The sequence below is a fragment of the Gammaproteobacteria bacterium genome (assembly GCA_009845905.1).
Classification (GTDB): domain Bacteria; phylum Pseudomonadota; class Gammaproteobacteria; order Steroidobacterales; family Foliamicaceae; genus Foliamicus.
Genome location: VXYS01000004.1, coordinates 1 through 461373 on the forward strand (window position 1 = coordinate 1; position 461373 = coordinate 461373).

The window sequence follows — 461373 nt, forward strand, 5'->3', positions numbered from 1 at the left end:
GCAAGCACCGCAAGCGGTCGCAGGAAGAGGCCGAGATCAACATCACGCCGATGCTGGACATCGTGTTCATCATGCTGATCTTCTTCATCGTCACCACCTCCTTCGTGAAAGAGCTGGGCGTGGACCTCGACCGGCCGTCGAACGCGCCGGTCCAGGAGCAGAAACGTTCCGAGGTGATCCCCGTCCGGATAGACGCCAGCGGACAGGTGTTCGTCGAGGACCGTCTTGTGCACGTGGGCGCGATCCGCGCCAACATCGTTTCGGGGCTGGCCGGCAAGCCGGACGCCACGGTGGTCGTGATTGCGGACAGGAACGCGGATTCGGGCTTCATCGTGACGGTCGTGGACCAGGCGCGGGTAGCGGGCGCCGCGAAGGTTTCGCTGGCTGCCGCATCAAACTAGGAGCAGGGCGCGATGCCGCAGATACGAAGACGAAAACCGGAAGAAGAGGGCGAGATCAACATCACGCCGATGCTCGACATCGTGTTCATCATGCTGATCTTCTTCATCGTGACCACTTCGTTCGTGAAGGAGCCGGGCATCAGTCCTTCCCGTCCCTTCGCGCAGACGGCGGCCACCAAGGAGCGGGGCAACATCATGATCGCGGTTTCGCGCGACGATCATATCTGGATGAACAAGAATCGCGTGGAATTGACGGGGGTCCGCCAGATGGTCGAGGCGGCGCGCGCGGAAAACCCGGAAAGCAGCGTTATCATCGTGGCAGATCAATCCGCGTCCACCGGCATGGTGATCGACCTGATGGACCAGGTCCGGGTTGCCGGCGTGACCAGCATTGCATTGGCGGCGGAAGGCGAGGAATAGCGATGAACCGGACAAGATGGCGTATGGTCGGGTCGATCGGCGGCGGCGTATTCGTTGCGCTGGTGCTCTTTCTGTTCATGAACACCCTGATTACCGGGGGGCGGGGCCAGCAGGGCGCCGCCACGGCCGGACAGATCGTGGACCTGATACGCGTACAGGAGGACGAGATCGTCCAGACCAAGAAGCGGGTCAGACCCAAGAAGCCGCCACCGCCCAAGGATCCGCCACCGCCGCCGAAGCTGAGGGTGTCCAGCGAGGAGAAGCCGCAGAAGAATCCCATGCGCCTCGATCTCCCCAGGATCGATGTCTCGGGAGCTGCCGGCGGCGGCCCCTTCATCGGCAGGTGGGACCCGGGCGACCCGGCAGCCGAGGGCGAAGCTGTGCCGATCGTGCGCATCGACCCGCAGTGGCCCCGCGAGGCCCTGATGGACGGCACCGAGGGCTACGTCAGGTGTGAGGTGCTGATCGGCCCCGACGGCAGCGTGCTGGACGTCAGGGTCATCGAGGCCGCCCCGGGCCGCCTGTTCGTGCGCAACGCGGTGCGGGCCGTGCGGCGCTGGAAATTCAAGCCGCGAATAGTGGATGGCGTCGCCGTGGAGCGGTGGGCCACGACGAGCATCGTTTTCCAGCTGGACAGCACCTGAATGGGCAGACGCCTTGCGCCGTTGGCATTGCTGGTGCTGGCGCCGCTGGCGGCCGCACAGACCGACCTCGGCAACCTTCCGCAGTGGCACCCGCTACGGTCTGACCGCGTGGCGGAAGAACGGGAGGAGCCGCCAGCGTCCATGAGCGAGAGCTTCTACCGGCGGCTTTCCCGCACGCATGAACTGCTGGACGAGGACAATCTGACCGAAGCGCTGGACCTGATGGACCGCATCCGGACCGACCGGCTCAGCGACTATGAGGCGGCCCAGCTCTATCAGACCTATGGCTTCGTCTACTCTCAGTTGGAAAGGGAAGGCGATGCCTTCGACGCGTTCGAGAAGTGCCTCGAACTGGACGCCCTGCCGACAATGGTGCAACAGGGCATCGTGTACTCGGTAGCGGGCTACTATTCGGGTCAGGAACGCTTCGAGCAATCCAACAGCACCCTGCTGCGCTGGTTCCGTTACGAAGCGGAACCGCGGTCTGAAGCCTACATACTGATGGGCGCCAATTTCGCCCAGCAGGAAATGATGCAGGACGCCTTGCCCTACGTGATTCGCGCCAATGAATTGGCCGAAGCGCCCAATGAGAGTTGGCGAAACCTGCAACTGGCCATCCACGTTGAATTGCGTCAGGTTCCCGAAGCCATCGAACTGTTGAAAGAAAACATCGGAATCTGGCCGGACAAACTACGCTTTTACCAGGTGCTGTCCGGCCTGTATATGGAAGTCAACAACGACGAAGGCGCACTCTCCGCGCTGACCATTCCCTGGCATCGCGGCATGCTGGAAGCGGAATCCGACATTCTGAGCCTTACGCGGCTGAACCTCTTTCTCGAAAATCCGGCCCGGGCCGGTGAAATCCTGAGCCAGGCAATGGAGCGGGGTTATGTCGTAGAGAACTTCGACAACCTTCGCCTGCTGCTGAACTCATGGACCATGGCGCGCGAAATGGACCGCGCCGTGGACGCCATCGACAAAATCGCCGAACTCGCGGACGACGGCGAGTTCTTCCACCGCAAGGCCATGCTTCTGAACGAGACCGGCGACTGGGACGGCGTGGTGAACTCCTGCGCGCGTGCGCTGGAGAAAGGCGGGCTGGAGAACCCCGGCGAGGTATGGATACTGCAGGGCGTTGCACTGGCGGAACTGCGGCGCTTTGATGAGGCCATCGAGGCGTTCGAAAGCGCAAAACGTGACGGGTCCGACAATATCCGCCGCAACGCCAACGCCTGGATCGGCTACGTCCGGGACCGTACCGGAGACACTTCTTCCTAGCGTCAATCCCGCGCCAGCGCGGCCTTCATGGCCTTCCGGCATTCCTGCGCGAGTTGCTCGGCCTGTTGGGAACGGGACCCGGTCCCCGTTACGCTGATCGGATCCAGAAAACGCACCTCGATTCTGGAGGGCGTGAACAGCCAGGAACCCGACGGCAGCAGGCGACGGCAACCGCGAATGGCCACGGGAACGACCGGCAGTCCTCCGGCGGCGGCGGCGGCAAACGCCCCTGGCCGGAAGGGCAGCAGCCCGGGTTCCGGACGAAAGGTTCCCTCCGGGAAAATCGCCAGCGATTGTCCAGAGCGGGCGGCCCTGAGCACGGTCCGCACGTCGGCGATGCGCTCCTTTCCCTCCTCCCGCTCCACGAACACGGCGCCGATACGGCTGAGCATTCGGCCGGCGAGCGGCACCGAGCGCATCTCGCGCTTGATGACCAGCCGGAAGCCGGGAGGCAACAGGGCGCATAGCAGGATTCCGTCGGCGAAACTCTCATGATTGGCGGCAACCACACAAGGCTCCGCCGGCAGGTTCTCGAGTCCCTGCACCCGGGGCCATGCGCCGCCAAGTCGGAATATGACCCCCGAAGCCTTGCGGGCCAACCTGCTGCATCGTTCCACTCCCGGTAGAACCACGATCACCAGGGACGTGGTGAGCGCGATCGTCCAGAACACGGTCCAACCCCAGAGCGTGTAAGGGATTTTCCGAAGCCGCGTCATAATTGGAATTCTATGGCCAGCCCCGAACTTCTTGATCGCTTTCTTGACGCGATGTGGTCGGAACAGGGGCTCGCCCGCAACACGCTTGCCGCGTACGGTTCCGACCTCCGGCTGCTGGAACGGTGGCTGGGCAGGCGCGGCAAGGAACTGACGGACGCCGGCAAGCCGGACCTGCTGACCTTCATCGGCGAACGGACCGCGGAAGGCGTCAATGCCCGCACGCTTTCGCGCCAACTTTCCACCGCGCGGCGATTCTATGGCTACCTGGCGCGGGAAGGCCTGATCGATCGCGATCCTTCGGCGCAGATCGCCGCCCCGCGCGTGGGACGCCCGCTGCCGCACTCCCTGACGGAGAGCGAAGTGGAGGACCTGCTGGCCGCGCCCTCGTTGTCGGACCCGCTGGGAGTGCGCGACCGGTGCATGCTGGAGGTGCTGTACGCGACCGGGCTGCGGGTCAGCGAACTGATCGGTCTGACCGTGTCTCAAATGAACCTGGCCAACGGGGTACTCCGGGTCGAAGGCAAGGGGTCGAAAGAGAGAATGGTCCCGCTGGGTGACGAGGCGGCCGATTGGGTGCGGAAATTCCTGGATGGCGCCCGTCGAGAAATCCTCGGGGAGAGGGTGAGCGACGCGCTTTTCCCCACCCGCAGGGGCGCGGCCATGACCCGCCAGGCTTTCTGGCAGCGGCTGCGCAAGCACGGCGCCGCCGCTGGCATCACGGAAGGTCTTACGCCGCATACCTTGCGGCACGCCTTCGCCACGCATCTGCTGGATCATGGCGCCGATCTGAGGGTCGTGCAATTGCTGCTGGGGCACAGCAGCCTGTCCACGACGCAAATCTACACGCAGGTGGCGCGCAAGCGCCTCCGCGACCTCCACCGCCGCCACCATCCCCGAGCCTAGCGAGGAGTGCCTGCGCCACTGCCTGCCGGGATACGCCGGCAAGCACATCCCTGTGGGCTCGGCTTCGGCATCCCTGCCTCAGACGCTCCCGGCAGGCAGTGGCGCAGGCACTCCTCGCGGGAAAGCTACGGGATGGTGAGGACGAGTTTGCCGCGGGTGAGGTTGGCCTCCATCATGGCGTGCGCCGCTTCCGCCTGCTCCAGCGGAAATGAGCGTTGCACGACGGGGCGGAGTTCGCCTGATTTCAGCAGCGGCCACAGGCGCTGCCGCACCGCGCCGGCAATTTCGGCCTTCTCTTCGTTCGACCGCGGCCGCAGCGTTGAGCCGGTAATCCACAAGCGCGATATCATCACTCGCCGGATATCGAGCTCCGTCTTCGGCCCGCCCAGGGCGGCAATGAGCACCAACCGACCACCGGGCCCGAGACTGCGGAGATTGTCGCGAAGGTAGGGCGCGCCCACCATGCACAGCACGATATCCACGCCCTTGCCGCCGGTTGCGGCTTTCAGCGCCGCGGGCCAGTCTTCGGTCCGATAGCAAGCACCGCCCCAGGCGCCGAGGTCCCGGCAGAAGCGCACCTTTCCCTCGCTCCCGGCCGTCACGAATACACGCGCGCCGAGGGCCGTGCCAATCCCGATGGCCGCGGTTCCGATTCCACTGGCTCCCCCGTGCACCAGAACGGTGTCACCTTCCCGCAACCTTCCGGCGTCCACCAGATTGGTCCAGACGGTAAACCACGTTTCAGGAATGGCCGCGGCCTCCGTCATGGAAACGCCGCTCGGGACCGGAAGGCAGAGGGCTGCCGGCGCCACGCAATATTCGGCGTACCCTCCACCCGAAACCAATGCGCAGACAGGCTCGCCCACGGCCGGGCTTTCCACCCCCTCGCCCACCGTGTCGACATGGCCCGCCACTTCCAGCCCCGGCCATTCCGGCGCGCCGGCGGGCGGCGGATAGATGCCCTGGCGCTGCATGCAGTCGGGCCGGTTTACGCCGGCAGCGGCCACCCGGATGAGCACTTCTCCTGGGCCCGGGGCCGGGCGCGGGTGGTCTTCGACAGCCAGGACTTCGGGGCCTCCGGGCCTGGAAATGGCGACTACGCGCATGTCTTAAGATTAGCGTATGCAGAAACCAGCCGGTAGCGATACAGACATCGTCGAGTTGCGTTCGGGCGTGCGCGACACGCTGGGACGGCCCTTGCGGGACCTCCGTATTTCGGTCATGGACCGGTGCAATTTCCGCTGCCCCTATTGCATGCCGGAAGACATCTACGATCGCAATTTCCGCTTTCTTTCCAGCCGCGAACGCCTGTCTTTCTCCGAAATTGTGCGATTGACCCGGCTGTTCGCCCGAATGGGCGCCTGCAAGCTGCGTATCACCGGCGGGGAGCCGCTGTTGCGCGCAGGCCTCGCCGACCTGATCGGCGACCTCTCGCGGCTCGAAGGCGTCGAGGATATCGCGCTCACCACCAACGGCGTGCTGCTCGCTCAGCAGGCGGCGGCGCTCACCGCCGCCGGGCTGGACCGCGTGACGGTCAGCCTGGATGCCGTGGACGAAGAGCTGTTCCGGCGAATGAGCGGGGGCAGGGGACGCCTCGAGGCCGTACTGGATGGAATTTCCGAGGCGCGTGCGGCCGGATTGGACCCGATAAAGATCAACGCCGTAATCCAGCGCGGCGTGAACGACGGCCATGTGCCCGAACTGGTCGATTTCTTCCGGGGGACCGGAATGATCCTCCGGTTCATCGAGTACATGGACGTAGGCACGATCAACAACTGGAGCGAAACGCAGACCGTGCCGGCCGCGGAAATCGTGGAAACGATTCATCGGCGCTGGCCCCTGCGGGCGCTGGAGGCCAACTACCATGGCGAAGTCGCCCGGCGCTACGAATTCGTGGACGGCCAGGGGGAAATCGGATTCATTACTTCCGTCTCCCAGCCTTTCTGCGGCTCCTGCAACCGCGCCCGCCTGTCCTCCGACGGGCGGCTCTTTACATGCCTGTTCGCCTCCGAGGGGCTCGATCTGCGCGGCCCGATGCGCGACGGCGCCACCGACGATGCGTTGCTGGACCTGATGCGGGGGCGCTGGTCCAGGCGCGCGGACCGCTACAGCGAGTTGCGCAGTTCGGGCCGCGCCGGAGAGGTACCGGACGGAAAAGTGGAAATGTATTACATCGGCGGTTAGTATGCGCGCGGAGAACTCATTTGAGTTCGCGGTATCATTCACGCTTCGGCGCTAAGGGGGGAGAAGGAAGGCATGGCGCTAGGTACTCGAATTCTTTCCGCAACTGTTCTGGTTGCATATATTGGTTTCCCGGGCACGGCCGTCGCGCAGGACGAGTCCCCGATATCCGCGAACCTCGCCGTAACGACGGACTACGTATTCCGCGGCTACACGCAAACAGGCGAGGATCCGGCGATACAGGGCGGACTCGACTGGGCGGATTCCAGCGGCTGGTATGTGGGTACCTGGGCATCCAATATCGATTTCGGTCCGGGCGATGACGCCTCTGTCGAAGTGGACATTTACGGCGGCTACGCCTGGGAAGCGAACGACGTGAGTTATGACGTCGGTTTGCTGTACTACGCGTACCCAGGCGCCGACAGCAATTCCGGCTACGACTTCATCGAAGCCTATGCCGGCCTTGGATTGGACCTGAATGCGGTTTCGCTGTCCGGGGCCGTGCATTACACGCCGGACAATTTTGGCGAGACGGGGACCGGCTGGTATATGACCGGCGGTCTCTCGACCGGGCTGACGGACGCCCTGAGCGTCGATGCGAACGTGGGCTTCTCGCAGGTGACGGAAGATTTCGGCGAGGACTACCTGGACTGGAACCTCGGGCTGAGCTATTCGTTCTCCACGCTTGCGCTCGATCTCAGGTATCACGATACGGACGCGCCCGACTGTGCCGGATCATGCGATGCGCGGGTGGTCCTCAGCCTTTCGGCGGAGTTCTGATTCATGAACACTGACTTTGTCCTCAATACCTTCGCGTTCCTTGTCTGGGGAGCGCTGATCATGTGGATGTGCGCCGGCTTCACGATGCTTGAAGCCGGCTCGGTGCGAACCAAAAACGCATCGGTCATCTGCCTCAAGAACATCGGCCTTTATTCCATTGCCGGGCTGACCTTCTACCTGGTTGGCTACAACCTGATGTACCTGGACGTGGGCAGCGTGATCGGAACGCTGAGTTTGGGCTACGGACCGTCCGCAGAAGAACTGGCGCTGCTTGAGGCCGTGGGCGCGGAAGCCCCTGCGCCGGAAATTGCGGCGGCGGCGGAAGCGGCGGCGGCAAACCAGTATTCCGTCATGTCGGACTGGTTCTTCCAGATGGTCTTCGTCGCGACTACCGCGTCGATCGTTTCCGGCACACTGGCGGAACGCGTGAAACTCTGGTCCTTCTTCGTTTTCACCGCGGTGCTGACCGCAATCATCTACCCCGTGGTGGGAGCCTGGACCTGGGGCGGCGGCTGGCTGAGTCAGATGGGCTTCAGCGATTTCGCCGGCTCGACCATCGTGCACTCGACGGGAGGCTGGGCCGCGCTGGCTGGCGCCATCGTCGTGGGCCCGCGTCTCGGCAAGTTCCGCGCCGCCGGGGGCGTAAAGCCGACTCCGCCTTCCAACGTGCCCGCAGTCACGCTGGGCGTCTTCATACTCTGGCTGGGCTGGTTCGGATTCAACGGCGGCTCGCAACTGGCGCTGGGCGGCGTGGAAAACGCCGTGGCCATGAGCATCGTGCTGGTCAATACGAACCTGGCCGCAGCCGGGGGGGTGCTGGCCGCCCTGATCGTATCGCGCCCGCTGCTCAAGCGGGTGGACCTGCTGGCGGTACTGAACGGCGCCATCGCCGGCCTGGTTTCGATTACCGCTGGCCCTGACATTCTGCCGCATGGGCTGGCCATCCTGATCGGCGCCGTGGGGGGCGTGATCTGTACCGCCGGAATAATGCTGTTGGAGCGCTTGCGTATCGACGACGTGGTCGGGGCCGTTCCCGCCCACCTGTTCGCCGGCATATGGGGCACGCTCGCGGTCTGCATTGCCGGAGGCTACAGCTTCGGAGTACAATTGCTCGGCGTCGTGGCCATCGGAGTGTTCGTTTTCGGCACTTCGTGGGTCACTTGGACGCTGATTGCGAAAGCCATGGGAGCTCGGGTGTCCGAGACGGTAGAGGAACTGGGCCAGGATGTTGCCGAACTGGGCATAGAGGCGTATCCCGAATTCGTGCTTATGCCCGATAGTGATTGATTGGCCTGCTTTAGGAGCAAGAATGGATATCCCAATTGAGCGCAACAACGGAACCCTGATCGCCGCGCCCTCCGGGCGCATAGACGGCTTTAACGCCCAGGATTTTCACCAGACCCTGACCGGCGCCATCAGCGGCGACGACACGGCGGTGCTGGTCGATATGAGCGGTCTGAACTACATAAGCAGTGCGGGTTTGCGGGCCGTTCTCATGATCGCCAAGGCGCTCTGGCAACGCAAGGCCAAGTTCATGTTGTGCTCACTGTCGGGCTCCATAGGCGAAGTATTCAAGATGAGCGGCTTCGACAAGATCATCGAGATCCACGACAGCAAGGACGACGCACTGGCAAAACTGGGATAGGCCCGCGCGGCCCCGTCAGGAGTCTTCAACCTCCAGCGAGAGCGGGAGCCGTACTACCATCCGGGTTGATTCTCCCGGTTCGGTATCGACCGCGATTTCACCTCCGTGCTGACGCACGATGTCGTTCGACAGCGCCAGTCCCAGGCCGGTGCCCTGGTCGGTCGGCTTGGTCGTGAAGAACGGATTGAAGATCTTCCCGATAATGTCGTCCGGAATGCCGCCGCCGTTGTCGTGAATCGCAACCTCGACGCTGTCTGACGTCCGGCGTGTCGACAGTTTGAGAAACGGTTCGTAGGCGCCGTTGCCGCCCTCGGCGTTTTCCTTGACACGGCGATCGTGCGTGGCGTGGCAGGCATTGGTCACCATGTTCAGGAAGACGCGACCCAGGTCCTGCGGCACCACGTTCAGTTGCCTCATTTCGGGGCTGTAATCTTCCTCGATGGTGAGATTGAAGTTGGTGTCGGAAGCGCGGGCGCTGTGGTAGGCAAGCCGCGCGTGTTCCTCCAGCAGTGCATTGATGTCGGTTGGCTGGGAATCGCCGGACCCGCGTCCCATCTTGAGCATGTCGCGCACGATCCGGTTGGCGCGCAGGCCATGATGGGTGATCCGCTCCAGGTTGGAACCGAGGTCGCCGCAGATCTCGTCGATCAGGCCCCGGTCGTCCTCGCTAAGGCTCCCGTCGCCTTCCTCGAAGACTTCCTTTAGCTCCACCACCAGTTCCGACGACACCTCGGAGAAGTTCTTGACGAAATTCAGCGGGTTCTGGATTTCGTGCGCCACGCCGGCTGTCAACTCTCCCAGCTCGGCCAGCTTTTCGCGCATGACGATCTGGTTCTGGGCCCGCTTCAGGTCCTCGAGGACCTGCTCCAGCTCTTCGTTCTTGTCGCGCAGTTCCTGCGCCATGCGCTCGACCAGGTCCAGTCTCTGGGCCTTGAGAGAGGCTTCGCGGAATACCTCCAGCGCCGCGGCCATGTCCGCGACCTCGTCGCGTCCGCTCACATCCACCTTGGTCTTGAGATCACCCGCGGCCATTCGGCGCATACGGCTCGAAAGCCCCTCCAGCCGGCGCAACAGGCTGCCGATGAACAGCGAGCCCATGAGCAGGGCGGCGACAATCGCCACTCCGGTAACGCTCAGCAACAGGACCTGGCCGGTGTCGATGGCCTCGTTGGCGATGTCGGTCGATTCGCGGGCGCTGTCGCGCGCGCCGCTCACCATGCTTTCGGCCTCGGCGCCGAGCTCGATTTCCAGGGTACGGTTGTCCGCCAGCAAACGTCTTTCCTGTGCGGCCAGGTCGAGTTCGCGCCGGCGCAACGCAAACGCCGCTTCCCCGCCGCTTCCCAGTTCATGCAGGCGCTCGGTAGCCGCCATCAACTCCGCGGGCTCAGGCGGATCGCGCAGGGCCGCCAGGTTTCTGGTTATCGCCTCCGATGCCGATTCAAAACTCTCAAGCAGCGGTTCGAGCAATTGCGGATCGCCGACAATGAAAGCCCGGTCCAGCAATTGCACGGCGTTATCCACGTTTACCTTGAGATCGGCCAGGCGCCGATAACGGGCCAGCTCGCCCTCCGAGATGTGCTGCTCTTTGGGCACCGGCTCGGAATCCAGGTCCCGGTAGCCGGTCACGGTGAAGAAATACTGGTCGTCGATGGCGGGTCCCAGCAGCCGTTGCAGGCGTTCGTGCAGTACCGGAATTTCCTGCTGCAGCCGCCCGGCCTGATCGGCGATCAGAAACCGCTCCTCCACCGACCGGTCCAGCTGCTCGATATTGGCCAGCAGGGCGCCGGCCCGGTCGCGCATTCGCTGAATGACGGGATCGTCGCTGGCCTGCGCTTCAAGCGCGTCTATCCGCGATTCGAAAATCTCCCGGTTCGAAGCCACCGAGGTCCGCACGTTCTCCAGTTCCTCCAAGGTTCCCGCCGCCGCAAGCCGCGGGGCCGCGGCCACCAGCGTCCTGCTTTGCTCGGCCACTGCAAAGGCGCCGGTGATCTGGGGAAGGCTGCGATCGACCACGCCCCGCTGGGCATCGGCAACCGTATTGAATGCGAACCAGCTGTTGACGCTCGCGAGCACAAACAGCAACAGCGCCGCGCTGATCCCCATGTACATGCGGACCGAAATCTTGTGCCGCTTCTCAAGAATCTGCGCAATACGTGACTTGAACGCGCCATTGCCGTTGTCCCCTCCGGAATTCATCATCGCGCCCCGGAGGTATCCATCGGCAGGTATTCACCGGCCGGGCTCACGACGGTCAGGTAGACCGCATCCGATCCCTGGTAATCCTCCGCCCCGAACTCAAGCGAAAATCCTCCAAGATCGATCCGGCCCGCATCGCGCAACATCGGCAACACCCGGTCGCGCCGCGGGTCCGGTCCGCATTGCTCCATAGCCACGACGGCCATGCGCCCGGCCAGGTAGCCCTCGAGAGAAACGAATCCGGGCTCGGCGTCCGGAGAAGTCTCCTTCAGCGCCGAAAGATAGTCCTGGACTACCGGAAGCGCCTCGCCCATCAGGGGTGGAACCACCTGCGTCATGAGCAGCCCGGCGGAGCCCAGGCTTTCGCTGCTCAGGTTACGGATCAATGCGTTGCCGCCTGCAAAGGAGGTCGTCATGAAAACCATGTCCAGCTCGAGCTTGCTGCCCCAGTTCAGAAAGGCGGCCACGGGCGCCGGAGCACCCACGATGATGACCGCTTCCGGATCGCCCTCCATCACGTCGAGCAGGGTCGTCTTGACCGCGATGGTGTTGCGCGGATAGACCGCGGTGGCCGCCGGCTTGAGTCCTCGCCGCTCCATGGCCAACTGGGCGCCGCGGAACCCCGCGCGGCCGAACGAATCGTCCTGATAGGCGACCGCCACGCGCGTCAGGCCCCGGCGGGTCAGGAACTCCATCATCGCCTCCGTTTCCTGGTAGTAGGAGGCGCGCAGATTGATTACGTTCTGCCATTGCCCGTCGCGCAGAAAGGGGGCGCCGGTAAAAGGTGCGATGTAGGGCACTCCGGCAGCCGCCGCAACCGGCACCGACGACCGCGCCGTCGGGGTGCCGACCGCTCCGATGAGCGCGAACACCTGGCGCTCATTGATCAGCGTGCGCATGTTCTCGATCGCGGCTTCCGGCTCATAGCCGTCGTCAAGCGAGATCAGTTCCAGCCGCCGGCCGTGCACGCCTCCGTTCCGGTTGGCCTCGTGGAAAGCAGCCTCGATTCCGGCCCGCATCGCCTGACCCAGCCCGCTGGCCGGTCCGGTGAGCGCCGCCGACTGCCCGAACAGAATGCGCTCCGGGTCGACGCCCGGCTCGGCCGAGATCCCCGAAAAAGCCGCCAGCCCGGCGATCAGAACCAGCCCTCGCATGCCCCCCCGTAACACGGTGCTAGAGCCGGGTAACCAGCGTCAGCCGGTTGCGGTTGCCCTCCCGGGCGTACTTGACCTCGTCCATCATCTCCCGCACCAGGTACACGCCCAGACCGCCGATACGACGTTCCTCGATGCCTGCATCGATATCCGGGTCCGGCGTTTCCGTCAGTGGATCGAAGGGGCTGGCTTCATCGATGAATTCGATGGTTACGCTGTCATCCGCGGCCAGGAGTCGGAATTCCAGTTCCTGGGATTCATCGTTGCCGTAGCCGTGGTCGATGATGTTCAGACCCAGTTCCTCCACCACAAGCTTGACCTTGAAGACCAGTTCATCCGGCCACTGTTCCAGCTGGGCCATTTCGTCGATGGCTTTCTCGACCAGCTCCAGTTGCCCGTGGCTGGCATGAATCTTCAGGCGGATTTCGCCGCTCATGACTACGAATCGGACCTCAGCAGCACGAGGCAGGTAATGTCGTCCGACTGCGAGCGGTCGCCGGCAAATTGCCGCACGGCCGCGAACACGGCATCGTTCGCTACCCGGGCGCTCTCCAGCGTGGCGCCCGCAAAAACCTCCAGCAGGCGATCCATGCCGAATTCCTCGTTGTCCAGGTCTTCCGCCTCGGAGACGCCGTCCGTGTACATCACGAGAGCCTCGCCCGGTTCCAGCCGAACCTGGTCCGTGCTGAATTCGAACTGCGGGGCAACCCCCAGCGCCACTCCGCCGGTAAGCGGCAGGATGGTCGAGGACCCGTCCTTGTGGACGATCAGGGGCGGATTGTGTCCGCCGTTGGCATAGCGAACCAATCCGGTTTCCGGATCGTACACGGCATAGAAAAGCGTCACGAACATGTTGGCTTCGTTGCCGTCCTGGAGCTGATCGTTAACCACGGTAACGACGGTGCCAGGGTCTTCATCGCCGAGCGCCGCGCCCTTCAACAGTGTGCGGCTGGACATCATGAACAGCGCCGCGGGTATGCCCTTGTCGGACACGTCCGCGATGGCCATTCCCAGCCGCCCGTGCTCCAGCCGGATGATGTCGAAGAAATCGCCGCCCACGTTCCGGGCCGGCGCCATGCTGCCGTACAGTTCGTATTGCTCGTTCTTCGGAAATTGCTTGGGCAGGATCGACTGCTGCATGCTGTTGGCGACGTCCAGTTCGCTTTGCAGCGTCAGCAGCTTGTCCTTTGAGGCTTCCGCTTCGCGCCACATCTCCAGCTGGCGCAGGCCGCGGTCGATCGTGACTCTCAGGTCGTCGAAGTCGATCGGTTTGGTGACGAAATCAAAAGCGCCGCGGTTCATCGCCGCGCGAATGTTCTTCATGTCCCCGTAAGCCGAGATGACCACGGAGCGGAGATCGGTATCGACGTCCGGGATCTTCTCCAACAGCGTCAGGCCATCCATGCGCGGCATGTTGATGTCGGAGAGCACCAGGTCGATGTCGCTGTGTTCGCCCAGGGCTTCGAGCGCCTCGACTCCGTCTCCGGCGAACAGAAAGGCGTACTGCCCGGAGCGAATCTCGCGCCGCATCCGCTGCCGGACCAGTTGCTCCAGGTCCGACTCGTCGTCGACCATCAGAATCTTGTATTGCGCTTGCATCGCAAGTCAGCCTGCTTGTGGCCACAAAAGGATGCCCATTGTATATGGGCGATACGGCAGATTGCCGCCGATCAGACCAGAAGCATGCGCTCCACGGCAAGCCGCGCGCGGTCCGCGATTTCCGTCGGAACCTCGACCCGCGGTTCGAGTGTTTCCAGCGTGCGCAGTATCTTCGGAAGGGTTATGCGCTTCATGTGCGGGCAGAGATTGCACGGGCGCACGAACTGCACGTCGGGATGTTCCACGGCCACGTTGTCGCTCATCGAGCACTCGGTCACCATGACGACCCGGCTGGGTTTGTTTTCGCCCACGTAGCGGATCATCGCCGAAGTGGAGCCGACGAAATCGGCCTCGTCAAGGACGTCGGGCGGGCATTCCGGATGGGCGATGACCTGTATGCCGGAGTGCGACTGGCGATAGGAACGGATTTCGTCCGCCGTGAACCGCTCGTGCACTTCGCAGCTCCCTTCCCAGAGAATAATCTCCACGTCCGTCTTGCCGGCCACATAGCGTCCCAGGTATCCGTCAGGCAGGAAAATCACGCGGTCCACGCCCAGCGACTCGACGATCTTCACGGCATTCGCCGAAGTGCAGCAGATGTCCGACTCCGCCTTCACTTCCGCGGAGGTATTGACGTAGGTGACTACGGGAACGCCGGGGTATTTCTGCTTCAGCAGACGCACGTCCTCGCCTGTAATCGCAGCAGCCAGCGAACAGCCGGCCTTCAGGTCCGGAATCAGCACGGTTTTTTCGGGCGCCAGGATCTTTGATGTCTCGGCCATGAAGTGAACGCCGCACATCAGGATCACGCCGGCGCCGGCGCTGGCGCCAAGGCGGGCCAGTTCGAGCGAATCGCCCGAATAGTCCGCAACGCCGTGAAAAATTTCCGGGGTCTGGTAGTTGTGCACCAGGATTACGGCGTCGCGCTCCTTCTTCAGCTCGTTGATGCGGGCGATGTACGGCGCGTGCACGGGCCACTCCACGTCGGGTATTACGTCGGTCAGGCGGCTGCGGACCGCCGCAGTCATCTCCTGCACCCGGGGGGTGTATTCCAGTGCTCCTGTCACCTGTGCCTGCATTGACTTACTCCATTGGCGGGGCTGTAATGCTATAAGTGAGCATAAGTATTGTCAAACAGCTGCACAGATCTTGCGCCCACCGTAGCCCCGTTGTGTGCCTCCCTCTTGCAGGAGCGTTGGAGCGGGACAGCGAGAATCGAGCCAGGATGGCGTCTCCTGCAAGAGGGAAGCACGCAACGGGGCGGAAGCCGAGCGGGTCTAAAATGGCTGCGTGACCGAACCGATCAGCGTGGAACTCAGCGCCGTGGTGCTGACCGTCGTGGACGACGTGCCGCGGGTTCTGGTCCTGCCGGGCGGTCGTTCGGCCCGCTTGCCTTCCGACGGGTTGCGCGGCACGCGCGACCAGACGCTGGAATTCGGCGCCCGGCGCCTGCTCAGGCGCCAGGTCGGACTGGAACCGGCCTGGCTGGAGCAGCTCTACACCTTCGGCGACCGGCGCCGGAATTTCTGGCCGCGCAGCCCCGACCGCACCATCACCGTGGCCTACCTCGCACTGGTTCGGCATGACCTTTGCTCCACCGGGGGGCAATGGAGGGACTGCTACGAGTTCTTTCCCTGGGAGGACCGGCGGTCTCGACAGGACTCCGCGGCGACGCTGGGCGCGGGACTGAAGAAATGGAGGAACCGGGCACGTGCCGATGCGACACGCAGAGAGCGCAGCGAGCGGATCGAGCGCTGCCTGGGCCTGGATCAGGCGGGCTGGACGCCGGACCTCGTGCTGGAGCGCTATGAGCTTGTATATGAGGCTGCGCTCGTCGCGGAATCCTGGCACGACCGGGGCGCCGCAGCGCCGGAGGGACGGATACTCAATGGGTCCTGCATGGCGCTGGATCACCGGCGCATACTGGCCACCGCCCTGGGCAGGATGCGGGGAAAGCTGCGCTACCGGCCGGTCGTTTTCGAGCTGATGCCGCCGGAATTCACGCTGTTTGAACTGCAGCGCGTGATCGAGGCGCTCAGCGGCCGCGGATTGCACAAGCAGAATTTCCGGCGACTGGTCGCGAACCAGAAACTGGTCGAGGCTACCGGCGTACGCAAGTCCGGCACCGGCGGCCGGCCGGCGCGCCTCTACCGCTTCCGGCCCGAAGCGCTGGCGGAGCGCCGCGCCGCCGGCGTGCTGTCCTGAGGCATGCGCTCCGGGCCCCCCGTTCGTGTATATTCACGCGACCGCTTTCGTAGGCGCGTAGCTCAGGGGTTAGAGCACTTGCTTGACATGCAAGGGGTCGGTGGTTCAATTCCACTCGCGCCTACCATTCCCTTCGCACACAGCCGCTTTGCCGTCTTTCCTTTCCGGGAACGTCGGAGGCATGGATGCCGACGCCGAGCCCACAGGGATGTGCTTGCCGGCGTGTCCCGGAAAGGAAAGACGGCAAAGCGGCTTTCACGTGTCGGGCGGGAACTGGAATGAACGCGATGATGCAACCAGGTTCTGCGGCGTTGGACGGCCTGCACCCGGCGGTTCGAGAATGGTTCGAAGAGTCGTTTGACCGGCCCACGGCGGTTCAGGATGGCGCCTGGCCGGCCATCGCCGCCGGCCGGCATGCGTTGCTGGCGGCGCCCACGGGTTCCGGCAAGACCCTGGCGGGCTTTCTTTCCGTCATCGACGAACTACTGCACCGCAGCCTGCGGGACGATCTGCCGCAGCGAACCGAAGTGGTTTACGTTTCGCCGCTGCGTGCCCTTTCGAACGACGTGCGCCGCAACCTCCGCGCACCGCTAGCCGGAATCGACCGGCGTCTTGAGGCCCGGGGCCTGCCGGCCTCGGGAATTACCGCCGGCCTGCGCACCGGGGACAGTTCCGCGGCCGACCGTCGCCGTATCCTCCGAAAACCTCCCCACATCCTGGTAACCACACCGGAGTCGCTCTATCTGCTGCTCACATCGGAAGGCGGCCGGGGGTTGCTGTCCAACACAGGCACCGTGATCCTGGATGAACTGCATTCGCTGGCGGGAGGCAAGCGCGGCGCCCACCTCACGCTCAGCCTCGAGCGCCTGGAAATGCTTGCCGGACGGCCTTTGCGTCGAATCGGCATGTCGGCCACGCAGCGGCCGCTGGACCGCATGGCGCAGTTCCTGCTGGGGGCACGAGACCACGATTGCGCAATTGTCGATGCCGGCGCCGCGCGCGAGCGGGACCTGGCGCTGGAACTGCCCGGTTCGCCGCTGCAGGCCGTCATGCCGCTTGAGGTCTGGTCAGAGCTCTATGACCGGCTTGCAGACCTCGTGCGCGGTCACGATTCGACCCTGGTGTTCGTGAACACGCGGCGGCTATGCGAGCGGGCCGCGCGACAGCTGAGCGAACGGTTGGGCGAGGACGCCGTCGCTTCCCACCACGGCAGCATGTCCAAGGAGCACCGGGGCGAGGCCGAACAGCGCCTCAAGCGCGGAAGCCTCAAGGTGCTTGTCGCCACGGCCTCGCTGGAGCTGGGCATCGATATCGGCTCCGTGGACCTCGTATGCCAGTTGGGCTCCCCGCGCGGCATCTCGCGGTTTCTGCAGCGCGTCGGGCGTTCGGGCCATGCGGTCGGAGAGATCCCAAGGGGCCGCCTGTTCCCGCTGACCCGTGGTGAGCTGGTCGAGAGCCTGGCGCTGTTGAAGGCGGCGGGCAAAAACGAAATCGAGGAAATCCGCATCCCGCCGGGCGCCATGGACGTGCTCGCGCAGCAGATCGTGGCCGAGGGGGCCTGCGGCGAGAAGAGCCTCGATGAGCTGCACGAGGCGTTTTCGCTGGCCTGGCCGTACCGCGATCTGGACCGCGAGCGCTTTACCCGCGTGGCCCGGATGCTGGCGGACGGTTACTCGACACGGCGCGGGCGCTCCGGCGCCTACCTGCATCTCGACAGCGTAAAGCGGACGTTGAGGCCGCGCCGCTCGGCGCGCATCACGGCCCTGACCAACGGCGGAACCATCCCGGACCAGTTCGACTACGACGTAGTGCTGATGCCCTCGGAGACCCGCATCGGCACCCTGAACGAGGACTTTGCGTTCGAGAGCCTGCCCGGCGACATCTTCCAGCTCGGCAACGCTTCCTACCGCATACAGCGGGTCACTTCCGGCAAGGTATACGCCGAAGACGCGCATGGAGCGCCGCCCACCATCCCGTTCTGGTTCGGGGAAGCGCCCGGCCGCAGCACGGAACTGTCGGGGCGGGTCGCGGAACTTCTCGACGGCGTGGAGACGCGTCTGTCCGGAAACTCGGACGCGGTTGCCTGGCTCGCATCCGTCCCCGGCGGTTCGCTCGAGGCTGCCCGCCAGGCGGTGGAGTATCTCGAGTCCGCGCGGGCCACCCTGGGCGCCTTGCCCGGCGAAGGACGCTTCGTGATCGAGCGCTTCCTCGACGAATTGGGCGACATGCACGTCGTTATCCATTCGCCGCTGGGCTCCCGCCTCAACCGCGCCTGGGGCCTGGCGCTGCGCAAGCGCATCTGCCGGAAGTTCAATATCGAACCGCAGGCGGCGGCGCTGGACGACAGCATCGTGATTTCGCTCGGGCCGGGGCACAGCTTCCCGTTGAAGGAACTCAGCGGCTGGCTGCATTCCTCGACCGCGCATGAGCTGTTGAAACAGGCCGTGCTCGACTCGCCGATGTTCCCGACCCGCTGGCGATGGACGGCCTCGACGGCGCTGGCCATACTCCGCAACTGGAAGGGAGAGCGACGCCCGGCGCAGTTTCAGCGCGGCGATGCGGAGGACCTCATGGTCGCGCTGTTCCCCGATCTGGTCGCCTGCGCCGAAAATCTCACGGGGGACCGTGCGGTCCCGGATCATCCGCTGGTCAACCAGACCCTGGATGATTGCCTGCACGAGCTGATGGATGCCGACGGCCTGCTGGCCCTGCTGCGCTCGTTCGAGCAGGGCCAGGCCGAAGTGCGCTTTGCCGAGCCCGCCTCGCCATCGGTCCTGGCCCAGGAAGTCATTACCGCCAAGCCCTATGCCTTCCTTGACGATGCGCCGGCCGAGGAACGCCGCACCCAGGCGATCCGGACCCGCCATCTGCTGGATGTCGAAGACGCCGCAACGCTGGCGCGACCGGATCCACAGGCGATCGCCGAGGTGTGCGCGGAAGCCTGGCCGAGCTCCCGCAATGCGGATGAATTGCACGACGCGTTGAACCTGGCGGGATTCCTCACCGACGCCGAACTGGCGGATTTTCCCGATTTTCTGGCAGAACTGGCATCGCAGGGCAGGGCACTCGCCTTTACGGCCGGCGACGAACGGCAGATCTGGGTCTGCATCGAACGCCGGGACGAATTGGCCACAGCCCTGGCAAGACCGGACGAGGCGGCAACGGCGATTCGCGAACTGCTACGCAGCCGGCTTGAAATCCTGGGTCCCGTAACTGCCGCGGAACTGGCGCAGCCCCTGGATCTGGAAACGGCGGCCGCGGCCGAAGCGCTGGCGGCGCTGGAGGGAGAAGGATTCGTGGTTCGCGGGCGTTTCCGCACCCGCGCGGAAGCGGACGGGCCTGAAGAGTGGTGCGAACGCGGCCTGCTGGCGCGCATCCACCGGCGCACGCTGAAGTCCCTGCGCCGGCAGATTAAACCGGTCAGCGCCGCGGGGTTCACCTCATTCCTGCTGCATTGGCAGGGGCTTGGGAACGACCGGCGGCAGGGACCGGAGAGCCTTCGCCTGGCGCTGAACCGGCTGGAAGGCTGCGGCGCCCCGGCGTCGGCCTGGGAAAGCGTTGTGCTGCCGTCGAGAATCAGCGATTTTTCCCCGGCGCTGCTGGACCAGGTGCTCGCGTCGGGCGAATGGCTGTGGAAGCGGTCCGAGCCGTTTCCCGGGCGAGCGGGCGGGCGGCTGGCCGCCAACACGCCGATAAGCCTGATCAGGCGCGAATGCTGGGACTGCTGGCCGTTGGCGCCCGGCCGCATGGAAGGGTTATCGTTCGGCGCGCGCAAGGTTCTCGAAGTCCTCCGCGAGGAGGGTGCGGACTTCTTCCTCGGCCTGGTCCGCAACACTGGCATGCTGCGCAGCCAGGTAGAGATGGCGCTGGGCGAACTGGCCGCCGCGGGACTGGTCACGTCGGACAGCTTCACCGGCCTTCGCGCGCTGATCACGCGGGCCGACAAGCGTCCCCGCTTCGGCGGACTGCGGGCCCGGCTGAGCGGCGTGCAGGCCGGGGGCCGATGGTCCGCACTGACCGCTCCCGCCGGCGATGATGTCAACGAGGAGGACCGGGTCCGGTACCTGGCCAAAGCGATGGTTCGCCGCTACGGCATCGTGTTCCGCGCCCTGCTGGTGCGCGACCGCGGGCTGCCGCCGTGGCGCGCGTGGCTGCGTGTCTACCGGCGCATGGAAGCCCGGGGCGAACTGCGCGGCGGCCGCTTCGTCGGCGGGTTCAGCGGCGAGCAGTTCGCCGCACCGGCCGCGGTGGAGGAACTGCGCGCCATGCGCCGCAGGAACGACTTTGCTTCGCGCATCCGCATCTCCAGCGCGGATCCGGCCAACCTGACCGGCGTGTTGTCGCCCCGGCGCATACCGTCGCAACCCGCACGCTGGATCGATTTCGCAAGCGGAGAACCCCGGATGGAAGCGGAGCAGGACATCGCTGCCGGCGCGCGCGGCTGATCGAATAGAATCTCGCATCTCGCCCGGTGGTGCAACGCAGGGCGGGACCTGTAGACGGGAGGGGAAAATGAGCCAGGAAATCCTTCAGGAGCTTTCCAGCCTGCTGGGCAGCGAACACGTGATCACGGACGATGCCGAGCGCCGTTACTTCACGACCGACGTTTACAACTCCCGGGAGCTGCCGCTGGCGGTCATTCGGCCGGGAAGCGTGGAGGAATTGCAGGAAGCGGCGCGGATTGCATTGAAGAACAATGTCGCGCTCGTGCCCCGGGGCGGCGGCGCTTCGTACACCGACGGCTACCTGCCGGTCACGTCGCAGTCGCTGCTGGTGGAAACCTCGCGCCTCAACCGCATCGTGGAAATCAACGCAACGGACATGTACGTGACGGTCGAACCGGCCGTGACCTGGGAGAGGCTCAACGCGGCGCTGGCCAAGGAGAAGCTGCGCACGCCGTTCTGGGGGCCGTTCTCCGGCCTGAAGGCGACCGTGGGCGGATCGACTTCGCAAAACTCCGCGAGCATGGGCACGGGCAACCACGGCCTGTCCGCGGAATCGGTGCTTTCGTTCGACGTCGTGCTGGGCAACGGCAAGCTGCTGAAGACGGGGTCCGCATCGATCAGCACCTCCAAGCCGTTCTTCCGCTGGTACGGACCGGACCTGACCGGCCTTTTCACCGGCGACACCGGCGCCATGGGTATCAAGGCGCGGATCACACTGCGGTTGATCAGGCGGCCGGAACGCTCCGGTACCGCTTCTTTCGGTTTCGACACCTTTGACGACATGGCTGCCGGCATGTCGGCGGTGGCGCGTCTCGGCATAGTCGCCGACAACTACGGACTGGACCCCAAGCTGCAGCAGGGCCAGCTCACCAAGACCGACACCGGCGATGCACTGCGCGCCGTGTGGAACGTAACGCGCGACTCCAGCAATCCGGTGGAGGCCGTCAGCCGGCTTACGCGCATGGCGCTGGCGGGCAAGCGCTTTTTTGCCGGCTTCAGCCACTCCGCCCACTACGTCGTGGAGGGGTACAGCGCGGCGGAGGTCAAGTCCAAACTGAAACTGGTCCGTGAAACCATGCGGCCGCATGGAACCGAAATAGCCAATACCGTGCCTACCGTGCTCAGAGCCATGCCGTTCATACCGATGTACTCCGTGCTCGGCGTCAACGGCGAACGATGGGTGCCGCTGCACGGCATCATGCCGTTCTCGGCGGTTCCCGAGTTCCGCCGCCGGCTCATGGCCATGTACGAGGAGAACGCCGACCGAATGAAGGAGTTGCGGGTAGACAAGGGCGCCATGTTCATGACCATCAACTCCAATGCATTTCTGTACGAGCCGGTGTTCTACTGGGAGGACAGCCAGACGGTGTTCCACAAGCGGTTCATGCCCAAGGACTATCTGGCGACGCTGCCGGAACACGACGAGAATCCCGAAGGCCGGGCGCTGGTGGCGGAATTGCGCCAGCGCATCCTGGATATCTTCTGGCAGGTCGGCGCCTCGCACCTGCAGGTGGGCAAGACCTACCCCTATCTGCGCGGGCGCCAGCCGGAAGCCGAACGGCTGCTCCGGGAGTTCAAGGGCAGCGTCGACCCGAACAACCTCATGAACCCCGGCGCGCTCGGCCTCGGCACGTAAAGCTGATGCACGATCCCGCTAAACCCTCGCCTTGCTCACACCGTGCCTTCTGGGGAGGCGCCATCCATGGCTCGGTTCCGCCATCCCTGGCTCCAACGCTCCCCAGAAGGCACGGTGTAAGCAAGGCTTCCCTGGGTGCGAGGGCGTCCCGCCCTCGAAGAAGCGCGGCGTTGGTCGTATCGACCGCTTTCTTTGCTTGCCTGCTTTCGCTAAGCCTCCACGGACCTGCACGGGCGGAGGCGGATGAGCGGGTGGTGGGGGTGCTGTTCGTGATTCATGGCGGTTCGGAAGACTGGACCGACCGCGGCGCCTTCGACACGGCCGCGCAGCTTTTCTCGTACGATCACAACAGCGCCGTCTATCAGCGTTTTCTCTGGGACCCGCGCATCTGGCCGCGCTTCATGGACTTCGGCAACGGCCCCAAGGAGGCCCTGAAGTATCGCTTCGAGTACGACCGGATCGACGGACCGAGCCCCTTCTACGGCATCACCTTCTCGCAGATGAACTCGCTAGAGGAGGCGCTGGACGCCCGCGCGCAGGAGCTGGGCGTGCGCTTCGTCGTGGACCTGGCGTCCTGGATGGCAGCGGACCCGAAGAACCACCCCTGGCCCCGACTCGTCTATGGACCCGGCAGTCCGCAGGGCCAGCCCCTGACGTATTGCGGGCCGGCCGACGATCCCTGGCCCGACTGCGATCCCGAGCGGCACAACGTGGACGGTCCCATCCCACGGCTGCTGGAACAGGGCGCGACCGAGATCGTGGCCATCGACATGACGGTGGGCGGCGCCCGGTTCTCCAAGACGCATGACGTGGTCCGGACGCTGCGCGCGCGCCTTACCGCCGAGGCCGGTGAGGGCGGGAAACCGGTTCCCTTGCGCTGGTTGAACGACCCCAGGGACCTGATGCGCGATTCGTACCCGGACGAACCGGCGGGATGGACGCGTTCTCTCGGACCCCCGGCGGCCGACCGCAGCGTGCCACTGGAAGATGCGCCCAACCCGGTGGTTTCCTCGCCGTTGCTGGCCTTGCTGCATGCCGAAGGTATCGCCGAGCGGTTCAACCCGGAAGTGGAGGAAGCCGAGACCGGCATTGTGCTGCTCGGCCATGCGCTGCGCCGCTACGACGAGTATTTCGATCCGAAGATCGATGACACCCTGAAGCTGCACCAGACCATAGCGCTGGAATTGCTGCGCACCTACCCGGAACTCAAGGAACACAGGATCGTAGGCGCCTGGGCCGGGGACATGGTCCTGAACGAGACGCTGACGGACACGCCTGCCGGAGGTTACGAGCGGAGCCGGCCCATGCGCGGTGAGAACCTGGGTTACGCGGCGCTGTACGAGCAGCCGGGCGTTCATCCGCAGGGCAAGTGGGGATACCGTTACTGGGAGGCGCTGGACTACCTGCGTGCCGACGGCGTGGAGCACATCGTGGTGGCCTTCCCGCAGATCGTGGCCGAATCGGTGCTCAACATGGTCGAGGTGCCCAACCAGATCGGCAAGGAAGTGGGCTACCGCAACTGGCTCTACTACGAACAGGGCGATTTCAAACGCTACCCAAAGGTCGGGCATCCGTTCGCCGACTACTGGGGCATCTGGGTAAACACGGAATGCAGAAATGGCGATTCAACAGTCGCCTGTTGCCTGGAAATGGGCGGCTGCGCCGACGGACAGCCCTATCCGCCGGCGCGCCAGACGCCTCCCGACCGGCGGCGCAACGACATGGACCCGTCGCTGGGCTACGACATACCCGCGTTCGGCCATATCGGTTATGACCCGGCCCTGGGCCGCCCGTCGGACGACCATCCGGTCCAGCAGCAGTACCGCGGCACCTGGGCGATGTGGCGGCCCCCGAACGACGACCCCCGCATGGGAGAGCTGATGGCAAGGTTTATCGTCGAGGCCGTGCAGGCCGGACGTTAGCCCCGCCTGTCGGACGCCGAAGCGATGACAAGCGATACGGGCCTGAGCCGCCGCGAGTTGCTGGCCGGCGCCGGAGGGCTGGCGGTCCTGGGTGCGCCCTTCAGCGCCCTGGCGGCGGGCGATTCACCGACTGAAATCAACCTGGCGACGCCGCGCGACAACCTCCTGGCCTTGGTACGCATCCAGGCGAGCCTGCGCGAGGAAGACGTGCCCTGGTGGTACAGCGGCATCATCTACGGTGCGGAAGACGGCCAGGCGCCTCGTCTCCTGTTCGCTTTCGAAGGCATGGAGATGTACTGGATGCGCCACCTGGAGGACGGGGAGTTCGAACTGATCGGCCACACCGTATCGTTTCTCAAGGACGGCCAGACGGGCGAGTGGCTGCGCGAATGGCGGAACCCCTACACCGGTGAACTGCTGGAAGTGCCGGCGGCGGTGCAGGGCGGTGGCGCCGGGCGTGGGTTCAACTACTCCGTCAGGGGAATACGCCCGACGCCGTTCGTGGACCAGATGCCGGAACGGCCGCCCGCCTACCGGATACTGTCGGGCGGAGGACGCATCTGGCTCACGAAGGAAACCGAGTACCCGCCGGGCATGGCTCAACCCCGCCTGCAGCGGCAGACCATGAACTGCTCACTGGAGGAATTCACCGATCCCGCCCGGGAACGGCTGAACACCCAGTTCGCCTCCACCGTGTTCATGCCATGGCGCAACTGGATGAACATGGGCGACCGACCCGGTCACCTGATCTGGCACGCGGCGGGACTGAAGCTGGATTCGATCGACTCGCTGCCGGCCAACTATCGCGCGCGCCTCGACGCCGAACATCCCGACAAACTGACCGCCCGTCCCGGTTAGACGGGGCGCGGACGAAAGTTCGGCCTACTCCGGCCAGCCTTCCCCAGCGGCGCCCGCCTGCAGGGCGCGGATCTCGTCCAGGTCCGCGGGCGGCCGCAGCCACATGGCCGCCTCCTCCCGGGCCCACTCAAGCAATGCCGGCGGGAACTCGTCCTGGCTCTCGACCCGCCATGACAACATGTGGTAGATCGCATTCCCTTCTCCGGCGAACGGCGGCAGCGCGCCGTAGCGCTGCCAGCTCAATTGGTGGGTTTCGTCCGCCATATCGTTCGAATGAATAAAGAAGTCATAGTTTTCCCACGCCTGGTAGCGATCGCCGCCGGGAACCGGGAAATCCAGGAAGACTGAAGCGGTAATCGCGGTCGTGCTCCGGCCCAGCTTGCGCACCTGCATGCCGTTTCGGGACTTGATTCTCTGGACGCTCTCGCCGACACCCTGTTCGACGTCCCCGTAGATGCGCCCGTCCCGCATGCGGTAGCGGATGAGCTGGTAGGGATAGGCGATCGGCTGCACCGGCCGGCCCTTGTACTCGGTGAGGATTTCTCCGCTGACCGGATCGGTATACGTGTAGGTCTTTCGCGTCAGGTGAATGACGGCGCCGTCCGGATCGTCGGGCCAGATCACCGTGGAGCTGTCAAAACCGATCATCCCCAGCAGCTTTTCGCCGGAGGGATAGTCATAAACGCCGCCCTCCGAAACCCAGTGGACCGGGGCGCCGGTGCCCGCCCGCGCGTCGACCCAGGTCCGCAGCACCTCCGGCGCCGCAGCGCGGGATACCGGTGGTTCGCCGGCGGCGCCACCCGGCGCATGAACAGCCGCGCAGGCAGCAAGAAGGAGTACAGGAATTGTTCGCATGGTTGTCCCCCGATGGAAATGTGCGGTGTATGTCCGGCGTCAAGCATAAGCCAGAATCACCGCGATTCCGAGCAGTTGGGCCGGCGGGATTTTTGCGGGCGCGGGTAGAATAGGGCTTCGGTTAGCGTGTTCTCGCGGAGACCCCATGTCGGAGTATCGGCCCCCAGTCGACGAAATGCTCTTTATCCTGGACTCGATTGCCGGGATCGATAATGTCGCCCGGCTTCCGGGCTGCGAAGAGGTAACGACAGACCTGGCGCGCGCCGTGATGGATGAGGCCGGCGAACTGGCGGCCAACGTGCTGGCGCCGCTGAACGCCGCCGGAGATCAGGCCGGGAGCGCCGTGCTGAACGGCGAGGTCCATGTCCCGGACAGCTTCCGCGAGGCGTACCAGTCCTTCGTCGAAGGCGGCTGGGGCGGGATTTCGGCGCCGGAGGCATACGGCGGCCAGGATTTGCCGCAGCTCATTTCCATGCCGGTCCAGGAGATGTGGCAATCGGCCAACCTGGCCTGGTCGCTCTGTCCCCTGTTGAGCCAGGGCGCGCTGCATGCCCTGGAGCTGCACGCCAGCGAGGACCTCAGGCAGCAATTCCTGCCGCGACTGGTCAGCGGCGAGTGGACCGGCACCATGAACCTCACCGAGCCGCAGGCGGGCTCCGATCTGGGACTGGTGCGCTGCCAGGCCAAACGCGAAAACGGGCACTACCTGATCAACGGCCAGAAGATCTTCATTACCTTCGGCGACCATGACATGGCCGGCAACATCCTGCACCTGGTGCTGGCGCGACTTCCCGATGCGCCGCAGGGCACTCGAGGGCTTTCGCTGTTTTTGGTCCCCAAGGTAATCCCGGACGAGAACGGCGAGCCCGACCGGCCCAACAACGTGCGTGCCGTCTCGGTGGAGCACAAGCTGGGGCTGCACGCCAGCCCGACCTGCGTCATGAGCTACGAGGACGCCGTGGGCTACCTGGTCGGCCAGGAGAACCACGGTCTTCCGCACATGTTCGCGATGATGAACGACGCCCGGGTGTCGGTGGGACTGCAGGGGGTGGCGATCGCGGAACGGGCCTATCAGCAGGCCCTGGAGTACGCGCGCAACCGCATGCAAGGCAAGGCGCCCGGAAGCGCCGGCACCGTCTCCATTCTGCGCCACCCGGACGTGCGGCGCATGCTGATGGAAATGAAATCGCAGATCTTCGCGATGCGCTCGCTGTGTTACATGGCCGCCCTGCATACCGACCATACGCGCCGCCACCCGGACGAGGACAGGCGAGCCTGGCACCAGCGCCGGCTGGACCTGCTTACCCCGATCGTCAAGGGCTGGATATGCGAAGTGGCGATCGAGTTGACGTCGATCGGCATACAGGTGCATGGCGGCATGGGCTACGTGGAGGAGACGGGCGCGGCGCAGCACTATCGCGACGCCCGGATCATCACGATCTACGAGGGCACTTCCGGAATCCAGGCCGGAGACCTGGTCGGCCGCAAGATCATCCGCGACAAGGGCAGGGCGCTGGGCGAACTGCTCGAGGAAATCGGGGATACCCTGGCGAGCGCCGAAGCCCTGCCGGCCGAAGACCGCATCGTCGCGGAGGCGCTCCGCGACGGACTGGACGAGGCGGCATCGACCCTGGATTGGTTCCGCAGGGAACTGGGCGTCGACGACGACCTGCCCGGATCGGTGGCTTTCAACCTGATGATGATGCTGGGCTATCTCTGCGGAGGCTGGCTGCACGCCCGTTCCGCGGTGGCCGCGGCCGGCGCCACGGACCGGCAGGATATGCAAGCCCGGCGCGTTTGTGCGCGGTTTTATGCCGAGCACCTGATGCCGCAGGTGGCCGCACGCGCCCGTCGAGTTCGGGCCGGCGCCGCCAACACGATGGCATTGAGTGAGGAGCAGTTCTGACATGCGGTTCTCGACCCGGCAAATCCACGCGGGAACGGAACCGGACCCCGTGACCGGATCGGTGCTGCCGCCGATTTACCAGTCCACCACCTTCGCCCAGCCGTCCGTCGACGAGTACCTTTCCAAGGGGTATTCGTACTCCCGCAGCGGCAACCCCACGGTGAGGGCCCTGGAAAAGCGCATTGCCGGGCTGGAAAACGGCGAGGACTGCACCTGCTATTCCACCGGCATGGCGGCGGTAAGCGCGGTGCTGCACGCCTTTCTGAACGCCGGGGACCACGCCCTGGTATCGCAGGTCGCCTATGGAGGAACCTACCGGGTATGCACCCAGGTGTTCGCGCGTTTCGGCGCCGGCTTCACCTTCGTGGATACCTCGGACCCCGCCGCCGTCGAGGCGGCGATCAGGCCCGAGACCCGCCTGCTCCTGACCGAAACGCCGGCCAACCCGACGCTCGCGCTCAGCGACATCGCGGCCCTTTCGGAAATCGCCCGGGCCAACGACCTGATTCACGTCGTCGACAACACGTTTCTTACGCCCTATTACCAGCAGCCGCTTGCGCTGGGCGCGCACGTTTCCCTGCACAGCACCACCAAGTACCTCGACGGCCACAACGCCACGGTCGGAGGGGCCAACGTGGCGGCCACCGCCGAGCTGGACGAAAAACTGCGTTTCGTGCAGAACGCCACCGGCAGCATCATGTCGCCGATGGTCGCCTGGCTTACCCTGCAAGGCGTCAAGACGCTTTCCGTGCGCATGGACAGGCAGTCGGCCAGCGCCATGGCCATCGCGCGATACCTGAGCGACCATCCGGCGGTGGGCGAAGTCTGCTATCCGGGCCTTGAATCCTTCGCACAGCACGAACTGGCAGGTCGCCAGGCCAGCGGTTTCGGCGCCATGCTCTGGTGCGAACTGAATGGCGGACTCGAAGCCGGAAAGGCGTTGATGGACAACGTCGAACTGTGGACGCTGGCGGAAAACCTGGGCGCGGTCGAATCGCTGATTACCCACCCCGTCACGATGACCCATGCCGACGTGGAGCCCGAAGAGCGGCAGCGCGTGGGCCTGCGCGACGGCCTGGTTCGCTTCTCCGTGGGCCTGGAAGACTATGAAGACCTGATCGAAGCTCTGGACGCCGCCCTGGCCCGCCTCTGACCTCCGGGAGCGAGGGCATGTCCCTCGCAGCGACCCGCCCTCCCATTATTTGAGTTGGCAGATGTCGAGAACGTTCATGTCCGTGTAATCGAGATTCTCGCCGCCCATCGCCCAGATAAAGGAATAGTTGGAGGTTCCGCTGCCCATATGGATCGACCACGGTGGAGAAATAACCGCCTCTGAATCGCCCACAACGATATGGCGCATCGAGTCCGGCTCGCCCATGAAGTGGAACACCTTCTGATCGTCATCCAGTTCAAAATAGAAGTAGATTTCGGATCGCCGATCGTGCAGGTGCGGCGGCATTGTGTTCCAGACACTGCCCGGATTGAGAATCGTCAACCCCAGCAGCAACTGTGCCGATCGGCAAGTCTCGGGCACGATGTACTTGTAGATCGTGCGCTCGTTTGACGTCTCGAGCGAGCCAAGCTCAAGCGGAACGGCCTCGTCGATGGAAATCTTGACCAGATCGAATCGCGCGTGCGCAGGCGTCGAGGCAAGATAGTAGCGCGCGGGATTGTCCTTGCTGTCGCACTCGAAAGAGACCTCCTGCGATCCCATCGGAATATACAAACCATCCCGAGGTTTCATCTCGAAGGTTTTACCGTCGATGGATATTTTCCCGCTGCCGCCGCCCACGTTGACCACTCCCAGTTCACGCCTCTCCAGAAAAGGCGCTCCCGCCACAGGCTCGGTCTGATCCGGCAGTACGACGGTGTCCGTTACCGGCGCGGCGCCGCCGACAATCATGCGTTCCGTGTGCGAATAGTTCAGGTTGATTTCGTCGGCAACGAACATGCCGGCAACGAGATAGCGATCGCGCAGGGCTTCGTTACTGACTCCGTCCATCATGTCCGGGTGCGTTGCCTGATAGGTTCTTGAATACACGTTGAGACACCTCGTTGATTACGAACTTTCCAGCTCTCGAGTCGACTCCCGGACAATCAGTTCGGGAACGGTCTGGTTTGGCCCCAGTGGAACATCTTCATCGCCGAATGCAAGAAGGCTTTGAGCCGCGAGCCGGCCGATCTTGCGCGCCGGAGTATGGACCGTCGTCAGACGGGGCCAAATTCGAGTTGCCGTCTCAAAATCGTCGAAACCGACAATCGAAAGATCTTCCGGCGCTTTCAGGCCGGCAACGTGCAGTGCCTGCAACACACCGGCAGCCATTTCGTCATTGGCCGCGAAAGCGGCCGTCGGCGGCGGATCCAGATCGAGTATGTCGGCGCCTCTGGCCAAACCCGACTCGAACGTATAGTCGCCCTGCAGTACATAGTCCATCGGCAGGCGAATGCCGAACTCCATCAGACCGTCCTCGAAACCGGATCGACGCTCGTGCGCGGAGCGGAAACTCCGGCGACCTGCGACCAGGGCAATCCGGGAATGCCCCAGGCTGGCCAGATGCCGGGCGGCCTCGCGCCCGCCTACCCGATCGTTCGTAACAATCATTCGCCGTTCCATATCCAGTGCGACGGAGGCGACGCGAATGTAGGCGCAACCGATTTCACGCAACGCTTCCGCGAGGCGCTCGTCCTCGGATACGGACGGCGTCAGCACGACGCCGTAGAGTTTCTGCATTTCAACGAACTTACGCGCGTCCTCAATGAAGGTGTCGCTCCGGCGATTGCAAGGATGAACCACCAGTTCGAAATCGGTGCCCTTCAGGCCATCGAGAATACCGAGTTGCACATTGACGACGTATTGCGGCGTCGGATTGTCATAGATCATGCCGACAAGATACGAACGCCGAAATGCGAAACCGCGCGCCTGCGGGTCCGGCCTGTAGCCGATGTCACGAATGAGCCCCTTGATCCCGGCGCGCGTCGCATCGTTTACCTGCGGTGAATCATTAATGACCCGGGATACCGTTTTTTTCGAGACGCCGGCAAGCCGGGCCACATCGCCCATCGTCGGCTTTCGGCCATCGACATTGTTCTCGAACCAACTGCGGGCGGCCGCCTTGAAATCGGTGTCTGCTTTGCGGCTTCTTCTTCCCACGGAATTCCCCGAGCTGCACTTGCGTCAATTCGGTACGTTACTGCACTGGCGTTTGGACCTGAATTTCACGTCGAACCATCCAAACGAGCCGAAATCTACGCGCGCCGCAGAGGATACGGACACGCCATGTATGCCGGTAACCGCACCGGTGGAAATCAACGTTCCTTCGGGAAGTTCAATACCGCGGGTCGCGGCAAGACCCAATAGAAATCGCAAAGCCGCCAGCGGACCGCCCGGCACGGCGCTCGCCGTCGCATTACCAACAACGGCGCCGTCGATCATGACTTTCGCCGTCAGTGAATCCAGGTCTCTGGAATTCCAGTTTGCAACCGCAGGACCCAGAAGTAATCCGGCGTTGTTGCCGAAGTCGGAGACAACACAGGTCGGACCCAGCTGGTTGATTGCAGCCATGGGACTGCTGGCAATCTCCACCCCGACGAACAGCGAAGACACAAAGTCGATCAGGTCCGCGTCGGAGTATTTCCTTTCCGACGGGTGGACGGCGCGGCCGAGCTCCAGAATGAATTCCGCCTCTACCGCCGCGAATCCACCCGCGTAAATCGGCATGGTCCTGGCGGAGCCGGGCTCTATGCCGACAATGGAAGATTTGAAGATCGGGCCGGCCAGGCGCTCGTCGCCAACCCGTAACCGTTGATCGGCCGGGATCATCCCGATTTTCCAACCCGCGACCGTATCCGCCCAGCGCGCTATGGATGCAGCCTGAATTGCATACGCACCGTCCAATGAGTCGGGAAGGGCGCCCGGAAAATCCGGCAGGGCCTCGGCAGCCGCTCGTGCGGCCACCAGGCGCCTGGAAATCGCGTCAAGCTCTCGCGGTATTCCGTCGATGTCCGCCTTAGTGTCCAACGGGGGACTCATGGCAAGCCCCGGTAATGATCCGGGGCTTGCGTGCGCGGTGAGAAGTCATCATCAATGTCACTGCGTCAGAAGCGGTAGATTCCACCGACCACGATGCGCCTGTCGGGGAGCCCCACGAAACAAAGCGGTCCGGACGTGCTGACACAGTGTTGATCGATGCGCTCTTCGGTAAGGTTCACAACTTCAAGACCAACATCCAGATTATCGCTCACCGAGTAGTTGATGCTGGCATTCAGCTGGCCTCTGTCGAGCGTATGGACCGGGAAGCTGAATGTGCTGCTACCGCTCGTGTTGGCGCCGCCACCGAAGTCCTGTGTGCGGAACGATTCACGCCACGTGTAGCGCGCCCTTGCGGACAGACCGTACTTCTCGTAGTAGAGCGTGATGTTGTAGGCGTCCTCGGAGAAGTCGAGCAGTCCCCGGGGAATGCAGACACCGCTGCCGAGAACTTGCGCGCCGCGTCCCGACGTGCAGTCCACGATCGAGCCACCGCTGAAATCCTGGTTGGTGTAGTTGAAAATGATACCGAAACCGGACGCCCAGCCCAAACGATCCTCGAAGCCTGACAGGTCGTACTGGAAGGCAAACTCGAACCCGGACTGGGTGGTGGTCGACGGGTCGTTGGTCCAGGTCTGGTAGTCGACACACAATCCCAGCCTGTTGGGGTCGCCCAGTACGTTGGGTATGACCGTCGGGTTCCAGATGCCGCCGCCCGGGCAACTTGGATCGGTTTCACGGGCAAGGCCACTGGTGGAACTCGCATCCTCCACCAGCAATGCGCCTTCGAAGACTTGTCCGATGATGTCCGTGCGATCCTTCGTGAAGTAACCGAGGCTGACCAGCGCCGACTCGGCGAAGTACCACTCGACCGCCAGATCCAGCGAATCGACTTCCTCGGGCTTGAGGTTGGGGTTGCCCTGATCGATGGCGGAGTTTTCCTGATTGTCGGCCGCGAACGCAGTACTGATCCTATTGAAACCCGGACGCCGGATGTCCGAGCCATAGCCGAAACGAACGATCACGTCTTCGCTAACTTCGGCTGCCACGTTCAATCGCGGCAGCAGGAAGTCGTACTTGCCCTTGGTTGACTCCAGCGATCTGTTGCCCGCGGCATCCTCAAAGCCATACGCCACCGAATCGACCTCGGTCTCGACATAGCGCACGCCTACGTTGCCGCGAAAAATGCCGGCCTCGAAGTTCGCTTGCGCATACAGCGCCGTGGTCTCTTCGCCGACGTCATAAAACTGATTCCGATCGGATGCAAGTCTGGCGGTATCCGGGCTGACCGGATCGTGTGCGACAACCGCCGCCTCCAGAATGGCCAGCGTGCCGTCCGGGTCGGAAAAGGCGCGATCCGGATCGACCAGCAGGAAATCACGGATGAACAGCGTTCTGCCGTCGCCCTTGTCAAAGTTGCTGGGTCCCGGCACCAGCAATTCCGAGAACAGGGCACCGTTCGGGCTGTCCACCATCCGGCTGAATCCGCCAATCCGGTCCTGAATACGGTTGAACCGGCTTGAGGATTCGCCGTAGCGGAAACCGAAGTCGAGCGTGGTAACGCCGTTCCAGTCCGCTTCCCAGGAGAAGTCCATGCGGAGCGCATCTTCTTCGTTCTCGGTCGTATTGCGGCCAATAATCACCTGGTCCAGGACGACATTGGCCGGGTCCAGCAGATCGGCCTGCGCCGGTGCAAAGGGTGAATCGAAATTGACGCCCCATGACAACGTGCCGCCCGACAGGTCATAGATGAACGGCACGCAGTTATCGTTGCTGCTTCCGTCAAGAGGACAGTTCGGGTTAATGAAGTTCAGCGTCGTGCTCAGGTTGGGGTTGGACGTGTCCGAAGTCGTCATCGCGTACTCGGCGCTTACGGACCATCGTTCGCCATTCCATTCGCCACCCAGCGCAATGATTTGACTGTCGGTGACGCGAGAACCGGTATCGCTTGAGAAACGCAGGTTGGGATCGTCATCGTCGTTGGACAGATCCGGCTCGAGCGTGCCCTGAAGCGCTGCGGGGAACCTGCCGGGACCGACCCCGAAATCAACCGTTTCATAAGCCGTGGGGACACTGAGATTTCTCAGCGTGCTGACGCCGGACGCCTGAAGCCGATAACTGTCCTGGCTTCGCTCCTGCTCATTGATAACAACGTCGGCATGAAATTTCAGGCTGTCACTGGGCGCCCATTCGAAGGTTGAGGCAAGATTGACGGTCTCGTAGTCGTAGTTCTCCTGCTCCTGAACCAGGAACTGGATACCGAGAAATTCGGAGGGATCAACCGCCGCAGCCGGCGAAACGCGGTTGTCGCGGTCGGTACGAGGACGAAACGACACCGATTCCTGCTCGGTAACGCTGCCGCTGATCACAAAACCGACTTCGCCCGCACCCGTCGACCAATTGTCGCCAAAAGCGCCGGAGAATCTGGGCGTCATGCTCTCGGAACTCAGGCTGCTGTCTTCGTACTGAACCCTGAGCGCGCCCAATCTCGCCGGCAGATCGAGCGGGCGTATCGTCTTGAGGTTGATCGTGCCGCCAACGGAGCCTTCAATGGTCCCGGCGTCAGGTGACTTGGTCACTTCGACCGCTGAAATGATCGCCGGATTGACATCCTCGAAATTGATGCCGCTGCGGCCGGAGCCGGAATTCACGGTGGAAACGCCATTGAATTCGACCCGGTTGGAATTGGTGCCGCGGATCTGAACGCCGGTGCCGACGCCCGCCGTACGGGTAATCTGGATGCCGGTAATATTCTCAAGCACTTCCGCCAGGTTCTGATCGGGCAGCTTGCCGATATCCTCCGCGATAATGACCTCGACCAATTGGTCCGAGTCCCGTTTCTGGTCCACGGCAGCTGCCAGGGATCCGCGGATGCCCGTAACGACAATCTCTTCCAAAGGTTCGTCGTCCTGCGCGACGGTCGCAGTTGAAAAGACCAGCGTCGTCGCGGCCAGCGCGAACGCAGCAATACTGGGTTGATATTTCATTGAATGGCTCCCAAGTGAGTATTCTCACCCCATAATGGATGAACTGATTCGACCGTATAAGGTACACAATGTTACACCGGTGTCAATAGGTGCCAGATTCACGGCATATCAGCGGCAAGCGACGGAGGTTTGTCTCCCGGATTTTGACTTGGTAACATTTGTTCCGGAAACGTCACGAGCCACGGACGCCGCCTATTCCACGGTATCAACTACATGAAATACAGCAACTTATTTCCGACGCTCGGCATGACGATCCTGCTTCTCTGTTCGCCGCTCCTGGTTGCGGACCAGGCGAAGAGTGAAATTCCCGCTATTTTGTCCATAGAGACAATAAGGCGTGACAATTTCCTGCCCGATTTTTCGTTTGCGGGATACGGGAATGGCCTGGCCGCAATACCGGACGCATCCGGGACCGTGATCAGGGTTGACGATTTCGGCGCCTCCGCCAACGACGACTCAGACGACACAAAAGCGGTTCTGGCTGCGATATCGCATGCAAATGACGTAGCCGGTCCCGTCGTCGTCCGGTTTTCGGCCGGACGGTATATCGTCTCCGAAGTTCTGCGAATCGAACGCTCCGACTTTGTGCTGCAGGGCGCAGGCTCCGGGTCCGGCGGCACCGTCCTTCACTTTCCCCGACCCCTGAAACAAGTCGACCGAAGTGCCTCGCTGGATGAGCTCAGACAGTACCTGGTGGAACTCGACAAGCGCGAAGTGGATCCGGGCAGGAATCTCAATGACTATTTCTCCGAGTATTCATGGAGCGGTGGATTCGTCTGGATACAGAAGCCGGGCGTGCGTGAAGCGCCTTACCTGCTTGAATACGACCCGGAGATCGAGAAACTGGCGGACATCGAGACGGGCGCAAGGGGCGCCCGGACCATCGTTCTTTCCTCGACGGCCGATATTGCCGCGGGCGACATCATTCAGTTGCAGTGGATCAACCGCACGGGGCCCGACGCCGGGATCATCAAATCACTCTACGAATCGGAATACGAAAGCGCGGGCTCTCATCACTGGTCGTTTCCGGAACGCCCGCTCGTTCGCCAGACATCCCGGGTGCTAAGAGTCGACGGCCGCAACGTAGAGCTGGCCGACCCGCTGCTGCACGATGCGAATGACACGATTCCCGCGCAAGTTGCCGCCTGGGACGGCTTGCAGCACGTCGGAATCGAAGATCTCGGACTTGAGTTTCCCGATTCTCCGTTCTTCGGCCACCACCTCGAGCGCGGCTACAACGGAATTTACTTCACCAGCTCGTTCGATTCCTGGGCGAGAAACATTCGCATCACCAACGCCGACAGCGGCATCCTGAGCTACAACAGCGCCAACCTGACTTTCAGGGACGTGATTTCCGATGGCGCCCGGCGTGCCCATTACGCCGTGCACATGGGCAACGTGCATAACGTGCTGGCGGAGAATATCAGGATCATGAATCCGGTCCTGCACTCGTTGTCCTTCAACACTCAGTCAACGAAATGCGTCTTCAGGAACGCCGAGGTTTTCGTCAGCCCGACGCTCGACCAGCATGCCGGCGCGAACCATCAGAACCTGTTCGACAACGTAACCCTGCACATGAAGGCGGTCCGAAGCAACGACGGGCCGGTCGTCCCGGTGTTTGACGGTAGCGGCGCCGGCTACTGGCAGCCCGGTCATGGCGGATTCAATACCACCTGGAATCTGCGTGTCCTGGTTACGGGCGGGGCATACCCAGATGAAGTCGTTACCGTGCAGGGCCTGGATGAAGGGCCGTTGGCCCGAATCGTCGGTCTGCACGGCAATCGGGAGTTCAAGCTGGATTACCGGCCCACGCCGTATGTCGAAATGCTCAACGAACCGCTCGAATCGATCCCGTCCCTCTACGACTATCAAAGACAGCAGCGCCTTGACGACGATTGATCGCAATTCACGCACATACCCGGTTGACGCACATCCTATAATCGGGCGAGCGTGGAGGAGGGAGCGCTTTGCTGCAAGCTACGAAGCTTACGAAGAGCTACGGCGAGATAGAAGCCCTCAAGGGGCTGGACATGACGGTGGAGGGTGGCGACATCTATTGCCTGCTGGGCGCCAACGGCGCCGGCAAGACGACCACCATCAGCCTGTTCCTGAACTTCATCCGGCCGGACGGCGGCACCGCGACGGTGTGCGGGCTGGATGTCACCGAACAGCCGCTGGAAACCAAGAAACTGCTCGCCTATATACCCGAGCAGGTCATGCTCTACGGAAATCTGACGGCGCTGGAAAATCTTCGCTATTTTTCCCAGTTGGGCGGCCACGACTACTCGCAGGAGGAATATCGCGACTTCCTGCGGCGAGTGGGCCTTGAAGAGGAGGCCGTGGACCGGCGGGTAAAGACCTACTCGAAGGGAATGCGCCAGAAGGTCGGCGTGGCCATCGCGCTTGCCAAGCAGGCCAGGGCGCTGTTGCTGGACGAGCCGACGGCAGGACTGGACCCCAAGGCCAGCAACGAATTCTCGGAACTGCTGCTGAAACTGAAGTCGGACGGCGCCGCGATCCTGATGGCCACCCACGATCTGTTCCGCGCCAAGGAAACCGGCACGCGCATCGGCATCATGAAGGAGGGACGCCTGGTCGATGAACTCAGCACCGGAGAGGTATCCCATGCCGACGTGGAGAAAATCTATCTCCAGCACATGCACGCCGGCGGACACTACGCGCAGGAGGGCGCCGGTTCCGCCTGAACAAGAGGTACAACACATGATCGCATCCATTGCACGCAAGGAATTCTCCGAAATCGTGCGCGACGGGCGGTTCAAATGGACCGCCGGCATCATGGCGCTGCTGCTGCTGACGGCCCTGGCCGCCGGCTACCAGAAATACAGCGCTTACATGGATATGCAGCGCCTTGCCCAGGACCAGACCAACTACCAGTGGTTCAACCAGGGCGACAAGAATCCGCATTCGGGGGCGCACTACGGCAACTACGCATTCAAGCCGGCCGGACCGCTCGCCTTCTTCGACAACGGCATCAACAACTACGCCGGCACCGCGCTGTTCATGGAGGCGCACAAGCAGAACTTCGCAATCGGCCGGCCCGCGACCGACCAGAGCTCGATCGGGCGCTTCGGCGACCTGAGCGGCGCCATGATCCTGCAACTGCTGATGCCGCTTTTGATCATCTTCCTCGGATTCACGGCGTTTTCCGGCGAGCGCGAGAGCGGAACCCTGCGCCAGGTGCTGAGCATGGGGGTAAGCAATCGCCAGTTGCTCTGGGGCAAGGCGCTGGGAATCGGGACGGCGGTAGTGCTGGTCGTGGGCGCCTGCGTGCTGATCGGCGGCCTGGCGCTTTCGCTCACCGGACTGCACGCGGAGGGCGAGTCGCCCGGTCTGCGGGTGGCGCTCATGGCGGTGTCCTACCTTCTTTACGCCGCGATCTTCCTGTTCCTGACGCTTGCGGTGTCCGCCTGGGCAAAGAACGCCCGCACCGCGCTCATGGTCATGGTCGGTTTCTGGGCGTTCGTGGGTTTCCTGGCACCGAAAGCCGCCGGCGAAATCTCCAGGATCGTGCACCCGACCCCGGCCTTCGGCCAGTGGATGGCCGATATGCGCGCTCACCAGATGCGCGGTATCGACGGAGTGCCTCCGTTTGTGCGCTTCGAGCAGGAATCCCAGGCGATCTTCGCCCAGTACGGAGCGGAGACGATCGCCGAGCTTCCGGTCTATGTCGGTGCCCTCAGGCTGCAGAAATTCGAGGAGTACGACTTCCCCGTGTTCGAGGAGCACTACGGCCGGCTGCGCGATTCCTACATCAATCAGCGCCGTCTGCAGGACCGCCTGGGCGTGGTTGCGCCTACGCTGCCTCTGCGATCGCTGTCGATGGCCCTGGCGGGAACGGATCTCATCCGGCACATCGACTTTGCCGACGCCGCCGAGGCTTACCGGCGCGACATGGTGACCACGATCAACGCCTACCTCGGCGAGGCGGCCGCCAGCCTGAATACCGCTGGCGGCGTGCTGGTCGCGGACCAGGAGGTATTCGGGATCGTGCCTCCATTCGAATTCAGGTCGCAGGGGTTGGGAGCAACGCTGGATGAGCACGGCGGCAATCTCATCGCGCTCGCACTCTGGCTGCTGGCAGCGCTGGGGCTGGCGCTGTGGGCGGTCCGGCGCCTCAGGGTGGAGGAAGACTGATGAAACGAATAATCATTTCGCACGAGACGCGGCAACTCTTCCGTTCCGGGGCGTTTCGCGCGCTGCTGCTGCTGGTCGCGGGCGCATTGGCGTTTGCCGCCTTTTCCGGCCAGCGTTCCATCGACCGCCAGGTTGAAGGCGCAATGGCGGCCACGGCGTTCGAGGACGCCCAACGCGCAAAAATGCGGGCCGATACCGAAGCGTACGAAGCGCGCCTGGCCGCGCAAGGGGGCGAATACGAGTTCGCCGGAGCGCGGCACGCGCCGGGCGCGGGCCCTCCGCAGGGCACCAATGCCGGTGTGGTCGGAGCGCAGACGGCCAAGTACATCACGTTGCCTCCCACCGGACTGGCGTCGTTCGCAGTCGGCCAGAGTGACATTCAGCTCAACTACGTGCCGGTTTCGATGAACCCCACGCACACCACCACGAACAACCTCGAACTCGAGAACCCGCTGAACCTGATGACGGGGTCGTTCGATATCGCCTTCGTCCTGATCTTTCTGCTGCCGATCTTCATCCTGGCGATCAGTTACGACCTGCTCTCCAGCGAAAAGGAACGGGGCACTCTGGCGATGATTCTGGCGCACCCGATTTCTTTGAAGGAACTGCTCGCCTCGAAGATCATCGCCCGCGCGGGCGTTCTGGTCGCGAGCATCCTGGGGCTGGGCCTCGCTGCGCTGTTCGCGGTCGGTACCAACCTGGAGTCGGCCGATACCTGGGCGCGATTCGGTCTGTGGATTACGGCCACGCTCCTGTATTCGCTGTTCTGGTTCGCGATGGCGGTCATGGTCAATGTGTACGGCAGAAACTCCGCCGCCAACGGCATTGCGCTTGCGGGCACCTGGCTGGCGCTGGTTGTGGTTCTGCCGACGCTCGTGAGCCTGCTCGCTACGACGATCTATCCCGCCCCGTCACGAATGGAATTGACGGTCGCCGCCAGGGACGCGCAGACCGCGGCCGAAAAAACCTATATGGCCCGGCTGGACGAGTATTACTACGACCACCTGGAGTTCATTCCGGAGGGCGACGAGCGCGCGACCGATTTCCTGACCGTGGCGATGGCCAACCGCAACGCGATCGAGAAGGCGGTGCGGCCGCTCTACGACGAATTCCAGGGTCAGCTGAACCGGCAGGAAAGCCTGGTGCAGCGGTTCCAGTTCATCTCGCCCGCGATCATGATGCAATTGGCGCTGAACGAGGTCTCCGGCAACAGCGCGGACCGGTACGAGCACTTCCTCAACCAGGCTTACGACTTCCACGCGCGCTGGGGCGAATACTTCAGCGTCAAGTTCCTGCAGCGGGATCCCCTCAGGCCCGCCGATTACGACCGGTTCCCTGCGTTCCAGTACCAGGAGGAGTCGTTCGGCACGGTGATGATGCGGCTGGTCCCGTCCCTGCTGGGAATGATCGTGCTGCTCACCGGAGCGCTACTGATACCGTTCCTGCGGTTACGGCGCTACCAGGTCGCCACCTCCTGACCGATTCTCAGAACCGGTAGGTGCCCCGAACGCCGAGGGCGCGCTTGTACGGCAGCGCCGATACGAAGGCGCGTCCGAAATTGTCCAGATCGGTGTTGAGCGCCACGTAGAGGTAGGTATCGTCGTCGAGCAGGTTGGTGACATAGGCCTCCACGCGGTAGCTCTCGGCCTCCACGCCAAGACGCAGGTTCACGAGGTTCCGGTCACCGGTCTCCAGCACGTTTGCCTCGGAGGCGTACTTGGTGGATTCGTACACGAACTCGCCGCGGACAAAACCGTCCATGCGGCCCCCGAACACAGGCCGGGTGTAGGTGGCCGTGGCCGAACCGCTGAATTCCGGCGTCTGAAACGTCTGGTTACCCAGATGGTCCGTGTTGGCCGCCATGGCCCCATTGCTAACGCAGACGTTGCAGATGCCTTCCACGTACTCGGTGCTGTTGCGCGCAAAGGCGCCGGTAAGCAACCAATTCTCCGTAAGCTGGAACCGGGCCTCCAGTTCCATACCGTTCATGTCGAGCAGGCCGACATTGGTGAGAATCCCGACACCCGACTCAAGCCCGGTCTCGTCGTCAATGAAGAAGCCGATCTGCTGTATCTGCTGGTCCGTGATCTCTCCCCAGTAGCCGATCAGCGATCCCTGCAGCCTGCCATCCAGCAGCGTGCCCTTGACGCCCACCTCGAACTGATCCAGCGTTTCCGGTTCGACGTCGAGTTGCGCGCCCGAGTTGGCTTCAAGGCTGGCGGCCTCGGCTGCTGAAAGGGTCACGATGATGGAGTTGAACGTGCCGGGGCGGAACCCGCGCGCGTAGTTTGCGAACAGCAGGAGATCGTCCGCAGTTCGATACTCGATCGTCACCCGGCCGCCCACGTCGTTGAATTCCGCCTCAAGTCCCCCGGACGGCACGCTCACCTCGTCGCCCTGGTACCGCGCTTCGGCGCTGACCGTGAACTGTTCGGTGACATCGTAGTAAACGCCTCCGAAGGCGCCCGTCGTCGAGCTCTCAAGTATTGGCCGGCAAGTAAACGGGCGCGGCGTAAAGAAAAACCCCGCCACGCAGGAAGACACGTCTTCACTGTTGACGTAGTTGGCGCCGGCAGTCCAGCGCAGTCGCCCCTCTCCCGGCGAGGACAGCCGCGCCTCGTGCGAGGAGTTCTCGGACCATCGCTCCACCAGGAAGGTGTCGGCGATCGGAGAGAAGGGGGCCCTGGGAAGCGTGTTTTCGTCGCTTACGATCATCGACTTGGTCTCGTTGAAGCCGCTGATCCAGTCCAGGCTCATGCCGCCGGGCAAGTCCGCGGCGGCCGAGAAAGTCGCGCCCGAAATGCGCTTGGCCAGCCCCATCTTCTCGATGAACACGCCCTCGCCATCGATCTGCCTCGACGAGGAATCGGAATAGAGCGAAAAGGCCGCAACCACGTCCTGGATGTAGTTGCCGTTGGCCAGGTAACCGGCGGCGAACGCATCGTTGTGGCCCACCATGGCCTCGGCGACGCTCACATCGGGCGGCGTTCCGCAACGATACGTCATGCTCCCATTGCCGTCCGGATCGCAGTTCGCGAAACTACTCGGAAAACGGAACGAGGGCTGGGGGCCGTCGTCGATCTCGATTTCTTCCAGGCGCAGCTTGAACCGGAGCGTATCGGTGGGCGTGGCCAGAACGGTCGCGACCATCGACTGGGTCTCCTCGTCGCCGATCTCGCGCGCTCCGTTGCGGTTGTTCTTGTAGTGTCCTCCCTTCTTGTTGTTCCTTACGGTGAAGCGAGCACTCAAGCGGTCCTCGATAATGGGTCCTTCGACGGAGAGTTGCAGGTCCGCGGTGCCGAAACGGTCGAGATCCAGGCCCACCGAACCCCCGAATTCGTCGCCGGGGTCCCTGGTGACCAGGTTGACGGCGCCCGAGAAGGTATTGCGTCCGAAGTAGGCCGTCTGGGGTCCCCGCAGCACTTCCACGCGAGTGACATCCACGAAGCTGCCGACCTCGCCGCCCAGCACGGGCGCGCCGTCCACGAAAAACAGCGCCGCAACCGAGGAACCCGAGAACGCATTGATGTTCAGCCCGCGGATGACGATGTTCGGCACGCCGCGGTCCGCGCGGTTGGCGGTAGCCTGCTGATACGTCAGTCCGGGAGTGAACAGTTGCACATCGACGAAGTTCTTCAGGTTGGCCGCGTACAGCTCCTCCTCGGAAAACGCCGAAACCGCAAACGGGATGTCAACCAGCGCCTCCTCGCGTTTTCGCGCCGTGACCACGATCTCCTCAAGCGCCACGCCCTGGGCGAGAACCCTGAATTCGGGCAAGAGAAGGCTCCCGGTTACAACTGCGCATAGCGCGAATAGCCCAATGCGATTCAGTGTCCTGAACATGGCGACCTCCTCCCGATATTCCAGACTGCGCTCCCCAGTATTACACAGTTGCCGCAAACCCTCCGCTCGTCAGTCGAAACCGGCCGGCGTGGCGGCCTCAAGGTATGCGGCGACGATCTGCGCAAACCGTACCGGGGATTCCAGTGGAGGGTAGTGGCCCACGTCAGGCATGAACACGGTCGAAACCTGGGTATTCTCGAGATAGCGGGCCAGCGTGCCCGCCGATGCGGGGATCAGCAGCGCGTCGCGGCCACCCCAGATCAACAGCGCCGGCGCGCGAACGCTGGCCATCGCCTTTCTGGTTTTCTCGTGGTCGGCAACGAGTCCGATCATTGCGATCGGATTGGGCTCCTTCACCCGCCGGTTGAAATCGTAATACTCGCGTCGTGTCTGCTCCGATATCCGCCGGGGGTCGCCGCTGTAGAAATCCAGGAACAGGTTGATGAAGTTCTCCGATTCGAAGCCCGTTTCGACGAATTCCTCCAGCGCCGCCTTGAACGCAGGCGGATGGTTGACGTGATCGGTCGTGACCGGGTCCGACGGGGAGTTGGACATGATCAGCCGATTCACCCGGTCCGGGTAGGTGGCCGCGAGGTACATGCAGGTCGTGCCTCCGCTGGAGACTCCAACGCAGGTCACCTGTTCGAGGCCCACGTGATCCAGCAGCCCCGCGGCGAGGTCGGCCGGTTCCATGCGATCGACGGCTTCGTCGGACACGGGGCCGGAAAGGCCGTTGGGCGGCAGGTCGTATCGAACCACCCGGTAGCGATCGAGGAGTTCAGGCGCCACGCGGTCCCAGGTGCGCAGCGAGCTGCGCGAGCCGTGGATCATCAGGATGGCCGGTCCCTCGCCCTGGTCCTTGTAATAGACCTCAACGCCGCCAATTTCAGCAATCCGCCCGTCCGGGTCGCCATATTTCTGACGCAGCTCGTCCAGCGTGAGACGTTGATCGGCGAATTGGTCCGCCAGACCGGACAGTGGGGCTGAGGCCCCGGCCAGCATCAGCAGCAGTGTGGTCAGGCAGAGTTTTCGGTTCATTGCGAAGACTCTCTGAAGAGGCAGTTCGATTCTATGCCACAATTCAAAGTGGTCAGTCGGGAGCTCTCCTTCAACGCATGAATGACTCCGCCAACGCGCGGATCTCGCACTCGGTGCTGCACCCGGACTGGATCGCGGGGGAAGCGGCGCGGCAATACCCACTGAGTGGCGCGGTCAAGGCCTACCTCCTGTACAGAGGCATGAACGATGTCTATCTGATCCGGGACCAGGTTTCCCGCTATGCGATGCGCGTGTGGCGGAAGGGCTGGCGAGACGTCGACATCGTGCGGGTCGAGCTCGAATTCCTGGATTACCTGCGCCAGCGGAACTTCCCGGCGTCGACTCCATTGCGCGCGCGGGACGGCGAACTGTATTTCAAGCTTGACTCGCCCGAGGGAGTACGCGCCGCGGCCTTGTATAGCTGGGCCCCGGGCCGAAAATTCGGCGAGGCGCTGGACGAGCGCACCGCCGAGCGTATCGGCGCGTTGGTGGCGGAAATGCATCAACTGGGCCTCGACTACCTTGGCGCGCAACAAGAGCCGACAGGCGATGTGGTGAGTTTCACCGTAAGCGTTCCGCCGCTGCTCGAATTCCTGCACGATCGGCCTGACGATGCCGGTTATTACGAGAAGCTTGCCCCACTGCTCGTCGACCGGCTGCAGCGGCTTTCACCGGAAACCGTGCCGTTCGGATTGTGCCACCGGGACTTTCATCCCGCCAATGTTCACGTGGACGAATCCGGCAAGATCACCCTGCTGGATTTCGACGGCGTGGGTCACGACTTTTTCATGCAGGACGTGAAGAATTTCACCTTCGGCAACCTTTTCTTCGACTTTGCGCCTATCTACGGCGAGGCATTCGAGCATGGCTACGCATCGGTGCGCACCTTTACGGATGCGGAGATCGAGCATACGGAGCTTTTTCTGCTGGCGAAGGCCTTTCGGCTCATTGCGGGCATGGCGCACGCCTCGATCGCCGTGGGCCGGGGAGCGCTGCGGTTTCGTGACCTTGACTGGTTCAGCGCTTATATTCGGGCGCGCGCCCGTAATCTGGAGTTGTTGTGAATGACAGCAAAATCGGGAGGAATGGTGTGAGCAAGAGTCCGAATTCATGGGACATGATCGTGGTCGGCGCCGGAACGACCGGGCTACCCGCGGCGACCTTCGCCGCGCAACGGGGTGGTCGCGTACTGCTGGTCGAAGCCGCGGAGAAAATCGGCGGAACGCTGCACCTGAGTTCCGGGCAGGTAAGCGCCGCGGGCACACGCCTGCAGGCGGAGAAAGGCATCGAGGATTCGCCTGAGAAGCACCTGGAGGAAGTCATTCGCATCAGTCGCGGCACGATCGATACGGAGCTTGCCAGACTGGTCATCTTCAACGCCGCCGAAGCCTTCGACTGGATGATGGAACTTGGTTTCGACGTGCAGGATCAATGCCCTTCGATCGAAAGTGCGCATGAACGCTACGAAGTGCCTCGCTACTACTGGGGGAACGATTTCGGCCGGTCCGTTCTGGACGTGCTGGAGCGCGCGATGCGGGAGCAGGAAGCTCTGGGACATATCGAGGTCCTCACCGGCACAAGGGTGATCGAGTTGCTGCAGGACCGTGAGGGCGTTGTGTCGGGTGTGGAACTCGTCGATAGCGAGGGCAGGGAGTCCTCGGTTGAAGGGAAGAACGTGTTGCTGGCGAGCGGAGGATACACGGCCAATCCCGCGATGTTCAGGCGCTTATGCGGTTACAGGCTGTATGTGAACGGGTCCTACGAATTCGCCCAGGGCGACGGTTACGATCTCGCGGTTGCGGCAGGCGGATACCTGCGCGGGCGCGAAAATTACCTCTCCAACTTCGGCTGGCTGCTGGAAGACGGCCCGTACCCCAAGGCGATTCTTGGCCGGCTCAATACCTTTCCGGAATCGCGGCCACCGTGGGAAATCTATGTGAACATGCACGGGCAGCGATTCGTGCGGGAAGATGAACCAAGCGTAGATGCCCGCGAACACGCGCTGCTGGAACAGCCGGATTTGCGCTACTGGGTCGTTTTCGACGATCACATCTTTCATAACGCGCCGCCGATCGTCTATGACTGGTCGCGTGAGCAGATGGCGGAGTCGTTCAACACGCGCGAGGCTTTCCGCAAGGCCGACCGTCTGGAATCGCTCGCCCAGGCCATCGGCGTGCCCGGTGAGGCCCTTATGAAGACTGTCGCGGAATTCAATGCCGGGGGCGCAGAGGGCGGGGATGCACTGGGTCGAGTCCATATGCCCGCCGCGATCGAAAAACCGCCCTTCTACGCCATACGCCAGCAAGGCGGATCGCTATCCTCGACCGTCGGCGTCGCGGTCAACGAGAAGCTGCAGGTGGTGCGCCCGGACGGGGCTCCGGTCCCGGGGCTCTACGCCGCGGGGGAGATCCTGGGTTCCGGGCAACTCCAGGGCAATGCATTCGTTGGGGGAATGATGGTCATGCCCTGCATCGTCTTCGGCCGTTTGCTGGGGCAGAGTCTGGTGGAGTTCTGATGCGGCGCAGAACGGTCATCGGCGGCCTGGTCGGCGGCGCATTGCTCAGTCGCGGCAGGTTCATAAGCACCGCAATGGCGGAGGGAGAAGATACGGTGAATACCGACAAGGCCCGTTACGCGGGCGTGGGAGAGGAATGGAAGGGCGCAGCGGCCCTGGCGGGCGGCAAGGGCTACGCGCAGTGCCGGCACGGAGCACTGCATTACCGGCATTTGCGTGCGACGTCCGGAGGCGCCGCCAAGCCAACGATACTGTTGCTGCACCAGACGCCGTTCGGCCTGGCGGAATGGGTCGACATACAGCCCATGCTGACGGAAATGGGCCATGACACGATCGCGCCGGACAATCCGGGTTACGGGATGTCGGACCCGCCGCCGGACTCCGTAACGATCGCCGATCTTGCAGACAACCTGGTCGATCTCCTCGACCACCTGGACGTAAACCAGGTGGCGGTGGCCGGCCATCACACCGGCGCCTCCATCGCCGCTTCGTTCGCGGCGCGCCACGCGGAGCGCACGGCTTGCGTCGTGCTGCATGGATGTCCGGTTTACGACGAGGCCGGGCGGGCATCCCGGCTCGCGCAGGCCGCGCCGGAGATCCACCTGCGCCAGGACGGATCGCACCTAGCGGACATTTTTTCGGCCATACACTCGCGCGCGCCGTTTCCGCAGGGGCTTTCGACTGCAAACTGGGGAACGCTGGGCGCCTGGTGGGCCGGCTTCGATACGCCCACCTACCGGGCCGTCTTCGCCAACGACATGGCGGCGGACCTGGACAGGGTTCGCGCGCCCACACGAATCCTCACGGACCGCGGCGACAGCCTTCACGAGCAGGACAAACAGGTCGCCGCCCGCCGCTCCGACTTCAGCCTGGAGGTCTTTTCCGACGGCGGCTCCTTCTCGCTGATGCTGGACCCGCAGAAGTGGGCCGAACGGGTCTCGGCCTTTGCCGCTATTTCCTGAGGAAGCGCTCGATTTCCTCGACAAGAAAATCGCGGCGGAGAGTGAGAACGCCGTGGGAGAAGCCCGGGATGTCAAGACGCCGTCCGTTTCTGAACAGGTGCGAGGTCTGGTGGGTCACGGCCCAGAGGTCGTCCTCGGGATTGACGACAAGCACCGGCTGACTGACTTCGGCCATGGCGCCCAGGAAGTCATAGCGATAGACGGCGATATATCCCCAGGGTAGCCGGCTGCCCAGGCGCAGGGCATCGGCCATTCCGACATGGAGTTCTTCGGCCGGTATTCCCGGGTCCGCAAGCTCGCCGATCAGCGACCAGAGCTTTTCGACATGACCCAGCGTTCGGTCCGGCGGCGGAAAACGTTCACTAAGCCGATCGAGCCTCTCGGCGCGAATGTCCTCCGGGTACGCCGCCAGCCCGAACAATACGCAGCGCCGCACGCGCTGCCTGTCCCGGCGCGCCATCTCCGTGGCCGTGATCGAACCCGTGTGGTAGCCCATCACGTCGAAAGGACCTGGCGCGATGATCCCGTGGCTTGCAAGATGTTCCATAAAGTCGAACATGGACTCGGCGTAGTCGCCGATTTCAACCGGTTCCGGCGGAGGGTCGCTCATGCCGTAACCCGGCGTATCGGGGGCGACGACCACCCTGTCGCCGGCCAGGAACGGCTGAATGGGTTCCCATTGGCGACTGTTGCTTGGGGTCTGGTGCAGGCATAGCAGCGGCGGCTGCGATGCCGCTTCGGGAGCCACGATTCGATAGTGCAGCTGGCCATAACGGCTGGGTGCATAGGTTTTCGTCGGACGCATCAGGCAGTCTCCTTGATATGGCAGGTCAACAGGCTACATGATCGAGGGCTCTTCCACGTGCTCCTGCAGACAGCCCCTGAAGGCCTCGTCCGGGGGCAGGTCCACGTCCCAGAAGCGCGCGATCACCCGTTCGCCGGTCATGCCGTTCGTTGCGTCCGTGCATAACCACACGGCCGGCGGCACGATAATGTCGCCGGGCAGCAGGCGGCCGCCGGCGCGCTGACCGACAACGCCGGGCACCATCGCCGGCGTGATCAACTCGGTGTCCGACGGCCCGCCGGGCAACAGGATATTCACGTCGATGCCGGTGCCTTTCAGTTCGCCCGCCCAGCAGCGGTGGGCCGTTTCGAGCGCCGCCTTCGAGGACCCGTAGACGGAATTCCCCGGCCGGACCATGTTGAGCAGGCTGGTGGAGATGGAAATCACCTTCCCGAACTTTCGCTCCAGCATGTGCGGCATCGCGGCTTGGGTCATGAAGAAGACGCCGAACAGGTTGGTCTCGAGAATGGCGCGGAACTGGGATTCCGTGACGTCGTGGAAAGGCGTGATCTTCGAAAGCCGGTCTCCGAACTCTCCATAGGATCGCCCGGCGTTGTTGATCAGGACGTCGATTCGGCCGAACTCGCGAAGCGTTTCTTCCACGGTGCGGGCGCAATCCTCGGGGCGGGTAACGTCGCCGGCGACCGCAATGCACCGGCCCGCTCCTGCGATGCTCTGCGCTTTATCCAGCACAGTCCCCAGCGTGTCGCTGTTGCGCCCGGTCAGCGTCAGTCGCGCGCCGGCGCGCAGCAATTCCTCGGCCATGAACCAACCGAATCCCCTGCTGCCGCCGGTGATGATGACGACGCGGTCCTTCAGCGACGGATGATGCAGGACCTTCAGGGCGCTCTCGGACCAGGTTCCGGCCGATCCGGCGTCTGCCGGTGCGTCGCTTCGATTCATGTTGTCGTTGCTCATGGCGCTATTATTCCCCGTTCATTTTTCACTATCGTCAGGTGTGAAGGATGCCTCAAGACATAGTTCCCGCCTCAACAGACTCCGCGATACCGACGCCGGCTGAGCTGACATCGGCCGCCGAGGCGCTGGCTCCGCTTGTTCGCGAGAATGCCGTCCGCTCGGAGGAGCTGCGCGACCCCGTCCCGGAGGTGGTGGAGGCGCTCAGAAGGGCAGGGCTGCACAAACTGTACAGGCCCCGTCGCTACGGGGGCTACGGCCTCGACTGGGGGCCTCACTTCACCGTAAGCGAGCGACTCGCGCGGGAGTGCGGATCAACCGGTTGGCTGGTGTCACTGGTTTTTTCCCACATCATCTTTGTCGCGCGATTCGGTCAGGACGCCCAGGAGGAGTTCTTCACCAACGCCGGCGACGACGCCGTGCTGGCGACCGGTTCGGCCGGTGGGGGCGCCATTCGGCGCGAAGGTTCCGGGTGGCGGCTGACGGGGCGGTGGGCGTTCGTCAGCGGCGTGAATATAGCAAGCGGCGTCATGGTCACCGCACGCGAAGATCCCGAAGGCGGAATTTCGCACTTTGCGTTGCTGCTCCCGGGTGAATATCAGGTTCTGGACACCTGGCATGTCGAGGGCCTCCGTGGCACCGGAAGCCATGATGTCGTTGCCGATCAGGTGCTGGTGCCGGCACGGCGCGTAGTGACCATTGAAGATTTTGCCAGCATGGATCCGCCGGGCGCCGCGATTGCCGAAAGCTACGTGCACCGCGTTCGGACTTTCCCCTATCAGGGAAGCTGGTTTCTGGGGCCGCTGCTCGGCTCGGCGCGGGGGGCGCTGGAGTCGTATTGTGAGCAGACCCGGTCTCGCAAGGGAAAGCTCTTTGGCGAGCCGATCGTGACGCAGGTGCCGGTCCAGGTGCGCGTCGGCGAAGCGTGCGCAAATCTCGACGCCGCGGAGTTGCTGTTTCAGGACGTGATCAGGGACCTGCATGCCGCCGGCGCGGCAGGCGAGGAGATTATCGGCGAGCGGCTCCTGCGCATGCGGCGGCTCGTGACATTCGGAGCGCGGCTGTGCACGTCCACGGCGGACTCCCTGGCGGCCATGATGGGGGTCACGGGGCAAAAGGCATCCAATCCCGTGCAGCGGTTGTACCGCGATTGCCGCGCCATATCCACGCATATCGAGCTCAACTGGGATCAGTCCATGGCGCCGACAGGCAAGTTCCGACTGGGCGTGCCGACCGGGGACCCGTTGATCGACGGCGGCGCGACTTCAGCGGACGCTTCACCCGTCCTAGGCAAACAGATCTGATGGCGTTCTCCCTGCCGCGGGTCGCGCTCGGCTGCATGGGTTTCGGATCCAGTCGCTGGCGGTCCTGGGTCCTCGACGAGCGGGAGTCGATAGAGATACTCGCCCGGGCGCTCGAACTCGGAATCACGTTTTTCGATACCGCCAACGTGTACTCCACGGGTCGTAGCGAGCGCGTGCTCGGGCGCATGTTGCGCGCGGCCGCGGCGCGCGAGCGCGTCATCATCGCAACCAAGTTCTATTTCCCGGTCGGTGAGGGTGAGATGGGCCTCTCCGCCGGTAACGTGAAGGCCTCCTGCGAGGCCTCGCTGCGGCGACTGAGCATCGAGACTATCGATCTGCTGCAGATACACCTCTATGACGAAGCGACCCCCGTGGAAGAAACGATGGATGCGCTGGCCAGGCTGGTGCGGGAAGGCAAGGTGCGCCACCTGGGGGCGAGCAATCTTCGCGCCTGGCAGCTCGCCAAGATGAACTTCACGGCCCGGGCGAACGGCTGGCCCGAGTTCGAGACCGTGCAGGCGCACTTCAACCTGCTGTATCGCGAGGAAGAACGCGATCTCCTGCCGTTCTGCATCGATCAGGGTATCGCCGTTTTGCCCTGGAGCCCGCTCGCGCGCGGCCGGCTGGCGCGCCCGCGCGACCCCCTGGCCACTCCGCGTGCAAGGGTGGACGACGTGGCGGACCAGTTGTATGGTGCGCCTCGCGACGATGTGCTCGACGTGCTGGCGGAGGTGTCGGACGAATATGGAATCAAGCCCGCCTGCGCGGCCCTGGCCTGGCTGTGGACCCGGCCAGGCGTGACGACCCCGGTTGTCGGCGCGACCCGTCTCGAACACATTGAGGATGCGCTGTCCGCGGCCGAAATGTCGCTTCCCGACGCGATGCTGAGCCGGTTGAATGAAACCTACCGTACCCGCCCGTACATCGGGCTTCCGGAAACGGCCAGCAATCAGACCGTCCTGGAAACAATAGATTCATGCCAATAGACGCACCACTCACTTACATCAGGAGAAAAAGATGAGCAATACCTGGTTGATTTCCGGCGCCAATCGCGGCATCGGCCTTGGATACGCAACACAACTTCTTGCCATGGGAGAAAAGGTGATTGCCGGAGTTCGCGACCCGGACAATGCGGAATCGCTGACCAAATTGACCAGGCAATACAAACCTTTACTCAGTATCGGTCGATTGGACATGAACGACTGGGACTCCATCGATTCCTTTGCAGGGAATCTGGAAGAGGAGCGAGTCGATTATTTGATCAACAACGCCGGTCTGTATGGCGGAAGCTGGACCGAGGACTCTCACAGGCAAAGCGCGGACAGCATGGACTACGAGCTTTGGGAAGAGATCATGCGCGTCAACGTGATCGCTCAGTTCCGGCTGACCCGGGCATTGGAAGGGTCACTGATGCGGGGCGACCAACCACTGGTGGTCATGATGTCGTCAGACATGGGATCCATCGGCAACAACGACATGGGGCAGAGTTACGCTTACCGGACAAGCAAGGCCGCGCTGAACATGATTGCCAGGAGCCTTGCGGTTGACTTGAGGGAACGCGGGATTCGAGTCATTTCCATGGCGCCTGGATGGACACAGACCGCATTGGGTGGATGGACCGCCACATGGAGCGTCGAAGACAGCGTGGCGAAACAGATCAAGGTCATCACGACCCTGGGACCGGAGGACACCGGCAAGTTCCTCAACCTGCATGGCGAGTCCGTGCCCTGGTGACGCATGCCCGTTGACGCACTCCTCGTTATCCACATCGCCGTGCTCGGGTACTGGCTGGGCGCCGAGTTCGTCATCAACAGCGAATTCCGCTTTGTCTGCCGGGCGGCGTCCATGCCCTTCGAGGAGCGCAAGCGCCTGATGGAGCATGTCATGGACGTGGACCAGCACGTTCGCTATGCGCTGGTGCTCCAGGCCGGCCTGGGAACCGTCCTGTCGGCGCTGCTCGGCTATTTCCCCGGAGGCGCAACTCTGGCCTGGGCAGCAGGCCTCGCCACACTGCTATGGCTGGCGTTCGTCGAGACCGTCCACCGCCTGAGGCACCGCGCATCCGGCAAGCAACTGGCGTTTCTGGACCGCCTGGTCCGATACGTGCTGCTGGCGGCGCTGGTGCTGGGCGGCCTTGCCGCGGTCTTCGGGGCATTGGCGCTTCAGGCCTGGCTGGCATGGAAGCTCGTTCTCTTCGGCGCCGTCATCGCCAGCGGCATCGGCATCCGCTACTACATCATCCAGTTCTTCGGCATCTGGCGGCAAATCGAAGCATCCGGCTCCAACCCCTCGCGCGAACGCGCAATCCGCAAAAACTACGCGGCCGGCACCTCAATCCTGGGCTTGCTCTGGCTCTGCATAGCCGCCATCACCGCCCTCTCCATCCTAAAACCCGACACCTGAAACCCGGCGCTTGAGCATAGGTTACAGCCTATTCCGCTCCCCTCACTGTGGAGAGCGTTGGAGCCAGGATGGCGGAACCGAGCCAGGGATGGCGCCTCGCCACAGTGAGGGGAGCGGAATAGGCGAGGGTTGGCAATACCAAGCCTAGCGGTGGTGCAATTCCAGGATGTCGCCGTCGTGAATGAGGTGCTTCGGACTCACCTGTTGCCCGTCATAGACCTTCTCCCCCCATATCCGCGCAAACCGCAGGCTCCCCGCAATGTCCTTGTGCACCAGCGAAGCCAGCTCGCTCACCGTGGCGCCATGCCGCAGCGTGAACGGCCGTCCCAGATCGGGAGGCTTGCCCGGCGTCTTGGTGTAGGCCCGCACCACGCCGAGTCCTCTGAACAGAAACTCGGGTATCGCCCCCAGGTTGTCCCCGGTCTCGGCGGACACGGCAAGCGCCGGAAAGTCAAGCTTCCCGCTTAAAGCATCCAGCCGCTCCCGATAGTCACCCAGGTCGGTCTTGTTGGCCACCAGCAGGGCAGGGAGGCGGATCCGGAACAAGTCCTCGAAAGTTTCCTGCTTGCGAGAGCGGCGCTTCCTGCGGCGGCGCTTGCGCGGATCCGGCAGTCCCGGCCATTCGGGAACGAAGGTCACGCGCTTCTCGGCCATCTTGTCCAGCACGATCCCGATCTCCCCGGCACAGTCCGGCGAGGCGATATCCACGACCAGCAACGCACCGTCGGCGGGCTGCAGGGCGGTCGCCAGCCAGGGCTGTGTGCGCTCCAGGGCTACCGGGGGCAGGTCCACCAACTGAAAATGGATGTCGTGATAGGGCGCCATCCCCGGTATCGGCGTTTCCGTGGTATGCGGCCAGGCGCCGACGGTGGACTGCGATCCCGTGAGCGCCGAGTGCAGTTGCGACTTGCCGGCGTTGGGCGCGCCCAGCAGCGCCACCTGGGCCGCCCCTTCGCGGCGCACGGCGTGGGCGGGGCCGGAACGCGCGCCTCCCTTGCGCGGACGGGACAGCTCGGTGGTGAGCTGCTTGATCCGGGTCTTGATATCCGCCTGGACGTGCTCGGTGCCCTTGTGCTTCGGGATGAGCCGCAGCATCTCCCGCAGGCAGCGCAGGCGGTCCTGGGGTTCCCTGGCCTCGCGAAACGCCTGCTCGGCCTTCTTGTATTCCTGCGTGACGTTGGTGGGCATGGCGGCGAAAAGTTTACCCGTGACGCGACACCGGCGGCGCCGTTCAACGATAATGGCGCCGGTATGGGGAGTAACGGGTTGTTTCACGTTATCGATACCCGGCAGTTCGACCGGCCGATGCTCGACCGTCTGTGCCGCCTGGCGACCCACATCCGGACCCTCGCGAAATCGCGATCCGGCGCGCAAACCCTGCAGCGGCTGGCGCCCAACCGCCGCGCCATGCTCTATTTCACGCAGCCTTCCACCCGGACCTTCCTGTCCTTCAACAGCGCCTGCCACATCCTCGGCATGCAGACCAGCGAAATCCGCAATCCGTCCATCTCCTCGGAGGTGAAGGGCGAGACCTTCGAAGACAGCATCCGCACCTTCAGTTCCTATGCGGACATCATCATCATGCGCACCCCGGAAGGCGGAAAGGCCGCGCGCGCGGCCGAGCTCATGGACTCCATTCCGCGCCCCGTCCCGGTCATCAACGCCGGCAGCGGTCCCGACCAGCATCCCACCCAGGCCCTGCTGGACATCTACACGCTGGAGCGCAGCTTCGAGAAGCGCGGCGGCATCGACGGCAGGACCATCGCCATGATGGGCGACCTGCGCCGCGGCAGGACGGTCCGGTCGCTCAGCTACCTGATGAAGAACTACCGGGACGTTCGCCTGCGGTTCGTCGCGCCGCCGGGTTTCGAGATCAAGCAGGACATCCTCGATCATCTCGACGAGCACGGCGTCGAGTACGCGTGCACCAGCCGGCTGGATGACGTGCTGGGCGACCTGGACGCGTTGTACGTAACGCGGCTGCAGGAGGAATACGACGAGCAGAACGAATCCGAGAACGCCGATTACGCGTCCTACTCGATCGGTCCCGAACAACTGCGGCGCTTTCCCTCCTACGCGATCATCATGCATCCGCTGCCGCGGGGGCCTGAACTCGACCCCGGCATCGACAATGACCCGCGCGTCATGTACTGGCGCCAGGAACGAAACGGCATGTGGATGCGGGTCGCGCTGTTGGCGGCAATTTTCGACCTGGACGGCGACCTGAATGTGAACTGAAAGTGATAAAGAAATTAGCTATTTCATTTATCACATTGATATCAATAGTAGTTCTGATATCCTTGGTGGCCTTCTTCTGGTTGCGCACCAGCAACATTCCGACCCGCGCGGGGACCGTCGACAAGCCTGTCCGTTTGAGCGTGCTGGATGCGCCCGTTACGGTCAGGCGGGACCGCTACGGAGTCCCTTACATCCATGCGCAGTCGCTGGCGGACGCCATCCGGGCGCAGGGATTCGTCACCGCGCAGGACCGGCTGACCCAGATGCTCCTGACCCGCGAAGCGGTCAATGGACGTCTGGCCGAACAGATCGGTCCTCGCGGAGAAAGCAACGACATCCGCGTGCGGGTGCTCGGAATCCGGCAACTGGCCCGTCGGTTTGCGGCCGGGCTCGAGTCGCCCAGCCGGGAAATGCACGAGTGGTATCTCGAGGGCGTCAATGCCTATATCGGCACGCAGGAGCATGAGTTTCCGCTCACGGTGCGCATATCCGGAACGACACCGGCGCCCTACACGCTGGAGGACATCTGCGCGCACTACCTTCTCCAGGCGTACGACCTTACCGAGAACTGGCGTTCCGAATGGCTGGCCCAGCGTCTGGTGGACCGGCTGGGACGCGAGAAGGCCGCACAAATCTCGCTCGTCAGCGTAAACCCGGATGACGGCAGCCGGTGGGCATCGGATTACGCGCTCGCAGCGCGGGAACCGCTGTTGTCGATGCGCGAGCAACCGCAAATCGAGGCCAGCCCGGTCGGCGGCTCCAACAGCTGGGCTACATCGGGGCGGCGGTCGCGGCGGGGAGCGCCGATACTGGCCAACGATCCGCACCTCGACGCCCGCCGGCTTCCCGGCATCTGGTATCCGCTGGGCCTGATTACGCCCGATTGGCGGGCCGTGGGAGTGGCCGCGGCGGGATGGCCCGGACTGGCCGTGGGACGGTCCGATTCCATCGCCTGGGGCGTCACCAATTCGGCTGCCGACACGGCGGACCTGTTCATCGAGCAGGACGATCCCGCACAGGACGGCCACTACCTGGAAGGCGAACTGTCCTTGCCCTACGAGGTGGTCAGCGAGACCGTGCGGGTACGGGACCCGGATTCTCCCGGCGGCTTTCGTGAACGAACTTTCATGGTCCGGCGCAGCCGGCGCGGGCCGGTGGTTTCCGACGCGCTGATCGAGGATGCGCACGGGCGCTCCCTGTCGCTGCGCTGGAGCGTAGCCGAGAACGTCGGCAGCCAGGTGGGCGTCGATCGATTGATGCTGGCGAAGGATGTCGCCGAAGCCGGCGAGGCTATCCGTGACATCGTGGGCGCCCTCAACTACAACGTGGCCGACACCCGCGGGAACATCGCCCACTTCACCTCCGGTCATGTTCCGGTCCGGCTTAGGGGGGACGGCGCTCTACCGCTGCAGGTAACGGACGGGCAGGACAACTGGAGCGGGTTCGTCCCCTTCGAACGGGCCCCGTCGTCGCTGAATCCGCAAAGAGGCTGGGTGGGCAACGCCAATCACCGGACCGTCAGCGCAGACTTCGACGGCATCTGGAGCAGCTACTCGGCCCCTTCCTGGCGCTACCGCCGCATGCTGGAACTGTTCGACAACGACCGGGTGTTCTCCGCCGAAGAACACTGGGCGGCGATCACCGACACCAGGAACACGCTGGCCCGCGACCTGGTGCCGCTGTTTCTGCCGGCCCTGGAAGGCGCTCCCGAAACACAGCCGGCGGCGGATGTCCTCGTTGACTGGGATTACCGCGACGATGCCGGGAAGGCCGCGCCGGCGCTGTTCCAGTTGATGATGCGTGCGCTCGTGAGCCGGATCTTCGCCGACGAACTGGATACCCTGATCCAGAGTTTCCGGAGCTCTCCCTACTTCTGGCAGGAACGCATTCATTCGATGCTGAATTCCAGCGAATCGGACTGGTTCGACAACATCAATACTCCGCAAACCGAGGACCGGGACGACCTGATCCGGGGAGCGGCACTGGACGCCTGGCGGCAACTCGAGGCAAGCCTGGGAGGGAACCCGCGCGACTGGCGCTGGGGCGATACCAGCCGGCTCAGGATTTCCAGTCCCATCCCGACAGGCAACAGGTTCGTAAACCGTTTATTGGGCGGTGGCGATTTTCCGCGTACCGGATCTACGGAGACCTTGTGGGGATCGTACGGCAGTCCGTCGTTCGGCGCCTGGGCGATCGATTCTCTGCGCTTCGTCGCCGATCTCGGCGATCCGGACAAGGTGCTGGCGGTCATTCCCGGCGGCGTCAGCGGACGCCTGTTCGACCCGCACCTGAACGACCAGCTGACGTTGTGGCTGTCCGGAGAAATCAACTACTGGTGGTTCTCCGATGAGGCCATCAGCGCCAATACGCGCAAGGAAATCACGCTGGCGCCATGAAACTGACCCGAGAGGACCCGCAATGCTGAAAAAAATCGGAATCGCACTCGTCGCCCTGCTGCTGGTGATTGTCCTGGCCGCAGCCGCGGGCATCGCCTGGCTCAGGCAGAGCAACCTCCCGGACCGTGACCGGGACATCGGCGATGCAGCGGTCCTTGCGATGTTGGACGACAAGGTGCACGTGAAGAGGGACCGGCGGGGAGTCCCCTATATCTATGCCGAGACGCTGGCCGACGCCTTGCGCGTTCAGGGTTTCGTCACGTCACAGGACCGCCTGTCGCAAATGCTGCTGACCCGCGAGCTGATCAACGGCCGTCTGTCGGAGCAGATCGGGGAGGTCGGCCTGCGCAGCGATACGCTGATCCGGGTCATGGGCTTAAGCCGCATGGGGTCCGTATGGGCGGCGCAACTTGAATCGCCCAGCCGCGAACTGCACGAATGGTTCCTCGAGGGGGTCAACGCCTACATCGCGACGCAGGCCGACGAGTTCCCGCTGGCCGTAAGGCTTTCCGGAGAGCCGCCGGCGCCGTTCACGCTGGAAGATCTGACGACGCAATACCTGTTCCTTGCGTTCAACAGCACTGGAAACTGGCGCACGGAAGTTCTCAGTCAGGCGCTGGTCGATCACCTCGGCGCCACGAAGGCCGCGGAAATCTCGATGCTGACGGTCAACCCGGACGACGAGAGCGAGTGGGCATCGGACTACAGCCTGGCCGAGAACAGCATGCCTACCGGCGCACCGGCGAATTTCCCCGATCTACCCGAGCCGGCGGACGGCTCCAACAGTTGGGCGACGTCGGCCCGGCGGTCGGCGGGCGAAGCGCCGATCGTGGCCAACGACCCGCACATCGACGTGCGCCGCCTGCCGGGCATCTGGCATCCGGTGGGCCTGATCACTCCCGAATGGCGGGCGGTGGGCGCAGCTGGCGCGGGCCTGCCGGGACTGGGGGCAGGGCGCTCCAGCCACGTTGCCTGGGGCATAACCAACGCCTATTCCGACGTCGCCGACCTGTTCATCGAGCGGGATGATCCGAACCGACCGGGACACTACCTGGAAGGGGAACAGTCCGTTCCGTACCGGATCGTGGAGGAAGTCATTCGCATACGCGACCGCAGTGCGCCGGGCGGCTACCGCGAGCATCCCTTGATAGTTCGCCATACGCGGCGCGGCCCGGTCATTTCCGATCACGGCCTGACCGGAAGCGACGGCCGCGTGTATTCGCTGCGCTGGAGCATGGCCGAGAATATCGGCACGCAGGTGGGAATCGAACGCGTGATGCTCGCGCGCGATACGTTCGAGGCCGGGGAAATTATCGGCCTGATCAACGCTCCGTACAACTACACGGTAGGGGATACGCAGGACAACATCGCGCACTACACCGCCGGTCACGTGCCGGTGCGGCGCCGGGGCGACGGTGCGCTACCGCTTGCCGTTGTGGACGCCGGAGACGACTGGCCGGCGTTCGTGCCCTTCGCCCGGGCGCCCACGTCCATCAACCCGCCGCGGGGATGGGTCGGCAACGCCAACCATCGCACCGTAAGCGGTGATTTTGACGGGCACTGGACCAGCTACGTGGCCTCCTCCTGGCGCTACCGGCGGATGCAGGAACTGTTCGACGGCGACGGCGCGCTGTCGGATACCGACCACTGGTCGGCGATCAACGACACGCTCAATCCCATGGCCCGGGGCCTCGTTCCCGTCATGGTCGAGGCACTGGAAGGGCAACCCGAAACGCGGGCCGCCGCCGAGATGCTGGCCGGCTGGAATTTCCACGACGAGCCGGAACTGGCGGCGCCGGCCCTTTTCCAGGCAATGATGGCCAGCCTGGTCCGGCGGATTTTCGAGGACGAACTGGGCGAGACGCTGGCCCGGCAATACGCACGCGACATCTACTACTGGCAGGAGCGCGTGTACCGGATGCTCCTGGCGGGCGAGTGGGAGTGGTTCGACGACAAGCGCACCGAGGTCGTGGAGAGCCGCGACGATCTGCTTCGCGCCGCAGCGGGCGACGCCTGGTCCGAATTGCAATCGCGACTGGGCGCCGACCCGGCCGCCTGGCGCTGGGGGGACCTGAGCCGGTTCCGGTTCAGCAACCCCTGGGTGCCCGGCGAACTGGCGGACCGGCTGCTGGGCGGTGGAGACTATCCCGGCCGCGGTTCCGGAGAAACGCTGGGCCGGGCGCGGTTTCCGGGATTCGGAGACTATGATCCACGGATCATCGATTCGCTCAGGTTCGTCGCCAACCTCGGCGATCCGGACAAGGTCCTGGCGGTCATACCCGGCGGCGTCAGTTCGCGCCTGTTCGATCCGCACCTGAACGACCAGCTTCCCGCATGGCTGTCCGGCGACATCGGCTACTGGTGGTTCTCGGACGCCGCCATCGCCGCCGACACGCAGCAGGAAATGACGTTCAGGCCGTGAAGCGTCCTGCGTCACTCGCCGCGCTTATCGCCTGGCTGCTGGCTGCGGCGCCGCTCGCAATCGCTCAGGACGCCGCAGGCGGACTGTCCTGCGACACCGGCCTTTACGAATTCAGCGCGGACCATGAAGGCGCGCGCGCCACCGCCTGCCGGGTCTTCAATCCGCGCGGCGTGATCCTGACCATCGAGCCTGAGGATCCGCCGCCGATCAATCCCAGCCCCTGGTTCGGGTTCCACGTGCGCGCAAAGAACGCGAACGAGCAGGGGACCATCGTGGTCACGCTGCGCTACTCCACCAGCCGGCACCGCTACACGCCCAGGACCAGCGTTGACGGCCGGGAATGGACCCCGCTGCCGGAGCGCCAGTGGCTGGCCCACGAGGACGGCCGCGCGACCATGGAACTCCAACCCGGCGCGGAGGGCTTGTTCGTTTCGGCGCAGGAGAACCTCGGACTGGACTTCTACGCGGAATGGCGCGACAACATGGCAGAGCGCTTCGACGGACTTGAGTGGCGCAGCATCGGCGAATCCCGGGGAGGCCGACCGATTTTCGCGGCCGAGACCGCTCCCGGCGCGCCCAGCTACCTGCTCTTCATCGGCCGTCAGCACCCGCCGGAGATCCCGGGCGCCCTGATGTTCATTGCCTTTGCCGAACGACTGCTCGAGGACCGCTCAGGCGCCTGCGACGATCCGTCCTCGGCCAGGTGCGCGTTCTATTCCGGGCACAGCCTTGTATTCATTCCCAACCTCAATCCCGATGGCGTCGCGCTGGGCCACTGGCGGCACAACCTGGATGGGACCGACCTGAACCGCGACTGGGGGACTTTCGAGCAGCCGGAAACGCGGGCTGTCCGGGATCTGCTCGACTCGCTGGAAGAGAGGGGAAGCGCTATCGCAGTCATGCTGGACTTCCACTCGACCTGGAGAAACGTGTTCTATGTCCCCACCCTGAAGGACGCGACCCGCCCGCCGGCGTTCGACACACGCTGGCTCCGCCTTGCCCGAGCAAGCGGATCCGCCTACGCGTTTGAACGGGCGCCGCGATCCTCGGAGGACACGGCGATTGCCAAGAACTACTTCTATCGCCGTTTCGGCGTGCCGGCAATCACGGTCGAGACGGGCGACGACACACCCCGGGACGAGATCGCTTCCACGGCCAGTGTCCTGGCCGATGGACTGGTCGAGGTCATGGGCGGCGGGAACGGCCCGCCGGGTCGGCGCCGCGGCGCGCTGTGCCCCGATTTCTTCTGCTATCTGGCCGAGGCGAACAAGGCATCGCTTGTCATGCTCCTGGAAGAGAGCCTGGTGGACCGCGGACAGGCAGAGAAAATCGCCGATGCGATGCTGCAATTGCATAGCGAGCAGGAGGCCCAAGGCGCAAGGCGACCAGCGAACTACCTTCCCTATGAGGAGCGCCTGATCGAACTGGCCGATAAGGAAGTGGCCAATCTTCATCTTGGGCGCTCGCGTCAGGACCTCCACGGCGTGGTGCGGCGAATGTTGATACGCGACCAGTGGCTGGCATTGGCGAACGGTGCGTTGCAAGCGCGCGCCGCACTGCTGCGCCTGGCGGAACAGGAGGCGACAACGCCGATTCCCGCCTACACGCATGGCGTTCAGGCGCAGCCCACCACGCTGGGGCGCTACCTGCTTGCATTCTCGGCCAGCCTGGAACGCGACCTGCAGCGATACCGCGAGGGTTACGTCCGCATGAACCGGAGCCCTCTGGGCGCTGCCGCGCTGGGGACTTCGGGTTTTGCCCTCGATCGCGAACGGCTTGCGGATCTGCTGGGCTTCGCCGCTTCGGTCGGGAACAGCTACGACGCCAACCTGGTTTCGTCCGGCGACCTGCGGCGGGAACTCGCCGGTATTCTGGCCCTGTCCGCCGTTCCCATCGGCCAGCTGGTCGAGAACCTGCACACCCAATACCACAATCCCGAGCCGTGGATCCTTCTGGACGAATCCTCCGTCGCCATCAGTACGATCATGCCGCAGAAGCGCAACCCGCGGCCGCTGGACCGGGTGCGCAGCCAGGCCAGCCGGGTACTGGGCGGCGCGCAGACGGAAATTCTTCTCGCGCACAACACCAATACCGGGATGCACGACTATAGGGACATCGCGCCGATCATGGAACTGACGGACAAGGCAAGGCTGATGTACCAGCGCTACGAGCGGCTCATCGGCCTGCTTCTCATCGACCGTGAACGGGCGCTGGAGGAGTTGCGGCGTGGCTTCTCGACCATGACGGAGGTCGCCGACATGCTGGTCCGGGAAACCGGACTGCCTTTCCGTACCGCGCACCGCTTTGCTTCGGCCCTTGCCGACTACGGACGCGAGAACCGGCTGCCTCCCGAATCACTGAGCGACGAAGAGCTCAAGACGATCTATCGGGAGGCAATGGGCGGGCGCCTCCCCGTGTCCGTGGAGAAACTGCGAGGGGCGATGGATCCGGTCGCGATGCTAGCTGGACGCAAGGGTCAGGGCGGGCCGCAGGACGAAGAAGTCCGGCGGATGCTGAAAGCTCACCGGGAATCGCTCGAGCAGGACCGGGCCTGGCTGGGCCGCGCCAACGAGGACCTGCTGGCCGCGTCGCTGGAACTGCATCGGGCGTTCGCCGCGCTGGCGCCCACGAACGAGTAATTTGGCCGCCAATCGGCAAACGGCTAGAATTCGCAGGCTTTTGTGGGGAGTAGGTCTCATGCGGAAACGCAAGAATTTCGCCGTTGCGGCGGCATTTTCAGTGTTCTTCGCCGGCAGCGCCGCCGTGCTGGCTCAGGACGCCGGGGAAGGTCCGGCGGAAGAACAGGAAATTGAAGAAATCGTCGTAACGGGCAGCCACATCAAGGGCGCCAACATCACCGGCGCATTGCCCGTGTCCGTGATCAGCTCCGAAGAGATCGAGGCCATGGGCGTCGATTCGGGCGACGAGTTGCTGCAGTTCATACCCGAGCAGGGACAGAATTTCTTCAGCGAAGCCGAGAACATCAGCGGCGGCGTGAACTCCGCCCGGGGAGACATCGGCGCCTTCAACCTGCGCAGCCTGGGCACGGGCAACACGCTGGTGCTGCTCAACGGGCGGCGGATGGTCAACGCCGCGAGCTACCAGACCGAGGAGGTCGGCGGCAGCTTCGTGCCGGTCAACACGGTCAACTCCAACACCCTGCCGGTATACGGCGTGGACCGCGTCGAGATCCTCAAGGACGGCGCCTCGGCCCTGTACGGCGCCGATGCCGTGGCCGGCGTCGTCAATCACGTGCTCAGGACCGACCGGGAAGGCATACGGGTCTATGCCCGTTACGGCTGGTACGACGAGCTGAGCCGCAAGACCAACCGCATTTCTCTTGAGTGGGGCGATTTCTTCAACCAGGGCCGCACGCACATCGGGATCACGGCGGATTACTACCTGCGCGACCGCGTCAGCGCCCACGAGGACGAGCGCTGGGCGGACGGCGATTTCCGCCGCCGGGTTCCGGAAGACTCCCCATGGGCCGGCGATACCCGGTTTCGCAATACCAGCGCCAACTCCCTGTATGGCCAGTACGACGTGCGCGTCAGTGCAAGCAGCGTCGGTTTGCGCAACACGTTGACCGACAGCGCCGGCGAATTCGAGACGTTTCCGGCCGGCCACGAGGACTGCGACTGGGACCTGGGCTACGGCACCTGCGGGGCCATCGACGGCAACGGTACTTACCGGTACAACCTAAACGCCACCCGCGACCTTTCTTCCGACCTCAAACGCGGCAACGTATTCGTGTTCATCAATCACGATTTCGGCAACGGCCTGGAGAGTTTCTCGGAACTGCATTACTACGCCTCCGACACCCACATGTACCGCCATGCCTCGGCGCCGTTCAGCTCGGTCAAGCTGAGGGTGGGGCCGCAGAACTATTACAACCCCTTCGGTCCCTGCGGCTCACCCAACCGCCTTCCGGAATCCTTGATACCGCGCGTTCCCTGCGAAGGACTGGAACTCGAGATCGACAACTACCGGTTCGCGCAGGTGCCGCGGATCGTCGAGAACGATGGCAGCGTCGTGCGCCTGCTCCAGGGCCTGCGCGGCCAGGCCGGCCGTTGGGACTGGGAAGGCGCGGTGCTCTGGTCGCGCGCGGAGCGTGAGGACCTGACCCGCAACCGTGTTTCCAACTTGCTGATCGCGGAGGCCCTGTTCGACCCGACTCCCAACGCGTACAACCCCTTCAGCGGCGGTGTCGACAGCAACATCGAGCGCGCGCTGGTGGATGTCCACAGAAACAACGAAATGACGCTGTTCCTGTCGGATCTTAGGGTCTCCACCGGCGAACTGTTCCGGCTTCCCTGGGGCCCGGCGGGCGGCCTGGCCGGCGTGGAATTCCGCCGTGAGACCTTTGAAGACGATCGCGACCCGAGGCTGGACGGCACCATCGTGTTCACCGACTACCAGGGCGACACCTATCCCTACGTCTCCGACGTGGTCAATTCCAGCCCGACCCCGGACGGCTCCGGAGACCGGAACGTGACTTCACTGTTTACGGAATTGCAGCTGCCGCTGATGAGCAACATCGATGTGCAGCTTGCGGCGCGTTACGAGAATTTTTCCGACGTCGGAAGCACGGTGGTGGGCAAGGTTGCCGCAGGCTGGCAGATTTCGCCGACGCTTCTTCTGCGCGCGTCCTGGTCGGAAGCGTTCCGGGCGCCCAACCTGGTCACGATCAACGAGGAGATCGTTGCGCGGCAGAACACCCGCAACGACTATGCCTGCATCTATGCGGCCGAGAACGGCGGCGACCCGGAGCAGGATACGCTGGATTGCCGCAACAGCACCCAGCGGATCGCGCAGGGGAGCGGGCTGCTGGAACCTGAGCGCTCCGATAACTATTCGATCGGCATCGCCATCCAGCCCATGGACACGCTGACGCTCACGGTGGACATGTGGTCCATCAAAAAGGAAGACACCATCGGCCTGCTGGGCGAAGAGAACCACACCGTGCTGGACTTGCTTACGCGCCTGAGAAGCGGTCCCGGCAACTGCGGTGGCGAATTCAACCCAGCGGTTGTGCGCGAAACGGAAGTCGCCGAGGATGAGGCGGCGATATATCAGGCTGCGGGCATTTGCCCGGCGGGACTAATCCGCTACATCGACGACAAGTACGTGAACCTGGATACGCGCACGCTGCGGGGCTGGGACGTGAGCCTTCGCTACGCGCTTGAAACGCGGGTGGGCGATTTCAACCTGACCTACCTGGCGTCTTTCCTGACCAAGTTCGACCAGGTGCCGGGCGGCCAGGCCGCCGAACTCGTTGCCGCCAAGGACGAGGGCCTGATTCCGGCGAGCATTCCGGTCGCCGGTTTCGCCGATCTGCTGCAGAAGGACGGCAACCAGAAGGCCCGCCATACGCTGTTTCTCAGCTGGCGGCGGGACCCGCTGCGCATAGCGCTTTCAGGCCGCAATATCGGGACTTTCTACCAGAACTCGCTGACCCTGAACGACGGGCAGTTGTACTGGATTCCGGCGGTTACGACCTGGAACGCCACATTCGACTACAACTGGGAACTGGCGGATCGGGACTGGCGGCTGCGGCTGGGCGTGAATAACGTGTTCGACAAGCGGGCGCCCCTGGCGGACCGTTTCTTCGGTTACTTTGCCGATGCGCACCGCGACTTCGGGCGCAACTATTACCTGCAACTACGGGTATCGCAGGACGACTGACCTCCGGGAACGAGGGCGTCCCGCGCTCGTCGCGCAACCGAAGCCTCCGCGGTTCGGCTCTGGCGGCTACGTGCCGCGGGCACTGATAGCGTCCGCCACCAGGTCCACGAAGTCCGCTTCGGTGCGGACGCCCTGCGCGTCCCGGGCGGGTACCGTGTAGCCGTGCTCCCTGGCCACGGCGGCATACAGGGGCCGGCGGTGGGCGATCAAGCGGGGAAAGGCCCATAGCGTGAAATCGTCGGGCGCGGCTTTCTCGATATCGTCGAGATTCCGCTCCCTCAGGAACTCGGGCAGCGAACGCCGAAGAAACCCGGGCGAGTAATACATGGGCTTGGGCTCCTCACGGGCGCGCTCCACCAGCTTTTCCTCGTCCTGCGCCGAGGCCTCGAGGTACAGAATCACGGTATTGTCGATCAGTGTCTTCAGCGCGCCCTGGTCGTCCAGTTCGCATATGCTGCCGCCGGCGTCATTCACGAAGTGCATGTATCCGTAGATGCGCTCGGCCTTGTCGATGAATGACGCCACGTCGCGCATCGCCCTGACTTCCGCGTCGAGATGCAGTTCCTGGCGGCGCCGGAACTCCTTCAGCGGCAGCCCGCCGCGATCGGGGTTGCCCAGCTTGCCCAAAAAGGTGGAAACAGGCCGCAGGTTGTGCACGGTGATGTTGCTTTCGATGTAGATGGAATCGCTGCGAAGCAAATCACGGAGAAACGGCACTTCCATCGCGCGCAGCTTGATGTTGTCGAGTATCGGCTCGCGCAGATACTGGGTGCCGATGCGGTAGTCGCCGGAATAGATGAACCAGCGGGTCGCGGGCAGGCGATTGGCGAGCACCGTCTTGCCCACGCCGGACATGCCCATCAGCGTGACGGACTTGCGGGGCGCGCTTCGGAAATCATCAGCCGACATTCGCATGGCGCGATTGTATGCCCTCTCACTCGATTAGAATGTTGCCTCTTTTTTTGCTTCCGGGAGGACCAGCATGAGTATCGAGAAAGGCCAGGCAATGCCCGAGGGTGGGTTCGGCGTAATGAACGAAGGCGGACCGGGTCGGATCACCACCGGCGAGTTGTTTTCAGGCAAGAAGGTACTCTTGTTCTCGGTGCCGGGCGCGTTCACGCCCACCTGCTCGAATGAGCACCTGCCGGGATATGTGAACAATGCCGACGCCTTGCAGGCCAAGGGCGTGGACCAGATCGCGTGCATGGCCGTCAACGACGTATTCGTGATGGACGCCTGGGGCCGTTCCGCCGGCGCCGGCGACTCGGTGCTGATGCTGGCCGACGGCAACGGCGATTACACCCGGGCGCTGGGCCTGGAGCTGGATGCTTCCGGGTTCGGCATGGGCATGCGCGGACAGCGTTTCTCCATCGTGGTCGACGACGGGGTCGTCACGGAACTCAACCTGGAGAACGGCGGGGGCCTGAGCTGCTCTTCGGCCGAGACCGCACTCGAACAGCTTTGATTCAGGACATCCCGGATACCCAGCGGCAGATACTGCTCCGCCGCTACCCCGAGGGCGTACCGGAGACGTCCGATTTCGAGCTTGCCCAGGGGCCGGTGCCGCGGCCCGGGGAAGGCGAATTCCTTTCCCGCACCCTGTACCTCTCGCTGGACCCCTATCTGCGAGGAGTGATCTCCGGCCGTCACCTTTACGCCGAGAGGGTGCAACCCGGCGACGTGATGCCCGGGCGAACGGTCGCGCAGGTGGTCGAATCCCGCCACCCGGACTTCGCTCCCGGCGACATCGCGGTCTGCTCCAACGGCTGGCAGGAATACGGGCTCAGCACCGGCGCTATCGACCTCAGGAAACTGGACCCGGACGCGGCTCCCGTCAGCACGGGAATAGGCATACTGGGCATGCCGGGGCTGACCGCCTGGGCCGGACTCCTGCACCTGGGCGAGCCCATGCCGGGCGAAACGGTGCTGGTGTCGGCGGCATGCGGACCGGTAGGCTGCATGGTGGGCCAGTTGGCGCGCATTGCCGGCTGCCGGGCGGTCGGGATCGCCGGCGGCCCCGAAAAATGCGCCATCGTGAAGGACGAGTTCGGATTCGCGGAATGCGTCGATTACAAGACCGGCGAGCTGGGCGAGAAGCTGAAGGCCGCCTGCCCGGACGGGATCGACGTGTACTTCGACAACGTCGGCGGCGATGTGCTGACCGCGGCCATGGCCAATCTTGCCCAGGGCGCGAGGGTCGTGCTGTGCGGAATGATGAGCGGCTACAACAACACCGGGCCGCCACCCCCGGGACCCAGCCTGATTCCACTGGTCATGGCCCGCGCGACGGTCCGGGGACTGGTCGTCTATGACCATGAAGACAAGCAGCAGGACTTCCTGCGCGCCTGCACCCGCTGGCTGCAGGAGGGACGGATCCGTTACCGCGAGGACATCGCCGAAGGCATCGAAAAGGCGCCGGAGGCGTTCTGCCGGCTGATGCGCGGCAAGAACGTCGGCAAGGCGCTGGTGCAGTTCGCCTAGGGCCGCGCTTGCCGTGACCCGCAAGCCAGGCCTCAGGGAGGAACTGCTCAGGTTCTGGTTCGAGGAGTCCGGCCCCGAGCGGTGGTTCGCGAAAAGCGACGAGTTCGACGAGACGATACGCGAGCGTTTTTTCGCGGACTACGAGGCCGCGGCGCGCGGCGACCACGATGACTGGCGGAACAGCGGGGCCGGCTGCGTGGCCCTTTGCCTGCTCCTGGATCAGTTCCCCCGCAACCTGTTTCGCGACAATGCGCGGGCGTTCGCAACCGACGCGATGGCGCTGGCCATAGCGCGGCGCGCGGTCGACACGGGTCTTGACATGGAGCAGGGCATGAGCCGGGACATGCGAAAGTTCCTCTACCTGCCCTTCGAGCACAGCGAGGATCTCGACGATCAGCGGCTATGCATGGAGCTGATGGCCGAACGCCTGGATCCCGTCGGAGAGGACCTGGACTGGGCCCGCAAGCACTTCGTCATCATCGAACGCTTCGGACGTTTCCCCCACCGCAACCATGCGTTGGGACGCGAATCCACCCCAGAAGAACTGGCATTCCTGAAGGAACCCGACTCCAGCTTCTAGTGCCGACGCGATTCTCGCAACTGGTCTGTAAAGTCCAGGGTCAGCAATAATCGACGCGCGCCAGCGTTTAATTGTGGAGAGCGATGGACCAAGCCAGCCTCTTCATTACCTGCCCAACCCTCTCCCTTTAGCAGGGCAACATCCCCTTGCCGAATTTGCTGAATATCATCGGCATCGGAGAACAAGCCGGATTGCTCATCCGGCTTCCCGCCATTGCCGGATCCCAGCTTGCTGCGGTCAACCCGGTCATGAGCCAGCCATTGAGTGGCTCCTCCCTGGTAGGTCGTAACCAATCGGCAAGGCACCCAATCTACATGAAATCGGGGGCACATGGCATGATCGAGTGCAGTCAGCCTAAGGCCGACGTATTTGAGATCAAACAAGAAACAGAACATGTCGGCCAGCTCGGCGACGTCTGTGGCCAAGGCAGCCGGCTCTGCTGTGGCGCCGAGTGACTCGACGAGGATTTCGTAAGCATTCTTTGTACTCACCGAGCGCGAAATTTGTAGATGTGGTCTTTCAAGCAAGAGATGTTCGGCGGCATTTGATACCGCCTCGGGCAGTCTCCGTTGCCAGACGGAGATATTGACCTCCTCCCGATAAATGTCGGCAAGCACGTCGAGTTGCTCCCCGACAACGGATTGACGGCGTTTGGTCTTGGAGGAAGCTGTGTTGAATGCAGGGACCAATGCAGTCATTCCTCTCTCCATGCCGGAAAGGGATCCTTCAACGTCAACCAGTACTCTTTTCCCCGAAGGAGCTCCTCTTCCGTCAGCAGGCATCGTTCAAGAGTGTCCGTCATTGCCTTCTGATCCAGTTCCTGTCCGATGAAGACGAGTTCCTGGCGCATGTCACCGAAAGGCTCTTCCCAGGATTTGAAAATATTTTCGAGACTTTCTTCATCCTTGGGCCAACTGTCTCGAGGCACTGCATGCCAGAACATGCCTGCAAAGCCATATCGGGCAATTCCACCTGCCTGGCTCCACTGCCACGCGAACTCCGGACGCGTGGCAAGCCAGAAATAGCCCTTTGATCGAATCAGTTTGCCGAACTTCTCCGTGTTGTGGAAAAACTCGAAGACTCGCTCAGGATGAAACGGCCGGCGTGCAACATAGCTGAAACTACCGATGCCGTATTCTTCTGTTTCAGGAACGTGTTCGCCACGCATTTCCTTGAGCCAGCCTGGGGCCCGCTGCGCGCGCTCAAAGTCAAACAGGCTTGTGTTCAGCACCTCATCAGTGGACACCTGACCCTGCGAGACAGGGATAATGCGTGCCTTTGTATTCAAAGACCTGAGGATTGCGGTCAATCTCTCGATCTCGGCTTTTTCAACCAGATCCGTCTTGCTGATCAGCAGCACGTCGGCAAACTCGACCTGATCGATAAGCAAGTCGGCGACGCTGCGTTCATCTTCCTCGCCCAGGGACTGTCCAGTTTCCTGGAGGTCCTTTGCTTCGTCGTAGTCTCTGAGAAAGTTGACTGCATCTACCACTGTCACCATGGTGTCCAGGGTTGCCACATCGGATAGCGAAACTCCATCTTCGTCGGCGAAAGTGAAGGTTTCGGCGACCGGCAAGGGTTCGGAGATCCCTGTCGATTCAATAACCAGGTAGTCAAATCGGCCCTCCCTGGCAAGGTTGTTCACTTCGAGCAGCAGATCTTCCCGCAAAGTGCAGCAGATACAACCATTGCTCATCTCCACGAGCTTCTCTTCCTGATGTGACAGCGACACCTCTTGCTGAACCAGTGAAGCGTCAATGTTTATCTCGCTCATGTCATTCACGATAACCGCGACTTTTTTGCCTTCGCGGTTATTGAGAATATGGCTCAGCACCGTCGTCTTTCCTGCGCCCAGGAAACCCGATAGCACGGTCACCGGCAAGTTTGTTTGTTGATTCATCTATAGCCCTGAAGGTCGCAACGGCACATTGCGGCTTTTACCAGGAGCGCAATCCTTGGTAATGCCCGAGCGCATAAGATGTTACATTATATCAATACTGTCGAAACAATATCTAGTTGGATCTATATAAACTATTGTTTTGAGTGAATAAATATTACGCTGGGAATGGGCAGGATTCTTCCTTTTCCACCAGGTCGAAGGTGAACAGCATCTTGGCCATGCCGGTCAGGACCGCCATGACCATGCCCAGCTCCATGATTTCCGCCGGGCTGAAATGCCGCTTCAGGCGCTCATGCAGGGCCTCGTCGAGCGAGCCGGCGGGATTCGTGAGCACCATCTGGTCGGCCAGGGCGAGAGCGGCCCGCTCGCGCTCGGAGAACGGGCCGCTTTCGTATTCGTCCAGCCGGTCGATCTGCTCCTGCTTCACCCCCGCCGCCAGCGCATCCGGACGGTTGCCCTGGTTGCAGAACCGGCAGCCGTGGGTGGTCGAGAGGCGCAGGCGGGCCAGTTCCTTGATGACCCGCTCCACGCGACCGCCGTTGAACAGGCGCTGGTAGAACTCGCCGTACCAGTCGTACAGCTCCGGCGCGTGCGCCATGATCTCGAACCAGGTGGCGTCGCCACGGAGCGCCATCGAGCGCTCCCATCCCTGCCGGATCCGTTCCGGCATGGCCTCCGGGGTAACGCGCGGAAGCTGCGGCTGCGGCATTCGCTACCCGAACAGGGGAGCCACGAGAGCGTGGGCGCCATGGATCAGGTTACCCATGGTCGCGGCCGCTTCCGGCGCGCCGGGTTTGAAGATGCCGAGGAAGGCTTCAACTATCAGGCCGGCCCAGATCGCAAACACCCAGGGTCGCACGCGATGGATGCTGCGGCGCAAGGCGATGTCCTGCTCCTCGGTAATCGAGCCCTGACTCAGCGCCCGGATGCCGGCGATAAACCCGGGAAGGAAGATGCGGATCATGACGCCGCACAGGACCATGAACGCAAAGACGATCAGCTTCGGTGCAAGCCAGGGCGCGTTGTCCAGCCGCCCGGTGGAAACCGACCACCAAACGGAAACCACGATCGCGGCGATCAGGAACCAGCGGAACCACAGGTCCAGCTTGGTGAGCATCGGCATGAAACTGGCGTTGTGCTTGAAGTGCATGACCAGCAGCACCGTGAACCAGACCGGGCCCAGCACGACGATCATCGCGTATTGCCACGGGGGATGAGACACCCCTACGTATTCCGAAAGAATGCCTCCCACGGTGAGCATCATGCTCAGGCACAGGCGCGGCAGCAGGTCGATCCACATCATGATGCGCGACGCCATGAACCGTTGGTCCGGGCTGTACGAGCGATTGAGGATCATGCGCGTGGAATAAAACACGCCGATGTCGCCGCCCAGCCAGTAGGCAAACAGCACCAGGTGAAGAATCAGCCAGATAGTGTGACCGAGATCGCCTTCAGCTCCAGTCATGAACATTCCCCTCCAATAAACCGGCGCATAGTCTAACCCCCGTTCCACACAGAGTCCTGTCGGCGCGCTTGCGTCGGCATATCGGCCTTCCGGGAGTGTGTGAGCCAGGGATGGCGGAACCAAGCTCCATGGAAGGATTCATGCGTCTCCAGGAAGGCCGATATGCCGACGCAAGCGCGGAACGATAACTGTTCAGCAAGTTGGAGGGCGGGTTAGAATTCGCCGTTCCGTAACGGCAGCAGAGTTTCCGCGGAAGAATGCGCAAGATACTGGTCACGCTCAAACGCGTGGTGGACTACAACGTCCGCGTGCGGGTGAAGCCCGACGGCAGCGGCATGGCCGTCGAAGGCCTGAAGATGAGCGTCAACCCGTTCGACGAGATCGCGCTGGAAGAAGCCCTGCGCATGCGCGAGCGCGGCGAGGCCGGTGAAATCCTGGCCGTGACGATCGGCGGCGACGAGTGCCAGCAACAGCTGCGCACGGGGCTGGCGATGGGCGCGGACAGGGCCCTGCTGGTCAAATGCGAAGGCGAGGTGGAGCCGCTGGCGGCCGCCGGCATCCTGCTGGAAGTGATCCGGCGCGAGGAACCGGACATCGTCATCATGGGCAAGCAGGCCATCGACGACGACTGCAACCAGACCGGCCAGATGCTGGCGACGCTGTGGGGGCGGCCGCAAGCCACCTTCGCATCCGAGGTAAAACTGAACGGCGACACGGCCCGGGTGACCCGCGAAGTGGACGCCGGGCTGGAGGTCCTGGAGGTTCAACTGCCGGCGGTGATCACCACCGACCTGCGCCTGAACGAGCCCCGTTACATCAAGCTGCCGGACATCATGAAGGCCCGGCGCAAGCCGCTGGAAACGCTGGCGGCCGACGACCTGGAACTTGCCGCGCCGCCGGCGCTGAAGGCGCTGGCGTACGAACCGCCTACGCAGCGGGAAAAGGGCGTAGTCGTGGAAGATGTACCGGCCCTGGTGGGCATGCTGCGCGAACGCGGCTTTTTGAATTGAGGTAGCGGTGTGAGCTCAGTACTGATAGTTGCCGAGCACGACGGACAGACGCTGCACGCAGGCGTCGCCAGGGCCGCAAGTTGCGGCCTGGCGATCGGCGCGGACCGCCTGGACGTGGCGGTCCTCGGCCTGGACTGCGAAGGGGTGGCGCAGCAGGCCGCACGGATTGAAGGCGTTTCGCGCGTGCTGAGCCTGGACCGGAGCGAGAACGCCAATCCGGTGGCCGCAATTCAGGCGCCGCAAGTTGCAGCGCTGGCCAGCCAAGGCTACAGCCATGTGCTCGGGCCCTCCACGACCTTCGGCAAGGACCTGATGCCGCGCGTGGCGGCCCTGCTGGGCGTGCCGCAGGTCAGCGACATCATGAGCGTGGAGGGCGAGCGCCGGTTCAAGCGCCCGATCTACGCGGGCAACGCCGTGCTTACCGTGGAGGCGCCCGCCGGACATATCGTGGTCGGGACCGCGCGGCTGGCTTCATGGCCGGCCGCCGGGGAAGGCGGCGAGGCCGCCGTCGAGGGGGCGCAAACCGACGCGGAGCTGCCGGACCATACGAGCTGGCTGGAACTGAAGTCGGCCGAATCCGAACGCCCGGACCTGCAAAGCGCCAGCGTGGTCGTGTCCGGCGGACGGGCGCTGGGCAGCTCCGAGAACTTTTCGTTACTCTACGATCTTGCCGACCACCTGGGGGCCGCGGTCGGCGCCTCGCGCGCCGCGGTGGACGCGGGCTACGTCTCCAATGACATGCAGGTGGGACAGACGGGCAAGATCATCGCCCCGGATCTGTATTTCGCGATCGGCATTTCCGGCGCTATACAGCATTTGACCGGGATCAAGGACGCCGGCGTGATTGTGGCGATCAACAAGGACCCGGAGGCCCCGATCTTCGAGATCGCCGACATCGGCCTGGTGGGCGACCTGTTCGCGATCGTTCCGGAGATCCAGGCCGCGGTGGAGGGCTCCTGAGTGGCCGCTCTATTGCTGACCCCGGAAGAACTGCATTCCGCCATAGAGGCCGGCGAGGCCCGGGCGGTGGACTGCCGCTTCGACCTGATGAATCCCGCCGGAGGCCGCGCGCTTTGGGCCGGGAGCCACATCCCCGGGGCGCCGTATGCGGACCTCGACCACGATCTCGCCGGACATGCGTCGGGGGAGGGTGGGCGCCATCCGCTGCCCGAACCCGCGGAATTTGCGACCACGCTGGGGCGCTGGGGCATCAAACCCGATACATTGGTAGTGGCATACGACAACATGGGCTGTGCGATTGCCGGACGACTCTGGTGGATGATGAACTGGATGGGACATGAGCGCGCCGGGCTGCTGGATGGCGGAATCCAGGCCTGGGAGGAAGCGGGCCTGACGCTGGAGCGCACCGAACCGATCATCGAGCCCGCGGATTACCCGGTCGGGGGCCACTGCCGGCCGGTCGTGGGGCTCGCCGAAGTGGAGCGCGCGGCGCTTGCCGGCGGCATGCGCATGCTGGACGCCCGCGACGGCGCCCGCTACCAGGGCCTGTCGGAACCGCTGGATTCGCAGGCCGGCCACGTGCCCGGTGCGGTCAACGCCTTCTTCCGCGAGAACCTGGACGCCAGCGGGCGCTTCCGTTCCCCGGACGAACTACGTGAGCATTACCTGGACCTCCTGCAGGGCGCCGATCCATCCGGCGCCTGCGTGATGTGCGGCTCCGGAGTGACGGCCTGCCATGATCTGTTCGCGATGGAGCTGGCCGGTCTTGGCGGCGCCGCGCTGTATCCCGGCTCCTGGAGCGAATGGTCGCAGTCCGATGCCCGTCCGATAGCGCGCGGCCCGGAACCCGGAGGACCCTCCTCATGATGCTCCGCCCTGCAGATTCCCGATTAACACTTCCGGCCCTGGCCGCGCTTGCGGCGGCCCTCGTGCTGACCTCGTGCGCCACCACGAGCGATGAAGAATCCGCCGCCTCGCGGCCCGGACGGATCGCCCGTTTCCCGCACAACATGGCGAATGCCGATTGCTTCTTCCAGAACCGCATCGACAACTTCGAGGTGCTGAACGAGACAAACCTGCTGGTCTTCGACGGCCGCAGGCGCGTCTACCACGTGGAAATCTCGCCGCCGTCCATGGACCTCCGCCACGCCTACGGCATTCAGTTCCGTTCATCGACCGGCCGTGTCTGCGGCAATCCGGGCGAGCGCCTGCAGATCAGCGGCGGCACCTTCGGCGCGTTTCCGCTTTCGGTCACCGGCGTCTACCGGCTGGACGCCGTCACGCAGACGGCCGTGCGGGCGCATTTCGGCCAGGCCGTCGCCCAGCCTCCGCTGCCGGAAGATGAAGACGCCGGCGCCATCGAAGAACTGGTAACGGAAATTGAAGAAGAGGAGAACTGAGTATGGATAGCGTCATCGTGCTGTTTAACCTGAGGGAGGACGCCGATCAGGCCGAGTACGAAGCCTGGGCGCTTGAGCGCGACCTGGTGGAAGTCCAACGGCTGCCGTCGGTGGACCACTTCCGTATCCTGCGCTGCGTCGGCCTGCTGGGAGGGACGGGCGCACCCCCCTATCAGTACGCGGAGGTCATCTATCTGAACAGCATGGAGAAGTTTGGAGAGGACCTTCAGTCGGACACGGTCGGCAAGTTGGCCGCCGAATTCCGTCAGTTCACGGACAATCCGCTCTTCATCCACTGCCAGGATGTCTAAGCCGGCAGGTGACTGAGGCGACCCCCGAAAAGAACCGCACCGTGCGGCACAGCGGTGGACGGTACTACGAGGAGTTCCGCAAGGGGGACGTGTACGAGCATTCCCCGGCGCGGACGCTGACCGAGACCGACAACACCTGGTTCACGTTGCTCACGATGAACACGCACCCGCTGCACTTCGACAAGGAATATGCGGCGAAGACCGAGTTCGGCCGGCGCCTGATCGTCAGCACGCTGACGCTGTCGGTGCTGGTGGGCATGAGCGTCTCGGACGTCAGCGAAAAAGCCATCGCCAACCTGGGCTGGGGCGATATCCGCCTGCCGAATCCGCTGTTCATCGGCGACACGCTGTACGGCTCGTCCGAAGTGATTCGCAAGCGGCCATCGAAATCGCGTCCCAACGCCGGCGTCGTCACGGTGCGCACGACCGGCCGCAACCAGCATGGCGACGCGGTCTGCGTATTCGACCGAACCGTGCTCGTGCCCAGGCGCGGCCACGGCGTTATGGATTAGCCAGCCACACATACAAAACCGGGGAGGGGTCCCAGTGAGCGAAATTCTTCAAGTTGACCATGTGAACTATCACGGTCGCATTGCCTATCTGAGCAAGAAACCGGACCGCATGGACCAGGAACGCGGCCGCGAACGGTTCACGATCACCGTGCACTCCGACGGCCACCGCACCTGCACGGCGCAGAGCGAGATCGACGACCGTCCCAGCGTGATGCGCAACGTGGCGCTGACGCTGGACGAGAACTGGCATCCGCTGGACTGTTTCGTGCGCATTTCGGTGGGCGACCGGTTCATGGGCAGCGGCTGGTTCCGGTTTGGCGAGAACGAGGCCGAGTGCGAGACCTGGACGGCCGTTGAAGGCCGTGTTTCGCAGAAGATGAGCCTGATCGAGCGCCCGCGGGCGTTTGTCGATCACGCCATCATCTGCGATTCCTGGGTCCTGAGAATGGTCGACCTCAGCAAGGGTCCGGGCGTGCAGAAATTCCCGCAGCTGCTGATGTCGTCGCCCGATCACCGCGGCGCCACCGGGCCCATGCTGCATAGCATCCCCACGGCGATCGAGTACGTCGGCGAAGACCGGATCACGGTGGGCGCGGGCGAGTTCGACGCCCTGCATTTCCGTTTCGGCGTAAATGTCGGCTTGGCCAACAATCACCCGAAGTACGACGTCTGGTGCACCGCCGACGGCCACTACATCTTCCTACGCGGAGCCGTCTACGGCTATATGATGACCTACTACGAACTCATGGACCTGGAGATCGAACATGGATAGCCTGAGAACCTTCAGCGCACTCGCGCTCACCGGCCTGATCGCCTTCTCGACCGCCGGCCCGGCGTTCGCGCAGGGCGAGGATTCCACGCCCACGGAACGCGACGTGCTGGTGTTGGCCGAGCTGCTGACGCGCGTTTACGACAACTACAACCAGGTGTATTTCGACCGGCGCATCGGCTATCCGGAAAACGAACGCCACGATCGCATCGAGCTTCGCGTCGATCGCGTGGGCGGGCCGGATTCCATGCTGCTTGCGTTTCGGGAATTCTCCGGCGGCGACTATTCCGCGCTCACTCGCGCCGGTGCGCTGGCGCTGTCGCCCGACAATGAGCGGGGCGCTTCGCGCATGGAGGTCTGGAACCGTCCGGTGGAAGGCCTGGATCCGATGGCTGAGGGTGCAGGCGTCTCCGAACGTCCGGAAGCGCCGCCGGATTGCGTCGTCTACTGGACCCGCGAGGCCGCGCAATTCCGCGGCAAAGCGGAAGGCGAGTGCGCCGCCTGGGCGGACAAGTCTCTGCTGGGCGAGCAGCAGATGTGGCTGGATGCACCCGGCGGTCGTGATCACCCGGGCGGAACCTACAAGCTGCACGCGGCGCGCATGATGAGCTGCTATATCGACATCCCCGGCGTGAGCGGCGGGCGTGACGAGGAATACAGGCGCTACGACAATCTCCAGGTCCACGACCGGGGCGGTGGAGCGCGTATCACCCATACGGACGGCAGGGAGATCGGCCTCCGGCTATCGAACGTCGATTGGCCGCTCAACAACTACAGCGACGTCTTCACCCGCGACGTGCTGGTCTTGTACGTGCTCGAATACCTCGAAGACGGAATCACTTCCCACGGCTACGTCTTTACCGAGCCCGACACCGAACGCATCGGCATCAACCTCTACTGGATGCTGTCGTATTGCTACATGGAGTCCAACAAGAACATCCGCCCGTTCATGTAGACCCGGGTGGGAGGGCGTCCCGCCCTCCAGGAGGACGAGACGTCGCGAGGGTCATGCCCTCGCTCCAAAGTTAAAGGGAGCGGCCGAGGGCGTGCCCGTCGGTGGTGGCTGCGAGCAGCGTGCGCGGCATGTCGCAATCGCCGACGCAAATCACCTCCAGGCCTTCCGCCCGCAGCGGCGCGGCCAGTTCGTCGTTGGGAGCGCGGCTGCCGGACCAGGTCAGCATCGCCAGGTCGTCGATTTCCGTCAGCGAATCGTTGATTACGTTGCGGCAGCTCACGCGGCCTTCATCCAGCGCGGAATCGGCATGGATGTCCGAAAGAAGCACGACCTCGACGTTCGGCATGCCGTACAGGCGCCGGTAGATGCCCTGGCGCGTCACCAGGCCCACGTCGCTGGCCAGGCGCTCCCTGGGCGTGACGATCACAAGGCGTGCGAAACGCTCGGCCAACAGTTCGCCGGCGGAGTAGGTCGCCAGCGTATGGTCCTGGTCCCATAACACGGCCGTGCCGTCTATCGTTTCGTCCGGACGGTCCAGCATTTCCCGGCTGACCTCGCGGATATCGAATACGAAATCGCGCCATTCCTCCGGCCAGCCGTGCGGCCACAGCATCGTCGCGCCGCCCGCCAGGACCACCACGTCCGGCTCGCACTGCAGCACGTCGTCCACGCCCGCCCGGATCCCAAGGTGAACTGTTGCGCCGGCTTTGGCAGCGGCCATTTCCTGGTAGTCGTAAACGCTGCTGACGTTCTCTCCGCCCGGCAATTGGGCATGCAGATACGCCTTGCCTCCGGGCCGCTCGGACGCTCCAAAAACGGTGACCTCGTGTCCCCGGGCGGCAGCCACCCAAGCCGCCTCCAGGCCCGCGGGACCGGCGCCTGCGACCACGACGCGCCGCCTGCGTTTTGCCGGTTGCGGCCAGTAATCCACTTCATCGTGCTGCGAGAGGCGAGGGTTGTTGTCGCAGAGGATCGGCTTGCGCTCGACGATCGTGGCCCAGCAGGTGTTGCAGGACACGCAATAGCGGATCTCGGATTGCCGGCCTTCCGCCGCCTTCTTGGCCCAGGCGGCATCCGTCACCAGGGGCCGGCCCAGAGCCACCATCTGCGCCTTGCCCGCGGCCAGTATGCCCTCCGCCTCCGCCGGGTCGGTAATCAGACCCAGGGCCATGAGCGGCACGCCCGGCGCGTGGGCCGCGATCTCCGCGTGCCCCTCGACATACGGGGCGCGCGGGTAGCTCATGTCGGGAATGTGCATCTCCAGCGTAGGGGAGTGCGAACCGTCGCAATAGACCAGGTAATGAAAGCCGCCGGCCTCCGCCAGGCGGGCGGTAATGCGCGCGGACTCGGGATGATCGATGCCTCCCGGAATCCCGTCGGTGCCCGGAAGTTTTAATCCTATTATGAAATTCTTTTTACAACTACTTGTTATTACTTCTATTAGTTCACGCAATAATCGCGTCCTTCCCTCCACGTCGCCACCGTACTCGTCGTCGCGTATGTTGGCGGCCGGCGACAGGAACTGGTGAAACAGGTGGCCATGCCCGGCGGAGAGCTCGACACCGCTGAAGCCCGCCTCCTCAAGGCGGCGCGCGCCCTTGCCGAAGTGCTCTATGGCCTCGTGAATGCGGTGCGTCGGCATTTCCCTGGGCATGGTCCAGCTCAGGTCATCGGGCAGCGCCGACGGCGCCCAGGCCTGCTGCGACCGGCCCACCTCGCGGTGACCCCGGCCGGAGTCCTGAAACTGCCCCAGCAGGCGGCAACCTCGGCTTTCCACGGCGTCCGCCCAGCGGGCCAGCGCGTCGCGGGTGTTCGGCCCGAACAGGGCCGGGCGGTGCGAACGGTCGTGCCAGGGCAGCACGTTCAACGGCTCGGTCACGATCAATCCCGTTCCGCCGGCGGCGCGGTTGGCGTGATAGCGCACCAGGCGAGGATCGATGTCCTGGTTCTGCGTGTAACGCGTGCTCATCGACGCGTGGACCACGCGATTGCGCACCGTTCTCCCGGCCAGCGTGATCGGTTCAAGCAGAAGCGGATATTCCATTCGCCCAGGGTGGATTGGCAATTGAGCGAGCGTACCTTAACCTTTAGGCAGAGCTTGTAAACCGAACAGTTTGAGCACGCCTTCCTACCAGCAGATTCTCGAACAGGACCTTTTCCCCGCGCTGCGGGAGGGCGCCCTGGCCGTGACCGCCACCGCCAGGCTGGCGCGGCGGATACGCTACCGCTACGGCCAGTGGCGGCGCGCCGCGAACGCAACCGTGTGGCGGCGGCCGGCTGTAATGTCATGGCAGGAATGGATGCGGCAGTTGTGGGAGGACTCGCTGCTGCGCGGCGGCAAGGCCGGCGAGTTCACATTGCTGTCTTCCCACGGTTCGCTGATGCTCTGGGAGCAGGCGCTGGGCAAAAATGCGGTGGCCGGCTTCGATCTGGAGCAGAACGCGGAACTGGCCCGTAGGAGCTGGAACCTGGCGCTCGAATACGGGCTGAACCTCGAGCGCCTGCGCAGCGAGGTGGACGGGGAGGACGAGCGCCGATTCGCCCGTTGGGTCGCGCGCTTCGAGGAATTGCGCCGATCGGGAAGCTGGCTGGAACCCGCGGGACTTCCGCCACTCCTGGCCCAGGACATTCAGAGCGGCGCGATCGCCGCTCGCGGGCGGCTGTATCTGCTCGGGTTCAACGATCCGCTGCCGGCACCGCAAGCCCAGTTGCTGGAGACCATACGCGCCGCTGGTATCTCCGTGGAGACGGGCCCTGCAGCGCCCAGGGCGGCAAGCGTCTGTCAGATTCAGTACGAGAACGGCGACGAGGAACTGCAGGCCGCCGCAAGCTGGGCCGTCGAGGGCAATGCCGGTCTCGTGCTTGTCGATTTCACCGAGCGTGCCCCGCGCGCTCGCCGTGCATTGCTGGATCGCATGCAGCCGGCCTGGCAGACGCGCGGGTTTCCGCAGGATGCGCCGCTGAATTCCGCTGAAGCGCCATCGCTGGTACATGTCGGACCGGCGGAGGTGGCCCTCGACGTACTCTGCCTGTTGCCGACCGTAGTGGATTTCGAGGTGGTCAGCCGGGTCCTGCGCGGCGCATACCTCACGGGTTCGGACGCCGAAGCCGGCAGGCGCGCACGCGTGGAGCGGCGGATACGGGAGAGACTGGTCGGGGGCGAGATTACCCGCACACAACTGATGGCGCGCGCCCTGTCCGGTGCGCCGCTGCTCGCCCAGGCCCTGCAGAAAGCATGGAAGGCGTCCCGAAGTGCCCGCGGAAAGGGCAGGGCGCACTCCTACCGCAACTGGGCCGGCGTATTCACGACCTTCTTGCGCGAACTGGGCTGGCCGGGCGACCGGCCGCTGGTCAGCAGCGAGCAGCAGGCGGTGGAAGCCTTCGGCCGCTTGCTTTCGGAGTACGGCGGCTGCGATGCCATTTCCGCAAGGCCCGTCCCCCTGTCCGCAGCGCTCTCGCGCCTGGGCGCAATGGCCCGGGAGCGAAAGTTCCAGCCCCAGGGGCCCGACCAGGCTGTTGAACTCCTGCCGGTCGAGGAGTCGGCCGGCATGCGCTTCGATCGACTATGGGTGGCGGGCGCGGGCGCCAACCTGTGGCCACGAGGGATCCGGCCGGCGCCCCTCCTTCCTCTCGGATTGCAACGGCGCATGAGGATGCCCCAGGCAAGCGCGCAGTCGGCGCTGGACCAGGCCCGCCGGCAAACGGAAGCATTGCTGCACGGCGCAGACGAAGTGGTGTTCAGTTGGTCGAAGGTTGCGGAAGAGGGAGTGGAGACAAGCTGCAGTCCACTCATCGCCCGGGTTCCTCTGCGCGACCCTTCAAGCGTGGTGGAGGTGGAGGCAGGCGCTGCGTACGCCGAGGTCCTTCGCACCGGCGCCTTGCTGGAGAAGCTGAAGGACGATGCTGCGCCTCCTCTTGAGGCAGATGAAGAAGTCGGCGGCGGTACGCGACTGATGGATCATCAGCTCAGGAACCCGTTTCGCGCGTTTGCCGAGCATCGGCTGCACGCAGCCGAGTACCCAAGACCGTGGGACGGAATCAGCCCGCTGGATCGCGGGGACATCGTGCACAAGCTCTTGTACCGGCTCTATACCGAGTTCGGGAACGCCGCCTCACTGGCGGAGGCCTTGCCCGACCTGGAGCCCAGCCTGGAGGAATGGGCGGCGCAAATACCCAGGAAGGAACCGCCGGGAGTCCGGCCGCTGGTGCTGGGGCTGCTGGGACTCGAGCGCGAGCGGGCCGTGCAGCTTGCGCTGGACTGGGGCCGGCTCGACCTTGAGCGCGGAGAATTCAGCGTCCGGGAACTGGAGGAGCTGGCGGAACTGGACCTGGGGCCCGTCACGCTGCGAATGAGGCTGGACCGGGTCGATCAACCGGCATCCGATGCGGGGGCGCTGGTGCTGGATTACAAGACCGGGCGGGAAATACCGCTTTCCGGGCTCAACCCGGAACGTCTGCGTTCCAGCCAGCTTCCGGCATACGCGCTGGTCACACCGGACGTGTCCGGCGTCGGCTACGTATTCCTTTCCGGAAAACAGCGAACGGTGAAGGGCATATGCGATCCGCATGCCGATATTCCCGGCAAGGGGAAGCTGCCGAAGCTGACACCCATTTCGAAACATCGCGATTTCAGGCATTACGCGAGCTGGGAAAGCGTCCTGGCGGGCTGGCGCGAAGCATTGGAAAAGGCGGCGCTTGACCTGAGCCGGGGCGATGCGCGCGTCGAGATTTTTTCCTGGGATGACGGCCCACGGGGGCAGTACCAGGTACTGAGCCGCATCCAGGAGCTCGAGCAGGCATGACCGCGCCCGGCGACCAGGCCGTCCGCGAACAGGCGCTGCACCCCGAGCGCTCGTTCATCGTGCAGGCGCCGGCCGGATCCGGCAAGACCGAGATTCTGGTCCAGCGCTACCTGCGCCTGCTGGGGCGGGAGGCCGAGCCCGATGCGGTGCTGGCGATCACCTTCACGCGCAAGGCGGCCGCCGAAATGCGCGAGCGCGTTGCCCGCAGCCTGCGGGAGGCCGTTTCGGACAACAAGGACGTGCCGCCTCACCGCCAACGGAGCCTCGAGCTTGCGCGGCGCGTGCTTGAACAGTCGCGCAAGCGAGGCTGGGACCTTCCGGACAATCCGGCGCGCCTGCGCATCATCACCATCGACTCGCTCGGTTCCTGGCTGGCGGCGAGTTCGCCGGTGTCCAGCGGCGGCGGCGCGCTCGGCAACCTGCGCGCCGACGCGGTGCCTCTCTACGAAACGGCCGCCCGCATGCTGCTCAATGACGGAATCCGGCTAGGGGATGAGGATGTGCAGACGCTGCTTCGCCACCTGGACGGAAGCGGGCAGCAATTCACCGAACTAGTCGCTGGAATGCTGGCCAAGCGCGAACAGTGGCTGCCGTTGCTGGGAGCGGGAGACAACGCAGCGGCGCTCAATGCGGCGCTGCGCAATCTCGCAGGCCGCGAAATCGGCCGGATGCTTCAATGCCTGGGGAAATATCGCGGCGAATTTGAGAAGGCCTTTGCCGATTACTGGACAACTGCCGATGAGCCGGACGACCCCTCCAACCCCGATGCGCTTGCCGGATGGGGCCGCGCGGCAAACGACCTGCTCACGCTGAAGAACGAATGGCGCGTGCGGTTCAAGAAGGAACTCGGTGAAAAACTGGAGCGCGCGCTCCGAGAGTCCGGCGAGTTTCAGGAACGATTGTCCCGCCTCAGGATTCTCGAGTCGCCTGGCTACGAAGCAGCCCGTCTGCAACTGGTGCAGTCGGTCATGCGCGTGTTGCGCGGCGCTTTTGCGCAGTTGAAGGTACTGTTCGCGCAGCGCAGGGAAACCGATTACACGGAAGTCAGCCAGGCGGCGCTAAAGGCCCTGGGTCACGACGATCGGCCGTCGCTGCTGGCCGAACGCCTGGATACTCGGCTGCGCCACATCCTAGTCGATGAGTTCCAGGACACCTCGCGCACCCAGCTCGACCTGCTTCAGCAGATGACCCGCGAGTGGCAGGACGGCGACGGTCGCACCGTGTTCATGGTCGGGGACCCCATGCAGTCCATATACGGATTCCGGGAGGCCGACGTGCGCGGCTACCTCAGGGTGTGCGAGCACGGGCTGGCGGCCCTGCGGCCTGAACTGCTCCGGCTGACCGTGAACTTCCGATCGACTCCGAAGCTGGTGGACTGGTTCAATACGGTTTTCCCCAGGGTCTTCCCGGCCCAGGGCGACGCGCTGCTGGGCACCGTTGCCTACACACCCTGCAAGCCCGCGCCTGAGGCGAAGCCGGGAAATGCCGATGCCCGGCTTCATTACTTCCGCAAGGGCGATCACGAGTCGGAGGTGGCGATTGTCGAGCGGATCGTCCGGAATACGCTCGCGGACCGTCCCGACGGGACCATCGGCATCCTGGTGCGCAGCCGGACACACGGCGAGGAGGTGAGCAACGCGCTGGGCAGGACCGGCATCGCGGTCAACCGAACCGAGTTCGAGCGCCGTAAACGCTTCAGTGTGGTGCAGGACCTGGCCGCGATCGCCCGTGCCCTGGCGCAACTGACCGACCGTATCGCCTGGCTGGCCGTCCTGCGCGCGCCGTGGTGCGGGCTTTCGCTGAAAGATTTGCATGCGCTGTGTCACGATGCCCCGCGCGAAACGATCTGGGACCTGCTGCGCGACGCCGGGCGCGTCGGCCGGCTCAGCAGTGACGGGCGCGAGCGCCTGGCCCGGGTCGTCCCGGTGCTCGAACGGGCGTTGCTCCTGCGCGGGCAACTGGACTTTCGAAGCTGGGTGGAAGGAACGTGGCTGGCGCTGGGCGGACCCGCAGGCAACAGCGACGAGAATTGCCTGCGTCATGCTGCCGAGTTTCTCGACAGCCTCGCCGAAACCAGCCAGGGAAGTCAGATCGACAACGCGGTTGCCCGCACGCTCAAACTCACCGACGAATTCGTGTCCAATCCGGAGACCGGCGCGCGCGTACAGATCCTGACCATGCACAAGGCCAAGGGCCTGGAGTTCGACACCGTGATCCTGCCGGGGCTGGGACGGGACATCCGCGGCGGACGCGCGCCGGTGCTGCGCTGGTGGCAGCCCCCGCCCGGCGAAAGTTGGTTGGCGGCGGAGGAGGGCGCCGCAACCCTGCTGGCCGTGCCCCCGTCACGGCGAAAACAGGACACCGACCCCGTGTACGAATACCTGGACAAACTGGAGAAGGCCCGCGAGGATGCCGAGCGCAGGCGGCTCCTGTACGTGGCGGCGACCCGCGCGCGCACCCGCCTGCATCTGCTGGTGGGCCTGGTCCGGGACGAAGAGTCGGAAGGCCCGGGGGAATTCAAGCCCTCGGCGCGGACAATGGCCGCCGACCTTGCGGAGGCCCTCAGGGACCTTTTCGAGCGGGAAGCCCCCGGGGAACTCCCCGCAAAACGCAGGAGCGCGAGGAAACGGCGACTGGTGAAACCGGAGATCCGGCGCGTGCCCGATGGCTGGGCGCCGCCTGAACCCCCGGCGCCCATGATCGCACCCAGCCCGGAGGAGACCCGATCCCCCACGTACGTCTGGGCCGGCGAACGGGCGCGGGTGCTGGGGCTGGCGGTCCACCGCTGGCTTCAGGAAATCTCCGAAGAAGGGCCGGGCGCCTGGCCGCGCGAGCGCCTGGAAACGCAGCGCTCCCGCACTCGGCGGATGTTGCAGTTCCACGGCGTGCCGGTGGACGAACTGGATTCGCTGTCGGCGGACGTTGAAACCGCGCTGCTCAATACGCTGCAGGACGAAAGAGGCCGCTGGACGCTTGAGCCGCACGACGATGCCGCCAGCGAACTGCCGCTGTCCTTGCAGGAAGACGGCCGGACGCGCAGTCTGATCCTGGACCGCAGCTTTGTGCACGGGGGAGAACGCTGGATCGTGGACTACAAGACTTCCCGCCACGAGGGCGGCGACCTGGAAGCCTTCCTGGACGAGGAGGAGCGCCGCTACGCACCGCAACTCGAGCGCTACCGCCTCGCCATGCAGGCGCGCGAAAACCGGCCCATCCGCACCGCGCTCTACTTCCCCTGGCACGGCGCCTTCCGCGAAGTCACCCCCGAACCCGGCACGTAATTCGGGAGCCTCTACGACATGCCAGACCGGAATCTCACCAGGCACATCCTTTCGGCGGCCCTGCTTTTTGCGGCCGCACCGGCCCAGGGCGCCGATGCACTGATGGGAGAACAGGTATTTTCCGAACGCTGCGCCCAATGCCACAGTTCCGAAGTCATTGAACCGAAAGTGGCCGGACTCGCCAAGCTCAGGCCCGAGGACATCTACCGGTCGTTGTGGTCCGGCATCATGCGGGAGGCGGCAGTCGGGTTGAACGACGCCGAACGCTGGGCGGTCGCGCGGTATCTCGGCGGTCTGGCGCCGGAAAAGCCCTCGGCGGAGGTCTCGAATTTCTGCAATGCCGAAGCGCTGACTCAAGGCGGGGTTGCCGGCTCCTGGGCCGCGTGGGCGCCGGATGCACGCAACAGCCGGCACCTGTCCGGTTCCGGGCTGACCGCCGCACAGGTGGCGCGCGCACGATTGAAGTGGGCATTCGTCATTCCCGATACCGGCTCCACCACCAATGCCGGCAACCAGCCGACCGTCCATGACGGGCGCCTATATATCGGCAGCAGGAGCGGATTCGTCTTTGCGCTGGATGCCCGAGGCGGTTGCATCCACTGGCTTTACCGGCCTGTCGCGGGCGTGCGCTCGGCCATTGCGGTCGACGACGGCAAGGCGATCTTTGCCGACTACGAGAATTACGTCTATGCGTTGGAATCCGCCACCGGCAAGCTGCTCTGGCGCAACAAGGCCGATGAACAGCCTTCCGCGCGAATGAACGGCAGCGTCACCGTCTACGACGGAAAAGTCTTTGTTCCCGTCTCGACCAACCAGGGATTCGTGAATGCCCTCGACCCGAGGCTTCCCTGCTGCACTTTCCAGGGAACCGTGACCGCATTCGACACCGGCACGGGAAGCCGGTTATGGCAGACGCGCATCGTCGAGGAACCCATTCGGGAACTCGGCCGCTCACCCTCCGGAACGATGCGCTACGGCCCGTCGGGCGGGAGCGTCTGGTCCGTGCCGACCGTCGATGCCCGGCGAGGACTCCTGTACGTGGGCACCAGTAACCAGAAGACCGGGCCGCCCATACCCGAGTCGGACGCGGTGGTTGCGCTGGACCTGCACACCGGCGAAAAGAAGTGGGTCAGGAGCTTCGCCCCGGCGCGATTCGGCGGAATCGACATCTGGAACGGCGGCTGCGTGGGCGTGTTCGCGGACCCCGAGGAGGAGTGCCCGCCCGAGAACCAATCGCTTGAAGGAGACAGGGACATCGGCGCCCCCATAGTCGTCCAGACCCGCCGCGACGGTACGGAAATCCTGCTGGTCGCGTCGAAGGACGGCATGCTTTACGCGCTGGATCCGAGCCGGAACGGAGAGGTGATCTGGGAAACCCGGGTCGGCAAGATCATTCAGATCCGGGGTCCGTCGTTCGGCGGGGTGGAACACGGCATTGCCGCCGACACTGAACGGGCATACATACCGATTGCCGACATCGACGTCATTGAGAACACCGCGGCCGGTGCACTTGTCGCCGTGGACCTCGGCTCGGGGGAAATCGCCTGGCGTGCCGACGCGGCGGACGACTGGTGCAACGGCAAGCCGTATCGTTGCTATACATCCATGACGTCGCCACCGACGATAGCGGGAGAGGTCGTGTTCGCCGGCGCCAATGACGGTGTCCTGCGCGCCTATGACAGGAAGACCGGCGAAATCGTCTGGGCTTTCGATACGGTGTTCCGGGTGGAAGGCGTAAACGGGCTGTCCGGATCGGGCGGTTCGATATCGCGGGGCGGAACAGCCCTGGTCGACGGCATGTTCTTCCAGTCCTCGGGTTACGGCCAAGGACTGGGGATGCCCGGCAACGTCGTCTTCGCGTTCGAGTACCCGACAACCCCGGCTGTGGATACATCGCCGCGCAACCCCTGACCGTGCTTGCCTGATTCCCGCCGCTGGCTCGACGGGGCGTCAGTCGCTTCGTTCGAGCACCAGGCTGATCCGGATGATGCCGGGCGCCGAGCCGCGCTCGATGTCGGCGCTCACGGTGCGGATGCCTTCCTGGACCGCCAGGCCGGCGAGCCAGGCGCTGACCTGCGGAAACGGCGCATCGAGCAGGCGCAGGCGAACCCGTGTTTCGCTGTCTGCGGCGCTTTCTTCAAGAAAACCGCCCAGGCCGGCGTCGCCGATCGAACGGTTGACCAGGAGCAGCAGCGAGGCGTCCGATCGGGGGCGCGGCGCCGTCAATGCCGCCATCCGGCTGCCTGCGCGGTCCAGCCGTTCAAGCAGCGCGGCTTCGGCCTCGCGCATTTGCTCGCTGGCCTCCGCCCGGTCAAGCAGCGGGCCTACGGCCGCGAAATACCAGATCGCGCCAAGCGCCAGCAACGCCAGCGCCGCGAGCAGTGTCTGCTCGCGGGCCGGTCTCCCACGCCAGAATTCAACGATCGCGGTCATCGCGAATACTCAGTTCACCTGTGACCGATCCGTTGGACTCGGGCACGGCGGTCTGAATCAGCACGGAATGGCCTCGGGAAATCAGGCTTCGACGAACCTGTTCCAGCGTTTCCATGTCCGCGGCCGCCAAACGGACCTGGGCGGATCCGTTCCCGTAGTTCAGGCCGAGCACGCGGGTGCCGCTGCCGCCGGCGCGTTCCAGGGACTGAAGCAGCCGCAGGAACCCGTCGCTGTCGGCCGCGGCGGAAAGATCGGCCGAAGCGACCCGTCGCCTGAACTCGCCCCTGATGTCGGCCGATGCTCCCGCATCCGGCATCATCTGCCGAAGCCGCCCTTCCACGATTCCGGCAAGCGCCTGGTATTCCTTCTGCGCGCGCCAGCCGTCAATGGCCAGGTAGCCCGGAAGCAAAAGGGCCACGACAAGCAGGCCGATAGCAACGTCCCTCAACCGGCTGGCCCGGTCGTCGCGGCGGCGGAACTCACCCTGCAACAGGTTCACGGCGCCGCCGGACATCGACTCCGCAGCCAGTTGCGGCATCACCCCTTGTTCCAGCAGCCGGAGTTCCACGTTCCGTCCGTCCAGGCCGGCAATCGCTTCCCTGGCTGCATCCTCCAGGGCCGGCTCGCAATAGATCACCAGCCGGAATGGAGCGGCCTCGTCGCCGGCATGCTCCTCGCACGCGATATCGACAAGTCCCGCGAGTTCACCGGGCTGGGCCGATACCACTTGTCCGCCGCCGTCGCGCAGCAGCAGCGCATTCTTCTCCAGCAGGGCGGCGGCGGCGTTGGGAAGATGAGGCAAGGCATCGCCTTCGCCATAAGCGGCGGCCGGCTGCAGTCCTGCTGCTTCCAACCGTGCCAGAAGATCTACAAGCCGTTGCCGCTCCACCGCCACCACTTCCAGTTGATTGCCGTCCGCGGGTCCGACCGCAAAGTGCAGGTCCTCCACGTCGCCCGCAATCCGGTCCTCCAGTGCGTATCTCGCGCCCCTGACCGCCGACTGACGCCCGCGCGCGGGCAGATCCAGACGGGCCCGAAACACTTCACGCGCCGGGATCAGAAGGACAACCTTGCGCCCACCGGCCAGTTCGGCGGCCTGCTCCAGTTCCCCCTGGCCGCATTGCGCCAGAGGCGCGCCATGAGCGTCCACCGCCTGCCAGGAGGCGCCGCCTTCCAGGTCGCTGATCCGAATTACCAGGTATTCCATGAACTCAGGGAGTCAGTGTCAATTCACGACACTAGCCCTCCACCGGCGCCAACCAGGCTTCGGGCGGCAATCCCTGGCGGCGTGCGCGAATCCGGCCGGGCCCGCGGTCCAGCAGGCTGGTCAGGTAGAACCGTGTGCCGTCGGCATTCACGGTCACGCGCAACGCGAACCAATTGCTGGAAAGCGACACCCGCCCGGCCATCCGGGAGGGCAGGGCGGCCTGCACTTCGCCCAGGTCCGTCATGCCGCCGGCCAGCTGCCGATCACGCCAACCTTGCACCCGGGCGCGATCCGGGTATTCCGCAAGCGACAGCAGCACCTCCTCGGAAGCCGTGTTCACGTTGACCGGAACCGGCGCCCCGGTTAACGGCAATGCCGTGATATGCGGCGAGAGCAGGCGCCAGGTTTCGGCGTCTACACCTTCCACGGCCAGCAGTTCCGATACGTCCTCCATCGGGCGATTGGGGGCCTGGTAGGGTGGGAAAAGCCGCGTATAGGCTTCGTCTTCGGCGCCTCCCGAAGGCTGCGGCAGGTTGTCGGCGTCCATCCAGTCCAGCGCCTTGAGGGCCAGCGTCTCGTCCAGTCCCAGCACGCCGAGCAGGCGTCGAAACTGATCGACCGCGATCATGTCCGGCGTTCCCTGCTGAGTGATCATGTTGTTCAGGTTAAACCGCCCCTGCATATCTTCTATTGTCCCCCGAATCCGCATCGCCCCCACGCTCATGTCGCGGATGCCGCGGAACCAGGGCTCGCCGTAATGGTCCGTGTCACTGTCGAGCGCATCCCGGGCCATGATCTCGGCCGCCAGCTCCTCGATTCCCAGAGCCGCCAGGCGCGCCTGCGTGGCGCCGATAAGAGCACGGGAGGCCTGCGTTTCAAGCTGCAGGGCAAACATGCGGGCGGCGCCAAGAATGCCGGCAAGGCTGACGATCAGCAGCGCCGAAATCAGCGCCAGCCCCTTCTGGGAATGATCCGGGTTCAGTGGCCCACCTCAATCAGGCGTGAAACGGTTCCGATACCCGGCGCCACAACCGTAATCCGAACTCCGGCCGGCAAGGTCTCAACGGAAAACTCGCCGGGCGGCGGCCAGAAATCCGTCCACGCGGCCTGCGCCGCTTCGGACTCGGGCAGGAATTCCACCCGGATTGCCTCAACGTCCGCCAGCAGCAACTCGCCTGCTGCCTGGGTAGCACCAATCCGGTCCAGCACCGGCCAGTACTCGCGCAGCAGGCGCCCGTCGATCAACCGGTAACGCACCCGCTGCAACTCGGCGCGCGGCAGCAGCCCGGGATTCAGCCAGCCGCCGCGAGTGAAACTCAGTTCGCCTCCTGCCAATGCCTGCAGTGCCGGTTCATGGTCCTGGCCGAGGATGCCGCGCACCGGACGCGCCCGCAACTGGGCAAAATCGTTTTCCATCAGCCGCACGGCGCGCTGCACGCCGTGCCAGCGCTGTTGCTGCCCATCCAGCCGTTCCGACTGCGTGACCGCTTCCCCCAGCCCGCCGAAGGCCAGCGTCGCCATCACGGCGAAGATGGCCAGGGCCACGAGCAACTCGATCAGCGTGAACCCGGGGTGGCTGCTCATTCCTCTTCTTCCGCGTCTTCCGCTTCGACCCGCACCCGCACCACGCCCCTGGCCGCCGCCAGGACCGGGGCGTCGCGTTCCGGGCCCACCCGCACTTCCACGTCGCGCAGGGTCTCGGCGGCCGATTGCCGGACCCGATACTCGACCCACCAGACCCGCCCGGCGATTTCCTCTTCGCGGCGTGACTGCCCGCGCGGAAGTTCTCCGGCCAGGCGCAGGGCCGTCAGCGCGTCAGCGGCCGCCCATTGGGCCAGCGTGCGGACACGCAATTGCTCGGCGGTGCGGGCCGACTGGCCGGTTGCGGCGAATGCGGCGCTCAGGCCCAGGGCGACTACGGCCAGCGCCACCAGCACTTCGAGCAGCGTGAATCCTCTTTTCACAGGCCCTCAAGCTCAAACTGACCGGAAGAACCGAAGCGCATCGTAGCGCCTGCCTCGCGCGTGCCGACCAGCCGCAGGGTAAACGGCGTGAACTCGCCTTCGGGCAGAAGCAGGATCTGCGGCGCGGAAGCGGCGGCCCCGAACGTGGTCGCCGCAGCGCGGCCGTCGATGCGCAATTCGAAGCGCATCGGCTGCGGCCAGGCGCGGGCAGCAAACGCTCCCCTGCGGAGCAATGGTCTCCAGACGAAACCGGGGCCGGACTCGGTGTCCCGCTCCCGGGGAACCAGTTCAAGATAAGAATAGCCGTCCCGGTGGAATTTCAGTCCCAGCACTCTTCCCTGCAGGCGGCTCTCCTCGGTGGCCAACAGCAGGGTGGCGGCGAGCCGGCGCGCCTCCCGCGTTACCGGGCTGCCCCCGGCGCCGGCCGACAGCGCGGCCAGGCCGGTCAGAAGCGCAATCACCGCCAGCACGACGAGGATTTCGATCAGCGTAAAACCACGCTTCGCCCGCGTGGCTTCCCGGGACGCCGTCACGGCCGCTGTTCGAGATTCCAGTTGCCGATGTCCCCGTCCTGGCCCTCGCCGCCTTCCTGTCCGTCGCGTCCCAGGGTGTAGACATCCACGTCTCCGCGGCGGCCCGGGCTGGCGTAGAGATAGGGGCGATTCCAGGGGTCCATCGGCAGGCGCCGCATATAGCCGCCCGCCGGCCAGCGAACGTCGGGATCATTGGGCCGTTCCACCAGCGCCTCCAGGCCCTCCGCATTGGTGGGGTAGCGGAAATTGTCCAGCCGGAATATGTCCAGCGCCGCCTCTATCGTCTGGATATCGGCCCGCGCCCGGGTGATCCGCGCATCATCGACGCGGCCCACGTAAACGCCTGTCGCGATCGCGGCCAGGATGCCGATGATGGCCAACACCACCAGCAGTTCCATGAGCGTAAAACCGCGGGAGCGCCGGGCGGAATCCTGTCTGCCGTAAAAAACGCGCTGCATCCGGCAATCATGCCAGAGCGGGAATAAGGGCGCTATCGCCTATAATTTTTCTGCGTGTCCGACGATACGAACCTGTTTTCCCTGAGCGGAGAGATCGCCCTGGTCACGGGCGCGACGCGCGGCATCGGCGCGGAAATTGCGAGACAGTTCCGGGCCGCCGGAGCCGATGTGATCGGGACCGCGACCACGGCGGCGGGCGCAGCCGAAATCGCCGACCGCCTGGGCGGCGGCAATTCGGGAAAGGTGCTCGACGTGGCGTCCGACGAGAGCGTTCAAACCCTGATGAAAGACCTGGCCGGGCGCCTCCCCACCATTCTCGTGAACAACGCGGGCATCGTCCGCGACAACCTGCTGCTCAGGATGAAGCCGGACGACTGGCAGGATGTCGTCAATACCAATCTCAACTCGGCCTACCGCCTGTGCAAGGGCTGTCTGCGTGGCATGCTGAAGGCGCGGAGCGGGCGCATCATCAACCTGTCTTCCGTGGTGGGCGCTGCCGGAGCGGCAGGGCAGGCCAATTACGCGGCTGCCAAGGCGGGACTGCTGGGCTTCACCCGCGCGCTGGCTCTGGAAGTGGCCGGGCGCGGCATCACCGTGAACGCCATCGCGCCGGGCTATATCGAAACCGACATGACCGCGGGCGTCACGTCCGAGCGAAAGGACGCGATCGTCACTCAGATTCCGGCCGGACGCGCCGGTTCGCCGATGGACGTGGCCGGGGCCGCCGTCTACCTGGCGTCGCCCGCGGCGTCCTACGTCACTGGCACCGTGCTGCACGTGAACGGCGGAATGTGGATGGGCTGATACCCGATCCGGACTTCACGGGCAAACGCCCGTCGGGTCGGGTATTCCGTTAGAATACGCGCTTCGGCATTACTGTCGGCTTCGCCCGGCTCCCAGGGGAATTGGATCTATGAGCAATGTTGAACAACAGATCAAAGCGATCATCGCCGAGCAGCTTGGCGTGTCCGAATCCAGCATCACGAACGAGTCCTCGTTCGTGGACGACCTGGGCGCCGATTCGCTGGACACCGTGGAATTGGTGATGGCGCTTGAGGAAGAGTTCGAAACCGAGATCCCCGACGAAAACGCCGAGCAGATTACTACCGTCCAGGAAGCGATCGACTTCATTTCCGCCCGCCTGGAGGAATAGCCGAACCGGCGCGGCCGGTCCCTAGTGCCGACAGCACCCGTGTGATGTCCGGCACGCCTGGCCGCCAGGAGTAATTCTCATGAAAGGACGTCGCGTAGTCGTGACGGGCGCCGGAGCGATTACTCCCGTCGGCAACGATCCCGAGACCTCATGGCAGTCGGTCCTCAAGGGCAAGAGCGGTATCACGGCCCATGAGGAACTGCCCAATATCGGGGCCTTCCCTTCGAGAATCGCTGGTCTGATCTGCGATTTCGATCCTACCGAATACATGGAGCCCCGCGAGGTCCGGCGTTTCGATGCATTCAACCATTACGGCGTCGCGGCCGGCATCCAGGCGCTGCGCTCTTCGGGGCTCGTGATTGACGATTCGAACGCCGACCGGGTCGGCGTCTATGTGGGCTCCGGCATAGGCGGCATCCGCACCATCGAAGCCTCGCACGAGCGCTATGCCGAGCAGAACAATCCGCGGCGCATTTCACCGTTCCTGGTTCCGGGCATTATCGTGAACATGCCCGCCGGCCTGCTTTCGATACAGACCGGCGCCCGCGGCCCCAACATTGCGACGGCCACCGCCTGCTCCACGTCCACGCATTCGATCGGCCTGGGGGCGCGGTCCATCGCCTACGGCGAATCCGATGCCTGTCTAGCCGGCGGCGCCGAGCACTGCATCGCCTACCTCGGCATCGGCGGTTTCTCCTCGGCCCGCGCCCTGTCGCTGCGCAACGACGAACCGGAACGCGCCAGCCGACCCTGGGACCGGGACCGGGACGGATTCGTGCTCGCCAGCGGCGCCGTGTGCCTGATGCTGGAGGAGTTCGAACATGCCCGGGCTCGCGATGCGGAAATACTCGCCGAAGTCATCGGTTTCGGGATGAGCAGCGACGCGTATCACATCACGGCCCCGGCAGAGGACGGGGCCGGCGGGGCCGCCTGCATGCGCGCGGCGCTCAACGACGCGGGCCTCGATCCCGAAGAAGTGGACTACATCAACGCCCACGCCACCTCCACGCCGCTGGGGGACCTGGTGGAGACCGTCGCCATCAAGGACGTCTTCGGCGACCATGCCGCGCGCGTGGCCGTGAGCTCCACCAAATCGATGACCGGACACCTGCTTGGCGCCGCCGGCGCGCTGGAGGCGATGTATTCGATTCTGGCGATACGCGACGGCGCGGTTCCTCCAACCATCAACCTCGATAATCCCGGCGAGGGCTGCGACCTTGATTTCGTACCCGGCACGGCGCGCGACATGCCCGTGCGGGTGAGCATGAGCAACTCCTTCGGGTTCGGCGGCACCAACGGTTGCCTGATCTTCCGCGAGGTCTGATGACCCGCAACGCCAAGACCGTGGTTGCCGGGGTAGCCGCGGCGGCCCTCCTCGCGCTTGCCGGGCTGTATTCCGCACGGCTGGCGCTGGACAACCCCCTGGCTGCCGGATCCGCCGACCGGACCGTGATCGTCGAGCCCGGCGACTCGCTGAATGCGGTGGCCGCGCGGCTTGAGGAGCGGATGATCCTGGAGCGGCCGTGGCTGTTCAAGCTGGCGGCCTACGTAACGGGAACCTCGGCGCGCATACAGGCAGGCGAATACCGAGTGGGGGTAGGGGACACCCATCGCCTGCTCATCGATCGCATGGTTCGCGGCGAGGTCGTTCAGCACTACTTCACGATCATCGAAGGCTGGACCGTGCGCGAACTTCTTCGCGCCCTGCCTGCCGCAAAACCGCTCGTTTCCACCCTGCAGTCGCAGGATGCGGAAGGGCTGGCCGGAGAACTGGCGCTTGTATATGGAAGTGTCGAGGGGTGGTTCTTCCCCGATACCTACGCTTATACGCGCGGAGAAACCGACGCCGATCTGCTTCTGCGGGCCCACACGCTGATGCAGGAACGATTGCAGTCGGCCTGGTCGGAGCGCGCCGCCGGACTGCCCCTGGACGATCCCTACGAGGCCCTGATTCTGGCGTCCATCATCGAGCGCGAGACCGGGATCGACGCCGAGCGCCCCGTCATAGCCGGCGTGCTCACACGGCGACTGGAAAGGCGCATGCGCCTTCAGGTAGACCCCACCGTGATCTACGGACTCGGCGAGTCATACGCCGGCGACATCACCCGCGCCCACTTGCGCGAAGACACGCCCTACAACAGCTATACGCGATACGGACTGCCGCCCACGCCTATCTCGCTGCCCGGCGAGCCGTCCCTTCAGGCGGCCGTGCAGCCCCAGCCGGGCGAATTCCTCTACTACGTGGCTTCCGCGGACCTCGACGGCAGCCATGTATTCAACGAAACGCTGGACGGACACAATGCCGCGGTCGCGATGCTCGTGCGCAGCCAGCGCGCGCGCAACGGCGGCAACGCGCCGCTTGAATGACGCCGTCCCGGATGTGGCTTAACAGGCTATGCTTCCCCTGATATGAGCCGCGGACGATTCGTAGTTCTGGAAGGGATAGAAGGCGCGGGCAAGTCCACTCATGCCGCCTTTCTGGCCGGCTGGCTCAGGCAGCGGGGCATCGACGTGGTTGCGGCCCGGGAGCCCGGCGGAACCGCGCTTGGAGAGCGGCTCAGAGAGATACTGCTGGATCCCGAATTAACCGGCATGCCGCCGCTGGCGGAGTTGCTGCTGATGTTCGCCGCGCGCAGCGCCTCCTTGAAGGAAGTCATCATCCCTGCGCTCGACGAGGGTGCATGGGTAATCTGCGACCGCTTCGTGGACTCAAGTTACGCCTATCAGGCGTACGGGCGAGGCGTTTCGCTGGAGTACGTGGAGGCGCTGGAAGAGCAGGTCCTGGGCGGATTGCGCCCGGACCTCACCATTCTTCTCGATACTACTGTCCGCCTCGGACTCTCGCGCAAGGCCGATCCTCAGCAGGCTGACCGGTTCGAACGCGAGAGCCGCGAGTTCTTCGAGCGGGTGCGCGCCGGGTACCTGGAGCGGGCCGCGCTGGGCGGCGACGGTTACCGGATTGTCGATGCGTCGAAATCGCTGGAGGAAGTGCAAACGGACCTGAAGGACGCGGTTCGTCGGCTGGCCGGACTCTAGTGCGGTGAACCGGACGGAGCTTCCCTGGCTGGAGCCTCTTGAGGCCGAACTCGCGGCCCAGATCAATTCAGGCCAACTTGCCCATGCCCTGCTGGTCCACGGCCAGCGCGGCACCGGCAAGCGGCGCCTTGCCGCCTGGCTCGCGCAGGAGTTACTGGGTTCCGACCGACCTGTATGGCCCGCCGAGTCCGCCCCGGAGACCACGCTGCACGCGAATCTTCACCCGGCCGCACCGGAGCCGGGCAAGCTGCTCTCGGTGGAGCGCATCCGGGAACTCATCGATTTCATGCTGCTGAGCACCTACGGATCGGGCGCGCGCGTTGCGGCTGTCTGCCCGGCCGAGTCAATGACGCGATCGGCCGCCAACAGCCTGCTGAAGATCCTCGAGGAACCGCGTCCGAACAGCTACATCCTCCTGGTCGCGGACGATCCGGCGCAACTGCCGGCCACGATCATCAGCCGCTGCCGCCTGCTGCGTTCTCCGGCCGTACCCCGCGAAGCGGCGCTGGCCTGGCTGGCGCAGCAGGAACCGGATGCGAACTGGGAAAACGCCTTGCGCCTGGCTGGAGGCGGGCCGCTTGCGGCGCGGCAATTGCATGCCGATGGCCTCGACGAACGTGCCAGGACAATGAGCGGCCAGCTGGCCGGTCTGGAGCGGCGGGCGTCCACGCCGCTGGAAGTGGCGCGAAGCTGGAAGGACCTGCCGATGCGGTTTTGCTGCGATTTCCTGTTCCGTTGCGCGTTTCGCCGGATCAGCGACTGGACCGCAAGCGAAAATAATGCCTACAAGCAGAGATTTTCGGTCTTGTCCACGGATTTGCAGGAGGCAATGATCAGGTACGGTTTTGGTCACCTGGACAACGTCATGGATTGCCGACGCATTGAACGCTTCACGCCGAACGCGGAACTGGCCGTAACGGTGCTGCTCAAGGACTGGTACGGGGGATTCGGCACGCAGCGATGAGCATTCCCGGCTTCTACTCCCTGGTGCTGGAGGACGCCGATTCGCTTTCCGCGGCCTGGCTGCCGTTTCTCGACCCGGGCGGACTGTTCGTCGGGACCCGTCGGGATCATTTCCCGGGAGAAGAGGTCGTGCTGCTGCTGCAACTTCCCGACGGCGAAAAGCGCAGCGTCGCCGGCAGCATCGCCTGGATAAGCGCGGAAGAGCTTTCCGGGCAGCCTCCAGGCGCCGGCGTTGCCCTCGACGGCGACGAAGGAGAGGCGCTGGCTGAAAAAATCAGACGAATCGTGGGCGACGGGCCTTCACCGGCCGAAGCACTCCTGGCCCGCTGCTGAAGCGCGCCAGCGCTTCAGCGCCAGCCGGAGAAACGTACTACGCGTTGCGGGGCGATCTGGACGCGACATTCGGGGCGCAGCTTTTCGGCGCCCAGCAGGTACCAGTAGCGGCGATGGGCATAGCCCAGGCGAACTCCCGAATTGCCGGTGAAACACCAGTTTCGATACTCTTCCGGCGCCAGCAACATCCGGTCGGGAGCTTCTCCGAGCCAGGCCGAAGCGTCCAGGATTTCCTGGCGGCGATCGGCGCGACGGCGCCCGAAGTGGGTGACCGGCCGGTCCATGTGCAGCATCTGCTGGGCCCGCCAGTCGGCCAGTCCCAGTTCCGTGCCCTCGGGAAGTGCCTGTAGCGCCGCTACGGTAATCGTCTTGCCGGAACGCCCCTCGTTGAGCAGCGAGAACGAGCCCCAGCCCAGCAGCATCCAGAAAAGAACGATGATGCACACCGTGACCGCGGGCGCCCTGCGGCTGCCGGCGGACAACAAGCCTGCCAAGCCCGCCGCGCTGGCCACGATCACCAGCGGCACGACCACGGGATGGACCGAGTTGATCTCCAGAAGCAGCACGAGCCGTCCCGGATTCAGAAGGTTGAACCAGAAGGGAGATCCGTCCGAAAGCGATGTCACGGCGGGCTCGTCGGCCGGTGTCACGCCGTACACGCTCAGCATGGAAAAAAGCAGAACCAGCAGCACGGCCATCATTCCGATCCAGAGCGTGAGGCGGCAATTCCTGCGCTGCAGAGCGCCGGCAAGATGCGGCCCGCAGGCAAGCGCCAGCGCCGGAATGATCGGCAGAAAATCGGCCGCCCGCTTCGCCTGACTGACGGAAATGAGAAGCAGGACCGCGGCTGCCCAGACGATGAAACAGAGCAGGGCGGGGTCGCGTGCGCGCAGGCCGTCCCCCCAGCCGTAGCGGACCCAGGGAAGCGTCAGCACAAGGGGGAAACAGGCCCAGGGAGCCACCTGCAAAACGTAGTACCAGAACGGGTAGAGGTCGCTCCACGACGCGGGGCCGCGGCCCAGAGGCCAGGCTTCCGGCAAGGCCAGCCTGTAAGCGGCCACGGCTTCGCTGTCGGAGCCCCAGAGCACGGCCAGCCAGGCCGCCGGGATCGCCAAGAGCACGGCAAGTCCCAACAGCAACCTGAGGTTCCACCGGGCCGGCCTCAACAACCAGCCGCGACGCGCCGCCCAGAGCCACGGCGCCAGCAACAGGAGCGGTAACAGGCCGGAAATGTCGATCAGCAAACCCAGCGCGCAAGCCAGGCAGCCGAGAACGAAATGGCCCCAGGCGGTCCCCAGCAAAAGGTGCCGAGACAGCCCGTAGAGCCCGGACACGATGAAGAAGCACAACACCACGTCGCCCCCGGCGCCGTGCGCCTGCAATGCGAACTGCACGCAGCCCAGCATTGCGACCCCGGCCCAGAAACCGGCGGCATCGTCCCAGAGCCGGCGGGCCAGGTCGCAGGTCATCCACAGCATGCCGATGCCAGCCAGCAGCGAAGGCAACAGGAACCCGATCCTCATGCCGAACAGCCACTGAAAAACCGCCAGAATCCATAGGTATAGCGGCCCTTCCTTGACGAACAATTCACCGGCGAGCGTGGGCGCCAGCCAGTCGCCGGAACTGAGCATTTCCGCGGCCGCGAGCGCGTTTTCCGGCTCGTTGGGCGGCCAGGGATCGCGCAGGCCGAAACCCGCGGTCAGGATCAGCAGTGCGGCGCCGAACAGGATCAGCGAACGGAACCGGTCTCTCATATGGCAAGTGTATCGCTCCGCGGGCCACACTTATAATCCCGTTCGCGACTACCGGCGCCCGGAAGCCTATGACCATACGAACCGATGCACTGATAGTTGGCGCGGGTCCCTGCGGGCTTTTCCAGGTGTTTGAACTGGGGCTGCTCGGCATCAGCGCACACTTGGTCGATGCCCTGCGGGAGCCCGGCGGGCAATGCACGGAACTCTACCCGGACAAGCCGATCTATGACATTCCGGCCATCCCGGTGCTCAACGCCCAGGACCTGGTGGATGCCCTGCTGAAGCAGATCGAACCCTTCAACCCGACCTTTCACCTGGGTGAGGAAGTGACGGTGGTCCGGCCGCTCGGAGAAGGGGAGGGCTTTCACGTCGAAACCGGGGCCGGGACGCAATTTCAGGCAAAAACGATTTTTCTCGCCGGCGGGGTGGGCTCATTTCAACCCCGCAAGCTGCGCCTGGAAGGCGCCGAGACCCTGGAAGGCCGGCAGCTTCATTACCGGGTAAAGGACTCCTCGCGTTTCCGCGGCAGGCGCCTGCTGATACTCGGTGGCGGCGACTCAGCGCTGGATTGGGCGCTGGAACTGAACAGAATCGCCGAATCGGTGACGCTGGCGCATCGGCGCGACGAGTATCGCGCTGCGCCGGCTTCGGTAGCGCAGTTCAAAGAACTCGTCGCGCAGGGCAGGGCGCAACTGTTTGAGAAAGCCCGCGCGACCGGCCTGCACCTTACCGGGGAAGATCTCTCGGCGGTCACCCTTAGTGTTGAGGAAGTTGAAAGAGATCCTCTGGAAGTGGATGATTTATTGGTTTTTTTCGGATTGGCGCCTAAGCTGGGCCCGATTGCCGACTGGGGCCTGGACCTGAACCGCAAGACCGTGAACGTGGATCCGGAAAAGTTCCAGACCAACGTGCCCGGAATCTTCGCCATCGGCGATATCTGCCACTATCCGGGCAAGAAGAAGCTGATCCTGAGTGGTTTTCACGAAGCCGCGCTGGCAGCTTTCGCGGCCAAGGCGATACTTACGCCCGGCAAGAAGGTTCACCTGCAGTACACGACCACCAGCCCGATCATGCACAAGCGCCTGGGGCTTTCCGACTGACCAGGGAGGGAGGGCGTCCCGCCCTCCGGGAAGGCGGGACGCCTTCCCACCCAGGGTGTTCATGGCCTAATCGGCCGGCATGGCCGCCAGCACGGCCTCCTCGAACTGCTCCTCGCTGTGTCCGCCCAGAAGCGTCCGGACGATTGAACCGTCCGGGCCGATCACGTAGTTCGCCGGCATGACGCCCGGCCAGAAGGGATCCAGTTCTTCCACCAGCAGATAGTCCTCGAATTCCCCGTTCAGATAGCTGTGCCACTCGGGGAACCGGGTCTCGATGAATTCCGGCACCAGCCACGCCGCGTCCGCCTGGTCGTCCAGCGATATCGCCACGAGGGCGAACCGGGACGGATCCAGCTTCTCGCGCAAATTGATCAGCGCGGGAATCTCATGGATGCATGGGCCGCACCAGGTCGCCCAGAAATTGACCAGCACCACCTTGCCCCGGTGACTTTCGAGCAGAGGCAGCAGATCGTCGGCCCGAACCCACTCAAGCTCTTGCATATCATCGCTTTCCGCCGAATCCGCCGCATTGTTGGCCGGCAAGGCGGCAGGGGAGGCCAGCGCCAGGATCGCTGCCGCCGTCGCGAGGGCGGCCCACCGTACGGGTGTATGATTTGGGGCTAATCGAACAAGGTTCACCGGAGTCCACCGTATGTTGAAAAAAGCATACCTTAGCGCATTGGCGCTCTTGGCCGCGTTTCTGTTCCTGCCGTCCACGGCCTGGACACAAGCCGAGATTCTCTACCAGAACGAGTTGGGGTTGCCGGACAGGGCGGCATTCAGCCCCGAGGTCGCGGTATCCGGCAGCGGCGAAGTGTACGTCGTGTTTCTGGACCGGCCCGACCCGACCGCGCCGCCTCCGAAGCGCAAGCACGGCGAACACAGCCATCGTTCCTCGGTGGACCTGTGGATTGCCCGTTCCGACGACGGCGGATCCAGTTTTCAGGCGCCGTCCATGGTCAACCATGAACATGGCGTGATCTGGGGCTTCCAGGTCAGCAAGCCGCGGGTCAACATTGACGATCACGGCACCGTGCACATTTTTTATCCGGGCAACGCGCAGTCCAGTCAGACGCGGTTGGACGTCATCGCCTCGCAATACACGCGCTCGCTCGACAAGGGCGCCACGTTCTCCGAACCCGTCATGCTGAATTCGCACGTCAAGAAGGACGGGCGAGGGCTGTTGGGCGAAGAGCTGGGCGCGGCGCATGCCTTCGGCACCATGGGAGTGGCGCCCGACGGCACCGTTCACACGTTCTGGCTCGACACCCGTTACATGGGCGATCCCAGCATGGGGGCGACGCTGTTCACCGCGTCATCGAAAGACGGCGGGGCGACATTCGGCACCGAGATTGAATTCGCGCGTGACGTGGTCTGTCCCTGCTGTCAGCTGGTAGCAGACTTCGTGGGCGACGAGGCCGTGCTGGTGTCCTACCGGCACGTCTTCGACGACGGTTCGCGCGACAGCGTCGTGCTGCGTTCCACGGACGACGGGCAAACCTGGCCCGAACTGGCGCGCTTGCCGATCGACCCCTGGTATATCGGCGGCTGCCCGCTCAAGCCCACCGACATGGCCGTAAACGAGAACTACGTGTATTCCGTATCCTTCTCCGCCGGCCCCGAACAACAGGGCATCTGGTTCAGCCGCTCGCGGAACGCCGCCCTCGACTTCGAGGAAGCCATGCACCTGCACCCGGACTCAAAGTACAGCGATGCGCCGGTCATTACCGTGACGCCGAGCGGGGTAGTGCGGGTCGTCTGGCATTCGCGCGAGGGGCGCAAGAGCCCGTACCGGCTGTATATGTCGGAGTCCTACGACCACGGCGAAACCTTTACGGCACCCTGGGAGCTGCCAACACCTGAAGAAGGCCAGTCACGCTTCCCGGTATTGGCGACGGATGCCGACGGGAATTCACATGTGGCCTGGGAGCAGCAGGTCAAGATCGGCGAAATCGTGACCACCGAAGTGCACGTCATGGGCATCGCAGCGCCCAGCACAGGTCCCACGACGGTCATCGCCAGCCTCGGCCAGGGCGCCGAATAGCAAACAGCCGCCTTCGCGGCTTTCTCGCGGTCCCCCCGCAGCGCGGTCAAGCGGGTGCGGGTCCGTAACGCGCTGACGAGCGTCTAGAACGGCTTGGCGAGGCCGAGATAGGCCAGCGCCAGCGACGTACCCCAGAACAGGTATACGACCTTTTTCGACCGCCCGAGCATCGTGGTGAAGATGGCCTCCACCTCCGGCGTCGAGCCTTCGGCGGCCAGTCGCCGGAATCCGGTCCCGATGTCGGCAACGTAGGACCTGAGCCACAGGCCGAGGTACACCAGCACGCCGAACAGCATCACCTTCAGCCCCAGCCAGTTGCTGCCGAACCCGACGTCCATCACCAGCGACACGGCGCCGGCCAGCACGAGAACGGGCGCGACGACCCACCGGATGCGGTTGTCGATCACGCGAAAGGTGCTGCCGGCGGAGGGGCCCTTGTTCAGGTAAACCGCCCAGGAGAGCACCAGCCAGGCCAGAAAAACGATCCAGACCAGCCAGAGCCAGGTTCCCGTGATCGGACTGAGGCCCAGACTGTCCGCCAGCGTAAGACCCACCGGGAACATGAGGATCAGGCAGGACCGCGGCACCAGGTCAATCCAAAGCATGGCGGTGAGGAAGCGCCGGCGTTCCTCGATCGGGAGTTCCGCCTTGCAGATGTAGTGGGTCGTGACATAGACGCCCCAGTCCGGTCCCAGCCAATAGACGAACAGCACCAGGTGCGCGTAGAGGACGAAAGTGTGAAAATCCATAACTTACCTCTTACTTTACATAATATACATTATGCCCAATCTATCGGGATCAACGCGCCAACGGTTTGGCAAAGAGAACTTGCGCGTCCCCTATCGTGCGCTCCGCAAACCCGGCCTCGCAGTACCGGAAGTAGAACTCGTACATGCGCAGGAACTCGCTGGAGTATCCAAGCTCCTTCGCCGCGCCCCAGTTCCTGCGCAGCGCCTCCGCCCACAGCCGCAACGTGCGCACGTAGTGGCTGCCGATATCTTCCATGCGCACCAGTCGGAAGTCCGTCCGCCGTCGCACCGCGCCCATGATCGCCTCGACTGACGGCAGAAAGCCTCCCGGAAAGATGTAGCGCTTGATGAAATCCACCCGTTTGACCGCGGCCCGGTAGGACTGGTCCTTAATCGTTATGGCCTGGAGCACCATCCGGCCGTCCGGCTTCAGCAACTCGCTGCAGCGCTTGAAGAACAGGTCCAGGTACTGGGCGCCCACCGCTTCGATCATTTCAATGGATATCAACCGGTCGAACTGCCCGCCGGTGTCCCGATAGTCCTGCATCCGGATCTCCACCCGATCTTCAAGACCCTCCGCCTTGACCCGCTGCACGGCCTCCGCGTGCTGCCGCTCGGAAATCGTGATGCTCACCACCCTGCAGCCGTATTTCCGCGCCATGTGGATGGCGCAGGCGCCCCAGCCGCTGCCGATTTCCAGAACGCGCAGGCCGGGTTTCAGTTGCAGCATTTCGCACAAACGGTCCAGTTTGGCGATCGAGGCTTCCTCCAGGCTGGCGTCCTCCGAACGAAAATACGCACAGGAATACAGCATTGTTGGATCGAGGAACAACTGAAAGAAGTCGTTCCCGACGTCGTAATGCGCGGAAATGTTGCGCCGGGAGCCTGAGCGGGTATTGCGGCGCAGCGCGTGCCCTATCCGGTGTGAAACCCCGCCCAGCGCCGACAACGGGCCGCCCAGGCCCTCCAGAACGTCCTGTTCGCGCAGCATCATCCTCAGCAGGCCGGCCAGATCCCGCGAGCGCCACTGGCCGTCCATGAACGACTCCGCCGCGCCCAGTGCCCCACCGGTCGCGATCGCTCGCCAGCAGCCGCTGTCCAGCACTTCCATAGTGGCCAGGGGAAGATCGCCCGAACTCCCCTGCCCGCCCAGGACAACTCTTTGGCCTGCCTCCAGCACTTCCAGCCGGCCGTTCTCAAGCCCGGCCAGGCGCTTTTGCACCGGCCGCCGCCACATCGAGGCAGGCAGATCAACCTTCTCCTGCGCGTTCACGATCCCGGATGCGCCAGCGGCTTGACGCCCTTCAGCCACAGGCGCAGGGCGTTGCTATGGATGCGCAACGTGACGTTGGCGGTCATCAACGGATAGCGCAGCAGGCTGCGCGCCAGGACGCCGCCCGAAACCGGTCGGCGTGTCAGCGCCAGGCTGGTCTGAAGCGTGGCCTCTTCCTCCTTGAGCACCTCGATGCTCAGCGACAGGCGCTCGCTGGGAGGGCCTGCCCAGCAGCGGTAGGACATGTCCATTGGTATAAAGGGAGATACGTGCATTTCCTTATTGAAATCAAACAATTGCCCCCTACCCCCAGACTTGGCCTCAGCAGCGGGCAGCACGTAGCATACGCGCTCCTTCCAGGGCGTGTTGCTCACCTCCAGCACGTAACAGCGCGGCGTAGGGCTGTCCCGGTCGAAGCAGTAATAGACCGAGATCGGGTTGAAGATGTAGCCGAAATACCGCAGATGCGTCAGCAACCGCACCGGTCCGTCCAGACGCAAGCCGCTCCGCTCGCGCACCAGCGCCCGCACCCCCTCGGCGAGATTGTCGCAGTTTCCATCCAGGTGGTCGCGCGGCTGGAAGCGTGCAAGCGCCGGTCGCCGCGTGGACCAAAGCCACCTTCCGGAAAAGACCTGGTCAAGCTCGTCCAGGTCCATGTACGCCATGAACAGGCGGTATTGAAACGCGTGCCTAGCCGGCCTGTGCCGGATATGCCTGACCCAGCCCTCGTAGATCGCGCTGTGCATATGCGAATTTTGCCTGAATCTCCGGCCGGGCTGCCCATGCGCGCACGCTGCCGGCCGCTTTTAGCCCGCTCACCAGTCCGTCTTCATGAAAGCCCCACCCTGCCCATGCGCCGCAGAAAAAGCGATTGCCCGATCGGTTCAGTTCATCGATCCTGCCCTGCGCGGCAAAGGCCTCCGCGCTGAAGACCGGGTGGGCGAAGCTGAGTTCCGCAATGACCTTCTCGCGGCGCAGAGGACGCAGCGGATTGAGCGTGACGCAAATCGGCTCCGGCGACTGGAGATGCTGGAGCACATTGAGGTTGTAGGTAACGGAAGCCTCGCGTCCGCTGGCGGGCGCCCGGTAATAGTTCCAGGAAGCCCACGCCAGCCGCCTTTTGGGAAGAACGGCGCGGTCGGTGTGCACGACCGCTGCGTTGCGCCGATACGGTATGGCGCTCAGCACCTGCCGCTCGAGCGGGCTGGGGTCCTTGATCAGGCGCAGCGCGTGGTCGCTGTGCACCGCCAGCACCGCGGCGTCGAATGTCTCCACGCCACGATCCGTTGCGACGCGAACCTCGCTGCCCGCGGACTCAATCGAGCGCACCGGCGAATCGGCCCTGACGCGCCCGCCGAAACCGCGCAGCACGGCATCCACATACCGGTCGGCGCCACCGGGAATCATCCGCCATTGGCGGTGCCCCTTGGCGCCCAGCAGCATGTGGTTGGCCATGAAACGGAGCAGGTAGAGGCTCGGATAACGCTCGATCGATTGCACGGAACACGACCAGATGGCGCCCGTCATCGGCAGCAGGTAATCGTTCACCAGCTCCGGACCGTAACCGCCCTGATCCAGGAACTCCGCCACGCTGGTCTCGGCCAGTTCCCCTTCCCTTTCCGCCAACGCCCGGTTGGCGTCGCGATTGAACTTAAGTATGTCCCGCAGCATCCGGTAGTGCCTGGGGCGAAGAAGGTTACGCCGTTGCGCGAAGATCTTGTTCATCGTGCTGCCGTGATATTCCAGGCCGGACTGGTCGCAGCGCAGGCTGAAGCTCATCTCGGTGTCCCGCGCGGTTATGTTCAGCTCCCGCAACAGACGTGTGAACTGCGGGTAATTGGCCTCGTTGAACACCATGAAGCCCAGGTCGGCCCGGTATTCCTGCCCGAAGCGCTCGAATTCGAAGGTGCGGGTATGGCCGCCCGGCTTCTCCCGCGCCTCGAACAGCGTCACCTCATGTTCGCCGTCCAACTCTCTGGCCGCGGCAAGCCCGGAAATTCCTGCGCCGATGACGGCGATGCGCAGTGGGTTGGCCGTCCCGAGACGGGTTACTTCAACGTCCATCCGGCTATAATTCGCAGTACTCGCGCGCGCCGGATTCAGGCGCAGGCAGCAAGGAGCCCGGGAGGGATCGATTGGTGAAGACCGCAACGCGAAAGGCGCAACACAAGGCTCGGGTCGTAGTCATAGGAATGATCGCCTTTCACCTGGCCTGCTTCGGCGCCATCTACACGGGCGTGAGCTGGACCGCCGTGATCGTCGCGGCCGCGCTCTACTTTCTGAGAGCCTTCGGCGTGACCGCGGGCTTTCACCGCCTGCTCGCCCATTCCTCGTACAGCGCGTCCCGCCCGGTGCGTTTCCTGCTGACCTTCCTCGGCAGCTGCGCCACCCAGGGCGGTCCCCTGTGGTGGGCGTCCCACCATCGCCGCCACCATCGCTATTCCGAGCGTGAAGGCGACGTGCATTCGCCGGTTCAGCGTGGCTTCTGGTACGCGCATATCGGATGGATGTGGGATGCGGTGTGCTTCTCGGGCAACTACGCCAACATCAAGGACCTTCACCGTTACCCGGAAATCCGGATTCTACAGAAAGGCTACGTTTTCCTGATCCTCGCCCAGGCCGCTGCCCTGTTCGGCCTTGGCGCGCTGCTGAACTGGCTGAACCCGGCCCTGGGAACGAGCGGTCTGCAGATGCTGGTCTGGGGTTTCTTCATCAGCACCGTGGCCTTGTGGCACGCCACCTTCATGGTGAATTCGGTCTGCCACCTGTGGGGAACGCGGCCCAACCCCGCCGGAGACGGCAGCCGTAACAATTTCCTGGTGGCCCTGCTGACTCTCGGAGAAGGCTGGCACAACAACCACCACCGCTGGGCCTATTCCGCGCGGCACGGACTGCGCTGGTGGCAGATCGACGTCACCTGGATGGGCCTGCTGCTGATGAAGCAGCTCCGCCTGGTCCGCGATCTCCGCCTGCCCGCCCGGAGAGTGGCGCCCGCGCAAACCTGAGGTAGCCCCGGTAACGGATGACAAATCCCGCCAGCGGCAGGCGGATCTCCACGTCGAAACAGAATCGATTGTCCTTCGCGTATTCGTAAGAATCACCGCTCGGCATCAAGCTGCGCGGTAGCGGCAATCCGAGAAAACTCCATCCCCGCATAACCAGGTTCAGGCGGTCGTCGTCCGGAACCAGGGCCATTGCGAACGTCAAAGGACCGAACCGCTCGCACAGCAGGTGCTCGAAGCGGCCGGATCCCGCACTGAACGTGCTGGCGAAGACCTGGCCTCCAAAGTCGCGCGTCCACTTGTCGAAATACCCATGGCGCTCGAAAGTCACCGATACGGGCACGTTCTCGCCGGCCGCGGGAAACCGCATGATCCAGGCCAATATCCGCGCCAGCACTCCCCTGCCCCGCGTGATCGACGACTGTCCGCTGACCGTCAGCTTCGGCCCGGCGCCATGCACGGCCCTGAGAACGGCGGGAAGCGATTGCCAGGCCGTGCCCAAAATCCGCGCATGCAGGCATGGCTCGCCGGCTCCTGCGCCGTTTCGTATGCCGATGGAGATGGGCCGTTCCGCGAACACGCGCCCGTAGTCGGATAATTCCAGCGCCGCGGTCGCGGGCCGGGCGCCGGCCCCGGGCGTCCGTCCGTCCAGCCAGTTGCGGACAATCGCCTCCACCGCCATCGACGGAATGTAGAGGCCGTGATGGCCTTCCGCCAGGAGGTGCACCGATCGGCTGATGTCGGCTCCCTCCGCATCCCTGCCTCTCACTTCCACGAACATGCCGCCTCGATGCTCGCCCCAGCGTACGTTGTTGGCCGTCGAGTGAATAAGCCGCGCGAGCGGCGTCAGCGAAGGGAGCAGTCCCAGCCTTACCAGCCCGGCAAACCATCGCAGCAGGCAGTGCAGGATCGCGGGCTCCGGGGCGGCGCCCATCCAGACATCCTTCACCTCCGGCCATTCATCGGCCAGCAACTGCAGGTCCGGCACGTCGACCAGCGAAAACGTGCGGGGAAACAGCGGAATTTCGCCCGGCGGCGCAATCGTGAACCTTCTCGTTTCCCGCAAGGCGCGGGCGGTTTGCTCGCTTCCTCGCCGCCGCACCGGGATTCCCGTGCCCGCGTAACCCGCAATGGCACGGATCACGTTGTATCCGACGCCGGCATACGGAGAAGGCGCGATCCCGCCCGTTATCGAATCAATGCACCGGAAATCGGTTGCGAGATCGCGAACCATGGCGGCCGAAAGCACGGGAAAACTGCTGACTCCGGACAAGACCACCAATTCTTTCTCCTTGGCTGTCGCATCAAATTGCCGAGTGCCCCGGAGGAAATCGGGACTGTCGGCGAGATCCAGGTAATGCGTGCGCGTGGCCAGCGCGGCCTTGACCACGCGATAGGGGTCCTTCCCGTAAGACTGGAACGGTCCGGACGCGTCAACAACAATGTCCGGATTGACTTTCTCGATCCGCCGGGCCACGTCCCCATCACGATCCACTGTCAGTGCTTCACGAGAGGCCCCCGGAGGAAGCGCATGACAGAAAGACAGCGCGGCGGACTTTGAGCGGCCGGCGATTACAAGAGAAATGCGCTTTTCCCGGCAAAGCAATTCGGCCAGCCGGCCGCCGAATGTGCCGTAACCCCCGATGACGAGCAGGCGGAGGCGTTGGTTTTTCAAGTTGCCTCTAATGGATGAGGGCGGGGACGCCCCTCCCCTCCCAGGATGCACGTTCGCTAGGGCTGATGGAGCAGTTCGAGCTCCAGGGCGCCCTGCCCTGCCTGCCAGGCGGTCTCGGCCTCGTAGTCGCCGGGGCCGGACGTGGTCTGTCCGCTGGCGGATAGCCGGGCGGTAATCGCCAGTTCCGGCTGGTCGGAAATCTTCGCGCCGGGGAGCATCGCGTCGGCGTCGCTCAGCCGGACTTCCAGCGGGAAGCGCGCGCCGTCCACGCGCTTTGCGGCCAGCGGCGGGCCGGCCTGTCCGGGAATGCGCGCCACGATAAACAGGACGGCGCCGGGCGGCGGGGTGGCCGGCGGCCCCAGGGTCAGGCGAAGCTCCACGTTGCCTTCCGCGGCGACGGCTACGCCGGACTCAACGCGCGCTCCCAGGCGATTCAGTTCTCCTTCGACGATCGCCCGCACCTCGGGCGTGACCGGGCCTTCCAGCATCGCCCTCCAGCGCTGCACGGCGATCACGTCCTGGCCGGTTGCGCTGGCCCGCAGGCCGCCGTACCAGAGCCCCTTGGGATTGGCGGGGTCCGCCAGCAGCACCTGTTCGACCATTTGTCCCGCGTCCTCCAGCAGCCGCTGGGGATTGCCGAGGATCAGCGCCTCGGCCTTGCCCATCAGAGCGTCCATGTCCCGGCCCCCGGTCAGATCCAGCACCCGGTCGAAGGCCTGCACCGCGTCGGAATAACGCTCGACCTGGGTGTAGGAAGCTCCCAGCAGCATCCACCCCCTGGGATCGTCCGGCGACGCTTCCAGCCTTGCGCGCAGCGGACCGATCAGTTCCTCGACTCTCGGAGGCGTACCGTCCTCGCCCGTTTCAAGGCCGGCATGGGCCCATTCGTAGTTGCTGGACTGCAGGTAGATCAGCGCGGCCAGGACCGGAATCAGCAGGCACGAGGCGGTCAGTGCCGCGGTGCTTGCGGGCTTGCCGCGGTCGCGCCACAACTGCGGCGCGACGCAGGCCAGCGCCGCCAAGGCCAGGACCACGCAGATTACGACGAAGCCGGCTACCATGTCCTGTGCCCGGGCCCTAGTCCTCTTCGGGTATCGGCATCTTCATGCGGCGCCGGATGACCAGCGCAATGGCGCCCAGCGCCAGGACCACGATCACGCCGGGCCCGATCCAGAGGAGCAGCGTATTGGGCGCAAGCCGGGGGCGGTAGAGGGCGAAGTCGCCATACCGATCGAGCAGGAACTGCTTGACATCGGATTCGCTTGCGCCGCCCTCGACCATGCGGCGCAATTCGCGGCGCATGTCCCTGGCCAGCGGCGCGTCGGAATCGGCCAGGTTCTGGTTCTGGCAGACCATGCAGCGCACTTCCTCCAGCAGCTTGCGGTAGAGGCTCTGCTGTTCGGCGGTCTGCAGCGGCGCCTCCGTATCCACGGCGCTCGCGCTTGCCGCCATCAGCACCAGCAGAACTGCAGCCAGGCTTTTCATTGCGATTGACCCTCAAGGACCGGCAGGAACACGTCCGCGAATACGGCGCCGTCCAGCGGGCCCACATGCCGGTACCGCACGATGCCGTCGGCGTCGATCAGGAAGGTCTCCGGGGCTCCGTAGACGCCCCAGTCGATTCCGGCGCGCCCGTCGGCATCGACGGCGATGGCCCGGTAGGGATTGCCCCTGAGTTGCAGCCACTCCATCGCGTCCTCGTGACCGTCCTTCCAGTTGAGACCGTAGAGCGGCGCGCCGACGCGGCCCAGCGCCATCAGGAACTCGTGCTCGACGATGCAGCCCGAGCACCAACTTGCCCAGACGTTGAGCATCCACGGCCCCTCCTCGACGTCCTGCAGGGAAAACGTGGCGTTGGGCTCCAGAAGCTCCGGCAGCGCGAATTCGGGGGCCGGGCGGCCGACAAGGGGCGACGGCACCAGGCTGGGATCGCGGCCCAGGCTGACGCCAAAGAAATACACCATCACCAACAGCACCGCACACGGCAGCAGCAGGATCCAGCGGATGCGCCGGCGGCCGCTCATGATTCATCCTCTTTCGGCGCAGCCACCCGGTAGCGGCGGTCCGATATCGCCAGCAGTCCGCCCAGGCCCATGATCAGCGCGCCCAGCCAGATGAACCGCACCAGCGGCTTGACCTGCACCCGCACGCTCCAGGCTTCCTCCCCCAGCGGTTCGCCCAGCGCGACGAACAGGTCGTGGCGCCAGCCGGCATCGATTCCGGCCTCGGTCATCGGGCTCTGCTGCACTTCGTACACCCGCTTTTGCGGATACAGCGTGGTCACCGGCCGGCCGTCGCGCGAAACATTGACAACACCCTGCGCGGCCCGGTAATTCGGACCCTGGACGTCCTCAATGCGATCGAGCTGGAATTCGTATCCGGACACTTGAAGGCTTTCGCCGAGCGCCAGCCTGCGGTCGGTTTCCACACCCCAGGCGGAAACCACGACGATGCCCAGCGTGGTTACACCCAGTCCGCAGTGCGCTACCTGCATGCCCCAGGACGAACGACTCGGTTTCGGGCCGCGCCTGAGCAGCCAGGCCACGGGATCGCGAAGAGCCGAGGCAATCACCCATACGGCGATCAGGATTCCGATGGCGGTCAAGACTCCCGCGAAGCCGTATGCAGCGACGGTCAGTACGATTCCCGCGAGAACAGCTACCGCGGCAGGCACCCTGAGCTTGCGTCCCCAGGCAGCCGTATCGGTCGCCTTCCAGGAAGCGTGCATGCCGGCGCCCACGACCAGCAGCAGCGGCAGCATGGGAAGGATGAAAACCAGGTTGAAATACGGCGGGCCCACCGAGATCTTGCCCATGTCCATTGCGTCCAGCGCCAGCGGGTAGAGCGTGCCGAACAGCACCAGCACCGTGGCGGCGCTCAGCAGCACCGTGTTGACCAGCAGCGCGGACTCCCGCGACACCAGCTTGAATCCCGTCTGGGGGTTGGTGGCCGCGTTACGGAGCGCGTACAGCAGCAGCGCGCCACCCATCACGACCGCCAGGAACACCAGGATGAACAGCCCGCGCGCCGGGTCGCTGGCGAAGGCATGCACCGAAACGAGCACGCCGGAGCGGACCAGGAACGTGCCCAGCAGGCTCAAACCGAAGGCGGCGATCGCCAGCAGCAGCGTCGTGTTGCCGAAAAGCCCGCGGCGCTCCGTGACGGCCAGCGTGTGGATCAGCGCGGTGCCCGCCAGCCAGGGCATGAACGAGGCGTTCTCCACCGGGTCCCAGAACCACCATCCGCCCCAGCCCAGCTCGTAGTAGGCCCACCAGCTCCCCAGTGCGATCCCCACCGTCAGGAACATCCAGGCCGCGGTGGTCCACGGGCGGGTCCAGCGCGCCCAGCGCCGGTCCAATCGCCCGCTCAGCAGTGCCGCGATCGCGAAGGCGAAGGGCACGGCCATCCCCACGTAGCCCATGTAGAGCAATGGCGGGTGAATCGCCATGGCCGGGTCCTGCAGCAGCGGGTTGAGGTCGGCGCCGTCCGCTGCCGCCGGAAAGAGCCGCAGGAAAGGGTTGGAGGTGAGCAGGATGAACAGCAAAAAGCCGATGCTCACCAGCCCCAGCACGCCGAGGACCCGAGCCCTGAGCACCTGCGGGAGCGTGCGGCTGGCCAGCGCCACGGCCGCCGTCCAACTGCTCAGAATAAGTTGCCAGAGAACCAGCGAACCTTCGTGCGCGCCCCAGATGGCCGCGAAACGGTACATGGCCGGCAGCTTCAGGTTCGAGTGCTGGGCCACGTACTGGACGCTGAAGTCATGGCGGAAGAAGCTCACCGCCAGCATGGCGAACGCCAGCGCGACAAACGCGAGCATCCCCAGGGCGCAGGGCCGGGCCACGTCCATCCAGCGGACGTTGCCCGTATGCGCCCCCGCCAGCGGGAACACCGCCAGCGCGACCGCCAGACACAAAGCAAGCGCCAGGCTGATCTGGCCGATTTCAGGAACCATTACTTCTTGTGCCTGGAGGCGTCAGCGGAGGGAAGCATCCGGGGGGTGGCCCCGTTCTTCCAGCATTTCCGCGACTTCCGGCGGCATGTAGTTCTCGTCGTGGCGGGCCAGGACCTCGTCGGCCTCGAACAGCCCGTCCGCGCTAACCCAGCCGTGGGCGACGACGCCCTGCCCCTCACGGAACAGGTCCGGCAGGACGCCGGCGTAGGCCACGGTAATCGTGCGATCCAGGTCGGTCACGTCGAAACGCACTTCCAGCGAACCGGGCGTGCGCCGCACGCTGCCCTGTTCGACCAGCCCGCCGACCCGCAGGCGCCGCCCTTCCGGCGCCTCGCCCGCGGCAATCTGCGTGGGCGTGTAGAAATACAGCATGTTCTGCTCGAAGGCGGTCAGCACCAGCGCCGTCGCCGCCACCAGGCAGACAAGCCCGCCGGTCATCGCGACCATCCGGCGCCGGCGCGGCGTCATGCGCGCAGCTCCCAGGCGCCCTCTTCCGGCGCAACGTTCAGGTGCCGGATACGCCGGTGCACGCCGCGCAGGCGCCGTCGGGCGGTCAGCAGCAATCCCGCCAGGATCGCAAACGACAGCCCCACACAGGGCCAGACGAACGCAGCGTAGCCGCCCATGGCCAGAAAATCGCTCATGCGCCCACCGCCACCACGTCGCGCACCCAGCGGGCGCCGCGCTCGCGCAGCAGCACTTCCGCCCGTGCCCGGGTCAGCGTGACCGCAAGGGAAAACAGCACCGCTCCCACTATCATGACCAGCAGGGGCCAAAGCATATCCCAGGTGATCGCCGGCGCCGCCAGGCGAGAAATGGTCGGCCCCTGGTGCAGGCTGCTCCACCATTCCACCGAGAACTTGATGATCGGCAGGTTCACAACGCCCACCACCGCGAGAATGCCGGCCGCGCGGTCGGCGGTCGAACGCTCTTCCAGCGAGGCGTGCAGCAGCATGTAGCCCAGGTAGAGGAAGAACATCACCAGCACCGAGGTCAGCCGGGCGTCGCCCCAGCTCCAGTAAGCGCCCCACATGGGCTTGCCCCAGAGCATGCCGGTGGCCAGCGCCAGACCGGTAAATGCCAGGCCCACCGGCGCCGTGGCCGCCGAGATGGCGTAGGCGAGCTTCATCCGCCACACCAGCCCGATCGCCGAGCCGATGGCCATCAGCGCATAGAGCTGCATCGCGAGGTAGGCGGCCGGCACGTGGAAATAGATGATGCGGTAGGCATCGCCCTGCTGGTAGTCCGGCGGCGCGAGAAGCAAGCCGCCGAAAGCTCCGACCGCGATGGCCGCAAGGCCGGACCAAAGCATCCAGGGCTCGATACGCCCCGCGATCCGGTAGAAATGGGGCGGCGAAGCCAGCTTGTGCAGCCAATTGGGAAGTCGCATCTTGGGCAGCCGGACGGGGTGAGTATCGGGCGAAGTTCAGCCCCTTATTTTAGCCTGTAGCCTGGGCGAGATGGCGTCCCGCACCCCACACCGGGAGTGAGGGATGACCCTCGCGGCTTCCCGGCTTCGGAGAGGGTGGGACGCCCTCCCTCCATTTAATTTACAGTGGCGCGCAGAGCAGCGCCCGCGGCCCACGGTAAAAGACCCACGGCCACCAGCAGGAACGCTCCGAGCATCATCAGCGGCGCGCTTGCCGGCAGACCGTCAACCGCCAGCTCCGTCCCGCGCACGCCGAACAGCAAGACCGGCAATGCCAGCGGCAGGACCAGCAGCGCCAGCAAACCCACGCCGCGGCGCAGTCCCGCCGTCAGGGCGGCAGCCACGGTCGCCAGCAGGATCAGCGCCGGCGTCCCCAGCGCCAGCGTCGCCGGGAGGACCAGCAGCGCCGTTCCTTCCATTCCGTAGCTGGCCGCCAGCAGCGGCGACAGAACCACAAGCGGCAGCCCGAACACGCACCAGTTGGCGACGGCCTTGGCCAACGCCAGCCAGGCCGGATCGACCGTACTCAGGAGCATCAGGTCCAGTGTCCCGTCGTCCCGGTCCGGCTGAAACAACAACGGCATGGCCAGTAGCATCGAGAGAAAGGCCACCACCCAGATCACACCCGCGCCCCACTGCGCAAGCAGCTCCGGCTCCAGTCCCGCGACGATTGAAAAAAGGGAAGTGGAGATAAGGAAAAATGCAACATTAATAATGATATGTATCCATTTCTTGAAGTAGATCAAGAATTCATGCTGCAGAACAGTCAGCCAGATGCTCATCTGCCGACCCCAAGAAGCAATTGCGCGACCGGGCCCGGGAAATCCCAATCCAGACGATGCCCCGCCAACACCGCACAACCACCACCGCCGAGATGCGAGCCGAGCTCGTGCTGCAACCACTCCCTGCCCTTCGCATCCAGGTTGGCATCCGGCTCGTCCAGCAACCATAGTGGCGGCCCGGCACCGATCAGACCGGCCAGCGCCAACCGCCGGCGCTGGCCATACGACAGTTGCGAGGCAGTCCGCTCCTCCAGACCGCTCAGGCCCGCCTTCTCAAGCAGTTCGTCCTCCCGCCCCGACGATCCCGCAAGCCGCAGCGTAAAGGCCAGGTTGCGGCGCACGCTCAATTCCGGCTTGACTCCGTCCTTGTGGCCCAGCCACCCCAGGCTGCGCAGATAGCGCACAGGATCGCTCCTGAACCCGACGCCGTTCAGCTCGACGGTCCCCGATTCCAGCGGCAGCAGGCCCGCCAGGGCGCGCAACAACGAGGTCTTGCCCGAACCGTTCGGTCCCTTCAGCAGCAATAGCGCACCAGGCGCGAGACTGAAGGACAGTTCGTGGAAAAGGCGCCGTTCCCCGCGCCAGAGAGTCAGCCCCTGCGCCGCAAGCATCGCGGTTTTTAACTGATTCTCACAAGCAGCTTGCCGAAATGCTCGCCTCGGGTGATCGACCCGATGGCCTCCGGGCCTTCCGGCAGGGAATACTCGCGATCGATCACGGCGGAAATGCCGTGCTCGACCAGGTGAGCGCTCAATGCCCGGTGGTCGTCGCGAGCGCCGACCGTAATCCCATGAATTCCGGCGCATTTTCCGATCAGGCCCATCGCGTTCAACTCGGCGCTGACGCCGCCCAACGCGCCCAGGACCCCGATCGAGCCGCCCAACCCAAGGGCCTGCAGCGATTGCCCCAGCGTGCCCATGCCGCCGGTCTCCACCACCACGTCTACGCCGCCTCCGGCGCGTTGGAAGGCTTCCGCCCCCCACTCGGGCGTCTGCCTGTAGTTGATCGTTTCATCCGCGCCCAATTCCCTGGCGCGCTCCAGCTTCTCGTCGCTGGAGGAAGTGATGACCGCGGTCGCTCCGAAGGCCTTCGCGATCTGCAGTGCAAAGATGGATACCCCGCCGGTGCCCAGCAGCAAAACCTTCGAGTCCGGCCCCACCGGACCGCCGCAATGCAGCGCAGTCCAGGCGGTCACGCCCGCGCAGGCCAGCGACGCCGCCGTTTCGATGCTCATTTCGTCGGGCACGGGCAGCAATGCCGATTCCGGAAACACGCCCAATTCGGTGAGCGCCCCCGGCGCCTCGCATCCGCTGGTGCGGGTACGAACGCCGGGTCGCACCGGCTGCGACTCCCAGTCCTGCCAGAACACCGTCATGACGCGGTCCCCCGGCTGAAAATCCGTGACGTCGGAGCCGACCGATTCGACCTCCCCTGCCCCGTCGGACAACGGAATCAGCGGGTATTCCTTCCCGCCGCCGTAGATGCCGGCGCAGATCATGAAGTCCCGGTAGTTGATCGCCGCTGCCTGCATACGCACACGCACCTCGCCCGGCCCGGGCTCCGGCGCCGCGGCCGAAACGACCTCCAGGTTCTCCAGGCCGGACGCCGTCAACTGCACGCACTTCATAGTTTTCTCCTTCGCAAAGTCCCAAACGAATCGCTGCTGAAGGGCGGATTTTGCCCTATTCCCGTCAAAAAGGGATTTCCATGGACTGACCGTGCCGTCTTGCCGCCGGCACTAGCCAACAGCGCCGATTCTGTATAGCCTTAGGGCACAGGGGATACACGCATTGACCGGGGACCGCGAACATGCAGAAACCGACACTGAAGGACGTTTACCGCCCCACCCATGACGAGGGGGCCAGGCACGCATTCGTAGGCGCATTGAAAGGTTACCTGAACGGCCCGCTGGAAGCGCGCCTTGCGGGTCACTACGAGGAAAACCTCAAACACGCATATGTCGAGGCACGCGGGCGCGAACCGGAGAACCGCACCGAGGGTACCGAAGCGTTTCGCGAGGACCACCTGTACCAGCTTTGGGGCAGCTCGGTGTACACGTCCCAGAATTTGATGTGGGAGACGGTGGGCGAAACCTGCGATCGGCTGTTGCCGGAATTTGAGGCGCGGCGGCAGACACTGGCGACACAGGGACCGCAAGGCCGTCTCGAACTGGACGAAGGTTTCGTTCCCCCGGATCCCATCCGTCGCGTGGAGATTCATCGCCAGCCGGGCGGCTATTTCGGGCAAGCGGACGATACCAGCCTGCGCCTGGGCATGGATTACATGGGCACGGGCGAACTCTATCGCGCCGCCAAGGGCCTGTCGGAAGGCGACGAGGTCGGCGACCCGGGGATGGGCAAATTCCTCCTTGGCGCGCTAGGGCGCCGGTTTCCCGATGTCGATCCCGGTTCCGTGCTCGACATGGGTTGCGGCGTCGGCGTCCACACGATTGCCTACAAGCAGGCTTTTCCGACTGCGGACGTGTGGGGCGTGGATCTGTCCGCGCCTTTTCTGCGGTTCGCGCACGTCTGGGCCGAAGACAAGGGACTGGCGATCAACTACAGGCAGGCCTGCGCAAGCGAGACCGGTTTCGCCGACGGCCGGTTCGACCTGATCGTCTCGCACATCATGTTCCACGAAACCTGGCACGATGTGCTGTCCGGCATCATGGCCGAGGCCCATCGCCTGCTGGCGCCCGGCGGGATCTTCCTGAATGCCGATGTGCCCTATCAGCCCCAACGTTTGACGATGACCAAGCAGGTCACCAACCACTGGCAGGTCGTCAACAACGGCGAACCGTTCTGGACCGGCTTTGCCGATACCGATGTCCGCCAGGCCGTGATCGACGGCGGCTTCGACCCGCGGCATGTCTTTGCCGAATACGACCCGCTGGGTTCGGGCCATTACTTCATATTCGGCGGGGTCAAGGCGTGACGACAACCCCCGGCGCCGATGCCGCGCGGCCCCACAAGCTGCCGCGGCCGCGCCAGATCCAGGAACTGAACCCCGATCAGCTGGTAGCGGTCATCTGGCGGCTGGCGATGGAAATCTGCGTGCTGCGCGACCGGCTCGGCACGCACGAGGCCCTGCTTGCCGATCAAAACGTGCTGTCGCGCGAGGACATCGAATCCTATTCGCCTTCGCAGGGCGAAACGGCCGCCCGTCTCAAGGCCCGCACCGAATTGATCGAGAACATCATCAACGACCTGAGCTAGCCCGAAACGGCCACGAGGAGGAAGTCATGTGCGATGACCGGACATACAGGGAATCCCGCAAGTATCTGAATAACAGGAACGAGCTGAGCCGGCGCAGGTTCAACGCGCTTTCGGCCGGGGCCGGGCTGGCGATGCTGCTGCCACGGGCAGCCGACGCGCAGGAGGTCACCGAGCAGGACGTCGAAGTCACCACGCCCGACGGCGTCGCGGACTGCTATTTCGTACATCCCGCGTCCGGACGCCATCCCGGCGTCCTGGTGTGGCCGGACATCCTGGGCCTGCGCCCGGCGTTCAGGCAGATGGGCCGGCGGCTCGCCGAGTCGGGCTACTCGGTCCTCGTGGTCAATCCCTTCTACCGCTCGGCGCGGGCGCCGGTCGTGCCCGAAGGAGCGACCTTTCAGGACGAGTCGGTCAGGAACACGGTATTTCCGCTCTATCAACAGCTCAGCGCCGAAACCCATATCACCGACGCGCGGGCCTTTGTCGATTTCCTCGACGCCCAGGCGGCCGTCGATCCGGACCGCAGGATGGGCACGACCGGTTACTGCATGGGCGGCCCGATGACGATGCGCACAGCCTGGGCGCGCTCCGACCGTATCGGCGCCGGCGCCTCCTTCCACGGCGGCGGGCTCGTGACCGACAGCCCGGACAGCCCGCACCTGCTCGTTGGCGAAATGAACGCGCACTACCTGTTCGCCGTCGCCGAGAACGACGACGAAAGCGATCCCGAAGCGAAGAACGTGTTGCGCGAAACCTTCGCGGCCGCCGGACTACCCGCTGAGATCGAGGTCTATGAGGGGGCGCTGCACGGCTGGTGCCCGCCGGACTCTTCGGTCTATAACGAAGCGCAGGCCGAACGGGCCTGGAGTCGCCTGCTCGTCCTGTTCGAAACCGCGCTCGCCTGACGCGACCCCGGTCCCGGCGGGACGCCGGGCGAAAAGAGGAAGAGCAGATGCCTTTCAGGGAGACAAGCGCGCGGTGAACACGGATTCAATCCGCTTGCCTCTGATCCTGCTTTCCGGTCTGCTGACCCTCGGCGGTTGCGGAGAATCCACGAACGCACCGAGCGGCGCGCCCGGCTTCGACATTCTGCTCCTCAACGGATCGGTTTATCGAGGCGGCGCAGGAGGAGCCTTCGAGTCGGTCGATGTCGGCATTCGCAACGGCGAAATCGCCTACATCGGGAATGCTCACGAAGACGGGGTCGATGCCCGGCGGCGCCTCGATGCAACGGGTCTCATCGTGGCGCCGGGATTCATCGATCCGCACACACATGCGCTCACCGAGCTACGCAGTGCGGCGGCAAACAGCAATCTGAACTACCTGATGCAAGGCGTTACGACGGTTTTCACGGGTAACGACGGTGAAGGCCCCGCCTCGCTCGAGGAGACGATCGAGCATCTGAACTCCAACGGCATCGGTACCAATGCGGCCCTGTACGTCGGCCACGGCAGCCTCCGAAACAGCGTGATGGCGGGTGCATACCGGGCGCCAACCGCAGAGGAGCTCGCGCAAATGAAGAGCCTCGTCGCCAAGGCCATGGAAAGCGGTGCGCTGGGCCTGTCGACCGGACTCTACTACGTGCCGGGCTACTTCGCCGACACGGAGGAAGTCATCGCGCTTGCACGGGTGGCCGCCGAGTACGGCGGCATCTACGACACTCACGTCCGCGACGAGAGCACCTACAACATTGGATTGATTGCCGCAATCGACGAGGCGCTTCGCATCGGGCGCGAAGCGCGGATTCCCGTCAACATCGCGCACATCAAGGCTCTCGGCGTCGACGTCTGGGGCGAAAGCGCCAGGGTCATCGAAAGGATGGAGCAGGCGCGAAAAGCCGGGCAACGGGTCACGGCGGACCAGTATCCATGGTCGGCGTCAGGCACTCATCTGCGCAACACGCTGCTCCCCCGAGCCGTTCTGGCCGGCGCCGGAACGGATTACTTCGAACGACTTCGGGACCCCCGGATCCTGGCGAAAATCCGCCCGGAGATGCAGGAGAACCTGCGCCGCCGAGGGGGTCCGGATTCGTTATTGATCGTCGCGGCGGACAACCCGGATATCGTCGGCAAGACGCTGGCCGATATAGCGGGCGAACGCGGCGAGGACCCGATCGACACGGCCGTGGACATCATGACCGAAGGATCCACGCGAGTCGCGTCTTTCAACATGCATGCCGATGACATCAGGGCCTTCATGCAACAGAAATGGGTCATGACCTCGTCCGACGGGACGGACGGCCATCCGCGTAAGTACGCAAGTTTTCCGAAGAAGTACAGGGATTACGTGCTCGAAGAACAACTCATCTCGCTGGAGGATTTTCTTTATCGCAGCTCGGGACTGGCCGCGGAAACGTTCGGCCTCGCCGGGCGGGGACGGATCGAGATCGGATACGTGGCCGACGTGGTCGCGTTCGATCCGGAAACGTTTGCGCCGGTGGCGACGTTTGCGGCCTGGAACAGGCTGTCGGAAGGGCTCGTCTACTCCATCGTCAACGGTCAGCTCGTCGTCGATAAAGGAAGTTACACGGGCATCCTTCCCGGAATCGTCTTGCGGAAGAGAAACGACCGCAGCTAGTGTGCCGTTCGTGCTTCCTCGCCTTTTGTGCTCCCTCGCCCTTTGTTCGTCCCTCTCCTCGTTGGAGACGCCATCCTGGCTCGATTCTCGCTGTCCATGCTCCAACGCTCCCACGAGGAGAGGGACGAACAAAGGGCTCAGCTGTCGCCTCGACCCAGGAACTCTCGCGTTCTGATCTGCAGGTGTTCGACGAACTGACGGGCCATCATGGACAGCGGCCGGAAATCCGCATGGATGACCGAAATCGGAAACTGAATCGTGGGGGCCAGACGCCAGATCTTGACATCATCATGGCCCGCCGACAATGCCGTGATCTCGTCAACGATGGTAATCCCGGTCCCATCGGCCACCAGCGATTTGGCGACATGGTAGGTATCGCAGGTCACGATAGTCTTGAATTCCGTGCTGCGGTCTTCCAGCCGCCTGGTCAGCACCTGCCCGAGAGGGCTCCTGCCGCTGAGCTTGATGAACGGAAGATTACCCAGGTCCCGGATGTTCACGACCGCCTTGTCGGATATTTTCAAATGCACCGGCGCCAGCACCACGAACTCGGCAGTAGCGATTTCGTCGATGCCCAGGCCCGGTTTCGACGGCGGATCGAATGCCAGGCCGATATCGATGCGCTGTTCCTCGAGAGCCAGCGCCATCTCCTCGTAGTGAAGCGTTTCAATTCCGAACGCCGTCTTGCCGTGGGCAAGGAGAAAAGACGAAACTGTGGATGGCAGCAACTGGAGGCCGAATGCCGGCGTGGCGGCGACGCGAATCCGGGATTCGTCGGACGACTGTAGATTTCGCGCCAGGCGTCGAAGCTGCTCCATATTCTGGTACACGGTCGAGACGCTCTTGAACAGCCGATGCGCTTCGGGCGTGGGTATCAATGCGCCCCGAACGCGCTCGAACAGCGCATATCCCAGAACCTGTTCCGCGTGCGCCAGCACTTTGCTGACGGATGGCTGCGTGACATTGAGGACCCTGGCAGCGGCCGTTATGGAACCGCTTGAGTAGACGGCGTGAAACACTTCGGCGTGGCGCAATCTCATGGCAACCCGATGCTGAGCGTGGATTCCCCGAGGTTATACACGGCCTCATCGGCATCTGCAAATGAGGGACACTTCGTCTTGACCGGCAAACTCATCCCTAAAAAGCAGTAGTTTCAGACATTACCCCCGGTTATATCCTGACGCTCGATTGGAATTTGCCAACCCCATGCCTCGGGTTGATACTTGAGTGGCGCGATTCCGCATCAAATGAGCCCGAATGCGTAATCGTTCCAACGCTGGAAACGCAGGGGAATACCGATGTTGTTTTTGTTATCGAAACACTCCAGGAAAGCAGTCCGTCTCATCGAAGTGCTGCTGACGTTCGGCCTTACGGCACTGGCGGTCCAAACGGCCAATGCGCAGGAGGAGGAAGCCACGGACACGGCCCTCGAGGAGATCGTTGTCACCGGGACGCACATCGAGGGCGCCGATGTGGGAGGGCTGTTGCCGGTAACGGTGATGGACTTCGAAGACATTCGGGCAACCGGCGCCGAGATTGGCGATGAGCTCCTAAGGGCTATCCCGCAGTTCGGCTCAATCGGCATGACGCATGTCCGGGGCGGCATCACGGGCGTCAACGCGGCCCGGGGAGATGTCGCATCGTTCAATCTGAGAAGCCTGGGCGAAGGCAATACGCTGGTTCTGATTAACGGCAGGCGGATGGTACTGCACCCCATTACGCAGACCAGTACGGCTTTCGGCGTGCCCGTTGCGTCGCCAAACGCCAACACCCTGCCGATCGCCGGTCTCAACCGGGTGGAAGTGCTTCGCGACGGCGCGAGTTCGCTGTACGGAGCTGACGCCGTTGCGGGCGTTGTCAACTACGTCCTTGACGACACGTTCGACGGCTCGGAGGTTTCGATTCGCTATGGCGCCGAGAACGGCACCGGCCGGGACGATCTGTCGATAAACGGTGCGATCGGCTTCGAACTGGGCGGCGGCAACACGCACCTGTTGCTTTCCGGAAGCTACATGACCAGCACCGGCGTACTCGCCTCGGAGAAATCGTATTCAATGACGCAGGACAATCGATCGCGAGCGCCGGAAGAGTTCAGATCGGACACGAGCCTCGACGGGCGTTCCAGCCTGGAGCCCCATTCTCTCGTGAGTTTCACGGGCCTGGGCTCGTTCCACGTACGTCCTGCGAACATGGTGAGGGACAACGGCGGCATGCTCGGAGTAGCCGATTGCGGTGGCCGGGGACTTGCCGGCGCGGACCTCGTTTATAACGACGGCGTGCAGGACTTGTGCCTGGACTCGAGCGGCCAGGACCGCGCCCTGCGTCCCAACCGCAATGAAGTCAAGTCGCTGACGCCGGATGTCGATCGAATCAATCTTTATGCCCGCCTCAGCCATGATCTGGACAACGGTTGGGAACTCTACGGCGAAGGGGCCTACTACTATTCGGAAGTCAATCGCGTCTGGGAGCAGGCCGCGATCCTGAGCAATGGGCGGTTCTTCGTGCCGGCGGACTACTACTGGAACCCGTTCGGCCCGGTGACGTTCGCCGACGGCCGTCCGAACCCGAACCGGCTGCCCGGCCTGGACACGTCCATCGTCCCGGCGGAGGGCCTTGGCTTTCGGCTCACCGGTCATCGGCCGGTCGATCTGGGGCCCAGACGTGTTGAGGTCGAGAGCTCCAGCTATCGAATGTTGGCGGGTCTGCAGGGCAACCTGGGAGACTGGGATATCGATACCGCCGTCTGGCACAGCGAGGCGCGCGTGGACGACACCGCCAGCAATCGCATAAGCACGCCGCTTTTTCAGGCGCAGATGATGCTGGACACCCCGGCCGCCTACAACATTTTTACCGGCGTCAATCCGAACGATACGACCAGCACCATCGACTCCACCCCGAACCCGCAGTCCAGTATCGATCCTTTCCTGGTCAGCGCATCACGGGACGTCACTACTACGCTAACGGCCGTCGACTTTCGGGCTTCGAGGCCGGACCTGTTTTCGTTGCCGGCCGGTGAGGTTGGTATCGCGGTGGGCGCCGAATTCCGGAGCGAGGACCTAGACGAGGACAACAGTTCGATCTTCGACGGCTCCATGCCCTACATCGATCCGCTGAATCCGAGCCTCGGGCCCGGTCAGGTGACCAATCTCAGCAGCCTCGAGGGCAGCAGCGTCCGGCCGGACGTTGCCGCGGACCGGGATGTTTCGTCCTTGTACGCGGAACTCCTGATTCCACTTGTGGCGAACAGTGAAGGAGTGCCGATCGTTGAAGCCCAGGTCGCTGCCCGCTTCGAGGACTTCAGCGACGTCGGCAACATAACCCGCCCGAAGATCGCACTTTCGTGGTTTCCCAGCGGGTGGCTGCGGTTGCGGGGCTCCTACTCGGAGGGCTTCCGGGCGCCGAATCTGATTCAGCTGAACTCGCCGGGAACGTCCATCACGACCTCGATACAGGATTTTGCCGAGGGCATACTGCTCGGCACCGGCGACCTGAACAGCGGCCCGGCCAACGGCAACTACATTCTGGAAACCTCGGGCAACGCGGCGCTGAGGCCGGAGGAAAGCGAGCAGACGAGTATCGGTATCGTGTTGACGCCCACGGACGGCCTTACAGTTACGCTGGACTGGTGGGAGATCGAATCGACCGGCGCCGTGGGCGTGTTCACCGACGAGAACGAGTCGCGCCTCGACGCGGTGCTGCGCGCCGAAGGCAGCTCAAATCCCGCCGTGTTTCGCGACGTGCCGGATGCGGACAATCCGCTCGGCGAAATCCTGAGGGTCGTGCGTCGCTATGAGAACCTCAACACAAGAAAGGTGAACGGCTACGATGTCCAGGTCATCTATGCGCTGGAATCGCCCGTCGGCGCCTTTGACTTCCGGCTGAACTGGGCCGAACTCAAGGACTTTGACCAGGAAGCCGGCGGAAACGCGGCGCGACTGGTGGAAGCAGGGGCAAACCCGAGCGTGCTCGGAGCGACTGTCGGGTCTCTGATCCGGCGGGAGTTCTTCCCGGAGCGGCGGGCCACCTTCAGCGCGCGTTGGGGCAGCAACAACTCACTCTGGGAAGTCGGCGCATTCGCTTCCTACGTAAGCGACGTGTTCGAACCGTCGGTAACGAATTCGAATGGCGACTTCATGACGGTCGAGTCGATGACCGTCGTTAATGTTCACGCGGCGCGTTACGACCTGCTTGGTGCGGGAAGCGCGATCCGTCTCGGAATCACCAATGTTTTCGACGAGGATCCCCCGCTTGCATCGGAGTCGTTTGGATTCGAAGGCGAATTGCACACCAACCGCGCGCAATATGTCTACCTGAGTTTCAGCAGGCGGTTTCAGTAACACCCGCCGGCATTGGCAGCCGAAAACCCGGAAGGCGCAATGATGCCTTCCGGATTTTCTTTTGGCTCATTCGGTTCCCAATGTAAGCGCGTTCGGGCGACGGGGGTCGGATGCTCCGAAAAGGTAGTGAGTTCCCACTTGAATGGACTGGGTGCTTCCCATGTTGAAGGACTGTTCAATAGTGTGCCCTCGCGATTCGAGAAGTGCGAGCGTATCGAGATTGAACCCGGGTTCGACCTCCAGGATATCGGGAATCCACTGATGGTGAATTCGACGCTGATTGGTGGCTTCGGCAATGTTCATCCCGAAGTCGATGACGTTCACGATCATCTGAATGACGGCCGTGATGATGCGGCTCCCATCGGGGCTCCCCACGACGAGAAACACCTTGCCGTCCTTCATTACGATGGTCGGTGACTGTGAACTGACCGGCCGCTTGCCCTCCTCTACCCTGTTCGCCTGGCTGGCGATGAAACCTTCGGCGCCTTCGATGCCGGCCCTGACGGAAAACGTATGAATCTGGTTGTTCAGGAGAATGCCGGTGTCCGATATCGTCAGCCCCGCACCAAAGGAGGACGACAGGGTGTAGGTGTTCGACACCGCCGTACCGTTCGCGTCAACGATCGAATAGTGTGTTGTCGAACTGCCTTCGTCGAAAGGCGCCAGCCCACCGTTGATCACCGCCGATGGCGTGGCGCGGTCCAGGCGAATGTGCGAGGCCCTCTCAGCCGCGTAGCCCTTGTCCGTCAGCTCGCTCACCGGCACGTCGAAAAAGGCGGGGTCCGCCATGTAGTTGCCACGGTCCGCAAACGTCAATCGCATGGCTTCGGCCAGGACATGCACGGACTGCGCCGAGTAGCCCCAGCCCTGCAGCGGAAAATTCTCCAGAATGTTGAGCGCTTCCACGATGGCGATGCCTCCCGAGCTTGGGGGCGGCATCGAGACGATTTCGTAGCCGCGATAGTTGCCTCGTATCGGGCGACGGATGATTGCTTCGTATTCCTCCAGGTCGCGCCGGTCGATATGGCCCCCGAAACGTTCCATGTCCGAGACGATTTGCTCGGCGACTTCACCGCGATAGAACACGTCCGGTCCCTTCTCGGCGATCAGACGCAGCGTGCGGGCTAGCGCCGGCCGCCGCATGACGTCACCGGCCGCGTACGGCTCGCCTCCGGCCTGGTACAGCGAGTCTGCCGTCGCCTGGTTTTGCGTCAGCCACTCCTTCTTGGACGCAAGCAACTCCGCCAGATCGTGATTGACGGTAAAACCCTCCTCGGCAAGACGGATGGCGGGGGCCAGCAAGTCACTCCAGGCCAGCGAGCCTCCCTGTTGCCAGGCTTTGTGCAGACCGGCGACCGTGCCGGGGACGCCGACGGCAGGCCAGTCGAATCGGGAGCTGTCCAGCTTTTCGCCCTGCTCGTCGAGGAAATCGCCGGCTGTGACCCCGGAGGGCGCCGTCTCCCGGTAATCAACGGTGTAGGATTCGTTGGTCGCGGCATCGTGCACGACCATGAAGCCACCGCCGCCGATGTTGCCCGCGCGGGGAAGCGTGACGGCCAGGGCGAAGCCCACAGCCACCGCCGCGTCAATGGCGTTGCCCTCACGGTTGAGGATATCGATACCGACCCGCGTGGCGAAGTCGCTTTGCGTCGAGACCATCGCGCTCGAAGATACGACCGGCAGAAACACGTCGTTGTATCGAACGATGTACGCATCCCTGGCGATGTTGTAGGGGCCTTCCTTGTCCTCGGCCAATGCGAAGTCTTGTGCGAAAAGCGCGAGAGCGGCCAGCGAAACAAGCCGTGCCCGGGTGAGACAAAATCCGGTTCTCATCAGATACTCCGTGCGTAAGGTCGGTCGGTTGCAACACGCATGCGACATGGAATTCTACGAGTCGCCGGCGCCGGCCAATACCGCCGTCTATATGCGGGCGAACATTTGGAATTGGCTAACCATAACGCTAACAGGCATTCTTACGTTCTCAATGCCAATGGAGCTCACACCATGATTGAACGCATCAAAGCCGTGCAGCTGGGCTGTGGGCCGATCGGCCGCAGCATCGCAAGGCTGGCGGCATCGAGATCCAGCATTGAAATCGTCGGCGCTGTGGATCCGGCCTTTTCAGGTCACGACATCGGTGAGATTGTTGAAGATCGAAAACTGAATGGAATGAAAATCTCCAATGATGCGCGCAGCACGATTGAGCAGACAAACCCCGACATCGTGTTGCACGCTACGGGTTCGTCGCTGGAACAGGTGATGCCTCAATTCGAGCAGATACTGGATTTCGGCGTGGACATCGTCTCCACCTGCGAGGAGATGTCATACCCTTTTTTCCATCACCCGAAACTGTCACGGAAGCTCGACGACCTTGCGATGCGGCACGACGCGACGGTGCTCGCCAACGGAGTGAACCCCGGATTTCTCATGGATGTCTGGCCGGTCTTCATGACCGGCATCCTGCAGGACGTCGAATCGGTGGTCTGCATCCGGGTGCAGGACGCAGCGCATCGTCGCCTGCCGTTCCAGAAGAAGATCGGCGCGGGGCTCAGCGTCGGCGAATTTCAGCAACGCGTCGCCGACGGGCACATTCGGCACGTAGGGCTGCCTGAATCGGTGGCCATGATCGCAGCCGGTCTCGGTTTGCATCTGGACGATGTAGTCGAGACCATAGAGCCGGTCGTGGCCGATCATGAAGTGAGCAGCAAGGACTTGTCGGTTGCGGCGGGACAGGTGGCGGGCGTGAGGCAGGTAGCGAACGGCCTTATCGCCGGCGCCGAAATTATTCGTCTCGAATTCAACGCATACATTGGCGCGGAAGGGCCTCATGACGCTGTGTACATCAAGGGACTGCCGGACCTGGATGTCGTCATAAAGGGCGGCGTGCACGGCGATCTGGCCACCGCGTCGGCCGTAGTGAACGTCGTTCCCCGCGCCATCAGTGCGCCGCCCGGCCTGAAGACAATGATCGACATCCCGCCTGTTGCGGCATTCCGGTAACGCGTAACGGCGCGCTCGCCTGACGCGAGCGCTACTACAGGCTTGAAACGAACCGGGCGATACGATCCATGCCCTGGTCGATACGGGGTTGATCGAGCGCGAATGAAATCCTGACGAATCCCTTCCCGGCGGCGCCGAAACTCGTTCCGTCGATCAGTGCAACGCCCGCTTCCTCCAGGAGGCGGTCCTGAAAGGCGCGCCCCGACAAGCCCGTTTTCGTGATGTTCGGAAAAACGTAGAACGCGCCGCCCGGCGTCCGGCACGAGAACGGGGAAAGCGCGTTCAGCCGGTTGACCAGTCGTGTCCGGCGCGACGCAAATTCCGACACCATTGCGGACACGCTGTCCTGGGGCCCCTCCAGCGCCGCAAGACCGCCCATTTGAGCGGCCGTATTCACGCAGGAATGACAGTTGATGGCCAGCCGCGTGACCTTGTCCATGAGTTGCCGTGGCCATACCGAGTACCCCAGCCGCCATCCCGTCATAGCGTAGGTCTTGCTCCAGCCGTTCAGCACGATCAGCCGGTCGCGAATCCCGGGGTAGTCGAGAAGGCTCGGAGGGCGGCGTTCGCCAAAGTAGATCCGGTCATAGATCTCGTCGGACAGAATCGCGACCTGGGGGTGATCCAGCAGTCCTTCGACCAGGCGATCCATGTCCTGCCTGGCCGTTACCCCGCCGGTTGGGTTGGCCGGTGAGTTCAGGATGATGAGTCGCGTGCGCTCCGTGACCTGCGGCAGAACCGAATCCGGATCGAGAGAAAAACCGCGCGATTCTTCCAGCCGATACGGCACCGCCGTGGCTCCGGAAAAATCAATCATCGAGCGATAGATCGGAAACCCGGGGTCCGGAAAAAGGATTTCCGACCCGGACTCGCCGAACAGGAGCATCGCAAAGAACATGACCGGTTTGGCGCCGGGCGTGACGAAGACCCGGTCGGGCGCGACGTCGACGCCAAGCCGCCCGTGTAGATCGGCCGCAACCGCTTCCCGAAGTACGGGCAGACCCGGCGGATCGGTATAGCCATGATCGCCGTCCCGCAGCGCCTTGCGCGCGGCCTCGATCGCCGTCGCCGGCGGTTTGGCGTCAGGCTGTCCGATTCCCAGGTTGATGACGTCGCGACCCTCTGCCGCCAGCCGGTTCGCACGCATGAGCACGTCGAATGCGCTTTCCGTGCCCAGGCGGTTCACCCGCGCGGCCAGCGTCGGTTCGTTCATGGCGCCGGTTTCCCCGGTGCGACGCAAGCAAGCACTACAACAGCCCCGGCAACCACAGGGAGAGGGCGGGAATGGAGACAATGAGCGCGAGGACGACGAGTCCGCTCAAAAGGCATGGGACGACGCCTCTGAACGATTCGCCGAGCGGGGTATCGCGGTCGAGCGAGTTGATCACGTAGACGTTCAGGCCGATAGGTGGAGTAATCAGGCCGATCTCGACCGCGAACAGGGCCAGAACTCCGAACCAGATCGCAATCTGCTCCTCCGTATAGCCCAGGTCGAGCCCGACCAGCAGCGGGAAAAAGACCGGTACCGTCAACAGGATCATGGCCAGACTGTCCATCACGCAGCCAAGCACCAGGTAGACCAGCAGGATGCCGACCAGTATCAGTATCGGCGACAGTCCGGACCCCGTCAGCGCGTCAGCCAGCTCGGTCGTGACCTGTGAGAGCGCCAGAAAACTGTTCAGTATTTGCGCGGATATCAGGATGAGGAAGATCATCGCGGTGGTCTTCGCCGTCTCGAGCAGACAGGACGTGAAGGCCGCCCAACTCAGCCGGCCCGACGCGATCGCGACCAGGCCGGTAGCCGCGGCGCCGATGGCGGCGCCCTCCGTCGGGGTGAACAGGCCGAAATAGATGCCGCCGACGACCGACATGAAGATGACCGTTACCGGCCACACCATGCCCAGGCTGCGGATGCGTTGGCGTATCGGCAGCGCCTGGACCACGGGACCGGCCTCGGGCTTGAACCGCACATAGGCGGCGATCGCAATCGTGTATCCAAGCGTCGCGATGAGTCCCGGCACCACCGCGGCAAGAAACAGCTTGCCGATCGACTGCTCGGTGATGACGGCGTATATCACCAGGATCACCGACGGAGGTATCAGGATGCCGAGCGTTCCGCCGGCCGCCAGGGAGCCGGTGGCCAGACCGCCGGAATAGTTGTGGCGCTTCATCTCGGGCAGGGCCACGGAGGCCATCGTCGCGCCGGTGGCGATCGAGGAACCGCAGACGGAGCCGAAGGCGGCGCTCCCGAAGATGGTCGAGATAGCCAGCCCTCCCGGGTAATGGCCCGTCCAGGCGCGCGCCGAGTCGAACAAGCGGCGGCCGAGTCCCGCGCGGGTCGCGAACTGGCCCATCAGCAGGAACAGCGGCAGAACCGACAGCGTATAGCTGGATACGCGACCGAAAGGCACGGTGTTGAGCAGATTGAGGAATGCCGGCCAGCCCGCGAGCGAGGCGAAACCGAAGCCGCCGGTCACGAACATGGCTATCGCGACCGGCATCCTCAGCGCGATCAGCAGCAGGCAGACGCCGAACATCAGGGCGCCGAACTCGACGCTGGTCATCGTGCTGAAGACTTCAGGTGGCGAAAGAGCAGCAGAACGCAGACCATCGTCAGCAGTCCGGCCCCTGGCAGGGACGAGAAATAGGCCCAGTGGACCGGAATGCCCAAAAACACGGTCGTCTCGCCGTCGTCGAGCTTGTGCGTCGCACCGACGAACAGGCGCCAGGTGATCAGGCCCGCAACGATCGCGAACGTGACGTTGTGCACCGCGTCCAGCGCCGACTTGAAACGTGGAGGCATTCTCCCGGTAAACAACTCGACGACGATATTGGCGTTGGCGATGTGGCAGTACGGGAAAAAGGCGAACACAGCAATCCCGATGGCGAGTTCGGTGATTTCATAGTCGCCGGGGACGGGAGCATTGAACAGATAGCGCCCGAGGACGCTGACCACCGTCATCCCCATCACCCCGACCAGCAGCAGGCCTCCCGCCAGCGCGAGGGCCCGCGCCAGCCGCCCAACCCGGCCGTCAGGGCTCATTGCCGTATTTCGCCACAAGGCGCCTGGCATCCGCGAGCATGGCGTCGCCGTCGTGTCCCATGGCGCCCACTCTATCCAACCAGGCTTCGATCACCGGCATGGTGGCCGTTCTCCAACGCTCGCGCTCCGATTCCGAGAGCGGAAACAGCGCATTGCCGCGTTGCACGGCGAAATTGCGGCCCGGTTCCTCATCGTCCTGCCACAGCCGGCCCAGCCGTTTGGCAAGCGCCATTCCGGTGGACCCGTCGATCGCGTTCCTGATGTCCTCCGGCAAGCCCAGGTAGCGGGCCTTGTTCATCGCCATCACGAACAGCACACAAGCCAGGGAAGCCTCGGTATGGTTTCGAGTCACCTCCTGGAGGCGGAAGGGCTGCATGATGGACCAGGCTACCCATACGCCGCCCACAACTCCGCGCGACAGCGCCTCATAGACGTCCGAAACCGGCATGCCGACCGGAACGGCGCCCAGCGCCTCGATCGTGGCAGCGCTGGCGTGCGAAGGTACTCGAATCTTCACACCTGAAAGATCCTCGAGCCTGCGGACCGGCCGATTGGTGGTGTGGATGTGGGCGGGTGCGGTGGTATGAAACACCAGGGGAACGGTGTCCGGATATTCATCCTGCATCCATTTGCGATAGAACTCCATCATGGCCTGGCTGGTCGCTTCCGCACCGCTGCATACGAACGGCAGTTCGAACACCTCCGTCAATGGAAATCGTCCCGGCGAGTAGCCCGGCGAGGTCCAGACGATGTCCACCACGCCGTCGCGTGCCTGTCCATAGAGGTCCGATAACTTGCCGCCCAACTGCATCGCGGGAAAGACCTGGACCCGCACCTTCCCGCCGGAGCGCTCCTCGAGTTCCCTGGCCCATGGAACGAGAAACGAACGCACGGAAAGGGCATTGGGAGAATTGAAGGTATGCAGCCGAAGCGTGATCGGTTCGGCGTCCGCGGTATTCAGAAGCGCGCAGAGTATTGCGGCGGCGGCTGAACCGATCGACCAGCGGCTCAGCCAGCGTTCGCGACGGAAAACTGTTTGCGGAGGTTGTGCGTTTGCCATTGAATGTAACTGGCCAATGCGTGTGCGAAAATGCCTCGACGAGCAGCGGGGAGGCCTCGCCAGGCACCCCGGCGGCCGACATACAGTACCCGATTATTCGCCGCCGCGCTCCTCAGGAACAGGAATCAGGACATGGGACCCCACGAATCCGGCACGCGCTCCCGGGACCGCCTCCATCCGGACGCGAAGATCCCGTTTCCGCTCAGTGTGGGTCTCGCGTTGCAGATCGCCTGCCTGGTTCTGCCCGGCGCGGTGATGATTCCGACGGTCGTGTTCCGCGCCGCGGGCCAGTCTGAGGAAGCGCTGCTGTGGGCTGTGTTCGCTTCGGTCGCGATATCCGGCGTTACTGCGATAGTCCAGGCCAGGCGGATCGGACGGTTCGGTGCGGGGTACATCCTCGCGATCGGAACATCCGGGGCCGCCATTGCCGTCAGCATTGCCGCCCTCGCTGCCGGCGGCCCCGCGTTGCTCGCGACCCTGGTCGTTGTCCTCGCCCTGGTCCAGTTCACTTTCTCCGCACGCCTCTCACTGTTCCGGCGCATCCTCACACCAACCGTAACGGGGACAGTCCTGATGCTAACGCCCGTTACGGTCATGCCGATCATGTTCGAGCAGCTGAACAATGTGCCGAGCGGCACGCCAGCGCTGGGTGCCCCGCTCAGTGCGTTGACGACCCTGGTCGTCATTGTCGGCGTCACACTCACGGCAAAGGGCCGGGCAAGGTTGTGGGCACCGATCATCGGAATTGTCGGCGGCTCGGTCGTCGCAGCGGCGTTCGGTCTGTATGATTTTGACCGTGTTTCTCTGGCTCCCTGGATCGGCACTCCAACTCCCGCATGGGCGGCTCTGGACCTGAGTTTCACTCCCGATTTCTGGGCCCTGCTTCCTGCATTCGTGTTTGTCGCGCTGGTCTGCACGATGCAAACCATCGGTGGCGCCGTTGCGATCCAGCGCGTGTCCTGGCCCGAGAGTCGCGCTGTTGATTTTCGTGCGGTGCAGGGCGCCGTGGCTGCCGACGGGGTGGGCAACCTGCTGTCGGGCCTGGCGGGCACGATGCCGCTTGGGTTCCGGCCAACAGGGGCGTCCATGGTCGAGATTACCGGGGTCAGCTCTCGGCGCATCGGCCTTGCCCTTGGGGCGACACTACTCGTTCTGGCATTCGTTCCCAAGGCTCTTGCCGTGATTCTTGCCCTGCCGGGTCCTGTCATCACGGCCTTTATCACTGTCACCATGGCGACAATCTTCATTATCGGCATGAGGGTGATCATTCAGGATGGAATCGATTTTCGCAAAAGCCTGATTGCCGGCGTCTCGTTCTGGATCGGCGTGGGCTTTCAGAGCGATGCAATACCTCTCGAGCAGGTCTCGGAGTTTGCGGCTGCTCTTTTGAAAAACGGGATGCTGACCGGCGGCATGGTAGCGGTTGTCATGACCGCGTTCCTTGAGCTGACGAAGCCGCCACGCCGCCGGATAGAAGTGGAACTCGATCCCTCCGTCCTTCGCGAAATCCGGGAGTTTATCGGTGCATTCGCATCGCGAAGAGGTTGGGATACACGGATGAGAGACCGCCTCGATGCTGTCTGCGAAGAAACATTGCTGACCCTCCAGCAACAGGACGAGCCTGGTGCAAACATTGGGCGGCAGCTGCTCCTAACGGCGCGCATTGAAGATGGCGGAGCCGTGCTGGAGTTCGTTGCCTCGAAAGGGGAACAGAACATACAGGACCGGATAGCGCTGCTGGGCGAGGCCAACGCGGCGGCAATGATCGAACAGGACGTCTCGCTACGGCTGTTGCGCCACCTCGCCTCCTCGGTCCGGCATCAGCAGTACCACGACACGGACATCGTGACCGTCCGCGTGGAGCCGCCCGGAGGGCGTCTTACCCGCGGAATGTAGAGGCCGCTCTCCAGGTGATGCGAGTGGCACAAATTTGCCCCGCAACGACGTGTGCTGGACGGTCGATTGACAGAACGGAACGAGTTCGCCTATTGTCGGCGCGACAGGTCATCCATAGCGGGGGAATACTCATGCACGTCGTCGCTTTCGTCACTCACAAGCCGGGGCTGGTACAGGAAGGCAGCGATATTCAGCGCGCTTACACCGACTATCTGCGTAATCATCCTGAGCACCCCGGAATTGCCGTTCTCCACGCCGGACCGACTATGGCTGACGACGCGGAGACCATCGTGGGCTTGCTATTGGTTGTCGAGGCGCCCTCATTGGAGGCGGCGCGCGCGTTTCTGGCTGACAGCCCCTATGGCAAGGCGGATGTCTTCGCAGAAACCCGGGTCCAGCCCTGGAACTGGAAAACGGGCTGCCCGGGATAGTGACCCGTCCCCACTGACGGGGCCATTTAATCGCTAGTGGCCTGACCCGGAAAAACAGGCTAAATTCACTGTGCCAGAGGCGGTTGCAACTCCGTCGCCTCCGGAAATCCTTATCCGGTTGTGAATCGGCATTCCGGGACACGTGCAAACTCATGGACATCCAGGACCTGATCATCGACGACCGGGACCACGGAATATTTCGGGTCCATCGGTCGTGCATGACGTCCGTCGATCTGTTCCGGCGGGAATGGGAACTGATCTTCAACCGGTGCTGGATCTACCTGGGCCACGAATCGGAAGTGGAGAACCCCGGAGACTACCGCCGGCGCACAGTGGCCGGCAGGCCGCTGTTTTTCATCCGAAGCAAAGACGGCCGTGTGCGTGTATTCCTCAATTCCTGCCCGCACCGGGGTGCAATGGTCTGCCGCCGCAACGCCGGGAATGCCAAAACTCTGCAATGCTTCTATCACGCCTGGACTTTCAGCACCAGCGGCGAGCTGATCGGCGTTCCCGGACGGGAAGCCTACGGCCCCCGCTTCAAGCGTAGCGAACACGGGCTGAAGGAGCCGCCCCGGGTCGAAAGCTACCGGGGCTTTTACTTTGTGAGCTTCAATCCGAAAGTCGAAGACCTCGTTACCTATCTGGCGGGGGCGAGAGACTACCTCGACCTCGTCGTGGACCAGGCCGACGAAGGAATGCGGGTGATTTCCGGTTCCAACAAGTACGCGATAAATGCCAACTGGAAGCTGCTGGCCGAGAACAGCCTTGACGGATACCACCTGATCCCGACGCACCGGACTTACGTGGATTACATGTCCGGCTTCGGAACGGACGACAGCGGCGACACGCTGGCCACCCGCCCACCCGGCGCGGGGCTGGCTCTGGGCAATGGCCACTGCGTGTCGGAGAACATATCCCGGAACGGCCGCCCCATCGCCCGCTGGCATCCGGTATTCGGCGAGGAGGCCAAGCCGCGGATAGCGCGGGTCCGCCGCCGCCTGGTGCAGAAGTACGGAGAAGAGCGCGCCTACCGGATGGCCGACACCTCTCGAAATCTGCTCATCTATCCGAACCTGTTGATTATGGATTTCGTGGCCATCAGCATCCGGTATATCGAACCTCTGGCTCCGGACAGAATGGAGGTGACAGCCTGGCATCTTGTGCCCAGGGAGGAGTCAGGCGACACGCTGGCCACCCGGCTCGACAGCTACCTGACCTTCCTTGGACCCGGTGGCTTTGCCACACCGGATGACGTGGAAGTCCTGGAATCGTGTCAGACCGGTTTCCGGGCCTCGGGGACCGAGTGGTCCGACATCTCAAGAGGCATGCTCAAACCCAACCCGGGAACGGCGGATGAGCTCCAGATGCGGGGATTCTGGCGGCAGTGGCACGCCAATATGCAGGGCCTGAGTCAAGCCAACGTGCAGGACGGGCAGTCTGCAGAATCGCAAGCCGCCGAGGGTTCGGAAGATACCGATCGCGGCCATGACCGGACCAACGGACGATGACGGCCAACAGCAGTTCCGCGTTGCGAGGTAGCGTAGAGGAATTCCTATTTCGGGAAGCGGCGCTTCTGGACGAGTGGAGGCTGGAGGAGTGGGTAGATCTGTTTACGGACGACGCCCGCTACGTGGTTCCCTCCACGGATCTGCCGGAAGGGGACCCAACGCGCGACCTGGTGTTCATCGACGACGACATCGTCCGTCTGCGCGCCCGCGCGGCGCGGCTGAACAGCCGCTATTCCCACCGCGAGAATCCGCGGTCCCGAACCCGCCGGTTTGTTTCAAACGTGCGCGTAGAAGAAACCGGCGACGGACAGCTCTCGGTTTTCGCGAACGTTCTGGTTTACCGTTTCCGCAGCGGCGAAGGAGCGCCCTATGTCGGCACCATCGAGTACATCCTGCGGAGAGACGGCAGCGATTTGAGAATCGCGTACCGACGCGCCGTGCTGGATCTGGAAGATCTCTCCTGGCACGGCGCGGTCAGCATCATATTTTGAATGGCAGGTGATCCGGGCTTCCGGGATTTCAATGACTGAATCGAGCATCGACAAAGGGCTGCGCTTTGAAGCGGACGACCGGCCCTCCCTGCCCCTCACTATCGGCCTGGGATTGCAGAATACGGCGCTGACGCTGGCCGGCGTCGTTCTCACTCCCACAATCCTCATCACAACCGCCGGCGCGAGCGACGCCTATCTCAACTGGGCCCTGTTCGCCGCGCTGGTGGTCAGCGGCATGGCCACGTTCATTCAGGCCGTGCGATTTGGCCGTATCGGCGCCGGTTATATCCTGGTGATGGGCAGCACCACGGCTTATCTCGCGGTGGGCATCAGCGCCGTCCGCAGCGGAGGCCCCGAGCTGATGGCCACGCTGATTGTCGTGGCGGCCTTCACACAGTTCATTCTCGGCTCGAGGATGGCCATGTTGCGGCGAGTCTTTACGCCCACGGTTGCCGGCACGGTGCTCATGCTGATACCCGTGAGCATCGCGCCGATCATTTACGGCAAGCTGATCAATGTGCCCGTGTCCGCCGCCCCCGCTGCCGCGCCGGTAACGGCGCTGGTGACGCTTGCCGCTTCCGTTCTCCTGGCGCTCAGATTGTCCGGCATCTGGCGGCTCTGGGCTCCCGCGATCGGCCTTGTATCCGGGAGCCTGGCGGGCGCGTGGTTCGGAATCTACGACACCGCGCGCGTTGCGGCCGCGCCCTGGATGGGGCTACCGGATTTCAGTGCCTATCCGGGGCTTGACCTCAGCTTCGACGCCACGTTCTGGGCGCTGCTTCCGGGTTTCATCCTGGTCACGCTGGTCGGCGCCCTGGATACATTAGGCGACGCGATCGCCATCCAGCGCGTGTCATGGCGAAAGCCGCGCGCGACCGACTTCCGCTCGATCCAGGGCGCAATCTATGCCGATGGGATCGGCAACCTCCTGTCCGGATTGGGCGGGACGGTACCGAACACCACTTACGGCAATTGCATCGCCGTTGTGGAGATCACCGGAGTGGCCGCGCGCCGTGTCGGCGTTTGCGTCGGCGCGGTTTTTGCCGTCCTGGCTTTCCTGCCGAAAATCGTCGCCGTGGTGGTCGCAATACCGGGACCGGTCGTGGGGGCTTACCTCGCAGTAATCATGGCGCTCATTTTCGTTCTTGGACTGCGAATCGTGATTGCCGATGGATTCGATTACCGCAAGCGCCTGATCGTCGGATTCGCCGTCGTGGTGGGCGTGTTGTTCCAGTTCGACCTGGTCTATCCGGCTCTTCAGGAAGGAGCGTGGGGTGAGATTCTCGGTCAGGGCATGACGGTCGGAGGCATCACCGTCATTCTTCTTTCGGGGTTCGTGGATCTCACCCGGTCGAGACCGCGGCGCCTGCGGACCACGCTTTCCGTCGCGGCGGTCCCTGCAATCGATGCGTTTCTGCACGATTTCGCCCAACAAGCGCATCTGGATGAGCGGACCACGTTCCGGCTTCGCGCGGTCGGCGAAGAAGTCCTGCATATCCTGCTGGACGACCGGGCGGAGGAGGCCGAGCGCGATCTGTTGCTGTTTGCCCGGGCGGACGGTTCGGCCACGGATCTCGAATTTGTCGCCGGCGGTTCGGAATTCAACCTGGAAGACCAGCTCGCCATGCTGAGCGAGGGAGGCGCCGATCTCCCCAACGAGTCCGAGGTGCCGCTGCGCCTGCTGCGCCATTACGCCACTTCGGTCCGGCATCAGCAATATCACGGAACGGACATCGCCACCATCCGCATCGAACCGGAAGGAGCCCCCAAGGGCGAAACGCGGGCTAGTTCCTGACGAAATGGCCGAGGTAATGGCGGCTCTCGGCCCGATTGACGCCTGCGCGCACGCAAGCATCGTGAACCAGCCGCTCGGTGCAGCAAACATACGCGACATTCGCCGACTGGAGCATCCGCAAACAGGGACCCTGCCGTGCGTTCCGGATATACGCGTCGGCCACTTCGCCGGGATGGAGGCGTTCCGCCGACGCCACGGACACCGCCATTTCTTCGATGGACACAGGCACCAGGTAGACATACCGGTCCGCAGGGCCCCTGTTCACAACGATCCGGTTCCGGCTTTTCCATCTCGAGGACACGTCGAGTCCGTCCCACGAGTCCAGGTGCAGGCCCAACCGCATTCCCGACACCCGATCTACCGTAATCGAAGGACGATTCGCGTCGTCGATGGACGGGTCGAGCGCGGTGACCAGCGACAGGCTGAAAAACGGCGAGAAATCCAGCGCTCGCTCGGATTCCAGGTCGCAGGGGAAGATTGCAACAAAGTCCAGTTCGTCGTCGATTGACAACTCGTCGAGAGAAGCGGTGTATTTCTCGACCTCGAATTCGTCCAGCCGTCGAAAATCGACCGGCAATCTTGCGTCAGGCCTATAGTCGACGGTGTCCGGGTAATGCTCCTGCGCGCAGACCAGCGTTTCGCTGAACGAAACCAGGTCGTGCACATCACCCAGCCTGCGGTCGAGGTAGATTTTCATTGAGGATCTGGGGGCGCCGGCGCGGGCATGCCGCGGCCTCGCCAATTCAGATCAGGTCAGCGCCCAACTTTTCCAGCGGCTCGCCGTGCAGGGCCAGGTGTCTCACGACGTGGGTATAGAACTTGTCCAGTCCTTCGCAATAGACGGTGGGGTTGTCGAATCCATTGCCGCTCCCATACCGGTGAACGGGCTGGCCGCCGCCGCAGACGTCACGCCAACAGCAATCCGAGCATTCAGGTGCAGGCGTCTTCTTGAAATGCTCGAATTCGTGAAACAGAGGATCCTGGATGATTTCCCCGATGCTGGAACCCTTCAGGTCCCGGTAGTCATATCCGTTCCAGTACTTCGTGGATCTCAGCGTATCGTCCGGGCCGACTCCGCCATCGGACGACACGGTAATCAGTAGATGGTCCGGGTCATCTTTCCCGTCGCCGAACAGGAAGTTGCCCTGCCCGTAGATTCGAGCCAGAAAATGATCGATGAACCGAACGCCCACCGACTCCTCGTCGTTCGCCATCCTGTCGAAAACCTCGATCAGAAAATCGCCGAAGGCTTCCGCGTTACCGGAAAAATTGTCGTGATTCAGGTCGGGAAGCAGGAAGTCGAGCTGGCGCACGTTCAGGTCGTGTCGAAAGTGGTCGTAGATTTCCCCGGGATCGAAGTCCTCGCCGATCACGGCCAGGACCGCGGGAGGCTGATTCAGGTGTTCCTGGCACAGGGCCAGGCCGCGAACGGTCGCCTGGTAGGACGACCTGCCGTTGTGATCGAGGCGATGGGCGTCGTTGTGCACCTTTGCCCCGTCCAGGCTGACACCCACCTGAATGCAATGCTTGTTGAAAATCTCTATCCACTCGAGATCAACCAGCATTCCATTGGTCTGGATTGTCATCGACACGTCAACGACTGAATCCAGATTTGACCTGATTTCATGGCAAATTCCGTCGAACCGGGCTTTCGGCATCAGAAGCGGTTCGCCGCCGTGCAGATGAATCGCTATACGTTGAAGCTCGTACTCCTCGGAGAATTCCCTGAGCCTTTGCACCAACAGGGCGACCGTGTCATTCGAGATAAGCGCCGAGTGCCCCTTGTAGCTATCGTCTCCCGCGTTGAAGAAATAGCAATAGTCGCAATTCAGATTGCATCGCTCGGTGATCTTCAAAATGACTTCCAGCGTATTCAGCTCGCGGAAGTTCACGGTTCTTACTTCAGTGGCCACGGGTACACTCGATTCAACTCCCTGAAGCTTCTTCAGCTTCAGGGTCAGGCACCAGTTTCAGGACAGACGAGTTCCTGCTACTCAGGCATCAGGCGCCGGGGGCGCAGAAACGAAATTTCCACCTGCCACCGCATGTGTCCCCGCCGCCACAGCATCGTCCACGGGTGGAGCAGAGACAAAATTGCCGCCTGCCCCCGAATAGCCCGAGATCTTCGATTGCAGATTCGGACCGATCGCCCTGCCCGCTGCGTCCTTCTGGTCCCTGTCGGAGATTCCCAGCTTCTCCCGGAGCTTGCGCACCTTCATGTCTTCCATAGTTCCCCTCGCTTATGTGCCAAAAGTGATTTCATTCTACATCCTCCCTGATCTTCCGCGACTCCAAAAGAACAGCGCTTTTCCGGAGATCGAAGCGCCCGCGATCCGGCCGAATTGACTGCGACACCTGATCTGCTAGGATCGGAAGATCATTTGTTGACATGATCGTCCGCTCGGGTGCAGCGAATGATTTGACATAAGTGGAGGATTATCAACATGCAACATCGATACCTCTTGTGGTGCCTTATGGGCGTCCTGGCGTCAGCCAAGTTTGCAGCGGCACAAGACGTGGCGCTCGAAGAAATCGTCGTTACGTCGCAGAAGCGTGAAGAGTCATTGCAATCGGTGCCTATTCCGGTGTCGGCCCTGGGCATCGAACAGCTGGAAGACCGGCAGATTATCGAAGCTCAGGACCTTGAGCGCTACGTCCCAAGCCTGAAGATGACCTACAACATTACGCAGCCGACAAATCTGTCGGCCTCACTGCGCGGTTCCCTGGTCCAGGATGCATCGCTGGCGGTGGCGGAATCTCCGTTCGGCATTTACGTGGACGACGTATATATCGGCCGATTGAACGGCAACAACGTCCGACTTGCGGATGTGGAACGGATAGAGGTGCTGCGCGGACCTCAGGGCACGCTTTACGGCCGGAACACCCTGGCCGGAGCCATTCGCTTCATCAGCCGTGATCCGGGAGAAGAATCCTGGCTGAGAGCATCCGCCGGTTTCGGGAATTACGATCAATACGAAGCTTCGGCCAGCGCCGGCGGTCCCCTTGGGGATGAGTTCGCCGGCTCCGTCGCTCTCCAGTTCAACGGACACAGCGGATACGGAACGAACCTGGCGACAGATTCAAACATCGGTGAAGACAAGAACTGGGCGGGACGGGTCAAGCTGCGCTACATGGGCGGCGAGAACTTTGATGCCACGGTTAACGTGTCCTATGCCGACAGCAGTAATGACGCGGTCAGAATGGTCGCCGCCACGACGCCCAGTGTGCCGCGGAATCGACAGCATACGTCCGAGGACCTCGTCCCCACCTTTGGTGGTCTCTACGATGTTTCCATACCCGACCAGGACTACAGCGGCGGCGGGCGGACGGAAATCACCAACCAGCCCCGGGGCGATACCGAACAGCTCGTCACGTCTCTCACGATGTCCTACGACTTTGACCGCACGACACTGAAATCCATCACGGGGTACGCCGATACGTCCGATTTCTGGGCCAACGATTTCTCGGGCGCCGGCGCGATTCTCGCTTCTATCGGTACCGACTCCGACCAATTCAGCCAGGAACTGCAGCTGCAAGGCAGCGCTGTTGACGACAGGCTGAACTACACGGTGGGCGCCTTTTACTTTGAGGAAAACTCCACTCAGGACATCGGCTGGTATTTCGCGTCCGTTGGCGGCGCCGTGTCCAGGAGCCATATCGATGTCGGCACGGAGTCCTATGCGGTCTTTGGGCAGGCCGACTATGCCATTACCGACAAGCTCACCGCCACCGGCGGTATCCGCTGGATCAGCGAGGACAAGGAGTGGGATTTCGACTTTCAGCTCCTGTTTATCCCGCTGCCGGGAGAGTTCATCGAGGAAGCCCTGGACTATGATGCGTGGACACCCAAGGTCGGGCTTGATTACGAGTTTGACACCTCGGGTGCGGTCGACAGCCTCATGCTTTACACGTCGGCCGCCAAGGGATTCAAGTCGGGCGGATTCAACGGCATCAATATTTTCAACACGAGTGTCGCTAAATCGAGTTACGGGCCGGAAACCAACTGGACCTACGAAATCGGCGTCAAGACGGAAATGTTCAATAATCGCTTCCGTTTGAATGCCAACTACTTCGTCAACCGGGGCACGGACATAACGCTCAATGCAAACGTTATCGTCGACGGCAATCCGACCTTTCCCGTCCAGAACGCCGGAAATGTCACGATCCAGGGGCTTGAACTGGAGAGCACGGCAATTCTGTTTGAAGGGTTCACCGCTTTCGTCACGGGTACATTTCTGGACGGCAAGTTCCGTGAAATCGATCCGACCACCGCTCCGGCAAACTCGGTGGCGGCCTTTGGCGTGGAAGCGGAACCTCCTCAGACCGCCGACTTCGCGATTGCCGTCGGTTTTGACTATATCCGCGATATCGACCTGGGCGGCAGGGCGGCAGCGATCAAGGTGGGGCTGGACTATTACCACACTGACGAGTACGTCCTCGTGGCTACGCAGGAGTTCCTGATAAGCCCCTATAACCGCATCAATGCCTATGTCGGCCTGGAGTTCAATGAACGATGGGAAGCGCGCTTTGCCATGCAAAACCTCGAGGATGACCGGAGCTTCATCACCGGGTCACGAGGCCTGGGCGGCTCCATCGCCCTGCCGCCGCGCACCTACAAATTCACGGTGAACTACAGCATGTAAGCCGCCGGCCGCGTTCGCCGGTGGTTGACTGAAACCGGCGCTCAGCCGTCCTCTTCAGTCTCGGGCGCCATGTTTGCCTGAGTCCTCGCATCCGTGGGCAACGCAAGGTTGCCCTCTATTCTCGCGACCCGTTCGCGCAGACTCACAAGGCTGCGTTGAAATACTGGTCAAATCATTCAAAAAGGCGCACGCCGCCGTGTTTCCCTTGGCATCCCGTATACTTCCCGCCTTGATTGCATTGCAATCATCGCGTAAATTTGGATTGCCGGACTGTCGGAGAGCATGACCATGGCAAGCATCACGATCCGAAATCTCGACGACAAAGTGAAGACGCAGTTGCGCGTGCGGGCGGCGGGCAACGGCCGTTCCATGGAAGAGGAAGCGCGGCTGATCCTGCGCGAGGCCGTCGGGCGCAAGCCGAGTTCCAAAAACCTTGCGAGTATCGCCCGCTCGTACTTTGGCCCGGACAATGGTGTGGATCTGGAACTGCCGCCGCGCGGTCCGATGCGCGAGCCGCCATCCTTCGATTGAGCGTAACTCGTGTCTGTGCTGTTGGACACCAACGTCGTGTCCGAGTTGATTCGCAAGTCGCCCCACCCTGCCGTCAATGCGTGGGCCGCCGACCATCCCCTTGAAGATCTGTTTTTCTCGGCGGTCGGCGAAGCGGAACTACGCTACGGCGCAGCGATTCTGACCGCCGGCCGGCGCCGGGAAACGCTGATTGCGAAAATTGAACGGATGGTGCGCGACGCCTTCGAGGGCCGTGTGCTGCCGTTCGACAGTGATGCGGCGCGTGATTATGCGGAAATTGCCGCCGCGCGCCGCTCGGCCGGGCGCCCCATCGCGCCGGCGGACTGCCAGATCGCGGCGATCGCCCGCTCTTGCGGCATGACCGTAGCGACGCGCAACGTCCGGGACTTCGAGGGCATCGACATCGGGATCGTGGACCCATGGTCGCCCCCATGACCCGTAGCGCCGACTCGTCCGTTGACTTCCGCAAAGCCGCTGCGAAGCTCGGCCCTGACATCGGCCATATCGCTACGCTGTTGGGCCTGTCCCTGAAAAACCGTGCCCAGCAAAAGAGCGACCGCGGCGGTCGCCGCAGACACCTTTCCAGCGCTGATCCATGCGCTCTTGCTCACTGCACTACCCTGGAGGGAACGGTCATCATGACTGCAACTCCATTAGTTTTGAAAAAGGTCGGCGTGTGTTCCGGTGCGGCGAAGAATCAGAAGGTCTTGGCTAATCTCGTAAATCTGTATCCAGTCTCCAGCCAGATGAAGATCCCAAGCTTCTTTGAAGTTGCCTGACAATTTGTGGGGTCGGGCCTTAGGTGGTAGAGGCTGGCCTCTCGCCAAGGCATCAACGACGGTTTCAAGCCGTTGGACGTCCCAGCCTCGTTTCTTGATTCTTTTGTAGTCTTGGCGAAATCTCTTCGTGTAGGCAATTTCCCTCATCGGTCCTCTTGATCGGCGTCGCTGGCCGTTTCAAGGTGAGAGAAGACCGCGCGCGTGGACCGAAATCGTTTCATTCGCTCCGCAGGTTCCGCCAATGCGTCTATCGTTTCCGCATTCGGGATTCGCGCGTCAAAGGGCAAGCCCTTGCGCATAACGAGTTGTCGCAAGGACATGCGAATAAATTCGGTGGGTTTCACTTTTCGATCCGAGTTGTGTCAGTCTAAATACACAGTTTGCCCCTTTGCGTGCCCGGGGCCGGACTCGAACCGGCACGGGGTTTCCCCCGGGGGATTTTCTTACCCGCTACGGCTTTCGCCGCGGGATGCGCGCCGCGGCGCGCTCCCTTTGGGGTCTGGACTTTCCCTCTGCCGTATCGCTATTGAGCGACGTAGGCCGGAGCCGTCAAGTCTCTACACTTTCCCCGTGAAACCGGGGCTTAGCTCGAGATTGCCACCACCTTGCGTGCTGAGGTTTCCCCGAATTTGACTCCTGGTGCATCGGGCGGTTTCCCGACCGGCGCTCAATATCAAGTCCCCTGCGTATACCCATTTCGCCACCCGGGCACAGGCGGCGAAGTTTAGCAAAGGTGGGCGAGAGCGATGCTCTCACCCTGGGAACGAAGGCGTCTCGCCTTCGTTCCCAGGTCAGCGGAGCAGGCTCCAGAGCACGATCAGGATCAGGAAGGGCGCCAACCACAGGAGGGCGCGCCAGATCCGAAGTAACGGGCCGCTCAGGGTCGTTTCCCCGCGCGCGGAATCGAGCGACCAGAAATAGCCCAGGAACACGGCCAGCAGCAGGGCGTTGACCGGGAGCAAAACGTTTGCCACGAGAAAATCGACGAGCTGGAACAGGCCCATCTCGCTGAACATGCCGCCCAGCGGCTTCACGTCGGCCCATACGTTGAACGAGAGCACGAATACCATGCCGACGGCCCAGGTCAGGAAGCCCATGAGCAGTGTTGCGAGCGGACGCGAGAGGAAAGTGTCCCGCGACAGCCACGCCACCGCCGGTTCGATCATGCCGAATCCGGTCGTGATCGCGGCCAGGCTCAGCATCACGAAGAACAAGGTCCCCAGCAACACGCCGCCCGGCATGCCCGCGAACGCGACCGGCAGGGTCTCGAAGATCAGCCCGGGGCCGCTGTTGGCTTCCAGGCCCACGGCGAAAACGATGGGGAATATCGCCATTCCCGCAAGCAGCGCCACCAGCGAGTCGGCCCCGGCGATGATCGCGCCGGCCCGCGGCAGCGACACGCGCTGCGGCACGTAGGCCCCGTAGGTGATGAGCATCCCCACGCCGATCGCCAGCGAGAACAGCGCCTGACCCAGCGCCATCAGCACGCCGTCCAGCGTAAGCGCGGAGAAGTCGGCGCTGAACAGGAACGCCATTCCCCTTCCGAAGTCGCCCGCAATCGCGGCCCAACCCACCAGCACCAGCAGCAGCGCGAAAAGGCCCGGCATCATCAGCTTGCTGGCCCGCTCCAGACCCTTGCGTACCCCGCCGGCCAGAATCGCCGCCACGATGGCAATAAACAGCCCGTGCCAGAACATCAGACGCCAGGGATCGCTCAACAACTCTCCGAACAACGCCTGTGAGCCTTCGGCGCTGATCCCCCGGAATGCGCCCTGCGCCGCCAGCAGCGTGTAGTTCAGCGACCAGCCGGCGACGATGCTGTAGTAGGTGATGCCCACCAGCGGAACGAGGATCGAAAGCCAGCCGATCAGCACCCAGGCGCCGCTTCGACCTTCTCGCGCGGCCACTTCGCGCATCGTGTGGACGGCATTGCGCCCGCCGCGCCGCCCCAGTGCCAGTTCGCCGATGACCAGCGGCAGGCCGAGCAACAGCACCCAGCCGACGTAAACCAGCACGAACGCGCTGCCGCCGTTGCTGCCGGCGATGTAGGGGAAGCGCCACAGGTTGCCGAGACCGACCGCCGCCCCCACCGCGGCCAGGATAAAGCCCCGCGTGGACGACCAGGTTTCCGTCTTCATGACGAAAAATTACCACTCCCCCTGCGGGAGGGGGAGTGGTATGAGTTTCCCCTCCTCACAAAAAGAGGGTCAAGTCAACGTTACGCCTAGCCGCCGAACACCTGTGTCACGGACAGTCCCACGGTGCGGGGCCGACTGGTGATTTTGCTGGTCGGTTGGCCGTTCGCGGCGTTGATGAAGAGATCCGGCTGCTCGTCCGTCAGGTTCTCGATATACAGCTGCAGGGTCAGCGCCCGCTCGTCGTTACCGAAGCCCAGCCGCGCATTGAACAGATTGAAGGAATCCTGATAGCGATTGGTGCCGGCAGTCGGGCGTAGCTGCGTCCAGGAATCGCCCTTGTGGCTGCCTTCGATGCGGAAGAAGGCGTCCCAGCCGGTGATCGGCGGCTGGAAGTTGTACTGCGCCGCAAAGCTGGCCGTGAGTTCCGGAATCCTGGGAATCGTGTCGCCTGCCAGGCCCGGCGCACGGACGGACTCGGATACCTGGTCCTCGGTCAGTTCGCGCTTGCCCAGATAGGTTAATGCCGCAGTCAGGTCCAGGTTGCCGAAGCGGCCGAGCAGCTCGGTCTCCACTCCGGTCACCTCTGCCTCGCCTGCGTTACCGATGAAGTTGAATGCGCCGGTGGGATCCTGCGCCGCAACCTGAAGGTTCTCCCAGGTCATCCAGAATGCCGCGTTGTTCCACTGGACGGCGCCCCCCAGCCACTGCGACTTCACGCCGATCTCGTAGCTCGTCACCTTGTCTGCCTCGAACAGCGGCGGAACGCCGGCCTGGGCCGACGCCGGGTTGTTGATGATGCCCGGGTTGTTGGTGCCGCCAAGCCGATAGCCTTCGGCGCGGGTTCCGTAAATGGTCAGCTCCTCGTTCGGCTGCCAGCGCAACACCACCTTGGTGGTGATTTCATCGTCGTCGATCTCCAGTTCATCCGTACGGCCATCCGGCGGGTTCGGCGCAAAGGCCGCGAAATTGAACACCGTGTCGCCGATCTCGAACACTTCAACCTTGAACCACCGTATGCCCACGCCCAGTTCCCACTGATCGTTCAACTGGTAGCTGGCATCGGCGAACACCGCCTGCTCGGTGATGTCCTTGTCGGCGAAGCGCGCGAACACGCAGGGATGACAGCCCGGAATGCCCGCTCCCGGCTCGCTGGTGGGCGGAATGGTGAAGGGAGTGCCGGGATCGAAGGTGAGCCCGTCCGAATTGATCACCGGCACGAAGCTCTGGAAGTCACTGTTCCGTTCGCGCCAGAACACGCCCCCCACCCATTGCAGGGCGCTGTCGCCCGCGGAAGTCAGGCGTAATTCGAAGTGGTTCTGATCCAGGCTCTGGCGCTGGTCCGTCAGCGCGTAGATCAGGTCGGCGCGCTCCGTGAAGAAATTGAACTCGGGAGAACTGGCGCCGTCATACAGAAACGTAATGATCCAGGTGGAGTCGAACTTGAACTCGAAGTCCCGCTCGTAACGCGAGGCCGTTGCCGTCAGCGTTGCGAACCCGAGATCCAGATCGCCCGTGAGACTGAAGATGTTCTGCTCATCCGGCTTATATGTCTGGGCATAGTCGCCGACCAAAAACTCGCCGGTATGGAAATGCGTGAATCCGGCCACCCGGTCCATATCACCGTTGTCGCTTACGCCCCGTTCATCGTAGGTGTCGTAGGGGTGATAGCGGTTGTCGCCCGCCAGATAGCGGTCCTGCCACCAGTATTGAGCGTTGAGCGAAAACGTCTCGCTCGGCTGCCATAGGACATTCGCCCGCAGACCGCGCGTATCGATGTAGTTGAAGTCCTTCAGATTCAGGCAGGCCAGTTCCACGCCGGAATCGCGCGGATCCTCGGCCGGATCCACGGGACGGCAGCGGTTGTTCTCCAGCCACCCGGCATCCTCCACGTTGTAGGCCAACAGGCGCATTCCCAGGGTGTCCGAGAGCGGGAGGTTGACCACGCCGTGGCCGCTCCAGTTGTAGTCGTTGGAGTGCGCCGTCTGCCCCAGCTGTCCGCCCAGCGTGGCGCTGAACGCCTCCAGATCGGGCTTGGCCGTGATGAACCGCATCGTGCCGCTCTGTGAATTGGCGCCGAAAGTCGTTCCCTGCGGCCCACGCAAGGCCTCGATGCGCTGCATGTCGAAGAGCTTGAGGTCCGTCGTCTGTGAACCACTGTTGGAACTCGAACTCTGAATTCCCGGAAGCGGAACCTCGTCGTAATAGACGGCCACCTGCTGCTGTCCCGCCGACTGAATTCCGCGAATGACGTAGCGGCGTTGTCCCGGTCCGGCGTCGATGAAGCTCAGTCCCGGCACCTGGTAGGCGAAGTCCTCGAAATCGAGCACCTGCATGTCCCGCAGCGTGTCCTCGGTTATCGCAGTCACCGTGACCGGCACGTCCTGCAGGCGCTCCGCACCCAGCTTTCGTGCCGTAACCACTATCTCTTCAACGGCGCTCAGGTTGTTCTGTGCGAACGCAGGAGCGGCGGCCAACACCAGCGCCGCGGCTCCCAGAAAAGTAAAACGAAGCCTCATGCCGAAGTCCTCCAAAAGCGGTCTTTCGATTCTAGCACGCAGCCAGGAAGGCCGAAATTACTGAAAATCAATGGAGTTTCGATGACTTTCCCCGCTTTGCGGGGGAACCATGGGAAGGCTGATACACTGCCCGAATACTCTTGAGGAGGGCCATCATGACCAGCACCCCACGCCTCCTTCTTGCTGCGTTCGTTCTATCACTTGCCGGGCCTCTATCCGCAGCGGACTACAACCGTGCCGCAGACTACCGGCCTTTCCCCGGCTACACGCTGATCCACGCGGGAACGCTGCTGGCCGTGCCCGGCGAACAGCCCGACGCCAGGCAGACGGTGGTCGTGCGCGATGGCCGGGTGGTCGCCATCGAAGACGGCTGGATCGAGCGGGTGTCCGGCGATGACGAGTCGCCGACCAGGGTTCTCGACCTGCGCGACCGGTTCGTGATGCCCGGCTTCATCGACCTGCACGTGCACCTGCTTTCGCAGTCGGGCGACGAACGCAAAAACCAGTTTGTCGAGCGGTCCGACTCGTACTTCGCTCTGCAGGGCTCGCAGTTCGCGCGCTGGACCCTGGAAGCTGGTTTCACCACCGTGCGCGACCTCGGCGCCCGCGGGCATGCGATCTTCGCGTTGCGGGACGGGGTTCGCGACGGTCTTGTACCCGGTCCGCGCATCCTGGCGTCCGGCCAGGCCATAACACCAAGCGGCGGCCACGGCGATATCCACGGATTTCGCATCGAAATATTGCGTGCCTTGCCGGCGCTGGGAACCTGCGATGGGCCCGACGATTGCCGCAGGGCCGTGCGCCAGATGGTCAAGCGCGGCGCGGACGTCATAAAGGTCACCGCGACCGGCGGCGTATTGAGCGAGACCGCGACCGGTACCGGCCAGCAGTTCACGCAGGAGGAACTCGATGCCATTGCCGAGACGGCGCATGCGCTCGGCCGCAAGGTCACCGCGCATGCGCACGCCAAGGAAGGCATTGAAGCCGCCTTGAGGGCCGGTTTCGATTCCATCGAGCACGCCATGTGGGCCGACGAGGGGACGATGGAACTGTTCCTTGAAATGGACGCGTGGATGGTGCCCACGGTTTATCCCATCACGGCGGTAGGCGACACGCCCGAAAAGATGAGGGCCGGTCCCTTCGGCAACCTGCCACCGCCGATCATGGCCAAGCTACTTGAACTTGGGCGTCAGCCCAAGGACATGGTGGCCCTGGCCCACAGCATGGGCGTGAAGATCGCGCTGGGCACCGATTCGGCCGTCTCTCCGCACGGCGAGAACGCCAACGAGTTCATCGAATACGTCAACGCCGGGATGACGCCGATGCAGGCCCTGATGTCGGGCACGGTCCACGCCGCCGAAGCCACCGGAATCTCCGATCTGACGGGCTCCCTCGAACCCGGTAAGGCCGCCGACCTGGTGGCGCTTGCGGGCAACCCGCTCGACGACATCAGCGCGGTGCTGGACGTGCGCCTGGTGATGCGCGACGGCATCGTATTCAAACACCTGGAGGACTAGACATGACTCCGATTCGCTCCCCTATGTTCGCCACGCTGCTCCTTGCGTTCACGGCGGCATCCACCGCCGGCGCGCAGAACCTGCTGGTCGAGAACGTTTCGCTGCTGGACGGTACGGGTGGTCCCGCCGTTGCCGGAATGTGGGTAGCAGTGGAGGACGGGCGCATCAGCGCCGTGGACAATGCGCCGCTCGAAACGCCGGCCGGCGCCGTCGTGCTGAATGGCGACGGCCGCTACCTGATGCCGGGCCTGGTGGACATGCACATCCACCTGCGCGGCGGAGTGCGCACCCCGCCCGAAGGGCTTCAGGAACCGCCCTCCCCCAACTTCGAGGAAGGAATTCAGGCGCTGCATGGCTATCTGTACAGCGGATTCACAATGCTCTACGATGCGGGCAACGACCCCGACTTCATCCTGGCGCTAAGGGAAAAGGAGCGCGCCGGAGAGATCGAAAGCCCGCGCATTTTCGCCACCGGCGGGATCGTGACCTATCCGGGCAGCCACGGCAGCTCGGCAGGCGCCACGCTGGTGGATGACTGGCCGGAGGCCAAGCCGCTGCTGGATGCGCACATCGCGCGCGAACCCGACGTGCTCAAGCTCACCTACGAGGAGCGCGGCTGGGGCTCGCGGCCCACCATTCCGCGCCTGCCCGTCGAGCTGATGCAGACCATCGTGGAGTACTACAACGAGCGCGGCATCCGCACCACCGTGCACACCTCAAGCGAACTGCGCGCCCGCCAGGCCATTTTCGCCGGCGTGGACACGCTGGCGCACCCGATCATCCAGGGTCCGGTTACCGAGCAATTCGCTCGCCTGATGGCCGCCAAGGGCGTTCCCATGGTCACCACGCTCACGATCGGCGAGAACTACGCACGGCTGGTCGAGCAGCCCGAGTACCTGGACCAGCCGATCTACCGGGACACGATCAACCCGGACGAAATCGAGACGCTCAGGACCGAAACCCGCGCGGAATACGAGGCGCGGCCCTGGACCTGGTGGATGAAGGTGATGACCGAAATCGCCAAGGAAAACGTGCGGATGGTCCACGCCGCGGGCGGAGTCCTGGTGGCCGGATCGGACCAGTCCTCGGGACCGGCGGGACACCGCGAACTGGAACTGCTGCAGGACGCCGGTATCGCGGCTGTCGACATCATCCCCATCGCGACGCTCAACGGCGCGGTCTTTCTAGGCATGCAGCACAAGTTCGGATCGATCGAACCGGGCAAGTACGCGGACATGGTACTGCTCGACGCCAATCCCGCCGAGGACATCAACAACGCCAAGGCCATCGTGGAGGTTATCAAAGGCGGCAGAGTCATCGACCGCTCCGCCCTGAGCCTGCCCGTCAACCGCTAACCTGGGTGGGAGGGCGTCCCCTGGGAGCGAGGACGTCCCCCGGGGGCGAGGGCGTCCCGCCCTCGGGGAAGACGGGACGTCTTCCCTCCCGGGTCGGCGGCTCCAGCGGCGGGCTGTATTCGCTGCCGGTAACGCGCTTCGATGAAGTCGAGGCGCTCCCGGGAGACGCCCCCGCGCACTTCGTCCTCAATGCCGAACACGAGCCAGCGGTCGTCTTCCTGCCGGTATTCCGGCCATTGCAGGCGGCTCCCCCCGTTCGGATCGCCGTTACGCGCGAAGTCGAGCCAGTAGCCGAACAGGCGTCCCGCCAGCGCCTGCTGCCCGGCATCGGGCAGGTCCGCCCCGGAAAAGAGCAGCCTGCGGTCGTAGCCGTGCGGCGCGCCCGGCGAGTCGCTCGGGGGCCCGGCGACGGGGACATCCAGGTAGTAGATCCATGCCGGGGAGTTCCTGCGCGCCATTCCCATTGCGAGCGTCCGGGCGGCAAGCAGGTAGCGATTGTCCCCGAACAGGCGCTTTATGCCGATATCCGGAGACTTGTCGAAGTCTTCCCGGTAAAGAGCCCGCGCGGCCGGATAGTCCGCGCCCCAGATGCGTTCGTACGCTTCTTTCGATATCCCCGAAACCGGCATGATGATGCCTTCGTAGCTGGTTCCGCCGGTCATGACGGGCACATCGTGCTGTTGGCCGGCCAGGAACAGTACGCCGGGTTCTTCGCGCAGCGTGACACCATCGACCAGCGGCAGGTGAAATCCCTCGACGGCTCTCATCAGCGCCATCGCATCCAGGGCCCGCAACTCGTCGAACGTGTCCGCGTCGGGAGAAACGCGGTCGATCAGCTCCCGGGCCAGCGACTCCGCGCTCTGCGCGGGATTCAGATCCATGCCCAGCGGGCCGGGCGTGGGAGCGTCGGCGGTGCGCGGAAGGGCCCAGGTTCCATAACCGCTCTGCGCAATGGCGCCGTGGAACAGCCCCCGCGCCGCGTCGTTCGCCAGCAGCATGCTCACCGCCATCCCACCCGCGGACACGCCGAAGACGGTAACCCTGCCCGGATCGCCTCCAAAGGCGGAAATGTTGTCCCGCACCCATTCCAGCGCCATGACCATGTCCAGCAAGCCGAAGTTGGCTACCGGGCCCTCGAGCGCCGGATGCGCGAAGAAACCGAGCGGTCCCAGCCGGTAGTTGATCGAAACGAAGACAACGCCCCGCGCTGCGAACAAACCACCCGGCACATCGCTGGTGCCCGCAACGAAGCCGCCGCCGTGAATCCAGACCATGACCGGACGTGCGCCGCCGTCAACGGCGGGCGTCCAGACATTGAGCGTAAGACAGTCTTCGTCCATTGACCTGACGGGCCGGACCTGGGGACAGGACGGACCGAAATCGAGCGCCTGGCGCACGCCTTCGTGCTTCGGCTCCGCCTGCGGCGGCAGCCAGCGACGATCTCCGGTCGGCGCGTTGCCGTAGGGAATGCCGCGAAAAACCAGCGCGCCGTTCTCGACGGTCCCTTCAAACGCGCCTTGCGGCGTTTCAACTACGTTTCCGGCAGACGCCGCACCGGCCGTAAGCACCCAAAGAAGGAATGCGCCAAGCAGAAGCCGAGCGCCCAAGTCGCAACTACCCTGCCCCGCCTCCTGCGAGCCGGACACGGCCGCCTGTCCGTCCTAGTCCGTTTCCGGAGCTGCGCAAACCCCGGGCTTGGCGGCGATCAGCGCCTTGGCCGCGACAAAGCGCGCCCGGTTCTCGTCGGTGGTGGCGAGCGCCTCGCCGGAAATGAACACGCCGAATACCGGTTCGCCCTTGCCGTCATAGAACAGCACGCCCTGCACGCGGCCCTCGCCCTCGCCGATCTCAAGGTCGAGGGCGTAGATTGCCGCAAATTCGTCAGGACGCAGGTGACCGCGCAGCGGCTTCGTGTACTCGATATTGAAATACTGGCTTCGTGTGGATGGAGCGCCAGGCGAAACACCGCTCAATACCTCAAAAACGGTGCCTCCCTTGGTGATCAGGAAACTGGCCTCCGAGACTTCGGACAACGCCGCCCACACTTCCTCAAACGCGCTTCCCGGCGCGGATACGGCCTGTTCGGCAGGCAATGCGGCAACCACTTTAGCCTCGGGCAATCCCAGGCGCCGGGCGGCGGTAAACGGCAAAACGCCGGCAGATTCCTCATAAAAGGCGCGCACCTGCTCGCGTTCCTGATCCGTAGCGCAGATTTCCTCCGCCAGCGCTGCGTTCAGGGCCATCAGGCCTGTAAGCGCAATGGACAATTGAACAGTTCTGGTTTTCATGGCTGGTTTCCCCTTCCCGACCTCCACTCCGGTCGGCAGGCCAAAAAATGGATTCTATCCGCGCGCGGCGAAGAAGGCGTGCATGCGGTCCATCGCTTCCTCCAGACGCTCATAGGGCTCGGCGCCGAAACACACGCGCAAATGCCCTGCCCCCGCCTGTCCGTAGAACGATCCCTCCTCCACGCAGACGCTGGTCTCCTTCAGCAGCGCCCGCGCCAGCTCGGCGTCGTCCCAGCCGGTCCCTGAAATGTCCGGAAACGCGTAGATGCTGCCCTCCGGCGCCGGACAGCGCACGCCCGGCATCGCGTTCATGCGCTCCACCACGAGGTCGCGGCGGCGGCAGTCTTCGCGCACCATTTCCTCGACCGCCTCCTGGGAGCCGGACACGGCCGCGCGTCCGCCCTCCTGGATGAACACGTTGACGTGGGCGATGTCGTTCTTCGAGATCTTCAGCATGGCGTCGATGAACCGCTTCGGGGCCACGGCGTAGCCCATCCGCCAGCCGTCCATTGCGTACGCCTTGGTGAAGGCGAAGTGCGTAATGGTCCGCTCCCACATGCCGGGCAGCGAAGCGATGCTGATGTGCCGGGCGCCGTCGAAGACGATCTGTTCGTAGACGTCGTCCGACATGACCAGGAGGTCGTATTCGATCGCGATGTCCGCCAGTTCCTGCAGCTCTTCGCGGGTATAGACGCGTCCCGTGGGGTTGGCCGGGTTGACCAGGACGATCATGCGGGTGCGCGGGCTCAGTCGTTCGCGGATCGCCTTCCCGTCGAGCGCAAAATCCCGCGAACGGTCCAGGGGCGCCGTCACCACCACGCCTTCCGCCAGTTCGATCTTGTTGATGTGCTGAGGGTAATACGGAGAAAGCAGCATGACCTCGTCACCCGGATCCAGGGCCGCCATGCAGGTGATGTAGGCCCCGTGCGTCAGACCGCTTGTCACCAGGATCTCGTCGAGGGCCGCCTCGATGCCGTTCCGGGCGGCCAGCTTCTCCGCCAGCGCCCGGCGAAACGGCTCATTGCCCAGGAAATCGCCGTAATGCACCATCCCGGAATCCAGGGCCGCCTTGCAGGCTTCCTTGATATGCGCCGGCGTGTCGAAGCTGGGCATGCCCACTTCCAGGTGGATCACGTCGACGCCCTGCGCCATGAGCGGCAGGGCTTCCTCGTACATGCCGAAGCTCTTCTCCGAACTCTGGACGATCCGGTCTGCGGGCCATTTCATACGCGTGTCCTTCTTCCTGTTTCAGCGGTCCCGGAACACCGAGCCCGGCCGCTCGACGAAAGGCTCGCGCCAACCGGGGAAGCGGTCGCGGAATATGTGGTTTTGTCCATAGTGCGTGTCGAGCAGGATCGCCTTGGCCGAGCCGCCCCGCCACAGGTCGTATTCCGGCGCCGAATGGCGCGCAAAGAAGTGGGTAAGCCGTGCGTCCAGTTCCGCCACCACTTCCGCGTGCGCCGGATCGTCGATGAGATTGCGCTTTTCTCCGGGATCGTCGGCCAGGTCAAACAGCGTGTGAGGCTCGCCGGTGTCGAACCGCTTCATGTATTTCCAGCGCCCGGAGCGCACGACGCGGACCGTAACGAACTCGAAAAACGCCGTGCTGTCCCATTCCGTTTCCGCGTCTTGCAGCATCGGGGCAAAGCTGCGCCCCCCGGAGTTGCGGATCTCGAGCTCCTCGAGGCCCACGAAATCGAGCAGGGTCGGGAACACGTCCACCTGGTTGATGAATTCCTCGCGCACCGCCCCCTCGGGCACCCGTCCGGGCTGCGAGAACATCAGCGGCACCTCCATGTTGACCTGGTGCACGGTGAACGGAAAGCTCCAGGACGTATTGCCCCAGAGGCCGCCGTGTCCGAACCGCGAGCCCTGGTCGGAGGTGTAAATGACCAGCGTGTTCTCCCGCAGCCCCTGTTCCTCCAACGCTTCCATCAGCCGCCCTACCCCGTCGTCCACCATCGTCGTTTCGGCAGCCGTATTGATCATCGCCACGGGATTGTTGATAGCGTTGATCGCGCGCCAGGCGGTGGTGCCGTCGCGGACCATTTCGCCGGTCGGGCTCCTGCCCCGCGCCCAGGCTTCCAGGTAGGGATGGATGGGCTCGTGCGGCATCGACGGCGGGTTCTGACGGTAACGCTCCGCGTGCCGGTTGCGGGGCGGAAACAGCACGGTCGGCGGCAGCATGTACGGACCGTTGTACGACAGGTACAGGAAGAAAGGCTCCTCGCTGCCCTGCCGCTGCCCGATGAACTCGATCGCCTTGTCCGTCCAGAAGTCTGTGAGGTGCTTCTCCACGCGGTAATGCCGGCCGTTGTCGATCACCTCCTGGTCGTAGAAGGTAGTCGTATGGCCCGACGGGAAAGTCACCCACCACGAGAACCCCAGTTGCGGGCGCTCGTGCCGCCCCAGGTGGTACTTGCCCACCAGTCCGGTGAAGTAGCCGGCGTCCGCCAGCGTCTGCGGCAGGTTGCGGAACTCCTCGATCGCCGACCAGCCTTCCAGCTCCGGCTGGGGAGGCAAGGCCACGTGTATGCCTGTCTGCGAAGGCATGAGGCCGGTCAACAGGGCGGCGCGCGCAGGCGAACAGACGCCGCTGGCCGCGAAGGCGTTGCGAAACAGCACGCCCGAACGGGCCAGCGCGTCGATATTGGGCGTTGCGATTTCGTTGTTGCCGTAGGCGCCCAACAGGCGCGCGGACTGGTTGTCCGAAACGATCAGGATGACGTTCGGACGCTCTGCAGCGGAAGATTCCTGCGCGGCCGCGCCCGGAAACACCGCGGCCAACAGAAGTGCGAGGCCGGGCAGCGATCCTGCGGCTTTGATGGTGGTCGTCATACGCCGGGAGAATACCCGCAAGCAATCGGTGTGTGCAAAGGGCGGGCTAAAATGACTGATCGATCCCGCAGGGGAGACACATAGCGGCAGGAAGGTCAATGAGCGACTCAACCCAAAAGCCCGTAATCGCGAAATACAAGCCGTATTTCGCCGAGCTGAAAAAAGACAAACGGTATTTCTGGTGCGCCTGCGGGCGTTCGAAGAACCAGCCTTATTGCGACGGCTCGCACAAGGGGACCGGCATGGCGCCGATTCCCTACAAGGCGCTCAAGGAAGGCGAAGAGGTGCTGTTCTGCGGCTGCAAGCACACGGGGGAAGCCCCGTTCTGCGACGGCAGCCATAACAACCTGCTGGAAGAGTACGAGACCGAAGACCCCCTAAGCCCGGAGAACCGCGCGATACCCCAGGCCGCCCAGGCCGCACCCGGCCGCGTGGTTCTTGATGGCGGCTGCCAGGTCGCGCGGGTGGAACAACTGGCCGATGAGGGCGCCGGGGTCATTGAAGTCCGCAAGCTGATCGGCGCGGAGGACGGCGCGCGCCATCAGTCGCAGTTTCACCTGTGGCTGGGCCCCGGCTATTCGCAGGCCATGGAATTTCCGGGCTGCCAGGTGCTCCTTTTCGTCAAGGACGATACGGGTGGGCTCACCATCGGCCGCCAGGAATTCGCGCTTGCGCCCCGCAGCGGTGCGTTCGTGCGTCCCGGCGAGGCGTTTGCGCTGACCGCACCGACCGACCGGCCCCTCAACGTGTACGCCAGCACCTTCCCGCAGTTCGAGGGCCCCCGGTGGCTTCAGGAACTGCCGGACCGCTTCGACACAAACTACCCGGACCGCACCATCGCAATGGACCGGGACAAGGCCACGCCGATGGCCGACCGCTTCTTCCAGGTCCTGATCGACAAGCGCCAGGGATTCGAGAACGGCGCCCAGTTCATCGGCGAAATTCCGCGGTCCAAGGCGGTTGCCCATAGGCACCTCTACGAGGAAACGCTGATCATGGTTTCAGGCGAAGGCTGCCTCTGGACGGACAACGTGAAGACACCGGTCGAGGCAGGCGACGTGATTTTTCTGCCGCCAAAGCAGCGCCACTCGCTGGAATGCACCAGCGAGGACGGAATGCTGGTGGCCGGGGTGATCTTCCCCGGCGACAATCCCTCGATCAACTACTAGAAATCGCGGAAATCAGCCGGTCGGCTTCACGAAGAGAAGCGTGAAGCGGTCGCTTTCGCCGATCGCCAGACTCTTGATCCGCTGCGCCTCGTCCACTTCGGGCCAGCCTTCGAACGCCAGGTAACGAAGCGTGGGCGGCAGACGCCAGACACGCTTTTCGTAGTCCTTGTCGTCCATCGGGTTGTTGTTGATGTCGCTGGTCGCGACCAGTTGCCATCCGGCCTCCTCGGCAAGCCTGATGGTATAGCCCTCGTTGACGTAACCGGATACGGCCTCGGGGTCCTGCCGGATCAACGGATTCCCGCGGTGTTCGACGATACCCAGGTGGCCGCCGGGTTTCGCCGATACGTACATCATTTCCAGCATCTCGTGGATGCTGCCGCTGGTCATCCAGTTATGGATGTTCCTGAAGGTCAGCACGAGGTCGGCCGATCCCGGCTCGATGGGCCTGAAATTGTCCCCGCTGATGCTCACGACCTCGGCGTCGCCGTACAGTTCCCTGTCGGCGTCGATCAGCTCCGCGAGCTCGTAGAAGGCGCCCTGGGCCCACTCGCTGGTATCGGGGTCCCACATCGTTGCAAAGTACTTGCCCGTGCCGGCGACGACGGGTGCAATGATCTCCGTATACCAACCGCCTGTCGCATTGATTTCCAGCACCGTCATGTCTTCCCTTAGACCAAAGAAAGTCAGTGTTTCGTAGGGGTTGCGATAGGCGTCCCTGGCCCTTTTCTCCGCCGATCGATGCTCGCCGGTTATGACGGCGCGCAGGCGCGCGTCGGTGGAGTCGCCGGCATGGCTGTCTGCGAGTGCAGTGGAGCCGAAGTATGCCGTAAATAGCGCCAGGGCAAGCACCGGGGATTGTCGTATGAACTTCATTTGCGGTTCCTTCTTAAATCCGAACGCCATCTGGAGGCCAGGGCCGGAATTGAACCGGCGTCCACGGATTTGCAGTCCGCTGCATAGCCACTCTGCCACCTGGCCTGGCTGTTCGGCAGGCCGCGCCCCGCCGCGCTGATTCCTGCCGGAAAAATGGAGCGGGAAACGGGACTTGAACCCGCGACCCCAACCTTGGCAAGGTTGTGCTCTACCACTGAGCTATTCCCGCTCGAAGCGGCGCCGAGTCTAGCAGTAACGCCGCTCCCGATTCAATAGACTCAGGAGAAGAAGGTGCCTCCGTTGATGTCGAAACTCGCGCCGGTAATGAAGCTTGCCCGGGACGAGGCAAGGTAGGCGACCAGGTCCGCGACTTCCCGGGATTCTCCCTCGCGCCGCAGCGGCGTTCCCGCCGCGACGTTGGCGCGCACGGCGTCCTTGGTGAACGTGTCGTGGAAGGTGGTGTCGATCATTCCCGGGCACACGCAGTTGACCCGGATGCCGCTCGGCCCCAGTTCCTTGGCCATCGCCCGGGTAAGCGACATCACCGCGCCCTTGGACGTCGAGTAGGCCGCCGCACCCGGACCGCCGCCGTCCCGTCCGGCCTGCGAGGCAAGATTGACGATGGATCCACCCTCCGCCATGTGGGGAAGAACGCACTGCGTCGTCAGGAAGGTGCTGGTCACGTTCAGCCGCAAGACATGTTCCAGGAACTCCTCATCCATCTCCGGCAACGGCTTTCGCGCGACCATGCCACCCACGACGTTGACCAGGACGTCAATAGAGTCGCCGAATGCGCGGCGGGTCTCGGCCACCAGCTTCTCGACGTCCCCGCGCCTGGTCATATCGCCGGCGACGGCGGTCGCGGTTCCGCCCGCCTGCCGAATGCTCTCGACCGTCTCCTGCCCCGCGGCGGCATTATTGAAATAGTTGACGACCACGCGGGCGCCGGCCTCGGCCAGGGCCAGCGACACGGCCCTGCCGATGTCCCTGGAACCGCCGGCGACGATTGCTACCTTGCCTTCCATACCTGTATCCCCCAATGACTAATTTGAATGTTTCGAGGCGACCGGCCCCTTCTGATCGAACAGACCATAGAAGCCGCTCCACATGAACTCCCGGCCGGCGACCCTGATTGCATGCTCAAGGTCGTCGTCGGGGTCGTAAGAAAGAGCCAGGTAGCGCTCACCGCGCTGCCTGTTGACAATTTTCACCAGCGTGCGGTTGCCTTCCCGGATTCGCTCGATCGCGGCGATAGACCCTTCGCTGCCGATTGTGGACTCTTCCGCCGCGTCGTACTCGCCATGCGCTTCCAGCGTGGAAACGAAGGTGCTGTCGCCCGAGCTTCGTGTTCGCAGGATCACGGCCTGCTCGCGCCGGAGATTGATCTGGGGATCGTTGGCGCCCAGTTCCGCAAAGAGCACCTGCAGCGGTTCTTCGGCCTGGATCGAATACGTATAGAAGCGATCGTCGGCAAGCCAGGTCATCGAGAACAGCTCGCCGGCAGCCACCTCGGTTTCCGCCCGCAGCCATAGATGCTGGTAACCATTGGCGCTGCCCAGCGGCATCATTTTGTCGGTCATTGCGCGAAGCGACGGGCTGGTGGCTATGACCTGGCCCTTGAAGTGAACCGGCAAATCGTATTGCCGTGCCCCCGATCCTGTCACTTCAAGCACGTCCACAACGACGGGGCCGTCCGCTAGCACGCCGTCCGCCAGAACCAGAGTGCGACTGAAGGAAACGCCCTCATAGGCGCCGTCCATGGACGCCGCCGCGACATGAACGCCCTTCTCGCTTGCGTAGTACAGCATCTCGGGATGGAAACGCTCGCCGACCGACAAACGGGCGCCGAAATGACTCTCCCCGTCCACGACCAGCGTATTGTGGGCAACCGTCTGCTTGGCCCAGGATTCGTTCTCGGGCAAGTAGCGCCCGCCGTTCTTGGGCTCGATATTGAGGAAACGCGCGGCGCCGTAGTCGGCCACGATCTCGTTGCCGTTGTCGTAGAAGATCCAGTTCAGCTTGTCGAAATGGCCGTGTCCCATTCCCTGCGCCGTGGCCTTGAACACCAGCGCCTGGTGGCCCGGTCCCGCGCCGTTGCGAAGAACCGCCAGACCGCCCTGTTCGCCGGCGGGGCCGTCCCTGAGCAGCACGGATCGGTGCTCGTAGGGCTCCGCCTCGCCGCGGTCCGCCGCCAGCGCCGCCTCGAAGCCGTCCCCGGTCAGCACGTAGGACTCCTGCCGCCGCGCCACCGACAGCAGCCTCGGGTCGCCGGTGAGCGCGTAGGCGATGGCTACGCCGTGGCGCAACTCGACGGTGTCCAGTCCCTTCTCCCGGATCGCGTCGTTGATCGGAAAGAACAAGCCGCCGTAGGAAAGCTCGATGCAGGCATAGATCGCCTTCAGCAACAGGCCGTCGCGATACTCGAATATCTTCAGTTCCGGATCGTTGTTCTCGATGCTGCGGGCAAATACCACCAGCGGCATCAATGCGTAACGCTGGTAGTACGGGCCCTCGGCGTAGTAGCCGTCCGGCGATAGCAGCAGGTCGAGCTGCCGGATGAACCCGGCTTCACCGTCGCCGTTGAGGCCGTAAAGCGACATTTCCACGTACGACGGGTCGTCGAGCGTGTATCCGGTCATCCCGACAGCGGCCACCGCCCAGGTTCCGTGGTTGTGAATCCGGTCGAACGTCTGCGGCGATTCCACCGAAAGGAAGTCGGCCATGGGCCGCAGCAAACGTTCTTCTATTACGCTCTTTTCGTCGTCGGAAAGGGTGTCGACAATCGCATCGTAGCCCTGGATTGCGTGAACCAGCCAGACGGATTCATTGAGGCTCTGCCAGAACAGCCGGCCCGGCGTCTGCTCCTTCTTCATCGGATGCTCGCCCAGGCCCGGATACAGGACCGCATACGCCAGCAACAACGATTTGGCATGATCGGCGTAGCGCCCGTCGCCGGTGAGCTGATAGACAACTCCGGCTTCGTGGATCGCGACGCCGTTTCGCTTGTGCTGTTCGTGCGAATAGCCGCCGCCGGCGTCGATGGGAGCGGGCACGTCGGGCTCGGATGCGAAATAAAGGTCGACGCGCGCCCGGGTCCGCTCCAGCGAGCGCATGAAGCCCGGCGACTCGCCCATCGCGGCGGTGACACTCGCGACGTCACCTGCGGTCAGCAGCAGGCGAGGATGCGATGCCCGGCCATCCTGCGGCCAGCCGCCGATCGCCAGGGCCGCCAGGGCCGGAACGACAAGGGACCGGCGCATTACGGCGCGCCGATCTCGCCCACGATCGGCTCCGGCGTGCCGGCAAACCGATTGCCCCCGATTCGCGTGATCGGATCGCCGACCGTGTGCGTAACGCGTATCGGAAGGCTGTCGATGAATTCGTTGTCGTGAATGTCGGCCACCTGCACGCCCAGCAGCCGTATCGACGCGGCCGTCTTGTTGCGCGTATTGTGACCGACCGAGTCCAGCACGCTGGAACGGATTTCGAGCCGGGGGCCGAAGGTGCTCTCGTCCGTACCGCCGCGGTAAATGTCCACCACGGCGCCGCCGATGTTGGTGAACCGGCTTTCGACAACCGAAATGACCTCGCCGTTATAGCGGCCCAGGTCGTCGATTTCCCTGCTCAGCGAAATCACGCTGCCGGTAATGTCGCTGAATTCGGAGCGCGTGATGCGAATCTCATTCGCAAAGGTGTTCTTGGCCACCAGGAAGAAATTGAAAAGGTAATTGACGTCCAGGTCGCTTACGGAGCAATCGTCGACCAACAGGCCGTAGTTGCTCGTCATCGAGTAGCGGCTGGTGCGAACCACCGAGTTGCCCGAAATGTCGGGAGAAGCTGCGCCGGAAATCTCCAGGCCCGAAAGCTCGAGGCGCCCGCCATCGTCAATCTCGAACAGCGCCGGGCGCTCGAACTCCAGCCTCACCGTTCCACGGCCCCGGGATGCCCTTATGCTCAAGGGCCGGTCGACCATGATCGTCTTCCTGACCCGGTAATCGCCCGGGGCCAGTTCCAGGACGGAACCCGCTTCGGCCCGGGCGGCGGCATTGAACAGGGCATCCTCGCCGGGCGTGACGAGGATTGTGGGCGGGGCCACGGGGGAGGAACCCGGTTTCGGATACCAGGCAACGCCCGTTTCGTCCTTGTCCAGCACCTTCAGGTCCGCGCGAACGCCGATTGAAGCGAGGTCGTCTCCGACCGGATACCAGAGCCCATTGGCGGCCTGCCGCATCTCGACGGGGGCGTTCGAAAAACCGCTCTTTAGCGGCAGATCGTCGACCGCGTTCGCCGCATTGTCCTCGAATGCGATCCCGCTGATGTCGTCATGCACCCGGATGACGTTCTCGCCGTCACGGTTGAATACCAGGTTGGAACGGAACACGCTGTCGATCGGCGTCGCCGAGCGCTCTTCGTCACTGCCCCCGGCCATTTCGATGTAGTCGCACTGAATGATCGAGTTGCTCTCCATCACCACGTCCTCGACCTGGTGATAACGGTTCAGCGGCGAATCCGGAACTCCGTTCATGACCGTGAAGGCGGCCCCGAAACGGTAACCGGTCAGCCCATGCAGGTAGTTGTTGCGGACCACATGCCCCTTGTTGATGACCCGTATGCCGCCGGTGTTCGGAACACCGTTGCCGAGGAACACGTTGTCCTCCACCACGGCGTTGTTGCCGTGCCGCATCGTGAGCGTGCCGCGCGATTCCAGGAACAGGTTTCCGCGGAAGGTGTTTCCGCCGGACTTGTTGGAGATGATCTCCAGCTCGCCGTCGCAGCGATCGAACACGTTGTTCTCGACGACGGTCAGCGAATCGGCCATCGAGTAGTGGCTGGTGCCGATACGCAGCGTCTCGCCGCCGTTGGACCCCAGTATCGGCCGCGGGCCGAAATAGTTGTGGTCGATGCGGTGGTGGTTTAGCTGGTTTTCCTCGCCGTCCAGCCGCACGGCCATGGTGACCCCGAGATTGCCCTTGCCCTCGACGTGGTTGTGGTCGAAGCGGTTGTGGCGCCCGAACATCAGCACCCAGAAATCGATCTCATGCCGTTCCGGGTTGTTGAACCGGTCGATGACGGTCTCGGTCACCCTTGAGTAATTGGCGGGTTCGCCCTTCGTCCGGCGAAAGGAAATCACGGTACTGGTCGGCGTGTAGCCGTCCCTGAACACCAGTCCGGAAACGACCAGGTGGTTGCCGGCGAGACGCAGGTTGGACTGGCCGCTGATCACGACCTGCCCCTTTGTTTCCGCCGTCAGGGTAATCGGCCGGTCCGGCTCCCCGTTGCCGACAAGGAGAATCTCGAAATCGCGCCAGACCCCGTTGGCGAGCACGATGACGTCACCCGGCCCGGCGCGCTCGACCGCATCACGGTATTCCTCCTGATTTGTAACGAGCGTTTCGGCTGCGGATGCGCTTCCCGCCGCGAAAAAGGCGAGCGCGGAAGCTACCAGAAATCTCCGGTACGACATGAAAAGGCTCCTGGCTTAGCTAGATTCGTGCGCTTTTGAGGAAACGCTCGCGGCTCTCGCTGGCCTTCCTGCGAACGTCCCTGAGCGCCTTCTGCTCGGTCACGTCCAGCATGGATTCCAGCAGCCGCGTGAAGTGCTTTCTCATCGCCATCCGCGCCTGTGAGGGATTGCGGCTATGCAGCGCATCGAGAATCTCCCGGTGTTCTCCCCCGCGAACCGCCGCATCTTCCGAGCAAACGGAGTCATACACCTTCTTGACCGGCGCCAGTTCCATGCGCATCCGCCAGAGCTTCTCGACGATGTAGTAGAGCACCGAATTCCCGGCGGCGGCGGCAATGGTCAGGTGAAAGTCCCGGTCCGCGAGTTCCGCCGCATCGACGTCTTCGTGGTCGTCGCTGCTCATGTCCTCGATGAGTTGCTCAAGCTCGGCCAGCGTCTCGTCGCTGATGTCGGGCGCCGCAAGCGCCGCCACTTCGGACTCGAACAGGGAACGCGCTTCGGTCAGTTCGAGCGCGCTTACGCTGGGCAGCACGTCCACCTGGGAGACGGCGGCGTCCAGTACGTGCGCTCCCGATCCGGGCCGCACTTCGAGCTTTCCGAGAGCCTGCAGCGAAATCAGCGCCTGGCGGACCGTGATCCGGCTGACATTGAATTGTTCGGCCAGCTCGCGCTCCCCGGGCAAGCGGGTGCCGGGCGGATACACGCCTTTTTGCATCCGCTGCGCAATCCGTTGCGCAACGGCCTCATACAACCTTTGTTCCTTCATCTTTGTCGGCGATGCGGCAACATTCAAAACCTCGCTGTAACACCGGCGAATATACGTGGGCCATACTCCAGGGTTTGAACCACCTCGCCTTCCAACGCGCGGAAATCGACACGTGGCTCACCAAGCACGTTAATGCCTTCCAGCGAAAGCTGGATATTGTCGGTCATGTCGTACCTCAGGCGAAGGTCCAGCGTTTTGTAGCCATCCACATATCGAACGCGAGCCGTAGTATCGCGACCATAGCCCTGGAAGTACTGGGAACGCGCCTTGAAAATCGCCTGCACGCTGAAGCGATCATTTTGCCAGTAAAGCTGCGTTGCGCTGGTATGACGTGACAGCCCCCACAGCCCGGCCGGCGGCAAAAGGCCCAGGAGCGGGGTCGGATTGCCGTCAGCGTCGAAGGCCGTACCGTCACCGCCGTGCCCATCCTCGAATTCGAAATCGGAATCCGCGTAGTTATAGCTGAACTTCGCACCAAAGCCGCTCAGAAAACCTGGCAGATAGTCGAACGCATGGGTAGCGGTGACTTCAAGACCGGTGAGGTCGCTCTTGTCGCCGGACACCTGAGTGGTCCTTACGGTACCGCTGACCGTATTTCCATCAATCACAAAGTCTTCCTGCTGATAAACATTCTCGAAACCACCCTGAAACCGCTTCCAGTAGACACCCGCCGCCAACATCGTGTCTTCGTTGGCATACCATTCCAGACTAACGTCCAGATTCCAGGATGGCAGAGGTTCCAGCTTCGGGTTGCCCGGCGCGCCAATACCCTGCACCGCTTCTTCCAGGGTGGCGTAACCCGAATCCGGGTCATCGGAGTCATTGGTGTTGATGCCGCGACTGTTCCCGTAGGAGTGAGGATCCGGACGCGAAGTACCCTTGAACACGCCGCCCCGGAATACCCAATCGGCATTCAGATCCATGATGAAGGTCAGACTGGGCAAGACTTGCGTATAGCTATTGGTCTGCACCACTTGTTCGAAATCCGCGCCCGCTACCGGCTCAACAAAATACAAGCCGCCTTCCTGTACGACGGTTAGCGGAGTTCGGTATCCGATCGACGAAATGTCCGTTTCAACGACACGCACGCCAAAGTTGCCGCGCACGGGCTTACCGGCCATTGCGGTTTCATAATTGGCCTGCACGTACACAGCCGTTGCATCTTCCGTCAAGTCGATACTGCCGGTCGAGAGTCCATTCTGGAAGCCGATTGCGGATCTGCCACCGTAGTTGGCAAGCAATTCATCAAGCAGGCAGCCATGATCGAATGTTGCCCATCCGGTGCCGGTGCCAATACCACTGGCAACCGTAACAAGATCATTACCGCCTCTGGATTCCGACAGGAAACCAGGCTCCGGGAAACTGGGCTCACCGCAATTGTTGGCAGCGTTGAATACCACGGCGCGGGCTTCGGCCGTGTTGGAAGTGCCGCCGGGGACGCCGTCAAAATCCTCGTCCTCGAACAGACTCAATCCGTCGTCATTGCGAGCGCCGCCGAAGGTGCGGTACTCCAGCCGGGAAGAGCGTACGCCTGCCTCGACATTATTGACGAAGCCCAGGGACTCGGTATCCCAGGACAGGTCCAGCCTGAAGGCGTCAATCGTGTGCTCGCGAATCTGCTGCCTGGCGCGAATTCGCGCACGATCGCGAGCGGTAAAGTAGGCAGGATTGGTAATGTCGAAGTCCAGCAGGGAAGCAGGATCACGCGAACTGCTGCCGTCCGTGCTGAGAATGGTTGGCAGCGTAAGTCCATCCGTGCCGGGCGCATTCACGTCGAAATGGACCCAGAACTCTTCTCTGCCTGAAGTGCGGTCCGGATCCGTGATCAATACCTCGTTGGCAGCCATGCGAACCTCAACGTCCGTCTCGGTGCGCTTGGTGTCCGCGAAAGCCGCATCAAACGAAATTTCCAGGCTATCCGTGGCTTGCCAGGCAATGTTCAGGCCGGCGCCTTCATACTCTTCAAAACGTGTGAAGTCCGTTGTATTGGATCGGATGTCGGTATCTGCGACGAAACTTTGCAGTAGCCCCGTACGCGGGTTGGAAACGACGTCCCGCAGGTTATTCTGGGTTGCTCCGAACTGAAGGTCCTGGCGCAGTTCCTTCTGATCCCGCTCGGACTGCTGGAAATCGAGCATGAAATCCAGACGATCATTGGGTTGCCACTGGATCACCCCGAACAAGGCCTCACGGTCGTCATCCGTTGTGTTCCGGCGGAACGTACGATCACGAGCTATGTAGGCAAACGGAATATCCGAAACGCTGTTGTAGTTGGGATTGGAATCGATAAGGTCCTGAAGCTGGTCATTGCTCAAGTCGGGGTCGCCTGCGTTTTCATCGCACCGGCCGGACGTATCGAGCGGCTGCGCGTTGGAATCGAATGAATCCAGCACACAGGCTTCAAACCGCCCGCCGCCGGTGGTATGAGTGGCCTCCGCCTCGGGGTTGGAGTCGTCCCGCACTTGTCCTCCGATGGATATGCCGATCCTGCCCAGACCTTCAAATTCCCATGAATTGATATAGCTGGCGGTGGCGCGGTGGCCATACTCATCCTGGCCGATTATGTTGCCGTCGTCGGGATGCGCCGAGCTCTTGACGCTGAATTGCATGCGCTGGTCGCCGTACTCGATAGGCCGCCGGGTGCTTAAGTGAACCTGACCGCTGACGGCGCCTTCAAGATAGCTCGCAGACTGCGTTTTATGAATGGCAACGGCATTGAACAATTCAGAAGGGAAGATACTGAAGTTGACCGCGCGGTTGCCGCTTCCGTTCGTGGACTCCCGGAAATTGACGACCGTGTTGCCCAGGTAGGGCCCCAAGCCCCGGATCGCAACCTCGGTAGCGCCTCCGTTCTCGCGATGAGTGGCGGCGCCTGTGACTGTCTCCAGTGCTTCGCCGATGGACAAGGCCGGCAGTGCGCCGATCTCTTCCGCATTGAGTCCGTCAACGATTGTGACGGAATTCCGCTTGAGCCGGATGGAATCCTGGATCTCGCGTCGCACTCCTGTTACGACAATCTCTTCAATCATCGACTCATCGACCTCGAGCGGCACATCGGAATCTTCCTCTTCCTGCGCGTATGCGGGCGAACCCGCAAGCACGATGGCCAGAATTCCGCATATCGGGACCAGCGTACGGCGCCGTTGGCCAGCAGCAATCGCTACTTTCCGCATTTTCCTTCTCCTCACCAAGATTATGCGAAAAGTATAGCCCAATTTGCTGAGATCAATAGTACCAGTTATCTGTGCCCTCAGTTTGAATTGGTAATATCAATCTTGCGTGCGGGTGCGCTAATCCGTCTCGGGCCACTTGCCCTCGATTTCCTTCTTCAGCATCCCGATCAGCATGGTCGGATAGAAGTCGTCCGTAGCCTCGGCCGCCGCGGCAAGAAACGCCAGCATTTGCGCCGGTTCAACCAGGCCTTCGCAACCGTCGAAACCGCCGTCCAGCGCATAATAGGCAAACCCGACCTGCGCGGCGAGGCGGCCGTACTCCGCCGAGCGTCGAATCAGTCGGCCGGCCCTGCAGGCGTCCCCTCCGGTGTCGGTGTAGCCGAGATATTGCATGTAGCCGCTCACGAACAGCGCCTGCGGATACTCCGCGGCCACGGCGGCCTCCATGTGCGGCCATCCCTTTCCGGTCTGCCCGCTGTAGGTGTACACGCGGGCGAGTTGATAGCGCAGCCTGGGGTTGCCCGGGTCCTCGGCCACCGCCGCCTCGCAGGCCGCAATCGCGCCGGGAAAGTTCATGTCCGACTGGGACACGCCCGGCGCCACCTTGTTGGGGTCCAGCGGGTGCGAAGTCGCCAGGTCGCACGGCGTAACTTCCTGCGAATACGGCGATGCATCCCATTCAAGCGTTTCCGCGGAAGTCCCGCCAAACGCAAGCAGTCCGCAAAAGGCAATCAGTTTCTTCATTGGTTTTCTCCCTCAAGTGCCCTGACCTCTTTCTTGAGCATCGCGATCAGCATGCTCTCGTAGAAGTCGCTGTTCGATTCCGCCGCCGCCTCGAGGAACATCATGAGTTCGCCCGGGTCGATGGTCACGTCGCAGCCCTCGAAAGCGCCGTCCAGGGCGTAGCGCGTGAATCCGACCTGTCCCGCCAGCCGGCCGTATTGCGCCGAACGCCGAAACAGGCTGCCCGCACGGCATATGTCTTTCCTGGCCTTGTTGATGCCCAGAAAGTGCAGGTAGCCGTTGACGAACAGCGCCTGCGGGTAGTCCGCCGCAATTGCCGCTTCGCGATGCGGATAGGCCTTCTCGCCCTGCCCGCTGTACCCGTACACCCGCGCCAGCTGATACCTCAGCCGCGGATTGCCGGGATCGGCCTCCACCGCCGCCTGGCAGGCCGTCGTGGCCCTGGCGAAGTCCATGTCCTGCTGCGACACGCCCGGCGACACCGAATACGGATCGTCGCCGTGCGAAGCCTCGATATCGCAAGGCGTGACTTCCTGGGAGTACGTCGAGGTGTCCCACTCGAGGGTTTCGGCCGAAGCTCCTGCGGCAAGGAACAGTCCGCAGGCTAACCAGCTTGCTTTCATGTTTACTCCTCCTGACGGTTGAGGCTGCGCTAGTGAACGGGCATAAGCCGGCCGCGCGCGATGACGCGGTCGATCTTGCGGGTGTTACGAATGTCGGTGAGCGGGTTGGCGCGCAGCAGCACCAGGTCGGCGCGCATTCCCGGGGCGATCGCACCCATTTCATCCTCGAGCGCGAAAAACTTCGCCGGCTGAACCGTGGCGGCGCCCAAGGCGTCAAGCGGCGTCAGCCCGGCGGCGACCAGCACTTCCAGTTCGTTGTGCAGGCTGTAGCCGGGAATGGCCAGCGCTATCGGCGTGTCCGTGCCGGCGCCGACCGGCACCCCGGCTTCGTGCATGCGGGCGATCATGTCCAGCGTGTACCGCGCGACCGTGAGATCGCGCTGCCCCGGGTCCCGGCTGACCCACGGCGAGGGCGAAGGACCGCTCCATTCGTCCTGCACCGCCTGCGGTATTTCGGCGAGCGCCACCGGCCAGTCGTCCCGGTCGAAGACGGGAAACATGGAAAGCGCATTCAGGCGCGCGGTCGGAACCTGAATGGTGTTTCGCAGCGTCCCCAGGACTTCGGCGCATTGCGCTTCATCAAAAGCGGCGATCGCTTCCCTGCGCTGCAGACTGTGCAGGAACGTGCGCAGCTTCATGCCGGAGCTTTCTTCGCCCGCCGACAGTTGCTGCCGGCGCGTTTCGAGCAACTCATCGGAGTTTGCGGCGCAGTCCAGCTCGACATTCCGCAGGTGCTCCATCGAATTCACATGCGGACCGGCCGTTGAGGCGCGCATGGAAAGGGGCACGTGGGAGGCAATCGGCAGGCCGTACGTCCCCGCCGCTTCGACCAGTGCCGCGAACACTTCGGGGCTGACCATCTCGTAGATCTTGATGAAGTCCACGCCCTGAGACTTGAGTTCCGCGACCCTGGACCGGGCCGTCGGGGCCTCAGGGTTCGGAACGCCGATTTCCGGCGCGTCGATTCCATCGTAAACCACCGTGGCGCCGTCCAGCAGCGGGCCGCTGAAGAACACCCGCGGCGCAACCGCTCCCTGGGCGCGCATGCGTTCCACCACGGGCGCCATCTTCTCCATCAACCCGCCGGTATCGCGCACGCTGGTAATTCCGTATCGGATAAACATCTCCGGCATCGTGGCCGTGAACCGCTCGTCGTAGGTCAGGTGAACGTGCATGTCCCACAGGCCCGGAATAAGGAACTTGCCGGTGCCGTCGATCTTCTCCGCGGCCGTGAAGTAGATCGAATCGGCGGGACCGACCAGCACGATCCGGTCGCCGTCGATGAGCACCGTCTGCCCCGGCCGCTCGCCGGACACGGCGTCGATCACGGTCACGTTGCGGATCGCAATTCCGGATTGCGCATCCTCGGGCCCGGGCCCGCAGGCCCCGGTGGCCAGCAGGACCGGCAGGAAGCCGGCGACGAGCCTGGCTCGCGCGTTCATGAGGCGGATGTGCTGCGCACGGCCGTCCTGGCCCGCAACATGTACAAGGCGCCGGTCAGCAGCGTCAGCACGGCCGATAACAGCAGTAATACGTAACCGATTTCGTACAGCGGCAGGAACCACAGCGGTTCTTCGTACAGCATGAACGCCAGGGCCACCATCTGCCCGATGGACTTGTACTTGGCCAGCTGGATGACGTTGACCCGTCCCCGCTGACCGAGCGCCGCCATCCATTCCCGCAGCGCCGAAACGGCCACCTCCCGGCCGATGATCACGATCGCCACCAGCGCCAGCACCATACCCGGATTGGCCTGAACCAGGAGCAGCAGCGCGGCGATGACCAGCAGCTTGTCCGCTACCGGGTCCAGGAAAGCCCCGAAACGCGATCCCTGGTCGAAGCGCCTCGCCACCCAGCCGTCCGCCCAATCGGTGAGCGCGGCGGCGCCGAACACGAGACCGGCAACCGGGTGCGCCCAGGGATACGGAAGGTAGTAAAGGGCCACGATGCTGGGCATGGCGGCGACCCGGAACCACGTCAGGATGATCGCGAGGTTCATGCCGCCACTATAGCCAATTCGCCCCCGCCCCGGCGCATGGGTCAGTGCAGCGCGCCGTAGATTCTCTGCGCGAGTTCCGGACCGATGCCGGGCAGTTTGCGCAAATCCTCCACGGGAGCGGCCTCTACGCCGCGCAATCCGCCAAAATGGCGCAGGAGCTGGCGGCGGCGCTTGGGCCCCAGCCCCGGCACTTCCTCCAACACCGAGGACTTGCGCGCGCCGTGGCGTCGGCGACGGTGGCCTTCCAGTGCGAAGCGGTGGGCTTCGTCGCGTATTCGCGCGATCAATTTCAGCGCCGCGGAGCCCGACCCCGGAATCAGCGGCCGGGCGAAATCCGGCATGTAGATACGCTCGCGGCCCTCGCGGCGCCCGAAACCCTTGGCCACGGCGGCCACCGGCATGCTCGACAGCCCCAGCGCTTCCAGCTCGGCGCGCGCCGCATTCAGCTGGCCGCGGCCGCCGTCGATCAGCAGCAGTTCCGGCAACGGCGATTCTTCCCGGACAAGCCGGCCATAGCGCCGGCGTACGGCCTCGGCAATGGCGCCGTAGTCGTCGCCGCTTTCGGCGCCGCGGATATTGAACCGCCGGTACTCGGACCGGCTCGCACCCTCGGGCGAGAAGACCACGCAGGACGCAACCGGAGACTCACCGCCGGTATGGCTGATGTCGAAGCACTCGATGCGCTCGGGCGGGCGCATCAGGCGCAATTCCCTTGCCAAGGCCTTCAATTGGGAAGCGAGGCCCCGGGCGCCCGCGGCCTGCTGCAGCGCCCCGGCCTCCGCGTTCCTCCGCGCCAGCTCGACCCAGCGCCGGCGCCAGCCGCGCACATTCCAGCGCACCGCCACGCGATGGCCGCTCTGCATGCCCAGCGCGCCCTCCAGCAGTCCGCGCCGGCTGACCGGTCCGCCGGTAATGACTTCCCTCGGTGCGCCGCGCTCGAAGTAATGCTGCGAGATGAAGGCGCCCAGCACCTCGTCGGACTCGGCCCCCGGCACGACCCGCGGAAAGAACAGCCGGCTGCCGGTCAGCGTGCCGCGCCGGATCCACAACACGGCCACGCAGAAGACGCCGCCGCTTTCGGCCACCGCGACCACGTCCAGGTCGCGCGCCGCGCCGCCCGCCACCGACTGGCTGGCCTGTATCCGCTGAAGCGCGGCCACCCGGTCGCGCAGCTGCGCCGCGCGTTCGTAATCCAGGTCCTCCGCCGCCCGTTCCATGCGTCCCAGCAGGTCCTCCAGCACCGCTTCGTTCTTTCCTTCCAGAAACAGCAGCGCCTGGCTTGCATCGGCCGCATATTCCTCTTCGCTCACCAGGCCCACGCAGGGCGCCGTGCAGCGGTCCAGCTGGTACTGCAGGCAGGGCCGCTCACGGTAGCGGAAATAGGAGTCCTCGCAAAGCCGGATGCGGAACAGCTTCTGCGCCTGGCCCAGCGCGCTGCGCACCGCCGCGGCATTGGAATAAGGGCCCAGGTAACGGCCCTTGCCGCGCCGCGCGCCACGATGGAAGGCAAAGCGCGGGAACGGGTCGCGGGTGGTCGCGTAGATGTACGGATAGCTCTTGTCGTCGCGCAGATAGATATTGAACCGCGGCTTGTGGCGCTTGATCAGGTTGCATTCCAGCAGCAAGGCTTCCTGCTCCGTTTCCGTGACGGTCACTTCCACCCGCCGGGTGCGGTTCATCAGTTTCTGGATGCGCGGCTGATGGCTGCGCGAACCGAAGTACGACGCCACCCGGCGCCTCAGGTTCTTGGCCTTGCCCACGTAAAGGATGGCGCCCCTGCCGTCCAGCATCCGGTAGACGCCGCAGCTCCGGGTCAGGCTCTCGAGGAATTTCCCCGGATTGAAATCGTCCTGTTTTTCGGCGCTCATAGGCGCCAACGCTAAGCGGCCGCCTGTTGCGTGATCGACATGGCCAGTTCCATCGCCTGCTCGTAGTTCAGGCGCGGATCGACCTGGGTGCGGTAGCTCTTGTCGAGACCCGCCTCGTCCAGCCCACGCGCGCCGCCGATGCACTCGGTGACGTTCTCGCCGGTCAGTTCCAGGTGCACGCCGCCGAGGACGGTGCCGGCGCGCGAATGCAGTTCGAAAGACTGCTTCAGTTCCGCTTCGATATTCTCGAGCCGGCGCGTCTTGCGGCCGTTGGCGACCGTCTCGATATTGCCGTGCATGGGATCGCACATCCAAAGGACCAGTGCGCCGGCGCGCTGCACCGCGTCGATCAGGGACGGCAGCACCTCGCCGACCTTGCCCGCGCCCATGCGGTGGATCAGCGTGATGCGTCCCGGCTGGTTGTCAGGGTTCAGGATCCGGAGCAGGTCCAGCAGCCACTCGGGCGTCATTCCCGGGCCGATCTTGATCCCCATGGGATTGGCCACCCCGCGGAAAAACTCCACGTGCCCGCCGTCGGGTTGCGCGGTTCGCATGCCGATCCAGGGGAAATGAGCGGTCAGGTCGTACCACAGCCCTCGGTGATCCAGGTATCGGGTCTGGGCCTGCTCGTAGTGCAGCAGCAGGCCCTCATGCGAAGTGTAGAAATCGGTGCGGCGCAGGCGGCTCAGGTCGCGCCCGGTCGAGTGCTCGATAAAATCCAGGGAGCGGGTAATCCGGTCCACGATCACTTCGTAAGCCTGGGACTGGGGCGAATGATTCACCCAGTCCAGGTCCCAGTTCTCCGGGTGGTGCAGATCGGCGAACCCGCCGTCCACCAGCGAGCGGATGAAGTTCAGCGTCAATGCGGCGCGCTCGTAGCCGCGCAGCAGCAGTTTGGGGTCCGGCTCGCGGTCGCCGGTGGTGAACGATTCCCGGTTCACCAGGTCGCCGCGGAAGCTCGGCAGCGACACCTGCTCGCGCGACTCCAGCGGCGCCGAGCGCGGCTTGGCGTATTGCCCGGCCATGCGACCGATGCGCACGATCGGCTTGCGCAGACCGTAGCTCAGCACCAGGCTCATCTGCAACAGCACTTTCAGCCGACTCACGATGATGTCGGAGGTGCATTCCTCGAAGGTCTCGGCGCAGTCGCCGCCCTGCAGCACGAAGCTCTCGCCCCGCTGCGCCTCCGCGATGGCCGTGCGCAGCGATTCGACTTCCCAGCTGGTCACGATGGGCGGCAGCGCGGACAGCTCTTTCAGCGCCGCGTCCAGCGCCTCGGCGTCACGGTATTCCGGCTGTTGCTGGGTTTCCCGGCCGAGCCAGCCGTCCGGACTCCACTCGTCCGATGCCTGTTTGTCGGTCAGCGCGAAAGCCATTTTTCGTCCCCCCTGCGGTTTTGCCGGGCGAACCCCGAATTCTAACGGCGAACACCCTTGCGTGCTATGATGCTACGCCCTTTATGCAAGCACCTTCCAAAGCGCGCAAGTTGCTGTTTTCGTCCGCCCTGCTGGTCCTTGCGGGCGTATTTTTGTGGCGCGCGGGCCCGGCGCAGGATGCTCCCGAAGAGCCCGTCGAAGAGGAGTCCCGGGACCTCGCGCTGGTGCTCACGATCGAAGACGCCATCAGCGTTGCGACCGCCGAGTTTTTCATCACGAGTCTCGAGACCGCGCAGGAGCGCAAGGCCAGGATCCTGGTGCTTGAACTGGACACGCCCGGCGGCCTGATGATCGCGATGGAAGACATGATCAAGGCGATCCTGGCTTCGGACGTGCCGGTGGCGGTGTACGTGACGCCGAGCGGAGCCAAGGCGGCCAGCGCGGGCACGTATATCCTCTACGCCAGCCATGTCGCCGCCATGAACCGCACGACGACGCTGGGCGCGGCGACACCGGTGAGCATGGGCCAGGCCGGCGGCGCTGCCGCTTCGATCGGGGCGGTGCTGCTTGACGAACACGAGTCCTCCAGTAGCGAAAGCGATGACGCGGGCGCCTCGCGGGACGAAGCGGAAGAAGGCCCAGCCGGTGAAGACGGCGACTCCTCGGAAGACGGCGATTCCTCCGAAGATGCCGAGGAGTCTCCGGGCAGGACCGCGGAGGAAATCGACGCCGAGGCCATGAAGCGCAAGATCGTCAACGACGCGGTGGCCCGGATACGCTCGCTCGCCAACCTGCGCGGGCGCAACGCCGACTGGGCCGAAGAGGCGGTGCGCGAGGGCGTGACGCTGGAATCCGAGGAAGCCGTCGATATGAACGTCGCCGACTTCATCGCCAACGATCTGACGGACCTGCTCGAGAAGGCGGACGGCCGGGAGGTGGACCTGAACGGCGAGAAAGTCCGCCTTCAGACGGCCGGAGCGGAGGTCGAGCGGCTGGAACCCGACTGGCGCACCCGCTTCCTGTCGATCCTGACCAACCCGAACGTGGCTTACCTGCTGCTGATCGTCGGCCTTTACGGGCTGCTGCTGGAAGGTTATAACCCCGGCACATGGATACCCGGAGTCATCGGCGTTATCTGCCTGCTGCTGGCGGCCTATGCGCTGAGCATATTGCCGGTCAATTACGCGGGGCTGGCGCTCATGGCCCTGGGGGTGGGCCTTATCGTTGCGGAATCCATTACGCCCAGTTTCGGCGTATTGGGATTTGGAGGAGTCGTGGCATTCGTTGTGGGATCGATCATTCTGTTTGACACCGGCATTCCCGGATTCGAGGCGCCGCTACGCGTGATCGGGGGCGTGGGGCTGGCGGCCGGGCTGATCATGTTTGGCCTGGTCGTTGTGCTTGCCCGCAGCCGGCGCCGGCCTGTGGTCAGCGGCGCGGAAAGCCTGGTGGGCCGCAGGGCCGTGGTCCTGGAGGACTTTGAGAGCGCCGGGCCGGTGCTGGTTCAGGGCGAGCGCTGGCATGCCACCAGCGAGTCTCCGGTCAGGAAGGGCCAGGAACTTTACGTGCAGTCGGTGGACCGGCTGCGCCTGGAAGTAGGGGATGCGCCGCCCGTGCGCGCGACGCGTCCAAACTTATTCTCTTTGTTGAAGAAAACGGGATAAGGAGTTAATAATGTTGACTTATGTCATTGCGGGAATAATCGTTCTCGTGCTCATAGTCGCCTCGGTGCGAATCCTCTCGGAGTACGAGCGCGGGGTGATTTTCCTGCTCGGCCGGTTCTGGAAGGTAAAGGGACCGGGACTGATCATCGTGATTCCGCTGGTCCAGCGGATGGTCCGGGTGGACCTGCGCGTCATCGTGATGGACGTGCCCACCCAGGACGTGATCTCACGCGACAACGTATCGGTGAAAGTCAATGCGGTGGTGTATTTCCGTATCGTGGATCCCGAGCGGGCCATCATCCAGGTGGCGAACGTTTTCGAGGCCACCAGCCAGCTGGCGCAGACGACCCTGCGCTCCGTGCTGGGCCAGCATGAACTGGACGAAATGCTGTCCGAGCGCGACAAGCTCAACCAGGATATCCAGGTGATCCTCGATCAGCACACCGACGCCTGGGGCATCAAGGTCTCCAACGTCGAGATCAAGCATGTGGACCTGGACGAGAGCATGATCCGGGCGATCGCCGCCCAGGCCGAGGCCGAGCGGGCCCGGCGCGCCAAGGTCATTCACGCCGAAGGCGAAAGTCAGGCTGCCGGACAATTGTCGGAAGCCGCGTCCAAATTAGCCGAACAGGGACAAGCCTTGCAGTTGCGTTACCTGCAAACGCTTACCGAGGTGGCGAATGAGGGCACTTCCACCATCGTCTTCCCGTTGCCGATAGACCTCATTGAGCCTCTGCTGAAGATGGCCGGCAAAAAATCATGAGCCGGGAATACGACGTCATCGTGGTCGGCGCCGGTTCCGCCGGCCTGCCGGCGGCCATCTTCGCGGCCCAGGGCGGCGCCCGCGTGCTGCAGATCGACGCCGACACGCGCGTCGGCGGGACGCTCTACTGGTCTTCCGGCCAGATCAGCGCCGCGGGCACGCGCCAGCAGGCCGCACTGGGCATCGAGGACAGCCCCGAGGAACACTACCAGGACGCCCAGCGCATCGCCTACGGCGGGATAGACCCGGTCCTCGGGCGGCTGGCGACAGGCGGCGCCGCGGACACCCTGCACTGGCTCATGGACATCGGTCTCGAGCTGGCGCCGGAAACGCCCGTCGCAGGGATGGTGCACGAACCCTATACGACGCGCCGGTACGTCTGGGGCCATGAGCAGGCGATTTCGATTCTCAAGGTGATCGAGCCCGTGCATCGTGAACTGGTGGCGTCGGGGGCGATCGACCTGCGGCTGCAGACCCGCATGACCGGCCTGCTCACTTCCGCTTCCGGGTCCGTGGTCGGAGTCAAGGCCGAAAGCAACGGCCAGGAAGTCGAATTCCGGGCGCCGAGCGTGGCGCTGACCACCGGCGGTTACGCCGCCAATCCCGAACTGTGGAACGAGGTCACGCCCTACCCCCTGCATTCCCATTGCAACCCGTTTTCACGCGGTGAAGGCATCATTGCGGCCCGCGAGATCGGCGCCAAGATCGACCGCACCGACCAGTTCCTGGCCACCTTCGCGGGCTTCCTGCAGGACCCGGGCGATCCCCTGAGCGCCTGGTTCTTCCAGCTTGCGCCGGCCTACCGGGCGCCATGGGAAATCTACGTGGACGGCCAGGGCAAGCGGTTCCTGCGCGAGGACCACCCGAGCATTCACTACAGCGAAACTTCGCTGTTGAAGCAGCCCGGCATGCGCATGGTCATCGTGTTCGACGAAGGCATACGCCAGAACGCGACGCCGATGTCCGTATTGGACAAGCAGGGCCGAGACCTGCGTCCCGAATTCAATACGCACCCGTCGTTCCAGAAGGCCGACTCCATCGAGGAACTGGCCGGCCGGTTCGATATCCCGCCGGACAACCTCGTGGCGACGGTCAATCGTTACAACGAAGCCGTCGACAATCACGAGGACCCCGAATTCAATCGCCTGTACATGCCGCGCCGCGTCGACCGCGCGCCGTTTTACGGCATTGAGGCGGTGGGCGTGACCGTGATCAGTCCCGGCGGCGTCAACGTGAACGGCGACCTGCAGGTCGTGGACGAGTCCGACAAGCCGATCGGCGGCCTCTACGCCGCCGGCGAAATACTCGGCTTCACGCGCCTGTCGGGCGCGGCCTTCGTCGGCGGCATGTCGCTGATGCCGGCCATGACCTTCGGCCGCATGATCGGCGAGCAGGCCGCCGCCCAACTGAAAGCCCGCGCCGCCTGACCTGGAAGCGAGGGCGTCCTGGGTGGGAGGGCGTCCCGCCCTCCTTTAAGGCGGTGACGCCGTGGGGGCCATGCCCCCACTCCCAGGGCTAGTGCCCCAGGAACTGGGTGACCGGATCCTGTGGCTGGGTCTGCTGAATTGCCACCCCCGGGTCAGCCAGGCGCGAAGATGCAGTGGCGCCGCAACTGCCGGTTTCCAGATAGCGCAAGGCGGCAGCCAGCCGGGCCTCTTGGGGATCGCCTAGTTGGCGGGTGAGATCGTCCTCGACCTGGCAGCCTTCGGTGACCGGAAGGCCGTCGTAGTATTCCTCGAAACCCTCCGCGTTGATGGTCGCGAAGGTCACGGCCCAAAGATCCCCCTGTCGCGCATTGCGATCAGGAGGGCAAAAGTACCGTGCGTATTGACCCACGGGTTTCCCGTAGGTGCGCTCACCCACCAGGGAGACGTTCTCGTACGGCTGAAGCGAGGTAATGACGAGTTCGCTAGCGGAAGCGGACCCCCGGCCGGTGATGAACACGACATTTTCGACGTTCCGTATCGCAGATTCGTTCCGACAGCGTGCGGCCATACTCCCCGGGTAGACGTCGCATCCGAAATAGGCCGTCTCATCCAGCGAACTGGCAAACAGGTTGTGAACTCTTCTTGACATCACCGTCAGCGTCTGGTTCTCGAACAGTTCGGGGCCGCCGATCAGGGTGGTCAGGCCATAGGCAATCGGCACGCTGCCTCCGCCGTTGTAGCGCAGGTCAACGATCAGGTTCTTGACGCCGGCGGCATTGAATTCGGCGAATTCCTGCAACAGGCGTCCGTTCGCGTCCCCGAAGAAGGTCCGAAAATGCAGGTAGCCTACTTTTCCTGCGTCGGTGTCCAGAATTCGGACGTGTTCCTCGGGAACCGTCGGGACCTCTACCTCCGCCTTGGCCATGCTGAAGGTCCGGCGCTCGCCCGATTGCTTCTCAACTTCGAAGCTGACTTCGAAGCCTTCCTCGTTGGGGCCGAATTCCTCGAAGACTCCCTCGACAGTCAGGCTGTCGACCGGTTTCCCGTTAAGGCCCACGATCCGGTCGCCTCGTTCCAGGCCAGCGTTGCCTGCCGGAGCACTCGCATAGACATCGATGACCTGGTAATAGAGCGGTTCCTCGAACACATCCACGATGACCCGTCCGCGAAACCCGAAGATGAACGCCCGTCCATCGAACAGCATGTCCGTTTCCGCCGCGCTGCTCCAATAGCTGAAATTGCGGTCATGGGTTTCCGGCCGCCAGCGCAGGTCGTCCAGCAGGCTGTCGAGGTCGTCGTAATCCTCGATCACGATTTCGCCATAACGCGCCCGCTGCTCGGGCTCGTCGTTCCAGTAGTACCAGTCCTGCATCAGATCGAAAACTTCCTGCCGGGCTTCCGGATAGGTGCAGGCAGACGACGCGAACCAGTCCTGGCTCAGCGTAAGCGACTGGGGCGAATTGTTGGCCGCCAGCGCCGTCACGGTCACGTCCAGTTCGCGGTCTGCGCCGCCGTTCAGCCCGTAACGGACCACGATTTCACCGGCATTCGTGCCTTCCTCGCCGCTCTCGATGTAGGCCCAGTCGGTACCGTCCGGCAGGCTGGCGCTCCAGCGCATCATCGCGTAGCCGGTGTTGCTCACCTGCAGGGAAATGCTGCCGCCGTAGCCGTCCAGTTCCGTGCTTGCAGCGGTAAGTTCCAGCATTGCGGGCGCCTCGGCCTGTTGTACGGTAACGGTGCGGGAGCCCGCATCGCCAGCCGAAACGGTCAGCTCGAATTCGCGCGCGGCGCCCGCGTTGGCGTCGATTTCGATCGCTATGGTTCCGGCGTCGGTGCCGCTGGAGCCGCTGGAGATACGCGCCCAGTCCACGCTGCCCGCAATCGAGGCGTTCCAGTCCAGCGTTCCCCCGCCCCGGTTGGTCACGTTCACGGATGCATTGCCGCCCCCGGCTTCGGCGTCGATACGGGCGGGAGAGACGTTGAGGTTCGGCGCCCCTTCGGCCTGCCGCACGGCAACGGTGCGCGAGCTTGCTCCGGTGGCGGACACGGTCAGTTCGAATTCGCGAGCGGCGCCCGTGTTGGCGTCAATTGTGATCTGTATGGTTCCGGAATTGGTGCCGCTGGCACCGCTGGAGATACGTGCCCAGTCCACGCCGCCCGCAATGGAGGCGGTCCAGTTCAGCGTGCCGCCGCCTCCATTGGATACGTCCACCGATGCGTCGCCACCCCTCGCTTCGGCGTCGATGCTGGTGGTGGACAGTTCAATGCTGGCGGGATCCGGCGGTGGCGGCGACGGCGGCGATCCGTCGGAACCCGAACCTCCGCAGGCCGAAATCAGCACGGCCGCGGCAATGCCAATGAAGCAAGTCCGTCCCTGGCGGCCCATGGCGCAGCCTCAGGCTACAGCGGCTTGTGGCAGTGCCAGGTCTTGACCACCAGGAACTGGCGCGGTCCGGGCGTGATCTCGAAGCCGGCGGACGTCAGCACGCCGTCGAAGTCGTTCTCCATCAGGTCGATCGACCAGGGCTCGCCGTTGTCGCGATGGTCCATTTCAAACATGTAGCGTGATTCCGGCGACATCGGATCGCCGACCGGGAAATCGTAGATATTGAACACGCCGCCGGGGCGCAGGATCCGGTAGATCTCATGCACCACCTTCTCGGTGGCGCTGAACGGAATCTCGTGAAACAGGATGTAGCTGTTGATGACGTCGAAATGGTCGTCGTCGAAACCGGTGGCTTCGCCCCGGGCCTGTTTGAAGCGCACCGGCAGCCCCATGCCCCTGGCGCGCTTGTGAGCGTACCGCAGCAGCGGTTCGGACGGGTCCAGCCCCCAGACCTCGGCATCGGGATAGCGCTGCTTGAGTGCGGTGGCGCACTGGCCGATGCCCGTGGCCATGTCGAGCGCGCGCTCCACGCCGCCGCTCAATGGCGCCTGCCCGCAGGCCACCAGGCCGTTGTGGACCATGTCGCCGGCGTTGAAACCCATGTAGAACGCATTGGTACCGTGGTGATAGACCTCGCCCGCCAGCGCGTCGCCGACATAGCCGCCCGGCTGCAGGTGAAAGTCGAACTGGATGTAGTCCGGCATCTCAAGGTCCGGGGCCAGTTCCAGCAGGGAATCGTCGGAGTCCGCGTGCAATTCCCGCTCCAGCCGCTCGCGATCGCCGTCAACGGCGCTGAAGGCGGAGTCCCAGGTCATTTCCTGGAGGCTGCGCAGCATCCGGTTTCGAATCTGCGTGTCCGGGATGCGGTCCATGACGCGGCAGATCGCTTCCACGTCGTCGGACTGGATACCCTCTTCCTTCAGGGCCGCGCTGCCCGCCGCGCGCGACTTGGCGCTGACGCCGCCGGCAGTGATCATCGTGCGCAAGCTCAAGGCAAAGCCGAGCCGCTGCTCGGCGTCCAGGGATGGAAGGCGGCTCAGGCCGCCCAGTTGTCCTCGATCCATTTCTTTCTCCTTATGGCTCCGGCGGGGCCTCCTGCACTTCCCCGCCCCGGGCAAATCCGGCGTATATCCGCCGGACGAAGGCGTCCCGCCGCGCGGCCTCTGCCTCGACTTCTTCGGCGGACGGCATGTAAAGCTCCACGGCGTCATCGGGCAAGGCGCCGGCATCGGCCAGCACCTTCTCCAGCAGCTCCAGGCGACGCCTCGTGGTCCACAATTCGCTGCCGAGCTGCATCACGGTTTCAACCAGATGGTCCAGCACCGGATGGTCAAAGTATTGCGGATCGTTCATTGGCGCCTCGCAGCACTGATTCCTGCAGTCCGTGGGACGGTCATTCTAACGTCCCGAGTAACTTCCCGGCCCCCGGGCGGAGTCCGCTTTCCGCGACGGCGGCGCTTACGCGGACCACGCTTCCACTTCCGCCAGCAGGCCGGGGAACACCTCTTCGGTGCGCCGGCTGAAGCCGGCGGGCAGATCGCCGACCGTCATCGCCTTGCGGCCCTGGCTGCGCCAGATGTGATGGCCCGCCCACTGGCCCATTTTCATGAAGCCCATCCAGTCGTTCTTCATGATCCAGACCTCGGCGGTCTCGACCGCCGGGCGGTCCGGATCATTGAGTTGATCCAGCCGTCCGATCAGCGTCTGCACCTGCATTTCCCAGCGCACCGGCCCGGTGGAGGCGCGGGGGAACCGATCGGGCGTGTAATACGCCGGAAACGAGATGAACTTGTCGATCTGAAGGTAGGCCATGCCGTCGGCGACCATCCAGTCATAGACGTAGGGTCCGTAGTCCGCTGCGAACTCCGAGCGGCCGTCGCGGCCCTGACCGTGGGTCGAAAAGATATGGTTGAAGCCGCCCCCGCCCCGAAACGGCGTGAGTTCGATGGTCTCGCGCGTATAGGGGTTGACCATGGAGTCGATGGGCTCACCGGTTTCCATGTCCACGAAGTACAGCCATTCACGCAAACCCATGTCGTAGGCGCCGTCCTCGCGCGGCCTGAACACGCGCGCCGCGCAACCTTCCCAGTCGGCGAGCGGGAGGGCGTGCTCTTCGGGACGCATCCCGAACAGCCGCCCGCGGTTATAGCCGTACGTGGCTGTGCCATCCGCGCTGCCCATCATTCGCACGGCGGCATGCATATTGGCCACGGGGTCGGTCACGTCGAAGGCGATTTCAGCCGCGCTGGCCCTTGCCGGAGCCGACCCCGCGAAAGCCATTCCCGCCACCGTGGCGCCGCCCGAAATCAGTACATCGCGCCTTTTCATGACCCCCTCCACTGCGTTGCCCGGCAGGCATGATAATCTAGGCGTGTAAAGGGAGAAAACAACATGAGCGAAAAAGTCGAGAAAGGGCGCAGCAGGGCCGCGCCTTTCATCCCGGCGGACACGGATGCCGCCATATTCCTGGGTAACCCGCACATCGACAACCTGATGTCCGTCGTGATCGCGCTCGGAGCGGAAATCTGGGCCGACCGCCAGCGCATCAAGGTTATCGAACGGCTGATGGAAACCGAAGGCATGGCTACGACTGAAATGGTCGAGGCCTACGTGCCGACCGACGCCGAGAAAGAGGCGTGGGAAGCGGAACGTATGGAAATGGTCGAGCGGGTCTACAGCGTCCTGTCGCGCGATACGTCGAGCGCACGTCCGTTCGGCGAAGAACGCCAGTTCTAGGAGGTAGCGAAAAATGATCAACAGACGATCCGTAATGGGTTTGTTCGCCGGGGCAGCATCCCTGGTGGCAGCGCCATTCGCGAGCCGCGCAGCGCAGCAACGCACCGCGCCGCCGGCGATGGGATTTTTCGAAACGCGGGACGATCTGCCGCCCCCGCCCAAGACGACCGGGAACGTACCGGGCACTCTGGCGCCGCGGGGCCGCAACGGGCGCATGGAACGCCTGCCGGAAATCGACCTGGAAAGCCGGATGGATTTCCTGATGTCGGTACGGACCTTCGCCAACCAGACGTTGAGCCAGGCCGCCGGCCGGCGCGCAAACGATATTCTGGCCAGCAAGGGCATTTCTCCGGACACGGAACTGCCGATGCAGGAAGCCATCGCCCTGCTGCAGGACGATCCCGTCGTAAGCGCAAGGACCCGGACCTGGATGTCGGTGCAGCAGCTTTCTTGGAACAACATGAAAGCCGAGTGCGAAAACAATGCCGACACCTACCTGAGCGAGATGGAAGCGGTCGACAACCGCGGTCCCGGAACCCTGGAACTGAACCCCGACCTCGAGATGCCCGACTACACGCGCCACGAGATCCACATCCAGCCGGGCGGCTACGTGGGCAACGACTTCGCAGGGCACATGTACGACTACGGCACCAACGGCTTCTATACCGGGCGCAACGACCAGGATGCGTTGCACATGACAGCGGCCTTCGGGCTGCCGATACCGGAGGACGGCAAGGTCAAGCGCATTCTGGACCTCGGCACCGGCGTCGGCCAACTGGCCATGGCGCTGAAGGAGCGTTTCCCGGATGCGGAAGTCTGGGGCATCGACGTCGGCGGGCCAATGGTGCGGTACGGCCATCTGCGCGCGGTGGAAAGGGGGCTGGACGTCAATTTCGCCCAGCGCCTGGCGGAAGACACGCGCTTCCCCGACAACCACTTCGACCTGGTGACCAGCTACATCATGCTTCATGAAGTCTCGCCCCAGGGCACGAAGGACATCGTCAACGAGGCCTTCCGCATCACGCGCCCGGGCGGAATCTTCTACCCCATCGACTTCAACCTGAAGAACCCGTTTCCCCGGACGGCATACGGCCAGTACCGGCGCTGGTGGGACCATCGCTGGAACAACGAGGTGTGGACGATCAAGTACCGCACCAACGGGCTGCAGGACCTTGTCCGCGCCGCCGGGTTCGATCTGAATGAGGAGGGGCCGGTCGCCCTGCCGCGGTTCGGCGTGATGAACGCCACCAAGCCCGCATAACGGCGTGCGCGACAGGAACGGGAAGCTTACCCGCCGGCAGACGCTCGCGGGGGCTGGCGCCGCGCTCGTCGCTTCGGCGGCGGGGTCGGTCGCGAAGGCCGAGGCCGGGGAAGAATCCAAGACCTTCATCCTCGTACACGGCACCTGGCTGGGCGGCTGGAGCTGGCAGTTCGTGCGCCGCATCCTGGAGCAGGCCGGCCACGACGTATACGCGCCTTCGCTGACCGGCTGCGGCGACCGCGCCCACACGACAAGTCCGGACGTGGGTCTCGACACCCATATCCAGGACATCGTCAACATCATCGACTTCGAGAGCCTCGATGACGTCATCCTCGTCGGACATTCCTTCGCCGGCATGGTCATTACCGGCGTCGCGGATGCAAGGCGCGAGCGCATACGGCGCATCGTCTTCTTCGATGCGCTGGTCCCGGCGGGTGACCGCATGAGCGGCGTGAGCCGCACGCCCGAGGGAGAACTGTCCCAATACTTCATCAAGCGCATGGAGAAATTCGTCGACGGCTACCGGATGGACTACTTCGACTCCTACCCCCTCAAGATGGTGGTGCCGGATTCCGAACCCGAGCTGCAGGCGCTGCTGAAGGAGAAGATCACGCTCCATCCGATGCGCGCCTGGAGCGATGTGCTGGAGCTGAAAAACGGCGGCTGGGAGGGCCTGCCGCGCACGTACATCCACTGCGTGGGCCAGGAATACTCGATGACCAGCGACTTCATGGTCGGCCCCGCGCGCGAACCCGGATGGCAATTCATCGAAATGGACATCCCGCGCGGCGGCATGCTGACCCACCCGGAACTGGTCGCCGAGACCTTCGTCAATCTGACCTGATGCGCCGGGCACTGGTTCTGGCGACGGCCCTCGCCTGGGCCGCGGCCGCACACGGCCAGGTCGCGCCGGAGACTCGCGCGCTCCATGATCGCGTGTTCACCTTCGACGCCCACGTGGACATTTCCCTCTCGTTCGCGACGGAAGAATCGGACCCGGGCGTGGACGGGTTCGAACCGGTGGATCTGCCGAAGATGGAACGTGGGGGGCTGGACGCCGCCGCCTTTGCCGTATTCGCCTCGCATGGGCCGCTGGACGAAACCGGCTACGCGCGGGCGCTCGAACAGGCCCGCACCAAGGCCGCGGCCATCCGCCGCATGGCTCTCGAAATGTATCCGCGGCGCATTAGCCTGGCTTTGACCGCGGACGATCTGCGCGCGCATGCGTCCGAAGGACGGCGAAGCGCCCTGATGTCGATGCTGAACGCCTACAGCCTGGGCGCCGCGGGCGAGCACCTCGACGAGTTCTTCGCTGCCGGCGTGCGCATGGTCGGATTCACCCATCTCGGACACAACCAGTTCGCCGACTCGGCCCGCCCCAGCCCTCAGTTGGGCGACGGCCCGGCGCTTCACGGAGGCCTGTCGGACGCGGGCCGGAACCTGGTGGCCCGGCTGAACGTCCTGGGCGTGATCATCGACGTATCGCAGATCACGGAGGACGCCCTGCTCCAGACCGTCGCCCTGAGCCGCGCGCCGGTCGTGGCGTCGCACGTGGGCGTGAAGGCGCTGGTGGACCATCCGCGCAACCTGAGCGACCGGGCCCTTGAGGCGGTCGGCTCGTCCGGCGGCGTCGTTCACATCGTCGCGTTCGGCAGCTACCTCGAGGAACCCAGCCCCGAGCGCTCGAACGCCATTCTGGATCTGTTGAGCCGCAACCGGCGCGAGACCGTCGAGCAGAGCGAGGCCTACTTCCGGGAAATGCGCGAAATCAATGAACGCCTGCCCGGCGCCTCCGTCTCCGATCTCGTGGACCAGGTGGACTACGTTGTGGAACTACTGGGAATCGACCACGTGGGGCTGGCCACGGATTTCAACCACGGGGGCGGCATCGACGGCTGGAGCGACGAGGGCGACGCAGCCAACGTCACGGCGGAACTGGCCCGCCGCGGCTACTCCGAAGAGGACATCGCCAAAATCTGGGGCGGCAACTTCCTGCGCGTGTTCGAACAGGTCACCGCCCTGGCCCGCCCTACGCAGCCGCGCCCGGCAGCAGGTCACAGTAATGGAAACCATCCCTCCGCACCCGTTGGCCTTCCGTAAACTCGATGGGCCGCGAAAACGTGGGTCCATCAAAAACAAACGTATGAAACTCTCCGTTTTCGCCGCAGGGATCGACCTGGGGTGGTAGATCGTCGAGAAACGCCGAATTAAACCGACGCCCCGCAAAGGACCCATCCAGCACTTTCGGGTCAACGCACACGGTCACCGCGCGAAATTCTCCATCGATAAACGTCCGGGCCAGCGGTCGAGTCGGCTTCTTCCATAGCGGAAAGAAGCAGCCCAGACCCACGGCTTCCAGTTGGCGTTCTCTATAGGCCCGCAGATCTTCGAGAAAGATATCGCCGAAAGCGATTCGGCGGATTCCCTTTTCACGAATGCGCGAGAATGCCATTCCCATTTCCCTTTCGTAGATGGCATTCGACGATTGCGGCGGCACCACGACTACCGTAACCGGTATACCCAGGGACTCCGCCTGTCGGCGAAGCAGTTCGCGACGTACGCCGTGCATGCTCACCCGATCGTAGGCATCGGTCACCGTAGTCACCAACTCCGTCACGCGGCACTCGCCCCGCTTCTGGATTTCCCAAAGCGCCATGACGCTGTCCTTGCCGCCGCTGAAGCAAAGGGCAATCGGTTCGCTGAGGGTCTCCACTGATCCTCAACGAGGCGTCAGCCGATCGTCGATATCCTCAAAGCCCGCGCGCAGACCGATGGTCTGTCCGACCTTGAACTTGATCGGGCGGTGCGTCGTATCCACCCAGAGGTTCGAGTGCGTTTCGTACCCCTCGCCGGTACCGTCCAGCGAACCTTTCTCGTCAAACACGAAATGACGAACGGTGATCTCCGATCCGTCGGCGCGGGCAACGCTGAAGTCCCGCACATGATCGATGCTCACGACCACGTCGAATGACCGCATGTCCTGGTTCAGCACGAACGCCATCCAGCGAAAATCCTGCACGCCCGCCGTATCGGCGTCGTAGCGCCGCGACATCGTGAATTGCGGTATGGCGCCCGGCATCATGTCCATCAGACAACCCGACGGGCACTCTCCCTCGTAGGTCACCCGTTCGCCGGACTCGTATGCGACGGACATCGTGGCGGCATCGGCGTCTCTCGTCAGAGTCACCTCGAACGCGCGCCCGTCGGCATGCTTTCCCCAGCCCGCTGCGCCTGTGGCCTCTTCTTTGGCGTCATAGTCCCAGCGCGCCGGAATTTCAAAGCTGTTGTCCGCGGCGGACACCATACTGACGATTGTTCGGCCCCCATCCGCGCGACGAATAACCTGGAATTCTTCGCTGCTGATGTCCTGACCCAGTCGCGACACATTCATGACGCCGCTGTCGATCACCTCGTCCCCGGAGGACAACTGGTACAGGCGAGGATCAACGATATCGGCGCACGCGCTGCCCACCACCAACGCGCCGATTGCGAGAAATCCGGACAACCCTTTCACTGGGGCTCCCTGTGCTGGAATCGATAGACAAACGCCGGGGGCACGTTCAGCGCGGCGACTCCCAGACGCGATGCCTTGAGTCCGAGGCTGTCGAGCGTGCGCCTGCCGACCGGGCAAATGCCCCCATAGGTGAACTGATGAAAGGCGCCGCACTCGCCGAGCAGCGCGAAGGCCGCCGTCAGCAGCCGGCGCTTTCTGGCCTCCGAAAACAGCAGCAACGGCAGGCCGCTGATGATGTAATCGACCTGGCCCGTCAGGTCCTGCAAATGCTCGCCCAGCGACAAGGCGTCGCCATGCACGGTGCGGGCGCCGGGGAAGTTCTCCCGGAGGATTTCGACGAATCGCTCGTCACTGTCCACCAGGCACAGGTCCCCTTCGGATACGCCTGTATTCAGGATGGCCCGGGTCAGTGCGCCCGTTCCCGCTCCCACTTCGACAACGCGCGCGCCGGCCCCACAGCCGCGGGCCATGAGCCGGCCCAGCGATGCGCCGCTGGGCACCACCGCGCCCACCGAGCGCGGATCGCTGACCAGGCTGCGGAAAAACCCGCCAAGCTGGCCGTTCCCGTTCGGCAGGGAGCCGTTGTTCGTCACACCGGATCCTGTTGGAGATACTGCAAGGCGTCGCGCCAGATCCCGACCTCGGGAGTGATCGCGTTAAGGACCGTGAAGGTCGTGTTGATCGCCTTTTCGCTGACCGCGCATTCGACCAGAACCGAGGCGCTGTCCTCGCGGCAGATCATGAACGGCCCGCCCGGCGGGATGGGTTCCGATTGCAGGAGCATGATGCCGTACTCGCCGCCGGGCCTGTCCGAGAGACCGGGCGTGCGCGAAATGGTGTAGTGGATTCCGGAAGCGCGCAGCACAGCCTCGCCTCTGGCCTTGGCGTCCATCGAGGGAGCAAGTCGCTCGGGCATCCAGCCGGCGGGCGACCGGCCGGCGGACGAAAGCAGAACGAAGCGCTTCACGCCCGTGCGTATGGCCACCTCCGCCGTATCGGCAACGCCCGTGTGGTAGACGTCGTACAGGTCGCTGACTTCGACCTCGGAGAAAGTCACGCCCACAGCATAGATGAGAGCATCCACGCCTTCGAGCGCCGGACCCATGGATTCCGGCCTGCGCACGTCGGCGCTGATCCAGGTCACGCCGTCTTGCGGCGGCTGCGCGCCGGCTCTCCTGGAGATGCCCCGCACGGCATGCCCGCGCGCGAGCAGATCTCCGACAATAAACTTGCCGGTGCGTCCGGTCGCGCCCAGAACGGCGACGGTAAGGGGGGTTTCGGCGGCGGCGGAAAGCCTGGCGCCCAGCAGGACGGACGAGCCCAGGGCGAGACCGTTGAAGAGGATGGTGCGGCGTGTGGTCATGGCAGTACCCGCCCCGGTCGGCGGCTCCACTTTCGGTGTGGGTCGTGCAGGAATCGAACCTGCGACCTACTGGTTAAAAGCCAGCTGCTCTACCAACTGAGCTAACGACCCGTGGCGCGCAATTGTAGCTGCTGGGTCAGCGCGAGCGGGCTTCGATCTGGGCCAGGCGGATGGTCGCGAGGTTGGCGGCGTCGACGCCGGCGAAGTCCTGGCGCACGCGCTCAAGCGTAGCGGTGGCCGCCTCCGTTTCGCCCAGCTCATCCTGGGTGTATCCGAGCTTGAGCAAGGCGTCCGGGAGCTTGTTGGAATCCGGGTAATCGGACACGACCCGGGCGAACTCCGCGCCCGCTTCCTGGTACTGGCCCTGCACGTAGAAGGTTTCCCCCAGCCAGTAGCGGGCATTGGCCGCCAGACCTCCGCCGGGATTGGCATCGAGGTAGCGCATGAACTCGGCCCCGGCCGCCTGGTACTGGGCCTGCCCCAGCAGTTCGCGTGCCTGTTCGTAATTCTCCTGACTGCCGGCCGCAATCGCAGGCTCAGCGTCTTCCGGAGGTTGAGCACCGGGAACCGCGCCGTCGACCGCGTCCGCGGCGCCGCCCGGGGTCTCCCCCGTCGCGTCCTGTGGCCCCGCCGGCGCCGGCGTGTATCCGCGGGCCTCCATCGCCGCCAGGCGTTCCTCGAGCGCCGCAAACTGACTGCGCCGCAATTCGGCGTTGCGCCGCAGGTCCTCATCCAGGCGCTCGACCGCGTCGCGCAGCGCCTGTATCTCGCGCCTGAGCTCATCCTGGGCGTTGATCAGCGCCACAACGTTGTCGGCGCGGATCTGCTGCTCCAGCACGCCCACCCGGGTCTCCAGTTCCTCCAGCACTTCGCGGTCGCGGCGGCGTTGCGCATCGGCCGGCGCCGCCAGCACGAAGACGAGAGCCAGCGCTATCGCCATGACGGGCCAGTCAGTTCGTTTCATATACCAACTCCACACGGCGATTCTGCGACCATGCCATCTCGTCGGCTCCTTCCGCGGCAGGACGCTCCTCGCCGAAACTTACCGCGTTCAATTGTGCACCGGCCGCGCCCAGCGCGGTCAGTGCCTGGGTCACGGCGTTAGCCCGGCGCGATCCCAGCGCCAGGTTGTATTCGGGCGTTCCGCGTTCGTCCGCGTGTCCCTCGAGCCGCACGGTCTGTCCCTGGTTGGCTGCAAGCCAGGCGCCGTGGGCCTGGAGAACCTGGCTGTATTCCTCGCGGATCGAGCTTCGGTCATAGTCGAAATAGATCACCAGCGTGCCCTGGGGACCGCCGATCCAGTCTCCGCTGGCACTGCGCCCGGGCTCGGCGGCGACCGGCGGACCCTCCCGGTTGACGACCGTGCCGCTGGCGATGGCGCCGCTGCCCGCGCCGGCGGCGGTGGCCCCGCCGGCCGCTGTTGCGTTGTCGGAGCCCACCGGTTCCGGGCCCGGCTCGGGTCCTGCCGCCGTTTCGGAGGTTTCGCAGGCCGCAACAGTAAGCGCGAGCAGGATCAAAAGGCAGGCATTTTGGGTTGTGAGAGATTTCATGGCGTTAATCCTTGATGTTTGGATATCAGTTCTTTTCCTGATCGAGGGCGGGACGCCTCTTTCCCAGGTCAGTTTTCATAGGGTCCCCAGGCGGGTTCGCGAAGGATTCCCTCGGGCGCGCGCAGCAGGCGCACTACGCCGCTGTCGATGAAATAGACGCCCAGCCCCCGGCCGGCGGTCGTGCCCGCGCCGAAGATCAGCGCGCGGCCGTTGGGAGCAAAACTCGGCGACTCGTCCAGCGGGCCGTCGGTAAGCAGGCGCAGCGACTCGTCACGCAGGTCCATGAGGCCGATCCTGAAGCGCCCGTCCTGCTGGTGCACGACCGCCATCTGGTTCCGGTCCGGCTGCAGCCGCGGCCGCGCATTGTACGAGCCGGTAAAACTGACCCGTTGCGCCTGGCCGCCCCGCGCCGGCGCGACGTACACCTGCGGGCCGATCCCGCGGTCGGACGTGAAGTACACGCGATCGCCGTCAGGGGAAAATTCGGGCTCGGTCTCGGTGGCGGAATGGCGCGTCAGGCGCCGCGGCGAGCCCCCGTCTATCGGGTAGATATAGATGTCGCTGTTTGCGTTCACGTTCCGGGCCACCGCCAGGAATCTCCCGTCGGGCGACCAGGCGGGAGCGCTGGCGGAGGTCCGGTCCGGCGACAGGGGCCGGCGCTGGCCGGTCGCGACCTCCTGCACGAAGACCTCGGCGTGGCCGGCTTCGAACGACACGTACGCCAGCCAGGCGCCGTCCGGCGACCAGCTCGGCGACATGATGGGATCGGTCGAGCGCAGCACGACGATCGGGTTCTGGCCGTCGGCGTCGGCCACGATCAGCCGGAATTCCTCACGGCCCGGCGTGACCTGAACATAGGCCAGGCGGGTGGAGAACATTCCGCGCGCGCCGGTCAGCTGCTCGTAGACCAGGTCGGCGATACGGTGGGCCGTGGCGCGGAATGCGTCCCGGGAACTTTGCAGACGGTAGACGAGGAGCGATTCGCCCGCAAAGACGTCCACCAGCTCGAACTCGACGGTCGGGTTGGCTTCGCTGCCCGACACATGGCCGACGAGCACGGCCTCGACGTCCATGATGCGCCAGTTGGTCAGGCGCATTTCCGAAAAACGGGTCGGCCGGGTAATCATCGTCTCGCGGCCCATCGGCGCGAACTGTCCGGTCCGCTCGAGGTCGGCCTCCACGATCTCGGCGAAGTCATACGGCAGCCCCAGCGTCACGCGCCACTCGAAGGGAACGATCGCGATGGGAATGGCGCGCTGCGTGGAGCGCGTAATGACGATATCGAGCTGCGCGGAGGCCGCGAGCGGCAGGAGCGCGAGGACGGCGAGCCAGAGCGCCTGGGAGGGAGGACGTCTCGTCCTCCTGGAGGGCGGGGACGCCCTCCCACCCAGGATATAGCGAAGTTTCATTCGCCCTGCTCCGTCGGTGGGTAGCGCAGGCGCATTTGTCGCTCGAACAACTCCGGTATCGGCGGCTCGGGCAGCGGCGACGATCGGCGAATTGCGGTTTCAATGTATCGGCGATCGGTCTCCGTACCGTTGAATGCCTCAAATCGAATTCCGTCAACTTCATTGCCGGGCAAGATGTCCAGCAATACAACCCACATCAGGCCCTCCGGGATTCCACCCGGTGGACTCCAGTTGCTTTCGATCCGTTGCCGGATGCGCGCCTTGTATTCGTCGAGTTGACCGGACTCGATGGCCTCATTTCGCCGTTCCTCCGCCATTTCCCGGCGCATACGCTCAGCCAGCTCGGCCTCCCGCCTTCTGCGCTCGGTCTCCTCGATCTGGCGCTGCGCCGCCTCGGCCTCCTCGGCCAGCTTGCGGGTCTCCTCCTCGGCGCGCTGCCTCTCCGCTTCAGCTGCCTGGCGTTCGGCTTCGGCCGTCCGGGCCCGCTCCTCCTCTTCCTGACGCTCGCGTTCGATCCGCTCCAGCCGCTCGGTCTCTTCCTGCTGGCGGCGCTGCATCTCGCTGAGCTGGCGGCTGGCCTGCGTCTGCTGCTCGCTCAGCTCGCGCCGGGCCTGCTCGGTCTGCGTGCTCAAGGCGCTCAACTCCTGTTCCTGGCGCCTCTGCCGCTGCTCCTGCTCCTCGATCTGCGCGCGCAGGCGCTCGACCTCCCGTTCGCGCTCGATCACCGCCGCGCGCTCCAGTTCGTCGAGACGCTGAATTTCCCTTTGAACCGCCTCGTCGTCCAGCACTACGCCGTCGATGGCGATGGTACCAAAGGCCGGCTCGTCCGGTTGAATCCGGGTGGCAAAGCCGATCAGCAGGAACGCCATCAGCGCGGCGTGACCTAATACCGACCAGGAGCACGGACGCAGCATGGGAAGCGGTGGCGCGTTGGGATTGGCACCCGGTGAGCGAATACCCGGGCCGGTCCGCAAGGACCGAGCCACACGCTCAATCAGCGCCTTCAGGCGATCCATCATTCCTCCACAGGCAACGGCCGCGTCACGAGTCCGACCTTGTCCGCGCCCGCTCGCTGAAGCAGGGCCATCACCGTAACCACGTCGCCGTAAGGCAATTCCTCGCTGGCGCGAACCAGCACCGGCGTTTCCGGCTGGCGTTGCAGAACGGCGGCGGCACGCGCCACCACGACCGGGGATTCCACGGCATCGTCGGGGTCTTCGCCGATATTCAGATACATCCGACCCTCGGCATCCACGGTAAGAATGAGCGGCCGGTTGTCGCGTATCAACTCCTGCGGAAGCGGCTCGGTCGCCAGTCGCGGGAGGTCGACGTGAATGCCCTGGGTCAGCAGTGGCGCGGTGATCATGAAAATCACCAGCAGCACCAGCATGACGTCGATATAGGGAACGACGTTGATTTCATTGACGAGCCGGCGGCGCATCTAGCCTCCTAACTCGAAATCCGAATGGGCATGTTCGCTCAACAACGTCACGCATTCTTCCCGGTAGGCCTGATAGCGGATCTCCAGGTTGCCCACGCGATAGGCAAAGCGGTTATACGCGATGACCGCGGGGATCGCGGCGAACAGACCCATGGCCGTTGCGATCAGCGCCTCCGCGATACCCGGCGCCACCAGCGAAATCGTGGCCGACTCGACGTTGCCCAGTGCACGGAAGGAATTCATGATGCCCCAGACGGTCCCGAACAGCCCGACATAGGGACTCACCGAGCCGATCGTGGCCAGCCAGGGCAGGCCGCTTTCCAGACGTTCCAACTCGTTCATCTGCGCCAGTCGCATCTCCCGCCGGCCGACTTCAACCAGGCGCTCGGGATCGGTCTTGCCGCGCGCCGCCTGGCGATGGAATTCGCGCATCCCGGCCTCGAAAACCCAGGCCATGCCGGTAGTGCTGCGGCTCTTGTTGCGCGATAGCGCCACGAACAGTGACTCCAGGCTGTCACGCTGCTTGAACGCCTGCTCGAAATCGCTCAAGTCACGCTCGGCCCCGCTCAGGATTACACGCCGTTGCAGGATGATGATCCACGACAGGATGGAAGCCGCCAGCAGCAGGCCCATGATCAGCTGCACCAGCAGAGTGGCCTGGCTGATCAGTTCCCAGAATCCCATGTTTACGCCGACTTCACCCACGTCTTTGCCTCACCAATTGCATGAACCGTTCCTCACGTTTCCAGTCCTTCCAACGGCGGATTATCGCCGTGTTTTCCGGGCCTCTTCAGGCCCAGTGCCGAGTAGGCGGCGGGGCCCGCCACCCGGCCGCGCGGAGTGCGCAACACGAAGCCCGCGCGCACCAGAAACGGCTCGTAGACGTCCTCGATCGTGCCGCGGTCCTCGCCTATTCCGGCCGCCAGCGCCTCGACGCCCGCCGGCCCGCCGTTGAAGCGCTCGATCAGCACGCTCAGCAGGCGCCGGTCCATGCGGTCCAGGCCGTTGGCGTGCACGTTGTACAGCTTCATCGCGGCGGCTGCTGTCCTGCCGCTCACCTTGCCGTCGGCCCGCACTTCGGCATAGTCGCGGGCCCGCCTCAGCAGGCGGTTGGCCACACGCGGCGTGCCGCGCGCGCGCCCGGCGATTTCCGACGCTCCCTTCGGCGTGCAGGGGATGTCCATGATTCCGGCGGAGCGCAGGACGATGCGCTGCAGCTCTTCCCTGGAATACAGTTCCAGCCGTTCCTGTATTCCGAAACGGTCGCGCAGCGGCGAGGACAGCAGGCCCGCCCTCGTGGTCGCTCCCACCAGCGTGAAGGGCTTGAGCTTCAGCCGCATGGTGTGCGCGGCCGGGCCCTCGCCGATCACGATGTCGAGCCGAAAGTCCTCCATCGCTGGATAGAGCAATTCCTGTACGACCGGGTTCAGCCGGTGCACCTCATCCACGAACAGCACGTCGCGGGCCTTCAGATTGGTCAGCAGCGCGGCCAGGTCGCCCGGGCGTTCAAGCACCGGCCCGGACGTATGCCGCAGGCCGACTCCGAGCTCGCGCGCGATCACCTGCGCCAGGGTCGTCTTGCCCAGGCCCGGCGGACCGTACAGGAGCGTGTGGTCCATCGCTTCGTCGCGCCTGCCGGCTGCCGTCACGCTGATCTCTATGCGTTCCTTGACCTGGCGCTGGCCGAGAAATTCCGACATCTGCCGCGGACGGACGGAGTTCTCCACGTCGCGCTCGTCGGACCGCAACTCGCCCGAGAGAATCCGGTCGTCCTTGTCGTTCACGACGCGGCAACCCCTCCGGACAAGGCCTCGCGCACCAGTTCCTCCACGTCCCGGCCGCCGGGATCGCCGACCTGCTTGAGCATGCGCGCGGCTTCGACCGGCGTATAGCCCAATCCCGTCAGCGCCTTGAGCGCCAGGTTGGCGGCGCTGGACTCGCCGTGCGCCGGAACCGCTTCCAGCCGGCCGCGCATCTCGACGATAAGACGGCTGGCGGTCTTGGGACCGATGCCTGGCAGGCGGGTCAGCGCCTTGACATCGCCGGCCTGGATCTGTTCGGCGAATTCGGCCACGCCGCTTTGCGAGACGATGTTGAGCGCCAGTTTCGGACCGATGCCCGGCACGCGGATGAGTTCGCGGAACCAGGCGCGATCGGCCGTTTTCCGGAAACCGTACAGGCTGAGCTCGTCTTCGCGCTGCACCAGTTGCGTCGAAACCTTCAGCTCCCCGCCCACCGCCGGCAGTTCGGACAGGTCGCTGAGCGGCAGTTGCAGTTCGAAGCCCACGCCGTGCACGTCCAGCAGGATCATCGGCGGCTCCACAGCCAGCAGCCTGCCTTTCAGCGAACCGATCATGAGACGGCTTCTTCCTTCCGGCTGCGGGCGAACTCCGCCGTCTGCGCCATGCGCCGATGGTGCGCGTGGCAAATTCCCAGCGCCAGACCGTCGGCCTCGTCCTCGGCCAGTTCCTCGTCGTAATCCAGCAATCGCGCCACCATGGCGCTCACCTGGTCCTTGCCGGCGGCCCCGTAGCCGCACACGGCCTGCTTGACGCGCCGCGGCGAATACTCGGCCGGTTCGGCCACCCCCGCCATGATCAGCGCGCACAGCGCGGCGCCGCGCGCCTGGCCCAGCTTGAGCGCGCTTTGCGCGTTCTTGTGCATGAAGACGGTCTCGATCGCGGCCTCGTCGATCCTCGTCCGCCGGGCGATATCGCCCAGCTCGGTGAAGATCCGGGCCAGGCGCTCCCCCATCGGCTGGCCGCGCGCCAGGGCGATGCAGCCGCTGTCCACGTAGCGGCTTTCGGTGCCGTCGCTTTCGATGACTCCCCAGCCGGTGAATCGGGAACCGGGATCCACACCCATGATCCGGACCGGGGCGTTCACGTCGGTCAGTCGCCGCCCACCGGTTGCAGTTCGGCGTTGGTCCACACGTCCTGCACGTCGTCCAGGTCCTGCAGGTACTCGAGAAGTCTCAGCGCCTGCTCCGAGCGCTTGTTGTCCAGCGGCGCGTCGACCGACGCGCGCATCGTGACTTCGGCGTTTTCCGGCGGAAGTTCGGCTCCACGCAAGGCTTCCAGCACCGCGGAAAAGTCGCGCGGGTCGGCCAGCACCTCGATCGTCCCGTCGTCGTCGCTGACCACGTCCTCGGCCCCGCCTTCAATCGCCGCGTCGATGATCGCCGCCTCGTTCGAGTCCGGCGAATAGGTGAACACGGCTACTTCGCTGAACAGGTAGGCGACGGCGCCGTCGGCGCCCAGGTTGCCGCCGTGCTTGCTGAAACCGTGGCGGACTTCCGCCACCGTGCGGTTGCGGTTGTCGGTCAGGCAGCGCAGCAGGATCGCCGCGCCGCCGGCGCTGTAGCCCTCGTAGGTGACCTCCTCGAGGTCGGCGCCTTCGCCACCGCTGGTCCCGCGGCTGATCGCGCGGTTGATATTGTCCTTGGGCAGGCTCTGGGCGCGCGCTTTCTCGATGGCCAGCCTGAGTTGGGCGTTATTGGCGGGGTCCGGTCCGCCCGTGCGCGCGGCGACGGTGATTTCGCGCGCGAGGCGTGTGAAGAGTTTACCGCGTTTGGCGTCCTGCCGGCTCTTGCGGTGCTGGATATTGGCCCACTTTGAGTGCCCCGCCATGGGCTCTCCATGATACCAGCACCCTGGACCAGGGTGCCAAGTCCGCCTTCTCTTCGGCCCTCCTCTTCCGGGAGACGCATGAACCCGTCCATGGGGCTTTGTTCCGCCATCCCTGGCTCACAAACTCCCGGAAGAGGAGGGCCGAAGAGAATGCTACCGCCGGCGTTTGGCGAGACTAGAGCCTTGCTTCGTTCTCCCCTTTCGGAGGAGCGTTGAAGCAGGATAGCGAAACCGAGCCAGGGATGGCGTCTCCACCGAAAGGGGAGAACGAAGCAGGGCGAGGGTCGGCCGTCTGCGTCTCTAGCGGTTTATGGCGTGGATGGCGCGCTTGTCCACCGAAAGGGCCGCTTCGTGAAGGGCCTCGCACAGCGTGGGGTGGCCGTGGACCGTGCGCTGCAGGTCCTCGGTGCTGGCCTCGAACTCCATCGCCAGCACCGCCTCCTGGATCAGCTCGCCGGCCATGGGGCCGACGATGTGCACGCCCAGGATCGCATCGGTGTCGGGGTCCGACAGAAACTTCGCCAGGCCCGCGTCCTGCGCCATGGCCTTGGCCCGGCCGTTGGCCGCCATGTTGAAGGCGCCCACCTTGTAGGACTGTCCGGACTGCTGCAGTTCTTCCTCGGTCCGCCCCACCCAGGCGATCTCGGGCGAGGTGTAGATCACCGATGGGATGGCGCCGTAATTCACCTCGGCGGACCGGCCGGCGATCATCTCGGCCACCATCATGCCCTCCTCGGAGCCCTTGTGCGCCAGCATCGGCCCGCGGACCAGGTCGCCGATCGCCCAAACGCCATCCGCGCTGGTGCGGCAGTTTCCGTCCACCTGCACATGGCCTCTTTCGGTCAGGACGATCCCGGCGCTCTCGTCGATCAGGCCTTCGGTCGCCGGCCTTCTGCCGACCGCTACCACCAGCCTGTCCACGGTGATGTGATGATCGCCCTCCCGGTCGCTGAACCGCACTTCCACCTGTTCGTCCACGCGGCGGGCGCTTTCCACCTTCGCGCCCAGGCGCGTGTCCAGCCCCTGGCGCTTGAACTGGCGCTGGGCCTCGCGGGCCACCTGGCTGTCGGCCATGAACAGAAAGCGGTCCATGGCCTCCAGGATCGTGACTTCCGAACCCAGCCTATTCCAGACGCTGCCGAGCTCCAGCCCGATGACCCCTCCGCCGATGACCCCCAGGCGATGCGGCGGACGGTCGAACTCCAGCGCGCCTTCCGAATCCACGATGTATTCGCCGTCGAATGGCGCGATCGGCAACTCCACCGGCAGCGAACCGGCGGCCAGAATGACATGTTCGGCGTGCAGCAGGTGCGGGTCGCCCTCGTGCGGAGTGACTTCCACCTGCCGGCCGGCCAGCAGTTTCCCCCACCCGTTAAAGGCCGTTACGCCGTTGGCGCGAAACAGCGCGTTGATGCCCGTAGTGAGCTGGCGAACGATACGGTTCTTGCGGTCCTGCATCGCGTCCAGGTCCAGCTTCACTTCCGGGATCATGATGCCGTGGCCGGCAAACTCCTCGCGGGTCCGGTGGTACAGCTCGGATGATTCGAGAAGCACCTTGGATGGTATGCAGCCGGCGTTCAGGCAGGTGCCGCCCAGCGCCGGCTTGCCCTTGCCGTCGCGCCAGTCGTCCACGCAGGCCACCGACATGCCGAGTTGCGCGGCGCGTATCGCTCCCACGTAGCCGGCAGGACCGCCGCCAACGACGATTACATCATATTTATCAGTCATATAACAAGAATATATAAACTAGAAAGAAAGAATCATGCGGGCCGGATCTTCGATTGACTTCTTGATTTCCGACAGGAACAGCACGGCTTCGCGGCCGTCCACGATGCGGTGGTCGTAACTGAGCGCGAGGTGCATCATCGGGCGGGCGACGATCTCGCCGTCCACCACCACGGCCCGCTGCTCGATGCGATGCATGCCGAGTATTCCGCTCTGCGGAGGGTTCAGAATCGGCGTGGACATCAGCGAGCCGAATACGCCGCCGTTGGTGATCGTAAAAGTGCCTCCGGTCAGTTCGTCCAGCCCGATGGTCCCGGCGCGCGCCCGCGAAGCGAAGGTGCCGATCGTCTGCTCGATGTCGGCGAAGCTCAGCCGGTCGGCGTCACGCAGCACGGGCACCAGCAGCCCGCGTTCGGTGGATACGGCCACGCCGACGTCGTAGTAGTCGTGATAGACGATCTCGTCGCCCTCCACGCTGGCGTTGACTACCGGAAAGCGCTTGAGGGCCGCAACGCTGGCGGCCACGAAAAAGCTCATGAAACCGATCCGCACTCCGTGCCGGGCCTCGAATTCCTCGCCGTGGCGGCGGCGCAGATCGAGCACAGCGCTCATGTCGGCGTCGTTGAACGTGGTCAGCATGGCCGCCTCGCGCTGCGATTCCACCATCCGCTGGGCGATGCGGGCCCTAAGGCGGCTCATGGTCTCGCGCCTTTCCTGTCGGGCCGGCTGTGCCGCGGGCGCGGGCGGCGCCTCGATCGTTTCACCGGCGTCCGCCTCGGCCGTATCCGGTTCCTCGACCCGGGCCGCGGTGGCCGCGCCGGCCGCGCTGCTCAGCACCGCCAGCACGTCGCGCTTGAGAACCCTGCCCCGCTTGCCGCTGCCCTTGATCGACGATATGTCGAGATCGTGCTCTTCCAGGAGCCGCCGGACCGCAGGCGACATCGCAACGGAACCGTTACCGCCGGCGGCCGTCTCGATTGCCGGGCGTCCGGCGCCGTCCCCGGCGGACTCCGGCGCCGCATCGCCGACGACCGCACCGCCGCCGTCCGCGGCCGCGTCCAGCACGGCCAGCGGCGTTCCTGCGTTCACCACCGCGCCGGCGTCAGCCAGGATCTTCTCCAGCACGCCGTCCGCCGGCGCCGGCACTTCCAGCACCACCTTGTCGGTTTCCAGGTCGGCCAGGTTCTCGTCCTGCACCACGGACTCGCCGGCCGACTTGTGCCAGACCAGGACCTTGGCGTCGGCCACCGATTCGGGAAGTTCCGGCGTCCTGATCTCGATTGACTTGCTCATTGCCTACGACACCTTTCGATCACTCTCAAGCACCTGCTCGACGATCGCGTACTGCTGCAGCCGGTGCAGATGGATGGAACCCGGCGCCGGAGAAGCCGCTCCGGCGCGGCCCATGTAGCTCAATCGCTGGCCGTTGACCAGCCAGCGTTCCAGGCGCGCGCGCACCCGGTACCAGGCGCCCTGGTTCTTCGGTTCCTCCTGCGCCCAGACGATATCCTCGACATCCGAATAGCGCTTGAAAAGCGCCTCGCAGAGATCGTGCGGAAACGGGTAAAGCTGCTCGATCCGAACGATGGCCACGTCCCCGGCTTCCCCTTCGCGGCGCGCCTCCAGCAGATCGAAATACAGCTTGCCGCTGCACAGCACGAGGCGGCGCACGTTATCGAGTTCCTCCACCTCGTCGATGATCCGCTCGAAACGTCCCTCGCTGAGCGCCGCAAGCGGCGTGAAGGACAGCTTGTTGCGCAGCAGGCTCTTGGGCGTCAGCGCCACCAGCGGCACGCGCGCCCGGTTGTGCATCTGTCTTCTCAGCATATGGAACATCTGGCCCGGCGTGGACGGCACGCAGACCCGCATGTTGCCCTGCGCGCAAAGCTGCAGGAACCGCTCCAGGCGGGCCGATGAGTGCTCGGGCCCGGCCCCTTCCTGGCCGTGCGGCAGGAACAGCGTCAGCCCCGACATCCGGCCCCACTTGGTCTCGCCCGAGGCGATGAACTGGTCGATCACGACCTGGGCGCCATTGCAGAAGTCGCCGAACTGCCCCTCCCAGATCGTCAGGCAGTCCGGATCGGTGGTCGAGTAGCCGTACTCGAAGCCCATCACGGCCTCCTCGCTGAGCAGCGAATCGGTGATCGTGAAGGCGCCCCGCATCGGCGCCACGTCGTCCAGCGGCGAGTAGGCGCGCCCGCTGCGCTGGTCGATCAGGCTGGCATGGCGGTGAAAGAAAGTCCCGCGGCGGCTGTCCTGCCCGGTCAGGCGCACCCGGTAGCCGTCGCGCAGGAGGCTGCCATAGGCCATCAGTTCACCGAATCCCCAGTCCATGTCGATTTCGCCGCGCGCCATCTGCAGCCGGTCCGCGACGACCTTGATCACCCGCGGGTGCAGATTGACCCCCTCGGGCACCGTGCCGAGCCGCTCGCCAAGGTCCGCGACCTGCTCCGGCGGGATGGCCGTATCGACTTCCACGTCGGCATCCGCCTGCCGGTAACTGTCCCAATCGACGGTGAACTCGTTGCCGACCATGCCCATGGCCGCCTCCGGCAGCGGGTCGCCCGCGTCCAGCCGCCTGCGATATTCGGCCTTGTCCGCCTTCAGCTGCGCCTTCGTGACCACGCCATCCTCGCAAAGACGGTCGGCGTACATCTGAAGGGTGGTGGGATGGCTGCGGATGCGGTCGTACATGAGCGGCTGCGTGGCGGCCGGCTCGTCCGCCTCGTTATGACCGTGACGGCGATAGCAGACGAGATCCACGAACACGTCCTTGTGGAAAGCCTGACGGTATTCGAGCGCGAGGCGGGTCGCGAACACACAGGCCTCCGGCGAGTCTCCGTTCACATGGATTACCGGCGCCTCGATCATCTTGGCGACGTCGCTGCAGTACGGCGTGGAGCGCGCGTCCTGCGGATCGCTGGTGGTGAAACCGATCTGGTTGTTCACGATCAGGTGCACGGTTCCGCCGGTGGCGAAGGAGCGAGCCTGGGAAAGCTGCAGCGTTTCCGTCACCACGCCCTGCCCGGCCACGGCGGCGTCGCCGTGGATCAGCACCGGAAGGATCTCGTCGCCCTCGCTGTCGCGCCGGCGGTCCATGCGCGCGCGCACGGACCCCAGTACGACCGGGTTCACGATCTCCAGGTGCGACGGATTGAACGCCAGCACCACGTGCACCATCCCCCCGGGGGTGGTTACGTCCGACGAAAAACCCATGTGGTACTTGACGTCGCCGTACTTGCCCGAGAGCGGCCCGGACTCGCCGGCAAACTCCGCGTACAGCTCCTGCGGCGCTTTGCCCAGCACGTTCACAAGCACATTGATGCGCCCGCGGTGGGCCATGCCGACCACAATTTCCTGCAGGCCCTTGGATCCGGCCTGCTGGATCAGGTCGTAAAGCATCGGAATAAGGCTGTCGCCGCCCTCCAGCGAGAAGCGCTTCTGCCCCACGTAGCGCGTATGCAGATAACGCTCCAGGCCCTCGGCGGCGATCAGTTCGCGCAGGATTGCGCGCTTGACCGGGTCCGGCGGACGGCCCGCCAGTTTCGCCGCTTCCACCCGGTCCCGCAGCCACAATCGCTCACGGGCCCGTGACACGTGCGCCATCTCCACGCCGACGTCGCCGCAATAGATCTGCTCCAGTTGCTCGATGATGATCCGCAGCGGCAACCGGCGCCCCTCGGCGCCACCGAACCGCCCGGTATCAAACACGGTGTCCAGGTCCGCCTCGCTCAGGCCCGCGTACTCGAGCTTGGGCGCCTGGCTGCGCAGGTTGGGGTTCAGTTGCAGTGGATCGACGCGTGCGGCGCGATAGCCCCGCAGCCGATACAACTGGATGAGCCGCACCACCGCGCCCTGGCGCGAGGCGCCGGCCCGCACCGCGGGCGCCGCCCTGCCGTTGCTTGCGAGCATCCCATCTCCGCCGCCGTTGGGCAGGCGCGTCGGCAAGGGACGGCCGGTCTCAACGCTCTCGAACAGCTCGCGCCAGTGCGGCGCTACCTCCTCGGGATTGTTGCGCCAGGCGGAGTACAGTTCGAACACATAAGGCGCGTTACTCGCAAAAAGCGGAGATTCCCGGTAGGCGCGTTCGATACTGTCGCTCATCGCACAAGGCATTTTATAGCGCGGGTAACTTCCGTAGGCGACAATACGCACGCCGTGAACAAGCCCGGAATAAGCATTGTGGCGCCGGCCCACGAAGAGGCCGAAAGCCTGCCGGAACTGTTGCGCAGCGTCGCCAATGCCTTCAGCGCCTTCGATGCCTGGGAGCTCATCGTTGTTGACGACGGCAGCCGGGACAACACCGCCGGGGTGCTGGCCGGCCTGCAAAGCGAGCACCCAAGGCTGAGGGTCGTCCGGCACTTGAACAACAGGGGCCAAAGCGCCGCGATGTGCACGGGCGCGGACGCCGCGCGATTCGCCTGGCTCGGCTTTCTCGACGCGGACGGGCAGAACGATCCGGCCGACCTGGCGAAGCTGTATTCCGAAATGCTCGAGGTGGGCGAAACGGCCCCCGGCATGATCATGGGCCATCGGCGGGAACGCAAGGACGGGTGGTTGACGCGAGTGTCCTCGCGCACTGCCAATGCGGTGCGCGCGGGTTTGCTGCGCGACCGAACGCCGGACACCGGCTGCAGCCTGAAAGTCCTGGCACGCGGTGATTTCCTGGCGCTGCCACGGTTCGACCACATGCACCGTTTTCTGCCTGCCCTGCTGCTGCGTCAGGGCCTGCAGACCGTTTCCCGACCGGTGGCGCACTATCCGCGGCGCGCCGGGCGTTCAAAATACGGCCTGGGGAACCGGCTGTGGGTGGGGATCGCCGACCTGCTCGGTGTCTGGTGGCTCGGCCGGCGGCGCTTCCGGCCGGGAACAAGTGAGGAGATACGACACGATGACTGAATTGATTGAGCAATGGCTGGCGCTGCCCACCACCGATCTGATCTGGCTGGCAGTGGGTTTCGGCGGGCAGGCCATATTCGCGTCGCGGTTCCTCTACCAGTGGATCGCCAGCGAACGTGCGGGCCGCAGCCACATTCCCCGGGCGTTCTGGTACCTGAGCCTGGCCGGCGGCCTCACGCTGCTCAGCTACGCCATCCATCGCGGCGATCCCGTTTTCATCCTCGGCCAGACGACCGGCGCAATGATCTACATTCGCAACCTAGTCCTGCTGCACCGCGGCGGCCAGCTCGAGTCCACCTGACGTGTCTAGTGCGCAGGCGTCCCGCCTTCGGGGAGGGCGGGCGCGCTGAGAAGGCAGCACCCTCTCTCCCGGGAGTTCGCTTGAACATCGGCAAGAACGAATTCTGGCTCGGCGCGGCGGCGCTGCTGACGCTGGCGGCGGGCCTCGGCCTGCGCGATCCGTGGGCGCCGGACGAACCGCGCTACGCGCTGATCGCCGCCGAAATGATGCAGTCCGGGGACTGGTCGGTGACCCGGCTGGGCGGCGTCATTTACGCGCAAAAGCCGCCCGTGTATTTCTGGCTGCTGGCCGCCGCCGAATGGCTGGCCGGCCTCCGGTTCGGGTTCCTGCTGCCGTCGCTCCTGGCGGGCCTGGGAACCCTTGCGCTCGTCTGGGACCTGGCCCGCCGGCTCTGGTCGTGCGAGACGGCATGGTGGGCGGCCCTGGGGCTGCTTGCCTGCCTGCAGTTCACGATGCAGGCCCGCAGCGCGCAGATCGACGCCGTCCTGGTCCTGTTCACGACGCTGAGCCTCTACGGACTGCTCCGCCACCTACTGCTGGGGCCGGACTGGCGCTGGTTCAACGTCGGTTTTCTTGCCGCGGGCGCGGGCGTGATGACCAAGGGCGTAGGCTTTCTGCCGCTGCTGGTGCTGTTGCCCTGGGCCGGAATGCGCTGGGCCGGCTGGAGCTTGCCGCGGCTCGGCGGCGGAACGCGATGGCTGCTCGGGCCGGCGGCGTTCCTTGCACCGCTCGCACTCTGGCTGGTCCCGCTGTTGCTCCGGGCCCAGGGCGATCCTGAAATCGCCGGCTACCTGGACAACCTGCTGTTTCGCCAGACCATTACCCGTTACGCGGACCCCTGGCATCACTTCCAGCCCTTCTGGTACTTCTTCGTGGAAGTCATTCCATGGGCCTGGTTCCCGCTCGTTCTGCTGTTGCCCTGGCTGGTTGCGAGGTGGGCGCGGCGCTGGCGCGACCGCGATGCAAGCGTCGTCCTGCTTGCGGGCTGGATCGTTCTGGTCCTGCTGTTCTTCACCATCAGTTCCGCCAAACGCGATGTCTACCTGCTGCCGGTGGCGCCGGCGCTGGCGCTGCTCTCGGCGCCGCACCTCCCGGAACTTGCCGTCCGGCTGTCCTGCCGACGCATCCTGCGCGCCGCGGCGCTGCTGCTGTCGCTGGTCCTGGCCGCCGGTTCCGCCTGGCTGCTGTTCGTGGACACGGAGCGGCTGGCCGAGCTGTCGGCACGCTACGAGACCGGCGCCGGACCTCTCTGGACGCTGTTCATCGCGGCGCTGGTCGGCGCCGTTCTCGCCCTGGCCGTCCCCGCCCGGCGGACCGCGGCGATGTTTGCGGCGTTCATGCTTCTCGGCTGGCATGTCTGGGGCTGGGTGCTGCAACCGCAGATCAACGACGCCCGCTCCGGTGGACGTATCGCGGCCCGCACGCTGGAGGCCATGCCGGGAGACGCTCCTCTGGGACTGGCGCACTGGCGCGCCCAGCAGGTTCTGCATCTCGACCGGCCGGCGGTGCATTTCCAGCGTGGCGGTCTCACGGGACAGGAAGAAATGGAACAGGCCGCCGCATGGCTCGCGATGGACGGCGAGCGCCGGCTGCTGGTGCCGGCCGAACACCGTCAGCCGTGCTTTGGCGCGGGCGGGGGATTGCGCCTCGGGTACGCCCACCGTCGCGACTGGGTGCTATTGTCCTCCGAAGACTTGAGTGGCGCCTGCACCGGGATTGTCGATCCCGCAAACCAGGTTCGCCTTCCGGCGCTGCGTCCGTAGCAGGCGAGCCGAAACGCTTAGGCCGAATACTCCCGGAACCAGCGGACAAACTTCGCGACGCCTTCCTTCAAATCAACACTGGGCTCAAACCCGAAATCCCCGCGCATGGCCGACATGTCCGGCAACGTGGCGCGCATCTCGCCGGGCGGTTCCGGCGCGAACTCGACCTCCGATTCAACGCCCATGGTCCGGCCGAGAATGCGAATGAAATCCAGCAGCTCCACGTCTTCGGTCGAACCCAGGTTGTAGAGTGCCGCCGGGGGCTCTCCGGCGGGCGCTCCGCCATCGAGGACGGCCAGCGTTCCCCGCACGGCATCGTCAATATAGGTAAAAGCGCGTCTCTGGCGTCCGTCTCCAAACACTTTCAGGGGCTTGCCGGCCCGCAGGCCTTCGGCGAACCTTAATGCCGCCATGTCCGGCCGACCCCACGGTCCGTATACCGTGAAGTAGCGAATTCCGGTGCTGGGCAGCCCGTGTATCCGGGCATACGAGTAAGCCAGCAATTCGCCCGAGCGCTTGGTGGCCGCATATACGCTTCTCGGGCGAGCGGCGGCGTCCTGTTCGGAAAAAGGTGATTGGTCCGTATCGCCATACACCGACGAGGACGAGGCGTACAGCAGGTGCTGTACGCCGTTGCGAACGCAGCACTCCAGCAGCACGGTGAATCCGGCGATATTGCTTGATATGTACTGATCCGGCGCTTCGATCGAATAGCGCACACCTGCCTGGGCAGCCAGGTGCGCCACTTGCGAAAATTCACGCCGCTCGAACAGGGACTGCATCCCGCTTTCGTCCGTCAGTTCCAGCTTGTGGAACGAAAACCCGTCATGCTCCCGCAACCGGGCCAGGCGGGCATTCTTCAGCGCCGGGTCGTAGTACGTATTCAGGTTGTCCACGCCAACAACCTCGCGACCATCGGACAACAGCGCCTTCGCGATCGCGTGACCGATAAAACCGGCCGCACCCGTAATCAGAATCGGCGTCTTGATGTCGGTCCAGCTAGGTCGAGGCGCGGACTTCCTTCGCGGACATGCCCGGGGCTCGCACCAGCACGACCAGCGCAGCGATGACCACTAGGAAGTTGACGACCCCCATCATCGCAAACGGCGCCCCCCTGCCGATCTTGTCGAACACGATTCCGCCCACGAAGCTCGTGCACAGGATGGAGAATGCGCCCACCAATCCGAAAACGCCCACCACCGCGCCCCGCCGCTCCTTCGGCGCTTCCTGGCCAAGCAGGGCCCCGCCCGACACCAGCGCGGCGATCTCGCCGATGCCCACGGCAACACTGGCAAGCAGGGCGGCGGTAACGAACGGGTCTTTGGCCAGGTACATGGAGAAATAGGCCACTCCGGCCACGCTGAAACCGAAAACCACGGTAACCACCCGATTCAGGCGGTCGGCAATGAACCCCATGATGGGCGACCACAGCACGCTGGTGCCGAACACCAGCGCGAACATGATGCCCGCCCGCTGCATGCCCTCGGCGCTGGTCAGCCCCACGTCGTTGCTGTGCTGGACCACCCAAAGCGGTAGGAATATGCCGACCGCCACGAGGTCGCCCCTGGAGGCGAAGGACGTCATGAAAGCGAGGGCGATCCGGGGGTTTTTCGCGGCCTCGGAGAAACCCTTTCCCACCTTGGCCAAAAGCGGCTCCTGCGTTTGATTCTGCGCAACCCGTCCCGAGCGCCACGAAAGGCGGATCACCAGCGCGACGAACAGCGCGAAACCCACCATCAGCCAGCACGTGTAGATGCCCGCGTCGGCCGGGCTGATCCCCATTTCGGTCAGGTAACCGGGCAGATTGCCGATATTTCGGGACATTACCGCCATGCCGATGGCCGTCATGATGCTGCCGATGCCCAGAAGCAAACCGCGCGAACGGTTGGCCGGCAGGTCCTGCAGCGATGTCCCGTACATCACCGGGGCAATCGCGGCGCCGACGGCAAATACGGCGCGGTAGGCGAATATCTGAAACTCGTTCTGCGCCAGCGGGTAGATCAGCAGCCCCAGCGCCACAAAACCCAGCCCGATGACCATGATCACGCGCCGGCCGAAGTTGTCCGAGGCCGCGCCCACGATGCCCATCAGCAGCAGGACCACGATCTCCTGCATCGAGGCCAGTTGCCCTGTCAGTTGCCCCTGGTTCTCGGTGATGCCGAAGACTTCCGTCAGGAGGTAGGGCTGTATGAAGCCGATAAAGCCCAGGAGCGGTATTACGGTAAGCCCGGCAAACATGACGCCGCCGGCGTTGAGCCAGGTATAACCGAGCGTCAGCGTCAGCGGACCGATACGGCGGGGTTCGCTTGTCTCACTCATGGCGTGCGATCAGGTCGAAGTGCGGACTTCCTTTGCTGCCATCCCCGGTGCGCGGATCAGCACGTACAGGGCAACCAGCGCCACGACGAGGTTCACTATTCCCATCATGACGAACGGCGCCACCCGGCTGATCGTGTCGAAAACGATGCCTCCGAAGTAGTTCGTGCAAAGGATGGAAAAAGCGCCGATAAGACCGAACACGCCTACCACCGCGCCACGTCTCGCCTTCGGCGCTTCCTGCCCCAGCAGCGCGTTGCCGGTGATGATGACGGAAATCTCGCCGATGCCCACAAACACGCACGCGACCAGCGCGATGTTGAGGTACGGGTCCTCGACCAGCGCCATGCCCAGGTACGCGACTCCGGCAACCGCAAACGCAATGAATACCGCCAGAACGCGGTTCATGCGATCCACAAACCGGCCGATAAAGACGGCTACAAGAAGCCCGATGCCATTGATCGCCGCAATCATGATGCCCGCCCTTCTCGTGCCCTCGGCGGTGGTCAGACCTGCGTCCCAGCCGTCCTGCACCACCCAGAGCGACAGGAAAGTCAGGATCACGACCAGGTCGCCGCGGGAAGCGAACGAAGTCAGGTAAGCAAGAGCGATGCGGGGATTCCGGACCGCGCCGGAGAATCCCTGCGCCAGGTTCCGCCGGACAGGCTCGCGTGGCGCGCCGGCCGCCACGCGGCCTGCGCGCCAGGTCAGCCGGACCATCAGCGCAACGATGGCCGCGAATGCGACCATGCACCAGCAGGTGTAGATGCCGGCGTCCTCGGGCGTGAGGCCGCGCGCGACCAGGTATTCGGGCAGCCTCGCAATCGTAAGACCCATCACGATGACGCCCCCGCCCGTGGCGATGCTGCCGAACCCGATGAACTGACCGCGGGAGCGGTTCGCCGGCGTGTCCTGCATGGAAGTCCCGTACATCAGGGGAGCCGTCGCGGCCCCGAGTGCGAATACCGCCCGGTATCCGTAAATCTGCAGTTCGTTCTCGGCCAGCGGGTAAACCAGAAGCCCCAGGCCCACCAGGCACAGACCCACGACCATGAGTACGCGCCGCCCGAAGTTGTCGGACGCCGCCCCGACGACCCCCATCAGCGCGATCACGATGATTTCCTGCAGCACTCCCAGATTGCCCGTCATCCGCCCGTGAAAAGCGGGGTCAATCTCGAATACCTCCTTGAGAAGAGTCGGCATGATCAGGCCCATGAAGGCCAGCAAGGGGATGATCGAGAAACCGCCCAGCAGCACGCCGAACGCGTTCAGCCGCGTGTAGCCTTCCGCAAGGACGATCGGACCGAACTTCCTCGGTTCGCTCATGTCAACTCCCCGGGAGCGAAGGCGTCCCGCCTTCGCGGAGGGCGGAATGGCCGTGGGGGCGATGCCCCCACTCCCCAGGTCTGCAAGCGCAGTATCTTGCGGAACTCAACCGCCGCGCCGCTTCGCCTGGACGGCGTCAAGAATCGCGATGTTGGCCTCGGTAATGCCCTGCTTCTGCGCCTCGGAGATCACGGCGCTGATGGCCGCGCCGCGGAACATGCGCGGAATCTTCTTGAGCCGCGCCGCCGCGCCGGGCGTAAACACCATGCCGTGCCTGTTCTCGTTCAGCTTGCTCAGGAACTTGGGATCGACGTCCACGGCATGTTCGTCTTCCGGTTGCGCCGCCCCATTGCCCGATTCGGCAGCCGCGCCATTGCCTTGCGCCGGCTCTTCGCCGTCCACGTGGTAGGTCAGTTCGGGCTTGTTGACGAAAAGGTCCTCCACGCGGATGAAGTCGGCATTCCTGTCGTACTCCATGCGCGGCTCCTCGTCGGGGTTCAGCGACGGGCGGCGGTCGTCGATAATCGGTATACGGTGCATCAGCCGGAACGCCGGCGAGAAGTCGTTGATCCCGCGGTGCTGCGTGCATCGGTTGTCCCATATCGCCACCGAGTTGTCGCGCCAGAAGAAGCGGCACTCGTGCTCCGGCTGGTAGCTGTGCTCGAGCAACATTGCAATCAGCGCATCGCTTTCGTCCTGGTTCAGCTCCATGATGCGCGACGTGGTCATCTGGCATACGTAGAGGCACTTGCGGCCCGTTTCGGGGTGCCTGCGAACCACCGGGTGCACGACCGGCGGGTTGCGCTTCATCATGTCTTCATAGGCCTTGGCGCCCCCGCCCTCGAGAATGCCCGGGCCGAAGTTCTTCGACAGGGTCTGTTCCGCGGTCAGGCCCTCCAGGAACTTCTGCATGGGTTTGGAAAGGCTCGCGTACGCCTTCTCCATGTCGCACCAGATGGTGTTTCCGCCGCCGGTGGGCATGGTCAGACCGCGGAGAATGGACATGCGGGACGGGTAATCGCGGAAGATGTCGTCCGTGTGGTAGTTCACGTCGCCGCCGATGGTCTGATACTCGTCCATGCGCTGCAGGCGGATCATCGGGTAGCCCTCGACCTGCGGTATCGAACCCGGGCCTTGCGGCATCCCGAACTTGCGGGCCAGCCTCAGGTGCTGCTCGTCCGTCATCTCCTGGTCACGAAAGAAGATGACCTTGAATTCCAGCAGCGCCGCGTAGATTTCGTCGATGACGTCCTGGGCGAGGTCGTCGGCCAGGTTGGCGCCGCTTATTGTCGCGCCCAGCGCACCCGACAGCGGTTCCGCTTCCAGATGCTTGAATTCCGGCAGGTCGCGCTGGGAAGTAAACAGGTATGACATAGGAAATCCCCCAATGCCCGCGCTGCCAGCATACCCTAACCAGGGAGCACGGGCATGACCCCCGCCATCGGCGTGTCCCGTGCTCCCGTGATATGGTCGCGCAATGCCCCGGTCCGGCAACAGGCGTCTGTTTTTCGCGCTGTGGCCCGACGACGACCTTCGCACCGGCATCGTCCGCGCCACCCGCGCCGAAGTGAGAGGAACGGGCGGCAAGCCCACGCCGCCCGAGAATCTGCATATGACGCTGCATTTCCTGGGACCGACTCCACAGGAACTCATTCATCCACTGATCGAGCGGGTGTCGGCCTTGCCGCTGGACCCGTTCGAGTTGACGCTGGAGCAATACGGCTACTGGCAGCGTGCAAGAACCCTGTGGCTGGGCCCGAACGAAACCCCTCTCCCACTGATGGAACTGGTCCGCGACATCGGCCGGATCTCGCACGAACTGGGGCTGCCCCGAAACCGGCGCGCGTTCATCCCGCACATGACCCTGGCGCGAAAGGTCAATCGCCTCACGCCGAGGGAACCGCCTCGTCCCTTGCACTGGCCGGTAAACGAGTTCGTGCTGGTGGAGTCGGTACTCGGCGGGCGCCACTCCCGCTACTCCATCCTCGAACACTTCGACTGACCCCTCGGAGCGAGGACGTCCCGTCCTCGAAATGCCGCCGGCGATTCAGGATTCTTTTATCAGCCGTCGAACGGACTCAGATCCACGGCGAGCAGCTCCGGATTGTCGCGCTCGATCCGGGCGAAGTACTCGGCCGGCAACTGGTGCACGCCATCCAGTTTCTTGCCGCTCCAGATCGCGAACATGTGCCCCGGAATGTCCCCCATCTCCAGCCAGCGGGGATAGGGAAAGACATAGCCGCCGGCCGTGCCCATGGGCAGCCTCGTGATGGAAGGGTCCTCGAACAGGGACCTGGCCGTCCAGTTGTGCGACGTTTCGATGAAAGGCGTCACCCAGTTGTCCGGCGGTACGCGAATCTGCTCCGCCTTCACGATGTCGTCCTCGATTCGGAACACCGTGCTGGTGGGCGTGTAGTCCTCCCCTTCCCGGTCCAGCGGATGCTTGCCTTCCGGCGAGTACAGCATTCCCGGGTCTTCCGTGAGAATCGTCGGCTCGACCCTGACCGTCTCGCCCGTAACCGGGTTGTGAACGCGTTCTATGAACTCGCCCGTAACCGGATGGCGCGGATACGAGGTATTGTGCCCGTGCACGCGAAAGACATGCGTGTCGATCCGCTTGTGATGAGAGAACTCGATTCCCTCATAGCGCACTACGGGCTCCACGCGCCGGCCCTCGGCGACGATGAACATCGTGAAGTGATACCAGAGCAGCACGTCCGCTTCGTCCGCCAGGTCGCGGTAGATGCGAAACTCGGCGGTCATCTTGTCGAGCGGGTCGTCAAAGGCGAAGAATTCCGAGCGCACCCGCCCTTCCGATGGAGGCATGTATGTGGCTTCCGGCTGCGCGCCCGCCTGCGCCGGGCGGAACGGCGCGAGCGCGAGGGCGGCCGCCCCGGCCGCCGGCAGAACAAGCGCGTCGCGGCGGGACATGCACAGCGCGGCGCCACCGCCAAAGGCCCGCTTCATGATGTCGAGCATGTCCCCTCCTCCGGCTGCACCCGAACCTCGAAATCCATCGTCAAGTAGAGCGCCCCGACCAGGATTCGAACCTGGGACCTTCCGCTTAGGAGGCGGACGCTCTATCCAGCTGAGCTACCAGGGCGTGGCGGCGTCCAGCATAAGCGAATGCGCCGGCGCGGGAAAGCCGCACGCCGGCGCATTCGGTTGAAGCTTACGGAAAACTAGAACGTATAGCTGGCGCGCAAGCCGAATTCACGCGGGTCCGGGTAATAGATGTTCGTGGAGTTGGGGAACAACTGCGTCACGAACACCCGTCCCGGAGGCGGAACCCGTGGCGGAGGCACAAACCCGGCAACCACGCTGATGCCGGCAAAATCGGGAGCGCTGAGCGCGCTGCGCATCGTGTCGTCGTCGAACAGATTGCTGACGTACAGCATCGCCGTCCAGGGGCCGCGCGACACGCCCACGCGCAGGTCCGCCAGCATGTAGCTCTCGATTTCCAGCAGATTCCATTCGGCCTCGTAGCGCGATCCCTGGTACTGGACATCGAAGTCCACCATGAACTCGCCGCCGTTGGCCATGGGGGAGCGCCAGGAAATGCCGGCGAACAGCTGATGCTGCGGCACATCCTCGATCTCGTTGCCCGTCAGGTCGATCAGACAGGTGGTGTTATTGCCCAGCGTGACCAGTTCGCAGGTGCCGCCGCGCACGGCATCGCTTATCGATGAGCTCAACTTGGCGTATTCGTCATATTCGGAATCGAGCCAGGTGTAGCCCCAGTTCATCGTGAGGTTGTCGGTCAGCACCGCGGTTGTGTCGATTTCAATCCCGGTAATCTTGGCGGCGGAGGCGTTTTCCGGCCGGCTGCCCAGGACCGCGCCTTCGCCGGGCGGCAGGTACTGCGTGGTGAGCTGCTTGTCGCTGAAATCCTGATAGAAAACGGCGCCATTGAAACGAAGCCGGTTGTCCATCCAGCTCGTCTTCCAGCCGAATTCATAGACGGTGATTTCCTCGGCATCGAAGCGATATACCTCGGGATTGTCGTATCCCTGCGGCCCCACCAGCGTGCTGATGCCTGCAGGCTTCACGCCACGGGAAATGGAACCGTACCAGGTCTGCTCATCCGACGGGCGGTAGCGCAGCACCAGCTTGGGGACAAGATAGCTGTCATCCACTTCATCGGTGTTCCGCGGTCCTGTCCGCGGCACGAAAAACAGCGAGGCCAGATGCGGAGGAACGGGCGGTCCGAAGGCATTGGTTATGAGTGTGCTCGAATGCGGGCCGTCAACTTCCAGCTCCTCGCTGACGTAACGGGCCTCGAAACCCACGTCCCAGGCATCGGTGAACTGCCAATCGACCAGGCCGTAGGCGGAGACGTGCGAAATTTCCCGGTCCCAGGGATGGTTTACCCGGGGAACTGCGGTGCCGACGCGACTCATCCAGTGGCCGCAACTGATGGGCAGGCTCGGATCCGCGACGAAAGGCAGTCGAAAACCATGCATGATGCAGGTAATCGAGTGCTCGTTCTGGTGCGTGTCGTCGGACCAGTACAAGCCCCCGACGACCCACGTCAAGGGGCCCTCACCGGTGGAACTCAGCCGGACTTCCTGACTGAACAGGTCGGTCTCCGTCTCGAAGTTGGTTTCGCCGGCCACGCTGATGCCGAACGGGCGAACCGGCGCGGACGAGTCGCCGGTGCGCTGCGCATCAAAATACTGCACCGACTCCACGGTGCCGACGTGAGTGATGGACGTCAGCAGAGCGCCGCCGAACTCGAGTTCCGCGCGAAGGTGGCCGCGCACGACTTCGCGGGTGGTTCCCGGGTAATCCTTGCCGGTGCGCGGGTCCGTTGACAGGGTCAGCGTAAGTTCATCCATGGTGGCGACCGGTCCGAAGGGCTGATCGACACCGGTGGCGTCCGGGTGCCAGAGCACCCCCAGCCCGGCGGCGGGCGCCGCCAGAAACGTGCGGTGCTGGGATGCCGTGGACGCGGCCGGGCCGAATTCGTCGTCGGTGATCTCTACGCGTGCCGTCAGCCGAAACGAATCCGAAACGTCGAGCGCGGCCGTCAAGGTGGCGCCAATGCCCTCCTGACCGCCGACGTCGGCGCCCGTAATAAGGTTCTGGTAGTACCCGTCCTCGCTCCAGGAGGCGGCATTGAATCCCACGAAGAAATTGTCGCTTACGGGGCCGCTGGCCGAGACCGTGAGTTCGCGCTTGCCTTCGGCCGACACGTCAATCGCAACCTTGCCGAGGCGCTCCTCGCTGGGGCGCCGGGTCACGTAGTGGATAGCGCCGCCGAAGGCGCTGCGGCCGTAGAGCGCCGACTGCGGGCCACGCACGATCTCGATGCGCTCCACGTCAATCAGCCTGGGATTGACGGTAAGCGAACTGCCGGCGGTGCGGATGGCTTCGCCGGAGATGTCCACATCGTCCAGTAGCACAGCCACGTTCGGGCGGCCCCGTGTCGGCGAGAGTCCGCGCATGACCACGCGCACGTCCTGCGGGCCGTAGCCCTTGTCGAAAATGATTCCCGCGGTCTGGCGGGCAATGTCCTCAAGGCTTTCGATACCCTGCACTTCCATGTCTTCCGCGCTGATCGTGGCAATGCTGATCGGCACCTCCTGCAGGGATTCCTCGCGCTTGCGCGCCACCACCACGATTTCCTCGAGTTCCTGCGCGTATACGGGCGCTATCAGAGCCGATGCACACACACCCAGAATCACGGCGCTGAAGCGCGCCTTGCGAATTTCAGTCATCTGTTTGGCCCCCAATCGACCGCACGAAGGATTCGCGCGGAATTTTGCCACAGATTCACAATCGGACGCTTTCGTATAATTGCCGGCGCTTTGAAGGGGTCCCGAATACCCGGTTTCTACCGTCTTACGCCGCGCGAGCGGGTGCAGACCGCGCTCGAGCACGGCCTATTGAGCGAGGCGGACTTCAAGGACCTGGCCCGGGGCCGCGCCAGCCTGGACGCCGCGCGCGCGGACCGGATGATCGAGAACGTGATCGGCGTGCTCGGACTGCCGGTGGGCCTCGGACTGAATTTCCTGATCAACGGCCGCGACTATGTGGCCCCGATGGCGGTGGAGGAACCCTCGGTCGTCGCCGCGCTCAGTTCCGCCGCCAAGCTGGTTCGCGAAGCGGGCGGCTTCACCGCAGAAGCCGACGACCCGGTGCTGATCGGGCAGATCCAGGTGCTGAACGTGCCCGATCCGGCGCACGCGGCCGCCGACCTACTGTCACGGCGCGAGGAGATCATCCGCCTGGCGAACAGCATTCATCCGCGCATGGTGGCGCGAGGCGGCGGCGTGGTCGATGTCGAAGTACACCGGCGTCCGATGCCCGGCGGCGAAGGCGAAATGCTCGTGCTGCACCTGCTGGTCGATACCCGCGACGCGATGGGCGCGAACCTCGTGAACAGCATGTGCGAGGGCGTGTCGGCGCTGGTCGAGAGCATGAGCGGCGGGCAGGTGTTCATGCGCATCCTGTCGAACCTCAGCGACCGCGCGCTGGCCCGGGCCGAGGTCGTGATCCCGGAGGAACTGCTCGGCGGCAAGGGGCAAAGCGGCGAGGACGTGCGCGACGGCATCGCGATGGCGGCGGAACTGGCCGCGGTCGATCCCTACCGCGCCGCGACGCACAACAAGGGCATCATGAACGGCGTCGATGCGGTGGCGCTTGCGACGGGCAACGACTGGCGGGCCCTGGAGGCCGGCGCGCACGCCTGGGCGGCGCGTCACGGAAACTACACGGCGCTCTCGAAGTGGTGGTGCAACGAGGATGGGGCGTTGTGCGGACGGCTGGAGATGCCCATCAAGGTGGGCACGGTCGGGGGCTCGCTGGAGGCCAACCCGGCCACCCAGTTGTTCCTGCGGATGATGCGGGTGGAATCGGCCCAGGAGCTCGCGCAGGTCATGGCGGCGGTCGGCCTCGCGCAGAACTTCTCGGCGCTGCGGGCGCTGGTTACCGAAGGCATACAGGCCGGCCACATGACCCTGCACGCGCGCACCGTGGTCAAGGCCGCCGGCACGCCGCCGGAACTGTTCGACCAGGTCCTGGAGCGATTGATCGGCGAAGGCGACGTCAAGGTCTGGCGCGCGAGGGAAGTCCTGGGCGAGCTGGAAAGAAAGCGGGACATGCCGGCTCTGGACGAAGCGGCAATGGCCCGCCTGGGCGTGGCCGCGGGCAAACTGATCCTGCTGGGCGAGCATGCCGCCGTGTTCGGGCAGCCGGCTCTGGCCTGCCCCGTACCGCTGAACGTGCGCGCCCAGATCAGCGACAGCGAGGAAGGCATTCAGTTGGCGATCCCGGGCTGGGGGCTCGAGTACCGCCTGTCCCACTCGCGCCGGCGCCGCCCCTGGGAACGTTCGGCGCTGAAGATGCTCGAGGAACTCGGGTTGGCCGGCAAGTCGATGCGCATTTCCGTATTCTCCGACCTGCCCCGCGGCGTCGGCCTGGGTTCGTCGGCGGCGATGGCGGTCGCCATCATCCGGGCCCTGAACAAGCGCTTCGATCTGGAACTCAGCGTCGAGAGGATCAACGAAATCGCCTGGGCCTGCGAGCAGTTTGCGCACGGCCGCGCGAGCGGCGTGGACAACGCCGTGTCGGCGTATGCAACCACACTGCTGTACCGCAAGAACACGCCGCCGGAGATTCAGCCGGTCAAGGCAGGCGCCGACACGTATTTCGTGATCGGCATCAGCAGCGAGGAAAGCCTTACGGCGGTAACCGTCGAAAACGTCAGGACGGCGCGCGACCGGAACCCGAACATTTACGACAGGATCTTCGAGGAAATCGGCGAACTCGTGGTCGAGGCTCGGAAGTGCCTCGAAAGCGGGCGGCTCGAGGAACTGGGCGACCTGATGAACCTCAACCACGGCCTGCTCAACGGCCTGCAGCTCGCCACGCCGGAACTGGAACAGCTGATCGACGCCGCGCGCATGGGCGGCGCGCTGGGGGCCAAACTGACCGGCGGCGGCGGCGGCGGCGCCATGCTTGCGCTGTGCGCCGAGAGCAGCGATACGGTCAAGGAATCGATCGAAAAGACCGGCGCAAGGACCATCGCGCTGAAGCTTCCCGCCGGTGGAGGTGACGTGGAACTGATCCAGTGAGCGAGCCGGTCAACCTGGTGCTGGTGGACGCCAAGGATCGCGAAATCGGCGTGGCGGAAAAACTGGAGTGCCACGTCGGAGACGGCCTGCTTCACCGCGCCTTTTCGGTATTCGTCTACGGACCGGACGGGCGGGTCCTGCTCCAGCAACGCAGCGCCGCCAAGCCGCTGTGGCCGATGTACTGGTCGAATGCCTGTTGCGGTCATCCTCTGCCGGGCGAGGACGTTCCCGCCGCTGCCGAGCGCCGCACGCAAGAAGAATTTGGCATCGCCTGCCAGGCCCGGTTCCTCTACAAGTTCCAATACCAGGCCCGCTATTCCGACGGCTTCTCGGAAAACGAGCTATGCCACGTGTTCGAAAGCGACTACGACGGCGAACTGGCGCCCGACCCCGCCGAAATCGCCGCCTGGCGCTGGATCACGCCGGATGAACTGACGCGGGAAATCGAACGCCACCCCGAGCGCTTTTCCCCGTGGATGAAGCTCGAATGGGCTGAAATCCGCCGAGGCAGACAAGCAAGGTAACAGCGTCGTCTCTGACTCATCCCTCGCAGGAGCGTTGGAGGCAGGATGCCGGAAACGAGCCCCAGGGATGGGTTTATGCGTCTCCTGCGAGGGATGAGTCAGAGACGACGCGACGCCGAATGGGCGGCGGGGGCTGTCCCGGATGAATGTTATTCGGAGTGAATGCCGCCCCGGGTCAGGGTGACCGGATTCAGGATGGCCTTCAGCTGCTCTTCGGAAAGATCGGTTTCCTCGACCGCCACTTCCAGGATCGGCCGCCCCTCCGCATAGGCCCGCTTGGCGATCGCCGCGGCCTTGTCGTAGCCGATCACCGGGTTCAGCGCCGTCACCAGGACCGGGTTGCGCTCCAGCAGCTCCGCCAGCCGTTCCGTGTTGACCGTCAGGCCCGCGATCGCCTTGTCGGCCAGCATCCGGCAGGCCGCCGAGAGTATCTGGATGCTCTCAAGCGCGTTGCGCGCGATCATCGGCAGCATCACGTTCAACTGGAAGTTGCCCGACTGGGCGCCCACCGTTATCGCCGCGTCGTTGCCGATGACCTGGGCCGCCACCTGCATGGCGGCTTCGCTGGCGACGGGATTGACCTTGCCGGGCATGATGCTGGAGCCGGGCTGCAGCGCCGGCAGCGTGATCTCGCCCAGTCCGCCCAGCGGCCCCGAATTCATCATGCGCAGGTCGTTGGCGATCTTCATCAGCGCCACCGCCGCCACCTTGAGCTGTCCGGACAGCTCCACCATCGTTTCCTGCCCGGCCAGCGCCGCAAACCGGTTGCCGGCGGGCGTCAGATCCAGGCCGGTCTTTTCGCTGATCCAGCGGCAAGCCAGTCCCGACATCACCGGGTGGGCGTTGATTCCCGTCCCGACCGCGGTTCCGCCCAGCGCCAGCTTGTTCAGCCTTAAATTGAGCACCTGCTCAAGCCGGGTCCGGCAGTCGCGCAATTGCGCCGCCCAGCCGCCGAATTCCTGGCTGAGCGCCAGGGGCATCGCATCCATCAGGTGCGTGCGGCCGGTCTTGACCACGCCCTCGAATTCGGCGGCGCGCTTCTCGATCGTGCCGGCGAGGTGATCCAGGGCCGGCAGCAGCCGCTCGTTGACCTCCAGGGCCGCGGAGAGATGCAATGCCGACGGAATGACATCGTTGCTGCTCTGCCCCATGTTCACGTGATCGTTTGGATGCACCCTGATCTCTTTGGAACTGGCGGCGCTGGCGATCACCTCGTTTACGTTCATGTTGCTGCTGGTGCCCGATCCGGTCTGAAAGACGTCCACGGGGAAGTGCTCGTCGTGGATGCTGTGGGCAACGTGATCGGCTGCCCTCATGATGGCGTTGGCCCGGGCCGAGTCCAGCAGGCCCAGGGTGCGATTGGCGGAAGCGCAGGCGCCCTTGATCAGGCCCAGGGCGCGAATGAACGCGCGCGGCATCCTCTTGCCGCTGATCTGGAAGTTCTCCACGGCACGCTGGGTGCTGGCTCCCCAAAGCGCGTCGGACGGGACCTTGAGCGTTCCCATGCTGTCGCGTTCGGTTCTTAATTTTGGCACGAACTACCCCTGTTGCAGTATGATGCGCGCCTCGGAGTATAGCCGCCCATTTCCATGTCCCGGTATACCAGCCTCGCGAATTCTCTGACCGCGCTGGGGCCGCTGGACGGGCGCTACGCGGAAGCCGTGCGGCCGCTGGCCGAACTGTTCTCCGAGCAGGGGCTGATCCGGCAGCGGCTGAAGGTGGAGCTTGCCTGGCTGCGGGCGCTTTGCGCCGAAGAAGCATTCGGGCCCGCCGCTCCGCTGACCGCCGACGAAACGGCCTTTCTGGACGCTCTGGAACAGGACCTGGGAGCGCCGGCGGCCGAGCGCGTAAAGGAACTGGAGCAGCAGACCCGCCACGACGTCAAGGCGGTGGAGCTGTACCTGGCCGAACGGCTGAGCGGACACGATTCGCTCGCCGGCCGCATACCTCTGCTGCATTTCGCCTGCACCAGCTGGGACATCAACAGCAGCGCCTACGGCATCATGCTGGCCGGGGCCCGTTCAGAAGTCCTGACGCCCGTGCTGGAAGCGCTGATCGGGCAGCTTCGATGCATGGCCCGCGATCACGCCGGCCTGCCCATGCTGGCCCGCACCCACGGTCAGCCGGCCAGCCCCACGACACTGGGCAAGGAACTGGCGGTGTTCGCACACAGGCTTCAGCGCCAACTCGCGGTTTTCGGCGACATCCCGGCGATGGCCAAGTGCAGCGGCGCGACCGGCAACTACAACGCCCATTACGCCGCCTGCCCCGGGGTGGACTGGCCGGACTTCAGCCGCCGCTTCCTTTCCGGGTTGGGCCTGGCGCAGAACCCGGTCACGACGCAGATCGAGCCGTACGACTGGGTAGCCGAGTATTGCGACGCGCTCGCGCGGATCAACCGCATCCTGATCGACCTGTGCCGGGATGCGTGGACCTATATTTCGTTGGGCTACTTCCGCCAGAAAGCGGTGAGCGGCGAGACAGGGTCTTCCACGATGCCGCACAAAGTCAATCCCATCAATCTCGAAAACGCCGAAGGCAACCTGGGGCTTTCGAACGCGCTGCTGGGCCACTTTTCGGAAAAGCTCCCCGTGTCGCGTCTGCAGCGGGACCTAAGCGACTCCACGGTGCTGCGCAACCTGGGCGTCGCATTCGGGCATGCGCTGGTGGCCTGGACGGAAGTGCAAAAAGGCCTGGACAAACTCTCGCCCGATGAGTCCAGAATGAGCGAGGACCTCGACTCGGCCTGGGAAACGCTGGCCGAGGCGGTGCAGACGGTGATGCGCGCCCATGGCTGCGAGAATGCCTACGAACAACTTAAGGATATGTCACGTAATCAGATAGTTACAAGAGTATCCTTACATGATTTCTTGAGTAAGACAGAGCTGCCTGACGCAGCGCGCGAGGCGCTGCTCGCCCTGACTCCCGCGACTTACACGGGCATCGCGAAGAAACTGGCGGAGTGAGGTTCTCCCGTGGCGGCCAACGTCATGGTGGCGATTTCCGGCGGAGTGGATTCCGCGGTGGCCGCGTTGCGCCTGATCGACGCGGGCCACCCGGTGGAAGCCCTGCACATGACCAACTGGGACGAGCCCGACGGCTCCTGTCCCGCCGCCGAAGACCTTGAGGCCGCGGCGGGCGTGGCCGGCGAACTCGGCATCCCGCTACACCATCTGAATTTCTCCGAAGAGTACCGGCGGGAAGTCTTCGACGAGATGCTGATGGAGTGCCGGGCGGGACGAACTCCCAATCCGGACGTCGGCTGCAACAGGCGCATCAAGTTCGGGGCCTGTCTGAAACAGGCGCGTAGACTGGGCGCCGAACGGCTGGCCACGGGCCACCACGCACGCCTGGAGCACTCGGCGCCCGGCACCCGGCTGTTGCGCGGAAAGGACCGCAACAAGGACCAGACGTATTTTCTGCACGCGGTTGACGGAAGTGCGCTCGGCGGTTGTCTTTTCCCGGTGGGTGAACTGGACAAGGACGAGGTGCGCGACATCGCGCATCGGCGCGGGCTGCCGAATTACGCGCGCCCGGACAGCACCGGCATCTGCTTCGTGGGCGAGCGGTCCTTTCCGGATTTCATTTCGCGGCACCTCGCGATGCAAGCGGGGCCCATCGTCACGCTTGCCGGAAAGCATGTGGGCGAACATCGCGGTCTTGCAGCCTACACGATCGGCCAGCGGCGCAGACTCGGACTGGGAGGCATGCAAGGCTGCGGCCCCGAGCCTTGGCACGTGGTGCGCAAGGACCTGAGCGCCAACGCGCTGGTCGTGGCACAGGGGCACGACCACCCGCTGCTGTTCACCCGCCTGGCCACCGTGCGAAAGCTGAAGTGGGTGCGCGGCGCGCCGGATGATCTCCTCGGGGGCATGCGCTTGAGCGCCAAGACCCGCTACCGCCAGGACGACGCGGATTGCGAGGCGCGTCTGGTCGGCCCGGACCGCTGCCTGGTGCGCTTCGACGAGCCCCAGTGGGCGGTAACGCCCGGGCAGTACCTGGTTTTCTACAACGGCGAGGAATGCCTGGGTGGCGGCGTAATCGAACGCGCCGAAGCCTAGGCGCAGTGCGTCCCCTGGGGTGGGAGGGCGTCCCGCCCTCCGCGAAGGCGGGCCGCCGTGGGGGACATGCCCCCACTCCCAGGGCGAACTGTTAGCATTGGCCGAATGCGAAATCAGCGGTCGCAAACACATCCTGTAAGCGCATTCTTCGGTGTACTGACTGCATGCAGTCTCGTGCTTTCGTCCGCTGGCGCCGCGGCAAGCGAGGAGGCAATCGTGGACGCCGATTTCAACCCCTTGGCCGAGCTGGGACGGGAACGCCGCCGCCAGGTCCAGGTCCGTCAATCCTTAATGGGCGCATTGGAACAGGTGCAGCCGGGAGACGACAGTCTCGCCGACCTGTTCGAAGCCTGCGCCGACTACCTGGTTAACTCGATGGACCGGCTCGACCTCACGGACATTAACATCCACGACTTGCTGAAGGAGCGCGTTCCCAAGGACAACGCGGAGGTTCACGAGGCGCTGCAAACACTCGCAATCCGCCAGGAAAGAGCGAGAGCCGAAAATGCGCTGCTCGCTGAGACGCTTGACGCGTATCGCCAGGCGGACCGCGCCGATTTTGCCGTCCTGGACGAGGCGCTAAGGCACTACCACGCCGTAATGTCGGAATTAATGACGCCGCGCAAGAACCCCTTCAGCGACTACACCGATGTCCTGTTCACAATGGACGACTGGACGAATATTGCCGAGGTCAGCGCCGAATCCATAGCCGCTGAAGACCGCCTTTTCGACTCGGTTTCGGCGGCGGCTCCGGACACTCTGAAGCCGGACGCCTTCTCCGGCACGCACGGCATGCAACGGCCGCCTGTTTCGAACAAGTGATCCCCATCACCCCACTCTCAGGCTAGAATGTACATTCATATCCGCAATTCTTGCGGGCCAACGAGCACCCAGCCCACTAGTACGCAGGCGCTAACCAACTCTTTGGAAGGAATCATGGGAAGAAAACTGTACGTAGGCAATCTGCCCTATTCGGCAACGGAAAGTTCCGTTACGGAGAAGTTCGCCGAGTCCGGGACCGTCGAGTCCTGCAATCTGATCAGCGATCGTGACACGGGTCGCAGCAAGGGTTTCGGCTTTGTGGAAATGGCCACCGACGCCGAGGCTCAGGCGGCCATCGAAAACCTTGACGGCTCCGACTATGACGGCCGCCCCATGAGGGTGAACGAAGCCAGGCCGCAGCAAAAGAGATCCGCAGGCCGGGATCGCGGTGGTTATGGCGGCGGCAGGTATCGCCACTGACCTTTACTCGATCCGCTAGTTCTCCCGGATGCGGGCGAGTTCGCGACGGAAGCAGCGCAGGGTAACGGGGGCCAGCGCCAGCACGATCGAACCGTAGATCAGCGGAACAGCCGCAAACGCCAGCGCCAGTCCCTTGGCGCCGGTCGCTCCGGGGAGGACGGACTCCAGGAACGCATCGAAGCCTGCGATCCCGGTGCCCCCGTTGAACCAGTCCGAGAGCCAGCCGACGGTGGATGGCCCCAGCGTCAGGCCGGTAATGCTGATCGCCATGTAATAGACCGCGCTGATCTGTCCCCGGAACTGGGGCGGCGTGATCATCAACAACGCCGTCAACCCGGTTGCCGTTGTGGTGGCGATGCCCACCAGGCTCATGCCCAGGACGATAAAGGCGGATGTCGTTCCGGGCATCAGGCCGATCAGAAAGCCCGTGGGCACGAACAGGAACGTCCCTGCGACGGCGATCGCCAAGGGGGCGTTGTCCTGCCCCCGCCGCACCAGGTAGTCCGACAGGGCGCCGGCCGAGAAAACGGTGGCGGGTGCGCAAACCAGTGTCACGATCGCCTTGGTCTTGGCGAATTCGGGCGCTTCCATTCCCCAGGTGCGCACGAACATCTCGGGCATCCAGAAATGCGTGTAGGCCACCGTAGTCATCAGGCAAAACGGCAACACAAATGTCAGGTACGTCTTCCAGTTCGAGAACAGGTAACGGAACATGAGCCAGGGCGCGCTGGAGGTTCCCTGCTTGAGGTCCCGTCGCACGGGCTCCCTCACGGTCAGCATGGCCAAGGCCAGCAGCAGCCCGGGAACCCCCACGATAATGAACACCGCCTGCCAGGGCCTGATGGCGCCCACCAGCGGCCAATCCAGGACCTCTACCCCGCGTAATGCCGCCAGTAACGCGCCGATCGCGTAATACGCGGTAGCGGTGCCCAGCGAAAGCGCCATGGAATAGACCGCGATCGCCTTGCCGCGCTTTTCCTTGGGAAAGCTGTCGGCGACCATCGACATGGTGCAGGGACTCAGCGCGGCCTCGCCCACCCCGACGCTCATGCGCAGTAAAAACAAATGCAGATAGTTACTCGCCAGCCCGCATAGAGCGGTCGCCGCCGACCACAGAGCGATCGCGCAACTGACGATACTCACACGGCGTGTGCGGTCCGCCAGCCAACCCAGCGGCAGGCCCATGGTGGCGTAGAAGATGCCGAAGGCCAGGCCCAGCAGGAGGCCCATCTGACTGTCGGTCACACCCAGGTCCGCCTGGATCGGCCCCACCAGCAGGCCGATCACGGTGCGGTCGATGTAGGAAATGAAGTAGGCCAGCGTAAGCAGCGCCACCATGTACCAGGATCGCTTCGGGCTGGGATAAGGCGGCTTGTTCAGGTTGTTCATCAGTGATGCTTCTCCGGTTCTCCCCGCACGCTGCAGCATTGCACGCCTACGTTGCGCCCATCGTACAGCCTCGCCAAGGCATCGGGCATGTTCTCGAAACCCTCCACCACATCCTGGACGGGTTTGAGCTTACCCGCCTTGATCCACGCCGCCAGTCCGTCGAAGGCGTCCTGGAAGCGGTCCTGGTAGTTGTAGACGAAGAATCCGCTCATGCTGCCGTTCACGCGGCGCAGGTTCAGGTAGTTGGACAGCGCGAAGCTTTCCTCTCTCAGATATTCGGAAATAGACCCGCACAGCACGATGCGCGCGCCGAGTGCGAGATTGTCCAGGCAGGCGGCGAGCAAATCGCCGCCCACGTTGTCGAAGTAGAGATCCATCCCGTCCGGGCAGAGCTCGGCGACGCGCGCGCAGGCGTCCTCGTTCTTGTAGTCGATGGCCTTCTCGCAGCCCAGTTCCCGGATGAAGCGGCATTTCTCCGGCCCCCCGGCAATGCCGATCACGCGGCAGCCATGGATCTTCAGCATCTGCACCACGATCGAACCAACCCCGCCAGCCGCTCCGGAAACGACCGCCAGGTCGCCGGCCCTGGGACGCCCGCAGTCCAGCAGTCCCCAGTAGGCGCTGACCCCGGTCATCCCGAGCACGCCGGCGCCCAGCGAAAACGGCAGGCCGTAGTCCCTGCACTTGAAGAACCGCTCGCGGGTCGTGGCGGCCGTGACCTTCCACGTCTGCCAGCCGAGCTGTCCCTGAACGATGTCCCCGGGCTGGTAGTCCGGGTGGTTGGACTCCGCCACTTCGCCCACTCCGCGCCCGTGGATCACGTCGCCTATGTCCAGCGGCGTCTCTCCCGAGGGATTAAGGCCCTGCATGTACATGCGCATCACCGGCGCCAGGCCCAGGTAGCGCGTCTTCACCAGCATTTCGCCTGGCCCGGGATCGGGAATTGCCCGTTCGGCCAACTCAAAGTCGCTCGGGCGCACGTTGCCTTCCGGCCGCGCCGCAATGCGCCACTGCAGGTTGACGTCCTCTCGCAAAGTGCTGCGCCCTCCTTCCCGGCGGCCACTATACTGGAATGGGCGCTACTGCTCCTGCTCGATCATTTCGTAGATCTCGACCATGTGGCCCGTGGGAGCGCGCAGCAGGATAGTCATCGAGCGGCCCGTGCGGGACGGTCCGTAGGGCTTGACGATGTCGACGCCATGCTCGACGGCGCGGTCGTAAACGTCGCGAATATTCTTGCCCATGTGCACCAGCACTACGCCGCCATGGGCCGTCCCTGAATCGGGAAGATCAAGCTCGGGAAAATCCGGGGTGTCCTCCACCATCAACAGGCCAATCATGGCCCCGTCTTTGGACGTGAAGATGGTGAAGTAAGTGGTCGAATCTTCGTTCCAACCCAGCGGATGGGCAAAACCCGTGCGCGGTTCCGGATCGCCGGCGTATTCGAAGCCCATTACGTCCCTCCAGAACGTGATGGACGGCTCGAGGTCGGCAAGGCGGGCAAGCACCGCCGTGCGTATGAAGGTAGCGTAGCCCGGCTCGGGTTCGTGGCTGTCCGCCTGGGCGCCGGCGACTATCAGAGCGCCGGCAAGCAATACAAGAAATCTGCGCATGGGTGTGCTCCCTGTCCTGTTTCGGGGAGAGTATAGGCGGGCCGCGCCAGCCCGTGTCCCTCTTCGGAAATTCCGCGCTAAACTTATCGAACCGCTAACCGAGGGCACTCACATGATCCCGATCAGCCAGAGACACCGCGCCGGACTTCAGTTCCTGGGGTCGCTGCAGCACTTTTCCTCCAGCCACATTCGCGACCTCGCGCGGGAGCAGTTCGCCGCCAGCGAGAAAGGACGGGAGCTCCTTGAGGCCGAGGTCGCGCCGGAGCCGCGCGCCCAGTTGAAACGCGCGCGGGAAGCCCGCAAGGCGGCGCTGGACTGTCCGGCCTACCAGCACGAGAGGCTCTACCAGCGCTACGTGGCCGAAGAGAATTTCGTGCGCGCGATTCCGGCCGTGGAGGAAAAGCGCGAGGACTGCCTCAGGGTCCTGAGCCACGAGCCCGAATTCCAGGGCGGCTCGCTGGAACTCGACGACAGCGTTCCGATTCCGAAGTACTACGAAGGCGTGGAGTGGCACCTGGAACCCGGAGGCTGGGACGGCTACGACCTGGCTACCCCGATGTTCATGGCCGGCGTGGCTCCATACGTGTTCTCCCGCGGCGGCTATGCGGCGGTGGAAGTGGACCAGGACATACGGCGGCAGCGCGTGGACGTCGTGAGCCTGCTGCCGAAAGACCACTACGACCGCATCTACGAGCCCGGATGCGGAGGACTGGGAGCGCTGGCGGCCTGCAGCAAGGTCTATCCCGAGGCCGAGCTGACCGGGAGCGACATCTCCACGGCGCTGCTCAAGGGCGGACACAAGGCCGCGCGCAACATGGGCATACCGATCCACCTGAAGCAGCGCGACGCGCGCGACACGGGCGAGCCGGACGAGTCCTACGACGCCGTGCTGATGTACGCGCTGCTGCATGAAATGCCCGTGAAGGTGAGCATCGACACCATCCGCGAGGCGTACCGGATCCTCAAGCCCGGCGGCGACATCGTGATCAACGACCCGCCGCCGTTCTGCCGCGTGGACGCGTTCCAGGCCGCGATCCTGGACTGGGAAAGCGAATACCGCGGGGAACCCTTCTTCAGCGCCGCCTGCTCGATGGACTGGGCAACAGTGCTCGAAGAAGTCGGCTTCAAGGTGCTCGAAGCGCGCGCGCTGGATTCAAGGGGCTATCCCTGGGTCAACGTAGCAACCAAGCCTTGAGCGGTGACTAAACCGCCGACACGGCCGCTTACCGGCGACGAGAGCCTGGATCGCCTGCTGCGCATGAACACGGAGCTCCTGTCGGAGCTCTGGATTCTGCGCGACAGAGTGATGGTCCTCGAGAAAATCCTTGAGGAGAAAGGCCTGCTGGACGCCAGGGCGATAGACGACTATGCGCCGTCTCCGGACTTCGGCGAGGCTCTGCAGGACGAGCGCGACCGGTTGGTGCGGCGCGTGGCCGGCGCGCCCTGGACCGAGGAGTTCACCTGGCAGTCACTCGTCGAGCGCGGCGGGCGGTAGCCGCCGCCCGACCCAGGCGAAATACACCGCCGGGATCACCAACAGCGTAAGCGCCGTCGTCGAGATCATCCCGCCCAGCATCGGCAACGCGATGCGGCGCATCACGTCCGCACCGAGTCCGCCGGTCAGGAAGATCGGCGCCAGGCCGGCCAGCACAGTGATCACGGTCATGAGGATCGGACGAAGACGCAAGGCGGATCCGACACTGATCGACAGCGCGAGTTCCTCCCGATTGGCGGGCCTGTCCTCGCGCACGTGGTTGTCGATGTACATCACCATGACCACCGCGGTCTCGGCCGCGACTCCGCCAAGCGCAATGAAGCCCACCGCCACGGCCACGGAAAGGTTGTAGCCGGCCAACCATACCGCCCAGAGCCCCCCGATCAGGCCGAACGGCAGCGAAAGCATGATCATGGCGGTGCGGTCAAGCCGGCCGAAGTGCAGCATGAGCAGCAGGAAGATCAGCCCGACAGCCGAAGGTATGGCGATATTGAGCCGTTCGCCCGCCGCCTGGATCTGCTCGTACTGGCCCGACCACTCGATGGCGTAGCCGGGGGGCAAGGTCACGCTGCGGTCCACAAGGCTCCGTGCCTCGGACACGTAGCCACCCAGATCGCGCCCCTCGATGTCCACGAACACCCAGCCGGTAAGGCGCGCGTTCTCCGAGCGGATCATCGGAGGCCCTTCTGTGAAGGTCACGCGCGCCAGTTCGGCAAGCGGGATGTGCGCCCCGGTGGGCGTCGGGACCAGGATGTTCTCGAGATCGGCGCTGGTCTCGCGAAACGGCCGGTCGTAGCGCAGCATGATGTCGTAACGCTCGCGCCCTTCCACGCTCTCGGCCAGCTTCATGCCCCCCAGCGCGGTCTGGATGACCGACTGGAATACGCCCATGTCGATATTGCGCCGCGCGAGCTCGGAGCGGTCCGGCAGGATCTCCAGGTAGTTGCCCCCCAGGACACGGTCGGCAAGCGCGGTGCGCGTCCCCGACACCATTCCGACGACCGATTCCACTTCGCGGGCCAGACGCTCGAGTTCGCCCAGGTCGTCTCCGGTGATCTTCACGCCCACCGGCGTGCGCACGCCGGTCGAGACCATATCCATGCGGATATTGATCGGGTAACCCCAGGAGTTGACCAGGCCCGGCATCTGCAGGCGGCCGTTCAGGTCCTCGACAAGCCGCTCGGGGGTCATGCCTTCGCGCCATTCGGACTGAGGCTTGAGGCGGATCCAGGACTCGATCATCGTCAGCGGCGCCGGGTCGGTCGCGGTGTCCGCGCGGCCGGCCTTGCCGAACACGCTTTCTACCTCGGGCACCGCGGCGATCACGCGGTTAGTCTGACCGAGCACTTCGCGAATCTTCGTCGAGGACACGCCCGGCAGCGTCGTGGGCATATAGAGCAGTTCACCCTCGTACAGGGGCGGCATGAACTCCGATCCCAGCCGTGACAAGGGCACGACGGAACTGGCGATCAGGACGGCCGCGACCGCCGCGGTGATCCACTTGAAGCGCAGGGCCAGGCGCAGGCAGGGAGCGTAGAGTCGGGCCGCGAACTCGCTGACGGGATTGCGGACCCGTATTTGCCCTCGCAGCAGGAGAAAGATAAGCACCGGCACCAGCGTGACCGACAGCAGTGCGGCGAACGCCATCGCATACGTCTTGGTAAAGACCAGCGGCGCGAACAGGCGGTAACTCTCGCCGGTCAGGGCAAACACGGGAAGAAAGGAAACGGTGATGATGAGCAGGGAAAAGAAAATCCCCGGGCCCACTTCCTGCGCCGCCCGGATCACGGCGCGCTGCCGGGCGCCGCGTCCCGAAGCGGGGCCGATCTCCGCAATCCTGCGGTTGGCGTTCTCCACCATGACGATGGAGGCGTCGACCATAGTCCCGATGGCGATCGCAATGCCTCCCAGCGACATGATGTTGGCCGTGACGCCCTGGGCGGACATGATCACGAACGCACCCAGCACGCCAAGCGGTAGCGTGATCAGCGCCACGAACGCCGAACGGATGTGCAACAGGAAGATGACGATAACCAGCGCGACGGCGATGCCCTCCTCTATCAGCTTGCGCATTAGGTAGGAAACCGCGCCCTCGATCAGGGGCGAGCGGTCATAGGTGGTGACGATGCGAACGCCCTCGGGCAGACCGCGCTCGAGTTCAGCGAGTTTGGCCTTGACCCGCTCGATGACCTGCAAGGCGTTCTCGCCGTCGCGCATGACCACGATGCCGGCAACCGTCTCGCCGGCTCCGTCAAGCTCCACGATGCCGCGGCGCAGGGCGGGACCTTCCACGATACGAGAAACGTCGGCCAGCGTGACCGGCGTGCCATCCTCCGCGTACACCACGACCTTTTCCAGATCCAGGCGGTCCTCCACGTAGCCGGAGGAACGGATCACGAACTCGCTTTCGCCCTGCTCCAGCACCCGTCCGCCGACTTCGCTGGACGCCGCCCGTACGGCCTCGGAAATGCGCCGGATCGACACGTCGTAGGCGCGCAGCTTGTTGGGATCGATCAGCACCTGGTACTCGCGCACGAATCCGCCCACGGACGCCACTTCCGCCACCCCGTCGACGCCCGCCAGCTCGAACTTGAGGAACCAGTCCTGCAGCGAGCGCAACTGGGCCAGATCCGTGCGTCCGGTCTCGTCCACGAGCGCGTACTGATAAATCCAGCCCACGCCGGTGGCGTCCGGTCCGATCTGCGGCCGGGCGCCGGGCGGCAGTTCGGTGCTCAGGCGCGACAGCGCCTCGACGACCCGCGAGCGCCCCCAGTAGAGGTCCACGTCGTCTTCAAAGATCACGTAGACGAAGCTGGTGCCGAACATGGAAGAGCCACGCACGTCCTTGGTCCTGGGCAGGCCCAGCATGTTCGCCGACAGCGGGTAGGTCACCAGGTCTTCCACGATCTGCGGCGACTGGCCCGGGAACTCCGTGCGGATGATCACCTGCGTGTCGGTAAGGTCCGGAATGGCGTCCAGCGGCGTCCTCTCCAGGGAAAGCCAGCCCGCCAGCGCAAGTCCGGCGGCCAGCGTCAGGACGATGACCGGATTGTCGGCCGACCAGGCGATCAGCCGCGCGATTGCCGAGTCCGTCGGGTCGCGGCCGGCCAGTTCGTTGACGGGTGGACCAGCCATGCGCTAGTGGCGGTGCCCGCCGCCGGGGCCGTCCTCCTGTGGCTCGAGCTTCGCCAGGCCCTCGCGCAGGTTCGCCTCGGAATCGAGCATGAACTGCCCGCTCACGACGACCCTCTCGCCTGCGCCCAGTCCCGCGAGGATCTCGGTCCGGCCGCCTCCCGCAGCGCCGGTTTCCACGGTCCGGCCGGCGAAACGGCCGCCGCCCAGCGCGACAATCACGTGTTCTCCCCGGCTGTCCCTGAGCAGAGCCTCGGTCGGCACGGAGAGGCGCGCTTCCCCGGCGCCCAGGCTGAATTGAATGTCCGCGTAGGCTCCGGGGCGCAGCGCTCCGGAAACATTGTCCACCTCGATGCGAACGTCGGCGGTTCGCGTCTTCGGGTCGATCGTGGGATAGATGTAGTCCACGCTGCCCTGCTCCGCCGCTTCCGGCGCGCTGGGAAAATCAAGCGAGACGGTCTGGCCGGCCGTTACCAGTGCCAGGTCGGCTTCCGGAATGGAGGCGATGACCCAGACTCTGGCGTACGACTGCAGCCGCATGATCGGAGTCCCCGGCTTTACGTAGTCGCCTTCCCGCACCGCAAGCCCTGCCACCGTACCGGCGGCTTCGGCGTATACGGGCAGGCGCTCGATCACCTTGCGGTTCTCGACCAGTTGATCGATTGCCGCGGCCTGCATGCCGTCGGAAATCAGCCGCTGGCGGCCGGAGTCGATGCGCGTTCCGCGGCCTGCTTCAAGCGCCGCGAGAAAGTCCTTCTGCGCGGCGATCAGGGCGGGACTGTAAACGCGGTACAGGAGCGCGCCGCGCGCGACCTCGTCACCCTCGGCGCGCACCGCGAGGTCTTCGATCCAGCCTTCCAGCCGGGCGACCGAAACCGACTCCAGCCGTTCGTTGCTCACCACATTGCCGAAGGCCCGCACCGACTGATCGAAGTACGCGGTCTCCACCGGGGCCGTGCGCACGCCCATGGTCTGGATCATCTCCGGGGACACCTGCACCATCGCTTCGGGAGCCGATCCGGATAGCGGCCGGATCGAGACCGCAACCACGTCCATGCCGCAGATAGGACAGACGTGATCTGGATCGGTGGAAACGACATGCGGATGCATTGGGCAGGCGAACAGCTGCTCCGTTTCGGCCGGCGGCGGAAACACAAACTGCTCCGTTTCGGCCGGCGTTGGAGACACAAGCTGCCCGGTTTCCGCGCCGGGACCGTTTCCGCCACAGCCGGCGACCGCGATCAGCATCGACAGCAAGCCGGCGAGAGACCAATTTCGGAAATGTGCGTAATTCTTCATGATGTCACCAACAAGGAATTGAGTCGGGCCACGGCGCTGTCCCGCCGTTCCCGCTCGCGGGCAATCCGGGCCAGCAGGATCAGTTCGGCCAGCTCGCCCTCGATGATCGGCGAATAGTCCCCTATTCCCGATTCGTACTTCGTGCGCTGCGCGGCCACCTGTTCGCGAATGGCCGAGATCTTCGCGTTCAGCGCATCCGTTGCGGCCTCGGCAGCCCGGCGTGCCGCATCCAGGGCCGAATACCGCGCCGCTGCGCCCCTCGCGGCGGCCGTTCGGCGGCTTACGGCGCTTTCCCGCTGCGCCCTGGCGCCGCGCAGGGCCGGCGCCTGCGAACGGTTGCCCCAAAGCGGAACGCTGAAGGTCACGGCCGCCGACACCCAGTCATCGCCGGGGAAGCGCACGTCCGTCCCGCCGGCATCGCGTTGCTGCCAGGTCACGGACAGCCCCCACTCGGGCTTCCAGGCGGCCTGTGCCTTCTCCACGCCGGCCTCGGCCACGGCCACCTCCGCGGCCGCCACCCGCACGGGGTGCAAGGCCTCCGGATCCCCCGACCAGGCCATGGGTTCAATCGGCGGCAGGGAGACTGCGGCGGCCCCGCCTACCAGGTCCGCAAGACGCGCGTCAACATCGGCTTCCTCCGCCTGAAGGTCGGCCAGCGCACGAGCGATTTCCGCCCGCTGCAGGTCGATCTCCGCCAGCCGGAACAGCACAGGGCGGCCCGCCGCGTTCTCGCCTTCCACGATCTGCTCCAGTTCGGTGTACAGCGAATCCTGGCGTTGCAGCAGCGCAAGCTCTTCCGCGATGCGTCGTCCGCCGAACAGGGCAACGAGCAACTCCGAGCGCATGCGCGCGAACTGCATGGCCTCCAGGGCTTCGTATCGGGCGGCGCTTCGCCTCGCCTGCGCCGAGCGGGCGGCCCGCGCGTCGCGATTCGGAATCTGCTGGCTTACGCCCAGCGCCTTGTTGGTGGGCAGGTAGGTGCGAAACGAGGGATCGGCCAGCGGAAAGTTGTTGATTCCCACCGACACCACGGGATCGGGCCAGGCCGTCGCGGCAACCGCGTCCGCACGCCAGGCCTCGGACTCCAGGCGCAGGGCCTCCAGTGCCGGGTGCTCTCTCAGGCGCGCTTCAAGCTCGGGAAAACCCTGCGCGAACACGGCCGGGGCGCCCAGCGCGATGCCGAGCGTAAACGCAAGCAACGAAAACAGGTTTTGACTTTTTTCAGCCATCTTGATCTCCCCTTCAGGGAAATGAGCGGGTACGGAAGCGCACCGGGCGCCGGCCCGGTGCGAGCATTGCGCTCGACGGCTAGGTCAGAAGTCGCTGTTTGAGCAGGACGGGCGTTAACGCGGCCCGTGGGGTCGCCCGAGGCGGTCCGATATTCCGAACCGTTTGCGGGCGGACGAAAACGGGCGGGTGGCCCGCAATCGCAGGCGCCGGATTGAACTCCGGCGGATGATTGTTTGCAATGGCCTTGGCGGCCGAAATTGCGGGGGCCGGCTCGTAGTCGCCGCAATCGGCGCACTCCGGGGATTCCCCGTGCTGCATATCGCCATGCCGGATCCCGGAGGATTCGGAACAGGAAGGGTCGTCGGCGATCGTCTGACGCGCATGCCCGAGCAAGTCATCCAGACAATGACAGGCCAGGGCCGGCTGTACAACCAGCAGGGCGCCGGCCAGGGAAAGCAATATGCGTCGGTGGTTCTTCATCCTTGCGCCGATTATACGATTGCGCGGGGAAACCCTTGAGGTGCAACGCCTTCCTGGCGCGAATCAGTGTCCCCGGGACTCGGCCCTGCCGCGCCCCAGCAGCAAGAGCAGCGCCGGTCCGAGCACAAGCAGCGCCATCGCCGGCAACAGCACCAGAATATACGATCCCTGACGGTCGAAGGTGAGCCCGAATATCACGGGGCTGGTCGCGGTTATGAATGCCTGACAGATCATGATCAGCGCGTACACGCGTCCGTAGGATGCAAGGTCGAATTCGCGCGCAATCATGTACGGCAAGGCTGCGAATTTCGCGCCCGCGGACAAGCCCACGCAAGCCGCAGCGCACACCACCGTCCACACGGGAAGTTCCGGCAGGGCCAGCAATCCGCAGGCAGCCGCCCCTACGGCCAGCGCCACAAAAGCCAGGCCCGGCGCCCACACGTAATCGATCAGATATCCGCCGCCCACTCTACCCACCATGATGAACAGACCGATCAGGCCGAACAGCGCCGCTGCCTGCGGCCTCGCATAACCGGCGTCCTCGAGGATGGGGGCAAAACTGGAAATCATTCCCGAGAGACCGAATGTCGCGCTGCAGAATGCGATTGCCATGATCCAGAACGTACGGGACTGGACCGCGAGCCGGAATCCGGTGCTGGGCTTGGGCCGACCAGGCTCCGCAGGCGCCCGGTTTTCATCGGACGGGCGTTCAGCCGGCTCGCGCGGCGCATCCTTCAAACCCAGGATCAGGATCGGAACCCCCACCACGAGAATGAGCGCCGAAACTCCGAAAAAGCCGGCGCGCCAGTTGAAGTACTCCATGAGCGTGGCGACATAGGGCGGCAGGAACAGTGCCGCCAGTCCGCTTCCCGAAAGCAATATGCCGAAGGCCATGCCCCTCTTGCGTTCGAACCATCCGGCCACGTACCGCGTCAGCGCGATCGAGGACGCGCCCATGCCGAGGACGGTTGCGATCGACCAGGAGGCGTAGAAGCGCGGCAGCCAGTCGCTGCTCGTGCCGATGAGCGCCATGCCCAGGCCGTAGCCCACCGTGCCCCAGATCACCAGGGGGCGGGCGCCATAGCGATCGCAAAGCCAACCGACGAGCGGCGCCAGGCTCGCGGCGGTCATCGTGGCAACCGTAAAGCTCAGGGCCACCTCGGCGCGCGACCAGCCGAAGGCTTCCCCCAGGGGGATGGTAAGAACCCCCACCAGGTAAACCGGGACGGTGCCGAAACTGAACACCTTGCCGACCAGGGCCGCACCCAGCGGCCGCCATCCGCGGCGAAACTCGCTCCAGGGACTGTCAGGGCTCATCGGGGCGACATACGTTGTCGGGAGCCTCGCCGTGCAGGGTCCTGGCTTGCGTCAGTGCCCCGCGACGGCACCGCGGCCTTTCTTCAGGAAAAGGAGCAATGCCGGGCCGAGCACCAGCAGAATCATGGACAGCAGCAACAGCGAGCGGTAGCTGCCGGTCTGATCGAAGGCGTAACCGAAGATCGGGGGACTGATGGCGGTGATGACCGCCACGCCTACGACCAGCAGTGAATATACCCGGCCATAGGACTCAAGACCGAACTCCCGGGCAGCCAGATAGGAAAGCGCGTCCCACTCGGCGCCGGCCGCCAGGCCCAGGCAGAAGGCGGCGACAACCACAAGCCACACCGGAAGCGCCGGCAGAATCAGCAGTCCGCAGGTGATGGCGCCGCAGGCCAGCGCCACGAAGGTCAGCCCGGGGGCCCACATCCTGTCCAGCAGATAGCCCACGCCCAGCCTTCCCACCATCACGAACAGACCGATCAGGCCGGTCAGCGCGCCGGCCTGTGCGGCCCCGTAGCCGACGTCCCGGAGGATCGGATTGAAGCTGGAAATCAGTCCGGCAATGCCGAAAGTGGCGGCGCAGAATGCGATCGACATCAGCCAGAAGGCCCGGCTCTCGAAGGCCAGGCGAAAGCCGCTGGGGCGCTGGGCGGGCGGTCCTCCCTCGGAGGCGTCGTCAGCTCCGGCCTTGTTGGCGGGCGCCGGCTTTTTCGGAGCGTCCTTCATTCCCGCCACCACCACCGGAACGCCGATCAGCAGGATCGCCGCGGACAATCCCAGGTAGCCTGCCCGCCAGTCGAAGTTCTCGATAAGGGAGGCCACGAACGGGGGCGCCGCGAAAGCGGTCAGGCCGCTGCCCATCAGCATGATTCCGAGAGCCAGGCCGCGCTTGTGCTCGAACCAGCCCGCCACGAACCGGGTCAGCGCGATCGCCGAGGCGCCTACGCCGAGCATCGTCGCCAGCGACCACGAGGCGTAGTAGCGCAACAGCCAGTCGCTGCTGGTCGCGATGATCGCCATGCCTAGGCCGTAGCCCACCGTGCCCGCAATCACGAGCGGACGCGAACCGAAGCGGTCGCAAAGCCAGCCGACAAGCGGCGACAGGCTGGCCGAGGTGAAGGTGGCGACCGTGAAACTGAACGTCACTTCGGCCCGCGACCAGCCGAAGGCCTCGCCCAGCGGAACCGTGAAGACGCCCACCACGTAGATCGGAATGGTGCCGAAGCTGAAGGCCTTGCCGATGACGGCGGACGCGAGCGGCTTCCATCCGACGCGGAACTCATTCCAGGGACTGACCGAGTTCATTGGCGCAACATACGCCCATATCCCCGGCGAAATCAAGCTTGCAGGGTTCCGTTGCTTTGTAGGGGGACTTTCCTGCCCCGTAGAATACGGCCCCTATGCCCTGGCTTTCGCCAAACTAGCCGCGTCTTGAATCCGCCCTCCGCCACTCCGCCACCTGTCCCCTTCGCCCAGCGGCTGACCTGGGGCGCGGGTTCGCTGGCCACCATCAGCTACCTGAACGTTTTCACGGCGCTGGCGCTCTATTACCTGACGCTGGTGCTGAAGATGGACCCGGCGCTGGCGGGTCTGCTGATTACGCTTGCGCGGCTGATCGACGCGTTCAGCGACCCGTTGATGGGCTGGGTCACCGACCATACGCACACGCCCATGGGCCGGCGGCGGCCCTACCTTCTGCTGGGCGCCGTGATCTGCGGCGCCTCGCTGCCGGCGGTGTTTTCGATGCACACCCTGTTCGGGGGCCTGCCGCCCGCCTGGGGCGCCGTGATGATCGTGCTGGTCTTCTATTCGCTGGGCTTCACGATCTTCAATGTGCCCTACCTGACGATTCCGGTGGAGATGACCCGGAATCGAATCCAGCGCCTCAGCCTCATGAGTTACCGCTCGGCCTTCATGATGGTCGGGGCGATGCTGGGGGCCGCCGGCGCCCCGGCGCTGGTAGAGGTGCTGGGCGGGGACACCGATGCCGACGCCTATCAGACCATGGGGCTGATGTTCGGGGCCCTGGTCATCGTTTTCATGCTGATTCCCTTCTTCGGCACCCGGGGCGCGTATGCGGCGCCGCTTGAGGCTCAACCCAGCCTTTCCCTGTGGCAGCAGGTGCGCACCGTTGCCGCAAACCGCCCCTTCGTTCTGCTGATCGGCGCCAAGTGCACGCAGTTCATCGCGCTGGCCGTGACCGGCGGCACCTCCGTGTTCATGTTCACGGTGGTTCTCAAACAACCCTTCACGCTGCTGCCCTGGCTCGCGCTCGCCAGCACCTTCACGATCCTGGCCGGCATTCCCTTCTGGAAATGGTGCGGACAGCTCATGACCAAGCGGCGCGGCGTCCTGATCGGCGCCGCCGGCGAAGCCCTGGCCAGTCTGACCTGGCTGCTCGCGAGCCCGGACTGGACCCGCGAAACGCTGATCGTGTTCCTGGTGGCCCGGGGCATCGTCGGCGGTTTCTTCGGGTCGGCGATCCTCCTGTATTCGCAGGCCATGTGGCTCGATACCATCGACTATGACCAGGAGCGCACCGGTCTGCGGCGGGAAGGCCTGTATACCTCGGTCTATGTGTTCGTCGAGCGGCTGGGCTATTCGGCCGGCCCGTTGCTGGTGGGCCTGTTCCTCGGCGCCTCCGGATTCGACGCCAACCTGGCTCCCGAAAATCAGCCCGCCAGCGCCGTCACGGCCGTGCTGATTTGCATGGTGGCCATACCCACCATCGCCCAACTCGGCATGCTGTTCTTTGTCTGGCGATACCGCCTTCCAGAAATCATTGACGGAAAAACGAAAATCTAAGATGAGTACCAAGTTCATGCGCCGTCTCAGGCTCGACGGCCGTTCGTACCGCTATTACGACATCACCGCGCTCGGTGCGGACGAAGTGGCGAAGCTCCCCTTCTGCCGCAAGATCTTGCTGGAGAACCTGCTTCGCAACGCGGACAAGGACGCTGCCGGCGCCGGCCTGCTCGCGGCCCTGAGAGGCGACGGCGAACTGGAGTTCAGTCCCGCCCGCGTCATCCTGCAGGACTTCACCGGCGTGCCGGCGGTTGTGGACCTGGCCGCCATGCGCGACGCCATGCAGTCCCTGGGAGGCGATCCGGAGGCGATCAACCCCCTGGCGCCTGCCGAACTGGTGGTGGACCACTCGGTCCAGGTGGATCACTATGCGAGCCCCGACGCACTGGCGCGCAACAACGAGCTGGAGTTCGAGCGCAATCGCGAACGCTATTCGTTCCTGCACTGGGGCCAGCAGGCATTCCGCGAATTGAAGGTCGTCCCGCCCAACACCGGCATCGTCCACCAGGTCAACCTGGAACGGCTGGCGCGGGTGGTATTCAGGGCCGAACAGGACGGCGAAACGCTGGTTTATCCGGACACGCTCGTGGGCACGGACTCGCACACGACCATGGTCAACGGACTCGGCGTACTGGGCTGGGGCGTTGGGGGAATCGAGGCCGAGGCGGCGCTGCTCGGCCAGCCCATCACCATGCTTCCGCCGCCGGTACTGGGCGTGCGCCTGCACGGCAGCCTGCGCCCCGCCGCCACGGCCACGGACCTGGTGCTGACGGTAACCGAGGCGCTTCGCGAGAAAGGTGTCGTGAGCTGGTTCGTGGAATTCTTCGGGGAAGGCCTGAATGGCCTTCCTTTGGCGGATCGGGCGACATTGGCCAATATGTCCCCGGAATTCGGAAGCACTTGTGCCATTTTTCCTGTTGATGGCGAGACAATACGCTATCTTGAATTGACCGGACGCGACCGGCAGCATGTGGCGCTGGTGGAAGCCTACGCCCGCGCGCAGGGCCTCTGGCGTGACGGCGACAGCCCCGATCCGGAGTTCGACGACACGCTGGATATCGACCTGGATTCCGTGGTTCCGTCCATTGCCGGCCCCCGGCGCCCGCAGGACAGGATTCCGATCACGCAGAGCAAGCCGGCATTCGCTTCGGCGCTGAAGGAGCGCGGCGGAACCGCCGTTCCATTCTCGGGCGACAAGCCCGGAGACGGCGCGGTCCTGATCGCGGCCATAACCAGTTGCACAAACACCTCCAATCCCTCGGTCATGATGGCCGCCGGCATGCTGGCGAGGGCGGCCCGGAAGCGCGGCCTCAGGGCCCCGGACTGGGTCAAGACGAGCCTGGCCCCCGGCTCCAGGGTAGTGACCCGTTACCTGGAGTCCGCCGGACTTCTGGACGACCTGGCGGCGCTCGGATTCGAGATCGTCGGATACGGATGCACGACCTGCATCGGCAATTCGGGCCCCCTCCGCGAGGACATCGCCCGCCATGTCGAGGAATCCGGACTGGGCGGCTGCGGCGTTCTGTCCGGCAACCGCAACTTCGAGGGGCGCATTCATCCGCAGGTGTATTTCAACTACCTGGCGTCCCCTCCCCTGGTCGTGGCCTGGGCGCTGGCGGGGCGCATGGACGTGGACATCGAGCACGATCCTCTGGGCATCGACTCCGAGGGCAAGCCCGTCTATTTGCGCGATATCTGGCCGGACGCCGCCGAAGTACAGGCGGAAGTGGCGCAGCACGTGCGCGCGGCGCAGTTCGAGGAGGGTTACGCCGGGGTGTTCGACGGCGACGAACGCTGGAACGCGCTGGAAAGCACGGCCAGCAGCCGGTATCCCTGGGACGATGATTCGACCTATGTTCGCCGCCCGCCTTTCTTCGACGGCATGTCGGCCGAGCCCGGAGAACCGCAGGCCGTGACCGCCGCCAGGGCCCTGGCGTTGCTCGGCGACTCGGTCACGACCGACCATATCTCGCCTGCCGGGGCGATCCCGGCGCGTTCTCCCGCCGGCCAGTGGCTGAGCGAACAGGGCGTGGCGCCGCGCGAATTCAACTCGTACGGCTCGCGGCGCGGCAACCACGAAGTCATGCTGCGCGGCACCTTCGCGAACATCCGGCTGCGCAATCGCCTGGCGGGCGGCGTGGACGGCGGATGGACGCGGCTTCAGCCCGACGGCGAGGTGATGAGCATCTACGAGGCGGCCATGCGCTACCGCGAGGAGGAAACGCCGCTGGTGGTGCTGGCCGGCAAGGAATACGGTTCGGGCTCCTCGCGCGACTGGGCGGCCAAGGGCACGGCGCTGCTGGGCGTGCGCGCGGTGATCGCGACCAGCTTCGAGCGGATCCATCGCTCCAACCTGGTGGGCATGGGCGTGCATCCGCTCGAATTTCCGGAGGGGACCGACGCCGCAAGCCTGAAACTGGACGGCAGCGAGACCTACGACATCTCCGCACCGAACGGAGCGGAGGTGACGGTGCGCGCCACCCGCACCGACGGCTCCACGGTCGAGTTCGCGGCGCGCTCGCGAATCGACACGCCGAAGGAGCACGAATATTTCCGGCATGGAGGCATCCTTCCATACGTGTTGCGCCGCCTGGCGGCCTGAACCCCACGCATGACGGGCCCACCCATTCTTGCGGTGAGGGAACTGGTCAAGAACTATGGCCAGGTACGGGCGGTACGCGGCATTTCCTTCGATGTGCCGCGCAACTGCTGTTTCGGCCTTCTCGGGCCCAACGGCGCCGGCAAAACCACGACCGTTGAGATCATCGAAGGGGTCACGCCCGCTACATCGGGCGAGGTGCTGTACGAGGGCCGGAAAGCCGGGGCGCAGTTCCGCCAGGACTCCGGCGTGCAGTTCCAGACGGCCGCGCTGCAGGACTTCATCACGGTGCGCGAGACGCTGGAAATGTTTCACCGCCTGTACCGGCGCCGCGCCAACATCGACCGGGTAATCGCCGACTGCGCGCTGGAAAAGCTCCAGAAGCGCGACAACCGCAAGCTGTCGGGCGGACAGCGCCAGCGTCTGCTGCTGGCGATCGCGCTGGTGAACGACCCGAAGATCCTGTTCCTGGACGAGCCGACCACCGGCATGGATCCGCAGGCGCGGCGCAATTTCTGGGAGCTGGTGGAGCGGATCCGCGCCCGCAACAAGACCATCGTGCTGACCACGCACTACATGGAAGAGGCCCAGGCGCTGTGCGACGAGATCGTGATCATGAACGAGGGCGTGATCGTCACCCAGGGCGCCCCGGACACGCTCCTGAAGGCGCACTACAAGGAAATCATCCTGGAACTGCCCGAAGCCGACCTTGAGGAGCTGCCGGCGGAATTTCCCTTTCACACCTACCGGCGCAACGGACTGGTGGAAATACACACCGATGACGCCAACGAAGCCATCACCCGCCTGAGCCGCGCCGGAGCGCCGCTCGGCCGCCTGAACATTCGTCCCTTCCGCCTGGAGGACCTGTTCCTGGACCTCACGGGCAAGGAGCTCAGATCATGATCCAACGAATCCTCGCAATTCTGCACGCGCGCAATCTCGAATTCCTGCGCGACAAGGCCACGCTCGGCTGGAACGTGGCGATGCCGCTGCTGCTGGTGGCGGGCATGGCCGCGATCTTCTCCGGCGGCGACCGCGCCTCCTACAAGGTGGCGCTGGTGCAGGCCGAACAGGAGATCAACACGGCCGCGCATCCCTACCTGGAGACCCGCTATTTCGACTTCATCGCGATGGAGCAGGAGGAAGCGATCGAACGGGTCGCCAACCACCAGCTCGATCTGGCGCTCGACCTCAATTCCGGTACCTACTGGATCAACCCGGAATCGCCGGGCGGATACTTCGCCGAGCGCCTGCTGGAAGCCTCCTCGGACGAAAGCGCGTGGCTGCGGCAGCCGGCCAGCGGCGACCCGATCACCTACGTGGACTGGCTGATTCCGGGCATCCTCGGCATGAACATCATGTTCAGCTGCCTGTTCGGCGTCGGCTATGTCGTGGTGCGGTATCGAAAGAACGGCTTTTTGAAGCGCCTGAAGGCCACCCCGCTGCGGCCGGTGGAATTCATGTCGGCGCAGATCCTCTCGCGCCTGCTGCTGGCGATTTTCGTCACCCTGCTGCTCTACGGCGCGACCCGCCTGCTGCTGGACGTCCGGATGGAGGGCAGCGGGCTGGCGCTGTTCCTGGTGGCGGTGCTGGCGTCGATCAGCCTGGTTTCGATCGGCCTGGCCATGGCGGCGCGCGTGACCAGCGAGGAGCTGGCGGGCGGGCTGCTGAACCTGGTGACCTGGCCGATGATGCTGCTGTCGGGCGTGTGGTTCTCGCTGGCGGGCGCGCCACAGTGGGTGCAGCAACTGTCCAACATCTTTCCGTTGACACACGCCTTGACGGCCGCGCGCGAAATCATGCTGTACGGCGCGGGATTTGCCGACGTGCTGCCGCAACTGCTGATCCTGGCGGGCATCACGGCGGCCTTCCTTACTGTGGGCGCGACCCTGTTCCGCTGGCGGGGGGCGTGAGTGGGCTTCTTTTCCTGTTACCTGCCTCGTGGGAGACGCATGAACCCATCCATGGGGCTTGGCGGCGACTCCTGTCGCCGACACTCCCACGAGGCAGGTAACAGGAAAAGAAGCGTGCCAAACCCTGAATTGGAGGGCGTGGCGTGGGGTTGATTGATATTGGCGCGAACCTGGCGGACGCGTCGTTTGATGTGGATCGGGACGAGGTGATCGAACGAGCTGCGGCGGCCGGCGTGCGGCACATGATCGTGACGGGGACGGGGCTTAAGGAATCGGAGAGCACGCTGACATTGACGGAGCGGCATTCGGGGATTTTTCGGTGTACGGCGGGGATTCATCCGCACCTGGCGACGCGGTGGACGGATGCGCCGCAAGAGGCGCGCGAACGGCTCGGCGCGGTGCTTGGCAGCGAGCTGGCGGTGGCGGCGGGCGAGTGCGGGCTGGACTACTTCCGCAACCTTTCGCCACAGGAAGCGCAGCGCGCGGCGTTCGCGGGGCAGCTCGAACTGGCGGCGGAGCACGGCAAGCCGGTCTTCCTCCATCAACGGGACGCGCACGGCGACTTCCTCGCCATTCTGAAAGAGCACGAAGTCGACAGACTCGGCGGGGTGGCCCACTGTTTTACCGGCGGACCGGAGCAGGCGGAAAGTTACCTTGAACTGGGGCTGTACATCGGCATCACCGGCTGGATCCTGGACGAGCGGCGGAATCACGAGCTGCTGAAGGCGATTCCTCTTCTTCCACTCGACCGCGTGCTGCTTGAAACCGACAGCCCGTACCTGCTGCCCCGCCATCCCGATGTCAAGCCGCACCGGAAACGCCGCAACGAACCGGAGTTTCTGCCCTACGTGGCCTGGGCCCTGGCCAATAAAATGCGTGTGGACCCTGAAGAACTCGCCGGCGCCGCGCACGAGAACACCCGCAAGCTTTTCGGATGGCCCGAAACGGAGGAAGCCCAATGAGTGAAGAACTGGTCTTTTACACGAACCCCATGTCGCGCGGTCAGATCGCGCGCTGGATGCTGGAGGAAGTCGGCGCCGAATACCGCACCGAGGTGCTGCAGTACGGCCCCGAGATGAAATCGGAGGACTTTCTGGCCATCAATCCGATGGGCAAGGTGCCGACGATCCGGCACGGCGACGTCGTGGTTACCGAGTCCGCCGCGATCTGCGCCTACCTGGCCGACGCCTTTCCCGATGCGGGGCTGGCGCCTCCACAACAGGAGCGCGGGGCCTACTACCGGTGGATGTTTTTCGCCGCAGGGCCGCTTGAAGCGGCAACCATCAACCGCGCGATCAAATTCGAAGTTCCCCCGGAACGCGAGTCCATGATCGGATACGGAACCCTTGAAGCGGTCCTGAACACGCTCGAAGCCGCCGTCAGCGCAAGCGAATTCGTTGCGGGCCCAAACTTCAGCGCGGCCGACGTCTACGTAGGCTCACACATTTTCTGGGGTCTCGAATTCAAGTCAATCGAGATGCGACCGGCCTTCCTTGACTACTGGTCGCGCCTGGAAAACCGCCCGGCCCGGCTGCGCGCCGCAGCACTCGACCAAGCGCTGGTGCCGCAGTCTAGCGAAGAAACGGAGTAAGCGCGGCAAGTTCGGCGGGTATTTCCTCGTGGCTGGAATGCCGCGAGAGCAGTTCCTCGAGTTGCGGTGGCGGCGCCACCGTAGTCCCGATGAGCGGTTCGACCACGGTCTCGAACTTGGCCGGGTGGGCGGTGGCGGCGATGACCCAGTCACCGGCGGGCGCGCCGGATTCGGCGAGCAGCCCGCGGCAGGCGTCCACGCCGGCGGCGGTGTGAGGGCATAGCACCGCGCCGGAATCCGAGTATTCCCTGCGGATCCGGCGGCGAATCCGCTTGTCGTCGACGCTCGCGGCGCTGACGGCGGCCCGGATCCGGTCGATGTCGCCATCGAACTGGTGGCGCAGCCGCTCCATGTTGCTGGGATCGCCCACGTCCATCGCGTTGGCCAGTGTGCCGATGCTTTCGCGGCCGCGGTATTCGCCGCTGGAAAGGTATTCCCCGATCGTGCGGTTGGCGTTGGTCGTGAGCAGGATACGGCCGATGCCCGCGCCCATCTCGCGCGCCCAGAGGCAGGCAACCCCGTTGCCGAGGTTGCCGGTGGGAACGACGAAATGGGTTCCTTCCGGCGACCTGAGCGCGGCCCAGGCATGGTAGGCGCTTTGCGGCAGCAGCCTGCCGAGGTTGATGCTGTTCGCCGAGCCCAGACGCACTCTTTTTCGCAGCCGGGCGTCGGCGAATGCCTGCTTGACCAGCTGCTGGCAGTCGTCGAACGCGCCGTGCACGGCAAGGGCCTGGACATTGTCGTCCCAGCACCCGAGGTGGTGCTCCTGGCGGGGCGATATCCGGCCCTTTGGGAACAGCACAACCACGCGGATCCTGTCGCGGCCGGAGAACGCCGAAGCTACGGCCGCGCCGGTATCGCCCGAGGTGGCGACGAGGATGGTCAGCGTCGGCGACGAAGCGGGCTCTTCGGCGAGTATGCGCTCCAGGCAGGCCGCAAGGAACCTTGCACCGTAGTCCTTGAAAGCCGCGGTGGGGCCGTGAAACAGCTCGAGCAATCGCAGCCGCGCGCCGTTCACGGCAGGCGACAGATCGGCCAGGGGCAGTGCACTGGCGAAGGCGTTGCGGCAGATGTCCGGCAGCGCGCCGGCCAGCGACGAGCCCGCGAAGTATGGAGCCAGCATGCGTTCGGCCAGCTCCGCCGGCGTGGCGGATTCGGCCAGCGCCCCGCGCTCGAATGCCGCGAGGCGCTCAGGAACGTACAAGCCGCCGTCCGGCGCCGTGCCGGTCTGCAGAACAGCTTCGAGCCCGGCGGGTCCCCCGCCGCGGGTGCTGTGGAACGCTGTCATCGAAAACCCTGCTAGCGCGGCGCGCCCAGCATCCGCGCCAGGCGCAGCAGGTCCGCAAAAATGCCGCCGGCCGTCACCTCCGGCCCCGCGCCGGGTCCCTGGACCACCAGCGGGCTGTCGCTGTAGCGGGCGGTGCGGAACAGGAACATGTTGCTGGTCAGATCCAGCCGGGCGAAGAGGTGGTCCTCGGGCAGCGATTCCAGCCTAACCGATGCCCGGCCTTCGCTGTCCAGCCTTCCAACGTAACGCAGAACACAGCTGTTTTCCGCAGCCTGCTCAAGACGCCGGCGCATGTCGCCGTCGTAGCGCCCCAGCCCATCGAGAAACTCCTCGACCGTGGCTTCCGACAATTCCTCCGGCGCCAGGCTCTCCACTTCGACATCGGCCAGGTCCATCCGCAGATTCAGTTCGCGCGCCAGGATCAGCAGCTTGCGCGCCACGTCCATGCCGCTCAGGTCCTCGCGCGGGTCGGGCTCGGTATAGCCCGCGTCGCGGGCCTGGCGCACGACTTTCGAGAAATCGGAGTCGGTGTCCAGCGCGTTGAAAAGATAGGCCAGCGTGCCGGAAAAAATGCCCTCCACGCTGAGCACCTCGTCGCCGGTGGCGATCAGGTCGCGCAGCGTCTCGATGACCGGCAGCCCGGCCCCCACGTTGGTCTCGTACAGCAGGTGCACGCCGTTGGCCCGGCGCAGTTCGTGCAGACGCTCGTAGGTCTCCTGCGGTGCGCTCTGCGCCCGCTTGTTGGGTGTCACGACGTGGATCCCGGAGCGGAAGAAATCGGCATAGCCGTCACTGATCGATTCGCTGGCGGTGCAGTCCACGATCGCCGCGTGCGGCAGGTGATCGGGGTTCACGTGCTCGCTGAAACGCTCGAGGTCCATCGCTTCGCCTTCGTTTTCCAGAACGCTGCGCCAGTCGTCCAGATCGAGGCTGCGCGGGGCCAGGTGCATGCGGCTCGAATTGGCGATTGCCCGCACCCGGAAGTCGAGGTTGAAGTTCTCCCGCAACCGGTCGGTGGCCCGGGCCATCTGATCCAGCAGTTCGGCGCCGACGGTGCCCACGCCGATCACGCCCAGCGACAGCGTGGTGTGCGAAAGATAAAAGCCGCCGTGCGCGGCCCGCAGCGCCCGAGTTGCGCTGGCGCCCGTAACGACCGCGGAAATGTTGCGTTCCGACGATCCCTGGGCAATCGCGATCACATTGACGCCGGCGCGCCCCAGCACGCCGAAGAAACGGCCCGCGACACCCGGGATGCCGACCATACCGTCGCCCACCAGCGCCAGCACGTTCACTCCATTGTCGCGCGTCACCCGGCTGACCTGCCCAAGGCCCATTTCCTGGGCGAAGGCATCGCGCGTCACACTCTCGGCCCGGTCCGCGTGCGCCGCCGGAACCGCGAAGGTAATCGAATGCTCCGAGCTGGCCTGGGTGATCAGCAGCACCGAAACCTGCGCCTTGCTCAGCGCATTGAACAGCCGGTCCGCGGTCCCGGGCACGCCGATCATCCCCGAGCCTTCCAGGCTCAGCATCGTGACGTTTTCGATCATCGTGATGCCCTTGACGGGCTCGTTCCGGTCGCCATCGGCGGAAATCAGGGAGCCTCGCAGCTCCGGCCTGAAGCTCGAGCGAATCCACACCGGGATCTTCTTGCTGATCACCGGGCCCATCGTCTGCGGATGAATCACCCGCGCGCCGAAATAGGCCAGCTCCATGGCCTCGTTGTAGGACAGCTCGCGGATCACGTGCGCCTCGGGAACGCGCGCGGGATCGGCGCTCATCACGCCCTCCACGTCGGTCCAGATGGTGAGCGACTCCGCACCCAGCAGCGCGCTGAATATCGAGGCCGAGAAATCGCTGCCGTTGCGCCCCAGCGTGATCTGCAATCCGCGCCCGTCCCGGGCGATATAGCCGGTGACCACGCGCACCGGGGTGTCATCGTTCTCAAGCAGGCGCTTCAGGTGCCGGCCCGAGGTCTCCCAGTCCACCACCACCCCAAGTTCCCCCGGCTCCACGCGCAGGACATCGCGGGCATCCAGCCAACGAGCCTTGCGGCCGTCGACCGCTCCGCGTTCGCTGATCAGGGCCGCCAGCAGGCGCGCCGACCACAACTCGCCGCATCCGGACACCAGGGCTTCCATTCGCGGCCCCGCGGACTGGATCAGCACGGCGGAATGAAGAATGTCCGCAACGTTGCGGCACTCTCCGGCTTGCGCTTCCAGCAGCGCGGCGCGGCGTTCCGGATCCGAAATCAATTCTTCCGAGACCGCGGAATACTGTTCCTGCAGCGCATCGAGGTCGTCCTGCCACTTCTCGTCACCCGAAACCGCGCGGTCCAGCAGCGCGAACAGCGCGTTGGTCACGCCCTGCATGGCCGACACCACCACGGCCACCCGCGGCGAGGAATCGCCCAGCACGATGCCCGCCGCGCGTTCGAAACCGCGCGCGTCGGCCAGGCTGCTGCCGCCGAATTTATGTACTGTCCAGGTCATGGGAAAAACCTTAGGCCGCCGCCCTGGTCCTGTTGGCGACAGGAATTCTACGCAAAGCCATGGTTCCGGAGGAACCGGCGTATCAGCCGTTCGCACCGTTTCGGATGTTCCAGTTGAAGCAAGTGCGTTGAATCCGGGATGAAGTCGTAGTCCACGGGATGGTTGTGTCTCGGATTCAGTGCCGGCCTGTAGGTGGGCGTCATGGTGGGATCCGACGCGATTACCTTGGTCGGACAGGGAAGGTTGCTCAGGTCCACCAGATACGCGAAGCTGCGCGCGTACGCCCAGATCTGCGCCTCGTATTCGCGGGGACAGCGCAGTTCGACGCTGTTTCCGTCCGGAGAGCTCCGGAGCACGGTACGCGCCATGAGTTCGGCCGCCCCCGGAACGGCCCGCGACAGCAGAAAGTGGTGAGCGACTTCGGCGAACTGACCCGTGTCGCGAAATCGGTCGGTTCGGCGCCGCGCGATTTCCGCCGGCCTGTAGATCGACTTGTCGAACTCTTCCTCCCAGCGCTTCGGCTTGACGAGCGGCGGATCGAAAAAGATCCAGGCCGACAGGTCGCCTGTTCGGCCTGTGCCGAGCGTCCGCGACAGCAGCGCGGTAAGCGCCGAGAGAGAATGAAAAACGCCGACACTGCACCCTGGACCGAATCGATCGGCGAGGAACTCCACGACATCTTCCTGGTCGCGGATCAGGTTGGGTATGTTGTGTCCGCTTTTCGGGCCAACCGCGTTCCATCCGTGGTTCCTCAAGTCGTAAACGAATACATCGAAGTCGACCGTGAACCGCGACCAGAACGGATAGTAGAAGTCGCTCGCCAGGCCGTTGCCGTGGCCCACCAGCAGGCGCACGCCACGAGGGTCTCCGTGTCGTCGCAATTTGGTTACGCTTCCATCTTCGTGCTGGATGTCATGCACGGAATGCGGTTCCGGTACGTCCCATGCTGGGCCGGAAGCCATGTCAAACAGGGCCACGAATGTTGATCAATGGGGGCGTAAAACCGGCGGCAGCGCGTTCAGGCGGCTTGCGGATCGAGGAACGCGCACGACTTGCCTTCGGCGCATTTATTGCAGCAGAAACAGCGACAGGCCAGGCCAGAACGAGACCGTGATCAGGGCAATCAGCATCAACACAAGGAAGGGCAGCACCGCCCGACATATCTCGCCAAAGGATTCATTGAATGCGGTCATGGCCACAATGAGGTTCAGGCCCATGGGCGGGGTCAGGTAGCCCATCTCCAGGTTCACGACCATCACCACACCGAAATGCACGGCGTCCATGCCCTGGGCCACGGCGATGGGCTGCAGCAACGGCGACAGGATCAGGATGGCCGAGCCGATGTCCATGAAGCATCCCACCAGCAGCAGGAAGGCGTTCATCAGGAGGATGAAACCGGGAAGCGAGTCGATGCGCGTGGTGAGCCATTCCACGGCCATGTCCGGAACCTGCTCGTAGGTGAGGAAGACGTTCAGCGCCAGCGCCATCATCAGGACCGGAAACAGCGAGCCCATCAGGCGCGTGGTGGTGGTAAAGACTTCGACGACGTCCTTGAAACGCATTTCGCGGTGAATCACGATTTCCACGAAAAAGCCGTAAACCACGGCGATGGACGCGGACTCCGTCGCGGTAAAAATCCCGCTGTAGATGCCGCCCAGAATGATGACCGGCATCATCAGTGACCAGATCCCCTCCTTGAGCGCAGCCGCAATTTCGGCAAGGCGCCATCCGCCCAGCCGGAAGCGCCAGTTGCGGGCGATCGCGTAGGCACTCATGCAGCCGGTCAATAGCAGGGCGGGTCCGATGCCGGCAATGAACAACTCGGAAATCGAAGTCTGCGTCATGACGCCATACAGAATGAGCGGAATGCTGGGTGGCACCACGATCCCCAGGGTCGCGGCGGCGCACAGTGCGCCCAGCGAGAAGCGTTTGCTGTAGCCGGCCTCCAGCAGGGCGGGATACATCACCGCGCCCACCGCCAGCAGGGTCACGGTGCCGGAGCCGGTAACCGCCGCGAACATCGCGCAGGAAAGCACCGTGGCGATCGCAAGCCCGCCGGGGATGGGCGCGGAAAGCGCGCGCGCCAGGCGGATCAGACGGCTTGCGATCGCGCCCCGGGCCATGACCGCGCCCGCCAGCAGGTACATCGGGATCGACAGCAGCACGTCGCGATTAAGGCCGTCCCAGCCATCGTTGATGATGTTCTGGATCTGCCCGTCGCCCCAGAACCAGTAGGCCAATCCGCAGGCAACGCCAAGCACCACCAGCAGGTTCTGTCTGAGCGCCAGCAGCACCAGCGCCGCGGCCAGTATGCTCAATGCGCCGATCACCTCTTCAGCTCCGTTTGCGAGTCGGCCAGTGCGCCCTGCTCCGGCGGCTTGAGGTCGGGCCACGTCGCGTAAAGACTGTGGCGCAGCGTGGCAAGCACAAAGACCAGCGGAATCACGCCCTGAATCGGCCAGACGATGATGCGCAGGACCACGGAACGCACGTCCAGCAGGTAGGTCTCGCGGACAAGGTCGAACGCGACCACGGCGAAGACGATGCAGAAGAGCGTCATCAGGACTTCGCTGAAATGATCGAGAAACGGCCCCCAGGACTTCGGAAGCCAGCCGTCGGCAAACCGGGGCCGCAGATGCGAGTTGGCGGCGGAGGCCAGCCCGATGCCGAACATCACCTTGATGATGTTCGCGTACACGCCGATCTGCCGCGCCCAGTACAAGCCGGATCCGCTGATCTCGCGGATCACCACGTCGCTGAAAATCACGACCACGAGCAGGGCGAAAGCGGCGATTGCAATGGCCCGCTCCACCTGGTACAGAACGGCAAGCATGCGCCGTGCCGTCTCCTTCACCGCAGGCCCCTCCCGATCAGTAGTAAAGCGCGGACCATCTAGTGCAGGTCCCGCGCGATTCGCAGTCCCACCCGGGCGCTGCGAAGCCAGTAAGGCGCCCAGTCGCGCTTCGCCGGCCTCACGTACCAGGCCTTGGCCTGCCATGCGCCGCCGCGTATCAGCCGTTCGTTGCAATCCTCGGTGGGTGCCTCCCCTGCGCCCGGCACTGTGTACATGCATCCGTCCACCCATTCCCAGGCGTTTCCGAGCATGTCGTAAACCCCGTAGCTGTTGCCCGGAAATCTGCCGACCGGCGCGGTAAGCGGGTGGCCGTCACGGCAGGGAAAGAAATGGCTGTCCGCGGCGGCGGCATCTACTTTCAGATAGTCGGCCGCATCCAGGTCCATCACATTCGCATGGGCGCATGCATCGCCGCGTTGCGAAACGCCGGCGCGGTCCCAGGGCCGGACCGCCTGGGTACGGTCACGTGCCACGTACTCCCACTCCTCGTCGGTGAGCAGGCGGTAGGGCTCGCCTGTCTTCTCCTCCAGCCAGCGGGCGTAGGCCTGCGCCTCGGTGAAGCTCACACATACGACGGGATGATCCGGTCCCTGCGGGAAACCCGGATTCGACCAGGACCACGCTGGGCCGCGCGCTCCCCATTGATTCGCCTGAAAGTTCCAGGTGATGCATTCCCATTCGGGATCGTAGCCCTCTTCGACCACAAAAAGGGAAAACTGCTCGCGGGTCACTTCGGTGACGGACACGGCAAATGCCGCGTCCACGAGCGCGGGTTCCTGGGGCGTTTCATTGGCGGCGTCGCGCAAGGGCGTGCCCTCTCCAAGCGCTTCGCCCGGAGGCGACCCCTTGATGAACCGGCCCGGTGGAACAACTACCATCCGGGGACAGTTGAGGCAATCCTGAAATTCGCGACCGGGCAGGTAGTCGACAGGTTCGTTGTCCCCGGCATGACCCGGGGCCTGCATCGCGATCTGGACGATCAGGATCGCGATGAATGCAAGTGCCTGTCGCAAATCCGCGGGTTCCCTCAGCGGCCGCGGATGGCGCGCACTTCCTCGGGAGCGGGTCCCGCTGTCCGGCGCATGTGATATTCGAAGGTGTCCTGCCTGCGTCCCGCAAAATGCGGCACGCGGTAAAGGGCCGACATGCCTTCCAGAATGCGCGAGATCCGGATCGGTCCAACGTCCATCGTTTCGAACCCGAGGTCCGCGACCAGGTCCATCACCCATTGCTTGGAAGCTTCGTCGTTGCCGGCCACCGGTACGGTAACCGGACCATTGGCTCGCGCCGGATCGAGCACGATGTGAAAACCCACGGTGTTGAACGCCTTGACCACGCGCGCGTCGGGCGCCAGGCCCTGCACCGTTTCGCCGTAGGACGTATCACCCAACGGCTGCGGCAATCCCTCCGGTCCCTCCTGGACCGCATTGCCGACGTCGATGACCAGCTTGCCGGCCAGACTCGGGCGCAGCCGCTGCACCACGTCTTCCGCCGCGAACCAGGGAACCGCCAGAACAACGATTTCACCTTCGGCGGCGGCTTCCTCCTGGGTCTTCGCGCTGGCTTCGCCGGCGGTACGCTCCAGCAGCCGCTGAATGCGTTCGCTGGCCGGGTCGCGCGAACCGTAAACGATCGTATGGCCCAGCTCCGCCATTCGGGGGCCTAGGGACCCGCCCATCATGCCCGTGCCGATCACGGCGACGGTCTCGGCGCCCGCCGGCGAAGCGGCGGTCAGCAGCGCGGTCAGCACCAGCGGCAAAGTCCGTTCCTTCATCAGAATTCTCCCAACACTTTCAGGCCCCGGCAACACGCAGTTCCCGCTTAAAAAAACCGCCCGCGCTTGCCCGGAACACGACCAGGTGAAGCGCATCGAGGGGTGAGTACAATGCCCTATTTTGCCCGCACAGGAGAAGCCCTAATGCCAAACACCATGCGCGCCGTCGTTGCCGAAGCCCCCGGCGGTCCCGAATCGCTGCAACTCAAGGACATTCCGGTGCCCTCCCCCGGTGAGGGACAGGTGCGGATACAGGTTGCGTACTCGCCGCTCAACCCGCTGGATACGCACGCACGCGCCGACCGCATCAAGTGGATGCACCCCGGATTTCCCTTCGTGACCGGCTACGAATACTCCGGCCGGGTGGTCGAGACCGGCGATGGAGTGGACCCGGCGCTGAACGGCAAGCGCGTGGCCGCCAACGGTCAATGGAACGGCAACGGCGAATTCGCCATTGCCCGCGCGGCCGGCCTGGTGCCCATTCCGGACCGCTTCGACTACCAGTTGGGATCGACCTTTTCGACCTGCGCACCCACGTCCTGGCACCTCGTGCACTCCGCCGGAAGGGTCCAGCCGGGCCAGACGGTTGTCCTGCACTCCGCGGCCGGCGCGGTCGGCATCATGACCACCCAGATCGCCAAGGACGCCGGCGCCACGGTAATCGGACTGGTGGGCGGCGGGGAAAAGGCCGAATGGGCCAGTCAGTTCGGCGCCGACCACATGCTCGACTACCGCTCCGAGGAATGGCCGGCGCAGGTCAAGGAACTGACCGGCGGACGCGGCGCCGACGTGATCGTCGACGGCGTGCAGGGGCCAAACGCGCCGCTCAACTACGACGCCTGCGCACCCCTGGGCAACGTGATCTACATCGGCGCGATGGGCGGCATGGCTCCACCGGCCGATATTTCCCTGATCATCGGCAAGAGCATCAGCGTTACGGGCTTTGTGCAGTTCTTCCACCAGGCCCGCACCCGCCAGGCTGAAGACGCCGAGATCGAGGAGAAGCTGGCTACCGGGCAATGGCGGATTCCGATCGAGCGGGTTGCAAGCCTGGACGAAACGCCCGCCATGCATGCGGCCTTCGAGAACCGCGAACTGTTCGGTCGGACCCTGATCGAGGTCGGCGGAGAGGACATCTGACCCTCGCCGGCCGAATCGCTGCCCCTCTGCTGGCCGCGCTCCTTGCGGCGGCCTGCGGAGGCGACGCCGGCCGGCAGCAGGATGACGGCCGGCTGGTCGTGGTGATCGGCGCTTCCGGCGCCATCGACACGCCCTGGCATGACGGCTGGCGGCGTTTTGAGCGCCGCGTCCATGAGGCTGCGTACCCGGGACTGGAGTTGCAGATGTCCGTCAATGGGCAACTCGGAACGGAGGAGACCATTCTGGCGCAGGCGCGGCGCGGACGAATTCAATATGCGGGGACGTCGCTGCACGGGATGTCGAGCGTAATTCCAGAACTCAGCGTGATTCTCTCGCCGTACCTCTTCGAGAGCTACGAAGAGGTGGATTTTGTTACGGACAAATACCTGACGCCCGTATTCACCGAAATGCTCGCCGAACGCGGGATCACCTTCATTCAGTGGAGTGAGGTGGGATGGAACCACATCTACTGCCGCGAACCCCGGATCGAACCCGAGGAATTCCGCGGAGTGAAGATGCGCGCGTCCACGGCCATCGCGCCCCAGGTGTTCACCGTCGCGATCGACGCCGACAACATCCCCCTGCCCTTCGACGAAACCCTGCCGGCGCTTCAGACCGGCCTGATCGAATGCGGCCAGAGCGGCGCCGGCCAGTACCTGCTTTCGGGAATCGCCGAGGAAGCTCCGCATTACACACGGACCTTCCACGCCTACGATTCCGGCGTGCAGTTCGCCAACTCGCAATGGTGGGAATCGTTGCCGGAAGAAGTGCGCCAGGTGCTGCAGAATGCCCTGGACGGGCAACAGGAGAATCGTGACATCGTGCGCGAGGTCATCGCGGGCCAGGAGCGCGAATGGCAGGAAGCCGGCAGGGTGACGTTTTATGAATTGAGCGACGCACAAATAGCCCGGTGGCGGGAAGCGGCGGAAGGGTCGCACCAGAGGCTGATCGAGCGTATCGGCGGCCGCGCGCAGGAGATCTACGACCTGATTCTGGTCGGCAAGGCGGACTTTGCGGCCCGTGGGGAGGATGCGGCATGAGCATTCGTGACGAGGTGATGGCGCTCGATATTCCGCCGCTGCCGCGGGACGAGCTGGCCGAGGACATGCGCGACTATTTCGCGCTGTGCGAGGAAAAGCTGGGCTTCGTGCCCAACGTGCTGACGGCGCATTCCTTCAGCAGCGAAAAGCTCCGCGTCTTCCGCGAGATCTACGACGAACTGATGCTGGCCGACTCGGGGCTGAGCAAGCTCGAGCGCGAAATGATCGCCGTGGTGGTTTCGTCGGCCAATCATTGCCTGTATTGCCTGGTCGCCCACGGCGCGGCGGTGCGCAAGCTCTCGGGCGATCCGCTGCTGGGCGAGGTGCTGGTGATGAACTACCGCGAGGCGGAGATCACGCCGCGCCAGAGGGCCATGCTGGACTTTGCCTGGAAGGCCACGGCCAGCCCGAAGGAAACCGGCGCCGCGGATCGGGCGCGGCTGCGCAAGGCCGGCTTCAGCGAACGTGACATCTGGGATATCGCCAACGTGACCGGCTTTTTCAACTTCAGCAACCGCGTGGCCATGGCCACCGGCATGACCCCCAACCCCGAATACCACAACATGGCGCGCGAACCCGCAGAGGACGGGCGGTAGCCGCCGGGAGGATTCCACCAATGAAACTGAGATTGCTGGGCTCGAGCAGCCTGCGCGTTTCCGAACTGTGCCTGGGCGCGATGACCTTTGGCGGGACGGCCCACCTGTACGCCGGGGAAGAGGATTGCCGCGCCGTCTACGATGCGTACCTCGCCGCCGGCGGAAACTTCATCGACACGGCCGACATGTACGGCATGGGCGCCAGCGAAAGCATGCTGGGCCGCTTCATGGGCGAGGACCGCGGGCGGATAATCCTGGCCAGCAAGTATTCGATGAACACCGACCCGGACGACCCCAACGCCGGCGGCAACCATCGCGCCAACCTGGTCCGCTCGCTGGAGGGCAGCCTCGAGCGGCTCAAGACCGATTACCTGGACCTCTACTGGGTGCACGCCGCCGACGGACTGACCCCGCCGTTGGAGGTCATGCGCGCGCTGGACGACCAGGTGCGGCTCGGCAAGGTCCTGCACATCGGCATCTCCAACGCGCCGGCCTGGTGGGTCGCGGCGATGAACGCGGCGGCGGCGGAGCGCGGCTGGACGCAATTCACCGCCTTTCAGCTCCAGTACAACCTGGCGGAACGCACGATCGAGAACGCGTTCTTCCCGCTGGCGAAGTTCCAGGACATGGCGATTACCGCCTGGAGCCCGCTGCTGTTCGGCGCGCTCACCGGCAAGTACACGGTCGCGAAAGACGGCTCGGTCGAGGGCGAGGGACGACTGGGCGGACCCATGGGCGGGCGGATGCTGACCCCGCACAACCTGAAGGTCGCGCAGGGCCTGCAGAAGGTTGCGGACCGCCTGGGCGCCGCACCGGCGACCGTCGCGCTGGCCTGGCTGCTGCACCGTCCGGCGCCGGTCATCCCGATCGTCGGCGCCCGCAACCTCAAGCAGATGGACCAGAACCTGGCCTGCGTGGGCCTGGAGCTGGACACGGAGACGCTGGCCGAACTGGACGCGCTTTCGCCGCCGGCGCCGACCTTCCCGGAGTCGCTGCTGGCGATGCCGCCGCTGCGGACCATGGTCCACGGCTCGGCGCTGGTCGACCGCCTCGTTCCCTGGAACACGGACTGATCGCCGTCGCTCCCGGGACGTTCCGGAAACGAGGCCGTGATTTCGCAGCGCATACGCGTTTGCTGGGGCACGGGCGCGCTGGGCGTGGCCCTGCTGATGAACGCGATCGGCGTTCTGGCGCTCTTCTACATGGTCAGCGTGCTGGGAATCGAACCCGGCCTTGCCGGCACGCTGGTGTTTCTGACCAAGTTGCTGGACGTGGTCAGCGATCCGATCGTCGGCAGCTGGAGCGACCGCATCAAGTCGCCGGCGGGCCGGCGGCGGCCGTTTCTGCTGGCCGGCGCCTTCGTGTCGGCCAGCGCGTTTGCACTGATTTTCACCACGCCGGTCTTCGATGCGCAATGGCTGACCGCGGCCTACATCTTCATGGCGCTTTCGACCTACACCATCGGCTACACCCTCTTCAATGTGCCGTACATGGCCATGCCGGCGGAAATGACCGACAGCTACCACGAGCGCTCGGCGATTCACGGCTACCGCATGGTGTTCATCGCCACCGGGGTGTTCCTGGCCACCTCCATTTCGCCGCTGATTCTCGACCGGCTGGGGCGAGAGAACTGGAACGCCTATGCGGTCATAGGCGCGGGCGGCGGCGCCGTGATCCTGATTTCCATGTTGACCACATATTTCGGCACGGCCCGCGCCCGGTTCACCGACGCCGGCGTGGAGCGCATCAACGTTTTCCGGCAATTCAGCCCCATCCTCGGCAACCCGCATTTCCTCCGGCTGATAGCGGTCAAGGCCGCGCAACTGCTGGGTATCGCCGCATCCCAGGCGACCATCGTATTCTTCGTCGTGCACTACCTGCGGCTGCCGCTGACGGTCCTGTTCTTCTACGGCGTCGTGGTCACGATCGTATCGACGCTGAGCACGCCTCTGCTGGTGGCGATATCCAAGCGAATCGGCAAGCGCGAGACCTATCTGCTGGCCGCCTTCTGCTACCTGGCCGGCGTATCGAGCTGGATGCTGGCCGGACCGGGAGAACCGCTGCCCTACATCCTGGCGCGGGGCGCAATCATCGCGATTGCCGCCAGCGGCAATATCGTCATGGCCATGTCCATGCTCACCGATACGATCGAGTTCGACGCCCGCAGGACCGGAGTCCGCCGCGAAGGGGTTTACACTGCCGTCTACAGCTTTGTGGAGAAGTTCACATTCGCCATGGGACCGCTGATCGTGGGTTGGGCCATGCAGATTGCCGGTTTTGACCGCAGCCTGTCCGACGAAGCCCTGCAAACCCCGGAAGTCGGCCGGGCGCTGCTGCTCGGCATGTCCTACATGCCCACAGTCGTGGGCTGTGTGGCGATCCTGCTGTTGACCCGCTATCGGCTGACCGACAGGGATCTGATTAAACTGAGGGCCGCGTCATCATGACCGACACACTGCAACCCAAACTCCGCCAGCGCGGACGCGCTTCCGTCGATTTCCTGGCCCACGTTTTTCACGGCACGACCGAAGTGCGCCAAGGCGTCCAGGAGGAACTGAACACCCGCTTCGGCGACGGAGCGTCCCTGCCGGACGACCTCGACGAGCGCCACGAAGCCGTTACCGGCGTCCTGACCGGCGAACCGGGCTACCGGGTGCAGCAAACGATCGGCGAATGGCATTCGCGCCAGCACGGCCTGATCGCGATGAACGCGTTCGAGGAACTGAAGCCGGGCGTGACCGAAATGCTCGCGCAGTACGACGAAGGGCCGTCACGGCTCTTCGCCGAGGAGGACTTCAAGGTCCCGGACTATTTCGACGGCGTGGAGATTCACCGTACCCGCGGCGGATGGGACGGGCATCCTTACATGGGTTTCGTTCATGGCGAGATCGTCCACAGGCTGATCGTGGACGCCACCTATCCGGGCGGTATTTTCACGCAGCGGCGCATGGTGGCCGGGCTGGCGCCGAAGGACGACTACGGCCGCATTCTCGAGATGGGCTGTTCCACCGGGCACTTCACCCGGGCGCTGGCCGAGACCTATCCGGATGCCGAAATTACCGGGGTGGACGTCTCGATCCGCACGCTGGAGCACGCGCTGCGCACGGGCAACTCCTGCGGCCACAGCTGGCGACTGTATCTGCGCGCCGCCGAGGACACCGGCTTCGACGACGAGCATTTCGACCTGGTCACCTCGTACATCCTTCTGCACGAAATGCCCGCCGACGCCATCCGGGCCTCCTTCGCCGAGGCTTACCGGGTGCTGAAGCCCGGCGGGGACCTGCTGATGAGCGACGTCGCGCGCTATGCGCACCTGAACAAGGTCCAGGAATGGCAGGCCGACCAGCTCGCCCGGTTCGGCGGCGAGCCCTTCTGGCGCGAGTCCGCCAGCCTGGACCTGGTCGCCGCCCTGGAGGATGTCGGTTTCGAAGAGGTGGACGGCCGGGCCATAGGCAACCAGGGCTACCCCTATCCCTACGTCGTGTCCGCGCGCAAACCCGCATGAGCGACGATCCCCGTTCCTACAACAACCCCGACCGCCCGACGCTCACGGCGGACGACATGCCGGGCGTTGGCCAGGCTGTAATGACGCTCACCCATGAGCTCTACGTCCTGATCGACCGCATCGCCGCGCTGGAAGCGGTGCTCGAGCGCCACGGCATGGACGTCAGCACGGAAATCGAGGCCTTCAAGCCGGACGCGGAACAGCAGGATCGGCTCAACGAGCGCGGCCGCGCCCTGGTCGCCCGCGTCACCAACGCCCTGGCCGGTAAACCCGACCCTCTGCCCTGACCGCTGCCGCCCTGGGAGCGAGGGCATGACCCTCGCGGCGTCCGGCCTTCCTGGAGGACGAGACGTCCTCCCTCCAGAGCCTCCCGCCTCTAGAGCGGTTCGGTGGCGGGGTCGTAGTGGGAAAGGCCGAGGGTCTCCTCGGTGACTACGGGCCGTCGGGCCAATTCGTCCGGGTCCTGCTGCATCAGGCGCTCGCCCCCGTGAAGGGACTCGCGGTGGATGACGGTCACACGCTCCCGGCGGGCGTTCTCGTAGCGACGCAGCGCCTCATCGGCCCCTTCGAACTCGATCAGCGATCGGCATAGGATCACCGCGTCCTCGATCGCCATCGCGGCGCCCTGGCCCAACCAGGGCAGCATCGGGTGCGCGGCGTCGCCCAGCACGGCAGCCCGGCCCTTGACCCAGCGAGGCAGGGGTGGACGCGAAAAAAGCCCCCATTTGTGGCAGCGCCCTCCCGAAAAAGCCCTCAGCACGACGCGCGCGTCGTCGTGGAAGTCGGAAAACACTTCCCGCACCGCATCGATGTCGCCGGTTTGCGACCAGCCTTCGGCGGACCAGCCCTCATCGACCTGCGAAAAAGCCACGAAATTCTGCAACCGTCCGTGGCGAACGGGGTAGCGAACGAACATGCGCCCCGGCGCCACGAACACCATGGAGCCGGGGCGGGACTGTTCGTCGCCCAACTCGTCCCGCGTAACCAGGCCCCTCCAGGCCACGAAGCCGGAGAATTCCGGCGCCGGTTCGGAGAAGACCTCGCGGCGCACGGTGGACTTGAGCCCGTCGGCGCCGACCAGCAAGTCGGCGGCTGCCTGCGATCCGTCCACAAAGTCCAGCACGTAAGCGCCCGCCGGATCATCCGAAACGGCCGTCAGTTCCTTGTCTAGGACCAGCGCATCCGGCTGCAGCGCGGCCAGCCTTTCGCGCAGAAGATCGTGCAGATCGGCGCGATGGGCCTGCAGGTACGGCGCGCCCAGTTGCTCGCGCGTGTTGTGGCGCCTGAAGTTCACCAGCACCTTGCCGTTGGCGTAGTGGCGCGTGACCTGGGTCGGCGGCTCGTCGGCCATCGCCTCCAGGCGCTCGCCCACACCCAGGTAGCGAAGTCCCTTGACGGCATTCGGCGACAGCGAAACGCCGGCGCCGATCTCCCTGAGCTCGGGCGCCTGCTCATAGACGCGCAGCCGCCTGCCGGCCCGGGCCAGTCCCAGTGCCAGCGCGAGGCCGCCGATTCCGGCGCCGACAACCGCGATTTCTTCCGCCACGGGTTGCTAGATGCCGAGGGCGCCGGGGTTGATCAGCCCCGAGGGGTCCACCTGCCGCTTGACGGAGCGCAGCAACTCCAGGGCGCCGGGGTCGCGGTCTCTCGCATACGGGTAGGCGCGGCCGATCTGAAGGTGCACCGCGCCATGCCGGTACATGAGTTCGATCAGCTCCACGCGCATACGCTCCACCAGCTCCCGGCCCTCGGGGTTCGCCCGGCCCTCGCTCGCGACGCCCTTCATTTCTTCCGGAAGGTACTCGCGATGGTAGGAAAGCCACTCGTCATCCCAGTAAATGACCACCTCCCAGAGGAACCCGGCCCTGGCGCTGGTGCTGTAGACGACGAATGCCTGCACGCGCTTCTCTTCGCACTCCAGGCGAATGTCATCCAGGTACCGCAGGTACTCTTCATGCAGCCCCACGGCGCTCGAAAACGGCACGATCGCATGCAGGGGCAAGAGCCGGCGGCCGGTGGGGCTCACGATCATCGGAGCCGGAAACGGGACCGCACGCGCGTACTCGGCCATCGTATTGGCCACTTCGATGCCCCGATCGCCGACCGCCCTGCGTATCCGCCGCAGATTCGTGCGCAGTTCCGCCGCGTCCGCCCCTTCGGTGAGGAAGTTCAACAGGTATTTCGAGGCGTTCAGGAACCGGCGGCCGCCCGTCGCTATCCGCAGCCCCTTGCGCAGGGCCTGCACGGGCCCGGAAGCGGCGCGCATGATGGTGAAGAGGTTGCGCGCATCCTGCTTCAATTCGGCCCGGCCCGCGGCCTGCCGGATCAGTTCGGTCTCCGCGCCGAACACCTCGGTGGCGAGACCGCTGCGCGCCACGCGCCGGGTCGCCTCCACGAGTTGGGAAAAATCATCGAACGAGAAACTCAGGCCCTCGCCGGCAGCGGGCCGCGGCTCCAGCTTGAGCGTCACCGCCGTCTTCACTCCCAGGGCGCCCGCGTCGCCGCAGAAAAGCCCGGTGAGATCCGGGCCGTATTCCCGGAAAAAGGAACTGTGCTCCGGCTGTCCTCCGGAACCGGTCACCAGCACGCTGCCGTCCCCCAGCACGACCTCCAGCCCCAATGCGGCGGAAACCGAAGGCCCGTGCCTTCCCGAACCGAAAGTGACCGCCCCCTGCGACATGGCGCCGCCGACGGTCGAAAGCCGGCCGGACATCGGCCCCCAGAACACCGATCTCAGCCCGTGTTCGGCGAGTTCCGCATCCACGGCGGACCAGGTGCATCCGGACTCCACCGTGGCGTAGAGATCGTGCGCATTGATCTCGCGCACCGCGTTGAGGCGGCCGGTGTCCAGGACGATCGAGCGCGCGCGATCTGGCAGGAAGGCGTCCGTGTACGACATGCCGCCGCCCCGCACGAACGTCGCCGTTTCGTGTGCATGGCAGGCCCGCAAAACGGCCTGCACTTCCCGCGTGGAGCCGGGGCTGACCACGGCCAGCGGCATCTCGACGCTTCGGTAAACGTCCTGCGAAGCGAGTTCCCTCGCTTCCTCCGATGTGACCGCGTGCTCCGGCCCGACCGCCGCGATCAGCGCATCGATCAGCGCCGCGCCGTCATCGCCGGGGCCGTCGCCGCCCATGACTCAGTCCCGGGCCGGGGAAATATCCACGGAGGGCGGGACGCCCTCCCTCCCAGGTTCACCGCGCATTTGTCAGCCGGGCTTGGTGGCCAGCGTATTGAGCAGAAACGTGTTGGTGGTTTCCTTCCTGACGTCCTCGAAGCCCACTTCTTCAAGCAGGGCCGCGAAATCGAACGCACCGAACGCCTGGGAATAAGGCTCGCAGTTGTAGCGCGCGTCGAACACCTTCCACATCCAGTTCGGGGTGGGAAACGCAGTGGAGTTGGGCGTATCGATCACCGTAAGCGTACCGCCCGGGCGCAGCACCCGGAGCATCTCGCGGACGATCGGCTCAAAGGTGTGCTCGGGGACCTCGTGAAACAGGATGTAGGCCAGCACCGCGTCGAACGAATCGTCGTCATGCTCCATGTTCTCCGCCAGGGCCTGCTGAAAATGAACGTCCACGCCCATATCGGTTGCGCGCAGGTGCGCATAGCGCAACATGGGCAGCGCAACGTCCAGCCCCCAGACCTCCGCCTGCGGATGCCGCTCCTTCAAGACCGTCGTGCATTGCCCGATCGAGCAGCCGAGATCCAGGATTCGCCGGACCTGCCCGTCCGCCGGCAGCCTCATGTCCTCCACGCAGGCTTCGTGAATTTCATCCTTGTCGTTGTCGCCCTGGTAGAAGACCCGGGTGCCGTGATAGAAGACAAAGCCCGCCAGGTTGTCGCCGCAATAGCCGCCGGGCTGGAGGTGGATGTCCTCGCAGGCCGACTCCGGCACCTGGAAATCCGGATCGTAGTGCAGGTGACCGGGGTTGCGTTCCTCGGCTTCGGTCAGGCGGCCTTCCCAGAACTCGCGATCGGCCGCGTACGAGTCCTGCAGCTTCTGCCAGGCAAGCTGCTGCTGGCTGCGCATCACGCGCTTCCAGCCCGCGACCGCCGGGCTTCGGTCGATTTCCGGCGCAAGCTGTGCGTACTGGTCCGCGTCGATGACAGCGGGCATGCCGGCTTGCGCGGCAATGCCGCCCACCTCGCCGGCGATTTCGGGAAACCACGACCGTATCGCGAAGTTGCGGACCTCGGTCATGTACTCCATGTGGCTGGCGTCCTCCCTCCTGGGGGGATGGGGGTGCTTGCCGGGATTTCTCTGTTCCATATCTGCTTTCCTGTTTCAGGGGCGCCGAATGCACTCAAAGATTAACGCACGTCGGCTGCGAACGGCGCTAGCCGTCGGCGCGCATGGTGCGGAGGGGATCGAGCAGGCGAGTCACCAGGGCGGTCAGCTCCTCCTGCCGGCCCTGCGCGTCGGACTCGGAATGGGTTTCAATTTCCTCGGGCGTAACCACGCCCTTGGACTGCAGCAGCGACTCCAGCGCCCGGCGACGGTCGCGCTCGATCCAGAGTTCGCCGCCCAGGACGATGACCGCTTCCAGCAGGCGGTCCATCACCGGATGAGGAAGGAAATGCGGTTCCTCGCCGGGACCCGGCAGGGCGGCGCGCTCCACCTGCGCCCGGGACAATTCGTCATGGTTCGTATTCATTGCCTGCCTCCCCGGCCGTGTTCGCGCGCAGGCCCGGTCAGCCTGCCTTCTGCGCCGCCATCGCGCGCTTGAATGCATCGTACTCGTTGATGTCCGAACGGCGATCACGGCTCCAGCTCGTGGCAAAGCCGGTCGGGAAATCGGCATCGCCGTCCCGGTAGCCGTCTTCCGACCACAAGACGGGAAACAGCGGTCCGCCCGGCGGCTCCCCTTCGATCATTTCATCGAAGCTGACACCGGCCAGGTTCACGCAGTCCGGCCTCGGATGCCAGCGAATATCGTCGCCGAATACGCGTATGGACAGCGCGATCCGCCAGTCGTCCGCGTTATTGCCGTGCGAGTAGTGCAGCGTCCATGGATGCACGATCAGGATATCGCCGGGGTCCATCTCCCATTTCAGGAAGCGATTGGCGGGATCGGCGCGGAGTTTCTCCCCATCCGGATGCGGCACGCGGTCGTCCGGCCGCTCCATCTGACGCGCATTGGGCGAGAACAGCCAATAGCGAACGTCCTGGCTCTGCGAACCGGCAATGCACTCCAGCGAGTTCTCCTCGGCGATCGGAGTCAGCGGCACCCAGATCGAGGGCACCATCTTGCCAACCGTCGGCCAGCCCATCCGGTCGCAGTGCCATATCGTTGTCTTGCTGGAGCGCGGAGGCTTGACGAAGAACTCGTCGAAGAAAAAGCGCACCATGCTCGACCTCATCACCCGGGCGGCCGCTTCGGACACAGGCGACTCGAACACGAACTTCCGGAATTCCGGCACCTTGCGCGACATGTAGCGGCCGGGATACGTCGGCAGCAGGCCGACATCCTCGTTGTCTATGGCGATCCGCCGGGCGGCCGGAATCAGCGAGTCGATCCAGCGCCGATCCACTATGCCCCGCAGACATACGACTCCGTCGCGTTCGTACGTCTCTATTTCTTCACTGGTAATGGGCCGGCACGGTTCAGGCAATGTGGTCATGGTCAGTCAGGCCGTCGCAGGGTATCCGGCAAATGTACACGAGACCGGCACCATACCGCCAATAGAAAACACGTTGCCCTTCCATAAACGCGGTGAATGGCGACTTTACGGTGTCAGTCGGGCTGCATAGAATCAACGTTCCTTTGCATCGGGGGATGCCGCCATGGGAATCTCGACCAATCCGGCCGAGCGGCTGAGCCGGCCGCAACCGCACTTCATCAACGGCGAACGCGTCTCGAGCGGAAGCTTGCGGGACGTTCTGGATCCGGCCACCGGAAAGCCGATCTCGCAATTGCATCTGGGCGGACAGAGTGAAGTCGATGCAGCGGTCGCGGCCGCCCGGGCGGCGCTGCCGGCCTGGGCCGCCGTTCCCCCGGACGAGCGCGCAAGGCTGATTCTCGGATTCGCGGAGCTGATGGAGGCCAGTGCGGAGGACATTACCGAGTTGTCGATCCTGGACGGCGGCCTGCCGCGCATGATCGCGCAGGGCTCGGCGCCGTTCGCGTCCCTGTTCCTGCGCTATTACGCAGGATGGACGAACAAGATCACCGGCAAGACGATGCCATCTTCGGCCATGGGCAAATCCCCGAACGACCTGCTTGCGTACACACTGCGGGAACCGATCGGCGTGGTGGGCGCGATCACGCCCTGGAACTATCCGTTCGGCATGGAAATGCTCAAGATCGCCCCGGTGCTGGCAGCCGGCTGCACGCTGGTGCTGAAACCCGCTGAAGACGCTCCCATCGCGGGCTTGCTGATGGCGGAGATTGCGCGGGAAGCCGGCTTTCCGGACGGCGTGTTCAACGTCGTCAACGGACTCGGCGAAGAGGCCGGCGCCGCGCTGACCGCACACGACGACGTGGACAAGATTGCTTTTACCGGATCGACCGAGGTCGGACGGATCATCGTCAAGGCCGCGGCGGGCAACCTGAAGAAGGTCTCGCTCGAGCTGGGCGGCAAGTCTCCCGTGTTCGTGTTTCCGGATGCGGACCTCGCAGCCACCGTGCCCGGAGTGGCCATGGCCGGTTTTCTGCTGTCCGGCCAGAATTGCGTCTGCGGCAGCCGCCTGTTCGTGCACGAGAAGATCGCCGACGACCTGGCGGCGGGAATCGCCGAGTTCGCCGGCAGCATGCAGATCGGTCCCGGCTCGGACCCGGCCAACATGATCGGTCCGTTGATTACCGAGCGTCAGTGCGAGCGGGTCGAGGGAATGATTGCCCATGCGGAAAAGGAAGGCGCGAAGCGAGTCACCGGCGGCAATCGCCTGGATCGCGACGGCTGGTTCATCGAGCCGACGCTGTTTACGGATTGCGAGCCGGACATGCAGATCGTTCGCGAAGAGGTGTTCGGCCCGGTGATTTCGATGCAGACTTTCTCGGACGACGAGGACTTCGAGTCGCTGGCGGCGCGCGGCAACGACACAACCTACGGGCTGTCCGGCAGCGTCTGGACCCGCGACCTGGAAACGGCGATGCGCATGACCCGGCTGATCGACGCCGGCCAGGTGGGCGTGAACTGCCATGCCGCGATGGATCCCACTATGCCGTTCGGGGGCAACAAGCAGTCGGGCTGGGGGCGCGAGTTCGGCGAAGCGGCGCTGGATCTCTACACCAAGACCAAGGCGGTCACGCTGTCCTGGTCCTAGTGCTCCGCCTTTCTTCGCCTCCTTCTTTCGGGAGACGCCTTCCATGGCTTGGTTCCGCCATCCCTGGCTCCAACACTCCCGAAAGAAGGAGGCGAAGAAAGGCTAACGCAGTACGCGCCTGAGAAGCTCTGTGCCCCTGATTTCCGCGGGCGACGCCGAGCTCTACGCCGAGGAGCGCGGCGAGGGCGAGGTCCTGCTGCTGGTGGCGGGTCTGGGCGGCTCGGGGACCTTCTGGCGCAACCAGGTCGAGTATTTCTCGCCGCGCTACCGGGTAATGACCTACGACCACCGCGGCGTGGGGCGCAGCCCTGCCGCGCCGCTGCATAACAGCGTCAGCGAGATGGCGGACGACGCGCTGGCGCTGATGGACGCGCTTCGAATCGAAACGGCGCACGTGGTCGGTCATTCGACCGGAGGCGCGATCGGTCAGCAGCTGGCGCTGCGGGCGCCGGAGCGTGTCCGGTCACTGGTGCTCAGCTCAAGCTGGGCCGGACCGACGCCGCTGTTCGTCGAACTGTTCCAGCTCCGCCGGAAGATCCTGCTGGACGCCGGCGCCGAGAGTTACCTGTTCTCCGGGACCCTGCTGGTTACTCCGGCGTGGGCGATCGAGGACTCCTATCCGGGCAGGGAAAGGATCGTCGCGGAGCGGCTCAAGGTGTTTCCGGGGGTCGAGGCGGAACTGGGGCGGCTGAACGCCGTCATGACACATAACCTGAGAGAGGAAATTCAGGAAATCCGCGTCCCGACCGGGGTCATATCGGCGAAAGACGATGTGCTTACGCCCCCCGGCATGGCGCGGGAACTGGCCGAGCGGATTCCCGGCGCCCGCCGGGTGATGCTGCCGGAAGGCGGGCACTTCTGCACGGTGACCGTGGCCGACCGTTACAACGACGAACTGGCCCGCCTGCTGCGGGAAATCAATACCTGAGCTGATTCAGCCCAAGAGTAGAGGTTCTTTCGTGCCCCCTCTTTGGGTGGAGCGTCGGCGACAGCGAGCGTCGATGTCCCGACGCGAGCAAGCCGCCGAGCCCCATGGATGGGTTCATGCGTCTCCACCCAAAGAGGGGGCACGAAAGAACCGAGGGACTCGCGGACTCGCGGACTCGCGCAGTATGCGAGCTATGCGGAAGCGTCGGCCAGTTGCGCCCGCAAGGGCCGCCATCCGGACAGCGTGAGCAGGCTGCCGATCGCCAGGAGAATCGGCACCGCGATCATCAGCGACCACCCCACGGCGGCGTCGTCGGCGAACACCCGGTCGGTGAATTGCGCGACCAGCCAGGGCCCGCCGGCCTGGCCCAGAATGTTCGCAACCAGGAGGTAGAACGCGACGAGCTGGGCGCGGAACTGCGGGGGCGAGACCATCGGCAGCGCCGCGACACCGCCGCCGAAGGGTACGGCGCCGAACAGCACGGCCGGCGCGAGCAACGAGACAGCCACCATCGGATCGGACGCCAGGGGGATCGCCACGGCAAAGGGCATTGCCAGCAGCCCGCCGAAGGTGGAGGTCTTGAGATTGGCGTCGCGATGGCCGCGCGCCTGCATCGCGTCCGTAAGCCAACCGCCCCCCACCACGCCTATCGTCGCGCATACGAGGAACACGAAGCCCTGGGCGTAGCCGATGTCTCCCGCCGACCAGCCATGTGTGCGAATGAAGTACGCCGGGATCCAGGCGCCCAGCGCGAACTGGGCCGCGGCCAGGAACGAAATGCCCGCATAGATCGACAGGAACAGGCGGCGGTTATTGCCGACATAGCGAATGGCCTCCAGAAAGCCGCGCCGATATTCCCGCGAGCTTTGCTGGCTGGAAGGCGCGCTGCGTCGGGGCGGCTCCCGCACCGACAGGAAGAACCAGATGGCGGCGGGAATGCCGGGCAAGGCGCCGATGATGAACACGGCCTGCCACAGGCGCAGCGGTCCGAAGAACGGCAGCGAGATCCCATCGGCGGCCTGGATCGCATTGATGATGTAGCCGCCCACCATCAGCGCGATGCCGGAGCCGAAGAAGCTGGACGCGGTAAAGACGCTGACCGGCCGCGCCAGCCGCCTGGGCCTGAAGAAGTCGGCCAGCAGGGAGAAGCCGGCAGGCGTCAGCACCGCCTCGCCCACACCCACCATCATCCGCGCAAAGAAAAGCTGGGCATACGTCTGCGCCAGGCCGCAGCAGATGGCGGCGACCGTCCAGGCGCAGATTCCGACGGTGATCAGCAGGCGCCGATTGGTGCTGTCGGCGATTCGCCCGAGTGGAATCGCCACCAGTGCATAGAAAACCGCGAAGGCAAAGCCCTGCAGGAGGCTGATCTGGGTGTCGCTGACCGCCAGATCGGCCTTGATGTACTCCACCAGCAGGTTGATGATCTGCCGGTCGATGAACGCCACAACGCCGCACACGCACAGCACGAAGACCACGTACCAGCCATAGCCTTCCCCGGAAAGCCTGCCCTCGCGCGTGTTCATTCGGCGCGGATTCCGGCGCTCAGCAGGCTGGATTCGATTTCTCCCAGGATGGCGGGATCATCTATCGTGGCCGGAAACGCGTACTCCACGCCGTCGGCGATCTTCGCCAGCACTCCCCGCAGGACCTTCCCTGAGCGCGTCTTGGGCAATCGATCCACGACCAGGGCCTTGCGGAAGGCGGCGACCGGTCCGATATGCTCGCGGACCAGTGCGACGCACTCGCTCACGACATCTTCTTCCGCCCGGTCGATTCCGGACTTCAGGCACAGGAATCCCAGCGGCACCTGCCCCTTCAGCGCGTCGGCAATGCCGGTCACCGCGCATTCGGCCACGTCCGGGTGCATCGCCAGCACTTCCTCGAGCGCGCCGGTGGAAAGGCGGTGGCCGGCCACGTTGATGACATCGTCGGTCCGGGTCATCACGTAGAGATAACCTTCGGCGTCCATATAACCGGCGTCGCCGGTCGTATAGCAGCCGTCGAAGTCGCCCAGGTAGGTTTCCCGAAACCGGTCGTCAGCCTGCCAAAGAGTCGGAAGAGCGCCCGGCGGCAGCGGCAGGCGGCAGACGATGGAGCCCGTTTCGCCGGCCGGCACTTCGGCGCCGTTCTCGTCCAGCACCCGCACGTCCCAGCCCGGAAGCGCCTTGCCGGCGGATCCGGCCTTCACCTCGAACAGGCCCTCGCCCAAGAGGTTCCCGGCCACCGCCCATCCGGTCTCGGTCTGCCACCAGTGGTCGATGACCGGCACGCCGAGCACCTTGCCGGACCAATCGAGCGTGTCCGGGTCGCAGCGCTCGCCGGCGAGGAACAGCGCGCGCAACGTCCCCAGGTCGTACCGCTTCGCGTGTTCGAGCGCCGGATCCTCGCGCTTGATGGCGCGAATCGCCGTTGGCGCGGTAAACAACGCATTGACTCCATGCTGGCCGATGACGCGCCAGAAGGCGCCGGCATCGGGCGTACCCACCGGCTTGCCTTCGTAAAGAATGGACGTGGCGCCGGCCAGCAGGGGGCCGTAAACGATGTAGGAATGCCCGACGACCCAGCCGATATCCGACGCCGCCCAGAATACGTCGCCCGGCGAAATTCCGTATAGCGCCTTCATCGACCAGTGCAACGCAACGGCGTGTCCGCCGTTGTCGCGCACGATCCCCTTCGGCTGCCCGGTCGTGCCGGAGGTGTAGAGGATATAAAGCGGATCGGTCGCGTGCACCGGCACGCAGTCGGCGGGCTTCGCATCACGCAGGAATTCCTTCCAGTCCACGTCGCGCGCAGGCTTCAGTTCCGCCCGCAATTCCGGTCGCTGCAGGAGCACGACGAGTTCTGGCGAATGATCGGTCTGGCCCAGCGCGTCATCGAGCAGCGGCTTGTACGCCACGACGCGATTGGGCTCCAGGCCGCAACTGGCGGTGAGGATCAGTTTCGGCCGGGCCTGGGAAATCCGGGTGGCCAGCTCGCGGGCGGCGAAACCACCGAACACCACCGAATGGATCACGCCAAGCCGCGCGCAGGCCAGCATCGCCATCACCGACTCCGGGACCATCGGCATGTAGATCAGCGCCCGGTCGCCGCGCCTGAGTCCCGCCGCCTGCATTGCGCCGGCCAGTTCCGCCACTTGGTCGCGAAGTTCGGCATAGCTGAACCGGCGCACCGCACCGGTCATCGCGCTGTCGTAGATCAGCGCCGTTCTGTCCGCCGCCGCGGAATCCGCATGCCGATCCAGGGCGTTGTAGCAGGTATTCAGGACGCCCCCCGTGAACCAGCGGCCCGAAGGCGCCTCGGTGTCGAGGACCTGAAGTGCCGGGTCGCTCCACTCGATCCCTCGCGCCGCCTCGGCCCAGAACGACTCGGGATCGTTCGACCATAGCTTGCGAACGCTGTCGTAGGACATATGCGGCTGCTCCCCTGTTCGGCGCCTGAAGCTTCCCGTTCAGACCGGCAGCCATTGTATGCGGGTCGCCTGAGGGGAATATACTGCCGGCTCGTGGTCCTTTCCGTTCCATTCTGCCGCCTCCCGAGGGTGGCCTGCGCACTGGCCGTGCTGGCCCTGATCCCGGCGCTGCCGGCGGACGAGGCTATGGAGCCCCCGGCCTTCCGAAGCTACGCCGAGGAAGACGAGGCGCTGTACCGCAAGCGCTTCGAGGCGCTGACCGATCGCACCGGCGCCAGCGGCCTTGCCGCCTATGACCCGCTCAAGGATGTTCCCGGCGCCGTGGCCCCCGCGCCGCTCGAGATGGCGAAAACCCCGGGAATTTCGGCCGGGGCCCTGGAAACATCCATTGAATACGCCCGCGCGATGAACAGCACCGCGTTGTTGATCTGGCTAGACGGAAAGCTGGAAGCAGAGAGCTATTTCGGCGGTGTCGCTGCCGAGTCGCTGCTGGTGTCACGCTCACTGGCCAAGCCGCTCTCGGTCATCGCGGTGGGCAGGGCGATGCAGGAGGGCCATATCGCCTCCCTGGACGAGCCGGCAGCGAACTATTTTCACGAGTGGCGGGAAACGCCCAGGGCCGAGATCACGATCCGGCATCTGCTGGGCATGCGCTCGGGCCTGAAGCCTCAGGCACCGGCGCCGGATATTGGCGACATCCTAAACCGCGCCTACCTGCATCCGCGCCATGACGAGGTCATCATCAACGACTATCCGCTCACCGACGAGCCGGGCAGCCGCTACGAATATTCCAATGCCAATTCCGAACTGGTCGCACCCCTGGTCGAACGCGCCACGGGGGTCGATTATGAGGACTGGGTTTCACAAGAAGTCCTGGCGCCCATCGGGGCGGCCGGCGGACAGGTCTGGATGAACCGCGAAGGCGGCACGGCCCATGCGGGATGCTGCTGGCTGCTGCCGGCCGAATCGTGGTTGAGGCTGGCGATTCTCCTGATCAATGACGGCGAGATGCGCGGGCGGCGCTTGCTGCCGGAGGGCTATGTGCGCGCGATGACCACCGCGGCGCCGCAGAACCCGCATGCGGGGCTGGGCGTTTATGTGGCCGGCGAGTACATCGCGGGCCGCGGTGCGGCCAATCCGGACCGGGACGTCGGCGAGACCCTGCACGGCGAGCCGTATCTGGCCCACGACCTGTTCCTGTTCGACGGCAACTCCAACCAGGTGATCTACATCGTTCCGTCGGCGCGCCTGATCGCAGCGCGGCTGGGCAACCGGCCTCCCGCCGATACCGAATGGGACAACGCCTACCTGATCAACGCCCTGCTGCGCGGGCTGGACGAGGACGTCCGCGCGGGACTGCGCTCGCAGCCCTTGCCCGCGCGTGACTGAATTACGTTACGGGACGCCCCATCGAGCTGAGCAATCGCCACTGCCCGTTCCCGTACACCCACACATGGATGTTCTCGTATCGCTGGTCCACCGCCTCGCCGTCGGGCATGCGGGTGCGGTGCGTGCTGAAGAAACTGATCGCGGTGTTTCCGTCAAAGCTGATGCCGTCCAGTTCCAGCGTCAACTCCTCCTGGTCCATGCCACGCATCTGCGCTACGCCTGCGCGTAATTCCTCGATTCCGGACGGAACGGACCAGCCGGGCGGCCAGCCCAGGTATTGCTCCGAAGCGTTGTCCACGTAGTACTGGATGTCGCCCTCGGCCCGGCCGGCAAAGATGGCCTGTTCTTTCGCCCAGATCTCCGCCCTGGCCTGCTCCTCGTCGTACGGGGGCGATGCGGCCCGGCCAAGCGCGCCCAGCAGTTTCCAGTCGTCCCCTTCCCTGACCCAGCTGTGCGCGATCTGGAACCGCTGATTCACTGCCTCGCCGGTCGGCAGCCGGGTCCGGTGCGTGCTGTAGTAGATCACGGCCGCGTCACCGGATACGGCAATATCCTCGAATTTCAGCGTCAGTTCTTCGTGGACCTGCCCCTGCACCCGGGATACGCCCGCGCGCAGCAGGTCCAGCCCCTCGGGGGCCTCCCAGTTCGGCGACCAGCCGACGTATTGCTCCGAGGCGTTATCGATATAGAACTGCGGATCGGCCCGCCTGCGCGCCGCATAGACCGCCTGTTCCTTGGCCCAGATGGCCTCTTTGGCGGCTGCCTTTGCGTCCGCCGCATCGCCCGGCGGGGATTCACCTGCGCAAGCGCCGAGCGACAACGCGAGAGCCACCGTCGCAAAACGTACGCATGCCGTGGACATGGTCATGCTATTCCTCCACATCGAAAGTTGGATCCGGGGGCGCGGTCGCCACGCGGCCCAGCGCTCCCAGCAGTTTCCACTCGCCCTGTTCCCGCGCCCAGACATGGATGATGTGGAAGCGTTGATCCACTTCCTCGCCCGTAGGCATGCGGGTCCGGTGGGTGCTGTAGTAGATGATGCCCGTATTGCCGGAAAACGTGATATCGCCGAACTCCATCGCGAGCTCTTCCTGGTCCAGGCCGCGCATCAGTTCCACGCCCGCGCGCAACTGGTCGATCCCGGACGGCTTCGGCCAGCCGGGAGGCCAGCCCATGTAATGCTCCGAGGCGCTGTCCACGTAGAACTGCAGATCGCCGTCGCCGCGCGCCGCATAGATGGCCTGCTCCTTGGCCCAGATCTCGTCCGTGGCGGCTTCCCGGTCGTAATCGTCGGCGCCTGAAGGCTGTTGCGCGCAGGCGGCGACAAGCACTGCAAGCGCGAGGGCCGCCCCACGGCCCGCTGCAAGATTGGTCACTTTCTAATCCTCCCCTAGAGCGTTGCGATTGGCGGGCGGAACGAACCGCATCCATTCCATCAGTTCCTCCACGCCCTCCGGGCGCGGGAACGCATCGGGCATCGGCTCGCCACGCCGGCGCTTGCGGCCGATTCCGCGGAACCAGTGCTCCAACCCGGGGGGCAGGAACACCCAGAACAACTCCATATCCTCGTCTCCGGTGTTTTCGATGATGTGACGCGCGTAACGGCCGAAGAGAACGGTGCTGCCCACGGAAACCTCGTAATCGTTGCCCTCGATTTCGACCCGGCCGCTTCCCTTGTGGATGAAAATCAGTTCGTGGTTGCGCCGATGGCCATGTTCACGCACCTGACAGCCGGGAGGCAGTAACTGCGTGCCGACGGAGAAGCCGTCGTAGGGCGAATTGTCCGGCGTAAGCTTGAGATCGATATAGCCGCGCGAAGGCAAGGGCTGCCAGATCGACTCGCCCTCCTCGGGTCCGATCACCGCCCACCAAGGCTCGTTGTACCGTTCGTTCATCCCTCACCCATTCGCGAAATCCGGGCGCCCATCATACTGCCGGATGTCCGCCGCGGCTGATGGCAGAATGGCGCAGGTGGCACGCAATGGAACCTTAAATGAACAGCAATTTTGCAAGACGGCAAATCCTGTCCATGGCCCTTGGGCTGATTCTGGCGACTCCGGTGCTTGCGCAGGACAGCGATAAGGTGCTCGTGGTGGGCGCCTCGGGCGGCACCGGCCGCTTCATCATCACCATGCTCGAGGAAAGTGGGTACGAAGTTGTGCCCACCAGCCGCAATCCCGAACGAGCGGCGGAAACGGTGGGAGGCGACTTTGCCTGGCGGCAGATGGACCTGACCTCAACGGAAAGCGTGGACGGGGCCGTGCGGGACGTGGACTTCATTGTGACGGCGCACGGGGCAACCCAGGCGCAAGGTCCGAACGATCCGGAGCAGGTCGATTGGATCGGCACCCGTTATCTCATCGACGTGGCCGGAAAAATCGGCGTAAAGCACTACGTGATGATCTCGGCAGCCAGCGCGGGAAACCCGGATGCGCCGTTGAACGAGAGATTCGGCAACGTCCTGGTATGGAAAGGACGCGCCGAGGACTACCTCCGCGAATCCGGCCTTGCCTATACGATCGTGCGCGGTCCGGGGCTCCGCGACAATCCCGGCGGGGAAAAGCCCATCGTCCTTGAACAGGGCGGTTCAGGCCGGCGCCTGATGGAACGCGAAGACCTCGCAACCGTCACGGTCGCCGTCCTGAACAACGAAGCCGCCATGGGAAAAACCTTCGTCGCCCGTAACGGCGACGACGGCGCAAGCCCCGACCTGCAGGAGCAGCTCCGAAACCTGCTCCCGGATTGACGCCGGGTCAGGCGGCGGAACCGAACCAGTTCTGGAATTCGGGCGCGGCGGGCGCCGGCAGACCGGTCTCCTCCTCGCAGCGGGCCTTCAGTTCCTCCGTGGTTCCGCCGAAATCGAACAGCAGAGTATCGCCTCGTTCGGTGGCCATGTCCGCACGCAATTTCTCGGTCGCGCCATCGTCCACCTCGCCGTCCTCGTTGCAGACCACGCCGTAGCGTCGCGCGCCATCCACACTGACCAGGCCGGCGGCCACATCGAAGCCTACCTGCTCGGCGGGACGCTTGAGCGGGTCGCCCCAGCCGCCGCCGCCCCAGGTGTCGAAGTACAGCAGGTCGCCCGGCTCCACCTTGATCCGGTCGCACTTCGACTGCAGCAATTCCTCGCTGCCGTCCGTGCGGTGCAGGATCTTGCGGCTGCGCTGCCCGGGCAGACCGCCGTTCACACCCCAGGGATAGGTGAGCCAGCGATCGTCGTGGATCGAAATCTCGCCCGGCTCCAGGAACCGGTAGCCCACCCGCAATGCGTTGCCGCCGCGGTGCTGACCGGGACCGCCGCTGTCCGTCAATGTCTCGTACACGTCGATGCGCAACGGGAAGTAGCTCTCCAGGAACTCGTTGGGCACGTTGGTGAAGCTCGGCCACAGCGAATGGCCGTCGGGGCCGTCGCCGAAGGGCTTGCCGGGAATCCCGCCGAAGCCGATCTGGTAGAGCTGGTACCACTCGCCGTCGGCGCGTCGGTAACCCGAATACATGAAGTGCGGGCTGTCGGAGAAGCCGGCCGCACAAAGGAAATCCGGGTTGCCCTGCCCCAGCAGCCCGCCCAGGATGTCGAAAATGCGTCCCAGCGCATGGGTGCGGCATGAAAGCGCCGCCGGGAACCTGGGCTTGAGCAAGGTCCCCTCGGGAATGCGCACCTCCATCAGGTCATAGAACCCGTCGTTGAACATGATCTGCGGATCGAACACCATGATCATGTACACGCCGGCGAACATCTTGAACATTTCCTCGTTCAGGTAGAAGTTCACCGAGCTGATGGATTGAGGATCGGTGCCCTCGAAGTCGAAAATCACCTTCTCGCCCTCGCGCCACATCGCGCACTTGATCCTGTACGGCCCCATGCCCAGTCCGTCGTCGCAGATGAAGTCCTCGAAATACTGCTTCGTCTCCGGTATCGTCATGTTGATGAGCGTGCCCATGGCGCGCTTGTTGCGATCCAGCAGTTCCTCCAGCGCGGAGTAGTAGACGTCGTCGCCGAAACGCTCCGCCATCTCCAGCACGCGCTTCTCCGCGGTGCGGATGGCGGCCACGATGGCGTTGAAATCGCTGCGGTTCCAGTGCGGCAGCCGGCAGTTGTGAAGTATCAGGCGCAGGACATCTTCCTGCAGTTCGTCATTCTTGTAGATCTTGACCGGAGGCACGCGAATGCCCTCCTCGAAGATCTGCCGGGCGTCGGTGGGCAGACTGCCGGGCACCTTGCCGCCAATGTCGGTCATGTGTCCGAACATCGACGCGTAGGCGATCAGCCGCCCGTCCTTGTAGATGGGCCTGAGCAGCAGCCAGTCGTTGGCGTGGCTTACGGCGCCATTGCATGCGTACGGGTCGGTGGTGAGGAACATGTCGCCTTCCTCGATCGTCCCGTCGTAGGCCTCCTTGAAGCCGTGGATGAAACTGCCGAACTGCCCCACTACCATCTTGCCTTCCAGGTTGGCGATCATGGGGAACTCGTCGTGCTGCTCGCGGATGCCGGGCGACATGGCGGTGCGGAACAGCACTGCGTCCATTTCCCAGCGGGCATTGAGCATCGCGTTTTCGATGATGTCCAGTGTAATGGGGTCCAGCTCCACGCGGTTATAGGGGCGTGGGCGGCTTTCTATGATTTGTGCAGGCATTGTGTGTAACTCCCGTTCAGGAATCCGAAGGCGTAATCAGGATGTTGCCGTATTCGTCCACCTGCCCCTCGTGACCGGGGAGCACCAGGGTGGTCGAGTCCATCTCCAGGACGATGGCCGGGCCGTTTATCACGTTTCCGGCCTTCAGTTTGGAGCGGTCATACAGCATGGCTTCCTGCATTCCGCCATCGACGTAGATTTCGTGTGAGACCATTTCGGCCGCAGCGGGACTGGCGTCGCCTTCCGCGACACGCAATGCGCGCACCACGGTGGGCTTGCCCTCGGATACGGCACGCAGGTTGACGAGCTCCTTGTCTTCGGGAAGCGCGAAGGTGAAAAGTTGCTCATGCATCTGATCGAATTTGTCTCCGATCACATCCAGGCCCTGTTGCCTCAAGTCGTCCAGTTCGAAATCGACGGTAAGAAGCAATCCCTGTCCGTGGTAGCGGATGTCCGCCTGGTAACTCAGGGTCTGGTCACTGCGCGGAATGCCCTCCTCGTCCAGTGCCTGTGAGGCCTGCTCGGCAAGGTCCGCGAAAATATCCGCCGCCTCTTCGGCGTTGGTGCGCTCGAAGCGCCGGATGAACGTTCGCGAGGCTTCGTTGCGCACTCGCGTGGTCGCATCGCCATAGGCGCACAACACGCCCGGTCCCGGCGGAATGATGACCGGCCAGGAGCTCATCAGCTTGCCCAGCGCGTTGGCGTGCAGCGGACCCGCGCCGCCGAAGGCGATCAGCGCGAACTCGCGTGGGTCGTGGCCCTGTTCCACCGATACCAGCCTCAGGGCGCCATACATGTTTTCGTTCACCAGGCTCACGATGCCCGAGGCCGCTTCCATCAGCGAAAGCCCCAGGGCGTCGGCGATCTTCTGCACGGCGGCTTCGGCCGCGGCCCGGTCCAGCTTCATGTCGCCGCCCAGGCGTACCTCCGCCGGCAGGTAGCCGAGCACCACGTTGGCATCCGTAACCGTGGGCTCCTCGCCGCCCTTGGCATAGGCCGCCGGTCCGGGATCGGCGCCTGCGCTCTGCGGTCCGACGCGCAGCGCGCCGGTGAGCTCCGGCACGTGGGCGATGGAACCGCCCCCGGCGCCCACGGTGCGAACGTCCACCGAGGAAGCGCGCACGGTCACATCCCCCACGGTGGTCTCGCGCCTCAATTGCGCCTGACCGTCCTGCACCAGCGCCACGTCCGTGGACGTGCCGCCCATGTCGAAGGTCAGCAGATTGTTGTGTTCGGCCTGCGAGGCAATCCAGATGGCGCCGGAAACGCCGCCGGCCGGGCCGCTCATCAGCAGGTTGACCGGGTAGGCCTCGGCCGCGTCGGCGGAGGCCAGGCCGCCGTCGGAGCGCAGCACGTGCAGCTGCACCCCGCTCATCGTGTCATTGAGCTGCTGCTCGAGATTGCGCACGTAGGTCGCCACCTTCGGCCGCACGTAGGAGTTGGCGACCGTCGTGATCGTTCGTTCGTATTCCTGCATCTCCGGAACGACTTCCGAGGAAAGGGATACCGGAACGCCGGGAAGAACGCGTTCGGCAACCTCGCGGACCTGCTGCTCGTGCGCAGGATTGGCGAAGGAGTTGATCAGCGACACGGTCAGCGCCTCGACGCCTCTCCCGGCCAGCTTCTGCAGTTCCGCTTCCAGGGACGCGACGTTGAGTTCGTGAACCACCGATCCGTCGGCGCCGACGCGCTCGTCCGCTTCGATGGTCAGCGCCAGCGGCGCGATCGGCAGGCTCTTGTTGTAGATCACCCATCCGCCAAGGCCGCCCGGCACGAAGGAACGCGCAATCTGCAGTACCTGCCGGTAACCCTTGGTGGTAACCAGCCCTACCCTGGCGCCCGTCCCCGTGAGGATGGTATTGGTGGCCACCGTGGTCCCGTGCATCACATGGGTGATGTCCCCGGGATTCACGTCCGCGTCGCCACAGACCCTGTCGATGCCGTTGGACACGCCGATCGACGAATCCTCCGGCGTGCTGGGGACTTTTGCGGTGTACATCTCCCCCGACTGCTCGTTAACCAGGAGCAGGTCGGTAAAAGTACCGCCCACATCCACGCCCAAGCGAAAGCTCATGCTAATTCTCCCGTGTGTATTTCAGTTCAGGCCTGCGCGCCCATGGCCACGTCGGGGAAAATTCCCGCACGCGGCAGCATCGCAGGCAAATCGCCGTGGCCGAGCTGCTCGCGCAGCCAGCCACTGGTTTCGATGATCTTCTTCAGCGACACGCCGGTCTCCACTCCCGACCTCGACAGAAGGTAAAGCAGGTCGTCCGTCGGAATGTTGCCTGTCGCAAGTGGCGCAAAGGGACAGCCGCCTATTCCGCCGATGCTGGAGTCGATGGATGCCACGCCGGCGTCCAGCGCCGCCTGGGCGTTGGCCAGCCCGGTATTGCGCGTATTGTGCAGATGCACCCGGATCGGCAGGCCGGGCAGCCGCTCGGAAATACGCCCGAGAACGTCCGTGATCTGCGCCGGCACGGCCACCCCGATGGAATCGGCGATCCCCAGTTCCACCGGGTCGCCCTCGGCCACTCGTTCAGCGTACTCCACCACCCGTTCCGGGGGCACTTCGCCTTCGAAGGGGCAACCGAAGGCCGACGAAACCATGCAATTGGCCCGTATCCCTTCCTTCTTCGCTTCCTTGGCAATCTTGAGCCAGGCGTCGATGGATTCAAGGCTGGAGACACCCTGGTTGCGCCGGTTATAGGTGTCGCTGGAAACGACAACCATGCCCACTTCGTCAATGCCGCAATCACGGGCGCGCTCGAAGCCGCGCTGGTTCAGGACCAGGCCGATCAGAATCAGATCGTCCCGCTTCGGCACGCCGCGAACCACGTCTTCGGCATCGGCCATCTGCGGGACCCGCTTCGGGTGGACGAAACTGACCGCCTCCACCTTTCGTATTCCGGCATCGACGGCGCGGCGAATGAACTCCAGCTTGACTTCGGTCGGCAACACTTCCTCGGATTGCAGGCCGTCCCGCGGACCCACTTCCACAATCGAAACGCGGCGTGCGCTGGCAGTCATCTAAATGCCGTCCCCCTCAAACCAAGGCAGCGTATTCTATACAATGTATGTTCAAACTTCATCATGGCCCGGTCCCGGAAACAAGCAGGGCCGGGCTTTTCGCACGATAAGGGGAATCAAGGACATGACGGACAAGACCGGCCCGCTGGCCGATCTGAGACTTATTGAACTCGGGGCGCTGCTGGCGGGCCCGTTCTGCGGACAATTGATGGCGGATTTCGGCGCCGAGGTGATCAAGGTGGAAGCGCCGGACCGGCCGGACCCAATGCGCGACTGGGGCCAGGAGAAAGCCCACGGCATGTCGCTGTGGTGGCCGGTGATCTCCCGGAACAAGAAGGCGATCACGCTGAATCTGCGCGAGAAAGAGGGCCAGGACATCCTCAAGGAGCTGATCGCCAAGGCCGATTTCCTGCTGGAGAATTTCCGGCCGGGAACGCTGGAACGCTGGAACCTGTCCTGGGAGGAACTGCACGACATCAATCCCGCTCTGATCCTGGTGCGCGTGTCCGGCTACGGGCAGACCGGCCCCTATTCCTCGCGGGCCGGTTACGGCGCGATCGGAGAGGCCATGGGCGGACTCCGCTATGTCGCCGGCGATCCCTCCACCCCGCCGAGCCGCGTGGGCATCAGCATAGGCGACCAGCTTGCGGCCACCTTTGCCTGCATCGGCGCGCTGTCCGCGCTGCATCATCGCGAGCGCACGGGTGAAGGGCAGATCGTGGATTCCGCGATCTACGAAGCGGTGCTCAACATGATGGAATCGCTGGTCACCGAGTACCAGCAGGCAGGATATATCCGCGAGCGCACGGGCTCGATTCTGCCGCGGGTGGCGCCGTCGAACGTCTATCCCACCCGGGACGGCACCTACATCCTGATCGCGGCCAACCAGGACAGCGTTTTCCGTCGCTTGAGCGCGGCCATGGGGCGGCCGGAACTGGCCGACGACCCGCGCTACTCGAGCCACGCCGCACGTGGCGAGACCCAGACGGAACTCGACGAACTCATCGCCGAATGGACCGCAACCAAGGACGCCGCGGAGCTGGAAGCGCTGATGGAGGAGAGCGGCGTGCCGTCCGGCAAGATCTATCGTGCTCCGGAAATGCTCGAGGACGCGCACTTCAAGGCCCGCGAAGCCATCGTTTCGGTCATGCACCCGAAGTTCGGCGAACTGAAGATGCAGAACGTGGCGCCCAAGCTGTCGCTCACGCCCGGGCGGATACGGACCCCGGCGCCGCAGATCGGACAGCACAACGACGAAATCTACCGGGGCCTGCTCGATTACAACGACGAAAGGCTTGCCGGACTGAAGGAAAGGGGGATTATCTGACGATCATGGTGGAACTCGACCAGGACTACAGCCAGGCCGGATTCGGCGGCTCGATCCAGCCCGGGGCCAGGCCCGCGCTGCTGATCATCGATTTCGTGCGGGCCTACCTGGACCCGGAATGCTCGCTCTACGCAGGCGTTGAGGACGAACTGGCCCAGGCGGTGAACCTGCTGGGCGAGTGCCGCAAGGCCGGCATACCCGTTTTTCATACCTGCGTGGAATATGACGCCGCCGGGGTGGAGGGCGGCGTGTTCTACCGCAAGGTGCCGGCGCTGGCCAACCTCGTGAAGGGGTCGCCCTATTGCGCTTTCGGCGAAGGGCTGGAGCCGGCCGAGGGCGAGGTGGTGATCGTCAAGAAATACCCAAGCGCGTTCTTCGGCACCCACCTGGCGGCCACCCTCTCGTCGCTGGGAGTCGACACGCTGCTGATCTGCGGGCTCACCACCAGCGGCTGCGTGCGCGCCTCGGCCGTTGACGCGCTGCAGTACGGCTACATCCCGATCGTCGTGCGCGAGGCCACCGGCGATCGCGACGAGCGGCCGCACGAGGCCAACCTGTTCGACATCAGCAAGAAGTTCGGCGAGGTCATCGGCATCGATGACGCCCGCCGATACCTGGCATCGATATGATCGGCCCAATCAGTTGCGTGACGATCGCCGCGCCCGACCTGGGCGCGATGGAAGAGGCCTACGAGCTTCTGGGCTACCGGTCCACCGGCGGCGGACGGATTTCCGGAGAGCTGGCGAAGTTCTGGGGCGCCGAGGCGGTGAAAGGCGCACAGTTCCTGCTTATGGCGCCGGCAACCACCACCGGATTCCATTTCCGGTTCGTGGAGCAGCCGGAAACGGAAGGCTATGCGGCCTACCGTTGCTGGGGCTGGAACGCGGCCGAGCTGATGGTCCAGGACACCGACGCGCTGGAGCAACAACTCCTGGGCACGCCCTTCCACATCCTGGGGCCGCCGGCCGACCTGTCCATCTCCGACGCCATCCGCGCCATGCAGGTCCAGGGCCCGGCGAAGGAATTCCTGTATCTCACGATGTTCAAGCGCAGAACGGAATTCGACGTGCCCGAGGCCGTGGATTTCGTCGACCGCACCTTCATCGTGATCCTCGGAGGGCCTACGGTTGAAATGCTCGGCGACGCCTGGGGCGAGCGCTTCGGACTCACCTACGGCGAACCCCGTCCGGTGCGAATCACGGTCATGGGACAGGTCTATGGCCTGCCCTACGATCACCGTTTCATGCTGAGCACGATGTCCCTGTCCGGAAGCAACCTGATCGAACTCGACAGCATGCCGGAAACCGCCGAGCCGCGACCGCAGCGGGAGGGCTGGCTGCCGCCGTCGATCAGCATGGTCAGCTTCATTTCCGATTCGCTCGGAGAGCACACGCTGAAGGGTCAGCCGGGCGCGCCCTACTACGGCCGTGAAGCCGGCATCTGGCGCGGTCCGGTGGGCGAGTGGGTGGAACTCATCGCACCCGGTTAAGCCGTGCTATTCTCCGTTCAGGTTCCCTGGGAGCGGGGGGATGATTCCACTCCCAGGCGCAGATGACGGTTAATCCTCAAAGGAGGACTATTCGATGTTTCGCAATGTTCACGCCCTGACCCCGGACGCCAATCACGACGAAGCCTCCCGAATGGACTTCGTCCGTGCCTTCCGGGCCCATCTCTCCGGCACGATCATGCCGGGCAACTTCTCGCTCTACGAAGAAAAGATCAAGCCGGCCATCGAAAAGGAAACCGGACGTCCGCCGCAGCACCGCGACGAAATTCGCAAGAAGATGATGTCGGAACCGTATTACCAACTGTGGAGCGCGATGACCCGCCGCAGCCAGGAAATGATGTGGGACGCCACGGTCGACACGGTCGAGCGACAGCTCCCGGACATGATCGAAGCCTTCCGCGCCACGAACGGCGGCGCCGGGGGCAGCCTCGAACTGAATCCGGACCTTGAAATTCCGCGCTACCACACGGTGCACGACATTCATATCCAGCCGGGCGGCTACCACACCGACCAGGTTCCCGACGACATCACGGCCGGCGCCCTCTACGAGACCGGCCTGCAGATGTACATGGCCGGAGCCTGGGGACCGGAAGGGGACTTCCTGGGTCACATGCTGTGCAACGGCATGCACAGCATCTGGCCGGACTTCCAGCCGAAGCGCATCCTGGACATGGGCTGCGGCGCCGGCAACAGCACCCTGCCCTGGGCCCGGGCGTTCCCTGATGCGGAGCTCCATGCCATCGACGTCGGCGCACCCATGCTGCGGTACGCCCACACCCGGGCGGAGTCGCTGGGCGTTGCCGTGCATTTCAGCCAGCAGAACGCCGAATGCACCGACTACGAGGACGGCAGCTTCGACCTGGTCGTTTCGCACATCATGCTGCACGAGACATCCAAGAAGGCCCTGCCGCGCATCTTCGCCGAGACCCGCCGGCTCCTTCGCAGCGGCGGCCGGATGCTGCACTTCGACATCCCGCGCGGCGACACCCTGTTCGACCAGTTCATGCACGACTGGGAGAGTTACAACAACAACGAGTCCTTCGCCCGCTGCATGACCGATATCGACCTGGTCGCCGAGGCCATCAAGGGCGACTGGCCGGCGGATGAGGTGGGACTGGAGCTCATGAAGTCCAACCTGGACGTCACGCAGCGCAACTACTCCCGGGACGAAATGAGCTTCAAGTCGCTGGCCGGGATTCGCGCATGAGCGCAGGCGAGGAAGCGCCCCGCCTGCGCCGCACTGCCAGGGGGAAACGGCCGCGCTATTTTTCCGACCCGGCAACCGACCGGCTGCTGGGAATCCTGATGTCGCTGATCGGCGAGGTGTCGGTGCTGCGCGACCGGCTGGACAGTGTCGAGCGCCTGATCGAGGCGGGCGGCCTGTTCAAACGCGAGGACATCGATCAGTTCCTGCCCGATGCGGAAGCGGAAGCCCAGCGGGAGGAGACGCGCCGGCGCTATGTCGCGCGCGTAATGCGGGTAGTGCAGAACGAGATGGAAGAAAAGACCCCGGTGGCCGCGATGCCGCCGGTGGCCGAAGTCCACAGCCAGTTCGAGAAAGGCAAACTCTAGGCTTCGTTATCGGCGGCGCGCAGCTTGAGGCCGGCCAGCTCGGCCGTCATCTGGATCTGGCAGGTAAGCCGGCTGTTGGGCTTGCGTTCGAGCGCGCAATCGAGCATGGCGTCTTCCATGTCGTCGATGGGAGGCAGCTTGTCGACCCACTCCTCGTCGATATAGCTGTGGCAGGTCGCGCAGGCGCAGCAGCCGCCGCATTCCGCAACGATCCCTTCGACATCGTTTTCCAGCGCAATCTCCATGAGGGTGCAGCCTTCGGGAACCTCGATATCGCGCGGGTTCCCCTTGCAATCAACGAAATGCACCGTGGGCACTGAAATACCCCTTCCTGAACCGATTGCGGCGGGTCAGGCGCCGTACTGGGCCAGCCGGGCCTCGAGGTCGCTGCGCCGCTTGACCTCTCTCCTCAGGTAGTTCTGCCACTGCGTGGCGGTTCTGCGCGTATCGCTGTCGCGCGCCGCGCGCGTGAAGGCGTCGCCCGCCTCGTCGAATTCGTCCTGTTCGAACAGGCACTGGCCCAGCAGCATATAGGCCCTGCCCTCGCTCTTCAGTTCCCCTGTGCGCAGGGCCTGGCGGGCCGTCGAAGCACAGTCGTCGTAATCGCTCAGGGCGTTGTACGTTTCCGCCAGCCGCATATAGAGCTCGCCCTTGTCCTCCACGTCCTCCTCGCTCTCGGCGGCCTTGCGCAGCGGATCCAGGGCCTTGCGGTCCTCCCGCGCCAACTGCCAGGCCTGAGCCAGGTAGCGGTAATTCACCGCGGTCTCCTCGATTTCACCGCTGTCAAGGCCCTCCTGCAGCACGACGGCGGCCTTGTACGGGACTTCCGCCAGCATGAAGAGCTGGGCCATGGTAACGAGTTCGTTGCTCCGGTCCAGAAGCCCCTGGTCGTAGCAGCTCCAGAACGCCGCGAACTGATTGGCCTCGTCTTCGACAATGGAATAAAGGCCCTGCAACTGCATCCAGTACTGCTTCTTGGGCCAGTTCGTCAGGAGAGTCTTGCTGACCTCCAGGGCCTGGGGAAACTCCTCGAGTTCCCAATGCGCGGCCAGCAGGTAGCGCCACCAGTTCTCTTCGACCTCCATGCCTGTCTGCTGGGCCCGCTCTATTGCTATCTGGACGTTCTCCAGCGCATTGCGCCAATCCTCCATCTGGAAGTAGGCCATGGCCAGGAGCATGTAGTCCTTGGGGACCGGGCTTACCTGGGACTCGATCCATCGGCGCGCGAATACCACCGCTTGAGGATAGTTCTCCACCTGCATGTAGAGCTGCGAAAGCGTCCTGATGGTCTGGTTGTAGAGGCCCTCGGGGATTTCCCCGGGGCCGCCGATCTCGATTACGCCGAGGAAGGACCGGATCGCGCTTTGATAGTCTTCCTTCTCGATGTGAATGAAGCCGTAGAAGTTATTGGTCTGGGCGCGTTCGTACGGCGTCAGGCCGCGCAGTTCGGTGATCTCCTGCAGCAACGCCTCCGCGGTGGCATAGTCCTCCAGCTCCAGCGCTTCCTGCGCCCTGGAAAAACGCCGGTGCACCCGTTCGCTCATGGCCTCGGTGCGCCGCGTCTGCTGCTCCTCCTCCTCGCCTTCCTGGGCCTGCGCGAAACCGGCGGGAGCAAGCAGGGCGAGGCCCAATAGCCCCGCGAAGATGATGTTCAACCTTTCCTTCACCGCGTCAATCTTCGATCTGGAACGTAATCCTGTGCCGCAGCCCGGGCACGGCTATGGCCGTGCCGTTCACGACGCGGGGCTTGTACTTGAACTTGAGCAGCGCCTGCACCGACGCCCGCTCGAACAGTGAGCTGGTGCACTCGATGACGGCCACGTCCGCCGTCGTGCCGAGCGGCGTAACGGTGAACTGCAGGTCGCAATGGCCTTCCAGTCCGCGCGACTGCGCGCGGCGCGGATACATCGGCGCCACCTTCACGATCGGCAGGTAATCGCCTTCGGCCAGGCTGAAATCTCCCAACTCGCCGTCCAGGCCCACATTCAGGTTCGGGTTCGGCGCCGACACCGCCACGGCCGAATCGAAGTCCGAACTGTCCATGTCCTGCTGGGGAAGGTCGGGGGGCTGGTCATCCACTTCGGGCGGGCGCTCGGGTTTTTCCTCCTTGCGCTCGACCGTTTCCTCCCGCTTGACCCGCACAAAGTCGACAAAACGCGCGTCGAGTGCTTCGGTGATCGCCGCCTGACCGGTGGCGATCAGGAACTGCATGACCCAAAGCAGCGACAGCGCGGCGAAACCGCCTATGGCCAGGGCAACGAAATAGCGCCCGACTCTCCGTTTGACTGTCTTCTGGTCTGTCATTCTGTCACCTCCACTGCTGTTTGCCGAAAGCGGGGGCTGCCGTCTGACGCGAACCGTCTGAAGCGAGTCGCTTCAGTCATCGCTTGCCGCAATCGATACGTTGAACACGCCGGCCTGACGAGCGGAATCCATGACGCCGACCAGCGTTTCCGTATATGCCCGCTTGTCTGCCTGAATAATAACCGAACCCTCGGGGTTCTCCGCGTGCAGGCGCTCTATGTTGGCCCGCACCGCCCTGGGATCCACGCGCCGCCTGTCGATCCAGATCTCGTTCGCCGCGCTGATGGCCACCAGGATGTTGGCCTTCTCCTGCCGCACGGCGGTAGGCGCGTCGGGCCGGTTCACGTCGATGCCCGCTTCCTTGATGAAGGAAGCCGTGACGATGAAGAAGATCAGCATGATGAACACCACGTCCAGCATGGGCGTGAGGTTGATCTCGGCCTTGGCTTCGTCGCCCGCGGCCTGAATGATGGATCTGCGCATTAGTGCTTTCTCCAGTTTGTTTGCTGCGTCCGGATCAGGGTTCAGTGATCCATCGTCAGGTGCTCTTCCAGGTCCTCCACCTCACGATCCGCGCGGCGGGTGAGGTAGGTGGTCCAGAAAACTCCCGACAGTGCGCCCACCATGCCCGCCATGGTGGGGATGGTGGCCTTGGACACGCCCGAGGCCATGGACCGCGGATTGCCGCTGCCGGCAACCGCCATGACGTCGAACACTTCGATCATTCCGGTAACGGTGCCCAACAGTCCCAGAAGCGGACAGAGCGCCACCAGCGTCTGCACGATCGGCAGCGAGCGGCGCACGGCCATATTGAACTCCGAGATCATCCGATCGCGAATCTGGTGGGCCTCCCAGGACTGGCGCTCGTGGCGCGCTTCCCAGTCCTCGTAGATGGCGTCGCGCCTCTTGGTGAGCTCGACCCGGTAGAACACCAGCCGCTCGAAGACCAGCATCCACATCAGGAAGATGGTCAGCGCGATCAGGAACAGGACATCTCCGCCGAGCTCCATGAAGTCACGGATCGCCTCGAAGGCGTCGTAGAACCAGCTAAACATGGTCAACGAAACCGATCAGTCGCTTCTCCGCTTCCGCCAACCTATGCCGGCGCCTTGTTCTGGGCTTCGGAATGCTCCGCCACGATACCCGTGCTCTGCTCCTGCAGGATCTGCACGATGCGGCGGCTGCGTCCGCTTACCACCGTATGCAGCAGCACCATCGGTATCGCAACGCTCAGGCCGAGCACGGTCGTGACCAGCGCCTGGGAGATGCCGCCCGCCATCAGCTTGGGATCGCCGGTGCCGTACAGCGTGATCGCCTGGAAGGTCTTGATCATTCCGGTAACGGTTCCCAGCAGACCCATCAGCGGCGCAACCACCGAGATGATCTGTATGAACAGCAAGGCCCGGTTCAGCTTGGGCGTTTCCCTGAAGATGGCCTCGCCGAGCTTGAGTTCCAGCGTCTCCGTGTCCACGTCCTTGTTGTCGTGGTAAACCGAGAGCACGCGGCCCAGCGCATTGTCGTCGGAGGGCGTGGAACTGCGCAGCTGCGCCGTTACCTTGCGGCTGGCCAGCGACAGCGTCACGAGGCGTTCCAGCGAAATCAGAAGTCCGATGACGCCCAGGGCGAGAATGAGATACCCCACCAGCGCGCCCTGCTGTATGCGCTCCACCAGGTTCGGACGGCCGACCAGCGAATTGAGCACGCCGCCCAGCGTCGGATCCAGTCCGAAGCGCACCACGTCACCGGAATCCGCGCCGAGCAGGTCTTCCGTGCTGCCCGTGAAGCGGCCCGCCTCCGGCTGGCGGCCAAGTTCGGTCACGTTGCCGGTTTCCTGCCGATAGGTCAGGTACTTGCCGTCGGACACGATATTGAACAGGCCTACGCGCACCACGTCAGTCGGCTCGCGTTGGCCGTCCAGCGAGATCACGTCGGTACTGAACCGCACGACCTTCGCGGATTCGGTCATTTCGCGCTGCAGTTCCCACCACAGCCGTTCCATCTCTTCTATCGAAGGCAACTCGATACCGGACCCCAGCTTCTCGACCAGCGAGGTGAGAAATTCCGTTCTTTCCGGGTACTGCACGTTCGTGAGCGAGTTCTCGAAATTGGAACGCGCATCGCCGGCGACCTGCTGGGTGACGCCGAACAGTTCCTTGAGCGCGCCCAGCCGCTCGTCGCGGGTCTGCATCAGAGCCGCGATGCGGCGTTCGTTCTCGCCGTAGGCGTTCTCCAGGCGCTGACTGCGGCGTTCCTCGGCCGCCTTCTCGGCGTTCGCCTGGTCCAGCAGTCTTTGCTGTTCTCCGCGAGCCTGGCGGAACTGCTCCTCGCGGGTGCGCATTTCCTCGTTATCGCGAACGGCGCCCTGTTCAACCAGGCGCAGCAACTCATCCAGCGTCAGCGCTTCCTGTGCCTGCAGGGGCAATGCCAGCAGCAGGCCCAGTACGGAGCCGGCAATCGTTCTTGTCATCGTCATTTATCCAGCCTCCGGCGCCGAAACCGGCAGCATCAACAAATCCGGCGCCACCTGCTGTTGCGCCACCCGAAGGCCCATGCGCACCTGGTTGCGATAGCTGCCGTCAAGGTCCACCCAGGCCCCGGCCCCGTGGTCCCATCTGCGCGTCGCGCTCTGGTCCGCGGTCTGGTAAACCAGCGATATCCGACCGACCCGCAGCACGTCCACTTCCAGCGTGGCTCCTTCATGCTCGACCGAAGCCTTGTAGGCCTCGATCGTGCGGCCGTAGTCGTTCTCGATCTGGTACGCCTCGAGCACCTTGCGGAACTTCTCCGCAACCGTAACGTCCTCGCGCTCCATCAGATCGTAGAGTTCGCCCACGCGGCTGCGGCGCTCATCCAGCAGGAACGGCGCATCCGCCTCGACGAACAATTCCAGCGACTCGATCATGCGAACCATCAGCGGCAGCATCTGGCGGCCGGTCGCCTCGACTTCGTCGATGGCCTCGTTCAGCTTGCCGATATCGCTTTCCTGACGGTCGATCTGCCGCTGCATAAGCGTATTGAAAACCTTGAGGCCTTCGAGTTCCTTCAGCACCCGCTTGTATTCGGTCTCCAGCGAGTCGGTCTCCTTGACGATGTCGTCGATCCGATTCTGCGACTGCCTGCCGGCTTCCGCGCGATCGGCCTGAACGGCCTCAACTTCCTCCAGCGTCGTTGCCCCCGCCAGCGCGGCTGCAGCCAGCAGCGCGCCTGCGCACAACGACCCCCTCATCATTGGCTTCATCAAAAGCTCCCCTTCCATATAAAGCGGGTACATGACCACCAGGCGGGTTCCAAGAGACCGGCCTGATGCAAGGCACGGGATATTAGCACAGCTTGGGGTCAAGCCGTGTTCCGGGAACGTGACGGCCTGAGGCAAGACAGCCCCGATTTGCAGGCCCTGGCGCAGGTAGGCGGACGCTGCGCCCGAGTGCGCCGGCCTTGACATGCCGGCCGCCAGGCGCATAATCCGCCCACATGGACGTCCGGCGCACATCCCTGAGCCTCCACGCGGCCGCCATCGGCCTGCGTCCGGCTGCGCTCGCGCTGCTTGCGGGGCACCGAAAGCGGGGTAAGGAATAGGCCCGGACAACTCCAAACGCCTCATTTCAAACCCCGCTAACCGAACACCGGATGCGGGGTTTTTTCTATGGGCATAAACGCAACCTCATGAGAACGTCACTATGAACCAGCAAGCCAACCAGGATCGCGTTCGAATCTTCGACACCACGCTGCGCGACGGCGAACAGGCGCCCGGGTGCAGCATGACGCTGCGCGAGAAGCTCAAGGTTGCGCGCGCGCTCCGCGACATGCGGGTGGACATCATCGAGGCGGGCTTTGCCGCGGCCTCGCCCGGCGACTTCGAATCGGTGCGGGAAGTGGCCAATTCGATCAAGGGCGTCACCATCTGTTCGCTGGCGCGCTGCCACGAGGGCGACATCGAGAAGTCCGCCCGGGCGCTTGAGCCGGCGGCCCGCAAGCGCATCCACGTGTTCGTCGCGACCAGCGAGATTCACCGCAAGTTCAAGCTGGAGATGGCCCGCGACGAAATCGTGCGCCGGGCGGTCGAGGCGGTGCGCCTGGCGCGGCAGGCCTGCGACGACGTTGAATTCTCGCCGGAGGACGCCTCGCGCACCGAGCCCGAATACCTCACCGAAATCGTCAGCGCGGTGGTGGAAGCGGGCGCCACGACCGTCAACATTCCGGACACCGTCGGTTACGCGATGCCGGAGCAGTTCCAGGCGCTGTTCGAGCATCTTCGCGACACCGTTCCCGGCATCGAGAATGTCGTCCTGAGCGCCCATTGCCACGACGACCTGGGGCTGTCCGTGGCCAACAGCCTGGCGGCTGTCGTGGGCGGCGCCCGGCAGATCGAGTGCACCGTCAACGGGATCGGCGAGCGCGCCGGAAACTGCTCGCTGGAAGAGGTGGTGATGGCGCTCAAGGTGCGCGCCGACTACTTCGGCCTGGACACCGGCATCGAAACCACCGGGCTCTACCCGGCCAGCCGCCTGGTTTCCAGCGTCACCGGCATGCACACGCCGCGCAACAAGGCCATCGTGGGCCAGAACGCCTTCGCGCACGAGGCCGGCATTCACCAGCATGGCATGCTCAAGCACTCGCAGACATACGAAATCATGCTTCCTGAGTCCGTGGGCATGCACCGCACCAACCTGGTGCTGGGCAAGCACTCCGGACGGCACGCCTTCCGCGACCGGACCCGCCAGCTCGGCTTCGAACTGAGCGAGGACCAGCTCAACCGCGCGTTCATCGAGTTCAAGAAGCTGGCCGACCGCAAGAAGGAGCTGTTCGACGCCGACATCGAGGCGCTGATCGTGCACAAGGACACCGCCGCGATGGGCCCCTGGCGCCTGCGCGAGCTGCGCATCAACACCGGGGGCAGCACGCTCGCGGTGGCGGCGGTGCGCCTGGAGCACGACAGCGGCGAGCAGCGCGACGAGGCGGCCGTCGGCGACGGCCCGATCGACGCGACCTTCAAGGCGCTGGAGCGCGCAACGGAAATGAGCGTCGAGCTGATCCACTTCGACGTGCGAAGCGTCACCACGGGCGAGGACGCCCAGGGCGAGGCCACGGTCACGGCGCGCTGGGGCGACTCCTCGTACCGCGGCCGCGCGGTCAGCACCGACATAGTTGAGGCCGGCGCCGAGGCCCTGCTGGAGGTGCTGAACCGGGCGCTGCGGGCCAAGGCCCGCCTGGATTCCGGAAAAGCCGCGAAAAGAGGCCCGCGCAGGCGCCTTGGGCCGTAAAATCGCGGCGAGCCGGATTTTTCGGCTGTCCCTGAACGTACTGGAGACCCTCAAGCCATGACCGCACAAGACGAATGGATCTGGCACGACGGCGAGATCAAGCCGTACATGGAGGCCCAGACTCACGTGATGACGCACGCGCTGCACTACGGCACTTCGGTGTTCGAGGGCATTCGCTGCTACGCAAGTCACCTGGGGCCCGTAATCTTCCGGCTTCGCGCGCACACGCGGCGCATGTACAACTCGGCCAAGATTTACCGGCTGGAGATCCCGTACACCCCGGAGGAAGTGAACGGCGCCTGCCACGCGGTCATCGCCAGCAACCGGCTTTTCGACGGCGCCTACATACGGCCGATCGCATTCCGCGGCGCCGGCGACCTGAGGATTCTGCCGTCGGCAAACGTACCGGTCCACGTGGCCGTGGCCGCGTGGAAATGGGGGTCATATCTCGGCGGCACGGACGAGGGCGTGGACATCTGCTGCACTTCCTGGCAAAGGGTGGCGCCGAATACCGTGCCGGCGCTCGCCAAGGCGGGCGGCAACTACCTGTCCAGCGTTCTGGTCACGCTCGAGGCCCAGGAAAACGGCTACGTCGAGGGCCTCGCGATGACCCACGACGGACTGGTCAGCGAAGGCGCCGGCGAAAACGTGTTCGTGGCGGTGGCGGGCAAGCTTTACACGCCGCCCTATTCCGCTTCGATTCTGCCCGGAATCACCCGCGATACGGTGATCAAGCTCGCCACGCGGCTGGGCATCCCGGTCATACAGGAGGCGCTGCCGCGCGAGGTGTTGTACATCGCCGACGAAGTCTTCCTGGCGGGCACGGCGGCGGAAATCACGCCGGTCCGCAGCCTGGACCGGCTGACGATCGGCAACGGCAAGCCCGGAGAACTGACCCGGGCGCTGCAGGACGCCTTCTTCGGGCTCTTCGACGGGCGCACCGAGGACCCGCGCGGCTGGCTGGAGCCGGTGCAAGGAATCGAAAAGGAGGGCTGAACGCCGATGTCCGGACAGACCCTGCTCGCAAAGATCTGGGACGCGCACGAAGTCGTCCCGGAAACGCCGGACACGCCGGCGGTGCTCTACATCGACTTGCACCTGGTGCACGAGGTGACGACGCCGCAGGCCTTCGACGTACTGCGCGCGAACGGCCTGCCGGTGCGCCGGCCGGACCGCACGCTGGCGACGATGGACCACTCGACGCCGACCGAGCCGGCTTCCACTCTGGAGGAGCTGGACAGGGTCGCGCTGCCCGCGGCCGCGGCCCAGGTTCGCGCGATGATCGAGAACTGCGCGGAATTCGGCCTGGAACTGCGCGGGCTGGACAGTCCGGAGCGGGGCATCGTGCATGTCGTGGGTCCGGAACAGGGCGCGACCTGGCCGGGCCACACGGTGGTTTGCGGAGACAGCCACACCAGCACCCACGGCGCGTTCGGCGCGCTGGCCTTCGGCATCGGCACCACCGAAGTGGGCCACGTACTGGCCACGCAATGCCTGCTGCAGCGCCGCCCGGGGGCGCTGGCGGTCAACGTTAACGGCCGCCTGGGACCGGGCGTGACTTCGAAGGACCTGATCCTGGCGATCATCCGCAAACTGGGCGTGGGCGGCGGAACCGGGCGGGTGCTGCAATACCGCGGCGAGACCGTCCGGTCGCTGACCATGGAACAGCGGATGACCATGTGCAACATGAGTATCGAGGCCGGCGCCCGAGCCGGCATGATCGCGCCCGACGACACGACCTACGAATGGCTGCATGGCCGGCCGATGGCGCCGGCGGGCGCCGAATGGGACGCCGCGCTCGAGCGCTGGCGCGAACTCGAGGACCGCGGCGACGCGCAGTTCGAACGCGAAGTGAGCCTGGATGCGGGACAGCTTCGACCCATGGTCACCTACGGCACCAATCCCGGAATGTCGGCGCAGATCGACGAACCGGTGCCCGGCAGCGGAGATCCCGCCATCGACAAGGCCCTGGCCTACATGGGCGTGGAGCCGGGCAAGCCGCTGCAGGGGCGCGAGGTGGACATCGTTTTCCTCGGCAGTTGCACCAATTCCCGGCTGAGCGACCTGCGCTCGGCCGCCGAGCTGATGCGCGGAAACCGGGTCGCGGACACGGTCCGCATGCTGGTCGTGCCGGGCTCGCAGATCGTCAAGCGCGAAGCCGAAGCCGAGGGCCTGCACGAGATCTTCCTGTCGGCGGGCGCCGAATGGCGCGAAGCCGGCTGCTCGATGTGCATCGGCATGAACGGCGATACGGTCGACGCCGGCAAGCTCTGCGTCAGCACCAGCAACCGCAATTTCGAGGGCCGCCAGGGACCGGGCGCGCGCACCGTCCTGGCCAGCCCGCTCACCGCCGCGGCCAGCGCGATACGAGGCCGGGTGGCGGACCCGCGCGAGCTGATGGACCGCTGAACCGGGACGCCGTCATGGAGAAGATCGTTCGCATCGAATCGCGCACCGTGGTGCTCGACATCGACAACGTCGATACCGACCAGATCATTCCGGCGCGCTTCCTCACCACCACCGTGCGCAAGGGCCTGGGCGAAGCGGCCTTCCACGACTGGCGCTACGCCGGCGACGGCGAACTCAATCCCGATTTCGTGCTCAACCGCCCCGAGAACCGGCACCGCACCATCCTGGTCGCGGGCGACAACTTCGGTTGCGGTTCATCGCGCGAACACGCACCCTGGGCGCTGCTGGAGGCCGGCCTGCGCGCCGTGATCAGCACCAGCATCGCCGACATCTTCCGCAACAACTCGCTCAAGAACGGCTTCGTCCCGGTAGTGATCGACGAGGGTCCGCACCGCTGGCTCAAGGCCAATCCGGGAGCGGAAATCGCGATAGACCTCGAAAACACGCAGGTCGAACTGCCTCAGGGGCCGCCCGCGCCCTTCGAACTGGATCGGTTTGCGCGCTATTGCCTGATGAACGGCGTGGATCAACTCGGTTACCTGCTCCGGCAGAGCGACCGGATCGGCGCCTGGGAACAGCGGGCGGGAGGCTAGCCATTGACGTCCCTCATTGCCGTTCTGCCCGGCGACGGAATCGGGCCGGAGGTCATGCGCGCGGGCCTGCGCGTGCTGAGGGCCGCGGCTGCCCGGCACTCGCTGGATATTGAGACGCGGGAGGCGCCGTTCGGCGGCCGCGCGCTCGCCGAACTGGGTGCACCCTTTCCCTCCTCCACGCGCGACCTGTGCCTTGAGGCCGACGCGGTCTTGCTGGGCGCGGTCGGCCTGCCGGGCCCGCCGCCGGCCGATCCGGCATTGCGGCCGGAACAGGGCCTGCTGAACCTGCGCGCGCTGCTGGGCGTTTACGCCAATCTTCGCCCGATCCGGCCCTTGCCGGGCGCCTCGGACGCCTCGCCGCTGCGCGCGGACAGGCTGGCGAACGTGGACCTGATCGTCGTGCGCGAACTCACCGGCGGCGTCTATTTCGGCGACAAGCAGGAAGGCGACGATGCCGCCAGCGACCTGTGCACGTACAGCAGCGAAGAGGTCGAACGTGTCGTGCGCTACGCGGCGGGACTCGCGCGCAGCCGCCGCGGTCGGCTGACTTCCATCGACAAGGCCAACGTCCTGGCCACCTCGCGCCTTTGGCGGACGGTGACGGGACGCGTCGTCTCCGAAGAGTTCCCGGAAATCGAGCTGGATCATCTCCTGGTGGACGCCGCGGCGATGCGCCTGCTCACCCACGCCGCGCAGTTCGACGTCCTGGTGACCGAAAACATGTTCGGCGACATCCTCACCGACGAGGCATCCGTGCTGACCGGTTCGCTGGGAATGGCGCCGTCGGCCTCCGTTGGGGAGGGCCGGCGCGCCCTCTACGAACCCATACACGGAACCGCGCCGGACATCGAGGGCCGCAACCTGGCGAACCCCTGCGGCATGATCCTGTCCGTGGCGATGATGCTGGAACTGAGCCTGAACAGCCCCGAAGCCGCCCGCGAGATCGAAGCGGCCGTTGCTGCCGCCGTTGCCGACGGCGTGCGCACGGCCGACATCGCGGGAAGCGCCACGACCGAGCAGTTCACCGAAGCCGTCCTCACCCGACTCGCCACCCGCCAATGAGCATGATCACGTGAGCAAGCGCTGCTGCACATCCCTTCCGGGAGTTTGTGAGCCAGGGATGGCGGAACAAAGCTCCATGGATGGATTCATGCGTCTCCCGGAAGGGATGTGCAGCAGCGCTTGCGAGGTATTCAGCATATGACATCGAAGTGGAAGCGCAGCGAACGCGTACAGATCGCAGTACAGAAATCCGGCCGCCTCACCGAGCACTCGCTGGCTCTCCTGAAGCGCTGCGGCCTGCGGCTCACCCAGGGCGCCGACGAACTGCTGGCCGTGGCCGAGAACATGCCCGTGGACGTGCTGCTGGTACGCGACGACGAAATCCCGGGCCTGGTGCGCGAAGGGGCCTGCGACCTGGGCATCGTCGGCCTGAACGTCGCCGAGGAACAGCGCCTGGGTCTGGAGAGCGGCCAACCCGCCCCCGGCAGCATCCGCAGCCTGGCGTTCGGCGATTGCCGCCTGTCGATGGCCTACCCCAAGGACGGCGAGGCGCAGAAGGTCGCCGACCTCGAGGGACTCCGCATTGCTTCCAGCTATCCGCGTCTGACCGGACGATTTCTGACCGAATCGGGCGTGACCGCCGAAGTCGTTCCGTTCTCGGGCGCGGTGGAGCTTGCGCCGCGGCTGGGCCGGGCGGAGGCCATCTGCGACCTGGTTTCCAGCGGCAAGACCCTGGCGGCCAACCAGCTCAGGGAAGGCGAAACGGTGCTGGAAAGCCGGGCCACGCTGCTCCTGAGCCCGGCCGAATTGCCGGCCGCAAGAAAAGACTGGGTGGACCTGCTCAGGCGCCGCATGGACGGCGTCATGCAGGCCCGCGAAACCAAGTACATCATGCTGCACGCGCCGCGCGCCGCCCTGCCCGTCATCGCGGAGTTGCTGCCCGGCTCCGAGGCCCCCACCATCATGCCGCTGGACGGGCGCGAGGACCGCGTGGCCGTGCATGCGGTGTGCCGGGAAAGCGTTTTCTGGGAAACGCTGGAGGCCCTCAAGGACGCGGGCGCCAGTTCCGTGCTGGTCCTGCCGGTGGAGAAAATGCTGGAATGACCCCCATCCCGCCTATCTACCGCTGGAAGGCGCTGGACGAAAGCGAGCGCGCGTCGGTCCTCGCGCGGCTTGCCGCTCCGGCCGACCCTGCGCTGGAGACGCGCGTGAAGGACATCATGGACCGGGTGCGGGCGGGCGGTGACAGGGCGCTCCGGGAGCTGGAAGCCGAGCTGGACGGCGTTCAACTCGACGCGATCGAAGCAGGTGAAAGCGAGATCGCGGAAGCCGGCGAGCTGCTGAGCGGGGAACAGCGCGAGGCGATTCATGCGGCGCTGGACAACATACGCGCCTGCCACGCGACCCAGAGGCCGGCGGACTCGCGCACCGAGCCGGTGCCCGGCGTGGTTTGCGAGCAGCGCTACCGCCCCCTTGAGGCGGTCGGGCTGTACGTTCCGGCCGGGGCCGCGCCCCTGCCCTCCACGGCGATGATGCTGGCGGCGCCCGCGCAACTGGCCGGCTGCCCGCAGCGCATCCTGTGCGCGCCGCCCGGCGCCGACGGCAGCATCAACGCGGCGATTCTCTACGTGGCGCATCTTTGCGAGGTCCACCGCGTATTCAAGCTGGGCGGGGCCCAGGCGATCGCCGCGATGGCCTACGGCACCGAAAGCGTTCCGAGGGTCGACAAGATATTCGGACCCGGCAGCCGCTGGGTGGCCGCCGCCAAGCAGCGGGCGGCCATGGAGCCGGGCGGGCCGGCCCAGGACCTCCCCGCGGGGCCGACCGAAGCCATGGTGATCGCCGACGAAACCGCAAACGCTCAATTCGTGGCCCTGGACCTGCTCAGCCAGGCCGAACACGGCGAGGACGCACATGTGCTGCTGCTTTGCCTGGACGAACGGCTGGCGAGCGCCGTCCAGGAAGCGATCGCGGACCAGTTGCGCACGCTGCCCCGTGCGGAGGTGCTGGAGAAATCGCTGTCGGCCGGCGCCCTGCTGGTCGTGGACTCGCTGGAGGACGCCGTCGAGGTGGCCAATTGCTACGCTCCCGAGCACCTGCTGCTGCAGGTCGCGGACCCGCGCGCGCTGGCGGCGCAAGTCCGCAACGCGGGCGCCGTGTTTCTCGGGCCGTGGTCGCCGGAATCCAGCGGCGACTACTGCAACGGCGCCAATCACGTGTTGCCCACCTACGGCAGCGCGCGCTGGGCCAGCGGGCTTGGGCTGGTCGATTTCTACAAGCGGATCAGCGTTCAGGAACTTTCGCGGGAAGGCCTGGAGAGTATTTCGGGCTCCATTGCCGTGCTGGCCCGCACCGAGGGGCTGGAAGCCCACGCGCGCGCCGCGGAAGTGCGCCGGAGGGCTGAGTCATGAGCTGGATCACGTCATTGGCGCGGGAAGCCGTTCAGAAGGGCCGGGCCTACAAGGCGCCGACAACGCCGACCCTGGCCCGCATGCACGCCAATGAACTGCCCTGGGCGCCCGATTACGACCCGGCGCCCGGCAAGCTCAACTTCTACCCGCTGCTCTTCCCCGCGGAGCTGACCGAACGCATGGCCGAACACTACGGCGTGCGGCCTGAGGAGATTTCCGTCACGCGCGGCAGCAGCGAAGGCATCGACTGCCTGTACCGGGCCTTTTGCGAATCGGGCCGGGACAGCGCGATCTTCTGTCCCCCGTCGTTCGAGATGTTCCGCTGGTACGGCCGCCTGCAGGGCGCGCGGGTCCTTGAAGTTCCGCTGCGGGCCGAAGACGGCTTCTCGCTCGACGTGCCGGCCATCAAGGCCGCCTGGTCCGACGATGTGAAGCTGCTGATCCTCTGTTCGCCGAACAACCCCACGGGCAACCTGATGGACCCCGACGATCTCCTGGAACTGGTGGAATACGCGCGCGACAGGACCATTGTGGTGCTGGATGCCGCCTACGCCGAGTTCGCGGGCCTGAACCCGGGCGCCGAATGGATCGCGGCGCACCCGCACGTCGTGGTCCTGCGCACGGTATCGAAGGCCCTGGGGCTGGCGGGCGTGCGCTGCGGCGCGCTGCTTGCCTGCGAGGAAATTATCGGGCTGATGCGCCGCGTACAATCTCCGTACAGCTTTTCCGCGCTGTGCGAACACACCGTGCTCGAGGCCATGAAACCGGAAAGTCTGGCCAGGATGCAGGGCCGCATAGCACTTGTCATCGAGGAGCGCGAGCGCGTCAGCGCACTTCTGACGGAACTTCCCCAGGTAAAGACCGTGTATCCCAGCCGCACCAACTTCGTGTTGCTGAAAGTCGCCGACGCCGACGGCTTCAACGCCGCGGCCCGCGACGGCGGCTACCTGCTGCGCAGAATCCCCGACGAGCCGGGCCTGGAATCCTGCGTGCGCATCACGCTGGGCACGCCTGAGCAGAACGACGGCCTGTTGGCGACACTGAGGGCAGCGGCATGAGCGCCCGGGTCGCCTTCGTGGACCGTGACGGCACCCTGATCGAGGAACCGTCCGACTTCCAGGTTGACAGCCTTGCAAAGCTCAAGCTGGCGCAGGGCGTGGTGCCGGCGCTGCGGCGATTGCAGGACGCCGGCTTCGAGCTGGTGATGGTCAGCAACCAGGATGGGCTTGGCACCGACAGCTTCCCGCAGGAGGACTTCGACGGGCCGCACGAATTCCTGTTGGCGCTGCTGGAATCACAGGGTATCGGGTTTGCCGAAGTGTTCGTATGTCCGCACCGGTCCGGGGACGGCTGCGATTGCCGCAAGCCGCTCACGGGCCTGGTGAACGCATTCATGCGCGAGCGGCCCGTGGACCGGGCCGCCAGCGTCATGATCGGCGACCGCGAGACCGATCTGCAGTTCGCCGAGAACCTGGGAGTGCGCGGTTTCCGTGTCGATGCCGCCGATCCGGAGAGCTGGAAGCAGGTAGTGCGCGAAATCGTGGACGCGCCCCGGGTCGGGCGCGCGCGCCGGGCGACCCGCGAGACCGATATTCGGGTGGACGTGGATCTGGACGCACCGGGATCGGCGGAAGTGGCCACCGGCATCGGCTTCTTCGATCACATGCTGGAGCAGCTTGCCAAGCACGGCGGCTTCGGGCTGAAGCTCAGTTGTGACGGCGACCTTGAGGTCGATGAACACCACACCGTGGAGGACAGCGCGCTGGCGCTGGGCGCGGCGCTGAAGGAGGCGCTCGGCGACCGGCGGGGTATCGGCCGCTTCGCCTTCGAGCTGCCCATGGACGAGGCCGACGTCAAGGTGCTGCTGGACCTGTCCGGACGCCCGTGGCTCAAGTTCAAGGGCAAATTCGAGCGCGAACGCGTCGGAGGACTGCCGACCGAGCTGGTCGAGCATTTCTTCCGTTCGCTGGCGGAAGCCAGCGGCGCCACGCTGCATATCCGGGTGCGCGGCGAGAACACGCACCACATGATCGAGTCCTGCTTCAAGGGCGTCGGGAGGGCGTTGCGCCAGGCGATCGCGCGCGAGGGAGGCGACATTCCCAGCACCAAGGGCGTCCTGTGAACACGGACGTGGCCCTGGTTGACTGCGGCGGGGCCAACATTGCATCGCTTCGATTCGCCCTTCAGCGTCTGGGCGTGGAAGGGCACTTCACGCGGGACGCCGGCCGGATCAAAGCCGCGGAACGCGTGCTCCTGCCGGGCGTCGGCGCCGCCGGGGCCGGCATGGGCAGGCTGGCCGGCGCGCACCTCCTGGAGCTCATACCCCGACTGACGCAACCGGTGCTGGGCATCTGCCTGGGAATGCAGTTGCTCTATGAAGTGTCCAGCGAGGACGATACGCCCTGTCTTGGCGTCATTCCCGGACAGGTTGACCTGCTCGAAGCCTCCCCCGAGCATACGATCCCGCACATGGGATGGAACCAGGTGGGACGGCGAGCGGAATCGCGCCTGTTCGACGGAATCCCGGACGGGTCCTGGTTCTACTTCGTGCACAGTTACGCCGCCCCGCCCGGTGAACATTGCATCGGCGATACCGAGCACGGCCGCCGCTTCGCCTCGGTCGTGAACAAGGACAATTTCTTCGGTGTGCAGTTCCATCCGGAACGGTCCGGGCAACACGGCCAGCGGCTGCTGAAGAACTTTCTTGAGCTTCCGTGGAACTGATCCCTTCCATCGACCTGATGGGCGGCCAGGTGGTGCGGCTGCATCGCGGGCGCTTCGATGACGCGGTGTTCTATTCGAGGGAAGCACTGGGGCTGGCCCGAACCTGGTCCAGCCTGGGCGCGCGCAGCCTGCACGTGGTCGATCTGGACGGCGCCCGCTCCGGCCGCCGGGAAAACGCCGACACCATTGCGCGCGTGGTGGAAGCGACAACGCTTTCAGTACAGGTCGGCGGCGGTATTCGCGACGACGAATCACTCGAAGCGGTCTACGAAAGCGGCGTCCGGCGGGCCGTATGCGGCAGTGCGCTGGCGGAAGATCCGGCGCGGGCCGGGCGCTGGGTGGAGCGGTATGGGCCGGACCGGCTGGTGGCGGCGCTCGATGTGCGCTCCGGCAGCGAGCCCGAAGTGCTGACCCGGGGTTGGGTCCGGGAGAGCGGCCGCTCGCTGTGGGAACTGCTGGAACTGCTGCTGGACCAGGGCTACCGGTGGTTTCTTTGCACCGATGTCGATCGCGACGGCATGCTGAGCGGCCCGAACACGGACCTGTACGCGGAGTGCGTCCGCAGGGCGCCCCAGGCCTCGTTCATCGCCTCCGGCGGCGTATCGCGCGCGGACGACCTTGAGGCGCTGGCCGGCACGGGGGTGGCGGCCGCGGTCTCCGGCAAGGCCTTGCTGGAAGGGCGCATCAGCGCCGAGGAAGCGGAGCGGTGCTGGCGCGGCGGATAATCCCCTGCCTCGACGTGCGCGACGGCCAGGTGGTCAAGGGCGTGCGTTTCCGCGAGCACCGCGTGATGGGCGAGATCATGGAGCTGGCGCGCCGCTACCGCGAGGAACACGCCGACGAGGTCGTGTTCTACGACATCACCGCAAGCCCGCACGGCCGTTCCGTGGACCGGAGCTGGATCCTGCGCGTGGCCGACGTCCTGGACATTCCCTTCTGCGTGGCCGGCGGCATTCGCGACGTCGCCGGGGCCGAGGAAGTGCTGATGAACGGCGCCGACAAGATTTCCGTCAACAGTCCCGCGCTGGCCGACCCCGACCTGATCGGCGAACTGGCCCGGCGGTTCGGCTCGCAGTGCGTGGTGGTGGGAATCGACAGCAGCGGCGGCAACGGCCGCTGGCGCGTGCACGAGCTGACCGGCGACCCCTCGCTCAGCCGCGAAGCGGGCCGCGACACGCTGGACTGGGTCCGCGAAGTGCAGGACCGCGGCGCGGGCGAAATCGTGCTCAACTGCATGAACATGGACGGCGTGCGCCAGGGCTATGACATCGAGCAGCTTTGCGCGGTCCGCGAAAGCTGCCGCGTTCCGCTGATCGCCTCCGGCGGCGCGGGAGCGCCGGAACACTTCGTCGAAGTCTTTCGCCGGGCGCGGGTGGACGGCGCGCTCGCCGCGACCGTGTTTCACTCCGGTCAGATCGCAATCCCCGACCTCAAGAACTATCTGGCTGCCCGCAACGTAGCCGTGCGCGACTGACGATTTCGCTTCCTGGGAGCGAAGGCGTCTCGCCTTCGTCGAGGGCGGGACGCCCTCGCTCCCAGGGTAACGGCGAGGCCCTCTTTCCCAGGGGGTCAGCGGCGGGAGCGCAGTTCCTCCAGGACTTCGGCCAGCGACACGCCGGCGCCTTCGAGCAGGACCAGCAGGTGATAGAGCACGTCCGCCGCCTCCGCGCGCACCGCCCGCGGGTCGCCGGCGGCGGCCGCGAGCGCCAGTTCCACCGATTCCTCGCCGAATTTCTGGGCCACCCGCTGAATGCCCTCGCCCAGCAGCCTCGCGGTGTAGCTTTCCTGCGGCGCGGCCTCCGCGCGCGACCGGATTACCGCCTCCAGCTCCAGCAGGAAATCCGCCGATGCCCCGTTTCCTTCATTGCTCACGCGATCACCTCCTCCGCCGCGGGTTCCCTCAGGTTGTAATTCGAGGCCATCACACGGCCGTAGGCGCCGGCGTTGGCGAACAGCAGCACGTCGCCCTCGCGGCACTCGGGCAGCATGCGGTCGCGGGCCAGCACGTCGCCGCTCTCGCAGATCGGGCCCACCACGTTGACCAGCCGCGTCGCCGGCTCGTCCAGCCGGGTGAGGTTGTGCACCTCGTGATAGGACCCATACAGCGCCGGTCGTATCAGCGAGTTCATTCCGGTCTCCACGCCCACATATCGGGCGCCGCTCTTGCCCTTGACCTGGGTCACGCGCGCCAGCAGCACGCCGGCCTCGGCCACGACGTAGCGGCCGGGCTCGAGCCAGAACTCCAGTTCCCGGGGCGCGCCTTCGCGGCAGCGCGCCAGGTTGGCGTCCAGCTCCGCGAGGTCCAGGCCCTGCTCGCCGCCGTGCTGGGGCACGCCCAGCCCGCCGCCGAGATTCACCACGCGTGCATCCGGAAAGTGCTCCAGGCACTCCAGCAGCGTCTCGGCTATCGGGGCCCATGCGCCGGGATCCATCACGCCGCTTCCCATGTGGGCGTGCAGCCCGATGACCCGTGCGCCCGCATCGGCGGCGGCCCTGGCGGCCCGCTGCACTTCAAACAGCGGCACGCCGAACTTGGAATGCACGCCGGCCGTGCGCACATGCCGGTGCAGTCCGCGCCCCACGCCGGGGTCCAGTCGAAGGAACAGGTCCCTTCCGGCGAAAAGTTGCGGCCAGTCGCGCAGCACGCCCAGGTTGTCCACGGTCAACTGAACGCCGGCCTCCAGCGCTTCGGCGTACTCGGACCGAGCCGCGAAATTCGGCGTGAACAGGATGCGACCGGGGTCGTGATCCGGGAACAGCTCGCGCAGCAGCCGGACCTCGCCGGGCGATACGCACTCGAACTCCAGACCGCTGTCGCGAACGCGCCGCAGCACGCCGGGGTTCGAGTTGGCCTTGATCGCGTAATAGACGCGGTCTATCGATTCAAGCCCATTGAGCCGCTGCGCCTGCGCCGCGACCCGCTCGAGGCTGTAGGCGTAGGTCGCGCCGCGCTCTTCGGCCAGCTTGAGCAATTCGCCGCGCCGTTCGGCCCACCAGGGCGCATCGGCGCCGGCGGGCGCAACCGGAGTCGCCTGCGTCAGTTCCTCCCAGGCGGGGCCGAACAGCTCGTCGCCGTCATCCGGCACGATCAGCCGCCCGTGCAAACGCTGCGCAAGGCGGCGGGCCTGCGCCGGCTCCACGACGAAGCTGATGTTCAGGTCGCTGGCCGCCTGGCTCAAGAGATGAATGGGCTGCTCGCGAAACGCTTCCAGCGCCGGCCCAACCTCGTGCAGCACCGCGCGGATGCGCCTTCCGACCAGGGTCACGACGCTGGTATTGGTCGTGATGGTCACCTGGCCGATGCGCTCCAGTTGCGACCGCAGACGGTCCATCAGCGCCGGCGTCAGCACTTCGGGGTCGGTGTCCAGCGTGACCGTCACGTTGCTCTCGGACGTGGAAACCAGGTCCACCGAAAGCCCGAGGTCGCCGAAGCAGGTGAATACCTCCTTGAGAAACCCGACACGGCGCCACATCCCCAGCGTTTCCAGCGAGACCAGCGGCACGCCGCCGTGCAGCATGACCGCCTTGACCTGCGCGCTGTCGGACTCCTCGGCCGGCCCCACGGCGGTGCCGGGCAGTTCGGGGTGCAGCGTCGAACGCACGGTCATGCCGATCCGGCTTTCGCGCAGCGGGGCGATCGACAGCGGGTGCAGCACGCCGCCGCCGGATGTGGCGATCTCCTGCGCTTCGGCGTAGCTGAGCCTGCGCAACAGCCTGGCGCCGCTGATTTCCCGCGGATCGGCGCTGAATATCCCGGGCACGTCGGTCCACATTTCCAGCCGCAGGGCGCCAATGGACGCGGCCAGCGCGGCCGCCGATACGTCGGAACCCCCCCGGCCCAGCAGCACTTCCTCGCCCTCGGCATTGCGGGCTATGAATCCCTGCGTCAGCGGCACGCCCGGAAGGCTTTCGAGCAATGCGGCCGCTTCGGGATCGGGATCGTGTGCGCACACCGCGTGCAGCATGGAGTCGCGTTCGCTGGCCCAGTCCCGCGCCTCGGCCCGCAACAACTTCGCGGGATTCACCGGGGATATCGAGATGCCCTTGAGCTCCAGCGCGGCGGCCCCAAACCGCCCGGCCAGCCGCTCGCCCAGCGCCAGCACCTTGACCCGGGCCCGGTAGCCTGCCTCGCCGGTCAGGGCGATGCCGCGAAGCAACTGCGCCAGGTTCTCCAGTTCCGGTCGCAGGCAGCCGTCCGGGTCTTCGATATTCATTTCCCGGGCCAGTTCGCGGTGGTGGTCGCCCAGCTCCCGCTCGAGGCCGGCGTGCTCGTTGCGGCGCGCCAGTTCGATCAGGGCTTCCAACTGGTCGGTAACGCCGGCCACGGCCGAGTGCACGACGATGGGCCGCACCCCCTGCTTGAGGCGGCGATGCACGAGGCGCGCGACCGTGTCCCAGCCGGCCGCCGTCGCCACGCTGGCCCCGCCGAACTTCAGCACTACCCAGGACGCGCTCATGCGCTCAATACCTTGCCGGGATTCATGATCCCGCGCGGATCCATGGCGCGCTTGAGCGCGCGCATCAACTCAAGCTTGACGGGATCGCCAAGCCGTTCCAGTTCGTCCTTCAGCATCAGGCCCACGCCGTGCTCGGCGCTGAAGCTGCCGTCCATCGACCATGCCAGTTCCCGGAGTTCGGCGCTGAGCGGCCGGCCCTGCTCCAGGAACCGCTCCGGATCGACGTCCGGCGGACAGGGAACGGAGTAATGCAGGTTGCCGTCGCCCACGTGTCCGAACGGAACGGGCTCGGCGCCCGGGAAGTGCTTGCGGCACACCTCCAGCGCCGAATCGAGGAAGCCGGCAATGCGTTCGGGCGGCACGGCCAGGTCATGGCGCAGCGCCGGTCCGGACAGGCGCACCGCCTCGGGAACGCCATGGCGCAGGCGCCAGATCGCCTCGCGCTGCGCCTCGCTGACCGCGCATACGGCATCGAGCAGCTCGCCCCGCTCGCGGGCGTCTTCCAGGAACCCGGCCAGGCGCTCGGCCAGCAATTCTTCCGGTCCCGCTCCGGCCGCCTCGACGCAGAGCAGCCAGGGCGCATCGATGTCCCCCGGAATCGGAACCCCGTCCAGGTGCACCCCGCACAATTGCGCCGCGCCGCGTGATATCAGCTCGAAGGCGTTGAGCTCCTCGCCCAGCGCCGACTGCGCGCCGCGAAAGAGCTCAACCGCCTGATCGGCCCCGGACACGCCCAGAAGCGCGGTAATCCGGACCTGCGGCCGCGGGTACAGGCGCAGCGCGGCCGCGGTGATCACGCCCAGCGTGCCTTCCGAGCCGATGAAGAGCTGCTTGATGTCGTAACCGGTGTTGTCCTTGGCCAGCGGCTTCAGGTCCGACAGCACCCGCCCGTCCGGCAGCGCGACCTCCAGCCCCAGCACCATCTCGCGCGCCATGCCGTAGCGCAGCACGTGAATGCCGCCGGCGTTGGTGGACAGCACCCCGCCCAGCTGGCAACTGCCTTCCGAACCCAGGCTCAGCGGAAAGAGGTAGCCCGCCTCGTCGGCTCGTTCCTGCAGCGTGGCCAGCACGCAGCCGGCCTCGGCGGTCAGGCAGCCGGCGCCCAGGTCGCGCACCCGCCTCTGGCGATGCAGGCTCAGCAGTATCTCGTTCGCTTGCGAATGGGTGCCGCCGCAAAGACCGGTGCGGCCGCCCACCGGCACCACGCCGACGCCCCGCCTGTTGCAGCAGGCCAGAACGGCGGCAGTTTCACCGGCGCTGCCCGGAGCAACCAGCAGCCGCGACTCGCCGTGGTAGCGCCCGCGCGGCTCCTCGAGATACGGCTCAAGCAGTGCAGCGTCGGCGACGCAGTTCCGCCCGCCGACGATCGAGGCAAGCTCCTGATGGACGGTGCGCGTGTTCATGGCTCATCCCGGTTTTCCGCCGGCGAGAATTCCTCTTCGAAAAGCCGCCAGGAAACAAGGAACAGCGCCGCCAGGACCGGCCCGATGACCAGCCCGGAGAACCCGAACACCGACAGCCCGCCCAGCGTGGCCAGCAGCACCAGGTAGTCGGGCAGCCGCGCGGTCCGGCCCACCAGTATCGGCCGCAGCAGGTTGTCCGCCAGACCTACGACCAGCACGCCGACGATCACGAGGATCAGGCCCTGGATCCACATGCCGGATGCGAACAGCCAGATGGCAATCGGCGCCCACACCAGGCCGGGGCCGACCGCCGGAATAACCGACAGCACGCCCATCAGCACGCCGAGCAGAACCGGGCTGCCGATGCCCAGCAGCGCCAGCGTGACGCCCCCGAGTCCGCCCTGCACGGCGCCGATCACGATCAGCGAGGTCACGCTCACCCTGGACACGGTCGCGAACTGACCGAGCAGTTCGTATTCGCGCTCGTCGCCCAGCGGCAGGATGCGGACCAGCGTATCGACGAGCTTTTCGCCGTCGCGCAGGAAGAAAAACAGCAGGTACAGCATTACCGCCAGTTGCAGCAGCAGCTTCAGCGCACCTTGTCCGGCGGCCACCAGGCCGGTGGCCGCGAAGCGGGCCGCGTTGCCCACCATCGAAGTCAGCCCGGAACGCATCTTCTCGAAGTCCAGGCCGAAGTTGTCCAGGATCTCGCGCACCCAGGGCAGCCAGGCGCCGACCGTATCCAGGACCGCTCCGGGGTCCAGCGCGCCCCCTTCGACAGCGGCGTAGAACTCGCTGGATTCGCGCACCACAGCCCATCCCAGCAGCAGCACCGGCGCCACAACGCCGGCCAGCACGACCAGGAGAACCGCAGCCGCGGCCAGCGATCGCCGGTTCCAGAGCCGTGGTATCAAGCGCGCATACAGGCCGTGGAAGAGAATCGCCAGCACCACCGCCCAGAAGACCGCCAGCAGGAGGTCGGCGAGCAGCAGGATGAACGCCGCGGTGACCGCGGCGACCAGCAATAACAGGGAACTGCGCTGAAGGGTCTGGCCCATGACTGGAACTGGTGAACTAGGTCGGCAAAACGAAAATGGTCGGGGCGAGAGGATTTGAACCTCCGACCACCTGCACCCCATGCAGGTGCGCTACCAGACTGCGCCACGCCCCGGACCGGGTGCAGATTCTATCGCGTGGCGGCCGCGCTATCGCAGCAAACGGTGCAACTCCTCCAGTTCGACCCGCATCTGGCGAACGAATTGCTTCATGTGACTCTGGTCCTGGCGCGAATCCTCGCCCTCCAGGCGCTGCCGGGCGCCGGCCAGCGTATAGCCCTCGACCTGCAGCAGATGCCGGATCTGGCGGATCAGCATGATGTCCTGCGGCTGGTAGTAGCGGCGTCCGCCGCGTCGCTTGGTGGGGTTGAGTTGCGGAAATTCCTTTTCCCAGTAACGCAGCACATGTTGTTCCACCTGGCACAGCGCGCTGGCCTCGCCGATGGTGAAGAGGCGTTTCGCCGGAATCGGCGGCAGCTTCAGGTCCCGGTCAATCTGGTCCAGCACCCGCTTCCACCAGTTGCCTCAGTTTCTGGCCCGCGGAAAAGGTCACTACCCTGCGCACGCTGATCGGAATGCTTTCCCCGGTGCGCGGATTGCGCCCCGGCCGCTCGCCCTTGTCGCGCAGATCGAAGTTGCCGAAACCCGAGATCTTCACGCGGTTGCCGCCCACCAGCGCATCGCTGATGCTCTCGAAAACCGCGTTGACGACCATCGCGCTTTCCTGCTTGCTCATGCCGATATTGGCGTGCAGGGAGCTGACAATCCCGGCCCGGGTAAGCATGTTTCGTTTCATTGCCGAACGCTGACCCCAAACTTCTCCACCAGAAGCGAAACGGCGTCCGCAACGGCCCGGTCCACTTCCGCGTCCGTTAGTGTGCGCGAAATTGACTGAAAAATCAAGCCTAAACCCACGCTTCTTGCATCAGAGTTCAAACTCTTGCGATCCTCGTAAACATCAAAAACGATCACTTCGCGCATCCATTCGCCCGCTTGCGAGCGGATCGCGCCGAGCAGGTCGCCGACTTGCACCGACGGCGGCGCAACCAGGGAAAGGTCTCGGCGCACGGCGGGGAAACGGGAAACCTCGGTCACCCGGGCCGCATCGGAATCGAGCGCCGCGTCCAGGCGCAGCGCAAACAGTTGGGGCGCCGGTCCCCCGTCGGCAAGCTCCGGATGCAGCTCGCCCACCCAGCCCACTTCGTCCTCGCCGCGAAGGACCCGCACCGAACGTCCGGGACGAAGGCCGGGATGCCCGGCGGCCCGGAAATCGAACTCGCGGTCCGGGCCGTCCAGGGCCAGGATGGACTCGACGTCGCCGCGGGCATCGAAGAAGTCCGCATCGCGCCGGCGTGCGCCCCACTGTTCCGGCATCGCGCCGCCGGCCAGCAATCCCGCCAGCCAGGTTTCCTCGCGGATGTCGACGGGCTTGCCGGAAAAGCAGACGCCGATTTCGAACAGCCGGGCGTCCGTCGTCCCGCGGTCGCGATTGGTCCGGTAGTTGCGCAGCAGCCCCGGCCACAGCGACCGGCGCAGCACCGAAAGTTCTCCGGACAGCGGATTGGCCAATTCGATTTCCTGCCCGCCGGAATGAAACGGTTTGTGCGATTCCTCGTCGAGGAAGCTGTAGTTCAGGCACTCGTGGTAGCCGCGATCGACCAGCAGCGCCCGCACCCGGTCGGGATCGACCTGCCGCTCGGTGGACGCGGAGGGATGCGCGCTCCAGTTCGCCGGCGTCTCGGGAATGTTCTCGTAGCCGTGAACGCGCGCGATTTCCTCCACCAGGTCCGCCTCCTCGGCCAGGTCGAACCGGAACGACGGCGGCTTGACCCGCCAGCCCGCTTCGGTCTCCTCCACGGCCATGGTCAGCCGCCGCAGCATGGCGGACACGTCCCCGTCGGGCAACTCGACTCCCAGCAGCGCTGACAGCCGCCCGCGCCTCAGGTCGATCGCCCCGCGTTCCGGCAGGTGTTTCGCGGAGACCGAATCGATCACCGGCCCCGGCTTTCCGCCCGCCGCCGCAATGATCAGTTCGGTCGCCCGCTCGATCGCCTCGACCTGGCCGGACGGGTCCACGCCGCGTTCGAACCGCAGCGAAGCTTCAGTTTGCAGCCCCAGCCTGCGGGCCCTGCCCGCCACGGCGCCGGGAGCAAAGAACGCCGATTCCAGCAGAACGCCGGTCGTCCCGTCGCCCACCGCGCTGGCGAGCTCGCCCATGATCCCGGCGGCGGCGACCGCCTGCTTTTCGTCGGCGATCACCAGCACGTCGGATTCCAGCTTCAGTTCGGTCCCGTCCAGCAGGGTCAGCGATTCGCCCGGTTTCGCCCAGCGCGCGCAAAGATCGCCGTTCAGCCGTTCAAGGTCGTAGGCATGCATCGGCTGGCCCATCTCGAGCATCACGTAGTTGGTCACGTCCACGAGCAGGTGCTGCGGCCGTTCGCCGGCGGCGGCAAGACGCCTCCTGATGAAATCGGGCGTCTCCGCCCCGGGGTCGAGGCCCTCGATCACGCGGCCGGCGAAACGCGGGCAGGCCTCGGGCGCAACCAGCCCCAGTTCTCTCCGAACATCGATCGCGGCCGTCGTCTCCGCCACGTCCCGCGCCGACAGCGGCGCGGAAAACAATGCCGAAACTTCGCGCGCCACGCCGCGAACCGAGAAGCAGTCGGCCCGGTTGGGCGTCAACGCCAGTTCCAGGACGGCGGAACCGTCGGCACCGGATACCAGGTCGTCGACTTCCACGCCGGCCATCGTGAGCTGGTGCGCCAGGGCCTCGTCGCCGACCCCCGGATCGCACCACTCGCGCAGCCATGCCATATCGATCTTCATGGCGCGAACTGCCCCAGGAAGCGGATGTCGTTCTCGAAGAAGCGGCGGATGTCTTTGACGCCATAGCGCAGCATGGCCATGCGCTCCACGCCCATGCCGAACGCGTAACCCGTATAACGCTCGGGGTCCACGCCGCCGTGGCGCAATACCTCCGGGTGCACCATTCCGCAGCCCAGGATCTCCAGCCAGCCGCCGTCGCCCCAGCGCACGTCCATTTCCGCGGAAGGTTCGGTGAAGGGAAAGTACGAGGCGCGGAACCGCACCTCCACCTTGCGCTCGAAGAAGCGCTCGGCGAACTCGTGCAGCAGCGACTTCAGGTTCGCCAGGCTCACGCCCTCGTCCACCGCAAGTCCCTCGACCTGGTGGAAAACCGGCGTATGCGTCTGGTCCGAGTCGCGCCGGAACACCCGTCCCAGCGAGATGATCTTCAGCGGCGCGCCCTCGGCCAGCATCGACCGTATCTGCACCGGCGAGGTGTGCGTCCTGAGCAGCATGCCGGACGGCAGGTAGAAGGTGTCGTGCATGGCCCGGGCCGGATGGTTCTCGGGCATGTTCAGGGCCGTGAAATTGTGGAACTCGTCTTCCACCTCCGGACCCGACCGGGCGGAGAAACCGGCGCCGGTAAGGATGTCCCGCATCCTCCGGATCGTGCGCGTGACCGGATGACGGGCGCCGGGCGGAATGCCGCGGCCCGGCAGCGTCACGTCGATGCCGCCCTCGCTCAGTTCCTCGTCAAGCCGGCGCTCGCTCAGGGCCCGCTTGCGCCCCGCGATCGCGGCGCTGATCGCGTTCTTGGCTTCGTTGACCGCCTTGCCCGCCGCGGGACGCTCCTGCGGCGGCAGCGAACCCAGCGCCTTCAGTTGCGCGGTGATCTCGCCCTTGCGCCCCAGCAGCCGGACCCGGAGCTCTTCCAGCGCCTCCGGCGTGGCGGCGGATTCGATCTCCGCCAGCGCTTCGCGCGCCCTGTCCTGAAGATCCCCCATGACGGCCGTACCCAACGGCTATCCGGACATCAGCAGCGGATCAGGCCGCCGCCGCGCGCTTCGCCAAATCGGCAAACGCCTCCCGGTAATGCACCGCGATATGGGCCAGGACCTTCCGGTCCAGTTCGATTTCCGCCTTTCGCAATCCGCTCATGAAACGGCTGTACGACATCCCGTGCTGCCGCGCCGCGGCGTTGATGCGCATGATCCACAGCGCGCGGAAATTGCGCTTGCGCTGACGCCGGTCCCGGTAGGCGTACTGGCCGGCCTTGGTGACGGCCTGGCGCGCCACCCGGTAGGAGCGGCTGCGCGCGCCCTGATAGCCCTTGGCCTTCTTCAGGACTTTCTTGTGCCTTGCATGCGTCGTGACGCCACGTTTGACCCTGGCCATAGTGAATTTCTCCGGCTTATGCGTAGGGGAGAAGCCGCTTGGCGTTCTCCACGTCCGCTTTCGCCACCGTGGCGGGAGAGCCCAGCTTGCGCTTGCGCTTGCTGCTCTTCTTGGTGAGGATGTGGTTGAGGTGCGAGCGGGCGCGCTTGAACGAGCCGCCCCCGGTGCGCCTCAGGCGCTTGGCCGCGCCGCGATTGGTTTTCTGCTTTGGCATATCGTCTCTCGGGCTCTCTATCGGCTCAATTCTTCTTGCGCGGCGCCATCACCATCGTGAGCTGCCGCCCTTCCAGTTTCGGCTCCTGTTCCACCAGCGCGACTTCGCTCAGGTCCTCGCGCACCCGCTCCAGCAACTTCGCGCCCAGGTCCTGGTGCACCATTTCCCGTCCACGGAAGCGCAGGGTGATCTTGGTCTTGTCGCCGTGCTCCAGAAACCGCAACACGTTGCGCAACTTGACGTCGTAATCACCCTTGTCCGTGCCGGGACGCAGCTTGATCTCCTTGACCTGAATCTGCTTCTGCCGCTTCCTTGCCGCGTGCGCCCGCTTGTTCTGCTCGAATACGTAGCGTCCGTAGTCGAGTATCTTGCAAACGGGAGGGGTGGCGTTGGGGTCCACTTCAACGAGGTCGAGACCTCGCTCCTGGGCGGTACGAAGCGCATCCTCGCGATTCATGACGCCGATCTGCTTGGAATCCTCGCCGATTACGCGAAGCTCGTAGGCTTCGATCTCCTCGTTGCGAAGAATCCGCTTCTTTTGAGCGATATTGATATCCTCCGGGCAGCTAAGTTCTCATCAACGCCTTGCGGAGCGCCCGGTCCTCAAGCCGCTGTCCTGGCCATGAAATCATCTAGAGACATGGCGCCGAGATCGCCGTCCTCGCGGGACCGCACGGCTACGGTGCCCTCCCTGGCCTCACGATCACCGATCACCAGGAGGTAGGGAACACCCTGCAAAGTGTGGTCGCGGATTTTATAGCCTATCGTTTCGCTTCTCAAGTCGGCATCGGCGCGCAATCCCGCGTCCTGCAAGGCATTCAGCACCTGCCGGGCATAGGCCTCCTGGCGCTCGGTAATGGCCAGCACGACCGTCTGCACCGGCGCCAGCCAGAACGGAAACTTGCCCGCGTAATGCTCGATCAGGATGCCGAAGAAGCGCTCCAGCGATCCCAGCAGGGCCCGGTGAATCATGATCGGCCTGCGCCGCGCTCCGTCGGCGGCGACGTATTCCAGTTCGAAGCGCTCCGGCAGATTGAAGTCGAGCTGCACGGTCGAGCACTGCCACTCGCGGCCGATGGCGTCGCGAATCTTGATGTCGATCTTGGGTCCGTAGAAGGCGCCTCCGCCCGGATCGACCTCGTAGCCCATCCCCTTCTCGTTGAGGGCCGATTCCAGCGCGGCGGTCGCCCGGTCCCAGATTTCCGGCGTGCCGACGGCCTTCTCGGGCCGGGTCGCCAGCACGACGTTGAGTTCCTCGAAACCGAACGCCCCGAACAGCTCCAGCGCCAGGTCCAGGATCCGCAGGATCTCGTCGGCAATCTGGTCCTCGGTGCAGAAAATGTGGGCGTCGTCCTGGGTGAAGCCGCGCACCCGCATCAGTCCGTGCAGCGCACCGGACATCTCGCGCCGGTAAACGGTACCCAGTTCCGCCCAGCGCATCGGCAGTTCGCGGTGCGAGCGCAGCCGGTTGCGGTAGATGAGGATATGAAACGGGCAGTTCATGGGCCGTAACTGGTAGCCCCTGCCCTCCTCCTCCACCGGCGAATACATCGACTCGCGGTAGAAGTCGGTGTGGCCGGAGCGGTCCCAGAGGTCCTCCAGCGCGATGTGCGGCGTGTACAGCAGCTCGTAGCCGGCCTGCTCATGCCGCTCGCGCCAGAAATCCTCGATCACCCGGCGGATGCGGGCGCCTTTCGGATGCCAGAAGACCAGGCCGCCGCCGGCGTCCTCCTGGATGCTGAACAGGTCGAGATCGGTCCCGATGCGCCGGTGGTCGCGCTTTGCCGCTTCCTCCAGGCGCCTGAGGTAGGCCTTGAGCGACTTCGAATCGGCCCAGGCGGTGCCGTAGATGCGGCGCAGCTGCTCGTTCGACGAATCCCCGCGCCAGTAGGCGCCGGCGGTGCGGGTCAGCTTGAACGCCTTGAGGTGCCCGGTGGACGGCACGTGAGGGCCGCGGCAGAGGTCCTTCCATTCGCCCTGGCCGTACAGCGTGATGGCCTCGTCCTCCGGAATGCCGGCGATGATCTCGGCCTTGTAGTGTTCGCCGATGGACCTGAAGAACTCCACCGCGTCGTCCCGGGCCAGAGTCTCCCGGGACACGGGCAGGTCGGCCTTCGCCAGTTCCTTCATGCGCTTTTCGATGCTCACGAGGTCTTCGGGAGTGAACCCGCGCTCGTAGGAAAAATCGTAGTAAAAGCCGTCCTCGATCACCGGGCCGATCGTGACCTGGGCGCCGGGGAACAGCTCCTGGACGGCCTGCGCCAGCAGGTGCGCGGTCGAGTGGCGCAGCACTTCCAGGCCGTCGGCGTCGCGGGCCGTCACGATCGCGACGTCGGCGTCGTTTACGATCCGGAAATCGGTGTCCACGAGCTGCCCGCCCACCCTTCCGGCCAGCGCCGCGCGCGCCAGGCCGGGGCCGATATCGGCGGCCACGTCGGCCACGCTGGGAGGCTCGTCGTAGGAGCGGCGGCTGCCGTCGGGAAGCGTTATTTCCGGCATCCGGCGATTGTACGCCGGTGCGCCGGCGCAGCTCGTTCCTTTGGCTGCGCCGGCGCTCGCTCGGGCCCCTGCGTCATGGGGCCCCGGGATCCCCCGCCGCTTCAGGGGGGAGGGAGGGGTCTATCTATTCGTCGGCGGCGGGGTTTTCGGATTGTTCCTGTTTGTAGCGATGCCGCATCATGCGCCGGGCCATGTCCCTTCTGCGCTCCATGCCGCGGCCCCAGCCTCTTCGCTCGGCGCCGCGCCGCATGGTCGCGCGCTCTCTCATGCCTTCGCGCATACCGGAGAGCTCGGCGTTCTGTTCTTCGGTCAGCACGGCGGACAGCCGTTCCCGGGTCGCCTCGTTGAGCGACCTGATCTGCTGCGACCGGGCCCGGCGTTGCTCGATGGCGGCCTTTCGCTCTTCCCTGGCCTGCTTCCTGAGTGCCTCGCGCTGCTCCTGCGCCTCGGCGAAGATCTCGTTGACCTGCGCCTTCTGCTCGTCATTCAACTCCAGCCTCTCGCCGAGCCACTCGGTCCGCTGGGCGGCAGGATCGTGGGCCTGGGCGGCCGTGGCGCCGAGCGCCAGGAACATGGCGGCGGACGTGGTCAGAATCTTCCTCATCGGTCTGTCTCCCTTCTTCAGGTCATGGCCGTAACGGCCCGTCTCGCTCTATGGATGCCGCAAATCGCAAGACGGTTGCGTTCGCGTTGAAACAGGCCCGGGTCAGTCTTCCGTGACGCGGCGCTCCTGCACCGTATCGAGATAGCCCGGCCCCCGGTCGAACTCGGGCGAGACGTCGAAAAGAGCGCTCCTCGCCCGGGCGTGGGCGATGTAGTCCTCGCCGAGGTCTTCGAGCGAGAACACCTTGGTGCTCTCGAAGTGCCAGACCATGTAGCCCTCCACGTCGGCCATGTCGAGCCAGCGGCTGAAGCTGCCGACGAACCAGCCGGTGCGCACGGCCGGAGACTGGACGGCGCTGCCGTCCAGGGCCACGTCGGCGGGTGCGAAGTAAGTGTGGGTTTCGAATATGGGCTGTGGCGCAAGCGGCGCGAACTTGTCGATTTCGAACAGGCGTATCGAACCGTTGTCCACCCGCCATTCCAGTTCCAGCGGCCGGTCGTCGTACATTTCCGGAAAGCGCTCCCGGCTGAACGGGAAGTAGCTGCCGTTGGGAGTGAATACCTCGCCGTCCCGGCGCCGCTGAACGGTCGGCTCAAGCGGGACGGTCCGACCCGTCAGCGGATTTTCAAAGGCATCGATGAAAGCGCCGGTGCCGGGATCGACGAAGAAATTGATGGACGAGGGAAAGCAGCGGTAGACTCCCTCCCCGTCGGGCCGCCACCAGGATCGCTGGCCGCCGCGGCTTTCGAGCAACGGCGTCACGCCTTCGGGGGTCAGGGCGAATATACGGCTGCCCCCCTGCCAGTAACTCTCCCCCCGGTCGGTGCGCCCGAGAATGCGCACCTTGGCGGCGTTCTGTTGGACCGGATCCGTCGGCAACTCCGGCGCGCTCCCGGCGGCGTGGGCCTCCCGCCAGGGCAGAACCGCGGGCCCCAGGCCCACGGCGGCAATCAACGCCGTCGCGTCCCGCCGTGTAACCACGTTTCAGGACCCCGTCTCGGTGATGTCCAGGCTGACCGTTTCGAAGATCGAGCCGTAGGCCGCGCCGAAAACCAGGTCCATGCGCAGCAGGATACGGTCCTCCTTGGTCAGCCACACCTTGGTGCCGCTCACCATCTCGAACTTGTCGGCCATGAAGGTCTTGCCGTCGGCGAGGGTGATCTCCTCCTCGCCGAGATACGTGTATTGAGACAGGGCGATCACGCCGACCATCGTGCCGTGCAGGGTGCCGCCCATCCAGTAGATACCGTGAGGCTGCTTGCCGGACACATCGAAGTCGTAGTGGAGGAAATGCAGCCCGTCGGCCGAGGCGGGACCGACGCCGATGGAATCCAGCCGGGCGAGGGCCTTTACTTCTTCCCGGATCATGCCCTCGCCCGCCCGTTCGAACTCGAGATCGGAAGCCGCCACGTCCACGCTGTCTTCGCGCTTCACGACATAGGCCGAGCCGATCACGCCGTCCCGGGTCCAGGTGTTGAGATAGGCCTCCCGCGTTTCGCCCTGCGGATCGACCCACACCATGGCGTGGCGGGCCTGGCCGAAGCGCATGTTGTCGGACACCACGTGCATGTAGCGGCTGCCGTCGCCGTGGAAATACATGGTCCAGTATTCGGTGGCGCAGCGGGCGTTGTCCCGCGACGGCTCCCGGCATTCGGTCGTGCCCCGGGCAATTTTGACGATGCCCGGCGAGCGGTCTTCGGGCTCGATGATTTCAACCTGGGCCGGTGCGTAAACGGGCGCCGAAAGAAGCGCCATGAAAACGAATGCGCTGAGAAATTGAGGACGCATGGACAGGGTTTCCTCCGTCGGTGGAATTGGCGGCGCAAGCCGCGCGTTATGCGGGAGCGGGGATGAGGGCGAGAACACGCAGGGGGCTGCCGGAACCTTCTTCCAGCTTGAGCGGCGCCGTGAACAGGACGGCGCCGGTGGGCGGCAGCCGGTCCAGGTTGTTCAGGCACTGCAGGCCGTACTTGCCGGCGCCGTGCATGTAGTAATGGCACGGGTAGGGCGGGTTCAGGCGTTGCGCCTGGCCGCTGTCGGTGCCGATGGTCTCGGTGCCGAAACCCAGCACGTCGCGCTCGTCGACCAGGAAGCGCACGCAATCCACGCCGGGACCCGGCGTGTGCTGGCCGATCTCGTCGTAGTTCTGAAACGCCACCGGATCGTTGACCCGGCGCGCCCAGCCGGTGCGCATCAGCACCCAGGCGCCCGCCGGTATCCGGCCGTGACCGGCCTCCCATTCCTCCAGCCGCTCGCGGGTCAGCAGGAAGTCGGCGTCGCGCTCCGCGTCCGCGGTGCAATCCACCACGCAGGCCGGTGCGATCATGTGCTCGGGCGGAATCGTATCCACCGAATTGTTCGGCAACTCGCGCCCGGAAACCCAGTGGATCGGCGCATCGAAGTGCGTACCGGTGTGCTCGCACAGCGTGAAGTTGTTCCAGTACCAGGCGGGGCCGCGGCCGTCGTAGCGGGAAATCTCCTCGCTCCGGTACGGCAGCGCCTGGCCCATTTCCGGCGGCAGGCTGAGCTGCGGAAAGGAGGGACTCAGCGTGTGCGTAAGGTCGACGACCCTGAGCTTGTCGTCGGCGATTCCCGCCAGCAGGTCCTGGAGCAGTCCGTTCACAGCGTCAGTGAACCTACCGAGGTGCCGCCGCAAACGTAGAGCGCCTGCCCGGTCACGAAGCCATTGCCGCGGTCGAGGAAGAACAGGGCGGCGCGGGCGACGTCATCGGGACGGCCCAGCCGCCCGATCGGAATCGACGAAGCCACCTTGCCGGCGCGTTCGCTGCCCGGACGCACGACGTCGTCGAACATTTCGGTCTCGGCGATCGGCCCCGGCAGAATGGCGTTGGCCGTTACTTTCAGCGGCGCCAGTTCCAGCGCCCAGGTGCGCGCCAGGCCCAGCATGCCCGCCTTGGTGGACGCGTAGGCGGTGCGTTTGGCCAGCCCCACGACCGCGCGGCTGGACATCAGCACGATCCGGCCCCAGCCGGCGTCGCGCATGCAGTCGAGACTGGCCTGCACCATCGCTACCGCGGCGCCCATGTGCAGGCGCGCCAGCGCGTCCATGTCTTCCTGCGTGACTTCCGGCAGCGGCCGCTCGCGGATCACGCCCGCGTTGTGCACCAGGCGGTTTGCCGGAACGCTGCCTGCGGCTTCATCGAAGGCCTGCCGGGTCGCTTCGGGATCGGTGAGATCGACCGCTATCGATTTCACCGCGGCCGAGTCGGTCGCGGCGGGCCGGCGAGAGAAGCAGATCACTTCGCTGCCCTGTTCCACCAGCATGTCCACGAGACAGGCGCCAATGCCGGAGCTCGCGCCCGTCAGCCACACCCGGTCCCCGCTCATGCGGTTTGCGACTCCAGCGCCAGTTCGCGCTCCAGCACCTTGGGGTTGTCCTTCCATCGCTCCAGCCATTCCTTCGCCACGTCCCCCGGAAACAGGTCCTCGACGCCGTCGCGCAGTCCCTGAACGACGTCCCTCGCCAGCCGTTCCGGCGCCAGCTTTGGGGGCGGCAGCGTCTGGTTCCATTCCTCGTCGATGGGGCCGGGGAAAACGTTCACGACCCGGATTCCGGCGTCCTGCATCTCCGCGCGCAGGCACTGGGACAGCGACAGCGCCGCCGCCTTCGAGGCCGAATACGTGCCCTGCGGCGGGTAGTTGCTCAGCGCATAGACGCTCAGCACGTTTACCCATGCCGTGGCCGCCGCGCCGCCGTCCGCGCCGCGCGAGCGCATTGCCGGGCCGAAAGCCTGGGCCAGGCGCAACAGCCCCAGGTAATTGACTTCCATTTCGCGCCGGGCCAGCTCCGCCCCGCCACTGCCTTCAATGCCCTGGGTCCGGTGCACCTCGGCATTGTTGATGAGAATGTCCACCCGCCCGCCGATCTCCGCGCCGATGCGCTTGATGCCGCGTTCGTCGGTCAGGTCCAGAGGTATTACGGTGACCTGATCCAGCTTCTCGATGGCATCCTGGCCCGCATACTTCTTCCAGGGCTCGGCCTGGCCCACCCAGATGACGGACGCGCCGGCCGCCGCGAGCTCCCGGACCAGAGCCTGGCCGACCCGGCTCTTGCCGTCGGTCACCAGCACCTTGCGGTGTTCGGGGTCGCAGGAAAATTCCCCGTGACGTGGATCCGTGCTCATGTCTCCCAGTTCGTCCGCGGGGAGCGCCACCAGCACGCCTCGGCCCGCCTTGTCCAGTTTAGCCGTAACGCGGACGGCGGCGGGCGGCGGCGGGCAATCGCGGTGCAGGTGCGCGACGACCACCGGCCCTTCCGCGAGCCGTGTCAATCCCAGTCTCCAGGGCAGGCGCTCGCGATAGAAAGGATCGTTGCTGTGGTGCAGGGTCGTGTGCGCCAGCAGCTCGCCGCGGCCCGACATCGGCGTCCAGAGCAGCTCCTCGGAGAGGCACGCCCGGCAACTGTCCGCCGGCGGGTACTGCACCTGGCCGCAGGACTCGCAACGCTGCAGCGCAAACCGCCCCTCCGCCGCCTGCGCCGTCAGGCCCAGTGCCGTGCGGCTGCGCGGCATCGGCGGCGTCAGCGGCTGCCGCGTGCGCAGGATGGGGTTCTTGAGGCGGGGTCTGGCGCGCATGGCTCAGGAGCGGGCAAGGACCGCGGCGGCGCTGCACAGGCCGCGGTCGTAGTTGATCATGCCGAAACCGGAAACCGCGCCATGCCTGGCGTCGGCAACCTGCTTCCCCAGCGGGCGTCCAAGGAGCTGGCGCAATGCCTCCACCAGCCCAAGGAACCCGCCGGCGGCGCCCGCCTGGCCCATCGACAACTGGCCGCCGCAGGTGTTCAGCGGACAGTCGCCGTCATGAGCGAATTCATGCGCGCGAATGAAAGCCGCGCCCTCGCCGGACGGACAGAAGCCCAGTTCCTCGATCTGCATCAGCGTGATCACCGGGTAGTCGTCATAAGCCTGGAAGAAATCCATGTCGCCCGGGCCCACGCCCGCCTGCGCCCAGAGTTCGTCGCGGTCCAGCGCCCAACCCCCGCACACCTGCACCGGGTCGTCGGGAAAGGCGTTGTGCCGCTCGATCGCGCCGAGCAGCCGCACGGAGTCCAGACCCAGAGCCTCGGCGCGCTCCGCCGTCATGACCAGGTAGCCGTCGGCCCCCGCGCAGGGCATGACGCAGTCGAACAGGTGCAGCGGTTCGGCTATGACCCGCGCGCCGAGGTAGTCCTCAAGATCGAGCGGCTTGCGCAGCAGCGCATAAGGGTTGTCCATGGCGTTGCGCCGCTGGGCCACGCACAGCTTGCCGAAGTCCTCCCGCTCGACGCCGTACTGCCGCATCCACCAGTCGGTGATGAAGGCGAAGCTGGCGTTGGGGCCGCCCGATCCGTACGGATAGACGGCGTCCTGGGCGAACCGGCTGAAGGTGGAAAGCGTGCGCCGGAACGTGTCCACGTGATTGGTGTCGCCGGCGATACAGGCGACGATCTCCGCGTCGCCCGCCTGCACCGCGCGGGCCGCCCGCCGAAGACAGACGACGCCGGAGGCGCCTCCCATGGGCACGTGGTCCAGCCAGCGCAACGACATGCCCAGGTGCTGCGTCAGGCCCACGGCGGTGTCGGGGCCCAGCGTGAAGCTGGATATGCCCAGGCCGTCAATGTCGTCTTTCTTCAGCCCGCTGTCCTTCAGCAGCGCCGCCAGCGCCCGGGCGATCCACCAGTGCGCGTCGCGCGTGGAGTAGCGCCGGTACGGAACCGTCACCGGCGCGACCAGCGCAACGCCTTCGTAATCGTGCCGGCTCATGCGGCCCCAGGAGGGTAGGCCTCTCGCCTTCCCCAAGGGCGGGACGCCGCGGGGGTCATGCCCTCGCTTCCCAGGGGGCCGATCATGCGGCCCTCGACGGAACTGGGCGTTTCAACTTGCGCGTGTCCACGCAGTCGCCGCGGTCCAGCAGGTCCGCGGCCAGTGATTTCAGCGCCGCCCGGTCGAGCTTTTCCGTTGCGGTGTGGGGCAAGGCATCCGCAAACGCGACGTACCCGGGCGCCTTGAAGTAGGCGAGCCGCTTCAGGCAGTAGCGCACCAGCTCTTCCGCCAGCGCCCGCGCATCGCCGGAGTCCGCGCTCCCGCCCTTCAGCCGGATGCAGGCAAACACCTCGTCTCCGCGGATTTCGTCGGGCGCCGCCACGACGCCCGCTTCGGCGACGGCATCATTCTCGGCCAGCACCCCTTCGACCTCCACGGCGGCGATGTTCTCGCCGCTGCGCCGGATCATGTTGCTCTTGCGGTCGATGAAATGCATGTCGCCGTCGGCGTCGCGCGCCACGATGTCGCCGGTATGGAACCATCCGCCCTCCCAGGCGGCATCGGTGGCCGCGGCGTCCCTGAAATAACCCGAGAAAAAGCCCCCCCGCGGATCGTCGCCCGCATGGCGCACCCACAACTCGCCCGGTTGATCCACGTCCACTTCGTTGGCCCGGTCATCCACGATGCGCACGTCCACCGCCGGCAAGGGACGGCCGAAGCAGGCGGTTCCCTGCTTGCGCGGCTCCCGGTTTGCGATGATCGCGGCGCTCGCGCCCGTCTCGGTCATCGCCCAGGCCTCCACAAGCGGAAACCCGAAGCGCTCCTCGAACGGCACGTGCTGGCGGCTGCCCACGCCGGCGCCGAACCCGAAACGCACGCCGTGGCGCCGCTCGGCCGGGTCCTCGTCCAGCTTGAGCAGGATCGCCGGCATCACGCCCAGGTAATGGACGATCGTCGCACCGGATTCCCTGACTTCCCGCCACCAGCTTCGCGGATGGAAACGGTCCAGCGGCACGATGCAGCCGCCGTTGACCAGCATGACCATGGTCGAGCAGGCCATCGCATTCATGTGGTGCATCGGCAGTGGCGTGATCAGGCAGTCGCCGCCCGCGTCCAGCGCGCACAAACCGCCCAGCGCCGTGTACCAGTCCCCGATCATCGTGAAATAGCGGTTGCTGAGCATGCAGCCCTTGGGCCTGCCGGTGGTCCCCGAGGTATACAGGAGCGCGCATTCGCGATCGGCCGGATTCTCGGGCTGCCGCCCGCCCCCGGGCCGCGACGGCAGCTTTGGTATGTCCTCGCCCGGCGCGCATACCGGCACCTTCAGTCCTTCCGCTCGCAACACCTCCCGCAGTGCGTCCACCCGTTCCGGCAACGCGATCACGAGCCGTGCTTCGCTGTGCGCCAGCGCGTAGCCAAGCTCGGCCGACCGCCAGGCCGGATTCAGCGGCGCGGCTGATATTCCCAGCGCATTCAGCGCCAGCCAATGCAGGAACATTTCCGGGCGGTTCTCCAGCAGCAGCGCGACGCGTTGCGAACCGCCGTCTGCGATTCCGGAGAATCCGGCGATCAGCGCCTGCGTGCGTTCCCAGGCTTCGGCATAGCTCAAGTCGCCCGCCTCGATGCCCGTCCGCTCGGCCGTGTCGCGCGTAATTCGAAGAAACGGCTTCCTGCCGTGCCGCTGCGCCGCGCCCTCCAGGACGCCGGCCACGGTGCCCGGGGCTGCGACGCTCACAGGAAAAGCTGTATGGAAGGCAGCGCCGCGTCGCGGTTCAGCAATTCGATGCGCTTGACGGCAATCTTCAGACCTCCATCCTCAAGGCGAAGATCGTGGTGCGCCACGCCGCCCAGCATGAACTGCTCGTCCAGCCGCGTTTCGAGATAGATGAACGGCGTGCGCATTGCATATTCGCCGGCATCGTCGTCCCTCCCGACGAGTTCCGGGCGCTGCAGCACGTGCTGGCAGAAGCTCGGTTGCTGCTGCGAGTGCGACAGCGGGTTCTTCAACCGCTCGATTCGCACCTTCAGCAGAAACCGGTCCTCGCAGAACAGCGAAGTATGGCTGTGCGGGTCCGTCTGCCCGCGCACCAGCGGCATCCAGTACAGCGCGTCCTCCGCGAACAGCTCGTACCACTCGTCCAGCCGCTTCTCGTCGATCAGCCGCGCCTCCCGGTACACGAACCGCGCCAACTCCCCCGTCGTTGGAGGCGCCTTACTCATGGGATTGCGGAAAGGGAAGCCTGCTTTCTGTCCCTCCTGTACCGGGAGTGTCGGCGACAGGGATGTCGCCGCCAAGCCCCATGGATGGGTTCATGCGGCTCCCGGTACAGGAGGGACAGAAAGCAGGCGAGATCATTCGACGGCCTCGCCATGGGGAAGCATGTACTTGAGCCAGGCGCGGAACTGGCCGCGCATCGAGACTTCGCTGGTGCCGTTGTAAACGCCCGCGATGCCGTCACGCTCGGAGGGATCGTAGTTGCGGTGCAGGCTCACCCACTCGTTGCCCTGCGCGTGCAGTCCCTGCTGGATCTCGCTGTAGCAGTGCAGGTCGTCGTGCCCCACCACCGAGGTCGGCGCATTGATCAGCCGCGAATACGTCATCGTGCGCTTGAGCAGTTCCTCCGGAGCGCCCGCCAGGCGGAAAGTCCAGCTCTCCAGCACCGTCCTGTTGGCCGCCAGCGGCCGCGCGACGCGGATCGCCTGGATCGCGCCCTTGATCGTGAGGCTGGGGAAATAGACCGTGTTGTGGCGGTTCTCGCCGAGGATCGCATGCGCGCGTTCCTCGCCGTAGGCTTCGACCATCCGCCGCTCGTATTCCGGCTCTGCCGAATACTTCGAGTGAATCGAGAACTTCACGCCGGTATAGGAGTGGCCGTTCTCGTAGATCTTCACGCCCATGTTGTCGAAGAAGTCGTAGTCGTTGACGAAGGGCGCGAACTGCTGCACCACCATCGGCGGCTCCCCGCCGTCGCCCTCTTCCTCCCAGAGCCGCTTGGCGATGCCGGCCGACGACTGGTGCGCCACCATCGGGTGCATCGCGTCGTTCAGGTTCTCCACGAACATCTTCCAGTTGCAGTCGTGGTCGTAGCGCAGCACGCCGCCGGCGATCTCCAGCCGGCCCTCCGGCGAGCGGTCGGCCATGTTGTCGATCGAACTCAGGGAATCGCCGAAATAGTCGTGAAAGTCCGGCCCCTCGTTGCTCAGCCGCACGAACACGAAGCCCCGGTAGATTTCCTGATTGGGCACCGGCGTAAGCCCCTGCCAGTGGGCCGTTTCGGAAATGTCCGTTCCGCCGTAGCCGCCCTTCATCGGAACGGTCCTGAGGCTGCCGTCGAGGCGATAGGTCCAGCCGTGGTACGGGCAACGCAGCGTGCTCCCGCAGTTCCCTTCCACCGCGCTGACCACCCGGGTGCCCTTGTGCGCGCAGCGATTGAGGAACACCCGCACCTCGTCGTCGCGGCCCCGCAGCATCACCAGCGGCGATCCGGCGATGTCCGCCGTGTAGAAGTCGCCCGGCTTCGGCACCTGGCTGTCGTGACCCATGTAGATCCAGGTGTTGCGCCACAGGCGTTCCAGTTCCAACTCGTACAGCTCCTCGGATATGTACAGGTCGCGATGCACGGCGTCGGGCCGGACCAGTGCGCGCAGTGCGTCGCGGTTGCTGGCGTATGAACGGGCGGTCATCGTCGTTTGCGTATTGGCGTGAGGCGTAGATTCTAGCCCGCGCAGCCCTGGAGAATGCGTGGCGCTCCGGCGCGCCGGAGCACCGGCGATCGGCGAATTGGGGGATATGATTACGCGCTCGGCAGGGGTTGCAAACGGATTCGTGAAGAGATTGCTGCGCATCTTGGGACTGACCGTCGCCTGGGCGGTGGGCGGAGTCGTGGGGCTGGTCCTCCTGGTCGTGCTGGGCTTCCTGGCGGCCAAGCCGACCGAGACCATTCGCCTGCTCGGCCAGTTCGCCGGAAACCGTCCCGGTCATATGCAACGGGTCCCCGGCGCACCGGAGCAGCCGCTTCCCAAGGCCTCTTTCGGCGAACGGGCCCTGTCTGTCGAAAGCCTGCAGGCGGCCATGGATTACGGCGCCGAAACCGGTTCCGACGCTCTGATCGTCTGGCGCGGCGGCAGTATTCAGCTCGAGCACTATTACGAGGGCGCCGACGAAAACACGCTCACGTCAACCCAGTCCATGCACAAGTCGGTGGTCGCCCTGCTGGTGGGCGTTGCGATCTCCGATGGACACATCGGCTCCGCCGACGATCCGATCAGCCTTTATCTGCCCGAATGGGCCGGCGACGAGCGCGCCGCAATCACGATTCGCCAGGCGCTATGGCAAAGCAGCGGAATCGACTTCCCGACCTTCGCCTTCGGCAGCCTGGGGCCGATGATGGGCCTGCTGATCGGCCAGGACATGCGGCCGATCACGTTCGAGCAAAAGGCGGTGGAACCGCCGGTCACCAGTTTTGAATACAACAGCATCAACCCGCTGGTGCTGGGCCTGGTCATCGAGAACGCCACCGGTCGGCCGTACGCGGAATACCTGTCCGAAGCGCTGTGGAAGCCGCTGGGGGCGGGCGACGGCTGGGTGCAGATGGACACCGAAGGCGGCATGGCGCGCAGCTACTGCTGCCTGGACATACCGGCGCGCGGCTGGCTGCGGTTCGGCTTGCTGCACCTTGACAACGGCCGCGCGAACGGCCGCCAGATCGTGCCGGAGGACTGGATCGCGGCTGTCCGCACGCCCGGCCCGAACAATCCGAACTACGGTTTTCTGACCTGGCTGGGCACGGAACACGTGGAACAGCGTGCCTACAATTCAAAGGCCTCGCTGCGCGCCTACCACTCCGAAGCATTTGCAGCCGATGACGTGACCTATTTCGACGGCTTCGGCGGACAGCGCGTCTATATCATTCCGAGCGCCGACATGGTGATCGTGCGCACCGGCGCGCTTGCGACGGACTGGGACGATTCCCATCTGCCCAACCTGTTGCTGGCCGGGCTGCGCTGAAAGGAGAACGAATCATGAAGACAGCACACAGGATTGCGTTTGCGATGATGCTCGCTGCCGGAGCCGTGGCTGCGCAGGAGCAGCCGAACACGCAGATGACGCCCGAGGAAATCCAGGACCGGGTGGACTGGGTCAACGAAGTGGAAGCTCAGGACTTCCATTTCTGGCGCCGCTGGCGAGACCAGCCGGACCAGACCGCGTTTCGCCAGCCCCAGACCTGGTACAACCCGATGATCCTGGTGGACGGGGGCGTTTCGCAGCCGTTCTTTCCCAGCGCCGGCCCCGAAGAATCGCCCACGATCGATCCCGAGGCCGTCGCCGTTGCTTCGGCCTACGCGATGGAGCGGGAAACGCAGGCCTTCATGATCTACCACAAGGGCAAGATCCGTCACGCCGAGTTCATGGACGGATTTCACGAGAGCTCGCCGATCAGCTCCCATTCCTGGGTGAAAACCCTGCACGGAATCGTCGCCGGATTCGCGCTGGCCGACGGCGATATCGGCAGCCTGGACGATCCGGTCGAGAAATACATCCACGAATGGCAAGGGGACCCGCGCGGGCAGATCACGGTGCGCCAGGTGCTGCACAACACCACCGGCCTGGAACTGCCGTTCGGCGAGCTTCGCCAGGGCCCGCAGCCGTACGCGAAGAGCATGCAACTGGTGGAGGGCAGCGACATCTACGGCACGGTGCTTTCGTTCGAGTTGACGGAAGAGCCGGGCACGACCTTTGCCCACAACAACCCGAACACGCAGCTCGCCGGCATGATCATCCACCGGGCCACCGGCAGGAATTTCGCGCATTACCTGGGCGAGAAACTCTGGCGGCCGCTGGGTGCGCAGCGCGGCGCCATGCGGCTGGACGGCGTGGAGGGCAATGTCATCTCGTATTGCTGCTTCCTCTCGGCGCCGGCGGACTGGATGCGGGTCGCGCACTTGCTGATGAACGACGGCAAGCTGCCGGACGGCACGCAGCTGCTGCCGGACGGCTGGGTGGACGAAATGCTCGCCGGCTCGGAGCCCAATCCGAACTACGGTTTTCAGATCTGGACCGACACGGTGTTCATGGAGCGGCGCCCCTACTACCCGAGCATGCCCCCGAACTTCGCCAACTATCACTCGGAGCCATTCGCCGTCGACGACCTGTTCTACCTGGACGGCGGCGGCAAGGTACGGGTCTGGATCAGCCCCAAGCTGGACCTGATCGTGCTGCGAATGGGCTATCCGCCGCCGCGCGGCAAGGGCTTCGACGAAGCCGTCATCCCGAACGCCGTCATTCGCGGCATCCTTTGATCAGCAGGTAACAGGGAGCGTCCCGACATGAAACGCGTCACCGCTCTAGCCGTCCTGGCCGCGATGGCCTGGTGTCTGCCCGGCTCGCCCGCCGGCGCCCAGGAGCGCCTGACCCGCGAGGCGCTGGCCGGGGCCGATTACGTGCGCGGCCGCCTCGCATTTCAGCAACGCTGCAGCGCCTGCCACACGCTCGCCGAAGACGCCCTGCACCTGGCCGGCCCCAACCTGTGGGAGGTCATCGGCCGGACTGCGGGCACCCGGGAGGAATTCAGCTATTCCGAAACGCTCAGGGAGGCCGAATTCGCCTGGACGCCGGACCGCGTGGACGACTGGCTGGCCAACCCCGACAGCTATCTGCCGGGCAACACGATGCTGATCCCCGAACCGGTGCCCGACCGCGACCGCCTGCCCATGATCTCGTTCATGATGCTGGAGACGGGCGGGGCCGACTGGCCGCGCCCGGAGATCGACATCGCCGCGCTCGAATCCCCCAGGGGCGAGTCGCCCGCCGAACGCTTCCCGAGCTTCTGGAACCATCTCATGCACAACACCACCCGTTACCGCTGGGTGGACGACGAGCAGGAATTCGTCTTCGACGCCTACTACAACAAGGACGGCTCGGTCACCTCCAGCATGGAGGGCGTGGACGGCTTCTGGCACATCGACGAACGCGATTTCTTCTGCTACGCCCTGCAGGGGCTGCCCATACGGCCGAATTACTTCGTCCAGTGCTTCCCGGTCGCAGCCATGGCCATACCGCGCTTCTCCGAGCAGTTGTGGCAATCGCCCATGTACGGCGGCGCGGTGCTCTACGGGGGCATTCTTCCCGGACGGCCCACGGACGACGCCGAGACAGCCGCGCCCGAATAAGCGCGTGGCCCCGAAACAAGAAGGAGACAACATGCTCAAGCGCATACTCAGAGGACTTGCCAAGACCGGCAAGTGGACGCTGATCGTCATCGCCGTAATCGGCGTGCTGGTCTACCTGCCTTCCCGGCTTGGCTGGTACGGCATCTACGCCAAGCGTTACGTCATCTCGCTGTCCGGCAATCCCATGAGCCCCGCACGCGCCTGGTATGACCCGCAGGAACTGGTGGCCGGCAGCGACTTCATGCCGCTCGAGGCCTGGCTGGAGGGGCAAAACCCGATCGATCCCGCCGTATACGAGGAAGCCGCCTCGTGGGCCGGGCAGCAGAGAAGCGATTCTCTGGTGGTGCTCTACAAGGGGCGGCTGGCGCACGCCAGTTATTTCAACGACCAGGCCCCCGAGTCGGAGTTCAGCACCCACTCGCTCACCAAGGTCCTGACTTCGATACTGGTGGGTCACGCCATCGCCGACGGCCACATGGAGTCGGTCGATCAGCCGGCAGCGGATTTTCTTCCGGAATGGGACACGGACGAACGCCGCGGCATTACCGTTCGGGACCTCCTGAACATGGCCGGGGGACTTGAGGAAACGTTCGCCTTCTATCCGGGATCGGCGCGGCTGGCGCGCACGATGGGGACCGACATCGTGACCGCCAACCTGGACGTCGGCATCTACGCGCCCCCGGGAACGGCGTTCTCGCACGCCAATCCCAACAGCCAGGTGGCCGGGATCGTCGTGGAGCGCGCGATCGGTATGCGCTTCGCCGACTACCTTTCCGAAAAGCTCTGGGCGCCGCTGGGGCTGCGCGACGGCTGGCTCCTGCTGGACCGCGAGGACGGCATGGTGCACACCGACTGCTGCATGTGGACCGCGATCGAGGACTGGGCGCTGATCGGGCAGGCGCTGATGCAGAACGGCTGCTACGCGGGCCAACAGGTGATTCCGGCCGGGTGGGTGGACGAGATGACCACGCCATCGGCGGCCAACGAGAACTACGGGATGCAGTTGTGGCTGGGAACGTCCCATGAGCCCCTGCGCAAGTACGACCCGAGCATCGAGTTCATGGGCAACCTGCACTCGGAGCCGTTCGTGGCCGACGACTTGTTCTTCCTCGACGGCGCGGGCGACCAGCGGCTTTACATGATCCCGTCGCGGGAACTCGTGATCCTGCGCACCGGAAAGGACGGGCCGGAGTGGGACGACGCCGTGCTGCCCAACCTGTTCACGCGCGCCGTGGACTCGATCGGCGGCCGCCCTGCGGAAACGCTCCCGACACGCGCCGACCTGAACGCCGCCTGCCTGAGTTCAGGATAGTCCCTGGGAGCGAGGGCATGTCCCTCGCGGCGTCTCGCCTTCCCCGAGGGCGGGACGCCCTCGCTCCCAGGCGTCAGCCGGCTCCGGACAGGTCGTGACCGACGCAGAGCACCGTGCATCCGCCATCGCTGACGGGTTTGCGCGGCATAAGCAGCGATGCCCCAGTTCGCCACATCAGAAACGCCCCTTCCTGCAGCCCGAGATCGTGTCGCGCTCCGTTCTCTGCGACCTGAACTCCAAGGTCGCCGGAAATGACGAACAGCCAGGGCGCCGGTTCGTCTGCGGAGACAGCCAATCCCTCTCGCGACACCGTCCAGTCGGCGGGGACGTGCACGAGACTGACCGCCCCGGAGTTTTCATGGGCGTCGGCCAATGGTTTGACTTTCCAGCCCGGCACCATGGAATGCGGTTGCCAGGCAACCTCGCCGGTATCGAAAAGCCGGGCATCGCCGAATTCGGGGTACTCAAAGTCGAAACTGTCGTCGAAAGGGATATCAATCGATTCGACGGGCGCTTCCGGCTCGGCTACGCCCGTGCCCGGACCCGTGTTCCAGTAAAGGAGCACGCACCCGGTCTCGGATAGCGGTTCGGGCATCAGCCCATGAATGGTCTTGGGCGGCCGGTCCATGAACAGATGGCGCCGAAACACAATCATGTCACCTTCAAGGTCTTCGGCCTCGCTGAACTCCCAGTGAGGAAAGTCGCCGTACAAGGTGTAGGCCCGTTCCGTTACCGTGTTGTGGTAATGGCGATGCGGTAGCTCAAGCACGTCGGGAATGCAGCCGGGCGGCACGTAGTCGATTCGAATCTCGGATCCCTTCGAGTCGTCATGGACCAGGAGCCGGCGTTTGAAGCCCGGAATCCAGGGATTGTCCTCCCAGGGCATGACATTCGTTTCCAGGTAGGTGTGAGCGTTCGTAGCCAATTGCTTTTCCTCCGTTGCGTTCACACGACGCCGTAGGCCAGCATGGCCTCGGCCACCTTCGTGTAGCCGCCGATATTGGCGCCCCGGCAATAGTTGGTGAAACCGGACTCTTCGCCGTGGCGGACACACTGTTCGTGAATGTGGCGGATGATGTCGTGCAGCTTCATGTTCACCTCGCCGCGGGACCAGCTGAACCGCTGGCTGTTCTGGCTCATCTCCAGACCCGAAACGGCGACGCCGCCCGCGTTGGCGGCCTTTCCCGGCATGTGGGGCACGCGGGCCTCCGCCAGGAATTGCATGGCCGCCGGCGTGCTGGGCATGTTCGCGCCCTCGGCGACCGCCCGGCACCCGCCTTCGACCAGGCTGCGCGCGTCCGGCTCGTCGAGTTCATTCTGCGTGGCACAGGGAAAGGCCAGGTCGCAGGGCACCGCCCAGGGACGTTTCCCGGCATGGAAATCGCAGCCGAATTCCTTCGCATATTCCTCGATTCGGCCACGCCGCGACAGCTTCAGGTCGTAAACCCAGGCGAACTTGTCCGAGTCGATCCCGGCCGGGTCATGCACGAACCCCGACGAATCGGAGAGCGTAACGACCTTCGCACCCATGTGGATCAGCCGCTGGCAGCAATGCAGGGCCACGTTTCCGGACCCCGAAACGACGCAGGTCCTGCCGTCCAGGTCCTCGTTCTTCAGCGCCAGCATTTCTTCCATCATGTAGACCACGCCGTAGCCGGTGGCTTCCGGGCGCAGGTAGGAGCCGCCGAACTCCAGCGCCTTGCCGGTAAGAACGGCTTCGAAAGCGTTCTGGAGGCGCTTGTACTGGCCGAACAGGTAGCCGATTTCGCGCCCGCCCACTCCGATGTCGCCCGCCGGCACGTCGGTGTTGGGGCCGATGTGCCGGTGCAGCTCGGTCATGAAGGCCTGGCAGAACCGCATGATCTCGGCGTCGGAGCGGCCCTTGGGGTCGAAATCGGAGCCGCCCTTGGCGCCCCCTATGGGCAGGCCGGTCAGGCTGTTCTTGAAGGTCTGTTCGAAAGCGAGGAATTTCAGGATGCTCTGGTTGACCGACGGATGGAAGCGCAGGCCGCCCTTGTAGGGCCCGATCGCATTGTTCCACTGGACGCGGTAACCGCGATTGATATGGATCCGGCGGCGGTCGGTTTCCCATACCACGCGGAAGGAAACGACCCGGTCCGGTTCCGCGAGCCGCTCGAAAATTCGCGCCTCCCGGAACAGGGGGTTCTCCCCCTCGAAGGGAATGATGTCGATGGCGACTTCCCGCACGGCCTGGTGGAACTCCGTCTCGCCCGGGTTCCGCCGCACGACGCCGGCCATGAACGAGTCGAGCGAGAAGTCCGTCATCGTCCCCTACTCTAACGCGTCGGCAAGCCCGAGCAGGCTGTCGACGTTGTGGCCCGGGCGATGTTCGTGCACCGCGGGCAGCAGCGCCCGCACGCCGCGGGCGCGGGGCTCGAAGTCCTTGTAGCCCAGCAGCGGGTTCAGCCACACCAAGCGCTTGCACGACCGGCGCAGGCGCGCCGCCTCGAACCGCAGTTCTTCCACGTAGGCACGCTCCAGGCCGTCGCTGAACAGCAGCACCATGCCCGGACGGGCCAGCACCCGGCGCGACCATTGCCGGTTGAACTGGCCCAGGGCCGACGCGATGCGCGTGCCCCCCTCCCAGTCGGGAGCGGCCCTGAGCGCCGCGGCCGTCGCCACGTCGGCGTCCCGCCCCCGCAGTTCGCGGGTCACCCGGGTCAGGCGGGTGGCGAAAACAAACGCCTCGACGTTGCGGCGGGCGCTGCACAGCGCGTGGGCAAAATGGATCGCCATGCGCGCATAGGTGGTCATGGAGCCCGAGACGTCGAACAGCAGCACCAGCGACATGGGCTCGGCGCGCCGCGCCTTGCGCTTCAGTCGCACCAGTTCGCCGCCGGATGCCAGCCCCGCCCGCAGCGTGGCCTGCAGGTCGATCCGCGGTCCGTGCGCGGCGGCCTTGTAGCGCCGGCCGATGCGCTTCGGGCAGAGCACGCCGCGGCGCAGCAGTTCGCGGGCCTGGGCCTGTTCCTCCGGCGTCATCTGCGCGAAGTCGGTGGACGCGAGCCGCTCCTGCGGCGAATAGCCGGCGCCGGCAACGGCCCGCTCGGCGCCGGGCGCGGCGATCAGGTTGGAAGCACTGTCCATGGCCCGCAACATCCGCAGGGCGCCGGGCGGAGGCCTGGCCTCGCCCATGGAGCGCAGGCCCAGCTCCTGCAGGTCACCGAGCCTTGCAAACGCCGCGGCGTTGCCGAAGAACATCGCGAAGGCGCAGTCGAACAGCACGCCCTCGGCGGGACCGGCGGTCAGGACCGAACGCAGCGCCGCGGAAAACTCGGCGCGATTGCCGATGTCGACGCGCCTGGCGGCCTCAAGCGCCAGCGCGCTCCTGCCCACACCCAGCGGCAATCCCGCCGCGCGCAGCGTGCGCACGAAACTGACGATGCGCTCGGAGAGGCCGGGGACGCCCTCCCCCCCGGGGTCAGGCAGAGGCGGCAAGGAGGCGGTCGACGACCGACTCGTCGACCTGCTCCAGGTCCTCCTGGTACTTGAGCAGGGCGCCGAGCGTCTCCGAGGCAGCTTGCGTGTCCACTTCGCGGGCGCCCATGGCCATCAGCGACTCCGCCCAGTCCAGCGTTTCCGACACGCCCGGCGACTTGAACAGGCCTTCCTTGCGCAGACCCTGGACGAAACCGACCACCTTCGCGTGCAGGACCTCGGGCAGTCCCGGCACACGGGCCTGGAGGATGCGTTCCTCGGCGGCCTGCGTCGGGTAGTCCACCCAGCAGTAGAGGCAGCGGCGCTTGAGCGCATCATGCACCTCGCGGGTGCGGTTGGACGTGAGCACCACGACCGGCGCCTCGGGCGCCCGGACCTCGCCCAATTCCGGAATGCTCATCCGGAAATCGGACAGGAATTCAAGCAGATAGGCCTCGAAAGGCTCGTCGGCGCGGTCGAGTTCGTCCACCAGCAGCACCGGCGGTCCCTCGGGACGGGGCGAAAGCGCCTCGAGCAGCGGACGTTCGATCAGGTATTCGCGCGAATAGAGGTCCTTCGCCATCTCGTCCACGCGCTCCTCGGCCTCCGCTAGGCGGATGGCGAGGATCTGGCGCGCATGGTTCCACTCGTACGCCGCCCCGGCCAGGTCCAGTCCCTCGTGGCATTGCAGGCGGATGAGCCGGCGCCCCAGCGCCGCGGCCAGCGCGACGCCCAATTCGGTCTTGCCGACGCCGGCCTCGCCCTCGAGGAACAGCGGGCGCCTGAGGCTAAGGGCCAGAAAAACCGACGTGCTCAGGCGGTCGCCGGCGATGTAGTCCTGCCCCTCGAGCAGGCCTCGCACCTGCTCCACGGAGTCCGGTGTTGCGGTCAAACCTGTCAGTCGAGGGCCAGCGAGACGGCGCGGTGGGCCATGACGCACACCAGGTGCGCGCGGTAGTCGGCGCCGGCGTGCATGTCGTCGTTCAGGTTCGCCGCCGAAGCCGTGAGCCCATCCAGCGCAACTTCGGAGAAGTCGGCGTCCAGCGCGTCCTCGAATTCCGGCAGCCGGTACACCGATGCGCCGGCGCCGGTCACGGCCACGCGAACACCCGTCTTGAACTGCGCCACGCAAACGCCCACGAGCGCGTAACGCGTGGCCGGGTTCGGGAATTTCGCGTAGCCCGCCCGTTGCGGTTTCGGGAAAAGGACCTGCGTGACCATCTCGCCGCGCCCCAGGGCCGTCTCGAACATCCCGACAAAGAAGTCGTCCGCGGATATCTTGCGCTTGTTGGTGAAAATGGTCGCGCCCAGGGCCAGGGCCACCGCCGGATAGTCGGCCGCCGGGTCGTTATTGGCCAGCGAACCGCCCAGCGTGCCGCGATTGCGCACCTGCGGATCCCCGATCGACTCGGCGGCATGCGGCAGGACCGGAACCGCGGCCCGCAGCTCCACGTTGCCCGCGACCTCCGCGTGCGTTGTGGTGGCGCCGATATGGGCCCCCTTGCGGGTCAGCTTGACGCCCCTGAGTTCATCGATCCCGGCCAGGTCGATCAGTTCCCCGGGTTCGTTCAGGCGCATCTTGAGCGCCGGCAGCAGGGTCATTCCGCCGGCCAGCAGCATAGCATTCCCGCTCGCGCCGAGGCGCTTGGCCGCGTCGCGCACCGACCCGGCGCGGTAGTAATTGAATTCGCGCATTGCTCTGTCCTCCTCTACTCGCCGGTCTCAATCACCGGACTGGGCGGCCTGGATCGCCTGCCAAACGGCCTGCGGCGTGGCCGGCATGTCGATATGCGTAACGCCCAGCGGGCGCAGCGCATCGAGAACGGCGTTGATCACCGCCGGCGGCGCGCCGATCGCGCCGGCTTCCCCGCAGCCCTTGACGCCCAGCGGGTTGAAGGGCGTGGGCGTGCAGCGCGTGGCCACGACGAAATTCGGCAGATCGTCCGCCCGCGGCATGCAGTAATCCATGTACGAACCGCTCAGCAACTGGCCTTCGGGCGTGTACAGGCAGTGCTCCAGCAGCGCCTGCCCGATGCCCTGCGCCAGCCCTCCGTGCACCTGGCCTTCCACCACCATGGGATTGATGATGTTGCCGAAATCGTCGGCGGCAACGAAATCGCACAACTCGACTTCGCCCGTTTGCCGGTCCACTTCGACCTCGCAGATGTAGCAGCCCGACGGGAAGGTGAAATTCTCCGGATCGAAGAACGCGGTCTCCTCCAGTCCCGGCTCCAGTTCCTGCAACGGATAGTTGTGCGGCACGTAGGCCGACAGCGCGACATCCCCGAAGGACACCGCGCGATCGGTGCCGGCCACCCGGAACTGGCCGTCGGTGAACTCGATATCGGCCGCCTCCGCCTCGAGCAGATGCGCGGCGATCTTGCGACCCTTCTCCTCCACCTTGTCGAGGGCCTTGTACAGCGCGGTTCCGCCCACGGCCAGCGAACGCGAACCGTAGGTGCCCATTCCGAACGGGATCTCGCCGGTATCGCCGTGCACGATTTCCACGTTGCCGAAATCAATGCCCAGCCGCTCGGCGACGATCTGCGCAAAGGTGGTCTCGTGGCTTTGCCCGTGGCTGTGGGACCCCGTCAGTACCTGCACGCTGCCGGAGGGATGCACCCGGACGGTGGCCACCTCGTAGAGCCCGGCGCGCGCGCCCAGTTGCCCGGCGGCCTGCGAAGGCGCGGCCCCGCAGGCTTCGATATAGAAGCACATGCCGCGGCCGCGCAGCTTGCCCGCGGCCTGGCTCTGCCGGCGACGTTCCTCGAATCTTTCATACGAGTTCAGTTCCCTGGCCAGGTTCAGGCAGCCTTCGAAATCGCCGGAGTCGTAGAGTTGTCCCACCGGCGACTGGTAGGGAAACTCGTCGGGCGGAATGAAATTGCGCCGGCGCAATTCGGCCGGATCCATGCCGATCTGAACCGCGGCCTCGTCCACGGCCCGCTCCACCGCGTAACAGGCCTCGGGGCGCCCGGCGCCCCGGTAGGCGTCGGTGGGCGTGGTGTTGGTGAACACGCCCTTGACGGTCACGTAGATGTTGGGCGTCCGGTAGACCCCCGCGAGCAGAGGCGCATAGAACACGGTGGGAATGGCCGGGCCGAAAGCCGACAGCCATCCGCCCAGATTGGCGACGGTGTCCACCCGCATGCCGGTAAAGTGCGCATCGGCGTCCAGCGCCAGTTCCACGCGGGTCACGTGGTCGCGGCCCTGCGCGTCGGCCAGGAACGACTCGCTGCGTTCGGCGGTCCACTTGACCGGGACCCCCAGCCGCCGCGAAGCCCAGCAAACGGTCAGTTCCTCGGCATAGTGGTAAATCTTCGACCCGAATCCGCCGCCGACGTCCGGCGCCACCACGCGAACCTTGTGCTCGGGCATCTTCAGCGTGGCGGTGCACAGCAACAGTCGGTTGACGTGCGGGTTCTGGCTGGTCGTGTAGAGCGTGAGCTGGCCGGTGGCCGGATTGAAGTCCGCCAGGCTGGCGCGCGGTTCCATCGCGTTCGGGACCAGCCGGTTATTCACCAGTTCCAGCGACACGACGTGCGCGGCCTCCTCGAAAGCCTTGTCCGTGTTGCTCCTGGCGTCCGGCGCCATGGCCGCCGGCAGCCACTCCCAGTCGAAGCACACGTTGCCGGGCGCGCCCTCATGGATCAGCGGCGCGCCCTCCTCCATCGCGGCCGTCGCGCTGGACACGGACTCCAGTTCCTCGTAGTCCACGTTCACCATCTCTGCGGCGTCCCGGGCCTGGGTCCGCGATTCGGCCACGACCACCGCCACCGGGTTGCCCACGTAGCGCACCCGGTCGGTGGCCAGCGCTGGGTACTCAGGCTCGAAAGCGGGCGAGCCGTCCCGGCTGGTTATGCCCCAGGCCACGGGCAGCGGCCCGACGCCGTCGGCCTGCATGTCCGCTCCGGTAAGCACCGCCGTTACGCCGGGCATCTTCAGGGCGTCCGCCGCATCCACGCCGCGAACCTCGGCGTGCGGGTGGGGCGAGCGCACGAACCAGGCGTACTGCTGCGAGCGCAGGTTGATGTCGTCCACATACCGGCCCCGGCCGGTGATGAAGCGCCGGTCCTCGGTGCGTGGCGCCGATACGCCGATCCCCATGCCGCCGCTCATGACGCCTCCTCTCCCATGGCAACCGCCGCCGCGCGCACCGCCTTGACGATGTTGTGATAGCCCGTGCAGCGGCACATGTTGCCTTCCAGCCAGTCGCGCACTTCGACTTCGCTGGGCCGCGGGTTGCGGCGCAGCAGATCGACCGCGCTCATGATCATGCCGGGCGTGCAGAACCCGCATTGCAGGGCGTGATGCTCATGAAACGCCTGCTGAACGGGATGCAGTTCGCCGTTCGCGGCCAGGCCCTCGATCGTCTCCACCGTGCTGCCGTCGGCCTGCGCCGCCAGCATCGTGCAACTCTTGACCGAGACGCCATCGACGTGAATCACGCAGGCGCCGCACTGGCTGGTGTCGCAGCCCACGTGAGCCCCGGTCAGTCCGAAATGGTTGCGAAGCAGATCCACCAGCAGCGTCGCGCCGGTCGTTTCGGCGCTGACATTCTTGCCGTTCAGCGTGAACGAAACCGTAGCGTCCATTCCCGCCCCTCCTTAACTTGCGATTGTCCTCATCCGGCTAGCGCCGGACCCTGGCGTGCCTTCCGACCACACCGGTTCCGATAATAACGCCAATCACTAAGCCAACAACAGGAAAACGGCAAGCGCTCCCAGGACAATCAGCACGACCGGAACGGCCCAGCGCAATACCCGGTTCCCGAAGACCCGGCCCAGGGCCGCCTGGAGCCCGACTCCCGGCCGTTTCGCCCCCGCCGCGCCCACCGGCCGCTTGCCCTCCAGCACCTGCGCGAAGCGCTCGAAGAAGTTGGCCGCGATCTTGCGCGTAATGCCCGACAACAGGCGCGATCCGACCTGCGCCAGTTTTCCGCCCAGTTGCAGATTCGCCACGTAGCTGAGCTTCGTTCCGCCCCGGCCGTCTTCCTCCAGGCGAACGTCGGCCTGGCCGCGGCCGAAGCCGACGGCCGCCTTGGCATTGCCCTCCAGGCGGTAGGAGTGCGGCGGATCCGGATCGGCTATCCGTATCTCGACTTCGAATCCTGCGCTCACCGGACCGATATCGGCCTGCATGGCGGCGCGGTAGTGATCCTCGGAAACCCGCTCGAAGGACTTGCAGCCGGGCACGCAGGCGCCCAGCACATCGGGGTCGATCAGCGCCGCCCACACGTCTTCGCGCGGGTGCGCCAGGCTTTGTTCTCCCCTGATCTCCATCGTTGCGGACCGGAAACGGATTCGGGCGCTATCGTAACCGCAAGCGTTGCGGCGAACGCGCGGATCCGGGCCATCGCGCGCGCAGCGCTTGCGCGTCGCAATGCCGTTGCTGCGGCTGCGGGCGCCGGTTGTGAAAATCAATGCAAGTGATTAGGATTTCGCCTCAACCGGGGGGAATTCACATTGAGCCGGGGGGAATTCATGTTGAGCCTGATCGAAAGGCGCTCCGAAATCGTGCGCCAGACTGAGTCCAAGGGCAAGGTAGGGGTGGAAGAACTGGCCCGGATGCTCAATGTTTCGCAAGTCACGATACGCAACGATCTGAACGCGCTGAACAGCAAGGGGCTGGTCGTGCGCGCCCGCGGCGGCGCCGTCGCCAGCAACCGGCTGACCCGCGAGCTTTCCATGCAGGAGCGGCACAAGGACAACCTGTCCGTCAAGCGGCGCCTCGGGCGCGCGGTTGCGGGAATGATCGGCAGCGACGTCCACACGATAGCCCTGGACTCCGGCACGACGACCGAGGAAGTGGCTCTTTGCCTGCTGGACCATCACGACCTGACGGTCGTCACCAACGGGCTGAACGTAGCGTCGGCGCTGGCCCGGGCCCAGCACCTTGAAATTCTCGTCACGGGCGGAATCCTGCGCACCCGGTCGCTGAGCTTCTACGGCAAGCATGCCGAGGAAGGCCTGCGCCACATGCATTTCGACAAGCTGGTTCTGGGTGCGGATGGGATCGATACCGGGGTTGGAGTAACCACCCACTTCGCGCAGGAGGCCAGCCTGAACCGCCGGATGTGCAACATGGCCAGCGAGATCATCCTGGTTTCGGACTCGTCTAAATTCGGCAAGCGCTGCTCGCACATCATCTGCAAGTTCGACCGGATCGACACGCTGGTGACGGACGCGGGCATTCCCTCCGACATCGCCCGACAACTGGCCAACCAGGGCGTCAACCTGCACATCGTCGACGAGACCGGCTGAGGGCAAACCGCCTCCCGGGGAGCGGCCATAATGGTCGGCGTCAAGGCGTCGGACCCGACTATGGCCAGACCAAATCCATGAAGCGCAATCCGGGCTCCGGCTTCCGGTCGCGGGGCTTGTGGGCGAGGCTGGCGCGCGGGGAGGTCTCGAGCGAGCAGGCGGTCGAGCGCTGCATCGCGCGCTACGAGGAACGCGAGAGGAACGTGCAGGCGTTCGCGGCGTTCGATGCCGAGCGGGCGCTGGGCGAGGCGCGGGCCCGGGACCGCGAGCGCGAACTGCGCGGGCCCCGCGGGCCGCTGCACGGATTGCCGTTCGCGGTGAAGGACGTGATCGATACGGTGGACCTGCCTACGCAGCGCGGTTCGCCGCGCTACGAGGGCCGGCGCGCCGAGCAGGACGCGGCCTGCGTACGACTGCTGCGCCAGGCGGGATGCGTGCTGCTGGGCAAGGCGGACACCGTCGAATTCGCCGGCATCGGCCGCGACCCGCCCACCGCCCACCCGCACGATCCCAAGCGCACCCCGGGCGGCTCGTCGGCGGGTTCGGGCGCCGCCGTGGCCACCGGCATGGCGCCCATGGCGCTGGGAACGCAAACCGGCGGTTCGGTGATCCGGCCGGCTTCGTTCTGCGGCGTGGCCGGCTTCAAGCCCACCTACGGCCGGGTGCCGGTGCAGGGACTGTGGCTGCATGCGCCCAGCCTCGATACGGTCGGCTGGATGGCCGAGGACGTGGAACTCCTGGCGCGTACCGGGGAAGTCCTGAACCTGGGCGAATGGCAGGCGCCCGAGGCAGGCCGGAGCCTGCGGATCGGACTCTACCGAACGCCCTACTGGCCCGACGCCGAGCCGGCCAGCCGTTCGGCCGTGGAGACCGTCGCCGAAAAGTTCGCCTCATCCGGCCACGGCGTCGAGGAGGTGGACGAGGTACCGGGCGCGGAGAACCTGAACGAGTGGCAGGACGTGATCATGCACGGCGAGGCGCGGATATCGCTTCTGGCCGAGTACGGCGCCGGCAAGCAGGGCTTGCACGAAGACATTATCGAGGAGGTCGAGGTCAACCGCGGGATCACGCCGCGCGCGATGGCCGAAGCCTACGACGGCATCGGCGGCCTGCGCCCGGTGTTCGACCGGGGCCTTGCCGATTACGACGCCTGGCTGACGGCCTCGGTGCCGGGTGAAGCGATCCCGCGCAGGGACGGCAACGGCGAGGCCACGTTCAACCGGCTGTTTACGGCGCTGCAGTTGCCGTGCGTGACGATTCCGGGTCTTGCGGGGCCGTCGGGCCTCCCGGTTGGCGTGCAGCTCGTGGGCGCTCGGTTCGCCGACATGCGGGTGCTGGCCGCGGCCTCCGTGCTCGAAGACTTGCTGGCCGGCGACTGATTTGTAAATTTATTTAATTTAGAGTAATTACTACTAATATCCTGATAAGATAGATATTTCTGGTATTTCCACGACGCCGCTCAATTCCTCAAGGCGCCACAGACACTCGTACAGATCTGCAGCCGCATCCTCAGGCACTGCGCCGGTCACCGTCGCGCAATTCATGAACTTGGCGCGCAGTTCGTCCTGTGAAAGCGGGTTCTGTCCATGCCCCCGGTAGCGATGGACCGGCTCGCTTTTCAGCGCGGTCCCGTCGTCAAGCACGACGCCGACCGTGTCATGGCGCGCCCCCACCGGGTAAACCGGATCGTCGTCCGGGCCTTCTTCCCGCTCCACCTTCCTCATCAGCGCCTGCAGGTCGTCTCGCCGCACGCAATCGTCGCGCATTTCCGCGAAGCCCAGGCGCCCGAAGATCAGCGGCGCCGCGACCGCGAACTCCAGGCTGAACTTGGCCTGCATGGCATCGGCGGGCATCCGGAACTGCATGACCGACGAGTGATCCCGGCTGATCCGCGCAGTCACGTGCTCGATCGCCGCGACATCCGGACCGTGGTCGGCGTGCAGCTGCAGGGCCGCATCCACGCAGCGCTGGGCCGCGCCCACGACCGGGTAGCGCTTGATGTTCAGCCCATGCTCGGCCATGTACCAGTCTTCTCCGAGATCCGACGCGGCTGACGCACGGTCCACGCGGCCCGACGGCGAGATTACCTTCAGGAAGCCCCCTGCCCCGTCCAGCGCATCCGGCCCCGCGTCCAGGCCGGCCAGCGCACGGCGCACGGCCGTGACGCCGGCCTCGGCCGCGCGCGCGGCCTGGTAGGGCTTGGCCTGGGTCCCGAAGTTGTCCATCACGCCGGCCCCGGCGGCCACGGCGAGGCCCAGCGCATTGCGCGTTTCGTCCATTGACATGCCGCGCAGCCGGCTGAGCGCGGCCGCCGCCGCCACCGGGCCATAGACGCCGGTCGGATGCCAGCCCGCCCCCTGCATGTAGTCCCGCTCACGCCCCGCCAGGACGCTCCATACCTCGAATCCCGCCAGGTAGGCTTCGATCATGCGGGCGCCGGAAGCGCCCACCACCTCGGCTTCCGCAAGGATCGGCGGTACAAGGACCGCGCTGGTGTGGTTGCCGAAAGCGTAGTCGTCGAGATCGAGCGCGTGGGCGGCGGCGGACCCGATCAGCGCCGCGGCGGCGGCCGGCATGCGCTCGCCGCTCAGCAGCAGCCGCGCTTCCGGTTTGCCCCCGCCGTCGGACTTCAGCAGATTGCGCACCACTGGCTGGTCCGCCCCGGCCAGGGCCACGCCGATACAGTCGATGAACCCGGTCACGGCAATCCGCCGGGCTTTCTCCGGCGCGCGCGCCGGAAGATCGCCGCAAAGAAAATCGAGAACCGATTCGGTCAACGCACCCATGGCCGCACGAACCATACACGACCCGCGGTGTGCGAAAATTCGCGGTCTTTCCAGGCGCGCGAAGGGGCGCGGGCAACTTGGCGCGTATCGGCATCGACATCGGCGGAACGTTCACCGACCTCATCGCCGCCGGCCGCGACGGCCAGGTGCTGGCCACCCACAAGCTCGCCTCCACCCCGGACGACCCGTCCCGCGCCGCCATGCAGGGCGCGGAGGAACTGCTGCGCAAGGCCGGCCTCGATTTCGCCGATGTCGAGTTCTGCTGCCACGGCACCACCGTGGCCACCAATGCGCTGCTGGAACGCAAGGGCGCCAGGACCGGTCTGATCACCACCCGCGGGTTCCGCGACGTCCTGCACATCGGGCGCAAGGACCGGCCGTACAACTTCTCGCACTACCAGGAAATCGCCCGCCAGAGCCGTCCCCTGGCGCCGCGCCGCTGGCGGACGACGGTGCGCGAACGGGTCCGCGCGCCCGACGGCGAGGTCGAAGTGCCGCTTAACGAGGACGACGTGCTCGAAGCCGTTGCGCTTCTCAGGGACCAGGGCGTCGAATCCATCGCGATCTGCTGCCTGTTCTCCTTCCTCAACCCGGAACACGAGCGGCGCATCGCGGACATCGCCCGGCGCGAGTTGCCCGAGGCCTATGTCACCGCCAGCCACGAGATCGCGCCGCTGGTGCGCGAATACGAGCGTTTCTCCACCACCGCGATGAACGCCTACGTGGGCCCGGTGACCGGCCGCTACGTGCGCCGGTTCGCCGCCGCGCTCGAGGAGGCGGGCGTGCCGGCGCAACTGCGCCTGATGACTTCCAGCGGCGGAATGGTCGCCCCGGCCGAAGCCTGGCGGCGCCCGGTCAATCTCCTGCTTTCCGGGCCGGTCGGCGCGCTGATCGCGGGCATCGAGGCCGGCGCCGAAATCGGCCGCGGGAACGTGATCACGCTGGACGTGGGCGGCACGTCCGCGGACATCGGCGTGGCCCCGGAAGGCGAAATGCGCATGCGCAGCCTGCTCGATACGCGCGTCGGCGACTATGACGTAATGACGCCGATGGTCGATATCGCCACGCTGGGCGCCGGCGGCGGCTCGATCGCCTGGCTGGACCCCGAGGGCATGTTCCGCGTGGGCCCGCAGAGCGCCGGCGCCGATCCCGGCCCGGCCTGCTACGGCAAGGGCGGCGAACGGCCGACCGTTACCGATGCGCTGCTGGTCAGCGGCTGGTACCGCGCCGACCACCTGGCGGACGCCGTCCCCACGCTGACGCCCGAGAAGGCGCGCGACGCCATCCGACGGCACGTCTCCGAGCCGCTGGGCCTGACGCTGGAGGACGCCGCCGGCGGCATCTTCGATATCGCGGTCAACAACATGGTCGAGGCGATGCGCCTGGCCAGCGTGTCCAAGGGCTTTGACCCGCGCGAATTCACGCTGGTAGCCTATGGCGGCGCGGGCGGGGCCTTCGCCGCGCCGGTGGCCGAAGCGCTGGCCATCGGCGAAGTGCTGATCCCGCCGCACCCCGGCGTGGGCGCGGCCGGCGGGCTCCTGTGCGCGCAGGTGCGCTACGAATTCAAGGCAACGCTTTGGGGCGATCTGGAAGACCTGGATTACGGGGCCGTTTCCGGCCGGTTCGATGAGATGACGCAAGAAGCCACCCAACGGCTGGCCGGCGACGGGTTCGGCGCGGACGAAGTGCGCCTGAAACTCTGGGCCGAGTGCCGCTACGCAGGCCAGGGCAACGAACTGGCGGTGAACGCGCCGGCCGGCAACATCGATGCAGAGTGGGCCGCGGCGCTGCGCGAGCGCTTCGACACAGAGCACGAGCGCGCCTATCTGCGCGCCTACCCGGACATGCCCGTGCGGGTCATCAACCTCGGAGTGTCCGCGTACGTGCCCGGCACGCCGCTGGTCTCGGCGCAGGCCGAGGCGGAGTCTTCCGGCGACGCCGAGCCGCTGCTGACCGCGCCCTGCCGCTTCCCCGGCGCGACCGAAGCGCAGGACACGTCGTTCTACCGCCGCTCCGCTCTCTGGCCGGGCCATCGTATCGAAGGTCCCGCGATCGTCGAGCAGCCCGACACCACCACCGCGATCCCTCCGGGCTGGCAGGCGCGCGTGGACCGCTTCTCCAACCTCCGTCTCACCCCCGGGACATGAACGCCGCCGAACTCTGGCCCGGACTCGACCAGGCGCGCAGCACCGGACTGGGTGCGCACGCCGAACGCCGCTGGAACCGCGTCGAGGTCGACCCCGTCTCGCTGCAGGTGATCGGCGGCGCGCTGCACTCCATCGCCCACGAAATGGCCGAACTCCTGGTGCGCATGGCGTATTCCAGCGTGATGCGCGAGTCGCGCGACATCGGCGCGGCGCTGCTGGACTTCGACGGGCGGCAGTTGTGCGAGAGCGACTCCACGCCCATGCACTGCGGCTCCCTGCCCGCCTACGTGCGCGGCATCGACCGCAAGCACCGCGGGCGCTACCGGCCCGGCGACGTCTATCTCCACAACCATCCGTACCACGGCGCTTCGCACAGTCCCGACTACGGCGTGCTGCTGCCGCTGTTCGTGGGCGATCTGCACGTCGGTTTCGCCGGCTGCACCGGCCACATGGTGGACATCGGCGCCGCCGATCCGGGATTTTCCGTGGACGTGCCGGACTTCTTCGCCGAGGGCCAGATCCTGGACGCGGTGAAGCTGCACGCCGCCGGCGAACGAAGCGAGGGCCTCTGGTCGCTGATCATGGACAACGTGCGCACGCCCGAAGCCAACGCCGGCGACCTCGAGGCGATGATCGCCTGCTGCCGGCTGGGCGAGCAGCGTTTCGCCGGTCTCGTCGCGCGGCACGGCCTTGACCGCGTGATGAGCGCAGCCGAAGACTGGATGAACTACGCCGAGCGGCGGATGCGCGCACGGATCGAGGAACTGCCCGACGGCGAATACCCGGCGCCGGACGCCTGGCTGGAGGACGACGGCAAGCACTTCGGCAAGCCGCTGAAGATCGCGACGAAGGTGCTGGTGCGCGGCGGCGACATCTGCGTGGACCTGACCGGCTCCACGCCGCAGACCGCGACCGGCTTCAACTGCCCGTTCGAAGGCAGCGTGCTGCCGGCCGTGAACTTCGCGGTGCGGGCCCTGCTGCTGGACGAGACCGCCGAGGGCGCGGGCGTGCCGCAGAACGACGGCGTTTTCCGCCCCGTTTATGCCCACGCGCCCAAGGGCAGCATCTTCAACCCGATCTACCCGCGTGGCTGCGAGGCGCGCTTCACCCAGATCAACCGGATTCCCGACCAGGTCCTGGCGGCGCTGAGCGAGGCGCTGCCGCAGCGCGTCACCGGGGGCAACTCGGCCAACGTTTCCTGCTTCGTGTACTCGTTCGAGTCGTACCGGGGCAAGTACCAGATCAACGTCGAGATCAACGAGGGCTCGTACGGCGGCCGCCACGGCCGCGACGGCCTCGACACGGTGGACACGCTGATGGCCAATACCCGCAACAACCCGCTGGAGGAGATGGAGCTGTCGGCGCCGATGCTGTGCGAGCGCTACGAACTGCGCGACGAAGCCCCGGCCCCCGGACGCTGGCGCGGCGGCATGGGGGCGGTCAAGACCTGGCGCTTTCTCGAGGGCGCGGCGGTCAGTTCCACCGGCGACAACCGCTCCGGCGATCCGCCGCGCGGCATCTTCGGCGGCGGCGACGGACTGCCCGGCCAGGTGAAGGTCAATCCGGGCACTCCCCGCGAACAGGAACTGCCGGCCAAGGTGTCGCACGCCCGTTTCGAGGCCGGCGACCGGCTGGAGATCACGCTGGTGTCCGGCGGCGGCTACGGCGACCCGCTTGAGCGCGATCCCCGGCTCGTGGCCGACAACGTGCTCGACGGGCTGCTGTCGAGCGAACAGGCGCGCGAACAGTACGGCGTCGTGATCGACCCGGAAACCGGCGCGCCGGACCTTGCAGCTACGGAGTCCCTGCGACGCAAACAAGCCGGTGAGACAGCATGAGTGGCGCCAGCCCCGCTTCGATTGCGCCGTTTCCCGCCTTGTTCCTGCGGGAGACGCATGAACCCATCCATGGGGCTTGGTTCCGCCATCCCTGGCTCACATACTCCCGCAGGAACAAGGCGGGAAACGGCTCCAGCTGGGCGGACAGGGCATGAGCGTGGCGGAGAACGGGCGCAGCCTGGCGCTGGCCGAGGAACTGCTGGCCGTGGGCGACGCGCCGCTCGGCGAGCGCGACCTGAAGCAGATCCGGAACCTGATCCTGGATCACCTCGGCTGCTGCTACGCCGGCTCGCTGCTGGCCTGGGGCCGGCGCATGCACGAGTGGGCCGCGCCGCACGCGGGCTCGGGCAACGCGCCGCTTTTGGCTTCGCAAACGCGCCTGGCGCCCGGCCTGGCGGCGTTCGTGAACGCCACCGCCGCCCACGGCCTTGAACTCGACGACACCCACGACGAATCGGTCAGCCACCCGGGCGCGGCGGTCATCGCGTCCAGCCTGGCGCTGGCGGCCCACCACGGTTTGAGCGGCGAACGGCTGGCCGCCGCGATCCATGCCGGCTACGAAGCGGTCGGGCGCGTGGGAGCGGCCACCAACGCCGCCGAGACCATCGAACTGGGCTTTCATCCCACCAGCCTGTTCGTGGGCTTCGGCGCCGCCGCCGCGGCGGCCGTGCTGCTGAACCTCTCGCCCAGGGAACTGGCGCGCGGCTGGGGCCTGGTGCTGTCGATGGCCGGCGGCTCGATGCAGTTCAGCCAGGAGCCGGAAGGCACGACCGTCAAGCGCCTGCACGGCGGATACGCAGCGCTGCATGGCGTGATGGCCGCCGAGCACGCCGGGCTCGGCATCGCCGGCCCCGAGCAGGCGCTGGAGGGCCGCTACGGCCTGATCCACAATTTCGGCGCCGATTCCGATCCCGAGCGTCTCAACCGACCGCACCCGGACGGCCCGGAGATCCACCGCATCAGCTACAAGCCCTACCCCTGCTGCCGCCTGTTCCACTCCACCCTCGACGCGCTGGCCGAGGTCACGGACGACTTCAGCCTGGACCCGGAAGAAATCGAATCCATCGTCGTGGGCGGGCCGGACATCATGGTCACCCAGCACATGCTGCGCCGGCCGACCTCGGAGATGGCCGCGCAGTACAGCCTGCCGTTCACGCTGGGCGCGGCGCTCTATTACGGGCCGGCTTCGGTGGCCGGATTCATGGGCGAGGCGCTGGAGGACCGCCGCACGCTTGCGATCGCCGATCGGGTGGACGCGGTCGCGGACCCGGACATGCAGTCGGCCTTCCCGGCGCACTTCGGAAGCTGGCTGGAACTGAAGGACCGCAACGGCGACACCCGCCGCTCGGACGTGCTCGACAGCCTGGGCACTCCCGCCAACCCGATGCGCCGCGCCGACCTGATCGCGAAGTTCGATTCGCTGACCGCCGACGACAACGGCATCGACGGCGCCGAGACCGCCGCCACACTCGATCAAATACACCAAATGCGTCTAATTGGCCCACTTCTTGCACCCTTCTGCAAGTAAATACACCTAAAAGGATGATTGCAAAACCCATGCCCAACGAACGCACGACCGCCGATCCGGTCCCGCAGGAGCAGTTGCAGGCCGACGTGGCCCTGCTGCTCGACACCATCGCCGCCGGCGACGTGGCGATCGCGCCGCTGGACGTCGCCTACGCGATCAACGCCTGCACCGAGCCGGGCATCCGGCGCATCTACGCCGCCAAGAAACGCAGCTACGAGAAACCGGGCGGGCTGTTCGCCAACAACACGATGAGCCGTGCAATTCACGTCATGGACGACTGGAAGCACGACCTGGCCGAGACCATCGTGCGCGAGGAGGACATCCCCTTCTCCATCGTCGCGCCGTTTCGCGTCGGGCACGAGTTCTTCTCCAACGTCGATCCCTTCGTGATGCAGTCGTCCACCAAGGCCGAGACCATGGACATGCTGCTCAACGCCGGACAGTTTCACAACGAGATCGCCCGCCAGTCATGGGAGCGCGGCATGCCGGTGTTCGGCTCGTCGGCTAACACCTCGCTGCAGGGCTCCAAGTACCGCTACGAGGACATCGAGGCGCCGGTGCGCGAGGCGGCCAGCGTGCATTTCGACTACGGGCTTTCGAAATACGCCAACCCGCTCGGGCACTCCAGCACCATCATCGACTTCCGCGACTTCAGCGTGATCCGCGTGGGCGTCGTGTTCGACCAGGTCGCGGCCGCCTTCCTCAAGCACGGCAACGTCACCCTCGTTAGGTAATCCACGCGCAATCCGTTATTATTCGCGACCCCCGGCGGCTAAGGGAGCCGCCGGATCCCCCAAGAACCACCTAACAGGAGAAGTTCGCATGAAAACTCGTTTACTGCGGCTATCGCTGGCCGCACTTACCGTCGGCTGCATGATGGTTGCGGCAAACGTGACGGCACAGGAAAACGTCTTCGAAGAGATCATCGTCACCGCCGAGAAGCGCGAGGCGTCGATCCAGGACACGGCGCTGGCCATCACCGCCGTCAGCGGCGACTTGCTGGAGAACGGCGGCCTCGACGAAATCGAGGACCTGAGCCTCGACGTGCCCTCGCTGGTGTTCAGCAGGGCCGGCGGCGAGGCGCAACTCTATATCCGTGGCGTGGGCACCAACCTGTTCGGCATCGGCCAGGACTCGTCCGTGGCCGTGCACCAGGACGGCGTCTATCAGGGCCGCGCGCAGATGGGCCTGACCCAGTTCCTCGACGTGGAACGCGTCGAGGTGCTGCGCGGACCGCAGGGCACGCTCTACGGCCGTAACGCCACCGCCGGCGTGATCAACATCATTCACCGCGCGCCGGGCGACGAACCCGAAGGCTATGTGAACCTCAAGCTCGGCAACTTCAACCGCTACGACGGCGAAGCGGCCTACGGCGGCCCGATCGGCGACAGCGCCGGCTTCCGCCTGGCAGTGCGCTACGGCAGCGACGGCGGCTTCACGGAGGACCTCGATCCGCGGGGCGGCGACGAAGTGGATGGCGGCGAGACCATGGCCGCCCGCGCGACGCTGACCTTCGCGCTTTCCGACGCGGTCAACGCCAAGATCATCGGCGATTACACCGACTTCGACGGCGACAACCGCACCATCCGCCCGCGCGGCGACCTGCATCGCTCGGCGGCGGAAGGTGCCCAGGCGCTGCCGGACTTCGACCAGACGCGCAACGAAGTGGACAGCTTCCAGAAGTGGACCATCTCCGGCATTACGGCCGAGGTGACCGCGGACCTGGGCGGCGGCCTGAGCCTTACTTCCATTACCGGCTACCGCCAGTTCGAGGACAGCTTCCGCTTCAACACCGACGGCACCGAGATCTTCGTCACGCAAACGCATTTCGAGCGCGATACGGACCAGTTCTCCGAAGAGATCCGCCTGGCCTGCGACTGCGAGGCCTATGAATGGATCGCCGGCCTCTACTACTTCACCGAGGACAAGGAAGAGGCCCTCGGCCTGCCGGCCATCAACTTCGGCGGCGCATTCAACATCTTCGCCACCAACAAGACCGATGCCTGGGCCGGCTTCGGCGAGCTGACCTGGCACTTCAGCGACCGCCTCGACGGCATCGTGGGCGTGCGCTACAGCAACGAGGAGAAGGAAGACTGGAACCTTCGCGGGCTCACCGGCGGCAACTTCGACGGCCTGTTCGGCGCCAGCGATCCCAGGGCCTTCTCGTTCTCCTTCCCGCCACGCAATACCACCGACGACTGGAACGCCTTCACGCCCAAGCTGGGTCTGAAGTACGACTACAGCGACGACATCATGCTCTACGGCACGCTCACGCGCGGGTTCAAGTCCGGCGGCACCAACTCGCTGAGCGGCGACCCGGCGTTCGATCCCGAGTATCTGTGGAGCCTGGAGGTGGGCAGCAAGTCCACGCTGGCGGACGGCAGGGCGATCGCGAACGCCTCGGCCTTCTACTACGACTACACCGACCTGCAGGTCTCGACCTTCACCGAAGGAACGGTCCGCGTAACGAACGCGGCGGAAGCCACGGTGGTGGGCCTTGAGCTGGACGTCTCCACGGTGATCTCCGACCAGTTCACATGGGACACGTCGGCGATGCTGCTCAACGCCGAATACGATCAGTTCGTGACGCGCTTCGGCGGCGGCGCCGGCACCGTGCTCGACGTCGAGGGCAACAAGCTGATCAACGCGCCGGAAGTCTCGCTCACATCCACCTTGAGTTACAGCAACGAAATCGGCCCCGGAACGTTCACGGCCCTGGCCCAGATCGCCTACCGCTCGGAGGTTTTCCACAGCCAGTTCAACGAGGCCGAGGTCGGGCAGGACAGCGTCACGCTGGCCAACGTTCGCGCCGGTATCACGTTCCTGAACGGCGTGGAAGTCTCGTTCGTCGTGCGCAACCTGCTGGACGAGGAGTATTACCAGAACTCGGTGCGGTTCACGTCGCTGAACGACCGCAGCAAGGACCTCACCGGCATCGGCGCGGCCCTGGGCTACCCCGGCGAAGGCCGCTCGATGGCGCTGCAACTGCACATGGGCTTTTGATTGGCGAGGGCGCCCTGGAGACAGGGCGCCCACCCCGGGAGGGAGGGCGCCTGACCTGGGAGTGAGGGCACTGCCCTCACAGCGTCTCGCCCTCCCCCCTCTAACCAACCCATGAACCGCAGGAGCTGGTACGTCGTAGGCGTCCTTACGGTCGCCTACATCTGCTCGTTCATCGACCGCTCGGTGCTGGGCCTGATGGTGGGCCCGATCCGCTCCGAGCTGGGCATAAGCGACACCCAGTTCAGCCTGCTGCACGGCTTCGCCTTCGCGATCTTCTACACGCTGCTGGGCATCCCCATCGCCTGGCTGGCTGACCGCGCCAGCCGGCGCAACATCATCGCCGCCGGCATCGCCGTGTGGAGCCTGATGACCGCGCTGTGCGGCCTGGCGCGCACCTTCGGCGCGATGTTCATGGCCCGCGTGGGCGTGGGCGTGGGAGAAGCGGCGCTGTCGCCGGCCGCCTACTCGATGATCGCCGACCTGTTCCCGCGCGAGCAGCTCGGTCGGGCGCTGGGCATCTACTCGTCCGGCGTGTTCATCGGCATCGGTCTCAGCTTCATCCTGGTGGCCGAACTGATCGGCGCGCTGGACACGGTGACGCTCCCGGTGGTGGGCGAACTGACGCCCTGGCGGCTGACGCTCATCGTGCTGGGCATTCCCGGCCTGGCGATCGCGGCGCTGTGCTTCACCTTCCGGGAGCCCGCCCGCCTCGGGGCCGCGAAAGGCGGCGTCCCGCTGGGCGATGTCGGGCGCTTCTTCAGCAGCAATTTCAGCCTCTACGCGCTGCACTTCATCGCCTTCTCCATGCTCACGCTGCTGTTCAACGCGGTCATGGCCTGGTTCGCCGAGTACCTGATCCGCATTCACGACATGGACCGGGGCGCGGCCGGCTGGTATATCGGCCTGATCGTGACCTTCTTTGGCGGCGGCGGCATCATCTGCGGCGGGCTCCACGCCGACTACCTGAAGCGCCGCGGCGACAACGGCGGCGCAATCCGCTCGGCGCTGCTGGCGGCCGCCGTGCTGCTTCCGTTCGGCGCCACCGCCACGCTGATGCCGAACGCCGGGATGTCGCTGGTGCTGTGCGCGCCGCTGCTGTTCTTCTCGAGCTGGTGCTTCGCGCCGGCCACCACGGCTTTGCAACTGTTCACGCCGCCATCCATGCGGGCGCAGTTCTCCGCCGTCTACCTGTTCGTCGTGAACCTCACGGGAATCGGCTTCGGCGGCACCGCGGTGGCGCTGATCACGGATTTCGTCTTCCGCGACGACGACATGCTGCATTACTCGATCGCCCTGACCGCCGGACTCAGCGGGCTGGTGAGCATCATTCTGCTGTGGCGGCTGCTCGCCATCTACCGCCGCGAAATGGACGCGCGCGAGCGGGAACTGGCAGGCGAAAGCGTGTCGTGAGCCGGATTGCGCTGGATATCGACCACGTCGGCCTGGTGGGGCCGGACATTCTGCGCACCGTAGATGAGTTCCGGGCGCTGGGCTTTCGGGTCACCGACCCCGTCGAACTGATGGGCACCGGGCCTGACGGACAGGAGAAAAGCCTCGATCAGCAAAGCGCGCATTTCATCTTCGGCTCGACCTACGTGGAGATCAGCGAGGTCACGCGCCCCGGACCGGACCATCACCTGGGCGCCTGGCTGGGCGACGGTCCGGCCATCCGCATCCTGATACTTCGCGCCACGGACATCGACGCCGTCCGCGAGCAGGCATTGGCTGCCGGACAGGACCCCACGCCGGTGGGCGAGGCCAGCCGCGCGCTGCACTACGCCGACGGCGCGACAGCGCGCTTTAAGTGGCTGGCGCTGCCGCCGAAGAGCTTCCCGGAAGCGCTGTGCGGCTACGTCCAGCACCTGACGCCGGAGCTAGTGTTCTGGCAGGAGATGAACGCGCACCCCAACGGCGCGGTCGAACTGACCGGCATGACGCTGCACGCCGCGAACGCAGACGACGCCGGGCGCCGTTACGGGCTGCTGGGCCGGGCGGACGCGCCGGAATACGTCGACATCCGCCCGGCTGAAATTGGCCGAAGCGGCTTCACCGCCCTGCACCTCCGCACCCGCAGCCTGGACCGGACCGCCGACACGCTCGCCGCCGCCGGCAAGCCCTTCGAGCGCGACGCCGGCAGGCTTGCCGTGCAGGCTCCCGGCGTCCTCCTCCACTTTTCGGAATAACGCCCTGGGAGCGAGGGCATGTCCCTCGCGGCGTCCCGCCCTCGTGCGAAGGCGGGACGCCTTCGCTCCCAGGGACTCATCGCGTAAGCTACGCCGCGGACCTACGGGAGGACGGGGAAGATCGACCGGCTGAAGAAATGGGGGGCGTGGTACGCGGTGACCCTGCTCACCGTCGCTTACACCTTCGCGCTGATCGACCGCTGGATCATCGGCCTGATGGTGGGTCCGATCAAGGCCGACCTCGGCCTCAACGACACGCAATTCAGCCTCCTGCAGGGTATCGCCTTCGCCCTGTTCTACTGCACCGTGGGCATCCCCATCGCCCGACTGGCCGACCGCTCCAACCGGCGCAATATCGTCGCCGCCGGAATCGCCCTGTGGAGCCTGATGACCGCGCTGTGCGGGCTGGCTCGCAATTTCGGGCAACTGTTCCTGGCCAGGGTGGGCGTGGGCGTGGGCGAGGCCGCGCTGGCGCCGGCGGCCTTCTCGTTGATCACCGACCTCTTTCCCCGCAACGAGGTCGGCCGCGCGATCGGCGCCTACCAGATGGGCCTGTTCCTGGGCTACGGGCTGAGCGTGATACTCGGAGGCTGGCTGGTCGGAACGCTGGAACAGCGCCCACCCCTGGAATTCCCGCTGCTCGGCGAACTCTCGGCCTGGCGGGCGACGCTGGTCATCGTCGGCCTGCCCGGCCTGGTAGTTGCGCTGCTGTGCCTCACGTTCCGCGAGCCGATCCGCCGCGGCGCCGTGGAAGGCGGCGTTCCGGTCCCCGAACTGATTAATTTTCTAAAGAAAAATATCGCGGTTTACGGCAACCTGGTGGCCGCATTCTGCATGATCTCGCTGCTGTTCAACGCGGTCCTCGTGTGGGGTGCGGAATACTTCATCCGGATCCACGAAATGCCCCGCGCCACCGTGGGACTCAGGCTGGGCCTGATCGTGGGAACGTTCGGCTGCGTCGGCTCCGTCGTCGGAGGCCTGTACGCCGACTACCTCCACCGCCAGGGCGATCGCGGCGGCACCATCCGCTCCTCCATCGTCGCCACTATTGCACTGGTGCCGTTGGCCGCGGTCACTTCGCTCATACCCGATCCGAATTACTCGCTGCTCATGTATGCGCCGCTGCTGTTCTTCGGAAGCTGGGTGTTCCCTCCCGCGGTGATGACGCTGCAACTGTTCACGCCCCCTTCCATGCGCGCCCAGACCAGCGCGATATACCTGTTCATCGTGTCGCTTGTCAGCATGGGCTTCGGCAGCACGTCGGTGGCGCTGATCACCGACTTCGTTTTCGCCAACGACATGATGCTGCATTACTCGATGGCGATCGTCGGCACGATCAGCGGCCTGCTGGGCCTGTTCTTCCTGTGGCGCCTGCTGCCGATCTACCGCAAGGCCATGACGGCGCGTAACCTACCCTGACCCATGCAAACCGAGCTCAACGTCGCGCAGGCCGAGCGCCTGATTCGGGAAACGGTTCCGGCGTGGCCGGCCGAGCAGGTCGCGCTGGACGCCGCGGCCGGCCGCGTGCTGCGCCAGAACGTGCTCGCCGAACGCGACCTGCCCCCCTACGACCGCGCCACGATGGACGGAATCGCGCTGGTCTGGCGCTCCTGGTCTTCCGGAGAAAGGGAATTTCCCCTGGAAGGAATGCAAAGCGCGGGACAGGCGCCCGGCGCGCTGTCGAACGCAGCTGCCGCATGGCGCATCGCCACCGGCGCGCCGATCCCGCAGGGCGCCGACACCGTAGTGCCCGTCGAGAGGATCAGCGAAACGAACGGCGGAGTCCGTATGGACGACGACTACCGCCCCAAACGCGGCCAATTCATCCACAGGCAGGGGTCGGACCGCCGGGCCGGCGCCCTGCTGCTGAAGGAAGGCCAGCGCATCGGCGGCGTGGAAATGGCGCTGCTGAGCGCCAACGGCGTGGCGCAACCGCGCGTCGGCCCCGATCCCCGCATCGCGCTGGTGTCCACCGGCGACGAACTCGTCGGCCTGGACTCCCGCCCCGAGAGCTGGCAGGTGCGTTCCAGCAACGGGCCCGCCATGGCGGCACTGCTCAAGCGCAACGGCTTCGGCAAGGTCGCCGCCCTGCATGCGCCGGACGACCCGGACGTGCTCGCGGAACGCATCCGCAAAGCGCTGTCCGACAGCGACGCGATGATCCTGAGCGGCGGCGTCTCCAGGGGCGCGAAGGACTACGTGCCCGGCGTGCTGGCCAAGCTCGGCGCACGGCCGATCCTGCACCGCATCCGCCAGCGTCCCGGTTTCCCGCTGTGGTTCGGCATGCACGCCGCGAAACCCGTCTTCGGCCTGCCCGGCAACCCCGTCTCCAGCCTCGTGTGCCTGCGCCGCTACGTCATCCCCGCGCTCAACATGGCGCAAGGCGCGCAGGCCCCCGCTCCCGAATACGCGGCTCTGACCGACGAGGTCGGCTTCAAGCCCATCCTCACCTGGTTCCTCCCCGTTCGCCTGTCCACCGACCGCGACGGCCGGCTCCTCGCCCACCCGCGCCAAACCAACACTTCAGGCGACTTCGCCTCGCTGGCGCAAACCGACGGCTTCGCCCAACTCCCCGCCAACCGCACCCGCTTCCCCGCCGGCTACGCCGCCCGCATCTTCCGCTGGCACAATTGATTTCCCCGCTCGGTAAAGGGAGGAGAGACATGAGAAGCGCGGCGATTGCGGGCCTGTGCCTGCTGCTGATGATTGGCTGTGCCGGGGAATCGACCGGTCCCGGCGCGCCTCCTTCCTCCGAAGACGACGGCCTCGGTCAGTTGTCCGGCAAGGTTGAGGGAACCGTCGAAGGACTGCTTCCGGTCGTCTACGCCTACAACACCGACAAGGACCTCGCCTACACCGTGTTCGTCGTGGACGGCGAATACCGGGCCGTGAAGATGATCCCCGGCGGCTACGACGTGACGATACGCCGGGCGGTCGATCAGCTCGAGGGCTTCGATTCCCAGACGGTCAGCATCGAAATCGGGCCCGGCGATGCGGTCGAGCTCGATTTCTCGTTGACGGGCGTGGGCCCGGTGGTCGATTACGCGGGCGGCATGAACTACCCCAACGCCGAGATCCTCCCCTACGACGAGGTTTATCCGCCGGGGCCGGGCCGCGACATCCTCGAGCGCGCCTGCCACGGCTGCCACACGATCCAGTTGTTCTCCTACAACGACGCCTCGCGCGCGTATCCCGGCTCGCGCGGACCGAAGACCCGGGAGGCGTGGGAAATGGTCGTGGACCGGATGTACGAGGCGCCCGCGTTCGGCCGCGCCGGCAAGGCGTCGCTGTTCGATCCGAAGTTCCTGCCGCCTGAGGACCGCGACATCCTGGTCGACTACCTGGCCGAGACCTTCCCCGCGGACCGGCCGCCGGTGGTGGTGCAGCTCACGCGCGAGCCCGAGCTGGACTACGAAGCGCTCAAGAAAGCGATGTTCGTCGAGTACATCTACCGCGAGTCCGACGAATACGAGGTCTGGCCCTGGCCGCACCAGGTGGACTTCGACCTCGACGGCAACGTCTGGATCGCCTATACCGCCTGCTGCATCGTCAGGTTCGACCCGCGCACCGGCGAGCAGACGGCTTTCGAAGGGCACGGCGGCGGCCACGGCATCGTGGTGGACCAGACCGATGGTACGGTCTGGTATTCGGGCGACGTCGTGCGCCGCCTCGATCCGGCCACGGGCAAGGTGGACCATTGGGTGGCCCCCGACCCGATGCTGGGCAGCAACACCCAGATCTTCGACTCGAAAGGCAATCTCTGGCTCTCGCTGATCGCCGCGGGCGCGCTGGGGAAATGGGACCGGGCCACGGACTCCATCGTTTACTGGGAGGTCCCGGTGATGCGCAGCCGTCCGTACGGAATCATCGTCGATCACAAGGACAAGGTGTGGTTCTCCGACTACCACAACGGCGGCGTGTCGCGCTTCGATCCCGAAACCGAGGAGTTCCGCCACTACCCGGTGGTCGAGGACGACGCCACCACTTCGATACGCCGGCTGGGCGTCGATTCCAGGGGGATGATCTGGACGTCCACGTGGGGCAACCGGGCGTTCGACAATGCCATCCTTTATCGTCTCAATCCGGAAACGGGCGAGGTGTTCCGCCGCAGGATGGACGTTCCGTATGCGGCCTCCTATAACGCGGAGGCCGATCCCGACGACAACATCTGGGCCGCCAACGACAACTACCTGTCGAAGTACGACCAGGAAGCCGACACGTTCACCCACTACCCCATCCCGACGCGTTCCGACTCGCTCAAGACCACGATCACGCGCGACGGCGCGGTCTGGTTCATCTACCGTAACGCGGGCAGGTTCGCCGGATACGGCGGCGCCGTGTCGGTGCTGTATCCGGACAAGGACGACATCCCCACGCTGGGCGCCTATCACTCCGAGGACAGCGCCGGCTACCAGCTGAGCGGCTACGACGGGCCGCCGGCGCCGCCGGTGCTGGGCGAGAACCGCCCGGTCGCGCTGGGCGCGCAGAACATCGACGAGTACATCGACTTCGCGCTGGCCGCCGGCATCGTGGACGAAGAAGGCGCCGCCGAGTTACGCGCGACTCAGCCCCGCCCGCCCAGCAAGGAAGTGCAAGAAAGCGTCGAACGCGCCGACTGACCCTGGGAGCGAGGGCATGTCCCTCGCGGCGTCTCGCCTTCCACGAGGGCGGGACGCCCTCGCCCCCAGGGATTAGGAGAGGGAGTCGAGAACCTTCGCGAGTTTCTCCACGAGTTCGGCGATGTGCGACTCTTCCGCGATCAGCGCGGGACAGAGCGCGATCGTGTCGCCCGTCGTGCGCACCAGCAGGCCGTTGTCGAAGCAATGCCGGAACGCCTCCTGCGCGCGGGCCGTGGGCTTGTCCGGCACCGGCTCCAGCTCCACCGCGCCCAGCATCCCGAAATCGCGGATGTCGATCACGTAGGGCTTGCCTTTAAGCGCCTGAAGCGCGTCGCCCAGCAGCTTGCCGGTTTCTTTCCCGCGCTCGAACAGGCCCTGGTCCTGATACACGTCCAGCGCCGCGTGCGCGGCAGCCACCGCCAGCGGATGCCCCGAATACGTGTAGCCATGGGCGAACTCGATGAGCTGCTCGGGTCCGTGCATGAAATCGTCGTAGATGTCGCGCCGCACGAGCACCGCGCCCATCGGCACCGAACCGCTGGTCAGGCCCTTGGCGAGCGTGATGATGTCGGGCGTCACGCCGAAAGTCTGCGAAGCGAACGCCTCGCCGGTGCGCCCGAAGCCCGTGATGACCTCGTCGAAGATCAGCAGCAGTCCGTGCTCGTCGCAGATCTCGCGAATCCGTTCCAGGTAGCCCTTCGGCGGGACCAGAACGCCGCCTGAACAGGCGATCGGCTCAACGATCACCGCTGCGATGGTCGAGGCGTCGTGCAGCGCCACGATCTCCTCAAGTTCGTCGGCCAGGTGGGCGCCCCACTCCGGCTGTCCGCGGCTGTAGGCCTGGCGCTCGAGATCCTGCGTGTGCCCAAGGTGGTCTACGCCCGCCAGCATCGCTCCGAACAGCTTGCGGTTCGACGAAATTCCGCCCACCGAAATGCCGCCGAATCCCACGCCGTGATAGCCCTTCTGGCGCCCGATCAGCCGCACCCGCTGCCCTTCGCCGCGCACCCGGTGCCAGCCGAGCGCGATCTTCAGCGCCGTATCGACCGATTCGGAGCCGGAATTGGTGAAGAACACGCTCGACAGGCCCTCGGGCGCCATCGCGGCCAGCCGGTTGGCCAGCTCGAAGGTGCGCGGATAGCCCATCTGAAACGCGGTGTAGTAATCCAGCTTCGCCGCCTGTTCCTGGATCGCGGCCACGATGTGCGGATTGCAGTGACCCGCATTGCAGCACCACATGCCCGACACGCCGTCGAGCATCTGCTCGCCCTCGTGCGTCGTGTAATACATGCCCTCGGCGTCCACCACGAAACGCGGGTCGCGCTTGAACTGCCGGTTGGCCGTGAACGGCATCCAGTACGCCTGCAAATCCGGCAGGCCCGTCATCACACTCTTGCTCGTATCCATGCCCCGGTACCCTACCAGCCCAAGCCCCCCGCGCCCACCCCCTGGGAGCGAGGGCGTCTCGCCCTCTTTCCGCTTTACAAGAGAACCGCTGTGGTAGGGTGGGAGCAAATCATGACAACGGGTGACGCTCGATGAAACTCGCGCTGTGGGCGTTTGTCATCGTGCTAGGCGCACTGCTGGTCCTGGGTTACACGGGAATTGCCCGGCTCGAGACCCAGCCGGGGGAAACCGCAACGTTTCCGCTACCGGAAAGCATCACTCAGAAAAACGTTTGCCGCGAAGACAGCTTCCGGCGCCATTGCTGGACGGAAGTTGTAAATCGGCCGGGGTGTTACACATGGGTCTACGTGGATTCGCCGGACCAGGAATTCTATTGGTCCGGCGAATGCCCCAATGGCCTGACGGAAGGACGGGGCGTTTTGGAATCGCGTTCGCACCTCGATTTGTCCGTTTTCGTCCTCTCGCTGCTCGACGGCAGGCACGAAGGAACGCTAGCCAGGGGCAAGCGGCAGGGCGATTGGTACTCCCGGTACTTAGGCGGCAGGGAGGCGGAGCAGCCGTATTTATACGGGTATCGGCATGGAATCCGCTGGGTCGGCCACAGGAACAGAGAATTCGACGAAATTCCCTACATCCTGGGCCGGCAAAGCGATGCCCCGATCCGGTACGGACCGGATGGCGAAAGAATCATCCCTCCGTGGGAGCAGCGCTACGACGAGGATTGGCCGTACCACGAAGGGTACCGGCATGGCTTCCGGCTTGTGCCGGGCACTGACGGAGAAACCCGAAAGGAGTTGTTTGTCGAGAACAGCAAAGTCGTCGCCTGGGGGCCCGCCGAATCGGATGAAGAACCGGTCGACCGGCCGTTTCCCGACGGCGGGCTGACGGGACGCTACAGGCTGCGCCTTGCGGCCGGGAGTGACGCAAGCAAGCACTACTTTGATGGGATCGAAGCCGAAGGGCAATTCGCCCACGGAGTCATGCAGGGAGAATGGACCTTCCGCGATCCCGGCGGAACGGTCCGCAGCGGGCGTTACCAAGACAACCGCCCGACAGGAGAATGGGTCGAGATCGACCACGGCAGGAGCTCCGCGCAGGGAACCTATCTGGGCCAATACAAGCACGGCGACTGGGTGGTTCGATACGACGATGGCGCCGTGCACGAAGGCCCCTACGAGGGCGGCGTTCGTAACGGCAAATGGATGATGAAGGAAGCCGACGGGCGCGTGGTGGAAGGCGACTACCGCGGCGACAGACCGAACGGCGAATGGATCTACCGTTATCCGGACGGGAAGATCGAGACAGTATCCCTGCTGGGCGGCATCAGGCACGGAAAATGGACCACCACGCTGCCGGACGGCACCGGGAGTGAGGGCTTCTACCGGGAAGGAAACAAGTTCGGGGATTGGGTCGTGCGCAGACCGGATGGAACCGTTATAGAGGAATTCTGGGAAAACGGCGCGCTCGTCGAGACCGCATCCCTCAATTAGCCTGCGTGATTCCCGATAAACCGATGAATCAACCGGCCGATCAAAAACTCGAAGAATTGCCGGATTAGGACTTCTGGAGGAAAGCTATTTGGGAAAGTCCTCCTGGAAACGGCCGAACTGGTGCATGCGTTCGTGCAGCACCGTGACGATACCGACATCTCCGTTGGTCAGCCACTTCCAATACACGAAGTGCTTCTTGTAGCGGAAGAAATAGCCGTCCACGCCGAATTCCGCCGGAATCGGGCGTGACATGACGCCACCTCCTGCGATCTTATCGAAGGCATTGAAAAGACCGGTGATGTAGGCATCTGCCTGCGCTTCTCCCCAATGCTCATTGGAGTATCGGTAGATTTCGTCGATGCGGAGTGCGGCCGATCCCTGGACGCGTGCCGCAGTCATCGCTCAGCCTGACCCTTGTTCCTGGCAATAACGTCCGAGGCGGAAAGGGGATGATAAGAGTCATCCGGAGCAGCAAATGCGCGGGTCAGCTCAGCCTTCAATCGCTCAAAGGCCTCGCGTTCCGACCGCTCCTTGTCGCGCCGGATCAGATCGCGCACATACTCGCTTACGTTTTCGTACGAGCCGCTGTCCCCGACATTTGCCGACACAAAGTCGCGAAGCGCGCCGCTCAGCCGAACCGTCATTGTTGTCGTGCGTGGCATAGGCCTTTTCCGAAAGTAAGCGTATGCAATATAACTAATATTGAATACACTTACAACCGTAAAGTTGCTTGCCGCTATAGTGAAAAAATAATGACTACAGAAGCGGTGCGATCAGGGGGGATTTTTACGGTAGGTCATTCGGCGCATGAAGCGGCGCGGTTCGTGGACTTGCTTGATATGCACGACATAGAGGCCGTGGCGGATGTGCGGTCGATGCCCTACAGCCGGCGGAATCCGCAATTCAATCGGGAAACGCTGAAAGAGTCGCTGAAGGCAAGCGGAATTGCGTACGTGTTTCTCGGCAAGGAACTAGGCGCCAGAAGTAACGATCCGGACTGCTATGAGAACGGGCGCGTCCAGTTCCGGAAACTGGCCGCGACCAGCCTTTTCCGGTCCGGCATCAAGCGCGTGCTGGACGGAAGCGAGCAGATGCGCATTGCGCTGATGTGCGCGGAAAAGGACCCTCTCAACTGCCACCGAACCATATTGGTCACCCGCGAGCTGGTCGCCTTGGGCAAGAAAGTCAATCACATTCTGGCCGATGGAGAAGTCGAGACGCACGATGCCGCGATGAACCGGTTGTGCAAGCAACTGAACATCGGGAAAGACCTTCTGCGCACTCCCGAGGAACTGGAGAACGACGCATACGCTGCATGGGAAGCGAAGATCGCCTACGCCAACCCTAAAGCGCGCGCGCGAGGGCGTCCCGCCCTCCCCTGGGAAAGAGGGCGTCCCGCCCTCCCCACCTGATCTAAAATCTCCGTAGCAACGGAGCGCACAACGTTGGGTGAGAAATCGGACAATTTCCTGCCGCTGAACATCGCCGTACTGACGATTTCGGACAGCCGGACGCTGGAGACGGACGACTCGGGTGCGCTGCTGGCGGAGCGCATCGCCGGCGCCGGCCACAAGCTGCACGAGCGGCTGCTGGAACCCGACCACCGGTACCGGATACGCGCGGTCGTGTCGCAGTGGATCGCCGATGAAGGCGTCGACGCGATCATAACCACCGGCGGCACGGGGCTGACCGGACGCGACGGCACGCCCGAGGCGGTCGAACCGCTGCTCGACAAGCAGATCGAGGGCTTCGGCGAGATGTTCCGCGTGCTGTCGTACGAGGACATCGGCACGTCCACGCTGCAGTCGCGCTGCCTGGCGGGGCTGGCCAACGGCACCTTCGTGTTCTGCCTGCCCGGCTCGCGCAACGCCGTCGCCACCGGCTGGGACAAGCTGATCGAGGCGCAACTCGACACCCGCACCCGCCCCTGCAACCTGGCCGAACTCAGGCCACGCTTACGAGAAACGTAATGGCGCTTTTGCAGATCCACCAGTTCCCCTGCCTGTCGGACAACTACGGGTTCCTGATCCACGAGCGCCTGTCGGGCCTGACCGCCACGATCGACACGCCCGACGCCAAGGTCATCCAGCGCGAGCTCAAGCGCAAGGGCTGGCGCCTCACGCACATCCTCAACACCCACCACCATCCCGACCACGCCGGCGGCAACCTGTGGCTGAAGGAACGCACCGGCTGCATCATCGTCGGCCCCAGCGCCGACGCCGCGCGCATCCCGGGCATCGACCTCCAGGTCGGCGACGGCGAAACACTCGAATTCGGCAATGCCGCAGCCCTCGTTTACGACACTCCCGGCCACACCAGCGGTCACATCGTCTATTACTTCCCCGACGAGGACGTGGCCTTCGTCGGCGACACCCTGTTCGCCATGGGCTGCGGGCGGCTGTTCGAAGGCTCGCCGGAACAGATGTGGGACTCGCTGCAGAAGCTGATGAGCTGGCCAGGCCGCACGCGAATCTACTGCGCGCACGAATACACGCGCACCAACGGCCGCTTCGCGCTGACCGTGGACCCGGACAACGAGGCGCTGATCAAGCGCATGGAGGAAGTGGCGCGCCTGCGCGAGGACGGAAAACCGACCGTTCCAACGACCATGTACCAGGAGAAACGCACCAACCCCTTCCTGCGGCCGGACAGCCAGGGCATCCGCGTGCAACTCGGCATGGAAGACGCAGACGACGTCGAAGTTTTCGCCGAAGTCCGCCGCCGCAAGGACCACTTCTAGTCCTGGGAGCGAGGGCGTCCCGCCCTCACCGAAGGCGAGACGCCGCGAGGGACGTGCCCTCGCTCCCGGAGATAGCCGCTGAATCGGATGGAATCGGGTGGACAAACGGATGTAAACGTGGCATCCTGAAAATGGATGAAATTGGATGGATAAATGGATGCCAAAATCAACACTGCCAGTCTGGAGCTCACCAACCAGATCCTGTCACTGATCTCCGGGATTGACGAATTCAAGGGGGCGTGGCGCGCGATCGGCCGGATCGCCCCCGAACGGCTGACCGGCCTGCGGCGCGTGGCGACCATCGAGAGCGTTGGCTCCTCGACCCGTATAGAGGGCGCCAGCCTGACCGACCGCGATGTCGAAAAGCTGCTGTCCAGTATCGGGATCAGGTCCTTTGCCAATCGGGACGAACAGGAAGTTGCCGGTTACGCCCAGGTCATGGAGACCGTATTCTCGAACTGGAAAGCGATCGACCTCACGGAAAACCATATCAAGCAGCTTCATCGCGACCTGCTGATATTTTCCGCCCGCGACGAGCGGTATCGCGGCGAATACAAGAAGTTGCCGAATCACGTGGAGGCGTTCGATGAAACCGGCAAAAGCCTGGGCGTCGTATTTCGGACGGCATCGCCGTTCGATACCCCGCGCCTGATGACCGAACTCGTGGACTGGACCCGGACCGCCCTGGACAGCCGGAACCCCCACTCTCTTCTGACGATTGCCGTCTTCGTGGTTGTCTTTCTTGAAATTCATCCATTTCAGGATGGCAATGGGCGACTTTCGCGCATCCTGACGACGCTCTTGCTGCTGCGCGCAGGCTACGCCTACGTCCCCTACGATTCGCTGGAAAGCGTTGTCGAGCAATCCAGGGAGGCCTATTACCTGGCATTGCGTCAAACTCAGGCAACCATCCGAACGGAGAGCCCGAATTGGCAGCCTTGGGTCGAGTACTTTCTCGATACGCTGAAGCGGCACAAAGACCGCCTGGAACACAAGATCGAACGTGAGCGAGTACTTCTCGGAGACCTTCCCGAACTATCGCTGCGGATACTGGAAGTTGCCCGGAAGCGCGGCCGGGTCACCGTCGCCGAAGCGGCCAGAGCCACCGGCGCCAGCAGGAACACGATAAAGGACCATATTCGGTCCCTCGCCGGCAAAGGCCACCTCGAACGCCACGGCGCAGGCCGTGCAACCTGGTATTCGCTCGCATGATCGGCCTGCCGGGATTACTTCTAGTGCTACATTGTTGCCCGCACACTCGTGGGAGAAATTCATGCATCGGATGACACGCAGGCAATTGGTACAGGGAATCGGCGCGGCTGGCGTCGTGCTGCCCGGAAGCTGGCCGGCGGCCTGGGCGCAGGAAGCAGGCGCTTCCGATCCCGGGCTGATCCTCGGCAAGGGCCCGCCCGGCTGGTGCGACGAGGCCAAGAACGGCGGTGCGACGGTGCGCTGGAACGACGAGGACCAGGCCTGGTGGATGTGGTACTACGCGCGCGACAACAACTATCCCGAGGGTGTGGCGCCCGCGTTCGGCACCGGCCGGATCGCGCTCGCCAAGTCCGCCGACGGCATCTCCTGGGAACGCTACAGGGGCCCTCTCACGGGCGGCGCGATCATGGACTGGAGCAGCAACCCGGAGGATTTCGATTCCACGCATATCGGCAGCGGCGACATCCTGCGGCACGAAGACGAGTGGCTGCTCTGGTATTTCGGCGGCGACAGCACCACGCCCACGGAACTGGGCGGCTACCCGGTGTCGGAGGGCTACCAGTTCAAAGGCTACCGGTGCCGGCCCGGCGTGGCCCGCAGCAAGGACGGCATCCACTGGACGCGGATACGCGGCGCCGCGACCGGCGGGGCCTCGGTGGACATCGGCGACAACATCTACGGCGCCTTCCCCAACGGGATCCACGACGGCGATCGGTTCCTGATGTACTACACGACGCTCTCGCCCCGCATCGTCTATTGGGAAACGAAAGTCGCGGAGTCAACGGACCTCGTGAACTGGAAGGTGCTCGGCAACATCGAGTGGAGCAGCGACCCGGCGCGCTGGGAACTGGGCGGATCGAACACGCGCCACATCCTCCCGAACCCCGATCCTGACGGACGCCGCTGGCTGATGCTCTATACCGCGCTCGACGCCCGCCTGCCGCGCTATCCGCGCGTGATCGGCGCCGCGGAATCGGACGACGGGCTGCTCTGGCACCGCAAGTACGACGATCCCATACTGCACATGGGCCCGATCAACAACTTCGACAGCGGAGGCGTCGCCTATCCGCAGCTCGTGCCGCACGACGACGGCCGCCTGTTCCTCTATTACTACGGCTTCGCGCACATCCTGAACACGATCGAGCCGACCCGCGGTATCGGCCTCGCGATCAGCGAGACCGGCAAACTGACCGACTTCCGGCGCGTGCGAACCTAGCGGCCGTTCAGCGACATCGCGAACTCCGCGATGCGCCGGTTGAACTGCCCGGCGTCGAACCAGAACGGCATGTTGCCGGAGTCGGCGAAAACGGACACTTCAGCCTGCGGAAGACGGGCCGCGATCGACTCGATCTGCTCGCGGTTCGCCAGAATGTCCTGGCCGCCGATGATGAACAGCACCGGAACGTCGACGGCTTCGAGCAGGTCGCTGTTGTCCGAGCGGTGTTCGCGATTGAAAACGCGCACGTAGTGGGGCGTCATCATCGGGGACACCATCAGCATTTGCTTCTCGGCCGGCGACAGTTCGCCTCCCGCCGTGATCAGGTCCACGTAGCCCTCCGTCCACTCCAGCAGCGTGGCCGCGTTGGCCGAGGTCGAGCGGGCGATCTGCTGTTCGCGTTCCGGCGTCATCGGCGATACCGGCCGGGCCACGAACCCGGCGTTGCTGCTCACGAACACGATGCCGCCAATCGCATCAGTCCCGTAGTAGCGCACGTAGTCGAGCACGAAATGGCCGCCGTAAGACCAGGCGACCATTAGCGGTTTGCCGGCGCCACCGCTCTCCAGCACCGCCTTGATGTCGTCGGCCCAGAGCCGCATGTCCAGGTAGTGCTCCGCCTGCCAGGGCTTGGCCGAAGCCCCATGGCCGCGCATGTCCAGCGCGGTCAGAAAGAACTCGTCGGCGAGCTCCGACTCCAGTTGCTTCTTCCAGTTGAGCGTGCTGCCGAGAAAACCGTGCACGAACACGATCCGCGGCGCATCGGCAGGACCGTTGTGCGTGACAGCGATCGGCAGCCCCCCGCCGCCCTCGACCGTCCCGGTCCGCGGCGCGTCCGCGTGTGCGCCGAAAGACAAAACCGCCAACAGGAATCCCAGCAGGTAACGCATGGCGCCCTCCAGACTCAAGCCAGCATTCATTGTCGGGCAAGCCGGCGCCCTCCGCAAAATGCCGAATCGACATTCACCGATAAGCAGGTTTTATGCGACAGGATTCCCGCGCCGGGATACGATGGAGGTCCACCGCACACGCGAGCATGCAAAAGCAACACCCGTGACCCACCCCTCGACCAGCGAGATCAGCAGGCGAACCCTGCTCGTCGCGATGAGCGGCTTGCTGAGCGGCGCCGCTTTCGCCCGCAGCGAAGGGGACGGGCCGCAGCCGGCCACGGCCGCGTCCGAAGCCTACACGCCGGCGGGCTTCAGGCATGCATTGCCGCCGGAAGCCCTGGAAGAGCCGCTGGCCACGCTCGAGCAGCCCGGAGCGCTGGACCTCAACGACTCGGAAGGCCTGAGGCTGGCCCGCATGAAGACCATGTTCAGCCTCAACGCCGATTACGCCTACAGCGCCTACATGACCCGGCATTTCGTGATGCCGCCGGACGCGACGCCCTACCCGCTCGTCAACGAACTGGAACTGAACGTGTCCTTCCTCACGACCGGCGGCCCGGAGTTCCGCGAAGAATACGAGCAGGGCAAGCTGATGCTGCACGGCTCGTACACGCGGGTCTTCCTCGATGCCGCCACGCTGCAAACCGTGGACGCAATCGACGTTCCGGCCATGAACCGGCAGTTGACGCTGGCCCCCACGCAGTTTGCGCTGAGCATCCCGATGGACCTCGCCCCGATCCCGCACGACCCCACGCTCACCGAAGACCTCCGCTGGTATCGCTTCGGCGAGGACGTTCATCTAACCAACATCGCCCTGTTCGAACCCAGCGAGTCGCGCCCGCCCCGCATGGATACGTCCGTGTGGCGGGTGAAGCACGCGGACCTGATGGACCCCGCGCATCGGCGGCTCCACGCCCACTACTCGTTCACCGCGTCGTCCTACGCGGCGCTTTACGCCTGGACCGGCCTGGGCGTCGACGACCCCACCCGGGTCGTCACCAGCAAGGCCGGCATCAAGGTGCACACGATCGACGCATTGCCCGCTCTGGTGCGGGAAAGGATTCTCGAAAAGCACCCCGAGCGCGTTCCCCGGAAATAGCACTCGCAATGAGGACCCTCCCATGAGTGACCACGACGACATCCTCGAAATCGACGAACAGCGGCGCGACGTCGTGCGTTCGCTCAGCGCAATCGCCGGCATGACCGCGCTGGCCGGCCTGGTCCGCTCGGAGATGGCGCTGGCCCAGGACGACGAAAGCGATCTGCTCCCCAACGGCCTGCCACGGTCGTCCCTCTCCGCCGAGCCGGCCGTGGTCGAATTCGACCGCCCGCTGGACCTCACCGACCCGAGCGACGCCTGGTACGCGAAGATCAAGGCCACGAACAACCTGGCCGGCGCGAAGACCTACGTGCCGATGTTCTCCCGCGCCTACATCTGCCCCCAGGGCGCACCGGCGCACCCGGTGTTCGGCCACTGCGGCATCTGGACCTGGCAATTGCAGAAGGCGACCACCGACGAGTTCGAGGACGCCCGCGAAGGTTCGATGATTCAGCGCGCGCTCTACACCGGAACGATCCTGGACCCCTACACCTTCGAACCGGTCGAGACGCTCGAAAACCCCTACACCGGCGAGACCATCACCGTGGAGGATTCGATCTTCGCGATGAACTACCTGCTGCACCCGATGGGCGGCGGCCGCGACATCGACATCGCCGAGTTCTACAACCCCGAGGAGAAGCCGGACACGCCGTACGTGCGCTTCGGCGACGAGGTCGCGTTCGTGCTGGCCGGCCTGTTCCAGGGCGAAGGCGACTACCAGCCGCGGGCCGATTCCTCCTGGTGGACCACGAACTACGCGCAGCTCATCGACCCCGACCAGCCGCTGGTGGAAACGCGCTACAACTTCACCGGACTCATGCGCGCCTGGGAGCGCCCCTGGCTGGGCGTCGAAAAGCCCGACCAGACCCAGTTGCTGTGGGCCGTCGAGGGCCGCAAGGTCCACTCCGTCGACCGCATCCCCGACCTCCTCCACAAACACGTCCTAAGCAAATACGAGGATCGCGTCTAACTACACCCCTGGAAGCGAGGACTCCCTGGGAGGGAGGGCGTCTCGCCCTCCCCCTACAGCGCCCGGCCGATATAACCGAACGGATCGTCCGCAATCTCAGGAAAGTGGCGCTCGAGCAGCTGCGCCAAAGAAGCCGGCAGGTCATTGAGCGCGAAAAGCTTGGTTCCCTTTGCGCGGGTATAGAGGCCGCCTGCGCGTCCGCCCATTTCCATCCAAGGCAGCCAGTCCGACACAATCTCAAGTTGAAGCGTGGCCTCGACGCGCGGCGCTTCCGAGCGAAGATCCTCCGTCCGCCCCCGGTAATCGACGAATTCGATTGAACTGAAGATCGGCGCCTCCGCCGGGTCGGGCGCAACCGTCACACGCTTCTCGATCTGCACCCAGGTATCGCCCCCGATCGTGCGCGGCGGCTGAACCGACTCGGCGATGCGAATGCCGCCCGGCGCCGTGCGTTCGGACGGCCCGACCTCGGAGTGATACGACGTCACGGCAACGGGCGCGGGCACGACCACCTCCACCTCCCGCGCCGTATAGGGGTTGCGCCAGGATTCGAGCCGTACGCCGCTCACCAGGTCGGTATAGAAGACGACTTCCATCGTATCCACGCGATAACCGCCCTGCTCCGGATAGCGGATCCGCGAGAACCCGATCGTGTTGGTATTCCACAAGGGCGTGAGCGAGTTGCCTTCGCGCCCGTACTTCACGCCCAGGATCGACCAGATGACCTCGTCGTCCACCCCCGAATACACCAGCCGCCGGTACCAGCCCTGCTCTTCCTGCGACAGCCCACCGGAAACCGCGAGGGCACTGCCACCCACTAGTCCCATCCCAAGGAGTGGCAGAAAGCTACGCCGCGACACCTGGGAGAGAGGGGGTCCTTCCTGGGAGAGAGGGCGTCCCGCCCTCCGGGAAGGCGAGACGGCCGTGGGGGCAGTGCCCCCACTCCCAGGGAAGCCATAAATTCGAAGATGTGACTTTGACCCAGCCATAATTTCAAATTATATTGACTCCCTCGCGGAGGGCGGGACGCCCTCCCCCCGGCAAATGAAATTCGATCTCAAGCAACTGCGGCACTTCGTCTGTGTGGTGGACACGGGCAACATCACGCGCGCGGCCGAACTCCAGTACATCACGCAGCCCGCGCTCACGCGCAGCATCAAGAAGATGGAGGAGCGCATCGGCGCCAAACTGCTCGACCGCTCGCCCCGCAGGATCACGCCCACCGAGGCCGGGCGCGTCCTCTACCGCTACGCCAAGATCATCATCAACCAGGCGGAACGCGCGCTGCTGGACGTCACCGCCGTGTCCCGGGGCGAGCAGGGCCATGTGCATATCGGCATCGCCGCGCTGTTCGCCCCCACGCTGATCAGCCATCTCATCCCGCAATTGTCGGCACGGTTCCCGGGGCTCCAGGTGCGCATCACCGAAGGCTTCTTCGAGGACCTCGTGGCGGGCCTGGTCGAAGGCGAAATCGACGTGCTGCTATCCAACTTCCCGCCCGGCGTCGTGCCGCCGGACGTGGAACTCAAACCGCTGTTCGAGATCCGCACGGAGTTCGTGGTGGGCGCCTCCCATCCCCTGGCGTCCAAAGAAAACGTCACGGCAAAAGACCTGCGAGAGGCTCAATGGGCCATCATAAAACAACCCCATATCATTGATTTCCTTGATAAGTTCTTTGCTGAGGAATCGCTGCCTCCGGTCTCGGTTGCGATCGAGGCGACCTCGCTCAACACGCTCAAGTCGCTCGTGATGCTCGGCCAGTACGTCGCGATGCTGCCGCGCCGCTGGATCGAGAAGGAGCTCGAGGCCGGCGAAATCAAGACCATCCGCAAGGACGGTACCGCCCTGGTGCGCGAGGCCGGCCTGATCCTGCGCCAGACCGCAACCCGGCGGCCCACCGTCGAGAACGTCATCCCGGTCATCGAGGAGTCCTGCCGCGAGTGGCAGATCGACCGCTGACACCAGAAGAAGGAACGACAAAACCATGACCACATTGCTGACCGCCGCCAACGGCAAAACCGGCCGCGCGGTACTCAAGGCGCTCGCGAACCGCGGCGCCGACGTGAAGGTGTTCCTGCGCGACGAGGCGCAATGGCCCGCGCTCAACGAACTGGGCGCAAGTTCCTTCGCCGTCGGCGACATGGAGGACGCAGCAACGATCGAAGCCGCGATGGAATCCTGCGACGGCATCATCCACATCGGCCCGCCCATGCACCCGAACGAGGTCGAGATCACGCGCCGCTTCATCGACGCCGCGAAGTCCCACGATCTCAAGCGCTTCGTCTATTACTCGGTCATGCATCCGCTCCGGCGCGCGGTGCGCCATCACCGGCTCAAGCTCGACGCCGAAGAAGAGCTGATCGAGTCCGGCCTGCCCTACACGATCGTGCAGCCGATCCGCTACATGCAGCACCTGGCGATGATCTGGAAGAGAGTGCTGGACACGGGCGTGCACAACATGCCCTTCAGCGTGGACGTCAAGTTCAACGTCGCGGACCTGCGCGATCTGGCCGAGGCGACTGCCATCGTGGCCACGGAACCGGGGCATCTCTACATCACCTACGAGCTGGCGGGTCCGGAGGCGCTCAGCCAGCGCGACATGGCCGCGACCATCAGCCGCGTGCTGGGCCGGGTAATCCGCGCCGAAGCGCTGAGCCTGGAGCAGGTCGAGAAGAACGCCCGCGCGGCAGGCGCCGGCGACGACCGCGTGACGCAGATGCTCACGATGAACGACCACTACGACCGGTTCGGTTTCCGCGGAAACCCCAACGTCCTGCGCTGGATCCTGGGCCGCGAACCGAACACCTACGAGAACTACGTAAAACGCCTCGCCTCCCGCTAACCCGCATCAGTGCGGCGCATATCCTGATGCCAATTTCGCATCAGAACGCGCCGAACTATGAATTACACTTTGGTAGCGGTTTGCTCGGGAGGATTCAAGATGACCCATCATGCAGTTCGGACTCGTATCGAGAGCCTTGCAGAAACACGGACGCGTTTGGTCTTGCCCTCCCTGATGGCGGTCGCCGCCCTCCTCGCAGGCGACCTCGCCCTCGCCCAGGATGACGGCCAGCTCGAAGAGATCGTCGTGACCGCGCGCAAGCGCACCGAAAACCTCCAGGACGTGCCGCTCTCGATCACGGCGATTTCCGCCGTCGATCTGGAGCGCGCTTCGGTCTATGCACTCGACGACCTGGCCGAGATTACGCCCGGCCTGACCTATCAGAGCATCGGCGCGTTCAACACCCCCACCATTCGCGGCCTGTCGCAGACCAGCCAGAGTGGCCTGCAGGGCAACGTGGGCGTATTCATCGACGGCATCTTCCTCAACAACCGCTCAACACTGGAGTTCGGCGTGCTGGATCTTGAGCGGATCGAGGTGGTCAAGGGCCCGCAGGGCGCGCTGTACGGGCGCAACACCTTCGCCGGCGCCATCAACTACGTCACCCGCAGTCCTTCCACCGACGGCATAAACGGCAGACTTACCGCCGAAGTCGGCAACGAGGGCCGCTGGGAGATCGGCGGCTCCGTCAACTTTCCGCTGGGCGAGAACGCCGCGGTGCGCGTGTTCGCCGCAACCAGCGAGTTCGACGGCACGATCACCAACGCCCGCGGCGGCGACAAGCTGGGCGGCTACAACGAGCGGACCTCGTACGGCGCGTCGCTGATCTTCGACCCGTCCGAGAACCTGAGCGTAAAACTGTTCGCCGCGCGCACGGAGGTCGATGAGGACCAGCCGCCACTGATCCTCGTGCCGGTAGCGCGCAACGACTGCGGCGCCACCTACAACCTGCCCGACGGCCGCGTATTCAATTCGCTCTATTGCAGCGGCCTGCAGGCGGGCGACGCGCCCAACCTCAATGCGCTGGGCAAGGGCCAGGTAGGCGATTTCACCCTGGCCTACCTGAACGTCGAATACGACATCGGGTTCGCCACGCTGACGGTCAACATCTCCGACTCCGAATCCGAATATTCCACGCTGGTCGACAACGTGTCCAACCCGGTCGCCGAAACGCTTCCGCTGGGGCCGCTGGGCTTTTCGGCGCAGTTCTTCACCAATTCCGCCGGCGACGTGGCCGAACAGCAGTCCTATGAAGTCCGGCTGGCATCCAACGACGACGGCCCGCTGGGCTGGCTGATCGGCGGCTCCGTGTTCAATACGCTCACCGGCAGCGTGCTGTCCAGCGTCTCGACGCTGCTCGACAACCCCAGCGAACTGGGCCGGATCTCGTTCGTGCCGAACCGCCTGGATACGGACGTGAACGCCGTTTTCGGCTCGGCTTCCTACGCCTTCGACGACCGGAACAGGGTAAGCGCGGAGATCCGCTACACCGAGGAAGACCAGTTCCTGGAGCGCACGGTGATGATCTTCTTCATCCCGAACTTCCCGACTTCCGTGACCTCGGCCGCCTCGGAGTTCAGCTACACCACGCCTCGCCTGACGTATGAATACGCCTGGAACGACGACACGCTGCTCTACGCCTCGGCGGCGCGCGGCGTGAAGTCCGGCGGCACCAACGGCGCGGCGTTCGCCGACACGCCGTACGCGGACTACCTGGAAGAGTCGAACTGGACCTACGAGGTCGGCATCAAGACATCGATCCTGGACGGACGCGGCGTATTCAATGCCGTCGTTTATTCGGTCGACTGGACCGACCTGCAGATCCCGGCGCCACCGGACCTGCAGATCGGCACCGCGATCGTGAACGCCGCCGGAGCGACATCCACCGGCATCGAGATCGACACCCGGATCAACGTGACCGATAACTTCACCATTGGCGCCGCCGTGACCTGGCTCAATCCGGAATTCGACAGCGGCACCGTGGATGCGGCCATATCACCGCTGTGCGGCGACCGCGCCGTGATCCCGCCCACCGTGGCGTGCAGCACCGAAGTGGGCGGCCAGCAGCTCCCGCGCACCTCCGACTTCCAGGTTTACGTGGGCGGCACCTACACCTGGCCGAACCTCATCGGCGGTTTCGACGCCTACGTGCGAGTGGATACCAGCCACCAGGCCGGCAAGTATTCGCTGAGCCTCAACCAGCAGGACCAGGGCGACATCAACCTCACCAACGTGCGCATCGGGCTGGAATCCGAAAGCTACGAGATCGCGCTCTGGGCGGAGAACGTGTTCGACGAGGAATACAACGACCGCGTGACCGTCACGACCGACCCGGCCGCCGGCTTCGCCTGCGCCGGCTGCGGCATCACCGTGGCCCGCTTCTACCCGGGCAACACGCGCACCTTCGGGCTGCGCGGCACCTGGCGGTTCTGACAGCGTGGCCGATGAAGCCCGGGCCGCCGCGGCCGCGGACCATCACGATCCCGTAAGACGGAGCATGCTCGCGGCGATCGGCGGGACCCTCGGAGTCCTGACCGCCGGTTCCGCCTTACGCCCACTCGCCGCGCAGGAGGAGGAAGAGGAATCCGGCGGCATCTACCAGGACGGCGCGTTCAACTCGTACTACCGCCCCAAGCGGTTCGAGAACAACGAAATGGACGGCCAGCCCTGGACCGCGGACGTAACGGGCAACTTCGACACCAACCACCCGTACCACAACCGCCTCGCCCGGATGAAGATGTCCAACAACCTGTCCGGCAAGCGCACCTACGTGCCGATGCTGATCCGGAAGGTCCTCGCCCGGCCCGACATTCCCGGCGGCGTGCTGCTGGGTTCGGCCGCCATGTTCACCTGGCAACTCCAGGTTCCGGACCCGGAGGAGTTTCCCGATGCGCCGGACGGCTCGATGGTCATGCGCACCGTTTATACGGCGCTCTATCTCGACCCGGAGACCATGGAGCCGGTGGAGCGTATCGTGAATCCCTTCAACGGCGTCGCGATGGAACTCGAGGACTACCTGTCCATCGAGACCTTTCTGCTGTTTCCGACCGGCGGCTCACGCCTGGTGCAGGAACCGGAATTCATGGACGACGATCCGGACGCCCCGAAGCTGACCCTGATCAAGCAATGGGGGGATGACGCCGTTCTATTCATGGGCGGCACCTACAGCGAGCCCGGCTTACACCAGCCCCGGTTCACCGAACTCCAGTGGCGCTGCTCCTACGCCGACCTGATGGACCCTGAAAAGGACCCGATCGAGTCGTATTACAGCTTCACCGGCATCAGCAAGGCCTACGAGAAACCATGGACCGGCTACGGCTACGAAGACGGCGAGATGCTGGTCGATTCCGCCATCGGCAAGAAGGTCCATAGCGTCGACGACATCCCCGACTACCACAAACGCGTCCTCGTAGAAAAATACCCCGACCGCGTCTAAGGAGGCAGGGCGTTAAGCCCTAACAGCGTCCCGGGAGGGAGGGCGTCCCGCCCTCCCTGGCAAACTAACGGATCAACTACGCAGCTCGAAGCGCGCGCCTGACGTCTCGGAATACGTTGCCGTAGGGCGGTAGATCGCTTACCTGTTGACTCAGCCGCTCGCGCCAAAGACGGCGCAGACGCTCTTCCTTGTTGTCGACAATTTGCAACAAGTCCTCTGCCGATCGTCCGCGGGACTGGAATTTGGCCATTAGTTCAGATTTCATTCCCGGAAGCCAGAATCCATTGTGATTCAACAAGTACCAAAGATCATACAAATCGCGGGGTTCATTCCTCGCTCGATTGCTCAAGGCTTCTATTTTCTCGACAACAACCTCTTCAAGGCTGTAGGAAAGAACCGTGGGGCCAACAGGCAGGTCGTCAAATTCGTCGAATTGGCGAAGAATGGGGCGCTCCTGCAACGGAAAACAAAGCACCTCGGAGATCGTTATGTCCACCTTGACGTCGTTGGGCGCCGGCAACGGTCCCAAGTAGCGCAAATAAAACGTGAGGCTGTTGTGTCCTTGCCGGGGCGCCTTGCGATCCAATTCAAATTGCACGCCGCTTGCAGACCGCACCGCACCATAGATTTCGGCGAATCCGGCCAGGATTGCGTCAAGTCCAATACTTTTGGTCAACGTGAAATCCAGATCCTCGGAAAACCGGTAGCCATCGATCCAGCAGCGCCTGAGCGCGGTGCCCCCCTTGAATGCCAGGCAGTCGCGCAATGCATGACTGGCCAGACCGGATAGAAACCAAGCCAGTACGTAGTCCCGTTCAATTACGGTCTCTGGGATACGTTGTCCCGTAGCGGTCGTGATTTTGTTTGCAATGAGGGAGATGTTCCTTTGAGGGATCATCAACCAAACCTCACAGCGTCCAGTTCTTCGTGCGTTACATTGAGTTGAAGCCGCCAGCTCGATATGTGACGGCCTTCGGCGGGCAACAGCGGGTCGAGGGTTTGATACGTATTTGTGAGCAGGCCGCGCAAGCTATCCAGTGTGCGGGCATCGGCAAGCTGGTAAAGCTCCAGCAAATAGCCAAGCCGGCGAACGACCGCGCCCACTCCCAGACGCCCTGCATATTCAGCAAGGCGCCTGGCGTTTAACTCTTCCTGCTTCATCCACAAGCCCTTGGCCACTTCCGTAATCCCGCCAACGAGCGCCGGCCTGCGCAATCCGTCAACGATCGTACGTTCCGGATCGCTGACGATTACTGCTTGCTGCTTGTTCACCCAGTGCTTCATGGTTCCGAATATTTGCGATTCGCGGACCTGAATGAACTTGAATGGGTAGCCGCCAACGGTTTGAGAGCGCAACCGCCTGGTGCATGACACGTGGACCCTCAGCATCGGCTGCGTCACCATCCGGTGAATTTCAAACGCGCTGCCATGCGATAGAAAGTAACGATGGGGCTTCACCAACTCATGCGCGATCAGGCAAGGATCGTCAACAAATTCCGTGGCCCGGCCCATTCGAAAAGGGACCAGGTTGTAGAGGCCGGGCTTGAGCCGTGTCAGCAGGCCGCGGCCTTGCGCCTTGTGTACCAGGCTGCTGCAGGAGGCGGCGGACAAGCCGGTTATGGATGCTACATCGGCCAGCGTAAAGGTTGAGCGGCCTCGTTCATTCAGCTCGGTAACCAGTTGGGCCGTGCGTGGCCCCATAGTCTTGAAATGTGAGGAATACCTGTTCACCTAGCCTCCAACGAAAAAGGAACATCTGATCCGGCAAATATAAATGAGTTATAAAATATGTCAATAATATATCTTATATAGAAATATTCTTAATATACATCATAACTTTTTGACGCATTTGCCTCCGTCAATGCGCCGGCGCGTTGAATCGTCCAGCCGCTTCAGATCGCGGGATGCGCGGGAGGTATACGAAATACTTCTGGTCAGAGCCCCAATTCCTGCTTGAGTTGACCGGAAGAAATCACCTGACCGTCGTCGATATCCCTCCAGGCTCTATCCAACTCCTTCTGGAACCTGTCGGTCAGTTCTTCGTCTTCGTCCGGTACGCTCATCAGGAACTTGAGATATGGATCGCTGCGGTACTTAAGGTATTCCAGATACCGTACGGCCGACTCAATCTCCCCTTCCGGGAGTTGCTCGACAAGCTCTGCCAGCCGATTCTTGCCTTGCGCATCCATAAGGGCACATTCTAACCATGCGTCTTGTTTTTTCGGGCTTTGGTGTAGTCTTGCTGTGGTCGCAGAGTGGGCGTTTTGAGGGTATTTTCAATGGACAGAAAAACATATAACCGCGCCACAAGGATTTGTTTGTTCTGCGGGGTGGGCGCCGCCATCCTTTACGAGTCCGCTGGTGAGCTTCAATGGATAGCCTTAGCGATAGCGGGACTGGCTGGCGCGGTGGCGTCCTCACTTTATTTCTATTGCCACTTGAAGCGTCCCTCCGAGACGGATTCCTCCTAGCGGGCCGTCAGGCAAACATCAGGCGGCCGCGCTACTTGAGAAACCGGATGCTCAGCAGGTAGTTCGGATCCTGGTCGTCCGCCGCGCGCATCGTAGCCACGATCACCATGATGAACCAGAAGATCGCGTAGGCGATGATGAGCGGGAGACCGATCAGGACGAACACGAGAAGTCCCATCCCGATGAAGTAGATCGTCGAACTGATCTGGAAGTTAAGCGCCGCCTTGCCGTGGCGATCGATGAGCTCGGACTCCGGCTTCTTGATGAGCCAGAACACAAAGGGTCCGAGCACATTGCCAAGCGGGAAGACCATCCCGGCAAGCGCCGAAATGTGCAGCAGGATAGACCACGTTCTTTCATCGGACGTGGCAGCGGTCGATTCAACGGCAGAAGTCTCGTTCATGATGCGTAATGCCTTTCTACTTACTTCGAAAACACTATACCTGCCCCTACAGGAAGCGGCATAGTGAATCGTGGGGTTTTCGATGTCGCGACAGAGGGGTCGTTCGGCGATTTCAAGCGGCTGTCTCGGGGCGGTAGCGCTCTACCCTGAGTTGATCTTCCGTACGCCGAACCTGGGCCAGGTCATAGCTTGTCTGGCGCCGCAACCAGAACTCCGCGTTGGACCAGCCCGCCTTTTCCAAGCGCAATGCCATTTCCGGCGATATTCCTGCGTGTCCATGCAGCACGCGGGAAAGCGTATGTCGGGCAACACCCAAAATCCTGGCCGCCTGACTGACGTTCAGACCTGCAGGCCGCAAGCAATTCTCCATGATGCTGACACCTGGATGGGGAGGGTTCTTCATAACCACTTTTGTCGCCTCTGCCGTTAGTGGTAATCGACCAGGTCAACATCGTAAACATCGCCTTCTTCAAAGCGAAATGTGATACGCCAATTGCCGGAAATCGAAATGCTCCAATACTCTTTCAAACGGCCCTTTAGTCGGTGGAGCCGGTAACCGGGCAAGTCAAGGTCATCGGGTTTGCTTGCGCTATCCAGGTCCGCCAGCGCGAGGGCGATTCGCCCAGCCTGATCGGACCGCACTCTTCTCCTATCCCCTCTTGCGTACAGGCGCTTTAGCCCACCGTGTTTAAACTTGCGAATCACGCGGGAGTGTACCGTGGCGCGGTACACATATCAAGCTTCGATCGATGGCCTTGTTCAATCAACACGCGTCCAGGTTCTCCCAAAGCGGCGACACGACGAGTACCTCACCTGAATCCGAACCGAAAATGTGACCATGCCTTCCTGACCTCGCAATCAATCGACCTCAATGAGCGTAATGCGCCGATCAGTAAGAGATAAGGCTGAAATCATCCGCATATCATGAGTTTTCATGCCTGTCAGATTCAGCTGCCATCAGGTCATGCGATCGACTCTGAAGCTCGCTGCGCTCGCAACGGTGCTTGTGCCGGCTAAGACGCATAGCGAGTGAGAACGAGAATGAACATGCACGCATTGCATCGACGACTGACTGATTCCCGCCGCGCCTGGCGTTCGATTCCGGCGCTGCTGCTGTTCCTGGTGGCGGCCGCGGCGCAGGCCGAACTCCCGGCGGTCTTCTCCGAAGAACGGCTGCAAACACACATGGACTATCTCGCCTCCCCCGAACTGGAAGGCCGCGGTCTGGGCTCACCCCAACTGCAGGAGGCGGCCGCCTACATCGCCGGCGAATTCACCGACGCCGGCCTTGCAGCCGCCGGCGACGACGGCAGCTATTTCCAGGGCTTCACAGTCGAGAAAGGCGAAGACGGACAACCGCACCGTGCCCACAACGTCATCGGCTACCTCCCCGGCACCAACCCCGCGTACAAAGACCAGGCCGTATTGATTACCGCCCACTACGACCACCTCGGACGCGGCTGGCCCAATGCCCGGCAGCAGGATGTCGGGCAGATCCATCCCGGCGCCGACGACAACGCCAGCGGCGTGGCGGTGCTGATCGAGCTGGCGCGCAACTTCGCCGCCGGAGCGCCCCCCGAGCGCAACCTCGTGTTCGTGGCGTTCAGCGCCGAGGAAGCGGGATTGCTGGGCTCACGCCACTACGCGGAGCACCCGCGCCCCGCGCCGCTGGAAGGCATCGTGGGCGTCATCAATCTCGACAGCGTGGGACGGCTGGAAGATCAGCCGATATCGGTGCTGGCCACGGGCAGCGCGATGGAGTGGCCGTTCGTGTTCCGCGGCGTCAGCGCGGTAACGGGCATCCCCAGCGAGAACATCGCCGGCGCCCTCGCGTCGTCGGACCAGAAGAGCTTCATCGATCGCGGCGTGCCGGGCGTGCAGATCTTCACCGGCACCCATCTCGACTATCACCGCCCCAGCGACACGCCGGACAAGATCAACGCCGCCGGCATGGTCAAGGTCGCGACCTTCGTAAAGGAAGCCACCGGCTACCTGATCGGCCGCGAGGAACCCATGGTCCTTTCGGGCAGCGCCACAGCCGCGCCCCCCGGCAACCCGCCGGCCAACACTGAAGGCCAGCGCCGCGTGCAATTCGGCACCGTGCCCGACTTCGCCCACACCGCCGACGGCGTGCGGGTGGAATCGGTAGTGCCCGGCTCGCCGGCCGAGCTGGCCGGAATACAGGCCGGCGACGTACTGCTGGAAATGAACGGCGAGAAGATGGCCGGGCTCGGCGCCTTTTCCGATTACCTCAAGACCCTGGCGGCAGGCGATACCGTCACTGCGACGGTACTGCGCGATGCGGAAACGATCGCCATCGCCGTTACGCTGGCGCAGCGCTGAAGCGGTGCTTCGCGTCTGAAGGAAGCGGTCCGGGAAGCGCTCCATCACGTGCGCGCGGATGAACGTCTATTGTGTTTCCAGCTCAAGTGTGCTGCGGATCGACACATCTTGGCCTTCAAGCACAGCCTTGGGGATTATGTAGAAAGGCCCCGCCTTGGAATCGGTGGGTCGGCTCGCCATAATGGAATCGACGCTAGATAGTATTCCGCTACGCTTAAGTGCGCTTTCTAGGTACTCGTCTCCTACAAAACTGCCGGTGGAATTGCAAAATCTGGCTTGTCCGTCTTCATCCAGTTTGGTAGCAACCTGAGCAGATAGTCGAGGCTTATAGCAGGCAACAACGCTGTCGTGCATGGGATGCTGGTCTGGTAACTCGTAAAACTCGACGCCCTCCCCCGTGGCCGAAGGAAAAAGCGTTCGGCGAACTGCCTCCACAAGTTTCGACTCGGCTTGACGCGCCTCGCCTTCATATTGCCCTGCCCTGACTTCTACAGATTCCGTCACCTCCCCAGACTCGGGCATGTTGGTGCCTACGTCATCGAAATTTAGGATGCGAGCCGGAAGCACAAATGGCTGGTCAGGAGCCGACCAGAAAAAGCAATTGCCCTTGATGGGTTCATTAAGAACGCTCGCCAGAATATCGTCGGAGAAATGTGCGTTGTGATGTTGCAACGTTTTTAGGTCATGCGCAGATAGAAGGTGGAACGTAAAGAAGTTGTCTCCCTGGCTCAAAAGTTCTGGGGCCATAGATCCAGGTTGCTGAGTAACCATGATTGCCCCGAGGCCGTACTTGCGACCCTCCTTAGCCCACTGGACGAACGGACTCTCATCATTTGCCCGTCGGCCAAGAACACTCTGCGCTTCCTCCAACACGGCAATCGTCGGGATAATTCCTTTCCCTCCTTCAGATGACGTGAAGTTGTACTGGTTGTGATCAAAGATTGACTTGAGCAGGAGTCCTGAAATCTGCAGACCTATGGAACCGGTAACCAGCGATAGATCGACAACAACGATCATGCCTTCGGCAAGGAGCTTCGTGACTCGTTCCTGCAGCGTTCCTTCGGGATCATGAAGCCGGTTCACAATAGTTACAAGATTGCTCCGCATTGCTCTCGATTCGACTCCGGCGTCACTTTCTCTAAAGCCAGCCATCCTCTGAATCTGCCCTTCCTCAGCGTTGTGTCCATGTTCCGCCACCAAGTCAATTAGATTCCGCCATTGATCTCTTCTAAGACCTCGCAGCTTATTTACGTTTTGCTGATTTTGTCTGTCTTCAGGAAGGCATAGCGACACAACATCGGAAGGCTTAAGCTCCCGAACATCCAGCTTTATTCCTCCCACCTTCCAAGAACCGTAGTAAGGACTAGGCTCCAGCCGATTGGTAAACACGGCTATCTTGTCCTTGAGGTGCGGGACGTTGCACAGGCCAGGCCGCTTGTTTTCGTCAGGCCAGAAATACTCCCCTTCCGGATCAAGGATCAACATGCCCACATTGCGCCCGCTGGCATCCTTAGGCCCTTCTCCAGCGTAGAGTTGTGAGATCAAGAGCTTCAACATGTTCGACTTTCCATAACCCGCACGAGCGAATACGAAGGATCGTCGGGAAATCAGACTCTTGACATCAAAATTAACGGGCAAGGACTGCGGTTGCGAAATCAGGAAATCTTCCCCGGCGGGCTCTCCGCCGTTGTAGATCATTTCACCCAAACTAAAGTAGCCAATAGTTTGAGCTGTACTGGTCTGCGCTCCCAAGTTACATAGGAACGCAAGCACTTCGTCTCCCGGCAATGAAACCCTTGCTCCCAAGTGGGGCAACTTCCGCACGGTGGGCACGAATTTCGGATGGTCACCACTGTTTCCACGGTCCACCCGGAGACCCCCAAGAAGGCGAACCTTAACGTTGTAACGTAGCCTCCGCTCTTTGAGTTGAGCAGGAACTTCCGTATGTGACCGCTGCATTTCTGCCAGATACTCGTCTCCTTCCCTCCCAGCCAGCACACCAACAGGGAAGAAACGGGTGATCCGCCCGAGTGCGGCTTCGTCCGGAGAACCAAGTTCTACTAGCAGAAACTGGCCGATACGAGGAGTGAGATCTTCATTCGGTTGATATGGAGAGACAATTTCCGCTCGAAATTCCAGGCCCTCTTCGGTAAACCCCTTAAACATGCCTATCAGACGATTCGGCTCAAATAAGCTAACCACTCGTTCGTCCTCCACCTTTGATAAGCCCTCTGCCAAGATGCACGTGACGGACGATCCGCTCGCGTAGCGAGTCGTCAATATGCTCTTGCAGTGCGTCCGTCATAAGGTCTCCCAGCACGGTCATCTCCAGTCCTGTTAACACTGCATGATCGTGCGCACGTTGAAGGGCGCTCGGATAACCTATGATCGGGAAGGTATCGAGGGCATCGTTAACCAAGTATTCGAGCACCTCGTACTTTCGATCGTCCGGTAGCCAAACCGGCACATCCACGGGAAGAATAGGAGCGTCGGAAGCAGTACCTAATTTCAAGAGATGAAGGCGACCGAAGCTCTGATAGAGCTGCTGGTCAGAACTATCGGAATCGTAAGAAGTCTCCAGCCACGTCCGGTCGAAGTTGTAGCACTTCGCTTCTAACTCCTTGGGCACCTCGGCGTAACAAGGATACTCGCGGTCGAAAGTTCGCTCTAGCAACATCGCCAAGCTCAACTTGCTGAGCACTGCGGAGGTCTTGGCCACGCCTAGTAGAAAAACCTTGCGCTTCCTACCCTCCAGTTGCGATTCGAAAATGCTTCGGAAAGCCCGATCCAGTCTAGGAAACGTCCGCCGCTTTATGGTCTTTGTCCGCAGCAGCCCATCACGTAATAAGAGAACATCTACGGGCCAGTTTTGTGAAGCCAAATCAAGAAGTACCGCCCATTCGACAATGTCCCGGAAGGCCCGGACGCGCCCACGATTGTCCGACACTCTTTCGACATCCCTACTCTTGTTGCTACCAAGCAAGTAGGAAAGATCATCAAAGTCTATGCCGAGCGATCGAAGAAAACTCTGCATTACAGTAAGGTTCTCGCTCAATTGCCGAAACACGGAGTCATCTTCCGAGATAGCGATGATCTCTTGAACGAGCTCTTCGCCCTCGCTATCAACCACTCGAATAATTTCGAGGTTTAGCGGTTCGAAAGTAAGCCGGTTTTCTCCTCCATCAGTCGCAAGAGGAGCAACTGTCTTGCATGGGCGATAGTGGAGTTTCTTGACCTCAAGCTTTCTGACCTCTTGGCGCAGCTCTTCTATTTGAGCCGCCTCCTTTTCGACGGCCTCGGCCATTCTGGCCTTCAGGTCATCGTAGGCTACTTCTGCAAGTGCCATGCTTCAGCCTTTTCTTATTCATGTTTTAGCCCGAACTTGCCTCAGAATATCTCGATGGACCACATCCTTGTAGCGGGAATCTCTATGTGCTCTAGGAAGCAACCATCGCTCTCGAAAAAAAGACATCAAATCGCCTACTGAACGATCAAAGAACTCAGGCGACTCCTTCCCTTCCCGAAGGAATCCCTTCCAATTCGTACAAAGCGGAGCAGCAAAAACTTCGCGCTTAATCCCATGCTGAAGTGCAGTGGCCGGAATCTCTAGTTCCCGCAGACACGATCGAATAACTCTTAACTTCCAGCTAGGTCCGCCCCCATACTTGTAGCTGGAAAAAACTTCCGGGGATTCCTGCCGCATAAAGTCTGCAATCGCTTCGAACTGACCATTGCCCAAGTGAAAGTGTCCCCAACCCAGGGTCATGCCGAGGCTAGCCCAGATCGGTTCTCCATTCCTCTTCAACCTGTTCAACATAGAAGAACGCCCCATTGCGGAGGTGGTTGTCAACAGAACAAGATGCGGGTCACGAACAAGCTTGAGAATCCCCGACGGACGCCCTTCGTAACGGTCGACAAAACACTCTCTAACCTCATTTGAGGTCGCTAGCATCGCCACAAGCTTGCCTCCAAGCAAGAAGTTGTAAGGCAGCACGGCCCCAAGCACATATGCGTCCATGACATGCCAAAGGCGACGACGCTTATCGTCATTACCCCAGCCAATCCATGAATCTCGCACCGCGAGGCAATACACAGGATCAGCAAGTCCCAAGACACCAATTAGCTTCTCGTTGGCTTCATCGAATATGAGGAACCGCATACGCCGACCGTAACCACTAGAGACTGGAATGCTCCATAAGAGGCATGCATACCGGAAGATGTCGGACTGCAATCTCGATTTAACCAGTTCAATTCGCGGATGCACGCTAGCGGGAGTAACTTCGCTGCCTTTGGCAAAGTAAGGAAGCGCGCGCCGCTCGAGCCTATGCAACAATTGTTCCTTTTCTGCAATAAACCGCTGACGTTCGGCTAAGTACATATTCCGTATGCAACTCTTGTCTGTGTAAGTAGGTGGAATCACTTGATCGGCCGCAAATGTAAAGCCTTGATCCTCAAGGTCACTTACTAAGCGTTTCCTCAACTCCGCCCTACGTGAGTCCAAGATCAACTTATTTACCCCCTAGTCCAATCCGAATCACGGCGAGAGTTTGCTAATGATGAGAGCCCCAATTCCCGACGCCTCCGTGAGAGTCCCGCTTGGATTAGAGGCATTCTTGACATCTGCCTTCGAACATCACGGCATCGTTGGCGTCGTCTCGAAAACTCATCCCCACTTGCCAGCCATCATTGAGCCGGACAGACTTAGGAATTGCATATTCCCCAAACTCTGAGGGGCCCAACTATATTCGCTCGGGCAGCACTTCAATAAAGCGAACGCAAACTTCATAGCCCATAGCCTGCAAGCCCCGGACTTCATCTCGAAGGGAAATCTTGCTAAAGAACGGGATGTTGAACTCACCATTCTGTCGCTTCACGTCGATAATCCAAAATTCAACTGTCCATTTCCTAGACTCATCTTTGATAGCTATATTTAATTGTTGCCGGGTATCGCTCCCTTCGATTTCCTCAACTTTTGACAATAGTTGGTTCCAAGTAGCCGTATACCTTTTAAATCGCTGGGCGGAATTAGATCCCTGCTTTAGGAAGTGACTAAGGACACTGGAGCGTCGAGAACTTTTCTTTATGTGAATGAATCTCTTCCTTGAAATATCCAAAGCATCACATGCCTCAAAGCGTGAACCACGCACGTCTGGAAGGTCAATCAATTTTTGATCCAAGTGCACGAATCCGTGCTCTGCGCAGAGCCGCTCGTTGTACGTCGCCTCAGTTTCAAACCGTGCGCTCTTGCCATTTGAATTCAGCTTTCTAGGCGGTGCGGGCGACCGTTCCTCCCAGCCTTTGACGACGCGAGAAAACGATTCCTCAATCGCCTCGCGAAAATTGTCGTCAATGCAATACCATTGTCCTTCGTTGACTGCATATCGTGATTCCTTGTACACAATCGATCCTACAAGTGCTGAATGAATTGACCAGCTTTGATTTGGCCTGCTGCCATCTTCAAACATGGCCACAACCTTATGCTGCCGCAAGGTCTGAGCGTCTATATCTTGGAGGCGCGTACCCATCGCATTGATATAGTTTCTAAGTAGGAGATCCGGGAAAAAGTGTCGCAACCTGGGGCCAAGAAATTTATAACCAACGCCTTCAATTTCGCTTGTTGCGGGGAGGCCAAGCTCGAAATTCTCTTCTCTCTCGCGAATTTTTTCCGCAGCCAACTCATTCAGCGTAGAGATTAATTCGTGATCGGTAATCGGACGTACAAAATCAATAATCCGGAAACTTGTCGTTCGATACCTGTTCGATTGAAAAAATGCAATGGCCTCCGCTGCCAATTGGGGCAGTTCACTTAAGTTAAAGTCGCCTGTCGACTGTAGTGATCTAGCACCAGAAATCATCTCAGCCCGCGAATCCTCTCGCGTTGAGCCGCTGAGTCTTCGCACCAGATCGAGTGCATCATCAAAACCAAAAGAACTAAAGTCTCTTTGAAAAGGTGAGAGCGCCACTCCACGCATCGCGTCCGCTAAATTCGTGCGTTCTAATCGCTTAAGATTCTTCTCATCAAGAGAATTAAGCGCTACCCGTAAACCAAAGTCTGTCTCCAGGACCGCCTCGTTTAGATACATCCACCCGTGCGCAAAGGTAGATGCACAAATCCTTCCATCAACTCTGAATGCAAGCACTGCACATATCGACCTCGTTTGAAAGTTTCCAGTAATTTCGAAATTCGATCGCAGTTCTTGAAGCCAGCTTGGCATTCTTGTGCCACCAACAAAGACAAAAAGCCTAGACCCTTCACCAAATCCATCATCGCTAACCATGATCGTTGATGAGTCAGTCAATCGCCTCTTTGCATTAGGACTTAGAACGTCCTCTAATCTGTCGACGCTCGCTTTGGCGAGATGTAGTGTGAAAGTTTTTTTTGGCATGGCGTAATGCCCAGCTAACCAGCATGGGGCTACGTTATTTTTTGCCAACCCGTTGAGAACGCAAATTGCAGCTTCTCGAATTCGTGGCTAAACAATGTATATTCTGCTTCAATACATTATCTACGAATAAGAAAAAAGCGTGGCCACCAAACTGCTCCGCATGTTGCGTGCCGCTTCAGAGTCCAAGATTCCTGGAAGGGTCGAAGCAGTGCAATTGAGTAACACGGTATGAGCGATGCGCCAATAATTCGCTTTTCCACGTTTCCACGCACCAGGGTTCCTCCGAGCTTTATTAAAGATGTCGTAGAAGTGTTTCAGACCAATTGTGGTCAAATTGGAACGAATCCGCAAAAGAAGGGCCTGACCAGCGATGAAATGCTCGCCGTGCTTCGCGACGATCTGACTAACTTAGGATTTCATGTAGAAGCGAGCAAGCTTGCCAAAGACAAGATCCGACGCCCGGTCTTCTTTGGTGAAAACGCACGGCCCTACCTTCAATACGAGCTAGACGCGTGGCATCCAGACTGGCGGGCCGGGCTAGAGATCGAGGCAGGGAGAGCCTGGATGGGCAACGCGATTTATCGTGACCTTATTCAAGCACTAGTTATGGTCGAAACAGACCACTTGTTTCTCGCGGTTCCAAATGGCTATCGTTACATGAGTGGTGGCAGACAAGTAACAAGCCGGGACTATGAGCACACCGTGACAGTGGCAGATGCACTCTATGCCCACTCGAGGATTGACATGCCGTATTCGCTCTGCGTAATCGGGTACTAAGCGAGACCTCTATTCCTATTAGGCCGCGCGCTTGAACATCTCAAACCGCTGCGCCAACCGATCCCTATCCGGATAGTCTTCGGATCGGCGTGGCAGAAAAATCTGGTCTCCATCGAGCAGTTTGAGCGCCTCAAGCATCTTGCCGTCGCGCTGATCCAGAAGGCGATCCGAAACGTGCACCCGATAGTCGGGATCGATGCCGATCAGGTAAGCATCGAATGCTGCGTGATGGATCTTGGAGAGTGGCAATCCGTTCGGCACAACGGGCTGTCCCAATTGTTCGTTTTTGTCAGAAATAATGTGCGCGGCGTCAAGCAGCCTCTTCTCAGGCAGTCCGGAAAGCGAACAGCGTCCTGCATAAGCGCTGATCACGGCCTCGCGGAACGAAGCCTGGTGTAGTCGCTGCTTGACAGTGCGAAGCGCATAACGGCGTTCTTGTACGTTTTGGGGAGCAACAAGTTCTATCTGATCCCGAGCCCCAAACACGACTCGGGCCTTGAGCGCCTTTGCATCCCAGCCAGCTATATAGACAGGCCATATTGGTTGGTAACGACCGGGTGCTATACCGAGAAAGTAAATCACACCGACCTGGTTCTCGTATGCTGCTCGAAGCCATTGGTTATCGGCAGCGTTCGGATCGCTCCCCATGAAGGCATAGTCGATGCCGTCATCGCCGTCGTAGATTTGGTCGTGAGCTTCTAACTGATCGTCGTACCAGACACGTCCGCCGGGCTTGGGAATAACGGTCTTGATGGAAAGCAGGTAACGCATCTGCCTTGGCTTGAAAATCCCGCGCTGCGGGTTAACGAGCGGGATGCGCTCATCCTGGAAAATGAACCCGGTGCTCAACTCCCTGTGCGTAAGGTGACCATGCATTTTGGACAACATTTCGACGCGTTTGAACGCGGCAAGGCGCATCAGGATGTCGGTGTCGTTGGAGCTCACAGGGAAAACTTGGCCTCGGCGAGGTGCGTAGGTTACCAGGCTTGACGAGTTTGGTGATTGTTGGCATGTCAAGTGGGAAATTGTGCGTGTTTGACCACATTTGTGTGGACAGCGGGAATGAGTTTAGCGGAACGTCGCCTAAGTCCTATTTTTCTCCGTTGTCTACCAATCCGAAAGAGTCCACAAGGCCTATGTCGGACAAGTGATCTGCTTCTTCTGGCTCATTCGAAGTCATAGCACTTCAAGTGCATGGCGGCAAGCAATTCAGGCAAATTGCCGCTGCTATAAATCTTCAATCATCTTTTCCACTATGTCGTAGCCGCGGTTGCCTGTGACATGGGTAAACCCCGCAAAGATTTCGTATATGAACCGGCATAACAACTTATTGTCTTCATAGTCATCAACTTTCAACTCGCCGAGCCCGAGTAGGCGCACTTCCAAGCGCTTGAAAAACTTGCGCGTTTTTGCGTCGGTGATCGTGTAATTGTGAAGGACGTAGTCAATTTCCTTCGCCAACATTCTCAGTAGCCACTGGATCTCTTGGAATTCTCCCCCGCCCTCGTCGAGACCGTTGCTAAACGCATAGAACCCTTCGTCCGCCTCGCGCCCTCCGCTAAACGCCTCCCTGAAACCGCCAACAGTCACGAGTCTCTTCTCCGTGTTCCCATCGACACGAAGGTCCTTCCGACCGCCCTTCTTGCTAGCAAAGATAATCTGCACCGCGATGTCTTCTTTAAGGTCCCTGTAAAATTTCCTGAAGTCGTTCTTAATGGCTTTGCGCTTTCTGTGCTCCGGGACCCATACGACAAGGAAATAGAAAAAGAACGAAACGAGGCCACCTGTCAGAAAAGGGGTGGACAGGCCATAAAGGCGATCCCACCACGGCCTACTGGCGAGAAAAATGCCAAGGTACTCGCTTCCAACAGCGAGGACGAATAAGACAAGCGTCAGGACAAACCAAAAGAAGACACTAGAAAGGAGCTTTGGCACTTTTTGAGCGCTGGTAGCGCCCCGCTTGCGAATCAGTTTCATCACCATATGAACCTTAACGGTCCAGGCTCTCATTCCGAGACAGCTTGTGTGACACTAGTAAAACACCTTGCTAACCCCTGCCTCGACCATAGACTAAAATTCGCCCGCCAGTCCTTTGCAGGGAATGCCTATGGCTCTCCAAGCACCTTTGCAGACACACGGATTTGAGTCCAGGAAATGAAACGAGAAGGTTCCCGATGAGTGATATCAAACTATATCGAATCAAGGATTTACGCGCAGCAGAGATACTTGGAACTGCCGATGTCCTGGAAAAGTCGCTGCAGAGCCTAATCGAAAAGAACTTGGAACCACTTCTACGCATACGGTTGCTTGCGAGCGAGCATTCCACAGGTGAGAAGCATAGGGGAAGGATTGATTCGCTTGGTATCGATGAGAACAGTAACCCTGTAATCATTGAGTACAAGAGAACGAAGAACGAGAACGTGATCAATCAAGGACTCTTCTACCTGGACTGGCTTCTCGATCACAAAGCAGATTTCCAGATTCTAGTGACAGAAAAACTAGGCGCCGATGCGGGCGAGAAAATTGATTGGAGTGCTCCCCGCCTGTTATGTATTGCCGAAGCGTTCACCCGATATGATGAACATGCCATCCATCAAATTGACCGTAATATCGAGTTGTTTCGCTACCGTCGGTTCGGCGAAGAGCTGCTCATGCTGGAGTTGGTTAACGCTAGCGAAGCAGAGTCTGGCAGCGCTGCAGGCACAGTCACAGGGCCCTCCAGTAGCTATAAGACAATCTCCGAGACACTTGACGCGCTGCAGGGGCCGCTCCACGACCTATACCACGACCTCCGCACCCACCTGCTGGCGCTGGGTGACGATGTGCAGGAAAAGACACTCAAATATTACGTGGCCTTTAAGCGAATTCATAACTTTGTTTGTATCGAAGTACATCCAAACAAGGGTGCGCTGACCCTATTCCTCAAAGTGGATCCTACGACTGTGAACTTACAAAAGGGCTTCAGCCGCGATGTTCGGACCATCGGACACTACGGGACCGGCGACTTGGAACTCACTCTAAGGGATCAGGCAGATTTGAAACGGGCAGAACCCTACATAGAACGAAGTTACGATGCTAGCTGACTGAGAGTATTTCGGGGCGGAAACCAAAAGGCCCGCCCTTCCCCTCGCTTTAGAAGATCGTTGCGACTAAAGCCGCCCAGTCTGTGAAATGATCCTTAAATACGAAACCTTACGCGGCGAGCATCCTATTTCATGAAAATACAAATCCGCGACTTGCTCTTGGGCCCATATAACAAGCCGATCATGAACAACACACATCGTGCCGATTTCGTGGAATGTTTAATTGCACTGGCGCTGGGCGACCAATGGCAACTTACGTGGCAACAAGGCTGGGATTGGGCGGCATGGGATCTTGAATCTCAATCAGGCGTAAGGCTGGAGGTAAAGCAGGCGGCAGCAAGACAATCATGGGATCCGCCAGAAACGCCTCAACGTATACCCCGCTTTGACATTGCGCCCCGCGATGGCTATTGGACGGGCGAAGGCAGCCAATGGAAAGCCCTCCCGGGACGTCATGCTGACATTTATGTTTTCGCATGGCATGGAGAAGCCAAGGCTGAATTGTGCGATCAGAGAAATGCCGAGCAATATGTTTTCTACGTTGTGCCCGAGCGAGACTTACCACGTAGCCAGAGATCGATTGGATTGACGCCATTAGAGAAGCTAGCCTCTCCGTACAGAATCGGCGAATTGAAGAGAGCTGTTATCGACGCGTGCCCCTTACCGAATCAACGAAAGGCGTTTCTCGACACTTGAGAAAGAACCCGTCGCTTTACATAGCGGTATTGCACACTAAGCAAGAATATGGGCTGGCCATAGTCCAAGACGGTCGCGATCCACCAGCGCAACGCTTTCTTCACGCGCTAGGTTCTGGGCGTCGAGCGTAACACCCTGGGCGTTAGTCACGACTGCGAGCTGTGGATTGCTTACGTCATAACGCCCGCTTGCGTGCATGATTTCCAAAATCGCAGATGTACCCAATATGCGTTGGCGGTTCTCCGTGTGCTTCACTTGGACAAGGGCAACGTCATCACGTCGCCGGCGATGGCGCAACACTGCGTCGGCACCGCCATCACCGGAACCAGGCGTCCTGGCAACCTCCCAATCGCCGCTATCCCGGGCGCGCGTAATGACCCAGTCCTCAAATCGCGCCCAGTCAAGATTGTCGATTTCGGCCAGATCGATCGGTTCCCCACCGCTGAGCCCGGCCATCAACATGCCGATGTCGTAGTCTTTATCGGACGGAGGCCATAAGGCCGCGTGCGCTAGCGAGGATTTGCGTTTCATCAGCTTGTTCAGCACGCAATCGAACGAATGCTCGCGGTGGATGGGATGCACGGCGAGCGGTAGGTGCACAGTAACGTCTTTCTTCTGTCCGATCCTAAAGATGCGATCGTTGCATTGTTCTTCGACTGCGGAGTTCCACCATCGGCTGAGGTGAATCACATGGGTCGCGGCAGTCAGGGTCAGTCCGACGCCCGCAACGCGTGGAGAGAGAATCATCACACGGAAGCCGCGATCATTCTTAAGATGCTCTTGAAATCGTTGGACGTAACGTTGGCGCTTGGAGATCGATGTCGCTCCATTGACGATCGGCACCTTGCTAAGCCGAAATTCCGATCTGAGCCATTGCGCCAGGAACTGCTGCATTTGCCGGTTCTCTGTGAATATCAGTGCCCGCTCGCCCCATTCCTGGATGCGTGCAAGCACGTCGTACATGCCCGCAAAGCGTGCCGAGCAGGTGAAATAATCTTCCATATCCATATCCGCTGTTTCCGGCGGGTGAGGATGCAGAGAAACGCTCCGAAGATGGTGCAGCATCTTGAGCGCCGCCCCCTGTTCTCCAGAAGCAAGATGTACACGAGCCTTTTCATAGGCTGTTGCTTGAACATCGGGCATTGTTGAGGGATAGAGGCGGTAGTCTTTACGTGGCAGCCCCGTAATCTCGTTCTCTTTCAAGTTCCGCTGGGCGACCGGTGGGTAAGACCTGTTGCCATTGCGCCTGTCCATGAAAAGCCTGGCATGTAATTCCTCCATCCCGTTCTGTGTTACGTGCCTGTAGCGTTCGGCAAAGTCCTCCAGAGTCCCGAGGCTGCGGGGCGCAACCGCATCCATGATCGCCCAAAGGTCGGCAACCTGGTTTTCAATTGGGGTTCCCGTCAGGCCAATCCGAAAGTCGCCCTTCACGGAGCGTGCCGCGAGCGCAATCAGCGTTTGAACGTTTTTTATTTTCTGAATCTCGTCGAAGACAATCACCGAAAAGCTGATCTGACGAAAGCTGTGCTGATAGTTACTTAGAGTTTCGTAAGTCGTCAGGAGCCAAAATCTATGGCCATTTCCTTTTCCTATGGCCGACTGAATGTCCTTAAAATCGAGCCGCGGACGACCGTCGTCCGTATCCCGTCCAGCCATATGCGGGATTCGGCGTGCTCTCAAATCAGGTCCGTACACCCTGACGCGGGCACCAAGACCGATACCGGTCAAATGATGGGAGACCTCACTCTCCCAAGTTCGGAGCAGTCCGCGTGGCGCAACGACAAGGAAGGGCTTGCGCCACGGCCGCCGAGCCTGGTCCATATCCGCTTGCAGCCAGGCTAGAAATGCCAAGGTCTGAAGGGTCTTCCCGAGACCTTGATCGTCGGCGTTCAGTATTCCAGGAAGACCAGATCGCCAGGCTTCAATTTGCCATTCCAACGCTTTACTTTGATGAGAAAGCAGCGGTGTGTGAACCCCTGGAGTCTGATCGGTTGGTGTTCGAATCTCGCGTGTTGGAATTTCCGGCGGCCAGTTCTCCTCCACGAAATTCTCGTGAACTTGGACTACGATGGATTCTTGGGCCTTCTGTTTCTTGCGGCCAGGCCCCGTTTCCGGCCGGTTTTGAGGTTGCTCCACCCCAATAACCTCGGCCAGTTTCTGGCGCACCTCGTCCGTGGCCGGAATTTGCTGTCCGCCGTATTCGACCAATGGGTGCCCGGCTTCCATTGCATCGTCAACCTTTACCCTGAGCTCCGCTACCGTGTTTCGGTCCAACCGAACCCATACGCCGCCAAGATTCAGAGAGAACGTTTCAGGTAGCCAGACTTCGGGTTGCGGTGTGAAGAACGCAAATTCGGGCTTCTTCCATAGGCCAATCCCGACCGCGCGGTCGGCGTACTCCGGAGTCTCAATAAATAGCGCCTCCGCCAGCGCCTCGCTTTCTTCTTCGCCGATCTTCCTCTCTTCCTGTATCCGTTCCGCTATCACCGCACGCGGATTGGTAGCGAAAGCCTGGCGCTCCTTCTCTTCGGCCTGCTGTTTCTCGCGTACGATCTGCAACACCGTTTCAAGGTCTTCGTCGATGATCAGATACGTGTTGTGGTCCAGTAAGTAACTTCTCTTGGCTGTGCCAAAAGCGCGAAAACCGGTCCTTGAGTGATTCTGGAACCTATCAAGCCGGTGACTTTCAAGCAGTCCATCTTGTTCGGAAAGAGGCCGTTTTTCTTCCTGCGCCTCACGAACTGTGTCCGGGTCGAAGAGCACCGGATCAAAAGTCACTTCGTCGCCGTCTTTGCGCAGAGCCAGTGAAAGAGCCGCCCCCGTGTAAATCCGCAAGCCTTCCAGGAAGGCACTCATTGCCATTCGCTCGGTTTCGCTTGCCGCTTCACGCCCGAGCAGACTTCGAAATTCCGACAGCGCGGCCCAATGCCCCGGAAGATCATGGTCACTTGATTCAAAGCTATCCGCCAGTTCAAGGGCGGAAAATAATGGTTCAGGAATCAGATAGGTTCCGTCGCCGGTTTGTAGAAAGGCTCCGTCGCGCTGTGTCGCAATTCGGGCGTTACCGGCAAGCCATCGCGTCGTCAGCTTGAAATTGCGTGATCCAATAATCCCGCTCGTATCTGTGGCAAGAACATACGGCGGGCGATTCGGCAGGCTCATTGCGCGGGCCTGGCTTATCGAAAACGACGCTATTGCAGCATGTCCAGCAATAATACGTTCACGCTCGAATATCACAGATCCGGGGTGTTCCTCTGCAAAAGTACGCAACAACGCCAAGGCACCGCAGCGCGCCGCGCTTCCTGCCACCCAGTCATCGACGCGTTGGTTGGCGTTGATGAAGACTACTTGTTTGCCGTCGCGTTCGTACTGGATCGGCATCACGTCATCAGGGCGCTGAATACCCTGTACCGCCAATTGGCATGATGCACAAAGCGTTCAGGCTCGCCTGGTCCGGTCATTTCCCTGAATTGCTCGCAGGTATAGAAATCTTCGTAAGGCGTGACGCGCGCTTCGCCCGTTCTCGGAAATACATGAGTCTTGAAGCTGTGTGACCCCTCCACCACCCACCGGCCGTTGACCTTCATGATTAGCAGGCACTTTTGACGATCCTGGCTATTGCGGGATTCGTTTCTGGCGTACGCCCGCAAGGCGTGCTGCAGTTCGTTGTTATTTGGTTCTCGCGCAAGCCGATCGGCGTAACGCACGCCCGCATCACTTAGCGCAAACCATCCTTCTGTAATTTGGCGCCGCCCGTGCAAATCAAGCCAGAGGTCCCTGCGATCCGCCCACATATGCGATTCGACCGCCTGTGAAATGACCTTGAAAAATGCTTTGATTGTGTCGCCAATAAGCCACCTGAAAATAACCCTCCTGGCTGTATCCGAACACCTTGACCAGGCTCCAGCCTGGGTCAGACGCGGGTCGCCGTAGCCTGCAACCAGACGCGCCGTAATGAGTTCCTTGGTTGCCGGATCGGGGTCTTTACGTCCCCAGGGCTCCAGGAGCGCGTCAATTGCAATTTCAGCACCTTTGTCAAGCGATTTTTCGTGCTCCGGAGGGCTGATCCAGTCCAGCAATCTAATGATGCCTGTGTCAACACCCAGCCTCATTTCCTGTTTTAGCAAACCCACATAATTTCTGTGGGCCTCTTGCATGAGTCCGGCGCCATGAGGGGCTTCCATACCGGCGTTTCTCAGCGCGGCAAAGGGAGACTTGTGTTCCCTCATTCGCATTGCAATCCATCTGGGGGCGTCCTTAACGTCGAAAACACGCCAATCCTTGACCAGCGACTCAATCGATAAGCCGGTTTCACGCCAATTTTCTTCGCTCTGCAACTTCTCGGCCAATCTGACCGTCAACCTGCTACCGCTCTGAAATGTCGCCAAATACTTTCGAAACAAGGCGCGGATGTAGGCCCGATTTCCGTCCGTTCCATTGGGTCCGATCTGATCCAACAACAGGCTCAACAACTTACGAAATCTGCGCCGTTCCCATAAGTCGCTACCAGCAAAGGCCAGTGCTGTTTGTGTCGCGTCTTTCCAATAAAAGTCCGACCACTCGCCGCTCTTACGCCGACGGTCCATTTCCTTCGCCAACTTCTCAGGGTCACTGTCAGACCCTTCGGATTCCGCGTGTGGCCAACGGCGCCGTATTCGGGCCGCAGCCTGCACGACCCGTCGCGGGCTTTCTGGCAGCCTTGGTAACAGGAAAGAGCCAGAGCTGCGCAGCAGATCAGACAAAGAAGTCACAGCGCCTGTCCATCCTGCAAAGGCAGTAGCCGCTGGCGATTCCTGATCAACCGGTCCCTGATTTCTTCCACCTCGCTCACGTTCTGCGGCGTTTCCAGTATGAAGCGAATGTCGATGCGCCGGTTAAACGCACGCGCTTCCTCGCTATCCCCGGGCTCGATTGGCCGCATCTCGCCATAGCCGGCGAACGACAAGACAGGCTGTCCCTTGCGGTTCCGATAGGACATCAGATCCGGCCGGTAGCGGTCAGTTACAGCCCGAAGAGTTTCCGCTCCTCGTCGCGCCGAAAGATCGCGGTTGTCGAGCAGCCCTGTTTGTGCTCGCCGCCTGTCGCTGACCGGGACATCGTCCGTGTGACCCTCAATCTGTATGGTCTCGATGGCGGCGACCACGTCGGGACAATCCGCGACTTGAATGTCGACAGGTGGCGTCAGCGTGTAGCAGGGCAGCGTGTCGGCAAGCGCGTCTCCAACGGCGTGCGACATCCTGTAGGCTAGGCTGCTGGGTCTGATTTCCCATTGTCCGGAGGCGAAAAGCTCCTCGGCACGGAATCGAATGACCCCGTGCTTCACGTCGACTGTCACCTGAATGCCCGGCAGATTCCGGCTGAGTTCGTCCTTCAGTTTATCGAGCAATTCCACGCGTTCAGACGCGATGCGCTCAAGGTACGTCGCAAGCGTGGTTTCTTCCATTTCCACCTTCTTGGCAAAGAAAGCCAGGAGAATAAGAATGATGAAAAGAAACGAAACAGTCAGGTCTGTCATCGAGACGAAAACCGATTCGCCTTCTTCTGAGCGCGCGCGGGTTCTCTTGGAGCGGATAGCCATTGCGCTCAAGTCTCTTGCCTGGGCTCAAATGGTTCGGCCTGCGCGATGACCGTCTCCAATTGCCTCAGAGCGCGGCCGAATTCATCATTCAACTTCCTGTTGAAATTGCTGATTTCTTCAATATTGGCACGCACGCTACCTTCGATTGATTGAAAGGCGTCACCAAGTTGCCCGTCTATCTTGTCGTAATTCTCCAGAACACGCTGAAATTCCTTTACAGCAGCATGGAGAGAATCAAGCGATTCTGTCGCCGCAGTCTGCGAAGCAGTTATGGCGTTTCTTGTCTCCCGTAGAACGGCTTCCGTCTGACGGCTCGTTTCTCGCGCGCTGTTTAGCATCGTGCTGGCGGTTGTGTTGACATTTTGCGTCATGGAGCGAGTTGCCGATTCGATCCGGTCAGCCGCTCCGCGCACCGGACTGGCCGCCGCTGCCAAGTGTTGTGCGGATTGGCCCAGTTCTTCGCTGGCCGAACGCGCCACACCGATTCCGCCTTGCAAGGCTTCGGTGTATTGTCCGAATCGTTCGGCCGCAGCTTCTACCTGAGAGGTCAGCGTCTGCACCTGCTCGAGCAAGACGTTCATGGGCTGCAAGAGATTCTGCTGCGTGGTGGATGCCGCGTTGCCAATGGCGTCGGCCATTCGGGCGCTTGCCTGGTCAATTCCTTGCGCCCCCGCTGTCGTTTCGGCGCGGATTGCCTGAAGCGCCTCATTCATTTGTTCAATCAGCGCCTCTGACCCGTCGTTGAGAGTTTGTGTAGCGGTTTCGGAAGACGCTGCCATAGCCGCTCCAAGGGTGTTGATCTGGCTGGACAGAGCCTCCACGGCGGCGCCCACCTGCCCGCCCATTTCGCTTGATGAATCGTCCAGCCGCTGAGCTACTCCCTGGAGTTGGGACGCAACTTGCCCAACCGCCTCGTTCATTTCGGTGACCGCGTCACGAACACCGCCTGCCAGCTGGCCGCTAACATTTCCAGCCAGTGACTCAATGCCTTGGCCAGTGCTTTGCGCGACGCGTTCCATCGCCGGCGTTATGGCTTCTCCAATTGACTCGCGGATGGCTTTCGGCAGCTCTTCCCTTAAGGGACGCGCAAATTGAGCTACAAGTTCCGTGCTTAATGTCTGCAGATGCGCCGTTTGTTCTTTCGCCTGGGTGAGTCTCTCGTGGCCCAGCCACTGTTCGCTGACGTACTGGCAGCCCCCCTCTAACTCCGCGCAGAGATCGTGCAGCACTCTATTGGTTGCGTTGGCTCTCCATCTCAAGACCAACGTAAAGAGGATGGAGCAAAGCAATCCAGTCAGCGACATGATGAACTTGGCGCTGGCCACGTTCAGCAGGGTTCTGAGTCCATCGCTAGCGGCGGCGCCGGATGTGCGAAGGATTTCGCTGGTTTGATCCAGCGCTGCAACCAGGCCGAGAAAAGTCAGGAACAATCCTACGGATACGAATAAAGCGGGAATCTGCCTCCATATTCCGCGTTCCAAGCCAAGTTCTTCGCGCGCGAAAAACACCGACGGCCTTTCCGTATTTCGCAATTGCGTATGATCGTCATCCGGATCGATCGTTGTTTCCCTGAATTCCTCCCAAGCGGTTTGTAGTCGTTTGTAGTGGATGCCACGTTGAGAGGCGCGAATCCTTTTTGTAATATCGAAAAGGCGTAGTGACGTGATCCTCTCTCCGCCTAAATCATCGCTTGCCGGTTTGAGGATGTCGGCAAGCCAATTCGCCGCTCTGCAGAAATTCCGTGTTGCGAGTACGTGCCAAACCGAGAGGATCGCTAGCAGGAATAGCAGGCCCGCAGATATGATTCCTGGCGCCGCTTGTTCTCCCGTGATCAGGGCTGCCGTCGAAAGAATACCTTTTACGAGCCATTCGCCGAGCTCGGCTGCAATGGCGAATGGCGTGTCAAGAAAACTCATAAACGGGCGCGCGACTCAAGGCTGAGGCACGGGCAGAGGCAGCGCTTTAGGTGCGGGCATTTTCCATAGCTTCCGGACGAAAGCGGCTAATGATAATCAATCCGGCCCTCGCGGCTAGTGAGAGCACGATCCTGCGTAAACTTGCACGTGGCCAACAAGAACAGCCTATTTGACCGTTCCCCTGAATCCGAGCCGCCCCGAAAAAGGGGCAGGATCAAGTTTGAAGAGTTGCTATTCGAAAAGCAGGTTACCCCCAATGATCCTCTTTGTAGTCCAGTAATTCTCGCCCGTAGAACTGCTCCGTCTTATTTCCTTGTCTTACCCAGAAGTCAGTAAACTCTCTACTGTTCATGGGGCGTGCAAAGACTGGCTTCGAAGAAGCAGCCACGTCTACTCGGCATACATCTCTTCCGTCAACTTCCTGAAATGAGATTCGGCACAGTGAAGGAGACGGACCCGTAATTTTGTCGCCTATGAGCTGCGTCAGGAAAAGTTCGTATCCGTCCCGGTGTCCCCTGGAGAGGGTCTCGTAGTCTTGCTTTAGACCTTTTATAGTCCCGTCGTCGGCTACTCCAATAAGCAGTGTGCCCCCTTCGCTGTTCATGAAACCGGCAACGCTCTTCACAATTATCTGCTCGCTCTTGCCTTTCTTGTCGGTTCCATAACTCCACCGTGCGCTTTCTTTGAACTCAAGAACATTAGATTCTCCGTCGGCGATAAGGTCTTGGATTAACGAATGATCGCGAGTGGATTCAACCTGAGAGTCCCAGAGTTTCTCAAATCCTTTCCGGACGACCTGTCCGATTAGCCTCCGGCGCTTCTCGCAAAACTCTCCGTAGTCGAGCTGCTCCCAGCCGACTGGTAAAGCATGCCAATACTCTTGGCGCTTAATGCGCTCAGGGTCCATACGTGCCGCCATTTTCGGCCAATATATCTGCGGTGAGCTATTGGAAATCTCAAGATTATCGGACCAGTCCACAAAGGACATGTTGGCAATCGCGTTCACTCGCGCATGTTCAGTAATGTGAATGCTCTCCAAATATGCCCTGGGGAACAGATGATGACGCTCCATGTCTTTAACAGGCGTGACGGCGGGATCGAGCATGGCCGAAACTTTTTGCGCTGAGAAAAGCACCTCCGCTTCGAGAAGGTTCAAAGCAGCCCAATACGCCGCTAATGGGGGTGACTTAGCTGCTGATGTATCGAGTCTGTTGGGAAGCGTGATATCCCAATAATCCTTGGTAAAAGTATCGCGAACGATTCGATCGAGTGTTTCACAAAACGAATCCGCATCTCCCGGTGGAAGGTCCCCAATTCGACTTAAATCAGCTTCTAGCTGAGTCTCGGCCGACCCTGTATAGCGCCCAGTCGTGTGCGCCATAAACCACCATCTTGCAATAACCTCACGCAGCCTCTTTAGCTGCACGTCAAAATCTCTGCGACCGAGCAGCCATAGGATGTAAACGAAAATAAGTGCAGCCTGGGACGAAACCATTCGGCCAGAGCGAAATCCCGCATGGCGAAGACACTTCAAGTACTCATGCCAATTCGTGAGATCCAAAGTGGCCTCGTGCGCTGCTTGAAGCCTTGTAAACTGCGCCTCGCGCCGCTCGGAACTGAATTCCCCAGTATCCAAGTCTTTTCCGCGAAGAATAGAGTAAACGTAACGCAAGCGACCACGCCTGAATGCAAGTCCTACGGATGACCTAAGTAGTTGATCTGGAGAAGGTTCAATGAAGTAGTTGAATGGCGATGGGCCACGGGTACTCGGTGCTTTTGCCAGGCGCGCAAAAGTTTCGAGTTCTCGGCGCCCCTTTTCCCAGAACACCGACATCAGCGTCAAGATGAAATCTGCGTTGCTTAAGCGCACGCCCTCACTATTGATGCGCACGAATACTTCGGCAACGTGCTCCTCATCCACTGTCCGGTCGAGTTCGATTGCTTGAAATGGATAGTTTTGCAAATCCTTGAGTCGATCGATGTTCTCAACAAGCCGATTTTTCTCGGCTTCATCAAGTTCAACATCACGGTACGCTTGCACTCTTTCGAGGTAGCGAGTAGTAAAGCTATGGAACGCACCCTGAAAAACTTCTGAAATGTCAGGAATAAACTCGGGATCATTCTCAACGGCGGCATCAGTAACCTCGAATGTTTGATCATGGGGCCTGAAAGCTAGCCGAATCCGTCCTTGGCTATAGTCCTTCCGCACTACAGGAGTACCTGTAATAACAGCAAACAACGAAGTCAGGCGCTGTTGGCCGTCGACTATAAGTAGTGAGGGAGCTGCCTGTTTATCGTCCGTGCCTATTTGTTTAGCACCGGCGCCTGCGCCCGTGGACCAAAGTAATAGATAGCCGACGGGGAAGCCCTTATACATGGAATCAAAAAGATCGCGGACCCTGGCGTTGGTCCAAACAAATGGGCGTTGGATATCTGGTAGCGCTATCTCGCCGTGCTGGATGCGAGACAATAGGCCAGAAACGTTGTAGCTGGAATCTTTGAAAACGGTAACGGCCATGAAAGGCTCCCCCCAAACCAATGGAGGCGCAAGTATAGGAGAAACCGAAACTTCCTCCGTAGCAGCGGAAGGGTGACCTGCATAGCGATTTCTCAGCCTTACGAAGTGAGAGAATTCTCAGTTTTGAATAGCCCCACTTCCTGAGCAATCGGGCTGATCGCCTGCCCTGCCTCTCGATGCAAAGCCTAGAATATTCACCTGCAACGAGCTCCGTGTCCTTGGCAACCCTGAAAGACGCTCCGGTAGCCCACCCCATAAGCCTGGGGTTTGCGGTCTCTGTCTACATGTTGCTGAACGCCGTATCCGCATCGGCGGAGCCCGTCGTCGTCAGGGACTGCGAATCCTGTCCCGAGCTTGTTGTTATTCCGGCGGGCGGCTCTTTCGTCATGGGTGCGGAAGACGTCGAGGGACTGGCCTGGGGCATGCCCGAAGCCCTGGCGGCCAATGAGCAGCCGGTCGCCGCGATCACGATTGCTCACTCTTATGCCATCGGCCGTACTGAAGTCACGCGGGCCCAGTTTGCGGAATTCGTGGAGGAGACGGGCTTTACGACAATGAAAGGCTGTTCTCACCTCACCGATTGGGGCTGGCAGATGCAGCCGGAGTTCACCTGGCGCGATAACAGCATCGGCGACTCCGACGACCATCCGGCGCCGTGCCTGCGGCGCGCCGAGATACTGGCCTACCTGGATTGGTTGAGCGCCAGGACGGGGCACGCATTCCGCCTGCCCAGCGAGGCGGAATGGGAATACGCCGCGCGGGCGAATTCGAAGTTTGCCGCCTTCTGGGGTGAAGACTGGACGCAGGCCTGCGCATTTCAGAACGGCGCCGACCGGTCGTTCGCCGAAGTGGCCGCGGACATTCCCTACGATCAGTTCGCGGACTGCGACGATGGGTATGCCTTCACGGCGCCCGTCGCCAGCTTCGAGCCGAACGCCTTCGGGCTCTACGACGTTGCGGGCAACGTTTCGGAGCTGACGGCCGATTGCTATGCGCTGGGTCACGCGGACGCGCCCCGGGACGGAACGCCCTACATCGAGCCCTCCTGCCGAACGTGGGTGATCAAGGGCGGCTCCTGGGCCGGTTTCCCCGGCTTGCTGAGGGTTGCGACCCGCCTGCCCATATTCGCGACAACGGCCGGCTCGGGCTTCGGCTTCCGCGTGGCGCGCGACGTCGACTGATAAAATCAGGTCACCTCGTATTCGCGGGTATCGGAGCCATCTAATGTTCACTGGCGAGAAAGTTGCGCAAATGGCTGCTTACTTCATGAACAAGGAAGCGGAGCCACAAATGGCAATCCTGAAGCTGGTCAAGTTGCTGTATCTCGCGGATCGGGAGTCTATTGATAAGTATGACGAGCCGATCAGCTTCGATTACATGGTCTCCATGGTGCATGGCCCGGTGTTGTCCCGCACCCTGGATCTGATCAATGGTTTTGTTAGAGACAGGAATGGAGATCAGTGGGATGCTTGGATTTCCGGCAGGGAGGCACACAATGTGGCATTGAAGAAAAGCGCATCCCGTGACTGCCTGGACCATTTGAGTGATGCGGACATTGAAGTGCTCGCTGCGGTATGGGACAAGTTTGGTCACATGGATAAGTGGGAAATCCGGAATTACACGCATGAGCATCTCGATGAGTGGTCCGATCCCGGAGGCTCGTCAATGCCCATTAGCGAGATTGAAGTACTTCGCGCCCTCGGCCGCAGTGAGGATGAGGCAAGCGAGATTGCTCAGGCGATTTGCGAACAACGACAACTGGATCGCGTAATTTCCCAAGTCTAGCCAGGAGGCGAAAAACGCGATGCTTCAGCCTGGGGCAACAGTTCTTATTCCTTCAGGCCCTCCCAATGATCTGCAAAGGAAGCACCTGCATGTCGTTGTTGCCAGACATTCCGGACCGCCGGTCCAGATCTTGATGGTTTCTGTCTCTTCGATCGGAGCTCAGAAGTATGACGACACAACCGTACTGGATGCCGACGAGCACCCTTTCCTGAGGCATCGTAGCTACATAAAGTACCAGGTCGCACGCGTTGAATCTGAGACCGCCATTGAGCGCGGAATTCAATCCGGTTTGTTTGCCTTGCGTGAAGAGTTGGGCGAAGGAGTGTTGCGTCGAATCAGAGCTGGCTTCAGGTCCTCGCAGTTTGCGAAGCCATTTGCCAGGAACTTTTTGGACGACAGCGATCCGTAGCGCATCGGATAGTCCTCCTTACTTATTCCATCCCGCCTGCCCAGCACCGCGATCCTTCACTCAGGCGGGGAACCCCCGTCAACGAACTGACCATTTGACCAGAGTCCTTCTTTTATGGACGTATCCGGATTGGTCAGCCGTCCTTGACCGTTGGGCATGCCGTCTTTCCACTGGCCGATGTATTGGGTGCCGTCGTCATATTTCATGTGGCCCTGTCCATTGGTGCAATCGCCCTCGACACACTCGGCGAAGGCCTGATGACTGAAAAGGAGTACCAGAAGAAAGGATGCGGCATGTTTCATGCGATAACCCCCAACACCGGGTTCCGTGGACTCTCACCGCCCAGCTTGCAATTTCTCCCGCGCGTGCGTCAAATCGTGCTGCGTGCGACGTCGACTGAGGGCGCGTTGTGCGCAGATATACTGTTCTCAGGCTTCGGGCATCAGGGGGTATGCAATGCGTGCAATCACGTTCCTGGCAGCGATAGGGGCGCTTTCCCTATTCGCGGTTACGGCGCAGGCCGATGACGAAACCGTGTCCGATGCGTGCGCCGCGGCTCAGGCGGGCGTCGGGTCCGTTGCCGATGGTGGATCCCCGATCGACCTGGCGCTTTGCGCGTCGGAAGGGTCCACGAACCTGACGACCGTTACGACAGGCAACGTCAGCCAGTCTGTCGGCCAGGTCGGCGGTGAGCCGGTCAATGTCGTTTCCAGCGAGCTTGGGAATGTCAGCGTTGCAACAGGTCAGGTTGGCGACAAGCAGATCAACGTCACTTCCACCGACCTCGGCAATGTCACGGTGTCTGCGGGCCAGGTGGATGGTCGCGCGGTCAGCACCAGCACGGTCGAAGTCGGGAGTTCAACGGTGACGGTGGGAACCGTGGGCGAGCAGTCGATCAACCAGGTCACGACCGACGTCGGAAACTCCCGGCACACGAGCGGCCAGATCGGCGACCAGTCCGTCAACGCGGTCACGACGCAATTCGGCAACACGAGCGTTACGACGGGTCAGGTTGGCAGCGAGCCCGTGTCGCTAACGACGGTCGAAGTCGGCAACGTCACGATCACGACCGGTCAGGCCGGTGGAAAGCCAGTCACTACCACCACCGTCAAGATCGGCAACGTCGAACACAAGATCGACCTGCCCAGCAACTAAGTCGCAATACCTTTTCCGAAAGACTCCGGGCCGCTCGGACAAGTGGCCACAATTACTAATCTTCTCCGGCCTTTTCAAGAATGGCGCGGATTATCTCGTCCGAAAGTCTGAATCCGCTGGCCCGCAAACGGTTAAGTAATGGCCGGACACTGTGCGTCAAGCGCGCGTTCTTGGCCTCCACCAACATACCGGCCAGACCGGTTACTGTAATTCCGTGCCGCTGGGCGTACGTTCGACCAGCCGGCTCATCCATCAGGACAAGACAAGGTCTCCCGTGTCTGATCGCTAGAGTGAGCGTGCTCGCTTCTCCAGCGTCAAGGTTAGCGAACGCGATCAGGTCAGGCTCGACATCAACGACATCGATCCAACCGTCCTGAATAGCCTCGGCTAACTCTACAGCGCCGGGCAGTTGACCGCCGGCGAGCACTTCATCACGGACCGTTGCCGTTACGGTGATTTGATCAAACAGTGTTCGGAGCAGATGGAACGCCCCGGCCGCGGCCAGACCGATCAGAGGGCTGGCGTCTGCTGTGACGAGCCTTTCCGCCATGCGGCGATAACCTCCGTGTCCTCATGCACGCTGTCTGCGTTTCCTCTTACTACAGGGATGCCGATTCGCGACAAATGGCTGATGAAATCGCCGATTGCGAGACCGGCGAACCGTGCGGCGTGGCCAAGAGACAGGCTCTCGTCCCGATACAGCGCCGCGGCTAGCGCCCGCCGTATACCCGGCTCTGCCAAGAGCGTATCGTCATCGAGATGCACCAGCATGGCCTGGGGTTTGTGGCGATTCAGCACCATGACAGGATGCTCGCGCGCCGCACGGAGCGCCACGGACGGGTTGTTTTTCAGTTCACGAACGCTGAAAGCTTTCATCGTGCCTATATTATGCAGGAACTTTCTGTAGGAACAAAGAGGCAGATGCGCGAGTGCTAAGTCTCCTGCCAGACCGGAAGGCCGTCGTCTAGGGCGCTCATGAGGTTCTTCGGCTCGTAGGGTGCGTTGCCGGGATTGCGGGCGAAGCGTTTTCCGATGGACTCGACGGCGCTCGGGTGCGCGCTTTCGCCGGGGACGATGGCTCCGCCGGGGCGAATGTCGCCGCACTGCTTCGGGCCGATTTCGCGCTGGTAGGGACGCACACCAAAAAGGCGCAACGACTGGTAGCTCGCCGAAAACGAGTCTTCCAGCCTGCAGCGGTCCGCTGCTTCGCACTGCAAGCCCGCGATCGAGCCGGTGAAGTCCAGACCGTGGCGCGCGGCGCGGCCGGCCAGCCAGTCCAGAGCGATATTCGCCAGTCCGCAATCGCGGTAACCGCCGCCGATATTGGAATGCACGCCGGCGAACCAGACCTGCTCGATGGTCTGACCCTCCGCGGGAGCGCCGGTCCACAAGTCCGGCTGAAACGGGCGCCGGCGCTCGTCGACCGCCAGCGCGTGGTACGCATGCTCCACGTTGTCGCCCAACTGCGTGTTGTGAAAGGACACCTTCTTGCGCGTCAGCCGGCCGAGAATCGGCGTCGGGGCGCCCAGCGCGCCCACCGTGTCCCACACGCCGATGAATCGGATCGGGACCGGGCGCCGTGCAGGCTCGCCCGCTTTTTCCAGCCGATTTTGGACCATCGAGCCGTCGCGTTTGTCCGGTTGCAGGCGGTAAAGCGCATACGCTTCCGGCAACAGCCTCAGGTTCTCCTTTCTCAGCAGCCCCACAACGCCGATGAATCCCGCGAGCGAACGCACTGTATAGGCGCCCCTGCTGAACCCGAACAGGAACAGCTCGTCGCCTTCGCGCCAGTTGTTCGCGATGAAGCGATAGGCTTGCTGGATGTTCTCCGACAGCCCGCCGCCCAACCCGCCGCCGACGTACTTGTCGGCCATGCCCTGCGTGCCTACGCCGGTGTCGTAATAGACCACCTGCGGGACCTGCTCGCCGTCAACCGGCGCAAGGCCCCGCACGATCTTCAGGACATTGGTCGGCTCGGTCTCATCGGCCGGATTGTCGTGAACCTCCTGGTCCGGCTCGTTCCAGGTCCCATCGCAGCAGATCACCAGCCGCTTGCCGCCTCTCTCCACTTGCGCCACCCCTCTGCTTCATCCCAAAACAGCGCGCAAGCATACGCAAGTACAAAACTTATCGCCAGCTTGTTATTTTCGTAATTTCACTCCATTAGCGCAGGCAGGTACTTCTTCACATAGATTTAGTTCACAGGAACGGGCTCAATTCGAATCGTGGTCCTGGTGCGTTTATCCAGCGCGCCAAGCATGCGCATCAGCCGGTCGAGTGTGAAGCGGCTCAGATCGGCATTGCGCAAGCGAGAAAAATCGGCTGCGGCGAACCCAGTAAGGCGGGCGGCACCTCGCACAGTCAATTCACGCTCGTCCAGGACTGCAATGACTCGAGCGGCAATAACCGCTTTGGCCTGCTTGAGATCCGCATCGGGATCTCCGAAGTCACGAAAGACATTTCCGCTTCCTCGAACTAGTTCAACGTCTCTCTTACTCATTTCCGCAACGCCCGGACCCATCCAATGGGTCGCGTGTTTTCCGTCACGGTGCGATGTTGTCAGATATGACAACGGCTGTCAATCACTTTGGTCATATCCTTATATCGCCAATGTGCTCAACGAAAAAGCCCCGAGGGATCGGCCTTGCTCAAGATCGCCGGTCTTGGGAAAGACCGGGAGCAAAGCGTACTGCCTAGGGGCGAATGCCGCCTATGTTAAAACACTGCGTTATTCGCAGCAAACGCTATAGCGGCGGGAAATTCTTTGCAGTTATGAACTTTTCCAATATGAAGCAAATGAGGAGGGAATTGGGGTTGTTGGGTATGGGTTCGCGGTTGCTCTGGGCGGTAGCTTTATTCGCGGCTTTCTTTGGCGGGCCTTTGCGGGCTGATTCCACTGACTTGGGCGACGCGGATTGCTTTCGGGAGCTGGCTTCGATCGACTACGGGCATTCGAGTGAAGGGCTGGAGAACAACCGGTTTCGCTATGTTTTCCAGCACACTGACGAGTATCCGTACTACAGGTTTGTCGAGGGTGTCTTTATCGGCATTCGAACTCCGGGGACCGGGCCCGGCGCCATGGTTCCGAACCGAAATTACTGGAGCTTCGTTCAGGGGCGCGAGGGCGTCGGCGCTGAGGACCACATCTCGCTGTTTCACGACATTCGGGGCGTGGCCGATGTGAGCGGCGTTCCGGTGGAGATTGATGTCGGCGGCGACTTCGCTTTCTTTCTTTACCCGAGATCGGCCACCGATTACACGACCTACCACGCGAACGCCGCCCACGGGGGTAGCTTCAGCGTGCTCGCAACGACCGACAAAGGCGCCGAATTCATCGGCACGCGGAAATCGGGGAACTGGCGCCTGGGCGAGAACACCGTGCTGCGGCTTTACAGTTCGCGCTTCAGCCAGTGCGACGTCTGGTGCGACGGCGAATACGACGGCAAGTACCTGAGAACCGTGTTCATGGTCGAAAACACCGTAACCGTGGGCGGCAGGACGCATCGAAGGGACAAGATCTGCAGGTTGCCCTATTACCCCCTGGTCGTGACCAACTCGACCGCGCTGCTCCCCGCAGTGCACGACGAGCTCGCCGTGCGGGCCGACCGGATACATGCGGCCAGGGTCGTGAACGGGCTTGAACCGTCCTCTTCGGACGAGTGGACCGCGTCTTTCGAGCGGGTCGATCCTGCAGTGCTGGTGAAAGTCGCAACAATGCCCAGGGACCATCGCGGCGACTTCTCGACGGACACGCGGTTCGGGACGGTGAAGATCCGGTTCACGCGCGATTTCAGCGAGGATAACGACGACCTCAGAAGCGGGGCGTTCTATCGCGGGAATTACCGGTATTGGACCCACTCAATCGTCGGCCGGCTGCTGGTCGACGACCGGGACCTGGGGCCGGTGACCGTCGTCAATCTCGGAGAGATCAACCAGGGCCATAACCTCAGGACGGTGGTGCTGGATCAGAAATTCCGCACGGCCGGTTCAAGCTACCGCAACGACAACGGCGGGCTGCAGTGCGGGGACAATGCCTGCGACATCGTCGTTCAAAGGCAACTGCTGAGACTGCACTGACGCAAGCCGCGCCAGCACCGGCGCTCAGTAGGCCGCCTCGTAGATCCGCAACGCGTCCTGCTCACTCACTTTTCGCGGATTGTTGACCAGCAGGCGTTGCTGCAGCATGGCGTCGCTTGCGAGCATCGGCAGGCTGTCTTCGGGCACGTTCAGTTCGCGGAGCTTCGACGGCATCTTCAGCCGGTCCACAAGCGCCTCGAAGTAGTCGGGCAACGACTCGGAAGCGCTACCCTCGCCTGCCCCTGGCATGACGATCTCGGCAAGCGTCGCGTACTGGTCCGCTGCCGTTTCGTAGTTGAACCGCAATACGTGCGGCAACACCAGCGAGTTGCTGAGGCCGTGCGGAATGTGGAAGTGGCCGCCCAGCGGATAGGCGAGTGCATGGACGGCGGCGACCGGGGAGTTGGCGAACGCCTGTCCGGCCAGGAGGGAGCCGAACAGCATGGCCGTGCGCGCCGCCAAGTCGCCGCCATCGTGCACGGCTGTTTCGATATTGGCCGACATCAGTGTCAGTGCCTGCGTCGCCAGCATGTCCGAGTAGGGATTCTTGTGAATCGCGCTGGTGAAGGACTCGGTCGCATGGACCATCGCGTCGATTCCGGTCGCGGCGGTCACGTGCGGCGGCAGGCCGACGGTGAGCTCGGGATCCAGCAATGCGACGTCGGGCAGCAGTTGCGGCGCGACGACCGCGGCCTTGGTTGTGGCCCCGGTCGTGATGATGGATATGGGCGTGACCTCGGAACCGGTCCCGGCGGTCGTGGGGATCTGGACCAGCGGCAGCCTTTCGCCGGTGAGGTTGCCGATTCCGTACGCGTCGGAAAGCGCCTGCGACGAATAGCACAACGCGGCGATCAGCTTGGCCACGTCCATCGAGCTGCCCCCGCCCAGCCCGACTACCGTGCCGGTCTTCTGGTTGCGCGCGAGGTCAAGCGCGTTCAGCACGATGTCTTCCGGCGGGTCGGCCCGGACGTCCTGAAATACCGAACACGCCAGGCCCGCGGAGGACAGGCTGTCCAATGCCGCCTCGTGCAGTCCCGCCGCAATGATTCCGGGATCGGTCACCAGGAACACCTTGCCGGGGGACAGATCGGCGCAAATTTCGCCGAGCTGGCCGATTGCGCCGGGCTCACAGACGATCGAGCGCGTCGTGCTGAACCTGAGTGGTCTTATGTCTTCTGAAGTCATTGTTCTGCAATGGCCTTTGCCAACGTCTTGACGCTTTCGCCGGCGACGTCGAGCACCCCGAAGGGCATGAAGCCGTGGAACGCGGACGCGAAGTGCGTTGCGCTGACACGAACGCCGCTTTCCCTGAGCTTCTCGGCAAACAGCCTGCCTTCGTCCAGGTTCGGGTCGTGTCCGCTGGTGATGATCGTGGTCGGCGGCAGCGATTCAAGGTCGGGGATGAACATCGGCGACACCAGCGGATCTTCGGTGAGGGTGTCCTCATCCAGGTACCACTGCTTCGCGGCCGTCAGGCCCGCCCGTCCGACCAGGTAGTTCCCGTCGCCGAACGAGATCCTTGATGCGTAGGCTTCGTGGTCGTCGCGCAGGTCGAGGAACGGGTAAAGGAGATAGAGCGCGTTCACGCGGTAGTCCGTCTGCCGCGCAATCTGCCAGGAAACGGCCGTCGCCAGGGCGGCGCCGGCGCTGTCGCCCATGGCGCCGATCCGCTCGGGATCGATTCCCAGCGCATCGCTGTTCTCGAAGGCCCAGAGCGCGGCCTCGTAGCAGTCCTCGTGGGCGGCGGGAAACTTGTGTTCCGGGGCACGGCGAAAATCGACCGAGAGATAGTGCGCCCCGGTCTCCGCGCTCAGTCGCTGCACGAATCCGTCGTAGCTGTCCATGTCGCCGACGCTCCAGCCGCCGCCGTGAAAGAACAGCACCAGTTTCGTCTTCGAATCGGCGGGGGCGCGACTCCCCCGGTAGAAGCGGGCGGGGATTTCCCTGTCACCGGTCGGGATCCGGAAGTCCCGCGTTTCGACGTCATTGGCCCTTTCTCCGAGGAAGGTCTCCATCAGCGCAGCCGTGTACTTGCGGCCTATGGCGACCGGGTCGCTTTCGGAAGCCAGGATTCCCATCAGGATGCCCTGGGCATTCTCAAGCAGCTCGGCGCACTGCCGGTCAATCATCACGTTCGCCCCTCGCGGCCTTGCGGCGCTTCAGTCAAAGCGCCACAAAAGCCGAATATCGTACAGGCGAGGCATGCCCATGAAGGCCGTTTCCACGCCGGAAAACTCCGCGGTATTGAAGCTCTGCGCGGCGCGCGCCCTGTCCGTCAGGTTGGTGCCGCCCAGACGCACTTCCCAGCGCTCGTCGTCGCCCGAAACTGACACGAAAGCGTTGATGTAGGTCGCCGCGGCGACGGCGAGGTTCGGGGAGTCCGTCGATTCATTGGCGTGGCCGCCCTTGTAGGCGATATCGACGTGCACCGTCGCCGCGACGTTCGGGGTGAGCTGGTCCGACCAGGTCATGCCCAGGAAGCCGGTCCACTCGGGCGCATTCGGCAGGCGCCGATCGCTGACGTCGGTGAGCATGCCGAGAACGAGTATCTCGAATTCCTCGTATTCCGCGTTCAGATAGCCGAGCGAAGCGTCGATCGAAAGACGGTCGTTGGGCCGGTAGGACATCACGCCCTCCACGCCGTGAATCTTCGCCGACGCCGCGTTGGTGAACAGGCTGACGAACTGCCCGGTCACGGGGTCCTGGCCGAAGCCGTTCAACTGCAAGTCCTTGTAGTCGTTGTAGAAATACGCTGCCGACCAGGTGAAACGGTTGTCCGCGCCCCGGCCCTTTAAGCCCGCCTCGTAGGTCCAGACGGTCTCCGGGTCGAACGGCTTGAACTCGCTGCTGGCAAACGTCCGCCCCGGGAAACCGCCGCTCTTGAAGCCGCGCGAAATGGACCCGTAGACCGTGAGGCCGTCGTTCGGCTGGTACGAAAGCACCGCGCGCGGGGTGACCGCGCTCCAGTCCTGCTCGTCCTGCAGGTTCTCGCCGGGAAACCCGGCGCCGGCCAGAAACGGCGGCCGATCCAGGCTCAAGGAGAGCGTCGGGTCAAAGAAGAATTCGCCGCGCCGGGTGACCTCTTTCTCGTCGTTGGTGTAGCGCGCGCCGATCTCGAAGCTGGTCGTATCCGTAATGGGAAAGGTGATGTCGGCAAACACGGCCATCGAGCTCGTACGCTGGTCGCTTTCGCCGTATCCGCCGGATGGGACGCCGACACTGATGATCGGGAAATAGAACCCGAGGAACTGGAACGATGCCGACGCGTCGTCGAATCCCGCCAGCACGACGTCGTCGTCATTGAACAGGTATACGCCGCCCGTGAACGACAGGCCGCTGTCGCGCTCCAGCGCGAACCGCAGCTCCGTGGAAAACTGGTCGTCGTCTTCATAAACGGGAATGTCGAGCACCGGAAATGGCGTGCTGTCGGCATCCAGGATGAAATCCCAGGAGAGCTTGCGGTAGGCGGTGATGCTTTCCAGGTACCAGTCGTCGCTGAACTGCCACTTGATCTTGAACGAGGCGCCGTGCGTCGTCAGGTCGGCAAAGGTGTTCGCCGTGCCTTCCACGACATAGGGCGAACCGAACGCTTCCTCCGTCGGCAGGTAGGTCCTCGGGGTGAACGGAGCGCCTACCGGGTCCTCGAACAGCGTGAGCGGGGTTTTCCGGATCGGTGTAAGCGAGCGGTCCGGACGCTCGAATTTCCCTTCGACGCGCAGTGAGAAACTCAGGCTGTCGCTCGCCTCGAAATCCAGTCCGGACCGGAACGACAGCGTGTCGGTGTCGCCGTCGGTGCCGCCGAGCACCGCGTTCTCGGAATGCCCGTCGCGCTGTATGCCGGAGACGGCGATCTTGCCTTTCCAACGGCCGTCGCCGCTCAACGGTCCGCTTATGCGGCCGTTGTAGATCCTCGTGGCGAGATTGCCGGCGCCGACCTCCGCGAACGCTTCAACTTGGTCGGACGGCGCGCGGGTGATCAGCTTGACGGCGCCCCCGGGGGAGTTTCGCCCGTACAGCGTTCCCTGCGGTCCGCGCAGGACCTCGACGCGCTCGATGTCAAACAGTTCCACGAAGGCGGCCTGGGTGCGCGCGACGTAGACGTCATCGATATAGACGCCCACGCCCGGCTCGACAAACGGCAGGGAGTCATTCTGGCCGATGCCGCGCAGATAGACCGCGGCATTCGAGGAATCGCTTCTCTGAAAGTGAAAATTCGGGACCGCGTACTGCACCTGGCGCATGTCGGTCGCCTGCAGGTCGCGAAGCTGGCGCTCGCTGAAGGCCGAAACCGAACCGGGCACGCTCCACAGCGACTCCTCCCTGCGCCGCGCCGTGACGATGATCTCGTCGATTACGTTGGCCTGCCTGTCGCTGGCCGCCTCCTGGGCGAGAGCGGTACTGCTGAAGTCGAAAAATGCCAGGACTGCGACAACGCTTGCGAGGGCAACGGGCCGGATTCGGCGAACTGTCTTGTTGGGCCACATGGTGCGATTACTCCATTTGTAGCTGTATATACAGCGAATCGAATATTCCCCAATCCGTATTTGACGATTGCCCGAGGCGGGCCGCAATGACAAAGCAGGACATCTGAGAGGGACAATTGTGGCCACCGGCGTGGTACTGTATGGACATGCCGAATAACAGCCCTCCCGTGCGTTCGGCGAACGGTCCGGGCATTCCGTTCGTGGACGATTCCCTGTTCGAACCGCTGTCGAGAGCGGCCTCGACCAGCGGCATCGACCTGGCCGCCGTGCTGCGGGAAATTCGGCGCCGGCCGCCCGGCGGGAACGGCGAACCGGAGCCCGTCCTGGTCTCCGACTACTTCCGGCTCCTCGGGAAACTGGCCAACCTGACCAGCGACGAGACGGTGCTGATGTCGAAGCGGCCGCTGTTGCCGGGCGCGTTCCATTTCGTGATGTCGCAGGCGGCCGGCTCGAAACGCTTCGACGGCATGCTGCGCAAGATTGCGAACGGCTTCAACCTGTTGCACGGCCGCGTCTACAACCACGTGATGACGCAGGGCGACAAGCTGATCTACGCCGTCGACAACAAGGACTTTCCCACCCCGTTCGAGTTGACAGCCCGCCAGTTGCACAGTTTTCTCGAGTGCATCGTGATCCTCATGCACACGCTATACGGCATTTGCGCGGGCGCCGAAATCGATTCCTACCTGTTGAAGGTCACGACCAAACGGCGCCTGGGAAAATCGCGCGAACACGCGGGCAACCGGCTCAACCAGCTCGCCTACTGGGGCGTCCCGATCGCCTACGGAAGCAGGAATTACGCGCTGATCTACGACTACTCCGTCGCCGCCCTGCCGGTGAAGCTGCGGCCTGCCGACCTGCCCCGGCCGAACGCGATCTTCGGAGAAGTGGCCCGGCTGATCGAGAGCAATCTCAGGGTTTCGCCCGCGAACGTGCCGATCGTGGACCGGGTCGTCGACCTGATCCTGACGCAGACCGTGTCCGCCAATGAGCTGGCAATGCAGCTCAACCTCAGCGCCAGGACCTTGCGGCGCCGCCTGGCGGAGTCGAACACGTCGTTTCAGGAAGTCAGGCGCATGGCCCTGAACGCGCGCGCAAAGCGATTGTTGTCCCAGGATCTCCTCGCCGGCGAAGTCGCCGAAGAGCTCGACTATTCGGACGAGCGGAGCTTTCGGCGCGCGTTCATCCGCTGGAACCGGGTCTCGCCTTCGAAGTGGCGCGCCGGATCATGAGGTTGTCGGGTTCATGAACGGGCATTTCTACGAGAGCCGTTGCGGTCTGAAGTTCTTTTATCGCGACTCTCCCGCCTCAACTGACTCTGGGCTGGCGCCGGTGGTGTGCCTGCACGGTCTCACCCGCAACAGCGAGGACTTCGTGGAACTCGCCGGGCACCTCAGGCCTTCCCGGCGCGTCCTGGCCCTCGACTTCCGGGGAAGGGGCCGTTCCGATTTCGACCCGGACTACCGCAACTACTTTCCGACCACGTATGCGAACGATGTCGTCGAGTGGCTGGACCACCAGGGAATCGAGTCGGCGGTCTTCTGCGGTACCTCGCTGGGCGGCATCGTGACGATGGTCCTGGCCGAGCAGGCGCCGGAGCTGTTCGCGGGCGCCATCATCAACGACATCGGTCCGGAAGTCTCGATGGTCGGCATTCTGAGGATCGCCCAGTACGTCGGCAAGCTGAAGCCGGCGGAGAACTGGGACGACGCGATCGCCAACACGAAAATCATGTTCGAAGTCGCCTTTCCCGACGCCGATGCCGCCACCTGGGACCTGATTGCCGGGCGCACCTACCGCATCGGCGCCGACGGCAAGCCGGTCCTGAAATCCGATCCCAATATCGGCAAGGCGTTCCAGGAGCTCGGCGGCTCGCCCGCGGACCCCTGGGGCCTGTTCGAGAAACTCGGGAAGTTCCCCCTGCTCGCCCTGCGCGGCGAGACCTCGGACCTGTTGGCTCCCGAGACGCTCGTCGAAATGGCGGAGCGGGTCCCGCCCCTGGTCACCTGCACAGTCGCCAACCGCGGCCACGCACCCTGGCTCAACGAGCCCGACGCTTTGGCCGCCATCGATTCCTTCCTGGCGTCGGTTCCCTAGCAGAAATACGGCAAAATCCAACTTCCGGAATAGAGCGGTTGGGGTACTCAATGGAGGTAAACATGCGATTCACAGGCGCGTTTCTTGCGGTGGCTATGTGTTTTTCGGCAGCGCAGGCAGGCGCTCAGGACGTCGGCGAGGCGTTTCAGGACTGCGACCACTGCCCCGAAATGATGGTCATTCCATCGGGGACGGCTGTGCTCGGCTCGGAGCCCTGGGACCAGGACCGCAAGGGAAACGAAGGCTTCACTCGCGAGGTCAGCATCGTGTACAAGCTGGCCGTTTCGAAATACGAGACCACGCGGGCGCAGTTCCGCACCTTCGTCGAAGCAACGGGTTACCAAACCACCTACCAGGAGCCCCGCGTGGGCTGCAACACGTGGACCCATGACCGCGTGATCGGCTACGTCCTCGATCACAACTGGGACACGCCCGGCCACGACCAGCGCGAAGATCATCCGGCAATCTGCCTGAGCGTCGAAGATGCGGCCGCCTATGTCGCCTGGCTTGCGGAAGCTACGGGCAGACCGTACCGGATGCTGTCTTCAACGGAGTTCGAGTACGCCACGCGCGCCGGCACGCGTGGGCCGTGGTTCTGGGGCACGACGAACAGCGACGCCTGCGAATACGCGAACGTGGCGGACGATACATTTCGCCGGCTGTACGACTACGCGCCGGTTTTCGCTTGCGACGACGGCTACGAGCGGACCGCGCCCGTCGGCTCGTTCAAGCCCAATCCCTGGGGGCTGTACGACATGCTGGGAAATGCCTGGGAGTGGACGGAAGACTGCACCCATGACGACATGACGGGCGTGCCCACCGATGGCCGTGCGTGGCTCGAGGAAGACGACGGCCGGTGCGAGTGGCGCGTGCCGAGGGGCGGAGCATGGGTCTCCGGCACCGACTGGGTGCGCGCCGCCGCCCAATCCAACGACCACTACTACTACCACAGCCAGCTGATCGGCTTTCGCGTGGCCCTGACGCTGGAAGACTAGCCGGCGGGATCGGCGTTCAGGGGCTCTGCGCGCCCTCCAGTTCGTACAGGACGATGAGGTTGCCGTCCCAATCGTGGAACCCCGTTTCGATTCCAACCTCCTGATCGACCGTAATTAGCGTTTTCTCGCGCAGCATGCTCAGGTCCAGGCCGGGCAAGGCGGCCCGGATCGCGTCCAGCCGGCCATTCGCGTTGATCACCACGGCGCCCCGGCGGATGCGGTCCTGCTCGTCCGGCAGCAGCCCGGGCACTTCGTAGATCCCCAGCGTGCGCGACTGCTCCGACCCTGCGTTCAGCGTCGCGAACCGCGTGGGGGCCGTGTTGGGAACATTGAAAAGGTCGTAAGACAATGAATCGGAGTCCGGCGTATTCTCGGTATCGATCTCCATCCCGAACAGATCGATCCAGAGCGTGTACGCCCGCTCCAGGTCCGAAACCACGATATTGCCGCGCCTGAAAAGAACGCCGTCATACACCGCCTCGCTTGGAGGCCCAGCGCCATCAGCGTCCTGATTCTCGATGGCGTCGGGCGAGCACGCGGCCAACAACAGGACCAGGGTGCCGAAAGTTGCGCTTCGCATTATGGTCCGCCCCGCGCTGGGGCACCTTCTTGCTAGTTCGTCGCCGCCATCGCCCGCAGGCTCCGGAACGAGACCAGCTTGCGCTGCCGGTCGTCCCATAGCGCCAGGGGCACGCACTTGAAGCTCTCCCACATCGTCAGGCGGTTGACTTGGCGCAGTTCGGGGATGTCCTTCAGGCACTCGTAGAGGCGGTAACTGGGAATGCGGCTTCTCAGATGATGAACGTGGTGGATGCCGATGTTGGCGGTGAGCCAGCGCAGCGGCGCGGGCAGGTCGTAGAACGAACTGCCCTCCAGCGCCTGTCGGCGGAAATCCCACTCTTCCTGGCCGTCCCATTCCGTTTCCTGGAACTGGTGCTGCACGTAGAACAGCCACACGCCGATCGTGCCGGCGAACAAGACCGTCGCGAGATGCACGACGACAAAGGTTAGCGCGCCCACGACCAGCGACGCGGCAATGGCGATGGCGAGGATCGCGGCATTGGTGCTCATTACGCTGATCCAACCGTCCTTGAGGTCGCGGATCAGTTCAAGCGGCATGCGGTGTTTCAGGACGAAGATGTAGGTAGGGCCAAGTCCGAACAGCACGGCCGGGTGCCGGTAGACGCGATAGAGAAACTGCCGCCACGGCGTCAGGCTCCGGTATTCGCTGACCGTGAGCGTGGAGATGTCGCCCGTGCCGCGCATGTCCAGGTTTCCCGACGTGGCGTGATGGCCGTCGTGCAGCCGGCGCCAGTAGGCATACGGCGTCCAGCAAAGTACCCCGATGACGCGGCCCACCCGGTTGTTCCACTTGCGGGTACGGAAGAACGAGCCGTGGCCGCAGTCGTGCTGGATCATGAACAGGCGCACCAGGAAAACGCCCGACGGTATGGAGAGAAGCGCAAACAGCCAATGCACGTAAGCGACGCCGATCAACGCCCCCAGCCAGCAACTCAGGAACAGGAACCCGGAAACGGAGAGTTCCCACAGCGCGCGGCCCAGCTTTGCACGGCAATACTTGGACAGCCTGCCGGCCAATTGCGAGAGTTCCTGCCCACCCATCGGGGAAAATGCTATCGTGCCGGACTTGGTGTTGTAAAGGTGCAGGAAATTTTGAAGGTTTTTCTTCTGCTATTGATCGCTGTTGCAATGGCGCCGGAATCGGGCGCCGGGCAGACGGATCTTGCGGAGCCGGGCGCCACGTTCAGGGACTGCGAGGACTGTCCGGAGATGGTCGTCGTTCCGCCGGGGCGCTTTCTCATGGGGTCGCCGGACTCCGAGGCCGGCAGGATGGCGCACGAGGGCCCGCAAAGGCAGGTGACCATTTCGAAACCGATGGCGGTGTCGCGATTCGAAGTCACCGTCGGCCAGTACGCGAGATTCGTCGATGAGACGGGGCATGATTCGGGAGATGCCTGCGTGGTCTGGGCCGGCGTCGACGGGGGAAGCGTAGTTCAGGGGAAGAACTGGCAGGACCCGAATTTTCCGCAGGCTGACGACCACCCGGTGGTCTGTATTTCCTGGAACGACGCCAGGGCCTATATCGAATGGCTGGGCCGCACCACCGGCAAGCCGTACCGGTTCCTTTCCGAGTCAGAGTGGGAATACATGGCCCGCGCCGGAACCACGACGCGCTATTCCTTCGGGGACAGCGAGGAAGGGATTTGCGGCTACGCGAACGTTCCGGACCTGTCCGCCGAGCCGGTTACCCAGGGGTCGAACTGGCAATACGTGAACTGCGACGACGGCTATGGCGTGCAGTCCGCTCCGGTCGGGTCCTATGCGCCCAACGCATTCGGGCTGCATGACGTGCACGGGAACGTCTGGGAATGGACCGAAGACTGCTATCACGACAGCTTCGTTGGAGCGCCGAGCGACGGCGCGCCGCGGCTGTCGGATGAGTGCGCGACCCGCGTGGTAAAAGGCGGCAGCCTGAGCGCGCCCGCTTATCTCAGCCGTTCCGCGGTCCGCTTTTTCGGCGCTCTGGAATTTCTGCCCGAAAGCGACAAACTGCTGCTGGGCGAATTCCGCAATTTCAATCTGGGACTGCGGGTCGCCAGGAACCTGGACTGAAACAGTTGCGCTTAGCCGTCATGCCGAACGCCGGGGCGTAACCGACCAGTCTTCGCATTCGAGTCCCTTCACGCGCTGGAATTCCCGGCTGTTGGCCGTTACCAGCACCATTTTGCGGGCGCGGGCCTGTCCCGCAATCAGCAGGTCATACGGGCCTATCGGGCGCCCCGCCGCTTCAAGTTCACTTCGGATGGCGCCGGCCGTCCGGGCGTCGGACGCGTCGAAGGAGACAACCTCGAAACCGATTCGATCCAGCAACTCCAGGTTTTGATTCGCGTGCCTGCTCTTCCAGGCGCCGTAGTAGAGCTCGTACGCGACCGGTGCCGGCAGGCCGACTTCCTCCGGCTTATGGCGGCGCAGCCTTGCGAGAAGCGGTGGTGAAGAGTTGTTGAGGAGTGCGATGCAGGCATTGGTGTCAAGCAGATAGCGCATCACTCGAAAGCACCCTCGAGTTCCGGCTGATCGGGGAGTTCGGGTTGATCGCGCCCCGCAGCGAAGAAGTCGCTTGAGAACTTGCCGGCGATTTCATCCAGCCACTCCCAATCGGACACCAAAGGCTCGAGTATTACCGCGGAGCCCTGCCTGCGGATCCGCACTGCATCGCCGTTCATGCGAAATTCCTTGGGCAGCCGCACGGCCTGGGAGCGCCCGGACCAGAAAATTTTGGCGGTGTCGGACATCGGGAAGTTCCTTCAGCCAGTGATATATATCAGTGGTATATATCACCAGGCGGCGGCAAACGCAAGTCCAGAATCACCCGCATACGCCGGAAATCAGTCGCTCCCGGCTCAAATCTCGTAGATCGACTCGAATCCGCCGAAGATCATCCGCATGCCGTCGAACGGGACAGGGTTCTTCTCCATGTCGAACCGGGGGTCGGTCTTTGCAAGGTCGTGCATTCGCTCCATAGCCTCGTCGCGGGTGGCCTTGTCGGGCCACTCGACCCAGGAAAAGGCGACCGTTTCGTCGTCTTTCGCTTTGACCGCCTTGCGGAAGTCCGTGTGCTTGCCGTCGGGCACGTCGTCGCCCCAGCATTCGACCACGCGGGTGGCGCCGAGCTCCAGGAAAAGGCCGTCGATGCCGCGCGCGTGGTCGAGGAACGCCTGCTTGTTGGCAGCCGGAACCGCCATCACGAAACCGTCGATATAACCCATGCCGCTACTCCTGGTGCGTTATTACTCCCATGCTAAACCCGTCACGCAACGTTTCGCTGCCGTAAAGGCTTGACTCTATCTGTCTAGATGAATAAGCTAGCCAGATTAGACGGATGGAGAAATCCTCATGGTCAAGTGGCCGCTTCAAGACGCCAAGAATCGGTTTAGCGCCGTTGTTGACGCCGCGCTTTCCGGCGATCCGCAGCAGGTAACCCGGCGCGGCAAACCGGCGGTCGTAGTGCTTGCCGTGGACGAGTACGAGCGCCTGTGCCATATGGAAAAGGCGGCCGCGCCCAGCTTTGCCGACCTGCTGCTCGCGATACCTCAGGACGGCGAGGAGTTTGATCGCCTTCGTTTACCTGCCAGATCGCTCAATTTCTGATGTTTCTGATCGACACGGATGTCCTCTCAGCATTGCGCAGGCGGGAGCGCCACCCGCGGACCGCTCGCTGGATGTCGAGGCAAAGAGCGGGGGATTTGTATTTGAGCGTTGTGTCTATCGGCGAAATCGAACGGGGGATCATTCGTCAAGAGCGCTCAAACCCGGACTTCGCGCAGTCGCTTGCTCTGTGGCTGGACAGTGTCATCAAGCTGTACGGCGAACAGATTCTGGGTGTGAATCTGGCCACCGCGCGGAGATGGGGTCAACTATCCGCCAGGATTGGCAACGACAGTGTCGATCTGCTCGTCGCCGCCACAGCCCTTGAACATGGGCTGTCCGTCGTAACGTGCAACGTGCGTCACTTTAAGCCGACAGGCGTCAGCGTGATCGATCCGTCCGCGGAGGCTGACTAGACCCACACCACCCCGGTTGCTCGCCTGTCTGGCGCGATAGTTCAGTCGCCGGGCGCTTGGGAGGAGGCTGCGGCGAGTCGGGCCAGGCCGGCGTGGAGGGCGGCGTATTCTTCCGGAGCGGAAGCTGCCATTACGATTTCAGCGGCGTCGCGGGCGGCGTACTGTTCGGGCGCTGCGCTTGAGAGGCTTGCGTTTGCATCGGTCAGGGCGGCGTTCTTGAGCGGGGCGGCAGCCGCCAGTGCGGAGGTCGCGGTTTCGAGTGCGGCCCTGTCTGCCTCATCGTCCGAGGCCGCTGAAGCCGCGTAGGCAGCGGTGTAGGCCGAGTATTCTTCCGGTGCTGCCGCGGCGAGCGCCACTTCGGCCATATTGGCTTCCGCTGCCTCCTCAGGCGCTGCAGCGGAAAGCGCGATCAGGTCTCGCGTGTAGGCAATGAATTCGGCCGGCGCCCTGGTGGAGAGGGCTTGCTCGGCTGCCGCCGTCGCCTCGATTTCAGCCGGGGCGATGGCCCGCAGGCTCTCGGCTACGGCCATGAGCGCAGCGAGTTCTTCCGGCGCCGCTTCGGAAAGGGCCGCCATCGCGGATTCCAGGTCCGCACCGTTTTCGGCGCCATCATCACCGGCCGGTGCCGTGGCCGCGATTGCGGCAGCGGCAGCAACGGCGAGCGTTTCTTCGGGCGCCATCGCCCCAAGCGCAACCTCGCCGGCAACCAGGGATTCAACAAGGGAGCGTTCTGAAGGACCCGACCAATCGGCGGCAGACGATTCCGGGGCACCGGACGCGGCTGCGTCGTCGGTAACGTCTTCGGACTCCTGGGGCGCATCGCCGCACGAGGACAGCATCGTGGCCGCAATGGCAATGGCGGCATATCGGATCAGTTTGTTCATAAGCTATACCTGCACGACATTCGTGCCGATGGTGTTGATGGGTTCGGCGCCGTCTTCGGTGATCAGCATGAGATCCTCGAGATGCGACGAGCCGCCCATGCCGGTGGCGCCCATGGGGCAGTCCACGCTAAGGACCATGCGCGGCTCGAGCACGATGTCCTCGCGCGGCGGCGATCCCATCGTGCCCACGTGGTCGGTGTGGTAGAGGCCCACCGAGTGCGGGCTGAACGAAATGGAGAAGTCGGCGCCCATCTTGCGCAGCGCCTCCTGGCCCATACTTCGCACTTCCGAGAACTTCACGCCGGGCTTGAGGTTCTCGCGCACGTGGTCCCAGGACCGGGCCGTGAGTTCGGACACCTTCCGCATACTCTTCACCGGCTCGCCTATGTAGATCGCTCGGGCGAAGTCGCCGTGATAGCCCATGTATTCGCTCACGCAGTCGATGGAGAAGCACTGGCCGTCGCGCAGCGTGGCCGAGTAGGTGGGCGAGCTGACGCGGTCGATCACCATGAACACGCCGCGCATGCCGCGTGCGGCGGCAGCGGCGAAGAACGTGGCGCGCAGTTCGCGCACGTCGGCGCCGGCGCGCACGGTGGAGGCCGCCTGCAACGCGGCTTCGGCGTTGGCCTGGGCAGCGTAGCGCATGAGCTGGATCTCGACGTCGGACTTGACCGGGCGGATGCGCCTTAGCGCATCGTCGGCGCTGACGACGGTGGCGTCGGGCGCCGCCTCCGTGACGTTGCGGATCACCGGCTGCACGTCGGCGGCGACGCGCCCGCCGGCCACGCCGGTTTCTTTCAAGGCGTTGGCCAGCGCGTACTTGAGGTTCGGCCGGGCGGCTTCGGAACGCACGGCGCGCTCGACGATGCTGAGTCGCGTGGTCTCGATGAAATCCAGCGGCTCGTGCTCGAGGTCCGGATACAGCGGCAGTTGGTCCAGGCCCAGCTCCGCGTCTTCGGCCTCATCCGCCCCCGGGGCCGCATAGAGATACGCCGGGAAGTCAGAGTGCCGGTGGTCCATGGCGATGGTGTAGTAGTAGAGGAAGGTCGGCGCGATCAACGAAAGGCGCTGGCCCTGCTTGCGCGTGATGACTGCATAGACCCCGGGCGTATGGCCCATCCTGGGCGAGGTCAGATCGAGCCCGGTAGCGTGATAGAGGTTCCTGGCGCCCCCCAGGACGATGGCGTCTAGCCCCAGCTCGGCCATGACCTTGTCGGCCTGCTCGAAGTTCATGCGCGGCCCGAGGATCGGCGGCGGCACGGACACGCCCATGCGCAGGCGCGCCGGCTCGGCGTCGGCTTGCGCGGAAGAAACGAAGCCGGCCGCACCGGTGGCGGCCAGTCCTCCCAGAACGTGGCGGCGGTTAATCGTGGACTCATCGGGCATGGCGTTCCCCCTTGATCGCATTGGTCCCCGGTCTCGGGAAGATGCTATGGTGCGCGGCTTGGGGTTGTAAAGGCCCGTAACCCTGCGAATCCGGAATGACCCAGCCTGCCGCCACCCCTGCCCTTCGCACGGGCGAGTTCGTTCCGCTCATCGCGCTTTTGATTTCGCTGGGCGCGCTGGCGATCGACGGGATGCTGCCGGCGCTGCCGGCCATCGGCGAGGACCTCGGGGTGGTGAACCGCAACGACGTGCAGTTCGTGATCGCGGCGGTTTTCCTGGGTCTGGCCGGCGGTCAGTTTTTCTTCGGGCCGCTGTCGGACCGCGTCGGGCGCAAGCCGGCCATTCACCTGGGCCTGATCCTGTTCATGGCCGGATCGTTGATGAGCGTTTTCGCGCGCACCTTCGAGGTGATGATCGTGGGCCGGGTCCTGCAGGGCATCGGCGTGGCGGGACCCCGCGTCGTCACGATGGCGCTGGTCCGCGATCAGTATGAAGGCCGCCAGATGGCGCGGCTGATGTCCTTTGCGACGTCGCTGTTCATCCTTGCGCCCACGATCGCCCCGGCGCTGGGACAGGGGATCGAGTGGCTGGCCGGCTGGCGGGCCATATTCGCGACGTTCTTCGGCATTGCCGTGGTTGCCTTCGTCTGGTTTGCGGTACGGCAGCCGGAAACCCTGCCTGCCGCGCGCCGGCTGCCGATGTCGCTGCCGGCCATCGGCCGCGCCGCAATGGAGGTCGTGAAGATCCGGTCCGCGCTCGGCTACACCCTGGCCACCGGCCTCCTGTTCACGCCGTTTCTCGCCTACATCAGCGCCGCCCAGCAGATCTACCAGGACGTCTATGACACGGGCGCGCTGTTTCCCTTCTACTTCGGCTCGCTGGCGCTCGTCATCGCCTGCATGTCGTTCGTGAACGGGCGGCTGGTGCTGAAGTACGGGATGCGCCGGCTCTCCAGGACGGCCATCATCGCCTTCACGATTGCAGCGGCGGTGGCGTGGGCGCTCACCGTCGCGCTGGACGGCGTGCCGCCCTTCTGGCTGTTCATGACATACCAGTTGTGCGTTTTCGTCTGGGCGGGCCTGCTGTTCGGCAATCTAAGCGCGCTCGCGATGAGACCGCTAGGCCACATCGCCGGCATTGGCGCCACCGTGGTCACCTCGTTGCCCACGATGGTGTCGATGCCGTTCGGGGCCTTCGTGGCCTACAGATTCGACGGAACGCTCAATTCGCTGACGGCGGCGTACGCGCTGTGCGGAGCGGCGACCTTCGCCGCGATGCGCTGGGCCGAGGGCGGCCGCAGCCCGCAACCGGGCCGGGCTCTATAGTTCCAGCAGTGCGCCGATCGCGGCGCGCTCGGCGGATTCCATGGCGGCTTCCATGCCGCGGTTGGACATGGCGGTGTGCTCGCCGCAAAAGCGCACCCGGCCGTGCGCCTCGGAGAAGGCCGGCAGGTAGGCGTGGATCTGTCCGGGGCGCCACTCGGTCCAGGCGCCGCCGGCATGCGGGTCCATGGTCCAGCTCTTGTAGCCGACGGCCTTGAGCTTGCCGCGCGCCGCGGGCCGGAGGCGCTCGTATTCGCTCACCACGAGGGCGCGCGCGGCGGACTCGCCGAGACGGTCCAGCCTTTGGGCGTTGAAGCCGCGAACGCGGGCGATCAGCCCGGTGATTTCGGGGCTGTCGGCCGACTGGCGCAGCGCTCGCACATCGCCCAGCGGCGTGTCGGTCCACATGGCGGGGTCCAGGCCGTCGTCTTCCCAGAAGGGCTGCGCGGCTTGCAGGACGATCTTGGTGATCATCATCGAGGGCAGCGTTTTCGTGGCGCGCGCGAGCACCGGCGGAAGGCCCGGGTCGAAGCCGACCCATCTGAGCGGGGCGACCGGCAGCGTGCAGATCGCCTGGCGCGCCAGGTGGCGCTCGCCGTTGTCGGTCAGGACTTCGACTCCCGCGCGGTCCTGCGCGATCCCGGCGACACGCCGTTCCAGCAGCACGTCGCCCGGCAACGCGGCCGCCATGGCCTCGGGAAGCCGCTGATTGCCGCCGTCGACCTTTGCGAACAGCCTGCCCAGTTGCCGCTGCACTTCGTTCCAGGCGACGCGGAAATACCAGGTCAATATCGAACAGTCGTGGGCGGATGTGCCGCGGCCGATGTTGGTTTCGTAGTTCTGCGCGATCGTGGCGTCGCTCCAGCCCACCGATTTCAGGAACTCGTAAACCGACTCGTCCAGCGCGGCGCTTTCCGGCAGCAGCCACTCGTCGTGGCCGGTCAGGGGATTATTGGCCGTGACGACCTTCTCGAAGAATCGCCGGCCGGGAAACTCGCTCTTCGAACCGGCCGGCAGCAGGTTCAGCGGGTGCTCCGGCCACGCGGCGCGCGGAATGATCTCGCCGTTCAGCGCGATTTCCGGTTTCGACAGGCCGCTTTTCGACGAATGGTCGATCAGGCGCAGGCCCAGCCCCTGGGCAGTAGCCTGCACGCGCGCATACCCGCCGAGAATGCTGTCGCCGCCCGCTTCCGGCGCTCCCGGCAGATCGTAGAAGCTCTCCAGGCGCCCGCCCAGGCGGTCCTGCGCCTCCAGCACGGTGACGCTGGCGCCCTCTTCGGCCAGCAGCGAGGCCGCGTAGAGGCCGGAGAGCCCGGCGCCGATCACGACAACGTCCGACTGCGTAGTGGCGCGCACGGCGTTGGGCCAGCCGATCGCCGGCGCAACCGCGGTCGCGCCCAGACCCTTGAGCGCGTCTCGCCGGCTGATGCGTCGCGTCATGGAGTCAAAGTGTACGCCCGGGGCTGAAAGGTGTCCCGTAAACTTGAGCGCCCTATGAACGCGGAATGTTTGATGCATCGAAGGCAACTGCTTGGCATGCTGGGCGGCAGCGCCGTGCTCGCGGCCGGCTGGGGCGCGGATTCGGATGCCTACGAGGCCGCCCGGGCGGGAGGGCGTCTCGCCCTCCACGAGGACGGGACGTCCTCGCTCCCAGGGGAGGCCGCGCTCGATCTCGACGACCCCGGATCGCGCGTACGGGCTTTCGTCAAGACCAGCGGGCGGCTGGACGCCGGGCGGGTGATCTGGGCCACGCGCGCCGAGGTCTATGCCTTTCTGCCGCCCGACCGGCTCGTGCCGGCCGTGCGGGTCAAGGGCTGCGAGCAGCAGTGGATCCGGCCGCTATCGGATACGGAATTCCTGAGCTTCGACAGCCTGGTCAGCTACTACTGCGATTTCGAAAGCGACCAGGTGATGCGCGAGTTCGACAACCCTTTCACGGGCGTGCGCAACGCGGTCAGGCCGAACATCAGCCGCATGACCGAGGGACGGGAGATTTCGCCGCGCGGCGTGGTCTATCGCGTCATGCGCAGGGCCTACCCGGAGTTCTACGCGGAGTCGGATTTCGACGTAGTGATCCGGCAGGTCGGCGATACCGTGTCGTTCCAGGGCGAGAACCGGTGGCCGGACGAGTTCATTCGCCCGCCGGCGGGATCGAAGCTCAGCATGTTCGCGCGCAGCGCCGACCTGGCCGACCCGGACCGCAGCACCGTGCCGGCCAACTTCGCCGGCCACGTCCTGATGCCCTTTTTCCCTTGGATGGAGATGGCGGACCGTCCCGGCCACCTGCTGTGGCACGTGCAGGGTTATAAGATCACGTCCCTTGAGGACCTTGACGAGGACTACCTTGCCGCCGCGCACGCCGACCTGGGCGACCGATTCGAACAGTCGCCCGAATTCGACAGCGAGCCTTCGCGGTTCGCGCAGCGGCTCAAGGCGATGGGGCGTTTGCCGGATTAGAGGGGATGTATGAACAAATTTGACACTACTTCGATGAATCGGCGCGGGCTGCTGGGCGCGGCCGGGCTGGGGCTGTTGCCGGGAATCGCGGGGTTCCTGCCGGAGACGGGTTTCGCGGAAGACCACGAGGATTCGCCGGACCTCAAGGACCCGTGGATGCTGGACCCGCAGAAGACCTTCCATAACTTCCTGCGCTCCATGGGCGACCTTTCGGGGCGGATCTCGCCGCAGTGGTGGCGGGGCGCCTACCTGGCCATCTACGAAGACCGCGATCCCGAACTGCTGTTCCGCCTGGAAGGCTGCGAGATGAAGCGCATCGTCGATCTCGGCGGCGGCGAATACCAGTTCCAGTACCGGATCTTCACGCTGTTCAAGGACCCGACAAGCAACGAAGTAATGAGCGGCAAGCCTTGGCGCAACCCGATCACGGGCGAGGAAATTACCGTCGAACCCAATATCTCCGGCGCCCAGCGGATCGTGTTCCACGATGAACGCGGCATCGTCGAAAGGGACGAGAACTCGGGGTTCGAGGCGGTCATCCATCTGCTCTGGACCGCCCAGGGCGACTACGCGATGCACAACGGCTACAAGGACCGTCCCGAAGGGCGGCCGATCCCGATGAAGGAGTTCGCGACCGGCTTTCTGAGCCGGACGGCGGCGGCCGATTTCGCCGCGCCGCGCCTCGAGACCCGGTTCAATTCCACCTTCGTCGCGCCGTTTCAGCGCTGGATGCAGATGCCGGCGGATGCGGGCATTGCCGTCTGGCACGCGTCGGGGCACAAGGCGCGCGACGTCGAGAGCCTGCCGCCGGAGTACCTGGAGCAATTGCATCACTACCGACCCGAAATGAAGGAGTGGATCGGCGAGGACGGCAAGGCGTGAGCGCACCCGGCGTTCCCGGCCCTTCCGGGGCCAACCAGCTTGAGCTGAAGACGCCGCTGCACACGATGGCGGCCTTCGGGGTCGGCAACATCCCCGACAGCATCAAGAACTGGTCCTGGAACGCCTTCGTCCTGTTTCTCTATGCCCAGGTGCATGGACTTTCGGGCACCCTGACGGGCATCGCAATTCTGATTGCGCTCATCGTCGATGCCGTATCCGATCCTTACGTGGGCTTTCTGTCCGACCGCGCCCAGGGCTGGAAGTACGGACGCCGGCACACCCTGATGATGTTTGCCGTCGTGCCTTTCGGGTTTTGCTTCTACGCGCTGTTCGTGCCGCCGGAAGGGCTCGGTCAGAGCGGACTGTTCCTGTGGCTGTTGCTCTTCGCCGTTCTCAACCGGCTGTTCATTACCTTGTTTCATGTGCCGTACAAGGCCGTCGGCGCCGAGCTCAGTCGCGATATAACCATGCGTCCGAGAATCAAGGCTTTCGGCACCGTCGGGATGCAGGGAGCCCGCATCGGCCTGCCGCTGCTGGCCTTCGGCTACTTCTTCCTGGAAAGCGCTACCTATTCGCGGGGACAACTGGACCCGGCCAACTACCCGCCCTTCGCCGCCGCATTCGCCACGGTCGCAGTCATTGCGATGGTGATCAACATCGCCGGAACGCTCAAACCCGTCGTGGGGATCGAACGGCTGGAGCCGCCGAGGCCGAAGCCGCGCATCGGGCCCGTCGCGGCCCTCAAGGCCGTCATCTCGGCCATGACCGTGACGCCGAATGTGCGCCGTTCGCTATTGCTGGCCATCGTGGTGTTCTTCGCCATCAGTTCCATCTCGGTGCTGCGGGTGCACCTGATCACCTATCTGTGGCAAACGCCCGCCGACCTGACCGGGTGGCTGGCCTCGGCCCAGGCCATCGGCGCCGCCACCGGGGCGATCGTCCTGCCGTTCGCGGTCAAGACGCTGGACCGCAAGCGTTGTATTGCGGTGGGCATGTCCGGATACACCGGCCTGACGGCGCTGGCGGTGCTGCTGCCGGTATTCGGAGTGCTGCCGCCGCCGGCGTCCCGGGAACTGGCCTTTGCGCTCATCGGCATGTTCATGGCGGCGGGCGTATTGCTGGGCGTATACCTTGTGGCCATCGCATCGCTGGGCTCCGATGTGGCCGACGAGCACGAAGTCAACACCGGCAAGCGCCAGCAGGCGCTGATCAGCGGGTTCGGGAGTTTCGCCATCAAGACCGCCGGCGCGGTCATGGTGTTGTTGACCGGAATTTACCTCGATATCATCGGCTTTCCGGCGGGCGCGCCGGTGGGCTCGGTCCCCTGGGAAAAAGTGGAAGCGCTGGCGTATTTCTCCGCCGGATTCTGCGTTCTGGGGTGCTTCCTGGTGCTGTGGGTGGCATCGAAGTTCGACGTATCACTGGAAAAGCAGCGGGAAATCAACCGGCGGCTGCAGGCCATGCTGAAAGCCGAAGGCACCAGTACGGCATGAACCGGCAAGCCGGCATGAATCAATCGGGAGTGCAAGCATGTTGATCATTTCTCAAAGGGCCTGGAACGCCACGGACACGGAGGCGCTCGCCGCATACGTGGAAAGCGCGATGAAACTGGTGCGCCGACGCCAGCTCGACCCGAAGGCGGAGCCGCTGTTGCTGCTGCCGCAGGCGGTTCCGGCGGACGACGCGCCCGAACGGGACACGCTGCTCGCCGCGCTGGGCGACATCGCCGCCTCCGAGAAAGTGATGCTTGCCGGCGCCGCCGGCGTGGCGGGCGGGGACGGCGTTGCGACCGTCGGCTTCCTGCTCTCGGCCGAGGGCGAGCCGCTGCTCACGGCGCCCAAGATTTCTCCGGACCTGGTGACCGGGTTCGGCGCGGATGCGACCGCCGCCACCGGGCAGCCCGCCGAATTCAAGGTTGCGAGCACCGGCATCGGCCAGGTGGGCATACTGCCGGGCGAGGACGTGCTGTTCGCGCACTATGCGCGCGCGCTTACCTGGGCCGGCGCCGAGGTCATCCTCAACCCGGTGGCCGAGGTCGGCGATCACCTGTTCGAGTCGCGCCGCAACGCCCGCCGGGCCCGCGCCTGGGAAAACACATCGTACGTGGCCGTCGCCGGGGCCGTGGGCGGAACGCCGAACGGGCCGGCCTGCTCCAGCCTGATCGACTTCGCCGGCGCGACCACGCACGCCGCCGGGGAGGCGGACGTGCTGCTGCCCGACCTCGATATCGAGCGGCTGAGGCGCCGGCGCAACGACATCTTCGCCGTGCAGCCGCTGCATCTCAGGGCCAACCTCTATGCCGACGGCTACAAGCGGCTGAGCGACAGGCGTCCCGAACCGCTTCCGAGCACTCCCCGCGGCCGCGAAGCATGGATTGCCGAGTGCGAGCGGAGGCTGGCGCAGAACCCCGCCCCCTCGCGCACCGACCGCATCGAGCAATACGACGTGATCCTCACGCAGACCGTCGGCAAGATCATCAAGCGGGAACACGACGCGGACGATCTCAGGCGCGACAATACGCAGCGGGCGCTGCGGCTGGCCGAGCGGCTGGCGTCGAACCCGAGCATCAAGCTGGCCGTGTTTCCCGAGTTCTTCATGCACGGCCAGGGCGGACACGGCTTTCGCTCGCCGATCACGCTGCAGCGCCTGGCCATCCGCTATCCGGGCCCGGAAATGGAACTGCTGCAGGATTTCGCTCTCAAGCACAAGATCTTCATTGCCGGGTCCACGTTCGAAATCGACGACCGGCTTCCCGGGCACGTGTTCAACTCGGCCTTCATCCTCGATGACACCGGCAATCTGATTCATCGCTACCGCAAGATCCAGTGCGCCGACGTGTGGGGCTCGCTTCCCGACACCACGCCGAGCAGCGTCTACGACCGCTACCTGGACATATTCGGTTACGACTTCCTTTTCCCGGTGGCCGATACGCGCATCGGCAGGCTGGCGACGATGGTCTGCTTCGACCAGGCCCATCCGGAAATCGCGCGCATGCTCACGAAGTACGGGGCCGAAGTGATCCTCCATCCCACGTCCGAGGGGCACGGCAGCCAGCGGTCCGGCTGGGACGCCGCGCGCATGACGCGCGCGTTCGAGAACACCGCCTACGTGCTCTCTCCGATGCCCGGGTCGGAGTTCTTCCATCACGGCAACGGCGAGTTCCCGACCAGCCAGATGCGCGGGCACTCGAAGGCCGTCAACTTCGACGGCACGATCCAGGGCGTTGCGGACGGGCCGGGAGGTTGCATACTCACCGCTACCGTTGACCTGAAGGCTCTGCAAAGGGCCCGCGCCAACGCTCTGACGAACCTGCCGCTGTGGGACGACCCCGAGGTCTATGCTCATATCTACGCGGGCGAGGTCGGACTGCCCAACAACCTCTGGGGACCCGATCCGCTGGAGAACCCGTATATCGGGTTTGGCCCGCTGAAGGAGCGCCTCGAAAGCTTCTATGCGCGGGGCGTGTTCGTGCGGCCCAGCGGCGTCGATCCGGACGCGCCGGTCACCTCAAGCCGCGTCTACGGGCCGGCCCTCAAACCCAGGGAGTCCACGCGGCTCGCGGACCAGGAACGGCTGGAAGGCGAATCGATACAGGTCTAGGCACAATGCCTCCGGCCCGAGCACGCTACCCTGGGAACGAAGGCGTCTCGCCTTCGAGGAGGGCGGGACGCCCTCCTTCCCAATAGGGGCTGAGGCGTGAAGCGCAGGCAGGTACTGAAGGGAGCGCTCTCGCTTTCGGCGCTGTCGCTCTCGTACCCGCTGCTGCGGCCGGTAAAGGGGCTTGCGGCGGAAAAGACCTCGGTGGTCGTGATCGGCGGCGGGCTGAGCGGCCTGAACTGCGCGCTGCTGCTGTCCGAATTCGGACTCGACGTGATCGTGCTCGAGGGCTCGCAACGCGTCGGCGGACGGGCCTACACCGCCGACGGCGTGGAGACGCGCCCCGAATACGGCGCCAGCCAGATCGGCCGGTCTTATGCCCGCGCGCTCGACCTCTGCTCGCGCCTGGACCTGGAGCTGATACCCCAGGACCGCTTCATCATGCCGATGTCCAACTGCGTGGGCGGAACCTGGGTGCGGTCCGGGGACTGGGCCGACTCGCCGGTCAACAAACTGGCGGACGACGAGCGCGAGATACCGCCGTCGCTGGTGGGCATGACGCTGCTCGGCCGGCTGAACCCGCTGAAGGAGCTGGACGACTGGCTTTCGCCCGAGTTCTTCTCCTACGACGTCTCGATTCTCGAGCTGCTCCAGAAGAGCGGCGCCTCGCCCGAGGCTCTCCGGCTCGCGGGCTATTACCTGGACCTGCGCTCGACTTCCAGCCTCGCGATCATGCAGGAGCGCACCCGCACCGTGTTCGACGCGAACTTCGGAAGGTCGCAGTCGGAGAGCAAGGAAACCGCATTCGGCTTGGGTGGAACCAACGAGGAGGACGAGGAGATTCCGGCCATCCGCAACATCGCCGGCGGCACTTCAAGACTGCCCGAAGCCATGGCCGCTGCGCTCGGCGACCGGGTCCGGCTGGGCAAGATCGCTGCGGCCATCGACATGTCCGGATCGGGCGCCGAGGTCCGCTGCCTGGACGGCAGCCGCTACCGGGCCGATTTCGTGGTGTCCGCGGTTCCGTTCTCGACGCTGCGCAATATTTCGGTATCGCCGGGTTTCTCCGGGCGCCAGGCCGAAGCGGTGCTTGAGCTGGGCTACCGCGGCACGACACGCGCGTACGGCCTAGTAGAGGAACCGTACTGGGAAGAGGATGGCCTGGAGCCGTCGTTCTGGACCGACGGCACGGTGCAGACGATGTGGGTCATGGAGAAGCGGCCGGGAGAGGACCGGCACCGGTTCATCCTGACCTTCACCGGAATGACCTCGGCGCGAATCGACCAGTTGCCGAACGACCAGGCCCTGGCCCTGATCGAATCCGAAATCGCCCGCGTCCGGCCGGCCGCGGCGGGCAAATTCCGCTTCATGGCTCTGTACGGCTGGCGCAAGCACCCCCTGATCCAGGGCTGCCGCCACATGTTCGCGCCCGGCCAGATCGCCCGCTTCGCGCGGGAAATGATCGTGCCGCACCAGAGGCTACACTTCGCCGGCGAACACACCAGGCGGATGGAATTCGGGATGGAATCGGCGCTGGAAAGCGGCGAGCGCGCGGCGGTCGAAATCCTTCAGCGGGCATGAATACAGCAATGAGAAAAAACACGTTTGGCGCGAGCGTCCTGTGCGCGGCCCTGTTCCTCGGATTCGCAGTCCTTCCTTCCACGTTCGCGGCCGACGATGCGGCGCCGGCCGGGGAGGCCGTAACGGCCGAGCCGCCTGACCCCCGGCTGGTCGCGCGCGGCAAGCGGCTCTACGTGTTCTGCCAGGCCTGCCACGCAACCGAGGAGGTCCAGGGCAGCAAGATCGGGCCGAACCTGGCCGGCATCATGGACCGGCAGGTAGCCATCCTCGAGGATACGCTGTATTCCGATGCACTGAAGCAGCAGGATTTTGTCTGGGATGACGAAAAAATGGACATCTGGCTGCTGCGTCCCGCCGACCTGGTCCCAGGCACCTCCATGGGCTTCGTGGGCCTGCCTCAAAAACAGAACCGCGAGGCCATCATCGCCTACCTCAAAACGCTTTAGCTTGAAGTAGCAGCCGGCGCGCCTTCCGTAGCGGCGATATTCAGCCGGTAGGTGACGGCGAGCGCGAGCAGCAGGCTGGCGCCGGCTGCGATCAGCGCTACCGCGGGACTGGTGCCGCGCGCCACCGCGCCCCAGATCAGCCCGCCGCCGGCCAGGCTGGCGGTCCCCAGCGTGTAGATGAACGACAGGCCGCGCCCGCGAATGGCCGGATCGAGCTGCATCTGGGCGGCGACCATGATGCTGTTCAGGCAAAACAGCCAGCCCGCGCCGATGCAGGCCAGAAGCGGCCCGGCCAGCAGCGGCCGGTCAACCAGGCCGTACACCATGATGCAGGCCGCGCTCACCAGGAGGGCGCCGTTGAGCCTGTTGTTGAGCCGCCGGTAGCCCAGCCTCGCGATAACCAGCACGCCCAGCAGCGAGCCCGCGCCGAAGCAGCCGTACATGATCCCGTAGGTCTCGCTGTTGTCGAAACGCACGGCCATCAGGGCGGGAATGGCCGCGGCGCAGGCGAAGAAGGTGGACAGCCGGATGAGCACGTTGCGCTTCCAGGGCGTCAGCGCGGCGAACAGCACACCCTCCTTTATGGCGGCAAGGAACCCCTCCGGCTTCGCCCCGCGATCGACTTGCTCCGGGTGATAGCGCATGAACAGGAACAGGAGAACGATCAGGGCCATGATGGCCGTGTTCAGCGCGAGGACGGCGGCCACGCCCAGACCGGCGATGATCGCTCCCGCGAGCGCCGGGCCCACCAGGCGGGATCCGTTCTGGGCCACATTGTTGAGACTGACCGCCGCGGGAATCTGGTTCGTTTGCACCATTTCGGGTATCAGCGCCGCGATCGCGGGCATGCGCATCGACAGCCCAATGGAAATCAGGGGCATGCAGATCAGCAGGGACAGCGGCGTTATCCGTCCGGTCCAGGTCAGCCAAAGCAACACGCCCATGCTGGCGGCAAGCCAGGCGTGGGTCCACATCATCCCGCGGCGCCGGTCCGAGAGGTCGGCGATCACTCCGGCGGGAATGACCAGGAACATGATCGGAAGCTGCAGCGCGGTATATACGGCCGCAACGGCCAGGGGATCGGCGTCGGTCATGACCCGCATCTGCCAGGCGCAGGCGACCTCCGTCATCCAGAACGCGGTCAGCGACAGCGTGTTGGCCACCCAGAGCATCGAGAACCCCGGATTGCTCAGGGGCGACAGCATGCCGGGCGTCCGGGTCGAGTCATTCACGGCGCGGTAATGTTAGACGCTTGTGATAGATTGAAGCGCCGCAGGGACCTTTCAGGCCCGCTGCGCCAGCTTCCACGGGGACCAAGAAGCATGAAAACAAGACACCTTCTGATGTCGTTCGTCGCACTCGCGCTGGCGCTGCCGTTCAGTCAGCCGTCGTTTGCCCAGGGCGTGGAGCTCGAGGAAATCGTCGTCACGGCGCGCAAGCGCAGCGAATCGCTGCTGGAAATTCCGATCACGATATCCGCGTTCAGCGCGGAACAGATTGAACGGGCCGGCTACACGACGATCGCCGACCTCGTGAACGCGGTGCCGGGCGTGCAGTATGAGAGTTACGAGGCCGAGGGACGGGGCGATTCGCCCAGCTTCCGCGGCGTGTCCACCAACACCGGCGACCCGACGCTGCAGAATTCCTCCAAGTTCATCGACGGCGTATATGTGTCCGGTTCGCTCTACACCGTGATGCTGGACAACATCGAGCGGGTCGAGGTCACCAAGGGCCCGCAAAGCGCCCTGTTCGGCCGGGCATCCTTCTCCGGCGCCATCAACTACATCACCAAGAAGCCCACCAACGATTTCGAGGGCAACGTGCGCCTGTCGATCGCCGAGGAAAACGAATACCAGGTGAGCGGATCGGTTTCCGGTGCGCTGGCCGAGGACCGGGTGCTGTTTCGCGTGAGCGCCGCCACCTTCAGCCAGGGCAGCCCGTACACCAACATCACCAACGGAGCGAAGATGGGCCAGCAGGACATCGACTCCGTCTCCGCGACGCTGCGCCTGACGCCGTCGGAGCGGTTCACCGGCGACCTGATGGTGAGCTACACCGACGCCCAGTTCGGCGAAGCGGCGCGGGCAACGACCGCGCTGAACATGGGAGAACTGGCGTTTCCCGACGTGACCATGATCGGCGGCGGCACCCAGCAACTTGACAAGCCCGGAATCGCCTCGGAGACCATTCGCGTCAGCCTTAACGCGAATTACGAAATGGCGAACGGCTACGAATTGAGCGTGATCGCCGGCATGGGGCAGGAAGACACAGTGAACGAGGCGGACGGCGACTACGCGCCGGCCGTCAACCTGTCGTTTCTCTGGTTCCTCTGCGTCGGCCCCTACGCCGGGCCCGGATGCGAACTGTTCCAGACGGTGACCGAGCGCGAAATCGAGTCCAGTTTCGCGGAAGTCCGTATCGCCTCCCCGGATGACGGACGGCTGCGCTGGCTGGCCGGCGTGGCCTGGTTCGACGAGGATTTCAATACCGCCCGGATCCGCAATTTCCGCCAGCCGCCGTCGTTCAAGACCTCCACCACGATGTCGGCGTTCGGTTCGGTGTCCTACGACGTATCCGACAGCCTGACGCTGAGCCTGGACGGGCGCTTCCAGGGCGAGGAGATCGAGCTTCAAGTACCCGAGGCCAACCGCAGCCAGTCGGACGATTTCGATTCCTTCCTGCCCCGCCTGCTGGCCGAGTACCAGTTGAGCGACGATACCCTGCTCTATTTCAGCGCGGCCAAGGGCAACAAGCCCGGCAACTTCAATGCGTCCGCGCCGCCGGGTCTTCTCATCGTGGACGAAGAGGAAATGTGGAACTACGAGTTCGGCACCAAGTTGTCCGCCATGGAGGGCCGGCTGAACTTCCAGGCCGCGGGCTACTTCATCGACTGGACCAACCAGGTCTATCGCTTCAACGACCCGGACCCGAACTACGGGAGCTATTTCATCAACGCCGGGGAAACCGACGTGATGGGCGCGGACTTCTCCGTGGCCGCCATCCTGAGCGAGTGCTGGTCGGCGAGCCTGGGCTATAGCTGGATCGACACGGAATTCCAGGTCTTCGAGTCGAACAACGCCATTACGGTGCTCGGCGACGCGGACGTGTCCGGGAACGAGACGCCGCGCACGGCGAACAACTCGCTGTTCGCGTCGGTTCAATACACTTCGCCCTTCAGCGGGTTCGGCGGCGACAGCCAGGTGTTTGCCGGACTGGATGTGAGCTACCGCGGCGAAATGTTCATCGACGAGCTGAACCTCGAGACGATCGAGCCGCGCACGCTGGTCAACGTCCGCGGCGGCTTCGATACGGGCACCGTCCGGCTCACGGCGTTCGTCAACAACCTGTTCGACAACGATTCGCTCACGACCGGGTTCCGGTTCGGCGCCGTGGCGCTGGTGGGCCTGCCGATGCCGCGCCAGGCGGGCGTGAGCGTAAGCCTCGATTTCTGATGAGTGAGGCGATGTTGCCGGCCGTGGCGGACTTCATCGCGGGGCTGCGCGAGCTGCATGAGAACGAGCCGGACGAGGCGGCGCGCTGGAGCAAGGCGGCCGACCTGCTGAAGGAGCTGCTGGCCGACCCCGGGCTGAAGGCTCACGCCGAGGGCTGGCCGACGAGTCCGGCCAAGCTGGGACTGGAGGGCAAGCACGCCAACCTGCTGTTCTACGAAGACCCGGACTACGGGTTTGTCATCAACGGGCTGATCAAGAAGCCCGCGGCGAAGACCACCGTGCACGACCACGGCCTTTCCTGGACGCTGTACGGCGTGCTGGACGGCGCCGAGGAGGTGCTGCGCTTCCGCCGCACCGACGGCGGCCGGCCCGGCGATCTGCCCAGCCGCGCCGAGGTCGAGGCCACCGAGACCGTCCGGGTGGGCAAGGGCCACGTGGACTGCATCGGCCCCTGGGAAATTCATGCCGAATACAACGACGACCAGGCGCGCACGACTGCCGTGATCGTGCGCAGCCAGAAGAGCGGCACCTTCGTGCAGAACATCTTCTATCAGAAGGACGGCACGGTGGAGCAGTACCACGGGCCTCAGCAGATTCCGTATCGCCTGGGCTGAACGCCGCTTGTCGGAAAACGTATTCCCGCTTCCCGGCCCGTTCCGGGCGCAGCGCATCGTCGAGATGCAGGGCGCTCTGCACGCGGCGCAAGCTCTTTTTCCGGACGCAACCCGCGAAGAGTTGCGCGCCACCGACGCGGCAAACGACGCGCGCCTCTACGACCGGGGCCGCGATTTCCTGGTCCTTTCCTATCACAGCATCGTGCTGCGCACGCCGGGCCTGACGGTCCTGGTGGACTGCTGCATAGGAAACGACAAACCGCGGCCGCGCCACGCCAACTTTCACCAGCGCCGCGGCACCTTCCTGGAAGACCTCGCCGCAGCGGGCGTGGCGCCGGAAGACATCGACGTCGTGATGTGCACCCATCTGCACGTCGATCACGTCGGCTGGAACACGCGACTCGAGAACGGCCAATGGGTGCCCACTTTTCCGAACGCGCGCTACCTGTTTGCGAAAACGGAAGTGGACCACTGGCAGGAGGTCCTCAGGAACACCCCCGCCGACGAAGTCAACCACGGGTCGTGGGCAGACAGCGTCGCGCCGGTATTCGATGCCGGGCAGGCGGTGGTGGTGGGGATGGACCACGAGGTCGCCGACGGGATCGACCTGATCGGGGCGCCGGGCCACACGCCGGGCAACGTGATCGTGAGGCTCGAAGACCGCGGCGAGCGCGCCTACCTGACGGGCGACGTGATCCATCATCCGGTCCAGGTCGAGCGGCCGGAGTGGTCGAGCTGCTTCTGCTGGGACCCGGCAATGTCCGCGGAAACGCGCGTGAAGACGCTGGCCACCGTGGCCGACGACGATGCCTGGCTGCTGCCGGCGCATTTCCCGACGCCCACCGCGGGCAGGGTCCGCAGCACCGCTTCCGGATTCCGGATGGCATGGTGGTCATGAACCGCTTCGCCTTCCTGCTGCTTGCCGTATGGCTGCTCGCGGGGGCCGCGGCAGGCGACGAAAGTACGCATACCGTGCTCTCGTCGGATGGCGTGAGCATTCGTTACGACGATCTTGGGGCGGGCGATCCCGCGCTGGTGTTCGTTCACGGCTGGAGCTGCGACCGCAGTTACTGGGCGGAGCAGATCGAGCACTTCGCCCAATCGCATCGGGTCGTGAACATCGACCTGGCCGGGCACGGCGACTCGGGCCTGGACCGCACCGTGTGGACCATGCAGGCCTTCGGCGAAGACGTTGCCGCGGTCGTCAACGCGCTCGACCTGAACAATTTCGTGCTGGTCGGCCACTCGATGGGCGGCAAGGTCATCGTCGAGGCCGCCCGGCAGCTGGGCGACCGCGTTATTGGCGTCGTGGGCGTGGACACCTTTCACCGCGGCGGCCGCGAAACGCCCCGGGAACAGCAGGAAGAAGTGTTCGAACAGCTCGCCGAGGACCAGGCGGGCTTCATCGCGACCTTCGTGGACCGCACTTTCGTAGAGCAGAGCGACCCGGCCATCAAGGAGTGGGTGAAGGCGGACATGGCGGCGGCGCCCTACGCCTCGGCGGTGGGCGCACGGCAGGCCAGCGGCAACTACGACGCCACGCCGGCGGTCGCGTCGCTAAACGTGCCGTTCGTGCTGATCAACTCGGATTTCCTGCCCACCGACGTCGCGCATCTCGAAGCGAATGCGGAGCAGTTCCTGTTTCTCGAGATGTCCGAAGTCGGGCACTTCCTGATGATGGAGGACCCGGAGACCTTCAACGCCCTGCTGTCCGCGGTGCTAGCGGATATAAGATGAGCGGCACTTCAGGAGGCGGAGGCGCAATGGGCACGGCAATCAACCGGCGGGATTTCGTGAAGGCGGGAGTGGCGGCGGGCTTAAGCGCGGGCGTCGTCCGCGCCGCCACAGCCGCCACGAATCCCGACGTGATCGTGATCGGAGCGGGCCTTTCCGGGCTCAATGCAATGCTGCTGCTCGAAGAACTGGGTGTGCGGGCGATCTGCCTGGAGGGGCGCGAGCGGCCCGGCGGGCGCTTGCTCAGCGACCCCAACGTGGCCGGCAACCCCGAATGGGGCGGCGATTCCATTCTCGGCGCCTATGCCCGGATGCAGGACACCGCCAGCCGCCTCGACATTCCGCTGATCGACCATCACGCGCGCCGGGACATGTCGCCCGAAGCCCACCGCGATCCGGCACGGGTGGAACTGGCGCTGGGCGGGCAGGTCATTCCCCGGGACGAATGGCCGACGCATCCGCTCAACGACATGCCCGCCGGGGCCCGCGACCGCTTTCCCGGGCGCGGTTATTTCCAGAGCGTGATCGCCCAGCACAACCCGCTGGCGTCGTTCGCCGACTGGGTGGAGCCGGAAAGCGCGCAATACGACGGCTCGGCCTACGAATTCTTCAAGGGGCTGGGCTGGAGCGACGCGGCCATCGAACTGAACTACAACACCAACGTGCAGTACGGAACATCGGCCCACGACGTTTCCATGCTCATGTGGTACTTCGTCCAGGCCTGGTTCAAGCTGCAGAGCGACGTGGCGCGCGTGGCCTACAAGGTCCACGGCGGCAACCAGCGCTTCACCGACACCATGGCGAATGCGCTCAACGGCGAGGTGCACTACGGCAAGCGGGTGATCGGCATTCGCAACAACGAGTCGGGCGTGGAGGTGCACTGCCACGACGGCAGCGTCTATCGGGCGGCCCGCGTGATCTGCTCGCTGCCCATTCCCACGATGCGCTGGGTGAAGTTTGACCCGCTGCTGCCGCCGGCCAAGGCCAAGGCGATTCAGACCGTGCAGGTGCAGAAGATCACCAAGGTCATCATGGTGCCGACGAGCCCGTTCTGGGAGGAGGACGGACTGAATCCCGCGATGTGGACCGACACGGACGCAGGCGAAATTCGCGCGCTGCGGGAAGGCGAGGATTCGAATTCCGTGACCTGCCTGATGTCCTGGGCCCGCGGGCACCTGGCCGACCGTTTGGACACGCTGGGGCACGAGGGCGGGATGGCGCAGGTGCTGTCGGCCTACGAACAGTTGCGCCCTGCCTCCAAAGGCAAGCTCGAACTCGCGGGCGCCAAGTCCTGGCAGACCGACCCCTTCGCGGGCGGCGACTGGGCCATCTGGGCGCCCGGGCAGGTCATCGAATGCCTGCCGGCCCTGATCGAGCCGGCCGGGCGCATTCACTTCTGCGGCGAACACACGGCCACCGCCAACCGCGGCATGGAGGGCGCAATGGAGTCCGGCGAGCGGGTCGCCTTCGAGGTCTGGGACCTCCTGTAGAGCGCCGCGCGGCGCGCCGGCAAACGGCCGGCCAACCGGTTACAGAACCAGGAACGGGTCCCGTTCGGTGTTGTACGGCTCGTAACCGCTCTTCGTGACCCGGAACAGGTCCTCGTTGTGGCCTGAGCCCCAGCCGACTTCAAGGTAGGGCAGGTCCACGGTCAGCGTCATGTTCTCCTCAAGCACGTGGTCGAAGGCATCGACGCCGAAGTTCGGCATGCGCATCGGATTGTCGTCGTGCTGCAGGCCCACCGAGTGGGGCGTCACGAACACGGCGTGCGCCGGCATGCCGGCCTTGATCATCGTGTCGAGGCCGATTTGACGCAAGGTGGAGTATTTCACGCCCGGTCGGATGGCGTCGAACACCGCCTCGCGGGCCAGCTGGTTGGCGCGCCGGCGCATCTCGACTTCCTTCGGCGGATCGCCGAAGAAAAAGGTGCGCGCGATGTCGCCCATATAGCCCTTGTAGTTGCTCACGCAGTCGATCAGATACGGCTTGCCCGCCACCAGTACGCCGTCGTCGGGGAAGTTGCCGCCGGGCATGCCGGCGATGACGTTGTTGACGCGGTTGCCCCGGATCGCGCATTCGGCAAGAAAGATCTGCTCCACGTCGGTATGGCGCATCCCGGGTTCCAGCGCGTTGATCGTGGCCATGCAGGCTTCGCCGTTGTTCCAGCTTCCGAGCTTCTGATAGGCGAGTTCCTGCGGCGTCTTGACCATGCGGATCAGCTGGATCACGCCGTAACCGTCGACGCACTCGACGTCCGGCAGGTCAGTCTGCGCGAGGAACCGGGCGATACGCATATCGTCCACCGCGACGCGGCCTTTGGTGATGCCCTGGGCCTTCAGCGCGCGGGCCAGGCCCCAGGCCGCGCTGGCGGCGATGTCGTCGCGGAAGCTGTCCGAAGCCGCCTTCCAGCGCTGCTCGCGAGGCGTCAGCTCGACATCGTCGCGAAAGTGATAGTGACGGGTCGTCCCGCCCGTGGGTTCTTCAGGCTGGCCATCGGTGTTGAAAGCCGCCGCGTTCCATCCGCCGTAGCCGTAGGGCATGAGCTCGGCGGTCTCGCGGTCCCGGTTGGCGATGTCCCAGGCGGCGGACGACCCGGAGACCAGGTAGATCGGCATGTCCGGATCCGGCGACATCGTCGCGAAGCCCGGATACTCGGTGATGAAGCGCACGCCGATGGTCCTGACGTTGGTCATGTAATAGACGTTGATCGGATCCAGCGCGATCAGCCCGGCAAGCCCGTATTCCTCCATGACGGAATAAGCGCGGTCCTTGTTGATGAGCGCCCCGCCCTCGATCTCCGGCTTCGGCGGGATGTGGCGCTTCGGCCTGTCCGCCGCCTTTGCAAGGGCGGGCGCGGCCAGCGCCGAGGCGGCGAGTCCGCCCAGCGCCGCGCGTCGGTTCACCTTCATGGCCATCGTTCCTCTCCCCGGTGAATGCCCTGCTCCGATGATACGCCCTGCTCTTAGTTGGGGAAATCACGACACAAGCCGCGAGCGGAACCATTCGGCAAGTTCTTTTTCGCTGATTTCGCCTGCCGCAACGCCCTCCATGGTCTGTATCGCATCAAGGCGGTCGAAGGAAATTTTTGCGCCGTTATCGGCCAGGAAGACGCGCGCCGTGACCCATGCCGTGCGCTTGTTGCCGTCGGAGAAACCGTGGTTCCTTGACAGGCCGTACGCATAAGCCGCCGCCAACCCCGCGGCGTCGACATCCTGGTATGCCGCCTTGTTGATCGGCCGCGCCAGCGCCGATTCGATTGCACCGGCATCCCGAACGCCGTCCTTTCCCCCGTGCTCGGCGAGCTGACGGTCGTGTATGGCATGCACAACGCCGGCCTCTACCCAGCGCCACGACGCGGAGTCGGCGCCGCTCACTTTGCCAGCGCCCGCAGCACCTCGCGGTCTTCATGCATGATCTGCTCGGCCAATTCCATCTGGCGCGCAAACTCGGGGTCGTAGGGAGTCAGGCGAAACGCATCGCCCGGGGCTTCCGTCAGATACAGCCGGTCGCCTTTCTTTACGCGCAAGCGCGCCATGGCTTCCTTCGTGAGAATTATGCCGGACGACGCACCAACGGTTGTGATCTTGAAAGCAGGCATATTTTCCTCCTTCTATATAATGATCATTATAACTTCGTTAGTATTCGACGGGGATCGCGTCGAGGCTGCGCCACAGGTACCAGGAGGCCACGGAGCGCCAGGGGCGCCAGGGCTCCGCGATGGCGATCAGTTCCTCGGCCGTGAGGCGCTCTCCGGCGTTGTAGTGGCGCGCGATCGCCTTCTGGATGCCGATGTCGGTGACGGGCAGAACGTCGGGCTTCAGCAGGTGAAAGATCAGGAACATTTCCGCCGTCCAGCGGCCGATGCCCCTGATCTCGACCAGCGTTTCGATAACCTGCTCGTCCTCCATGCGATTCCACGGCTTGTCGGCGAGGGCGCCATCCCTGAAATGCTCCGCCAGGTTCACCAGATAGGACGCCTTGCGCCGCGACAGGCCGCATGCGCGCATTGCATCTTCCGTTTGATTGCAAACCGCGCCGGGCGTCACATCGCCAATTGCTCCGAGCAGTCGCTGCCACACGGCCTCAGCGGCATGGACGGAGATCTGCTGCGCGACGATGGAGCGTGACAGCGAATAGAACGCGTCGTTGCGCGGTTGCAGTACGGACTTCCCGGCGGCTCGGATCAGCCTGGCGAGCACCGGGTCGGCGCGAAGCAACGCGGTGCGCGCCTCGTTCCAGTGCGGGACGATCTGATCGCCTGGGTCGTTCATGTGCCGGGCATTCTGCCCTTTTTGAGGGCGGGACGCCCTCTTTCCCGGGGCGGAGCGTACAATTTGCCGGGTCTTTTCTGCCCGACCGGCGCCGGCGTCCTCTTGACGCGCACGGCGCGGAAACCCCGAGAGGAAGAATGAGCCAGCCTGCCGCCACCCCTGCCCTGCGTACGGGCGAGTTCGTGCCGCTTATCGCGCTGCTGATCTCGTTGGTTGCGCTGGCGATCGACGCGATGCTGCCGGCGCTGCCGGCGATCGGCGAGGACCTCGGGGTGGCGCAGCGCAACGACGTGCAGTTCGTCATCACGGCGGTGTTCCTCGGGATGAGCATGGGCCAGATCGTTTTCGGCCCGCTGTCCGACCGGATTGGCCGCAAGCCTGCCATCCATGCCGGCCTCGTGCTGTTCATGGCCGGCTGCCTGATGAGTATTTACGCGCGCAGCTTCGAAGTGATGATCGCGGGGCGGGTGCTGCAGGGCATCGGCGTTTCGGCGCCGCGGGTGGTGGTCATGGCGCTGGTGCGCGACCAGTACGCGGGCCGTCAGATGGCGCGCCTGATGTCGTTCACGATGGGCGTATTCATTATCGTTCCCACAATCGCCCCGGCGCTGGGCCAGTGGATCCAGTATCTCAGCGGCTGGCGCGCAATATTCGCCGTGTTCTTTGCCGTCGCCGCGGTCGGCTTTCTCTGGTTCGCGATTCGCCAGCCCGAAACGCTGCCCTCGGAACGCCGCCGGTCGCTGTCCCCGCGCGCGATCGGCAGGACGGCCGTGGAAGTCGTCAAGATCCGGATCGCGCTCGGATACACGCTGGCCAGCGGATGCGTGTTCGCGCCGTTCCTGGCCTACCTGAGCACGTCGCAGCAGATCTTCCAGGACGTTTACGGCACCGGCGCGCTGTTTCCCTTCTATTTCGGCGTGCTGGCGCTGGCAGTGGGGGCCGCAACGTTCGTCAACGGCCGCCTCGTGATGCAGTACGGGATGCGAAAACTGTCCCGTGGGGCAATGTCCCTGGCCACGATCGCATCGGTCGTGGGCCTGGGGCTGACCTTCGCCTTCGACGGAGTGCTCCCGTTCTGGCTGTTCATGGCCTATTTGCTGTTCGTGTTCGTGTGCGTTGGCCTGCTGTTCGGCAACCTGGGGGCGCTGGCCATGCAGCCCCTGGGGCATATTGCCGGCGTGGGCGCCGCGGTGATCGCCTCGCTGTCCACGCTGGTTTCGGTTCCGCTGGGAGCGTTCGTGGCCTACATCTTCGACGGCACGCTCTACGCGCTGATCGCGTCCTACGTGGTGTTCGGCGTGGGAGCTCTCGCCGCCATGAAATGGGCCGACGGAGGCTGGATGCCGCGCCGGCGTCGTGCGGCCCTGAAAGCAAGCGCCGATCTATAGCAGGCCCGTCACAAGCCCACAAGCTCGTTCAGCGCGTCGAGGCGCGCGAGCCAGCTGTCTTTCCGCGCCTGCACGCCGTCGGGCGTGAAGTACATCGTGTTTTCGTACTCCGCCACCGGCCATTCCGGCAGGCCCTCGCCGTTGGGGTTGCCGGTGCGGGCGAAATTGGTCCAGTAGCGCATCATCTGTTGCGAAACGGCGCGCTGCGTTTCGTCCGGCTCGGTCGGATCGTAATGATCGCCGGTGAAATTGCCGAACATGTACGGCAGGTCGCCCGCGTGATAGGCGCCGTAGATCGTCTCGCCGTTCAGTTCGCGCCGTTCCACGTCCACGCCGGGCATCGCGAACCGGTAGGCATAGACGGCATTGCCGGCTTTTTCGTGCGCAACGGCAACGCCGCGATTTTGCGCATGAAACACGTACTCGCTGTACATGTAGGTGTCGCGCTGCGTTTCATTCCCGTAGAAAGTCGTCATTGCATCAAGCACATCCTCGCTCATGAAGCGGAGCAATTGCGCACGTTGCGCTTCGGGCGGGCCCATCGTGAACTCGGAGTCGGTGGCGCCGATCATCAGCGGCACTCTCGCCGCATCGCCCCGGTCGTAGACGGGCCACAGGTCATCGACAAGAACCACGCCGTCGGTGGCAAGGGCGATGAAGTTGCTGAAGTCGGTCGCTTCGACGACCTTCTCCGCAGGCTGCGCCCGGAGTTCGTCGAGGCCGGCCTCGGGCGTTCCCATCCGTTCCGCCAGCTCCACGCCCATCTCTTCAATGGACGCCTCGCCCTCGCTGGTCAGCGAAGCGACCCGCGGCTGTCCCCTGCGGCCGTATCCGGACTGTGAAATGCCCTTGGCAAACAATCCCTGCGCCGCCGGCGACGCGACCAGGGCAAAGACCGAATAGCCGCCGGCCGATTCTCCGAAGATCGTCACGTTGGCCGGATCCCCGCCGAACGCCTCGATGTTGTCCCGCACCCATTCCAGCGCGGCGATCTGGTCCATGAGCCCGTAGTTGAACAGGCGCCCGCCGTCGGGGTCCTGCGCCGACAGCTCCGGGTGCGCGAAGAACCCGAAACTGCCGAGGCGGTAGTTGATCGCCACGACCACCACCCCGAGCCTGGCCAGCTTGCCGCCGTGGTTGACCGGCCTGGAACCGGAGCCGGCCGTCAGCCCGCCGCCCGGAATCCAGACCATCACCGGCAGTCGTGCATCGCCATTGTCCGGGCGATAGATGTTCAGATTCAGGCAGTCCTCGCTCTGCGGCTGGGTGAAGGCATCGTTCATCGCAAAGCCTTCGGTGCGCGGCTGCTGTATGCACCGGTTGCCGTAATCTTCGGCGACCAGGACCGTGTCCCGCACAAGCGCCGATTGAGGCGCGCGCCAGCGCAGATCGCCGGTGGGCGGGGCGGCGTAAGGAATGCCCTTGTATTCCACCAGCCCGTCTTCGGCGGTTCCCTGCACTTCGCCCTGGACGGTTGCAACCTGCACAAACGACCGGGGCTCCTGCACGGTGTTTCCGGATTCCGGCTGCTGCCCGCAGCCGGCCAACAGCGCGCCGCATGCAAGCGCTGCAAGGGCGGATCGATTCAGCGTGGTTCTCGACACGGCTTCCCCTCGTGAAGTAATGACCGGCGCATTATCCGGCATCGGAAAGGTTCGAGTGCCGGAACGACTGAAACGCGGTCGGTTCCCAGCGGCGCAGCGCGACGAGAAAGCAGGTCCCCGCGGCAGCGTCCGCGCGCACCTCGTCGCGGCGGGTCAGATCGTCGAAGGCGTCCATCACCTCGGCGATCTTTGCGCGCAGCTGCGCCGCCGACGGGTCCGACAGCATGCCCCAGGAAAAGCGGTGCAGGTCGCGTTCGGGATCGAACTCGCCGGAAAGGAATTCGCCCTGCACGCGGTCCACGAAATACCGGTGTATCGGTCCTCCGGGCAGCCAGGCGAAGTTGCGCGCGATGCGCAGCCGGATACGTTTCGCAGGGAGCAGTTCGATCAGGCCGATGCGATCGAGCCGCACCAGCAGATTGGTCAACTGAACCGTCGTGAACCCGTAGCGGTCGACAATCCTTTCGAACGTCCAGCGATTGAGCACACAGACAGTGGTGAGCAGCAGCGTGGGGTCGCTTACCAGTTGCCGCTCCTGTTCCTCCGTCAATGCGGCGACGCGCAGCCGTCTTTCCTCCGCAAGGCGGGCCAGTTCCAGCAGATCGATGCCCGCCAGGTCGCACACCTGCTCGAGCCTGTTCAGCGAGAACCGCTGGGTGGAGAACTGCCTCTTGACGCTGCTGAGGGACAGGCCGAGGTGCTCGGCAACGTCGGCGTACGTGATGTCCCGCGACTTCAGGGTCTCCTTCAGTGCATTCACGAGACGCTTTGATTGAACCATAAGGTATCACCATTTGGAACTTTACGGGTGAAAAGTATGACACATTTGCGATTATGGTTGCATATAGTGGACTTCACCGGTAGTTTGCGGTGCAAGATCCATCGAGGAGGCCACCCATGAATCCGCACTGGTTTCTTGCCGCACCGGCGCTTGCCTTCGCCCTGGCCGGATGCACTTCCGCCCTGACGGCGCAAGAGGACAACGCGCTGTTCGAGGTGCACGAGATCGAAACGCCGGCGGCGCTGCACCAGACCGTGCTGAGCGGAAACTTCGACGGTTCCGGGCGCGCCCAGCTTGCCATGGTCATTCTGAATCCTGCCCGGACAGCCCGCATGCAGCTCATCGCATGGGACGGCGAGGAATGGATAACGACCCTCGATGGCGCGCTTGATCCGGGCGTCCTGTTCGTGGAAGTGGCCCGGATTGCGGACCGCGACCGCCTGATCACGTATCGGCGAGGGAGCGTCGAGTGGTTGGACCCGGAATCGGGCGGGCAGCGCCCGCTCGTTGACCTGAGGATCCCCTATCGCGCCTCCCACGAGGATGGCATACCGCATCTTGATATCGCGCGCGACGTGAACGGCGATGGCCTTGATGACCTGCTGCTGCCGGACCTGGACGGCTTCTGGCTGGCCCTGCAGTCAGAGGACGGTTCCTTCCCAGCGGTGGGCAAGCTGGGCCCGGCCGAACCGTTCGCCCTCTCGAATGCCTACGGTGACAAGCGAACCTACGCGCAGGTCGGGATCACCGCCGAGAATCTGCCGTGGTACCTGAGCCGGGTCCATCGCTTCGATTTCGATCTTGATGGACGCCAGGACCTCGTTTTCTGGAACAGCGACCGATTTCTGGTCTACCGGCAGAACGAGTTCGGTGGGTTCGACGGTACGCCGCGAGCCTTCACGACCGATGTGAAGTTCGATTTCGACGGTTCGTACGGACTCGCCTTCCAGTTCGGCGACGCGAGCGTGCCGTCGATGCTGCTCGGGTTCGGACCGCAAACGCGGCACACGATCCTGCAGGGATTTCATGATCTCAACGGCGACGTCGTGGCCGATATGGTCACGCTGACACTGGAGGGGCGCAGCCCCTTCCGGCTGCGCGGGCGCTACAACGTTCATTTCGGCCGTCGGGGGCCCGACGGCGTGAGCTTCCCGGCCGCTGCCGACGCCTCCTTCGATTCGCCGGGGAAAGCCGGGGGTCTGCAGCCCTGGGGCTATGCATCACAGCGTTTCTTCGACTTCGATGGCGACGGCGTGAACGACGCGGCCATCGGCGCCGTGGACATCGGCCTCGGCAACATGGTCGGCGCGATGCTCGGCAATTCCGTTTCCATCGATCTGGCGTTCTACAGGGTCCGGGACGGGAAACACGATGCCAAGCCGGACTGGACGCGCAACGTGCGCAGCCCGTTTTCGCCGCTGGACAAGCGAGGGCCGATGTTTCCGACCATCCTCACCGGCGACGTGGACGGCGACGGCCGTTCGGACCTGTTGATCGGGGAGCGCTGGGACGAGCTGAGCGTGTTCCTCGGCGTGCCGGGACGCGAGCCGGTCGCGCCGCGGGCGATCCGCGTGGCGGCGCCGCTGCCCGCCGACGAACGCAATGCGAGGATTGCCGACCTCGACGGGAACGGCAAAAAGGACGTCTATATCCAGCATCCGTCTGCCGACGGATCGGGCCGTATCGTCGTGCTGATGGCGCGCTGAGCGTTACCGCAAGCGCCGGTCGCAAGACAGGCGCGGCCACGGAGGGTAAAGTGTCGGGCATGAAGCGTACGACCTTGCGCTTGCTTCTCGCCATGCTGCTGCTCGCGCCGGCGGGCGTACCGGAGCTGGAGGCCGGCGTGCTGCGGCGCGGAACCAACGTCGAGTTGCCCTCCTTCGATCCGCAGTACGTGATCGGCAACTCCGCCGGGGCCATCATGTACGACCTTTTCGAGGGCCTGGTCACGCGGGCGCCGGATGGCAGCATCATCCCGGCCATCGCCGAGAGCTGGACGATCTCCGAGGACGGCAGGGTCTATACGTTTCAGCTCAACGTGAACGCGAAATGGTCCGACGGCAGGCAGATTACCGCCGGGGACTTCGTCTGGTCGTACAAACGTATACTCGATCCCCTGTCGGGCACCCGTGGCGCCAGCGCGCTGTTCCCGGTGCTGAACGCCTGGGGCATTTCGCTGGGCGAGAAACCGGTCGACGAGCTGGGCGTGAAGGCGATTTCGCCGACGACGCTGGAGATCGTTCTCGAGGGCCCGGCGCCCTACTTCATCCAGTTGCTGGCCTCGTACAGCAACGCTCCCGTGCCGCGGCACGCCATCGAGAAACACGGCAGGAGATGGACGCAGCCGGACAACATGGTCACGAACGGCGCCTACGTGCTGAGCAAGGTCGTCACCAATACCTACTATCAACTGGTCAAGAACCCGCACTACCACGGTGCGGAAGAGGTCACGATCGACGAGGTCTTCTACTATCCCGTACCCTCGCCCACCACGTCGTTGAAGCGCTACCAGGCCGGCGAGCTGGACGTGATCCTGAATATCCCGTCCAATCAGTACGAGAACCTCCAGAGGACCCGGCCCGACGAATTCCGCCTGGCGCGCGGCATCGGCCTGAATTACCTGGTCATCAACAACTCCCGGCCTCCGTTCGATGACATGCGGGTGCGCAAGGCTCTGTCGCTGTCCATCGATCGCGACGTGATCGTGGACAAGCTGCTCAGGACCGGCGACGAGCCCGCCTATTCGGTCGTCCCGAACGCGATCTGGGGAAGCGCCGCGGAACCCCCGGAGTTCACCAGGATGACCCAGGAAGAGCGCTGGGAGGAAGCGCGCAGGCTACTGGCGGAAGCGGGTTTCGGCCGCCGCAATCCGCTTCGATTCACCTTCCGTTTCGCGCCGGTGGAGAAGGACCGGCGGCTGGCCGTGGCCTACCGCTCGATGTGGCAGCGCGCCGGCGTTGAAGTCGAACTGGAAACCGCGGGCGCCCGGGACCTCATGAACCGGGCCGCGTCCCGGGACTACGAGGTGATGCGGCTGACCTACTACTCGATCTTTCCGGACCCGGTATCGTTCTTTGCGCTGGTCCTGGGAGACAGTTTCCGCAACTACTCGGGCTATTCCAACACGGACATCAACGAGCGGCTTGCGATTGCCGACACGATCCGCTCGCCGGAAGAGCGCACGGCGTACCTGAGGGACATAGAGCAGCAGGTCATGGGCGACTTTCCGGTCATACCCACGTATTTTCCATCGAGGGCCTTCCTCGTGAACCCGCGCGTGCAGGGCTGGCGGAACACCTATACGCCCAAGATGGCCAGGGACCTGAGCATGCTCGACGCACCCTAAGCAAGTGAAGGAGATGCAGGATGGGAACTGACTCCGGCGAGCGACGCGATACCGCCGACCTGGGCGACCTCCAGGACGGCGATTTCTTACTGGCGCTGAATGAAATCGACCAGAGCAATATCGATTTCCGCAAGGGGATTTCCGGCCTTTGCCGCATCGTCCACTACGACCGGGACTTCAATCCGAAAGGCGAACTCTGGACGGGCGAGTCGGGACTGCTGGTCGGCCTGCTCTACAACCCCAACGATCAGCGGCTCTACGCCACCAACCCGCAGGAAAACAGCCTGCTGGTCTACGACACGGCGGGCGAAAAGCACCGCCTGACGAGCTACCTGCCGGTGCGGCGCTACGGGAACATGGCGCTGGCGCGAAACGGCGACATCGTGATCGGAGTCCATTCGCTCTACGGCGCGCCGATCGAGGATGAATTCGGCGACGGCAAGCTGATCCGGTTCAATCCGCACACCAAGACCGTCCGCTTCTTCGAGGTGGAGATCGACGGCGGGCGCCGCGGCCGGCACTGCATCAGCAACCTGGCCATAGCGTCCGACGACCAGACCATCTACTACGTTTCCGAGTCGGGCAGGCGCCTTTGCCGATTCAATACGCAATCTGGAAGTCAGCTTGACGATTTTCTCGCTTTCTCCGATGAAGACTTGCTGAGGACCTACGGCATGGGCGTGCTGCCCGGCGGCGAGGTGCTGATGGCCTGCAGCTCGGGGGCCGTGCTGTTCAGTCCCGAGGGGGAGATCCTCAGGAGCTACGACGTGCCGTTCGACAAGGGCTGGACCCGCGCGAAGCTGGCCCTGGACGGCGAGCACTTCTACCTGAGCAACTTCACACAGGGGCTGCTGCAGCGCAGGAACATCGAAACGGGAGAGGTGGTGAACGAGCTGAACACCGGGCTGAAATGCTCGATGCTCAGCCTGACGGAATATCAGACCGCCTGATTTCCGGCCACGCCGGGCCGCCTTCAGGATTCGCCCAGCGGGATCAGTTTCTCGCCGACGTATTTGCCGAACGCCAGCGCCGGCGTGATCCCCATGCCGGCGACGGCCGCGGCGCCGAACAGCCCCCCTCCGAGGATTTCGCCCGCGGCGTACAGGTTGCCGAACGGCCGGTCCTCGGTGTCGAGCACGCGAAATTGGGTATCGACCTTGATGCCGATGCTGCCGCGCACCGCGTAGCTGGCAATCTCGACCGCATAGAAGGGCCCGGCTTCGATCCTTTGCGGAAAATGCTTGCGGCCGAAGCCGTCCCGGCCGCTCTCGCAGGACCCGTTGTATTCCCTTACGGTGTCGGCCAGGGCCGCCTTGTCCGTGATGCCGCACTGATCGGCAAGCTCATCGAGGGTTGAACCTTTCTTCACCGTGCGCCCATTGTTGTAGAGCTTCTCCAGCGTTTCGCCGGACCAGCGCAGAAACACGTTGGGCGCGTTCCGCCGGATGGCCTCGTCGAAGACCAGCCAGGCGCGGTTGCCGGTCTGCCTGCGCAGGCGGGTAGCGCGGTATTCGTAGCTCTCGTTGTCTTCGGCCATGAACCTCCGCCCTTCCTGGTTGACCAGGATCTCCCAGGGCAGCCGCACCTGAGGAGTCAGGCCGCCGATGCCGCAATAGCGGGGGTATTGCGTCGTGCTGTCGTAGATCCCGCCCATGCCCAGCGAAAAGTTCTCCTCGTTCCAGGTCGCCGCGCCGATCGCCATGGCCGCCCTGATTCCGTCTCCCCGCGAGTGTTCCCAGGTGCCCGGATAGAGGGTGACGCCGGGATGCATCCGCTCGTAGAACTCCCTGTTTCCCGAGTAGCCGCCGGTCGTGAGAAAGGTGTTGCGCGCGAGTATCCGTTCCCCGCTTTCGGTCGATATGCCCTGCACGGCGCCGTCGTCATCGACCACGAGCTCGCGCATCGCCGTGTTCAGGCGAACGGTCACCCGGCCGTCGTCGATAAGGGGCTCAAGCAGATCGAAGAGCACCCTGCAGATGGACTGCCCCCGATCGTTGCCCCAGTACAGTCTGGCCGCCGTATAGGGTTCGTGCGCGTAGAGGATCCCGGGCACTTCCGGGGCCATTTCGAAGCCGTTCTCCTCCAGCCAGTCGATCAGCGGCCCCTGGATCCTCGTCGCCAGGCGCAGGAACGCATCCTTCGCGGTGCCCTGCGTGATGCGAACGGCGTCCTCGTAGTGGTCGCGCCAGGAATCGGCAATGCCCTTTTCCGCCTGGATCCGGGTGCCGGCGCCGCTCATCTGGCCCCAGCTGATCGTGCAGGTGCCGCCCAGGGCGCCGGTCGCTTCCACGATGCACACCTTGCCTCCACGCTGCGCGACGGCGATGGCAGCGGGAATGCCGGCCGTGCCGCCGCCGACTATGACGACATCAGTCTTCGCCGAGTTCATCGATCGTTCGCGGGTATCCCTTCTGGGTCATCAGCGCCTTCTTGCGGAAGAACCGCAGCAGCCCGGAAGGACCCATGCGGGACGCGCCCAGACCGGAAAAGTTGAAGCTCTGCTTCTCGCACTCGGTGGTCACCGACTGCAGACCCGCGTCGTTGATGCTCATCCCGCCGCAGTTGATCCGCCGCGCGATGTCCAGCGCTTCTTCGTCGGTTTCCGCAAACACCGCCGCCGACAGGCCGTAGTCGCTGTCGTTGCTGAGCGCGACGCCCTCGTCCACGTCCGAAAACTTCATTACCGGGATGATCGGACCGAAGGTCTCCTCGGTCATGACCTTCATCCCGTGATCGACGTCGCTCAGCACCGTGGCGGTGCACCAGTCCCCGCCGCCGTGTTTCTCGATCTCTCCGCCGCAATGGACCGTGGCGCCGCCGGCCACCGCGTCGGCCAGGTGCTCCTCGATCACGGCCGCCTGGTCCCCGCTGATCAGCGGGCCGATATGACCCGCGTGGATGTCGGGGTAGTTGAGCCGCACTTTTTCGGCCCTGGTCACCAGGAGATCAAGGAACTCTTCGTAAACGCCCTCCTGCACGTAGATGCGCTCCGTTGACAGGCATACCTGGCCGCTGTTGAGTACGGCCTGGCGCACAACGGCGTCGGCGGCCCTTTCAAGATCGGCGCCCTCCATGACCATCGCCGGGTCCTTGCCGCCCAGCTCCAGGTAAGCGGGAATGAACCGCTCGCCCGCGGCCGCCGCGACCTTGCGCCCCGTGGCCACGCTGCCGGTAAAGCAGACCAGGTCCACGTGCTTCACCACGGCGGCGCCGGTTTCGCCGTCGCCCGGCAGGACCCGGAACACGCGGGCCAGTTCCGGCACGGCCCGGATGCTTTCCTGCAACGGACCGATGAATCGCGGCGTGACTTCGCTTGGCTTGAGGGAAACGCTGCAGCCGGCAAAAAGCGCCGGCAGGCCGTCGATCAGCGAAAGCGTAAGAGGGAAATTCCAGGGACTGATGATGCCCACCGCGCAGTAGGGAACATACTGGTTTGCGAGCAGGACGTCGCTGTTCACGCGCGATACCCGCTCCTCCGCGGTCAGCAGCCCCGGCGCTTGCGCGCACCAGGCCTCGATCCTTCTGCGCACGCCAAGCACTTCGCCGCGCGAGAGCGAATAGCGCCCGGTGTCGGCAACCAGGGCTTCGAGCAGCGCCCCGCTACGCTCCTCGACCGCGTCGGCCCAGCGGCGCAGGACCGCGCTGCGTCCCTCGATGCCCAGCGCGTCCCATGCCGGCTGGTGCTCGCGCATGGCGGCGACCTCGCGCTCCACCGCATCCGCGGAGGCGGCCTGGAACTCGTAGTCCGCAACCCCGGTTCTGGGGTTGCGTGCCGTTATTGTCCTCTCGCCCATCGTTCGTCGTTACTCCTCGATCGTTTCCGTGTCAGCCGCCGGCGTAAAGGGAAACCGGCACCGGCGCCGAATCCGATTCCAGGCCGAGAAGCGACTTGCCCATCGCCGACATGTTCGAGGCCCAGTCCATGCTCTCGTGGGCCGCCATCGCGCGAATATCGACGAAGAAATGCTGGACCGGGTTGCTGTCCAGGAGCCCCCGCGCCCCCATCTGCACGACCAGCCTTTCGGTACATTCCAGCGACTTGCGCGCCACGTAGGCATTGTTGCGGCACAACTCCGCGCGCTCCTCGCCGCCGGGCGGGCGGCCGTTTTCGATGCAGTCCTGCAGGACCGCGGTGGACTGGTCCAGCAGCAGCGCCGCAACCGCCAGCTCCGCGTTCGTTTCCGCCAGCCGCACCTGTACCTGGGTGAATTTCGCGACCTGGTGACCGCCGATACCGCTCACCCACTTCTCCGTGATGTTCACGTACTCCCTGTACGCCCCCTCCGCCGCCCCCACCAGAGCGCCAAGGCGCGCGGCCCGGTAGTGCATCGAGAAATCATCGCCGTAGAGGCGATTCCGGTGCTCCGATTGCGGTTGGGCGGCCATCAGATCGGAGACGGCAACCAGAAAATCCGGGTGCGCTTCGATCCCGTCGGCGCGCAGATGCGCGCATCCCGAACCCCGCAGCACGTGTGCCTCGGCCTCTTCGACCTCCAGCCGGGATGACGGAATCAGCACGACGCAGGGCCTGCCGTCGAGCGGGACCGAGGCCAGCACCCAATCCGACGATGCGCCGGCGATAACGTTGTCCCATCGCCCGGTGATCCGGTAACCCTCCTTCGTTACGACGCCCCGGCTTTCCACCGGCGGCCCGGTGGCGGCAATGACCGGCCGCGGGTTCCCCGACCACACCCGCTCCTGCGCGGCTTCCGGCATTCGTGCAACGAGCGCGGCGTTGACGCCGCAGGTGGCGATCAGCCAGCCGGCGGCGGGACAGGCCGAGGCCGCTTCCCGGGTGGCCGCAACGAATTCGGGCCATGCCGCCTCCCGCCCGCCGCGGCTCCCGGGCTGCAGCAAGGCGAAAGCGCCCGCGTCGCGTAGCGCCGGCAAAAGTTCATCGGTCCTGCGGCCCATGCGCAAATCACCGGCCAGTGCCGGCAACGCTTCCATCAGGGCCGCGGACACCATCAGGCTTCGTTCAGATAGGGAATGTCGGTCTTCAAACCCAGGATCTGCCTGGCGACGTTCGTCATGTTGCGGTCCCAGTTGATGCCGATCTGCTGGCACATCGCGTGGATGTCGCGGTGGTAGCGCTGCAGCGGCGCATCGGAAAGCGACTGTTGAAGGTCCGCCTGACCGGCCATTCTGTCCACGGCCCGCAAGCTCAGGCGGCAGGCAAAGGCCCGGTCGCGGACAAACGCAACCCTGTGCTCCATCGGGACCGGCAGCATGCGCGTCGCGTAATGGGCCTGCGTTTTCAATACGTTGTCCAGAAGCTGGCCGGCCGCGCGCACCTCGGCGTCGGTCTCGCCGACGAGCATCTGGACATACGGGTCGGCGAGGTCCCTGCCGGACTCTTTCAGTCCCTCGATGAACAGGTCGAAGGCCGCCTCCGCCGCGCCGATGATGGGACCCATCAGTGCGGAGCCCGCATAGGCCCGGAAACTGTAGCTGTAGACGGGACCCTTGCTCACTTTCGAGCCCGGCGGATGCATCGCGAACAATTCGGGCAGCGGCAGCGTGCGATATTCGGGAACGAAGGCGTCTTCAAGGCGGACCGACTTCGAGCCGGTTGCACGCATACCGGAAACAAACCAGTCATCGACGATCGAAAACGCCTCCCGGGGGAAAAGCATGTAGTGCTGCGGGCCGTCTTCTTCGCCGACGGGCGTGCCCCTGACAAGCGCCCAGGCGGAGTGATCGACCCCGCTGCAGAACGCCCACTGCCCGCTGACCCTGAAACCGCCGGCCGTGCGCCGGACCTCGACTCCGATGGGGACCGCGCCGGTGCAGATCAGCACGCCCTCGCCGCCGCCCCACACGTCGTCCTGAGCCGCCTCCGACATGCGCCCGACATAGCCGGCGTGCGAACCCACGACCGATACCAGCCACGCCGTGGACGCACAGCCCCGGGCGACCGCCCTGCCCGCCGCGATTTGCGGACCCCAGTTCAGGTTGTAGCCGCCGTATCTCTCCGGAATGAAGGCGTGCAGCATGCCCGCTTCCCTGACGACATCCATCATGTCCCCGGGCAGAGTGCGCAAGCGCTCGGCTTCGTCCGCGCGCTCCCTGATTCGGGGAACGATCATCCGGGCCCGGTCGACGAATTCTTCGCCGGTGGGGGCTTTCCTGCGCAATCGGACCGGCTTCGGCTCAGTCATGTCCCGCCCGCAAGAGGCGTTCGCCAGGGATTATGCAAGGGTCAGACACCGTTGATATGACCGTGTTTCCGGCCGTGCCGTGTATCATAACAACGCGCCGCGAGAGCGCATTCGGAACGTCCGGTACCGCCCGCCAGGAGAACGTGCATGTTGATCAACAACTGGTACGTTGCCGCTGTCGAGGACGATGTCAAAGTCGGCAAACCCTACCGGGTGAAGATGCTCGGCCTGTGGTTCGCATTGTTCCGCAACAAGGCCAACGAAGTCGTCTGCGTCAACGACACCTGCTCCCACCGGGGCGGCTCGCTGGGCCTGGGCAAGGTCAACAACGGGCGGATCGCCTGCAGCTATCACGGCTGGGAATACAACAGTCGCGGACGTTGCACACGGATTCCGGCGCTGGGCGACGAGGTGAAGATTCCCGGGCGCGCGCGGGTCGACTGCTACCCGGTGGTAGTCCGCTACGGCTGGATCTGGGTGTTTCTGGGCGACCTGCCCGAAGAGAAGCGCCCGCCCATTCCCGACAACTATCCGTACTACGACGAAGCGATGGCGAGCCGCGAGAAGTGGGGCATCGTGCATCTGAACTACGAGGTGCAGTGCAACTGGGCGCGCAGCGAGGAAAACTCGATCGACGGAGCGCATCCTTCGTTCGTGCACAGCAGCTTCGGCAACAAGAGGGACCCGAAGCTGATGCTCGTCGAGCCGGTCGCGCACGAGTGGGGCAGCAGCACTTACCGTGAACGGCCGCCGGCGGAGTACAGGAACCTGAGCAAAATGACCCAGTCCGTGCTCGAAGAAAAGCGCGGGAACAACAAGGCCCTCACCTGGTTCAGCATCGTGGGGATTTCCCACCTGATCGACGTCGAACGCAGCAACGGGGTTCGGCACATCACCTTCGCCGCCCGCACCCCGATCGACGTCGACAATACGCGCATCTTCAGCCACCAGGTGCGCAATTTCCTGACCGGGCCCGAACACGACGAAGAGCGGCTCGAGGGGCGGAAGAAGGCCGCGGCCGAAGACACGGTCGTTTCGCAGAACGTCAATCCGCGCTACCTGCCACGGTCGATGTCGGGCGAGTTGCTGGTCGAGTCGGACCAGAACGAGGCCCCCTTCCGCAAGCTGATCTACAGGCTGGCCGAACGGGGCTGGGAAATCGACATCGACGAGGCGGAAAGGCAGGGACGCTACAACGCGCTTGCGATCCCCTGCCCACTGCGCCGCGAAAACCCCAAGAACTGGATCGCTAAACCCATTCCGACAACCTATCCCCGCCGCGACGACTAGAGGAATCAGCCCGCCGCCGTAGCCGTTCTTCGCCCCCTTCTTCCGGGAGCGTTGGAGCAGGGACAGCGAGAATCGAGCCAGGATGGCGTCTCCTGGAAGAAGGGGGCGAAGAACGGCGAGATCGAAGCGACGACGCTCCCTGGGGTCATACGGGGCGGCTGGCCAGCTTCTCCTGCAGCTTGCGGTAGTTCTCTTCGCGCTCCTCCAGCGACTCTTCCTGCAGGTCCTCCTGGAGGATGCGCAGCATGCGCCCGAGAAACGCCTGCCTCCAGGCTTCCCGCTGCGCCTCCACTTCGTCGTCGGGGACGAAGCTCTCCAGGTCCTCCAGCTTGACCATGCCCTTCTCTGCAAGGATCCGGGCCAGCGTGTCGTAGCGGTCGTACACGACGGAAACTTCGGCCGCAACCGCGACCAGCATGCTCAGCACGCGTTCCAGGTGCCGGTCGCCCAGCGCGAACGGCCGCGCGCCCTTGGGTACCCGGGGGCGCGGTTTGAAGTCGTCCTTATTCGTCATGGAGCGCGTTGCGGCCGCTCGGTTGCGCCGGGGTCCTGTTGTCCCGCCCTACTTGCGGGCGCCGAACCCCCACCAGCCGTCGCCTTTCCGGAACACGCCGCCCGGCGCCTGCGAATAGACCGGCCGGTCGAAAATGCGCTCCTCGTCGAATCCCGCCTCCATGGCCAGGGCCCTGACATCGGTCCGCGCCAGGATGCCCCAGAACGGCTCGTTGTTGTGCCAGCTGTCCCAGTTGGCCAGGAACTGCGCAAACGGCGTGTCGCGCCGCACCGGCACTTCCACGTGCAGGAACACGCCATCGGGCTTCAGGACCCGCTTCACTTCGCGCAGGATGTTGAGAATCGCCTGACGCGAGGTTTCGTGAAACAGGATGTGCGAAACGACCAGGTCGAAACTGCCGTCCTCGAACTTCATGCTCTCGGCGTTCTGCTGCGAGAAATGAACCCGCTTGCCCATGGATTCCGCCCGGGCGTGGGCATAGCGAAGCTGCGGCGCTCCCAGATCGATGGCGTGAACGACGGCATCGGGAAAGGCGTCGACATAGGGCACGGTGCTGTTGCCCGACATGCAGCCGAGGTCCAGTATTTTCCGCGGATCCAGGTCGGGGAAATGCTCCTTGAGGAACTTCGCGCCGCTCAGGCCCTTGTCGTCGTTGTAAAGACCGCGCAGACCGCGGCTGTACGCGTACGAGCCGATGTCGGCCCGGGCGCCGGCGTAGACATCGTCGTCTCCCAGCTCCTCGTAGTACGAAAGGGGAACGCAGTGCTGGTGGGACTCCTTCTGGTAATAGGGAATGTCCAGTTCCGGGTCCAGCTCCAGGCTACCCAGCCTGGCTTCGCCGGCAATCTCCCGGAACCTGCGCACCAGGTCCGGCAACTGGCGTTCGACGATGCTGCCGGTGCAGTCCACGTATTGCTCCTGCTGGGAGCGCGAAAGCGCGGTCCACATCTGGTAGAACTCCTGCCGCTCCATCACTTCCCGCACTTCTTCGACGCTCTCCGGTTCGCGTCCGTGCTCGGCGACGAACGCCGGCCTGGCGTCGCGCTCGTAGATCAGTTCATTGCCGGGCTTGAGCACCCTGCGGGCGGCCCCGCTCAGCGACACGAAGAAACTCAGCCTGGATTGCTCCTCCTGAGACATCTCCGGCAGCATGGCGTGGGATCCGGGTTTCTTCATGATTCCTGATTATAGGGTCAGCGTCGGCAGTCGGACCGGCTTGTCAGGAACCCGCGCCCAGCCTGGCCAGGGACAGTTTGTTGATGGGAATCTGGGTGGTCTTCTGCTCGGTGAAGAAGTCGAGGAATTCGCGCACGCCGTCGCGCCCGACACCCGAGGACTTGTAGCCTCCGAACGGGGCGCGCACTTCCCGGACCAGCGGCGTGTTGACCCAGACGGTCCCCGCGCGCAGCGCCTGCGTGACACGGGTAATCGTGTGCAGGTCTTCCGACCACACGTACGCCACCAGCCCGAATTCCGTGTCGTTGGCGATGTCGATGGCCTCGTCGAGGCTGTCATAGACCTGAATCGCGGCGAAGGGTCCGAAAATCTCCTCCTGGCAGACGCGCAAGCCGTTCGAGGGCGCCAGCACCGCCGTGGGCTCGAAGTAGTAACCGGCCTCGAAGCCTTCCGCGCGCTTGCCTCCCGTCAGCAATTCGGCCCCCTCG

Annotated in this window: 403 protein-coding genes, 6 tRNA genes and 5 pseudogenes (1 of these 414 only partly in view); 187 read left to right on the forward strand and 227 right to left on the reverse strand. The window is 64.1% G+C overall.

All coding sequences use genetic code 11. The features are described from left to right. From F4036_01550 to F4036_01565, 4 genes are all read left to right on the forward strand, one after another. Nucleotides 1–401, forward strand: a 401-nt coding sequence (locus F4036_01550) for a biopolymer transporter ExbD (protein MYK36427.1), incomplete at its 5' end; no start/stop codon positions are given. A 12-nt stretch (nucleotides 402–413) separates the two neighbouring features. After that, a complete protein-coding gene (locus tag F4036_01555; GenBank protein MYK36428.1) occupies nucleotides 414–821 on the forward strand; it encodes a biopolymer transporter ExbD in 408 nt (135 codons plus the stop codon). 2 nt (nucleotides 822–823) lie between these two features. After that, on the forward strand, nucleotides 824–1465 hold the full coding sequence (locus F4036_01560) for an energy transducer TonB (protein ID MYK36429.1): 642 nt from the start codon (nucleotides 824–826) through the stop codon (nucleotides 1463–1465). Further along, the gene (locus F4036_01565) at nucleotides 1466–2743 is read left to right on the forward strand and encodes a hypothetical protein (protein ID MYK36430.1); all 1278 of its coding nucleotides are present in this window, start codon (nucleotides 1466–1468) and stop codon (nucleotides 2741–2743) included. Nucleotides 2744–2745: 2 nt separating this feature from the next. On the opposite strand, the gene F4036_01570 is transcribed toward F4036_01565, so the two are convergent. Further along, the gene (locus F4036_01570) at nucleotides 2746–3459 is read right to left on the reverse strand and encodes a 1-acyl-sn-glycerol-3-phosphate acyltransferase (protein ID MYK36431.1); all 714 of its coding nucleotides are present in this window, start codon (nucleotides 3457–3459) and stop codon (nucleotides 2746–2748) included. 12 nt (nucleotides 3460–3471) lie between these two features. On the opposite strand from F4036_01570, the gene xerD reads away from it, so the two are divergent. After that, nucleotides 3472–4362, forward strand: a complete 891-nt coding sequence (xerD, locus tag F4036_01575; protein MYK36432.1) for a site-specific tyrosine recombinase XerD — start codon at nucleotides 3472–3474, stop codon at nucleotides 4360–4362. 125 nt (nucleotides 4363–4487) lie between these two features. Here xerD and F4036_01580 read toward each other — a convergent pair whose 3' ends face one another. After that, nucleotides 4488–5468 (reverse strand): NAD(P)H-quinone oxidoreductase, encoded by a 981-nt coding sequence (locus F4036_01580; GenBank protein ID MYK36433.1) that lies wholly within the window; start codon nucleotides 5466–5468, stop codon nucleotides 4488–4490. Between the two features lie 16 nt (nucleotides 5469–5484). Here F4036_01580 and moaA point away from each other — a divergent pair, with 16 nt between their 5' ends. The 4 genes from moaA to F4036_01600 all read left to right on the forward strand — a co-directional run bounded on the left by moaA (nucleotide 5485) and on the right by F4036_01600 (nucleotide 8968). Beyond that, complete coding sequence (gene moaA, locus F4036_01585) at nucleotides 5485–6546, forward strand: GTP 3',8-cyclase MoaA (GenBank protein MYK36434.1); 1062 nt, start codon at nucleotides 5485–5487, stop codon at nucleotides 6544–6546. Nucleotides 6547–6618: 72 nt separating this feature from the next. Further along, nucleotides 6619–7323 (forward strand): hypothetical protein, encoded by a 705-nt coding sequence (locus F4036_01590; GenBank protein ID MYK36435.1) that lies wholly within the window; start codon nucleotides 6619–6621, stop codon nucleotides 7321–7323. 3 nt (nucleotides 7324–7326) lie between these two features. Further along, nucleotides 7327–8610 carry an ammonium transporter gene (locus tag F4036_01595; GenBank protein ID MYK36436.1) on the forward strand — a complete coding sequence of 428 codons (1284 nt, stop codon included), beginning with the start codon at nucleotides 7327–7329 and terminating at the stop codon, nucleotides 8608–8610. 22 nt (nucleotides 8611–8632) lie between these two features. Further along, nucleotides 8633–8968 carry an STAS domain-containing protein gene (locus tag F4036_01600; GenBank protein MYK36437.1) on the forward strand — a complete coding sequence of 112 codons (336 nt, stop codon included), beginning with the start codon at nucleotides 8633–8635 and terminating at the stop codon, nucleotides 8966–8968. 15 nt (nucleotides 8969–8983) lie between these two features. Here the strand turns inward: F4036_01600 and F4036_01605 are convergent, their stop codons facing one another. The 5 genes from F4036_01605 to nadA all read right to left on the reverse strand — a co-directional run bounded on the left by F4036_01605 (nucleotide 8984) and on the right by nadA (nucleotide 14996). Then, entirely contained in the window at nucleotides 8984–11167 is a 2184-nt protein-coding gene (locus F4036_01605) for a HAMP domain-containing protein (GenBank protein ID MYK36438.1), read from the reverse strand. Further along, nucleotides 11164–12318: an ABC transporter substrate-binding protein gene (locus F4036_01610; GenBank protein ID MYK36439.1), complete on the reverse strand. Its 1155-nt coding sequence runs from the start codon at nucleotides 12316–12318 to the stop codon at nucleotides 11164–11166. The genes F4036_01605 and F4036_01610 overlap by 4 nt, the downstream gene beginning before the upstream one ends. 19 nt (nucleotides 12319–12337) lie before the next feature. Next, entirely contained in the window at nucleotides 12338–12754 is a 417-nt protein-coding gene (locus F4036_01615; GenBank protein ID MYK36440.1) for an ATP-binding protein, read from the reverse strand. Between the two features lie 2 nt (nucleotides 12755–12756). Further along, complete coding sequence (locus F4036_01620) at nucleotides 12757–13917, reverse strand: SpoIIE family protein phosphatase (GenBank protein MYK36441.1); 1161 nt, start codon at nucleotides 13915–13917, stop codon at nucleotides 12757–12759. 71 nt (nucleotides 13918–13988) lie between these two features. After that, the gene (gene nadA, locus F4036_01625; GenBank protein ID MYK36442.1) at nucleotides 13989–14996 is read right to left on the reverse strand and encodes a quinolinate synthase NadA; all 1008 of its coding nucleotides are present in this window, start codon (nucleotides 14994–14996) and stop codon (nucleotides 13989–13991) included. Nucleotides 14997–15207: 211 nt separating this feature from the next. Here nadA and F4036_01630 point away from each other — a divergent pair, with 211 nt between their 5' ends. From F4036_01630 to F4036_01655, 6 genes are all read left to right on the forward strand, one after another. Continuing rightward, nucleotides 15208–16122 carry a hypothetical protein gene (locus F4036_01630; protein ID MYK36443.1) on the forward strand — a complete coding sequence of 305 codons (915 nt, stop codon included), beginning with the start codon at nucleotides 15208–15210 and terminating at the stop codon, nucleotides 16120–16122. 51 nt (nucleotides 16123–16173) lie between these two features. Further along, nucleotides 16174–16249: transfer RNA gene (locus tag F4036_01635), tRNA-Val, on the forward strand. 58 nt (nucleotides 16250–16307) lie between these two features. After that, nucleotides 16308–20567: a DEAD/DEAH box helicase gene (locus tag F4036_01640; GenBank protein ID MYK36444.1), complete on the forward strand. Its 4260-nt coding sequence runs from the start codon at nucleotides 16308–16310 to the stop codon at nucleotides 20565–20567. A gap of 67 nt (nucleotides 20568–20634) precedes the next feature. Further along, entirely contained in the window at nucleotides 20635–22203 is a 1569-nt protein-coding gene (locus F4036_01645; protein ID MYK36445.1) for an FAD-binding oxidoreductase, read from the forward strand. A 170-nt stretch (nucleotides 22204–22373) separates the two neighbouring features. After that, nucleotides 22374–24125 (forward strand): hypothetical protein, encoded by a 1752-nt coding sequence (locus F4036_01650; protein MYK36446.1) that lies wholly within the window; start codon nucleotides 22374–22376, stop codon nucleotides 24123–24125. A gap of 24 nt (nucleotides 24126–24149) precedes the next feature. Then, on the forward strand, nucleotides 24150–24983 hold the full coding sequence (locus tag F4036_01655; protein MYK36447.1) for a DUF1838 domain-containing protein: 834 nt from the start codon (nucleotides 24150–24152) through the stop codon (nucleotides 24981–24983). A 24-nt stretch (nucleotides 24984–25007) separates the two neighbouring features. Here the strand turns inward: F4036_01655 and F4036_01660 are convergent, their stop codons facing one another. Next, entirely contained in the window at nucleotides 25008–25838 is an 831-nt protein-coding gene (locus F4036_01660) for a DUF1838 domain-containing protein (GenBank protein ID MYK36448.1), read from the reverse strand. Nucleotides 25839–25983: 145 nt separating this feature from the next. On the opposite strand from F4036_01660, the gene F4036_01665 reads away from it, so the two are divergent. Both F4036_01665 and F4036_01670 read left to right on the forward strand, forming a co-directional pair. Then, entirely contained in the window at nucleotides 25984–27744 is a 1761-nt protein-coding gene (locus tag F4036_01665; GenBank protein MYK36449.1) for an acyl-CoA dehydrogenase, read from the forward strand. Nucleotide 27745: 1 nt separating this feature from the next. Beyond that, entirely contained in the window at nucleotides 27746–28897 is a 1152-nt protein-coding gene (locus F4036_01670) for a PLP-dependent transferase (protein MYK36450.1), read from the forward strand. 45 nt (nucleotides 28898–28942) lie between these two features. Here the strand turns inward: F4036_01670 and kduI are convergent, their stop codons facing one another. The 4 genes from kduI to F4036_01690 all read right to left on the reverse strand — a co-directional run bounded on the left by kduI (nucleotide 28943) and on the right by F4036_01690 (nucleotide 34758). Continuing rightward, on the reverse strand, nucleotides 28943–29785 hold the full coding sequence (kduI, locus tag F4036_01675) for a 5-dehydro-4-deoxy-D-glucuronate isomerase (protein ID MYK36451.1): 843 nt from the start codon (nucleotides 29783–29785) through the stop codon (nucleotides 28943–28945). Between the two features lie 18 nt (nucleotides 29786–29803). Next, nucleotides 29804–30805, reverse strand: a complete 1002-nt coding sequence (locus F4036_01680) for a LacI family DNA-binding transcriptional regulator (protein MYK36452.1) — start codon at nucleotides 30803–30805, stop codon at nucleotides 29804–29806. Nucleotides 30806–30919: 114 nt separating this feature from the next. After that, complete coding sequence (locus F4036_01685) at nucleotides 30920–31699, reverse strand: 2-keto-4-pentenoate hydratase (protein MYK36453.1); 780 nt, start codon at nucleotides 31697–31699, stop codon at nucleotides 30920–30922. A 140-nt stretch (nucleotides 31700–31839) separates the two neighbouring features. Further along, nucleotides 31840–34758 (reverse strand): TonB-dependent receptor, encoded by a 2919-nt coding sequence (locus tag F4036_01690; protein ID MYK36454.1) that lies wholly within the window; start codon nucleotides 34756–34758, stop codon nucleotides 31840–31842. 213 nt (nucleotides 34759–34971) lie between these two features. Here F4036_01690 and F4036_01695 point away from each other — a divergent pair, with 213 nt between their 5' ends. The 4 genes from F4036_01695 (at nucleotide 34972) to F4036_01710 (ending at nucleotide 40391) form a co-directional block, all read left to right on the forward strand. Further along, on the forward strand, nucleotides 34972–36657 hold the full coding sequence (locus F4036_01695) for a hypothetical protein (protein MYK36455.1): 1686 nt from the start codon (nucleotides 34972–34974) through the stop codon (nucleotides 36655–36657). A gap of 68 nt (nucleotides 36658–36725) precedes the next feature. Continuing rightward, nucleotides 36726–37463 (forward strand): ABC transporter ATP-binding protein, encoded by a 738-nt coding sequence (locus tag F4036_01700; protein ID MYK36456.1) that lies wholly within the window; start codon nucleotides 36726–36728, stop codon nucleotides 37461–37463. Further along, a complete protein-coding gene (locus F4036_01705) occupies nucleotides 37357–38913 on the forward strand; it encodes an ABC transporter permease subunit (protein MYK36457.1) in 1557 nt (518 codons plus the stop codon). Before F4036_01700 ends, F4036_01705 begins: the two co-directional genes overlap by 107 nt. After that, complete coding sequence (locus F4036_01710) at nucleotides 38913–40391, forward strand: ABC transporter permease subunit (protein MYK36458.1); 1479 nt, start codon at nucleotides 38913–38915, stop codon at nucleotides 40389–40391. Before F4036_01705 ends, F4036_01710 begins: the two co-directional genes overlap by 1 nt. A gap of 7 nt (nucleotides 40392–40398) precedes the next feature. Here F4036_01710 and F4036_01715 read toward each other — a convergent pair whose 3' ends face one another. Together F4036_01715 and F4036_01720 are read right to left on the reverse strand one after the other, a co-directional pair. Next, the gene (locus F4036_01715; protein MYK36459.1) at nucleotides 40399–42756 is read right to left on the reverse strand and encodes a TonB-dependent receptor; all 2358 of its coding nucleotides are present in this window, start codon (nucleotides 42754–42756) and stop codon (nucleotides 40399–40401) included. Between the two features lie 69 nt (nucleotides 42757–42825). Beyond that, nucleotides 42826–43794 carry an alpha/beta hydrolase gene (locus F4036_01720; GenBank protein ID MYK36460.1) on the reverse strand — a complete coding sequence of 323 codons (969 nt, stop codon included), beginning with the start codon at nucleotides 43792–43794 and terminating at the stop codon, nucleotides 42826–42828. A 77-nt stretch (nucleotides 43795–43871) separates the two neighbouring features. Between F4036_01720 and F4036_01725 the strand changes: the two genes are divergently transcribed. Genes F4036_01725 through F4036_01735 form a run of 3 tightly spaced genes read left to right on the forward strand, consistent with a single transcriptional unit; the run spans nucleotide 43872 to nucleotide 47271 of the window. Further along, nucleotides 43872–44858, forward strand: coding sequence for a phosphotransferase (locus F4036_01725; GenBank protein MYK36461.1), 987 nt, complete (start codon nucleotides 43872–43874; stop codon nucleotides 44856–44858). A 26-nt stretch (nucleotides 44859–44884) separates the two neighbouring features. Beyond that, nucleotides 44885–46309 (forward strand): FAD-dependent oxidoreductase, encoded by a 1425-nt coding sequence (locus F4036_01730; GenBank protein MYK36462.1) that lies wholly within the window; start codon nucleotides 44885–44887, stop codon nucleotides 46307–46309. Beyond that, entirely contained in the window at nucleotides 46309–47271 is a 963-nt protein-coding gene (locus F4036_01735; GenBank protein MYK36463.1) for an alpha/beta hydrolase, read from the forward strand. The genes F4036_01730 and F4036_01735 overlap by 1 nt, the downstream gene beginning before the upstream one ends. Here the strand turns inward: F4036_01735 and F4036_01740 are convergent. Beyond that, nucleotides 47261–48076: an alpha/beta hydrolase gene (locus F4036_01740; GenBank protein MYK36464.1), complete on the reverse strand. Its 816-nt coding sequence runs from the start codon at nucleotides 48074–48076 to the stop codon at nucleotides 47261–47263. The two genes, F4036_01735 and F4036_01740, sit on opposite strands and share 11 nt — an antisense overlap. Before the next feature lie 33 nt (nucleotides 48077–48109). Next, complete coding sequence (locus F4036_01745) at nucleotides 48110–49033, reverse strand: SDR family oxidoreductase (protein ID MYK36465.1); 924 nt, start codon at nucleotides 49031–49033, stop codon at nucleotides 48110–48112. Between the two features lie 47 nt (nucleotides 49034–49080). Between F4036_01745 and F4036_01750 the strand changes: the two genes are divergently transcribed. Genes F4036_01750 through F4036_01765 form a run of 4 tightly spaced genes read left to right on the forward strand, consistent with a single transcriptional unit; the run spans nucleotide 49081 to nucleotide 52737 of the window. After that, nucleotides 49081–50334, forward strand: coding sequence for a hypothetical protein (locus F4036_01750; GenBank protein ID MYK36466.1), 1254 nt, complete (start codon nucleotides 49081–49083; stop codon nucleotides 50332–50334). Next, on the forward strand, nucleotides 50334–51320 hold the full coding sequence (locus F4036_01755; protein ID MYK36467.1) for an aldo/keto reductase: 987 nt from the start codon (nucleotides 50334–50336) through the stop codon (nucleotides 51318–51320). The genes F4036_01750 and F4036_01755 overlap by 1 nt, the downstream gene beginning before the upstream one ends. 31 nt (nucleotides 51321–51351) lie before the next feature. Further along, nucleotides 51352–52068, forward strand: coding sequence for an SDR family oxidoreductase (locus tag F4036_01760; protein MYK36468.1), 717 nt, complete (start codon nucleotides 51352–51354; stop codon nucleotides 52066–52068). A gap of 3 nt (nucleotides 52069–52071) precedes the next feature. Continuing rightward, nucleotides 52072–52737, forward strand: coding sequence for a hypothetical protein (locus tag F4036_01765; protein MYK36469.1), 666 nt, complete (start codon nucleotides 52072–52074; stop codon nucleotides 52735–52737). A 144-nt stretch (nucleotides 52738–52881) separates the two neighbouring features. On the opposite strand, the gene F4036_01770 is transcribed toward F4036_01765, so the two are convergent. Next, nucleotides 52882–53925 carry a TGS domain-containing protein gene (locus F4036_01770; protein ID MYK36470.1) on the reverse strand — a complete coding sequence of 348 codons (1044 nt, stop codon included), beginning with the start codon at nucleotides 53923–53925 and terminating at the stop codon, nucleotides 52882–52884. 63 nt (nucleotides 53926–53988) lie between these two features. Between F4036_01770 and pyrB the strand changes: the two genes are divergently transcribed. Genes pyrB through F4036_01795 form a run of 5 tightly spaced genes read left to right on the forward strand, consistent with a single transcriptional unit; the run spans nucleotide 53989 to nucleotide 65478 of the window. Continuing rightward, nucleotides 53989–54975 carry an aspartate carbamoyltransferase gene (gene pyrB / locus F4036_01775; protein ID MYK36471.1) on the forward strand — a complete coding sequence of 329 codons (987 nt, stop codon included), beginning with the start codon at nucleotides 53989–53991 and terminating at the stop codon, nucleotides 54973–54975. After that, nucleotides 54888–57371, forward strand: coding sequence for a penicillin acylase family protein (locus F4036_01780; protein ID MYK36472.1), 2484 nt, complete (start codon nucleotides 54888–54890; stop codon nucleotides 57369–57371). Before pyrB ends, F4036_01780 begins: the two co-directional genes overlap by 88 nt. Next, nucleotides 57322–59793 (forward strand): penicillin acylase family protein, encoded by a 2472-nt coding sequence (locus F4036_01785; protein MYK36473.1) that lies wholly within the window; start codon nucleotides 57322–57324, stop codon nucleotides 59791–59793. The genes F4036_01780 and F4036_01785 overlap by 50 nt, the downstream gene beginning before the upstream one ends. Continuing rightward, nucleotides 59706–62432, forward strand: coding sequence for a hypothetical protein (locus tag F4036_01790; GenBank protein ID MYK36474.1), 2727 nt, complete (start codon nucleotides 59706–59708; stop codon nucleotides 62430–62432). Before F4036_01785 ends, F4036_01790 begins: the two co-directional genes overlap by 88 nt. Nucleotides 62433–62490: 58 nt before the next feature. After that, on the forward strand, nucleotides 62491–65478 hold the full coding sequence (locus F4036_01795) for a TonB-dependent receptor (GenBank protein MYK36475.1): 2988 nt from the start codon (nucleotides 62491–62493) through the stop codon (nucleotides 65476–65478). Nucleotides 65479–65544: 66 nt separating this feature from the next. Here F4036_01795 and F4036_01800 read toward each other — a convergent pair whose 3' ends face one another. Then, nucleotides 65545–66393 (reverse strand): ATPase, encoded by an 849-nt coding sequence (locus tag F4036_01800; protein MYK36476.1) that lies wholly within the window; start codon nucleotides 66391–66393, stop codon nucleotides 65545–65547. Between the two features lie 67 nt (nucleotides 66394–66460). Between F4036_01800 and F4036_01805 the strand changes: the two genes are divergently transcribed. From F4036_01805 to F4036_01815, 3 genes are read left to right on the forward strand one after another with little or no spacing between them, the layout of a single operon-like run. Next, complete coding sequence (locus F4036_01805) at nucleotides 66461–66943, forward strand: peroxiredoxin (protein ID MYK36477.1); 483 nt, start codon at nucleotides 66461–66463, stop codon at nucleotides 66941–66943. Further along, on the forward strand, nucleotides 66940–67959 hold the full coding sequence (locus F4036_01810) for an NADP-dependent oxidoreductase (protein ID MYK36478.1): 1020 nt from the start codon (nucleotides 66940–66942) through the stop codon (nucleotides 67957–67959). Before F4036_01805 ends, F4036_01810 begins: the two co-directional genes overlap by 4 nt. 13 nt (nucleotides 67960–67972) lie before the next feature. Beyond that, complete coding sequence (locus F4036_01815; GenBank protein ID MYK36479.1) at nucleotides 67973–68539, forward strand: DUF924 domain-containing protein; 567 nt, start codon at nucleotides 67973–67975, stop codon at nucleotides 68537–68539. On the opposite strand, the gene F4036_01820 is transcribed toward F4036_01815, so the two are convergent. The 4 genes from F4036_01820 to F4036_01835 all read right to left on the reverse strand — a co-directional run bounded on the left by F4036_01820 (nucleotide 68536) and on the right by F4036_01835 (nucleotide 71904). Beyond that, complete coding sequence (locus F4036_01820) at nucleotides 68536–69237, reverse strand: DUF1826 domain-containing protein (protein ID MYK36480.1); 702 nt, start codon at nucleotides 69235–69237, stop codon at nucleotides 68536–68538. The two genes, F4036_01815 and F4036_01820, sit on opposite strands and share 4 nt — an antisense overlap. Further along, nucleotides 69234–70439, reverse strand: coding sequence for a GTP-binding protein (locus tag F4036_01825; protein ID MYK36481.1), 1206 nt, complete (start codon nucleotides 70437–70439; stop codon nucleotides 69234–69236). Before F4036_01825 ends, F4036_01820 begins: the two co-directional genes overlap by 4 nt. A 154-nt stretch (nucleotides 70440–70593) precedes the next feature. After that, entirely contained in the window at nucleotides 70594–71148 is a 555-nt protein-coding gene (locus F4036_01830) for a carboxymuconolactone decarboxylase family protein (protein ID MYK36482.1), read from the reverse strand. Nucleotides 71149–71151: 3 nt separating this feature from the next. Continuing rightward, nucleotides 71152–71904, reverse strand: coding sequence for a hypothetical protein (locus F4036_01835; GenBank protein MYK36483.1), 753 nt, complete (start codon nucleotides 71902–71904; stop codon nucleotides 71152–71154). A 257-nt stretch (nucleotides 71905–72161) separates the two neighbouring features. Here F4036_01835 and F4036_01840 point away from each other — a divergent pair, with 257 nt between their 5' ends. The 8 genes and pseudogenes from F4036_01840 (at nucleotide 72162) to F4036_01875 (ending at nucleotide 77821) form a co-directional block, all read left to right on the forward strand. Next, complete coding sequence (locus F4036_01840) at nucleotides 72162–72914, forward strand: electron transfer flavoprotein subunit beta/FixA family protein (protein MYK36484.1); 753 nt, start codon at nucleotides 72162–72164, stop codon at nucleotides 72912–72914. 9 nt (nucleotides 72915–72923) lie between these two features. Next, on the forward strand, nucleotides 72924–73874 hold the full coding sequence (locus tag F4036_01845) for an electron transfer flavoprotein subunit alpha/FixB family protein (protein ID MYK36485.1): 951 nt from the start codon (nucleotides 72924–72926) through the stop codon (nucleotides 73872–73874). Nucleotides 73875–73880: 6 nt separating this feature from the next. Beyond that, nucleotides 73881–74741: pseudogene (locus F4036_01850) on the forward strand (sulfurtransferase). Continuing rightward, nucleotides 74738–75274: a hypothetical protein gene (locus tag F4036_01855; protein ID MYK36486.1), complete on the forward strand. Its 537-nt coding sequence runs from the start codon at nucleotides 74738–74740 to the stop codon at nucleotides 75272–75274. The pseudogene F4036_01850 and the gene F4036_01855 overlap by 4 nt, the downstream one beginning before the upstream one ends. A 2-nt stretch (nucleotides 75275–75276) precedes the next feature. Next, on the forward strand, nucleotides 75277–75585 hold the full coding sequence (locus tag F4036_01860) for an REDY-like protein HapK (GenBank protein MYK36487.1): 309 nt from the start codon (nucleotides 75277–75279) through the stop codon (nucleotides 75583–75585). An 8-nt stretch (nucleotides 75586–75593) separates the two neighbouring features. After that, a complete protein-coding gene (locus tag F4036_01865; GenBank protein MYK36488.1) occupies nucleotides 75594–76097 on the forward strand; it encodes a MaoC family dehydratase in 504 nt (167 codons plus the stop codon). Nucleotides 76098–76206: 109 nt separating this feature from the next. Next, nucleotides 76207–76869, forward strand: coding sequence for a hypothetical protein (locus F4036_01870; GenBank protein ID MYK36489.1), 663 nt, complete (start codon nucleotides 76207–76209; stop codon nucleotides 76867–76869). Continuing rightward, a complete protein-coding gene (locus tag F4036_01875; GenBank protein ID MYK36490.1) occupies nucleotides 76862–77821 on the forward strand; it encodes a hypothetical protein in 960 nt (319 codons plus the stop codon). Before F4036_01870 ends, F4036_01875 begins: the two co-directional genes overlap by 8 nt. Nucleotides 77822–77891: 70 nt before the next feature. Here the strand turns inward: F4036_01875 and F4036_01880 are convergent, their stop codons facing one another. Next, entirely contained in the window at nucleotides 77892–79865 is a 1974-nt protein-coding gene (locus F4036_01880) for an NAD(P)-binding protein (GenBank protein ID MYK36491.1), read from the reverse strand. Nucleotides 79866–79935: 70 nt separating this feature from the next. Here F4036_01880 and F4036_01885 point away from each other — a divergent pair, with 70 nt between their 5' ends. Genes F4036_01885 through F4036_01895 form a run of 3 tightly spaced genes read left to right on the forward strand, consistent with a single transcriptional unit; the run spans nucleotide 79936 to nucleotide 87815 of the window. Further along, nucleotides 79936–82623 (forward strand): hypothetical protein, encoded by a 2688-nt coding sequence (locus F4036_01885; protein MYK36492.1) that lies wholly within the window; start codon nucleotides 79936–79938, stop codon nucleotides 82621–82623. Beyond that, a complete protein-coding gene (locus F4036_01890; protein ID MYK36493.1) occupies nucleotides 82620–85904 on the forward strand; it encodes an AAA family ATPase in 3285 nt (1094 codons plus the stop codon). Before F4036_01885 ends, F4036_01890 begins: the two co-directional genes overlap by 4 nt. A gap of 18 nt (nucleotides 85905–85922) precedes the next feature. Then, on the forward strand, nucleotides 85923–87815 hold the full coding sequence (locus F4036_01895) for a PQQ-binding-like beta-propeller repeat protein (GenBank protein ID MYK36494.1): 1893 nt from the start codon (nucleotides 85923–85925) through the stop codon (nucleotides 87813–87815). Between the two features lie 39 nt (nucleotides 87816–87854). Here F4036_01895 and F4036_01900 read toward each other — a convergent pair whose 3' ends face one another. The 7 genes from F4036_01900 to gspG all read right to left on the reverse strand — a co-directional run bounded on the left by F4036_01900 (nucleotide 87855) and on the right by gspG (nucleotide 92499). Further along, on the reverse strand, nucleotides 87855–88337 hold the full coding sequence (locus F4036_01900; GenBank protein MYK36495.1) for a type II secretion system protein M: 483 nt from the start codon (nucleotides 88335–88337) through the stop codon (nucleotides 87855–87857). After that, complete coding sequence (locus tag F4036_01905) at nucleotides 88321–89544, reverse strand: hypothetical protein (protein MYK36496.1); 1224 nt, start codon at nucleotides 89542–89544, stop codon at nucleotides 88321–88323. The genes F4036_01900 and F4036_01905 overlap by 17 nt, the downstream gene beginning before the upstream one ends. 31 nt (nucleotides 89545–89575) lie before the next feature. Next, entirely contained in the window at nucleotides 89576–90439 is an 864-nt protein-coding gene (locus tag F4036_01910) for a general secretion pathway protein GspK (protein MYK36497.1), read from the reverse strand. A gap of 83 nt (nucleotides 90440–90522) precedes the next feature. After that, complete coding sequence (gene gspJ / locus F4036_01915) at nucleotides 90523–91128, reverse strand: type II secretion system protein GspJ (protein MYK36498.1); 606 nt, start codon at nucleotides 91126–91128, stop codon at nucleotides 90523–90525. Beyond that, on the reverse strand, nucleotides 91125–91508 hold the full coding sequence (gspI, locus tag F4036_01920; protein MYK36499.1) for a type II secretion system protein GspI: 384 nt from the start codon (nucleotides 91506–91508) through the stop codon (nucleotides 91125–91127). Before gspI ends, gspJ begins: the two co-directional genes overlap by 4 nt. Further along, complete coding sequence (gspH, locus tag F4036_01925; GenBank protein MYK36500.1) at nucleotides 91505–92062, reverse strand: type II secretion system protein GspH; 558 nt, start codon at nucleotides 92060–92062, stop codon at nucleotides 91505–91507. The genes gspI and gspH overlap by 4 nt, the downstream gene beginning before the upstream one ends. Further along, a complete protein-coding gene (gene gspG, locus F4036_01930; GenBank protein MYK36501.1) occupies nucleotides 92038–92499 on the reverse strand; it encodes a type II secretion system protein GspG in 462 nt (153 codons plus the stop codon). Before gspG ends, gspH begins: the two co-directional genes overlap by 25 nt. 72 nt (nucleotides 92500–92571) lie before the next feature. Between gspG and F4036_01935 the strand changes: the two genes are divergently transcribed. The 7 genes from F4036_01935 (at nucleotide 92572) to F4036_01965 (ending at nucleotide 97984) form a co-directional block, all read left to right on the forward strand. After that, entirely contained in the window at nucleotides 92572–93303 is a 732-nt protein-coding gene (locus F4036_01935; GenBank protein MYK36502.1) for a 3-oxoacyl-ACP reductase FabG, read from the forward strand. 109 nt (nucleotides 93304–93412) lie between these two features. Further along, on the forward strand, nucleotides 93413–93652 hold the full coding sequence (gene acpP, locus F4036_01940; GenBank protein ID MYK36503.1) for an acyl carrier protein: 240 nt from the start codon (nucleotides 93413–93415) through the stop codon (nucleotides 93650–93652). Between the two features lie 79 nt (nucleotides 93653–93731). Further along, nucleotides 93732–94976 (forward strand): beta-ketoacyl-ACP synthase II, encoded by a 1245-nt coding sequence (gene fabF, locus F4036_01945; protein ID MYK36504.1) that lies wholly within the window; start codon nucleotides 93732–93734, stop codon nucleotides 94974–94976. Beyond that, a complete protein-coding gene (mltG, locus tag F4036_01950) occupies nucleotides 94976–96019 on the forward strand; it encodes an endolytic transglycosylase MltG (GenBank protein MYK36505.1) in 1044 nt (347 codons plus the stop codon). The genes fabF and mltG overlap by 1 nt, the downstream gene beginning before the upstream one ends. A gap of 42 nt (nucleotides 96020–96061) precedes the next feature. Beyond that, nucleotides 96062–96688 carry a dTMP kinase gene (locus tag F4036_01955; protein MYK36506.1) on the forward strand — a complete coding sequence of 209 codons (627 nt, stop codon included), beginning with the start codon at nucleotides 96062–96064 and terminating at the stop codon, nucleotides 96686–96688. A gap of 4 nt (nucleotides 96689–96692) precedes the next feature. Then, a complete protein-coding gene (locus tag F4036_01960; protein ID MYK36507.1) occupies nucleotides 96693–97652 on the forward strand; it encodes a hypothetical protein in 960 nt (319 codons plus the stop codon). Next, on the forward strand, nucleotides 97649–97984 hold the full coding sequence (locus F4036_01965) for a pilus assembly protein PilZ (protein ID MYK36508.1): 336 nt from the start codon (nucleotides 97649–97651) through the stop codon (nucleotides 97982–97984). The genes F4036_01960 and F4036_01965 overlap by 4 nt, the downstream gene beginning before the upstream one ends. A gap of 14 nt (nucleotides 97985–97998) precedes the next feature. Here the strand turns inward: F4036_01965 and F4036_01970 are convergent, their stop codons facing one another. Beyond that, entirely contained in the window at nucleotides 97999–99738 is a 1740-nt protein-coding gene (locus tag F4036_01970) for a hypothetical protein (protein MYK36509.1), read from the reverse strand. Nucleotides 99739–99806: 68 nt separating this feature from the next. On the opposite strand from F4036_01970, the gene F4036_01975 reads away from it, so the two are divergent. Continuing rightward, nucleotides 99807–100838 (forward strand): NAD(P)/FAD-dependent oxidoreductase, encoded by a 1032-nt coding sequence (locus tag F4036_01975; GenBank protein ID MYK36510.1) that lies wholly within the window; start codon nucleotides 99807–99809, stop codon nucleotides 100836–100838. A gap of 66 nt (nucleotides 100839–100904) precedes the next feature. Here the strand turns inward: F4036_01975 and F4036_01980 are convergent, their stop codons facing one another. After that, nucleotides 100905–101339 (reverse strand): TlpA family protein disulfide reductase, encoded by a 435-nt coding sequence (locus tag F4036_01980; GenBank protein ID MYK36511.1) that lies wholly within the window; start codon nucleotides 101337–101339, stop codon nucleotides 100905–100907. Nucleotides 101340–101490: 151 nt separating this feature from the next. On the opposite strand from F4036_01980, the gene F4036_01985 reads away from it, so the two are divergent. Next, nucleotides 101491–102882 carry an exo-alpha-sialidase gene (locus F4036_01985; protein MYK36512.1) on the forward strand — a complete coding sequence of 464 codons (1392 nt, stop codon included), beginning with the start codon at nucleotides 101491–101493 and terminating at the stop codon, nucleotides 102880–102882. An 83-nt stretch (nucleotides 102883–102965) separates the two neighbouring features. Here the strand turns inward: F4036_01985 and F4036_01990 are convergent, their stop codons facing one another. The 4 genes from F4036_01990 to F4036_02005 are packed head-to-tail and all read right to left on the reverse strand — an operon-like array spanning nucleotide 102966 to nucleotide 106968. Further along, nucleotides 102966–103631, reverse strand: a complete 666-nt coding sequence (locus tag F4036_01990) for a hypothetical protein (protein ID MYK36513.1) — start codon at nucleotides 103629–103631, stop codon at nucleotides 102966–102968. A 49-nt stretch (nucleotides 103632–103680) separates the two neighbouring features. Continuing rightward, nucleotides 103681–104868, reverse strand: a complete 1188-nt coding sequence (locus tag F4036_01995) for a class I SAM-dependent methyltransferase (GenBank protein MYK36514.1) — start codon at nucleotides 104866–104868, stop codon at nucleotides 103681–103683. A 32-nt stretch (nucleotides 104869–104900) separates the two neighbouring features. Next, nucleotides 104901–105650: a DUF1365 domain-containing protein gene (locus tag F4036_02000; protein ID MYK36515.1), complete on the reverse strand. Its 750-nt coding sequence runs from the start codon at nucleotides 105648–105650 to the stop codon at nucleotides 104901–104903. Continuing rightward, a complete protein-coding gene (locus tag F4036_02005) occupies nucleotides 105595–106968 on the reverse strand; it encodes an FAD-dependent oxidoreductase (GenBank protein MYK36516.1) in 1374 nt (457 codons plus the stop codon). The genes F4036_02000 and F4036_02005 overlap by 56 nt, the downstream gene beginning before the upstream one ends. 74 nt (nucleotides 106969–107042) lie before the next feature. Here F4036_02005 and F4036_02010 point away from each other — a divergent pair, with 74 nt between their 5' ends. After that, nucleotides 107043–107909 carry an acyl-CoA desaturase gene (locus F4036_02010; protein ID MYK36517.1) on the forward strand — a complete coding sequence of 289 codons (867 nt, stop codon included), beginning with the start codon at nucleotides 107043–107045 and terminating at the stop codon, nucleotides 107907–107909. Here the strand turns inward: F4036_02010 and F4036_02015 are convergent. The 11 genes from F4036_02015 to F4036_02065 form a co-directional block, all read right to left on the reverse strand. Then, nucleotides 107818–109581, reverse strand: coding sequence for a DUF4166 domain-containing protein (locus tag F4036_02015; protein MYK36518.1), 1764 nt, complete (start codon nucleotides 109579–109581; stop codon nucleotides 107818–107820). The two genes, F4036_02010 and F4036_02015, sit on opposite strands and share 92 nt — an antisense overlap. 56 nt (nucleotides 109582–109637) lie before the next feature. Further along, nucleotides 109638–110642, reverse strand: a complete 1005-nt coding sequence (locus tag F4036_02020; protein ID MYK36519.1) for a hypothetical protein — start codon at nucleotides 110640–110642, stop codon at nucleotides 109638–109640. 16 nt (nucleotides 110643–110658) lie between these two features. Beyond that, nucleotides 110659–111066, reverse strand: a complete 408-nt coding sequence (locus F4036_02025) for a cytochrome c-type biogenesis protein CcmH (GenBank protein MYK36520.1) — start codon at nucleotides 111064–111066, stop codon at nucleotides 110659–110661. Next, complete coding sequence (locus F4036_02030) at nucleotides 111063–111605, reverse strand: DsbE family thiol:disulfide interchange protein (protein MYK36521.1); 543 nt, start codon at nucleotides 111603–111605, stop codon at nucleotides 111063–111065. The genes F4036_02025 and F4036_02030 overlap by 4 nt, the downstream gene beginning before the upstream one ends. Next, complete coding sequence (locus F4036_02035; GenBank protein MYK36522.1) at nucleotides 111602–113533, reverse strand: heme lyase CcmF/NrfE family subunit; 1932 nt, start codon at nucleotides 113531–113533, stop codon at nucleotides 111602–111604. Before F4036_02035 ends, F4036_02030 begins: the two co-directional genes overlap by 4 nt. A gap of 21 nt (nucleotides 113534–113554) precedes the next feature. Further along, nucleotides 113555–114001 carry a cytochrome c maturation protein CcmE gene (ccmE, locus tag F4036_02040; protein ID MYK36523.1) on the reverse strand — a complete coding sequence of 149 codons (447 nt, stop codon included), beginning with the start codon at nucleotides 113999–114001 and terminating at the stop codon, nucleotides 113555–113557. Continuing rightward, the gene (gene ccmD, locus F4036_02045) at nucleotides 113998–114177 is read right to left on the reverse strand and encodes a heme exporter protein CcmD (protein MYK36524.1); all 180 of its coding nucleotides are present in this window, start codon (nucleotides 114175–114177) and stop codon (nucleotides 113998–114000) included. The genes ccmE and ccmD overlap by 4 nt, the downstream gene beginning before the upstream one ends. Next, a complete protein-coding gene (locus F4036_02050; GenBank protein ID MYK36525.1) occupies nucleotides 114174–114923 on the reverse strand; it encodes a heme ABC transporter permease in 750 nt (249 codons plus the stop codon). The genes ccmD and F4036_02050 overlap by 4 nt, the downstream gene beginning before the upstream one ends. 155 nt (nucleotides 114924–115078) lie before the next feature. Beyond that, nucleotides 115079–115912 (reverse strand): heme exporter protein CcmB, encoded by an 834-nt coding sequence (gene ccmB / locus F4036_02055; GenBank protein MYK36526.1) that lies wholly within the window; start codon nucleotides 115910–115912, stop codon nucleotides 115079–115081. Continuing rightward, nucleotides 115741–116355 carry a heme ABC exporter ATP-binding protein CcmA gene (gene ccmA / locus F4036_02060; GenBank protein ID MYK36527.1) on the reverse strand — a complete coding sequence of 205 codons (615 nt, stop codon included), beginning with the start codon at nucleotides 116353–116355 and terminating at the stop codon, nucleotides 115741–115743. The genes ccmB and ccmA overlap by 172 nt, the downstream gene beginning before the upstream one ends. A gap of 8 nt (nucleotides 116356–116363) precedes the next feature. Next, nucleotides 116364–117371 carry an NAD(P)-dependent alcohol dehydrogenase gene (locus F4036_02065; protein MYK36528.1) on the reverse strand — a complete coding sequence of 336 codons (1008 nt, stop codon included), beginning with the start codon at nucleotides 117369–117371 and terminating at the stop codon, nucleotides 116364–116366. Between the two features lie 182 nt (nucleotides 117372–117553). On the opposite strand from F4036_02065, the gene F4036_02070 reads away from it, so the two are divergent. Genes F4036_02070 through F4036_02085 form a run of 4 tightly spaced genes read left to right on the forward strand, consistent with a single transcriptional unit; the run spans nucleotide 117554 to nucleotide 121536 of the window. Continuing rightward, entirely contained in the window at nucleotides 117554–118678 is a 1125-nt protein-coding gene (locus F4036_02070) for a methyltransferase domain-containing protein (GenBank protein ID MYK36529.1), read from the forward strand. Next, the gene (locus tag F4036_02075) at nucleotides 118675–118959 is read left to right on the forward strand and encodes a hypothetical protein (GenBank protein MYK36530.1); all 285 of its coding nucleotides are present in this window, start codon (nucleotides 118675–118677) and stop codon (nucleotides 118957–118959) included. Before F4036_02070 ends, F4036_02075 begins: the two co-directional genes overlap by 4 nt. Before the next feature lie 26 nt (nucleotides 118960–118985). Further along, nucleotides 118986–119864 carry a dienelactone hydrolase family protein gene (locus F4036_02080; GenBank protein ID MYK36531.1) on the forward strand — a complete coding sequence of 293 codons (879 nt, stop codon included), beginning with the start codon at nucleotides 118986–118988 and terminating at the stop codon, nucleotides 119862–119864. Next, on the forward strand, nucleotides 119752–121536 hold the full coding sequence (locus F4036_02085) for an amidohydrolase family protein (protein MYK36532.1): 1785 nt from the start codon (nucleotides 119752–119754) through the stop codon (nucleotides 121534–121536). The genes F4036_02080 and F4036_02085 overlap by 113 nt, the downstream gene beginning before the upstream one ends. Nucleotides 121537–121673: 137 nt before the next feature. Here the strand turns inward: F4036_02085 and F4036_02090 are convergent, their stop codons facing one another. Beyond that, nucleotides 121674–122576, reverse strand: a complete 903-nt coding sequence (locus F4036_02090; protein MYK36533.1) for a LysR family transcriptional regulator — start codon at nucleotides 122574–122576, stop codon at nucleotides 121674–121676. Between the two features lie 258 nt (nucleotides 122577–122834). Here F4036_02090 and F4036_02095 point away from each other — a divergent pair, with 258 nt between their 5' ends. After that, a complete protein-coding gene (locus tag F4036_02095) occupies nucleotides 122835–125873 on the forward strand; it encodes a TonB-dependent receptor (GenBank protein MYK36534.1) in 3039 nt (1012 codons plus the stop codon). A 66-nt stretch (nucleotides 125874–125939) separates the two neighbouring features. On the opposite strand, the gene ggt is transcribed toward F4036_02095, so the two are convergent. After that, entirely contained in the window at nucleotides 125940–127706 is a 1767-nt protein-coding gene (ggt, locus tag F4036_02100; protein ID MYK36535.1) for a gamma-glutamyltransferase, read from the reverse strand. A 171-nt stretch (nucleotides 127707–127877) separates the two neighbouring features. On the opposite strand from ggt, the gene F4036_02105 reads away from it, so the two are divergent. Continuing rightward, complete coding sequence (locus tag F4036_02105; protein ID MYK36536.1) at nucleotides 127878–128873, forward strand: dihydrodipicolinate reductase; 996 nt, start codon at nucleotides 127878–127880, stop codon at nucleotides 128871–128873. A gap of 34 nt (nucleotides 128874–128907) precedes the next feature. Here the strand turns inward: F4036_02105 and F4036_02110 are convergent, their stop codons facing one another. From F4036_02110 to F4036_02125, 4 genes are read right to left on the reverse strand one after another with little or no spacing between them, the layout of a single operon-like run. After that, complete coding sequence (locus F4036_02110; GenBank protein ID MYK36537.1) at nucleotides 128908–130086, reverse strand: pyridoxal phosphate-dependent aminotransferase; 1179 nt, start codon at nucleotides 130084–130086, stop codon at nucleotides 128908–128910. A gap of 34 nt (nucleotides 130087–130120) precedes the next feature. Further along, nucleotides 130121–131437 carry a TRAP transporter large permease gene (locus F4036_02115; GenBank protein MYK36538.1) on the reverse strand — a complete coding sequence of 439 codons (1317 nt, stop codon included), beginning with the start codon at nucleotides 131435–131437 and terminating at the stop codon, nucleotides 130121–130123. Then, on the reverse strand, nucleotides 131434–131946 hold the full coding sequence (locus F4036_02120; protein MYK36539.1) for a TRAP transporter small permease: 513 nt from the start codon (nucleotides 131944–131946) through the stop codon (nucleotides 131434–131436). Before F4036_02120 ends, F4036_02115 begins: the two co-directional genes overlap by 4 nt. Continuing rightward, nucleotides 131906–132976, reverse strand: coding sequence for a TRAP transporter substrate-binding protein (locus F4036_02125; protein MYK36540.1), 1071 nt, complete (start codon nucleotides 132974–132976; stop codon nucleotides 131906–131908). The genes F4036_02120 and F4036_02125 overlap by 41 nt, the downstream gene beginning before the upstream one ends. A 30-nt stretch (nucleotides 132977–133006) precedes the next feature. Between F4036_02125 and F4036_02130 the strand changes: the two genes are divergently transcribed. From F4036_02130 to F4036_02150, 5 genes are all read left to right on the forward strand, one after another. Beyond that, the gene (locus tag F4036_02130) at nucleotides 133007–134872 is read left to right on the forward strand and encodes a hypothetical protein (GenBank protein MYK36541.1); all 1866 of its coding nucleotides are present in this window, start codon (nucleotides 133007–133009) and stop codon (nucleotides 134870–134872) included. Nucleotides 134873–134886: 14 nt separating this feature from the next. Next, on the forward strand, nucleotides 134887–135303 hold the full coding sequence (locus tag F4036_02135) for a hypothetical protein (GenBank protein MYK36542.1): 417 nt from the start codon (nucleotides 134887–134889) through the stop codon (nucleotides 135301–135303). Between the two features lie 152 nt (nucleotides 135304–135455). Further along, complete coding sequence (locus F4036_02140; GenBank protein ID MYK36543.1) at nucleotides 135456–136811, forward strand: Rieske 2Fe-2S domain-containing protein; 1356 nt, start codon at nucleotides 135456–135458, stop codon at nucleotides 136809–136811. Next, complete coding sequence (locus F4036_02145) at nucleotides 136808–137302, forward strand: aromatic-ring-hydroxylating dioxygenase subunit beta (GenBank protein ID MYK36544.1); 495 nt, start codon at nucleotides 136808–136810, stop codon at nucleotides 137300–137302. Before F4036_02140 ends, F4036_02145 begins: the two co-directional genes overlap by 4 nt. Nucleotides 137303–137333: 31 nt before the next feature. Beyond that, on the forward strand, nucleotides 137334–139097 hold the full coding sequence (locus tag F4036_02150) for a hypothetical protein (protein MYK36545.1): 1764 nt from the start codon (nucleotides 137334–137336) through the stop codon (nucleotides 139095–139097). On the opposite strand, the gene F4036_02155 is transcribed toward F4036_02150, so the two are convergent. Genes F4036_02155 through F4036_02165 form a run of 3 tightly spaced genes read right to left on the reverse strand, consistent with a single transcriptional unit; the run spans nucleotide 139087 to nucleotide 141325 of the window. Beyond that, nucleotides 139087–139794: a hypothetical protein gene (locus tag F4036_02155; protein ID MYK36546.1), complete on the reverse strand. Its 708-nt coding sequence runs from the start codon at nucleotides 139792–139794 to the stop codon at nucleotides 139087–139089. The genes F4036_02150 and F4036_02155 overlap by 11 nt on opposite strands. Nucleotides 139795–139840: 46 nt before the next feature. Beyond that, nucleotides 139841–141058: a radical SAM protein gene (locus F4036_02160; protein MYK36547.1), complete on the reverse strand. Its 1218-nt coding sequence runs from the start codon at nucleotides 141056–141058 to the stop codon at nucleotides 139841–139843. Nucleotides 141059–141091: 33 nt separating this feature from the next. Continuing rightward, nucleotides 141092–141325 (reverse strand): hypothetical protein, encoded by a 234-nt coding sequence (locus F4036_02165; GenBank protein MYK36548.1) that lies wholly within the window; start codon nucleotides 141323–141325, stop codon nucleotides 141092–141094. Nucleotides 141326–141541: 216 nt separating this feature from the next. Between F4036_02165 and F4036_02170 the strand changes: the two genes are divergently transcribed. From F4036_02170 to F4036_02180, 3 genes are all read left to right on the forward strand, one after another. Beyond that, nucleotides 141542–143740: a TonB-dependent receptor gene (locus tag F4036_02170; protein MYK36549.1), complete on the forward strand. Its 2199-nt coding sequence runs from the start codon at nucleotides 141542–141544 to the stop codon at nucleotides 143738–143740. Between the two features lie 288 nt (nucleotides 143741–144028). Then, entirely contained in the window at nucleotides 144029–144271 is a 243-nt protein-coding gene (locus F4036_02175) for a plasmid stabilization protein (protein ID MYK36550.1), read from the forward strand. Between the two features lie 9 nt (nucleotides 144272–144280). Further along, nucleotides 144281–144706 carry a type II toxin-antitoxin system VapC family toxin gene (locus F4036_02180; protein MYK36551.1) on the forward strand — a complete coding sequence of 142 codons (426 nt, stop codon included), beginning with the start codon at nucleotides 144281–144283 and terminating at the stop codon, nucleotides 144704–144706. 218 nt (nucleotides 144707–144924) lie between these two features. On the opposite strand, the gene F4036_02185 is transcribed toward F4036_02180, so the two are convergent. Then, nucleotides 144925–145197 carry a type II toxin-antitoxin system YafQ family toxin gene (locus F4036_02185; GenBank protein MYK36552.1) on the reverse strand — a complete coding sequence of 91 codons (273 nt, stop codon included), beginning with the start codon at nucleotides 145195–145197 and terminating at the stop codon, nucleotides 144925–144927. Then, the gene (locus F4036_02190) at nucleotides 145194–145394 is read right to left on the reverse strand and encodes a hypothetical protein (GenBank protein ID MYK36553.1); all 201 of its coding nucleotides are present in this window, start codon (nucleotides 145392–145394) and stop codon (nucleotides 145194–145196) included. Before F4036_02190 ends, F4036_02185 begins: the two co-directional genes overlap by 4 nt. A 48-nt stretch (nucleotides 145395–145442) precedes the next feature. On the opposite strand from F4036_02190, the pseudogene F4036_02195 reads away from it, so the two are divergent. Beyond that, a pseudogene (locus tag F4036_02195) lies at nucleotides 145443–145624 on the forward strand (hypothetical protein). A gap of 217 nt (nucleotides 145625–145841) precedes the next feature. On the opposite strand, the gene F4036_02200 reads toward F4036_02195, so the two are convergent. After that, nucleotides 145842–147188: a sodium-dependent transporter gene (locus tag F4036_02200; GenBank protein MYK36554.1), complete on the reverse strand. Its 1347-nt coding sequence runs from the start codon at nucleotides 147186–147188 to the stop codon at nucleotides 145842–145844. Between the two features lie 86 nt (nucleotides 147189–147274). Beyond that, nucleotides 147275–149704 carry a TonB-dependent receptor plug domain-containing protein gene (locus tag F4036_02205; protein MYK36555.1) on the reverse strand — a complete coding sequence of 810 codons (2430 nt, stop codon included), beginning with the start codon at nucleotides 149702–149704 and terminating at the stop codon, nucleotides 147275–147277. Nucleotides 149705–149859: 155 nt separating this feature from the next. Here F4036_02205 and F4036_02210 point away from each other — a divergent pair, with 155 nt between their 5' ends. Then, on the forward strand, nucleotides 149860–151221 hold the full coding sequence (locus tag F4036_02210; GenBank protein ID MYK36556.1) for an amidohydrolase family protein: 1362 nt from the start codon (nucleotides 149860–149862) through the stop codon (nucleotides 151219–151221). Between the two features lie 2 nt (nucleotides 151222–151223). Then, nucleotides 151224–152576: an amidohydrolase family protein gene (locus F4036_02215; protein MYK36557.1), complete on the forward strand. Its 1353-nt coding sequence runs from the start codon at nucleotides 151224–151226 to the stop codon at nucleotides 152574–152576. Here F4036_02215 and F4036_02220 read toward each other — a convergent pair. The 4 genes from F4036_02220 to F4036_02235 are packed head-to-tail and all read right to left on the reverse strand — an operon-like array spanning nucleotide 152573 to nucleotide 157702. Next, entirely contained in the window at nucleotides 152573–154222 is a 1650-nt protein-coding gene (locus F4036_02220; protein MYK36558.1) for a carboxylesterase family protein, read from the reverse strand. The two genes, F4036_02215 and F4036_02220, sit on opposite strands and share 4 nt — an antisense overlap. A gap of 15 nt (nucleotides 154223–154237) precedes the next feature. Next, on the reverse strand, nucleotides 154238–154864 hold the full coding sequence (locus F4036_02225) for a hypothetical protein (GenBank protein MYK36559.1): 627 nt from the start codon (nucleotides 154862–154864) through the stop codon (nucleotides 154238–154240). A gap of 54 nt (nucleotides 154865–154918) precedes the next feature. Beyond that, on the reverse strand, nucleotides 154919–156091 hold the full coding sequence (locus F4036_02230) for a pyridoxal phosphate-dependent aminotransferase (protein MYK36560.1): 1173 nt from the start codon (nucleotides 156089–156091) through the stop codon (nucleotides 154919–154921). A 21-nt stretch (nucleotides 156092–156112) separates the two neighbouring features. Next, complete coding sequence (locus tag F4036_02235) at nucleotides 156113–157702, reverse strand: sulfatase-like hydrolase/transferase (protein MYK36561.1); 1590 nt, start codon at nucleotides 157700–157702, stop codon at nucleotides 156113–156115. Between the two features lie 98 nt (nucleotides 157703–157800). Between F4036_02235 and F4036_02240 the strand changes: the two are divergent. Continuing rightward, nucleotides 157801–158052, forward strand: a pseudogene (locus tag F4036_02240) (cupin). An 831-nt stretch (nucleotides 158053–158883) separates the two neighbouring features. Here F4036_02240 and F4036_02245 read toward each other — a convergent pair. The 14 genes from F4036_02245 to F4036_02310 form a co-directional block, all read right to left on the reverse strand. After that, complete coding sequence (locus F4036_02245) at nucleotides 158884–159747, reverse strand: class I SAM-dependent methyltransferase (GenBank protein MYK36562.1); 864 nt, start codon at nucleotides 159745–159747, stop codon at nucleotides 158884–158886. 31 nt (nucleotides 159748–159778) lie between these two features. Continuing rightward, nucleotides 159779–159852 (reverse strand) — tRNA-Cys (locus F4036_02250). 49 nt (nucleotides 159853–159901) lie between these two features. Continuing rightward, a tRNA-Gly gene (locus F4036_02255) sits at nucleotides 159902–159976 on the reverse strand. A 49-nt stretch (nucleotides 159977–160025) separates the two neighbouring features. Beyond that, on the reverse strand, nucleotides 160026–160772 hold the full coding sequence (locus tag F4036_02260) for a glucose 1-dehydrogenase (protein MYK36563.1): 747 nt from the start codon (nucleotides 160770–160772) through the stop codon (nucleotides 160026–160028). An 18-nt stretch (nucleotides 160773–160790) separates the two neighbouring features. Then, nucleotides 160791–163007, reverse strand: coding sequence for an alginate lyase family protein (locus F4036_02265; GenBank protein MYK36564.1), 2217 nt, complete (start codon nucleotides 163005–163007; stop codon nucleotides 160791–160793). Further along, nucleotides 163007–165211: an alginate lyase gene (locus F4036_02270; protein ID MYK36565.1), complete on the reverse strand. Its 2205-nt coding sequence runs from the start codon at nucleotides 165209–165211 to the stop codon at nucleotides 163007–163009. Before F4036_02270 ends, F4036_02265 begins: the two co-directional genes overlap by 1 nt. Before the next feature lie 19 nt (nucleotides 165212–165230). Next, nucleotides 165231–165977, reverse strand: a complete 747-nt coding sequence (locus F4036_02275; GenBank protein MYK36566.1) for a FadR family transcriptional regulator — start codon at nucleotides 165975–165977, stop codon at nucleotides 165231–165233. Nucleotides 165978–166000: 23 nt separating this feature from the next. Continuing rightward, a complete protein-coding gene (locus F4036_02280; GenBank protein MYK36567.1) occupies nucleotides 166001–169150 on the reverse strand; it encodes a TonB-dependent receptor in 3150 nt (1049 codons plus the stop codon). Between the two features lie 117 nt (nucleotides 169151–169267). Beyond that, nucleotides 169268–169894 carry a hypothetical protein gene (locus F4036_02285; protein ID MYK36568.1) on the reverse strand — a complete coding sequence of 209 codons (627 nt, stop codon included), beginning with the start codon at nucleotides 169892–169894 and terminating at the stop codon, nucleotides 169268–169270. Continuing rightward, nucleotides 169891–170517, reverse strand: a complete 627-nt coding sequence (locus tag F4036_02290) for a hypothetical protein (GenBank protein ID MYK36569.1) — start codon at nucleotides 170515–170517, stop codon at nucleotides 169891–169893. The genes F4036_02285 and F4036_02290 overlap by 4 nt, the downstream gene beginning before the upstream one ends. A gap of 29 nt (nucleotides 170518–170546) precedes the next feature. Then, nucleotides 170547–171959, reverse strand: coding sequence for an amidohydrolase family protein (locus F4036_02295; protein MYK36570.1), 1413 nt, complete (start codon nucleotides 171957–171959; stop codon nucleotides 170547–170549). Continuing rightward, nucleotides 171956–172516, reverse strand: a complete 561-nt coding sequence (gene pgsA, locus F4036_02300; GenBank protein ID MYK36571.1) for a CDP-diacylglycerol--glycerol-3-phosphate 3-phosphatidyltransferase — start codon at nucleotides 172514–172516, stop codon at nucleotides 171956–171958. The genes F4036_02295 and pgsA overlap by 4 nt, the downstream gene beginning before the upstream one ends. A gap of 41 nt (nucleotides 172517–172557) precedes the next feature. Next, nucleotides 172558–174384, reverse strand: a complete 1827-nt coding sequence (uvrC, locus tag F4036_02305) for an excinuclease ABC subunit UvrC (GenBank protein MYK36572.1) — start codon at nucleotides 174382–174384, stop codon at nucleotides 172558–172560. Nucleotides 174385–174395: 11 nt separating this feature from the next. Beyond that, the gene (locus tag F4036_02310; protein MYK36573.1) at nucleotides 174396–175760 is read right to left on the reverse strand and encodes a 3-deoxy-7-phosphoheptulonate synthase; all 1365 of its coding nucleotides are present in this window, start codon (nucleotides 175758–175760) and stop codon (nucleotides 174396–174398) included. On the opposite strand from F4036_02310, the gene F4036_02315 reads away from it, so the two are divergent. The 3 genes from F4036_02315 to F4036_02325 are packed head-to-tail and all read left to right on the forward strand — an operon-like array spanning nucleotide 175730 to nucleotide 179614. Continuing rightward, a complete protein-coding gene (locus F4036_02315; GenBank protein MYK36574.1) occupies nucleotides 175730–177424 on the forward strand; it encodes a nodulation protein NfeD in 1695 nt (564 codons plus the stop codon). The genes F4036_02310 and F4036_02315 overlap by 31 nt on opposite strands. 10 nt (nucleotides 177425–177434) lie before the next feature. Beyond that, on the forward strand, nucleotides 177435–178187 hold the full coding sequence (locus tag F4036_02320) for a slipin family protein (protein MYK36575.1): 753 nt from the start codon (nucleotides 177435–177437) through the stop codon (nucleotides 178185–178187). Continuing rightward, entirely contained in the window at nucleotides 178184–179614 is a 1431-nt protein-coding gene (locus tag F4036_02325) for an FAD-binding protein (GenBank protein ID MYK36576.1), read from the forward strand. The genes F4036_02320 and F4036_02325 overlap by 4 nt, the downstream gene beginning before the upstream one ends. Nucleotides 179615–179702: 88 nt before the next feature. Here F4036_02325 and F4036_02330 read toward each other — a convergent pair whose 3' ends face one another. The 3 genes from F4036_02330 to F4036_02340 form a co-directional block, all read right to left on the reverse strand. Beyond that, nucleotides 179703–182000 carry a hypothetical protein gene (locus F4036_02330; GenBank protein MYK36577.1) on the reverse strand — a complete coding sequence of 766 codons (2298 nt, stop codon included), beginning with the start codon at nucleotides 181998–182000 and terminating at the stop codon, nucleotides 179703–179705. 14 nt (nucleotides 182001–182014) lie between these two features. Continuing rightward, entirely contained in the window at nucleotides 182015–183229 is a 1215-nt protein-coding gene (locus tag F4036_02335) for a methyltransferase domain-containing protein (protein MYK36578.1), read from the reverse strand. A 229-nt stretch (nucleotides 183230–183458) separates the two neighbouring features. Further along, nucleotides 183459–185198 carry a DUF1838 domain-containing protein gene (locus F4036_02340; protein MYK36579.1) on the reverse strand — a complete coding sequence of 580 codons (1740 nt, stop codon included), beginning with the start codon at nucleotides 185196–185198 and terminating at the stop codon, nucleotides 183459–183461. Between F4036_02340 and F4036_02345 the strand changes: the two genes are divergently transcribed. Genes F4036_02345 through F4036_02355 form a run of 3 tightly spaced genes read left to right on the forward strand, consistent with a single transcriptional unit; the run spans nucleotide 184750 to nucleotide 188097 of the window. Beyond that, nucleotides 184750–185997, forward strand: a complete 1248-nt coding sequence (locus F4036_02345; protein ID MYK36580.1) for a class I SAM-dependent methyltransferase — start codon at nucleotides 184750–184752, stop codon at nucleotides 185995–185997. The genes F4036_02340 and F4036_02345 overlap by 449 nt on opposite strands. Before the next feature lie 4 nt (nucleotides 185998–186001). Next, the gene (locus F4036_02350; protein MYK36581.1) at nucleotides 186002–186841 is read left to right on the forward strand and encodes an alpha/beta hydrolase; all 840 of its coding nucleotides are present in this window, start codon (nucleotides 186002–186004) and stop codon (nucleotides 186839–186841) included. Beyond that, nucleotides 186754–188097: a membrane dipeptidase gene (locus tag F4036_02355; protein MYK36582.1), complete on the forward strand. Its 1344-nt coding sequence runs from the start codon at nucleotides 186754–186756 to the stop codon at nucleotides 188095–188097. The genes F4036_02350 and F4036_02355 overlap by 88 nt, the downstream gene beginning before the upstream one ends. Here the strand turns inward: F4036_02355 and F4036_02360 are convergent. From F4036_02360 to F4036_02445, 18 genes are all read right to left on the reverse strand, one after another. After that, entirely contained in the window at nucleotides 188027–188653 is a 627-nt protein-coding gene (locus tag F4036_02360) for an adenine nucleotide alpha hydrolase (GenBank protein MYK36583.1), read from the reverse strand. The two genes, F4036_02355 and F4036_02360, sit on opposite strands and share 71 nt — an antisense overlap. A 63-nt stretch (nucleotides 188654–188716) precedes the next feature. Then, entirely contained in the window at nucleotides 188717–189511 is a 795-nt protein-coding gene (locus F4036_02365) for a hypothetical protein (protein ID MYK36584.1), read from the reverse strand. Further along, entirely contained in the window at nucleotides 189508–190104 is a 597-nt protein-coding gene (locus F4036_02370; GenBank protein MYK36585.1) for a methyltransferase domain-containing protein, read from the reverse strand. The genes F4036_02365 and F4036_02370 overlap by 4 nt, the downstream gene beginning before the upstream one ends. Continuing rightward, nucleotides 190101–190874: an NAD(P)H-binding protein gene (locus tag F4036_02375; protein ID MYK36586.1), complete on the reverse strand. Its 774-nt coding sequence runs from the start codon at nucleotides 190872–190874 to the stop codon at nucleotides 190101–190103. Before F4036_02375 ends, F4036_02370 begins: the two co-directional genes overlap by 4 nt. Before the next feature lie 38 nt (nucleotides 190875–190912). Further along, nucleotides 190913–190985, reverse strand: a tRNA-Lys gene (locus tag F4036_02380). A gap of 25 nt (nucleotides 190986–191010) precedes the next feature. Next, nucleotides 191011–191838 carry a tol-pal system protein YbgF gene (gene ybgF / locus F4036_02385; protein MYK36587.1) on the reverse strand — a complete coding sequence of 276 codons (828 nt, stop codon included), beginning with the start codon at nucleotides 191836–191838 and terminating at the stop codon, nucleotides 191011–191013. Next, entirely contained in the window at nucleotides 191825–192424 is a 600-nt protein-coding gene (gene pal / locus F4036_02390; GenBank protein MYK36588.1) for a peptidoglycan-associated lipoprotein Pal, read from the reverse strand. The genes ybgF and pal overlap by 14 nt, the downstream gene beginning before the upstream one ends. Before the next feature lie 68 nt (nucleotides 192425–192492). Then, on the reverse strand, nucleotides 192493–193833 hold the full coding sequence (tolB, locus tag F4036_02395) for a Tol-Pal system beta propeller repeat protein TolB (GenBank protein ID MYK36589.1): 1341 nt from the start codon (nucleotides 193831–193833) through the stop codon (nucleotides 192493–192495). After that, complete coding sequence (locus tag F4036_02400; protein ID MYK36590.1) at nucleotides 193830–194852, reverse strand: TonB C-terminal domain-containing protein; 1023 nt, start codon at nucleotides 194850–194852, stop codon at nucleotides 193830–193832. Before F4036_02400 ends, tolB begins: the two co-directional genes overlap by 4 nt. Then, complete coding sequence (gene tolR / locus F4036_02405) at nucleotides 194849–195274, reverse strand: protein TolR (GenBank protein ID MYK36591.1); 426 nt, start codon at nucleotides 195272–195274, stop codon at nucleotides 194849–194851. Before tolR ends, F4036_02400 begins: the two co-directional genes overlap by 4 nt. Next, nucleotides 195275–195958 (reverse strand): protein TolQ, encoded by a 684-nt coding sequence (gene tolQ / locus F4036_02410; GenBank protein ID MYK36592.1) that lies wholly within the window; start codon nucleotides 195956–195958, stop codon nucleotides 195275–195277. It lies immediately after the preceding gene. A 53-nt stretch (nucleotides 195959–196011) separates the two neighbouring features. Next, complete coding sequence (gene ruvB, locus F4036_02415; GenBank protein MYK36593.1) at nucleotides 196012–197058, reverse strand: Holliday junction branch migration DNA helicase RuvB; 1047 nt, start codon at nucleotides 197056–197058, stop codon at nucleotides 196012–196014. After that, complete coding sequence (ruvA, locus tag F4036_02420) at nucleotides 197055–197630, reverse strand: Holliday junction branch migration protein RuvA (GenBank protein ID MYK36594.1); 576 nt, start codon at nucleotides 197628–197630, stop codon at nucleotides 197055–197057. The genes ruvB and ruvA overlap by 4 nt, the downstream gene beginning before the upstream one ends. Beyond that, entirely contained in the window at nucleotides 197627–198160 is a 534-nt protein-coding gene (gene ruvC, locus F4036_02425) for a crossover junction endodeoxyribonuclease RuvC (protein MYK36595.1), read from the reverse strand. Before ruvC ends, ruvA begins: the two co-directional genes overlap by 4 nt. Before the next feature lie 5 nt (nucleotides 198161–198165). Further along, on the reverse strand, nucleotides 198166–198903 hold the full coding sequence (locus F4036_02430) for a YebC/PmpR family DNA-binding transcriptional regulator (protein MYK36596.1): 738 nt from the start codon (nucleotides 198901–198903) through the stop codon (nucleotides 198166–198168). 300 nt (nucleotides 198904–199203) lie between these two features. Then, nucleotides 199204–200631 carry a dihydrolipoyl dehydrogenase gene (gene lpdA, locus F4036_02435; GenBank protein ID MYK36597.1) on the reverse strand — a complete coding sequence of 476 codons (1428 nt, stop codon included), beginning with the start codon at nucleotides 200629–200631 and terminating at the stop codon, nucleotides 199204–199206. Nucleotides 200632–200649: 18 nt separating this feature from the next. Continuing rightward, nucleotides 200650–201921 carry a 2-oxoglutarate dehydrogenase complex dihydrolipoyllysine-residue succinyltransferase gene (gene odhB, locus F4036_02440; GenBank protein ID MYK36598.1) on the reverse strand — a complete coding sequence of 424 codons (1272 nt, stop codon included), beginning with the start codon at nucleotides 201919–201921 and terminating at the stop codon, nucleotides 200650–200652. 3 nt (nucleotides 201922–201924) lie between these two features. Beyond that, nucleotides 201925–204732 (reverse strand): 2-oxoglutarate dehydrogenase E1 component, encoded by a 2808-nt coding sequence (locus F4036_02445; protein ID MYK36599.1) that lies wholly within the window; start codon nucleotides 204730–204732, stop codon nucleotides 201925–201927. A gap of 54 nt (nucleotides 204733–204786) precedes the next feature. Here F4036_02445 and F4036_02450 point away from each other — a divergent pair, with 54 nt between their 5' ends. The 3 genes from F4036_02450 to F4036_02460 are packed head-to-tail and all read left to right on the forward strand — an operon-like array spanning nucleotide 204787 to nucleotide 207591. Next, nucleotides 204787–205527 carry a glycosyltransferase gene (locus F4036_02450; GenBank protein MYK36600.1) on the forward strand — a complete coding sequence of 247 codons (741 nt, stop codon included), beginning with the start codon at nucleotides 204787–204789 and terminating at the stop codon, nucleotides 205525–205527. Next, a complete protein-coding gene (locus tag F4036_02455) occupies nucleotides 205520–205828 on the forward strand; it encodes a hypothetical protein (GenBank protein ID MYK36601.1) in 309 nt (102 codons plus the stop codon). The genes F4036_02450 and F4036_02455 overlap by 8 nt, the downstream gene beginning before the upstream one ends. Beyond that, nucleotides 205627–207591 carry a glycosyltransferase family 39 protein gene (locus F4036_02460; GenBank protein ID MYK36602.1) on the forward strand — a complete coding sequence of 655 codons (1965 nt, stop codon included), beginning with the start codon at nucleotides 205627–205629 and terminating at the stop codon, nucleotides 207589–207591. Before F4036_02455 ends, F4036_02460 begins: the two co-directional genes overlap by 202 nt. A 17-nt stretch (nucleotides 207592–207608) precedes the next feature. Here F4036_02460 and F4036_02465 read toward each other — a convergent pair whose 3' ends face one another. From F4036_02465 to F4036_02480, 4 genes are all read right to left on the reverse strand, one after another. After that, nucleotides 207609–208568: an SDR family NAD(P)-dependent oxidoreductase gene (locus F4036_02465; protein ID MYK36603.1), complete on the reverse strand. Its 960-nt coding sequence runs from the start codon at nucleotides 208566–208568 to the stop codon at nucleotides 207609–207611. Between the two features lie 22 nt (nucleotides 208569–208590). After that, nucleotides 208591–209910, reverse strand: a complete 1320-nt coding sequence (locus F4036_02470; GenBank protein ID MYK36604.1) for an MFS transporter — start codon at nucleotides 209908–209910, stop codon at nucleotides 208591–208593. A 9-nt stretch (nucleotides 209911–209919) separates the two neighbouring features. Continuing rightward, a complete protein-coding gene (locus F4036_02475) occupies nucleotides 209920–211233 on the reverse strand; it encodes an MFS transporter (protein ID MYK36605.1) in 1314 nt (437 codons plus the stop codon). 105 nt (nucleotides 211234–211338) lie between these two features. After that, complete coding sequence (locus tag F4036_02480; GenBank protein ID MYK36606.1) at nucleotides 211339–212778, reverse strand: hypothetical protein; 1440 nt, start codon at nucleotides 212776–212778, stop codon at nucleotides 211339–211341. Here F4036_02480 and thpR point away from each other — a divergent pair. Continuing rightward, complete coding sequence (gene thpR, locus F4036_02485) at nucleotides 212711–213235, forward strand: RNA 2',3'-cyclic phosphodiesterase (GenBank protein MYK36607.1); 525 nt, start codon at nucleotides 212711–212713, stop codon at nucleotides 213233–213235. The two genes, F4036_02480 and thpR, sit on opposite strands and share 68 nt — an antisense overlap. A gap of 59 nt (nucleotides 213236–213294) precedes the next feature. Here thpR and F4036_02490 read toward each other — a convergent pair whose 3' ends face one another. The 3 genes from F4036_02490 to F4036_02500 form a co-directional block, all read right to left on the reverse strand. Continuing rightward, complete coding sequence (locus tag F4036_02490) at nucleotides 213295–214212, reverse strand: DUF1838 domain-containing protein (protein MYK36608.1); 918 nt, start codon at nucleotides 214210–214212, stop codon at nucleotides 213295–213297. A gap of 50 nt (nucleotides 214213–214262) precedes the next feature. Further along, nucleotides 214263–214336 (reverse strand) — tRNA-Arg (locus F4036_02495). Nucleotides 214337–214415: 79 nt separating this feature from the next. After that, a complete protein-coding gene (locus F4036_02500) occupies nucleotides 214416–216953 on the reverse strand; it encodes a TonB-dependent receptor (GenBank protein ID MYK36609.1) in 2538 nt (845 codons plus the stop codon). A gap of 90 nt (nucleotides 216954–217043) precedes the next feature. Here F4036_02500 and F4036_02505 point away from each other — a divergent pair, with 90 nt between their 5' ends. Both F4036_02505 and F4036_02510 read left to right on the forward strand, forming a co-directional pair. Beyond that, a complete protein-coding gene (locus F4036_02505; GenBank protein ID MYK36610.1) occupies nucleotides 217044–219311 on the forward strand; it encodes a hydroxymethylglutaryl-CoA reductase, degradative in 2268 nt (755 codons plus the stop codon). Beyond that, entirely contained in the window at nucleotides 219308–219835 is a 528-nt protein-coding gene (locus tag F4036_02510) for an isopentenyl-diphosphate Delta-isomerase (protein ID MYK36611.1), read from the forward strand. The genes F4036_02505 and F4036_02510 overlap by 4 nt, the downstream gene beginning before the upstream one ends. Before the next feature lie 149 nt (nucleotides 219836–219984). Here the strand turns inward: F4036_02510 and F4036_02515 are convergent, their stop codons facing one another. Next, nucleotides 219985–221370 (reverse strand): class II fumarate hydratase, encoded by a 1386-nt coding sequence (locus tag F4036_02515; protein ID MYK36612.1) that lies wholly within the window; start codon nucleotides 221368–221370, stop codon nucleotides 219985–219987. Between the two features lie 54 nt (nucleotides 221371–221424). Here F4036_02515 and purB point away from each other — a divergent pair, with 54 nt between their 5' ends. The 4 genes from purB to F4036_02535 all read left to right on the forward strand — a co-directional run bounded on the left by purB (nucleotide 221425) and on the right by F4036_02535 (nucleotide 225138). Next, nucleotides 221425–222801 (forward strand): adenylosuccinate lyase, encoded by a 1377-nt coding sequence (purB, locus tag F4036_02520; protein ID MYK36613.1) that lies wholly within the window; start codon nucleotides 221425–221427, stop codon nucleotides 222799–222801. A 24-nt stretch (nucleotides 222802–222825) separates the two neighbouring features. Then, complete coding sequence (gene mnmA, locus F4036_02525; GenBank protein MYK36614.1) at nucleotides 222826–223896, forward strand: tRNA 2-thiouridine(34) synthase MnmA; 1071 nt, start codon at nucleotides 222826–222828, stop codon at nucleotides 223894–223896. 174 nt (nucleotides 223897–224070) lie between these two features. Beyond that, nucleotides 224071–224718: a hypothetical protein gene (locus tag F4036_02530; GenBank protein MYK36615.1), complete on the forward strand. Its 648-nt coding sequence runs from the start codon at nucleotides 224071–224073 to the stop codon at nucleotides 224716–224718. A 114-nt stretch (nucleotides 224719–224832) separates the two neighbouring features. Further along, a complete protein-coding gene (locus F4036_02535; GenBank protein ID MYK36616.1) occupies nucleotides 224833–225138 on the forward strand; it encodes an RNA-binding protein in 306 nt (101 codons plus the stop codon). Nucleotides 225139–225153: 15 nt separating this feature from the next. On the opposite strand, the gene F4036_02540 is transcribed toward F4036_02535, so the two are convergent. The 3 genes from F4036_02540 to F4036_02550 are packed head-to-tail and all read right to left on the reverse strand — an operon-like array spanning nucleotide 225154 to nucleotide 228140. After that, nucleotides 225154–226566 (reverse strand): MFS transporter, encoded by a 1413-nt coding sequence (locus F4036_02540; protein MYK36617.1) that lies wholly within the window; start codon nucleotides 226564–226566, stop codon nucleotides 225154–225156. Next, a complete protein-coding gene (locus F4036_02545; GenBank protein ID MYK36618.1) occupies nucleotides 226527–227561 on the reverse strand; it encodes an NADP-dependent oxidoreductase in 1035 nt (344 codons plus the stop codon). Before F4036_02545 ends, F4036_02540 begins: the two co-directional genes overlap by 40 nt. A gap of 45 nt (nucleotides 227562–227606) precedes the next feature. After that, nucleotides 227607–228140: a VOC family protein gene (locus F4036_02550; protein MYK36619.1), complete on the reverse strand. Its 534-nt coding sequence runs from the start codon at nucleotides 228138–228140 to the stop codon at nucleotides 227607–227609. 112 nt (nucleotides 228141–228252) lie between these two features. Between F4036_02550 and F4036_02555 the strand changes: the two genes are divergently transcribed. Together F4036_02555 and F4036_02560 are read left to right on the forward strand one after the other, a co-directional pair. Continuing rightward, nucleotides 228253–229335, forward strand: coding sequence for a class I SAM-dependent methyltransferase (locus F4036_02555; protein MYK36620.1), 1083 nt, complete (start codon nucleotides 228253–228255; stop codon nucleotides 229333–229335). Nucleotides 229336–229338: 3 nt separating this feature from the next. Next, nucleotides 229339–229635, forward strand: coding sequence for a hypothetical protein (locus F4036_02560; protein MYK36621.1), 297 nt, complete (start codon nucleotides 229339–229341; stop codon nucleotides 229633–229635). On the opposite strand, the gene F4036_02565 is transcribed toward F4036_02560, so the two are convergent. The 6 genes from F4036_02565 to F4036_02590 form a co-directional block, all read right to left on the reverse strand. Beyond that, complete coding sequence (locus F4036_02565; GenBank protein ID MYK36622.1) at nucleotides 229609–232770, reverse strand: efflux RND transporter permease subunit; 3162 nt, start codon at nucleotides 232768–232770, stop codon at nucleotides 229609–229611. The two genes, F4036_02560 and F4036_02565, sit on opposite strands and share 27 nt — an antisense overlap. Before the next feature lie 3 nt (nucleotides 232771–232773). Then, on the reverse strand, nucleotides 232774–233877 hold the full coding sequence (locus F4036_02570) for an efflux RND transporter periplasmic adaptor subunit (protein MYK36623.1): 1104 nt from the start codon (nucleotides 233875–233877) through the stop codon (nucleotides 232774–232776). Nucleotides 233878–234062: 185 nt separating this feature from the next. Next, complete coding sequence (locus F4036_02575; protein ID MYK36624.1) at nucleotides 234063–235295, reverse strand: transporter; 1233 nt, start codon at nucleotides 235293–235295, stop codon at nucleotides 234063–234065. 79 nt (nucleotides 235296–235374) lie between these two features. After that, complete coding sequence (locus F4036_02580) at nucleotides 235375–235776, reverse strand: hypothetical protein (protein MYK36625.1); 402 nt, start codon at nucleotides 235774–235776, stop codon at nucleotides 235375–235377. Between the two features lie 63 nt (nucleotides 235777–235839). Continuing rightward, entirely contained in the window at nucleotides 235840–237093 is a 1254-nt protein-coding gene (locus F4036_02585; protein MYK36626.1) for an MFS transporter, read from the reverse strand. A 51-nt stretch (nucleotides 237094–237144) separates the two neighbouring features. After that, entirely contained in the window at nucleotides 237145–238401 is a 1257-nt protein-coding gene (locus F4036_02590) for an MFS transporter (protein MYK36627.1), read from the reverse strand. On the opposite strand from F4036_02590, the gene F4036_02595 reads away from it, so the two are divergent. The 6 genes from F4036_02595 (at nucleotide 238378) to F4036_02620 (ending at nucleotide 246004) form a co-directional block, all read left to right on the forward strand. Next, a complete protein-coding gene (locus F4036_02595; protein MYK36628.1) occupies nucleotides 238378–239901 on the forward strand; it encodes an MFS transporter in 1524 nt (507 codons plus the stop codon). The two genes, F4036_02590 and F4036_02595, sit on opposite strands and share 24 nt — an antisense overlap. 1 nt (nucleotide 239902) lies before the next feature. Further along, nucleotides 239903–242503, forward strand: coding sequence for an aconitate hydratase AcnA (acnA, locus tag F4036_02600; protein ID MYK36629.1), 2601 nt, complete (start codon nucleotides 239903–239905; stop codon nucleotides 242501–242503). A 24-nt stretch (nucleotides 242504–242527) separates the two neighbouring features. Beyond that, nucleotides 242528–243403: an ABC transporter ATP-binding protein gene (locus F4036_02605; protein MYK36630.1), complete on the forward strand. Its 876-nt coding sequence runs from the start codon at nucleotides 242528–242530 to the stop codon at nucleotides 243401–243403. Then, a complete protein-coding gene (locus F4036_02610; protein ID MYK36631.1) occupies nucleotides 243397–244413 on the forward strand; it encodes an ABC transporter permease in 1017 nt (338 codons plus the stop codon). The genes F4036_02605 and F4036_02610 overlap by 7 nt, the downstream gene beginning before the upstream one ends. A gap of 149 nt (nucleotides 244414–244562) precedes the next feature. Further along, nucleotides 244563–245375 (forward strand): TatD family deoxyribonuclease, encoded by an 813-nt coding sequence (locus F4036_02615; GenBank protein MYK36632.1) that lies wholly within the window; start codon nucleotides 244563–244565, stop codon nucleotides 245373–245375. Further along, nucleotides 245372–246004 (forward strand): glutathione S-transferase family protein, encoded by a 633-nt coding sequence (locus F4036_02620; protein ID MYK36633.1) that lies wholly within the window; start codon nucleotides 245372–245374, stop codon nucleotides 246002–246004. The genes F4036_02615 and F4036_02620 overlap by 4 nt, the downstream gene beginning before the upstream one ends. On the opposite strand, the gene thrC is transcribed toward F4036_02620, so the two are convergent. The 7 genes from thrC to F4036_02655 form a co-directional block, all read right to left on the reverse strand. Continuing rightward, a complete protein-coding gene (thrC, locus tag F4036_02625) occupies nucleotides 245985–247292 on the reverse strand; it encodes a threonine synthase (protein ID MYK36634.1) in 1308 nt (435 codons plus the stop codon). The genes F4036_02620 and thrC overlap by 20 nt on opposite strands. A gap of 11 nt (nucleotides 247293–247303) precedes the next feature. Then, nucleotides 247304–249781, reverse strand: a complete 2478-nt coding sequence (gene thrA, locus F4036_02630) for a bifunctional aspartate kinase/homoserine dehydrogenase I (protein ID MYK36635.1) — start codon at nucleotides 249779–249781, stop codon at nucleotides 247304–247306. A 47-nt stretch (nucleotides 249782–249828) separates the two neighbouring features. Continuing rightward, complete coding sequence (locus F4036_02635; GenBank protein ID MYK36636.1) at nucleotides 249829–250758, reverse strand: alpha/beta hydrolase; 930 nt, start codon at nucleotides 250756–250758, stop codon at nucleotides 249829–249831. A gap of 90 nt (nucleotides 250759–250848) precedes the next feature. Further along, nucleotides 250849–252111, reverse strand: coding sequence for a TRAP transporter large permease (locus F4036_02640; protein MYK36637.1), 1263 nt, complete (start codon nucleotides 252109–252111; stop codon nucleotides 250849–250851). Continuing rightward, nucleotides 252108–252779, reverse strand: a complete 672-nt coding sequence (locus tag F4036_02645) for a TRAP transporter small permease (protein ID MYK36638.1) — start codon at nucleotides 252777–252779, stop codon at nucleotides 252108–252110. Before F4036_02645 ends, F4036_02640 begins: the two co-directional genes overlap by 4 nt. Continuing rightward, on the reverse strand, nucleotides 252674–253864 hold the full coding sequence (locus tag F4036_02650; GenBank protein ID MYK36639.1) for a formylglycine-generating enzyme family protein: 1191 nt from the start codon (nucleotides 253862–253864) through the stop codon (nucleotides 252674–252676). The genes F4036_02645 and F4036_02650 overlap by 106 nt, the downstream gene beginning before the upstream one ends. Continuing rightward, nucleotides 253663–254505 carry an NADPH-dependent F420 reductase gene (locus F4036_02655; GenBank protein MYK36640.1) on the reverse strand — a complete coding sequence of 281 codons (843 nt, stop codon included), beginning with the start codon at nucleotides 254503–254505 and terminating at the stop codon, nucleotides 253663–253665. The genes F4036_02650 and F4036_02655 overlap by 202 nt, the downstream gene beginning before the upstream one ends. Before the next feature lie 15 nt (nucleotides 254506–254520). Between F4036_02655 and F4036_02660 the strand changes: the two genes are divergently transcribed. The 7 genes from F4036_02660 to F4036_02690 are packed head-to-tail and all read left to right on the forward strand — an operon-like array spanning nucleotide 254521 to nucleotide 260977. Next, a complete protein-coding gene (locus F4036_02660; GenBank protein ID MYK36641.1) occupies nucleotides 254521–255549 on the forward strand; it encodes a zinc-binding alcohol dehydrogenase family protein in 1029 nt (342 codons plus the stop codon). Further along, nucleotides 255429–256589, forward strand: coding sequence for a TRAP transporter substrate-binding protein (locus tag F4036_02665; GenBank protein ID MYK36642.1), 1161 nt, complete (start codon nucleotides 255429–255431; stop codon nucleotides 256587–256589). Before F4036_02660 ends, F4036_02665 begins: the two co-directional genes overlap by 121 nt. After that, on the forward strand, nucleotides 256586–257185 hold the full coding sequence (locus tag F4036_02670; GenBank protein MYK36643.1) for a peroxidase-related enzyme: 600 nt from the start codon (nucleotides 256586–256588) through the stop codon (nucleotides 257183–257185). Before F4036_02665 ends, F4036_02670 begins: the two co-directional genes overlap by 4 nt. A gap of 20 nt (nucleotides 257186–257205) precedes the next feature. Then, the gene (locus F4036_02675; protein ID MYK36644.1) at nucleotides 257206–258258 is read left to right on the forward strand and encodes an aldo/keto reductase; all 1053 of its coding nucleotides are present in this window, start codon (nucleotides 257206–257208) and stop codon (nucleotides 258256–258258) included. 36 nt (nucleotides 258259–258294) lie between these two features. Further along, on the forward strand, nucleotides 258295–259632 hold the full coding sequence (locus F4036_02680) for an MFS transporter (protein MYK36645.1): 1338 nt from the start codon (nucleotides 258295–258297) through the stop codon (nucleotides 259630–259632). Beyond that, nucleotides 259629–260690: a class I SAM-dependent methyltransferase gene (locus F4036_02685; GenBank protein ID MYK36646.1), complete on the forward strand. Its 1062-nt coding sequence runs from the start codon at nucleotides 259629–259631 to the stop codon at nucleotides 260688–260690. Before F4036_02680 ends, F4036_02685 begins: the two co-directional genes overlap by 4 nt. Beyond that, complete coding sequence (locus F4036_02690; GenBank protein ID MYK36647.1) at nucleotides 260687–260977, forward strand: hypothetical protein; 291 nt, start codon at nucleotides 260687–260689, stop codon at nucleotides 260975–260977. The genes F4036_02685 and F4036_02690 overlap by 4 nt, the downstream gene beginning before the upstream one ends. An 89-nt stretch (nucleotides 260978–261066) precedes the next feature. On the opposite strand, the gene F4036_02695 is transcribed toward F4036_02690, so the two are convergent. From F4036_02695 to F4036_02715, 5 genes are all read right to left on the reverse strand, one after another. Next, nucleotides 261067–262236, reverse strand: a complete 1170-nt coding sequence (locus tag F4036_02695; GenBank protein MYK36648.1) for an NAD(P)-binding protein — start codon at nucleotides 262234–262236, stop codon at nucleotides 261067–261069. A 6-nt stretch (nucleotides 262237–262242) separates the two neighbouring features. After that, nucleotides 262243–263826, reverse strand: coding sequence for an FAD-binding oxidoreductase (locus F4036_02700; GenBank protein ID MYK36649.1), 1584 nt, complete (start codon nucleotides 263824–263826; stop codon nucleotides 262243–262245). Nucleotides 263827–263898: 72 nt separating this feature from the next. Beyond that, nucleotides 263899–264963 (reverse strand): class I SAM-dependent methyltransferase, encoded by a 1065-nt coding sequence (locus F4036_02705; protein ID MYK36650.1) that lies wholly within the window; start codon nucleotides 264961–264963, stop codon nucleotides 263899–263901. Nucleotides 264964–265030: 67 nt separating this feature from the next. Continuing rightward, complete coding sequence (locus F4036_02710; protein ID MYK36651.1) at nucleotides 265031–265348, reverse strand: hypothetical protein; 318 nt, start codon at nucleotides 265346–265348, stop codon at nucleotides 265031–265033. Between the two features lie 37 nt (nucleotides 265349–265385). After that, on the reverse strand, nucleotides 265386–266315 hold the full coding sequence (locus tag F4036_02715; GenBank protein ID MYK36652.1) for a phytanoyl-CoA dioxygenase family protein: 930 nt from the start codon (nucleotides 266313–266315) through the stop codon (nucleotides 265386–265388). A gap of 163 nt (nucleotides 266316–266478) precedes the next feature. Between F4036_02715 and F4036_02720 the strand changes: the two genes are divergently transcribed. Together F4036_02720 and F4036_02725 are read left to right on the forward strand one after the other, a co-directional pair. After that, on the forward strand, nucleotides 266479–267960 hold the full coding sequence (locus F4036_02720; GenBank protein ID MYK36653.1) for an aldehyde dehydrogenase: 1482 nt from the start codon (nucleotides 266479–266481) through the stop codon (nucleotides 267958–267960). Nucleotides 267961–268078: 118 nt separating this feature from the next. Continuing rightward, nucleotides 268079–268888 (forward strand): alpha/beta fold hydrolase, encoded by an 810-nt coding sequence (locus F4036_02725; GenBank protein MYK36654.1) that lies wholly within the window; start codon nucleotides 268079–268081, stop codon nucleotides 268886–268888. A 191-nt stretch (nucleotides 268889–269079) separates the two neighbouring features. On the opposite strand, the gene F4036_02730 is transcribed toward F4036_02725, so the two are convergent. Together F4036_02730 and F4036_02735 are read right to left on the reverse strand one after the other, a co-directional pair. After that, entirely contained in the window at nucleotides 269080–270414 is a 1335-nt protein-coding gene (locus F4036_02730) for an MFS transporter (protein MYK36655.1), read from the reverse strand. Then, a complete protein-coding gene (locus F4036_02735) occupies nucleotides 270411–272300 on the reverse strand; it encodes a propionyl-CoA synthetase (GenBank protein MYK36656.1) in 1890 nt (629 codons plus the stop codon). The genes F4036_02730 and F4036_02735 overlap by 4 nt, the downstream gene beginning before the upstream one ends. Here F4036_02735 and F4036_02740 point away from each other — a divergent pair, their 5' ends adjacent. Further along, nucleotides 272301–273689, forward strand: coding sequence for a serine hydrolase (locus tag F4036_02740; GenBank protein MYK36657.1), 1389 nt, complete (start codon nucleotides 272301–272303; stop codon nucleotides 273687–273689). Between the two features lies 1 nt (nucleotide 273690). On the opposite strand, the gene F4036_02745 is transcribed toward F4036_02740, so the two are convergent. Genes F4036_02745 through F4036_02755 form a run of 3 tightly spaced genes read right to left on the reverse strand, consistent with a single transcriptional unit; the run spans nucleotide 273691 to nucleotide 275584 of the window. Next, nucleotides 273691–274656: a nuclear transport factor 2 family protein gene (locus tag F4036_02745; GenBank protein ID MYK36658.1), complete on the reverse strand. Its 966-nt coding sequence runs from the start codon at nucleotides 274654–274656 to the stop codon at nucleotides 273691–273693. Continuing rightward, a complete protein-coding gene (locus F4036_02750) occupies nucleotides 274559–275065 on the reverse strand; it encodes a nuclear transport factor 2 family protein (GenBank protein MYK36659.1) in 507 nt (168 codons plus the stop codon). Before F4036_02750 ends, F4036_02745 begins: the two co-directional genes overlap by 98 nt. Before the next feature lie 3 nt (nucleotides 275066–275068). Further along, nucleotides 275069–275584: a cupin domain-containing protein gene (locus tag F4036_02755; GenBank protein ID MYK36660.1), complete on the reverse strand. Its 516-nt coding sequence runs from the start codon at nucleotides 275582–275584 to the stop codon at nucleotides 275069–275071. 98 nt (nucleotides 275585–275682) lie between these two features. Between F4036_02755 and F4036_02760 the strand changes: the two genes are divergently transcribed. Further along, nucleotides 275683–276435, forward strand: a complete 753-nt coding sequence (locus F4036_02760) for an SDR family oxidoreductase (GenBank protein ID MYK36661.1) — start codon at nucleotides 275683–275685, stop codon at nucleotides 276433–276435. A gap of 7 nt (nucleotides 276436–276442) precedes the next feature. Here the strand turns inward: F4036_02760 and F4036_02765 are convergent, their stop codons facing one another. From F4036_02765 to F4036_02775, 3 genes are read right to left on the reverse strand one after another with little or no spacing between them, the layout of a single operon-like run. Further along, a complete protein-coding gene (locus F4036_02765; protein ID MYK36662.1) occupies nucleotides 276443–278323 on the reverse strand; it encodes a hydantoinase B/oxoprolinase family protein in 1881 nt (626 codons plus the stop codon). Between the two features lie 16 nt (nucleotides 278324–278339). Continuing rightward, nucleotides 278340–280397 (reverse strand): hydantoinase/oxoprolinase family protein, encoded by a 2058-nt coding sequence (locus tag F4036_02770; GenBank protein MYK36663.1) that lies wholly within the window; start codon nucleotides 280395–280397, stop codon nucleotides 278340–278342. Between the two features lie 26 nt (nucleotides 280398–280423). Continuing rightward, nucleotides 280424–281350 (reverse strand): hydroxymethylglutaryl-CoA lyase, encoded by a 927-nt coding sequence (locus tag F4036_02775; GenBank protein ID MYK36664.1) that lies wholly within the window; start codon nucleotides 281348–281350, stop codon nucleotides 280424–280426. 124 nt (nucleotides 281351–281474) lie between these two features. On the opposite strand from F4036_02775, the gene F4036_02780 reads away from it, so the two are divergent. From F4036_02780 to F4036_02800, 5 genes and pseudogenes are all read left to right on the forward strand, one after another. Beyond that, a complete protein-coding gene (locus F4036_02780) occupies nucleotides 281475–282677 on the forward strand; it encodes a CoA transferase (GenBank protein MYK36665.1) in 1203 nt (400 codons plus the stop codon). Between the two features lie 5 nt (nucleotides 282678–282682). Beyond that, nucleotides 282683–283306, forward strand: coding sequence for an isochorismatase family protein (locus F4036_02785; protein MYK36666.1), 624 nt, complete (start codon nucleotides 282683–282685; stop codon nucleotides 283304–283306). Further along, nucleotides 283303–284166 carry a hypothetical protein gene (locus F4036_02790; GenBank protein MYK36667.1) on the forward strand — a complete coding sequence of 288 codons (864 nt, stop codon included), beginning with the start codon at nucleotides 283303–283305 and terminating at the stop codon, nucleotides 284164–284166. Before F4036_02785 ends, F4036_02790 begins: the two co-directional genes overlap by 4 nt. Before the next feature lie 94 nt (nucleotides 284167–284260). Then, nucleotides 284261–285391: a class I SAM-dependent methyltransferase gene (locus F4036_02795; GenBank protein ID MYK36668.1), complete on the forward strand. Its 1131-nt coding sequence runs from the start codon at nucleotides 284261–284263 to the stop codon at nucleotides 285389–285391. 23 nt (nucleotides 285392–285414) lie between these two features. After that, nucleotides 285415–285669: pseudogene (locus tag F4036_02800) on the forward strand (hypothetical protein). A gap of 83 nt (nucleotides 285670–285752) precedes the next feature. Here the strand turns inward: F4036_02800 and F4036_02805 are convergent. From F4036_02805 to F4036_02835, 7 genes are all read right to left on the reverse strand, one after another. Continuing rightward, entirely contained in the window at nucleotides 285753–286073 is a 321-nt protein-coding gene (locus F4036_02805) for a 2Fe-2S iron-sulfur cluster binding domain-containing protein (protein ID MYK36669.1), read from the reverse strand. 33 nt (nucleotides 286074–286106) lie between these two features. Next, nucleotides 286107–287423 (reverse strand): tetratricopeptide repeat protein, encoded by a 1317-nt coding sequence (locus tag F4036_02810; protein ID MYK36670.1) that lies wholly within the window; start codon nucleotides 287421–287423, stop codon nucleotides 286107–286109. A gap of 4 nt (nucleotides 287424–287427) precedes the next feature. Next, on the reverse strand, nucleotides 287428–288060 hold the full coding sequence (locus F4036_02815; protein ID MYK36671.1) for an energy transducer TonB: 633 nt from the start codon (nucleotides 288058–288060) through the stop codon (nucleotides 287428–287430). 72 nt (nucleotides 288061–288132) lie between these two features. Next, complete coding sequence (locus F4036_02820; GenBank protein ID MYK36672.1) at nucleotides 288133–288543, reverse strand: biopolymer transporter ExbD; 411 nt, start codon at nucleotides 288541–288543, stop codon at nucleotides 288133–288135. 41 nt (nucleotides 288544–288584) lie between these two features. Further along, complete coding sequence (locus F4036_02825; protein MYK36673.1) at nucleotides 288585–289115, reverse strand: MotA/TolQ/ExbB proton channel family protein; 531 nt, start codon at nucleotides 289113–289115, stop codon at nucleotides 288585–288587. Nucleotides 289116–289156: 41 nt separating this feature from the next. After that, nucleotides 289157–290533 (reverse strand): MotA/TolQ/ExbB proton channel family protein, encoded by a 1377-nt coding sequence (locus F4036_02830; GenBank protein MYK36674.1) that lies wholly within the window; start codon nucleotides 290531–290533, stop codon nucleotides 289157–289159. After that, nucleotides 290534–291661, reverse strand: a complete 1128-nt coding sequence (locus F4036_02835) for a DUF3450 domain-containing protein (GenBank protein ID MYK36675.1) — start codon at nucleotides 291659–291661, stop codon at nucleotides 290534–290536. Between the two features lie 76 nt (nucleotides 291662–291737). Between F4036_02835 and F4036_02840 the strand changes: the two genes are divergently transcribed. The 12 genes from F4036_02840 (at nucleotide 291738) to hisF (ending at nucleotide 303934) form a co-directional block, all read left to right on the forward strand. Beyond that, nucleotides 291738–293321 carry a 2-isopropylmalate synthase gene (locus F4036_02840; protein ID MYK36676.1) on the forward strand — a complete coding sequence of 528 codons (1584 nt, stop codon included), beginning with the start codon at nucleotides 291738–291740 and terminating at the stop codon, nucleotides 293319–293321. Nucleotides 293322–293378: 57 nt separating this feature from the next. Then, complete coding sequence (locus F4036_02845; GenBank protein MYK36677.1) at nucleotides 293379–294317, forward strand: branched-chain amino acid transaminase; 939 nt, start codon at nucleotides 293379–293381, stop codon at nucleotides 294315–294317. A 6-nt stretch (nucleotides 294318–294323) separates the two neighbouring features. Next, nucleotides 294324–295730 carry a 3-isopropylmalate dehydratase large subunit gene (leuC, locus tag F4036_02850; protein ID MYK36678.1) on the forward strand — a complete coding sequence of 469 codons (1407 nt, stop codon included), beginning with the start codon at nucleotides 294324–294326 and terminating at the stop codon, nucleotides 295728–295730. A gap of 14 nt (nucleotides 295731–295744) precedes the next feature. After that, nucleotides 295745–296323 carry a 3-isopropylmalate dehydratase small subunit gene (gene leuD / locus F4036_02855; GenBank protein ID MYK36679.1) on the forward strand — a complete coding sequence of 193 codons (579 nt, stop codon included), beginning with the start codon at nucleotides 295745–295747 and terminating at the stop codon, nucleotides 296321–296323. Nucleotides 296324–296326: 3 nt separating this feature from the next. Next, entirely contained in the window at nucleotides 296327–297385 is a 1059-nt protein-coding gene (leuB, locus tag F4036_02860; protein MYK36680.1) for a 3-isopropylmalate dehydrogenase, read from the forward strand. A 138-nt stretch (nucleotides 297386–297523) separates the two neighbouring features. After that, entirely contained in the window at nucleotides 297524–298429 is a 906-nt protein-coding gene (locus F4036_02865; GenBank protein MYK36681.1) for an ATP phosphoribosyltransferase, read from the forward strand. Further along, the gene (hisD, locus tag F4036_02870) at nucleotides 298426–299736 is read left to right on the forward strand and encodes a histidinol dehydrogenase (GenBank protein MYK36682.1); all 1311 of its coding nucleotides are present in this window, start codon (nucleotides 298426–298428) and stop codon (nucleotides 299734–299736) included. The genes F4036_02865 and hisD overlap by 4 nt, the downstream gene beginning before the upstream one ends. Further along, the gene (hisC, locus tag F4036_02875; protein ID MYK36683.1) at nucleotides 299733–300794 is read left to right on the forward strand and encodes a histidinol-phosphate transaminase; all 1062 of its coding nucleotides are present in this window, start codon (nucleotides 299733–299735) and stop codon (nucleotides 300792–300794) included. Before hisD ends, hisC begins: the two co-directional genes overlap by 4 nt. Further along, the gene (gene hisB, locus F4036_02880) at nucleotides 300791–301858 is read left to right on the forward strand and encodes a bifunctional histidinol-phosphatase/imidazoleglycerol-phosphate dehydratase HisB (protein MYK36684.1); all 1068 of its coding nucleotides are present in this window, start codon (nucleotides 300791–300793) and stop codon (nucleotides 301856–301858) included. The genes hisC and hisB overlap by 4 nt, the downstream gene beginning before the upstream one ends. An 8-nt stretch (nucleotides 301859–301866) precedes the next feature. Next, on the forward strand, nucleotides 301867–302460 hold the full coding sequence (gene hisH / locus F4036_02885) for an imidazole glycerol phosphate synthase subunit HisH (protein ID MYK36685.1): 594 nt from the start codon (nucleotides 301867–301869) through the stop codon (nucleotides 302458–302460). Beyond that, nucleotides 302451–303185 carry a 1-(5-phosphoribosyl)-5-[(5-phosphoribosylamino)methylideneamino] imidazole-4-carboxamide isomerase gene (locus tag F4036_02890; GenBank protein ID MYK36686.1) on the forward strand — a complete coding sequence of 245 codons (735 nt, stop codon included), beginning with the start codon at nucleotides 302451–302453 and terminating at the stop codon, nucleotides 303183–303185. Before hisH ends, F4036_02890 begins: the two co-directional genes overlap by 10 nt. Beyond that, nucleotides 303167–303934: an imidazole glycerol phosphate synthase subunit HisF gene (gene hisF / locus F4036_02895; GenBank protein ID MYK36687.1), complete on the forward strand. Its 768-nt coding sequence runs from the start codon at nucleotides 303167–303169 to the stop codon at nucleotides 303932–303934. Before F4036_02890 ends, hisF begins: the two co-directional genes overlap by 19 nt. A gap of 95 nt (nucleotides 303935–304029) precedes the next feature. On the opposite strand, the gene hisE is transcribed toward hisF, so the two are convergent. The 23 genes from hisE to F4036_03010 all read right to left on the reverse strand — a co-directional run bounded on the left by hisE (nucleotide 304030) and on the right by F4036_03010 (nucleotide 326338). Continuing rightward, a complete protein-coding gene (gene hisE, locus F4036_02900; GenBank protein MYK36688.1) occupies nucleotides 304030–304437 on the reverse strand; it encodes a phosphoribosyl-ATP diphosphatase in 408 nt (135 codons plus the stop codon). After that, nucleotides 304329–306917 carry a bifunctional aspartate kinase/diaminopimelate decarboxylase gene (locus tag F4036_02905; protein ID MYK36689.1) on the reverse strand — a complete coding sequence of 863 codons (2589 nt, stop codon included), beginning with the start codon at nucleotides 306915–306917 and terminating at the stop codon, nucleotides 304329–304331. The genes hisE and F4036_02905 overlap by 109 nt, the downstream gene beginning before the upstream one ends. After that, entirely contained in the window at nucleotides 306914–308320 is a 1407-nt protein-coding gene (locus tag F4036_02910) for an FAD-binding oxidoreductase (GenBank protein ID MYK36690.1), read from the reverse strand. Before F4036_02910 ends, F4036_02905 begins: the two co-directional genes overlap by 4 nt. Next, a complete protein-coding gene (locus F4036_02915) occupies nucleotides 308317–309459 on the reverse strand; it encodes an AI-2E family transporter (GenBank protein MYK36691.1) in 1143 nt (380 codons plus the stop codon). Before F4036_02915 ends, F4036_02910 begins: the two co-directional genes overlap by 4 nt. After that, nucleotides 309415–309491: transfer RNA gene (locus F4036_02920), tRNA-Pro, on the reverse strand. Before F4036_02920 ends, F4036_02915 begins: the two co-directional genes overlap by 45 nt. A gap of 34 nt (nucleotides 309492–309525) precedes the next feature. Beyond that, nucleotides 309526–309879 (reverse strand): MerR family transcriptional regulator, encoded by a 354-nt coding sequence (locus F4036_02925; protein MYK36692.1) that lies wholly within the window; start codon nucleotides 309877–309879, stop codon nucleotides 309526–309528. Continuing rightward, nucleotides 309866–310171, reverse strand: a complete 306-nt coding sequence (locus tag F4036_02930) for an integration host factor subunit alpha (protein ID MYK36693.1) — start codon at nucleotides 310169–310171, stop codon at nucleotides 309866–309868. The genes F4036_02925 and F4036_02930 overlap by 14 nt, the downstream gene beginning before the upstream one ends. Beyond that, the gene (gene pheT / locus F4036_02935; protein ID MYK36694.1) at nucleotides 310168–312201 is read right to left on the reverse strand and encodes a phenylalanine--tRNA ligase subunit beta; all 2034 of its coding nucleotides are present in this window, start codon (nucleotides 312199–312201) and stop codon (nucleotides 310168–310170) included. The genes F4036_02930 and pheT overlap by 4 nt, the downstream gene beginning before the upstream one ends. Continuing rightward, nucleotides 312198–313184: a phenylalanine--tRNA ligase subunit alpha gene (pheS, locus tag F4036_02940; GenBank protein MYK36695.1), complete on the reverse strand. Its 987-nt coding sequence runs from the start codon at nucleotides 313182–313184 to the stop codon at nucleotides 312198–312200. Before pheS ends, pheT begins: the two co-directional genes overlap by 4 nt. A gap of 40 nt (nucleotides 313185–313224) precedes the next feature. Next, nucleotides 313225–313575 carry a 50S ribosomal protein L20 gene (gene rplT, locus F4036_02945; protein ID MYK36696.1) on the reverse strand — a complete coding sequence of 117 codons (351 nt, stop codon included), beginning with the start codon at nucleotides 313573–313575 and terminating at the stop codon, nucleotides 313225–313227. 16 nt (nucleotides 313576–313591) lie between these two features. Further along, entirely contained in the window at nucleotides 313592–313789 is a 198-nt protein-coding gene (gene rpmI, locus F4036_02950) for a 50S ribosomal protein L35 (GenBank protein ID MYK36697.1), read from the reverse strand. Between the two features lie 25 nt (nucleotides 313790–313814). After that, nucleotides 313815–314342, reverse strand: coding sequence for a translation initiation factor IF-3 (gene infC, locus F4036_02955; GenBank protein ID MYK36698.1), 528 nt, complete (start codon nucleotides 314340–314342; stop codon nucleotides 313815–313817). A 50-nt stretch (nucleotides 314343–314392) separates the two neighbouring features. Beyond that, nucleotides 314393–316288 carry a threonine--tRNA ligase gene (gene thrS / locus F4036_02960; protein ID MYK36699.1) on the reverse strand — a complete coding sequence of 632 codons (1896 nt, stop codon included), beginning with the start codon at nucleotides 316286–316288 and terminating at the stop codon, nucleotides 314393–314395. Nucleotides 316289–316412: 124 nt separating this feature from the next. Then, nucleotides 316413–316892: a hypothetical protein gene (locus F4036_02965; GenBank protein MYK36700.1), complete on the reverse strand. Its 480-nt coding sequence runs from the start codon at nucleotides 316890–316892 to the stop codon at nucleotides 316413–316415. Between the two features lie 102 nt (nucleotides 316893–316994). Further along, a complete protein-coding gene (locus F4036_02970; protein ID MYK36701.1) occupies nucleotides 316995–317873 on the reverse strand; it encodes a DUF1838 domain-containing protein in 879 nt (292 codons plus the stop codon). 3 nt (nucleotides 317874–317876) lie between these two features. Beyond that, nucleotides 317877–318680 carry a hypothetical protein gene (locus F4036_02975; protein ID MYK36702.1) on the reverse strand — a complete coding sequence of 268 codons (804 nt, stop codon included), beginning with the start codon at nucleotides 318678–318680 and terminating at the stop codon, nucleotides 317877–317879. A 46-nt stretch (nucleotides 318681–318726) separates the two neighbouring features. Next, a complete protein-coding gene (locus tag F4036_02980) occupies nucleotides 318727–319548 on the reverse strand; it encodes a cyclase family protein (GenBank protein ID MYK36703.1) in 822 nt (273 codons plus the stop codon). Next, a complete protein-coding gene (locus tag F4036_02985; GenBank protein MYK36704.1) occupies nucleotides 319512–320240 on the reverse strand; it encodes an SDR family oxidoreductase in 729 nt (242 codons plus the stop codon). Before F4036_02985 ends, F4036_02980 begins: the two co-directional genes overlap by 37 nt. Continuing rightward, complete coding sequence (locus F4036_02990; GenBank protein ID MYK36705.1) at nucleotides 320237–321487, reverse strand: SDR family NAD(P)-dependent oxidoreductase; 1251 nt, start codon at nucleotides 321485–321487, stop codon at nucleotides 320237–320239. The genes F4036_02985 and F4036_02990 overlap by 4 nt, the downstream gene beginning before the upstream one ends. Before the next feature lie 3 nt (nucleotides 321488–321490). Further along, nucleotides 321491–322654, reverse strand: coding sequence for a thiolase family protein (locus F4036_02995; GenBank protein MYK36706.1), 1164 nt, complete (start codon nucleotides 322652–322654; stop codon nucleotides 321491–321493). Between the two features lie 82 nt (nucleotides 322655–322736). Further along, nucleotides 322737–324365 (reverse strand): ATP-dependent acyl-CoA ligase, encoded by a 1629-nt coding sequence (locus F4036_03000; protein MYK36707.1) that lies wholly within the window; start codon nucleotides 324363–324365, stop codon nucleotides 322737–322739. A gap of 20 nt (nucleotides 324366–324385) precedes the next feature. Continuing rightward, the gene (locus tag F4036_03005) at nucleotides 324386–324874 is read right to left on the reverse strand and encodes an aromatic-ring-hydroxylating dioxygenase subunit beta (protein MYK36708.1); all 489 of its coding nucleotides are present in this window, start codon (nucleotides 324872–324874) and stop codon (nucleotides 324386–324388) included. Between the two features lie 132 nt (nucleotides 324875–325006). Further along, complete coding sequence (locus F4036_03010; GenBank protein MYK36709.1) at nucleotides 325007–326338, reverse strand: Rieske 2Fe-2S domain-containing protein; 1332 nt, start codon at nucleotides 326336–326338, stop codon at nucleotides 325007–325009. Nucleotides 326339–326444: 106 nt separating this feature from the next. Between F4036_03010 and F4036_03015 the strand changes: the two genes are divergently transcribed. From F4036_03015 to F4036_03030, 4 genes are read left to right on the forward strand one after another with little or no spacing between them, the layout of a single operon-like run. Then, nucleotides 326445–327662, forward strand: coding sequence for a serine hydrolase (locus F4036_03015; protein MYK36710.1), 1218 nt, complete (start codon nucleotides 326445–326447; stop codon nucleotides 327660–327662). A gap of 14 nt (nucleotides 327663–327676) precedes the next feature. Then, nucleotides 327677–328954, forward strand: a complete 1278-nt coding sequence (locus tag F4036_03020; GenBank protein ID MYK36711.1) for a serine hydrolase — start codon at nucleotides 327677–327679, stop codon at nucleotides 328952–328954. A gap of 27 nt (nucleotides 328955–328981) precedes the next feature. Beyond that, a complete protein-coding gene (locus F4036_03025) occupies nucleotides 328982–329824 on the forward strand; it encodes a hypothetical protein (protein MYK36712.1) in 843 nt (280 codons plus the stop codon). Nucleotides 329825–329828: 4 nt separating this feature from the next. Further along, nucleotides 329829–331136 (forward strand): serine hydrolase, encoded by a 1308-nt coding sequence (locus F4036_03030; GenBank protein MYK36713.1) that lies wholly within the window; start codon nucleotides 329829–329831, stop codon nucleotides 331134–331136. Between the two features lie 73 nt (nucleotides 331137–331209). On the opposite strand, the gene F4036_03035 is transcribed toward F4036_03030, so the two are convergent. From F4036_03035 to F4036_03070, 8 genes and pseudogenes are all read right to left on the reverse strand, one after another. Then, entirely contained in the window at nucleotides 331210–332061 is an 852-nt protein-coding gene (locus tag F4036_03035; protein MYK36714.1) for a hypothetical protein, read from the reverse strand. A gap of 20 nt (nucleotides 332062–332081) precedes the next feature. Beyond that, nucleotides 332082–333422 carry an NADP-specific glutamate dehydrogenase gene (locus tag F4036_03040; protein ID MYK36715.1) on the reverse strand — a complete coding sequence of 447 codons (1341 nt, stop codon included), beginning with the start codon at nucleotides 333420–333422 and terminating at the stop codon, nucleotides 332082–332084. Nucleotides 333423–333428: 6 nt separating this feature from the next. Continuing rightward, nucleotides 333429–334595 carry a VWA domain-containing protein gene (locus F4036_03045; protein ID MYK36716.1) on the reverse strand — a complete coding sequence of 389 codons (1167 nt, stop codon included), beginning with the start codon at nucleotides 334593–334595 and terminating at the stop codon, nucleotides 333429–333431. Further along, nucleotides 334579–335466, reverse strand: a complete 888-nt coding sequence (locus F4036_03050; protein MYK36717.1) for a MoxR family ATPase — start codon at nucleotides 335464–335466, stop codon at nucleotides 334579–334581. Before F4036_03050 ends, F4036_03045 begins: the two co-directional genes overlap by 17 nt. A gap of 5 nt (nucleotides 335467–335471) precedes the next feature. Then, nucleotides 335472–336269, reverse strand: a complete 798-nt coding sequence (locus F4036_03055) for a xanthine dehydrogenase family protein subunit M (GenBank protein MYK36718.1) — start codon at nucleotides 336267–336269, stop codon at nucleotides 335472–335474. 27 nt (nucleotides 336270–336296) lie between these two features. After that, a complete protein-coding gene (locus F4036_03060) occupies nucleotides 336297–338693 on the reverse strand; it encodes a xanthine dehydrogenase family protein molybdopterin-binding subunit (GenBank protein MYK36719.1) in 2397 nt (798 codons plus the stop codon). Beyond that, nucleotides 338690–339169: a (2Fe-2S)-binding protein gene (locus tag F4036_03065; protein ID MYK36720.1), complete on the reverse strand. Its 480-nt coding sequence runs from the start codon at nucleotides 339167–339169 to the stop codon at nucleotides 338690–338692. The genes F4036_03060 and F4036_03065 overlap by 4 nt, the downstream gene beginning before the upstream one ends. A gap of 267 nt (nucleotides 339170–339436) precedes the next feature. Beyond that, nucleotides 339437–339856: pseudogene (locus tag F4036_03070) on the reverse strand (carbon monoxide dehydrogenase subunit G). Between the two features lie 201 nt (nucleotides 339857–340057). Between F4036_03070 and F4036_03075 the strand changes: the two are divergent. Then, nucleotides 340058–340837 (forward strand): DeoR/GlpR transcriptional regulator, encoded by a 780-nt coding sequence (locus tag F4036_03075; protein ID MYK36721.1) that lies wholly within the window; start codon nucleotides 340058–340060, stop codon nucleotides 340835–340837. 77 nt (nucleotides 340838–340914) lie between these two features. After that, nucleotides 340915–342216, forward strand: a complete 1302-nt coding sequence (locus F4036_03080) for an amidase (protein ID MYK36722.1) — start codon at nucleotides 340915–340917, stop codon at nucleotides 342214–342216. Between the two features lie 33 nt (nucleotides 342217–342249). Here the strand turns inward: F4036_03080 and F4036_03085 are convergent, their stop codons facing one another. Next, complete coding sequence (locus F4036_03085) at nucleotides 342250–343638, reverse strand: MmgE/PrpD family protein (GenBank protein ID MYK36723.1); 1389 nt, start codon at nucleotides 343636–343638, stop codon at nucleotides 342250–342252. 62 nt (nucleotides 343639–343700) lie between these two features. On the opposite strand from F4036_03085, the gene F4036_03090 reads away from it, so the two are divergent. The 10 genes from F4036_03090 to F4036_03135 all read left to right on the forward strand — a co-directional run bounded on the left by F4036_03090 (nucleotide 343701) and on the right by F4036_03135 (nucleotide 358941). Continuing rightward, nucleotides 343701–345770: a hydantoinase/oxoprolinase family protein gene (locus F4036_03090; GenBank protein ID MYK36724.1), complete on the forward strand. Its 2070-nt coding sequence runs from the start codon at nucleotides 343701–343703 to the stop codon at nucleotides 345768–345770. After that, nucleotides 345767–347608, forward strand: a complete 1842-nt coding sequence (locus F4036_03095) for a hydantoinase B/oxoprolinase family protein (protein MYK36725.1) — start codon at nucleotides 345767–345769, stop codon at nucleotides 347606–347608. Before F4036_03090 ends, F4036_03095 begins: the two co-directional genes overlap by 4 nt. A gap of 151 nt (nucleotides 347609–347759) precedes the next feature. Beyond that, nucleotides 347760–349136, forward strand: a complete 1377-nt coding sequence (locus F4036_03100; GenBank protein MYK36726.1) for an MmgE/PrpD family protein — start codon at nucleotides 347760–347762, stop codon at nucleotides 349134–349136. 14 nt (nucleotides 349137–349150) lie between these two features. After that, on the forward strand, nucleotides 349151–349870 hold the full coding sequence (locus tag F4036_03105; GenBank protein MYK36727.1) for a hypothetical protein: 720 nt from the start codon (nucleotides 349151–349153) through the stop codon (nucleotides 349868–349870). 88 nt (nucleotides 349871–349958) lie between these two features. Beyond that, nucleotides 349959–352139 (forward strand): TonB-dependent receptor, encoded by a 2181-nt coding sequence (locus F4036_03110; GenBank protein ID MYK36728.1) that lies wholly within the window; start codon nucleotides 349959–349961, stop codon nucleotides 352137–352139. Nucleotides 352140–352250: 111 nt separating this feature from the next. Next, complete coding sequence (locus F4036_03115) at nucleotides 352251–353549, forward strand: MFS transporter (protein ID MYK36729.1); 1299 nt, start codon at nucleotides 352251–352253, stop codon at nucleotides 353547–353549. Then, nucleotides 353222–354322 carry a VOC family protein gene (locus F4036_03120; protein MYK36730.1) on the forward strand — a complete coding sequence of 367 codons (1101 nt, stop codon included), beginning with the start codon at nucleotides 353222–353224 and terminating at the stop codon, nucleotides 354320–354322. Before F4036_03115 ends, F4036_03120 begins: the two co-directional genes overlap by 328 nt. A 120-nt stretch (nucleotides 354323–354442) precedes the next feature. Next, nucleotides 354443–355741, forward strand: coding sequence for an MFS transporter (locus F4036_03125; GenBank protein ID MYK36731.1), 1299 nt, complete (start codon nucleotides 354443–354445; stop codon nucleotides 355739–355741). A 3-nt stretch (nucleotides 355742–355744) separates the two neighbouring features. Further along, a complete protein-coding gene (locus tag F4036_03130; protein ID MYK36732.1) occupies nucleotides 355745–356956 on the forward strand; it encodes a molybdopterin molybdotransferase MoeA in 1212 nt (403 codons plus the stop codon). A 29-nt stretch (nucleotides 356957–356985) separates the two neighbouring features. Further along, nucleotides 356986–358941 carry a hypothetical protein gene (locus F4036_03135; protein ID MYK36733.1) on the forward strand — a complete coding sequence of 652 codons (1956 nt, stop codon included), beginning with the start codon at nucleotides 356986–356988 and terminating at the stop codon, nucleotides 358939–358941. Nucleotides 358942–359013: 72 nt separating this feature from the next. On the opposite strand, the gene F4036_03140 is transcribed toward F4036_03135, so the two are convergent. Then, on the reverse strand, nucleotides 359014–360327 hold the full coding sequence (locus tag F4036_03140; GenBank protein ID MYK36734.1) for an aspartate aminotransferase family protein: 1314 nt from the start codon (nucleotides 360325–360327) through the stop codon (nucleotides 359014–359016). A 152-nt stretch (nucleotides 360328–360479) separates the two neighbouring features. Here F4036_03140 and F4036_03145 point away from each other — a divergent pair, with 152 nt between their 5' ends. Beyond that, nucleotides 360480–361838, forward strand: a complete 1359-nt coding sequence (locus F4036_03145; protein ID MYK36735.1) for a hypothetical protein — start codon at nucleotides 360480–360482, stop codon at nucleotides 361836–361838. Between the two features lie 84 nt (nucleotides 361839–361922). On the opposite strand, the gene F4036_03150 is transcribed toward F4036_03145, so the two are convergent. Further along, complete coding sequence (locus tag F4036_03150; GenBank protein ID MYK36736.1) at nucleotides 361923–362237, reverse strand: type II toxin-antitoxin system RelE/ParE family toxin; 315 nt, start codon at nucleotides 362235–362237, stop codon at nucleotides 361923–361925. Then, the gene (locus tag F4036_03155) at nucleotides 362234–362500 is read right to left on the reverse strand and encodes an addiction module antitoxin (GenBank protein ID MYK36737.1); all 267 of its coding nucleotides are present in this window, start codon (nucleotides 362498–362500) and stop codon (nucleotides 362234–362236) included. The genes F4036_03150 and F4036_03155 overlap by 4 nt, the downstream gene beginning before the upstream one ends. A 90-nt stretch (nucleotides 362501–362590) precedes the next feature. Between F4036_03155 and F4036_03160 the strand changes: the two genes are divergently transcribed. From F4036_03160 to F4036_03180, 5 genes are all read left to right on the forward strand, one after another. Then, entirely contained in the window at nucleotides 362591–363250 is a 660-nt protein-coding gene (locus F4036_03160; protein ID MYK36738.1) for a DUF488 domain-containing protein, read from the forward strand. A 57-nt stretch (nucleotides 363251–363307) separates the two neighbouring features. Then, the gene (gene moaB, locus F4036_03165; GenBank protein MYK36739.1) at nucleotides 363308–363808 is read left to right on the forward strand and encodes a molybdenum cofactor biosynthesis protein B; all 501 of its coding nucleotides are present in this window, start codon (nucleotides 363308–363310) and stop codon (nucleotides 363806–363808) included. Next, nucleotides 363808–364578 carry a hydroxyacylglutathione hydrolase gene (gene gloB / locus F4036_03170; protein ID MYK36740.1) on the forward strand — a complete coding sequence of 257 codons (771 nt, stop codon included), beginning with the start codon at nucleotides 363808–363810 and terminating at the stop codon, nucleotides 364576–364578. The genes moaB and gloB overlap by 1 nt, the downstream gene beginning before the upstream one ends. A 153-nt stretch (nucleotides 364579–364731) precedes the next feature. Next, complete coding sequence (locus F4036_03175; GenBank protein ID MYK36741.1) at nucleotides 364732–365790, forward strand: Fic family protein; 1059 nt, start codon at nucleotides 364732–364734, stop codon at nucleotides 365788–365790. Nucleotides 365791–365851: 61 nt separating this feature from the next. Beyond that, the gene (locus F4036_03180; GenBank protein ID MYK36742.1) at nucleotides 365852–367006 is read left to right on the forward strand and encodes a hypothetical protein; all 1155 of its coding nucleotides are present in this window, start codon (nucleotides 365852–365854) and stop codon (nucleotides 367004–367006) included. Here the strand turns inward: F4036_03180 and F4036_03185 are convergent. Then, nucleotides 367003–367896: an alpha/beta hydrolase gene (locus F4036_03185; GenBank protein MYK36743.1), complete on the reverse strand. Its 894-nt coding sequence runs from the start codon at nucleotides 367894–367896 to the stop codon at nucleotides 367003–367005. The genes F4036_03180 and F4036_03185 overlap by 4 nt on opposite strands. 163 nt (nucleotides 367897–368059) lie before the next feature. Between F4036_03185 and F4036_03190 the strand changes: the two genes are divergently transcribed. Both F4036_03190 and F4036_03195 read left to right on the forward strand, forming a co-directional pair. Then, the gene (locus F4036_03190; GenBank protein MYK36744.1) at nucleotides 368060–368995 is read left to right on the forward strand and encodes a hypothetical protein; all 936 of its coding nucleotides are present in this window, start codon (nucleotides 368060–368062) and stop codon (nucleotides 368993–368995) included. Between the two features lie 22 nt (nucleotides 368996–369017). Continuing rightward, nucleotides 369018–369965 carry a hypothetical protein gene (locus F4036_03195; protein ID MYK36745.1) on the forward strand — a complete coding sequence of 316 codons (948 nt, stop codon included), beginning with the start codon at nucleotides 369018–369020 and terminating at the stop codon, nucleotides 369963–369965. A 53-nt stretch (nucleotides 369966–370018) separates the two neighbouring features. Here F4036_03195 and F4036_03200 read toward each other — a convergent pair whose 3' ends face one another. Then, complete coding sequence (locus tag F4036_03200; GenBank protein MYK36746.1) at nucleotides 370019–370954, reverse strand: DUF1838 domain-containing protein; 936 nt, start codon at nucleotides 370952–370954, stop codon at nucleotides 370019–370021. A 55-nt stretch (nucleotides 370955–371009) separates the two neighbouring features. On the opposite strand from F4036_03200, the gene F4036_03205 reads away from it, so the two are divergent. From F4036_03205 to F4036_03220, 4 genes are read left to right on the forward strand one after another with little or no spacing between them, the layout of a single operon-like run. After that, nucleotides 371010–371924 (forward strand): LysR family transcriptional regulator, encoded by a 915-nt coding sequence (locus F4036_03205; protein ID MYK36747.1) that lies wholly within the window; start codon nucleotides 371010–371012, stop codon nucleotides 371922–371924. A 25-nt stretch (nucleotides 371925–371949) separates the two neighbouring features. Beyond that, entirely contained in the window at nucleotides 371950–372807 is an 858-nt protein-coding gene (locus F4036_03210; GenBank protein ID MYK36748.1) for an NAD(P)H-binding protein, read from the forward strand. A gap of 57 nt (nucleotides 372808–372864) precedes the next feature. Next, nucleotides 372865–375240 carry a TonB-dependent receptor plug domain-containing protein gene (locus tag F4036_03215; protein ID MYK36749.1) on the forward strand — a complete coding sequence of 792 codons (2376 nt, stop codon included), beginning with the start codon at nucleotides 372865–372867 and terminating at the stop codon, nucleotides 375238–375240. A gap of 4 nt (nucleotides 375241–375244) precedes the next feature. Then, on the forward strand, nucleotides 375245–376243 hold the full coding sequence (locus F4036_03220) for a hypothetical protein (protein ID MYK36750.1): 999 nt from the start codon (nucleotides 375245–375247) through the stop codon (nucleotides 376241–376243). Between the two features lie 76 nt (nucleotides 376244–376319). Here the strand turns inward: F4036_03220 and F4036_03225 are convergent, their stop codons facing one another. The 6 genes from F4036_03225 to F4036_03250 form a co-directional block, all read right to left on the reverse strand. Next, nucleotides 376320–377141 carry a nucleotidyl transferase AbiEii/AbiGii toxin family protein gene (locus tag F4036_03225; GenBank protein ID MYK36751.1) on the reverse strand — a complete coding sequence of 274 codons (822 nt, stop codon included), beginning with the start codon at nucleotides 377139–377141 and terminating at the stop codon, nucleotides 376320–376322. Next, a complete protein-coding gene (locus F4036_03230) occupies nucleotides 377141–377944 on the reverse strand; it encodes a transcriptional regulator (protein MYK36752.1) in 804 nt (267 codons plus the stop codon). The genes F4036_03225 and F4036_03230 overlap by 1 nt, the downstream gene beginning before the upstream one ends. 233 nt (nucleotides 377945–378177) lie before the next feature. Then, nucleotides 378178–378432 (reverse strand): hypothetical protein, encoded by a 255-nt coding sequence (locus F4036_03235; protein ID MYK36753.1) that lies wholly within the window; start codon nucleotides 378430–378432, stop codon nucleotides 378178–378180. 313 nt (nucleotides 378433–378745) lie between these two features. After that, nucleotides 378746–379117: a DUF4870 domain-containing protein gene (locus F4036_03240; protein MYK36754.1), complete on the reverse strand. Its 372-nt coding sequence runs from the start codon at nucleotides 379115–379117 to the stop codon at nucleotides 378746–378748. A gap of 112 nt (nucleotides 379118–379229) precedes the next feature. Then, nucleotides 379230–379520, reverse strand: a complete 291-nt coding sequence (locus F4036_03245; GenBank protein MYK36755.1) for a HigA family addiction module antidote protein — start codon at nucleotides 379518–379520, stop codon at nucleotides 379230–379232. 23 nt (nucleotides 379521–379543) lie between these two features. Next, complete coding sequence (locus F4036_03250) at nucleotides 379544–379822, reverse strand: Killer protein (protein ID MYK36756.1); 279 nt, start codon at nucleotides 379820–379822, stop codon at nucleotides 379544–379546. Nucleotides 379823–380158: 336 nt separating this feature from the next. Between F4036_03250 and F4036_03255 the strand changes: the two genes are divergently transcribed. Then, on the forward strand, nucleotides 380159–381460 hold the full coding sequence (locus F4036_03255; GenBank protein ID MYK36757.1) for a M20/M25/M40 family metallo-hydrolase: 1302 nt from the start codon (nucleotides 380159–380161) through the stop codon (nucleotides 381458–381460). Nucleotides 381461–381526: 66 nt separating this feature from the next. Here F4036_03255 and F4036_03260 read toward each other — a convergent pair whose 3' ends face one another. From F4036_03260 to F4036_03275, 4 genes are all read right to left on the reverse strand, one after another. After that, a complete protein-coding gene (locus F4036_03260; protein ID MYK36758.1) occupies nucleotides 381527–383662 on the reverse strand; it encodes a DUF87 domain-containing protein in 2136 nt (711 codons plus the stop codon). Continuing rightward, complete coding sequence (locus tag F4036_03265; protein ID MYK36759.1) at nucleotides 383655–384806, reverse strand: DNA double-strand break repair nuclease NurA; 1152 nt, start codon at nucleotides 384804–384806, stop codon at nucleotides 383655–383657. The genes F4036_03260 and F4036_03265 overlap by 8 nt, the downstream gene beginning before the upstream one ends. An 18-nt stretch (nucleotides 384807–384824) precedes the next feature. After that, nucleotides 384825–385838, reverse strand: coding sequence for a DUF4338 domain-containing protein (locus F4036_03270; protein ID MYK36760.1), 1014 nt, complete (start codon nucleotides 385836–385838; stop codon nucleotides 384825–384827). A 361-nt stretch (nucleotides 385839–386199) separates the two neighbouring features. Then, nucleotides 386200–387846 (reverse strand): hypothetical protein, encoded by a 1647-nt coding sequence (locus F4036_03275; protein ID MYK36761.1) that lies wholly within the window; start codon nucleotides 387844–387846, stop codon nucleotides 386200–386202. 228 nt (nucleotides 387847–388074) lie between these two features. On the opposite strand from F4036_03275, the gene F4036_03280 reads away from it, so the two are divergent. Further along, entirely contained in the window at nucleotides 388075–388623 is a 549-nt protein-coding gene (locus F4036_03280) for a hypothetical protein (GenBank protein ID MYK36762.1), read from the forward strand. Nucleotides 388624–388641: 18 nt separating this feature from the next. On the opposite strand, the gene F4036_03285 is transcribed toward F4036_03280, so the two are convergent. Together F4036_03285 and F4036_03290 are read right to left on the reverse strand one after the other, a co-directional pair. Continuing rightward, entirely contained in the window at nucleotides 388642–389568 is a 927-nt protein-coding gene (locus F4036_03285; GenBank protein MYK36763.1) for an HNH endonuclease, read from the reverse strand. Between the two features lie 282 nt (nucleotides 389569–389850). Beyond that, nucleotides 389851–390606, reverse strand: coding sequence for a hypothetical protein (locus F4036_03290; protein MYK36764.1), 756 nt, complete (start codon nucleotides 390604–390606; stop codon nucleotides 389851–389853). Nucleotides 390607–390797: 191 nt separating this feature from the next. Between F4036_03290 and F4036_03295 the strand changes: the two genes are divergently transcribed. Together F4036_03295 and F4036_03300 are read left to right on the forward strand one after the other, a co-directional pair. Next, nucleotides 390798–391706, forward strand: coding sequence for a DUF91 domain-containing protein (locus F4036_03295; GenBank protein MYK36765.1), 909 nt, complete (start codon nucleotides 390798–390800; stop codon nucleotides 391704–391706). Between the two features lie 132 nt (nucleotides 391707–391838). After that, on the forward strand, nucleotides 391839–392402 hold the full coding sequence (locus tag F4036_03300) for a hypothetical protein (GenBank protein ID MYK36766.1): 564 nt from the start codon (nucleotides 391839–391841) through the stop codon (nucleotides 392400–392402). Nucleotides 392403–392438: 36 nt separating this feature from the next. Here F4036_03300 and F4036_03305 read toward each other — a convergent pair whose 3' ends face one another. The 5 genes from F4036_03305 to F4036_03325 all read right to left on the reverse strand — a co-directional run bounded on the left by F4036_03305 (nucleotide 392439) and on the right by F4036_03325 (nucleotide 402414). Beyond that, nucleotides 392439–395786 (reverse strand): ATP-dependent helicase, encoded by a 3348-nt coding sequence (locus tag F4036_03305; GenBank protein MYK36767.1) that lies wholly within the window; start codon nucleotides 395784–395786, stop codon nucleotides 392439–392441. After that, nucleotides 395783–397153, reverse strand: a complete 1371-nt coding sequence (locus F4036_03310) for a hypothetical protein (GenBank protein MYK36768.1) — start codon at nucleotides 397151–397153, stop codon at nucleotides 395783–395785. The genes F4036_03305 and F4036_03310 overlap by 4 nt, the downstream gene beginning before the upstream one ends. Beyond that, nucleotides 397150–397980, reverse strand: coding sequence for an OmpA family protein (locus tag F4036_03315; GenBank protein ID MYK36769.1), 831 nt, complete (start codon nucleotides 397978–397980; stop codon nucleotides 397150–397152). Before F4036_03315 ends, F4036_03310 begins: the two co-directional genes overlap by 4 nt. Before the next feature lie 5 nt (nucleotides 397981–397985). Then, nucleotides 397986–399896 carry a methyl-accepting chemotaxis protein gene (locus F4036_03320; GenBank protein MYK36770.1) on the reverse strand — a complete coding sequence of 637 codons (1911 nt, stop codon included), beginning with the start codon at nucleotides 399894–399896 and terminating at the stop codon, nucleotides 397986–397988. Nucleotides 399897–400143: 247 nt separating this feature from the next. After that, complete coding sequence (locus F4036_03325; protein ID MYK36771.1) at nucleotides 400144–402414, reverse strand: DUF262 domain-containing protein; 2271 nt, start codon at nucleotides 402412–402414, stop codon at nucleotides 400144–400146. Nucleotides 402415–402590: 176 nt separating this feature from the next. On the opposite strand from F4036_03325, the gene F4036_03330 reads away from it, so the two are divergent. Genes F4036_03330 through F4036_03340 form a run of 3 tightly spaced genes read left to right on the forward strand, consistent with a single transcriptional unit; the run spans nucleotide 402591 to nucleotide 404608 of the window. Further along, nucleotides 402591–403595, forward strand: a complete 1005-nt coding sequence (locus F4036_03330; GenBank protein MYK36772.1) for a formylglycine-generating enzyme family protein — start codon at nucleotides 402591–402593, stop codon at nucleotides 403593–403595. Nucleotides 403596–403638: 43 nt separating this feature from the next. Then, entirely contained in the window at nucleotides 403639–404199 is a 561-nt protein-coding gene (locus F4036_03335) for a DUF4065 domain-containing protein (GenBank protein ID MYK36773.1), read from the forward strand. A 19-nt stretch (nucleotides 404200–404218) separates the two neighbouring features. Continuing rightward, on the forward strand, nucleotides 404219–404608 hold the full coding sequence (locus F4036_03340; GenBank protein MYK36774.1) for a hypothetical protein: 390 nt from the start codon (nucleotides 404219–404221) through the stop codon (nucleotides 404606–404608). A gap of 56 nt (nucleotides 404609–404664) precedes the next feature. Here F4036_03340 and F4036_03345 read toward each other — a convergent pair whose 3' ends face one another. Continuing rightward, on the reverse strand, nucleotides 404665–404910 hold the full coding sequence (locus F4036_03345) for a hypothetical protein (protein MYK36775.1): 246 nt from the start codon (nucleotides 404908–404910) through the stop codon (nucleotides 404665–404667). Nucleotides 404911–405064: 154 nt separating this feature from the next. Between F4036_03345 and F4036_03350 the strand changes: the two genes are divergently transcribed. Beyond that, entirely contained in the window at nucleotides 405065–405763 is a 699-nt protein-coding gene (locus tag F4036_03350) for a hypothetical protein (GenBank protein ID MYK36776.1), read from the forward strand. 55 nt (nucleotides 405764–405818) lie between these two features. On the opposite strand, the gene F4036_03355 is transcribed toward F4036_03350, so the two are convergent. From F4036_03355 to F4036_03370, 4 genes are all read right to left on the reverse strand, one after another. Next, nucleotides 405819–406313: a DUF3368 domain-containing protein gene (locus F4036_03355; GenBank protein MYK36777.1), complete on the reverse strand. Its 495-nt coding sequence runs from the start codon at nucleotides 406311–406313 to the stop codon at nucleotides 405819–405821. Beyond that, nucleotides 406274–406639 carry a prevent-host-death protein gene (locus F4036_03360; GenBank protein ID MYK36778.1) on the reverse strand — a complete coding sequence of 122 codons (366 nt, stop codon included), beginning with the start codon at nucleotides 406637–406639 and terminating at the stop codon, nucleotides 406274–406276. Before F4036_03360 ends, F4036_03355 begins: the two co-directional genes overlap by 40 nt. 56 nt (nucleotides 406640–406695) lie before the next feature. Next, entirely contained in the window at nucleotides 406696–407841 is a 1146-nt protein-coding gene (locus tag F4036_03365) for a DUF2235 domain-containing protein (GenBank protein MYK36779.1), read from the reverse strand. 116 nt (nucleotides 407842–407957) lie between these two features. After that, complete coding sequence (locus tag F4036_03370) at nucleotides 407958–408263, reverse strand: XRE family transcriptional regulator (GenBank protein ID MYK36780.1); 306 nt, start codon at nucleotides 408261–408263, stop codon at nucleotides 407958–407960. Nucleotides 408264–408664: 401 nt separating this feature from the next. Between F4036_03370 and F4036_03375 the strand changes: the two genes are divergently transcribed. Beyond that, complete coding sequence (locus F4036_03375) at nucleotides 408665–409840, forward strand: hypothetical protein (protein MYK36781.1); 1176 nt, start codon at nucleotides 408665–408667, stop codon at nucleotides 409838–409840. Between the two features lie 24 nt (nucleotides 409841–409864). Here F4036_03375 and F4036_03380 read toward each other — a convergent pair whose 3' ends face one another. The 3 genes from F4036_03380 to F4036_03390 are packed head-to-tail and all read right to left on the reverse strand — an operon-like array spanning nucleotide 409865 to nucleotide 414324. Next, nucleotides 409865–411010 (reverse strand): iron-containing alcohol dehydrogenase, encoded by a 1146-nt coding sequence (locus tag F4036_03380; protein MYK36782.1) that lies wholly within the window; start codon nucleotides 411008–411010, stop codon nucleotides 409865–409867. A gap of 11 nt (nucleotides 411011–411021) precedes the next feature. Then, nucleotides 411022–411969: an alpha/beta hydrolase gene (locus F4036_03385; GenBank protein MYK36783.1), complete on the reverse strand. Its 948-nt coding sequence runs from the start codon at nucleotides 411967–411969 to the stop codon at nucleotides 411022–411024. Nucleotides 411970–411999: 30 nt separating this feature from the next. Beyond that, the gene (locus F4036_03390; GenBank protein MYK36784.1) at nucleotides 412000–414324 is read right to left on the reverse strand and encodes a TonB-dependent receptor; all 2325 of its coding nucleotides are present in this window, start codon (nucleotides 414322–414324) and stop codon (nucleotides 412000–412002) included. Nucleotides 414325–414464: 140 nt separating this feature from the next. Here F4036_03390 and F4036_03395 point away from each other — a divergent pair, with 140 nt between their 5' ends. The 3 genes from F4036_03395 to F4036_03405 are packed head-to-tail and all read left to right on the forward strand — an operon-like array spanning nucleotide 414465 to nucleotide 417416. After that, complete coding sequence (locus F4036_03395; protein MYK36785.1) at nucleotides 414465–415556, forward strand: helix-turn-helix transcriptional regulator; 1092 nt, start codon at nucleotides 414465–414467, stop codon at nucleotides 415554–415556. A 13-nt stretch (nucleotides 415557–415569) separates the two neighbouring features. Beyond that, nucleotides 415570–416421 (forward strand): alpha/beta hydrolase, encoded by an 852-nt coding sequence (locus F4036_03400; GenBank protein ID MYK36786.1) that lies wholly within the window; start codon nucleotides 415570–415572, stop codon nucleotides 416419–416421. Nucleotides 416422–416471: 50 nt separating this feature from the next. Then, a complete protein-coding gene (locus tag F4036_03405; GenBank protein MYK36787.1) occupies nucleotides 416472–417416 on the forward strand; it encodes a formylglycine-generating enzyme family protein in 945 nt (314 codons plus the stop codon). 16 nt (nucleotides 417417–417432) lie between these two features. On the opposite strand, the gene F4036_03410 is transcribed toward F4036_03405, so the two are convergent. Both F4036_03410 and F4036_03415 read right to left on the reverse strand, forming a co-directional pair. Continuing rightward, nucleotides 417433–417996 carry a VOC family protein gene (locus F4036_03410; protein ID MYK36788.1) on the reverse strand — a complete coding sequence of 188 codons (564 nt, stop codon included), beginning with the start codon at nucleotides 417994–417996 and terminating at the stop codon, nucleotides 417433–417435. Nucleotides 417997–418028: 32 nt separating this feature from the next. After that, entirely contained in the window at nucleotides 418029–419039 is a 1011-nt protein-coding gene (locus F4036_03415) for a fatty acid desaturase (protein ID MYK36789.1), read from the reverse strand. Between F4036_03415 and F4036_03420 the strand changes: the two genes are divergently transcribed. Beyond that, complete coding sequence (locus F4036_03420) at nucleotides 418890–420050, forward strand: formylglycine-generating enzyme family protein (GenBank protein MYK36790.1); 1161 nt, start codon at nucleotides 418890–418892, stop codon at nucleotides 420048–420050. The two genes, F4036_03415 and F4036_03420, sit on opposite strands and share 150 nt — an antisense overlap. 18 nt (nucleotides 420051–420068) lie before the next feature. Here the strand turns inward: F4036_03420 and F4036_03425 are convergent, their stop codons facing one another. From F4036_03425 to F4036_03435, 3 genes are all read right to left on the reverse strand, one after another. After that, on the reverse strand, nucleotides 420069–420482 hold the full coding sequence (locus F4036_03425; GenBank protein MYK36791.1) for a type II toxin-antitoxin system VapC family toxin: 414 nt from the start codon (nucleotides 420480–420482) through the stop codon (nucleotides 420069–420071). After that, on the reverse strand, nucleotides 420482–420730 hold the full coding sequence (locus tag F4036_03430; protein MYK36792.1) for an AbrB/MazE/SpoVT family DNA-binding domain-containing protein: 249 nt from the start codon (nucleotides 420728–420730) through the stop codon (nucleotides 420482–420484). Before F4036_03430 ends, F4036_03425 begins: the two co-directional genes overlap by 1 nt. Before the next feature lie 108 nt (nucleotides 420731–420838). After that, entirely contained in the window at nucleotides 420839–421204 is a 366-nt protein-coding gene (locus tag F4036_03435) for a DUF1428 domain-containing protein (protein MYK36793.1), read from the reverse strand. 127 nt (nucleotides 421205–421331) lie between these two features. Between F4036_03435 and F4036_03440 the strand changes: the two genes are divergently transcribed. Further along, the gene (locus F4036_03440) at nucleotides 421332–421586 is read left to right on the forward strand and encodes a type II toxin-antitoxin system Phd/YefM family antitoxin (GenBank protein MYK36794.1); all 255 of its coding nucleotides are present in this window, start codon (nucleotides 421332–421334) and stop codon (nucleotides 421584–421586) included. Beyond that, nucleotides 421586–421999 (forward strand): type II toxin-antitoxin system VapC family toxin, encoded by a 414-nt coding sequence (locus F4036_03445; protein MYK36795.1) that lies wholly within the window; start codon nucleotides 421586–421588, stop codon nucleotides 421997–421999. The genes F4036_03440 and F4036_03445 overlap by 1 nt, the downstream gene beginning before the upstream one ends. A gap of 41 nt (nucleotides 422000–422040) precedes the next feature. Here the strand turns inward: F4036_03445 and F4036_03450 are convergent, their stop codons facing one another. Both F4036_03450 and F4036_03455 read right to left on the reverse strand, forming a co-directional pair. After that, nucleotides 422041–422883 carry a hypothetical protein gene (locus F4036_03450; protein ID MYK36796.1) on the reverse strand — a complete coding sequence of 281 codons (843 nt, stop codon included), beginning with the start codon at nucleotides 422881–422883 and terminating at the stop codon, nucleotides 422041–422043. Between the two features lie 3 nt (nucleotides 422884–422886). Beyond that, entirely contained in the window at nucleotides 422887–424290 is a 1404-nt protein-coding gene (locus F4036_03455) for an aminopeptidase P family protein (protein ID MYK36797.1), read from the reverse strand. A gap of 74 nt (nucleotides 424291–424364) precedes the next feature. Between F4036_03455 and F4036_03460 the strand changes: the two genes are divergently transcribed. Further along, nucleotides 424365–425594 carry a multidrug effflux MFS transporter gene (locus F4036_03460; protein ID MYK36798.1) on the forward strand — a complete coding sequence of 410 codons (1230 nt, stop codon included), beginning with the start codon at nucleotides 424365–424367 and terminating at the stop codon, nucleotides 425592–425594. Here F4036_03460 and F4036_03465 read toward each other — a convergent pair. Then, nucleotides 425589–427109, reverse strand: coding sequence for an NAD(P)/FAD-dependent oxidoreductase (locus tag F4036_03465; protein MYK36799.1), 1521 nt, complete (start codon nucleotides 427107–427109; stop codon nucleotides 425589–425591). The genes F4036_03460 and F4036_03465 overlap by 6 nt on opposite strands. Between F4036_03465 and F4036_03470 the strand changes: the two genes are divergently transcribed. The 6 genes from F4036_03470 (at nucleotide 427086) to F4036_03495 (ending at nucleotide 434554) form a co-directional block, all read left to right on the forward strand. After that, on the forward strand, nucleotides 427086–428048 hold the full coding sequence (locus F4036_03470; protein ID MYK36800.1) for a DUF1838 domain-containing protein: 963 nt from the start codon (nucleotides 427086–427088) through the stop codon (nucleotides 428046–428048). The two genes, F4036_03465 and F4036_03470, sit on opposite strands and share 24 nt — an antisense overlap. Nucleotides 428049–428057: 9 nt before the next feature. Next, the gene (locus tag F4036_03475) at nucleotides 428058–428930 is read left to right on the forward strand and encodes a DUF1838 domain-containing protein (protein ID MYK36801.1); all 873 of its coding nucleotides are present in this window, start codon (nucleotides 428058–428060) and stop codon (nucleotides 428928–428930) included. Continuing rightward, complete coding sequence (locus F4036_03480; protein ID MYK36802.1) at nucleotides 428927–430423, forward strand: MFS transporter; 1497 nt, start codon at nucleotides 428927–428929, stop codon at nucleotides 430421–430423. Before F4036_03475 ends, F4036_03480 begins: the two co-directional genes overlap by 4 nt. 37 nt (nucleotides 430424–430460) lie before the next feature. Continuing rightward, entirely contained in the window at nucleotides 430461–432530 is a 2070-nt protein-coding gene (locus F4036_03485; protein ID MYK36803.1) for a hypothetical protein, read from the forward strand. Between the two features lie 96 nt (nucleotides 432531–432626). Next, on the forward strand, nucleotides 432627–434108 hold the full coding sequence (locus tag F4036_03490; protein MYK36804.1) for an FAD-dependent oxidoreductase: 1482 nt from the start codon (nucleotides 432627–432629) through the stop codon (nucleotides 434106–434108). Continuing rightward, entirely contained in the window at nucleotides 434105–434554 is a 450-nt protein-coding gene (locus F4036_03495; GenBank protein MYK36805.1) for a c-type cytochrome, read from the forward strand. Before F4036_03490 ends, F4036_03495 begins: the two co-directional genes overlap by 4 nt. On the opposite strand, the gene F4036_03500 is transcribed toward F4036_03495, so the two are convergent. Further along, nucleotides 434551–435786, reverse strand: coding sequence for an MFS transporter (locus F4036_03500; GenBank protein MYK36806.1), 1236 nt, complete (start codon nucleotides 435784–435786; stop codon nucleotides 434551–434553). The two genes, F4036_03495 and F4036_03500, sit on opposite strands and share 4 nt — an antisense overlap. Before the next feature lie 9 nt (nucleotides 435787–435795). Here F4036_03500 and F4036_03505 point away from each other — a divergent pair, with 9 nt between their 5' ends. From F4036_03505 to F4036_03525, 5 genes are read left to right on the forward strand one after another with little or no spacing between them, the layout of a single operon-like run. Beyond that, nucleotides 435796–438006, forward strand: coding sequence for a TonB-dependent receptor (locus tag F4036_03505; GenBank protein MYK36807.1), 2211 nt, complete (start codon nucleotides 435796–435798; stop codon nucleotides 438004–438006). Beyond that, on the forward strand, nucleotides 438006–438620 hold the full coding sequence (locus F4036_03510; protein MYK36808.1) for a hypothetical protein: 615 nt from the start codon (nucleotides 438006–438008) through the stop codon (nucleotides 438618–438620). Before F4036_03505 ends, F4036_03510 begins: the two co-directional genes overlap by 1 nt. 7 nt (nucleotides 438621–438627) lie before the next feature. Then, nucleotides 438628–439518 (forward strand): MBL fold metallo-hydrolase, encoded by an 891-nt coding sequence (locus F4036_03515; protein ID MYK36809.1) that lies wholly within the window; start codon nucleotides 438628–438630, stop codon nucleotides 439516–439518. Then, a complete protein-coding gene (locus tag F4036_03520) occupies nucleotides 439506–440357 on the forward strand; it encodes an alpha/beta hydrolase (GenBank protein ID MYK36810.1) in 852 nt (283 codons plus the stop codon). Before F4036_03515 ends, F4036_03520 begins: the two co-directional genes overlap by 13 nt. Further along, nucleotides 440354–441844: an NAD(P)-binding protein gene (locus F4036_03525; GenBank protein ID MYK36811.1), complete on the forward strand. Its 1491-nt coding sequence runs from the start codon at nucleotides 440354–440356 to the stop codon at nucleotides 441842–441844. Before F4036_03520 ends, F4036_03525 begins: the two co-directional genes overlap by 4 nt. A 39-nt stretch (nucleotides 441845–441883) precedes the next feature. On the opposite strand, the gene F4036_03530 is transcribed toward F4036_03525, so the two are convergent. The 4 genes from F4036_03530 to F4036_03545 are packed head-to-tail and all read right to left on the reverse strand — an operon-like array spanning nucleotide 441884 to nucleotide 444625. Next, nucleotides 441884–443269: an aminopeptidase P family protein gene (locus F4036_03530; GenBank protein ID MYK36812.1), complete on the reverse strand. Its 1386-nt coding sequence runs from the start codon at nucleotides 443267–443269 to the stop codon at nucleotides 441884–441886. 60 nt (nucleotides 443270–443329) lie between these two features. After that, a complete protein-coding gene (locus F4036_03535) occupies nucleotides 443330–443728 on the reverse strand; it encodes a type II toxin-antitoxin system death-on-curing family toxin (protein ID MYK36813.1) in 399 nt (132 codons plus the stop codon). Then, nucleotides 443725–443952 (reverse strand): transcriptional regulator, encoded by a 228-nt coding sequence (locus F4036_03540; GenBank protein ID MYK36814.1) that lies wholly within the window; start codon nucleotides 443950–443952, stop codon nucleotides 443725–443727. The genes F4036_03535 and F4036_03540 overlap by 4 nt, the downstream gene beginning before the upstream one ends. Nucleotides 443953–443989: 37 nt before the next feature. Continuing rightward, complete coding sequence (locus tag F4036_03545; protein MYK36815.1) at nucleotides 443990–444625, reverse strand: DNA-3-methyladenine glycosylase 2 family protein; 636 nt, start codon at nucleotides 444623–444625, stop codon at nucleotides 443990–443992. 137 nt (nucleotides 444626–444762) lie between these two features. Here F4036_03545 and F4036_03550 point away from each other — a divergent pair, with 137 nt between their 5' ends. Next, nucleotides 444763–446013, forward strand: a complete 1251-nt coding sequence (locus F4036_03550) for a multidrug effflux MFS transporter (GenBank protein ID MYK36816.1) — start codon at nucleotides 444763–444765, stop codon at nucleotides 446011–446013. 8 nt (nucleotides 446014–446021) lie between these two features. Here F4036_03550 and F4036_03555 read toward each other — a convergent pair whose 3' ends face one another. Together F4036_03555 and F4036_03560 are read right to left on the reverse strand one after the other, a co-directional pair. Further along, nucleotides 446022–447659, reverse strand: coding sequence for a carboxylesterase family protein (locus F4036_03555; protein ID MYK36817.1), 1638 nt, complete (start codon nucleotides 447657–447659; stop codon nucleotides 446022–446024). After that, nucleotides 447649–448398 (reverse strand): helix-turn-helix transcriptional regulator, encoded by a 750-nt coding sequence (locus tag F4036_03560; protein MYK36818.1) that lies wholly within the window; start codon nucleotides 448396–448398, stop codon nucleotides 447649–447651. The genes F4036_03555 and F4036_03560 overlap by 11 nt, the downstream gene beginning before the upstream one ends. A gap of 116 nt (nucleotides 448399–448514) precedes the next feature. Between F4036_03560 and F4036_03565 the strand changes: the two genes are divergently transcribed. From F4036_03565 to F4036_03575, 3 genes are read left to right on the forward strand one after another with little or no spacing between them, the layout of a single operon-like run. Continuing rightward, nucleotides 448515–450104, forward strand: a complete 1590-nt coding sequence (locus F4036_03565) for a hypothetical protein (GenBank protein MYK36819.1) — start codon at nucleotides 448515–448517, stop codon at nucleotides 450102–450104. A 59-nt stretch (nucleotides 450105–450163) separates the two neighbouring features. Then, nucleotides 450164–451744, forward strand: a complete 1581-nt coding sequence (locus tag F4036_03570; GenBank protein ID MYK36820.1) for a peptide ABC transporter substrate-binding protein — start codon at nucleotides 450164–450166, stop codon at nucleotides 451742–451744. Nucleotides 451745–451764: 20 nt separating this feature from the next. Continuing rightward, entirely contained in the window at nucleotides 451765–452694 is a 930-nt protein-coding gene (locus F4036_03575; protein ID MYK36821.1) for an SMP-30/gluconolactonase/LRE family protein, read from the forward strand. Nucleotides 452695–452717: 23 nt separating this feature from the next. Here F4036_03575 and F4036_03580 read toward each other — a convergent pair whose 3' ends face one another. Genes F4036_03580 through F4036_03595 form a run of 4 tightly spaced genes read right to left on the reverse strand, consistent with a single transcriptional unit; the run spans nucleotide 452718 to nucleotide 457905 of the window. Further along, nucleotides 452718–454133 carry an FAD-dependent oxidoreductase gene (locus F4036_03580; GenBank protein MYK36822.1) on the reverse strand — a complete coding sequence of 472 codons (1416 nt, stop codon included), beginning with the start codon at nucleotides 454131–454133 and terminating at the stop codon, nucleotides 452718–452720. Next, the gene (locus F4036_03585; protein ID MYK36823.1) at nucleotides 454114–455538 is read right to left on the reverse strand and encodes an aldehyde dehydrogenase family protein; all 1425 of its coding nucleotides are present in this window, start codon (nucleotides 455536–455538) and stop codon (nucleotides 454114–454116) included. The genes F4036_03580 and F4036_03585 overlap by 20 nt, the downstream gene beginning before the upstream one ends. A 31-nt stretch (nucleotides 455539–455569) precedes the next feature. Next, on the reverse strand, nucleotides 455570–456712 hold the full coding sequence (locus F4036_03590; GenBank protein ID MYK36824.1) for a hypothetical protein: 1143 nt from the start codon (nucleotides 456710–456712) through the stop codon (nucleotides 455570–455572). Next, complete coding sequence (locus tag F4036_03595; protein MYK36825.1) at nucleotides 456712–457905, reverse strand: hypothetical protein; 1194 nt, start codon at nucleotides 457903–457905, stop codon at nucleotides 456712–456714. Before F4036_03595 ends, F4036_03590 begins: the two co-directional genes overlap by 1 nt. 147 nt (nucleotides 457906–458052) lie before the next feature. On the opposite strand from F4036_03595, the gene F4036_03600 reads away from it, so the two are divergent. After that, nucleotides 458053–459195 carry a Rieske 2Fe-2S domain-containing protein gene (locus F4036_03600; GenBank protein MYK36826.1) on the forward strand — a complete coding sequence of 381 codons (1143 nt, stop codon included), beginning with the start codon at nucleotides 458053–458055 and terminating at the stop codon, nucleotides 459193–459195. Between the two features lie 145 nt (nucleotides 459196–459340). Here the strand turns inward: F4036_03600 and F4036_03605 are convergent, their stop codons facing one another. The 3 genes in view from F4036_03605 to F4036_03615 are tightly spaced (at most 48 nt apart) and all read right to left on the reverse strand, a layout consistent with a single transcriptional unit that may run on beyond the window. Continuing rightward, entirely contained in the window at nucleotides 459341–459709 is a 369-nt protein-coding gene (locus F4036_03605; protein ID MYK36827.1) for a hypothetical protein, read from the reverse strand. 48 nt (nucleotides 459710–459757) lie between these two features. Next, the gene (locus tag F4036_03610; protein ID MYK36828.1) at nucleotides 459758–460885 is read right to left on the reverse strand and encodes a class I SAM-dependent methyltransferase; all 1128 of its coding nucleotides are present in this window, start codon (nucleotides 460883–460885) and stop codon (nucleotides 459758–459760) included. Between the two features lie 43 nt (nucleotides 460886–460928). Continuing rightward, nucleotides 460929–461373 carry the 3' end of an aldehyde dehydrogenase gene (locus tag F4036_03615; protein ID MYK36829.1) on the reverse strand. 1079 nt of this gene lie beyond the right edge of the window, so only the last 445 of its 1524 coding nucleotides appear in the window; the start codon falls outside the window, past its right edge; its stop codon occupies nucleotides 460929–460931.

Excerpts from the sequence above, each read along its gene's own strand:
- F4036_01555 (MYK36428.1), top strand. The coding sequence starts at position 414 with ATGCCGCAGATACGAAGACGAAAACCGGAAGAAGAGGGCGAGATCAAC.
- F4036_01560 (MYK36429.1), top strand. The coding sequence starts at position 824 with ATGAACCGGACAAGATGGCGTATGGTCGGGTCGATCGGCGGCGGCGTA.
- F4036_01565 (MYK36430.1), top strand. The coding sequence starts at position 1,466 with ATGGGCAGACGCCTTGCGCCGTTGGCATTGCTGGTGCTGGCGCCGCTG.
- F4036_01570 (MYK36431.1), bottom strand. The coding sequence starts at position 3,459 with ATGACGCGGCTTCGGAAAATCCCTTACACGCTCTGGGGTTGGACCGTG.
- xerD (MYK36432.1), top strand. The coding sequence starts at position 3,472 with ATGGCCAGCCCCGAACTTCTTGATCGCTTTCTTGACGCGATGTGGTCG.
- F4036_01580 (MYK36433.1), bottom strand. The coding sequence starts at position 5,468 with ATGCGCGTAGTCGCCATTTCCAGGCCCGGAGGCCCCGAAGTCCTGGCT.
- moaA (MYK36434.1), top strand. The coding sequence starts at position 5,485 with ATGCAGAAACCAGCCGGTAGCGATACAGACATCGTCGAGTTGCGTTCG.
- F4036_01590 (MYK36435.1), top strand. The coding sequence starts at position 6,619 with ATGGCGCTAGGTACTCGAATTCTTTCCGCAACTGTTCTGGTTGCATAT.
- F4036_01595 (MYK36436.1), top strand. The coding sequence starts at position 7,327 with ATGAACACTGACTTTGTCCTCAATACCTTCGCGTTCCTTGTCTGGGGA.
- F4036_01600 (MYK36437.1), top strand. The coding sequence starts at position 8,633 with ATGGATATCCCAATTGAGCGCAACAACGGAACCCTGATCGCCGCGCCC.
- F4036_01605 (MYK36438.1), bottom strand. The coding sequence starts at position 11,167 with ATGATGAATTCCGGAGGGGACAACGGCAATGGCGCGTTCAAGTCACGT.
- F4036_01610 (MYK36439.1), bottom strand. The coding sequence starts at position 12,318 with ATGCGAGGGCTGGTTCTGATCGCCGGGCTGGCGGCTTTTTCGGGGATC.
- F4036_01615 (MYK36440.1), bottom strand. The coding sequence starts at position 12,754 with ATGAGCGGCGAAATCCGCCTGAAGATTCATGCCAGCCACGGGCAACTG.
- F4036_01620 (MYK36441.1), bottom strand. The coding sequence starts at position 13,917 with ATGCAAGCGCAATACAAGATTCTGATGGTCGACGACGAGTCGGACCTG.
- nadA (MYK36442.1), bottom strand. The coding sequence starts at position 14,996 with ATGCAGGCACAGGTGACAGGAGCACTGGAATACACCCCCCGGGTGCAG.
- F4036_01640 (MYK36444.1), top strand. The coding sequence starts at position 16,308 with ATGCCGACGCCGAGCCCACAGGGATGTGCTTGCCGGCGTGTCCCGGAA.
- F4036_01645 (MYK36445.1), top strand. The coding sequence starts at position 20,635 with ATGAGCCAGGAAATCCTTCAGGAGCTTTCCAGCCTGCTGGGCAGCGAA.
- F4036_01655 (MYK36447.1), top strand. The coding sequence starts at position 24,150 with ATGACAAGCGATACGGGCCTGAGCCGCCGCGAGTTGCTGGCCGGCGCC.
- F4036_01660 (MYK36448.1), bottom strand. The coding sequence starts at position 25,838 with ATGCGAACAATTCCTGTACTCCTTCTTGCTGCCTGCGCGGCTGTTCAT.
- F4036_01665 (MYK36449.1), top strand. The coding sequence starts at position 25,984 with ATGTCGGAGTATCGGCCCCCAGTCGACGAAATGCTCTTTATCCTGGAC.
- F4036_01670 (MYK36450.1), top strand. The coding sequence starts at position 27,746 with ATGCGGTTCTCGACCCGGCAAATCCACGCGGGAACGGAACCGGACCCC.
- F4036_01680 (MYK36452.1), bottom strand. The coding sequence starts at position 30,805 with ATGGGCGATGTGGCCCGGCTTGCCGGCGTCTCGAAAAAAACGGTATCC.
- F4036_01690 (MYK36454.1), bottom strand. The coding sequence starts at position 34,758 with ATGAAATATCAACCCAGTATTGCTGCGTTCGCGCTGGCCGCGACGACG.
- F4036_01695 (MYK36455.1), top strand. The coding sequence starts at position 34,972 with ATGAAATACAGCAACTTATTTCCGACGCTCGGCATGACGATCCTGCTT.
- F4036_01705 (MYK36457.1), top strand. The coding sequence starts at position 37,357 with ATGAACTCAGCACCGGAGAGGTATCCCATGCCGACGTGGAGAAAATCT.
- F4036_01710 (MYK36458.1), top strand. The coding sequence starts at position 38,913 with ATGAAACGAATAATCATTTCGCACGAGACGCGGCAACTCTTCCGTTCC.
- F4036_01715 (MYK36459.1), bottom strand. The coding sequence starts at position 42,756 with ATGTTCAGGACACTGAATCGCATTGGGCTATTCGCGCTATGCGCAGTT.
- F4036_01720 (MYK36460.1), bottom strand. The coding sequence starts at position 43,794 with ATGAACCGAAAACTCTGCCTGACCACACTGCTGCTGATGCTGGCCGGG.
- F4036_01725 (MYK36461.1), top strand. The coding sequence starts at position 43,872 with ATGAATGACTCCGCCAACGCGCGGATCTCGCACTCGGTGCTGCACCCG.
- F4036_01735 (MYK36463.1), top strand. The coding sequence starts at position 46,309 with ATGCGGCGCAGAACGGTCATCGGCGGCCTGGTCGGCGGCGCATTGCTC.
- F4036_01740 (MYK36464.1), bottom strand. The coding sequence starts at position 48,076 with ATGCGTCCGACGAAAACCTATGCACCCAGCCGTTATGGCCAGCTGCAC.
- F4036_01745 (MYK36465.1), bottom strand. The coding sequence starts at position 49,033 with ATGAGCAACGACAACATGAATCGAAGCGACGCACCGGCAGACGCCGGA.
- F4036_01750 (MYK36466.1), top strand. The coding sequence starts at position 49,081 with ATGCCTCAAGACATAGTTCCCGCCTCAACAGACTCCGCGATACCGACG.
- F4036_01755 (MYK36467.1), top strand. The coding sequence starts at position 50,334 with ATGGCGTTCTCCCTGCCGCGGGTCGCGCTCGGCTGCATGGGTTTCGGA.
- F4036_01760 (MYK36468.1), top strand. The coding sequence starts at position 51,352 with ATGAGCAATACCTGGTTGATTTCCGGCGCCAATCGCGGCATCGGCCTT.
- F4036_01765 (MYK36469.1), top strand. The coding sequence starts at position 52,072 with ATGCCCGTTGACGCACTCCTCGTTATCCACATCGCCGTGCTCGGGTAC.
- F4036_01770 (MYK36470.1), bottom strand. The coding sequence starts at position 53,925 with ATGCCCACCAACGTCACGCAGGAATACAAGAAGGCCGAGCAGGCGTTT.
- pyrB (MYK36471.1), top strand. The coding sequence starts at position 53,989 with ATGGGGAGTAACGGGTTGTTTCACGTTATCGATACCCGGCAGTTCGAC.
- F4036_01785 (MYK36473.1), top strand. The coding sequence starts at position 57,322 with ATGAGGCCATCAGCGCCAATACGCGCAAGGAAATCACGCTGGCGCCAT.
- F4036_01790 (MYK36474.1), top strand. The coding sequence starts at position 59,706 with ATGGCTGTCCGGCGACATCGGCTACTGGTGGTTCTCGGACGCCGCCAT.
- F4036_01795 (MYK36475.1), top strand. The coding sequence starts at position 62,491 with ATGCGGAAACGCAAGAATTTCGCCGTTGCGGCGGCATTTTCAGTGTTC.
- F4036_01800 (MYK36476.1), bottom strand. The coding sequence starts at position 66,393 with ATGCGAATGTCGGCTGATGATTTCCGAAGCGCGCCCCGCAAGTCCGTC.
- F4036_01805 (MYK36477.1), top strand. The coding sequence starts at position 66,461 with ATGAGTATCGAGAAAGGCCAGGCAATGCCCGAGGGTGGGTTCGGCGTA.
- F4036_01820 (MYK36480.1), bottom strand. The coding sequence starts at position 69,237 with ATGACTGCATTGGTCCCTGCATTCAACACAGCTTCCTCCAAGACCAAA.
- F4036_01825 (MYK36481.1), bottom strand. The coding sequence starts at position 70,439 with ATGAATCAACAAACAAACTTGCCGGTGACCGTGCTATCGGGTTTCCTG.
- F4036_01830 (MYK36482.1), bottom strand. The coding sequence starts at position 71,148 with ATGCCGCAGCCGCAGCTTCCGCGCGTTACCCCGGAGGCCATGCCGGAA.
- F4036_01835 (MYK36483.1), bottom strand. The coding sequence starts at position 71,904 with ATGACTGGAGCTGAAGGCGATCTCGGTCACACTATCTGGCTGATTCTT.
- F4036_01840 (MYK36484.1), top strand. The coding sequence starts at position 72,162 with ATGCGCAAGATACTGGTCACGCTCAAACGCGTGGTGGACTACAACGTC.
- F4036_01855 (MYK36486.1), top strand. The coding sequence starts at position 74,738 with ATGATGCTCCGCCCTGCAGATTCCCGATTAACACTTCCGGCCCTGGCC.
- F4036_01860 (MYK36487.1), top strand. The coding sequence starts at position 75,277 with ATGGATAGCGTCATCGTGCTGTTTAACCTGAGGGAGGACGCCGATCAG.
- F4036_01870 (MYK36489.1), top strand. The coding sequence starts at position 76,207 with ATGGACCAGGAACGCGGCCGCGAACGGTTCACGATCACCGTGCACTCC.
- F4036_01875 (MYK36490.1), top strand. The coding sequence starts at position 76,862 with ATGGATAGCCTGAGAACCTTCAGCGCACTCGCGCTCACCGGCCTGATC.
- F4036_01880 (MYK36491.1), bottom strand. The coding sequence starts at position 79,865 with ATGGAATATCCGCTTCTGCTTGAACCGATCACGCTGGCCGGGAGAACG.
- F4036_01890 (MYK36493.1), top strand. The coding sequence starts at position 82,620 with ATGACCGCGCCCGGCGACCAGGCCGTCCGCGAACAGGCGCTGCACCCC.
- F4036_01895 (MYK36494.1), top strand. The coding sequence starts at position 85,923 with ATGCCAGACCGGAATCTCACCAGGCACATCCTTTCGGCGGCCCTGCTT.
- F4036_01900 (MYK36495.1), bottom strand. The coding sequence starts at position 88,337 with ATGACCGCGATCGTTGAATTCTGGCGTGGGAGACCGGCCCGCGAGCAG.
- F4036_01905 (MYK36496.1), bottom strand. The coding sequence starts at position 89,544 with ATGGAATACCTGGTAATTCGGATCAGCGACCTGGAAGGCGGCGCCTCC.
- F4036_01910 (MYK36497.1), bottom strand. The coding sequence starts at position 90,439 with ATGTTTGCCCTGCAGCTTGAAACGCAGGCCTCCCGTGCTCTTATCGGC.
- gspJ (MYK36498.1), bottom strand. The coding sequence starts at position 91,128 with ATGAGCAGCCACCCCGGGTTCACGCTGATCGAGTTGCTCGTGGCCCTG.
- gspG (MYK36501.1), bottom strand. The coding sequence starts at position 92,499 with ATGCAGCGCGTTTTTTACGGCAGACAGGATTCCGCCCGGCGCTCCCGC.
- acpP (MYK36503.1), top strand. The coding sequence starts at position 93,413 with ATGAGCAATGTTGAACAACAGATCAAAGCGATCATCGCCGAGCAGCTT.
- fabF (MYK36504.1), top strand. The coding sequence starts at position 93,732 with ATGAAAGGACGTCGCGTAGTCGTGACGGGCGCCGGAGCGATTACTCCC.
- mltG (MYK36505.1), top strand. The coding sequence starts at position 94,976 with ATGACCCGCAACGCCAAGACCGTGGTTGCCGGGGTAGCCGCGGCGGCC.
- F4036_01955 (MYK36506.1), top strand. The coding sequence starts at position 96,062 with ATGAGCCGCGGACGATTCGTAGTTCTGGAAGGGATAGAAGGCGCGGGC.
- F4036_01965 (MYK36508.1), top strand. The coding sequence starts at position 97,649 with ATGAGCATTCCCGGCTTCTACTCCCTGGTGCTGGAGGACGCCGATTCG.
- F4036_01970 (MYK36509.1), bottom strand. The coding sequence starts at position 99,738 with ATGAGAGACCGGTTCCGTTCGCTGATCCTGTTCGGCGCCGCACTGCTG.
- F4036_01975 (MYK36510.1), top strand. The coding sequence starts at position 99,807 with ATGACCATACGAACCGATGCACTGATAGTTGGCGCGGGTCCCTGCGGG.
- F4036_01980 (MYK36511.1), bottom strand. The coding sequence starts at position 101,339 with ATGCAAGAGCTTGAGTGGGTTCGGGCCGACGATCTGCTGCCTCTGCTC.
- F4036_01985 (MYK36512.1), top strand. The coding sequence starts at position 101,491 with ATGTTGAAAAAAGCATACCTTAGCGCATTGGCGCTCTTGGCCGCGTTT.
- F4036_01990 (MYK36513.1), bottom strand. The coding sequence starts at position 103,631 with ATGGATTTTCACACTTTCGTCCTCTACGCGCACCTGGTGCTGTTCGTC.
- F4036_01995 (MYK36514.1), bottom strand. The coding sequence starts at position 104,868 with ATGTGGCGGCGGCCGGTGCAAAAGCGCCTGGCCGGGCTTGAGAACGGC.
- F4036_02000 (MYK36515.1), bottom strand. The coding sequence starts at position 105,650 with ATGCACAGCGCGATCTACGAGGGCTGGGTCAGGCATATCCGGCACAGG.
- F4036_02005 (MYK36516.1), bottom strand. The coding sequence starts at position 106,968 with ATGGACGTTGAAGTAACCCGTCTCGGGACGGCCAACCCACTGCGCATC.
- F4036_02020 (MYK36519.1), bottom strand. The coding sequence starts at position 110,642 with ATGGTAGCCGGCTTCGTCGTAATCTGCGTGGTCCTGGCCTTGGCGGCG.
- F4036_02025 (MYK36520.1), bottom strand. The coding sequence starts at position 111,066 with ATGAAAAGCCTGGCTGCAGTTCTGCTGGTGCTGATGGCGGCAAGCGCG.
- F4036_02030 (MYK36521.1), bottom strand. The coding sequence starts at position 111,605 with ATGAGCGGCCGCCGGCGCATCCGCTGGATCCTGCTGCTGCCGTGTGCG.
- F4036_02035 (MYK36522.1), bottom strand. The coding sequence starts at position 113,533 with ATGGTTCCTGAAATCGGCCAGATCAGCCTGGCGCTTGCTTTGTGTCTG.
- ccmE (MYK36523.1), bottom strand. The coding sequence starts at position 114,001 with ATGACGCCGCGCCGGCGCCGGATGGTCGCGATGACCGGCGGGCTTGTC.
- ccmD (MYK36524.1), bottom strand. The coding sequence starts at position 114,177 with ATGAGCGATTTTCTGGCCATGGGCGGCTACGCTGCGTTCGTCTGGCCC.
- F4036_02050 (MYK36525.1), bottom strand. The coding sequence starts at position 114,923 with ATGCGACTTCCCAATTGGCTGCACAAGCTGGCTTCGCCGCCCCATTTC.
- ccmB (MYK36526.1), bottom strand. The coding sequence starts at position 115,912 with ATGGTTGCTGGACGAGCCGGATGCCAACCTGGATGCGAAGGGCAGGGA.
- ccmA (MYK36527.1), bottom strand. The coding sequence starts at position 116,355 with ATGCTTGCGGCGCAGGGGCTGACTCTCTGGCGCGGGGAACGGCGCCTT.
- F4036_02065 (MYK36528.1), bottom strand. The coding sequence starts at position 117,371 with ATGAAGTGCGTGCAGTTGACGGCGTCCGGCCTGGAGAACCTGGAGGTC.
- F4036_02070 (MYK36529.1), top strand. The coding sequence starts at position 117,554 with ATGCAGAAACCGACACTGAAGGACGTTTACCGCCCCACCCATGACGAG.
- F4036_02080 (MYK36531.1), top strand. The coding sequence starts at position 118,986 with ATGTGCGATGACCGGACATACAGGGAATCCCGCAAGTATCTGAATAAC.
- F4036_02085 (MYK36532.1), top strand. The coding sequence starts at position 119,752 with ATGAGGGGGCGCTGCACGGCTGGTGCCCGCCGGACTCTTCGGTCTATA.
- F4036_02090 (MYK36533.1), bottom strand. The coding sequence starts at position 122,576 with ATGAGATTGCGCCACGCCGAAGTGTTTCACGCCGTCTACTCAAGCGGT.
- F4036_02095 (MYK36534.1), top strand. The coding sequence starts at position 122,835 with ATGTTGTTTTTGTTATCGAAACACTCCAGGAAAGCAGTCCGTCTCATC.
- ggt (MYK36535.1), bottom strand. The coding sequence starts at position 127,706 with ATGAGAACCGGATTTTGTCTCACCCGGGCACGGCTTGTTTCGCTGGCC.
- F4036_02105 (MYK36536.1), top strand. The coding sequence starts at position 127,878 with ATGATTGAACGCATCAAAGCCGTGCAGCTGGGCTGTGGGCCGATCGGC.
- F4036_02110 (MYK36537.1), bottom strand. The coding sequence starts at position 130,086 with ATGAACGAACCGACGCTGGCCGCGCGGGTGAACCGCCTGGGCACGGAA.
- F4036_02115 (MYK36538.1), bottom strand. The coding sequence starts at position 131,437 with ATGACCAGCGTCGAGTTCGGCGCCCTGATGTTCGGCGTCTGCCTGCTG.
- F4036_02120 (MYK36539.1), bottom strand. The coding sequence starts at position 131,946 with ATGCCAGGCGCCTTGTGGCGAAATACGGCAATGAGCCCTGACGGCCGG.
- F4036_02125 (MYK36540.1), bottom strand. The coding sequence starts at position 132,976 with ATGGCAAACGCACAACCTCCGCAAACAGTTTTCCGTCGCGAACGCTGG.
- F4036_02130 (MYK36541.1), top strand. The coding sequence starts at position 133,007 with ATGCCTCGACGAGCAGCGGGGAGGCCTCGCCAGGCACCCCGGCGGCCG.
- F4036_02140 (MYK36543.1), top strand. The coding sequence starts at position 135,456 with ATGGACATCCAGGACCTGATCATCGACGACCGGGACCACGGAATATTT.
- F4036_02145 (MYK36544.1), top strand. The coding sequence starts at position 136,808 with ATGACGGCCAACAGCAGTTCCGCGTTGCGAGGTAGCGTAGAGGAATTC.
- F4036_02150 (MYK36545.1), top strand. The coding sequence starts at position 137,334 with ATGACTGAATCGAGCATCGACAAAGGGCTGCGCTTTGAAGCGGACGAC.
- F4036_02155 (MYK36546.1), bottom strand. The coding sequence starts at position 139,794 with ATGAAAATCTACCTCGACCGCAGGCTGGGTGATGTGCACGACCTGGTT.
- F4036_02165 (MYK36548.1), bottom strand. The coding sequence starts at position 141,325 with ATGGAAGACATGAAGGTGCGCAAGCTCCGGGAGAAGCTGGGAATCTCC.
- F4036_02170 (MYK36549.1), top strand. The coding sequence starts at position 141,542 with ATGCAACATCGATACCTCTTGTGGTGCCTTATGGGCGTCCTGGCGTCA.
- F4036_02175 (MYK36550.1), top strand. The coding sequence starts at position 144,029 with ATGGCAAGCATCACGATCCGAAATCTCGACGACAAAGTGAAGACGCAG.
- F4036_02185 (MYK36552.1), bottom strand. The coding sequence starts at position 145,197 with ATGAGGGAAATTGCCTACACGAAGAGATTTCGCCAAGACTACAAAAGA.
- F4036_02200 (MYK36554.1), bottom strand. The coding sequence starts at position 147,188 with ATGAAGACGGAAACCTGGTCGTCCACGCGGGGCTTTATCCTGGCCGCG.
- F4036_02205 (MYK36555.1), bottom strand. The coding sequence starts at position 149,704 with ATGAGGCTTCGTTTTACTTTTCTGGGAGCCGCGGCGCTGGTGTTGGCC.
- F4036_02210 (MYK36556.1), top strand. The coding sequence starts at position 149,860 with ATGACCAGCACCCCACGCCTCCTTCTTGCTGCGTTCGTTCTATCACTT.
- F4036_02215 (MYK36557.1), top strand. The coding sequence starts at position 151,224 with ATGACTCCGATTCGCTCCCCTATGTTCGCCACGCTGCTCCTTGCGTTC.
- F4036_02225 (MYK36559.1), bottom strand. The coding sequence starts at position 154,864 with ATGAAAACCAGAACTGTTCAATTGTCCATTGCGCTTACAGGCCTGATG.
- F4036_02230 (MYK36560.1), bottom strand. The coding sequence starts at position 156,091 with ATGAAATGGCCCGCAGACCGGATCGTCCAGAGTTCGGAGAAGAGCTTC.
- F4036_02235 (MYK36561.1), bottom strand. The coding sequence starts at position 157,702 with ATGACGACCACCATCAAAGCCGCAGGATCGCTGCCCGGCCTCGCACTT.
- F4036_02245 (MYK36562.1), bottom strand. The coding sequence starts at position 159,747 with ATGAAGTTCATACGACAATCCCCGGTGCTTGCCCTGGCGCTATTTACG.
- F4036_02260 (MYK36563.1), bottom strand. The coding sequence starts at position 160,772 with ATGGAAGGCAAGGTAGCAATCGTCGCCGGCGGTTCCAGGGACATCGGC.
- F4036_02265 (MYK36564.1), bottom strand. The coding sequence starts at position 163,007 with ATGCGCCGGTCCCTTGTCGTTCCGGCCCTGGCGGCCCTGGCGATCGGC.
- F4036_02270 (MYK36565.1), bottom strand. The coding sequence starts at position 165,211 with ATGTCGTACCGGAGATTTCTGGTAGCTTCCGCGCTCGCCTTTTTCGCG.
- F4036_02275 (MYK36566.1), bottom strand. The coding sequence starts at position 165,977 with ATGAAGGAACAAAGGTTGTATGAGGCCGTTGCGCAACGGATTGCGCAG.
- F4036_02280 (MYK36567.1), bottom strand. The coding sequence starts at position 169,150 with ATGCGGAAAGTAGCGATTGCTGCTGGCCAACGGCGCCGTACGCTGGTC.
- F4036_02285 (MYK36568.1), bottom strand. The coding sequence starts at position 169,894 with ATGAAGAAACTGATTGCCTTTTGCGGACTGCTTGCGTTTGGCGGGACT.
- F4036_02290 (MYK36569.1), bottom strand. The coding sequence starts at position 170,517 with ATGAAAGCAAGCTGGTTAGCCTGCGGACTGTTCCTTGCCGCAGGAGCT.
- F4036_02295 (MYK36570.1), bottom strand. The coding sequence starts at position 171,959 with ATGAACGCGCGAGCCAGGCTCGTCGCCGGCTTCCTGCCGGTCCTGCTG.
- pgsA (MYK36571.1), bottom strand. The coding sequence starts at position 172,516 with ATGAACCTCGCGATCATCCTGACGTGGTTCCGGGTCGCCGCCATGCCC.
- uvrC (MYK36572.1), bottom strand. The coding sequence starts at position 174,384 with ATGAGCGCCGAAAAACAGGACGATTTCAATCCGGGGAAATTCCTCGAG.
- F4036_02315 (MYK36574.1), top strand. The coding sequence starts at position 175,730 with ATGCCTGTTTGTCGGTCAGCGCGAAAGCCATTTTTCGTCCCCCCTGCG.
- F4036_02310 (MYK36573.1), bottom strand. The coding sequence starts at position 175,760 with ATGGCTTTCGCGCTGACCGACAAACAGGCATCGGACGAGTGGAGTCCG.
- F4036_02320 (MYK36575.1), top strand. The coding sequence starts at position 177,435 with ATGTTGACTTATGTCATTGCGGGAATAATCGTTCTCGTGCTCATAGTC.
- F4036_02325 (MYK36576.1), top strand. The coding sequence starts at position 178,184 with ATGAGCCGGGAATACGACGTCATCGTGGTCGGCGCCGGTTCCGCCGGC.
- F4036_02330 (MYK36577.1), bottom strand. The coding sequence starts at position 182,000 with ATGGGCCGCCAGGGACGGACTTGCTTCATTGGCATTGCCGCGGCCGTG.
- F4036_02335 (MYK36578.1), bottom strand. The coding sequence starts at position 183,229 with ATGCCGGCGCCTTGCCCGATGACGCCGTGGAGCTTTACATGCCGTCCG.
- F4036_02345 (MYK36580.1), top strand. The coding sequence starts at position 184,750 with ATGATCAACAGACGATCCGTAATGGGTTTGTTCGCCGGGGCAGCATCC.
- F4036_02340 (MYK36579.1), bottom strand. The coding sequence starts at position 185,198 with ATGTTGTTCCAAGAAAGCTGCTGCACCGACATCCAGGTCCGGGTCCTT.
- F4036_02355 (MYK36582.1), top strand. The coding sequence starts at position 186,754 with ATGGCAATTCATCGAAATGGACATCCCGCGCGGCGGCATGCTGACCCA.
- F4036_02360 (MYK36583.1), bottom strand. The coding sequence starts at position 188,653 with ATGGCGCTTTGGGAAATCCAGAAGCGGGGCGAGTGCCGCGTGACGGAG.
- F4036_02375 (MYK36586.1), bottom strand. The coding sequence starts at position 190,874 with ATGACCACACGCCGCACCATCCTCTTCAACGGTCTCGCCCTGGGCTCG.
- ybgF (MYK36587.1), bottom strand. The coding sequence starts at position 191,838 with ATGAAACGAACTGACTGGCCCGTCATGGCGATAGCGCTGGCTCTCGTC.
- pal (MYK36588.1), bottom strand. The coding sequence starts at position 192,424 with ATGAAATCTCTCACAACCCAAAATGCCTGCCTTTTGATCCTGCTCGCG.
- tolB (MYK36589.1), bottom strand. The coding sequence starts at position 193,833 with ATGAAACTTCGCTATATCCTGGGTGGGAGGGCGTCCCCGCCCTCCAGG.
- F4036_02400 (MYK36590.1), bottom strand. The coding sequence starts at position 194,852 with ATGATGGATCGCCTGAAGGCGCTGATTGAGCGTGTGGCTCGGTCCTTG.
- tolR (MYK36591.1), bottom strand. The coding sequence starts at position 195,274 with ATGCGCCGCCGGCTCGTCAATGAAATCAACGTCGTTCCCTATATCGAC.
- tolQ (MYK36592.1), bottom strand. The coding sequence starts at position 195,958 with ATGGGATTCTGGGAACTGATCAGCCAGGCCACTCTGCTGGTGCAGCTG.
- ruvA (MYK36594.1), bottom strand. The coding sequence starts at position 197,630 with ATGATCGGTTCGCTGAAAGGCAGGCTGCTGGCTGTGGAGCCGCCGATG.
- F4036_02430 (MYK36596.1), bottom strand. The coding sequence starts at position 198,903 with ATGGCGGGGCACTCAAAGTGGGCCAATATCCAGCACCGCAAGAGCCGG.
- lpdA (MYK36597.1), bottom strand. The coding sequence starts at position 200,631 with ATGACTGATAAATATGATGTAATCGTCGTTGGCGGCGGTCCTGCCGGC.
- odhB (MYK36598.1), bottom strand. The coding sequence starts at position 201,921 with ATGAGCAAGTCAATCGAGATCAGGACGCCGGAACTTCCCGAATCGGTG.
- F4036_02445 (MYK36599.1), bottom strand. The coding sequence starts at position 204,732 with ATGAGCGACAGTATCGAACGCGCCTACCGGGAATCTCCGCTTTTTGCG.
- F4036_02455 (MYK36601.1), top strand. The coding sequence starts at position 205,520 with ATGACTGAATTGATTGAGCAATGGCTGGCGCTGCCCACCACCGATCTG.
- F4036_02470 (MYK36604.1), bottom strand. The coding sequence starts at position 209,910 with ATGAGTGAGACAAGCGAACCCCGCCGTATCGGTCCGCTGACGCTGACG.
- F4036_02475 (MYK36605.1), bottom strand. The coding sequence starts at position 211,233 with ATGAGCGAACCGAGGAAGTTCGGTCCGATCGTCCTTGCGGAAGGCTAC.
- thpR (MYK36607.1), top strand. The coding sequence starts at position 212,711 with ATGCCCCGGTCCGGCAACAGGCGTCTGTTTTTCGCGCTGTGGCCCGAC.
- F4036_02480 (MYK36606.1), bottom strand. The coding sequence starts at position 212,778 with ATGCCGGTGCGAAGGTCGTCGTCGGGCCACAGCGCGAAAAACAGACGC.
- F4036_02490 (MYK36608.1), bottom strand. The coding sequence starts at position 214,212 with ATGCTCGACATCATGAAGCGGGCCTTTGGCGGTGGCGCCGCGCTGTGC.
- F4036_02500 (MYK36609.1), bottom strand. The coding sequence starts at position 216,953 with ATGACTGAAATTCGCAAGGCGCGCTTCAGCGCCGTGATTCTGGGTGTG.
- purB (MYK36613.1), top strand. The coding sequence starts at position 221,425 with ATGTCCCGGTATACCAGCCTCGCGAATTCTCTGACCGCGCTGGGGCCG.
- mnmA (MYK36614.1), top strand. The coding sequence starts at position 222,826 with ATGGTGGCGATTTCCGGCGGAGTGGATTCCGCGGTGGCCGCGTTGCGC.
- F4036_02535 (MYK36616.1), top strand. The coding sequence starts at position 224,833 with ATGGGAAGAAAACTGTACGTAGGCAATCTGCCCTATTCGGCAACGGAA.
- F4036_02540 (MYK36617.1), bottom strand. The coding sequence starts at position 226,566 with ATGCTGCAGCGTGCGGGGAGAACCGGAGAAGCATCACTGATGAACAAC.
- F4036_02550 (MYK36619.1), bottom strand. The coding sequence starts at position 228,140 with ATGCGCAGATTTCTTGTATTGCTTGCCGGCGCTCTGATAGTCGCCGGC.
- F4036_02555 (MYK36620.1), top strand. The coding sequence starts at position 228,253 with ATGATCCCGATCAGCCAGAGACACCGCGCCGGACTTCAGTTCCTGGGG.
- F4036_02565 (MYK36622.1), bottom strand. The coding sequence starts at position 232,770 with ATGGCTGGTCCACCCGTCAACGAACTGGCCGGCCGCGACCCGACGGAC.
- F4036_02570 (MYK36623.1), bottom strand. The coding sequence starts at position 233,877 with ATGCATCCGCATGTCGTTTCCACCGATCCAGATCACGTCTGTCCTATC.
- F4036_02575 (MYK36624.1), bottom strand. The coding sequence starts at position 235,295 with ATGGCTGAAAAAAGTCAAAACCTGTTTTCGTTGCTTGCGTTTACGCTC.
- F4036_02580 (MYK36625.1), bottom strand. The coding sequence starts at position 235,776 with ATGAAGAACCACCGACGCATATTGCTTTCCCTGGCCGGCGCCCTGCTG.
- F4036_02585 (MYK36626.1), bottom strand. The coding sequence starts at position 237,093 with ATGAGCCCTGACAGTCCCTGGAGCGAGTTTCGCCGCGGATGGCGGCCG.
- F4036_02590 (MYK36627.1), bottom strand. The coding sequence starts at position 238,401 with ATGAACTCGGTCAGTCCCTGGAATGAGTTCCGCGTCGGATGGAAGCCG.
- acnA (MYK36629.1), top strand. The coding sequence starts at position 239,903 with ATGAGTACCAAGTTCATGCGCCGTCTCAGGCTCGACGGCCGTTCGTAC.
- F4036_02620 (MYK36633.1), top strand. The coding sequence starts at position 245,372 with ATGAGTGAAGAACTGGTCTTTTACACGAACCCCATGTCGCGCGGTCAG.
- thrC (MYK36634.1), bottom strand. The coding sequence starts at position 247,292 with ATGACAGCGTTCCACAGCACCCGCGGCGGGGGACCCGCCGGGCTCGAA.
- thrA (MYK36635.1), bottom strand. The coding sequence starts at position 249,781 with ATGACCTGGACAGTACATAAATTCGGCGGCAGCAGCCTGGCCGACGCG.
- F4036_02645 (MYK36638.1), bottom strand. The coding sequence starts at position 252,779 with ATGGCAGGCCAAGGCCTGGTACGTGAGGCCGGCGAAGCGCGACTGGGC.
- F4036_02650 (MYK36639.1), bottom strand. The coding sequence starts at position 253,864 with ATGGGTGATGGACCTGGTCGCGGACCTCGGGTTCGAAACGATGGACGT.
- F4036_02655 (MYK36640.1), bottom strand. The coding sequence starts at position 254,505 with ATGCGCTTCACCTGGTCGTGTTCCGGGCAAGCGCGGGCGGTTTTTTTA.
- F4036_02660 (MYK36641.1), top strand. The coding sequence starts at position 254,521 with ATGCCCTATTTTGCCCGCACAGGAGAAGCCCTAATGCCAAACACCATG.
- F4036_02665 (MYK36642.1), top strand. The coding sequence starts at position 255,429 with ATGGCGGATTCCGATCGAGCGGGTTGCAAGCCTGGACGAAACGCCCGC.
- F4036_02670 (MYK36643.1), top strand. The coding sequence starts at position 256,586 with ATGAGCATTCGTGACGAGGTGATGGCGCTCGATATTCCGCCGCTGCCG.
- F4036_02675 (MYK36644.1), top strand. The coding sequence starts at position 257,206 with ATGAAACTGAGATTGCTGGGCTCGAGCAGCCTGCGCGTTTCCGAACTG.
- F4036_02685 (MYK36646.1), top strand. The coding sequence starts at position 259,629 with ATGACCGACACACTGCAACCCAAACTCCGCCAGCGCGGACGCGCTTCC.
- F4036_02690 (MYK36647.1), top strand. The coding sequence starts at position 260,687 with ATGAGCGACGATCCCCGTTCCTACAACAACCCCGACCGCCCGACGCTC.
- F4036_02700 (MYK36649.1), bottom strand. The coding sequence starts at position 263,826 with ATGGGCGGCGACGGCCCCGGCGATGACGGCGCGGCGCTGATCGATGCG.
- F4036_02705 (MYK36650.1), bottom strand. The coding sequence starts at position 264,963 with ATGGAACAGAGAAATCCCGGCAAGCACCCCCATCCCCCCAGGAGGGAG.
- F4036_02710 (MYK36651.1), bottom strand. The coding sequence starts at position 265,348 with ATGAATACGAACCATGACGAATTGTCCCGGGCGCAGGTGGAGCGCGCC.
- F4036_02715 (MYK36652.1), bottom strand. The coding sequence starts at position 266,315 with ATGACCACATTGCCTGAACCGTGCCGGCCCATTACCAGTGAAGAAATA.
- F4036_02720 (MYK36653.1), top strand. The coding sequence starts at position 266,479 with ATGGGAATCTCGACCAATCCGGCCGAGCGGCTGAGCCGGCCGCAACCG.
- F4036_02730 (MYK36655.1), bottom strand. The coding sequence starts at position 270,414 with ATGAACACGCGCGAGGGCAGGCTTTCCGGGGAAGGCTATGGCTGGTAC.
- F4036_02735 (MYK36656.1), bottom strand. The coding sequence starts at position 272,300 with ATGTCCTACGACAGCGTTCGCAAGCTATGGTCGAACGATCCCGAGTCG.
- F4036_02740 (MYK36657.1), top strand. The coding sequence starts at position 272,301 with ATGCGGCTGCTCCCCTGTTCGGCGCCTGAAGCTTCCCGTTCAGACCGG.
- F4036_02745 (MYK36658.1), bottom strand. The coding sequence starts at position 274,656 with ATGTCTGGGCGCGGGAACAGGGCGAGTGGAAACTGCTGGGAGCGCTGG.
- F4036_02755 (MYK36660.1), bottom strand. The coding sequence starts at position 275,584 with ATGAACGAACGGTACAACGAGCCTTGGTGGGCGGTGATCGGACCCGAG.
- F4036_02760 (MYK36661.1), top strand. The coding sequence starts at position 275,683 with ATGAACAGCAATTTTGCAAGACGGCAAATCCTGTCCATGGCCCTTGGG.
- F4036_02765 (MYK36662.1), bottom strand. The coding sequence starts at position 278,323 with ATGCCTGCACAAATCATAGAAAGCCGCCCACGCCCCTATAACCGCGTG.
- F4036_02770 (MYK36663.1), bottom strand. The coding sequence starts at position 280,397 with ATGAGCTTTCGCTTGGGCGTGGATGTGGGCGGTACTTTTACCGACCTG.
- F4036_02775 (MYK36664.1), bottom strand. The coding sequence starts at position 281,350 with ATGACTGCCAGCGCACGCCGCGTTTCGATTGTGGAAGTGGGTCCGCGG.
- F4036_02780 (MYK36665.1), top strand. The coding sequence starts at position 281,475 with ATGACGGACAAGACCGGCCCGCTGGCCGATCTGAGACTTATTGAACTC.
- F4036_02785 (MYK36666.1), top strand. The coding sequence starts at position 282,683 with ATGGTGGAACTCGACCAGGACTACAGCCAGGCCGGATTCGGCGGCTCG.
- F4036_02790 (MYK36667.1), top strand. The coding sequence starts at position 283,303 with ATGATCGGCCCAATCAGTTGCGTGACGATCGCCGCGCCCGACCTGGGC.
- F4036_02795 (MYK36668.1), top strand. The coding sequence starts at position 284,261 with ATGTTTCGCAATGTTCACGCCCTGACCCCGGACGCCAATCACGACGAA.
- F4036_02815 (MYK36671.1), bottom strand. The coding sequence starts at position 288,060 with ATGACAGACCAGAAGACAGTCAAACGGAGAGTCGGGCGCTATTTCGTT.
- F4036_02820 (MYK36672.1), bottom strand. The coding sequence starts at position 288,543 with ATGCGCAGATCCATCATTCAGGCCGCGGGCGACGAAGCCAAGGCCGAG.
- F4036_02825 (MYK36673.1), bottom strand. The coding sequence starts at position 289,115 with ATGTTTAGCTGGTTCTACGACGCCTTCGAGGCGATCCGTGACTTCATG.
- F4036_02830 (MYK36674.1), bottom strand. The coding sequence starts at position 290,533 with ATGACGATGACAAGAACGATTGCCGGCTCCGTACTGGGCCTGCTGCTG.
- F4036_02835 (MYK36675.1), bottom strand. The coding sequence starts at position 291,661 with ATGAGGCGTTTGGAGTTGTCCGGGCCTATTCCTTACCCCGCTTTCGGT.
- F4036_02840 (MYK36676.1), top strand. The coding sequence starts at position 291,738 with ATGAACCAGCAAGCCAACCAGGATCGCGTTCGAATCTTCGACACCACG.
- F4036_02845 (MYK36677.1), top strand. The coding sequence starts at position 293,379 with ATGACCGCACAAGACGAATGGATCTGGCACGACGGCGAGATCAAGCCG.
- leuC (MYK36678.1), top strand. The coding sequence starts at position 294,324 with ATGTCCGGACAGACCCTGCTCGCAAAGATCTGGGACGCGCACGAAGTC.
- leuD (MYK36679.1), top strand. The coding sequence starts at position 295,745 with ATGGAGAAGATCGTTCGCATCGAATCGCGCACCGTGGTGCTCGACATC.
- F4036_02865 (MYK36681.1), top strand. The coding sequence starts at position 297,524 with ATGACATCGAAGTGGAAGCGCAGCGAACGCGTACAGATCGCAGTACAG.
- hisD (MYK36682.1), top strand. The coding sequence starts at position 298,426 with ATGACCCCCATCCCGCCTATCTACCGCTGGAAGGCGCTGGACGAAAGC.
- hisC (MYK36683.1), top strand. The coding sequence starts at position 299,733 with ATGAGCTGGATCACGTCATTGGCGCGGGAAGCCGTTCAGAAGGGCCGG.
- hisB (MYK36684.1), top strand. The coding sequence starts at position 300,791 with ATGAGCGCCCGGGTCGCCTTCGTGGACCGTGACGGCACCCTGATCGAG.
- F4036_02905 (MYK36689.1), bottom strand. The coding sequence starts at position 306,917 with ATGAGCGCGTCCTGGGTAGTGCTGAAGTTCGGCGGGGCCAGCGTGGCG.
- F4036_02910 (MYK36690.1), bottom strand. The coding sequence starts at position 308,320 with ATGAACACGCGCACCGTCCATCAGGAGCTTGCCTCGATCGTCGGCGGG.
- F4036_02915 (MYK36691.1), bottom strand. The coding sequence starts at position 309,459 with ATGGGGTGCAGGTGGTCGGAGGTTCAAATCCTCTCGCCCCGACCATTT.
- F4036_02930 (MYK36693.1), bottom strand. The coding sequence starts at position 310,171 with ATGAAACGAAACATGCTTACCCGGGCCGGGATTGTCAGCTCCCTGCAC.
- pheT (MYK36694.1), bottom strand. The coding sequence starts at position 312,201 with ATGAAGATCGATATGGCATGGCTGCGCGAGTGGTGCGATCCGGGGGTC.
- pheS (MYK36695.1), bottom strand. The coding sequence starts at position 313,184 with ATGGGGGATCTTCAGGACAGGGCGCGCGAAGCGCTGGCGGAGATCGAA.
- rplT (MYK36696.1), bottom strand. The coding sequence starts at position 313,575 with ATGGCCAGGGTCAAACGTGGCGTCACGACGCATGCAAGGCACAAGAAA.
- rpmI (MYK36697.1), bottom strand. The coding sequence starts at position 313,789 with ATGCCAAAGCAGAAAACCAATCGCGGCGCGGCCAAGCGCCTGAGGCGC.
- thrS (MYK36699.1), bottom strand. The coding sequence starts at position 316,288 with ATGCCGGAAATAACGCTTCCCGACGGCAGCCGCCGCTCCTACGACGAG.
- F4036_02965 (MYK36700.1), bottom strand. The coding sequence starts at position 316,892 with ATGAGGAAGATTCTGACCACGTCCGCCGCCATGTTCCTGGCGCTCGGC.
- F4036_02975 (MYK36702.1), bottom strand. The coding sequence starts at position 318,680 with ATGCGTCCTCAATTTCTCAGCGCATTCGTTTTCATGGCGCTTCTTTCG.
- F4036_02985 (MYK36704.1), bottom strand. The coding sequence starts at position 320,240 with ATGAGCGGGGACCGGGTGTGGCTGACGGGCGCGAGCTCCGGCATTGGC.
- F4036_02990 (MYK36705.1), bottom strand. The coding sequence starts at position 321,487 with ATGCGCGCCAGACCCCGCCTCAAGAACCCCATCCTGCGCACGCGGCAG.
- F4036_02995 (MYK36706.1), bottom strand. The coding sequence starts at position 322,654 with ATGAGCCGGCACGATTACGAAGGCGTTGCGCTGGTCGCGCCGGTGACG.
- F4036_03005 (MYK36708.1), bottom strand. The coding sequence starts at position 324,874 with ATGAGTAAGGCGCCTCCAACGACGGGGGAGTTGGCGCGGTTCGTGTAC.
- F4036_03010 (MYK36709.1), bottom strand. The coding sequence starts at position 326,338 with ATGACCGCCCGTTCATACGCCAGCAACCGCGACGCACTGCGCGCACTG.
- F4036_03015 (MYK36710.1), top strand. The coding sequence starts at position 326,445 with ATGATTACGCGCTCGGCAGGGGTTGCAAACGGATTCGTGAAGAGATTG.
- F4036_03020 (MYK36711.1), top strand. The coding sequence starts at position 327,677 with ATGAAGACAGCACACAGGATTGCGTTTGCGATGATGCTCGCTGCCGGA.
- F4036_03025 (MYK36712.1), top strand. The coding sequence starts at position 328,982 with ATGAAACGCGTCACCGCTCTAGCCGTCCTGGCCGCGATGGCCTGGTGT.
- F4036_03040 (MYK36715.1), bottom strand. The coding sequence starts at position 333,422 with ATGACGGACTTCTCGCTCGACTCGTTCATGGCCGGCGTCGTGCGGCGG.
- F4036_03055 (MYK36718.1), bottom strand. The coding sequence starts at position 336,269 with ATGCGCGAATTCAATTACTACCGCGCCGGGTCGGTGCGCGACGCGGCC.
- F4036_03060 (MYK36719.1), bottom strand. The coding sequence starts at position 338,693 with ATGAGCGGCGGCATGGGGATCGGCGTATCGGCGCCACGCACCGAGGAC.
- F4036_03065 (MYK36720.1), bottom strand. The coding sequence starts at position 339,169 with ATGGACGCTACGGTTTCGTTCACGCTGAACGGCAAGAATGTCAGCGCC.
- F4036_03075 (MYK36721.1), top strand. The coding sequence starts at position 340,058 with ATGTTGAGCCTGATCGAAAGGCGCTCCGAAATCGTGCGCCAGACTGAG.
- F4036_03080 (MYK36722.1), top strand. The coding sequence starts at position 340,915 with ATGAAGCGCAATCCGGGCTCCGGCTTCCGGTCGCGGGGCTTGTGGGCG.
- F4036_03085 (MYK36723.1), bottom strand. The coding sequence starts at position 343,638 with ATGGTTCGTGCGGCCATGGGTGCGTTGACCGAATCGGTTCTCGATTTT.
- F4036_03095 (MYK36725.1), top strand. The coding sequence starts at position 345,767 with ATGAACGCCGCCGAACTCTGGCCCGGACTCGACCAGGCGCGCAGCACC.
- F4036_03100 (MYK36726.1), top strand. The coding sequence starts at position 347,760 with ATGAGCGTGGCGGAGAACGGGCGCAGCCTGGCGCTGGCCGAGGAACTG.
- F4036_03105 (MYK36727.1), top strand. The coding sequence starts at position 349,151 with ATGATTGCAAAACCCATGCCCAACGAACGCACGACCGCCGATCCGGTC.
- F4036_03110 (MYK36728.1), top strand. The coding sequence starts at position 349,959 with ATGAAAACTCGTTTACTGCGGCTATCGCTGGCCGCACTTACCGTCGGC.
- F4036_03115 (MYK36729.1), top strand. The coding sequence starts at position 352,251 with ATGAACCGCAGGAGCTGGTACGTCGTAGGCGTCCTTACGGTCGCCTAC.
- F4036_03130 (MYK36732.1), top strand. The coding sequence starts at position 355,745 with ATGCAAACCGAGCTCAACGTCGCGCAGGCCGAGCGCCTGATTCGGGAA.
- F4036_03135 (MYK36733.1), top strand. The coding sequence starts at position 356,986 with ATGAGAAGCGCGGCGATTGCGGGCCTGTGCCTGCTGCTGATGATTGGC.
- F4036_03140 (MYK36734.1), bottom strand. The coding sequence starts at position 360,327 with ATGACGGGCCTGCCGGATTTGCAGGCGTACTGGATGCCGTTCACGGCC.
- F4036_03145 (MYK36735.1), top strand. The coding sequence starts at position 360,480 with ATGAAACTCGCGCTGTGGGCGTTTGTCATCGTGCTAGGCGCACTGCTG.
- F4036_03150 (MYK36736.1), bottom strand. The coding sequence starts at position 362,237 with ATGACTGCGGCACGCGTCCAGGGATCGGCCGCACTCCGCATCGACGAA.
- F4036_03155 (MYK36737.1), bottom strand. The coding sequence starts at position 362,500 with ATGCCACGCACGACAACAATGACGGTTCGGCTGAGCGGCGCGCTTCGC.
- F4036_03160 (MYK36738.1), top strand. The coding sequence starts at position 362,591 with ATGACTACAGAAGCGGTGCGATCAGGGGGGATTTTTACGGTAGGTCAT.
- gloB (MYK36740.1), top strand. The coding sequence starts at position 363,808 with ATGGCGCTTTTGCAGATCCACCAGTTCCCCTGCCTGTCGGACAACTAC.
- F4036_03175 (MYK36741.1), top strand. The coding sequence starts at position 364,732 with ATGGATGCCAAAATCAACACTGCCAGTCTGGAGCTCACCAACCAGATC.
- F4036_03180 (MYK36742.1), top strand. The coding sequence starts at position 365,852 with ATGCATCGGATGACACGCAGGCAATTGGTACAGGGAATCGGCGCGGCT.
- F4036_03185 (MYK36743.1), bottom strand. The coding sequence starts at position 367,896 with ATGCGTTACCTGCTGGGATTCCTGTTGGCGGTTTTGTCTTTCGGCGCA.
- F4036_03195 (MYK36745.1), top strand. The coding sequence starts at position 369,018 with ATGAGTGACCACGACGACATCCTCGAAATCGACGAACAGCGGCGCGAC.
- F4036_03200 (MYK36746.1), bottom strand. The coding sequence starts at position 370,954 with ATGGCTGGGTCAAAGTCACATCTTCGAATTTATGGCTTCCCTGGGAGT.
- F4036_03205 (MYK36747.1), top strand. The coding sequence starts at position 371,010 with ATGAAATTCGATCTCAAGCAACTGCGGCACTTCGTCTGTGTGGTGGAC.
- F4036_03210 (MYK36748.1), top strand. The coding sequence starts at position 371,950 with ATGACCACATTGCTGACCGCCGCCAACGGCAAAACCGGCCGCGCGGTA.
- F4036_03215 (MYK36749.1), top strand. The coding sequence starts at position 372,865 with ATGAATTACACTTTGGTAGCGGTTTGCTCGGGAGGATTCAAGATGACC.
- F4036_03225 (MYK36751.1), bottom strand. The coding sequence starts at position 377,141 with ATGATCCCTCAAAGGAACATCTCCCTCATTGCAAACAAAATCACGACC.
- F4036_03230 (MYK36752.1), bottom strand. The coding sequence starts at position 377,944 with ATGGGGCCACGCACGGCCCAACTGGTTACCGAGCTGAATGAACGAGGC.
- F4036_03235 (MYK36753.1), bottom strand. The coding sequence starts at position 378,432 with ATGGATGCGCAAGGCAAGAATCGGCTGGCAGAGCTTGTCGAGCAACTC.
- F4036_03240 (MYK36754.1), bottom strand. The coding sequence starts at position 379,117 with ATGAACGAGACTTCTGCCGTTGAATCGACCGCTGCCACGTCCGATGAA.
- F4036_03245 (MYK36755.1), bottom strand. The coding sequence starts at position 379,520 with ATGAAGAACCCTCCCCATCCAGGTGTCAGCATCATGGAGAATTGCTTG.
- F4036_03255 (MYK36757.1), top strand. The coding sequence starts at position 380,159 with ATGAACATGCACGCATTGCATCGACGACTGACTGATTCCCGCCGCGCC.
- F4036_03265 (MYK36759.1), bottom strand. The coding sequence starts at position 384,806 with ATGGCACTTGCAGAAGTAGCCTACGATGACCTGAAGGCCAGAATGGCC.
- F4036_03270 (MYK36760.1), bottom strand. The coding sequence starts at position 385,838 with ATGTACTTAGCCGAACGTCAGCGGTTTATTGCAGAAAAGGAACAATTG.
- F4036_03275 (MYK36761.1), bottom strand. The coding sequence starts at position 387,846 with ATGCCAAAAAAAACTTTCACACTACATCTCGCCAAAGCGAGCGTCGAC.
- F4036_03280 (MYK36762.1), top strand. The coding sequence starts at position 388,075 with ATGAGCGATGCGCCAATAATTCGCTTTTCCACGTTTCCACGCACCAGG.
- F4036_03290 (MYK36764.1), bottom strand. The coding sequence starts at position 390,606 with ATGGTGATGAAACTGATTCGCAAGCGGGGCGCTACCAGCGCTCAAAAA.
- F4036_03295 (MYK36765.1), top strand. The coding sequence starts at position 390,798 with ATGAGTGATATCAAACTATATCGAATCAAGGATTTACGCGCAGCAGAG.
- F4036_03300 (MYK36766.1), top strand. The coding sequence starts at position 391,839 with ATGAAAATACAAATCCGCGACTTGCTCTTGGGCCCATATAACAAGCCG.
- F4036_03315 (MYK36769.1), bottom strand. The coding sequence starts at position 397,980 with ATGGCTATCCGCTCCAAGAGAACCCGCGCGCGCTCAGAAGAAGGCGAA.
- F4036_03320 (MYK36770.1), bottom strand. The coding sequence starts at position 399,896 with ATGAGTTTTCTTGACACGCCATTCGCCATTGCAGCCGAGCTCGGCGAA.
- F4036_03325 (MYK36771.1), bottom strand. The coding sequence starts at position 402,414 with ATGGCCGTTACCGTTTTCAAAGATTCCAGCTACAACGTTTCTGGCCTA.
- F4036_03330 (MYK36772.1), top strand. The coding sequence starts at position 402,591 with ATGCAAAGCCTAGAATATTCACCTGCAACGAGCTCCGTGTCCTTGGCA.
- F4036_03335 (MYK36773.1), top strand. The coding sequence starts at position 403,639 with ATGTTCACTGGCGAGAAAGTTGCGCAAATGGCTGCTTACTTCATGAAC.
- F4036_03340 (MYK36774.1), top strand. The coding sequence starts at position 404,219 with ATGCTTCAGCCTGGGGCAACAGTTCTTATTCCTTCAGGCCCTCCCAAT.
- F4036_03345 (MYK36775.1), bottom strand. The coding sequence starts at position 404,910 with ATGAAACATGCCGCATCCTTTCTTCTGGTACTCCTTTTCAGTCATCAG.
- F4036_03350 (MYK36776.1), top strand. The coding sequence starts at position 405,065 with ATGCGTGCAATCACGTTCCTGGCAGCGATAGGGGCGCTTTCCCTATTC.
- F4036_03355 (MYK36777.1), bottom strand. The coding sequence starts at position 406,313 with ATGGCGGAAAGGCTCGTCACAGCAGACGCCAGCCCTCTGATCGGTCTG.
- F4036_03360 (MYK36778.1), bottom strand. The coding sequence starts at position 406,639 with ATGAAAGCTTTCAGCGTTCGTGAACTGAAAAACAACCCGTCCGTGGCG.
- F4036_03370 (MYK36780.1), bottom strand. The coding sequence starts at position 408,263 with ATGAGTAAGAGAGACGTTGAACTAGTTCGAGGAAGCGGAAATGTCTTT.
- F4036_03385 (MYK36783.1), bottom strand. The coding sequence starts at position 411,969 with ATGATTGACCGGCAGTGCGCCGAGCTGCTTGAGAATGCCCAGGGCATC.
- F4036_03390 (MYK36784.1), bottom strand. The coding sequence starts at position 414,324 with ATGTGGCCCAACAAGACAGTTCGCCGAATCCGGCCCGTTGCCCTCGCA.
- F4036_03395 (MYK36785.1), top strand. The coding sequence starts at position 414,465 with ATGGACATGCCGAATAACAGCCCTCCCGTGCGTTCGGCGAACGGTCCG.
- F4036_03400 (MYK36786.1), top strand. The coding sequence starts at position 415,570 with ATGAACGGGCATTTCTACGAGAGCCGTTGCGGTCTGAAGTTCTTTTAT.
- F4036_03405 (MYK36787.1), top strand. The coding sequence starts at position 416,472 with ATGGAGGTAAACATGCGATTCACAGGCGCGTTTCTTGCGGTGGCTATG.
- F4036_03410 (MYK36788.1), bottom strand. The coding sequence starts at position 417,996 with ATGCGAAGCGCAACTTTCGGCACCCTGGTCCTGTTGTTGGCCGCGTGC.
- F4036_03420 (MYK36790.1), top strand. The coding sequence starts at position 418,890 with ATGCACGTAAGCGACGCCGATCAACGCCCCCAGCCAGCAACTCAGGAA.
- F4036_03415 (MYK36789.1), bottom strand. The coding sequence starts at position 419,039 with ATGGGTGGGCAGGAACTCTCGCAATTGGCCGGCAGGCTGTCCAAGTAT.
- F4036_03425 (MYK36791.1), bottom strand. The coding sequence starts at position 420,482 with ATGCGCTATCTGCTTGACACCAATGCCTGCATCGCACTCCTCAACAAC.
- F4036_03430 (MYK36792.1), bottom strand. The coding sequence starts at position 420,730 with ATGTCCGACACCGCCAAAATTTTCTGGTCCGGGCGCTCCCAGGCCGTG.
- F4036_03435 (MYK36793.1), bottom strand. The coding sequence starts at position 421,204 with ATGGGTTATATCGACGGTTTCGTGATGGCGGTTCCGGCTGCCAACAAG.
- F4036_03440 (MYK36794.1), top strand. The coding sequence starts at position 421,332 with ATGGTCAAGTGGCCGCTTCAAGACGCCAAGAATCGGTTTAGCGCCGTT.
- F4036_03445 (MYK36795.1), top strand. The coding sequence starts at position 421,586 with ATGTTTCTGATCGACACGGATGTCCTCTCAGCATTGCGCAGGCGGGAG.
- F4036_03450 (MYK36796.1), bottom strand. The coding sequence starts at position 422,883 with ATGAACAAACTGATCCGATATGCCGCCATTGCCATTGCGGCCACGATG.
- F4036_03455 (MYK36797.1), bottom strand. The coding sequence starts at position 424,290 with ATGCGATCAAGGGGGAACGCCATGCCCGATGAGTCCACGATTAACCGC.
- F4036_03460 (MYK36798.1), top strand. The coding sequence starts at position 424,365 with ATGACCCAGCCTGCCGCCACCCCTGCCCTTCGCACGGGCGAGTTCGTT.
- F4036_03470 (MYK36800.1), top strand. The coding sequence starts at position 427,086 with ATGAACGCGGAATGTTTGATGCATCGAAGGCAACTGCTTGGCATGCTG.
- F4036_03465 (MYK36799.1), bottom strand. The coding sequence starts at position 427,109 with ATGCATCAAACATTCCGCGTTCATAGGGCGCTCAAGTTTACGGGACAC.
- F4036_03475 (MYK36801.1), top strand. The coding sequence starts at position 428,058 with ATGAACAAATTTGACACTACTTCGATGAATCGGCGCGGGCTGCTGGGC.
- F4036_03485 (MYK36803.1), top strand. The coding sequence starts at position 430,461 with ATGTTGATCATTTCTCAAAGGGCCTGGAACGCCACGGACACGGAGGCG.
- F4036_03495 (MYK36805.1), top strand. The coding sequence starts at position 434,105 with ATGAATACAGCAATGAGAAAAAACACGTTTGGCGCGAGCGTCCTGTGC.
- F4036_03505 (MYK36807.1), top strand. The coding sequence starts at position 435,796 with ATGTTAGACGCTTGTGATAGATTGAAGCGCCGCAGGGACCTTTCAGGC.
- F4036_03510 (MYK36808.1), top strand. The coding sequence starts at position 438,006 with ATGAGTGAGGCGATGTTGCCGGCCGTGGCGGACTTCATCGCGGGGCTG.
- F4036_03520 (MYK36810.1), top strand. The coding sequence starts at position 439,506 with ATGGTGGTCATGAACCGCTTCGCCTTCCTGCTGCTTGCCGTATGGCTG.
- F4036_03525 (MYK36811.1), top strand. The coding sequence starts at position 440,354 with ATGAGCGGCACTTCAGGAGGCGGAGGCGCAATGGGCACGGCAATCAAC.
- F4036_03530 (MYK36812.1), bottom strand. The coding sequence starts at position 443,269 with ATGGCCATGAAGGTGAACCGACGCGCGGCGCTGGGCGGACTCGCCGCC.
- F4036_03540 (MYK36814.1), bottom strand. The coding sequence starts at position 443,952 with ATGCCTGCTTTCAAGATCACAACCGTTGGTGCGTCGTCCGGCATAATT.
- F4036_03545 (MYK36815.1), bottom strand. The coding sequence starts at position 444,625 with ATGAACGACCCAGGCGATCAGATCGTCCCGCACTGGAACGAGGCGCGC.
- F4036_03550 (MYK36816.1), top strand. The coding sequence starts at position 444,763 with ATGAGCCAGCCTGCCGCCACCCCTGCCCTGCGTACGGGCGAGTTCGTG.
- F4036_03555 (MYK36817.1), bottom strand. The coding sequence starts at position 447,659 with ATGCCGGATAATGCGCCGGTCATTACTTCACGAGGGGAAGCCGTGTCG.
- F4036_03560 (MYK36818.1), bottom strand. The coding sequence starts at position 448,398 with ATGGTTCAATCAAAGCGTCTCGTGAATGCACTGAAGGAGACCCTGAAG.
- F4036_03565 (MYK36819.1), top strand. The coding sequence starts at position 448,515 with ATGAATCCGCACTGGTTTCTTGCCGCACCGGCGCTTGCCTTCGCCCTG.
- F4036_03570 (MYK36820.1), top strand. The coding sequence starts at position 450,164 with ATGAAGCGTACGACCTTGCGCTTGCTTCTCGCCATGCTGCTGCTCGCG.
- F4036_03575 (MYK36821.1), top strand. The coding sequence starts at position 451,765 with ATGGGAACTGACTCCGGCGAGCGACGCGATACCGCCGACCTGGGCGAC.
- F4036_03580 (MYK36822.1), bottom strand. The coding sequence starts at position 454,133 with ATGAACTCGGCGAAGACTGATGTCGTCATAGTCGGCGGCGGCACGGCC.
- F4036_03585 (MYK36823.1), bottom strand. The coding sequence starts at position 455,538 with ATGGGCGAGAGGACAATAACGGCACGCAACCCCAGAACCGGGGTTGCG.
- F4036_03590 (MYK36824.1), bottom strand. The coding sequence starts at position 456,712 with ATGGTGTCCGCGGCCCTGATGGAAGCGTTGCCGGCACTGGCCGGTGAT.
- F4036_03595 (MYK36825.1), bottom strand. The coding sequence starts at position 457,905 with ATGACTGAGCCGAAGCCGGTCCGATTGCGCAGGAAAGCCCCCACCGGC.
- F4036_03600 (MYK36826.1), top strand. The coding sequence starts at position 458,053 with ATGTTGATCAACAACTGGTACGTTGCCGCTGTCGAGGACGATGTCAAA.
- F4036_03605 (MYK36827.1), bottom strand. The coding sequence starts at position 459,709 with ATGACGAATAAGGACGACTTCAAACCGCGCCCCCGGGTACCCAAGGGC.
- F4036_03610 (MYK36828.1), bottom strand. The coding sequence starts at position 460,885 with ATGAAGAAACCCGGATCCCACGCCATGCTGCCGGAGATGTCTCAGGAG.